Source organism: Rariglobus hedericola (genome assembly GCF_007559335.1).
GTDB classification, from domain to species: Bacteria; Verrucomicrobiota; Verrucomicrobiia; order Opitutales; family Opitutaceae; genus Rariglobus; species Rariglobus hedericola.
Map to the genome: position 1 here is coordinate 339,440 of NZ_VMBG01000001.1, position 454,761 is coordinate 794,200.

406 protein-coding genes, 9 tRNA genes, 1 other RNA gene, 1 pseudogene and 1 riboswitch (2 of these 418 only partly in view) are annotated in these 454,761 nt (G+C 59.6%); of the genes and pseudogenes, 180 read left to right on the forward strand and 237 right to left on the reverse strand.

Going from position 1 to position 454,761, the window contains the following annotated elements:
• Window positions 1-45: the final stretch of an ATP-binding protein gene (locus FPL22_RS01610; RefSeq protein ID WP_144228374.1), read on the forward strand. Its footprint begins 1,815 nt before the window's first position; only the last 45 of its 1,860 coding nucleotides appear in the window; its start codon lies beyond the left edge, outside the window; its stop codon occupies window positions 43-45.
• A gap of 55 nt (window positions 46-100) precedes the next feature.
• On the opposite strand, the gene FPL22_RS18060 is transcribed toward FPL22_RS01610, so the two are convergent.
• Window positions 101-226 (reverse strand): hypothetical protein, encoded by a 126-nt coding sequence (locus tag FPL22_RS18060; RefSeq protein WP_275263002.1) that lies wholly within the window; start codon window positions 224-226, stop codon window positions 101-103.
• A gap of 182 nt (window positions 227-408) precedes the next feature.
• Here FPL22_RS18060 and FPL22_RS01615 point away from each other — a divergent pair, with 182 nt between their 5' ends.
• On the forward strand, window positions 409-1,686 hold the full coding sequence (locus FPL22_RS01615; RefSeq protein ID WP_144228375.1) for a glycoside hydrolase family 2 TIM barrel-domain containing protein: 1,278 nt from the start codon (window positions 409-411) through the stop codon (window positions 1,684-1,686).
• A gap of 63 nt (window positions 1,687-1,749) precedes the next feature.
• Window positions 1,750-4,095, forward strand: coding sequence for a glycosyl hydrolase (locus FPL22_RS01620; RefSeq protein ID WP_144228376.1), 2,346 nt, complete (start codon window positions 1,750-1,752; stop codon window positions 4,093-4,095).
• 32 nt (window positions 4,096-4,127) lie between these two features.
• On the opposite strand, the gene FPL22_RS01625 is transcribed toward FPL22_RS01620, so the two are convergent.
• Together FPL22_RS01625 and FPL22_RS01630 are read right to left on the reverse strand one after the other, a co-directional pair.
• Window positions 4,128-4,937: a class I SAM-dependent methyltransferase gene (locus FPL22_RS01625; RefSeq protein WP_144228377.1), complete on the reverse strand. Its 810-nt coding sequence runs from the start codon at window positions 4,935-4,937 to the stop codon at window positions 4,128-4,130.
• A 33-nt stretch (window positions 4,938-4,970) separates the two neighbouring features.
• Window positions 4,971-5,321, reverse strand: a complete 351-nt coding sequence (locus FPL22_RS01630; RefSeq protein WP_144228378.1) for a hypothetical protein — start codon at window positions 5,319-5,321, stop codon at window positions 4,971-4,973.
• A 145-nt stretch (window positions 5,322-5,466) separates the two neighbouring features.
• Between FPL22_RS01630 and FPL22_RS01635 the strand changes: the two genes are divergently transcribed.
• The 3 genes from FPL22_RS01635 to FPL22_RS01645 all read left to right on the forward strand — a co-directional run bounded on the left by FPL22_RS01635 (window position 5,467) and on the right by FPL22_RS01645 (window position 7,265).
• Window positions 5,467-5,622, forward strand: a complete 156-nt coding sequence (locus FPL22_RS01635; protein WP_144228379.1) for a DUF3309 domain-containing protein — start codon at window positions 5,467-5,469, stop codon at window positions 5,620-5,622.
• 153 nt (window positions 5,623-5,775) lie between these two features.
• On the forward strand, window positions 5,776-6,525 hold the full coding sequence (locus FPL22_RS01640) for a YkgJ family cysteine cluster protein (RefSeq protein ID WP_144228380.1): 750 nt from the start codon (window positions 5,776-5,778) through the stop codon (window positions 6,523-6,525).
• A complete protein-coding gene (locus FPL22_RS01645) occupies window positions 6,525-7,265 on the forward strand; it encodes a class I SAM-dependent DNA methyltransferase (protein ID WP_144228381.1) in 741 nt (246 codons plus the stop codon). Before FPL22_RS01640 ends, FPL22_RS01645 begins: the two co-directional genes overlap by 1 nt.
• Window positions 7,266-7,267: 2 nt before the next feature.
• Here the strand turns inward: FPL22_RS01645 and FPL22_RS01650 are convergent, their stop codons facing one another.
• The 7 genes from FPL22_RS01650 to FPL22_RS01680 all read right to left on the reverse strand — a co-directional run bounded on the left by FPL22_RS01650 (window position 7,268) and on the right by FPL22_RS01680 (window position 15,036).
• Window positions 7,268-8,293: an LLM class flavin-dependent oxidoreductase gene (locus FPL22_RS01650; RefSeq protein ID WP_144228382.1), complete on the reverse strand. Its 1,026-nt coding sequence runs from the start codon at window positions 8,291-8,293 to the stop codon at window positions 7,268-7,270.
• Between the two features lie 110 nt (window positions 8,294-8,403).
• Complete coding sequence (locus FPL22_RS01655) at window positions 8,404-9,270, reverse strand: DUF475 domain-containing protein (RefSeq protein ID WP_144228383.1); 867 nt, start codon at window positions 9,268-9,270, stop codon at window positions 8,404-8,406.
• Between the two features lie 139 nt (window positions 9,271-9,409).
• The gene (locus tag FPL22_RS01660; protein ID WP_203235094.1) at window positions 9,410-9,841 is read right to left on the reverse strand and encodes a response regulator; all 432 of its coding nucleotides are present in this window, start codon (window positions 9,839-9,841) and stop codon (window positions 9,410-9,412) included.
• A 57-nt stretch (window positions 9,842-9,898) separates the two neighbouring features.
• Window positions 9,899-12,043, reverse strand: coding sequence for an ATP-binding protein (locus FPL22_RS01665; RefSeq protein ID WP_144228385.1), 2,145 nt, complete (start codon window positions 12,041-12,043; stop codon window positions 9,899-9,901).
• Between the two features lie 153 nt (window positions 12,044-12,196).
• On the reverse strand, window positions 12,197-12,772 hold the full coding sequence (locus FPL22_RS01670) for an NADPH-dependent FMN reductase (protein WP_144228386.1): 576 nt from the start codon (window positions 12,770-12,772) through the stop codon (window positions 12,197-12,199).
• A 69-nt stretch (window positions 12,773-12,841) separates the two neighbouring features.
• Window positions 12,842-14,029: a PQQ-dependent sugar dehydrogenase gene (locus FPL22_RS01675; protein ID WP_144228387.1), complete on the reverse strand. Its 1,188-nt coding sequence runs from the start codon at window positions 14,027-14,029 to the stop codon at window positions 12,842-12,844.
• A gap of 80 nt (window positions 14,030-14,109) precedes the next feature.
• Window positions 14,110-15,036 carry a glutaminase gene (locus FPL22_RS01680; RefSeq protein WP_144228388.1) on the reverse strand — a complete coding sequence of 309 codons (927 nt, stop codon included), beginning with the start codon at window positions 15,034-15,036 and terminating at the stop codon, window positions 14,110-14,112.
• A 171-nt stretch (window positions 15,037-15,207) separates the two neighbouring features.
• On the opposite strand from FPL22_RS01680, the gene FPL22_RS01685 reads away from it, so the two are divergent.
• The gene (locus FPL22_RS01685) at window positions 15,208-15,654 is read left to right on the forward strand and encodes an SRPBCC family protein (RefSeq protein ID WP_144228389.1); all 447 of its coding nucleotides are present in this window, start codon (window positions 15,208-15,210) and stop codon (window positions 15,652-15,654) included.
• Here FPL22_RS01685 and FPL22_RS01690 read toward each other — a convergent pair.
• From FPL22_RS01690 to FPL22_RS01705, 4 genes are all read right to left on the reverse strand, one after another.
• Window positions 15,624-15,935, reverse strand: coding sequence for a hypothetical protein (locus tag FPL22_RS01690; RefSeq protein WP_144228390.1), 312 nt, complete (start codon window positions 15,933-15,935; stop codon window positions 15,624-15,626). The genes FPL22_RS01685 and FPL22_RS01690 overlap by 31 nt on opposite strands.
• On the reverse strand, window positions 15,916-16,662 hold the full coding sequence (locus tag FPL22_RS01695) for a DUF899 domain-containing protein (protein ID WP_144228391.1): 747 nt from the start codon (window positions 16,660-16,662) through the stop codon (window positions 15,916-15,918). The genes FPL22_RS01690 and FPL22_RS01695 overlap by 20 nt, the downstream gene beginning before the upstream one ends.
• Before the next feature lie 78 nt (window positions 16,663-16,740).
• On the reverse strand, window positions 16,741-17,289 hold the full coding sequence (locus FPL22_RS01700) for an SRPBCC family protein (RefSeq protein WP_144228392.1): 549 nt from the start codon (window positions 17,287-17,289) through the stop codon (window positions 16,741-16,743).
• Window positions 17,286-17,630 (reverse strand): metalloregulator ArsR/SmtB family transcription factor, encoded by a 345-nt coding sequence (locus FPL22_RS01705; RefSeq protein WP_144228393.1) that lies wholly within the window; start codon window positions 17,628-17,630, stop codon window positions 17,286-17,288. Before FPL22_RS01705 ends, FPL22_RS01700 begins: the two co-directional genes overlap by 4 nt.
• Window positions 17,631-17,753: 123 nt before the next feature.
• Here FPL22_RS01705 and FPL22_RS01710 point away from each other — a divergent pair, with 123 nt between their 5' ends.
• Window positions 17,754-19,268, forward strand: a complete 1,515-nt coding sequence (locus FPL22_RS01710) for an ATP-binding cassette domain-containing protein (protein ID WP_144228394.1) — start codon at window positions 17,754-17,756, stop codon at window positions 19,266-19,268.
• An 87-nt stretch (window positions 19,269-19,355) separates the two neighbouring features.
• Here the strand turns inward: FPL22_RS01710 and FPL22_RS01715 are convergent, their stop codons facing one another.
• Window positions 19,356-19,604, reverse strand: coding sequence for a hypothetical protein (locus FPL22_RS01715; protein ID WP_144228395.1), 249 nt, complete (start codon window positions 19,602-19,604; stop codon window positions 19,356-19,358).
• A gap of 104 nt (window positions 19,605-19,708) precedes the next feature.
• Window positions 19,709-22,903, reverse strand: coding sequence for a CBM96 family carbohydrate-binding protein (locus FPL22_RS01720; RefSeq protein WP_144228396.1), 3,195 nt, complete (start codon window positions 22,901-22,903; stop codon window positions 19,709-19,711).
• 351 nt (window positions 22,904-23,254) lie between these two features.
• Here FPL22_RS01720 and FPL22_RS01725 point away from each other — a divergent pair, with 351 nt between their 5' ends.
• Both FPL22_RS01725 and FPL22_RS01730 read left to right on the forward strand, forming a co-directional pair.
• Window positions 23,255-24,094 carry a LamG domain-containing protein gene (locus FPL22_RS01725; RefSeq protein ID WP_144228397.1) on the forward strand — a complete coding sequence of 280 codons (840 nt, stop codon included), beginning with the start codon at window positions 23,255-23,257 and terminating at the stop codon, window positions 24,092-24,094.
• Between the two features lie 68 nt (window positions 24,095-24,162).
• Entirely contained in the window at window positions 24,163-24,900 is a 738-nt protein-coding gene (locus FPL22_RS01730) for a DUF2293 domain-containing protein (RefSeq protein ID WP_144228398.1), read from the forward strand.
• Window positions 24,901-24,916: 16 nt separating this feature from the next.
• On the opposite strand, the gene FPL22_RS01735 is transcribed toward FPL22_RS01730, so the two are convergent.
• The 7 genes from FPL22_RS01735 to FPL22_RS01765 all read right to left on the reverse strand — a co-directional run bounded on the left by FPL22_RS01735 (window position 24,917) and on the right by FPL22_RS01765 (window position 30,012).
• The gene (locus FPL22_RS01735; RefSeq protein WP_144228399.1) at window positions 24,917-25,489 is read right to left on the reverse strand and encodes a DUF4256 domain-containing protein; all 573 of its coding nucleotides are present in this window, start codon (window positions 25,487-25,489) and stop codon (window positions 24,917-24,919) included.
• A 37-nt stretch (window positions 25,490-25,526) separates the two neighbouring features.
• A complete protein-coding gene (locus tag FPL22_RS01740; protein WP_144228400.1) occupies window positions 25,527-25,736 on the reverse strand; it encodes a hypothetical protein in 210 nt (69 codons plus the stop codon).
• 26 nt (window positions 25,737-25,762) lie between these two features.
• Window positions 25,763-26,617, reverse strand: coding sequence for an SRPBCC family protein (locus FPL22_RS01745; protein WP_144228401.1), 855 nt, complete (start codon window positions 26,615-26,617; stop codon window positions 25,763-25,765).
• Window positions 26,614-26,940 (reverse strand): ArsR/SmtB family transcription factor, encoded by a 327-nt coding sequence (locus tag FPL22_RS01750; protein ID WP_144228402.1) that lies wholly within the window; start codon window positions 26,938-26,940, stop codon window positions 26,614-26,616. Before FPL22_RS01750 ends, FPL22_RS01745 begins: the two co-directional genes overlap by 4 nt.
• A gap of 107 nt (window positions 26,941-27,047) precedes the next feature.
• Window positions 27,048-27,608: an NUDIX hydrolase gene (locus FPL22_RS01755; protein WP_144228403.1), complete on the reverse strand. Its 561-nt coding sequence runs from the start codon at window positions 27,606-27,608 to the stop codon at window positions 27,048-27,050.
• A 37-nt stretch (window positions 27,609-27,645) separates the two neighbouring features.
• Window positions 27,646-29,475: an SLC13 family permease gene (locus FPL22_RS01760; RefSeq protein WP_144228404.1), complete on the reverse strand. Its 1,830-nt coding sequence runs from the start codon at window positions 29,473-29,475 to the stop codon at window positions 27,646-27,648.
• Window positions 29,476-29,619: 144 nt separating this feature from the next.
• Window positions 29,620-30,012: a hypothetical protein gene (locus tag FPL22_RS01765; protein ID WP_144228405.1), complete on the reverse strand. Its 393-nt coding sequence runs from the start codon at window positions 30,010-30,012 to the stop codon at window positions 29,620-29,622.
• A gap of 229 nt (window positions 30,013-30,241) precedes the next feature.
• Between FPL22_RS01765 and FPL22_RS01770 the strand changes: the two genes are divergently transcribed.
• From FPL22_RS01770 to FPL22_RS01785, 4 genes are all read left to right on the forward strand, one after another.
• Window positions 30,242-31,507, forward strand: a complete 1,266-nt coding sequence (locus tag FPL22_RS01770; protein WP_162525153.1) for a sensor histidine kinase — start codon at window positions 30,242-30,244, stop codon at window positions 31,505-31,507.
• Window positions 31,508-31,634: 127 nt separating this feature from the next.
• Window positions 31,635-32,735 (forward strand): sensor histidine kinase, encoded by a 1,101-nt coding sequence (locus tag FPL22_RS01775; RefSeq protein ID WP_162525154.1) that lies wholly within the window; start codon window positions 31,635-31,637, stop codon window positions 32,733-32,735.
• A gap of 23 nt (window positions 32,736-32,758) precedes the next feature.
• Window positions 32,759-33,538, forward strand: a complete 780-nt coding sequence (locus FPL22_RS01780) for a LytR/AlgR family response regulator transcription factor (RefSeq protein ID WP_144228408.1) — start codon at window positions 32,759-32,761, stop codon at window positions 33,536-33,538.
• Between the two features lie 144 nt (window positions 33,539-33,682).
• On the forward strand, window positions 33,683-34,300 hold the full coding sequence (locus FPL22_RS01785; RefSeq protein ID WP_144228409.1) for a PEP-CTERM sorting domain-containing protein: 618 nt from the start codon (window positions 33,683-33,685) through the stop codon (window positions 34,298-34,300).
• Window positions 34,301-34,414: 114 nt separating this feature from the next.
• Here FPL22_RS01785 and FPL22_RS01790 read toward each other — a convergent pair whose 3' ends face one another.
• Window positions 34,415-35,992, reverse strand: a complete 1,578-nt coding sequence (locus FPL22_RS01790) for a glycosyltransferase family 2 protein (protein WP_162525155.1) — start codon at window positions 35,990-35,992, stop codon at window positions 34,415-34,417.
• A 153-nt stretch (window positions 35,993-36,145) separates the two neighbouring features.
• On the opposite strand from FPL22_RS01790, the gene FPL22_RS01795 reads away from it, so the two are divergent.
• On the forward strand, window positions 36,146-36,694 hold the full coding sequence (locus tag FPL22_RS01795; protein ID WP_144228411.1) for a hypothetical protein: 549 nt from the start codon (window positions 36,146-36,148) through the stop codon (window positions 36,692-36,694).
• Between the two features lie 93 nt (window positions 36,695-36,787).
• Here the strand turns inward: FPL22_RS01795 and FPL22_RS01800 are convergent, their stop codons facing one another.
• Entirely contained in the window at window positions 36,788-38,158 is a 1,371-nt protein-coding gene (locus tag FPL22_RS01800) for an ATP-grasp domain-containing protein (protein WP_144228412.1), read from the reverse strand.
• Window positions 38,159-38,291: 133 nt separating this feature from the next.
• Between FPL22_RS01800 and FPL22_RS01805 the strand changes: the two genes are divergently transcribed.
• From FPL22_RS01805 to FPL22_RS01815, 3 genes are all read left to right on the forward strand, one after another.
• On the forward strand, window positions 38,292-39,623 hold the full coding sequence (locus FPL22_RS01805; protein ID WP_203235096.1) for a cation:proton antiporter: 1,332 nt from the start codon (window positions 38,292-38,294) through the stop codon (window positions 39,621-39,623).
• 179 nt (window positions 39,624-39,802) lie between these two features.
• Complete coding sequence (locus FPL22_RS01810) at window positions 39,803-40,891, forward strand: glycoside hydrolase family 130 protein (RefSeq protein WP_144228413.1); 1,089 nt, start codon at window positions 39,803-39,805, stop codon at window positions 40,889-40,891.
• A 229-nt stretch (window positions 40,892-41,120) separates the two neighbouring features.
• Window positions 41,121-43,697, forward strand: a complete 2,577-nt coding sequence (locus tag FPL22_RS01815; protein WP_144228414.1) for an endonuclease/exonuclease/phosphatase family protein — start codon at window positions 41,121-41,123, stop codon at window positions 43,695-43,697.
• A 97-nt stretch (window positions 43,698-43,794) separates the two neighbouring features.
• Here FPL22_RS01815 and FPL22_RS01820 read toward each other — a convergent pair whose 3' ends face one another.
• From FPL22_RS01820 to FPL22_RS01830, 3 genes are all read right to left on the reverse strand, one after another.
• On the reverse strand, window positions 43,795-44,280 hold the full coding sequence (locus FPL22_RS01820) for a hypothetical protein (protein ID WP_144228415.1): 486 nt from the start codon (window positions 44,278-44,280) through the stop codon (window positions 43,795-43,797).
• 41 nt (window positions 44,281-44,321) lie between these two features.
• Window positions 44,322-44,633: a hypothetical protein gene (locus FPL22_RS01825; protein ID WP_144228416.1), complete on the reverse strand. Its 312-nt coding sequence runs from the start codon at window positions 44,631-44,633 to the stop codon at window positions 44,322-44,324.
• Between the two features lie 250 nt (window positions 44,634-44,883).
• A complete protein-coding gene (locus FPL22_RS01830) occupies window positions 44,884-45,747 on the reverse strand; it encodes an alpha/beta hydrolase (protein WP_162525156.1) in 864 nt (287 codons plus the stop codon).
• A 103-nt stretch (window positions 45,748-45,850) separates the two neighbouring features.
• Between FPL22_RS01830 and FPL22_RS01835 the strand changes: the two genes are divergently transcribed.
• Window positions 45,851-46,189 (forward strand): YciI family protein, encoded by a 339-nt coding sequence (locus tag FPL22_RS01835; protein WP_144230237.1) that lies wholly within the window; start codon window positions 45,851-45,853, stop codon window positions 46,187-46,189.
• 75 nt (window positions 46,190-46,264) lie between these two features.
• Here the strand turns inward: FPL22_RS01835 and FPL22_RS01840 are convergent, their stop codons facing one another.
• Window positions 46,265-46,792, reverse strand: a complete 528-nt coding sequence (locus tag FPL22_RS01840; protein WP_144228418.1) for a hypothetical protein — start codon at window positions 46,790-46,792, stop codon at window positions 46,265-46,267.
• Window positions 46,793-46,825: 33 nt separating this feature from the next.
• A complete protein-coding gene (locus tag FPL22_RS01845) occupies window positions 46,826-47,758 on the reverse strand; it encodes a transposase (protein WP_144228419.1) in 933 nt (310 codons plus the stop codon).
• A 67-nt stretch (window positions 47,759-47,825) separates the two neighbouring features.
• On the opposite strand from FPL22_RS01845, the gene FPL22_RS18065 reads away from it, so the two are divergent.
• Complete coding sequence (locus FPL22_RS18065) at window positions 47,826-48,614, forward strand: autotransporter-associated beta strand repeat-containing protein (RefSeq protein ID WP_275263003.1); 789 nt, start codon at window positions 47,826-47,828, stop codon at window positions 48,612-48,614.
• Window positions 48,615-49,179: 565 nt separating this feature from the next.
• On the opposite strand, the gene FPL22_RS01860 is transcribed toward FPL22_RS18065, so the two are convergent.
• The 6 genes from FPL22_RS01860 to FPL22_RS01885 all read right to left on the reverse strand — a co-directional run bounded on the left by FPL22_RS01860 (window position 49,180) and on the right by FPL22_RS01885 (window position 56,669).
• Complete coding sequence (locus FPL22_RS01860) at window positions 49,180-50,646, reverse strand: hypothetical protein (protein WP_144228421.1); 1,467 nt, start codon at window positions 50,644-50,646, stop codon at window positions 49,180-49,182.
• Window positions 50,643-51,953: a ParA family protein gene (locus FPL22_RS01865; protein WP_144228422.1), complete on the reverse strand. Its 1,311-nt coding sequence runs from the start codon at window positions 51,951-51,953 to the stop codon at window positions 50,643-50,645. Before FPL22_RS01865 ends, FPL22_RS01860 begins: the two co-directional genes overlap by 4 nt.
• Window positions 51,950-52,393: a hypothetical protein gene (locus FPL22_RS01870; RefSeq protein ID WP_144228423.1), complete on the reverse strand. Its 444-nt coding sequence runs from the start codon at window positions 52,391-52,393 to the stop codon at window positions 51,950-51,952. Before FPL22_RS01870 ends, FPL22_RS01865 begins: the two co-directional genes overlap by 4 nt.
• Before the next feature lie 28 nt (window positions 52,394-52,421).
• Window positions 52,422-54,644 (reverse strand): NADP-dependent isocitrate dehydrogenase, encoded by a 2,223-nt coding sequence (locus FPL22_RS01875; RefSeq protein WP_144228424.1) that lies wholly within the window; start codon window positions 54,642-54,644, stop codon window positions 52,422-52,424.
• Window positions 54,645-54,830: 186 nt separating this feature from the next.
• Window positions 54,831-55,811, reverse strand: coding sequence for an SRPBCC family protein (locus FPL22_RS01880; protein WP_144228425.1), 981 nt, complete (start codon window positions 55,809-55,811; stop codon window positions 54,831-54,833).
• Window positions 55,812-55,883: 72 nt separating this feature from the next.
• Window positions 55,884-56,669, reverse strand: coding sequence for a helix-turn-helix transcriptional regulator (locus FPL22_RS01885; protein ID WP_144228426.1), 786 nt, complete (start codon window positions 56,667-56,669; stop codon window positions 55,884-55,886).
• 120 nt (window positions 56,670-56,789) lie between these two features.
• Here FPL22_RS01885 and melA point away from each other — a divergent pair.
• Window positions 56,790-58,061, forward strand: a pseudogene (melA, locus tag FPL22_RS18200) (alpha-galactosidase); the annotation flags it as partial.
• Window positions 58,062-59,005: 944 nt separating this feature from the next.
• Here melA and FPL22_RS01895 read toward each other — a convergent pair.
• The 5 genes from FPL22_RS01895 to FPL22_RS01915 all read right to left on the reverse strand — a co-directional run bounded on the left by FPL22_RS01895 (window position 59,006) and on the right by FPL22_RS01915 (window position 61,908).
• The gene (locus FPL22_RS01895) at window positions 59,006-59,479 is read right to left on the reverse strand and encodes a Uma2 family endonuclease (RefSeq protein WP_144228428.1); all 474 of its coding nucleotides are present in this window, start codon (window positions 59,477-59,479) and stop codon (window positions 59,006-59,008) included.
• Window positions 59,480-59,483: 4 nt separating this feature from the next.
• Complete coding sequence (locus FPL22_RS01900) at window positions 59,484-59,717, reverse strand: hypothetical protein (RefSeq protein ID WP_144228429.1); 234 nt, start codon at window positions 59,715-59,717, stop codon at window positions 59,484-59,486.
• 4 nt (window positions 59,718-59,721) lie between these two features.
• Window positions 59,722-60,561 (reverse strand): 16S rRNA (adenine(1518)-N(6)/adenine(1519)-N(6))-dimethyltransferase RsmA, encoded by an 840-nt coding sequence (gene rsmA, locus FPL22_RS01905; RefSeq protein ID WP_144228430.1) that lies wholly within the window; start codon window positions 60,559-60,561, stop codon window positions 59,722-59,724.
• 52 nt (window positions 60,562-60,613) lie between these two features.
• A complete protein-coding gene (locus FPL22_RS01910; RefSeq protein WP_144228431.1) occupies window positions 60,614-61,003 on the reverse strand; it encodes a GxxExxY protein in 390 nt (129 codons plus the stop codon).
• Between the two features lie 101 nt (window positions 61,004-61,104).
• Window positions 61,105-61,908: an indole-3-glycerol phosphate synthase TrpC gene (locus FPL22_RS01915; protein ID WP_144228432.1), complete on the reverse strand. Its 804-nt coding sequence runs from the start codon at window positions 61,906-61,908 to the stop codon at window positions 61,105-61,107.
• Window positions 61,909-62,017: 109 nt separating this feature from the next.
• Between FPL22_RS01915 and FPL22_RS01920 the strand changes: the two genes are divergently transcribed.
• The 4 genes from FPL22_RS01920 (at window position 62,018) to FPL22_RS01935 (ending at window position 69,930) form a co-directional block, all read left to right on the forward strand.
• The gene (locus FPL22_RS01920; protein ID WP_144228433.1) at window positions 62,018-62,689 is read left to right on the forward strand and encodes a MazG family protein; all 672 of its coding nucleotides are present in this window, start codon (window positions 62,018-62,020) and stop codon (window positions 62,687-62,689) included.
• Entirely contained in the window at window positions 62,655-63,599 is a 945-nt protein-coding gene (locus tag FPL22_RS01925) for a tyrosine-type recombinase/integrase (RefSeq protein WP_144228434.1), read from the forward strand. The genes FPL22_RS01920 and FPL22_RS01925 overlap by 35 nt, the downstream gene beginning before the upstream one ends.
• Window positions 63,600-63,813: 214 nt before the next feature.
• Window positions 63,814-64,455, forward strand: a complete 642-nt coding sequence (locus FPL22_RS01930; protein WP_162525157.1) for a LuxR C-terminal-related transcriptional regulator — start codon at window positions 63,814-63,816, stop codon at window positions 64,453-64,455.
• A 153-nt stretch (window positions 64,456-64,608) separates the two neighbouring features.
• Complete coding sequence (locus FPL22_RS01935) at window positions 64,609-69,930, forward strand: beta strand repeat-containing protein (protein ID WP_144228436.1); 5,322 nt, start codon at window positions 64,609-64,611, stop codon at window positions 69,928-69,930.
• On the opposite strand, the gene hemL is transcribed toward FPL22_RS01935, so the two are convergent.
• Window positions 69,931-71,217 carry a glutamate-1-semialdehyde 2,1-aminomutase gene (hemL, locus tag FPL22_RS01940; protein ID WP_144228437.1) on the reverse strand — a complete coding sequence of 429 codons (1,287 nt, stop codon included), beginning with the start codon at window positions 71,215-71,217 and terminating at the stop codon, window positions 69,931-69,933. It abuts the gene before it with no gap.
• Between the two features lie 115 nt (window positions 71,218-71,332).
• On the opposite strand from hemL, the gene FPL22_RS01945 reads away from it, so the two are divergent.
• Window positions 71,333-72,037 carry a TVP38/TMEM64 family protein gene (locus FPL22_RS01945; protein WP_144228438.1) on the forward strand — a complete coding sequence of 235 codons (705 nt, stop codon included), beginning with the start codon at window positions 71,333-71,335 and terminating at the stop codon, window positions 72,035-72,037.
• On the opposite strand, the gene FPL22_RS01950 is transcribed toward FPL22_RS01945, so the two are convergent.
• Window positions 71,988-73,226 carry a cation:proton antiporter domain-containing protein gene (locus tag FPL22_RS01950; protein ID WP_144228439.1) on the reverse strand — a complete coding sequence of 413 codons (1,239 nt, stop codon included), beginning with the start codon at window positions 73,224-73,226 and terminating at the stop codon, window positions 71,988-71,990. The genes FPL22_RS01945 and FPL22_RS01950 overlap by 50 nt on opposite strands.
• A gap of 213 nt (window positions 73,227-73,439) precedes the next feature.
• On the opposite strand from FPL22_RS01950, the gene FPL22_RS01955 reads away from it, so the two are divergent.
• Window positions 73,440-74,276 (forward strand): chorismate transformation FkbO/Hyg5 family protein, encoded by an 837-nt coding sequence (locus FPL22_RS01955; protein ID WP_144228440.1) that lies wholly within the window; start codon window positions 73,440-73,442, stop codon window positions 74,274-74,276.
• On the opposite strand, the gene FPL22_RS01960 is transcribed toward FPL22_RS01955, so the two are convergent.
• Genes FPL22_RS01960 through FPL22_RS02035 form a run of 16 tightly spaced genes read right to left on the reverse strand, consistent with a single transcriptional unit; the run spans window position 74,268 to window position 90,781 of the window.
• A complete protein-coding gene (locus FPL22_RS01960) occupies window positions 74,268-75,032 on the reverse strand; it encodes a polysaccharide deacetylase family protein (protein WP_144228441.1) in 765 nt (254 codons plus the stop codon). The two genes, FPL22_RS01955 and FPL22_RS01960, sit on opposite strands and share 9 nt — an antisense overlap.
• The gene (locus FPL22_RS01965; RefSeq protein ID WP_144228442.1) at window positions 75,032-75,676 is read right to left on the reverse strand and encodes a phosphatase PAP2 family protein; all 645 of its coding nucleotides are present in this window, start codon (window positions 75,674-75,676) and stop codon (window positions 75,032-75,034) included. Before FPL22_RS01965 ends, FPL22_RS01960 begins: the two co-directional genes overlap by 1 nt.
• A 1-nt stretch (window position 75,677) precedes the next feature.
• Window positions 75,678-76,997: a class I adenylate-forming enzyme family protein gene (locus FPL22_RS01970; protein ID WP_144228443.1), complete on the reverse strand. Its 1,320-nt coding sequence runs from the start codon at window positions 76,995-76,997 to the stop codon at window positions 75,678-75,680.
• Window positions 76,994-79,333: an MMPL family transporter gene (locus tag FPL22_RS01975; RefSeq protein WP_144228444.1), complete on the reverse strand. Its 2,340-nt coding sequence runs from the start codon at window positions 79,331-79,333 to the stop codon at window positions 76,994-76,996. The genes FPL22_RS01970 and FPL22_RS01975 overlap by 4 nt, the downstream gene beginning before the upstream one ends.
• A 21-nt stretch (window positions 79,334-79,354) precedes the next feature.
• Window positions 79,355-80,011, reverse strand: a complete 657-nt coding sequence (locus FPL22_RS01980) for a LolA-like protein (RefSeq protein WP_144228445.1) — start codon at window positions 80,009-80,011, stop codon at window positions 79,355-79,357.
• The gene (locus tag FPL22_RS01985) at window positions 80,008-80,778 is read right to left on the reverse strand and encodes a glycosyltransferase family 2 protein (RefSeq protein ID WP_144228446.1); all 771 of its coding nucleotides are present in this window, start codon (window positions 80,776-80,778) and stop codon (window positions 80,008-80,010) included. Before FPL22_RS01985 ends, FPL22_RS01980 begins: the two co-directional genes overlap by 4 nt.
• Complete coding sequence (locus tag FPL22_RS01990; RefSeq protein WP_144228447.1) at window positions 80,775-81,533, reverse strand: lysophospholipid acyltransferase family protein; 759 nt, start codon at window positions 81,531-81,533, stop codon at window positions 80,775-80,777. The genes FPL22_RS01985 and FPL22_RS01990 overlap by 4 nt, the downstream gene beginning before the upstream one ends.
• Window positions 81,530-82,447: a hypothetical protein gene (locus FPL22_RS01995; protein ID WP_144228448.1), complete on the reverse strand. Its 918-nt coding sequence runs from the start codon at window positions 82,445-82,447 to the stop codon at window positions 81,530-81,532. Before FPL22_RS01995 ends, FPL22_RS01990 begins: the two co-directional genes overlap by 4 nt.
• A complete protein-coding gene (locus FPL22_RS02000; RefSeq protein WP_144228449.1) occupies window positions 82,444-83,118 on the reverse strand; it encodes a beta-ketoacyl synthase chain length factor in 675 nt (224 codons plus the stop codon). Before FPL22_RS02000 ends, FPL22_RS01995 begins: the two co-directional genes overlap by 4 nt.
• The gene (locus FPL22_RS02005; RefSeq protein ID WP_144228450.1) at window positions 83,111-84,220 is read right to left on the reverse strand and encodes a beta-ketoacyl-[acyl-carrier-protein] synthase family protein; all 1,110 of its coding nucleotides are present in this window, start codon (window positions 84,218-84,220) and stop codon (window positions 83,111-83,113) included. Before FPL22_RS02005 ends, FPL22_RS02000 begins: the two co-directional genes overlap by 8 nt.
• A 26-nt stretch (window positions 84,221-84,246) precedes the next feature.
• Window positions 84,247-84,522 (reverse strand): phosphopantetheine-binding protein, encoded by a 276-nt coding sequence (locus FPL22_RS02010; RefSeq protein WP_144228451.1) that lies wholly within the window; start codon window positions 84,520-84,522, stop codon window positions 84,247-84,249.
• A 52-nt stretch (window positions 84,523-84,574) separates the two neighbouring features.
• Entirely contained in the window at window positions 84,575-85,837 is a 1,263-nt protein-coding gene (locus FPL22_RS02015; RefSeq protein WP_144228452.1) for a beta-ketoacyl-[acyl-carrier-protein] synthase family protein, read from the reverse strand.
• A 9-nt stretch (window positions 85,838-85,846) separates the two neighbouring features.
• Window positions 85,847-86,242 carry an acyl carrier protein gene (locus FPL22_RS02020; protein WP_144228453.1) on the reverse strand — a complete coding sequence of 132 codons (396 nt, stop codon included), beginning with the start codon at window positions 86,240-86,242 and terminating at the stop codon, window positions 85,847-85,849.
• A gap of 19 nt (window positions 86,243-86,261) precedes the next feature.
• Window positions 86,262-87,848 (reverse strand): NAD(P)/FAD-dependent oxidoreductase, encoded by a 1,587-nt coding sequence (locus FPL22_RS02025; protein WP_144228454.1) that lies wholly within the window; start codon window positions 87,846-87,848, stop codon window positions 86,262-86,264.
• Window positions 87,848-89,128, reverse strand: a complete 1,281-nt coding sequence (locus tag FPL22_RS02030; protein WP_144228455.1) for an NAD(P)/FAD-dependent oxidoreductase — start codon at window positions 89,126-89,128, stop codon at window positions 87,848-87,850. The genes FPL22_RS02025 and FPL22_RS02030 overlap by 1 nt, the downstream gene beginning before the upstream one ends.
• Before the next feature lie 9 nt (window positions 89,129-89,137).
• Window positions 89,138-90,781 (reverse strand): NAD+ synthase, encoded by a 1,644-nt coding sequence (locus FPL22_RS02035; RefSeq protein WP_144228456.1) that lies wholly within the window; start codon window positions 90,779-90,781, stop codon window positions 89,138-89,140.
• A gap of 244 nt (window positions 90,782-91,025) precedes the next feature.
• On the opposite strand from FPL22_RS02035, the gene FPL22_RS02040 reads away from it, so the two are divergent.
• Genes FPL22_RS02040 through FPL22_RS02070 form a run of 7 tightly spaced genes read left to right on the forward strand, consistent with a single transcriptional unit; the run spans window position 91,026 to window position 99,773 of the window.
• Window positions 91,026-91,607, forward strand: coding sequence for a Maf family protein (locus FPL22_RS02040; RefSeq protein ID WP_144228457.1), 582 nt, complete (start codon window positions 91,026-91,028; stop codon window positions 91,605-91,607).
• A 16-nt stretch (window positions 91,608-91,623) separates the two neighbouring features.
• Entirely contained in the window at window positions 91,624-92,748 is a 1,125-nt protein-coding gene (locus FPL22_RS02045; RefSeq protein WP_144228458.1) for an energy transducer TonB, read from the forward strand.
• A 9-nt stretch (window positions 92,749-92,757) separates the two neighbouring features.
• Window positions 92,758-93,543: an RluA family pseudouridine synthase gene (locus FPL22_RS02050; RefSeq protein ID WP_144228459.1), complete on the forward strand. Its 786-nt coding sequence runs from the start codon at window positions 92,758-92,760 to the stop codon at window positions 93,541-93,543.
• Window positions 93,544-93,580: 37 nt separating this feature from the next.
• The gene (locus FPL22_RS02055) at window positions 93,581-94,624 is read left to right on the forward strand and encodes a 3-deoxy-D-arabino-heptulosonate 7-phosphate synthase (protein WP_144228460.1); all 1,044 of its coding nucleotides are present in this window, start codon (window positions 93,581-93,583) and stop codon (window positions 94,622-94,624) included.
• Window positions 94,625-94,635: 11 nt separating this feature from the next.
• Window positions 94,636-95,598 carry a S1C family serine protease gene (locus FPL22_RS02060; protein WP_203235097.1) on the forward strand — a complete coding sequence of 321 codons (963 nt, stop codon included), beginning with the start codon at window positions 94,636-94,638 and terminating at the stop codon, window positions 95,596-95,598.
• 21 nt (window positions 95,599-95,619) lie between these two features.
• On the forward strand, window positions 95,620-97,449 hold the full coding sequence (locus tag FPL22_RS02065; protein WP_144228461.1) for a hypothetical protein: 1,830 nt from the start codon (window positions 95,620-95,622) through the stop codon (window positions 97,447-97,449).
• Window positions 97,446-99,773: an FG-GAP repeat domain-containing protein gene (locus FPL22_RS02070; protein WP_144228462.1), complete on the forward strand. Its 2,328-nt coding sequence runs from the start codon at window positions 97,446-97,448 to the stop codon at window positions 99,771-99,773. The genes FPL22_RS02065 and FPL22_RS02070 overlap by 4 nt, the downstream gene beginning before the upstream one ends.
• 77 nt (window positions 99,774-99,850) lie before the next feature.
• Here FPL22_RS02070 and FPL22_RS02075 read toward each other — a convergent pair.
• Both FPL22_RS02075 and hpf read right to left on the reverse strand, forming a co-directional pair.
• A tRNA-Arg gene (locus FPL22_RS02075) sits at window positions 99,851-99,927 on the reverse strand.
• A gap of 189 nt (window positions 99,928-100,116) precedes the next feature.
• The gene (gene hpf / locus FPL22_RS02080) at window positions 100,117-100,491 is read right to left on the reverse strand and encodes a ribosome hibernation-promoting factor, HPF/YfiA family (RefSeq protein WP_144228463.1); all 375 of its coding nucleotides are present in this window, start codon (window positions 100,489-100,491) and stop codon (window positions 100,117-100,119) included.
• A gap of 56 nt (window positions 100,492-100,547) precedes the next feature.
• Here hpf and FPL22_RS02085 point away from each other — a divergent pair, with 56 nt between their 5' ends.
• Window positions 100,548-101,366 (forward strand): SDR family NAD(P)-dependent oxidoreductase, encoded by an 819-nt coding sequence (locus FPL22_RS02085; RefSeq protein ID WP_144228464.1) that lies wholly within the window; start codon window positions 100,548-100,550, stop codon window positions 101,364-101,366.
• Complete coding sequence (locus FPL22_RS02090) at window positions 101,363-102,220, forward strand: RluA family pseudouridine synthase (RefSeq protein ID WP_238991283.1); 858 nt, start codon at window positions 101,363-101,365, stop codon at window positions 102,218-102,220. The genes FPL22_RS02085 and FPL22_RS02090 overlap by 4 nt, the downstream gene beginning before the upstream one ends.
• 59 nt (window positions 102,221-102,279) lie before the next feature.
• Here FPL22_RS02090 and FPL22_RS02095 read toward each other — a convergent pair whose 3' ends face one another.
• The 9 genes from FPL22_RS02095 to rplU all read right to left on the reverse strand — a co-directional run bounded on the left by FPL22_RS02095 (window position 102,280) and on the right by rplU (window position 112,585).
• The gene (locus FPL22_RS02095) at window positions 102,280-103,494 is read right to left on the reverse strand and encodes a sensor histidine kinase (RefSeq protein ID WP_144228465.1); all 1,215 of its coding nucleotides are present in this window, start codon (window positions 103,492-103,494) and stop codon (window positions 102,280-102,282) included.
• Between the two features lie 8 nt (window positions 103,495-103,502).
• A complete protein-coding gene (locus tag FPL22_RS02100) occupies window positions 103,503-104,123 on the reverse strand; it encodes a chemotaxis protein CheB (RefSeq protein WP_144230240.1) in 621 nt (206 codons plus the stop codon).
• Between the two features lie 2 nt (window positions 104,124-104,125).
• Window positions 104,126-104,947 (reverse strand): CheR family methyltransferase, encoded by an 822-nt coding sequence (locus tag FPL22_RS02105; protein ID WP_144228466.1) that lies wholly within the window; start codon window positions 104,945-104,947, stop codon window positions 104,126-104,128.
• Window positions 104,948-104,952: 5 nt separating this feature from the next.
• Window positions 104,953-108,429, reverse strand: coding sequence for a response regulator (locus FPL22_RS02110; protein WP_144228467.1), 3,477 nt, complete (start codon window positions 108,427-108,429; stop codon window positions 104,953-104,955).
• Between the two features lie 21 nt (window positions 108,430-108,450).
• On the reverse strand, window positions 108,451-108,918 hold the full coding sequence (locus FPL22_RS02115; protein WP_144228468.1) for a response regulator: 468 nt from the start codon (window positions 108,916-108,918) through the stop codon (window positions 108,451-108,453).
• A 37-nt stretch (window positions 108,919-108,955) separates the two neighbouring features.
• Window positions 108,956-109,717, reverse strand: a complete 762-nt coding sequence (hisF, locus tag FPL22_RS02120) for an imidazole glycerol phosphate synthase subunit HisF (RefSeq protein ID WP_144228469.1) — start codon at window positions 109,715-109,717, stop codon at window positions 108,956-108,958.
• 107 nt (window positions 109,718-109,824) lie between these two features.
• Window positions 109,825-111,606, reverse strand: a complete 1,782-nt coding sequence (locus FPL22_RS02125; protein ID WP_238991284.1) for a hypothetical protein — start codon at window positions 111,604-111,606, stop codon at window positions 109,825-109,827.
• Window positions 111,607-111,996: 390 nt separating this feature from the next.
• Window positions 111,997-112,236 carry a 50S ribosomal protein L27 gene (rpmA, locus tag FPL22_RS02130; protein ID WP_144228470.1) on the reverse strand — a complete coding sequence of 80 codons (240 nt, stop codon included), beginning with the start codon at window positions 112,234-112,236 and terminating at the stop codon, window positions 111,997-111,999.
• 34 nt (window positions 112,237-112,270) lie between these two features.
• Window positions 112,271-112,585, reverse strand: a complete 315-nt coding sequence (gene rplU / locus FPL22_RS02135; protein ID WP_144228471.1) for a 50S ribosomal protein L21 — start codon at window positions 112,583-112,585, stop codon at window positions 112,271-112,273.
• 263 nt (window positions 112,586-112,848) lie between these two features.
• Between rplU and FPL22_RS02140 the strand changes: the two genes are divergently transcribed.
• A complete protein-coding gene (locus FPL22_RS02140; RefSeq protein ID WP_144228472.1) occupies window positions 112,849-113,397 on the forward strand; it encodes a hypothetical protein in 549 nt (182 codons plus the stop codon).
• Between the two features lie 85 nt (window positions 113,398-113,482).
• Here the strand turns inward: FPL22_RS02140 and FPL22_RS02145 are convergent, their stop codons facing one another.
• The gene (locus FPL22_RS02145; RefSeq protein ID WP_144228473.1) at window positions 113,483-114,148 is read right to left on the reverse strand and encodes a chromosome partitioning protein ParA; all 666 of its coding nucleotides are present in this window, start codon (window positions 114,146-114,148) and stop codon (window positions 113,483-113,485) included.
• A 185-nt stretch (window positions 114,149-114,333) separates the two neighbouring features.
• Window positions 114,334-115,719, reverse strand: coding sequence for an MFS transporter (locus FPL22_RS02150; RefSeq protein ID WP_162525158.1), 1,386 nt, complete (start codon window positions 115,717-115,719; stop codon window positions 114,334-114,336).
• A 43-nt stretch (window positions 115,720-115,762) separates the two neighbouring features.
• On the opposite strand from FPL22_RS02150, the gene FPL22_RS02155 reads away from it, so the two are divergent.
• Entirely contained in the window at window positions 115,763-116,326 is a 564-nt protein-coding gene (locus tag FPL22_RS02155) for a DNA-3-methyladenine glycosylase (protein ID WP_144228475.1), read from the forward strand.
• On the opposite strand, the gene FPL22_RS02160 is transcribed toward FPL22_RS02155, so the two are convergent.
• From FPL22_RS02160 to FPL22_RS02180, 5 genes are read right to left on the reverse strand one after another with little or no spacing between them, the layout of a single operon-like run.
• Window positions 116,295-117,074, reverse strand: a complete 780-nt coding sequence (locus FPL22_RS02160) for a DUF3108 domain-containing protein (protein ID WP_144228476.1) — start codon at window positions 117,072-117,074, stop codon at window positions 116,295-116,297. The genes FPL22_RS02155 and FPL22_RS02160 overlap by 32 nt on opposite strands.
• Before the next feature lie 50 nt (window positions 117,075-117,124).
• Entirely contained in the window at window positions 117,125-119,857 is a 2,733-nt protein-coding gene (locus FPL22_RS02165; protein ID WP_238991285.1) for an ATP-dependent DNA ligase, read from the reverse strand.
• A 36-nt stretch (window positions 119,858-119,893) separates the two neighbouring features.
• Window positions 119,894-120,310, reverse strand: a complete 417-nt coding sequence (locus FPL22_RS02170) for a DoxX family protein (RefSeq protein WP_144228477.1) — start codon at window positions 120,308-120,310, stop codon at window positions 119,894-119,896.
• Entirely contained in the window at window positions 120,307-120,570 is a 264-nt protein-coding gene (locus FPL22_RS02175; RefSeq protein ID WP_144228478.1) for a zinc ribbon domain-containing protein, read from the reverse strand. Before FPL22_RS02175 ends, FPL22_RS02170 begins: the two co-directional genes overlap by 4 nt.
• 18 nt (window positions 120,571-120,588) lie before the next feature.
• Window positions 120,589-121,752 carry an AI-2E family transporter gene (locus FPL22_RS02180; RefSeq protein WP_144228479.1) on the reverse strand — a complete coding sequence of 388 codons (1,164 nt, stop codon included), beginning with the start codon at window positions 121,750-121,752 and terminating at the stop codon, window positions 120,589-120,591.
• Between the two features lie 114 nt (window positions 121,753-121,866).
• On the opposite strand from FPL22_RS02180, the gene uvrA reads away from it, so the two are divergent.
• Window positions 121,867-124,731, forward strand: coding sequence for an excinuclease ABC subunit UvrA (uvrA, locus tag FPL22_RS02185; RefSeq protein ID WP_144228480.1), 2,865 nt, complete (start codon window positions 121,867-121,869; stop codon window positions 124,729-124,731).
• On the opposite strand, the gene FPL22_RS02190 is transcribed toward uvrA, so the two are convergent.
• Window positions 124,728-125,369: a DedA family protein gene (locus FPL22_RS02190; protein WP_144228481.1), complete on the reverse strand. Its 642-nt coding sequence runs from the start codon at window positions 125,367-125,369 to the stop codon at window positions 124,728-124,730. The two genes, uvrA and FPL22_RS02190, sit on opposite strands and share 4 nt — an antisense overlap.
• A 128-nt stretch (window positions 125,370-125,497) precedes the next feature.
• Window positions 125,498-125,611, forward strand: a riboswitch (TPP riboswitch).
• A gap of 66 nt (window positions 125,612-125,677) precedes the next feature.
• Here FPL22_RS02190 and thiC point away from each other — a divergent pair.
• Genes thiC through moeB form a run of 7 tightly spaced genes read left to right on the forward strand, consistent with a single transcriptional unit; the run spans window position 125,678 to window position 132,064 of the window.
• A complete protein-coding gene (gene thiC / locus FPL22_RS02195) occupies window positions 125,678-127,621 on the forward strand; it encodes a phosphomethylpyrimidine synthase ThiC (RefSeq protein WP_144228482.1) in 1,944 nt (647 codons plus the stop codon).
• Window positions 127,618-127,821: a sulfur carrier protein ThiS gene (gene thiS, locus FPL22_RS02200; protein ID WP_144228483.1), complete on the forward strand. Its 204-nt coding sequence runs from the start codon at window positions 127,618-127,620 to the stop codon at window positions 127,819-127,821. Before thiC ends, thiS begins: the two co-directional genes overlap by 4 nt.
• Before the next feature lie 13 nt (window positions 127,822-127,834).
• Entirely contained in the window at window positions 127,835-128,413 is a 579-nt protein-coding gene (locus tag FPL22_RS02205) for a thiamine phosphate synthase (RefSeq protein ID WP_144228484.1), read from the forward strand.
• Entirely contained in the window at window positions 128,403-129,053 is a 651-nt protein-coding gene (locus FPL22_RS02210) for a thiamine phosphate synthase (protein WP_144228485.1), read from the forward strand. Before FPL22_RS02205 ends, FPL22_RS02210 begins: the two co-directional genes overlap by 11 nt.
• A complete protein-coding gene (locus tag FPL22_RS02215; RefSeq protein ID WP_144228486.1) occupies window positions 129,050-129,835 on the forward strand; it encodes a thiazole synthase in 786 nt (261 codons plus the stop codon). Before FPL22_RS02210 ends, FPL22_RS02215 begins: the two co-directional genes overlap by 4 nt.
• The gene (thiH, locus tag FPL22_RS02220; RefSeq protein ID WP_144228487.1) at window positions 129,832-130,986 is read left to right on the forward strand and encodes a 2-iminoacetate synthase ThiH; all 1,155 of its coding nucleotides are present in this window, start codon (window positions 129,832-129,834) and stop codon (window positions 130,984-130,986) included. The genes FPL22_RS02215 and thiH overlap by 4 nt, the downstream gene beginning before the upstream one ends.
• The gene (gene moeB, locus FPL22_RS02225; protein WP_238991286.1) at window positions 130,970-132,064 is read left to right on the forward strand and encodes a HesA/MoeB/ThiF family protein; all 1,095 of its coding nucleotides are present in this window, start codon (window positions 130,970-130,972) and stop codon (window positions 132,062-132,064) included. Before thiH ends, moeB begins: the two co-directional genes overlap by 17 nt.
• Before the next feature lie 29 nt (window positions 132,065-132,093).
• On the opposite strand, the gene FPL22_RS02230 is transcribed toward moeB, so the two are convergent.
• From FPL22_RS02230 to FPL22_RS02240, 3 genes are all read right to left on the reverse strand, one after another.
• Entirely contained in the window at window positions 132,094-134,376 is a 2,283-nt protein-coding gene (locus tag FPL22_RS02230; protein WP_144228489.1) for a golvesin C-terminal-like domain-containing protein, read from the reverse strand.
• Between the two features lie 113 nt (window positions 134,377-134,489).
• Window positions 134,490-137,942, reverse strand: coding sequence for a hypothetical protein (locus FPL22_RS02235; RefSeq protein ID WP_144228490.1), 3,453 nt, complete (start codon window positions 137,940-137,942; stop codon window positions 134,490-134,492).
• A 186-nt stretch (window positions 137,943-138,128) separates the two neighbouring features.
• On the reverse strand, window positions 138,129-139,214 hold the full coding sequence (locus tag FPL22_RS02240; protein ID WP_162525159.1) for a LacI family DNA-binding transcriptional regulator: 1,086 nt from the start codon (window positions 139,212-139,214) through the stop codon (window positions 138,129-138,131).
• Window positions 139,215-139,303: 89 nt separating this feature from the next.
• Here FPL22_RS02240 and FPL22_RS02245 point away from each other — a divergent pair, with 89 nt between their 5' ends.
• Window positions 139,304-140,521 carry a Y-family DNA polymerase gene (locus FPL22_RS02245; RefSeq protein ID WP_238991287.1) on the forward strand — a complete coding sequence of 406 codons (1,218 nt, stop codon included), beginning with the start codon at window positions 139,304-139,306 and terminating at the stop codon, window positions 140,519-140,521.
• Between the two features lie 124 nt (window positions 140,522-140,645).
• On the opposite strand, the gene FPL22_RS02250 is transcribed toward FPL22_RS02245, so the two are convergent.
• Together FPL22_RS02250 and FPL22_RS02255 are read right to left on the reverse strand one after the other, a co-directional pair.
• Entirely contained in the window at window positions 140,646-141,329 is a 684-nt protein-coding gene (locus FPL22_RS02250; protein ID WP_162525160.1) for a DUF4142 domain-containing protein, read from the reverse strand.
• 148 nt (window positions 141,330-141,477) lie between these two features.
• Window positions 141,478-142,434, reverse strand: coding sequence for an alpha/beta hydrolase family protein (locus FPL22_RS02255; RefSeq protein WP_144228493.1), 957 nt, complete (start codon window positions 142,432-142,434; stop codon window positions 141,478-141,480).
• 172 nt (window positions 142,435-142,606) lie between these two features.
• On the opposite strand from FPL22_RS02255, the gene FPL22_RS02260 reads away from it, so the two are divergent.
• Window positions 142,607-143,494: an HDOD domain-containing protein gene (locus FPL22_RS02260; protein ID WP_144228494.1), complete on the forward strand. Its 888-nt coding sequence runs from the start codon at window positions 142,607-142,609 to the stop codon at window positions 143,492-143,494.
• Between the two features lie 152 nt (window positions 143,495-143,646).
• On the opposite strand, the gene FPL22_RS17905 is transcribed toward FPL22_RS02260, so the two are convergent.
• The 3 genes from FPL22_RS17905 to FPL22_RS17915 are packed head-to-tail and all read right to left on the reverse strand — an operon-like array spanning window position 143,647 to window position 144,685.
• Window positions 143,647-143,841 carry a hypothetical protein gene (locus FPL22_RS17905; protein WP_338050307.1) on the reverse strand — a complete coding sequence of 65 codons (195 nt, stop codon included), beginning with the start codon at window positions 143,839-143,841 and terminating at the stop codon, window positions 143,647-143,649.
• Entirely contained in the window at window positions 143,838-144,239 is a 402-nt protein-coding gene (locus tag FPL22_RS17910; protein ID WP_238991288.1) for a hypothetical protein, read from the reverse strand. Before FPL22_RS17910 ends, FPL22_RS17905 begins: the two co-directional genes overlap by 4 nt.
• A complete protein-coding gene (locus tag FPL22_RS17915; RefSeq protein ID WP_275263035.1) occupies window positions 144,236-144,685 on the reverse strand; it encodes a GTP cyclohydrolase II in 450 nt (149 codons plus the stop codon). The genes FPL22_RS17910 and FPL22_RS17915 overlap by 4 nt, the downstream gene beginning before the upstream one ends.
• A 94-nt stretch (window positions 144,686-144,779) precedes the next feature.
• Between FPL22_RS17915 and FPL22_RS02270 the strand changes: the two genes are divergently transcribed.
• A complete protein-coding gene (locus FPL22_RS02270; protein ID WP_144228495.1) occupies window positions 144,780-145,646 on the forward strand; it encodes an amidohydrolase family protein in 867 nt (288 codons plus the stop codon).
• A 53-nt stretch (window positions 145,647-145,699) separates the two neighbouring features.
• Complete coding sequence (locus FPL22_RS02275) at window positions 145,700-146,164, forward strand: RidA family protein (RefSeq protein ID WP_144228496.1); 465 nt, start codon at window positions 145,700-145,702, stop codon at window positions 146,162-146,164.
• A 49-nt stretch (window positions 146,165-146,213) separates the two neighbouring features.
• Here the strand turns inward: FPL22_RS02275 and argA are convergent, their stop codons facing one another.
• From argA to FPL22_RS02295, 4 genes are all read right to left on the reverse strand, one after another.
• Window positions 146,214-147,542, reverse strand: a complete 1,329-nt coding sequence (argA, locus tag FPL22_RS02280; RefSeq protein ID WP_144228497.1) for an amino-acid N-acetyltransferase — start codon at window positions 147,540-147,542, stop codon at window positions 146,214-146,216.
• Window positions 147,543-147,630: 88 nt separating this feature from the next.
• On the reverse strand, window positions 147,631-149,475 hold the full coding sequence (locus FPL22_RS02285) for a cytochrome c biogenesis protein (protein ID WP_144228498.1): 1,845 nt from the start codon (window positions 149,473-149,475) through the stop codon (window positions 147,631-147,633).
• Window positions 149,476-149,480: 5 nt separating this feature from the next.
• The gene (locus FPL22_RS02290; protein ID WP_144228499.1) at window positions 149,481-150,635 is read right to left on the reverse strand and encodes a cytochrome c biogenesis ResB family protein; all 1,155 of its coding nucleotides are present in this window, start codon (window positions 150,633-150,635) and stop codon (window positions 149,481-149,483) included.
• A 3-nt stretch (window positions 150,636-150,638) separates the two neighbouring features.
• Window positions 150,639-151,316: a hypothetical protein gene (locus tag FPL22_RS02295; protein ID WP_144228500.1), complete on the reverse strand. Its 678-nt coding sequence runs from the start codon at window positions 151,314-151,316 to the stop codon at window positions 150,639-150,641.
• Between the two features lie 161 nt (window positions 151,317-151,477).
• Between FPL22_RS02295 and pxpB the strand changes: the two genes are divergently transcribed.
• The gene (gene pxpB / locus FPL22_RS02300) at window positions 151,478-153,148 is read left to right on the forward strand and encodes a 5-oxoprolinase subunit PxpB (RefSeq protein WP_144228501.1); all 1,671 of its coding nucleotides are present in this window, start codon (window positions 151,478-151,480) and stop codon (window positions 153,146-153,148) included.
• A 7-nt stretch (window positions 153,149-153,155) separates the two neighbouring features.
• Entirely contained in the window at window positions 153,156-153,905 is a 750-nt protein-coding gene (locus FPL22_RS02305) for a 5-oxoprolinase subunit PxpA (protein ID WP_162525263.1), read from the forward strand.
• Here the strand turns inward: FPL22_RS02305 and lgt are convergent.
• Complete coding sequence (gene lgt / locus FPL22_RS02310) at window positions 153,902-154,747, reverse strand: prolipoprotein diacylglyceryl transferase (protein WP_144228502.1); 846 nt, start codon at window positions 154,745-154,747, stop codon at window positions 153,902-153,904. The two genes, FPL22_RS02305 and lgt, sit on opposite strands and share 4 nt — an antisense overlap.
• Window positions 154,748-154,948: 201 nt before the next feature.
• On the opposite strand from lgt, the gene FPL22_RS02315 reads away from it, so the two are divergent.
• The 3 genes from FPL22_RS02315 (at window position 154,949) to gcvH (ending at window position 157,065) form a co-directional block, all read left to right on the forward strand.
• Entirely contained in the window at window positions 154,949-155,455 is a 507-nt protein-coding gene (locus FPL22_RS02315; RefSeq protein ID WP_144228503.1) for a PEGA domain-containing protein, read from the forward strand.
• A gap of 123 nt (window positions 155,456-155,578) precedes the next feature.
• Window positions 155,579-156,685, forward strand: a complete 1,107-nt coding sequence (gene gcvT / locus FPL22_RS02320) for a glycine cleavage system aminomethyltransferase GcvT (protein WP_144228504.1) — start codon at window positions 155,579-155,581, stop codon at window positions 156,683-156,685.
• On the forward strand, window positions 156,682-157,065 hold the full coding sequence (gcvH, locus tag FPL22_RS02325) for a glycine cleavage system protein GcvH (protein ID WP_144228505.1): 384 nt from the start codon (window positions 156,682-156,684) through the stop codon (window positions 157,063-157,065). Before gcvT ends, gcvH begins: the two co-directional genes overlap by 4 nt.
• Window positions 157,066-157,173: 108 nt before the next feature.
• Here the strand turns inward: gcvH and FPL22_RS02330 are convergent, their stop codons facing one another.
• Together FPL22_RS02330 and FPL22_RS02335 are read right to left on the reverse strand one after the other, a co-directional pair.
• Window positions 157,174-157,707, reverse strand: a complete 534-nt coding sequence (locus FPL22_RS02330) for a DUF5069 domain-containing protein (protein WP_144228506.1) — start codon at window positions 157,705-157,707, stop codon at window positions 157,174-157,176.
• Window positions 157,708-157,804: 97 nt separating this feature from the next.
• Window positions 157,805-160,297, reverse strand: a complete 2,493-nt coding sequence (locus tag FPL22_RS02335) for a ribonuclease R family protein (protein WP_144228507.1) — start codon at window positions 160,295-160,297, stop codon at window positions 157,805-157,807.
• An 82-nt stretch (window positions 160,298-160,379) separates the two neighbouring features.
• Between FPL22_RS02335 and glgA the strand changes: the two genes are divergently transcribed.
• On the forward strand, window positions 160,380-161,822 hold the full coding sequence (glgA, locus tag FPL22_RS02340) for a glycogen synthase GlgA (protein ID WP_144228508.1): 1,443 nt from the start codon (window positions 160,380-160,382) through the stop codon (window positions 161,820-161,822).
• A gap of 11 nt (window positions 161,823-161,833) precedes the next feature.
• Here glgA and FPL22_RS02345 read toward each other — a convergent pair whose 3' ends face one another.
• Genes FPL22_RS02345 through FPL22_RS02355 form a run of 3 tightly spaced genes read right to left on the reverse strand, consistent with a single transcriptional unit; the run spans window position 161,834 to window position 163,486 of the window.
• Complete coding sequence (locus FPL22_RS02345; RefSeq protein ID WP_144228509.1) at window positions 161,834-162,511, reverse strand: hypothetical protein; 678 nt, start codon at window positions 162,509-162,511, stop codon at window positions 161,834-161,836.
• A gap of 58 nt (window positions 162,512-162,569) precedes the next feature.
• Window positions 162,570-163,049, reverse strand: a complete 480-nt coding sequence (locus FPL22_RS02350) for a GreA/GreB family elongation factor (protein WP_144228510.1) — start codon at window positions 163,047-163,049, stop codon at window positions 162,570-162,572.
• A gap of 44 nt (window positions 163,050-163,093) precedes the next feature.
• Window positions 163,094-163,486, reverse strand: a complete 393-nt coding sequence (locus FPL22_RS02355) for a response regulator (protein WP_203235100.1) — start codon at window positions 163,484-163,486, stop codon at window positions 163,094-163,096.
• A 206-nt stretch (window positions 163,487-163,692) separates the two neighbouring features.
• Between FPL22_RS02355 and FPL22_RS02360 the strand changes: the two genes are divergently transcribed.
• From FPL22_RS02360 to FPL22_RS02370, 3 genes are all read left to right on the forward strand, one after another.
• Entirely contained in the window at window positions 163,693-164,583 is an 891-nt protein-coding gene (locus tag FPL22_RS02360; RefSeq protein ID WP_144228512.1) for a ParA family protein, read from the forward strand.
• The gene (locus FPL22_RS02365; protein ID WP_144228513.1) at window positions 164,580-165,572 is read left to right on the forward strand and encodes a hypothetical protein; all 993 of its coding nucleotides are present in this window, start codon (window positions 164,580-164,582) and stop codon (window positions 165,570-165,572) included. The genes FPL22_RS02360 and FPL22_RS02365 overlap by 4 nt, the downstream gene beginning before the upstream one ends.
• A gap of 82 nt (window positions 165,573-165,654) precedes the next feature.
• Window positions 165,655-166,278 (forward strand): hypothetical protein, encoded by a 624-nt coding sequence (locus FPL22_RS02370; RefSeq protein WP_162525161.1) that lies wholly within the window; start codon window positions 165,655-165,657, stop codon window positions 166,276-166,278.
• A gap of 52 nt (window positions 166,279-166,330) precedes the next feature.
• Here FPL22_RS02370 and ispH read toward each other — a convergent pair whose 3' ends face one another.
• The 4 genes from ispH to alaS form a co-directional block, all read right to left on the reverse strand.
• Complete coding sequence (gene ispH, locus FPL22_RS02375; RefSeq protein ID WP_238991291.1) at window positions 166,331-168,103, reverse strand: 4-hydroxy-3-methylbut-2-enyl diphosphate reductase; 1,773 nt, start codon at window positions 168,101-168,103, stop codon at window positions 166,331-166,333.
• A complete protein-coding gene (locus tag FPL22_RS02380; RefSeq protein ID WP_144228515.1) occupies window positions 168,100-168,354 on the reverse strand; it encodes a hypothetical protein in 255 nt (84 codons plus the stop codon). The genes ispH and FPL22_RS02380 overlap by 4 nt, the downstream gene beginning before the upstream one ends.
• 24 nt (window positions 168,355-168,378) lie before the next feature.
• Complete coding sequence (locus FPL22_RS02385; protein WP_144228516.1) at window positions 168,379-169,464, reverse strand: DNA alkylation repair protein; 1,086 nt, start codon at window positions 169,462-169,464, stop codon at window positions 168,379-168,381.
• A 108-nt stretch (window positions 169,465-169,572) separates the two neighbouring features.
• Window positions 169,573-172,263: an alanine--tRNA ligase gene (alaS, locus tag FPL22_RS02390; RefSeq protein WP_144228517.1), complete on the reverse strand. Its 2,691-nt coding sequence runs from the start codon at window positions 172,261-172,263 to the stop codon at window positions 169,573-169,575.
• Window positions 172,264-172,642: 379 nt separating this feature from the next.
• Between alaS and FPL22_RS02395 the strand changes: the two genes are divergently transcribed.
• The 4 genes from FPL22_RS02395 to FPL22_RS02410 are packed head-to-tail and all read left to right on the forward strand — an operon-like array spanning window position 172,643 to window position 180,089.
• A complete protein-coding gene (locus FPL22_RS02395; RefSeq protein WP_144228518.1) occupies window positions 172,643-176,917 on the forward strand; it encodes a PAS domain S-box protein in 4,275 nt (1,424 codons plus the stop codon).
• 5 nt (window positions 176,918-176,922) lie between these two features.
• Window positions 176,923-177,381 carry a response regulator gene (locus tag FPL22_RS02400; RefSeq protein WP_144228519.1) on the forward strand — a complete coding sequence of 153 codons (459 nt, stop codon included), beginning with the start codon at window positions 176,923-176,925 and terminating at the stop codon, window positions 177,379-177,381.
• Between the two features lie 3 nt (window positions 177,382-177,384).
• A complete protein-coding gene (locus FPL22_RS02405; protein ID WP_144228520.1) occupies window positions 177,385-179,682 on the forward strand; it encodes a hybrid sensor histidine kinase/response regulator in 2,298 nt (765 codons plus the stop codon).
• A 14-nt stretch (window positions 179,683-179,696) separates the two neighbouring features.
• Window positions 179,697-180,089, forward strand: coding sequence for a response regulator (locus FPL22_RS02410; protein WP_144228521.1), 393 nt, complete (start codon window positions 179,697-179,699; stop codon window positions 180,087-180,089).
• 36 nt (window positions 180,090-180,125) lie between these two features.
• Here FPL22_RS02410 and leuB read toward each other — a convergent pair whose 3' ends face one another.
• Complete coding sequence (gene leuB, locus FPL22_RS02415) at window positions 180,126-181,229, reverse strand: 3-isopropylmalate dehydrogenase (protein ID WP_144228522.1); 1,104 nt, start codon at window positions 181,227-181,229, stop codon at window positions 180,126-180,128.
• 101 nt (window positions 181,230-181,330) lie between these two features.
• Between leuB and FPL22_RS02420 the strand changes: the two genes are divergently transcribed.
• The 3 genes from FPL22_RS02420 to rdgB are packed head-to-tail and all read left to right on the forward strand — an operon-like array spanning window position 181,331 to window position 183,764.
• Window positions 181,331-181,966, forward strand: coding sequence for an MBL fold metallo-hydrolase (locus tag FPL22_RS02420; RefSeq protein WP_144228523.1), 636 nt, complete (start codon window positions 181,331-181,333; stop codon window positions 181,964-181,966).
• A gap of 51 nt (window positions 181,967-182,017) precedes the next feature.
• Complete coding sequence (gene ribD / locus FPL22_RS02425; RefSeq protein WP_144228524.1) at window positions 182,018-183,181, forward strand: bifunctional diaminohydroxyphosphoribosylaminopyrimidine deaminase/5-amino-6-(5-phosphoribosylamino)uracil reductase RibD; 1,164 nt, start codon at window positions 182,018-182,020, stop codon at window positions 183,179-183,181.
• Complete coding sequence (rdgB, locus tag FPL22_RS02430) at window positions 183,156-183,764, forward strand: RdgB/HAM1 family non-canonical purine NTP pyrophosphatase (protein WP_144228525.1); 609 nt, start codon at window positions 183,156-183,158, stop codon at window positions 183,762-183,764. The genes ribD and rdgB overlap by 26 nt, the downstream gene beginning before the upstream one ends.
• Here the strand turns inward: rdgB and FPL22_RS02435 are convergent.
• The 3 genes from FPL22_RS02435 to FPL22_RS02445 are packed head-to-tail and all read right to left on the reverse strand — an operon-like array spanning window position 183,739 to window position 187,989.
• Window positions 183,739-185,715, reverse strand: a complete 1,977-nt coding sequence (locus FPL22_RS02435) for a hypothetical protein (RefSeq protein WP_144228526.1) — start codon at window positions 185,713-185,715, stop codon at window positions 183,739-183,741. The two genes, rdgB and FPL22_RS02435, sit on opposite strands and share 26 nt — an antisense overlap.
• 4 nt (window positions 185,716-185,719) lie before the next feature.
• A complete protein-coding gene (locus FPL22_RS02440) occupies window positions 185,720-187,342 on the reverse strand; it encodes a PilW family protein (RefSeq protein WP_144228527.1) in 1,623 nt (540 codons plus the stop codon).
• Window positions 187,339-187,989: a type IV pilus modification PilV family protein gene (locus tag FPL22_RS02445; RefSeq protein ID WP_162525162.1), complete on the reverse strand. Its 651-nt coding sequence runs from the start codon at window positions 187,987-187,989 to the stop codon at window positions 187,339-187,341. Before FPL22_RS02445 ends, FPL22_RS02440 begins: the two co-directional genes overlap by 4 nt.
• Window positions 187,990-188,244: 255 nt before the next feature.
• Here FPL22_RS02445 and FPL22_RS02450 point away from each other — a divergent pair, with 255 nt between their 5' ends.
• Genes FPL22_RS02450 through FPL22_RS02485 form a run of 8 tightly spaced genes read left to right on the forward strand, consistent with a single transcriptional unit; the run spans window position 188,245 to window position 202,753 of the window.
• Window positions 188,245-190,269: a DUF2298 domain-containing protein gene (locus FPL22_RS02450; RefSeq protein WP_144228529.1), complete on the forward strand. Its 2,025-nt coding sequence runs from the start codon at window positions 188,245-188,247 to the stop codon at window positions 190,267-190,269.
• 8 nt (window positions 190,270-190,277) lie between these two features.
• Window positions 190,278-191,228 (forward strand): glycosyltransferase family 2 protein, encoded by a 951-nt coding sequence (locus tag FPL22_RS02455; RefSeq protein WP_162525163.1) that lies wholly within the window; start codon window positions 190,278-190,280, stop codon window positions 191,226-191,228.
• A 9-nt stretch (window positions 191,229-191,237) separates the two neighbouring features.
• Complete coding sequence (locus FPL22_RS02460; protein WP_144228531.1) at window positions 191,238-192,689, forward strand: UbiA family prenyltransferase; 1,452 nt, start codon at window positions 191,238-191,240, stop codon at window positions 192,687-192,689.
• Window positions 192,653-194,002: an FAD-binding oxidoreductase gene (locus tag FPL22_RS02465; RefSeq protein WP_144228532.1), complete on the forward strand. Its 1,350-nt coding sequence runs from the start codon at window positions 192,653-192,655 to the stop codon at window positions 194,000-194,002. The genes FPL22_RS02460 and FPL22_RS02465 overlap by 37 nt, the downstream gene beginning before the upstream one ends.
• Window positions 193,960-194,736 carry an SDR family NAD(P)-dependent oxidoreductase gene (locus tag FPL22_RS02470; RefSeq protein ID WP_144228533.1) on the forward strand — a complete coding sequence of 259 codons (777 nt, stop codon included), beginning with the start codon at window positions 193,960-193,962 and terminating at the stop codon, window positions 194,734-194,736. Before FPL22_RS02465 ends, FPL22_RS02470 begins: the two co-directional genes overlap by 43 nt.
• 3 nt (window positions 194,737-194,739) lie before the next feature.
• Complete coding sequence (locus FPL22_RS02475) at window positions 194,740-199,101, forward strand: DUF2298 domain-containing protein (protein WP_144228534.1); 4,362 nt, start codon at window positions 194,740-194,742, stop codon at window positions 199,099-199,101.
• Entirely contained in the window at window positions 199,098-201,146 is a 2,049-nt protein-coding gene (locus FPL22_RS02480) for an ArnT family glycosyltransferase (RefSeq protein ID WP_144228535.1), read from the forward strand. The genes FPL22_RS02475 and FPL22_RS02480 overlap by 4 nt, the downstream gene beginning before the upstream one ends.
• Window positions 201,143-202,753 (forward strand): hypothetical protein, encoded by a 1,611-nt coding sequence (locus FPL22_RS02485; protein WP_144228536.1) that lies wholly within the window; start codon window positions 201,143-201,145, stop codon window positions 202,751-202,753. Before FPL22_RS02480 ends, FPL22_RS02485 begins: the two co-directional genes overlap by 4 nt.
• A 7-nt stretch (window positions 202,754-202,760) precedes the next feature.
• Here FPL22_RS02485 and glf read toward each other — a convergent pair whose 3' ends face one another.
• The 4 genes from glf to speA form a co-directional block, all read right to left on the reverse strand.
• A complete protein-coding gene (gene glf / locus FPL22_RS02490) occupies window positions 202,761-203,882 on the reverse strand; it encodes a UDP-galactopyranose mutase (RefSeq protein WP_144228537.1) in 1,122 nt (373 codons plus the stop codon).
• Entirely contained in the window at window positions 203,866-204,579 is a 714-nt protein-coding gene (locus FPL22_RS02495) for a glycosyltransferase family 2 protein (protein ID WP_144228538.1), read from the reverse strand. Before FPL22_RS02495 ends, glf begins: the two co-directional genes overlap by 17 nt.
• Before the next feature lie 116 nt (window positions 204,580-204,695).
• Window positions 204,696-204,770 (reverse strand) — tRNA-Met (locus FPL22_RS02500).
• 113 nt (window positions 204,771-204,883) lie between these two features.
• Complete coding sequence (gene speA, locus FPL22_RS02505; protein ID WP_144228539.1) at window positions 204,884-206,836, reverse strand: biosynthetic arginine decarboxylase; 1,953 nt, start codon at window positions 206,834-206,836, stop codon at window positions 204,884-204,886.
• Between the two features lie 103 nt (window positions 206,837-206,939).
• Between speA and yajC the strand changes: the two genes are divergently transcribed.
• From yajC to FPL22_RS02525, 4 genes are all read left to right on the forward strand, one after another.
• Complete coding sequence (gene yajC, locus FPL22_RS02510; RefSeq protein WP_144228540.1) at window positions 206,940-207,257, forward strand: preprotein translocase subunit YajC; 318 nt, start codon at window positions 206,940-206,942, stop codon at window positions 207,255-207,257.
• A gap of 199 nt (window positions 207,258-207,456) precedes the next feature.
• A complete protein-coding gene (gene secD, locus FPL22_RS02515; RefSeq protein WP_144228541.1) occupies window positions 207,457-210,027 on the forward strand; it encodes a protein translocase subunit SecD in 2,571 nt (856 codons plus the stop codon).
• Between the two features lie 84 nt (window positions 210,028-210,111).
• A complete protein-coding gene (gene recJ / locus FPL22_RS02520; protein ID WP_238991292.1) occupies window positions 210,112-211,764 on the forward strand; it encodes a single-stranded-DNA-specific exonuclease RecJ in 1,653 nt (550 codons plus the stop codon).
• Between the two features lie 74 nt (window positions 211,765-211,838).
• Window positions 211,839-211,914, forward strand: a tRNA-Phe gene (locus FPL22_RS02525).
• A 73-nt stretch (window positions 211,915-211,987) separates the two neighbouring features.
• On the opposite strand, the gene rpe is transcribed toward FPL22_RS02525, so the two are convergent.
• From rpe to FPL22_RS02560, 7 genes are all read right to left on the reverse strand, one after another.
• Window positions 211,988-212,644, reverse strand: coding sequence for a ribulose-phosphate 3-epimerase (gene rpe, locus FPL22_RS02530; protein WP_144228543.1), 657 nt, complete (start codon window positions 212,642-212,644; stop codon window positions 211,988-211,990).
• 135 nt (window positions 212,645-212,779) lie between these two features.
• Complete coding sequence (gene lptE / locus FPL22_RS02535) at window positions 212,780-213,289, reverse strand: LPS assembly lipoprotein LptE (protein ID WP_144228544.1); 510 nt, start codon at window positions 213,287-213,289, stop codon at window positions 212,780-212,782.
• Window positions 213,290-213,328: 39 nt separating this feature from the next.
• Window positions 213,329-214,381 carry an outer membrane protein assembly factor BamD gene (gene bamD / locus FPL22_RS02540; protein ID WP_144228545.1) on the reverse strand — a complete coding sequence of 351 codons (1,053 nt, stop codon included), beginning with the start codon at window positions 214,379-214,381 and terminating at the stop codon, window positions 213,329-213,331.
• 10 nt (window positions 214,382-214,391) lie between these two features.
• On the reverse strand, window positions 214,392-215,381 hold the full coding sequence (locus FPL22_RS02545; RefSeq protein WP_144228546.1) for a beta-ketoacyl-ACP synthase III: 990 nt from the start codon (window positions 215,379-215,381) through the stop codon (window positions 214,392-214,394).
• A 49-nt stretch (window positions 215,382-215,430) separates the two neighbouring features.
• On the reverse strand, window positions 215,431-216,519 hold the full coding sequence (gene plsX, locus FPL22_RS02550) for a phosphate acyltransferase PlsX (RefSeq protein ID WP_144228547.1): 1,089 nt from the start codon (window positions 216,517-216,519) through the stop codon (window positions 215,431-215,433).
• Between the two features lie 42 nt (window positions 216,520-216,561).
• Entirely contained in the window at window positions 216,562-216,741 is a 180-nt protein-coding gene (gene rpmF / locus FPL22_RS02555; protein ID WP_144228548.1) for a 50S ribosomal protein L32, read from the reverse strand.
• A gap of 135 nt (window positions 216,742-216,876) precedes the next feature.
• Window positions 216,877-217,887, reverse strand: coding sequence for an undecaprenyl-diphosphate phosphatase (locus tag FPL22_RS02560; RefSeq protein WP_162525164.1), 1,011 nt, complete (start codon window positions 217,885-217,887; stop codon window positions 216,877-216,879).
• A 98-nt stretch (window positions 217,888-217,985) separates the two neighbouring features.
• On the opposite strand from FPL22_RS02560, the gene trpD reads away from it, so the two are divergent.
• The 3 genes from trpD to FPL22_RS02575 are packed head-to-tail and all read left to right on the forward strand — an operon-like array spanning window position 217,986 to window position 221,799.
• Window positions 217,986-219,032, forward strand: coding sequence for an anthranilate phosphoribosyltransferase (gene trpD, locus FPL22_RS02565; protein ID WP_144228550.1), 1,047 nt, complete (start codon window positions 217,986-217,988; stop codon window positions 219,030-219,032).
• A complete protein-coding gene (glmM, locus tag FPL22_RS02570; protein ID WP_144228551.1) occupies window positions 219,029-220,351 on the forward strand; it encodes a phosphoglucosamine mutase in 1,323 nt (440 codons plus the stop codon). Before trpD ends, glmM begins: the two co-directional genes overlap by 4 nt.
• A 56-nt stretch (window positions 220,352-220,407) precedes the next feature.
• Window positions 220,408-221,799, forward strand: a complete 1,392-nt coding sequence (locus tag FPL22_RS02575; RefSeq protein WP_144228552.1) for a tetratricopeptide repeat protein — start codon at window positions 220,408-220,410, stop codon at window positions 221,797-221,799.
• Window positions 221,800-221,836: 37 nt separating this feature from the next.
• On the opposite strand, the gene FPL22_RS02580 is transcribed toward FPL22_RS02575, so the two are convergent.
• The 7 genes from FPL22_RS02580 to FPL22_RS02610 form a co-directional block, all read right to left on the reverse strand.
• A complete protein-coding gene (locus FPL22_RS02580) occupies window positions 221,837-222,715 on the reverse strand; it encodes an EamA family transporter (protein WP_144228553.1) in 879 nt (292 codons plus the stop codon).
• A gap of 25 nt (window positions 222,716-222,740) precedes the next feature.
• Window positions 222,741-224,435: an ABC transporter permease gene (locus FPL22_RS02585; protein WP_144228554.1), complete on the reverse strand. Its 1,695-nt coding sequence runs from the start codon at window positions 224,433-224,435 to the stop codon at window positions 222,741-222,743.
• Window positions 224,436-224,499: 64 nt separating this feature from the next.
• Window positions 224,500-225,333, reverse strand: a complete 834-nt coding sequence (locus FPL22_RS02590) for a metal ABC transporter permease (protein WP_144228555.1) — start codon at window positions 225,331-225,333, stop codon at window positions 224,500-224,502.
• A complete protein-coding gene (locus tag FPL22_RS02595) occupies window positions 225,330-226,199 on the reverse strand; it encodes a metal ABC transporter permease (RefSeq protein ID WP_144228556.1) in 870 nt (289 codons plus the stop codon). The genes FPL22_RS02590 and FPL22_RS02595 overlap by 4 nt, the downstream gene beginning before the upstream one ends.
• A gap of 3 nt (window positions 226,200-226,202) precedes the next feature.
• Window positions 226,203-227,111 carry a manganese/iron ABC transporter ATP-binding protein gene (locus FPL22_RS02600; RefSeq protein WP_144228557.1) on the reverse strand — a complete coding sequence of 303 codons (909 nt, stop codon included), beginning with the start codon at window positions 227,109-227,111 and terminating at the stop codon, window positions 226,203-226,205.
• 14 nt (window positions 227,112-227,125) lie between these two features.
• Window positions 227,126-227,962: a transporter gene (locus FPL22_RS02605; protein WP_144228558.1), complete on the reverse strand. Its 837-nt coding sequence runs from the start codon at window positions 227,960-227,962 to the stop codon at window positions 227,126-227,128.
• A complete protein-coding gene (locus FPL22_RS02610) occupies window positions 227,959-228,870 on the reverse strand; it encodes a metal ABC transporter substrate-binding protein (protein WP_203235101.1) in 912 nt (303 codons plus the stop codon). The genes FPL22_RS02605 and FPL22_RS02610 overlap by 4 nt, the downstream gene beginning before the upstream one ends.
• 240 nt (window positions 228,871-229,110) lie before the next feature.
• Between FPL22_RS02610 and metG the strand changes: the two genes are divergently transcribed.
• The 3 genes from metG to FPL22_RS02625 are packed head-to-tail and all read left to right on the forward strand — an operon-like array spanning window position 229,111 to window position 232,375.
• Window positions 229,111-230,649, forward strand: a complete 1,539-nt coding sequence (gene metG / locus FPL22_RS02615) for a methionine--tRNA ligase (protein WP_144228560.1) — start codon at window positions 229,111-229,113, stop codon at window positions 230,647-230,649.
• A gap of 26 nt (window positions 230,650-230,675) precedes the next feature.
• Window positions 230,676-232,094: an isochorismate synthase gene (locus FPL22_RS02620; RefSeq protein ID WP_144228561.1), complete on the forward strand. Its 1,419-nt coding sequence runs from the start codon at window positions 230,676-230,678 to the stop codon at window positions 232,092-232,094.
• Between the two features lie 35 nt (window positions 232,095-232,129).
• Entirely contained in the window at window positions 232,130-232,375 is a 246-nt protein-coding gene (locus tag FPL22_RS02625) for a hypothetical protein (RefSeq protein ID WP_144228562.1), read from the forward strand.
• Between the two features lie 30 nt (window positions 232,376-232,405).
• On the opposite strand, the gene FPL22_RS02630 is transcribed toward FPL22_RS02625, so the two are convergent.
• Window positions 232,406-233,449 (reverse strand): Gfo/Idh/MocA family protein, encoded by a 1,044-nt coding sequence (locus FPL22_RS02630; RefSeq protein ID WP_144228563.1) that lies wholly within the window; start codon window positions 233,447-233,449, stop codon window positions 232,406-232,408.
• 101 nt (window positions 233,450-233,550) lie between these two features.
• Here FPL22_RS02630 and FPL22_RS02635 point away from each other — a divergent pair, with 101 nt between their 5' ends.
• Both FPL22_RS02635 and FPL22_RS02640 read left to right on the forward strand, forming a co-directional pair.
• On the forward strand, window positions 233,551-233,994 hold the full coding sequence (locus FPL22_RS02635; RefSeq protein WP_144228564.1) for a hypothetical protein: 444 nt from the start codon (window positions 233,551-233,553) through the stop codon (window positions 233,992-233,994).
• A gap of 10 nt (window positions 233,995-234,004) precedes the next feature.
• Window positions 234,005-234,670, forward strand: coding sequence for a site-specific DNA-methyltransferase (locus FPL22_RS02640; protein WP_144228565.1), 666 nt, complete (start codon window positions 234,005-234,007; stop codon window positions 234,668-234,670).
• A gap of 6 nt (window positions 234,671-234,676) precedes the next feature.
• On the opposite strand, the gene FPL22_RS02645 is transcribed toward FPL22_RS02640, so the two are convergent.
• Window positions 234,677-235,873 (reverse strand): metallophosphoesterase, encoded by a 1,197-nt coding sequence (locus FPL22_RS02645; protein WP_162525165.1) that lies wholly within the window; start codon window positions 235,871-235,873, stop codon window positions 234,677-234,679.
• Between the two features lie 123 nt (window positions 235,874-235,996).
• Between FPL22_RS02645 and FPL22_RS02650 the strand changes: the two genes are divergently transcribed.
• On the forward strand, window positions 235,997-236,857 hold the full coding sequence (locus tag FPL22_RS02650; RefSeq protein ID WP_203235102.1) for a ParB N-terminal domain-containing protein: 861 nt from the start codon (window positions 235,997-235,999) through the stop codon (window positions 236,855-236,857).
• A gap of 9 nt (window positions 236,858-236,866) precedes the next feature.
• On the opposite strand, the gene FPL22_RS02655 is transcribed toward FPL22_RS02650, so the two are convergent.
• The 3 genes from FPL22_RS02655 to FPL22_RS02665 are packed head-to-tail and all read right to left on the reverse strand — an operon-like array spanning window position 236,867 to window position 239,992.
• Window positions 236,867-238,285: an MATE family efflux transporter gene (locus FPL22_RS02655; RefSeq protein WP_144228567.1), complete on the reverse strand. Its 1,419-nt coding sequence runs from the start codon at window positions 238,283-238,285 to the stop codon at window positions 236,867-236,869.
• Between the two features lie 10 nt (window positions 238,286-238,295).
• On the reverse strand, window positions 238,296-239,594 hold the full coding sequence (locus FPL22_RS02660) for an RNA polymerase sigma factor (RefSeq protein WP_238991293.1): 1,299 nt from the start codon (window positions 239,592-239,594) through the stop codon (window positions 238,296-238,298).
• Between the two features lie 8 nt (window positions 239,595-239,602).
• Window positions 239,603-239,992 carry a YciI family protein gene (locus FPL22_RS02665; RefSeq protein ID WP_144228569.1) on the reverse strand — a complete coding sequence of 130 codons (390 nt, stop codon included), beginning with the start codon at window positions 239,990-239,992 and terminating at the stop codon, window positions 239,603-239,605.
• Between the two features lie 144 nt (window positions 239,993-240,136).
• On the opposite strand from FPL22_RS02665, the gene FPL22_RS02670 reads away from it, so the two are divergent.
• From FPL22_RS02670 to FPL22_RS02685, 4 genes are read left to right on the forward strand one after another with little or no spacing between them, the layout of a single operon-like run.
• Window positions 240,137-240,499 carry a DUF1428 domain-containing protein gene (locus FPL22_RS02670; RefSeq protein ID WP_144228570.1) on the forward strand — a complete coding sequence of 121 codons (363 nt, stop codon included), beginning with the start codon at window positions 240,137-240,139 and terminating at the stop codon, window positions 240,497-240,499.
• A gap of 11 nt (window positions 240,500-240,510) precedes the next feature.
• Complete coding sequence (locus FPL22_RS02675; RefSeq protein ID WP_144228571.1) at window positions 240,511-240,720, forward strand: hypothetical protein; 210 nt, start codon at window positions 240,511-240,513, stop codon at window positions 240,718-240,720.
• Between the two features lie 32 nt (window positions 240,721-240,752).
• Window positions 240,753-241,151 carry a DoxX family membrane protein gene (locus FPL22_RS02680; RefSeq protein WP_144228572.1) on the forward strand — a complete coding sequence of 133 codons (399 nt, stop codon included), beginning with the start codon at window positions 240,753-240,755 and terminating at the stop codon, window positions 241,149-241,151.
• A gap of 12 nt (window positions 241,152-241,163) precedes the next feature.
• On the forward strand, window positions 241,164-241,703 hold the full coding sequence (locus FPL22_RS02685) for an SRPBCC family protein (RefSeq protein ID WP_144228573.1): 540 nt from the start codon (window positions 241,164-241,166) through the stop codon (window positions 241,701-241,703).
• A gap of 9 nt (window positions 241,704-241,712) precedes the next feature.
• Here FPL22_RS02685 and FPL22_RS02690 read toward each other — a convergent pair whose 3' ends face one another.
• From FPL22_RS02690 to purL, 3 genes are read right to left on the reverse strand one after another with little or no spacing between them, the layout of a single operon-like run.
• On the reverse strand, window positions 241,713-242,168 hold the full coding sequence (locus FPL22_RS02690; RefSeq protein WP_203235103.1) for an SRPBCC family protein: 456 nt from the start codon (window positions 242,166-242,168) through the stop codon (window positions 241,713-241,715).
• Entirely contained in the window at window positions 242,165-242,656 is a 492-nt protein-coding gene (locus FPL22_RS02695; RefSeq protein ID WP_144228574.1) for a YdeI/OmpD-associated family protein, read from the reverse strand. Before FPL22_RS02695 ends, FPL22_RS02690 begins: the two co-directional genes overlap by 4 nt.
• A 16-nt stretch (window positions 242,657-242,672) precedes the next feature.
• Window positions 242,673-246,575, reverse strand: coding sequence for a phosphoribosylformylglycinamidine synthase (gene purL, locus FPL22_RS02700; protein WP_144228575.1), 3,903 nt, complete (start codon window positions 246,573-246,575; stop codon window positions 242,673-242,675).
• A 123-nt stretch (window positions 246,576-246,698) separates the two neighbouring features.
• Here purL and menD point away from each other — a divergent pair, with 123 nt between their 5' ends.
• Window positions 246,699-248,414 (forward strand): 2-succinyl-5-enolpyruvyl-6-hydroxy-3-cyclohexene-1-carboxylic-acid synthase, encoded by a 1,716-nt coding sequence (gene menD, locus FPL22_RS02705; protein ID WP_144228576.1) that lies wholly within the window; start codon window positions 246,699-246,701, stop codon window positions 248,412-248,414.
• 7 nt (window positions 248,415-248,421) lie between these two features.
• On the opposite strand, the gene FPL22_RS02710 is transcribed toward menD, so the two are convergent.
• Both FPL22_RS02710 and FPL22_RS02715 read right to left on the reverse strand, forming a co-directional pair.
• The gene (locus tag FPL22_RS02710) at window positions 248,422-249,666 is read right to left on the reverse strand and encodes an MFS transporter (RefSeq protein ID WP_144228577.1); all 1,245 of its coding nucleotides are present in this window, start codon (window positions 249,664-249,666) and stop codon (window positions 248,422-248,424) included.
• A gap of 3 nt (window positions 249,667-249,669) precedes the next feature.
• On the reverse strand, window positions 249,670-251,610 hold the full coding sequence (locus tag FPL22_RS02715) for a potassium transporter Kup (RefSeq protein ID WP_238991294.1): 1,941 nt from the start codon (window positions 251,608-251,610) through the stop codon (window positions 249,670-249,672).
• 101 nt (window positions 251,611-251,711) lie between these two features.
• On the opposite strand from FPL22_RS02715, the gene menB reads away from it, so the two are divergent.
• Entirely contained in the window at window positions 251,712-252,548 is an 837-nt protein-coding gene (gene menB, locus FPL22_RS02720) for a 1,4-dihydroxy-2-naphthoyl-CoA synthase (RefSeq protein ID WP_144228578.1), read from the forward strand.
• Window positions 252,549-252,558: 10 nt separating this feature from the next.
• Here the strand turns inward: menB and FPL22_RS02725 are convergent, their stop codons facing one another.
• Entirely contained in the window at window positions 252,559-253,095 is a 537-nt protein-coding gene (locus tag FPL22_RS02725) for a hypothetical protein (RefSeq protein ID WP_144228579.1), read from the reverse strand.
• A gap of 134 nt (window positions 253,096-253,229) precedes the next feature.
• Between FPL22_RS02725 and FPL22_RS02730 the strand changes: the two genes are divergently transcribed.
• The 8 genes from FPL22_RS02730 (at window position 253,230) to ndk (ending at window position 260,098) form a co-directional block, all read left to right on the forward strand.
• Window positions 253,230-253,679 carry a GatB/YqeY domain-containing protein gene (locus FPL22_RS02730; RefSeq protein WP_144228580.1) on the forward strand — a complete coding sequence of 150 codons (450 nt, stop codon included), beginning with the start codon at window positions 253,230-253,232 and terminating at the stop codon, window positions 253,677-253,679.
• A 150-nt stretch (window positions 253,680-253,829) separates the two neighbouring features.
• Entirely contained in the window at window positions 253,830-255,299 is a 1,470-nt protein-coding gene (locus FPL22_RS02735; RefSeq protein WP_144228581.1) for a cryptochrome/photolyase family protein, read from the forward strand.
• A gap of 117 nt (window positions 255,300-255,416) precedes the next feature.
• Window positions 255,417-255,572, forward strand: a complete 156-nt coding sequence (locus FPL22_RS18155) for a DUF2256 domain-containing protein (protein WP_144228582.1) — start codon at window positions 255,417-255,419, stop codon at window positions 255,570-255,572.
• Window positions 255,569-256,975, forward strand: coding sequence for a TIGR01777 family oxidoreductase (locus tag FPL22_RS02745; RefSeq protein ID WP_144228583.1), 1,407 nt, complete (start codon window positions 255,569-255,571; stop codon window positions 256,973-256,975). The genes FPL22_RS18155 and FPL22_RS02745 overlap by 4 nt, the downstream gene beginning before the upstream one ends.
• On the forward strand, window positions 256,972-257,913 hold the full coding sequence (locus tag FPL22_RS02750) for an NAD(P)/FAD-dependent oxidoreductase (protein ID WP_144228584.1): 942 nt from the start codon (window positions 256,972-256,974) through the stop codon (window positions 257,911-257,913). Before FPL22_RS02745 ends, FPL22_RS02750 begins: the two co-directional genes overlap by 4 nt.
• A gap of 45 nt (window positions 257,914-257,958) precedes the next feature.
• The gene (gene cysK / locus FPL22_RS02755; protein ID WP_144228585.1) at window positions 257,959-258,909 is read left to right on the forward strand and encodes a cysteine synthase A; all 951 of its coding nucleotides are present in this window, start codon (window positions 257,959-257,961) and stop codon (window positions 258,907-258,909) included.
• 155 nt (window positions 258,910-259,064) lie between these two features.
• Window positions 259,065-259,571: a signal peptidase I gene (locus FPL22_RS02760; protein ID WP_144228586.1), complete on the forward strand. Its 507-nt coding sequence runs from the start codon at window positions 259,065-259,067 to the stop codon at window positions 259,569-259,571.
• Between the two features lie 110 nt (window positions 259,572-259,681).
• On the forward strand, window positions 259,682-260,098 hold the full coding sequence (ndk, locus tag FPL22_RS02765; RefSeq protein ID WP_144228587.1) for a nucleoside-diphosphate kinase: 417 nt from the start codon (window positions 259,682-259,684) through the stop codon (window positions 260,096-260,098).
• A gap of 100 nt (window positions 260,099-260,198) precedes the next feature.
• Here the strand turns inward: ndk and FPL22_RS18070 are convergent, their stop codons facing one another.
• Complete coding sequence (locus FPL22_RS18070) at window positions 260,199-260,321, reverse strand: hypothetical protein (RefSeq protein WP_275263006.1); 123 nt, start codon at window positions 260,319-260,321, stop codon at window positions 260,199-260,201.
• 313 nt (window positions 260,322-260,634) lie between these two features.
• Here FPL22_RS18070 and FPL22_RS02770 point away from each other — a divergent pair.
• The 4 genes from FPL22_RS02770 (at window position 260,635) to FPL22_RS02785 (ending at window position 264,584) form a co-directional block, all read left to right on the forward strand.
• A tRNA-Glu gene (locus FPL22_RS02770) sits at window positions 260,635-260,709 on the forward strand.
• Between the two features lie 333 nt (window positions 260,710-261,042).
• On the forward strand, window positions 261,043-262,434 hold the full coding sequence (locus FPL22_RS02775; protein WP_144228588.1) for an FAD-binding oxidoreductase: 1,392 nt from the start codon (window positions 261,043-261,045) through the stop codon (window positions 262,432-262,434).
• The gene (locus FPL22_RS02780) at window positions 262,431-263,732 is read left to right on the forward strand and encodes a (Fe-S)-binding protein (RefSeq protein ID WP_144228589.1); all 1,302 of its coding nucleotides are present in this window, start codon (window positions 262,431-262,433) and stop codon (window positions 263,730-263,732) included. Before FPL22_RS02775 ends, FPL22_RS02780 begins: the two co-directional genes overlap by 4 nt.
• Window positions 263,733-263,786: 54 nt before the next feature.
• A complete protein-coding gene (locus tag FPL22_RS02785; protein ID WP_144228590.1) occupies window positions 263,787-264,584 on the forward strand; it encodes an inositol monophosphatase family protein in 798 nt (265 codons plus the stop codon).
• 114 nt (window positions 264,585-264,698) lie between these two features.
• Here FPL22_RS02785 and FPL22_RS02790 read toward each other — a convergent pair whose 3' ends face one another.
• Together FPL22_RS02790 and FPL22_RS02795 are read right to left on the reverse strand one after the other, a co-directional pair.
• On the reverse strand, window positions 264,699-266,057 hold the full coding sequence (locus FPL22_RS02790; RefSeq protein WP_144228591.1) for an MBL fold metallo-hydrolase: 1,359 nt from the start codon (window positions 266,055-266,057) through the stop codon (window positions 264,699-264,701).
• Between the two features lie 75 nt (window positions 266,058-266,132).
• Window positions 266,133-266,543 (reverse strand): Co(2+)/Mg(2+) efflux protein ApaG, encoded by a 411-nt coding sequence (locus FPL22_RS02795; protein WP_144228592.1) that lies wholly within the window; start codon window positions 266,541-266,543, stop codon window positions 266,133-266,135.
• A 109-nt stretch (window positions 266,544-266,652) separates the two neighbouring features.
• On the opposite strand from FPL22_RS02795, the gene purH reads away from it, so the two are divergent.
• A complete protein-coding gene (gene purH, locus FPL22_RS02800; RefSeq protein ID WP_144228593.1) occupies window positions 266,653-268,200 on the forward strand; it encodes a bifunctional phosphoribosylaminoimidazolecarboxamide formyltransferase/IMP cyclohydrolase in 1,548 nt (515 codons plus the stop codon).
• Window positions 268,201-268,256: 56 nt separating this feature from the next.
• Here purH and FPL22_RS02805 read toward each other — a convergent pair whose 3' ends face one another.
• The 3 genes from FPL22_RS02805 to FPL22_RS02815 all read right to left on the reverse strand — a co-directional run bounded on the left by FPL22_RS02805 (window position 268,257) and on the right by FPL22_RS02815 (window position 269,857).
• Window positions 268,257-268,604, reverse strand: a complete 348-nt coding sequence (locus FPL22_RS02805) for a cupin domain-containing protein (RefSeq protein ID WP_144228594.1) — start codon at window positions 268,602-268,604, stop codon at window positions 268,257-268,259.
• A gap of 36 nt (window positions 268,605-268,640) precedes the next feature.
• Window positions 268,641-269,051 (reverse strand): GreA/GreB family elongation factor, encoded by a 411-nt coding sequence (locus FPL22_RS02810; protein ID WP_144228595.1) that lies wholly within the window; start codon window positions 269,049-269,051, stop codon window positions 268,641-268,643.
• 389 nt (window positions 269,052-269,440) lie between these two features.
• Window positions 269,441-269,857: a hypothetical protein gene (locus FPL22_RS02815; protein ID WP_144228596.1), complete on the reverse strand. Its 417-nt coding sequence runs from the start codon at window positions 269,855-269,857 to the stop codon at window positions 269,441-269,443.
• A gap of 62 nt (window positions 269,858-269,919) precedes the next feature.
• Here FPL22_RS02815 and FPL22_RS02820 point away from each other — a divergent pair, with 62 nt between their 5' ends.
• A complete protein-coding gene (locus tag FPL22_RS02820) occupies window positions 269,920-270,687 on the forward strand; it encodes a spermidine synthase family protein (RefSeq protein WP_203235105.1) in 768 nt (255 codons plus the stop codon).
• Window positions 270,688-270,693: 6 nt separating this feature from the next.
• Here the strand turns inward: FPL22_RS02820 and FPL22_RS02825 are convergent, their stop codons facing one another.
• The gene (locus tag FPL22_RS02825) at window positions 270,694-271,125 is read right to left on the reverse strand and encodes an HIT family protein (protein ID WP_144228597.1); all 432 of its coding nucleotides are present in this window, start codon (window positions 271,123-271,125) and stop codon (window positions 270,694-270,696) included.
• A 120-nt stretch (window positions 271,126-271,245) separates the two neighbouring features.
• On the opposite strand from FPL22_RS02825, the gene FPL22_RS02830 reads away from it, so the two are divergent.
• Window positions 271,246-271,986 (forward strand): TVP38/TMEM64 family protein, encoded by a 741-nt coding sequence (locus FPL22_RS02830; RefSeq protein ID WP_203235106.1) that lies wholly within the window; start codon window positions 271,246-271,248, stop codon window positions 271,984-271,986.
• Between the two features lie 72 nt (window positions 271,987-272,058).
• Here the strand turns inward: FPL22_RS02830 and FPL22_RS02835 are convergent, their stop codons facing one another.
• Entirely contained in the window at window positions 272,059-272,772 is a 714-nt protein-coding gene (locus tag FPL22_RS02835; RefSeq protein WP_144228598.1) for a hypothetical protein, read from the reverse strand.
• Window positions 272,773-272,897: 125 nt separating this feature from the next.
• Between FPL22_RS02835 and FPL22_RS02840 the strand changes: the two genes are divergently transcribed.
• On the forward strand, window positions 272,898-273,749 hold the full coding sequence (locus tag FPL22_RS02840; RefSeq protein ID WP_144228599.1) for a M48 family metallopeptidase: 852 nt from the start codon (window positions 272,898-272,900) through the stop codon (window positions 273,747-273,749).
• A 70-nt stretch (window positions 273,750-273,819) separates the two neighbouring features.
• Window positions 273,820-275,196: a M20/M25/M40 family metallo-hydrolase gene (locus FPL22_RS02845; RefSeq protein WP_144228600.1), complete on the forward strand. Its 1,377-nt coding sequence runs from the start codon at window positions 273,820-273,822 to the stop codon at window positions 275,194-275,196.
• 82 nt (window positions 275,197-275,278) lie between these two features.
• On the opposite strand, the gene FPL22_RS02850 is transcribed toward FPL22_RS02845, so the two are convergent.
• Window positions 275,279-275,848 carry an OmpA family protein gene (locus tag FPL22_RS02850; RefSeq protein ID WP_238991295.1) on the reverse strand — a complete coding sequence of 190 codons (570 nt, stop codon included), beginning with the start codon at window positions 275,846-275,848 and terminating at the stop codon, window positions 275,279-275,281.
• A gap of 87 nt (window positions 275,849-275,935) precedes the next feature.
• Here FPL22_RS02850 and FPL22_RS02855 point away from each other — a divergent pair, with 87 nt between their 5' ends.
• Complete coding sequence (locus tag FPL22_RS02855) at window positions 275,936-276,784, forward strand: sirohydrochlorin chelatase (RefSeq protein WP_144228602.1); 849 nt, start codon at window positions 275,936-275,938, stop codon at window positions 276,782-276,784.
• Between the two features lie 90 nt (window positions 276,785-276,874).
• Here FPL22_RS02855 and FPL22_RS02860 read toward each other — a convergent pair whose 3' ends face one another.
• Entirely contained in the window at window positions 276,875-277,522 is a 648-nt protein-coding gene (locus FPL22_RS02860) for a response regulator (protein ID WP_144228603.1), read from the reverse strand.
• A gap of 145 nt (window positions 277,523-277,667) precedes the next feature.
• Here FPL22_RS02860 and FPL22_RS02865 point away from each other — a divergent pair, with 145 nt between their 5' ends.
• Window positions 277,668-278,123, forward strand: a complete 456-nt coding sequence (locus FPL22_RS02865; protein WP_144228604.1) for a S24/S26 family peptidase — start codon at window positions 277,668-277,670, stop codon at window positions 278,121-278,123.
• 36 nt (window positions 278,124-278,159) lie between these two features.
• Here the strand turns inward: FPL22_RS02865 and FPL22_RS02870 are convergent.
• Window positions 278,160-278,234, reverse strand: a tRNA-Lys gene (locus tag FPL22_RS02870).
• A gap of 220 nt (window positions 278,235-278,454) precedes the next feature.
• Between FPL22_RS02870 and FPL22_RS02875 the strand changes: the two genes are divergently transcribed.
• A complete protein-coding gene (locus FPL22_RS02875; RefSeq protein ID WP_144228605.1) occupies window positions 278,455-279,057 on the forward strand; it encodes an RNA polymerase sigma factor in 603 nt (200 codons plus the stop codon).
• On the forward strand, window positions 279,054-279,806 hold the full coding sequence (locus FPL22_RS02880) for an anti-sigma factor family protein (protein ID WP_144228606.1): 753 nt from the start codon (window positions 279,054-279,056) through the stop codon (window positions 279,804-279,806). The genes FPL22_RS02875 and FPL22_RS02880 overlap by 4 nt, the downstream gene beginning before the upstream one ends.
• Window positions 279,807-279,851: 45 nt before the next feature.
• Here the strand turns inward: FPL22_RS02880 and ruvA are convergent, their stop codons facing one another.
• From ruvA to dapA, 3 genes are read right to left on the reverse strand one after another with little or no spacing between them, the layout of a single operon-like run.
• A complete protein-coding gene (gene ruvA / locus FPL22_RS02885) occupies window positions 279,852-280,469 on the reverse strand; it encodes a Holliday junction branch migration protein RuvA (protein WP_144228607.1) in 618 nt (205 codons plus the stop codon).
• A 3-nt stretch (window positions 280,470-280,472) separates the two neighbouring features.
• Complete coding sequence (gene dapB, locus FPL22_RS02890; RefSeq protein ID WP_144228608.1) at window positions 280,473-281,204, reverse strand: 4-hydroxy-tetrahydrodipicolinate reductase; 732 nt, start codon at window positions 281,202-281,204, stop codon at window positions 280,473-280,475.
• 5 nt (window positions 281,205-281,209) lie between these two features.
• A complete protein-coding gene (dapA, locus tag FPL22_RS02895; RefSeq protein ID WP_144228609.1) occupies window positions 281,210-282,100 on the reverse strand; it encodes a 4-hydroxy-tetrahydrodipicolinate synthase in 891 nt (296 codons plus the stop codon).
• A gap of 81 nt (window positions 282,101-282,181) precedes the next feature.
• On the opposite strand from dapA, the gene FPL22_RS02900 reads away from it, so the two are divergent.
• From FPL22_RS02900 to malQ, 6 genes are all read left to right on the forward strand, one after another.
• Window positions 282,182-283,270 (forward strand): type IV pilus twitching motility protein PilT, encoded by a 1,089-nt coding sequence (locus FPL22_RS02900; RefSeq protein WP_144228610.1) that lies wholly within the window; start codon window positions 282,182-282,184, stop codon window positions 283,268-283,270.
• Between the two features lie 86 nt (window positions 283,271-283,356).
• The gene (gene fabD, locus FPL22_RS02905) at window positions 283,357-284,262 is read left to right on the forward strand and encodes an ACP S-malonyltransferase (RefSeq protein WP_144228611.1); all 906 of its coding nucleotides are present in this window, start codon (window positions 283,357-283,359) and stop codon (window positions 284,260-284,262) included.
• A gap of 97 nt (window positions 284,263-284,359) precedes the next feature.
• Window positions 284,360-286,153, forward strand: coding sequence for a translation elongation factor 4 (lepA, locus tag FPL22_RS02910; RefSeq protein ID WP_144228612.1), 1,794 nt, complete (start codon window positions 284,360-284,362; stop codon window positions 286,151-286,153).
• 75 nt (window positions 286,154-286,228) lie between these two features.
• Complete coding sequence (gene lepB / locus FPL22_RS02915) at window positions 286,229-287,533, forward strand: signal peptidase I (protein ID WP_144228613.1); 1,305 nt, start codon at window positions 286,229-286,231, stop codon at window positions 287,531-287,533.
• Window positions 287,534-287,749: 216 nt separating this feature from the next.
• Window positions 287,750-288,790, forward strand: coding sequence for a DUF3300 domain-containing protein (locus FPL22_RS02920; protein ID WP_162525166.1), 1,041 nt, complete (start codon window positions 287,750-287,752; stop codon window positions 288,788-288,790).
• Between the two features lie 106 nt (window positions 288,791-288,896).
• On the forward strand, window positions 288,897-290,447 hold the full coding sequence (gene malQ, locus FPL22_RS02925; protein ID WP_144228615.1) for a 4-alpha-glucanotransferase: 1,551 nt from the start codon (window positions 288,897-288,899) through the stop codon (window positions 290,445-290,447).
• A 279-nt stretch (window positions 290,448-290,726) separates the two neighbouring features.
• Here the strand turns inward: malQ and FPL22_RS02930 are convergent, their stop codons facing one another.
• The 16 genes from FPL22_RS02930 to FPL22_RS03000 all read right to left on the reverse strand — a co-directional run bounded on the left by FPL22_RS02930 (window position 290,727) and on the right by FPL22_RS03000 (window position 305,829).
• Window positions 290,727-291,065 (reverse strand): P-II family nitrogen regulator, encoded by a 339-nt coding sequence (locus tag FPL22_RS02930; protein ID WP_144228616.1) that lies wholly within the window; start codon window positions 291,063-291,065, stop codon window positions 290,727-290,729.
• A gap of 19 nt (window positions 291,066-291,084) precedes the next feature.
• The gene (locus FPL22_RS02935; protein WP_144228617.1) at window positions 291,085-292,524 is read right to left on the reverse strand and encodes an ammonium transporter; all 1,440 of its coding nucleotides are present in this window, start codon (window positions 292,522-292,524) and stop codon (window positions 291,085-291,087) included.
• 716 nt (window positions 292,525-293,240) lie between these two features.
• A complete protein-coding gene (locus tag FPL22_RS02940; RefSeq protein WP_415663349.1) occupies window positions 293,241-294,674 on the reverse strand; it encodes an ammonium transporter in 1,434 nt (477 codons plus the stop codon).
• Window positions 294,575-295,126, reverse strand: a complete 552-nt coding sequence (locus FPL22_RS17920; protein WP_238991297.1) for a hypothetical protein — start codon at window positions 295,124-295,126, stop codon at window positions 294,575-294,577. Before FPL22_RS17920 ends, FPL22_RS02940 begins: the two co-directional genes overlap by 100 nt.
• Before the next feature lie 48 nt (window positions 295,127-295,174).
• A complete protein-coding gene (locus FPL22_RS02945; RefSeq protein ID WP_144228619.1) occupies window positions 295,175-295,753 on the reverse strand; it encodes a TIGR00645 family protein in 579 nt (192 codons plus the stop codon).
• Window positions 295,754-295,786: 33 nt separating this feature from the next.
• Entirely contained in the window at window positions 295,787-296,665 is an 879-nt protein-coding gene (locus FPL22_RS02950) for an alpha/beta fold hydrolase (RefSeq protein WP_144228620.1), read from the reverse strand.
• Window positions 296,659-297,699 carry a 3-oxoacyl-ACP synthase III gene (locus FPL22_RS02955; RefSeq protein WP_144228621.1) on the reverse strand — a complete coding sequence of 347 codons (1,041 nt, stop codon included), beginning with the start codon at window positions 297,697-297,699 and terminating at the stop codon, window positions 296,659-296,661. The genes FPL22_RS02950 and FPL22_RS02955 overlap by 7 nt, the downstream gene beginning before the upstream one ends.
• Window positions 297,699-298,517, reverse strand: coding sequence for an enoyl-ACP reductase FabI (locus FPL22_RS02960; RefSeq protein WP_144228622.1), 819 nt, complete (start codon window positions 298,515-298,517; stop codon window positions 297,699-297,701). Before FPL22_RS02960 ends, FPL22_RS02955 begins: the two co-directional genes overlap by 1 nt.
• Window positions 298,514-298,978: a 3-hydroxyacyl-ACP dehydratase FabZ family protein gene (locus FPL22_RS02965; RefSeq protein ID WP_144228623.1), complete on the reverse strand. Its 465-nt coding sequence runs from the start codon at window positions 298,976-298,978 to the stop codon at window positions 298,514-298,516. Before FPL22_RS02965 ends, FPL22_RS02960 begins: the two co-directional genes overlap by 4 nt.
• A gap of 61 nt (window positions 298,979-299,039) precedes the next feature.
• Complete coding sequence (locus tag FPL22_RS02970; RefSeq protein WP_144228624.1) at window positions 299,040-299,840, reverse strand: hypothetical protein; 801 nt, start codon at window positions 299,838-299,840, stop codon at window positions 299,040-299,042.
• 56 nt (window positions 299,841-299,896) lie between these two features.
• Entirely contained in the window at window positions 299,897-300,805 is a 909-nt protein-coding gene (locus FPL22_RS02975; RefSeq protein ID WP_144228625.1) for a glycosyltransferase family 61 protein, read from the reverse strand.
• Between the two features lie 63 nt (window positions 300,806-300,868).
• Window positions 300,869-302,224, reverse strand: coding sequence for a DEAD/DEAH box helicase (locus FPL22_RS02980; protein ID WP_144228626.1), 1,356 nt, complete (start codon window positions 302,222-302,224; stop codon window positions 300,869-300,871).
• Between the two features lie 127 nt (window positions 302,225-302,351).
• Window positions 302,352-302,849: a redoxin domain-containing protein gene (locus FPL22_RS02985; RefSeq protein WP_203235142.1), complete on the reverse strand. Its 498-nt coding sequence runs from the start codon at window positions 302,847-302,849 to the stop codon at window positions 302,352-302,354.
• An 80-nt stretch (window positions 302,850-302,929) separates the two neighbouring features.
• Window positions 302,930-304,378, reverse strand: a complete 1,449-nt coding sequence (locus FPL22_RS02990) for a phytoene desaturase family protein (RefSeq protein WP_144228628.1) — start codon at window positions 304,376-304,378, stop codon at window positions 302,930-302,932.
• 51 nt (window positions 304,379-304,429) lie between these two features.
• Window positions 304,430-305,326, reverse strand: a complete 897-nt coding sequence (locus FPL22_RS02995) for a DMT family transporter (RefSeq protein WP_144228629.1) — start codon at window positions 305,324-305,326, stop codon at window positions 304,430-304,432.
• A gap of 98 nt (window positions 305,327-305,424) precedes the next feature.
• Window positions 305,425-305,829, reverse strand: a complete 405-nt coding sequence (locus FPL22_RS03000) for an Ohr family peroxiredoxin (protein ID WP_144228630.1) — start codon at window positions 305,827-305,829, stop codon at window positions 305,425-305,427.
• Between the two features lie 112 nt (window positions 305,830-305,941).
• On the opposite strand from FPL22_RS03000, the gene trhO reads away from it, so the two are divergent.
• Entirely contained in the window at window positions 305,942-306,778 is an 837-nt protein-coding gene (gene trhO, locus FPL22_RS03005; protein ID WP_144228631.1) for an oxygen-dependent tRNA uridine(34) hydroxylase TrhO, read from the forward strand.
• On the opposite strand, the gene tsaA is transcribed toward trhO, so the two are convergent.
• Complete coding sequence (tsaA, locus tag FPL22_RS03010) at window positions 306,759-307,448, reverse strand: tRNA (N6-threonylcarbamoyladenosine(37)-N6)-methyltransferase TrmO (protein WP_144228632.1); 690 nt, start codon at window positions 307,446-307,448, stop codon at window positions 306,759-306,761. The two genes, trhO and tsaA, sit on opposite strands and share 20 nt — an antisense overlap.
• A 247-nt stretch (window positions 307,449-307,695) precedes the next feature.
• Between tsaA and FPL22_RS03015 the strand changes: the two genes are divergently transcribed.
• The gene (locus tag FPL22_RS03015) at window positions 307,696-307,887 is read left to right on the forward strand and encodes a hypothetical protein (RefSeq protein WP_144228633.1); all 192 of its coding nucleotides are present in this window, start codon (window positions 307,696-307,698) and stop codon (window positions 307,885-307,887) included.
• The gene (locus FPL22_RS03020) at window positions 307,884-309,077 is read left to right on the forward strand and encodes a type II toxin-antitoxin system HipA family toxin (protein ID WP_144228634.1); all 1,194 of its coding nucleotides are present in this window, start codon (window positions 307,884-307,886) and stop codon (window positions 309,075-309,077) included. The genes FPL22_RS03015 and FPL22_RS03020 overlap by 4 nt, the downstream gene beginning before the upstream one ends.
• A gap of 13 nt (window positions 309,078-309,090) precedes the next feature.
• Here the strand turns inward: FPL22_RS03020 and FPL22_RS03025 are convergent, their stop codons facing one another.
• From FPL22_RS03025 to FPL22_RS03035, 3 genes are read right to left on the reverse strand one after another with little or no spacing between them, the layout of a single operon-like run.
• The gene (locus FPL22_RS03025; protein WP_144228635.1) at window positions 309,091-310,536 is read right to left on the reverse strand and encodes a phytoene desaturase family protein; all 1,446 of its coding nucleotides are present in this window, start codon (window positions 310,534-310,536) and stop codon (window positions 309,091-309,093) included.
• Window positions 310,537-310,595: 59 nt separating this feature from the next.
• The gene (locus FPL22_RS03030) at window positions 310,596-310,853 is read right to left on the reverse strand and encodes an acyl carrier protein (protein ID WP_144228636.1); all 258 of its coding nucleotides are present in this window, start codon (window positions 310,851-310,853) and stop codon (window positions 310,596-310,598) included.
• Between the two features lie 22 nt (window positions 310,854-310,875).
• The gene (locus FPL22_RS03035; protein ID WP_144228637.1) at window positions 310,876-312,120 is read right to left on the reverse strand and encodes a beta-ketoacyl-[acyl-carrier-protein] synthase family protein; all 1,245 of its coding nucleotides are present in this window, start codon (window positions 312,118-312,120) and stop codon (window positions 310,876-310,878) included.
• A gap of 60 nt (window positions 312,121-312,180) precedes the next feature.
• Here FPL22_RS03035 and galE point away from each other — a divergent pair, with 60 nt between their 5' ends.
• Window positions 312,181-313,170, forward strand: a complete 990-nt coding sequence (galE, locus tag FPL22_RS03040; protein ID WP_144228638.1) for a UDP-glucose 4-epimerase GalE — start codon at window positions 312,181-312,183, stop codon at window positions 313,168-313,170.
• A 104-nt stretch (window positions 313,171-313,274) separates the two neighbouring features.
• On the opposite strand, the gene FPL22_RS03045 is transcribed toward galE, so the two are convergent.
• Window positions 313,275-314,807 (reverse strand): sigma-54-dependent transcriptional regulator, encoded by a 1,533-nt coding sequence (locus tag FPL22_RS03045; protein WP_144228639.1) that lies wholly within the window; start codon window positions 314,805-314,807, stop codon window positions 313,275-313,277.
• Window positions 314,808-314,907: 100 nt separating this feature from the next.
• Between FPL22_RS03045 and FPL22_RS03050 the strand changes: the two genes are divergently transcribed.
• The 6 genes from FPL22_RS03050 (at window position 314,908) to FPL22_RS03075 (ending at window position 321,043) form a co-directional block, all read left to right on the forward strand.
• Window positions 314,908-315,672, forward strand: coding sequence for a site-2 protease family protein (locus FPL22_RS03050; protein WP_162525167.1), 765 nt, complete (start codon window positions 314,908-314,910; stop codon window positions 315,670-315,672).
• Between the two features lie 44 nt (window positions 315,673-315,716).
• Window positions 315,717-316,400, forward strand: a complete 684-nt coding sequence (locus tag FPL22_RS03055) for an ABC transporter ATP-binding protein (protein ID WP_144228641.1) — start codon at window positions 315,717-315,719, stop codon at window positions 316,398-316,400.
• Window positions 316,397-319,039: an FtsX-like permease family protein gene (locus tag FPL22_RS03060; protein WP_144228642.1), complete on the forward strand. Its 2,643-nt coding sequence runs from the start codon at window positions 316,397-316,399 to the stop codon at window positions 319,037-319,039. Before FPL22_RS03055 ends, FPL22_RS03060 begins: the two co-directional genes overlap by 4 nt.
• Before the next feature lie 2 nt (window positions 319,040-319,041).
• Window positions 319,042-320,118 carry a lipocalin-like domain-containing protein gene (locus tag FPL22_RS03065; RefSeq protein ID WP_144228643.1) on the forward strand — a complete coding sequence of 359 codons (1,077 nt, stop codon included), beginning with the start codon at window positions 319,042-319,044 and terminating at the stop codon, window positions 320,116-320,118.
• Window positions 320,115-320,885: an SDR family NAD(P)-dependent oxidoreductase gene (locus FPL22_RS03070; RefSeq protein WP_144228644.1), complete on the forward strand. Its 771-nt coding sequence runs from the start codon at window positions 320,115-320,117 to the stop codon at window positions 320,883-320,885. The genes FPL22_RS03065 and FPL22_RS03070 overlap by 4 nt, the downstream gene beginning before the upstream one ends.
• Before the next feature lie 82 nt (window positions 320,886-320,967).
• A tRNA-Ala gene (locus FPL22_RS03075) sits at window positions 320,968-321,043 on the forward strand.
• A 69-nt stretch (window positions 321,044-321,112) separates the two neighbouring features.
• Here FPL22_RS03075 and tolA read toward each other — a convergent pair.
• Genes tolA through FPL22_RS03090 form a run of 3 tightly spaced genes read right to left on the reverse strand, consistent with a single transcriptional unit; the run spans window position 321,113 to window position 323,238 of the window.
• Complete coding sequence (gene tolA, locus FPL22_RS03080) at window positions 321,113-322,069, reverse strand: cell envelope integrity protein TolA (RefSeq protein WP_144228645.1); 957 nt, start codon at window positions 322,067-322,069, stop codon at window positions 321,113-321,115.
• A gap of 38 nt (window positions 322,070-322,107) precedes the next feature.
• A complete protein-coding gene (locus FPL22_RS03085) occupies window positions 322,108-322,539 on the reverse strand; it encodes an ExbD/TolR family protein (RefSeq protein ID WP_144228646.1) in 432 nt (143 codons plus the stop codon).
• Window positions 322,540-322,551: 12 nt separating this feature from the next.
• The gene (locus tag FPL22_RS03090; RefSeq protein ID WP_144228647.1) at window positions 322,552-323,238 is read right to left on the reverse strand and encodes a MotA/TolQ/ExbB proton channel family protein; all 687 of its coding nucleotides are present in this window, start codon (window positions 323,236-323,238) and stop codon (window positions 322,552-322,554) included.
• 138 nt (window positions 323,239-323,376) lie between these two features.
• Between FPL22_RS03090 and FPL22_RS03095 the strand changes: the two genes are divergently transcribed.
• The 4 genes from FPL22_RS03095 (at window position 323,377) to FPL22_RS03110 (ending at window position 327,161) form a co-directional block, all read left to right on the forward strand.
• Window positions 323,377-324,486, forward strand: coding sequence for a carbohydrate kinase family protein (locus tag FPL22_RS03095; RefSeq protein WP_144228648.1), 1,110 nt, complete (start codon window positions 323,377-323,379; stop codon window positions 324,484-324,486).
• A gap of 25 nt (window positions 324,487-324,511) precedes the next feature.
• Entirely contained in the window at window positions 324,512-325,159 is a 648-nt protein-coding gene (tmk, locus tag FPL22_RS03100; RefSeq protein WP_144228649.1) for a dTMP kinase, read from the forward strand.
• A gap of 95 nt (window positions 325,160-325,254) precedes the next feature.
• Entirely contained in the window at window positions 325,255-326,214 is a 960-nt protein-coding gene (locus tag FPL22_RS03105) for a DNA polymerase III subunit gamma/tau (protein WP_144228650.1), read from the forward strand.
• Window positions 326,215-326,366: 152 nt separating this feature from the next.
• A complete protein-coding gene (locus FPL22_RS03110; protein ID WP_144228651.1) occupies window positions 326,367-327,161 on the forward strand; it encodes an alpha/beta hydrolase family protein in 795 nt (264 codons plus the stop codon).
• 73 nt (window positions 327,162-327,234) lie between these two features.
• On the opposite strand, the gene FPL22_RS03115 is transcribed toward FPL22_RS03110, so the two are convergent.
• Both FPL22_RS03115 and FPL22_RS03120 read right to left on the reverse strand, forming a co-directional pair.
• Window positions 327,235-327,996 carry an alpha/beta fold hydrolase gene (locus FPL22_RS03115; RefSeq protein ID WP_238991298.1) on the reverse strand — a complete coding sequence of 254 codons (762 nt, stop codon included), beginning with the start codon at window positions 327,994-327,996 and terminating at the stop codon, window positions 327,235-327,237.
• 58 nt (window positions 327,997-328,054) lie between these two features.
• Window positions 328,055-329,605, reverse strand: coding sequence for a glycosyl hydrolase family 28-related protein (locus FPL22_RS03120; protein WP_162525168.1), 1,551 nt, complete (start codon window positions 329,603-329,605; stop codon window positions 328,055-328,057).
• Between the two features lie 145 nt (window positions 329,606-329,750).
• Here FPL22_RS03120 and mutS point away from each other — a divergent pair, with 145 nt between their 5' ends.
• Entirely contained in the window at window positions 329,751-332,321 is a 2,571-nt protein-coding gene (gene mutS, locus FPL22_RS03125) for a DNA mismatch repair protein MutS (protein WP_144228654.1), read from the forward strand.
• On the opposite strand, the gene FPL22_RS03130 is transcribed toward mutS, so the two are convergent.
• Window positions 332,308-336,666: an NACHT domain-containing protein gene (locus tag FPL22_RS03130; protein WP_144228655.1), complete on the reverse strand. Its 4,359-nt coding sequence runs from the start codon at window positions 336,664-336,666 to the stop codon at window positions 332,308-332,310. The genes mutS and FPL22_RS03130 overlap by 14 nt on opposite strands.
• A 105-nt stretch (window positions 336,667-336,771) precedes the next feature.
• Between FPL22_RS03130 and FPL22_RS03135 the strand changes: the two genes are divergently transcribed.
• Window positions 336,772-337,257: a VOC family protein gene (locus tag FPL22_RS03135; protein WP_144228656.1), complete on the forward strand. Its 486-nt coding sequence runs from the start codon at window positions 336,772-336,774 to the stop codon at window positions 337,255-337,257.
• Window positions 337,258-337,411: 154 nt separating this feature from the next.
• Here the strand turns inward: FPL22_RS03135 and FPL22_RS03140 are convergent, their stop codons facing one another.
• The 4 genes from FPL22_RS03140 to serS all read right to left on the reverse strand — a co-directional run bounded on the left by FPL22_RS03140 (window position 337,412) and on the right by serS (window position 343,196).
• Window positions 337,412-338,677, reverse strand: a complete 1,266-nt coding sequence (locus tag FPL22_RS03140; protein WP_144228657.1) for an aminotransferase-like domain-containing protein — start codon at window positions 338,675-338,677, stop codon at window positions 337,412-337,414.
• Window positions 338,678-338,762: 85 nt separating this feature from the next.
• On the reverse strand, window positions 338,763-340,775 hold the full coding sequence (gene ftsH / locus FPL22_RS03145; RefSeq protein ID WP_144228658.1) for an ATP-dependent zinc metalloprotease FtsH: 2,013 nt from the start codon (window positions 340,773-340,775) through the stop codon (window positions 338,763-338,765).
• Between the two features lie 45 nt (window positions 340,776-340,820).
• Entirely contained in the window at window positions 340,821-341,900 is a 1,080-nt protein-coding gene (tilS, locus tag FPL22_RS03150; RefSeq protein WP_144228659.1) for a tRNA lysidine(34) synthetase TilS, read from the reverse strand.
• A gap of 27 nt (window positions 341,901-341,927) precedes the next feature.
• Window positions 341,928-343,196, reverse strand: coding sequence for a serine--tRNA ligase (gene serS, locus FPL22_RS03155; RefSeq protein ID WP_144228660.1), 1,269 nt, complete (start codon window positions 343,194-343,196; stop codon window positions 341,928-341,930).
• Window positions 343,197-343,452: 256 nt separating this feature from the next.
• Here serS and FPL22_RS03160 point away from each other — a divergent pair, with 256 nt between their 5' ends.
• The 4 genes from FPL22_RS03160 to FPL22_RS03175 are packed head-to-tail and all read left to right on the forward strand — an operon-like array spanning window position 343,453 to window position 346,984.
• On the forward strand, window positions 343,453-344,313 hold the full coding sequence (locus FPL22_RS03160) for a hypothetical protein (protein ID WP_144228661.1): 861 nt from the start codon (window positions 343,453-343,455) through the stop codon (window positions 344,311-344,313).
• Window positions 344,310-345,068 carry a hypothetical protein gene (locus FPL22_RS03165; RefSeq protein WP_144228662.1) on the forward strand — a complete coding sequence of 253 codons (759 nt, stop codon included), beginning with the start codon at window positions 344,310-344,312 and terminating at the stop codon, window positions 345,066-345,068. The genes FPL22_RS03160 and FPL22_RS03165 overlap by 4 nt, the downstream gene beginning before the upstream one ends.
• Window positions 345,065-345,907, forward strand: coding sequence for a glycosyltransferase family 25 protein (locus FPL22_RS03170; RefSeq protein WP_144228663.1), 843 nt, complete (start codon window positions 345,065-345,067; stop codon window positions 345,905-345,907). Before FPL22_RS03165 ends, FPL22_RS03170 begins: the two co-directional genes overlap by 4 nt.
• Window positions 345,908-345,910: 3 nt before the next feature.
• Complete coding sequence (locus FPL22_RS03175) at window positions 345,911-346,984, forward strand: glycosyltransferase family 10 domain-containing protein (protein ID WP_144228664.1); 1,074 nt, start codon at window positions 345,911-345,913, stop codon at window positions 346,982-346,984.
• 17 nt (window positions 346,985-347,001) lie between these two features.
• Here FPL22_RS03175 and FPL22_RS03180 read toward each other — a convergent pair whose 3' ends face one another.
• The 10 genes from FPL22_RS03180 to FPL22_RS03225 form a co-directional block, all read right to left on the reverse strand.
• Window positions 347,002-348,009 carry a glycosyltransferase family 10 domain-containing protein gene (locus tag FPL22_RS03180; protein ID WP_203235107.1) on the reverse strand — a complete coding sequence of 336 codons (1,008 nt, stop codon included), beginning with the start codon at window positions 348,007-348,009 and terminating at the stop codon, window positions 347,002-347,004.
• Window positions 348,006-348,767 carry a DUF268 domain-containing protein gene (locus FPL22_RS03185; protein ID WP_144228665.1) on the reverse strand — a complete coding sequence of 254 codons (762 nt, stop codon included), beginning with the start codon at window positions 348,765-348,767 and terminating at the stop codon, window positions 348,006-348,008. The genes FPL22_RS03180 and FPL22_RS03185 overlap by 4 nt, the downstream gene beginning before the upstream one ends.
• Before the next feature lie 169 nt (window positions 348,768-348,936).
• On the reverse strand, window positions 348,937-349,506 hold the full coding sequence (locus FPL22_RS03190) for a sulfotransferase family 2 domain-containing protein (protein ID WP_238991300.1): 570 nt from the start codon (window positions 349,504-349,506) through the stop codon (window positions 348,937-348,939).
• A gap of 202 nt (window positions 349,507-349,708) precedes the next feature.
• The gene (locus FPL22_RS03195; RefSeq protein ID WP_144228667.1) at window positions 349,709-350,929 is read right to left on the reverse strand and encodes a hypothetical protein; all 1,221 of its coding nucleotides are present in this window, start codon (window positions 350,927-350,929) and stop codon (window positions 349,709-349,711) included.
• Window positions 350,929-352,473 (reverse strand): MBOAT family O-acyltransferase, encoded by a 1,545-nt coding sequence (locus FPL22_RS03200; RefSeq protein ID WP_144228668.1) that lies wholly within the window; start codon window positions 352,471-352,473, stop codon window positions 350,929-350,931. Before FPL22_RS03200 ends, FPL22_RS03195 begins: the two co-directional genes overlap by 1 nt.
• A 23-nt stretch (window positions 352,474-352,496) precedes the next feature.
• A complete protein-coding gene (locus tag FPL22_RS03205; protein ID WP_162525170.1) occupies window positions 352,497-353,372 on the reverse strand; it encodes an alpha-1,2-fucosyltransferase in 876 nt (291 codons plus the stop codon).
• Window positions 353,369-354,640 (reverse strand): nucleotide sugar dehydrogenase, encoded by a 1,272-nt coding sequence (locus FPL22_RS03210; protein WP_144228670.1) that lies wholly within the window; start codon window positions 354,638-354,640, stop codon window positions 353,369-353,371. The genes FPL22_RS03205 and FPL22_RS03210 overlap by 4 nt, the downstream gene beginning before the upstream one ends.
• A 35-nt stretch (window positions 354,641-354,675) precedes the next feature.
• Window positions 354,676-355,785 carry a glycosyltransferase family 4 protein gene (locus FPL22_RS03215; RefSeq protein WP_144228671.1) on the reverse strand — a complete coding sequence of 370 codons (1,110 nt, stop codon included), beginning with the start codon at window positions 355,783-355,785 and terminating at the stop codon, window positions 354,676-354,678.
• Complete coding sequence (locus FPL22_RS03220) at window positions 355,782-356,696, reverse strand: mitochondrial fission ELM1 family protein (protein WP_144228672.1); 915 nt, start codon at window positions 356,694-356,696, stop codon at window positions 355,782-355,784. The genes FPL22_RS03215 and FPL22_RS03220 overlap by 4 nt, the downstream gene beginning before the upstream one ends.
• A gap of 8 nt (window positions 356,697-356,704) precedes the next feature.
• Entirely contained in the window at window positions 356,705-357,967 is a 1,263-nt protein-coding gene (locus FPL22_RS03225; RefSeq protein ID WP_144228673.1) for a lysophospholipid acyltransferase family protein, read from the reverse strand.
• 174 nt (window positions 357,968-358,141) lie between these two features.
• Between FPL22_RS03225 and FPL22_RS17925 the strand changes: the two genes are divergently transcribed.
• On the forward strand, window positions 358,142-359,869 hold the full coding sequence (locus tag FPL22_RS17925) for an ABC transporter ATP-binding protein (protein WP_144228674.1): 1,728 nt from the start codon (window positions 358,142-358,144) through the stop codon (window positions 359,867-359,869).
• 48 nt (window positions 359,870-359,917) lie between these two features.
• On the opposite strand, the gene FPL22_RS03235 is transcribed toward FPL22_RS17925, so the two are convergent.
• Window positions 359,918-361,030: an alpha/beta hydrolase gene (locus FPL22_RS03235; protein WP_203235108.1), complete on the reverse strand. Its 1,113-nt coding sequence runs from the start codon at window positions 361,028-361,030 to the stop codon at window positions 359,918-359,920.
• A gap of 187 nt (window positions 361,031-361,217) precedes the next feature.
• On the opposite strand from FPL22_RS03235, the gene typA reads away from it, so the two are divergent.
• The 13 genes from typA to FPL22_RS03300 all read left to right on the forward strand — a co-directional run bounded on the left by typA (window position 361,218) and on the right by FPL22_RS03300 (window position 372,535).
• Window positions 361,218-363,035 (forward strand): translational GTPase TypA, encoded by a 1,818-nt coding sequence (typA, locus tag FPL22_RS03240; protein ID WP_144228675.1) that lies wholly within the window; start codon window positions 361,218-361,220, stop codon window positions 363,033-363,035.
• Between the two features lie 129 nt (window positions 363,036-363,164).
• The gene (locus FPL22_RS03245) at window positions 363,165-365,009 is read left to right on the forward strand and encodes an ABC transporter ATP-binding protein/permease (RefSeq protein WP_144228676.1); all 1,845 of its coding nucleotides are present in this window, start codon (window positions 363,165-363,167) and stop codon (window positions 365,007-365,009) included.
• Window positions 365,010-365,086: 77 nt separating this feature from the next.
• Window positions 365,087-365,800: a MotA/TolQ/ExbB proton channel family protein gene (locus FPL22_RS03250; protein ID WP_144228677.1), complete on the forward strand. Its 714-nt coding sequence runs from the start codon at window positions 365,087-365,089 to the stop codon at window positions 365,798-365,800.
• A 5-nt stretch (window positions 365,801-365,805) separates the two neighbouring features.
• The gene (locus FPL22_RS03255) at window positions 365,806-366,228 is read left to right on the forward strand and encodes an ExbD/TolR family protein (RefSeq protein WP_144230252.1); all 423 of its coding nucleotides are present in this window, start codon (window positions 365,806-365,808) and stop codon (window positions 366,226-366,228) included.
• A gap of 20 nt (window positions 366,229-366,248) precedes the next feature.
• Entirely contained in the window at window positions 366,249-366,680 is a 432-nt protein-coding gene (locus FPL22_RS03260) for an ExbD/TolR family protein (RefSeq protein ID WP_144228678.1), read from the forward strand.
• An 8-nt stretch (window positions 366,681-366,688) separates the two neighbouring features.
• Window positions 366,689-367,363 (forward strand): energy transducer TonB, encoded by a 675-nt coding sequence (locus tag FPL22_RS03265; RefSeq protein ID WP_144228679.1) that lies wholly within the window; start codon window positions 366,689-366,691, stop codon window positions 367,361-367,363.
• Between the two features lie 2 nt (window positions 367,364-367,365).
• On the forward strand, window positions 367,366-368,721 hold the full coding sequence (locus FPL22_RS03270) for a tetratricopeptide repeat protein (protein ID WP_144228680.1): 1,356 nt from the start codon (window positions 367,366-367,368) through the stop codon (window positions 368,719-368,721).
• 15 nt (window positions 368,722-368,736) lie between these two features.
• Window positions 368,737-369,270: a hypothetical protein gene (locus tag FPL22_RS03275; RefSeq protein ID WP_144228681.1), complete on the forward strand. Its 534-nt coding sequence runs from the start codon at window positions 368,737-368,739 to the stop codon at window positions 369,268-369,270.
• Window positions 369,271-369,346: 76 nt separating this feature from the next.
• The gene (locus FPL22_RS03280; protein ID WP_144228682.1) at window positions 369,347-369,850 is read left to right on the forward strand and encodes a hypothetical protein; all 504 of its coding nucleotides are present in this window, start codon (window positions 369,347-369,349) and stop codon (window positions 369,848-369,850) included.
• Between the two features lie 215 nt (window positions 369,851-370,065).
• A tRNA-Pro gene (locus tag FPL22_RS03285) sits at window positions 370,066-370,142 on the forward strand.
• Window positions 370,143-370,433: 291 nt separating this feature from the next.
• Window positions 370,434-371,174 carry a hypothetical protein gene (locus tag FPL22_RS03290; protein ID WP_144228683.1) on the forward strand — a complete coding sequence of 247 codons (741 nt, stop codon included), beginning with the start codon at window positions 370,434-370,436 and terminating at the stop codon, window positions 371,172-371,174.
• Between the two features lie 200 nt (window positions 371,175-371,374).
• Entirely contained in the window at window positions 371,375-371,890 is a 516-nt protein-coding gene (locus FPL22_RS03295; RefSeq protein ID WP_144228684.1) for a hypothetical protein, read from the forward strand.
• A gap of 15 nt (window positions 371,891-371,905) precedes the next feature.
• The gene (locus tag FPL22_RS03300; RefSeq protein ID WP_144228685.1) at window positions 371,906-372,535 is read left to right on the forward strand and encodes a hypothetical protein; all 630 of its coding nucleotides are present in this window, start codon (window positions 371,906-371,908) and stop codon (window positions 372,533-372,535) included.
• Between the two features lie 76 nt (window positions 372,536-372,611).
• Here FPL22_RS03300 and FPL22_RS03305 read toward each other — a convergent pair whose 3' ends face one another.
• On the reverse strand, window positions 372,612-374,609 hold the full coding sequence (locus FPL22_RS03305; protein ID WP_144228686.1) for a hypothetical protein: 1,998 nt from the start codon (window positions 374,607-374,609) through the stop codon (window positions 372,612-372,614).
• Between the two features lie 290 nt (window positions 374,610-374,899).
• Entirely contained in the window at window positions 374,900-375,415 is a 516-nt protein-coding gene (locus FPL22_RS03310) for a hypothetical protein (RefSeq protein WP_144228687.1), read from the reverse strand.
• Between the two features lie 121 nt (window positions 375,416-375,536).
• Here FPL22_RS03310 and FPL22_RS03315 point away from each other — a divergent pair, with 121 nt between their 5' ends.
• Window positions 375,537-376,070 carry a hypothetical protein gene (locus tag FPL22_RS03315; RefSeq protein WP_144228688.1) on the forward strand — a complete coding sequence of 178 codons (534 nt, stop codon included), beginning with the start codon at window positions 375,537-375,539 and terminating at the stop codon, window positions 376,068-376,070.
• Between the two features lie 77 nt (window positions 376,071-376,147).
• The gene (locus FPL22_RS03320) at window positions 376,148-376,474 is read left to right on the forward strand and encodes a zinc ribbon domain-containing protein YjdM (protein WP_144228689.1); all 327 of its coding nucleotides are present in this window, start codon (window positions 376,148-376,150) and stop codon (window positions 376,472-376,474) included.
• A gap of 17 nt (window positions 376,475-376,491) precedes the next feature.
• Here FPL22_RS03320 and FPL22_RS03325 read toward each other — a convergent pair whose 3' ends face one another.
• The 3 genes from FPL22_RS03325 to FPL22_RS03335 form a co-directional block, all read right to left on the reverse strand.
• On the reverse strand, window positions 376,492-377,667 hold the full coding sequence (locus FPL22_RS03325; protein ID WP_162525171.1) for a sensor histidine kinase: 1,176 nt from the start codon (window positions 377,665-377,667) through the stop codon (window positions 376,492-376,494).
• A gap of 41 nt (window positions 377,668-377,708) precedes the next feature.
• Window positions 377,709-378,155: a response regulator gene (locus FPL22_RS03330; protein WP_144228691.1), complete on the reverse strand. Its 447-nt coding sequence runs from the start codon at window positions 378,153-378,155 to the stop codon at window positions 377,709-377,711.
• Window positions 378,156-378,219: 64 nt separating this feature from the next.
• The gene (locus FPL22_RS03335) at window positions 378,220-379,062 is read right to left on the reverse strand and encodes an MBL fold metallo-hydrolase (RefSeq protein ID WP_144228692.1); all 843 of its coding nucleotides are present in this window, start codon (window positions 379,060-379,062) and stop codon (window positions 378,220-378,222) included.
• Between the two features lie 85 nt (window positions 379,063-379,147).
• On the opposite strand from FPL22_RS03335, the gene pyrE reads away from it, so the two are divergent.
• Complete coding sequence (gene pyrE, locus FPL22_RS03340; RefSeq protein ID WP_144228693.1) at window positions 379,148-379,717, forward strand: orotate phosphoribosyltransferase; 570 nt, start codon at window positions 379,148-379,150, stop codon at window positions 379,715-379,717.
• 93 nt (window positions 379,718-379,810) lie between these two features.
• On the opposite strand, the gene FPL22_RS03345 is transcribed toward pyrE, so the two are convergent.
• Window positions 379,811-381,562, reverse strand: a complete 1,752-nt coding sequence (locus FPL22_RS03345; protein WP_144228694.1) for an NADPH-dependent assimilatory sulfite reductase hemoprotein subunit — start codon at window positions 381,560-381,562, stop codon at window positions 379,811-379,813.
• A gap of 182 nt (window positions 381,563-381,744) precedes the next feature.
• Here FPL22_RS03345 and FPL22_RS03350 point away from each other — a divergent pair, with 182 nt between their 5' ends.
• A complete protein-coding gene (locus FPL22_RS03350; protein WP_162525172.1) occupies window positions 381,745-382,464 on the forward strand; it encodes a thioredoxin-like domain-containing protein in 720 nt (239 codons plus the stop codon).
• Between the two features lie 63 nt (window positions 382,465-382,527).
• On the opposite strand, the gene ahcY is transcribed toward FPL22_RS03350, so the two are convergent.
• Together ahcY and metK are read right to left on the reverse strand one after the other, a co-directional pair.
• Window positions 382,528-383,967: an adenosylhomocysteinase gene (gene ahcY, locus FPL22_RS03355; protein ID WP_144228696.1), complete on the reverse strand. Its 1,440-nt coding sequence runs from the start codon at window positions 383,965-383,967 to the stop codon at window positions 382,528-382,530.
• A gap of 45 nt (window positions 383,968-384,012) precedes the next feature.
• Entirely contained in the window at window positions 384,013-385,230 is a 1,218-nt protein-coding gene (gene metK / locus FPL22_RS03360; protein ID WP_144228697.1) for a methionine adenosyltransferase, read from the reverse strand.
• A gap of 161 nt (window positions 385,231-385,391) precedes the next feature.
• On the opposite strand from metK, the gene FPL22_RS03365 reads away from it, so the two are divergent.
• The 5 genes from FPL22_RS03365 to FPL22_RS03385 all read left to right on the forward strand — a co-directional run bounded on the left by FPL22_RS03365 (window position 385,392) and on the right by FPL22_RS03385 (window position 389,313).
• Window positions 385,392-386,540: a hybrid sensor histidine kinase/response regulator gene (locus FPL22_RS03365; RefSeq protein ID WP_144228698.1), complete on the forward strand. Its 1,149-nt coding sequence runs from the start codon at window positions 385,392-385,394 to the stop codon at window positions 386,538-386,540.
• Window positions 386,537-386,929, forward strand: a complete 393-nt coding sequence (locus FPL22_RS03370) for a response regulator transcription factor (protein ID WP_144228699.1) — start codon at window positions 386,537-386,539, stop codon at window positions 386,927-386,929. Before FPL22_RS03365 ends, FPL22_RS03370 begins: the two co-directional genes overlap by 4 nt.
• 21 nt (window positions 386,930-386,950) lie before the next feature.
• A complete protein-coding gene (locus FPL22_RS03375; RefSeq protein ID WP_144228700.1) occupies window positions 386,951-387,169 on the forward strand; it encodes a hypothetical protein in 219 nt (72 codons plus the stop codon).
• Window positions 387,150-388,835, forward strand: coding sequence for a GspE/PulE family protein (locus FPL22_RS03380; protein WP_144228701.1), 1,686 nt, complete (start codon window positions 387,150-387,152; stop codon window positions 388,833-388,835). Before FPL22_RS03375 ends, FPL22_RS03380 begins: the two co-directional genes overlap by 20 nt.
• A gap of 118 nt (window positions 388,836-388,953) precedes the next feature.
• Complete coding sequence (locus tag FPL22_RS03385; RefSeq protein WP_144228702.1) at window positions 388,954-389,313, forward strand: Hpt domain-containing protein; 360 nt, start codon at window positions 388,954-388,956, stop codon at window positions 389,311-389,313.
• A gap of 58 nt (window positions 389,314-389,371) precedes the next feature.
• Here the strand turns inward: FPL22_RS03385 and mdoH are convergent, their stop codons facing one another.
• The 7 genes from mdoH to FPL22_RS03420 form a co-directional block, all read right to left on the reverse strand.
• Window positions 389,372-391,531, reverse strand: a complete 2,160-nt coding sequence (gene mdoH / locus FPL22_RS03390) for a glucans biosynthesis glucosyltransferase MdoH (protein ID WP_144228703.1) — start codon at window positions 391,529-391,531, stop codon at window positions 389,372-389,374.
• 6 nt (window positions 391,532-391,537) lie between these two features.
• The gene (locus tag FPL22_RS03395; RefSeq protein ID WP_144228704.1) at window positions 391,538-392,050 is read right to left on the reverse strand and encodes a hypothetical protein; all 513 of its coding nucleotides are present in this window, start codon (window positions 392,048-392,050) and stop codon (window positions 391,538-391,540) included.
• Window positions 392,051-392,112: 62 nt separating this feature from the next.
• Entirely contained in the window at window positions 392,113-393,627 is a 1,515-nt protein-coding gene (locus tag FPL22_RS03400) for an OpgD/OpgG family glucan biosynthesis protein (RefSeq protein WP_203235109.1), read from the reverse strand.
• Entirely contained in the window at window positions 393,624-394,583 is a 960-nt protein-coding gene (locus FPL22_RS03405; protein WP_144228705.1) for a uracil-DNA glycosylase, read from the reverse strand. Before FPL22_RS03405 ends, FPL22_RS03400 begins: the two co-directional genes overlap by 4 nt.
• A 9-nt stretch (window positions 394,584-394,592) precedes the next feature.
• Window positions 394,593-395,189 (reverse strand): riboflavin synthase, encoded by a 597-nt coding sequence (locus tag FPL22_RS03410; protein WP_144228706.1) that lies wholly within the window; start codon window positions 395,187-395,189, stop codon window positions 394,593-394,595.
• A gap of 5 nt (window positions 395,190-395,194) precedes the next feature.
• Window positions 395,195-396,613 carry a PDZ domain-containing protein gene (locus tag FPL22_RS03415; RefSeq protein ID WP_238991301.1) on the reverse strand — a complete coding sequence of 473 codons (1,419 nt, stop codon included), beginning with the start codon at window positions 396,611-396,613 and terminating at the stop codon, window positions 395,195-395,197.
• Window positions 396,610-397,980 carry a trypsin-like peptidase domain-containing protein gene (locus FPL22_RS03420; RefSeq protein WP_144228707.1) on the reverse strand — a complete coding sequence of 457 codons (1,371 nt, stop codon included), beginning with the start codon at window positions 397,978-397,980 and terminating at the stop codon, window positions 396,610-396,612. Before FPL22_RS03420 ends, FPL22_RS03415 begins: the two co-directional genes overlap by 4 nt.
• A 3-nt stretch (window positions 397,981-397,983) precedes the next feature.
• On the opposite strand from FPL22_RS03420, the gene leuS reads away from it, so the two are divergent.
• From leuS to FPL22_RS03460, 8 genes are all read left to right on the forward strand, one after another.
• Window positions 397,984-400,584, forward strand: coding sequence for a leucine--tRNA ligase (gene leuS, locus FPL22_RS03425; RefSeq protein WP_144228708.1), 2,601 nt, complete (start codon window positions 397,984-397,986; stop codon window positions 400,582-400,584).
• Between the two features lie 122 nt (window positions 400,585-400,706).
• Window positions 400,707-401,567, forward strand: a complete 861-nt coding sequence (locus FPL22_RS03430; protein ID WP_162525173.1) for a FecR domain-containing protein — start codon at window positions 400,707-400,709, stop codon at window positions 401,565-401,567.
• Window positions 401,568-401,627: 60 nt separating this feature from the next.
• Window positions 401,628-402,737: an outer membrane beta-barrel protein gene (locus FPL22_RS03435; protein WP_162525174.1), complete on the forward strand. Its 1,110-nt coding sequence runs from the start codon at window positions 401,628-401,630 to the stop codon at window positions 402,735-402,737.
• An 8-nt stretch (window positions 402,738-402,745) separates the two neighbouring features.
• A complete protein-coding gene (locus FPL22_RS03440) occupies window positions 402,746-403,369 on the forward strand; it encodes a polysaccharide biosynthesis/export family protein (RefSeq protein WP_144228711.1) in 624 nt (207 codons plus the stop codon).
• A gap of 5 nt (window positions 403,370-403,374) precedes the next feature.
• Window positions 403,375-405,531: a GumC family protein gene (locus FPL22_RS03445; protein ID WP_144228712.1), complete on the forward strand. Its 2,157-nt coding sequence runs from the start codon at window positions 403,375-403,377 to the stop codon at window positions 405,529-405,531.
• 113 nt (window positions 405,532-405,644) lie between these two features.
• On the forward strand, window positions 405,645-406,493 hold the full coding sequence (locus FPL22_RS03450) for an LpxI family protein (protein WP_144228713.1): 849 nt from the start codon (window positions 405,645-405,647) through the stop codon (window positions 406,491-406,493).
• Between the two features lie 50 nt (window positions 406,494-406,543).
• A complete protein-coding gene (locus FPL22_RS03455) occupies window positions 406,544-407,029 on the forward strand; it encodes a bifunctional nuclease family protein (RefSeq protein WP_144228714.1) in 486 nt (161 codons plus the stop codon).
• Window positions 407,030-407,195: 166 nt separating this feature from the next.
• Window positions 407,196-408,212 (forward strand): tRNA dihydrouridine synthase, encoded by a 1,017-nt coding sequence (locus FPL22_RS03460; protein ID WP_144230255.1) that lies wholly within the window; start codon window positions 407,196-407,198, stop codon window positions 408,210-408,212.
• Window positions 408,213-408,435: 223 nt separating this feature from the next.
• Here the strand turns inward: FPL22_RS03460 and FPL22_RS03465 are convergent, their stop codons facing one another.
• Both FPL22_RS03465 and FPL22_RS03470 read right to left on the reverse strand, forming a co-directional pair.
• On the reverse strand, window positions 408,436-410,067 hold the full coding sequence (locus tag FPL22_RS03465; RefSeq protein WP_238991303.1) for an ABC transporter substrate-binding protein: 1,632 nt from the start codon (window positions 410,065-410,067) through the stop codon (window positions 408,436-408,438).
• A gap of 2 nt (window positions 410,068-410,069) precedes the next feature.
• Complete coding sequence (locus tag FPL22_RS03470) at window positions 410,070-411,140, reverse strand: ABC transporter ATP-binding protein (protein ID WP_144228716.1); 1,071 nt, start codon at window positions 411,138-411,140, stop codon at window positions 410,070-410,072.
• Between the two features lie 147 nt (window positions 411,141-411,287).
• On the opposite strand from FPL22_RS03470, the gene hpt reads away from it, so the two are divergent.
• A complete protein-coding gene (gene hpt / locus FPL22_RS03475; RefSeq protein ID WP_238991304.1) occupies window positions 411,288-411,863 on the forward strand; it encodes a hypoxanthine phosphoribosyltransferase in 576 nt (191 codons plus the stop codon).
• 21 nt (window positions 411,864-411,884) lie between these two features.
• On the opposite strand, the gene FPL22_RS03480 is transcribed toward hpt, so the two are convergent.
• Window positions 411,885-412,334, reverse strand: a complete 450-nt coding sequence (locus FPL22_RS03480; RefSeq protein WP_144228718.1) for a DUF3574 domain-containing protein — start codon at window positions 412,332-412,334, stop codon at window positions 411,885-411,887.
• Window positions 412,335-412,504: 170 nt separating this feature from the next.
• Here FPL22_RS03480 and FPL22_RS03485 point away from each other — a divergent pair, with 170 nt between their 5' ends.
• Window positions 412,505-413,098 (forward strand): OmpW/AlkL family protein, encoded by a 594-nt coding sequence (locus FPL22_RS03485; protein WP_203235110.1) that lies wholly within the window; start codon window positions 412,505-412,507, stop codon window positions 413,096-413,098.
• Window positions 413,099-413,136: 38 nt separating this feature from the next.
• On the opposite strand, the gene uvrB is transcribed toward FPL22_RS03485, so the two are convergent.
• The gene (gene uvrB / locus FPL22_RS03490) at window positions 413,137-415,176 is read right to left on the reverse strand and encodes an excinuclease ABC subunit UvrB (protein WP_144228719.1); all 2,040 of its coding nucleotides are present in this window, start codon (window positions 415,174-415,176) and stop codon (window positions 413,137-413,139) included.
• Window positions 415,177-415,234: 58 nt separating this feature from the next.
• Window positions 415,235-416,626 (reverse strand): hypothetical protein, encoded by a 1,392-nt coding sequence (locus FPL22_RS03495; RefSeq protein WP_144228720.1) that lies wholly within the window; start codon window positions 416,624-416,626, stop codon window positions 415,235-415,237.
• A gap of 120 nt (window positions 416,627-416,746) precedes the next feature.
• Here FPL22_RS03495 and FPL22_RS03500 point away from each other — a divergent pair, with 120 nt between their 5' ends.
• Complete coding sequence (locus FPL22_RS03500) at window positions 416,747-418,021, forward strand: Glu/Leu/Phe/Val family dehydrogenase (RefSeq protein WP_144228721.1); 1,275 nt, start codon at window positions 416,747-416,749, stop codon at window positions 418,019-418,021.
• A 16-nt stretch (window positions 418,022-418,037) separates the two neighbouring features.
• Here the strand turns inward: FPL22_RS03500 and mnhG are convergent, their stop codons facing one another.
• The 16 genes from mnhG to FPL22_RS03580 form a co-directional block, all read right to left on the reverse strand.
• Complete coding sequence (mnhG, locus tag FPL22_RS03505) at window positions 418,038-418,355, reverse strand: monovalent cation/H(+) antiporter subunit G (protein ID WP_144228722.1); 318 nt, start codon at window positions 418,353-418,355, stop codon at window positions 418,038-418,040.
• Window positions 418,352-418,660: an MrpF/PhaF family protein gene (locus tag FPL22_RS03510; protein ID WP_144228723.1), complete on the reverse strand. Its 309-nt coding sequence runs from the start codon at window positions 418,658-418,660 to the stop codon at window positions 418,352-418,354. The genes mnhG and FPL22_RS03510 overlap by 4 nt, the downstream gene beginning before the upstream one ends.
• Window positions 418,657-419,022 carry a Na+/H+ antiporter subunit E gene (locus FPL22_RS03515; RefSeq protein WP_144228724.1) on the reverse strand — a complete coding sequence of 122 codons (366 nt, stop codon included), beginning with the start codon at window positions 419,020-419,022 and terminating at the stop codon, window positions 418,657-418,659. Before FPL22_RS03515 ends, FPL22_RS03510 begins: the two co-directional genes overlap by 4 nt.
• Complete coding sequence (locus tag FPL22_RS03520) at window positions 419,019-420,545, reverse strand: proton-conducting transporter transmembrane domain-containing protein (RefSeq protein WP_144228725.1); 1,527 nt, start codon at window positions 420,543-420,545, stop codon at window positions 419,019-419,021. The genes FPL22_RS03515 and FPL22_RS03520 overlap by 4 nt, the downstream gene beginning before the upstream one ends.
• Window positions 420,542-420,931 carry a sodium:proton antiporter gene (locus tag FPL22_RS03525; RefSeq protein WP_144228726.1) on the reverse strand — a complete coding sequence of 130 codons (390 nt, stop codon included), beginning with the start codon at window positions 420,929-420,931 and terminating at the stop codon, window positions 420,542-420,544. Before FPL22_RS03525 ends, FPL22_RS03520 begins: the two co-directional genes overlap by 4 nt.
• Entirely contained in the window at window positions 420,928-423,849 is a 2,922-nt protein-coding gene (gene mbhE, locus FPL22_RS03530) for a hydrogen gas-evolving membrane-bound hydrogenase subunit E (RefSeq protein WP_144228727.1), read from the reverse strand. Before mbhE ends, FPL22_RS03525 begins: the two co-directional genes overlap by 4 nt.
• Before the next feature lie 118 nt (window positions 423,850-423,967).
• Window positions 423,968-424,618 (reverse strand): HAD-IB family phosphatase, encoded by a 651-nt coding sequence (locus FPL22_RS03535; protein WP_144228728.1) that lies wholly within the window; start codon window positions 424,616-424,618, stop codon window positions 423,968-423,970.
• A 54-nt stretch (window positions 424,619-424,672) separates the two neighbouring features.
• Window positions 424,673-426,844, reverse strand: coding sequence for a DNA polymerase domain-containing protein (locus FPL22_RS03540; protein WP_144228729.1), 2,172 nt, complete (start codon window positions 426,842-426,844; stop codon window positions 424,673-424,675).
• 14 nt (window positions 426,845-426,858) lie between these two features.
• Window positions 426,859-427,203 carry a hypothetical protein gene (locus FPL22_RS03545; protein ID WP_144228730.1) on the reverse strand — a complete coding sequence of 115 codons (345 nt, stop codon included), beginning with the start codon at window positions 427,201-427,203 and terminating at the stop codon, window positions 426,859-426,861.
• 75 nt (window positions 427,204-427,278) lie between these two features.
• On the reverse strand, window positions 427,279-428,892 hold the full coding sequence (locus FPL22_RS03550; RefSeq protein ID WP_144228731.1) for a mechanosensitive ion channel family protein: 1,614 nt from the start codon (window positions 428,890-428,892) through the stop codon (window positions 427,279-427,281).
• Between the two features lie 93 nt (window positions 428,893-428,985).
• Window positions 428,986-429,166, reverse strand: a non-coding RNA gene (ssrS, locus tag FPL22_RS03555) — 6S RNA.
• Between the two features lie 44 nt (window positions 429,167-429,210).
• On the reverse strand, window positions 429,211-429,567 hold the full coding sequence (locus tag FPL22_RS03560) for a hypothetical protein (RefSeq protein ID WP_144228732.1): 357 nt from the start codon (window positions 429,565-429,567) through the stop codon (window positions 429,211-429,213).
• 52 nt (window positions 429,568-429,619) lie between these two features.
• Window positions 429,620-430,093, reverse strand: coding sequence for a hypothetical protein (locus FPL22_RS03565; RefSeq protein WP_144228733.1), 474 nt, complete (start codon window positions 430,091-430,093; stop codon window positions 429,620-429,622).
• Entirely contained in the window at window positions 430,080-430,376 is a 297-nt protein-coding gene (locus FPL22_RS03570; protein WP_144228734.1) for an ATP-dependent Clp protease adaptor ClpS, read from the reverse strand. The genes FPL22_RS03565 and FPL22_RS03570 overlap by 14 nt, the downstream gene beginning before the upstream one ends.
• Before the next feature lie 58 nt (window positions 430,377-430,434).
• Window positions 430,435-433,581 (reverse strand): putative Ig domain-containing protein, encoded by a 3,147-nt coding sequence (locus FPL22_RS03575; RefSeq protein WP_144228735.1) that lies wholly within the window; start codon window positions 433,579-433,581, stop codon window positions 430,435-430,437.
• An 86-nt stretch (window positions 433,582-433,667) separates the two neighbouring features.
• Window positions 433,668-435,431 carry a proline--tRNA ligase gene (locus FPL22_RS03580; protein ID WP_144228736.1) on the reverse strand — a complete coding sequence of 588 codons (1,764 nt, stop codon included), beginning with the start codon at window positions 435,429-435,431 and terminating at the stop codon, window positions 433,668-433,670.
• 116 nt (window positions 435,432-435,547) lie between these two features.
• Here FPL22_RS03580 and FPL22_RS03585 point away from each other — a divergent pair, with 116 nt between their 5' ends.
• Entirely contained in the window at window positions 435,548-436,174 is a 627-nt protein-coding gene (locus FPL22_RS03585; RefSeq protein WP_144228737.1) for a hypothetical protein, read from the forward strand.
• A gap of 48 nt (window positions 436,175-436,222) precedes the next feature.
• Here FPL22_RS03585 and recN read toward each other — a convergent pair whose 3' ends face one another.
• The gene (gene recN / locus FPL22_RS03590; protein ID WP_144228738.1) at window positions 436,223-437,884 is read right to left on the reverse strand and encodes a DNA repair protein RecN; all 1,662 of its coding nucleotides are present in this window, start codon (window positions 437,882-437,884) and stop codon (window positions 436,223-436,225) included.
• Window positions 437,885-438,035: 151 nt separating this feature from the next.
• Here recN and FPL22_RS03595 point away from each other — a divergent pair.
• Window positions 438,036-438,112 (forward strand) — tRNA-Val (locus tag FPL22_RS03595).
• 242 nt (window positions 438,113-438,354) lie between these two features.
• Here the strand turns inward: FPL22_RS03595 and ribF are convergent.
• From ribF to FPL22_RS03635, 8 genes are all read right to left on the reverse strand, one after another.
• The gene (ribF, locus tag FPL22_RS03600) at window positions 438,355-439,305 is read right to left on the reverse strand and encodes a riboflavin biosynthesis protein RibF (RefSeq protein ID WP_238991305.1); all 951 of its coding nucleotides are present in this window, start codon (window positions 439,303-439,305) and stop codon (window positions 438,355-438,357) included.
• Between the two features lie 18 nt (window positions 439,306-439,323).
• Window positions 439,324-440,052 carry a tRNA pseudouridine(55) synthase TruB gene (gene truB / locus FPL22_RS03605; protein ID WP_144228739.1) on the reverse strand — a complete coding sequence of 243 codons (729 nt, stop codon included), beginning with the start codon at window positions 440,050-440,052 and terminating at the stop codon, window positions 439,324-439,326.
• Window positions 440,052-441,065: a DHH family phosphoesterase gene (locus FPL22_RS03610; RefSeq protein WP_144228740.1), complete on the reverse strand. Its 1,014-nt coding sequence runs from the start codon at window positions 441,063-441,065 to the stop codon at window positions 440,052-440,054. The genes truB and FPL22_RS03610 overlap by 1 nt, the downstream gene beginning before the upstream one ends.
• A 5-nt stretch (window positions 441,066-441,070) precedes the next feature.
• The gene (rbfA, locus tag FPL22_RS03615; RefSeq protein ID WP_144228741.1) at window positions 441,071-441,454 is read right to left on the reverse strand and encodes a 30S ribosome-binding factor RbfA; all 384 of its coding nucleotides are present in this window, start codon (window positions 441,452-441,454) and stop codon (window positions 441,071-441,073) included.
• Between the two features lie 100 nt (window positions 441,455-441,554).
• Window positions 441,555-444,065 (reverse strand): translation initiation factor IF-2, encoded by a 2,511-nt coding sequence (infB, locus tag FPL22_RS03620; protein WP_144228742.1) that lies wholly within the window; start codon window positions 444,063-444,065, stop codon window positions 441,555-441,557.
• 51 nt (window positions 444,066-444,116) lie between these two features.
• Window positions 444,117-445,346, reverse strand: coding sequence for a transcription termination factor NusA (gene nusA / locus FPL22_RS03625; RefSeq protein WP_144228743.1), 1,230 nt, complete (start codon window positions 445,344-445,346; stop codon window positions 444,117-444,119).
• A 129-nt stretch (window positions 445,347-445,475) separates the two neighbouring features.
• On the reverse strand, window positions 445,476-446,675 hold the full coding sequence (locus FPL22_RS03630; RefSeq protein ID WP_238991306.1) for a DUF2851 family protein: 1,200 nt from the start codon (window positions 446,673-446,675) through the stop codon (window positions 445,476-445,478).
• Between the two features lie 35 nt (window positions 446,676-446,710).
• The gene (locus FPL22_RS03635; RefSeq protein ID WP_238991307.1) at window positions 446,711-447,256 is read right to left on the reverse strand and encodes an NYN domain-containing protein; all 546 of its coding nucleotides are present in this window, start codon (window positions 447,254-447,256) and stop codon (window positions 446,711-446,713) included.
• A 65-nt stretch (window positions 447,257-447,321) separates the two neighbouring features.
• On the opposite strand from FPL22_RS03635, the gene FPL22_RS03640 reads away from it, so the two are divergent.
• A tRNA-Ser gene (locus FPL22_RS03640) sits at window positions 447,322-447,409 on the forward strand.
• Window positions 447,410-447,897: 488 nt separating this feature from the next.
• Here FPL22_RS03640 and FPL22_RS03645 read toward each other — a convergent pair.
• A complete protein-coding gene (locus FPL22_RS03645; protein ID WP_144228745.1) occupies window positions 447,898-448,149 on the reverse strand; it encodes a hypothetical protein in 252 nt (83 codons plus the stop codon).
• A gap of 197 nt (window positions 448,150-448,346) precedes the next feature.
• Entirely contained in the window at window positions 448,347-449,231 is an 885-nt protein-coding gene (locus tag FPL22_RS03650) for a helix-turn-helix transcriptional regulator (RefSeq protein WP_238991308.1), read from the reverse strand.
• A 114-nt stretch (window positions 449,232-449,345) separates the two neighbouring features.
• Here FPL22_RS03650 and FPL22_RS03655 point away from each other — a divergent pair, with 114 nt between their 5' ends.
• Both FPL22_RS03655 and FPL22_RS03660 read left to right on the forward strand, forming a co-directional pair.
• Complete coding sequence (locus FPL22_RS03655) at window positions 449,346-450,974, forward strand: fucose isomerase (RefSeq protein ID WP_144228746.1); 1,629 nt, start codon at window positions 449,346-449,348, stop codon at window positions 450,972-450,974.
• A gap of 15 nt (window positions 450,975-450,989) precedes the next feature.
• Window positions 450,990-451,757 (forward strand): class II aldolase/adducin family protein, encoded by a 768-nt coding sequence (locus FPL22_RS03660; RefSeq protein WP_144228747.1) that lies wholly within the window; start codon window positions 450,990-450,992, stop codon window positions 451,755-451,757.
• A gap of 76 nt (window positions 451,758-451,833) precedes the next feature.
• Here the strand turns inward: FPL22_RS03660 and FPL22_RS03665 are convergent, their stop codons facing one another.
• Window positions 451,834-452,655, reverse strand: coding sequence for a helix-turn-helix domain-containing protein (locus tag FPL22_RS03665; RefSeq protein ID WP_238991309.1), 822 nt, complete (start codon window positions 452,653-452,655; stop codon window positions 451,834-451,836).
• A 115-nt stretch (window positions 452,656-452,770) separates the two neighbouring features.
• Between FPL22_RS03665 and FPL22_RS03670 the strand changes: the two genes are divergently transcribed.
• A protein-coding gene (locus FPL22_RS03670) for an alpha-amylase family protein (RefSeq protein WP_144228748.1) crosses the window boundary here: on the forward strand, window positions 452,771-454,761 show its 5' portion. 16 nt of this gene lie beyond the right edge of the window; the window shows 1,991 of its 2,007 coding nt (coding positions 1-1,991); its start codon is at window positions 452,771-452,773; its stop codon lies off the right edge, out of view.

A 454,761-nucleotide genomic window follows, 5' to 3' on the forward strand; every position in this document is an offset into this window, starting at 1 on the left:
CCCTTCGTGCGGGCCGAGGAAGCATCGGGTGTGCGTCGAGTCTGATAAGCCGAAACGGCGGAGTCAGTTGAGCGCGGCCGTGCAGCCGGGCGAAGCCCGGTTACTTTTCCTTGTTCTGCGGAGCCGCCGGAGGAGGCGTGGTCGGCGTCTTCTTGAAGTTGGATTTCGGAAGCAGTTGCTTCTGATGATAGCGCTGCGTGGCCTTGAGATCTTTTTTCGATGGCATGTATTTGCCCATGACATATGGCCGTCGAAAATACCGGCGCGGGCAAATCAGAAATCGAGATGCTGAGATAAGGCATTTCGAAAAAGAAATTCCGGTGGCGGACGAAACGATCCCGGATTTTATTTAGTTGCATTTAATTGCATAAATAACACTCCCTTGAATCCAGTTTAATTCCTACCCCTATGCATACCCTGATTCGTGTTGGTTGCGCGCGGTTTCGCGGCACTCGTTTCGTGTTAATCGCTGCGCTGGCCGCGGCTTTTTGTCCTTTTATCCAAGCCGGTCCCGGGCGGACTGAGCTCGTCAAAGCCGGTTCAGGCTGGCAGCTCGTGCGCGACGGAAAGCCCTTTTTTATCAAGGGTGGTGGTGGCGGTGGTCCCAAGGACGTGCTGGCCCAGTCGGGCGGAAACTCGTTTCGCACGTGGGGCGTGGGCGACACAACTGCGGCGGAGCTCGAGGAAGCCAGGAAAAACGGGCTTACCGTTACGCTGGGCATCTGGCTCGGTGATAATCCGGAGGGAATCCGTCGAGGCATCGAAGAAAATCGCAAGGCGGTCCTGAAGTATAAAAACCATCCCGCGCTGCTGTGCTGGAGTATTGGCAACGAAATGGAATCGCATGGCCGCAACACACCTGAGTTGTGGAAAGCCATTCAGGAGCTTGCGGCGATGGTGAAGAAAACCGATCCGGATCATCCCACCATGACGGTGATCGCGGAGATCGGCGGACCGACTTTGGACAACATCAAGAAGTATTGTCCCGACATCGATATCGTGGGCATCAACACCTATGGAGGCGGTCCGTCCATCGGAGAACGCTACCGCAAAGCCGGCGTGGGCAAGCCGTATGTGATTACCGAATACGGTCCGCCCGGAACCTGGGAAATCGGCCGCAACGCCTTTGGCGCGGCCAATGAGCTCACCAGCACGGAAAAGGCCGCCTCCTATCGTTCGATTTATGAAAAGTCGGTGCTCGGCCAGCCCGGTATCTGCCTCGGCTCTTACGCATTCACCTGGGGTTTCAAACGCGAGGCCACGGCGACGTGGTATGGTTTGTTTTTGCCGGATAACGCGAAGCTTGCCGGCGTGGACGCACTGACCGAGCTGTGGTCGGGTAAACCGTCCAAATACCGGTGTCCGGTGATATCGCCGATAAAGATCCTGACGTCTGACCAAGCCAAGGGCGGCACGAACTTGCGGGCATCGGTCACGACCTCGGACCCGCAGAATGCGGCGCTCACCATCACCTGGTCGTTTATGAAGGAAATGGCCAACTATGACCTGACCGGCACCGGAGCCAAGGCGACCGCGGATCATTCGGCGGGCATTGTTAAAAACGGACTGACTTCGGTTGAGATTAAACTGCCGACGGAGCCCGGCGTCTACCGGCTCTATTGCCACGTTCATAATCCTTACAAATCCGCGGCCATTGCCTCTGCGCCGATCAAGGTAACCCGCTAATCAATTCGTGCTCCGACGCGCGGCCTGCGCTCGTTGTTGGAAACGCGCCAGCTTCATTTCTCCATGTTAACACGCGTCCTTGTATGGCGGTTGGGTGTAGTCATTGGCTGGATAGTTCCGGTAGCTCCGCTGGCTCTGATCGCGGCCCCCGAGATTGTTTCGGTGGGCAAGGGCTCGTATGCCTCCGAGCCGCCCCCCGATTCCGGAAAAGATGCCGCAGAGATGATCCGAAGATCCTTCCCGCTGGTGGATCCGTCTCTCGATCGTGCAATACCCACCAATAAATATTGGACGCATTTGTTGGAGGGGAAACCATCCGGTGAACTCTGGACATATCCGCTGCGTGTATCGCCGAAGGAAACCGGATTGGAGTTGTTTTTTCCAAAGGAGTGGAACGAGAAAGGCGAACTGAAGAGCAAGTCGAGGAATGATCTTTTCAGGATCGAGGGTGTTGATTTTCAAACCCGTTCGTTGCTCGTTAAAAACTGGGGCGATTGGACGCTGTCGTTTCGTCTGCCGCAGACCGAGGCGCGTTACCTCGATATCACGGTGGGCGAGGGCCTGCCTTGCGTATGGATCGAATCGAAGGGCGTGGATCTCAATCTGCGTCCCGGAGAGGACGCCGTTTTTATGGACGAGCGCGGAGGGGCTGCGGTTTTTCCTTTCACGGGAAATCGTCTGGTGGTCACCGCTTCCGGACGAACCTATGGGTTGTTTTTTACGCCGGGATCCCAGGTCACTCGCGACGCTGAGGGCCTGAGATTGAATTTTTCAGCCGGCGCGCGAGCATTTCTGACTGTCGGCGCATTGTCTGCACCGGAAGACCTGCCGCTGTTTGCCAGGACCGCGTATTCGATTCCTCGCGACAGTCGTATTGGTTGGGACTTTGACAGGGACAAGGGAAAGGTAACCACGACTTGGACGGTGAAGACGGAACCGCTGGTCGCCGGTAGTCCGGACACCGTGTTGCAGGGCTGGCTCGCTCATCACTGGCGCGACACGAAGCATGCGCTTAAACTGGAAGGGCCGGTTTATCTGACGCCACGCGGTGCGATGAAGACCTCCATCGGCAACGCGTTCAGTATCACCTATGACTTCGAGGGGATTCTGCCGTTTCTCCCGCCGCCGTCGAAACTCGGACTGCCCAATGATTATGATCCGGCGCGCATGGCGGGTCTGCTCGCGAATTGCGCCCAGAAAACGAAGTATGGGAAAGACACCTACTGGGGCGGGAAAGATCTCACGCGCTTCACCCAATACCTGCAGATGGCGCGTGAACTGAAAGATCCGGCTTATCCGGCTTTGCTGGCGTCGGCCAAAAAATCGATGGCTGATTGGCTCACGTATACTCCGGGAGAAACCGAGCATTATTTTGCGAAGTATTCGAACTGGCGTGCGTTAATCGGTTTCAATGGGAGCTACGGCTCCGAGCGTTTCAACGACCAGCATTTTCACTACGGTTATTTCACCTACGCCGGGGCACTGCTCGGAATGGAAGATCCGGCATTTTTGAAGGATTACGGTGAGATGCTCCGGCTTGTGGCGAAGCAATATGCCAACTGGGATCGGGCGGACACGCGGTTCCCGCTGTTTCGCACCTTTGATATCTGGGCCGGACATTCCTGGGCGGGAGGCACCGGTTCGCCGGGCGGAAACAACCAGGAGTCGACCTCGGAGGCGGTGCAGTCGTGGATCGGGATGTTTTATCTGGGGCTGATGATGGAAGATCCGGAGATGACCTCCGCCGCCGCGATGGGCTATGCCATGGAATCCCGTGCCACGATGGAGTATTGGTTCAATACGCACGGCGATGTGTTTTCGCCCAATTACCAGCATCCGGTCATCGGTGTGCTCTGGTCGGGTGGCCAGGTCTACGGCACGTATTTTACCGGTGATCCTGCGTGGATCTACGCGATTCAAACGCTCCCGCAATGTCCGGGGCTGGACTTTCTCGCGCGTAACGCGGTTCATGCGCGTGAACTTTATCACACGATGTTGGTGGCGCGAAAAGCCAAGGAGGGCAGCGATGATCTCGCGCGGATGGGCGATCTGGGGAGCGTGATGCTCGCGGTGGCTGCGCTCGTGGACAACGATTACGCCGTCGTCGAGTTCGACCGTCTGTGGGCGATGGGCTCCAAAAATGTGACCGCTCACGATGCCTCGGGCACCACTTACTATCAGGCACACGCTTACCGTAAACTCGGCCGGCGTCAGTTTGATGTTCGCATGAACATTCCGACCTCCTCGGTTTATTACAACGAGCGCACCAAGCTCGCCACCTTTGCCGCTTACAACCCGAAAAACCAGCCGATCACGGTCCAGGTTTCCAAGGCCGGAAAAGTCATCGGCACGTTCGTCGCCGCACCGCGTAAACTGACGACGGTAAACCGCCTCGATCCCGCGCCGTAGGTCGCCGTTGGCGTCGGATCAGGTGGGAACGTTTATGGATTTGCCTGCCCAAGTGACGCCGGTTTACGCACCCGCACGTGCAGAAAATACGCGGCGACCTGGGCGTCTTGCAGCGTAGGGTGGGCGAGAACGGTTTCGGCGGACGGACAGGGTTCGGACACGCGCTCGAGTGAGAAACCGGCGGCCACGATCAGGTTGAACCACTCGCTGATGGGGCGGTGAAAGCGGGGCACTTTAAATTTTGGCAGACGATCGCTGATGGCCTTGGGAGCGGCGCCGAAGATCCATTCATCGATCCGGCCGCGGGCATCGACGAAGTAATCGCCGACCTCGATGGCGTAGGTGATGCGATCCTCGTCACGGCAGTTGCGGCGATGCGGTGGGTTGAAACACGGATGCAGAATGGAGAACTGCAGGAAACCGCCGGGCTGTAGCACACGGAACGCCTCGGCCAGCACTTGATCGAGTTCGGGGATGTCATGCAGGCTCATGAAAGCCGTGGCGAAGGCGAAGGACGCCTCGGGAAACGGCAGTTGGACCGCGCTGGCTTCTTGATAGGTGATCCCGAGCGGTGCACGCGTCTCTTCGGCTTGGGCGTGACGGATAAATACCGGGGCGATGTCGATCGCGGTCATCGTAGCGCCGCGTCGCGCGACCAGCCGCGTATTGTGGCCTTCTCCGCAACCGATATCGATGCCGTGCAACCCGTCCACAGGCGGCAGCATTTCCAAGAATGCCGGAGTGTTGAGATGGTCGCGGTAAATGTCGTAACCGGCACGCGCCAGTTTCGACCAGGCCTCGGCGTTACCATTCCAAAAGTTCCCTGCAGTGACGTGATCCATGTGGAGACAGGGACTTCGTGAGACGCTCGAACCTTAGCGCATGGCTGGGCGTAATTCGCGGCGGAGTTCGCCGGCCAGAATCACTTGCTCGCGGCAGACGGCGCTGACGGCTTCCGGAGAATTGTCCGCAAGCGCCATGGTTTTGAATGAAACCGTGAGCGGAGTGCCGGCGGGGATTTTGGCGTTTTGGAGACGGCGCAGACAGAAGTCGCGCAAGTTGCCCGCTCGCGATTCCAGCACCAGATAGATGGTCTCGCCGGAGTCGCTTGGCGCGTAGATGACCGCGACGCCCAGAGCGGTCGGAGGCACGGCGGTGGCGATTTCAGACGCACTGCACGTGGTGAGCTCAAAACGTTTTTGCCAAGGGGAGGTTTTAGGATCCATTCGCGAGCGTCTTTTCTTCGGGCAGCCATGACAATGAGTTTATGTCACAACGGGGTTAAGCAGCCCCATGGGGCTTATACCTATGCTAGCGACTGGGGAACGGCCTGATACTCAACGGCTGGGGGAATCTGCTATCTTCTAGCTTATGAACACCCTACTTCTGATCATCGTTCTCTTGCTTCTTTTCGGCGGCGGCGGCTTTTATTTTGGCGGCCCTGCCATCGGTGGCGGCGGTATCGGCCTGATCCTGCTCATCCTCTTGATTGTCTATCTTGCCGGTGGTTTGCGCGGCGGGAAGTAATCTTCCCGTAGTCGTAGATAGATCTTTAAGCGGGTGAACCCATGGTTCACCCGCTTTTTGTTTGTGGCTTTAGAGAGAGCGCCACGGGCACCTGGTTTTCGAGCGGTGACCGTTCTTGTATGTTTCCAGAGGTGGGTTTTGCTGGGCGGGTCCATGTGCGCCGCATTTTCACCCGAAGAGGATCTGTTGTTTGAAAAAACGGGTGCCACCGTGCTTAAGCGTCTGCGCAAGACGCGCAATCCGGCCGATCTGCTGTCCGTGCTGACGAGCACACATAAGGAATTTGACCGCGCTTACGACACCGCTCCATCCGCCGCCAAAGACGCAGTGGCTTGCCGCGCCGGTTGCGATTCGTGCTGTCATGTTCCGGTGGGCGTGCAGGCGCATGAAGTGTTGATCGCCGCGCAGTATGTGCAGACCCATTCATCGCCCGTGGAGTTGGATGAGCTGATTGCCAAAACCGCCAATCATCGCGAGGCGTTCGCCGGACGTTCGAGTTTCGAGCGTATGAATATGCGCAAGCCGTGCGTGCTGTTGCGTGAAGGCAGTTGTTCGATTTATCCGGCGCGACCGGAAGCCTGCCGCTCCCATCACAGTCACAGTGCCGAAGCCTGCCGTGCGAACTTTGCGAGCGGGCGCGAGGATATCGACGTGTATATCCCTGGAGTGCGCGGACGCATGTTTGCGGTAATGCTCGCGATGGATCAGGCCGTGGCCGAGGCGGGTTACGATGGGCAGGCGTATGATTTTGGATCGGCGTTGCACGAAGCGCTTACCGACAGCTTGTGCGCGGTGCGCTGGGTGCAAAGACAGCCGGCGTTTCCCGATTCGTGTCGTGAGGCCTCGGAAGAGGGTGATGACGAAGAATCCGGCGTGATGCGCTCCGAGGGTTATTTTCAGTAATGCCAGTCGACGGTTCAGGCTCACTTCCGCGGGATCTCACCACGATCAACCGTGAGTTTTATGAAGCGTTGTGGGCCGAGACTTACCTCGAGCAGCCGGAACGGTTTAATACGTGGCCGTTGGTGTCCGGCTTGTTGCCGCAAGCGCCGATGCGACTCGAATTAGGGCCGGGATTGCGTCCGCGACTGCCGGTGACGGGAACACATTTTGTCGATCTCAGTGAGACGGCGGTCAAACAACTGACCGCGCTCGGCGGACGGGCGAAGGTGGGACAGATTACGGCGCTGACGTTCGAAGCAGAGCAGTTTGATCTGGTGGCGGCGTTTGATGTGATCGAGCACGCGGAGGACGACCGGCGGGTCTTTGCGGAGCTCACGCGTGTGCTGAAAAAAGGAGGCGTGCTGCTGTGTTCGATTCCTTTGCATACGAAGCATTGGACGACCTTCGATGCGTGTGTCGGGCACGCGCGACGCTACGATCCGAGCGAATTGAAGGCACTGCTGGCTGATCACGGATTGGTGGTCGAGCAAAGTGCGGTGTTCGGCATGCAGCCCAACAACTCGTGGTTGTTGGATTATGGCGTGCGCATGCTCACTCAACACCGGCGGAAGGCGATGCGTTGGTATAACCGCGTGTTCATGCCGCTGGGCATGTTGTTTCAGAAGAAGCTGAGGTTTACAGCCGGCCTGATGAATACCGAAGGCGTCCACGAGGTGGCCTTGGTATGCCGGAAGAAATAAACTCAGGCGTTGATCAGGGCTTTGACCTGTGTGCCGAGCAGCTCGATGGCGCGCAGCATTTGAGGGTGGGGAAGCGAGGCGACGCTCATCTGAAAACTGAGGCGATCAATTCCGCCGAGTGATTCGCTGACGGAGCGGATCTTGGTGGCGACGGCCTGTGGGTCTCCGACAAGCAGGGCACCGGTGGGGCCGAGCAGTGCGTCGAACTGGCGGCGCGTCACCGGTGGCCAGCCACGCTCGCGGCCGATCTCGGTGAAGGCACGCGCGTAGCCGGGGAAAAACTCATCGGCAGCCTGTTGGGTGGTATCGGCGACATAGCCGAGCATGTGAAGACCGACGCGTAACTGTGCTGGCGCATGGCCGGCTTGCGCACCGGCTTTGCGGTATAAATCGATCAGCGGGCGGAACCGATGGGGTTCTCCGCCGATGATCGCGACCATGAGTGGCAGGCCGAGTTCTCCGGCCCGCATAAAGGATGCCGGCGTGCCACCGACGCCGAGCCAGATTGGCAATGATGCCTGCAGCGGACGGGGAAAAACGCCCTGGTGGTCCAAGGCGGCGCGATGGTTTCCAGCCCAGGTGATCGGGTTCTCCGCGCGGAGTTTCAGGAGGAGCTGAAGTTTCTCTTTAAAGAGCGAATCGTAGTCTTCGAGATCCAGTCCGAAGAGCGGATACGCTTCGACGAAGGACCCGCGACCCGCGACGATTTCGGCACGGCCCTGCGAGATCAGATCGATGGTGGCGAAGTCTTGAAACACGCGCACGGGATCGTCGGCGCTAAGCACGGTCACCGCGCTGGCGAGCCGGATGCGCCGCGTGAGTGCAGCGGCGGCGCCGAGTATCACAGCGGGCGAGGAATCGAGGAAATCATGCCGGTGGTGTTCGCCGATACCGAAGACATCCAGCCCGCTTTGATCGGCGAGGGTGATCTCCTCGAGGAGCTGTTGAAAACGCTCGACGGGTGAAGGCGTGATTCCCGTGACGGGATCGGGTCGGACGGCGACAAAACTATCCAGGCCAAGTTGCATGACGGCGTGATGAAGGTGGTTGCTGATCGTGTTCACGCTGTGTGCAACCGGGGGCGAGTCAAATGACGCGGTCGCTTCCGCGTCACGAGATATACTGTGCCTGCCCGAACTCAGGTTGTGCCGTCCGACGAACGAAACGTGTGCCAGGCGGCTTTGAACGGCCAGGTGACCACGAGCAGCACTCCGCCGATCACCGCGGAAACCGCGATCATGGGCCAGCGAACAGTTTTTAGCGCAGGACCGAGACCGCGTTGCAGTCCCGGCAATCGCGAGTAAGCCATGGTTGCGGCGGTGATGAGCACGATGCCGATAAATTTTTGTAACGCCGTGACGTGCACCGGGGCGCCGAGGAGATGGGAAACGATTTCCGTGACCAGGATGCAGCCGACGTAGCCGATGAGAATGAACGCCGTGTGTTCAAGAATCGGATACTTCTCCAGTAACTTCAGGCAGTAACCCGCCACGAAACGCAGGGCCAAAATGCCGATGAAAACGCCGAGGCAGACGACCCAGAGCTTGGGACTCATCGCGACAGCGGCCACCACGTTGTCCACACTCAGGCTCAGGTCCATGAGCTCGATGGCGGCGACCGTGCCCCAGAAGCTTTTACCCGCGACTTTGGCGATGCCGGCTTCTTCACGGGCCGCTTCCTCGGCCTTCGAGGTGAAGTGAGAGCACATCAGATAGATCAGGTAGGCGGCGCCGATGATCTTGAGCCAGGGATTGTCGATGATGTAGGCGGCGCCGGCCATCGCGAGGCCGCGAAACCCGTAGGCGCCGATGATGCCCCAGCGAAGCGCCTTGCGCTTTTGATCCTCGGGCAGGTGATTGGCCATCGCGGCGATCGCGAGGGCGTTGTCCACGCTCAGCAGGCCTTCGATCAAGATGAGCGAGAGAATGATCGGAATCGCGTCGATCCATTCGGCGCCCGAAGGAAAGGTCAGTGCGACCGGCAGGAGTGAGGCGAGGCAGTCCATGTAATAACAGGCGACTCGGAAGCGTCTTTACCCAACTGGCAACAGCGCAATTCAGCCGGTTGTTTCCTAGCTTGGACTTGGTGGTGAGCCGGAGAGAGTTTGCGCCCGATCACGAAAATCCGATGCAGCGTTAAGGGCGTTACGATTTTTTCGCGGACTGTTCGATGAGCAGGTTTTCGGGCATCGCCAGCAACGGATCACCGCTGGTCTGTTGTGCATCAACAGCAGCGATGAGGCGCTTCATGACTTCGACCAGCTCACGGGATTGGGAGGGCTTGACCAGGTAGGCGTTCGCACCGTTTTTCCGGCTGAAATCGATATCTGTAAGCTGGCTCGAAGACGTGAGCATCACGATCGGCAGCGCCGCGAACTTCCCATGACTGCGCACCCAGGCGAGCACTTCCAAGCCGGTGACCTCGGGCATTTTGATATCCAGTATAAGCAGCTGCGGCCGCGGGTGGGCGGTCTGGTCCGAATACGCGCCGATGCCGTCCAGATATGAAATCACATCGCTGCCATCGATCACGATCGTGAGCTGGGCTGGCGCCAGCGGAACGAACGCTCTTCTCATAAAGAACGCATCGTTCTCGTCATCCTCGGCGTATAAAACGTGGCTTAACAACATGGTTTAAATTCCTGCGGCTGATTCCAATTCCACGCAAAACGTGCAGCCGTTGCCCGGAGTTGATTCTACTTTGATGGATCCGCCCATGCGCTCGACGGCTTTCCGAACCACGGCGAGCCCGATTCCCGTGCCTTCTTCCTTATTGGGGGTGATTTGGTAGAAAATATCGAAGATCTTTTGTTGGGCGGCGGCGGGAATACCGATGCCGTTGTCCTGGATGAACAGGTTCACGCGACCGTGAGTGGCCTCGGTCCAGATTTTCACTTTGGGCTTGGTCCCCGCCGGCACAAACTTGATGGCATTAGAAAGCAGGTTGGACACGCATTGGGTCAATAGCGCGGGATTGGCCCGCACGGCGTGGAGCGGAACCGTCACGTTGATCTCGGTCTGCTGCGTGGTGAACTGGGGATAGGTTTCCACGATGCCGGAGATAAACGAACCGAGTGCGATGCGTTCCAGTGGCGTTTCGTTTTGCGCGACACGGCTGATGACGAGCACATCGCTGATGAGACGATCCATGCGATCCGACGCCGTGATGATACGGCGCGAATAATCCCTGGCCTCCTCGCTGGCCACGGCAGCAAACTCGTCTGCGAGAAGCTGCGCGTAGCTCTGCATGGCGCGCAACGGGGCGCGGAGGTCGTGGGAAATACTGTAAGAAAACGCCTCCAGTTCCTTGAACTTGGCATCGATTGTGGCGGTGCGTTCGGCGACACGTTGTTCCAAGTTGCGATTTTGCTGGGCCAGCAAGGATTCGGAGCTGCGTAGCGCTTCCTCGGTCTGGCGCATCGCGGTGATGTCACGCGAGACGCTGAGGATATTCACAATCTTTTGGTTGGCGTCCCGGATCGGCGTCACGATGACATCCCACCACTTGGCCGTGCCTGCGCAGGTCGGGCAGAATCCGCGGAAGCGTCCGGCGCCGCCCTCAAGGGCTGTTTTCAGGGCGGCTACAGCCTCGAGATGGGTGGGCGAATCAGCCCAGAAGTCTTGCCAGATCTTGTCTTTGATCGACGAGAAATCGCATACCTCCATGACGACCTTTCCGTTTTCGCTCATCCATTTCAGGCGCCCGTCCAGCTCCAGCACCTTCACGCAGTCGGTCGTGGCGCCCATGATGCTTTCGAGATAGGCGGCGTTTTCACGCACGGTCATTTCGGCCGCACGTTGCTCGGTCACGTCAAACACCACGTTGATCAGTCCGATGAGCTTGCCACTGGCATCAAACAACGGATCCGGATGCGGGACGATCCAGCGACGAGAACCATCGGGGCGGATGACCATCGCTTCCAGACCGCGAATAGAGCGTTGCTCACTGAGAGCGACGGCGGTTGCGCACGTTGCTTTGTCGACAGGCGTGCCATCTAGATAGTTCAGCTCGTGGGCGCAGCACCAGCGGTCACGGCCGATTTCCGGCTGCCGGCCAAAAAGCTGGACCGCCGCCTCGTTATAAAAACTAACGAAACCATTTTCATCCAGCGTGTAGCAGGCAACGGGGAGCGCGGTCAGCAACGCCGCCTGTTTTTGCTCCAGTGCACGCAGTTGAATCTCCGCCGTTTTGCGCACGGAAATATCGCTGAGCACACTGGTCCCGGCGGCCACGAAACGGGCGAGCGTTTCGATTACCCGCAGGTCCTCTTTGTCGAAGGGGCGGGGATTGGTATGGGAGATGATCCAGATCGTGCCGATGGCAACGCCCTGGCGGTAGAATGGCGTGAGCAACACTTCGCGGATCGGTGTCTTGAGATTCGCGATGTAAGGATAAAAGCGCTCGGGGTCCTCCATCAGATGAACCTCATTACGGTCCAGGACGACACCGCAGGGACTGAAGCGGCGGGGCAGGGTGCCGCCTTTGAAGGGCGCGAAGACGCCGGCGGTGGCATGCCAGCGGAACACTTCGTTTTCGCCATCCATCTCTTCAATGCTGATACCGGCCGAGTCGGCGTCGCAGAGCGACAAGGCGGTGTCCACGAGCACTTGAAGAATCGTTTCCGGCGCGGTTTCCAACGCGCGGACAATCTTCACCAGCGCCTCGTTCTCCGCTTTAAAATCGGGCTCGCGCGCGGATCGTGATGATAACTCCGACGTGATGTCGATGTCTTCAAGCGTGTTCATGCGGCAGGCGGATTGCAGAGTGGGCTGAAGCATGAAGGTGGTGTTTAAAGACGAAATATTGACGCGGAATTCGAGCCGGATTTGCGATTAAATGCACCACCCTAAACTCAAATGGCCACTTTAAAGACCATCCGGTTTGGGCGAAGATTTGACCCCTCGATAGGGCAATGATCGATGGTCGTCCGGTCAGGCTGTGGCAGGGCCCATTTTACGGGTTGTTTCAACCAAGGCGCCGGCGAGGGTTTGAACGGCTTTAAACGCACGCGTATCGATCAGGTTGCCATCGGCTTCGAATGCTTTGTTGGCATGCGGTAGAATCGCTTGCACAGGCACGACGTGGCAGCCGAGTTGAAGCAAGAGTTGCTGTGCGAGTTTCTGTGAACGCACGCCGCCAAAAGGCCCGGGCGAGGCCGAGACGACCGCGGCGACCTTGCCGGGAAACGGGTCCTCATCGGCGCGTGAGCACCAGTCGAGGGTGTTCTTCAGAAGCGGCGTGATCATCGAATTGTATTCCGGCGAGGCGATGAGCAGTCCGGGGTGACTGTTAATCAGTTCGATCAATTTAACCGCGTTGGACGGCAAGCCCTCGGCTTCTTCGAGATCACCGTGATACAGTGGCAACACGTAGTCGTTGAGATCGATCAACGTCACTTCACCGCCTGCTTCGCGCACGGCGGTCACCGCGACCGCGAGAAGTTTCCTGTTCAACGATTCACGCCGGGCACTGGCGGAAAAAGCGAGGATGCGAGGGGCGGATGACATGGTTGCATTTAATACATACGGCGGCTCACGCGCAAGCGGGCGCAGTGCAGGACAGTTTGCCCCGGCGGCTTAGTTGCTCTGCGGTCCGATGCGCAGCAGGCGGCCGTTTTCTGCATCGGTGAGCACATAGATAAATCCGTCCGGGCCTTGGCGCACGTCGCGCACACGGTCGCCGATGATGAGCGATTGCTGGCCGATCACGTTGCCCTCGACATCAAGGTCGATGTGGCGGACTTCTTTGCGCTTGAGCGATCCCGAAAAGAGGTCGCCGCGCCACTGAGGAAATTTGTCGCCCCTGTAGAAAAGGAGTCCGCTCGGGGCTTGGGCGGGTGACCATACGACGACCGGATCAACCATGCCGGGACGCGATGTTTCGCGGCTGATGATACCGAACGTGTATTCAATACTGTAAGTCGCGCGCGGCCAGCCGTAGTTGCCGCCGGCGGTGAGCCGGTTCAGTTCGTCGCCGCCGCGCGAGCCGTGTTCGTTGGCCCAGATGCGGCCGCTCACGGCATCGCGAGCGAGGCCTTGGACGTTGCGATGGCCGTAGGTCCAGATGAACGGATCAACACCCGCGCGGCCGGCGAAAGGGTTATCAGGCGGAACGGTGCCGTCGTCGCGCAGGCGGAGAATTTTGCCGAGCTGGCTGTCGAGTTTCTGCGCTTGTTCACGCATCAACTGGCCGTCGAGGCGCAAGGGTGGATTGCCCCCGTCGCCGAGTGCGAGGAGCAGTGTGCCGTCGGGCAGCCACAACAGCCGCGAGCCAAAGTGAGCGAAGCCGGGTTTGGCGGGCGAGACGATGTGAAGGACTTGAAAATCGGTGATGCTAGTGAGGTCTTCGGAAAGACGTCCGCGGGCAAGTCGCGTGCTGCTGCTCTCGGAGGTGCCGGTGCCATAGGTGAGATAGACCCAGCGGTTTTCTGCGAAATGCGGATGGAGAGAGACGTCCATCAAAAGACTGCGCTCACCGGAACGAATTTCCGACAAGCCGGAGATGGGCTCGGACGCCAGTGCGCCGTTGCGTGCGAGGCGAAGGTGGCCGAATTTTTCGGCGATCAACATTTCGCCGGTTGGGAGCCAAGCCACGGACCACGGGTGCACAAGTCCGTTGATCACGGTCACGGCTTGCCAGCCGGTGGCGTGAGGTGCTTTGCCCGTGGGCATGACGGGGCCGGAGGGCACGCGAAACATCCAAGTCAACGCGGCGGCGAGAGAAAGTGCGACGATGCCTGCGATGACCAAGGGGCGACGTTTCATTGAACCGCACGGTAGGTGCGAGGTGTTGTTGGTCAAGAAGCGGACCGGATGTTGAGGCGAAGAAGGCGAGTGTCTCTGCATCAACCAAAGACGGACCAGCCGGTGCGTTGCGCCAGCATCTCCAGGGCTGCGGTGCCGAGGAGTGAGTTGCCGCTGGCGTCGAGACCGGGCGACCAGACGGCGATGACTGCTTTGTTAGGAACGATCGCGAGAATGCCGCCGCCGACTCCGCTCTTGCCGGGAAGACCGACGCGAAACGCGAAATCGCCGGCTCCATCGTAATGGCCGCAGGTCATCATGAGGGCGTTAATACGACGCGCGCGACGTGGTGACACGACATTGAAACCCGTGGCGGGATTACGTCCATTGTTGGCGAGAAACAGGCCGGATTGCGCGAGCTGCCGGCAGGTCATGGCGATCGCGCATTGATGAAAATACACGCCGAGCACCTCGGCGGCGGGATGCCGGACCACGCCGAAGGAACGCATGAAGTGGGCGAGCGCCATGTTGCGGTCACCGTGGGCCTGCTCGGATTCGGCGACGAGCCGGTCGATGTTGATCGCATCGTCGTTGGCGAGGAAGCGCACGAAACGCAGGATTTCGCCAATGGCCTCCTTTGGACGATGTCCGCCGAGGATGACATCGGTGACGGCGATGGCGCCGGCATTGACGAAGGGATTGCGCGGTTTGCCCTGTTCTTGCTCGAGCTGGACGATGGAGTTGAAGGCGTTACCCGAGGGTTCGCGATCAACGCGCTCCCAGAGCCGGTCACCGATCTGGCCGAGGGCGAGCGTGAGCGTAAACAATTTAGAAATACTCTGGATCGAGAATGATTCGTCGGCATCGCCCGCCGTGATCACGGGGCCGTTCACGGGGGCCACCGCAATGCCGAATTTGTCCGAGGAAACTTTGGCCAGTTGCGGGATATAATCCGCCACCCGGCCCTTGTCAGCGCGGGTGCTCAACTCGAGGTGGATCTCGTTCACCCATTGTTTTAGCTCATCCATGCACGCAACCTAACGAGTGCCGGGCGGGAGACCAGCATGCTTACGCGGCGTGTGTTGAGGAATTTTCCGAGATGAGTCGGGGGAATTTTTTCAGCGGTGTCCTCCGGGACTGAGTTCGTTCGTTGAACTTCTGAAACCAAACGCCATTTAATTGTTCAACCGAGGACTCCCATGCCTACCCACACCATTCGCCTGCACCGCGTCTTTAAATCATCGCCGGAAAAAGTGTATCGCGCGTTTCTCGACGCCGATGCCATGTGCCGCTGGTTGCCGCCTTTCGGCTTCGTTGGAAAGATGCACCACTTCGAGCCGAAGGTTGGCGGCAGTTTCAAGATGTCGTTCATCAATTTCGGATCAGGCAAAGGGCACAGCTTTGGCGGCACCTTTCTGGAGCTCGTTCCTCACGAGCAGCTTCGTTACAATGACAAATTCGACGATCCCGCGTTGCCGGGAGAAATGACTGTGACGGTGACATTGAAAACGGTGCTCTGCGGAACCGAGATTAACATCGAGCAGTCGGGCGTGCCCGAGGTTATCCCGGCTGAGATGTGTTATCTCGGCTGGCAGGAATCGCTCATCCAGCTGGCTCACCTCGTGGAGCCGGAAATTCCAAAGTGATCATCCGCTGGTGTCGGTGCAGCTCGTTGATCCCGACGGCTGGCGAGTAGGATAAACGCAGCCAGTCCTGCGGTCGCACCGAGCCACGCCAGTAGGGTTGCGTAGGCTATAGGGACCGGCGTTGAGGCGCCGCAGATCTCGGGGCCACTCAAACCGAGGACCGCCCCCGCGCCGGCGTAGGCCAGCACGCACAGCATGCATTTGGGCGCGAGTGCGAGCAACGCCGCCGGCAGCAGCCAGTGGATGGCGCGACGCGGAACCTCAGGTTGTCGCGAAGGCATCGGCGGATTGCTCATAGCGGTCATGGTGACGAAGCCACTCCATGCCATAGTCCAAGCCTACCTCGTCGCGGCCCTTCGGAGTCAGATCGAGGATGTGATAGGTGCCCATGATGAACTCCACGCCGCGCCCGTAGGTGGAATAGGTGTGATAGATCGTGCCGGCTGCATCGCGCGTGAAGACACTGACACCGGGGGCTTCCTCGTGGGGGAATTCACGGCGACCGTAGTTGTAGTAAACTTGGTCCTCCGCCATCTGCTCCGGCGTGAAGGAGACGTGATAGTCGAAGTTGAAGTCGTTGTCGTGCGAGGAGACCCAGTTGACGTTCCATCCCATGCGTTTTTTGAACGGCAGGATCTCGGCGATCGGTGCGCGGGATACGGCGGCGAACGCTACATCGCGGGCGGGCAAGTGAACGGCGGCGGCGTTGAAATGATCCATCATGAAGGAGCAACTCTTGCAGCCCTCTTCCCAGCCGGGCCCCAGCATAAAATGTTGGATGACGAGCTGGCTGTGACCTGTGAAGAGATCCGCCAAGGTGACACGGCCCGCGGGCCCCGTGAAGGTGTAGGGCTTGTCGATTTTGATCCACGGCAACTGGCGGCGGCGGGCGGCGAGTTCATCTTGAAGATGGAGCAGCTTCTTTTCTTCGCGCAGGAGTTCGAGGCGGGCGGTGCGCCAGTTTTCTTCGGAGACGACAGGCGGGCGGGTGGATGCGTTGGTTATCATTGGGAGGCGAGGGTGGTTAGTTATGGGCAAGGCAGTGGCCTTGGGTGCGATTGCTGAGGGAAAACTACAGGAGGCGAGTTACGCGTTCTGTGCGTCGGTGTAGAGTTTCTGGTATTCGGCTTTGAGCTGCTTGTGCAGCGCCCAGAAAGGCGGAGGCGTCGTGTCTTCGAGCAAGGCCGCGAGCAGACTGAAATGCGTATGCCAACCGCTTGCGTAACCGGGAATGGAAGGGATGTCTTCGCCGCGTGCACGATGAGTGAGCACAAGGATGACCTGGTCGCCCTGCGGGGTGAGTTCGAAGGTGACTTCCGAAGAGTCGTCGAACGTGTAGCTCAACAAGCGCGGTGGCTCGAAACGAAGGATGGTCGAGGGCATCGTGAAGCCCTCTGCATTCATCTGTTTGTATTGCTCTGGAGGTTCTTCGTCGGGTGAGAGATTTTGGTGTTTGAAAACGAGGTCGTTTTTTCCGCCCGCCTTCGGTTCACAGGAACCGCCGGCAAACCAGCGCGCGCGTTTTGCGGGATCCGTGAGGTATTGCCAGATGCGTTCGATGGGACCGGGAAGGGTGCGCACGAGGCGGACTTCTGCCGGACCATTAAAAGAGCCGTATGAGTCGTTGGTTTTCATGATGATGATTTTTTCTTGGTAAGTTTCTTGGCATTGGCGGCGTCTTCCGCACGCAGCTCGCGTTCGAGGGCATCGAGGCGGCTCGACCAGACGGAGCGGGTTTTTTGCAACCACGCTTCGAGGTCGTCGAAGCCGTCGGGATTGAGTGCCTGGATGCGCGACTGACCCTCGGCTCGTGTAGAGACGAGACCGGCTTCGCGGAGAATGTTTAGGTGCTGCGAAATCGCCGGTGCGCTCATTTCGAACTCGGCGACGAGTTCACCCGAGGTCCGTTCGCGCGCGGCGAGCAGCTCGACAATTTTCCGTCGGGTGGGATCGGCAATGGCGGCAAGACTCTGCATGACGAAATAAATTAAGCTAAAGCTTAATTAAGCAATATTTAAATTATCGAACGCTTTGAGAAGCGCGGGTCGCGCCACCAACTTGGCGTTGCGAGGCATCGTGTGGCTGTTTCACTCTGCGCCATGTCTTTCGCCCAGCTGGCACTTCAATCCGTCGAGTTCGCGCATCCGGGAATGACTGCGCCTTTATTCACCGATTTGACGGTGCAATTTCCTTCCGGCTGGACGGGTATCGTCGGTCCCAATGGAGCGGGGAAGACGACGCTGCTGAAGGTCGTTACCGGCGAACTCGCGGTGCAGTCCGGCTCGGTGCATCGGCAGGGGCTGGCGCTCTATGTTGCCCAACGCACCGACGAGCCGCCGGAGATGTTTGAGGATTTTATCTGGGCGCCTGATGCCACCGTGCTCAAGGCGCGGTTGCGCGTGAGTGAAGACTGGCCGGACCGTTGGTCGACGCTCAGCCACGGCGAACGCAAGCGTGCGCAAATCGCGGTGGCACTTTGGCGCGAGCCGGCGGTGCTCGCGCTCGATGAGCCGAGCAATCACATCGATGCCGATGCGCGGCGGTTGCTGCTGCTGGCGCTGACGGAGTTTACAGGAATCGGGCTGCTGGTGAGTCACGATCGTGCGTTGTTGGATGAACTGTGCACACAGTGTTTGATCATCGATCCGCCGGACGCGGTGATGCGGCCGGGTGGTGTTACCGAGGCAATGGAACAGCAGGATAGCGAAGAGAAATCAGCGCGCCATGCCGACGACATCATGCGCCGCACCGAGAACCGTCTCCGTGACGAAGCCCAGCGACGTCGGGTGGTTGCCGAGCAAAAGTCCGCGGCTTCACGTGGTTCCAAGCAGATCAAAATTCCGATCAACGATCATGACGGACGCGCTCAACGGAACCTCGCCAAGATGTCGGGCAAAGACGCCTACGCCGGAAAAATGGTCGCGCAGATGAATCAGCGCGCGGGCAAGGTCGCGACACAACGCTCCGAGACCACGCTGAAGAAGCGCTACGAAACCGGCATATGGGTGGATGGCGCTTCTTACATGCCGAGGGATTTTTTGCTGCGTCTGCCGGCGGGCAGTCTGCCGCTGGGTGGCGGACGTCATTTGAACTTTCCGGATCTGGAGATTGGTGGAACGAGTCGCATCGCGATCACGGGTGCCAACGGACTCGGCAAGAGCACGCTGATCAATCATCTGCTGGCGCATCTGCAGTTGCCCGAGGAAAAGTTGGTGTCCGTGCCGCAGGAAATCTCGGCAGAGGATTCGCGCGTTTTACTGGAGGCGGTGAAGCGCCTGCCCAACGACGAACGCGGGCGCGTGATGACTACGATCAGCCGGCTCGGTTCGCGTCCGGCTCGTTTGTTGGAGAGTGCGCTGCCAAGTCCGGGTGAAGTGAGGAAGCTGCTCCTCGCGATCGGCATCGTGCGTGGTCCGCATCTCATCGTGATGGATGAGCCGACGAATCACATGGATCTGCCGGGAATCATGTGTCTCGAAGGCGCGCTGGTGGATTGTCCCTGCGCGATGCTGCTGGTAAGCCACGACGAAGAATTCCTGAAGAAAATTACCGCGATCGAATGGCATCTCTCGCGGGATGGGACTGGGGACACCCGGCTCGAAATTGTGGCTTGAGCGGACATGAAAAAACCGCCGGCGGAAAAATCCGGCGGCGGTTGAGAAACGGTAATGCGGGGCTAAGCCCGACGGCCGTGTGGTTGCTTACTCGAGACCCTTGGCCTTGAGGAGCGCGGCGAGTTCGACGGGATCGGCGACGCCTTGCACGGTGTTGAGCAGACCGAGAACCTTGAGACGCTCGTCGGAGCTGCAGCTGGAGATCTCGATCATCCAGTCTTCGGACTTGGGGGCGGCGACGATCACCTCGTCGGACCATGCGATGACCTCGGCGGCGTCGATGACGCCGGAAGTGATGCCTTTGATGTAGTATTCAGCCTGGGTGCGGTAGTTCATGGATGCAGCGACTGTGGTGGTCCCGGCACGAGAGCCAAGGCGGAAATCTTCCGATAAAAAGGCCTTGTTTCCCGAGTGGAAAACAAGGCCATGCCTGACGAGGCTTACTGCTGGATCAGTTTGAGCTGAGGCTGATTGGCGGCGGCTTCGCGGGAGTTAAACGTGATGTTGGTGGTGCTGCCGGCGGTGAGCGATTGGATTACCAACGTCACCGTGTTGCGGCCGGCGGCCTTCTCCTGCTGGAGATAGGCGGTCACGTCCCATTCAAACCACGTTCCGACCGGACTGCTGCCGGGTATGGTGACAGTCGCGAGCGATGAACCGGTGGCGGCGGGCTTGGTGCCCCACGTGATACCGGTTTCAAGCCAGCTGGTGTTAGCGCAAGCGTAGATACCGATAGAGCGGCTGGTGGTGTTGGCATCTTGAATACACAGGCGAACCTTGCCCGAGCTGAGTGCGCCGGAGGCGCTGCTCAGATCAAACTTGAGGTAGGCCTGACGATTCCAGTCGACCGCATCGAGTTTCACCGTGAGCGCGGGATCAGCGCCGTAGTTGGTCGAGGCGCTGACGCCGTCCTTCACAAAGGCATCGGCCGAGGCGGCGAGCGTGATGTCGTTGGCGACGACTTTCAACTGAGGCTGGTTGCTGGCGGCCTGGCGGGAATTGAAAGTGACGCCGGTTGTGCTGCCCTGCGTGGACGATTGCAGCACGAGCGTCACCGTGTTGCGACCGGCGGCTTTCTCCTGCTGCAGGTAGGTGGTCACGTCCCATTCAAGCCAAGTGCCGGCGGCGAGACCGCCGGGAATCGTGACGGATGAGAGCGCGGCGCCGGTGGTGGCGGGTTTGGTGCTCCACGTGATGCCGCTTTCAGACCAGCTGCTGTTGGCGCTGGCGTAGAGGCCGATGGAGCTGCTGGCTGCGCCGGCCGACTGCACGCACAGGCGAACCCGACCCGAGTTAATCGGACCGGAGACGCTGCTCAGATCGAACTTGAGGTAGGTCTGGCGATTCCAGTCCACCGCATCGTTTTTCACAGTGAGTCCGGTATCCGTGCCGTAGTTGGTCGAGGCACTGACGCCGTCTTTGACGAAGGCATCGGCCGAAGCGGCGAGCGTAACGTCGCCGGCCACAGAGCCCACCATCACGCCGTTGCCGGTGGTGCCAAAAAACACGCGGCCGTAAACCTGACGGTCAGCCGTCATGCTGTTGGGATTCACGCCGATTTGTGGCGGACCGAGATTGGTCCAGGAAACGCCGTTGTTGTCGGAGCGGAAAAGGCTGTCCGCGATATTATTGACCGTGCCGAAAACATAGATCGCGGGAACCGTCGGGCTGTCGGGCGAGGCTTTGCCCACCGACATGAACTCCGCGCTTTGCACGTTGGTGATCTTGGTGAAAGACGCACCCGAGTTGGTCGAATGATAAAGTCCTTCGGTGATAATGCCGACCCAGACATCGCCTTCCTTGCCCGGCGTGGTGTCCACGGTCAGGTTGTTTTGCGGCCACGAATACGGGAGCGCTCCGCCTGCGGAAAAGGTCACGCCGGCATCGGTGCTCACATACATTTTGGAGTTATGATAAACGTAGAACTTGTTTCCGTTCACTTTGTCGGCGGCCAAGGGATAGCGGGGGCCGGCCGAAAAGAGATTGTTTCCACCAATGATAATGCCAACGGGCAGGGTCGGAATCGCGGTCCAGGTCACCCCGCGATTGGCGGAGCGATAGGAGCCGTTTTGCTGGGTGACCCACACCATGGTTTCGCTGGTGGCTGAGACGGCGACACGACCACCGGCGGCATCTGAGGGGCTGGTCCATTGCGTATAGGACGTGCCGCCGTTGGTGGAGTATCCGGCATAGGCCGCACCGTCCCAACCTACGCGACCAACGCGTGCGATGAAGTCGGGATTCGTTTCCTGCACGGCTACACCGGTCATGTTGCCGGTTCCCGGTTTGGCGAAGGTCCACGGAAAGAACGTCATCATGCCGATCGAGGGCGACGTGGTGAGGGACTTGTGATCCCAACCGCCGATATCGGCGATGCTGGAGAGCAGGACATTGCTGCCCGAGGGCGGAGACAGAAGCGTGCCGATGGAAACAGTTTCTTCGTGGCCTGCGGCGCGGGCTTTCCATGTGATGTTGGCGGGCGTCGCCCACACGTCGGTGGTTTGATAGGCAAAGAAGAAATCGCTGAACCAGACGCTGCTCGAGTTAAACGGATCCCAGCAAAAACTCGTCGAGGCCTGACCGATGCTGGTGTCAAACCAAGGTGCCTCGGACTTGTCGGCGATCCGGTTCATGAAGGTCCAAGTCGCTCCGCCGTCGTTGGAGCGGTAGTGATTAAAAGGGCCGTAGTTCGGGGTGAACGTGCTGCTGTTCACGACGACTTGGAGACTGTTCTGCGGATTGACCGCCACGCCTGCGTAAGCGGCGGAAGCGGGCGGGGTGATGGTGGCCCAGCTGCTGCCGTTCCACTTAAACACGCCACCGCCGGGAGTCGTGGACCACGGGTTGCCGGCCGTCACATAGAGCGTGCCATTGGAATGAGCGTCGGCTTTGACCACACCGGTCGGGCTGCCCGCCATCAATGTGAACGAGGCGCCGCCATCGGTGCTGCGATACACGCCGTTGGAGCACCCGAGGTAAATGTTTTTGGTCACACCACCGACGAGTCCGCCGCTGACGTCGAACTGCACGAAGCTTCCGTAGAGATCGTTGATCTTCGTCCACGACGCACCGGCGTCGGTGGACTTGAAGGTTCCGTTCGTGGCGGTGACCGTCGCACTGGAGCGAGTCGTGACATACACGACATTGCTGTTCAACGGATCGACCGCGATGCGTTGTCCGGCGCCCTGTTCGCTATTGGGTTTAACATCGATCAGAATGGAGCAGGCCGCCCAGGTGTCTCCCCGGTTGGAAGATTTCAAGACCGTGCCATCGACGCTCCACGGACCGCCGACCGTCGCGTAAAGCGTGTTGCCCGTCGTGTCGGCCGGGGCAAAGGCAAGGCGGGCCGCTGCATGGCGATTATCCCAGCCGCTGACCGAATTTTTGTAGAACAGGCCTTCCCAACGTTGGGTTGTGTGGTTCCAGCGGTAGGGCGTGCCCACATCCGTGGTGATGAAAAAAAGATTCTGCACCTTCGGATGGGCCTGGACGGTGGTGGTCGCACCGCCGCCGCCGATGCGGACGGTATTCCAGTTCATGGCTTGGGCAGTTGCGGCGATACACGAACTCAGGAACAGGCCTACAAGCAGGCCGAAGCGCAGAGGGGTTTTAATGAACCGTGGGGTAATATTCATGGTTATGGGGTGGAGTTTTCTTCTCGCAGGGGAGCGCGAAGCAAAGGGGGATGAACCGCAAAAGACCTAGCTGGGAAAGCCAGCGTCGTAGGATGATAAGGGGTGGGGACAAGCTAACAGAAAGAGAAGCGACCTATCCCGTAGCGGATGAACTCAGGTGTCTGCTAGCCCTCAGTGAGCCATAGATGCAAAGTCTTAGCCGCTTGTTCGAACAACAGATCAGTTGCGAATAGTGGACTGAGGTTCAGTGGCGTTTTCCGCAGTGAATCAGTCCGGTATTCGCTGGAAAAACGCGCCGCGATTCCTAGGCTCTCCAGTCAGTTCCCTTCGTTACCCCAACCCCTGATTAGCATGAACTCGTTTTTGACGTCGGCGCTTATGCGCGCGCTGTTTATCTTTACGGTCGGCCTGCTGGCGAACTCCGCCGGTGCGCAGACCTTGCTTTCGCATTATAAGCTTGATGGAAACGGCACGGATTTCGGCACGCTGGCGGTGAATGGCACGACGAGTGGAGCGGCGGCTTTTACCAACACCGGTGCCGGCGTGGGTGTATTTGATAAAGCACTACGCGTTGGCACTGGAGCCACCGATCATTTTGTCGCTCCGACCGCCAATAATTCCGCCTATGCCTTGAGTGCGATCACCATCGCGCTTTGGGTCAATGTCGACACGGCATCGATGAATGACCGGCTGGTGTCCACGCTCACGGGCACCAACGGATTTGATCTCTACATGGGGGGCTACACTGTCGGAGGTGGTTCGGGTGGCGCGGATTTGTTCAACCTGACGTTTGTAGTCAATGGCACCAGCGGCGGTGTGTCATCGACAAGCGCAACCTATGTGAGCGACAAATGGCTTTTCCTCGCGGTTACCTACAGCGCAAATACGGCCTTGTTCTACAGTGGTGATCTCACGACGGCCGCATCCTTGAAGAGCACATTGAGCTATGCGGGGGGCTCCATCGTTGCCAGCTCGGCCGACCTTGAAATCGGCGGAACTCCGGCTACGACGAACGACCGCACGCCGACCGCACTTTTCAACGATGTGCGCATCTACAGTGGCGCGTTGACCGCTTTGCAGCTCGAGGCCGTGCGCGCCTCCACGATACCGGAGCCTTCTCAGACTGCGTTGGCCTCCGGTCTTTTGGCTTTCGCGTTTTTGATTATTCAAGCGCGCCGCCGTCGCTGCTGAGCGAATCGCGGGCGGCTATTCCGTTTGTGCGTTTGCCACGGACGTAATGCGTTTTGAGTGTTTGCACCGTGCCAAATGAAACCCGTGAAGTCCGACCGTTTTCAAAACTTCGTCATGTCCTGACGCTGGATGGACGGGTGCTCGCGGTGCCGGACGATTGGGAACTGCTGCCGCCGGGCGACGCGGCCTTGAGCCGGCGTATCAAAGAAGACGGACCGACGTGGACGGTTATCGAGATGAAAGGGCGGAAACGTTTTTCACGCGGCATCTGGGCTTCGAAGGAACGGATTGCCGCGCTCCAACTGGCACGCGCGGATGAACGGCTCGACCCCGATTATCAACGTAAGTTGGATGCGGGTCGCAAACGGCGGGCAGCCGAACAGGTCGAGTATGAACAAGACTTTCGGTCGGCGGTGATGGCGTTTTTGAGGTTTCATCCGAGTCGGTCTGCGGAGGCGGAGTTGATGGCGCGGCTGATCACCGATCATGCGGTGCCGGTGGGCAGTGGCACGGTCGCGCGCACTGAACGCATTCCAATCGAGGAACGGGCCGAGGCGGCGACCATCGCCTGGATGCGGCATCAAACGACCGGTTATGACAACATGGTCATCCCTTTGGTGAAAGGTCGCCGCCGGGAGGTGAGACGGCTGTTGGCTCAGCGTTCGCACCAGCTGCTTACGCGTTACCGGGAAGGGTATGACATCGACCCTGTCACGTGTCCGCTGGCACGCGCATTGGCTCAACATCGATCCAAACCACTCGCGGTTCCGTCGTCGATGAATCCGCAGATGGCTTTGGGTTTATGAAGATGAATACGCGGATTTAAACCTTGAGTGAGCCGCGGAAGCCACGGCCGCTGTAGTAGGATTGTGCGCCGTTGTGATAAATGAACACGCGGTCGTAGCGGCGGTCGCCGAAGAGGGCACCCCCGAGTTTTCGGATGTCGTCCGGAGCCACCACCCAGCTCGATGATTTGCGGTCAAACTTTCCGAGCATCTGCAGGTCGCGGTATTGATCTTCGTTTAGCATCTCGATGCCCATCTCCGCTGCCATGTCCATGGCGCTGTTTTTGGGTTTATGCTCTTTGCGCGATTCAAGTCCTTCGCGATCGTAACATAGCGAAGTGCGGCCGTCGGGGCTTTCGGGCGAACAATCGAAGAACGTGTATTCGCCGGTTTTCTTGTCGTGGGCAACGACGTCCGGCTCGCCGCCGGTTCGTTCCATTTCATGGAGCGACCAAAGCTTTGCGGGCTTGGATTCCAGACGGGTTTTCACCTTGGACCAATCGACGTCTTTGTGCCGGTTGATGTATTCTTCGAAGCGGGCCTGCAGTTTTTTGAGGAGCGCTTCACGTTGCTCGGATGAAAGTGTTTTTTTGGTTTCAGCTGACTTCATATAAAATTTTTGGATGGGGATTCGCGGGAGCGTGAGGTTAGGATGATTTTCGGGAAAAAAGCCGGCTGAGGAGGTGGCCCTTCCACATCAAAAGACCCGACAAAACCAGGACCGGAACATAGACAAACCGGAAGTAGGGCAGGTATTGCACCGTCTCTGAAGGGGGACCGTAAATATAGCCCAGAATGGGCAGGCCGAAGAGGATGTGGATCCAACGAAGAATCGAGCGTTTGGTGCCTGGCTTCATGGTATGGTGCAGGTGTGTTGGTTATTTTATAAATTCTGGCCCGCGAGAAACGCTTGCAGCCGGTCCAGGTTTTGTTCGTTGGCCGGCTCACAGATCGGACGCATCGCTGCCGCCGCCTCCGGACTTTCGAACTCTTGAATCCAGTCCAGGTGGGTTTGCCCGTCACGAGCCGCCAAAGTGACCGTCAATCGAAACCATGGCTTCACGACGTGCTCGATCACGATTCTGGTGTCGGGCGCGATTTCGCGGAAAACGCTTTCGTTGGGGTAGTCGGCGCCGTTTGGGCTGTGCATCACAAAGACCCAGCGTCCGCCGGGCTTGAACTCGAATTGCGTGAACGTGTTCTTGAAGCCGCTGGGGCCCCACCAGCGCGCGAGTTGATCCGGCTGCTCGAAGGCGGCGAAGATCTTTTGCGGACTTGCGGCCAGGGTTCGCCCGGTGCGCAAGGCGGCTCCTGAACGTGCGATCACATGGGACAGTTGTCCCAGCATCTTTGCCCAGCCAAACCCTGCGCCTTGGAAGGCTTGTTCACCCCAGGGTTGAGAAACGTCGAAACCGGCGTGTTCAAAAAATACCCGCGTGCCGTCGCCCTCGGGTTCGAGCCGGAAGCTCACCTGCGTGTTGACGACGGGACCGCCGGCAGACCAGGAAAACACGAGATGGGCAGGAGCCTCGCACTCCAGCACTTCGCAGTGGACGGTCAGTCCTTCAAAGCCGACAGCGGGATTGGGCGGCACGAGAAACGTGAAGGCATGCCCGACGCGCGGTTCGAAATCGTTGGGATACATCCAATCCGCGAGGGCGTCGCGATGGGAGATCGCGCGCCAGACTTGCTCGCGAGGTTGGGGAACCAGAATTTCACGACGGATGGTTTTGCTCATTTGGTGCTCCCCTTGGACAGGTGTTTTTGAAGGCGTTGCAGGCGGTCGTCCCAGAATCGTTCGTAGCCGGCGATCCAGTCGCGCACCGGACTGAGTTGCTCGGGAACGAAGTGATAATGGCGTTCGCGACCGTGGCGTTGTTCGCTCACGAGACCGGCATCGAGCAGGATGCGCAGATGCTGGGAGACGGCAGGGCGGCTCATTTCAAAGTGAGCGGCGATATCGCTGACCGAGCGTTTATCCTCGGTGAGCAAATCGAGCATCTGGCGCCGCGCACGGTGACTGATCGCGTTAAACACATCAGACTCGCGATTGATGGACATGACCATGCCGGCAGAATGCGTAAGCGATCTCTTACGTGTCAAGCGTGCCTTCGTATGAAGGTTTGCGGGAACGATTGAGCCGGCGATCTGCTGGCGCGCGACTCTTGCTAAATGTTCTTACGCGCGCGCCAGATTACCCCAAGGCGCGCACTCAGTGTCGCGACGGCGTGGCGCATGGAGTCGAAGGCTAGTTCGGTGGGATCGAGTTCGGCTAGTCTGCGCAGTTGCCAGTCGGTGACCTCGGAGCGTTGGAGCACGACGTCAAAGGACGTGGCACGAGCTTGGAAAAACACATCGCACACCGGACGCGTGAGGCCGGCGTAAGTGTAGGGATTGGGATGCGAACTGAGGTAACGCAGATCGGTGAGCGCAAGACCGATCTCTTCGGCGATCTCGCGGTGAACGGCTTGTTCGAGGGATTCGCCGGCATCAACAAAACCGCCGGGCAGGGCGAGCAGGCCGCGTGCAGGATCTTTGGCGCGTCGGATGAGCAGGAGGCGCTGCTGCGGATCGAGAATGAGCGCGGCGACCGCAGTGACGGGATTGTTGAAATCTCGATGGCCGCAAGCCCGGCACTGGCGGTTGCCGCCGGTTGACGAAGGCGTGTGGGCATAGTCGGGCGAGCCGCAAAGGGGGCAGTGGGTGTAGGCGGCGACGAGGGGCTTCATGGAGAGAATTACAACCCGGCAGAGCAGGTTGATTGTGCTAGAACGGGAAGAGCAGCGGCACCATCAGCACCGTGACGAGCAGCACGATGAGGGAGAAGGGCACGCCCATTTTAACGAAGTCACCGAACCGGTAATTGCCGGGTTCGACCACCAATGTGTTCACCGGGGATGAAATGGGGGTCATGAACGCGGTGGATGCCGCCAGCGCCACGGTGATCGCAAACGGGAAGGGCGAGACCCCGAGGTGTTGCGCCATGCCAAGCGCGATCGGCGCCATCAACAACGCGGTTACGGTGTTCGAGATGAACAGGCCGATCACCGCGGTCACGCCAAACAGCGCGGCCAGATACACGCGGGGGCCGGCGCCCTCCAAGGCGGCCATCAAGCCGTTGACCGCGAGATTAATGCCACCCGTGCGCTCGAGAGCCGAGGCAAAGGGAATCATGCCGGCGATCAACACCAGGCTCTTCCAATGAATGCACCGGTAGGCCACATCCATGCTGATGCAGCGAAACAGTCCCAGCAACAAACACGCGATGAGCGCGGCGACGACATTGGGCACCCAGCCGGTGATCATCAGCACGACCATGAGGCCGAGACTCAGCAACGCGTAGGGCGCGCGGTCGGCGGCCGGTGCGTCTTCAGTTGATTCGGGCGGCAGACTGAGCACGAGAAATTCGCGACGCTGGCCTTGCAGCCGGCGGATCGCTTTCCACGTGCCGATCACCAGCAAGGTGTCGCTGGCGCGGAGTTTTTCGTCGATCACCGGGCCATCGAGCGCCTGGCGGTCACGGCGCAGACCGAGGACTTGCAGGCCGTATTCGCGGCGTAATCCTGTATCGCGAACGGTGCTGCCAATGAGTGCTGATTCGGGCGCGATGACCACCTCGGCCATACCGACTTTACGGGACTGATCGCTAAAATAACTTCCGCTCAGCGGAAGCAAATCGAGCCCGAGTTCTTGATGCGTTTTCGGAGGAGCTGTCTCGCAGGCGAGACGGTCAACGAGGAGCGTGTCGCCCGCTTGGAGCTCAGTCGCAGGGCCGGGCAAAACCATCTCCGTCCCCAGGCGGGCCGGACGTTCGACCGCCACGAGGTTGAAGCCATGCGTGCGGCGCAGGTTGAGCACTTCGAGAGAACGTCCGGTGAGCGGTGAACCTTCACGGACGCGTAGGCGCAGTTCGCGGTCGGCCAGGCGATAATCATGGATCAGCACCGGGAAATTACGCTCCACCGCGGCGACCACGATTGACGACTCGGTTTTTGAAAGACGTCCGCGCATTACGACCATATAGCCAATCGCTAGTGCGAGGATGACCACGCCGATCGGGGTCAGGCTGAAAAATCCGAGTCCGGCATGGCCGTGGTGTTTGAGTGCGCTGTCCACCACGAGATTGGGTGCGGTGCCCACGAGTGTGAGCATGCCGCTGATCAAGCCGGCGAAACTCATGGGCATCATCAACCGCCCGGGTGCGATGCCTTGTCGTTTGGCGATGGTCAGTGCCACCGGAATAAAAATCGCGACGACGCCCGTCGAACTCATGATCGAGCCGAGCACAGCGACCGCGAGCATGAGCAGGATAATCAGACGTGTCTCACTGCTTCCGGCATAGCGCACCAAGAGATCGCTCAGTCGAAACGCCACGCCCGTGCGCACCAACGCCTCGCCCACGACAAACAGCGCCGCGATCAAAAGGATGATCGAGTCCCCGAATCCCGCGACCGCCTCGCCCGCGGTGATGACTCCCGTGAGCGGCAACAACACCAGTGCGATCAAAGCGACCACGTCCATGCGCGGTTTGTTGGCTATGAAAAGCGCGACGCAGCCACCGAACACGCCGAGGACAAGCATCAGGTCACGATTCATAATGAATAAGAATCCCGCGCGACCGGGCCCTGCCTCGGTTGATGGTGGTGCCCGGAGATCCGTCTCATTTACTCTTTTGTGTAATTCGGGCCATGGGAGGGCAAGCCCGTCCCAAGTCCTTTCGGTCCGTCCGGTCGGATCGGATTACTTGCGTTCCACTTCGAGCACGTTGTGCGCGTAGTCGCCGGGCGCGGGAAACTGGTTGAAGTCATTCACGCCCCACCAGGCTTTGCCGATGGTGAAGGGGCGGTCCACATCCTTGGCATCCGCGTAATAAAAGATGACGACCAGGTTGTGGCGGGGTAGCTTTTCGATGATCCGCTGGCTTACGAGGATGAGCTCATCCTTCGACACGGTGGCGGATACCACGACGGAAAGGCTGTAGGTGATCTGAACTTCGTCGGGCAGTTTTTCCCGACTGATGACTTTAAACTCCGGCACGTTTTTCCCTTTCAACGACCATGGCACGTGAGGACGGTCTTCGCAGCCGGCGAATACACTGCACAGTGCGAGCACGAAAAGGAATCGAATGATCATGGCGTTAACGTGAGATGACTTCGGAGTGTGCACTATAGGCAACAACTTGCAGCCTGCCTGTGCTTCTTTCGGAGTAAAAAAATGAAAACAAAGGCTGTTTGCCCTCTCAGCCGGGCATCATAACGACATACGAGCCCCTGATTAGGTGTTTACCCTACAGTTTTATTGGAGCGTTCAGGCCATTTTGTGGTCCGTGACACCATATATGATATCGGAACCTTACGTATCCATGGCTCAGCTGAGCGATTATCTGGCGATGCGCAGGGAGGCGATTTTACAGGCGTGGCGCGCGGCGGTGGATGCCGATGCGAAACAGACCACGGCATCCATGCTCACCCGCACTCAGTTCAATGATCACATACCCGGCATCCTGGATGCCTTTGAACGCAGGTTGCGTTCGGAGCCTGGGGAGAAAGCCCAGCAAGCGGAGAAAGCGCAGGAGGTGAAGCATGGTATCACCCGCTGGCATCAAGGCTACCGGTTACAGGAACTCATGCGTGAGTGGGGACATCTGCAGATGTGTCTGCTTGAGGAGCTCAAGGGCTTTGGCGTGGCGTATCCGGATTTTGAACGCGATGCGCTGGCGGAGGCCGGGCGCCACCTCGCCGTGTTGGTCAACGAGGCCATCAGTGAAAGCGCCGCGCAATACGAGCACATGCAGCAGGAGGAAGCGGCCAGCCATATCGATGATCTCATGGGCACGCTCACCAGCGTCCTCGAAATCGAGCGCCGCCGGTCCACGTTGATTCACCAGGCCGTGCACGACCTGGGGAATAATCTGAACAGTGTCGGCATGACGGCTTATTTGCTGGGCGATAAAAAAATCGCCGAAGCCGATCGCGTAGAGTTCGCGGATATCCTGCAGCAAGGCGTGCGCTCGGCGTCGGGCATGCTCGGCGAACTCATGCAGCTCGCGCGACTCGAAGCCGGTCACGAGCGGCGCGAGATCAGTGCGTTCGATGCGACCGCATTGATCGATGAAATCTGCGATCTCAATCGTGCCGTCGCGCGCGAACGAAATCTTTTCCTAGAGGTGGATCCGTCGCCACCGCTCCCCGTCGAGGGCGATCCGGGCAAGGTGCAGCGGCTGGTGCAAAACCTCATCCGCAACGCGCTCAAATACACCGAGCAGGGTGGCGTGCGCATCAGCCGGGGTGAAAAGGAGGACAGCTGGTGGGTCAGTGTAACGGACACCGGCCCCGGTTTGCAGGCCGGCACTGATGCGCCGCTTTTGAACGAGATGAAGAAGGCCACGGAGATCGCTGCGGAGACAGAGGGCAAATCACCGGGTGTGACGGATGACGATTCCGGCACGCCTCGTAGTGGTGCGGGCGCAGTTTCCGCGCCCAAGCGATCGACTCGACTGCCTTCGGGTGAAGGTATCGGACTCTCCATCGTAAAACGCCTGTGCGATCTACTGGATGCGAGCCTCCAAGTGACCAGCCCCGCTGGCCGCGGCACAATGTTCAAAATCGTGTTCCCGAAACGGTATTAAGTTTCCCCAGCTTTTTTGGGGGCTCAACACCAAGGAGCGGGGGGCGTGAGCCTGCGTGAAAGTTCAGCGAGCCAACTGAAGGTGAAGGCCGTCTATGGTGCGCAGCGATGATCGTGATTTTTCAATAATGATTTTCGTTCGCCTCGGCGCCCGCGGTTTTTCAACTTCGCCGCCCGTGGCTTCCGTCGTTCGTTCCCCTCATTCTCTATTCTGGAAATTTCAGATCGGCGGCTGGCTGTTATTCGTTCCACTCGCCACTGGATTTGCCCTGGTGGCATTCAATGACCCGGGGCAGATCGTGCTGACGGGAGTCATCCGACAGGTTGTTTCCTTCGGATTGACGCTCGCCCTCTGGTGTTTCTATCGCCGCTGGCCGGCGGATACTTTCAGGCTCGCTCCGCATATCGCGCAAATTGCGCTCGCCTGCACCATCGTGACCGCAGTCGACACAGTGCTGGTGGAGATCATTCGTGCGACGTTTGCAATGGAGCCGGCTTCGCCACTGGCCCAACGCGGTTCCGTGCCTCTGCGACTGTCCATCTACCTCGCCTGGTCATCGCTTTATTTTATGATCCGCCAGGAACTTGAGACGCGTAATCGCGGGCTTCGACTGGCGCAGATAGAACTGGCCGCCCGTGAAGCCGAACTCGCCTCGTTGCGTGCCCAGGTGAATCCCCACTTTCTGTTCAACGCCCTTAACTCCATCCTCGCCGAGTGTGGCGACAAGGCACCTGCCGCCCGCGCGATTACACGTTCGCTCGCCGATTACTTGCGCGCCTCTTTGTTGCAGCGCGACCATCACGCTCCGCTCGGTGAAGAGGTGGATTCAATCGCCGCCTACCTCCGGGTCGAACAAGCGCGTTTTGAGGAAAAACTCATATACTCTTTCGCGATCGAGCCTGCCGCTCGCGAAGCCTTGGTGCCGCTTACCGTGTTGCTTCCGCTGGTCGAGAACGCCGTGAAATACGGGATGCGCACTTCGCCTCCGCCTCTGCGAATCGCCATCACCGCCACGCGTCGCGAAGACGTTCTCACCTTGACCGTGGAAAACTCGGGCCACTGGTTCGAGCCGCGTCCGGGGGCCGCCGACTCCACCCAGATTGGTCTGGCCAACCTGCGTCGCCGGTTGGCACTGCTCCATGGCGATGCCGCTGCGCTCACCATTCATCCTGACGCGCACCAAGTGAGGATCGTAGTGACGCTTCCGGTCGCCCCATCCGGAAAATAATCACGCTGACCAACGACGACCTCATGCCTGCCGCCACTCATTCCGCAGCTCCCACCGCCGAACCTCTCAACGTTCTCCTCGTCGATGATGAACGTCTTGCCCGTAAATACCTGCGCGAACTTTTGAGCGAGCAGGCCGGAGTAAGCGTCATCGGCGAGGCCGACTCGGTTGCCGCCGCTGCGGAACTCGCGCGTCAACTCCGGCCCGACGTCATCTTCCTTGATGTGCAAATGCCTCCCGCGAGCGGCTTCGATCTGCTCCCGCTGCTTGATCCCGCGCCGGTGATTGTTTTTGTCACGGCGCACGACGAATTCGCGGTGCGCGCATTTACGGTCAGTGCAGCCGACTACCTGCTCAAGCCCGTCGCCACCGATCGGCTGGCACTCGCGCTTCAGCATGTGCGTAACCGCCTCAATGTGCCGGCGATCGTTCCCTCTGAGTCGGCCACACCTTTTGCTTTGGGACTCGATGACCCGCTGATCCTGCGCGATTCGGGCCGGCTTCGTCGTGTGCGTGCCCGGGACATCGCAGCGTTGGCGGGCGAGGGAAGTTACACCCGTGTTTATCTGTCCGACGAGCGTTCGATGCTCGTGTTGCGTCGCATGGATGCGTGGGAAACGATGTTGCCCGCGCCGCCGTTTTTGCGCGCCGAACGCTCGCTGATTGTGAACTTGGAACGGGTAGACAGCCTCGACATCCGTTCACGGGATGAAGGCGTGCTGCGACTGGCGGCAGATGGCGCGCCCGCTCGGGTGCTCGGTCGCGTTGCGCTCTCGCGGCTTCGTGCGGCGTTGCGCATGTAGGCATGCCTGGAAAATAGGTATAACGCCCCGGTGGGAAAATAGTGTCCGAAGCGGTGATGGTCGTTTCGTTGAAGATTCAGCCGGTTTCATGGAAGCGGACTTATAAAGCGGCGCGATGCACCGCTAAGGGTTGCACCTTCACTTATGAAATACCGTTCCACCTCGATTTCCTTTCTTCGAATCGCCGCTGTTTGCGCCGCGCTTTTTACGGGCTCGAATGCCTTCGCCGTGATTCTGGTAAACCTGACGTTTGATCAAAACAGCGTGCAGCTCGGGACGACTGGCACCTTTACCATTTCGGGCAGTGCCACGAGCGGCGGCAGCACCAGCAGTAATGGTTGGCAGACCTACAGCAACGGTGCTCCTGGAAATTTGGTCCAATGGCTTAACGTATTCGTGGTCACGGAAAGCCTGCCCGTAGGTGTTACCATCGGCAGCCAGACGTTCAACCCGAGTATGGTGGGGAGCAACCTCGTCAACCTCGGCGGTTCAAATAATTTTCGTCTCGCGAGTCCGAGCACCAACTATGGATTTTCGGACGTGTTGCAGATTGGCAATGGCACGACCGACCAGATCTCCGGCACTTTTATCCTGAGCGGCAGTGAGACGGGTATCGATTCGCTCACCGTGGCCGATTTCAATATGAACATCGGCAACGTGACCGTGACTGCCTCGGCCGTGCCCGAGCCCGCCACGTATGGCGTTCTGGCAGGCGCTGCCGTTCTCGGACTCGCGTGCATCCGTCGTCGTCGGACCGCTTGAGAACTTCGCAGCGTTCCAAGCTAAGAAAGTATCTTGTTATCAACCGCCGCGCGCAGGCGGTTGATTATCACCTGATCCGTCGGAGATTTCAGACAGGTGAAATCTGGCAGTCGTCTATCCTGCTTTCTTGAAGAGACCACTTACGGCGCGCCAAAGACGGTAGATTTGGAAGCCGCAGGCGCCCGGCAGCGTAGTGCGTTGGGCGAGTTTTTTATTAAGCTGAGTAACTCTAGTTTGGAGCAGGGCGATGGGGTGGGTGGCTGCGAGCATTCCATCGATAACGTTATTTTGCAGTAATTTGACCCCGATGCGGGTGGGATCTGTTTCCAGTTGGATTTGGATTTCCACCGCTTTGAGAATCTGGCCGCCGTCGGTCGGAGGAGCCTGCAGGCCGATGACGGAATCAGCGTTGCCCTTGATGAAGGCAAAGTAGTGCGCGTGCTGAATCGGGAAGGCGTTGTGAACGATAAACGTTTTTTCGCGCAGGAGTTTTCCGCTGAGCACGCACTCTTTTTCCGGATGGTCCCAGATCCAGCGCACCTGCACGAGTTCCACCACGGCCGAGAGACAGGCGATGCGGAGATTCGTGGCGGATGAAAGGCGCGGATTGTCCAAGGGAAAGCGCACCGTCTGGAGAAGACGGGAACTGGCGGAGATAGTTTGGGCGATGACGCCCGCCACTTCCGGTCCGGAGAATTCCAGCCGGGCCAATTCATCGACTTGATTGCTCGCCGCCGGTGTGGCGGCGGCGTGGGTGGCCGCTTCTTTGACGAGAACCTCCGCATAGCCGATCAGGTTTGCGACGAGCCGGGTGTAGTCGCTTGTGCACGAGGTATAACGCAACGGTCCCCCGCGATAAGGCAGCGGATCGTGGATGATCACCGGGGTGAAGGACGGGATCTGCTCCATGTAGCTCGGTATCCGTTCGTAGAAACGTCGGGAGAAACCTTCGAAATCGGTTTTAAGTTCCTCCAAGTGGGCGAGGTAATACGACGTGTTGCCCCCACGGTGGGAGCTCCGGTAAGCCTCCTGCAGGCTGAGGATGGCGATTTTCGAGCTATAGTGACCCGCAGACCGCAGCGAAAAATGTGCGTAATCAAAGCCGGGCCAAAACGTATGGGGCGGTTCCTGGTTTGAACTGAGGATAAAGTGATTTCCATGGGTCACGCAGGTTCCGGGCTTTCCGGCCAGCGCGCGCGGCACGACGGCCTTCACCAGATAGCGTCGCTTATCCAGCGTGTCATGTTCGTAGGGCTCTTCCGCCAACCGATGTTGGATACGCTCCACCGGATTGATGACGGACGGGTCGTCCGACGGACGCACTTGATAGGTCTGCCAGCCCACCTTAAGGAATCCGGTGGAGTTGCCGGCCTCGGGCAAAGGCAGGTGATCGCCGTCGCAGCGGATCAGCTCGTCGGCGTCGAGCAGCAGCACCCAGTCGGCTCCGTGTTCGTTGACGGCGAGGTGCATCAGGCGCGTCATTTTTTCGGCCTGGAATTTCCCTAGTGACGGATCGTTCTCGACCACCAGCGGCAGACCTTCGGCGACTAACCGGGAGAGAATGGAGGAGGTGCTGTCCGTGCTGCCGTGGTCCAGCACGATCAGCTTTTGCAGGTAGAACAGATTGTGACGGACGAAGGCCTCAATGATGTCCTCTTCATTTTTCGCGCAGGTCACTCCGATGATTGTCATTTGAAGGGGCTGATCAACGTGCGCACTCCGGTGAAGGCAATTGTTTACCGGCATGCGCCGCGGGAAGGTCACTTGGTGATCATCTGCAATCACCTTGCCTTCATCGTGCGTCGGGCCAGACAGGAAACTTCAGTTCAACCCTGACCATTTCCGATGCCAATCCCGCCTCCGATTCCTTCGCCCGCGACGACGCCTCCGCCGCTTTCATTTCAAGACGAACTCGCGCTGCGCATGTCGCAACCTCTGTTGGTCGAAGGCCGGCCGCTGGCCGGCACCGAAGGCATGACGCTCGGTGACGTCGAACTCGACGTGCTGAAGGGCGGTCGATTTGTGCGCTACTATTGGAACATCTCGGTCGTGGTGCTGAGCTTTCGCAACAGCACGGCTCTGACCTACGTCCGTTCTGATCGCTCCGCCGGAATGGGCGCACTAGGCTGGGGCACGGTTTCCCTCTTCTTTGGTTGGTGGGGGTTTCCCTGGGGCATCGTCCATACCCCGCTCAGTCTCTGGCACAACACCCGCGGCGGGTCGGATCACACGCATGAAGTCCTCAAGGCCTATCTCGGCGACGACCACTCGAACGAAATCATCAAGCAGGCGCCACGACGCAAAGCGGACGCCGCGCTCTGGATACTGCGCGGGCTCGTGTTGAGCTTCGTGGCCATGATCGCGATCTTCATCTATCAGGTCGCGAATGCGTGATAAGACGCGTGAGGTGAACGCACGGTTCATCATCGTGCGGGCGACACGTGGAGCTCCCTTGTCGTTGGCGGGAGTTAAAGAACTCCCCGCAGATTATTGAAAAAAAGCGTCCACCGGCAGGCTCTCTTTGTGACGCTCCAGCTTGAGTGTCCGGCGTATGAAAGCGGGAGCGCGACCCGTATAACGAGAGACCTTGTCCAACGCCGAAGGCGGACGGGTGTTCCACTGGATGAGAGCGCGGATTTTTCGTTCGACTTCGTCCGCCTCGTCGAGCGTGCGGCAACGGGTCATCAGCGCGTAGGGCGAGGTCATCAGGTTGTTGGTCGTGGCGAGGTGCTGACCAAGGGCGGGCTTTTCCGTCCAAGTCTCGAATTGTGGAAGCCGTTCGGTCTCACGCACGCCTTGGAGGTGACGGATTTTTTCGGTGCGGGATGACACGCCCCGGATCTTGATCAATAGGGATGCGTCGTAGTTTTTCCAGTTGAGCGCGAGAGGGCCGTAAGGCTCGGACGAGCCGTAGTAATGCGCAGCCAGGTCGATGACGTCGAATTCGGGGCCGTGCATCAGATGGATGAATCGTGCCCAGCCTGCGCCGACCAGCCGCGCGGCGCATTCGAGCAGGCAAGGGCCTGACTCGTCCACGCGCAGCTCGGCATGGAAGGGACTGCGACGGAGTCCAGAGGCGACGATCATGCGTCGCGTGTAATCAGCGATGAGGGCGAATTCAGGCGCGGTGAAAGGGATCTGGTCGGTGCGCAGACAGACGATTTCCTGCTGGTCGGTCTCGGCGTAATGAGTGCGACCGACGTCGATGATCGAGACATTGCCCTCGGCATCGATCTGGCCGTTGCAGTGGTATTCGTGGCCTCCGATGAACTCTTCCAACAGCACCGTGCCGGCGCGGGTGCGCAGCCAGTAGTCCTCAATCAGGGAAGGGGGATCGTCGGCGGAAAAGATGCCGACATTCATGTTGGCGGCGCCGTCGTTGGGTTTGAGGACGAAGCGGGCGAGCCGGTTTTGTCGGACGATGTCGAGCGCGTGAGCCGGGGAGTTGGCCAGCTCGGCGTAGTTGATTCGCAAGCCCGGATCGGTCGCGCGCAGGTGGGATTTCAATGCGAATTTATCACGGAAACGGCGCATGATCGCCGGTTGCACCCAGTCCAAGCCGAGGCCCTCGGCAAGTGTGACCGCGTTGGAGACCGTCATCTCACTATGAGGGATGATCGCGCTGATGGCGTGGTGCCGGCGCAGATGCTCGATGAACCGTGGGAACGCATCCGGCGTGGCGACATAATGCGCGGCGATATAATCCTTCGACCATAATTCGGGATGGAGCCGGGCGGATGAAGGCACGTTCGCCGTAGTGGTGTGGAAGCATACCGCGCGCGCACCGAAACGGCGATGCATGCGACGGATGAAGTCCAAGGCATAGCCGCCGGTGGGGTTTTGGATGAGGTATTGCATCGATGAGAAAGAGAAGGCCTGCCTGCGCCCGAGGACGAATTGTGAGCGGAGGACACTGCGTTGTGTTTATTCGCAGGCAATCCCGAGGTGCAGGTTGCGGATGACGAACTTGGCCGATGGCCGTTTTTTGAGAGTGCTTCGATTGCCTGATGGAACCATTTCGCCGGCCGGCGGTCGCGGCGATGTGACTTTCGAATCCTGGATGATTCTCATCAGCGGCCTGCTGCTTCTTATGGGGCTTTCCACGGCTTACGTGAGCCGTTGGCCGTTCACGGGCACGATGGTTTACTTATGTATAGGTGTGCTGCTCGGTCCGGTTGGCTGGGGCATTCTCCAGTTGGACCCGCACCGGCAGGTTTCCCTTTTTCTACATGCATCGGAGGTAACCGTGGTAATTTCTCTCTTTACCGTCGGTTTGAAACTCCGACTTCCGTTGCGCGATCCGCGCTGGGGGCCGGCCGTGATGCTCGCCTTCGGTTCGATGACGGTGACGGTGGGACTGATCACCGTGACGGGGATGTGGGCGCTTAATCTACCACTTGGCGCCGCAGTGTTGCTTGGCGCGATCCTAGCACCCACCGATCCCGTGCTCGCTTCGGACCTGCAACTCAAGCATGCGGGCGATCGATCCGAACTGCGGTCGGCACTGACCGGTGAAGCCGGCTTTAATGATGGCACCGCATTCCCTTTTGTCATGCTCGGTCTCGGGCTGCTAGGCCTTCACGATCTCGGAGCGGGCGGTTGGCGTTGGTGGGCCGTGGATGTGATCTGGGCGGTGGGCGGGGGACTCGGGATCGGAGTGGCGATGGGCTATGGCACCGGTCGTTTGATTGTCCATCTGCGTAAACGCGAACGCGAAGGTGCCACGCTGGACGAGTATCTCTTGCTCGGATTGATCGGGGTCTCGTATGCCGTCGCCGTGAAACTTCACGCCTATGGTTTCCTGTCGGTATTTGCGGCGGGAGTCGCTGTGCGCGCGATTGAAAGGCAAGGCCCCGGCACACGACGAAAAGGCACCGGCAAGGAAACACGACAGACCGAGCCGTCCAAAGTCGAATCCGCGAACCCGGCGGCGGCGATGTTGTCGTTCAATGAACAGTTGGAGCGAATTCTGGAAGTCGGCATGGTGGTGCTCGTGGGCGCGGCCTTGCTGGTGGTCGGGCTCTCAACACATGCGCTCTGGTTTGTCCCGTTGTTATTCTGCGTGGTGCGTCCGCTGGCGGTCTGGCCATTGGTATGGCTGCGCAAGTTTCATCGCAAGCAGCTCACGGGCATCATGTGGTTTGGGATCCGCGGCATCGGCTCCATTTATTATCTGATGTATGCGATCGATAAGGGATTGCCGCCGGATCTGGCGCGACCGTTGGCTGCGTTGACCTTCACCGTGGTGGCCGCCTCCATCGTGTTGCATGGCATCTCGGTTACTCCGCTGCTGAACCGCTTGCAGCGAAGACCGCGAACCTGATTCTGGATTACGGCAGGGAGACGTCGTTCTGAAAATGGATGCGACCTAGGTTATTTCTTGGGCTCGGCCTGTATATTCGAACACTGAAGAACTGATGTTTTCGACTTTTACTTAGTCTCGCTCCGACGGTTTCATAACTATTGTTCAGTTCGCTTTACCCCGAAAAAGACACCCAAACTATGTCCGCCTCCGTCTCCACGGTTTCACCTTCGTTGCCGCCTTGGGCGCTCGGTCCCTTTGTCCGCCCTGACAATGCCCGCCCTTTGATCCGCCCCAACGCCGCCTCATGCTTCGACTGCCCGTTGAGCCGGAAGCCAGTCGCGTGGGAGGCGCGCCACACTTTTAACCCCGCTGCCGTGGTTCATGAGGGGCGCGTGGTAATTCTTTACCGCGCCGAGGACGACCAAGGCCCCGGCGGCATTGGTGGCTACACCTCGCGCCTCGGTCTCGCCGTCAGCGACGACGGCGTCACTTTTCGCACCGAACCGCAGCCGGTTTATTTTCCCGCCGAAGACGCGCAAAAACCCTTCGAGTGGACCGGCGGTTGCGAAGACCCGCGCCTCGCCACCGGCCCCGACGGCACCTACGTGCTCACCTTCACCCAGTTCCCCGGCCGCAATCCCGTCGGCGGCAACTTCCCGTGGCGCGTGGGTCTCGCCACTTCGCGCGACCTGCGCACGTGGACGAAGCACGGCAGCGCCTTCCAAGGCACGCCCCACGAAAACCTCCGCATCAAATCCGCCGGCATTCTCCAGACGCTCGACCACGGCCGCCTCGTCGCCGCCCGCGTGCGAGGCAAATACTGGATGTATTTCGGCGAGTCGTTCGTGAGCATCGCCTCCTCGGACGACCTCGTGCACTGGACGCCGCTCACCGACGCGCACGGCGCACCGCTTCAGATCATGCGCCCGCGCGCCGGCTGTTTCGACAGCGAGTTCACCGAGGTCGGACCACCGCCGCTGCTCACCGAGCACGGCATTGTGCTGGTTTATAATGGCAAGAACCGGGACCACGCCGCTGGCGGCGATCCGAAGCTGCCCACTGGTGCCTACGCCTGCGGCCAGGCGCTCTTCGACAAGGATGATCCCACGAAACTGCTCACGCGACTCGATCGCCCGTTTTTCCAACCTGAGCTCGATTGGGAAACCGCCGGCCAATACGAGGCGGGCACCACCTTTGCCGAAGGTCTGGTCTTTTTTGAAGGCCGCTGGCTCCTCTACTACGGCTGCGCCGACACCTTTGTCGGCTGTGCACAGACTTCAGCTTAGAAATCGGGTGAGTCCTTCAGTTTTAGTGAAATAGGACGGGAAGGATGCGCGGCTGGAAAGGCGAATACTGAAGGCCCATCCCCTTTCGGTCATTTGCACGCATTTGGCAATTTGACGAGTATTCGTCACGGAAACGTCGCGGCGCGTTTATTGCATTGGGAGTGGTCTGGTCCTCGTCTGATGCGGGCCATTTTGATCAGCCCGCCGCCATCCGAGTTCTCGCTTCACCATGCCGCCTCTTCGTTTTTTCCGCGTTCGATTTTGTTTCTGTTTCCTGGCGTGGATGCTCGGGTTGGTCGCATCGCTGCAGGCGGACGAACGCATTCGCATCGTGGCGGCCAATCTCACCAGCGGTAACGCCCAGAGCTACGATGCTGGTCACGGCGGTCGGATCCTGCAGGGACTCCAGCCAGATGTCGTGCTGGTGCAGGAATTCAACTACCTGAACCACACGACGGCGGATCTCCGCGCGTGGGTGGACGCGAATTTCGGCGCATCGTTTTCCTACATGCGCGAGCCCAACGCCGGCCAGATCCCCAACGGCGTTGTGAGCCGCTACCCGATTCTCGCCTCTGGAAAATGGGAGGATTCCAATGTGAGCAATCGCGATTTCGCCTGGGCGCGGATCGATATTCCGGGCGACCGCGATCTGTGGGTGATCAGCGTGCACCTCCTCACCACCAGCGCCTCGAATCGCAACGCCGAGGCGTCGCAGATTCTCAACTACATCACGGCGCAGGGCATCCCGGCCGCTGATTACGTGGTGCTCGGCGGCGATTTTAACACCGTCAGCAACACCGAGGCGTGCATCGACACGCTGTCGTCTTACTTCGTGACCAGCGGTTCCTGGCCGGTCGATCAGGCGGGCAACGGCGGCACCAATCGCAACCGCGACAAGCCCTATGACCGCGTGCTGGCCGACACGGATCTGAACGCCCGCAAGGTCCCCGTGGTCCTCGGTTCGCAGAGCTTCCCCAACGGCCTCGTCTTCGACAGCCGCGTTTATTCGCCCTTGCCGTCGCCGGTGCTGGAGAGCGACAGCGCCGCGACCAACATGCAGCACATGGCGGTGGTGCGGGACTTCATGATTCCCACCACCAGCGCGCCGGCGGTTCCGGCGATCTACAGCGCCGCCAACGCCAGCGGCACGGCCGGACAGACGTTCAGTTATCAAATCGCGGCAACCAACACCCCGACAACATTCGGCGCCAGTGGTCTGCCGTCAGGGTTGAGCGTCAACACCGCCAGCGGCCTCATCTCCGGCACGCCAGCCGCGGCGGGCAATGCCACCGTCTCGCTCTCCGCGACCAACGCGAGCGGCACGGGCACGGCCACCCTGGCTCTCACCATCGTCGCCGCCGGCAGCGGCGGCGGGGGAGGGCAACCGGGCGTGGAGTTGCTGCGCGAGGATTTCGCGGCGCTGACGACCGGCAGCGACACGTCCAGCAGCGGCCCCAGCGGCACTTCGCAGAGCACCTTCGCGCCCAACTTTCCCTCCACCGCCCAGTTCTTTCCCGCTGGAGGCACGGTCAAACTGGGCAGCGGTTCAAACGTCGGTTCGATGACCAGCAAAGTTCTCAATCTCAGCGGCTCAGGCGGAGCCTTCACCGTGAGTTTCAAGGTCAAGGGATGGACCGCGGTTGAGGGCGATATCACGGTGACCGTCACCGGCCTGATCGCGCAAACGGTCACCTACACCAACACGCTTGCCGATGGTTACGTGACCAAGACGCTCAACTTCACGGGCGGCACGACCAACTCGACCGTCACCATCGCCACCACGGCGAAGCGGGCCTTTATCGACGACGTGGTGGTTGCCAGCGCCGCAATCCCCGCCACCCCGACGCTCGCCACCAGCGGCACGCTCGCGGCGGTGAACACCATCTATGGCACCGCTTCATCGACACCCACCAGCTTCAGTGTTTCCGGAGCAGATCTCACTGCGGGCATCCTCGTAACGCCGCCCGCGGGCTTCGAGGTTTCGCAGACGACCGGCGGCGCGTCCGGCTACGCCTCCACGCAAACCGTGGGCGCGTCGGGCACCGTGGCGTCCACGACGATTTACGTGCGCCTCGCGGCGAGCACCGCGGCGGGTAATTATGTGGGCGTGGTGACCTGTTCCAGTGTCAGCGCCTCATCGGCGACCGTGCCGGTGGCGGCCAGCACGGTTGCCCGCCGGTCTTTGGTCGTCACCGCGCAAGATCGCAGCAAGCCCTTCGGCGAAGTGTGGAGCGCGGGCACCTCCGCGTTCACGGCGTCGGGTCTCGTGTCAGGACAGACCATCGCCGCGGTTGTGCTCAGCACGGTCGGCGGCACGGCGGCCTACGATGCCGCAGGAAGCTATTCGATTTTCCCCTCGAATGCTTCCGGCGGCAGTTTCACCGCCGCCAACTATAGTATTTCCTACGTGCAAGGCACGCTGACGGTGACCGCTCCGACCTTCGCGGAGTGGGCCGACGGACTGGCCGACGCCACCCCAGCAGGTGATCCCGATGGCGACGGCATGGTCAATCTCCTCGAGTATTATCAAGGGCTCGACCCCGAGGTGTCGGACGGCCTTGCGCCGCAGATCCAGTTCAACGGGGCCGAGCTGTCTTTCGAGTATCGTCACAGCAAGACGGCCAACGGCGTGACCGGCGCCGTGGAATGGACCACCGACCTCGCGGGCACCGCCGTGTGGTCCGACGAGGAGGTCACCGATGAGTTGATCGAGACCTTCGACCTCTACGAACTCCGCCGCGCCACCGTGCCGGTGACCGCCGCCGAAACCAAGAAATTCTTACGCCTCCGAATCAGCCAGCCCTGAGCCCAGAGTCAGCAAGGAAGACTTAAATAGTATCTAGCGGCGTGGCCCTTTGGATTGACTCCCTCTTTTGCTCTACTGCTAGACGGTCCCCGGAAGGTCAGATTTGGGTCTGCAAGAGGGCATTGAGATTATAATGAGCGAAGACTTTCCTGATTTGGAGATCATTGCCGCCACCCACGACGTTGCTTTGTGAGAGAGAGGTTTTTTGCGAGTGACGGGTGGTGGGCAACTGACGGTTTTTACCCGGCAGCTTTTTGACTTTGGAACCGGCTAAAAGCGCCATGGCCTTGAGCCAGACATCATCAGCGTGGGGACAGAGGGATTGAAAGAGGGCTATATTGGTGACGTCCGGGTGAAGGGAACCGGGCGGGTAAAGCACGCCGACATGACCGGTAGGGAAAAGCAACGTCGAGGGGCCGGTGTGTTGAGTCTCCCATTCCCATTCCTTGTAGTTCTGGATTTCGCCGGTGCTGCTCAAACGCATGTGATGAGCCCGGTAACAATGAATATGGGCGGGCTCGGCAGCGAAGGCATCATAGAGCCGGGCAAAAAGATCGGGCGGATAATGGGCATCGTCGTCCACTGTGAGAATAGGCAGGTCGGGAAAATCCCGCAGCGCATGAATTATTTTGGTATAGGGCCGAGGTCGGGTGCTCTCCTTATTTCCAAGCCACGACGGGACTGGCGCCGCAAGGCCGTGGAAATTTCTCGATCTTTGACCGAGTCATCGATCCAGAGAATCAGCCGCAGCGGTTGCACGGTCTGGCCCAGCAGGGTTTCAATGGCGATGTGGACCCGTTTCAGGCGTTCGCCGTAAGTCGTGAGGGAAACAATGAACGGACGGGTGACTGCGGGGAGCGCGGTGCGCGGACGTTTCGAGTAGCGTGCCAGTAAAGCAAGGCGGGCTTCGCGCTTCCGATCGGGCAGAGTGCTCATTTCCTGATTCATCCTTCGGCGAATACGCTCAATCAAGGACAGCCTAAGTGATGGGGACTGAGACATGGCGCGGGGATGAAGGAGAATCGGGAGATAAGAGTCTTTGATGTGGATTTGCAGGTGAAATTTGCAAAGCAACTACGTCGCTCTTTTTGGCCCATGTCGGATCGGAGGCGGCCAGAGCCCCTTACGCTCGATCCTATTTCCAAGGATAGGAGACCCGCGGCCTAAGGGGTGAACGCGTTCGGCTTCACGGTGCGTAGAGCACGCGATCCAGGAAGGTGATTGCGGCTTTCTCGGCGCCGGCGTCGAAGAGGAAACCGGTGATGTGTCCGCGGTTTTTTATCCAATAAACGGGTTCGTGAGAAACACCGGCGGCAGTGAGAGCCGCTTCGAAGCGGACGGCGTGCTCGGTGGGAACCAGTTTGTCGTTGCCCGCGTGATAGAGGAATACGGGCGGGGAGCCGGCCGAGATATGATTGATCGGTGACGCCTCGCGAAAGGTGGCGGGGATTTGGTCGATCGTGCCACCGAGGAATGCGGGCACCAGATCGCCGCCGGGATAAAGCGTGAGATCGCTCGGCGCGCCTCCGGCGACGATGGCCTGCACCCGCAGTTCGGGCGGCCCATCCATCAAGCCGACCAATGCCGCGAGGTGTCCGCCGGCCGAATATCCGAAGGTCGCGACCCGGTCTGTCCGCAGACGATACTCATCGGCGTGGGCATGCAACCAGCGCAAGGCCTCGCGGAGATCCTCGACCGGCGCGGGATAGGTGAATGCGGGCGCACCGCGATAGGCCGCGTTCATCACGACGTAGCCGCGGGCGGCGAGTTGTTTCGCGATGGATTTCATCTGGTAGCGGTTGTCGGAAGGTTTCCAGCCACCGCCGTAGATCAGGAGCACGCCAGGAAACGGCCCGGCGCCTTTGGGTAAGTAAAGATCGGCCTCCAATGCCTGCGGCCAAGTGGCCGGCGTATAAACGATATCGTCCTGTCGGATATAACTCGTCTGACGCGCCGGAGCGGGTTGTCGGCTGCCGCTGGCGCAGCCGGTCATTGATGCGAACAACCCAAGGCAGGCGAGGGCGACAAAAGGGGCGACGGCAATTTTCATAAAGGCGTGCAGCAGCAGACCCTCAATTCCCCGAATGGTCGCGAATCTTGTTGTGCCGACCATCCTTCTTGCCGACGTGCGCGGCTACGACGACGCTCAAGCCATGGCCAAGTATCTCATTTCGTTTCCTGCGGAAGCCATGCAGTTAACGCCCGCGGATCTTCAGCAGGCATCCATCGACTCTCACGCGGTGGTTGCCGAGGCAAAGGCGGCGGGCGTGTGGGTGTTTGGCGGTGGCATCGATGAGAGCGTCGCGCCCGTGTTGGTTTCTGGGGACGGTTCGGTCTCGCCGACGATTCACCCGGGCAGCCGGTTGACGGGTGGGTTTGCGGTGTTGGAAATTGCGACACGCGACTCAGCGCTCGAGTGGGCACGGAGGTTCGCGGTGGCTTGCCGCACGTCACAGGAATTACGCGTGTTCCTGTTCAATCCGGAGAGCTGAGGGTGGCGGGTGGTCCCTTTGGCTCGCATCTAGCGGCCTGATCGCCTCGGCTCGACGGCCCATAGATCGCGAAGACTAACAAAATGTCTTATTATTGATCGCCTCTCGCACACGGGTGATCATTTCCGGGTTCGCTTGGGATATCAGGCAGGCCAAGGAAGTGCGTCGGGTGGTTCCGTCTTCTTGGCGCACGTTCAAGTGCAGGGTGATTTCTTCGTCGGTCGTCTCGGTGATCAATGAGTCGATGAACTTCCACGGAAGCAGGTGGCCGTTGTTGAAGCCGTTTTGGATAAACAGGCCATGGCGCACCGGCTGCCAGCGCGTGAGAAAGTGGGGAGCGAAGCGCGGCACATGGCTTAAAAACAGCGGAAGATAAATCATCAGGCTCACAGCAAACGGGGCCAATAACAGGCCGGTGATCAGTCGGGTGGGCGGAGCTTCGTCCGCACCCGCGTGGTAGACAATCCACAATCCCAACAGTCCAAGCAGCGGGCCAAGAATCAATGTAGTGCGAAGAACGGGCCATGCTCCCTTTCTTAACTCCTGTTGACGAAGTGGAAGCACGCGCTGTGTTTCGTGGAAGATGAGTTTGGCTTTGGCCATGGTCGCTTTTCGTGAATGGGGTCAGGCCGAGTATTATTGTATTTTGCTATTTCTGGATCGGCTCATCATCGAGCGTGCAGTGCCTTCTGCACCGAGTGCCAATTCTCGCGTCAGCCAGGAAACGGACGCGCCGCTTTCCGTGCGCACGGACTGGGCAAGCTTAAGCTTCCACGGGGCGGTCTTGGGTGCAGCCAAAGCTTCGGTCTGATTGCGGCCGGTCTCACGGAGTTTCTTGTCGAGCAACTCCCGCCATTGTGCCTCACGCAAAGCACGCGCTTCCTGAGAGGCCAATCCTGGCGTCAACGCCATGCTCTTATGCTCGGCGGCCAGCGTGCGTTGCCAGTCCGTTCCGCCGATGGCCCAGCCCGTGGAAAACGCTTCATATCCAAGGCGTTTTTGTTCCTCTTGGTTGGCCGCCAGTGCGATCAAGTGCTCGACGTAGCCCGACCACCCATCGGGCGTATCGCTCCAGCCACGCCCGTTCAAAGCCCCCTCGGGGTCCAGTCCGGCAAACCGCGGTCCTCTGAGAAAACGCGCCAGACTACTCCAGCGAAACGCTCCGACTTGGGAAGCTTCTACGACCTGGGCTCTCACTGGATTGAGATGCACATAATCGATCACATGCCCCATGACACGCGCATCTTCAATCGGAAGGGCCTGATAACGCCCTTGGAAAAGATGCCCGCGCTCCTGGCGGAAGCGATTAAACCGGGTTGCCGTGGTGCTCATCAGCCAATGCATCCCCTCGGTCAGGTTCGGTTGCGGCGTCTCCACGACCAAATGAAAGTGATTGCTCATCAAAGCATACGCCTGCAACCGCCACCCATATAAAGCTACCGCCTCCTCCAGCGTCTGCACAAAGGACTGCGCCGCACCGACAGTTTCAAAGACATCGCGGCGATAGTTGCCGCGGTTGATGACGTGGTAGATCGCGCCGGGGTATTCGAGCCTCAGTTTTCTGGCCATGAGGGGATTGCGGCGAATCGGGCGGGGCGTTCAAGGCAGAAATACAACAATACTCGGCCTGACCCCCTTGGCTCGACGCGACAGCCTTAACTTCGGCACCGGCGCCGTGTTGATGGAAGCTTCCGAGACAATGACAGTCAACGGCAGCACTCTGACCATGGGCGGTGTGATCAGCAGCAGCGAAGGCGGCGGAATCACCAAGGCCGGTGCAGGCACGCTCGAGCTCGGCGGAGCCAACCTCTACAACGGCGCCACCTTGGTCAATGCGGGCACCCTGCTCGTCAACGGCTCGCTCGCCTCCGGCAGCGTGGTGACGGTGAACTCGGGCGGAACGCTGGGCGGCTCCGGCACGATCAACGGCGCGACCACCATCGCCACCGGCGGCACGCTCGCCCCCGGTAACAGCCCCGGCCTGCTTACCTTTGGCAGCAACCTCACCCTGGCCACCGGTAGCACCACCGTCTTCCAAATCGACGGCACCAATCGCGGCACCACCTACGATGCGATCAACCTCACCACTGGCACGTTAACCTACGACGGTGCGTTCAATCTGGTCTTCGGCACGACCGTCCAGGATGGCACCGCCCTCGATTTCTTCCGCCTGTCGGGTAACGGAAGCACTGGCAGTTTTTCGTCGATTCTCGCGAGCGGCAGCTATAGCGGCCTGTTTACGAACGACGGCGGCGTGTGGACGCTCGTCAACGGAGCGCAAACGCTCACGTTCTCGCAGACCACAGGCGATCTTTCGTTTTCCAGTGCCGCCGTCCCCGAGCTCTCGACCTACACGGCACTTTTCGGCGCGTGCTCCCTCGGCGTCGCCGCGTGGCAACGCCGGCGGAAGTTGCGGGCGGCGTGAGTGCCCCCTCTGCCGGAACGTTCCAGTCGAATGCAGGACCGGCGCTGCACCGGGGTGGCGTCCGGCAATTTCAGTGGCGATTCGGGCTTGCGACGGCCACGTCTCCTCAGCGCTCCATCGCCGCGCGCAGACGGGCCAACGCAGCGCGGCCGAGAGTGAGCCGCCGCGGAAATGGGGTCGGTCCGTCAGTTGTCGAAAAAATAGGGTTGGTTTGAGGCGGGGCTTAAAAATTCGAATACTGAAGGCCCGACCCCTTTGGCTCGACGCGCGCCTGTGTTGGTTTCTGGCGACGGTTCGGTCTCGCCGACGATTCACCCGGGCAGCCGGTTGACGGGTGGGTTTGCGGTGTTGGAAATCGCGACGCGCGACTCAGCGGTCGAGTGGGCACGGAAGCTCGCGGTGGCTTGCCGCACGTCGCAGGAATTGCGCGTTTTCCCGTTCAATCCGGAGAGCTGAGGCTGAAGGGTGGTCCCTTTGGCTCGATGGGACCTGAAAACTAGCATCTAGCGGCCTGACCCTTCGCTCGACTCCCATCGGCTCGATGCAACACTGGGGTGGATCATGCCTAACGTAGCGGTTTTACACCGCCTCTGCGTCCTAATCCGAATGCTATACGATAAACGTCAGGCATCTGTATGCGGCCATCACTCAATTGCTGAACGATGCCTAGATCTTCCAAATCAATTAGCACGCCCATTCCACCTTCTCCGAGGCGAGGAGGGGGGAGTTTTACGTCGCCCTGTATACTTGCAGTTTTTAGTGTCTTAATGACATTGCTCCCTGACCATAATTCCATAATTTGGTCTACTTCACAGGGGACGGAAATACTGCTGAGGGGTTCTATAAGCGATTTCACCCACGGGTAGTCTTCGATCACCTCAGCAACCCGGATTTGAGAGGCTGCTTGAACCCCTGTTTGTATGGATTTGTAATGGAGCGGGTATTCCCACCCATGCGGCAGATCGCCAGCCGCAGCCCTACGAAGTGCCGCGGAGAAACTACGCGGGCTTACCTGTTCGCGACCATCAAGAAGGTGATTTGGTAGCCATGTATACGGATAGCCGCGTTTATTTCCGCTTCCCATTGCTGGGCCTGCAATGGCGTGAAATGCGTTTCTTTGAGTAACCTCATCTATTCTAAGGATGCTGGGTAATATCCAGGTATTAGTGGTTTTGTCTTCTTTCCAGCTCAATCCATAATGCTTTTTAAAGTGGATGCGTATTTCTTCACCGCTATTTTGTGCATTACCTAAACATTGAAATAATAGAGCATATAGGTCTACACTTCGCCAGGTGAGCGTTACCTTTCTGGCTAACAATTTTGAAGAGTCTGGAAATGCTAAAATTTCCTTGTCCTCTATCATGTCAGGACGAACAAATAGCTTGAGTCTGATGGCGCGACAGCTGCGAATATCTAGAGCAAGTTGAAAAAGAGCCTTTGCCAAGGGGCGAATTGAAACCCAATCGTTTGCTAGCCTATCTAAGGCATCAAACAATACTAGATGGAGTCTCTTTGCCTTTAAAAGGGCGCAATCAGCGTTTTCAAGTAGCTCGTCGTAATCCTCTGGGTTTTCAGAGGTCCACTTAACTCTTTCCGCCCACTTGCCTTCTCTGCTCGGAAAAGGCGATGGAAAATCAAGATGCGTTGCTATTACAGCTTTCCAGATGTCTCTACAGGCGTATTTTTTCGTTAGTAAATCGAGGGTGTCTTTACTAGGAGCGTCGACCTTTGTTAGTCCTGTTCCAAATCCATGCGATATTTTGAGGTTAGTGCCAATTCGAGCCTCCGGGAAAACCGAAGCTAGGTAGTTCCTGTGTGGTTTTGAGTTTAGCACAGCCCACCAGTGACTTTTCCCTGCACCTCGTATACCTTCGACTATTGTGTTGTCTGGATCAAGGGCCTTGGCGTGGCTTGCAGGAACGTAGGTGAATGCAGGGTCCCGTGTAGTAAACGAAGATGATTCGTCATTTCCAGGAAGTGCTTCGATTAGTGCACTGCGAGTGACCTGTCTGGGGAATGTATCTGTGTTCATTCGTTTTCCTTAGTGGCCAAATGGAATGCCGCTTCAAGGAACTCCCCGAAGCTAGAATCGATATCCGATTTGGTTAAAATTTTTCGAGAAAGGAGTAGTGGGTCGAATTCTTGAAATCTATTATTCCATTTGATGCGTAGCGGTGAATGCGGCGCTGACTCGTCCTTTAGATCAAAGCTAAATGTGTTTTCTTCGTTTTGGCCGGGTGCGATCTCCTCATAGAGATTTTCCGAAAAAAGCTTATAAGAACGATCTAGAAATTGGGCCGCCCGTGTTGCTTGATTCGTTTCAGGGAAAAGTGCATCCACTATCCAAAGTTTCTCCCTTACTTTTTTTGCAATTTTGGGACGCATTCTCCAGTGGGAAAAGAGATGTCCGTAACCCTGCCATGTTTGTGCGGTATCGGTGGCAAAGAGGAATGCATGTGTCGCCAACACGACTATGCTTAGTGCACCTAGATCATGCAGGCCAGCTCTGCTATCGATTAAGATTACATCTGGCTTTTCTTGTTCTTCCAGCGAGTTGATGAGTTTTGCGATGCGCTCCGAAAACCGTAAACTTTTCCCTCCGGATGATACGTCTGCATAAACACGTGACAATTTGTCCAAGTAAAATGACTCGTCCATGCCCATCGATGCCGCTATGCGGATCTGCCCAGTGGTGGTCTCCGCTAGTGGACTTACTGATATCATTCTTGATAAAACCGCGTCGCCTTGGCCATTGGCATCTTCCAATAGCCAATCAATAATTCCAAATTCAGCCATCTTGTCCGGGGGGAGGAGGAGGCCGGAAAGACCCGGTGATTCTAGATCTAGGTCAATCAAAAGCACGTTTTTTCCCTCTTGGGCTAACCGATAGGCAAGCATTGTAAGGGCTGTAGACCTGCCTACGCCACCTTTTAGACTAAAGAAAACTAGGCGAGGGATATTAGTCGTGGTTTCCGGTTCAATTGAGGACCAATCTTGGCCAGTGATTTGCCTGTCCAGGAGCTGTATTTTGAGCGTTTGTCCGTCAACAGGGATAAATACTTCCAGAATGGCTGGATCGTTGAAGATATCGTTACTGTTGAATAGTTCGTCTTTGAATATGACTCCAGAGTCGGCGGCGAGATATGTATCGATAGCACCTAGTTTTGAGATAATCTCTGTGCGTAGATTTTGATGCTCATCGGAATTTGCGTCTATGGCGACTCTAATGCGGCCGTGTATATCTCTAATCACTAATGGTTTTATGCCAGCAGGGAATTCGATTTCATTTAATACCTTAGCCGCGCCTTTTATGGCGTCATTGAAAAAAATGGGTTTCATGTGCTGACTCCGTCAATTTTTGCTGCTTGTAGCATTGCGATGACTTCTTCGGCGGCGGCCTTCCATTTATCAGTCGATGTGGGAATGCTGCTCTCCTTGTAATATCTATGATCTACGTTCCAATCTCCAAAATGACTAATTTTTGTGAGCATTGACGTGTATTTAACCGCCGTTCTTCCGCTGAGTGTTAAGTTGATCGCGTTAAATTTGGCGGGAAGTGCATTAATATGATTTCTTAATGCACTTCCGTAGGGTGGCGATCCATTGGCGTCTTCCGCGTGCCTGTGCCACATGAATAATGCTTTAATCCCGCACTCTGCACAGAACCCATATAATTGACCAGCATTTGGCATTCTTGAATTCGAACGCAGTAGCTCAGCATCATCGAAGTGGCGTTTAGCTGATGCAAAAAAGTCAACTGGTTTGAGTGCCGCGGTCATTTGTTAGGCTATGGGAGCTGTCGATTAATTACAGCGTCGCAAGGATTGTATTCAACGTGGCACTGGGCCGCAGGGCGGCGGAGGCTTTGGCGTTATCGGGCTGGTAGTAGCCGCCTATGTCGGTGGGCTTGCCTTGGACGGCGATCAGTTCCTTCACGATCTGGTCTTCGGAGTTCGTGAGCTTCTCGGCTAAAGGGGTGAACGCTTTCTTGAGGTCGGCGTCGGAGGTCTGCTTGGCGAGGGCTTGGGCCCAATACAGCGCGAGGTAGAAGTGCGAGCCGCGGTTGTCGATGCCGGCGCCAACTTTGCGGGCGGGGGACTTGTCGAACTCGAGGAACTTGCCGTTGGCTTCGTCGAGGGTCTCGGCGAGAACTTTGGCCTTGGCGTGGTTCTGGGTGATGCCGAGGTGCTCGAAGCTGGCGGCGAGGGCGAAGAATTCGCCGAGGCTGTCCCAGCGGAGGAAGTTTTCCTCGGTGAACTGCTGGACGTGCTTGGGGGCGGAGCCGCCGGCGCCGGTTTCGAAGAGGCCGCCGCCTTTGATCAGGGGGACGATGGAGAGCATCTTGGCCGAGGTGCCGACTTCGAGGATCGGGAAGAGGTCGGTGAGGTAGTCGCGGAGGACGTTGCCGGTGACGCTGATGGTGTCCTGGCCTTTGACGATGCGCTCGAGGCTGACCTTGGTCGCGTCGGCGGGGGGGAGGATCTGGAGGTCGAGGCCCTGGGTGTCGTGGTCCTTCAGGTAGAGCTCAACTTTGGCAATGAGCTGGGCGTCGTGGGCGCGGGCTTTATCGAGCCAGAAGATGGCGGGCGTGCCGGAGAGGCGGGCGCGGTTGACGGCGAGTTTAACCCAGTCGCGGATCGGGAGGTCCTTGGTTTGGCAGGCGCGCCAGACGTCGCCTTGCTCGACGGCGTGTTCGAGGAGGGTCTTACCGTCGGCGTCGACGATGCGGATGGTGCCGGCGGCGGACGCTTCGAAGGTCTTGTTGTGGGAGCCGTATTCTTCGGCGGCCTGGGCCATGAGGCCGACGTTGGGAACGGAGCCGATGGTGGCGGGGTTGAGCGGGCCGTTGGCTTTGATGAAGTCGATGGTGGCCTGGTAAACGCCGGCGTAGCTGCGGTCGGGAACGAGGGCGAGGGTGTCGCCGGTGTTGCCTTTGGCGTCGTAGACTTTGCCACCGGCGCGGAGGAGCGCGGGGATGGAGGCGTCGATGATGACGTCGGAGGGGACGTGGAGGTTGGTGATGCCTTTGTCGGAGTTGACGTAGGAGAGGGCGGGGCCGGCGGCGAGGGCGGCCTGGATGTCGGCCTCGATGGCGGCTTTCTGGTCGGCGGGGAGTTTCTCGATCTTGGCAACGAGGTCGCCGAAGCCGTTGTTGAAATCAACGCCGAGGGTGGCGAGGACGGCGGCGTGTTTGGTGAGGAGGTCTTTGAAGAAGACGCGGACGGCGTGGCCGAAGAGGATGGGGTCGGAGACCTTCATCATGGTGGCCTTGAGGTGGAGCGAGAGGAGAACGCCGTCGGCTTTGGCCTGGGCGATCTGCTGCTCGTAGAAGGCAACGAGGGATTTCCTGCCGATCTTGGTGGAGTCGAGGATCTCGCCGGCCTGGAGGGCGAGCTTCGGGAGGAGAACCTTCACGGAGCCGTCGGCGCCCACGAACTCGATCTTGGCGGTGGTGGCAGCGGCGAGGGTGAGGGATTTCTCGTTGGCGAAGAAGTCGTCGGCGGAGAGGGAGGCGATGCGGGTCTTGGAGCCGGGCGAGAAGGCTTTGTTAACGTGCGGGTGCTTCTTGGCGTAATCCTTGACGGCCTTGGGGGCGCGGCGGTCGGAGTTGCCTTCGCGGAGGACGGGGTTCACGGCGGAACCGAGGACCTTGGAGTAACGGGCGCGGGCGTCTTTCTCGGCGTCGGTCGAAGGGGTTTCGGGGTAGTCGGGGAGGGCAAAGCCCTTGGACTGAAGCTCGGCGATGGCGGCCTTCAGCTGCGGGATGGAGGCGGAGATGTTGGGCAGCTTGATGATGTTGGCCTCGGGCTTGAGCGTGAGGGCGCCGAGCTCGGCGAGGGAGTCGGGGGTCTTCTGGTCGGCCGGGAGGAGGTCGGCGAAGTTGGCGAGGATGCGGGCGGCGACGGAGATGTCGCGGGTTTCCACGTTGATGCCGGCTTGCTTGGCGTAGGCCTGCACGATCGGCAGGAGGCTGTAGGTGGCGAGCGCGGGGGCTTCGTCGGTGATGGTGTAGATGATGGATGGGCTCATTCGAAGTAGTGAGTAGTGGGTAGCGAGTAGTGAGTAGTTCGGAGATCCGGACTCGGAGGCTCGGAAACGGAAAAGTAGTTGGCCAGCAAAGGGCGGGCGCGGGGGTGGGTCAAAAGCAAATGCGGGCGGGCGAGAGGTATGCGCCGCGCTAACGGGGACGCATCGTTTGCTATTAGCCGCAGGCAATCAGCGGGTCTTTTCGCAGCGGGCTTTGATGATGAGAAGGATGTAGTTTTGCAGGTCGGCCATCAGGGCCTCGGTCCACAGGTGTGAGTAAAAATTAAAGCGGGTGGAGAGGCGTTGATCGCTGGAGAGGTGCAGGATGACGCGATCGGGGCCGAGGGACTCGATGTAGTAGGTGCCGTGGAGAACGTCGAAGTAGGGGCCGCCGATGGTGACGTGTTCGTCGAAGGTCGTGGGCGGGATGTTTTCCGTGTCGGCTTGGATCGAGAACGAGATGCGGACGGGCTCCTGCCATTCGGTGATGCGCTCGAGGAAGAGCACGTTGCCCTCGAAGCGGGCGTAGCGCACGGCGCCGACTCCGGTGCCTTCGAGCAAGGCTTCGGTGGGGCGCGGAAAGCCGAGCAGATGACTGAAGTTGAGCGAGTGCTCGGATTCAGTGATGAGCGGGACGGATTTGATCTGGTTCCATACGGTGGCCGGCGAGGCGTTGATCTCGATGGAGGTTTCGACGCGGCGGATTTCCGTGGAGGCTTCGCGCAGGGATTCGAGGGGGGCGGCGACGAACGGTATCAGGGCAACCACCGCTGCGCAGTAGTTACGGCTGCTGTCTTGAGTGAACGCGAACCGGATGAGGCCGGCCAGCAGGCCGCCGAATGATGACAAAACCAGAACCAGAGGAAGCCAGATAATCACGCAGATCAGCCCCTCCCAGGCGAAGAGCAGACAGCAGCCCAGGCACGCGAGCGATGAGAGCCAAGGCATAAGGATACGGCGGCCCCAACTATAACGTTTACGGTATTCGCCCAGCCAGACGGTGAGGAAGCCGAGAGCGATGGGAACGCCGATGATGAAGGTGGAACTCATCACTTCGAACAGCGTGCCTTTGTCGGCATCGAGGCCAAACATCAGGCGGACGAAAAGACCGTAAAGAGCTCCGCTCAATGCGCCGATCCAGACGAGTTGTTTGCGAGACAGGGTGGGCATTCAGGCGAGTCGAGCCGTTGGCGATGTCGGAGGCAAGGCGAGGCACGTCAAGGCCTTCAGCCTCCCTCGTGTTCAGCGCCCGCGCGGGCTGTGGCCGAATTTCTGACGGAAGGCGCGGCAGAAGGTGTTGGCGCTGGTGTAGCCGCTGGCGAGGGCGATGGATTCCACATCGGTGTCGGTCGCGGCGAGCATGGCGCGGGCATGCTCCAAGCGCAGACGGCGGAGCAGGGCGCCCGGGGATTCGTGGTAGCGGCGGGTAAACTCGCGGATGAAGTGCTCGCGGCTTACGGCGCATTTGCCGGCGACGAGTTTGAGGTTGATGGGCGAACGGAAGTGGCTGCGCAGGTAATGGTGCCCGAACTCGATGGGATCGGTCGTCTGCGTGCCGCGCACCTGTTCGCGGTAAAGCGCGATGAGCAGACCGTGGATCAACTCGGCCTCATGGAGGCGGTCGCGGAAGGTGCGTTGCTTAAAGCGGGTGCCGATCTCGTCAAAGAGGGCGGACGCTTCCGAGTCGTCGGACATGCGCACCACCGAACCGAAATCGGTGCGCAATCGCGCGAGCAACGGAGCGAGCGTTCCGATCATGAGGGTCACATAACGTAAATCGTAAGGTGCGGTGGCACCGGCGGGATAACCGTAGGCCGTGGGTTCGTCGTGGCTGAACAGCATGGCGTGACCGGCGGGCACATCATGGGTGCCCGCGGCATCGCGAAACCAGCCGCGGCCGCTCTGGGTTCGCTGGATGGCGACGTGGTGGGACCGCCCGCCGCGCAGAGTGTTGTCATACTCGTAGGCGGAGGAACTGCGCACCTCGTCGGCGGCGCTGATGATGATGGGGAAAACCTCCTCGGGCATGCCTTCATGTCACAAATTGCACATCGTATATCAAACTTTTCATATCCGCCTTTAAGGGTGCCGCAGGTTTGAGTGCAGGCGGTCGCACTGAGTGGCGTCCGTATTTAACAAATCCCCTCCATGGCTAAAATTACCCTGATTGGCGCCGGCTCGGTCGTCTTCGCGAAGAACCTGATTTCCGACATCCTGCAATTTCCCGAATTGAGCGGTTCGACCATTACGCTGATGGACATCGATCCGGCGCGTCTGGAAACGGCGCGCGTCATGGCCGAGCGAGTGGTGCGTAAACTCGGCGTGAAGGCCAGGATCGAGGCGACGCTCGACCGTCGCAAGGCGATCACGGGCGCGAACTACGTTATCTGCACGATCCAGGTCGGCGGTTACAAGCCGGGCACGGTCATCGATTTTGAAATCCCGAAGAAGTTTGGCCTGCTCCAGACGATCGGCGACACGCTCGGCGTGGGTGGGGTGTTCCGCGGATTACGCACTATCCCGAAGACGTTGGAAATCGCCCGTGACATCGCGGACGTGGGCGCGCCGGGCTGCACGTTTCTCAACTACACGAATCCGATGGCGATGTTGTGCATGGCGGCCGACCGCGCGGTGGGCGTGCCGATGGTGGGCCTGTGCCACAGCGTGCAAGGCACCAGCCAGCAGCTCGCGAATTACGCGGGGCTCGACGCCAAACACGTCACGTATCGCGTGGCGGGCATCAACCACATGGCGTTCTTCCTCGACTACAAATACCGCGGACAAGACGCGTATCCGCTGTTGTTCAATCTGCTCAACGACGGAGCGTTCACGCAGGACAAAGTGCGCTTCGAGATGATGCGCCGACTCGGTTATTTCGTGACGGAGTCGAGCGAGCACCAGAGCGAATACAATCCGCACTTCATCCATCACGGGAAGTCGGTGATCGAGAAGTTCGACATTCCGATCGACGAATACCTGCGCCGTTGCGAGTCGATCATCGCGACGTGGAAAAAAGCCGAGGCCGAGCTCATCGGCGAGGACGGCGACATCACCGTGAATCCGCAGACGCACGAATACGGCAGCTTCATCATTCACTCGATGGAGACGAACACGCCGCGCGTGATCTATGGCAACGTGCCGAACACCGGACTCATCACGAATCTACCGGACCGCTGCTGTGTGGAGTTGCCGGTGCTGGTGGATGCGCAAGGCTTGCAGCCGACGCACATCGGCGACCTGCCGCCGCAGCTGGCCGCGATTTGCCGGACTAACGTCAACGTGCAGGAGCTCACCGTGGCGGCAGCGCTTACGGGTAAACGTGAACACATTTACCACGCGGTCATGACGGACCCGCATGCGGCCGCGACGCTGCCGCTCGATAAGATCTGGGCGATGTGCGACGAGTTGATCGAGGCGCACCAGAAGGTCGGCCTGCTCGGTGAGTTCGCTCCGACCATCAAGAACACCGGCCGCGCTTACGCGGGCACGGGAGACAAGGTCATCGTGTCGGTGGAACCGGTGAGGCCGTTGGCTGAAGTGTCGGGTGCACCGATCGAGTTTAACTTCACGGCGGTGAACCAAGGGACGACGGCGTTCACCGGGAAGTTGGTCTTCGAAGCCAACGGCGTGGCGGTTCCGATTAAAGGAGGCGCTGTTTCAATCAAGCTCGCTCCCGGTGCGACACTGGTGAAGCGCGTGGTGTTGCAACCCGCCGCGACCACGGCGCTCACGTTGCGCGGGATCTCGACGGATGCGCGTGTGATGGGGCGCGATTACATCTTCAGTCCGCCGCGCGTGATCAAGGTGTCCGCCGCGGACGCCGTGGCAGTGGACGTGGAGTTCATGGCGAACAAACTACTGAAATCCGCGATGACCGTGAAAGGCACCGTGCTGGAAATCACGGGGCGAGTGATCGACACGGCGGTGAAGGTCGATGTGGCCGCGCCGTGGGCAGCCTCGACCATCGAGTTCTTCGTGAAGCCGGCGCGGGTGGGCGGCGGGACGACCCAGTTGTTTTTGTTGCCGCGGGCGAAGGGCGCGACCGTGCTGGGCAAGACGCGCAAGCCCTCGAAGGCGGTGGCTTTCAAGGTGAAGATCGACAAGGGCGGCTACGATTTCACGCTGCGCTGCGATTTGAAAAAACTCGGTGTGCAGGTGAACGCGGGCGAGGCGTTTTACCTCGATTTGTTGATCTCCGCCGGCGCGCTCGGTGATGCCCACGGTTCCTGCCGCGTGGGTTGGAACGGCAAAACGAATAGCTCGTCACGCTCGGAGCACTTCGCGCTCATTGTGCCGGTGTGAGCGGAGTCCGCTTTGAATGATCACCCGGACCGCGCCTGCAAGGTGCGGCTTCCGGGCGGCGTTCAGTGACGCGAGAAAATATCCGCGACGGGATAGCTTGAGCCGTTCAAGGCGGCGTCGGTGAGGAATTCGTGGCTCGCGAGGATCCACTCAAGGCGGAAACCGGTGGACTGACTTCCGTAAACTTCGACGTTTTGATAACGGGAATCGACCACCCACAGACGGGGCACGCGGCAGTCGGAGTAAACCTGTTTTTTGAGGACCGTGTCCGGATGATGATCGCCCGGCTGGAGCACCTCGGCGGCGAGGTAGAGCTCGTTGTTATCGCGACGCACGAGGGCGAGGTCGGGGCAGATGACGGTCCCGGCTCGGAGCGTGAGCGTGGTGCGGCGCGGCAGGAGCTTCAGCGCGGAATTGGCCGGCAGGTGGCGGGCGACCCAGGCGTGGAGACGGTCGCAGAGGACTTCGTGCGGGCCGTTAAGCGGGCCGCGGATGAAGGTCTCGCCGTCGATCAACTCTTCGTAGGGATCGGGCATGCGGTTATTTTTTGATGAGACGGGCCAGCCAGAGAAGCAGCAGACTTCCGCCGATGGCAAAGATCACCTGCATGGCCATGCGGCTGACTTGGGTGAAAACGAACCAGCCGAGAAAGGCGCCGGCACACGAAACAACCAAGGCAACCGGGAGCGCGGTTTTGCCTTTGCCGGTGAGCGCGGAGAGCACTCCGACGATGACGCCGATGACAAGCAGAGTGAAAAACGTCTGGAGATTCATGCGCTCAGGCGGCGGGTGGAATCTGCAGTTTTTGCCAGACGGCCACGGGCACATCCTCGGCGCGGCTTTGCGGGCTGTAGCCGGCGGCGGTAAGCTCGACAAACCAGGCGGCACCGCCGTCGGGGAGCTTGTCGCGAAGGAGGGCGCCGAGCTGCTTGCGACGCTGCTGGAAGCAGGAACGGATGAGGAGCTTCACCTCGGGATCGAACACGAACGGCGCGGGTTTGCGCACGAGGTTGAGCAAGTAGGATTCGACGTCGGGGCGCGGGTGGAAGCACGCGGCGGCGACCTTGTGGCCGGGGGCGATGTCGTAGGCGGACTGGAGGAAAATCGAGATGGCTCCGAATTGTTTGGAGCCGGGCTTGGCGGCGTAGCGTTGCGCGGCTTCCTGCTGGAGCATCAGCACGAGATTGGTCGGCAACGGACCGGAGAACACCGCGTCCATCCATGGGGTAGAGATGGCGTAGGGGAGATTGGCGACGACTTTGAAACCGGCGGCGGCTTTGTCGGCGGGGAGGGCGGCCAGGGGCTGATCGACGGCGTCGCCTTCGAGGAGGTGGAACGTGTTGGGAAACCGGGGCAGGAGCGTGGCCTCGAGGTGAGCGTGGAGGTGGCGGTCGAACTCGACGGCCCAGAGATCGGCGCCGGTTTCGAGGATGGCGGTCGTAAGCGTGCCGAGGCCGGGGCCGACCTCGACCACTGTGTCACCGGCGCGGACGCCGGCGAGTTCGAGTGACTTGAGGACGATGTTGCCGTCCACGAGGAAGTTTTGCCCGAGCGCGCGCTTGGGAAAGTGGCCGAGTTGATCGAGGAGATCGCGGGTGGCTGAAGGAGAGAGAGGCACGGATGATGGGTTAACCACTAATTAGCACTAATGGGCACTAATTTCAGGAAAATCAGAGGATTCGACGTTTCCATTCGAGGCTGGGTTGGGCGCCGAAGTTAACGATATAGCCGACACGTTTTTTGGTGGCGCGGAGATAGTTGATCAGCTGCGCCTCGTGCTCGGGGAGAAGTGTTTTCACGGCTTTGATTTCTACGACAATTTCTCCGATTACGATGAGGTCCGCTTCGTAATATTTTCGGAGCGGCCGTCCTTTGTAGAAAAGTTGGAGTCGGGCTTGAGCGGTAAAAGGAATCGCCCGTTCGGTGAGTTCAAGTTCCAAGCTTTCCTGATATACTTCTTCAAGGAATCCGTGGCCGAGCTGGTTATAAACCTCGAAGCAAGCAGCCATGAAGTCATAGCCCTCTTGCTCGAATACACCCTGTGCTGAATTAGTGCTCATTAGTGTGAATTAGTGGTGGAAATCTGAGGTCTGAGAAGGAAACGGATTAACCACTAATTGGCACTAATGGTCACTAATTTCGGGCAATTAAGAGGTGTGGTTCACGCGGTTTGAAATTCCGTAATCAGGGCGGCGGTGTCGGGGGCCTTCATGAGGGCTTCGCCGCAGAGGATGGCGTGGGCGCCGGCGGCGTGGACGCGGGCGGCGTCGGCACCCGTGAAGATGCCGCTCTCGCTGACGGCGATCACGTGTTTCGGGAACAAGGGTATGAGTCGTTCGCTCAGACCGAGGTCGCACTTGAAGATGGCGAGGTCGCGGTTGTTCACGCCGATGATCTTTGCGCCGTGTTTCACCGCGCGCTCAAGTTCGGACTCGTTGTGAATCTCGAAGAGGGCATCGAGTCCGGCGAATTTGGCGGCGGCGAAGAGCGCGGCGATCTCGTCGTCATTGAGGGCGCGCACGATGATGAGGATGGCGCCGGCGCCGGCTTCGCGGGCCTGAAGGACCTGGATGGGGTGAACCATGAAATCCTTGCGAATACACGGAATGGCGGGGCGGTCTTGGCGGAAGAAATTCGTCACGCCGGTCAAGTCGTCGAGCGTGCCGCCGAAGAATTTTTCGTCGGTGAGGATGGACAGGGCGGAAGCGCCGGCGGTGCGGTAGTTGATGGCCTGATCGGTCGCGGAGAGCGTGGTGGCGGCGATGGCACCGGCGGAAGGCGAGCGGCGTTTGATCTCGGCGATGACGGCGAGTTTACCGTCGTCACGGCGGAGGGCGGCGGCGAAAGACGGGGGCTTGGGGGCCATCGCGTTGAACGCGGCCAGTTCGGGCAGGGACACCGCGCGGATGAGCGGGGCGATCTCCTGTCGTTTCCAAGCCATGATCTCTGTGAGTTTGTCGGACATGTCGTAAGGAACAATAGCCGCAAAGAGGTGCAAAAGGCGCAAGAAACAATCCCGCGGTGATTCGAGGGTTTACCTTTTCACGTCTTTTGCGCCTCTTTGCGGATAATTTATGAGCGCTGTTGCCGATCTTCGCAAAACCATCGCCGCCCTCCGCGCCCCCGGCGGTTGTCCCTGGGATCAGGAGCAAACCCACGCCACGCTGACGCGTTGCCTGATCGATGAAGCCAGCGAGTTGCTCGACACCATCGACCGCCTCGACATGCCCCACATGCGCGAGGAATTGGGCGATGTGTTGATGCAAGTGGTGTTTCATGCGCAACTCGCCGAGGAGGCCGGACACTTCGATCTCGAAGCGGTCGCGGCGGAGGCCAACGACAAGCTCGTGCGCCGGCATCCGCATGTGTTCGGCACGGGCGACAAAATCGGCACGTCCGAGGACGTCATCGTGAAGTGGGAGCAGATCAAGGCGCAGGAAAAGAAGAACGGACCCGTGCAAAAAGGTGTCTTCAAGGACCTGCCGCCGCGACTGCCGGCGTTGATGTTTGCCGAGACGATCTGGAAACAAATCGAAAAGAAAAACCTGTCCGTCGACGGCGTGGTCGATGTCGCCCAAGTGAAAGCGCTCGGCGCACAGCTCGACGAGGCGACGCTCGGGCGGATGTTGTTCGAACTCACGGCGGCGGCGCGCGTCAAGGGACTTGATCCCGAAGGTGCGTTGCGGCTCCACGCCACGCAGGTCATGCGCGATGTCGAAGCCCGCGTTACATCCGCCACCGCCTGAACCGGTGCTTGCGCGCTGGTGGGCGCCGTTTGCGGAATTCCTGGAGAAGGAACGCCGTTACTCGGTGTATACGCTGCGCAACTACCGGCAGGCGTTTGATGATTTTTATCGTTGGTTGAACGCGACCGGTTTGTGGGAGCGCGGATTCGACCAACTCAGCACGCGGGAGCTGCGCGATTTCGTGATCGAGGCGCAGTCGCGTTTCGACCGTCGCACGCTGCACAATCACGTGTCGGGGCTGCGTGCGTTTTTTAAATTCTGGCTGCGACGCGGCGGCGTGAAACGAAATCCGTTCGTCGGCGTGCCGCTGCCGAAGCTGGAAAAGCGTTTGCCGAAATTCCTCACCGAGACGCAGATGAAGCTGCTCTTAAACGGGCCGCAGCGGTTGTTGGAAAACCAGTCGCTGGATGCCTTCACATCGTGGCGAGACCGGCTGGTGATGGAGCTGCTTTACGGCGGTGGTTTGCGTGTGAGCGAGCTGACGGCGCTCAACTACGGCCAGATCGATTTCACGAGTGGCGTGGCCCGGGTGCTCGGCAAGGGCAAGAAGGAGCGCCTGTGTCCGCTCGGGCGTGTGGCGATGGCCGTGCTTGAGAAATGGAAACGTGAATTTGCGAAGGACACGGGTCACGATTTGCCGGTGTTGGTGAACGGGAAACAGGAGCGGTTACCTGTGCGGCAGGTGCAGTTGTTGTTAAAACGCTACCTCGCGCTGGCGGACCTGCCGCTGGACCTGACTCCGCACAAACTCCGGCACAGTTATGCGACCCACCTGCTAAATGCCGGTGCGGACCTGCGCCTTGTGCAGGAATTGCTGGGACATGTGAATTTGAATACAACGCAGGTCTATACTCATGTGAGTGTTGCGCGACTGCGGGATGTTTATGCGAAAGCGCATCCGCGCGCCTAAGTCTCAGAAGCAGGGTGTTGCCACCAAAAGAAGGATATGACTAGATATCACTAGGTTTGGTAAATTTTCGCCTCATTTTTACGTTTAGCTAAGATATAACGTAGTAATTTGTTAAAAGTTAGGCAATGCGGTCATTGCATCCCGCTTTCACTGAATGTCGTTAACTTCGCCTTTATCCACCAATCAGCCCGCCGGTGACGTTAAAGTCATCATTGTGGACGACCATGCCGCGATCATAGGAATGATGACCCAAGTGGTTGAATCCCTGCCTGGTTTCAAGGTGGTGGGAAGCGCGCTCGATGCCGATGCCGCGATGGAAGTCTGTCGTAATGAGCAGGCTGACATCATCATCCTAGATCTGGTGCTGCCGGGCGTGTCGGGCCTGGCCCTGCTGGGCGAACTGGGAATCATCTGCCCGAAGTCCCGCATCCTGATTTTTACCGGCAGCCTGAATGCTGCCGCCATGCGCGGAGCGCTCGCCGCCGGCGTTTTGAGTGTGGTCGAGAAGATGGCCACGCTGGAAATATTCCGCGCGGCCCTGCTTTCGGTTTCCCAAGGTCAGACGTATTTCGGACCGCTCGCGGGCAATTTCATCAAGGCGCTCGTGAGTCGCGATCAATCGACGCCTGAGGCGAATGCCGGTATCAGCGAACTCACCAAGCGTGAGAAGACCGTGCTTTGCCACGTGGCGCAGGGTCTTAGCTCGAAAGAGATCGCGGACAAACTCGGGGTGAGCGTGCACACGGTGATCAATCATCGGAGCAACCTTATGAAAAAAACCGGGCTGCATCGTGTCGCGCAGCTTTCGCTGTTTGCCGTGCAGGCGGGTTTAGTGGGAGAGACGACGGATCGCTGAGCGACGTCAGAGGCTGGTTTTTACACTCCCGATTGATGGGTAGGTGGATCACCCGATGTTTCGCAGAGGAAAACCTCTAGGTATCCGGTTATAATTACGCAGGTCTATTTTTACACTTGTTTGATATATTCGCCGGGCTTGTAGATCGCGGGTATGATCCCGCAAGTCACTTCGCCACGTCGTTTCAGGAGCAAGCTTCGCCTTGTATCCATTTTTTGGGTATGTCCTGTTCTGATTCTGGGCGCTGTATCGACTTCCCACGCGGTGCCGGCCGGCACGAGTGCAGTGACTGGATTCAACTCCGGCGGATGGAACGCCGATGATGTGCGCGATTCCTTGGGTGCCGGTATTGTGAACGCGACCACGCATGCCCCGGGCTCGGCCACGGTGGTGGACGGAGCTGCGGTCGACTCGCAGATTTTCTGGCGCGATACCAACGGCTCGCTGGGAAATCTGGGTGGCGTTTCGCTGACCGGAACGCCTACGGGCAGTGGCAAAAGCACGATCAGCGTGATGAACGCCACTTCCGGTCTGGCGGATGCGGCGACCGCGTTGGGTGCCGGTTTCAGTGCCGTGTATCGCTGGCAAAACACGGATACCACGGCTGCGGGCATCTCGTTTAAAATCGGTATCCAGTCGACGGCGTGGGGCACTTCACAAGCCGGCTACACGGCGACTCGCTCGGGTGAGTCTGCTTGGGATCTGCTTCTGGTGCATGATCCGGCCCAGCCGGGTAACACGCCCGGAAACACCACGGTGAACGGTGCGTTCGTGACGTCGGTGGTGAACACGACGACGAGTAAATTTTTCCTCTACGGACAGGCTGGAAATACGAACCTCACTCCGCCCGAAGGCAGCGTTGCGAAAACCCTCGCCGAGTGGGCGTTGGATCCGGTGTGGGGACCGTTGCTCTTCGGTGACGGGGCGAAGGTCACGAATACGCAGTTTGGCTTTGGTTCCGGCAATGCCGCGGCGTCGGGTGTTCTCGACTATGCGACTGTAAGTTATCTGAACTCGGGTGCGCGTATCGATTTTGTGGATGCGGCGCGTTACACGGGGGCTGGATCGAATTTTGACGATGCGGCGAACTGGGGCGGCGTGACGCCTGGTTCGATGCAGAATCTTTTTATCGATCAGGATGCCTCGCTGTCGGTCACGGGCGTGCAGAGCACCCGCAGCCTCGGTGTGCTCGCGGGCACCACGGGGCTCGTTCTTAACGACGGCGCGACGCTGGTGCTCAACTCCGCTGAAAACGGCACGTTGTCCGCCGATGCCGGTGCCACCCTGAGTGTGACCGGTGCGGGCGCGTTGCAGGCCGCAGTCATCGAGGCGGGTGGCACGATCAATCTGGCCACGATCACCACGCTGGATGGCGGCGCGACGCCACACCCGGTTCGCGACGGCACCAGCCCCAGCGCGGTCAGCCGCTATGGCTTGGTCGTTTTTAACGGAGGCACGGTGAACCTCCAGTCAGGCGCGAATGTCACGGTGGCCAACAACACCGGCGTCAACGGGCTCAAGGCGATGATTCGAGTGGGCGAAGCATCGGGTGCCGCGGGAGCGGGCGTCCTCAACATCGCCAATGGGGCGACGCTCACAGTGGGCAGTCTGCATGGCACGGATAGCTGGGGCGCGTTGCACGTCGGTGATTGGGGTGGCTTGGGCATCGTCAATCAGAACGGCGGCACGGTGGATATTTTTGGCGGATTGATGATCGGCAACGAAGGCGGCACCGGCACCTACACGATCTCCGAGGGCGCGTTGAATATTTATCGTCCGGTAGGCGACAACGGCGCAATCGTCCTGGGCCGTGCGACGAACAACCGCGTTTCAAGCGGCACACTCAACATCGATGGCGGTTTGGTGACCTTGGGCGCCGACGGCGGTGCGAACGGAAATGTGGCGCTCGTGGTCGGCGGACTTTCCGACGACGTCGCGGCTTACTCGGGCGGGCAGGGCACGGTGAATCAAAATGACGGCGAAATGTATTTCCAGAACGGTATCCTTAAATTCGGACGAGGGCAGGGCACGTATAATCTCAACGGCGGCGTGCTCTCCATCGGCGGAACCAACGGCATCAGTGCGACGAATAACGGCGTGTATGCGTTCAATTTTGGCGGAGGCACGTTGCGCGTGACCGGTAGCGCTCTTGATACGGCAATCAACGCCACGCTGGTGACCGGCAAGACATCCGTCATCGATACCAATGGAATCGGCGCCACCTGGCGGGGAAATTTTACGGGTTCGGGCACCTTGAACAAAATGGGTGAAGGCGTTCTCACTTTGCGTGGAAACAATGTTTTCGGTGGTGAAGTCTATGTGGTCGGAGGGGCCATCGCCCAGACAGCCGGCGTATCCAGTATCAAATACTTTGGCGTGGGTTCGGGACCCGCAGCGGACGGCGCTTATGATCTTTCGGCGGGCACGCTTAACATCAGTCAGGCGCTGCAAGTGGGCGACTGGAGCGGCAAGGGCGTGTTCAACCAGACGGGGGGAACGGTCAACGTGGTCGGTTCGTTCAACGTCGGCAATCAAGGCGGCGAAGGTGAATACAACCTGTCGGGCGGCGTGCTCAATCTGTCCGGCGGACTTTACAACATCGGGCGCAATACCGACACGAAGCCGGCGAGCACCGGCGTGTTCAACCTCTCGGGAACCGGATTGCTGGATATCGCCGGAGGTAATTTCGTGATCGGCAACCGCGATGCGACCGCGACGCTCGGCAATGGCACGGGAGTGTTTAACCAGACGGGTGGCACGTTCCGGCTCAGCGGGACCACGGGCTCGGACAACTTGTTTCTCTCCGGTTACGGCGCGGGTGAATACAATCTGCTCGGCGGCACGCTGGAGATCGGAGCCGATCGTCTTCGCGGCAGTTACGCCTCGGGCGCCTATGCCTTCAATCTTGGCGGCGGCACGATCAAGGTCATCACGACCGCATTGGTGACTTCGGTGGATTCGACCTTGGTCGATGGTGCGCGCTCTTACATCGACACCAATGGACTTGGTGCGACCTGGTCCGGCGATATTGATGGTGCGGACGGTGGTTTGACCAAGCGTGGAGTCGGCACCCTGACGTTTACGGGTGGCGCCACGCGCGCGATCGGAAGTTTTTTTGTGGAGCAAGGAACGACGGTTCAGTCCAACGGCACGTCAACCATCTCGGAGCTGGCCGTGGGCACGGGCGCGGGCAATTCCGGCACTTACACGCTCGACGGTGGAACCTTGCTGTTGAGCGGCACGCCTCCGTTCAGTTCTCCCGGCGCGGCGGCTTCATTCCGCGTGGGTGATTTTGGCGGCACGGGTGTTTTTAATCAGAACGGAGGCAGCGTGATTGTGGGTTCTTCGACGGAACTCGCGGCGCTGAACATCGGCAACCAAGGAGGCACCGGCACTTATAATTTGAACGACGGTGTGCTTGAACTGGCGGGCGGCATCAATGTCGTCGGACGTTCCAGCGGTGCCAATGCCGACAGCACCGGCACGCTCAACATCGCGGGCTCCGGCTTGCTCGAAATCAAGAACGGCAGCTCGCTGATCATCGGTAACAACTTTGTCCGTTCCTCCTATGGCACGGCGACGGTTAACCAGAATGGTGGCACGGTGCGTATCACCGACGGCACGTTGTTTGTCGCGGGCTTTGGTGATGGCACTTACAACTTGAACGCGGGCACGTTGGAAGTGGGCGGCGACAGTTTGGTTGCGCGTTACAACAATCCAACCGCGACGAGCGTCTTTAATTTCGGCGCGGGCACGATCAAGGTGATTAACGAAGATCTGGTCACCGATGTGCGCGCCGTCCTCGTCGATGGCGCAGTGGCTACGGTCAATACCAACAGCTTTAACGCCACCTTCTCCAACGGTTTTTCAGGCACGGGCGGTTTTGCAAAGACGGGTGTCGGTGCGCTCACGTTGAATGGGATCACGGATCTTCAATCCGCTTCGACTGTGCGCGGAGTGCTGCGCATCGGTGCGGGCGCGGGCAAGTCGGGCACGCTCAATCTGACGGATGATCTCACGGTCTTCATCACGAACGGCGTCGGTCGTCTGCAAGTCGGAGTCGATGGCGGTAGTGGTATTGCCAACTTCAATACGGGGGCGTCGTTCACGATCGACGACTCGGCAGTGACCAGCGGCTGGGGCACCCTGGATATCGGTCGTGGCGCGGGTTCTGTCGGTGTGCTGAATCATTCCGCAGGCCTCGTAGATATTTCCGGCGGCGCCTTGCAGGTCGGCTATTCCGGAGCGACGGGCACCTACCATCTGTCGAGTGACGCGACGTTGGATATGGGGGAGAACTCTTCTCTCTTCATTGCGTCGGGTGATGGTGCGAGCGGTTTGCTGACCATCGCGGATAACGCGGTGTTCAACACGGCCGGCCAGGTGTTTGTGGGCGCGGGCGCCTCTGCGACAGGAACGATCACGCAAACGGGTGGTTCGGCAACATTCACCGGGGCGACGGTCTGGTTCGGCACGAACAGTGATGAGTTAATTACCACCCAAGGCACCGGCATCTATAATCTCGAAGGGGGCGTGCTGGTCTTCAACGGGGTTTCGCAAGACGTGCGCTTCGGTGACAGCGCCGGTGGTGCAGGCGAGTTCAATCAAAGCGGCGGCACGGCGACGTTTACCGATACGAAACTGCGCGTGGGGGCCCGCGGCAGCTACAATCAATCGGGCGGTGTGCTCGAAGTCGGCGGGGTAAATCTGACTGGCTCCGGAGCCTACAACTTGGGCGGTGGCACGATCAAGGTCGTAGGCACTGCGTTGAGCACGGGAATGAATGCCACGCTTACCGCTGGAAAAAGCCTGACGGTGAACACGAATAATCTGGGCGCGACCTTCTCGGGTTCGCTAACCGGTTCGGGCGGTCTCACCAAGATCGGGCAAGGCACCTTGAGTCTCTCGGGCAACAGCAATTATTCGGGATCAACGGTCGTGCAGGACGGCACGTTGCGAGTCGATGGTGAGCTGGCCAACACCGTGATCATCGTGAATGCGGGTAGTTTCCTTTCCGGTCACGGTTCGGCGGGGGGAGTCGTGATCAAGAATGACGCGAGCTGGATGCTCGGTGGGGCGACCGGTGCGTTCTCCGTCACGGGCGACGTAATTCTGGAGGCTGAGAGCTACACCCTGCTGCGTATCGCCTCGGTCGGCAGCCATGACTATTTGAATATCGGCGGCACGCTGTTTGCAGGCGGAGTCCTGGAAGTTGTTTTGTTGAATGATTTCAACCCGCTCGATGGCGAAAGCTTCACGCTGTTTAATGCGGGCGGTTTCGACGGCACGTTTGATGAACTTTTGCTGCCGGTGCTCACGCCCGGCCTGAAGTGGAATCTCGATTCGCTCTACACGAGTGGAGTGCTGTCCGTGCAGGTTGATGGCTTCACAATTCCCGAGCCGTCCAGCTGGGCGGTGATCTTCGGTGCGGCCGCCTTGACGGCCGCACTCTGCCGCCGCCGGCGGGGGCGCTGATCAGAGACCGCGGATCGCGCCGGTGAGCACCTCACAGGCGCGGTCAATGGCGGGGCCTTCGTGAGCGGTGCTGATGAAACCGGCTTCGTAGGCGCTGGGGGCGAGATAAACTCCGCCCTCGAGCGCGGTGCGGAAGACGCGGGCGAAGAGTTGGGCGTCGCCTTTTAGGGCGGTGTCGTAATCGCGCACGGGCGTGTCGGTGAAGAAGAAGCTGAACATGGAACCGCACTGGGGCGTCTGCACGGCGATGCCTTTGGCTTTGCAGGCGTCGGCCACGGCACTGACCAACTGGCGGCCGAGCGTGTCGAGACGGGCGTAGGGATTGAGTTCTTCCAACAGACGCAGCGACGCAATGCCGGCGGCCATGGCGAGCGGGTTGCCGCTGAGCGTGCCGGCCTGGTAAACGGGGCCGAGCGGAGCAAGCATGTCCATGATATCGGCGCGTCCGCCGAAGGCACCGACGGGCAGGCCGCCGCCGATGATTTTGCCGAGACACGTGAGATCAGGGACGATGGCTTCGCGTTCTTGGACGCCACCCTTGGCGATGCGGAAACCGGTCATGACCTCGTCGAAAATGAGGACGGTGCCGTGTTGCGCGGTGATCTCGCGCAGGTAGGCGAGGTAACCGGCGTCGGGCATGATGAAACCGACGTTGCCGCAAAACGGTTCGATGATGACGCCGGCGATCTGGCCGGGATTGGCGGCGAAGGCGGCGTCGAGGGCGGCGCGATCATTGTAGGGAAGGACGACGGTTTCACGCGCAAACGAGGCAGGGATGCCCGCGCTGTCGGGGTGGCCATGCGTGAGCGCACCGGAGCCGGCTTTGATGAGCAGCGAGTCGGAGTGGCCGTGGTAACAGCCGGAGAATTTGATGATCTTGTCGCGCTTCGTGAAACCGCGCGCGAGGCGAATGGCCGACATGGTCGCCTCGGTGCCGCTGCTGGTCATGCGGACTTTTTTAATCGAAGGAACGAAGCGTGTGATGAGCTCGGCCATTTCGACCTCGTAAGGATTTGGCGTGCCGAAGGACGTGCCGTGTTCGAGCGCGGCGGCGATGGCGGCCTTGATGCGCGGGTGGTTGTGGCCGTGGATGGCGGGACCCCAGGTGCAGACGAAGTCGATCAGCTCTTTGCCGTCGGCCGTGGTGAGCGTGGCGCCTTGGGCGGACTTCGTGAAGAACGGCGCGCCACCGACGGAACGGAACGCACGGACGGGGGAATTGACGCCGCCGGGAATGAGTTCCTTGGCGCGGGCGAAGAGGGAGTCGGAGAGCGTTGAGTCGGACACGGCGGCGATATTAAAAGGAATTAAGGCAGGTGGCTTTATTGGTCTTTGCGCGTGATTGATTCAATCGCCGAGTTGCACCGGGGCGGGTAGGCCGCTCATCGTGGTTGCGCAATACATGGATAATCGCAAAAAACGGTTGCTGGGCATTCTGGGCGCACTGGTGGTGATCGGCTGCGTGGTCGGTCTGCTGGCTATGCAAATGGACCTGGGCACCCAGGTGAAACGCTGTCTCGAATTCGTCCGTGCTCAGGGACCGGGCGTGTTTTTTCTGGCGATGGCGGTGCTGCCGATGTTCGGGTTTCCGCTTTCACCCTTCATTTTTTCAGCGGGGCCGGTGTTCGCGCCGACGCTCGGGCCGGGCGTGGTGATCGCCAGCGGGATGACGGCATTGGCGGTCAACGTGTCGTTGAGTTACTGGTTTGCGGCCTTCGCGCTCAGGCCGTGGCTGGAGCGGTTGATCAGCTGGCTGGGTTATCCGATGCCGAAGCTGCCGGCCGGCCGTGATTGGGAATTCACGCTGGTCGTGCGCGTGGTGCCGGGCACGCCGTTTCCCCTGCAAAGTTATCTGCTGGGGCTGGCTCGCGTGAAATTTTGGATCTACCTGCTGGTGTCCACGCTGGTGCCGTCGGGATACTTGATCGCGGCGGTGGTGGCGGGCGATGCGCTGGTGCAAGGCGACAAACGCAAGCTGGTGTTCGCTGGCATCCTGTTCGCCATCGTGGGGACGACGCTGCATTTCCTGAGGAAACGCCTCGCCGCGAAACGTGCGCTTACGCGTGTGCCGTCCGACGCTGATAAACCAGCTCAAACAGGGGCGTAGCCATCAACGTGGTCACGATGGCCATGAGCACCATGATGGTGAACAGTGTCGGCGTGATCAGCCCGCGCTCGAGGCCGATGTTGAGGATGATTAATTCCATGAGTCCGCGTGCGTTCATAAGCGCCCCCACACCGAGCCCATCGCGATGGGTCTCACCGCAGGCGCGCGCAGCTAGGTAGCAGGCACCCATTTTACCGATGACCGCGCCGGCCAGCACCACGCCGGCGACCAGCCAGAGGCCGGCATCGTTGACCAGGTCGAAGCGGGTGTTGAGACCGGAATAAATAAAGAACAGCGGCAGCAATAATTGGGTCGCGATCGGCTCGATGCGCTCCTGGACCTTTTCGGTGAACTTCCCACGCGGCACGGCGGCGCCGAGGATGAACGCCCCGAACACGGCATAGATGCCGATGCTGTCGGTAAACCAGGCGGCGAGCATGAGCAGCACGAGCAACCACCCAAACATGTGGCGGCTGTCGGCTTCGCTGCGTTCACCGCGGGTGACGATGGCTCCGAGCAAACGCTTGCCGAGGGTAAAGGTCACCGCGACCAGCAGGACGCTGCCGCCGATTGCGTAGAGGGCGATGGTCGCATCGCCGGCAAAGCTCGCCAGCACGAGCGCGAGCACGCACCACGCGGCCGCGTCGTCGATGGCGCCGGCGGCCAGCGCAAGTGCGCCCACGGCAGTGCCGGTGAGCTTTCGCTCAACGATGATACGTGCGAGCATCGGAAATGCGGTGATTGCCATGGCCGCACCGAGATAAGGCATGGCTTGCCAGAGACTGACGCCGGGATTGAAAAAACCGCCGCGTGCCAGCAGCCAGGCGGCGATGCCGCAGCCGAGTATGAACGGTGCGAGAATGCCCGAAGCCGAGATGGCGACCGCGCTGCGCAGGCGGTCCCTCACCAGATCGATGCGGAATTCCAGTCCGACGACGAACATGTAGAGCACGAGGCCGACCTGGGCCACTGTGAACAAGATGGGTTTTGAGGCTGCGGGGAAGAGTTGCGCCTGCCAATACGGCGCGAGCAGCCCGAACAACGACGGGCCCAGAATCACGCCGGCGATCATTTCGCCGACTACGGGCGGCTGGCCGACGCGCGTGCCCAGCCAGCTGACGAACCGGCAGACGCACAGGATGATCGCGAGCTGCAGGAAAAACCGGACGGAGAGCTCGAAGGGCGTCATATTAAATGAAAAGGCCTGACTCCGGCGTGGGCGCGCAATCAGGGCAACGCCTAACTAGCCCTTATAATTAAACTTGAAGCTCCGATGGGGGCTTCGTGTTCTCGCTCGCGCATGTCATCCGTCGAATTTTCGCACAACCGGTCACCCCTTGCCGATTTTGTCGTGCGCTTCGGGGTGGACGCCGACGGACAGGATTCGGTGTTTGCACTGCCGATGCCGGTGATCGCGGGTGAAGTGGATGAAACGATTTTTTCCGGACTCACAAAACTACCCTCGCGCGACGGGTTTCGTTTGTTCGAGCGCGACGGCCTTTTGATCGGCGCCATTGATGAAGTGGCGGAAATCGATCTGGCCGCGCAGGCACACCGGCTTTACCGAAGCCTATTAATTCTCGCGGAAGGGCGGCGACTGGCTCGGGTGTGGAATTACGTGCCGCGCATCAACGAGCCCGATGCGGCGGGATTGGAGAATTACCGGGCATTCTGCCGCGGGCGCTCACTGGCGTTTGAAGAACGACTCGGCGAAGGCTACGCGGAGCATCTGCCGGCGGCCTCGGCGGTGGGCGGAGTGGACGGCCGGTTGACAGTGATTTTTGCCGCGACGCACGGCGCACCGGCCCATGTTGAAAACCCCGAGCAGACTCCGGCCTACGAATATCCGATCGAACACGGGCCGCGGGCACCCAGTTTTGCACGGGCGACCCAGGTGACCGAGGCGGGCAATCGTTATGTGTTCATCTCAGGCACGGCGGCGATCAAAGGCCACGCGACCATGGCGACGGATGATCTGGCCGGTCAGATCGCCTGCACGCTCGATAACCTGCGGATCATTTCCCGCGCGTGCGGCCTGGGCGAACGTTTCGGCGCGAACGAGGAATGGAGCCGTCATTTTAAAATTTATCTGCGTCATCCAGGAGATTATCCGGCGGCAGCCGAGGCTCTGGCGGGAGTTTTGTTTTCTGCAGCGGACCGCGTGACGTGGCTGAAATCGGACATCTGCCGCTCGGCCTTGCTGATTGAAATCGAAGCGACGCTGGTGGCGTCAGCGTAGTTGCGCATCGGCGGGAATCACACAGCGCAGGCCGCGGGCATCCAAGCCGGCCAGCACTTGGGCGATGGCGGTGACGCGCACAGCATCATGCAATGGAGCACCCTCGTGAAGCAGCAGGATCGAGCCGGGCTTTGCCAGGCGAAGAACGTGCTCGGCGACCTTTTGGGGATCGCGGGCGAACGAGTCGCCACTGCGCACATTCCACGAAACGCAAATGAGTCCGCGTGCGACAAGCGCGCACTGAAGCCAGATGTTTTTAATGCCGACCGGAGGGCGGAAGCAACGGGGAGGAACTCCGCCGGGAGGCGTGAGCGGACCGGTCGCCGCGTCGAGTTGTCGTTTCACCTGCGCCGGCGTAGAGCACCAAAATGTGCCCGCGGGATGCGTGTGCGTGTGGTGGCCGATCTCGTGGCCGCGGCGGGCGATTTCCGCTACGAGCGCGGGGTGGCGGGCGGCGCGTTCACCCACGAGAAAAAAAGTGGCGCGCGCTCCGTGCTGATCGAGCAGATCGAGGATGCGCGGAGTGTCGTGTTCGTCGGGGCCATCGTCGATGGTGAGCCACACCTCGGGCCGATCGGTTTGAAATCGGGTGAACGTGCGCACCAGTCCGGATGCGCCGGGCATGAAGAGATGATAGAGCACCCAAAGATCAGGGACAAAAAAGAGAACCAGTGCCCAGCCCATCGACACGCCGATCAGCCCGAGGATGAGGGCGGCGATTTTTATGATAACGATGCAGAGGAGTGAAAAACGCATCAGACGTCGGGCTGATCGGGGCAGAGGCGCAGGTTAATGGCGGCGACTATCCAACCCAGGGCGGCTCCGGCAAGCACATCGAGGGCGACGTGTTGCCGCGTGGCGATTGTCGAGTAGGCGATGGCGACGGCCCAGAGCACGTTGAGGCACTGGATGAAGGTGCCGGCGTGCATGCGGCGTAAAACACGCGCGAGCCAGCAGGCGCCAAAGACGGCGAAAGCCACGTGTAGCGACGGACAGGCGTTGCCCGAGGCATCGATGTTTTTGAGAAACTGCATTTGCGGATGCGCCGACCAGTCGATGTGCGACGGCGGGGTGATCGTGGGCCACAAAATAAAAATCAGCAGGCCGATCCCGCCCAGGGCGATCGCGCCCAGCGCATGATCTCGCAATTCGCGCAGCCGCATCATCAGGGCGGATGGAATGATGACATAGAGCCAGAGCGAGGCGTAGGGAATCAACGCCCACGGTTGAAAGCTGATCCAACGGTCGGGCGCGGTGTGCGGCACCTGCACGGGCGGCGAGAGCGGGTGGTTCAACACCTGAAAATAGATGACAAAGAATGCCACCATCAGAACCGGTGTGGTCGTGGCTTTGCGCCAGTGGTAGGTGGCGATGCGCGTGCGGACGGAAGGAGGAGACATGTCAGTGATGGGTCAGCAGTGACTGCAAGGCGCGGGTGTCGGGTTTACCGCGGGCGGTGAGCGGGAACTCCGCGACGATCACCAGCCGGCGGGGGATTTTCCACGTGGCGAATTCCTTGCGCAGCAATACGCGGACCGACGGCGCGTCGAGCGACGTGGCGAGCACGGCGGCGAGTTCGTCGGGTGTTTGCGGATGCAGGCAGGCGAAGGCATCACGCACGCCGGGCAAGGCGCGCAACAGCCGCTCAAGATCGCCGAGATCAAGGCGGCGTCCGGCGATTTTCACCAGACGCCCCGAACGGCCCTTGAGAACGAGTTCACCGTGCTCGTTGATCACGGCGAGATCGGCCGGTGAAAAGGAACCTCGGGCGCGCACGGTGTCGCTGGTTACACGGATGCGGCCGCCGCGCGCCGGAGTGAGCGTGACGCCCTCAAGCGGTGTGCCCACGCTGCGGCCGGCAAGCGTGGCGTCGCCGCTGCGATCATAGGTGATGCCACCGGTTTCGCTGGAACCGTAGAAACTATGCGCACGCAGGTTGAATTTGGCGGAGAACGCCTGTGCGATTTCAGGCGACAAGGGCGTGCCGGCGGAGATGACCGTGCGCAGACTGTTGAGCGCATCGGCGGGCAGATCGGCTTGGGCAAAGGCACGCAACAATGCGGGCACGGCGGGGAAAACCGTGGGGCGCCAGAGGGCGATATCGGCCGCGAGCGCGTGGGGAAGCGGCACGCTGGAGCAGATGAGCGCGGTGCCTTGGATGAGCAGCGGCATCACGAGATTGCCGAGACCGTAGGAATGCCCGAGCGGAATGACCGCGAAGTTCACGTCGTCGGGACCGATGCCCATGGTGGCGCAGATCTGACGGCCATCGGCGATCATTTCCTCATGGGTAAACGCCAGTGCGCGCGGTTGTCCGGTGCTCCCAGAGGTGAGCTTGACGACGAACGTGCGACGATCCGGTTTGTAACTTATTAAGTTACAAAATGGCTCGAGTGAGTCGTTGATCAGGGCGAAGCGGGCGTGGGCGGCGGAGGCGAGTTGACGCTGGGCGTCGGGTGGCTCGGAGGGGTCGAGGGGGACGGGGATGGCTCCGGCGCGCAGGAGCCCGATGAATACCGCGAACCAGCGTCCGCCATTGGGCAGGGCAAACGTGACACGCTGATGACGGATGTTGTCGGGCAGGGTCGCGCGAAACGCATCGGCCTCGGCATCGAGTTCGCCGCGCGTCCAAGCGCGGCCGGTGGCAGCTTCGACGACCGCCAGCGCCTCGGGTTGAACTTGGACGAGGCGCGTCCAATGGTCGGACACGGTTTCGGTCATGCGACGACGGGTGGTTTTTTGCGACTCAACGGCTCCAGTTCAACCATGACCAAGGCGGTAATCACGATGAGAGCGACGGTCGAGCCGAGCGCGGAGACGACCGGGATCTTGCTCAGTGCGAGCACGCCGAACGAAGCCGCGGTGGTGAGTGCGGAGAGGCGGATGGAAATGGGCGGCGGTTCGCCACGGCCGGCGTTTTCGGCGGAGAAAATCGCGTAGTTGTGGCTCAGGCAGACGCCGAGAAACGCCCCGAGGAGATGGAACATGTTGAGCGAGTTTCCGGCGAAACCGAGCAAGCCAAACGTGAATAAACACGAGCCGCACGGGATGATGAAAATGCGCAGGCCGCGACGGATTCCGTAGAGGACGAAGACGCTGATGCCGATCAAGCTGAGTCCCATGATGCTCAGGCGGAGGGCGCTGGCACGGTAACGGCCGAAGAGCGAATTGAGAGTTTCCAGTTGATTGGTGCCGACGGTGCCCAATTCCGGCGGCGGTTCGGAGCCAGGCTCGTGATCGGCGATGGTGAGGAACCACGTCGAGTGTCCGCTGGTGAAAAACAACATGCCTAGGGGACCGGTTAATGCGCTCTGTAAATCCGCGGCGAGTGCATCGTAAGCCGGCGGTGCGGAGCGCGCGGCGAGGGCGCGCCAGTCGTTGAAAAACGGATCGAAAGAATCCGCCGTGTAGCCGCGTTGTTCGAGGGTGGCGCGGAGTTGCGATTCAAAGCCGGAGAGTGCGACGATGCGTGCAGGCGTGGCGGTGAAATCGGCATGCGTGGGCAAAACGAGTCCCATGCTGGAGGCACTGGTGTCGGGGAAGGCGGAGGTGTGCCAGGTCTGGAAGGCTTCGAGGCGGTCGCGGGCGTCGGTGATGCTGTCTCCGCGCGTGATGTAGATGGCGCGTCCGTCGGTGTCGCCGAAGTAGGACCGCACTTCGCGGTCGTTGTCGTTGAGCGACGTGTTGGGCACGTCGAGCTGGCGGATGTTATCCTGCCAGTTCAGCAGCCACGGACCGACGGCGGAGATGACGATGGCAATGATGCCGAGAATGCGAACGACGTTGCGATGGCGGATACCGATGGCGTGCACCGCGAAATTGCGGGCTTCGAGATACGGGTGGTTGAGTTGCGCGAAGTAGAGAATCGCGCCCGCAAGTGCGCTGATCAGACCGGCGCTGACAAAAACGCCGAGCTGGCGGATGAGCGGCAGTTCCGAAAAAAGCAGAAACGAAAACCCGATGACCGTGGTGAGGCAGCTGGTGAGAAGCGGCTTCATCAAACGCGCGAGTTTTTCGCGATAACGCTCGCCGGCGTGCAGCGCGGGTTGGAGATAGAGATAAAAACCGTAGTCGATGGCGACGCCGGTGAGCAGCGCGCCGACCACGAACACAAGGATGTGAATGCGTTCGAAGGCCATCGTGGCGGCGACCCAGCCGCCGAGGATGGAGAACAGGATGACCGGCACGAGGTGCAGGGATTTCCACGGACGGCGCACGAAGAGCACGGCGACAGCGAGCACGGCGATCATGGAAAGGATGTTCAACCATTCGAGCTCACCGCGGATGCGCTCCTTGCTGGCGGCGGCGAAACGGTTGACGCCGCTCCATTGAAGCGTGAGGCCGGGATGCGTGGACTGCAGGTCGGCGAGCGCCTGGTCAATGACCGCGAAGACGGGCGCCTGGCCGGCTTCGTCGAGAGGCGAAACCGCGAGTCGGGCCCAGACCAGCGAATGGCCGCCGGCGGGCGTGCTGGCCGCGAGCGACTGGGTCTGCAGAACGAGGGAAGGGACGAGCAATAGCGGATCGCTTTGCACGATCTCTTGAAACGCGGTGGCCTCGGGGCGCAGAAGGAAGGCATCGAGCCCGTCGACGATACGGGTGGAGAGCCAGGCGCTGCGCGCGGCCTCGGGTTGTCCGGTGGCGGCAAACGCGCGGTCCTGCGCCGAAAGCCAGGTGGGCAGCAGCAAGTCGAGACGACGTTGATAGAGGAAGGCGCCGAGCGCGTTGTTGACCGCGGCATCTTTGAGCGGCGTGGCTTCGGCGAAGAGCGGGGAAGCGCGCAACGCGGCGGCAAACTTCACGGCAGCGTCCTCGGGCGGCGGCTCGTTGGGATGCGCGGGATCGGCGAGGGCGAGGAGGACGACGCGAGCCTGGCGTTCGTCGGCCAGCGAACGCAGGAGCGTGATCTCGGGCGAACGCTCGTCGGCGGGCACGAGGTCGATGACGTTGGTGGAAATCTTCTGCGCGTAGTCGATGCGCGAGAGCCAGAAGAGCCCGAGTGCGCTGAATACAATCAGCAGGAAGCGGGCGGTGATTTTCTGGCGGCTGGGTTCCATGCGGCGGGTGATGACGGCGGATTAACGGAAGAATTTAGTCAGTTCGGCTTCGTTAAACGTGACGCCGGTCTTGGTCTCGCCGATGAGAATTTCCACGCGCTGGGCGGCGGCTTTGCGCATCTCGATGGTTTTCACCAAGCCGTTGTCGCCGGTGACGGTGATCGGATTGAGCACGCTGGCGAGCGGGCCGGGATTGGGGACAAAGGTGAAGCGCCAGGAGCTGCCGTCGCGGGCACCGTAGAGTAAAAAATTTTTTGCGAGCTCGGGCAGGTCGAAACGCAGGACGTTGAGCAACGCCTTTGTGGCGGCCTGGGCACGCGGATCGTCGGGGAGTTCGCGGCGGCGGCCGCGTTCATCCATCATGAAGCCGCCTTTTTCATCGACGACCATGAGGCGGTCTTCGGGCGTGAGGTAGTGGAGGCTCAAGCCGCGCACCGGATCGAGTCGGATCTCGCCGGTGAGTTTGGCGGGACCTTTGCGGAAGGGGAAGTAGCGGTTCTCGTTGAAGACGGCCTTGAGCGGAGGCTTGGCCTTCAAGTCGGCGACCAAGGGCAACCATGAGGCGTCGTTTTCGCCGGGGACGATACGGTAATCAGGCGTGGCGAGATCGGCGGGAAACTCGGCGCGCAAGGGTAGGGCGCAGAGAGCGAGCAGGAGCAGGGAGTGGCGAAAGTTCATAGGGAGGGAGTTTGTCGGCTGATACGACGGACAGCAGGCCAGCGCCAAAGTAACAGCTGGGTGATAAGACGGGTGTGCAACCACACCATTTTGACGTTGTCGCGCAGGTAGTGGAAATGCGACACGCCGCCATCGGCCTTGGTGAGGTAGCGGCACGGTGCCGGAATATTGAGCGTGGGCACGCCGGCCCAGACCATGCGCACGGCGATCTCGGGATCGAAGTCGAAGCCACGCGCGGCTCGCGTCCGGGCGAGGGCGTCACGCAACGCAGCGGCGGGATAAACTCGAAAGCCGAAGAGCGGATCACCAATGAGAGTTTTGCTGAACGTCTCAAAGTGCACGAGGCCCACGCTGAGCTTGCGGCCGTGGAGACGTTCAAGCGGCACCTCGGGGCCGAAGACCGGCAGGCCGAGCACGAGGGCGGCGGGCGTTTTTTGAGAGGCGGCCATGAACGGCTCGATATGTGTGACCGGATGTTGTCCGTCGGAATCCATCACGAGCGCATGGGTGAAACCGGCGGCCAGCGCGGCTTCGATGCCGGTGAGCACGGCGGCTCCTTTGCCCCCATTGCTCAGGCGATGAATGATCCGCAGCGAGGGTTCGCGAGCGGCGAGCGGGGCGAGACTTTGCGCGCTGGCATCGGTGCTGCCATCGATCACGACCCACACGGGCTGCCAGCGGCGCAACGCGTCTTCGACCGTGGGCAGCAGGCGGGAACCGGCGTTATAGCTGGGAATGAGAACGAGGTGGGTGGAGGAAGGCGTCATGCGTTGGGGTCGGGCGGAGGCAGCGTGGCGTTGAAGTGGGCGGCGATGCGCGCCGTGAATTCCAGCGGGTCGCCGATTTCCGCGGCCGGAATCAATTCGTCGAGGGTGATCTCGATCCAGCACGGCAATGGCGGCACGCGCCACCACGGGTTGCCTTTGCGCGCGAGCTTGGGGCCGGAGCGGATACGGATGAGTTGGACCGGGCATTGCGCGCGGCGGGCGATGACCGCGAAACCGGGCTTGAGCGCATTGATTTTTACGCCGCGTTCGGTGCGCGTGCCCTCGGGGAAAATCAACAGTGACTGGCCCGCGATAATGCGTTCGGCAGCGTTGCGGATGAGGTCGACGCCGTTTTCGCCGGCGGAAACGAATCCGCACATGCGCGCGGTGGGACCGGTGCAGGGATTGCGCAACAGGGCGGGTTTGATGATGCAAACGGTGTCCGGCAGGCGCCCGAGGAGGATCGGTGCGTCGAGGAGACACGGGTGATTGGCCACATAGATGGTGCCGTTGCCGAGCGGGCGGTCGAAGCCGATCCATTTGGCGGGAATGACGTCGGAGAAGTGCAGCCAGCGGACCCAAAAATTAAACATCCAACGGGTGGTGCGGCGGGCGCGAGGACCGTAGCGCTCGGGATTCGGAAGGAGCAGCAACGGCACGCAGGCGATGTTGAGAAAAAGCCCGCCGAGGCCGAACCAGATCCAGCACAGGTAATAACCGATAGGCAGCCAGAGCCGATGGAAAAACGTCTTCACGCGTCCTCCTCAACGGCGGGGTTGAGTTCGATGAAGTTGAACCACCAATACGGATTTATGCGCAAAAGGTCTTCGAGGATGTTGATGAAATCCTGGAAATGAACGCGGGCGTTCACGAGGTTGGCTTCGCGGCTGATCGCTGGATCGGGTCGCCAGACGGGGGAGCTGTAAATGTCGGTTTCACCGGGTTTCCCGGGCACGCCGACCGTGAGCAGAACGGGCATGCGAAAGATCAACGCGAGGTGATAAATGGCGAAGGGGAACAGCCTTCGTGCACCGAGGAACTGAAAGGGTTCACGCTTGGCGCTGAATTCGAGGCGGTCGCATTTCAGCGCGATGGAGTTTCCGGCGGTGATGGAGTCTTTGAGCGCGAACAGGAGGTTTTCGCTTTCGTTGACCCAGATGAACGACACCCACTCGGAGAAACGCGCACCGAGGCGGTCAATGTCTTCGGAATTGCCGACGCGTTGACGAATGAGGGACACATGGCGCTTTTCCTGACCGCCGATGAGAAAGCCGGTGAGGTCGGAATCGGCGAAATGAAACGTGCCTAGGAACGTCGGTTCCTGGGAGTGAAGAAAGGCGCTGAAGTCAGCTCCGGTGTTCGTGAGCACGCCGCGATGGGGGAGTCCGCGCGAGACGCGCAGCTTAAGCATGAGCGCTTCCTCGAAAACGAAGAAGTGGCGCAATACCTCGCGGCGGGTCGGCTCGCGCCCGAGGGCGGCGCGTAGGTAATCGCGCGAGTGCTTCGCCTGGGAGGGCATGTTGCAAAGCGCGATCCAGGTGCCGAACAAGCGAATCGGGCGGTAGATGAATTCGGGCACCACCCGGTCGGCGATGCGCAAAAAAGCGTAACCCCAGCTCGGGCCGGGATTGCGTTTGGGCAAAACAGGAATGTCCGCCGGTGTGCTCATAACCAGTCGAGGGTGAGCCGGCGCCCGGGCGCAATCAGGCCGGCGAACGGGGTCCGCGTGTGCACTAAGTCGAAAAACGCCAGGAGCGGCAGACGCACTTCCTGGGCGGATGCGTCGCGGTCCGCTTCCGAGTCGAGGTCAAGCGTAACGCGGGCTAAGGCGTTTTCGGGCGAGACGGAAAGGGCGAGCGCGAAGGCGAAGGTGCGTTCGCTGGCGGCGTGGTTTTCCAAGAGCCAGGTGCCACGTTCGTCGCCGCCGCAGAGAATGGTGCGCGGGGTTTCGGCGAGGAGGGCGACTTGCAGGGCCTGTGCAGGCAGAAACTCACTGCCGGTCATGGGGAAAAACTGACGCACGGCCTGCTGGCGGATGATGAGCGCCTGTTGCACGGCACTGGGATGGATCGAAGTTTGAAACAGCGTGGGGCTCGCGCCGGGAAAACTGTCGAGGTAGCCCTCGAGTGCGCGGGTTTCGGCGTAACCGGACGCATAGACGAGCGTGTCGTTTTCGGTGGGCCCGAGTGGCTCGAGCGAGGCGCCGACGAGCAACCCGAGCTGGGTCATGCGCCGCGTGGCGTTTTTGGGGAAACGCTCTTTGAAACGCTCGCGCGTGGCGGCGGGTTCCTCGAGTCCGGCGTCCTCGGTGTGCAGGGCGGTGATCCAGCGTTCAAGCATGACTGAGAAGGAGGGCCGCGTGGGCGCCACCAAAGGCGTTGCTGGTGCAGAGAACACTGTCGAAGCCGGCGAGATCGAACGGCGACAGCGCGACGTCCGGCGTAAACGCGGGCGCTTCACTGCCAACCGTGCCGGGAGCGCGGCCGACACGAATCGCGGCGGCGGCAATGGCGAGTTCGACCAAGCCGCAACTGCCCAACGTATGGCCGAGGCTGCCCTTCCATGACACGAGCGGAGATCCGCCGAAGTGACGCGCCAGCACACTGGATTCGAGGCGGCCGGCCTCGAGCGTGCCGGTGCCGTGGCCCTTGAGCCAGAAACGGCGGCCTGCGGTGGCGGCGAGCAAAGGCGCGAGACACGCCTCGAAGCCCGAGCCATCGGCTTGGTTGGCGGTGAAATGGTGCATCTCGTTATGCAGACTTTGGGCGCTCAGCGCGAAATCACCGCGGTCGCGCGTGAGCACGGCAAACGCCGCGCCATCACCGAGGCCGATGGAACCGGTGGCGCGATCCTGGTAAGGCGTGGGCAGATCGGCGTTGAGGATTTTCAACGCGTGAAAACCACCGGCGACGAATGGACTGAGAAAATCAAAGGTGAACACCAGTGCCTCGTCGGCGAGATTGGCCGCGAGCACGCGCGAGGCTTGCAGCAGGCCGAGATGCGCGGAGACGCACGCATGGGAAAACGTGGTGATGTTCGGGCCCCAGCCGAGTTGGCCGGCGAGCCAGTCCACACAACGAAAAGGCGTGCCGTAGTTCAGGTGCGCGGTGTCGCCGGTGCGGCGAAACGCGTGGAGACTGCCGACGCCGAAATTGCTGCTGGTGACAAATACCGGTCGGCGCGGCGAACCCCAGCCTTCGCCGGGAATACGGGCGGCGAGGGTGCGCACGAGTTCGATCCAACCGGGTGGAACGGTTTCGTCGTAGCTGTGACCGGCACATAGCGCGAGCGGCACGAGATCACCGCCATCGGCGCCGAGCACAGGAACGGGGGCGAGCGCGCGGCGGCCTGCGAGCAGTGCGGCGAGCGTGACGGCTTCATCGCCAAAGGCGGTGAGAGCGCCGCAGGCGGCGATGCGTGTCGGCGGGAGAGTGGCGCTCATGAAGGCGGCCGGTTGTTTGTCCCGACTCAGGCGGGCAGACGGTCGGGCGCGGCGTGGGCGCGGATGAACGTGGCCAGTGACTGGATGCTGGCGAGAGCCGTGCGGGACTCCTCGCTGCTGCTGATCTTGATGCCGAATTCCTTTTCCAGGCGCACGACGAGCTCAAGCGCATCGATGGAGTCCAGACTGAGACCGCCACCGATGAGGGGCTCATCGTCGGGGATTTCAGCGGCGACCACGTCTTCGAGACGGAGGGTTTCTACGACGAGGACCTTGAGTTTGGATAAAAGCGGATCGGACATGAACAGGAAGGGAATGACAGGGAGGGGAAAGGCGGGGTGCAAGCCTCTGAAATCAGATGCGGCGGAGAACGTGGCAGACATTGCTGCCGCCGAAGCCGCTGCTGTTGTTGAGCACGAGCGAAGGGGCGACGGACAGCGTTTCGCGCGGGAGGTTCAATCCGGCGCAGGTTTCGTCGGCGTGGGAGAGATGGGCGTTGCCCGGCATGAAGCCTTCACGCAGGGCGAGAGCACAGAAACCCGCTTCCATCGCGCCCGCCATGGAAAGGCCGTGGCCGGTGAGACCTTTGGTGCTGCTGACGACGGGACTAGCCCCCGTATCGGTAAATACCGTGCGCAGGGCGATGGCCTCGGCGCGGTCGCCGATGGGCGTCGAGGTGGCGTGGGCGTTGATGTAATCGATCTGGCCGGGGGTGACGCCGGCGTCGCGCAACGCGCGCTTCATCGCTTCGCGCAAACCCGCGCCCTCGGGGTGCGAGATGGCGACGCTGTGGCCGTCGGAGGCCTGGCCCCAGCCGATGAGCTCGGCATAGGGCGTGGCTCCGCGACGGCGGGCCAGCGAGGCTTCCTCGATAATCAACACGACCGCGCCGCCCGTGCCGACGAAGCCATCGCGCGCCGTGTCGAACGGACGCGAGGCGGTCGCGGGATCGGTGTTGAGCGAGAGGGCGCGCATCGGTGCGAAGGGCAGGAGCGTGTCGGCGTTCAGCTCTTCGGCGCCGACCACGATCATGCGCTCTTGACGGCCGAGGCGGATCTCGTCGATGGCGTAGCCGATCGCGTGGCTCGATGAGGCGCAGGCGGAGACAAAGCCGGCGACCGCTCCGGTGATGCCGTAGTGGGCGGCGAGGTTGAAGTTGAGCGTGCCGGCGATGGACGTGACGACGCCCATGGGATTGCCGCGCTCGAAGTTACTTGAGCGGGCATGCGCCAGGTGGTGGTGCAACATGAACGCGGATCCGGCCGAGGCGCAGAACAAGCCGGTTTCACCATTGCCGAGATCGGCCTTGGTCAGGCCGGCATCGGCCAACGCCTGTTCCATGGCGCAAAACGCATAGACGCCGTGCGGCGCTAGGCTACGCAGAGTTTCACGCGGCACATCATAACGCGCGGGCCACGACCAGTCGCGCCAACTCGGCGAATCGACCGTGAAGTCGCGCACGGGTGCGGCGACTTTCACGGGGATGTTGGGGTTGTCCCACAACGGGTGAAGCGCCATGCCGCCGCGACCGGAGCGCAGGCTTTCGGAAACGGTGGCGGCATCGTTCCCGATGCTCGTGATGAAGCCGAGACCGGTGATGAGGACGGAGCGCGACACAGGGTGGTGTCAGGTTTGGGACGGCAGGAGGGCTGCCACCTTCACGCGGACGAAATCACGAAGTTCTCCCACGGTCGTGATGGCCATGATCTCCTCGTTGGAGACGGAAACCTGATAAAGATCCTCGATGAAGAAAACGATCTCCGCGAGTGCGAGGGAGTCGAAGCCCAGGTCACCGATCAATTTGGCGGAGTTGGATAAATCGGCCGGCGACGCGGCGCGCACCTGCATCGGCTGATGGTCGTGCACGATGGCGAGGACCACCAGGTCCAAGGCTTCGACATCACCCGTGGTCATGAAGCGCGTGTGGGCATCGCGAACGGAAAGTGAAAACTTTTCGAGCGGGCTGCGCTTGACCGGTTTGGGGGCGGGGGCCGAAGGAGGCGTTGTGGAGTCGTCGGACATGATACGTCGTGTAATGAAATTAAAGAGTGGCGATGCTTTCCTTGCTGCCAGTGCTTTTCAAGGAGTTACAGGAACTTTCGGCGGGGGCCACCGGCGTGACAAACCACGTGCGCCAGCCCTCGCACAATTCCAGGCGTGCATACACACCGACTACTCCAATGAGGCGGAACGGGAGCGTCCACGTGAGTTCGTAACTGCGAAAACCGAAGTAGTGCTGGTGGTTATTGCGACCCCAGACGCCGCGAGCCAGGCGCGAACGGGCGATGGAAACCAACCGGCGGTGATAGCCGGAGATCAACCTGAATGGCAGCCGCGTATGCGGGCCGGCGAATGCGGGTGTTTCGAAGGCGGCGGCACCGTGTTTGAACGGCTGCGAGACGACACCGAAATAGTAGAGCCCGAGGTCGAGGCGGAAGGCCAGCGTCATGAGCTCGTGGTCGCCCATGTAGTAATACTTGTCCTGATAAATTGCGCGAAACCAGCGGTCGTAACTCGTCGTGAACAGCTCGTTGTGACGGGCGATGCGCGGGGCCTTGGGTTTGCCGCGGATCGAGCCATCCACGAGCGTGGCCGCCGAGCACGCGGTGTATCCGATCCAGTCCATCCCCGGTGAATAAAACGGATCGATGAATCCCGCGGCGTCACCCACGAGCACGAAACCGTCGCCGGCGAACGTGGTGGAGCGATAGGCGAGGTTGCGGCGGAAATGCACGTCGCCCTCCTGCCAGCTCGCGTTGGCGAGCAGCTCGGCACCGGCGGGGTGTTCCATTAACATCGAGCGCAGACGCGAACCGATCGACTCACCGGCCGGCAGATCGGTGATGCGTTGATCGAAGACCACGCCCACGCTTACGTCGCCGCCTTTGAGCGGAATCATCCACGCCCACCAGCCGCGGCCGACGAGGTGATTGGTGGCGTTGTTGCGCCACCCTTTGGTGCGGCGCGACCACTCGGGAAACTTGTCGGCGAGCTCACGCGAGTCCCAGTTTTTCACACCGGTCCAACGGCTCCACGCGGAGGCGATGGGGTGATCGGTATTGGGGACGAGCCAGCCGTTTTTGCGGGCCAGCACCGCGGCCACACCTGACGCGTCGACCACCCAGCGGGCGAATTCCACGCCGGTCCGACCGTCTTCGGACGACCAGGAAATCGTCTGTTGTCCGCCGGCGACCAGCGTCACATCGGTGATGCGCACCGGGCGCAGCAGCTTGGCACCGGCGGCGACAGTGCGGGCGAGCAGCTCTTCGTCGAGCACCGCGCGATCCACTTGATAACCGGGCAGGCGGACGTTGTAGCCCGGACCGGTTTCACTGCACGAATCCAGTGTGTGGGTGTGTTCGTTTTGAAACCAGAAACGCAGGCCCTGTTTGGTGATATGTTTTTCGTGCAGGTGCTCGTTAAGATCGAGCACGCGGCCGAGGAAGTAGCTGCTGACCTCGACTGTGGACTCGCCCACGCGACGTTTGAACTGATCGCTGCGCTCAAGGATGAGCACGCGCAGGCGGGGATTACGGCGAAGCAACAACCAGGCGGTCGAAGCACCGGAGAGTGCGCCGCCGAGAACGACGACGTCCCAGGCGGTTGAAGCGGTGGAGGGCGTTTCCATCAGGCGGGGTTTCCGCCGCTTCGGAGATCGGGCACGAGGTGAAAGCGGTGTTGGAATTTACAGACGAGCAAAAATATCTGAAACCGCCACCAGAGGGGCCAGGTGAGCTTGGAGTGTCCGGCCACGATGGACGTGATCGCCGGCGCGAGTCCCATGGGTGGTTGTTTGCACATGAAGACGGAGAAACTGTCGTTGTCGTAAAAGGCGTTGATCAGTTTTTGAAAAACGCCGGCGTGGGATTTTACGGCCTTCGTGTAGCGACGACATTCGGCGGGCGTGAGCGCGCGGTTTTCGGCGTGGGCGCGCACGATCATGTCGGCGGCAAGCTTGGCCGAGTAGCACGCCATATAGACGCCCGATGAAAAAATCGGATCGAAGAAACCGCCGGCGTCACCTGTCAGCACGAAGCGGTCTTCGGCTAGTTCGCGGCGGAAATAACTGTAGTCGGCGGTGACGTGAAAATCGATGACCGGCTCGGAGCCCTCCATGAGTTCGCGAAGTTTCGCGGAGGAAGCCACGGCATCGTTAAAAAATGCCGCGGGTTGCAGGCGCGAGCGGCGCATCGCCTCGGAGGTGGTGACCAGACCGACGGAAGTGCGCTCGGCATCGATCGGAATAACCCAGAACCAACCTTCGGCCAGGCGCACGATGACGGTGTGGCCGGCGGCCATGCCGGGTGCGCGGACCACATTTTTGAAGTGACTGTAAATGGCCAGTCGCTTGGGAGCGCGCGCGGGTTCGAGATCGCGTTTCAATTCGCTGGGGAAAAACAAATCGCGTCCGCCCGCATCGATGACCCAGCGCGCGGTGACGCTGGTGTCGCCGCCCTCGGGCGAGACCAAGGTGACGCGATGGCCATCGTTTTCGGCGACGACACTGCGAACAGTGATGCCGGTATGCACCTGCGCTCCGGTGGTGCGCGCATGATCGGCGAGGATGGCGTCGAACTTCGCGCGATCGACCTGGAAGGTGCTTTCCAATCCGGGGACGAGACCGGTGGAGAAGATGACTTCCTTGTCCGCAGATCCATCGGCGAGGTGAAAACTGGCGCCGTATTTGGGGATGAAGCCGGCAGCCTCGACCTTGGGCCAGGCGCCGGTTTCACGCAGCAGTGCGTTGCCATGCGGGAGGAGTGATTCGCCGATGCGGAAACGGGGGAACGCTTCTTTTTCGAAGACGATCGTCTTGAGCCCGGCGGCGGCGGTGCGCGTGGCGGCTGAACTGCCGGCCGGACCTGCGCCGATCACCAGCACATCGTAATCGTAAGTGGGTTGGGACATGCGGACGGGTTAGCTGACGTATTTTTGAACGATGGGAATGCGACGGCCGACACCGAAGGCGAGGGGAGTGATCTTCAAGCCCGGTGCCATCTGCTTACGCTTGTATTCGTTGAGATCAACCTTGCGCACGATGTCGTTGACGACGGCTTCGCTGAAACCTTGCGCAACGAGATCGCGGCGCGAAAGGCCTTCCTCGACATAACCCTTCAAGATCGCGTCGAGCACATCGTAAGGCGGTAGGCTGTCCTGATCGACCTGGCCGGGGCGCAACTCGGCGGACGGCGGTTTTTCAATGGTGTTTACCGGGATGATTTCGCGGTCGCGATTGATCCAACGGCAGAGGTCGTAAACCTGCGTTTTGAAGACGTCGCTGATGACGGCGAGACCGCCGCACATGTCGCCATAAAGCGTGCAGTAGCCGACGGCGACTTCGCTTTTGTTACCGGTGGTGAGGAGCAGCGCGCCGAATTTATTGGAGAGCGCCATCATCACGACGCCGCGCACGCGGGCCTGGATGTTTTCCTCGGTTACATCGCGCGGGCGTCCGGCAAAAACGTCGATGAGTGAAGCCTCGGCGGCGGCCACGGTGTCGGCGATGGCGATGGTTTCGAAGCGCAGGTTGAGATTGCGGGCGAGATCGCGCGCGTCGTCGCGGGAATGCTGCGACGAAATGGCCGACGGCAGGGAAACTCCAATAACGTTCTCCGCACCGAATGCCTCGGCGGCGAGCACGGCAACGAGGGCGGAATCAATGCCACCCGAGAGGGCGATGAGTGCTTTTTTGAAGCCGCTTTTATGACCGTAATCCCGCAGCCCGAGCACGAGCGCCTGATAAATGTCGCCCAGTTCGGCGGGATCGGGCGTCGCGGGGGCGAGGGGAGCGGCCGAAGCGATGTCGACTACGCGGGAATCGGCGGCGAACGCGGGGAGCAGCGCGGTGACCTGTCCTTGGGAATTGGATACGAGGCTGCGTCCGTCGAACACGAGCTCGTCGTTACCGCCGATGGCGTTGACGTAAACGACCGGGCAACCGAGCTGGCGCGCGGCGTCGGTGACGAGTTGCGTGCGCAGGTGGCCCTTGCCGTGGTGCCACGGGCTGGCCGAGAGATTGACCATCAGGTCGAGCTGTTGGCCGGCGAGCCAGGCGAGTGGCTCAAAGTGATAGAGATTGCGCGGGGCAAACTGCGGGTGCGTCCAGATATCCTCGCAGATGGTGATGCCGACTTTTTTCCCGTTGATCGTGATGACCGACGGCGGCGTTGCGGCGGGCTCGAAATAGCGGTCCTCGTCAAACACGTCGTAAGTGGGCAGGAGGCATTTGCGCGCGTAGCTGACGACGCGGCCGTCCTGGCATAGTGCGGCGGAGTTGAAAAAGCGGCGACCGTCCTTGGCGGGGTTGCTTTCAACCGTGCCGATGAGGGCGGGCACGTGGCCGATCCCGGAGGCGATTTCCGCGAGAGAGGCTTCGATGTCGGACACGAAGCGGCGTTTGAACAACAAGTCGCGCGGAGGGTAGCCGCAGATCACGAGTTCGGGGTAAACGACCAGTTCGGCGCCTTGGGCGACGAGGGATTTATAGGCGTCGAGGATGAGCCGGCGATTGCCGGTCAGGTCTCCGACGATGGTATTAAGCTGGGCGAGGCCGATGCGCATGGGCAGATGAAGAGGGCGCACCATTGAGGCGTGTTGCTCCGCTGACAACCCACAAGGCAACCCCCGTCGCAAGTGCGCCAACTCGTTTCAAGAAACCTGTCCGAGAAATCGCGGTTAACCGCCAGTTTGTAACTTAATAAGTTACAAACTGGATCGTTTGGGTGAGGGCGTTGGCTGACGGGCCAAGCTGGGAGGCTGTAATTTGGTGCTTCCGTGCGGGCGGTGGGGCGGGCTTGGTGTGTGCATGTCTCAACCTCCGCTGATCTTGGCTTCGGCTTCGCCCCGGCGTCGCGAATTGCTCGCGGGGCTGGGCGTGACGTTTGACGTGATCACTGCGCAAGTGACGGAACACGAAGACTCTACGACCGATCCGCGCGTGATGGTGGCCCATAATGCCGCGCTCAAAGCCGACTGGGTTGCCGCGCGTCATCCGCAGTCGTGGGTGCTGGGCGCCGATACCACGGTGTTTATCGACGGCCACGCGCTGAATAAACCCGCCGACGCCGCCGAGGCGCGGGCGATGTTGCGACGGTTGAGCGGACGCAGCCATACGGTGTTCACTGGCATCGCGTTGAGAAATGAATCCGCGGGCGTGCGGATCGACGAAGGTGTGGCCAGCGAGGTCACGATGCAGGTGCTCGACGAGGCGATTATCGAATCCTACCTCGCGAAGGTGCATACGCTCGACAAGGCCGGCGGCTACGGGATTCAGGACCACGGGGAGCTGATTGTGGCGAATTACACGGGCTCTCTCACGAACATCATCGGATTGCCGGTGGATGAAACGAAACAAATTTTGACTCGTTGCGGTCTGCTCAAATCCTGAGCTGTCACCGCTTTTCATGATCAAGCCACCGCCTTCATCCGCCCAACCGCCTGCGCCTGCCCGGCGTTCCGCGCGTTCGGTGTGGTCGCGCAATTCCGACGTGCGCGCCGTGCAGATCGGCGTGGTGGCGACGATTTTGGTGCATGTGCTCTTGCTCGTGCTCGCGCCGAAGATCGAACAGTGGATGGAGCTCCGTTCATCGTCGGACTCCGCCGAGGACTGGGCGTCGCGCGATTTTCAGATCGAGATGGCGCCTGCGGAAGTCGTTCCCGAGACCGTGCAGCCGCCGAAGTTCGTCGAGGCCAACCCCAACGCGCCTGATAACGCGCCCGACAAAACCGACAACGTCGCCGCGCAAAACCAGCAGGTCGCCCAAGAAACGCCCACGCCCGCCGGCAAAAGCGACGCGCCGGCCAGCAAGGGTGATCCGACCACGTCGTCTACGGCCATCGTGAGCGGCATGCAGGTCGAGCCGCAGCCACCCGCACGCCGGCCTCCGCCGTCCAACGAGCCGGAAACACCTGCGCAAGAGATCGCCCGGCGCGAGCAGTTGCCGTTGTCAGGCACCGAAAAATTCGAGGGCGACAGCGCCGACGGGATTGGCAGCAATGTCGGCAAGCCCGCGCCCAACGCTACCGGCGTGCCCGAGCGCGTCGAGGGCGTCGCCGATGCGAAATCCGACACCGGCTCGCGCGTGGGTCTTTATTACAAGGTCGATGCGAAGCGCCCGCAGTCTCGCCCCACGCTCGCGCCCGATATCGTGAAGGCCCGTCCGTCGCCGCTGGCGAATCGTGAGTTCGGCACCGAGAATATCGGCGCCGTTGCCTACAACGCCAAGTGGAGCGCCTACGGTGAATACATGCAGAAGTTCATCGAGTCGGTGCAAATCCAGTGGCAGCGCATCATCGGCCAGAGTAACATTTACCCGACCGCGGGGACCAAAGTGGTCGTGAAGTTTATCATGGATTCCAAAGGGGACATCCCGAAGATTGTCAGCGTCGAGAGTTCCGGAGGCCGTGCCGCCAAGGACGCCTGCGTGAGTGCGATTGTCGCCCGGGCGCCCTACGGTGCGTGGCCCGAGGACATGATCGGCGTGCTCGGCACCTCGCAGGAGATCACTTTTACTTTTCAATATAACTAATACCGTCACATGAGCGCCTTTCCTTCAAAATTCTGGGAGCAACTCCCGCTCGGCAACGGAGTCACCTTGCTCACGCACGACGCCAATGGTCTCGCCGCATTCAGCAAGCCCGAGGGCGTGCTCTCGCATCCCAACATGGAGAGCGAGGTCCCGCGCGCGCTCCTGACCGTGCCTTATTCCATCAAGGACGAATCCTTCAACTGGACGCCCGCCGATGTCCCCGGTGCCGCGCCGCGCCGTCTGTATTTGTTGAACCGCCTCGATTCCGCCACGTCCGGCGTGATCCTCGCCACCGCCAACGAGGCGCTCGCGACCTACATGCGCGAACTTTTCCTGAAGAAGGATATTCGCAAGCTCTACCAAGCCGTCGTGTTTGGAAAACCGTCCGAGGCTTCGCAGCTCTGGCGCGACCGCCTTTCCGTGCAGAAGCGTCGCGCCAAAATCCGCGTCGGCGTGGGCAATGCCGCCACCGGCGCCGCCAAGGCCTCCGAGTCGCGCATGACCGTGATCCGCCAGCGTCGCGACGTCGTGCCGCCGCTCGCCTTGCTGCAACTGGAGCCGCTCACCGGCCGCAGCCACCAGCTGCGCGTGCAGTGCGCGGGTCGCAACCTGCCCATCGTCGGTGACCTGACCTACGGCGATTTCCCCGCCAACAAACAGTTCGCCAAGACCACCGGTCACAAGCGGCTCTTTCTGCACTCCTACCAGACGACGTTCGACTACGAGTGGCAGGGTAAAAAGTTCAATTTCACCGCCACCGCGCCTTTGCCTGAAGAGTTTGCCCAGTTGCTTTGACAGCAGGCACATAATCGGCGGAATTCAGGCCCGCGACATGATCTTACCCAAGAGCAACCGCCTGACTCCCGCGCAACTGGCTGAGGTCACCGCCATCGTCGAGCCGTTCGGATGCGGACTGCAGCCCATCGTGGGTGCGGTTCGCACCATTTACGCCATCGTCGGCGACGAGCGCGACGAGTTGATGATCACGCGCATCGAGGGCCTCGATTACATCGAGCGCGTTGATCGCATCCAGTCGCCGCACAAGCTCATGGACCGCCGGTCCGATCTCGCGAGCCACCGCATCACGCTCGGAAGTGTCACGCTCGGCGAGGAACTTTTGGTGATCGCCGGCCAATGCACCATCGATCCGAAGAATCCCAACTTCCTCTACGAGACCGCTCACGCTGTGAAAGAGGCCGGAGCCAACGCGCTGCGCGGCGGTGTGTGGAAACCGCGCACCAATCCGTATTCGTTTCAAGGTGACGTGAAGTCGCTGGATATTCTCATGGAGGCGCATCGCCGCACCGGCCTGCCGGTCGATGCCGAGGTTATGGATGAGACGCAACTGCACCTCGCGCTCGATGCTGGCGTGCACATGCTCCAAGTCGGTGCGCGCAACGCCCTCAACTACTCGCTGCTCCGTGCCATCGGCCGCGCCGTTGCCGATCGCAAAACCATCGTCCTCCTCAAACGCGGCCTGCACATGGGGCCGATTAGCGAGTTCATTTCCGCCGCGGAATACATCGTGAGTTTCGGCAATCCCAACGTGCTCCTTTGTCCGCGCGGCACCGCTCCGGCGCTCGACGGTTACCGAAATCATCCCGACGAAAGCATCACGCCGCTGCTGAAGGAAAAAACCTGGGCGCCCGTAGTCGTCGATCCGTCGCACTCGGTGGGCAAGGCTTCCTACGTTCCCGCCTGCGCCCTCGCGGCGGTCGCTTACGGCGCCGACGGCCTTTGCATCGAGGCTCACGTCCAGCCGAGCAAGGGAATCGGCGACGATCCGAAACAAGCACTCACACCCGAAGTCCTGGGCGAAACCATCCGGCAGGCGCGTCAATTGTGGACGCTGCGTCAACCGGTCAAAACTTCCTAATTCTTTTTCTCATGACGATTCATCCTTTGGCCGTGCTTGGAGCGGCATTCTCTCTGCTGACTGTTCCGGTGTGGGCGATCAGCACGGTGCAGTTAAAAAGCGGTGCGACCATCGAGGCCGAAGTGCTCGCCGAAAAACCCGACCGCATCGTGGTGGATCTCGGTTTCACCGTCGTGACGGTTCCCCGCGACGAGATCGAATCGCTCACCGCCAAGGTCGAAAAGGGTGGGATCGCCGTGGTGCCCGACAACGTCGATCTCTACCGCGTCGCCACCAATCCCTCGGTGTTCTCCGTGAAAGAAAACGTGGACCGGGTTGGCGAAGCAGTGGTGCTCATTCGCACACCCGTCGGACTCGGCTCCGGTTTTTTTATTCATTCGTCCGGCTACATCGTGACCAACGAGCACGTCATCGCCGGTGAATACAATATCACCGTCACACAGTTCCGCCGCGGCGCGACCGAGCTGGAAAAAGTGCAGTATAACAAAGTCCGCATCGTCGCCCTCGATTCTCGCCTCGACCTCGCGCTGTTGAAGATCGAGGACGCCGGCCCGGTGCTTTTCCCGACCGTGGCGTTGGGTGACGGCGCCTCGCTCAATGACGGACAGACCGTCTTCGCCATTGGCAGCCCGCTCGGTCTCGATCGCACGGTTTCCCAAGGCATCGTGAGCGCACGCACGCGACCGCTCGACGGCCAGCTTTACATCCAGACCACCACGCAGATCAATCCGGGCAACTCCGGCGGGCCGTTGTTCAATCTGCGCGGCGAGGTCGTGGGCGTGAATAACATGAAGGCCATGGAAGTCGGTGTCGAAGGCCTGAACTTCGCGATTCCCACCGGCGTCTTAAAAAACTTTCTCAGCCATCGTGACGCTTTTGCCTTTGATCCGCGTAATCCGAACGCCGGCTACCGTTATCTCGAGCCCCCGCAACCGGTGAAAGCGTCCACGTCCGATAAACCGACCAAACCCTGAGCCCTCTTTTAAATCCATTTTATGATCCGACCCATCATTGCATCCGCGTTTTTCACCTCTGCCTCCTTGCTCATCGCGGTGCCCGCCGTGCCGCTGGTTAACCTGGTTGATGACCAGACGCTCGCCGTGGTTTCCGTAAGCGATGCGCCCGCGTTGTTGCGCGGCTGGGATGCCGGCCCGCTCGCAAAAACCTGGAATGATCCGCAAGTCGTTAAGTTCCTCACGCCCTTCCGCGAGGAGATCAAAATCGACGAGTGGGATGCCGAGACGAAAACCGCGACCGGCCTCACGGTGCGCGAATTGCTGGCGCTCGCCAAGGGTGAGGTCCTGATCGCGGTGCCTTCGTTCAAGATTTCCACGATGGAAAAGAAATCGCCGCCGCCGTTCTTGGCCGTGCTCGAGGTTGGTGACGACAGCGAGAAGATCGAGAAAATCCTCGCCGAGTCTCTCGCTAAAAAATCGCTGCAGGAGGAGACCGAATTGTTCTCCGGCGTAAAGGTCCACATCCGCCCGCTGGCGAAAAAAGCGACCGATGAAAAAACGGACGATGCCACGGAAGACGAAGCCGACGAGATCAAGACTCCCGGTTCGTTCGCGTGGGCGATGTCGGACGGTCTCTGGTTCATCAGCTTGGACAAAGAGCGCGTGTTCGCCGCCATCGATGCGTTAAAGCAAGGCGGAGTGAACGCGGCATTGGGCAAGACCGAGCGTTATCTGCGCACCCGCCAGCGCGTGGGCCAAGCGCAGGCTCTGGTCTATGTTAATTTCCCCGCGGTGTATCCGTTGGTTCGTGACGCGGTGGCCGAGTCCAAGGCGAAATCGGCCGCAAAGCCGAACATGATGGGCATCGATTCCGAGGCGGTCCTGAATGCGCTGGGATTGGACGTGTTGGGTGAAAGTTATTTCTCGCTGGAGACCGGTGCTAACGAGACGAACATGGATTTCGGCCTTACCTACACTGAGGAGCGCGGACTCGTGAAGTTGATCGCTTATCAGCCGGGCACGGCACTGCGTCCGGATTGGATCGCGGCCAAGTGGCCCAGCGTTTCCACGGGCCGTTTCAGCGTGCCGAAGGCGTATGCCGCGCTGGCTGAGTTGCTGGAGTCGATCAGCCCGATGATGTCCGGCATGGCCCAGGGCCAGATCCGTGCGTTTAATAAAAAAATCGGCATCGATATCGAACGCGATTTGATCGGCAGCCTCGGTGAAGACATCGTGACGGCATATGTGATTCCCTCGGGCACGCCCGATGGTTCCGTTCCGGCTTGGACCGACATGGATCAATTGTTCGCGATGACGCTGGCCAACGAAGCCACGTTCATCAAAGCCGTCGAGGCGCTCAAGCGTCTGGCTGGTCCCGCCGCGGACCAGATGTTCACCAAGCGCGATTATCTCGGTAACACGCTTTATACGCTCAACCTGCCGCCGACCCCGGAAGGCATGAAGGCGCGCCGCGGATTTTCTTACGCGATCGCCAACGGCACATTTCTCCTTGGCGTGGGCTCTGCAGCGAGCGTGGAGAGCGCACTCCAAGGCATGTCGTCCAATCAAGGTCTGTTCTGGAAACGGGATGACGTGAAGGCCGTGGTCGCTAATTTCCCGGCTGATGCGGTGGGCATTCAGGTGCAGGATATGCGCTTCATCGTCGATTCGCTGATCGAGATGGCGGTTCAGTATCAAACCGCTGAAAATGAAGGCGTCGACGAAGCCGATCAAAAGAAGCACGTTGATATCTCCGCCCGTCCCGATGCCGAGTTGATCGGCCGTTACTGGGGATTGAGCGGCGGCTATGTTCTCAAGACGCCGGAAGGCCTCTTCACCAAGACCCGCATCGTTCATCCACAGCCATGAGTTCATCTCTTCTTAACGGCCGTCTCGGTGCCGTCTGTTTGCTCGCAGTTGCTTCTTTGCACGCGGCGGCGCCTGAAGTCGCGTTGAGCGGACCCGAGGTGCAGAAACTCGATTGGAATACCCGCGTGCTTCAAGCCGTGGATATGAACGGCGACAAGCTGCTCGATGTGCTCGTGGCGAACAATGACCGCTCGACCATCGATATTCTTTATCAACTCAAACCGGGTGAGGCCCGCGAGGTCGCGACGAAATCCGCCAATGCCAACCGCTGGGAACCCGTCGTGGAGGATGCGCGTTTCCGTCGTGAGCGGGTCACCACCGGTGTGACGATGTATGATCTGGTGGCGGGCGACCTCAATGGCGATGGCCGCGCCGATCTCGCCTACAGTGGTGATCCGCAGGCGTTGACCGTGCGGTATCAGGAAGAGGAAGGCACGTGGCGCGAAGTGAAACTCAGCGAAGCCCCGGGCCCGATCCAGTCTCCCGGCAGCCTGCGTCTCGCCGATCTGAACGGCGACGGTCGCACGGATTTGGTGATGCTCGGGCTGAAGGAACTCGTGGTGTTTTATCAGAGCGAGGCCGGCGAACTGGCCTCGCCGCAGCGTTTCCCGCTGGCCGATGAGAATTGCTATGGCCTCGAGCTCTTCGACGTGGATGGCGACGGGCGTCCGGATATCGTTTATCTGAGCAACAGTCCGCGTGATGCGTTTCGCGTCCGCCTGCAAAACGCGCAGGCGCAGTTCGGTCCCGAGCAGGCGTATTCGATTAAATCGGCGCGCAGCACGTTGCAGGTTCTCGCTCCGGCCGATGCGAAAGCGAAACAACCGGCGCGACTGGTGTTCGCCCAGCAGCGCACCGGGCAACTGGAGTTCTTCAATCTGGAGACGGCCAAAAAGGGTAAAGACGGCGCGGCCCCCGTGCTGCGTCCGCGCGTGTTTACTCCGCGCACGTCGGGCAAGACGCCGGCATCGTATGCGTTCGGTGATTTCAATGCGGACGGCCGCGAAGACATCGCGGTGAGTGATGCCGATGGCGCGCAGGTCTTCATTTATTTCCGTCAGGCGGACGGCGGGTTCACCACGGCGGAGCGCTTTCCGTCGTTTGCGGATGTGCGCAGTCTCGCCGCGGGTGATTGGACGGGGGACGGTCGCGCCGATTTGATCGTGGCGAGTTTGAAGGAGCAGTCGGTGGGCGTTGCGTCGGTCAATGCCGAGGGCCGTCTGGATTATCCGCAACCTCTGCCGGGAACGGGGCGTCCGCTGGCGGTTGCCGCCGGCGATGTCATGGGCAAGGGCAAGTTGTCCATCGTCGTGCTTCGCGAAGAAAAAGGAAAACGCTGGTTCGATGTGCTCGCGCGCAACAGCGAAGGTGCGCCGGTTATTCTGCGCACGGTGGAGTTGACCGGATTAAAGACCGATCCGCGCGGCTTGCGATTGATCGATGCGAACCAGGACGGACGTCTCGATGTGGCGGTGTTTACGCCGCTCGATTCGATGCGCCTGTTTCTGCAAAACGCCGATGGTAGCTTCACGGATGCAAGTGCGGGCGCGGGTTTCCGCAAAGGACTCGTGGACAATCTCGACGCGAGCGCGGTCTCGAGCGGCGATCCGGCCGGTGACGGCAAGCAGGCGTTGTTAGTGAGCACCGGTGGATTCACGCGCGCACTCAGCCTGGATGCGAAGGGTGCGTTGACAGTCATCGATCAGTTTAACGCGCGCGACACGACGGCGGAGATCACGGCATCGTTTGTGATTCCCACGCCAAAAGGCGGACGCTCCGAGGTGTTGCTCTACGACCGCAAGGGGGAGCAGTTCCAGCGCCTGCGCGCGAACAAGCAGGGCGTTTATGAAGTCGTTGATGCCGTGCCGGTCGGTCGCATTGACGTGGTGGGGGCCGAAGTGCGCGCCACGGGGAAGGGCGGGCGCCAGTCGGAGTTGTTCCTGTTGGGCAAAGACCGCTTCTGGTGGATGCCGCTGGATCGCGGTGATTTCACGGCGCGCTCGGTCGAGACCTACACGACTGATTTGCCGGAGATTAATTACAGCGACGTGATCGCGGGCGACCTGACCGATGACGGCAAAGTCGAATTAGTTACGCTGGATCCCGACAACAGCGTGGTCGAAGTGCTGGCGCGCGATGAGTCGTCCAAAGCGTGGGTGAGCCGCGTGCATTTCAAGGTCTTCGAGACGGACGACCATTATCAAGGTCGCCGCGGCGAGGCCTTGGAGCCGCGCGAAGCCATCGTGGCTGATGTTACGGGTGACGGTAAGAAAGACCTGCTGCTGCTGGTGCACGACCGCGTGCTGATTTATCCGCAGAAGTAACGGGCAGGCGAACGCTTTTGGCGGAAGGTAGTTACGAAAAAGCCCGCCGGTCTGATTAAAGACCGGCGGGCTAAAAATGGTGCAACCTTAGGGAGTCGAACCCCAAACCTTCTGATTCGTAGTCAGATGCTCTATCCAGTTGAGCTAAGGCTGCGCTGAGGAGGAGTGAAAAAGCCGTTTTTAAACGGCGAGTGCAAGCGCGAATTTGGAGATTTTATCGGGCTGGTTTTTACGGGCCTGAATCATCCTCGTTTCAACGCGGTCGCTAGCCTCGCGAAATCAGACAATAAAAAACCCGCCGGGCTAGGAGCGGCGGGTTTGAGCTCTGACTACACTGACCGGATCACATCGTTTCCGGCGCGGCGGCTTCCAGATCGGTTACGCGAACGTGCTGGCGCTTGGCCTTTACCATGTGCGAACGGCGCTCGAGCATGCGGTCGAGTTTATCGATCAGCATGGCGACGGCCTTGTGGCACTCATCCGACGAGACGGAGGCGTTCATGTCGGGGCCGAAAATCTGTATGTGGCCTTTGGCGGTGAAGCGCTGGGCGACGGCCTGCTTGGAGTCGCATTCAAGTTCCACGCGAACGCGGATAATTCGCTCCTGATGGCGGAACAGGCGTTCCGACTTGTCTTGAACGAAAGTTTTGAGGGACGGGGTTAGTTCGAGGTGAATACCTGAAACGATCACTTCCTGCGTATTATTTTGTCTATTCATGACTGCGGTATGTTTTTGGTTAGACCTAGCCTGAAATTGGTAGCCTGCTCGTGGCCATGTCCTCGCTAAGCGAAGAAGTCACAAAGTATGCGGCCGTCATCGTGACGGGCGGATCTTCCGGTATTGGAAAGTCCTTCATTGAGCTGATAGCGACGGTGCACCCCGGGGTGCTCATTTGCAATCTTTCAAGACGCGTTCCGGCCATAAATGTGAGTCAGCTTAACCTGCGCCATGTTCCCTGCGATTTGTCGAAGCATGATGAGGTCAGCGCTGGCGCCGACGCGGTATTAAGCCTTCTAACCGAGCATGCGCCGAAGGGGCCGGTTTTGTTGATCAACAACAGCGGCTTAGGTGCGTATGGGGTGTTTCCCGAGCCGAATCTGGGACACCAATTGGAGATGCTCGATGTGAACGTGCGGGCGGTGGTGGAGTTTACCGGACGTCTCTTGCCGTGCTTAAAAACGCGCAGTGGTGCGGTCATTACGGTGGCCTCGACGGCGGCCTTTCAACCCACGCCTTATCTGGCGGCTTACGGTGCGAGCAAGGCGTTCGTGTTGCACTGGAGTCTCGCCTTGAATGAGGAGTTGCGCGGCACCGGTGTGCGCACGCTGGCGGTCTGCCCCGGGCCGACTTCAACGGAATTTTTTCGCCGCGCGGGACTCAAGAAAGGATCGGTTGCGGATTCGCTCGGACAGACCACCGAACAGGTTGTGAGCGAAGCGTTGCAGGCGCTGGCGCGAGGCAAAGCTCAGGTTGTCACCGGCTGGAAAAACAAGGTGATGGCGGCGGTTGCATCGAAGTTTCCAAAACCGTTTGTCTCGCGTATCAGCGCAAAAATCCTGGCGCGGTGGCGCCTCAGCAAGGTGTCCTCGTGAGCGAGGAACCTGCGCTGAATGCGGCGCCGGCCAAGCCCGCGCCGGAGCCGGTCGATTACGACATCCGCGCGTGCGCCTGGCCGCCGCGTCGCGGAGAACCGCGCGAGGGCACGGTGCGCATGATCGGACCGGAAGAATTGAAAACGTGGATCGTGCATGAGGACGACCGCCTCTTGATCATCTCAAAGCCCGGTGACGTGGTGTGTCATCCGTCGAAGGCCGGTCCGTGGTCGAGCCTCGTCGGCGCGGCACGCGAATACACGCAATTGCCTACAGTGCATCTGGTGTTTCGTCTCGATCGTGAGACGAGTGGCATCATCGTCCTCGCGAAGGATCCGAAGATGGCGTCCCGCCTGCAGAAGGCTGTGCAGGAGCGTCGCGTCACCAAACGTTACCAGGTGATCGTGTGGGGCGAATTGCGTGATCCTGTGACGGTCGATCAACCGCTCGGCATAGATCTGCACAGTCCGGTGTTTGTGAAAAGCGCGGTGGTGCGCTTGGGCGACATGGAGGCCAAGGCGGCGATCACGCATTTTTCCAGCGAGGCGGTCGCGAATGGGTTTTCCCTGGTGCGCGCCGATCTGGAAACAGGTCGCAAGCACCAGATCCGCGCGCATCTCCAGTGGCTCGGTCACTCCGTGGTGGGCGATAAAATCTACGGACCCGATTCAAGGCACTACCTTGAGTTCATCGACCACGGCTGGACGCCCGCACTTGAGGCAAAACTCCTGATGGACCGCCAGGCCTTGCACTGCGCCGAGATCGGACTGGAGCCCGCGGGACTTCCATTCACGTTCCGGGCACCGTTGCCAGCGGACATGACGGCCTTCGCGAAGGCCAAGGGACTGCTGTGAAGCAGGGGAGCGGTTCCGGCGGTTGATTCGCTACGAACAGCCAGGCGAACCTAGTATGCTTAATCTACGGATGCTTGAGAACTCGGTCCGGCTATTTTGAGATCAATCCAAAAGCGGGTGCCCTTGCTGGATTCGGGGTCGACCCCGATGCTTCCACCCATGCGTTCCGCGGCCTTGCGGGCGATGGTGAGACCGATGCCCGTGCCATCATATTTATCGGCGGGGTGGATGCGTTCGAACATGCGGAAAATGCGCACACGATCCTTTTCAGCGATGCCGATCCCGTTGTCCTCAATCCAGAGTCTTACGAAATCCGGACCCGAGTGATCAGGCACGATTGAGGGGGAGGGGGATTGCGCCCAAATTTTCACGAGAGGCATCAAACCCGGACGGACAAATTTCACCGCGTTGCCCAACAGGTTGGAAAGGCACTGCGTGAGGAACGCCTCATGGCCGAGAATCTTGGGCAGAGTTCCCGTCACGCGAATATCCGCGTTGGTTGGATGCAGATTCGGGTAAGTCGCAAGGATGTCGGCCAGCAGTAGATTTAAATCGATGGGAGCCAAGATCACGTCGGCACGCAGCACGCGGGTGTAGTCGAGAACATCGCGAATGAGCCCATCAAGACGATTGGCCGAACCGGCGATACGCTGGAGGAAATCAACTCCCGTGGCGTCCAAACCGGCGGCGTGATCCTCGAGAAGAAGGCGCGAAAAACTCTGCATTCCGCGCAACGGCGCACGCATGTCATGCGCGATGCTGTAGGAAAACGCCTCCAGCTCTTGAACGGTTTCCTGCAGCTGCGCGGTGCGCTCCTCGACGATTTTTTCCAGGTTGGCTGCGTAGTGAGATAGTTTCAGTTGTGCGGCCTGCAGGTGTTCGCGCTGCTTCGCCAGTTCGAAGAAAACGCCGGCTTTACTTTGCAGAATGTGGGGCTCGATGGGTTTGAACAGAAAGTCCACCGCGCCGAGTTCGTAGCCGCGAAAGCGTCGCTGCATGTCCACGGCACCGGCAGTAAGAAAAATGATGGGCACGCGGCGGGTGCGCTCGGTGCCACGCATCAACTCCGCCAACTCGAATCCGTCCATACCGGGCATTTGCACATCGAGAATCGCCAGTGCGACTTCGTGGACCAAGAGCAATTCAAGGGCCTCCGACCCGGAGCGGGCCTGGAGGATTTCCAGACCATCGCGTTGCAGCAGCGCACGCAACGCGAGCAGGTTGGGATCGAGGTCATCGACGATCAGAAACTTGATGACGTGGGTCTCGGGCATGGCGTCGTTCACGTAAGATGGGGACGAATGCCGGCTTGGGCGCTGAGTTCACGCGCGATTTGCTGAACGTTGAGTGACCGCGCGGCGGGACAGGCCTCAAGTGCGCTCTGAGGCATCAGTGACACCTCGGCCGTGTCCGGCCGTTGCACGAAACACAGTCCGCCGACCCGGTGCACCGCACGAAGCCCGGCGGCACCGTCGCTGCTTGCACCGGTCAGCACCACGGCTCTCAATCCATTGCCATAGGCATCGGCGGCGGTTTCGAATAAGATGTCGATGGCGGGGCGGGAATAGAACACGGGCTCGTCGCTGGACAGGGAAAGGGTGAAGTCTGATTCCACGAGCAGGTGATAATTAGGCGGTGCAAAATAGATCGTGCCGCCGGCCAACGGTTCCTTGTCTTCTGCTTCCTTCACGGGGAGCTGGCAACGCGGGCCGAATATTTCGGCGAGCAGGCTGCGTTCGTTTGGAGGGAGATGAATCACCACCAATACCGGCAGCGCAAAATCGCGCGGCAAGGCGGGCAGGATGTTGATCAGCGCGTCGATTGATCCGGCGGAGCCGCCGATGACGATGCACTCCGCCGGTGCGGATGCGGATGATGAGCCGGAGAGGTTCGAGGTTTTCATCATCAGCCTTTCTTTTGATATATCCGCTGATCCAATACAAACGGAGTGAATGAGTCGGTGTGCGCGGAAAAATGCATGCTTTCCTTAAGGCCCAGACCCATAAATCCGCGGCGCACCAATGCGTCTTCAAACAGGCCGATCGCGCGGTCCTGCAACTCGCGGTTGAAGTAAATCAAGACGTTGCGGCAGGTAACGAGATGCACTTCGGCAAACACCGAATCGGAGACGAGGCTATGGTCGGAAAAAACCGTTCGCTCGCGGAGAGTTTTGTCGAATTTCACGCCGCCGTAAGCCGCCGTGTAGTAATCGGAGAGGGAGGATTTACCTCCTGATTTACGATGGTTGTCAGTGAAGAGGGCAACCCGATCCAAGTCGTAGATTCCGAGTTCGGCTTTTTTTAATGCGTCCGCATTGATGTCGGTGGCATAAAAAATCGTGCGGCTTTCGAGGCCTTCCTCGCGGAAAAGAATAGCGAGCGAATAGAGCTCTTCGCCAGCGCTGCAACCGGCGACCCAGACCTTGAGCGACGGATACGTTTTCAGGTGGGGAATTACGTTTTCACGCAACGCCCGGTAGTAGGAAGGATCACGAAACATCTCGCTGACTTGAACCGTAAGGTAGGCCACCAAGTGCGGGACCAATCCGGGATCATGGAGAAGCTTTTCCTGCAGCGCGGAAATGCTCGGACACTTGAATTGCACGAGTGCCTGGGCGACGCGGCGTTTAACCGAGGCCATCGAATACCCACGAAAATCGTAATGGTATTGCTGGTAGAGTGCTTCAAGCAGCAACTGCAGCTCGATCTCCTCGGTTTTGGCGGCCACACTTCTCATCGGGGCATCCAGACACGCACTAGCGACAGCAGTTTTTCCACGTCCAGCGGCTTGGCCAGATAATCGTTCGCGCCGGCGTCCAGCGATTGCTCGCGGTCATTCCGCATGGCTTTGGCGGTGAGGGCGATGATCGGGAGTTTTTTCCACTCCGGACGTTTGCGGATTTCCCGCATGGCGGTCATGCCATCCATCTCGGGCATCATCAGATCCATCAGCACCAGGTCCACGCCGGTCGCTCCGCCGGTCCCGCTCTTTTCGAGCGCATCCAACGCTTCGCGACCGTTGCGGGCGATCGTAAGTTTCACGCCGTAAGGTTCGAAGAGGCTGGTGAGCGCAAAAACGTTTCGGACGTCGTCCTCGACGAGCAGGATGCGTTTGTCTTCCAACGTGTCGTCACGACCACGCACTTTTTCGAGCATGACTTGTTTCTCCTCGGGTAGGTCGGAAACGACCTGGTGAAGAAACAACGTGACTTCATCCAGCAGGCGTTCCGGGGATTTGGCGCCTTTGATGATGATCGATTTTGAATACTTACGCAGGCGCTGTTCTTCGGCTCCGCTCAATTCGCGCGCTGTATATACGATGACCGGAGGGAAGGAGTAGTCTTCGTTGGCCGACAGGGTTTCCAGCAGTGAGAAGCCCGAGGCATCAGGCAGGGTGAGATCGAGCACCATGCAGTCGAAGGTCGTGGCCTTCAGTTGCTCCAGACATTCGGCGGCGGTTTTGGCGCCGACGGTTTGGACTCCGCCCGAGCCGAGCAGGAGCCGCATGCTGTCGAGCTGGACCTCGTTGTCCTCGACGATCAGCACTCGTTGCAGCTTTTGCGTGAGGCGCATTTCGAGCCGTTTGAAGGCGTTCTCTAGCTGCTCGCGTTTGACGGGTTTGAGCATGTAGCCGATCGCGCCCATGGAAAGAGCCTTGTCGGTATAGTCGCTGGCCGAAACCACGTGCACGGGAATGTGGCGCGTGCGGGCGTCCTGCTTGAGCCGTTCCAGCACGAAGAGACCCGAGTTGTCGGGAAGTCCGAGATCCAGCACGACGGCGCTCGGCTGGTATTGGCGCGTCAACGTGAGGGCTTCTTCGGCGGTGCTGGCGACGAGGCACTGGAACGACATTTCGTGTGCGAGATCGACCACGATATCTACGAAGGATTCGTCATCCTCCACGATGAGAATGAAGCGGCTGCTCCCCGTAAGGCGTTCGCGGTCGTCGGGGATTCGACGCACGGGGGCGTCTGCGAAGTGCGGTTGCGCGGCGGGCGTGTGGACGCTTGAAACCGTGGCTGGCGCTCCAGAGGTTTCTTCCGGGCTTGGGGCTGCGGTGGCACCGATATAAACTTCAGGTAACAGAACCGTGAATACACTGCCTTTGCCGGCTTCGCTGGTGAGCTGGATTTCTCCGCCGAGGAGACGCACCAATTCGCGCGAAATCGAGAGGCCCAGACCGGTGCCGCCGTATTTGCGGTTGGTGGTGCCGTCGCCCTGACGGAATGGTTCGAAAATGATGTGCTGCTGCTCGGGAGGAATGCCAATGCCGGTGTCGCGGACGGAGAACGCCAGCCGCCCGTCGATGGCGCGATCGATGGCGAAGGTTACCTCGCCGCGCTCGGTGAACTTAATCGCGTTGGAAAGCAGGTTTTTCAGCACCTGTTCGAGGCGCTGCGAATCGGTCACGAGACTGGCCGGCAGTTTGGGGGCGACCTCGATGCGGAAGGCCACGCCCTTTTGGGTGGCGGTCGTTTCGAACAGGGCTCGAAGACTTTCGGCGAGACGCTTGATGTCGACGGGTTCGGGAAGAACTTCGATATGGCCGGATTCGACCTTCGACAGATCGAGCACTTCGTTGATCAGTCCCAGCAGATCATTGCCGGCCGATTGGATGGTCTGCGCATACTTCACCTGCTCGGCGGTAAGGTTACCGGCTTTGTTGTCCGACAGAAGCTTGGCGAGGATCAACGACGAGTTAAGCGGCGTGCGGAGTTCGTGCGACATGTTGGCCAGGAACTCCGACTTGTAACGGCTGGCCTGTTCGACGGTGCGGGCTTGTTTTTCCAGCGTGGCCGCAGCGCGGTGCAGATCTTCCTTTTGCTTGGCCAGGACTTTTGCCTGAAGCTCAAGCTGGGCGTTGGTCTGCTCAAGCGTTGCCTGCTGTTCTTCCAAGGTGACCTGCGATTCTTTGAGTGCGCGGGTCTGTTCCTCCAGCTCTTCGTTCGAGACACGCAGCTCCTCGCTCTGGGCCTGGACTTCCTCGGACTGGGCCTGGGTTTCCTCAAGCAATTCCTGCACTTGGGCGCGATATTGCGCGGAACGCACCGCGACGCCGATCGATTCACCGAGTCGGGCGAGTAGCTCGACGCCATGTTCGGGGATGGCATGGAAAAAGCCGAACTCCATCACGGCGTTGACCTCGCCATCCACGGTCGCCGGGACGATGAGTAAATGCCGCGGCGGGCGCTGACCCAAGGATGAACCGATGGTCAGGTAACCGTCCGGAACGTCCTTCACCACGGCGGATTTTCCGTCTCGGGCGACTTGTCCCAGCAAGCCTTCGCCTAGTTTGATGCGCTGCGGGATATTGGCCGTCTCGGGCAGTGCGTAGGTGGCCAGACGCTGGAAGGAATCGCCGTTTTCAACATACATCGCGGCTGCCTGTGCGCCGAGGTAATCGCTGAGGAAGAGCAGGGCGCTTTCGGCGAGTTGGTTGAGCCTTTGTTCGCCGATCATCTGCTCGGCGAGCCGGAGTTGACCCGATTGAATCCATTCCTGCCGCTGTTTGGCTCGCTCGGCACGCAGCAGAACCCACGTAATCACGCTGGCCAGAATCAGACCAACCAAGCTGACGGACACGGTGCTCCAGACTGCAGTCTTAAAAGCGGCGTCGGCATCAACCAAGCGCTGATTGCGCAGGCTTCTTTCTACTCCAATCATGCGCCCCACATTCTGCCGCAAGGAGTCCATCGCGTTTTTACCGCGATCCGACCGCACGAGTGTGAGCGAGGCATTCGCTCCGCGACTGCGCTGGGTTTCGATGGTCTCGGCCAACTCCGCCAGTTTGACGGAGATGTTGCTCTTGATGATCGGGAGGATGCTTTGTTGGTCGGGATTGTCTGCGATCAACCGCTCCAACTCACCGATCCGTGTGTCGATATTGCCCAATGCGACGTTGTAGGGCACGAGGTATTGGGCGTCCGTCGTCAGTAGATAACCGCGCTGACCGGTTTCCGCATCGGTAACCAAGGCTAAGAGATCCCCCAGGGCCACTATCACCTCGTGGGTATGAGCGACCGTTTGGGATGTGTCCCGGAGGGTTTGAATCTTGAAGTAGCCCACGATGCTGCTCGTCAGAAAGAAGAACATGACGACGGCAAAACCGACCATCAACGGAAGCACGCTGCGCGAGTGCCGGTGATGGGGAGCGAGGCCGGATGTCCGGCCGGACGCTGACTGGGACTGGTTAGAGATTCCTGCGCTCATAGTGGATTGGGCGTTGGTCGATTAATGCGACGCGGGGGCGGAGTGAACGCCGAGTTTGGGGGAGCGATTTTGAGCCAGCCAGAAGTCTTTGATCGAGCGAACGAGGTTCAGCAGTTCTTCCGGACTGGGTGGTTTCACGAGATAAGCATTGGCGCCCAACGCGTGGGCTTGAGTGATGTCCGCCTCGCTTTGGGATGAGGTCAGCATGACCACCGGCACGTGGCGGGTGACCGGGTGCTGGCGGGCGGCGCTCAGCACCTCGAAACCGGTCGCGAGCGGAAGTTTCAGATCGAGCACCACGAGGTCGGGCAGCGGATAGCGCAGACGATCGGAAAACGGGCCGGAGCCGGTGAGATAATCGATCGCCTCCTGGCCGTCCGACGCGGATTGCACAGGGTCGGTGATGCCGGCTTTTTGAGCGGCCCGCGTAAACAGGAACCGGTCATTGGGATCGTCTTCCACCAGTAAAATGATCTTCGAGGTTTTCATTCGATGGGTAAAAAAGAATGCTCTTTGTTGGGACGGCCTACCGGCGCACGGGAATCTCAAGGGTCGCGAGGTAGTCTTTAACCTGCGGGATCGTGAGGGTGCCGAAGTGGAAAAGGCTGGCGGCGAGCACGGCGCTGGCGTGGCCGTCGTTGATCGCGTCTGCAAAATGCGAAAGCTCGCCGGCACCGCCGCTGGCAATCACGGGGACCGTGACGGCATCGCTTACGCCGCGGGTGAGCGGGCAGTCGTAGCCGGTTTTCATGCCATCGCAGTCCATGCTGGTGAGGAGAATCTCGCCGGCACCGAGTTCGACCGCGCGTTTGGCCCAGTCGATGGCGTTCAGGTCCGTGGCATTGCGGCCGCCATGCGTGAAGACGCGCCAGGATTTGCCGTCGGGTTCGCGGCGGGCGTCGATGGCGACGACGATGCACTGGGCGCCGAAGCGGTTCGATGCGGCGGCGATGAGTTGCGGGTCTTTGATCGCGGACGTGTTGAGGGAAACTTTGTCGGCTCCGGCTTTGAGCATGCGTTCGATGTCTTCGAGCGAACGGAGTCCGCCGCCGACGGTGAGCGGCATGAAGCATTGCTCGGCGGTGCGGGCGACAACGTCGTGCATGATGCCGCGACCATCGCTGGATGCGGTGATGTCGAGGAAGACGAGTTCGTCGGCACCTTGGGCGTCGTAGGCTTTGGCGGACTCGACGGGATCGCCGGCGTCGCGCAATTCCTGGAACTTGATGCCCTTGACCACGCGGCCGGCGTGAACGTCAAGGCAGGGAATGACTCGTCTCGATAACATCGTTCGTGATGACGAATGAGTAAGGTCGGGCTGACGAATGAAAAAGCCCAATAACGGATGAAAAATCATTCGTCATTGGGCTTCGTTTGCGCGGTTGCGCGGACCGATCAATTTTCCGTGTGGACGATATCGGGCTCGAAGTTGACCACCAGGCGGTAGCTCTGGCCCGGGCGCATGACCAGCGGGTGGTCGCGCACGAGGTGCTGGAGGTAGTGGATCTTGCCGTAGTTGGTGCGGTAGGTCGGATCGTTGGTGACGACCTCGGTGTCCTGCCAGACGCCTTGGAAGTCGTCCTTCTGCACGGTGCAACGGTGGCCTTCGGCGCCGAGGGCGATGGCGCTGCCGACGTGGTATTTCGAGTGGGGCGCGGCGATGGCGAGGACGTAGCGGAACTTGGTCAGCTCGACCTGCTGCTTCACGGTGTAGGTGAACTCCGCGCTAATCTTAGGGCCGGCGAAGTTCCATTGAACTTTGACGGTGCCGAGGCCCTTGAGGATTTCCTCCTTGGTGTTGATCAACTCGGGCTGCTCGTAGCGGAAGTAGAAGCTGTTGCGCAGACCGAGGCCGGTGACGCAGTTCTTGCCGTAGAAGGCGGGCAGGGTGACCTGCTCGACGCCGCCGACGTTGAACGTGAGCTCGGGGAGCATGATCGGTGCATAGACGTTGTTGGGCCAGTCGAACACGCCGGGGCAGTGAGGGAAGGGCAACGAATCGCTCGTGAGTGTGGTGCCGGAGCTGATGAGCGGGATCTGCGCGTGGAGGCCGCTCTCGGCATCGCGATAAAGGAAGAGGCCCTGCTCTTTGCGGTTGGATTTGTCGAAGATGACAAAACGGCCGACGGTGCGGTTGCCCTCGGGGGGCTTGGGGGCGCCGGTGGGAACCGGAACCTGCACGGCCTTGGCGAGGCGCGCCCATTGGCACAGGTAGCGTGCGGCGTCGAAATTCGCCATGCGCGTGGTGTGGCTGCTGTAGGCGGTGCGCTCTTCGTCGCGGAGATCGACGAAGCCGTGCTCCTGATCCAGGTAAGTCTGGTAGAAAAACACGAAGAGGCGGCGGAGGAGATCGAAGTATTTGGGCTTCTGGTCCTCGAGGATCCAACCATCGCGGAGACCCTGGAGCACGAGGCTGATGCAGTGCATCTGGCCGTAGGCACCGGCGGCGCGGCCGAAGGCCCAGCCGAGACCGTCCTGACGGACGAGATCGGGCATCATTTTCAGGTATTTCTCGGCATAGGTGCGGAGGGTGGGGAGCTTGCGATCGCGCACGCCGGAGTTGGCGTGGAGCTGCAACGCGGAGCGGGTGAAGACAAACGTCATCACGCCGTAGAGATTGAAATTACCGCCAAGGCCTTCGGTGGAGTCGTCGAAGAAACCGGTGGAGCTGGTCTGGTTGATGCGATCAACCATGCGCTCGATGAGGCGGGAGGTTTCGTCCTTCTTGGAGAGGCCGAACGAGTAGCGGGCGACGGCCTTGGCGACGTTGAACGCCTGCCAGTGGTTGTCGTGGTCGCTGCGATGGAGGAGCTGTTTGTCGATGCGGACTTGGGTCTCTTCGACGAGACGCTCCCAGACGGGATTGCGTTCCTTGGAGGGACCGAAGCACAGGAGGCCGAGGGCGGCGTAGGCGAGACCGTTCTCGGTGGCCGGCTCGGTGAACATCTGGGCGGTCACGCAGCGGGCGGTGAGATCGATGAGATCGTAGCCCTTGAGGGTGGTTTCGCCGGTGGCGCGGTAGTATTCGCCTAAGGTGTAGGCAACGTGACCGGGTTCGTCGGCACGGGGCTCCTCGCCGGGAGCGGGCAGAATGCTGCCGTCGGGTTGGATGGAATCCAGGTTATGGCCGAGAATCGATCGGGCCATGTCGAGACACTGCTCGGAAAAACTATGCATGCGTAGTGGTTTGTCTGCCAAGGTCTGCCGGGCGCATCGGGCGAACGGCGAAAAGGTAAGAATGTTCAGGTATTGAACCAGTGGAGCAAGAGGGAAGTTGGCGTTTTTTCCGACGGGGCACGCAGCTTAACTGCGACAAGCTTGGCCTCTGGTGCGGGTGCATGGATCACGCGGTGGCAATCTCGTCCGGGTCCGGTGCGTGCCTGGCGAAATAATCTTCGCGGAGCACTCTGTGGATTGCGTCTTTTCCTATAGAATAACGGAAAGCATCAAATCGGCGTGCATCGTATCAACCGCGCGGTTGAAGCGGTGATCATCGGTCGATGGCGACAAACAAAAAGGCGCCGGGCTCGAAAGCCCGGCGCCTTTGGAAAGCGACCTGATCGTTGTTTAGACGATGTTCACCTTGCGGTGGACCTTGTCGAACTCGACCTTGCCGTCCGTGAGGGCGAAGAGGGTCCAGTCGCGGCCGATGCCGACATTCTTACCGGCGTGCAGCTTGCTGCCGCGCTGGCGAACGATGATGTTGCCGGCGATGACGGCCTGGCCGCCAAATTTCTTAATGCCGAGACGTTTCGAGTGGCTCTCGCGACCGTTGGAGGTCGAGCCTGCACCTTTTTTATGCGCCATGGGATGTGTTTTCCTTTAAAGGGTTGTTAGATGATCAGGCTTTGATGGCCTCGATCTTGATGACGGACAGTTCCTGGCGGTGGCCGCGCTTCTTTTCGTGGCCCTTGCGCTTCTTCTTTTTGAAGACGATGACCTTGTCGCCGCGCTTGTTTTCGAGGATCTTGGCGGTGACAGAAGCACCGGCGAGGAGAGGGGTGCCGATTTTGAAGGCGGCGCCTTCACCAGCAGAGAGGACGTCGGTGATCTCGACGGTGGAGCCGGCTTCCGTGTTGGGGAAACGGTTTACAATGAGAATGTCGCCTTCGGTAACAGCGAACTGCTGGCCTTGGGTTTTGATAGTCGCTTTCATAAATAAAAGGGAGAACTAAGAGGTTTTGGGCGGGGTCACGCAAGTAGATATTTGGGAATTTATAAACCCGCGCGTCAGATGGTATTCATCGCCGGATTTGGATAGCGGAGCGACGCTAAACTCACCTAGCTTTTCCACCTGTGAATATTTCCCCTACCCCTCGCGTTGCGGTCGCGTTTCTTACCGTAGCCTCCTTTTTTTGCACTACCCGTCAGGCAGTTGCGCGCGTGGGCGAAACCCGTGACACGGTTGAACGCCGCATCATGCAGCCCAACTTGGGAAAGGCGTTTTTCCGCGGAAAAGATAAGGATAACCGGGATGCCGAACGCGAGCGTCAGCGCGAAGAGCGCGACCAGCCGTTTAACGAGACCAAGAAATTTTATCCGCCCGATACGGCTGAAGGTGTTTACTGGAAGTCGGCGCTCGCGAACCAGCTCAGCAGTGAAAACGGCTGGAAGGTCCATGTTTTTTACGCGGGCGGTCGCTCCATGGCGGAGGCTTATCAACGCGTGGGCGAATCACTCAACGAATTCGAAGTGCGTGCTTTGTTGAGTGCCAATCGCGGCGCTTCCTCGTGGAAGAAACTGTCGAGCGAAGGCGGCGGCACCAATGGCATCGGTTATGATTACGAGTTGGAAGACGGCTCGATGCGGGCGAAGCAAAAGGGCAACTGGCTGATGATTTTTTCCACGCGGCTGGATAACTATGTCGTCGAGCAGCAGAAGGTCGCGAAGGAGATCCGTGACCGCGAGACGGAGCTGCAAAAGAAAGAACAGCAGGGCAAGGCGCCGGAGAGCGTGATGGGTTTCTGAGACGTCGGGCGATGGACATAAAAAAGGCGACGGTTTCAACCGTCGCCTTTTTTGCGGGCAGGAGCCTTGAGTAATTGCCGTGACCTCAAGGGGTCTTTTTCGGTGCGGCGGCTTCCTTGGCTTCCGCATTTAGAATGTCGACCTGCATGTAGTAATGTTCGCGGCGCTTGTAGTCGGGAGCCATGACGGCGCGGGGCAACAGCACGACAGGCTTGGCGGCGAGTTCGGCCTCTTTGGCTTCCTGTGCCTTGAGAGCGGCGAGACGGGCCTCCTCACGATCGGCGGCGTCCTGCTTCTCCTGTTCGGCGGCGGCGAGTTTGGCCAGCGCATCGCGACGGGCCGCTTCAACTGCGGCGGCTTCCTTGGCGCGGAGATCGGCGGCTGCCTTGGCGCGACCTTCGAGACCTTCAGCTTCCTTGGCGGCCTTGGTGCGTTCTGCGGCGGCGGCGGCCAGTTCGGCTTCGGCGGCGAGGCGGGCGGACTCGGCGGCGGCTTGCGAGGCGCGACGGCGTTCGAGTTCGGCGGTGGCGGACTCGGCATCCTTGCGGGATTTTTCAGCGGCGAGACGGGCGGCTTCAGCCTCGGCGGCGGCGGCTTCGGACTGGCGGCGTTCGGCATCGGCCTTTTCGGCGGCGGCGATTCTGTCCTGGTTACTTTGCTCGGCCTTTTGCTTGTAGGAACGATAGCTGATGAGGCCGCCCAGCGAGAGGATGAAAAGTAGAATGAGGATGATGAGGAATGTTTTTTTCATAAAGTGGGACTGTGGAGAGGACCGTGTTGAGCGAAAGTGGTTCGGGCTAAATTACAGCGGAGAACGTCGCCTGAATGCGGAAGCTTCGTAATATATGAAGCAGGCAAAGGCTTGAGCGAGACGTGTGCCATGTTCAAGCCAAGGTTGGCCGTGCGACAGTGAAGCCGTCCGTCCGGTCAAATGGCTCAAAGCTTTTGTTTTTTGGCGGACGGCGATGGTTTGATGAACACGTAGTCCACCAAAATACTGAGCCCGAAAACACCACCGAGGGTGCGGATGTTGCGCATGGCGCCGACGACGCTGGAGAGCGGACTGGAAGCGCGTTCGTGGACGCGTGTGAGCAGGAGGCAGGCGAGCAAGGCCATCACCGGGAGCACCAGAAAAACCTGATGATAAACCTCAATGGGCGAGCTGTTGCCCTGCAGAAGATGCTGGAGGATTTCGCCGCCTACAATCGGGCCCATCGCGGTGATCAGTGACGTGATCGCGAGATTGGCGCTGATGGCGAGGGTCTTGGCATGCGGCGGAATGATCTTCAGTTGAAGATTAAACAACGAAAGGACGAAGCCTGCGCCCATGACGCCGCCATAGCTCCACATGCCGTAAAGCAACCAGCTGTTTTCAGGCGTGAGCACGCACCACAGGAGGTTCTGCACCTGCCACGCGATCATGCAAAACAGCATCACGGGTTTGTTGCCAAACCGGTCGGCAAGGGCGCCCCACGCGGGAGCGGATACCGCGCCGCCCACGCTCGAGAGAATCACCAGTGTGCTCACATTCTGCACGGAAAAGCCAAGCTGCTTATACATGAAAATCGCGTAGAACGGCCCGAAGGTGCTCGCGGCAAATCCCCACGCCGCACCGTAGGACACCAGCCAGAGAAACGGCTTGGTCTCGAGCAACGCCCGCACTTGATCGCGCCACGGAATACGGGTCTCGGCTCGGTCGTTGACGGGTATTTCGGCGTGGATTTTTCGCTGCAACAGGACCGATGCCACCCGTAAAACCACCGCGCTGCCGAGGACGACCTGGAAGGCCACGATCGAACCGCTGAGTTCGCCGATCAACCAGCCTGAGAGCACGAGAAACAAGATCTGGGCAACCTGCAGGAGGCGGTTGCGGCGGCCGAAATATTTGCCGCGCAGGCGCACCGGCACCCATTCCTGCACCCACGACATCCAGCTCACACCGGTCAGCGCGGTCACCGCGGCCGAGACCGCGAACAAAGTGATGAACCAGCGGCCACTGATCTGCGGTTGATCGATGGGTAGAAACGAAAGCATCACCGCCATGATTGCCCAGCACAGCGCTTGCAACGAAGAGGACGCGACCGAGACCGCTTTTGGCGAATAGGAGCGGTTCACCAGCGGCATCAGAAACGCCTGGGCAAAATTACCCCAAAACGGCAGCGACGCGATCAGGCCGTAAGTTGCCGGCGGCAGTTGAAACATTTCCACCAACAGGGCCGCGATGATGAAGTTGCCCGGTTGCAGCAGATAAACAATCGGTGTCGCCGCAATGCCATCATAGGTGCAATGGCGCAGATTGTGACGGAGCGTCGAGGTGGACATGGCGGGCGTGGGGCGGTTAAAAACTGACCTCCCTGTTAATGCCATGCCTCCCGTAATAGAAGCCAAAGTCGTCCGATCCAAAAATACGGTTGCATTGGCCCGCAGTCTCCTCGGCAAGGTGCTCGTCGCCACGGGCGCTGATGGAGTTGTGCGTCGGGGCCGAATCTGCGAGGTCGAGGCTTATCACGGTGAAACCGATCTCGCCTGCCATGCGAGCAAAGGCCGCACGCGCCGGACCGAGGTGATGTATGCCGCCGGCGGTGTGTGGTATGTTTATCTCTGCTATGGCGTGCACGAGATGCTCAATCTCGTCACCGGCCCGGCAGACCAGCCGTCGGCAATTTTGATTCGCGGTGTCGAAGGGATTTCCGGCCCCGGCCGGCTGACGAAGCTCCTCGGGATCGACCGGCGTTTTAATGCGAAACCCGCCGCGCGCACCACGGGACTATGGCTTGAAGATGATGGTTTCAAGGTGCCGCGGGGCGCGATCAAAGCCACGGCTCGCATCGGCGTGGCCTATGCGGGAGCTGAATGGGCGGCGAAACCGTGGCGCTTTTATTACGCGCCGGCCGCGGTCACGGTTTTGCGGGCGGCTGGTAGTCGGTGAGCACGGCGTAAGCGGTGCCGACTTTGAGCTTCACCTCGAATCGCAAGGGCAGGCGGTCGGCGTCGGCCGACACCCATACGCGCACTTCGCCACCACGGCGGAACATACCCTTGGGTTCGCCAATCATACGAGGCATCAGCAGCACGGTTTTGCGTTTTCCGGAGGGCGTGGAGATCGTTTCCTCGCGCTCGGCAGTGATTCGGAGCTGGTAGAAATCCTTGTCGAATAACACGAGTACATCACGGGACTGACCGGGTTCGAGCGCCCAGGAGCGGGTCTGAATCAGGCTGGTGATGAAATCCATTGGCATGCCCTCGGGCATGGGAAACGAGCTGTTGCGCGCGGGTTCCAGGTGATCGACGTAACTCGCTTCGTTCTTGGTGTAGTCGAAGGTGATGGAGGCGTTGGTTTTGTTTTTCTTGGCCTGCGTCGTGGCGGTGGCGTTGAGCAGACGTCCATCGTGCGCGTCGAACAACATCTGTGCCTCGCCGTCGAAACGGTAAAGCAACCGCACGAATCCCTGGGTCGCGCTGGTGGTGGTCATGCGCGTGTGCGACCGGCCGGCGATCGTCTCTTCAGTCGCGGTGACCTTCATGTCGCCGGCATGGCCCAATAATCCCCAGCCAACGCGGTAGGTGAGCGATTCGCCGGGTTTGAGCACTTCGACCGATTCGTTAGCTCGTGCGGTTGGTGAAAACGCGAGCAGCACCAACAAAATCGCCGGCAGAAATCGGTGGATGAAGGTCATCGGTGGGGCGTGACGAAGATCAAAACGCAACGGATGTGTGATCGTCCATGTTAATCAGGACGGACGTCTTCGGGTGCGGTGATGAATGCCCCAGCCGCCAGCCGTGCGCACGTCGCGAGGGTGTCGATTTCGGCCACGGTCTTATCGGTGCGTATCCGCGCGATGCGGGGAAAGCGCAGCGCATAACCGCTTTCGTGGCGTTTGCTCGGCTGGATGGAGTCGAAGGCTATCTCCAACACGGTATCCGGAACCACGCTGCGATACCGGCCTTTTTCCTCGATGGTATTTTCGAGAAAATGTCGGGTGAGTTCGGCAATCTCTACGTCTGTGAGGCCTGAATACGCCTTGCCGATCGTGAGCAACCGGCCGCTCGCTTCGTCACGGATCGAGAACGTGTAATCGCTGAGCACGCCCTTTCGTTTGCCATGGCCGTATTCGACGCCGACGACCACCACGTCGATTGTCGCGTAGGCTTTTTTGAGTTTCAACCAAGCCAGTCCTCGTCGTCCCGGTGTGTAGGCGCTGAGCGGATCCTTGGCCATCAGTCCTTCGTTGCCCCGCTGGCGGGCGGCTAGAAAGGCCGCTTCGATTTCGACTTCGGTGCGCGCCTGCTGCACGGGGGCGAGCGTGAAACGCGTGTTCGCGACGGGACTGATGGCGAGCAATGCGGCCAGTGCGGTGCGGCGACCGGCAAGCGTGGTTTTCAAAAGGTTGATACCGTTTCGCCAAAGCAGGTCGTAACAGGAAACGGATACAGGGATTTCCTCGCCGAGGAAAAAATCGTCCCCTTTGCGACCGAGGCGTTTTTGGAGTTCGGCGAAGGGCAGGGCGCGTCCGTCGCGCCACGCCAGCAACTCGCCGTCGATGATGAAGTCACCCGGAAGCGTGTGCGCGGCGGCGGCCAGATCGGGAAACTGCGCGGTGATGCGGTGGAGATCGCGGGAGAATAATTCAACTCGTCCGCCATGTTTGTGAACCTGGCAGCGGATGCCGTCGTATTTCTCCTCCAGCCAGACGGGGGCGCCGAGTCGTTGGAGAATCGCGCCCGCCGTGGGCTCCGGACTCGCCAGCATGAATTGTAACGGGTGAAAAACCTGCAGCTGGATTTGCTCCAGCCGGTTTTCTCGAGTGGCGCGCACGACCTCGGCAATATCGCCGCAAAGCAGATTGGCTTCGCGCACCGTTTCAACGGGACGACTGGCGGACGCGGCGATGGCTTCCTCGACGAGGCCTTCCTTGAGGCCGATGCGCAAATCGCCGGTGATAATCTTGATGAGATATTTTGCGGCGGCGGGCGAAAGGGCGCGCAGTCGTTCTTGAAGGAGGGAAAGTTTGGCTGCAGGTCCGCGCGCGTCGGCGAGCGAGCAGAGGAGTTGGGCGATGTCCGTAAGCGGTGTCGGTTGCGGCTCGGTATGTCCGGCGAGAATCGCTTCCGCCGTATCGCCGCTGTCACTGTAACGCAGATAAGCGCGCCGGTAATCCCCTTCGTTTAAGCCGGTGACGTCGAGCAAGGCGCGCTTGATGACCGACCATCCTAGATTCAGCGCACGACTCTCCGTCTGTGGAAAGGGACGTCCGGTAAAATACAACGCGGCGAGCGCGGCGTCTTCATTTCCCAAGCTCGCGAGATAGCGGGCCAGCAACGCGATTTTATCAAGTTTCCCCGAGAGTGATTTGAGCTGCTCGGCGGTTTGCGCAAAACTATCCAGTGAGTCGGACGCAAAGGCGGCTTCCGGTGTTGCTGCCGTTGGTCGAGGAGCGGGATTTTCAGGGAATCCGAGTGTTAGCGGCATTTCCAACTGGTTGTCCTGTCCGATCGCCCAAGCCTCGATTCCACGATCGCGCAGCGTGCGGGCAAAGTCGCTCGCGAAACCGTGCAACGTGAGCACGCGTCGGGGTTGCACGAGGTCGACGAAGCGCAACAGGTCGTCGTAATCGGCGTGGTCGGAGAGCGGGAAGGCCGCGTCACATTGATAGCGAAACCGGGCGCCCGGATCGAGTGCCCAACCGGTGATCATGGCGGTGCGCCGGTGCGGGATTTTCTTGATGAAAGATGACGCCGGACTTTGCGGCGGACAAATCACGACATGGCCGGCGAGTTGGTCGGCATCGAAAACCCGGTAAGGCGGAAAGCTCATGCCCAGCTCTTCGTAGACTCGAGTGAGTTTGAGGGTTTGCGGATGCAGCATCGCGGGCAGCCCCGCGCCAGCGAGACCACTCAAAATTTCCTGGCTCTTGCCGAGACTGTAACCGAACAATACGGGCGTTTCCCCGTCTTCGATCGTCTGCCGGCAGAAGTGAATGATCGCGCTGATCACCTCCGCTGTGGGTGGCAGAACGTAGTGGGGGCGCCCATACGTGGTCTCCATGATCACGAGATCGGCTCGTGGAGTGTCGCAGACTTCGGCGGAAAGTCCTCGGCGAAGTTTGAAGTCGCCGGTGTAGAGCAAACGCCCGTGCTCGGCGTGCTCCAAAAGAATTTGTGCGGAGCCAAAAATGTGTCCCGCCGGATACAGGGTAACCGCGATCTCCGGTGTGAGCGATTCCGTCTGATTAAAGGGCAGGATATGCTCGCGACGTTCGCCAGGCATGCGCGCGCCCATCAGTTTTGAGGTGCCTTCCGAGCACAGGATTTCGCGATGCGGGGCGAGGTGATCAAAGTGCGCGTGGGAAACGAAGGAGCGGTCGACGGGATGGTGCGCGTCGAGCCACCAGCCGGCTTGCGGCAGCCACAGACCATTTCGAAATTGAACATCCCACGCCATGTGTCCGGTAAGATTCACTCGGACCTGCGCAACTCAAACCCGTTGCCCGAAAAATCAGGATTTCGCGTCGATCGAGTATTTCCCCGGTCCCGTGAAAAGCAGCCCAAGGCACACGATGGTCATTGCGGCCGGATGCGCGGCGGCATCCCAGCCGGCGAAGGGGTAATATTTCCAAATCGAGGCGACCGCCATGGTCACGAAAAGCGCGAGTGAGACCGGCCGGTGCGCGAGGCCGAGAATCATCAGTGCGCCTCCGGCCGTCATGACGAGCGCGGCGGCGAAACCCCACGCCGTATGTCCGAAATCAATTTCGAGATAACTGAGCGCACGGCCCGTGGATTTCCATTTGTCGGGACCGCCCATCAGACGGGGAAATCCGTGCACGCACATGAATAACGCGCCGATGCCACCGCGGATGATCAGCAGTCCCGCATCAGAACAGCGGTCGAGTGACTTCCATTGGAAATTCATAGTCTTAATCCCAGGGCGGCCAAGCCTAGTAAAACCAACATTCCAACTCCCACCAGGATCCAAAAAATGTTCACAGGGCGGCGGGCTTTTGCGGCATCCGTCGAATCGTGTTCATCGGGCAGATCAAGGTCGTCGTAGATTGAGGTTTCACGCCAGCCGGTGCGTTCATCTGCACCGCATTCGGGACAGGCGCGGGCGTTACGCGGAATCGATTCTCCGCAATTGGCGCACTCGTCGGGCGGCGGCGTGGAGCGACTCATGCAAAACCCTTCGTTGGCTCAGGCCTCTTTTTTGACGGGGTGCGCCGGCTTGAAGTATTTGCGCTTAACGAGACGCCAGGCCGTCACAAAGAACGCCGTGAGCGGAATCGCCAGCACCATGCCGAGGATGCCGCTGAGTGCGGTGCCCCAGAAGAAAATCGATACGATGATCGCCACCGGATGCAGACCGGTGCGGTCGCTCATGATTTTCGGGGTGAGATACCAGCCCTCGATGTTCTGCACGATGATGAAGACCAGCAGAACCAGTCCCACCAGCGGCATGCCGCCTTCCGGTTGGAGCAACGCGAGGGGAAGGGCGATACTCAGACCGATGATCGTGCCGAGATAAGGCACGATGTTTAGAATGCCGAGGACCAGTCCGATGATGAGGCCGAACTTGAGGCCCACCACGCTGAATCCGATCGCCAGCATGGCGCCCATGATGAGGCCGATGACGAGTTGACCGCGGAAAAATGAGACAACGATGGAAATGAATTCACGAACCAGAAACACCACGTCGTCGCGCACGGACGGCTTCAGGAAAGGAAGCTGTTTCTCCATGTTCTTCGTGGGTTCGCCACGGGAGAGCAGGAAAAAGAAAAGGTAGATGGGCACGACCGCGAGATGGGCGAAGAATCCGAAAATTCCCATCACGCCATGTCCGGCTGATTTCAGCGAGGGGATCGCGTGTTTCGTCATTTCTTTTGCCTCGGCGAGCAAGCCGTCCACCGCGCTCTTCACCGTGTCGTTTTCGAGCTGCTTGTGGGCGAGTTCGATCCATTGCGGATAATGCTGCTGCACATACTCGATCGCCTGTTTCCAGAACTCCGGAACATAGGCGATGAAGGCGAGCACCTGTTCCACCAGAGGCGGGGTGATCAGCAAGGCGGCACCCGCGAGAACCAAAACAAACGCACCGTAAAGGGTGATCACCGCGCTCAGGCGTTTGAGCTTCAGGCGAGTTTCCAGCAACTCAACCACGGGGCGCATGATTAGCGCCATGATTCCCGCGACGGCCAGCGGCCAGAGCACGCCGGAGAAGTGGCCCACGACAAACGACAGCACGACTAACACGCCGACGAGCAGGGTGATCGAGGCCACCAGTGCGAACAGACCAAGGGCAAAGCCCACCAACTTTCGTTGTGGCGGAGTAAGCAGGCGCTGTTCGGAAGTTTCGGACATGGCGCAAACAACAGGGAACCGCACCGCCGGACGCCAGCCGAAAGGAGGGCGGCACCCATCGGGTTTCTGCCGTCTTGCGTTCACGGTAAATTGGATACCGTGTCGATTTGCCACATGCAGGCCGCCACCCACATCCACGTCAAAGGTGCCCGTGAGCACAACTTGAAGAACCTCGAGGTGCGCATCCCGCGCGGAAAACTCGTGGTCGTCACCGGGCCGTCCGGCTCCGGCAAGTCATCGCTGGCGTTTGATACGATCTACGCGGAGGGCTACCGCAAATACATGGAGTCTCTCTCCACTCAGGCCCGCCAGGTCCTTGAGCAGCTCAAGCGGCCCGACGTCGATTTTATCCACGGTTTGTCTCCCGTGCTGGCCATCGAGCAGCGCACGGGCGGCGGCTCGCCGCGCAGCACCATCGCGACCGTTACCGAGATCGCCGACTACGCGCGACTGCTCTGGGCGCTTCACGGCGAACAACGTTGTCCGAAGGACGGCGGCCGCGTCGTGCAACGTTCCCTGGACGACAATGTCGCCCGCGTTCTCCGCGAAGTGCCGGGCGAGCGCATCATGATTTTGGCACCGGCGCTCAAGGCCAAGGCATCCGTCCTCCGCGACGAATTGCCACGTCTCCGCCAGCGCGGGTTTCAGCGCGTGCGCCTCGACGGCGAGATTAAGAACCTCGACGATAGCGATCTCCTGCCCGCCGGCACGCGCACGGCCGAGATCCAGGTTGATCTGGTGATCGACCGACTGGTTGCGGTTGCCGATCAACGCAGCCGGCTGGCCGACTCCCTTGAACTTGCTTTCCGCGAGGGCAAGGACCGCGTCTTTATTCTCGCTCAAAAATCGTCCGCTACCCCTTGGCGCGAGATCGGGCTTAGCCAGTCACTCGCCTGCGAAGTGTGCGGCGACGTGTTTGAAAAACTCACGCCGCGCCATTTTTCGTTCAACCACTCCGAGGGTGCGTGCGGCACGTGTGGCGGACTCGGTCGGAAGCTCCGTTTCATTCCCGAGCTGGTGATTGCCGATCCGGAAAAATCTGTGCGTGGCGGTGCAATCAAGCCGTGGCGCATCGGCGGAAAAAATCTCATCATCAAACACAACGCCCAGCTGCGTCAGCTGGCCGAGCAAATCCCGTTCGATGCGGACACGCCGTGGAAAGACCTGCCGGCGAAGACGCGCGAAATCCTGCTCAACGGGGCGGGGGAGCGCTTGTTTGCCTTTAAGCTGAAGCGCATGCGCGAGCCCAAGGCCATGCCGTTCTCCGGCATCATTGGTGACCTTGAAGAGAGCTTCCGCGAAACCGAGAGCGATGGATTTCGCGCGCGTCTGACGACGTTCATGATCAGCGGCGAGTGTCCCGAATGTCACGGTTCGCGTCTCAACGCCCGCAGCAGCGCCGTCACGGTAAATGGAAAAAATCTGCCGGCCTTCTTCTCTTTCGATGTGGGCGATGCCCACGCTTTCGCCACGGCTTTGGTCGTCGAGCTGGCCGGCAACGAGGCGTTGAAGGAAATCGTCACGGGCATCGAGCAGCGACTGCTCTTCCTGTTGGAAACCGGACTGGGTTATCTGACCCTGAGTCGGGATTACGACACGCTCTCCGGCGGCGAAGCCCAACGTGTGCGGCTGGCCACGCAACTTGGTATGGGGCTCATGGGCGTGATCTACGTGCTCGACGAACCGAGCATCGGCCTGCACCCGCACGACAATCAAAAGCTGCTGGAAACGCTTCGTGAACTCCGTGATCGCGGTAACACGGTGCTCGTCGTCGAACACGATGAAGACACCATGCGCATTGCCGACGAGATCATCGAACTCGGGCCCGAGGCCGGCACGGAAGGCGGGAGCATTTTGTTTCAGGGCACGCCGGCTGAGTTGATGAAAATGCCGGCGAAGCTTTCACGCACCGGCCCGTTCCTCGCGCGAAAACAATTTGTGACGAAGGACGTCGCCACAAAGAAGGCGGACGGACTTTTCCTCACCGTGCGCGAGGCGAGGGCAAACAATCTCCGCGACGTCGATGCGCGGTTTCCCGTCGGGCTGCTCACGGTCGTCACCGGTGTCTCCGGCTCCGGCAAAAGCACGCTCGTCAACGATGTGCTCGCCGCGGCCGCCGCACGCAAACTCAACGGCGCGACGCGCATCACGCCGGGCCTGCATCGTGCCATCGAGAACCTCGATCATTTCGAAAAACTCGTGCAGGTGGACCAGTCTCCCATCGGCCGCTCGCCGCGTTCCAATCCCGCGACCTACGTCGGTTTGCTTGATTTGCTGCGCGATTTGTTCGCCCAAGTGCCGCTGGCCAAAGTGCGCGGCTACAAGGCCAGTCGTTTCTCCTTCAACGTGCGCGGTGGTCGTTGCGAACGCTGTCAGGGCGATGGCGTCATCAAACTCGACATGCAATTCATGGCCGACGCCTACGCGCCGTGTCCGAGTTGCGGCGGACGTCGTTTCAATCGCGAGACGCTTGAGGTGCTTTTTCACGGCAAGTCCATTGCCGATGTCCTCGATATGACCGTGCGCGAGGCGATGATGCTGTTCCGCAACATCCCGCGAGTGATGGACAAACTGGAAACGCTCAACGCCGTCGGCCTCGGTTACCTCACGCTCGGCCAGTCCGCGACGACACTTTCGGGCGGCGAGGCGCAGCGATTAAAACTCTCGCTGGAGCTGAGCAAACGCCAGCAAGGCGGCACGCTCTACATCCTTGATGAGCCGACGACCGGCCTGCACTGGGTGGACATTCAACACCTGATGGACCTGCTGTTCAAACTGCGCGATGCGGGCAACACGCTCATCGTGATCGAGCATAATCTCGATGTGATTGCGCTGGCCGACTGGATTATCGACCTCGGTCCGGGCGGTGGCAGTGCGGGTGGAGAAGTGGTTGCCTCCGGCCCGATCGCGACCATCGAAGCGGAGCCGCGCAGCCTGACCGGCGCGGCGTTGAAGCGCTGGCGCAAGGGCGCCGCTTAAACCTTCTCCGCTTCTTTGCGGATACGGCGTTTGCGGCGCCAGATCAGAAACCCGATCACCGCCACCACGACGATCACGATCGCGGCCCAGCCGGCGTATTGGTTGGTCTTGTGGAGCGAACGGTTGAACAGCTCGATGTCGTCGTGGAATTTCCCCCACATCCAGTGGCCCAGCCACACGAACACGGGCACACTGATCAAGGCGGCCAACCCGTCGAAAAATAAAAATTTCACGAAGGGGACCTTCATCGAACCCGCCGTGAAAAAAATCGGCGCACGCAGGCCGGGCAAAAAGCGTCCGATGAAAAGTCCCATCGAGCCGTTCTTATCAAAAAAATCGACGACCTTTGCCTGTTTTTGCGGAGGAAAAATCCGTTGGAACCAACGCGACGTAAGCACCCAGCCGCCAACATGCCGCCCGGCCAGAAAAGTAATCGTGTCTCCACCCAGCACGCCCGCATACATCAACGCGCTGATTTCGATCCAGGAGCGCCCGTCGATTTGGCCGAGCACGCCCGCGGTGATCAGCACGATGTCCTCGGGAATCGGCAGACCCAGCCCGCAGAGCAACAGCACAATGAACGGCCCCCACAGGGAAAGCGGGGAGTTCTGGAAGTAGTTGAGGAGGGTCTCAAACATGAAGGGGAGGTTGCATCAAACACCGGGCGTGGTCGTTGCCAAGGGTTTAAACAGGAGAGTCCGCCGGACGTTCCCTCGATTCGGGGAATAGAGTTGAAACTTTGACGGTTTCGCGTGTAGGTAAGCGCACATTTGTTTAGGCGAACCCGAGGCGTCGGGCTGAGAGTGGGACACGTTCCGTCCCTAAAGTCTTCGAACCTGATGCGGTTAGCACCGTCGAAGGGAAAACGGGATTCGTCGCGACAGTTGCGGCGGGTCCGGAACTCCTGATGGCGTTGTCGGCCGCGGCCCTCAATTCACCCATCCTCATGTCCACATCCGCCACCAAGACCGAAGCTGCCGACTCCTCGGCCAACCGCCGCGAGTTCCCCGCGTCCACCCGCGTTTACATCACCGGCAGCCGCCCCGACATTCGCGTGCCGATGCGTGAGATCGCGCTCTCGCCGACGAAGCTTCCCAATGGCACCGAGGTCCCCAACGAGGCCGTGCGCGTTTACGACACCTCCGGCGCGTGGGGCGACTCCGCTTTCCATGGCGACGCCACCCAAGGTCTGCCGACGATCCGCCGCGACTGGATCCTCGAGCGCGGCGACGTCGAAGAAGTAGTCGGCCGCGAAATCAAGCCCATCGACGACGGTTATCTCTCCGAACAACACCGCGCGCAGGCCGAGGCCGAGGGCCGTCGCAACGCGATCAAGTTCTTCGACCGCAGCCAAAACAAAGTCCTCCGCGCCAAGGCGGGCAAGATTGTCACCCAGCTCCAATACGCCCGCGCCGGCATCATCACGCCCGAGATGGAGTTCATCGCCATCCGCGAAAACATGAAGCTCCAGCGTTCGCGCGAACTGCTCGAAATGACCGAGGAAGGCCCGCGCAATTCCCTCTGGCGCCAGCACGCCGGCGAATCCTTCGGCGCCTCGATCCCCAAGGAAATCACGCCCGAGTTCGTCCGTTCCGAAGTTGCCCGTGGTCGTGCGATCATTCCGGCGAACATCAATCATCCCGAGCTCGAGCCGATGATCATCGGCCGCAACTTCCTCGTTAAGATCAACACCAACATCGGCAATTCCGCCGTCGCCTCGTCGATCGACGAAGAGGTCGAGAAGATGCGTTGGTCCGTCAAATGGGGTGGTGACACCCTGATGGATCTCTCCACCGGCAAGAACATCCACCAGACTCGCGAGTGGATTCTCCGCAACTGCCCCGTGCCCGTCGGCACCGTTCCGATTTATCAGGCTCTCGAAAAAGTCGGCGGACGCCCCGAGGCGCTCACGTGGGAGATTTTCCGCGACACGCTGATCGAGCAGGCCGAGCAGGGCGTCGACTACTTCACGATCCACGCCGGCGTGCTCTTGCGTTACATCCCGCTCACCGCGCGCCGCATGACCGGCATCGTTTCCCGCGGCGGTTCCATCATGGCGAAGTGGTGCCTCTCGCACCACAAAGAGAACTTCCTCTACACCCACTGGGACGACATCTGCGACATCATGGCCGCCTACGACGTGTCGTTCTCCATCGGTGACGGCCTGCGCCCCGGCGCCATCGCCGACGCCAACGACGAAGCGCAATTCGGCGAACTCAAAACCCAGGGCGAACTCACCAAGCGTGCCTGGGCGCGCGGCGTGCAAGTCATGAACGAAGGCCCCGGCCACGTTCCCATGCACATGATCGCGGAGAACATGCAGAAACAGCTCGAGTGGTGCGACGAGGCTCCGTTCTACACGCTCGGGCCGCTCACGACCGACATCGCTCCCGGCTACGACCACATCACCAGCGGCATCGGTGCCGCCATCATCGGCTGGCACGGCTGCGCGATGCTCTGCTACGTCACGCCGAAAGAACACCTCGGCCTGCCCAACCGCGACGACGTGCGCACCGGCGTCATCACCTACAAGATAGCAGCCCACGCCGGCGACTTGGCCAAGGGACACCCGGCAGCCCAATACCGCGACAACGCGCTTTCCAAAGCCCGCTTCGAGTTCCGCTGGCAGGATCAGTTCAACCTCTCGCTCGATCCGGACCGCGCCCGCGAATACCACGACGAAACCCTCCCGCAGGACGGCGCCAAGACCGCGCATTTTTGTTCGATGTGCGGACCGCAGTTCTGCTCGATGCGTATCACCGACGACATCCGCAAATACGCCGACGAGCATGGACTGAACTCCGTCGAAGCCATCGAAGCCGGCATGAAAGAAAAGGCCGACGAGTTCCACGCCACCGGCGGCGAGATCTACGTCGAAGAGAAAAAATGACCGTCTTCGTCAATGATCAGCCCCGCGCCCTCGCGAGCGGCGCCCAACTCGCGGATTTGCTCCGCGAACTGGGCTTGGCCGAGCGCAAAGGCGTGGCCATCGCCATCAACGACGAGGTCGTGCCGCGTTCAACGTGGCCGACCCGCGCGCTCGCCGAAGGCGAACGCATCCTCGTGATCCAAGCCACCCAAGGCGGCTAACGTTCAGCGTCCCGTGAAACTCATCGTCATATCTCCGGAGAACGAAGACTCCCGCGAGCAATCCGTGCTCGCGCAGCTCTTCGCTGCGGGCCTGACGAGCTATCACCTGCGCAAGCCAACTTGGTCGCGCGATCAACTCGCCGCCTGGCTCCGTTCGCTGCCGGCCGAGTTCCATTCGCGCATCGTGCTGCATTCGCACCACGAGCTTGCCGCTGAGTTCGCTGTTGGCGGTGTTCATAATGCACCCACCGCCACGCCGTTCGCTCCGCTCCGCAGCCACGCCGTCCATTCGCTTGTCGAGTTGGGCGGACTGCTCGATGCACGTGCCCGGTTGGTTTTCAGTCCGGTCTTCCCGTCGTTTTCGAAGCCTGGCTACGGCCCCGCTTTTGACCGCGACGAACTCCGCACACTGCTCGCGCTTCCGCGCCGCGCCGAGGTGATCGCCCTCGGCGGCATTGACGCTACGCGCATCCAAGCTTGTCGCGAATTTGGCTTCGACGGTGTCGCCATCCTCGGAGCCGTGTGGCAAGCCGCCGATCCTGTGCGTGCTTTCGCCGAACTCCAAAACGCCCTTCACGCCCATGCCGCTTGATCCCGACCATTTCCCTCCGGTCATGTGCCTCACGATGGACGGCCTGCCGCTCTCGCACGCCGACCAGGCGCGCGCGCTCGTCGCCGCCGGCGCGGGCTGGATTCAGCTGCGCGTGAAGAACGCCGCGCCCGACGCATGGCTCGCGATCGCCCGCGAAGTTGTCGTCATCGGCCACCAGGGTGGGGCACTCGTCACCATCAACGACTCGGTCGAGATCGCCCTCGCGGCCGACGCCGACGGCGTGCACCTCGGCAAGCTCGACGAGGATTGGATCGCAGCCCGCGCCCGTCTCGGCACTGAAAAACTTCTCGGCGGAACCGTGAACAACGCCGAAGACGCGCGTCGTGCGGCCGAGTCCCATGTGCTCGACTACGTCGGTATCGGGCCGCTGCGTTTCACGACTACAAAGCAGAAACTCGCGCCCGTCCTCGGACTCGAAGGCATCGCCGCGCTGCTGCCGCTCCTCGACGGACTGCCTGCGTGGGCCATTGGCGGCGTGTTGCCATCCGATCTGCCTGCGCTGCGTGCGGCCCGCCTCGCGGGTGTCGCGGTGTCGTCCTCGCTTTACGCAAACTCCCAAGTCACCGCCAACCACGCCGCGTTCATCGACGCGTGGAACGCGACTTCCTTAGCTCCATGAAAACATCCCCCCTTGTTATCGCCGGCGTCACGCTCCGCTCGCGCCTCTTCCTTGGAACCGGCAAATACAGTTCTGGCGCCGTCATGTCCGAAAGCCTCGCAGCATCCGGAGCCGAACTCGTCACCATGGCGCTGCGCCGCGTGCGCACCGATGGCGGACACGACGATATCATGAGCCAGCTCGATACGACCAAGTATCGTCTGCTGCCCAACACGTCCGGCGTGCGTGATGCCAAGGAAGCGATCCTCGCCGCGGAGCTCGCCCGCGAGGCGCTCGGCACCAACTGGCTGAAGTTGGAGATTCATCCCGATCCCAAGTATCTCATGCCCGACGCGATCGAAACGCTCCTAGCCACGCGTGAATTGGTGAAGCGCGGCTTCGTCGTGCTGCCCTACGTTCACGCCGATCCGGTGCTGTGCAAACAGCTCGAAGAGGCCGGAGCCGCCGCCGTTATGCCGCTCGGCGCACCCATCGGCAGCAACCTCGGACTCGAGACACGCGCCTTCTTGGAAATTATCATCGCGCAGTCTCGCGTCCCCGTGGTGATCGATGCCGGTCTCGGCACACCGTCCCACGCCGCCGCCGCGCTCGAAATGGGCGCGGACGCCGTTCTTGTGAACACGGCGATTGCCGCCGCCGCCGATCCGGTGGCAATGGGTGCAGCCTTCAAACTCGCGGTCGAGGCCGGCCGTCTCGGTTTCGAGGCCGGATTGGCCGCTCGTTCCACCAAAGGTGAAGCCCACGCGACTTCGCCGCTCACCTCCTTCCTCGCTTCGGTATGAGCACGTTCGTCGATACTTGGAAACAACACGACTTCGCCGCCGTTGGCGCGCGCATTGCCGCCGCGACCGAGGCGGATGTTCGCCGTGCGCTCGGCAAGCAGGGCCGTGGTCTCAACCTCGATGATCTCGCCGCGCTGCTTTCGCCGGCCGCCGCGCCGTTTCTTGAGGAGATGGCGGCGCTCAGCCACCGGCTCACCGTCGAGCGTTTCGGTCGAACGATGCAGCTCTACGCGCCGATGTATCTGACCAACGTGTGCGCCAATATTTGCAGCTACTGCGGCTTCAGCGCGCAGAACCGCATCCCGCGCAAGGCGCTCGATGATGCGGAGATTTCCGCCGAGGCCGACGCCCTCGAAAAGTTCGGCTTCGACCACGTGCTCCTCGTGACCGGCGAATCGTCGCGCTACGGGCTCGCCTATTTTCAGAACGCGCTGCGCCTGCTGCGTCCGCGTTTCTCCAACCTGTCGATGGAGGTTCAGCCGCTCGACGCCGAGGAATACGCCGCGTTAACCGCCGACGGTTTGAGCGCGGTGCTCGTCTATCAAGAAACCTACGATCCGATCGCTTATCCGAAGCATCATTTGAAAGGTCCCAAGGCGGACATGGAATATCGTCTGGCGACGCCGGACCGGCTCGGCACCGCCGGGGTGAAGAAGATCGGCCTTGGTGCGCTCTACGGTCTCTCCGACTGGCGTGCGGAGTCGTGGTTTGTGGGCCTGCATCTACACTACATGGAGAAGCATTACTGGCGCACGCGCTACAGCATCGCGTTTCCGCGGCTGCGTCCGCACGAGGGCAATGAAATTCCCGTCACTCCGTTCAACGAGCGTGATCTCATCCAGACGGCGTGCGCGTTCCGGTTGTTCAGTCAGGAAGTGGAGCTGTCGCTTTCGACGCGCGAGAGTCCGCATTTCCGCAACAATGCGTTCAAGCTCGGCTTCACGTCGATGAGCGCGGGCTCGAAGACCAATCCGGGCGGCTACGCGAGCGAACCGGAGTCGCTGGAGCAGTTCCAGATCAGCGATGAGCGTTCACCGGCCGAGGTCGCCGCTTTTTTGAAAACCAATGGTTACGAGGCCGTGTGGAAAGACTGGGATGCGACTTACGACGGCCAACAAACCGCCCGCTCCAACGATGTCGTTCACGCCTGACGAACTTGCGCGCTACCAGCGGCACCTGTCGCTCTCTGGCTTCGGGCCCGAGGCGCAGGCCAAGTTGCAGGCGTCGCGCGTGCTGGTGATCGGTGCGGGCGGGTTGGGGTGTCCGATTTTATTGTATCTCGCGGCGGCGGGCGTCGGGAAGCTGACGGTGATCGATGCGGACGTGGTCGATGTATCGAATCTTCAGCGACAGGTTTTGTTTACGACTGACGATGTCGGCCAGCCCAAGGCCGAGGCGGCGGCGCGGCGGTTGCGGGCGTTGAATTCATTGATCGAAATCGTCCCGCTGGTTGGACGGCTGAATCGCAACAACGCTTTGGAGCTGATCCGCGCGCATGACGTCGTGGTCGATGGCTCGGATAATTTTGCGACGCGCTATCTGGTGAACGATGCGTGCGTGCTCGCCGGAAAACCGCTCATTTACGGCGCGATCCAAGGTTTCGAGGGGCAGGCGAGTGTGTTTAATTTCAAGGGTGGTCCGACGTATCGGTGTCTGTTCCCCGAGCCGCCGGCGGCGGGGACGGTGCCGAATTGTTCGGAGGCCGGCGTGCTCGGCGTGCTGCCGGGGCTGATCGGGACGATTCAAGCGACGGAGACAATCAAGGTGATCACGGGTATCGGCGAGCCGTTGTCGGGGCGGTTGCTGCTGTGGAATTCGCTGACGATGACGTCGCGCACGCTGCGCTTTGCGGCGGATCCCGCCAGCCGGATCACCGAGCTGCCGCCGGAAGGTTATGGCGAGACGTGCGCGGTGCCGGCGAAGCCGACGGGAGACGAACTCACCTCCGCCGAGTTGAAGGCGAATCTCACAGTGCAGCTCATCGATGTGCGCGAGGACTGGGAGCGTGCGCTCGGCGCGATACAGCCGTCGATCCACGTGCCGTTGGGAAAGCTCGGAACCGATGAAGGCGCCGCCGCGCTGGCTGCGCTCGATCCGACAAAAGACACGGTGGCGTATTGCGCGGGCGGCGTGCGCAGCCTGAAAGCACTGGTGCCGTTGCGTGAACGACATGGTTTCCAGGCGGTGCGCAGCCTGTGCGGCGGGTTTAAGGCGTGGACGGACCGTTGAGTTAATCCAAGGCGGATGCGGGTGTTGGCCTACTGGATGAACGCGGTGGTGATTTGGTTGATGCGGAGGCGGCCGGAGAGAAGGGCGCCGGTGGGGCTGACGTTGGTGATGACGACGGGCGTGTTGGCGTCGGCGTGGACTCCGGTGAAGACGTGGGCGCTGGCGTTCACGGGGAAGAGCTGTTGTTGGACGACGCCGTTTTGGGTCCAGCGCAGGTGGACGACCTCGTCGCCGTTGAACTCCCACCACGTGATCTTTTGGAGGACGAAGGCACGGGCGGCGGTGATGGTGAAACTTTCGCCGCGCTCGAAACGGCCGAGACCGCTGTTGCCCACGCCGAAGCCGGAGCCTTCAAAGCCAAAGAAGGACGTGACGGCGGGGGCGAAGTCGGGCGCGGACGGCGTGTTGACGTTCACACCGGTCTTGGGGGCGGCGAACGTGAGCGTGGCGGGTGTGCCGTCGGGATTGATGCTGGCGGCGAAGGACGTGCCGCCGTTGACGGCGTTCCACGGGGCGGAAGTCCAGGACTGCGACGTGACGGAGTTGCCGGGAGCTCCGGGGATCGAGGGCGTGAATTTGACGGCGTCGGCGATGACGTAGCCGTTGGTCCCGGCGTTATCAATGAAGACACCGTGGTTGCTGTTCGGCGAAAACGTGAACACGCCGAGCGGATGCCAGGCGCCGCCGCTCTTTTGATCGATGGTGAAGGGGGTGATTCCGCCCGCGTGGATGACGTCGATGGGCGTGTTACTGGCACGGTTGGCGTTGGGCACCCAGTTGACGGTGACGATGTAGTTGCCGGTGGCGGGGAATGGTGGAGTGAAGAGGGCGGTGCGAGTGCCGTCGCGCGTGTCGCCGTCGTGAAAGTAGTTGGAGCTGTGCTGGCCGGTGGCGGAGCCGGTGGTCCAGCCGGCTGATTTTGTGAAGAGCGGGGTGGCGTCGAGATTGTCGATGATCACTTCCGTCAAAGTCGGAGTGGTCGGTGCATCCACGGTGAGCGACAGCAGGGCGGCGCGCAGGGGAGCGGCGAGGAGCGCGTTTCCGGCGGGCGAGACGTGGGCGCCGTCGGTGGTGGTGTATTTGGCGGCGCCGTTGGTGAGCCAACGCGTGTTGTCGGAGGGTGTGGCGATCGCGGCGAAAGTATCGAGCAGCACGTCAATTTTACCGTCAGCAAGGTCGGTGGAAAAATTGTCGTTGATGGCATCGCGTTTTCCGCCGGCGCCCCAGTTGGGGAGCGGAGTTTGTCCGGCGAGCGTAGCCCAGCTGTCGGTGCTGGACGTGCGGGGCATGAGCTTGGTGCGGATGATTTTTTGGACGCCGGCATTGCGAGCCATGGTCCAGATGCTCTCGGTGCGCGTGCCGATCGCGGTGGCGTCGCCGGTGCCGCCGGAGCCGAGGTCGTTGGTGCCGTATTCTTCGACGACGACGTTGGCGAACGGCAGGAAGTGCGTCTGGCGTTGCTGGCGGGCGGGGTTGACGAAGTTCGCGGCGGTCTGGCCGTGGCGCGTGAGGTTGAACGTGGCGATGGCGTTGGCGCCGGCGCTGTCGACGGCGGCGCGGTTGAAGAAGCCGTAGCCGGAAATGGCGGGAACCGGGTTGGTGAGATCGCCGGTGCCATCCAGAATGCTGTCACCGATACCGATGACGGCGAGGTGGCCGGGCGTAGTGTAACGCCCGAGGAAGACGACGGGCAGACCGGCGGGGCGGGTGGAACCGCCGGTGATGGCGGGGATGGGACCGGCGGTGTCGAAAGTGCCGGGATCATTGGCGGGCGGATAGACCACGAACTTCGAGCCCGAGTAAGTGGTGGGCGTGCCGCTGGGGATTTTTCCACCGGTGGGGATGGAACCGCGAATGTGCAGCCAGAACACCTCGTCGCGCGCGGGCGTGGCGCCGGTCCAGGTGGAAGACGGAATGGCATCGGACAACCAGAAGGGCGTGGTGGAGTTCATCGGCAGCACGAGCGTGCGGGAGCCGGAGAACGTGAGGGGCACGCGCTGGCCGGTGGAGGCGCGTTCAAGCCACGCGTGGCTGATGGTGACGTCGTTGGTGGCGTTGGGTGTTTCGGCGTCATAGGGATACATCCAGTCCATGAAGCCGATCTGTATCTCGGCGACGGGCCCGCCGAGCTTGTGCGGCGAGCGGTGGCGGAAGGACGTGTTGGCGATGGCGGGCGTGTAGAAATTGCTGGCGATGCGTCCGCCGGTGGCGACGACGCGAACGGGTTCGACCGCGTGGGTGAACGGAGTGGCCACCATGCCTAGGAAAACAGTGATGGCGGTGAGGCGAAAAAAGGAAGCGGGGGATTTCATGCGAAACAGGGAAAGAGGTTTAAAACCAAAAGAGAGGACGGCGGGGGCCGTCCTCTCTGGTTTCAGGCGGGCGATATCACGATGTCATCGAATGATGATGGGATCGCTTCGGTTTAATTGAGCAGAGCGGTGACGACGTGCTTCACGCGCAGGCGTCCGCTCAGGTTGGCGCTGGTCGGGCTGACATTGGTGAAAACGACGGGGGTATTGGCGTCGGCCTGCACACTGGTGAAGTTGAAGAGCGCCGCGTTGATCGTGAACACCTGCTGTTGCACGACACCGCCCTGGGTCCATTGCACGTGGACCTGCTCGTCGCCGGTCCACTCATACCAACTGATTTGTTGAAGCGCGAAGGCGTGATTAGTCTGGAGGGTGAAACTCTCGCCGCGCTCGAAGCGACCGACATTGGTCGGCGTGCCGACGCCGAAGCCGGACGACTCGAAACCGAAGGCGGAATTCACCGCGCCGGTGAAGTTCGGCGTGGCGGGCACCGTGACGTTCACACCGGTTTTGGGTGAACCGAAAGTCAGCGTGACGGGAATGCCATCCGGACTGAATCCGGCGGAGAACGACGTCGCACCGGCGGTGGCGCTCCACGGGGCGGCGGTCCACGATTGCAGAGTGAAAGGCGTGCCGGCGGTGAGCGCGGCGCCGTTGTCGGTGGTGATCTTCAGATTCTGGATCAGGTTGATCTGTGAGAAACTCGCGGTCGAAGACGTGAAACCGAACACGGTGCCGGCGGGGAGCGAGGCGGGATTGCCGAGGCGATTGATGAGGTCGGCGACGGGCGCGGTGGAGTCGTTGGCACCCTTGTAAAGGCGGGTGCGAACGGTGCCGGCGTCACCATCGTAATCGATTACGACAAACATGTCCTCGGCGTAGCCCCACGGATAGAGAGGCAGCGGCTGGGACGCGAAACCGTCGACATTGGGTGTGACGGGCGCGGGCGTGATCGCGATGAGATCAGGCTCGGTGCCCTTGGCCTGCACCTTCACGCCGAAAAGGACGTTGGGCTGCTGATAGAAGCCGAGGCCGGCGAGACCGGCGCCATGTTGCGCGGGGTTGGCCGAGTAGGCGCCAAAGACGAAGCCGGAGCCGGCGTGACCGGAGTTGATGCGGTAGCCGAAGCGCGCCTGCATGCGTTTCTGCGAGGCCGCGAGCGGCTGGCCGGCAAAGACCACGGCGGTGGTGAGGTTGGCGCTGTTGTGCGTGAGCTTGAGATCACCGGTGATCACGGCCGGCTGGAACGAGCCGGTGTGATAGGTGAGCATGCCGTCGGGCGCGGTCGTGAACGTGGTGTCGAGCACGACGTTGCTCGTGGGCGGGCCGGGCGGGGCTACGATCGCAGGCGCGTCGCTGCGCAGGTAACGGAATACCCGCGTGGTCATGGCCGGGAACGTGTAGCTGAAGCTCGTGCCGAGGCTGGTGGGCACGGCGACGTCGGGCAGCTCGGTCGCGGACATGACGAACATCTCGGGATTGGTAGAGCCGGAGACCGGCGCGTTGGTGATCGCGAGTGACGCGGTGATGGCGCCGTCGTTGCGATTCAAGACCTGCACATAGACGTAGCGTTCATCCTGGGTGCCGGTGACGAGCAAGTGCGTGTCGCTGCTATGCTGCTCGAGGATTTCATCGCCGGTGAGACGGTTGTGGACGTAGGTGGCCCACCACGCGTGGTTCGGCAGGTTGTTCTGATAATAGTGCATGGCGGGGTTCGTCTTGATGTCGAAGGCGAAGCCGCTGCTGAGAATATTGCGCGGGTTGTAGAGCGAGAAGTGATCGTAGGTGAGGAACCACAGGCCTTGGGTGATGGTGTGACGCATCTCCAGCGGGATGTTGAACTCGGTGATGCCGGTGCCGACGTTTTCGGGAAAACCGTATTCACGAAGTTTGCCCTGGATGGCGCCTTCGCCGCGGTAGGGCCACTGGGCAATGCGGGCCTGGGTGAAGGAGACCTGTTCGGTCGGGTGATTGAGAATGTTGTAGGCGTTCTCGACGGGATCGGGTGCGTTGGTCTCCCAATCGTAGATCTCGGCGTAGAGGTGGCGGGTAACAACGTCGACCTGCTGGTAGCCATTGAGAGGTGCGGCGCATTGGGCGAAGAATGCGTTGAGGATGTTGTCGGCGCGGTTGGCGTTCATAGCGAAGCCGTATTCGGCGGCGACGACCGGACCGCAGAGCTTCACATTTTGACGCACGCCGGAGGCGATGAGCTGGTTATGAACGCTCTGGAAGGCGTCGATGTATTCCTGCGGTGAGGCGACCTGATAATCGACTGAGATGTCGGGCTCGTTGCCGACCTCCCAGTATTGGGTGGTGAGGTTGAAGGGGGGCGCCTTGTAACGCTGGACCAGGAAGGCGATATTGGTGGCGATGGTGCCGGAGCCGATGTTGCCGTTCAGATCGAGGAAGTTGTCATGCAAGTGCTGCTGCTCGGTGTTGAAGGGCGGATTCGGCTTGGTGATCGGACCGACGAAGAGCGGAACGCCGCCGGCGTTGATGATCTGGGCGACGCGGATATCCATGTCGTTAAGCGTGTAGTCCTTCGAAGGATAAACACCGGTGCGGATCATGCCGACCTTCAGGCGTTCGAGATCGGCGCGGTAGTTGGGCGTGGTGGACATCCAGAATTTGCCGGCGCTCAGATTCACGCCGAGCTGGCCGATGCCGACGTTGTCGATCACGTTTGCGGCGTTTACCGCAAGGGCGGGTTGGGTCACGGTGATGCTGCCGGAACCGCTCAGGAAGATCGCAGGGAAGGCGGTCTGGAGTTGCGCGAACGTGTAGGTCGTGTTGGCGGCTAACGTGGTGCCGTTTCGCTTGAGACCGGCCAGGCCGTCGGTGGCGTTGGTCGTGCCGCCCACCACGAGGCTGGTGACGGTGAGATTGTGGTTAAGGTTCACCTTGCTGCCGGCCTCAATGACGAGCGAGCCCTTGAGGTTGGCTGCGCTCGTGGTGCTGAGGGTGCTGCTCCCGGTCAGATAGAGTGTGCCATAGAAGCCGGTGCCGGTGGTGACGGCCAGTTGATGGATGCCGCCACCGAGAAGCTGGAGGTCGCCGTCACCGCGAAGGTTGCCGAAGGTGAGGTTCAATCCGCGGGTTGCGCCGCCGGTGTTGAACGAAGTCACCTCGGAACGCGTTGTGAGGAAGTCGGTGACGTTGAGGATCTGCGTGCCGCCAGAGCCGTTTGAGAGACCGCGCGCCGAACCTCCTTTGGTGAGCAGGGCGGGGATCGTGACGGGATTGGTCGAGGTGCCGTTTTGCTTTATGAGAACTGAACCACCGTCGATGATGAGCACGCCGCCCGTGAAGGGGGACGCCACGGAGGTTTCGGGCGTGCGCAACACGTAACCGTTGGTATGGAAAGTATCGGCGTTGCTGATACTGGAGGGGTTGGTGCCTCCGCCGGACGGCTGCGACCACCAGGCGGCGGGGGTATGCCAGTGTTGGGAAAGGCCGCTGTTGGCCTGGAGATACCAGTCGGCGGCGTTGAGGGTGGAGACCAGACCGGTTGCCGCGCCGAGGGTGAGGCGCAGCAGGAAACGTAAACGTATCGACGGAGTCATCGTGATGGGGGTTGGGTTTTTTGCAGAGACCGGTTGAACGGCGTGCGGGGGTAAGAACTGACCCTTGAGGCGATGGCTGCCGGTGACGCTCCGACCAACCGGTATTTTGCCGATCACGATTCGCAGACGGGGGAAGCCTGCGGGTTTTACGGTAATTTAATCCGAAATCGGGGTTTCCCCGATGCGTTACGAAGCGCGTGGAGTTTCGATCAACGCCGATCCCTCGCGCACGGGAACACTTTCTCCGTCGCGCCAATTTCCCTCGATTTGGAGGAGCTTGGGCATGGGTGAAAGACCCCGTTCGTTTTGGGTGAGTTGCGTGGTAAGCAAATCCACGGCCATGGCGCCGATGACATCGTGACACTGATAAATGCCGCCGATCTCCGGGTGTTCGGAGGAGCAATCGAACGTCGCGAATGCGATGTCGTCGGGAATGCGCCAGCCCATGTCGTGGATCACGTGCCATGCGAGGTATTCGCCGAGGATCACATCGGGGCGTTCTTGCTCGATCCACGAGCGCACATGACGCCGGTCTTCGGTGTTGTCGGTGCCGGAGAATACGCACAACTTGATCCATTGGCGGCCCCAGGGCTGCATCTGCTCGTAATAAAGCGGGTAAAGCCAGCCGTGGTTTACCTTTTGATCGTAGGCGGTGGACACGATCACGGCGATGCGACGGTAACCCATTTCGAAGAGGCGGTGCAGGGCCATCGGCACGCTCTTGTTGTAGTTGAACGCCACGCGGTGCAGCGGGGATTGCGCAAGGCCGGAACCGAGCGCGACCGACGAAAAATTCTCCCAGGAAAACCGCTCGAAGACGGCCGAGGTCGAGGGATTTATCATTCCCGGGATCAACAGGCCGTGGATGCCGCGACTTTGAAGCATGCGGGCGAGATTGCCCGAGTTGACGCCCGGCTCGCAGACCCATACCGGCTCCAGCACGTAGCCGGCCTGCTCGGCGCGTTCGCGCGCGCCCAGAAAATTGTCGTATTGATGAGCGGGCAAATCTTCGGCGCGCGCGCTGTGCGGATGCGATACGATGAACGCGAGGTTGGCCTGATACCGCGGCGCCTTGGTGGAACGCAGGTGGGCCATGAACGCCGCGGCGAGCGGGTTTGCCCTCCAGCCCATCTCGGTGGCGATCTTTTGGATACGCTCTCGCGTGGCGAGGGAGATGCGCGGATCGTTGCGCAAGGCGTTGCTCACCGTCGACTGGCTGCATTCACAGGCATCGGCAATCTCTCGTGTCGTGGGGTAACGGCTGACGGACATGCCCGAATACCCTAACTGCCGGCGGCCCGCTTGGGAAGCCTCCGGCTTCATTTCTTGTGATTTTGATTTAGTCGGGTGGTTGAAACGCGATGCAACGTCGCTTCTACTGCGTGACGGTTTTCCCGCTCATGCCCGACACGCTGCCCACGATTGTTCATCTCGATGCCGACGCGTTTTTTGTGTCGGTCGAGCTGGCGTTGCAGCCGGAGTATCGCGGGAAAAAGGTAGCGGTGGGCGGACGCGAGCGTGGAATCATCGCCTCGGCGAGTTATGAGGCGCGGGCGTGCGGCGTTTACACACCGATGCCGACCGCGCGGGCACTCAAGGTGTGCCCGGATTTGATCCTGCTCCCGCACAAGGGGGGCTACGGCGAGGTGTCGCGGAAGATGTTCGATTTGTGCGAGACGATTACGCCTTATGTGCAGCGTAATTCGATCGATGAAGGTTATCTTGATCTCACGCCGTGCGGGTTGAAATCGGTTGAAGAGATCGAGCGGGTGGTGCGCGGGTTGCAGAAGCGGATTTGGGACGAATTGCAGATTCCTGTGTCGATGGGCATCGCGATGAACAAACTGGTTTCCCAAATCGCATCAAAACTGAGGAAGCCGCGTGGTTTTGTTGTCGTGGAAGCGGGTGCCGAGGCATCATTCCTCGAGCCGCTCGACATCGGCAAGCTGCCCGGTGTCGGCACGAAGACGGAAACCGAGCTCCAGATGCGCGGGGTATGGAAAATCAGGGATCTGTTCACGAAGACGGAGCGTGAACTGGCGGCGTTGCTGGGAAGCGACTGGCAATCGTTTTTAGCGATGGCGCGGGGTGAAGACGACCGCGAGGTGCACACCGAGCACGAGGACGCCAAAAGTTATTCGCAGCAGGAAACGTTTTCCAAGGACATCGGTGATTTCACGGAGATCGAGCGCGTGGCGAAGGGGATGATCGATGCGTTGATGCCGTCGATCCGTGCGGACGGAAAACGCGTGAAGACGATGACAGTGAAAGTCCGCTATGGAGATTTTACGCAAGAGACGGCGGGGCGGAGTCTGCCGGAGTCGAGCGATCTCGAGCAGCCGTTTTATCCGCTGGTAGCGGAGCTGTTGCGCAAGGCTTGGACGCAATCGCGGGCGTTGCGATTGGTGAGCGTGCGGTTCTCCAGCGTGGAGGACGGCGGGCGTCAGTTGGACATGTTTGCGGAGACTGATGAAAAGCGTCGGAAGCTCGCGGCGGTGATGGATCAGCTCAACAAAGGGAAACTGCAGCGCGTGCAACATGGGCATCAGTTGTCTGCCAAAAAGAAAACGGGCGATTAAACGAAGTCTCCCGGCAGTTGGCAGTTCCCTGTTTCAGTAATGCGGACACGAAAAAGCGGACTGTGGGGTGACAGTCCGCTTTTGAACTTTAGCTACGGGTGATTAAAGCCTCGCGCTCAGGTTATTAGTCGATGGCTTTGTCGAGCTGCTTGGCGCGAGCAAGGTGATCGCGAAGGGTGGGCAGATAACGAACGGAGAAGGCGGCGACATCGGCGTCATCGGATTTGGAGCCCTTCTCGAGGCTTGAGATTGCATCTTCATGGCCGTCGATGACGTCCTCAAGGTAGGCCTCGTCGTAATCATTACCGGTCTTCTTGCCCAGATCCACGACGTCGTCATGGTGCTTCTTCATATGATTGGTGTCGGGCTGCACGCGTTTGGTCATGGCCATCGCGTTGAGGTCGGCATTCATGGCCTCGTGGTCGGCGACCAGAGTGGCGGCGAAGGCACGAACCTGGGCGTTGGAAGCCTTCGTGGAGGCTTGCTTGGAAATGGCTACTTGGTAGTCACCGCAGGCGGTGAGCTTGTGTGCCCACTTCTCGCCTTTGCGATCCATCGGGGTGGCGCTGTAGGTATAAACCGGAGCCTTCAGGCTGGGTTCGCGCGGCTTATTCGGATCGGTAGGCATGGCGACGTTCGGCATGCTGGTAGCATTGACGTCGAGGGTGGTGACCGGCGCCGGCTTCACACTGCCGTCACGAGGACGGTTCGTATCAGCGGTTTCGTTTTGGGCGCTCAGCGGGAGGGCCAATGCAGCGATACAGCCGAGGGTGATGAACTTAAGGGAGCGGGGAGTTTGGTTTTTCATAACGCCCTTACTATAACGCATCTGTAACTTGCCTAACATCAGGCAGGACTGTGTCCACGGTGTGGGGGGATTCCCCGTTAAATGAAAAATCGCCGATAAAACGGGAACCGAACGAGTTCTGCTCGAACACGGCTCGTAGCCGCTAAAATCACTTTTGTTCAAACACCCCATAGTGGCCCAGCGTGGCTGCGAAATTGCCGTCATGTAGCCAAGTGCGAGCGGATTGGCTGCCTTTCAGCTCGGCGTCCCAGAAAGCGAGTGTGGAGCGTTCGATGAAATCATGAAAACGAAGATCACGAGCGTCGGGCTTCTGTCGTGCAGTGGGCCCGGAGAATACCATGTGATCGCCGCCTTCGAACGTCAGCAGGCAGGCGGGCGCGGAATGAGTCTGATCGTAGGGGATACGGCGATCTTTGGCGTTTTTGACACTGCCGGCCTGATCGGTGTCGGCGGTGCCGGTGAGATGATAGACTGGAATCTTAATGGCGGCGTAAAGATCGTCGCGCCGCGGGGCGGGCGTGCTCATGGCGATGGCGGCTTTGATGCGCGGATCGTATCCACCGATTGGATGCGCTGGAGTGATGGTGGCCAATGTGGTGAAGGATCCAAAGGAGTGCCCGGCGAGGCCAATGCGGTTGAGATCAAGTCGTGCGTGGAGTGGCGATGCGGTGCCCGCGTTGAGCGCGGTGAGTTGATCGAGAGCGAACGAGACATCACGGGGACGATTGCGGGCGTTGTCAGGATCGGCCGCGGCACGACGGAGGTCTTTCATGGGCCGCTTGCTGTCTTTCCAGACGGCTTCGTCACTTCCTGGGTGCTGAAGGTGGACGCTGATGTAGCCATGCGCCGCCCAATAATCTCCAAGATAACCGTAGCCCTCGCGTGAACCGCCCAACCCGTGGGAGAAAATAATCACCGGACAGGGCGACGTGGTGTTGGCTGGATAATAAATTTTGGCGGGCACATCGCGGTTGCGAGCGGAGTCGTGCCAGTTGAGGAGGAGGGTTTTTACCGGTGCGACCCTGGTGTCTGCCGGATAGTTGGGTGCGGCGGAGAGCGGTAGAATTCCGATGAGGCAAAAAATCGCGATGGCGGTCAGTTTCATGGAAAGGTGTGCGGCTGGTGGAGTGCGCGGAGGTTATCGATATAGGCGCTTTGCAGCCGCATAAGTTACGTGAAAATCCTGCATGCATTCCCAGATAGTTGGAAATCTGAGGATAAATACTCAGTTGGCGCATAAGTTTGGGCTAAATGCGCCGTAAAATGCATAACTTCGGATGAAAGCGTCGCCTACAGCTCTCCTTGAAAAAGTCCCGGCCCATCTCATTGCGCAGGCGCTGCATCATCCCCCTTCGGCGCCCAAAGTGCTGCCTTTGTTGAAGCGCCATTTGATGGATATCGACACTTCGATCCACCAGATTGCCGAGCTGATCCGGTGGGATCCGGGAATCTCGGCGCGCGTGTTGCAGGCGGCCAACAGTGTGGTGTTCTCACGTGGCGAACGCTGTAATTCCGTGGAGCTAGCCGTGAACCGCATCGGGTTTGAACACATTTACGAAATGGTGGCCAATGCGGTGGCCGAGCAGGTGCTGGTGCGACCGCTGCTGGCGTATGGAATCGAGGCGGATGATTTTTGGCGACGCTCGGTGGCGTGCGGACTGGCTGCGGAGCGACTGGCCGAGGTGTGCGATGAGGATCGCAACGTGGCCTACACGCTTGGGTTGCTGGGCAACGTGGGCATGGTCGCGATCGACCACTGGGTGCAAACGCATCAGCCAACCCTTGGACTTTTTGGACGGGGATTTCCACGTGAGTGTAGTGAGAGTGAACGTATGCTACTGGGCTGCACGCAGGCGGAAGTTGGTGCGCACGTTCTGCGCGGATGGGAGTTTCCTCCGGAGATGAGCGAGCCGTTGCGGTGGCAATATGCCCCGCTGGAAGGACTGGCCTATCGAAAGCTGGGCAGTCTGCTGCATGCCGCGAAATGGCTTTCCGCCCACGTATGCGCGGAGCCGGGCGTGCGCGTGCCGTTGCCGGAGGATCGCTTGCTGGCGCCGCTCAAGATGAAGGCGACGGCGCTCGCGGGGCACGCATTTGTCGTGAGTTCGCGATTGGAGGACGTGCAGCGACGCCTTGATGGAGATGCACCGCTTGAGGCGGCTTGAGCGTCGCGCGGAGCCTCAGTCGTGATCGAGGAATATCCAGCGTTCGACCTGGATGTGGTGGCGGTTGAGGGCCTCGGCGTATTCAGGTTTTTTCACGAGGCTGTCGGGCGAGTTCATCACCATCTGGATTTTTTCGTGAGGCAGATGATGCCTTAACAACACCAGCGAGCGTCGTAGTCGCGACTGTCGTAGGCGATGCCGAGCTTGCGATAAGCGTCGTCGGTGGAGCACGCCTGGCCGTTCTCCGCCATCATGGCATCGGTGGCGAAGGCTCCGAAGCCGGCGCCGCGGCCGTCGTTGTGCAGGAGGAGTAATGAGCCACTGCCGTAAGTGACGATGTGCTTCACCGACTCCTTGAGCTTGTCCGATTTCCCACGGTGCGAAGCGGGAACCGGTTGAAGAGCGATTCGCTGTGGATGCGCACGACCGGGAGGTCGGAGATACCGGGTTTGCCGTGGGTGAGAACAACAAAATCTTCGCTGGTGACGATGTCGTAGTAAACATGGACGCGAAACCAGTAAGGCGTCGTGAGCAGGTCGACGATGGGATCGTGCGGATACTCTTTTTTGAAGGCGGTGAGGTTATCCGGTGAAATTTTAACCAAGAAACGATTGTCGCGAATCACCCGGTGGCCGAGGACGAGCGGATGGGGGCCGGACATGTAACGCTCAATGGCGGACTGATCGCGGAAGAGCTCCTTGAATTGCACCTCGGTGAGCAGGACATCGTCGTCCACCGGTTTCATTGGTAGAAAGTAACTCGCGTTATAGATGAAGCGATGCGCCTCGGGCAGTGCGTGCGGTTTGAAAAGCACGACCGGATCGGGGGGGAGGCACGTTTTACGGCGGTGGTGGATGGCCGTTGGAGGATGTGACCGCCGGCGGCCTTCGATGTGAGGTAAGCGAGGTTGAACGGCCCGGGTTCGAACTCGAGGGACTCGGTGCCGGCGATGGTGATGCCCTGCGCTCGGAGAGCGTCGATTTTGTCGGGGTTGTTGGTGAGAACGGTAAACGAGGCATTGATGCCCAAAAGCTGGCAGATGTGGGAAATGTTCTCGTAGTTGCGGTGATCCTTTTTGAGGCCCATCGCGGCGTAGGCTTGGAACGTCGAAAGCTGGTCGAGCGATGCCTGCACCAGCATGCGGTCGCGGGATTTTCCGACGTAACCGACACCGCGGCCCTCCTGCGGCAGGTTCGAAGGGAACGATCTTGGCCATGTCCGCTCTCGCGTTGAGGGCGCAGAGTTGCGGGTTGCGAAGGCGCGGGTAACGCGTGATTTTTAACGCATGGCCGTCATTGATGCGCACGTGCATTTGTATCCGCCGGAGGTAAACCGCGATCCGGCGGGCTGGGCGGCTGCGCATGGCGAATCCCACTGGGCGGTGATGTGCGCGCGGGTGAGAAAATCCACCGGAAAACCCGTGCAGGGGTTTCCGTCCGTCGATGATTTATTGGAGGAGATGGATGTGGCCGGCGTGGAGGGCGCAGTGTTGCTCGGCTGGTATTGGGAAACTCACGACAGCTGCGTGCGGCAGAATCGATTTTATGAAGAATGCGTGCGGGCGCATCCGGACCGTTTCTCGGCATTCGCGACGGTGCATGCGGGGGCGGGTGTGGCGGCGCTGGATGAAGTTCGACGCGCGCGGGACAATGGGCTGATCGGCTTGGGGGAACTGTCGCCGCACTCGCAAGGTGTGTCGGTCGACGATCCCTGTTGGCTTGCGGTGCTGACACTGGCGGGCGATCTCGAACTGCCGGTGAATTTGCATGTCACCGATCCGTTGATCGGAAAATATCCGGGACGGGTCGAAACGCCGCTCGTTGATTTTTACCAGCTGGCGGCGCAATTTCCGCAGGTTAAATTCATTTTGGCGCACTGGGGTGGCCGGCTTTGGCGGGAAGGTGGATTGCTTCCTGAAAATGTATGGGTCGATACGGCGGCCACGCCGCTGCTTTATGATGCGTCGATCTGGGCGGAGGGCTTGGGCGCGTGTCGTGCGGAGCGGATTTTGTGGGGCACGGATTATCCGCTGGAGCTGTATCCCAAGGAGCCGGGAAAACAGACATTCCCCGGTTTATTGGACGAAGCGCAGGCACGGATGCCGGTCGATGTTTTGGGTGCGAATGCCGCGCGGTTGTTGAGCCTCGGGTAAGACGCGGGCCTGTCTTGCCTCCGGTCGTGTTTCGGGTTTGAACCACCGGTCTTATGTCGAATTTTGAAGCCAACCTCGCTCCGCTCGGATTAAAACTTCCCGCCACTGCCGCCGCGGCCGGCAACTATGTGCCCACGGTGCGCACGGGTAACCTGCTTTATTGCGCGGGCACCATCTCGATCCAGGACGGCAAGATGACCCACGAAGGCCAGGTCGGCAACGAGCAGACCGTGCAGACGGCCTACGAGTCGGCGCGCGTGTGCACGTTAAACACCCTCGCCAACATCAAGGCCGCGGTCGGTTCGCTGGACCAGGTTTCGCGCGTGGTGATGGTTAACGGCTTCGTGAATGCGGTGAGCGGTTTCGCGGACAGCCCGGCAGTGATCAATGGTGCGAGCGATCTACTCGTCGCGGTGTTTGGCGATGCGGGCAAACATGCTCGCGCCGCGGTGGCAGTCGCGGGACTGCCCAAAAACTCCACGGTCGAAGTGCAGATCGTCGTTGAGCTGAAGGCCTGAAGAAGGCGTGAAAAAGCCCCGGCTGTTGAAGCCGGGGCTTTTTTCGTTTTCAGAGCTGTTTGATCAGCACCTTGGGATTGCGTCCGCTTTCCTCGTAGGCCTTGAGACGAGCCTCGGGCAGGGCGGACTTTTCGGTTTCCTCGAAGCCGAGCACGGAAGTGAAGAACGAGTAGCTCTGCGTGGAGAGGGCGACGATTTGAGCGACGCCCTTTTCCTTTGCGCGCATGCAGGCGAAATCGACCATTTTACGGCCGACGCCGCGGTTGTGGTAGAAGGGCAGCACGTAGAGCGAACCGATTTCCGCGAGCTGCGGTTTGTCGGGGTAGAAATACAACGTGACGCAGGCGATGATGTTCTCGTCGATTTCGAAGACGTAGAACTGGTCGATGTTTTTCTCGATGGCCTGCTGGGTGCGGTGGAGCAGTTCCTCGCGCTTCACTGCGTGGCGCGTGAGGTTGTAGAGGAACCGCACGTCGCGCTTGGTGGCCTTGCGGATCTGCTGGTAGTCGTTCGCGTAGATGAGCGATCCGACGCCCTCACTGGAGAAGATTTCGTTGATCAGGCCGTCGAAGGTGCGTCCGTCGACGATGTGCACGCGCGGCACGCCGGTCTCAATGGCGCGGATGGCGTGGGCGGCTTTGCTGAGCGAGAGTTCGTTGAACTGCTCGGGATGATCTTTGAGGAGGGCGCGCAGGGTATCGACGGAGATGTCGCGCTTGATTTCGCCGTTGATCTCAAGGCCGGCCTGCGGGGTGAGGTAGATGACCTTGGAAGCGTTAAGGGCCTCGGCGACCTCGGCGGCGAGCAGGTCGGAGTTGATGCGCAGCGAACGTCCGTCCGGGCCGTAGCCGACGGGCTGGATGATCGGAATGATGTCGGCGTTGATGAGGTGGGAGATGAACTCCTTGTCGATGCGATCGACCTTGCCGGTGAACTGCTGGTCAACGCCCTTGAGGATGCCGGTGGGCAAGGCGCGCACGGAGTTGGTGATCGCGCACTTGAGCGTGTTTTGCGTGAGGCCCTCGAGAATGAGATGGGAAACCCGTGAAGAGGCGCGAATGGCGAGGTCGAGCGTGGCCGCATCGGTTACGCCGGTGCCGTCGGCATTGCTGATGGCGATTTTCCGCGACTCGGAGAGCTCGATGATCTGCTGGCCGATGCCATGGACGAGCACGACCTTGATGCCGAGCGAGCGGAGAACGGCGATATCGACGAGCAGGTTGCCGAAGTTTTCGTCGGCCACGATGGAGCCGTCGATCGCGAGCACGAAGATCTGGCCTTGAAAACGCGGGACGTATTTCAGGATGCCACGGAGATCCGTGGGTTTGATCAGTGCGGTGGAGACCGGGGTGGCGGGCGTAGCGGGGCCGTTGCTCATCTTTGGATTAAGCAACGTTCATCGGACAAGCAGGCGGGCGCGTCAATAGTCGTGGCAAGGCCGACGCCACGACGTCCGTTTGCGCGGATTACTTGAGCGTCGGTGCGCTCCGCCATTTTTCGGGCGGGAGGTAGGCGAGGCCGATCAAGATGAGCTGGGTGGCCACGAAGATTACCAAAGCAACGAAGGCCTGGTCCATGAAACCGTAGCTGTGGAGGCCGACACCGAGCATGTTGGTGCCGAACCAGCTCCAGCTCGTGACGATGTTGCCAAAAATCGCCAAAGCCATGATCCCGCGCGTGCGGGCGAGTCCGCCCCAGCGGGCGTGGAGGATGATGGCGTTCCAGATGACGATGATGAGCGCTCCGTTTTCCTTGGGATCCCAGCCCCAGAAGCGTCCCCAGGATTGATCGGCCCAGATACCGCCGAGAATCGTGCCGATGAGGCTGAAGAGCGTGGCGAAACAGATAATGCCGTAAACCATGCGGCTGAGAGAATCGGCCGTGGCTTTATCGAGCGAACGGGTGAACACGCCGCGGAACACGTAAATAATTGCGAGGAAGCCGGCGAGGAACGTGGCCGAATAGCCGATCGTGATCACGACGACGTGGGTCGCCAACCAGAAGTTGGAGTCGAGCACGGCACGCATCATTTCCAAGGTGTCGCCGCTGAGCGACAGATGGTGGGCGATCAACAAAGTGCAAAACCCGGTGAGACCGGCGGCGACACTGCCGATGCCGTTCTTGAAGATTTTTTCGAGGGTGAGGCACAGGCCGACCGAACCCCAGCCGACGAAGAGGGCTGAAGAGTAGAGGTTGGTGACCGGCGGGCGGCCTTCGAGCCACATGCGCATAAGAATGCCGACGGTCGTGGCGACCCACGCGAGCAACACGAGGTAATAGGCGGCGCGTTGCAGGGGCGCGGGCCATTTGAGCCAGGAGAAAACGGCGAGCAGAAAAGCCAGCACGTAGAGCGACATGCTCGTGTAGAAAGGCTCGGCCTTGTTGAAGAGCGTTTCAGCGTCGGTTTTTTTGAGAACGGCGGTAAGTGCGCGTTCGGACTCGGTGCGCTGTTTGGCGAGCAACGTGTTGAACTGCTCGGGCTGCTGGTTCTTCCAGGTGTGCTGGAGTCCGGCGAAGGTGAGCGCGTTCACGTTGACGGAACCGTTTTGGAAGGTCGCGAGGAGCGATTGTCCGGCCTTCTGCCAGGTCGCATCCGTGGCGCCGGCGGCGGGCGGGATGGCGAGGAGGATGCCGATCTGTTCCATGCGCAGAAACTTCGAGCCCATGTTCATGGTGAAGCCAGCGAGCTCGGCGTTCGCGTCCTTGCCCGACTCCTTGTTGCGCACGGCTTCGACGCCGGCGGCAAGATTATCCTGCAGGCGAAGCAGGTCGTTCAGGAAGTCGGAGCCGTCGGGCATCACGAGGCTGTGCTTGAGTTGCTGATACAGGATGACGTGGTTGCGCAGATTCACCACGGCGCGCTGATAAGACGTGCGGGCCGGGGATTCGACGGACTCGGCAAGACTGGCCTGACGATCCAGCTCTTCCAGCTTCGCGATGAGCTGGCGGTAGGAGAAACGCTTTTTGCCGGCACCGTCCTCGATGCCGAGGCCGAAGACGTCGAGCACGCCGGGATGAACGATTTCGAAGTGTTGGTAGGTGTCCGCAAGTTCGGGACGAAAAAACACATCGAGCAACCATTGCGTGGGCGTGAGCGAGACGTTTTCGGGCGTGACGATGCGCTGGCGTCCCTGAAGGAGCAGGAGCGTGTTGCGCGCGACGCTATCGAGGGGCTTGGTGCGACCGTTGGCGACGACGGGGATGCGGCCGAACCCGTCGAGATTGAAGTCGGACTTCGGTTTGCGGAAAAGCGGGCTAGCCAGGTAAAGCGCGCCGAGGATGAGGATGGCGAGAGGAAGGAAGCGTTTCATGGCGATCAGGCGCGGCGCTTGTTAATGAAGGCGAAAAGGTGGATGCCGAACTGGATCAGGAGGCCGATGCCCATCATCGCGCAGGCGATGTAGGGAAGGATCCAACTCGGGTTGCGCACGACCTGAAGGACGGTGGTCGTGTCATTGTTGTCGAAACCGGCTTGATAGAACGTAAGGCCGTCGAAGCGCAGCGGGTTGTTCATGTAGATCAACACTTCGCGGTCCGTGCTGCCGTCCTGAGAGTGGAGACGAACTTTGCTGGCGAAATTCTTGGGAATCTCCGTGCCGACGTAACGGTCGTGGGAGAATTTCAGCAGCGTGAGCGAGTAGGGCTTGTAAGCGCGTTCGAAACGCATCGCGAGGCGCCAGGTGCGGCCCGCGTAGTCGAATGTCTGCGGCTGCACGAGCATGGTCGAGACGACCCAAGTGCCGAGCGAGACGTTGGACGGTCCGAGCAACTCGATGACGGCGGCGGGGAGATTGCGCTCATTCTGTTTATAAGTGAGCGGAATCGGAATGATCGCGAGACGGGCCCCGATGTCGCGGGTGGCGGGCGGGGGAGCCGAGGCGTTGCCCAGCTCTTCGCGCATCTGCACGGCGGCGTTCGGGTAATAGGCGCGTGTGACGATGCGGAACGGCAGTCGTTCATGCTGGATCTCGTCGCGCTGTTGCAGGCGTTCCTCGGGAATAGCGACGACTTGATCCCAGTTCGGATCGGTGGCGTCGACCACGGCGAGTTCGTTGAAGCGATAACTCTCGGAGTAATTGCGCGTCTGCCCCTGATCGAGACGGAGTTGAAACTCCTCCTGCCACAGACCAGTGAGGAGTTCACCAACAAGAAGAATGATCAGTCCGGCGTGGGTGAGCAGAATGCCGGATTTTTTCCACGTGAGCTTGAAGCGGTAGACGTGGGAGGCGACGAGGTTGATGAGCAACAGCCCGCCGATAAAGTAGCCGCCGGGGAACACGGGAAGGGGAAAGCCCTTCACGTCCCAGAGCACAAAGAACGTGCGGAAGTATTTTTCCTGCACGGCCCAGATGCCGAGGTTCACCTGGTCGAGCGTGGCGGCGAAGATCAGGATGATCGACAGCGCGAGCAGCACCACAGTGACGCGGAGCGAGATGAAGAACTTAACAAAGGAATTCCAGGTATCACGCATGGCTCAACGGGAAGGACGGATGGTTTGAACGAAGGCGAGATAAGCGGACTTCTCACGACTGACGAGAGCATCGGGACCGGTGAGCTTGAAGAACCAGGTGGCTCCATTGAACGGCACGATGGCACCGAGAACGCGTTGGCGGGGTTTGCCGTCCGCGGGCACGGGGCCGAGGAGCTCGGCGACATCGATATGCAGATCGCCGGCGTGCAAATGAGTGAGAGCGGAATCGAGTTCGGACGCCGAGATGGGTGCGAGCTGGAGCTGCTGACGCCAGCGGTTGACGTTGGCGAGATTGCCACCGACGTCGCCGGGGAATGCAGTCACGGCCAGCTCGGCCTGTTCGCCGGCGGACTCACCGGGGATGATGAACGTGGCCTTGCGCATCGCGGAGGCCGCGCGTGATTGCCAATTGGCGGGGGTGGTCCAGCTGAGATCGCCGCCGGAAGCGGTGGGGACTGCGGTCGAAGCCATGTCGGTGGGCATGGCGGGCGCGGGCGATGACGCAGCGTTGACCGGAGGAATGCCAAGGCCGGCATGCGGATCAGCCGATTGGGCGTTGGCGGCGGCAGGCGGCGGGGTTTCGCGGGGAACGCGGTAGGTTGCGATTTTGGCGTCGCGGCAGCCGGAGGCGGCGAGCAACGCGGCGAGAGCCGGTAAAAGAAGTAGGCGTCGGGACGGCATGAGCGGCGATATTGCCAATATTTGAGTGAAAACTGCAACCCTATCCGGCCAACTATCAGACGTAGACGCGATGGCATTAGCAGTGACGTCACGTGACATGAGTTGGCATGTCGTGTGTCGCGAGTCTTGAGCTTGGCGCAATGATACGCACAGTGATAGCCATGCAATTGATTCCGCTCGGGGATTGTGCCGTTTTGGTGGTGCTCAAAGCCAAGACAACCACCGCTGCATTGGATGCCGTGACCAAACTGGCGCGCGCACTTAATGCTGCGACGTTGGCGGGTGTCACCGATATCGTGCCGGCCTTCACAACGGTCACGGTTCATTACGATCCGGCACGGGTCGCGCCGGGCGAAGGCACTCCGGTGGAGCGCGTGAGCGCGTGGATCAAAACCGTGCCGGCGGCACCGGCGGCAGTCCGTCGTAAACCAGCCGAAGTGACCGTGCCGGTGTGCTACGGCGGCGAACAAGGTCCGGACCTCGCCGTCGTGGCCGCGCATACTAAGCTGGTGGAAGCCGAAGTGATCCGCGTGCACAGCAAGGCCGTTTACCGCGTGGCGGCGGTGGGGTTTTCGCCGGGTTTTCCGTATTTGCTCGGCATGGCGCCGAGGCTTTCCACGCCACGGCGGGCGACTCCGCGCACTCTGGTGCCGGCCGGCAGTGTGGGCATCGGTGGTTCGCAAACGGGTGTTTACCCCTCGGCGACTCCGGGCGGGTGGGCGCTGATCGGCCGCACGCCGCTCCGGCTTTTCCGTCCCGAAAGCGAAGCCGCGCCCACTCTGCTCGAAGCGGGCGACACGGTGAAGTTTGTCCCGATCACCGAAAAACAGGCTGCTCAATTGGAGGAGCGTCCGGTTGTGTTGGCCGCCGCCAAAGTCACCAAATCGTCCGGCGTGTTCGAAGTGATCAAGACGGGTGTATTGACGACGGTTCAAGATATGGGCCGCAACGGTCGCCAGCATCACGGCATACCGGTGGGCGGACCGATGGATCGTCAGGCTGCGCGCGTGGCGAATCTGCTGCTCGGCAACGATGAAAACGAACCGCTGTTGGAAGTGACGTTGACCGGTCCAGTGTTGAAGTTTTTACGCGACACTTGGATAGCCGTGACCGGTTCGGCTGTTCGCGATGTGCCGGGCTGGCGTCCGTATCAGGTCAAGGCGGGGCAGGTGGTGTCGCTAGCCGAGCTCACGTGTGGAGCGCGCGCCTATGTCGCGGTCGCGGGTGGCTTGGAAATCGCCAACGTGCTCGGTGGCGCGGGCACGCTGTTGCGCGCCGGTGTGGGCGGCTGGAATGGTCGCGCGTTGCAAGCGGGCGACCGGATCGGAGCGAAGGCCGTCGTGTTTGAGACAACGGGCAGCTGGAGTGCGTCCGCCGAATTCAACGCGGCGACGGGGGCGGATGTGGTGGTGCGTTTTATGCGCGGCCCGCAATGGGACTGGTTTGCCGCCGCGAGCCGCCGCAGTTTTCTCTCGAAGACCTTTAAAGTCACGGCGCAGTCGGATCGTATGGGCATACGACTGGAAGGTTCGGCGCTCCGGCTTGAAGACGCGCGCGAACTGACCTCCGAAGGCGTCGGTTTTGGATCGGTGCAAGTGCCGCCTGACGGAAAGCCCATCGTGCTGATGGCCGACCGTCAGACCATCGGCGGGTATCCAAAAATCGGACACGTGATCGCGGTGGATTTGCCGCGTCTTGCTCAGGCTCGCACGGGTGACCTCGTGCGATTTCATGAGATAAGCATCGATGAGGCGCAGGCGCTCTACCTCGCGCAAGAGCACGCCCTGGCGCTGCTGGGTGCAGGTGTGCGCAGCAAGTTGAAGCGTGGCTGAGGACATGATCGCGGCGATTGATTTGAACTGCGACCTGGGCGAGGGCGCGGGCAACGATGAGGCGCTGATGCCGCTGATTACCTCGGCGAACATTGCGTGCGCCGGACATGCGGGCGATGAGGGCACGATGCGGACAACAGTGCGCCTCGCCCTGCGTCACGGCGTGGCCGTCGGTGCGCATCCGGGCTTTGCGGATCGCGAGCAGTTTGGACGGCGTGAGCTGAGGTTAACTCCCGGCGAAATCGTCGCGTTGGTGCGTGAACAAGTGGAGTCGTTGCGCACCGTTGCGAAATCGGAAGGCGCGCGGGTGACCCATGTGAAACCGCATGGTGCGCTTTATAATTTGGCGGCCCGCGACGCATCCGTGGCGGCGGCGATTGCCGAGGCGGTGGCGGACATCGATGACCGTTTGTGGCTCTATGGATTGGCCGGCGGTGAGTTGTTGATTGCGGGGCGGGCGAGGGGGCTGCGAGTCGTGGCCGAGGTGTTTGCGGACCGGACTTATCAGGCGGATGGTTCACTCACGCCGCGCAACCGGCCGGATGCGTTGGTCACCCGGACAGACGTGTCGATTCATCAAGTGCTGCGCATGGTTCGAGAAAGTCGCGTGAGGGCGACTGATGGAACCGATGTGGCCATCGTCGCCGATACGGTGTGTCTGCACGGAGATGGAGAACACGCGGTGGAGTTCGCCTGCGCACTGCGCGACGCCCTGCTGGGCAAGGGCATCGATGTGCGCTCTGCGTGCGTGGGTTAAGCCTGGGGCTTGACCGGAGGTGCCGCGTGCGGCTTGCGCAGAATTAAAACCAGTCCGACGCCGATCAGGAAAATCGAATAAAAGGTTCCGCGGCTCAGTCCCATGATCAGGGCGATGCCTTCGTCGGGTTCGCGGAACAGTTCTCCGAACATGCGAACAACGGCGTAGGCGATGAGAAATTCACCGGCGAGGCGGCCGGGTTGGCGCCGGACGACATCGGTGCGCCAGAAACGCCATTGCACGAAGGCCAGCAACAACGCGCCTTCTAACGCGGCCTCATAAAGCTGCGATGGGTGGCGAGGCGGGATCAGCGCCACAGGAGCGCCCTCGGGTGCGCTGGACGGAAAAATGACCGCCCAGGCCACGTTGGTCACCTTGCCCCACAACTCGCCATTGATGAAGTTGGCGATGCGCCCGAGCATGAGACCGAGTGGCGCCACGGACACGATCAAGTCGGACAGGTGGAGGAAGGGCAGTTTGCGATTGCGAGCAAACCAAGCCATGGCCAGCGCGACACCGATAAAACCGCCATGGCTCGCCATGCCGCCTTCCCATACGCGAAAGATCGCAAACGGATCTTCGCCCAGTGTGCGCCAGCCCTCGTAAAGTAGAAACGAGCCGAGGCGGCCGCCGACCATTACGCCCACGACGATTGCGATGATGAAATCAGAAATCTGAACCGAAGGCAGCCTGGAGCGTCCGGCCTTCGCATAGACATGCAATAAACCTGCACCGCCGACGAAACCCAGCAGGTAGGCGAGCCCGTAATAGCGAATACCGAATGTATCACTAAACTGGATAACAAAGGGGCTGAGGTTGTGGACCCAATAGGCGAGGAACATGGCGTGCGATGGAGGTGCGGGAACGATACGGCCACATCTGTGTCTTTGGCCGCTTATGTTATGATCTGACGCAATCGAGTGTAGTTGGCTGGCGCGATTTACGAATTAAAAGTGAAAGCGAGATTTCCGGTTATTGCCCTTGACCGTTAGAGACTGTAAAAAAATACTCACATCAGTTCATTCCCCTTGAATCTTACCCTCATGAAATTCCGATTTGCAGTGCCGGCCTTGCTGGCTGGTTGTGTTCTAGCATTTTCCTCTGGTTGCGCCGTGATGAGCAAAGGCCGCTCGCAGACGGTCGTGGTTCGCACGAGCCCCGAAGGCGCCACTGGTCTGATCAACGGTATCGAGGTCGGCAAGACCCCGTTCAAAATCGACCTTAACCGCAACTCTGCGTATTCGATCGACCTTCGCAAAGCCGGTTACGAAAACTCGGCCGCCGTCATTCTTCCGGTTGCGAATGAATTCGAGAAAAACACTTTCCGCTGGGGCGTCGATTATGACCTCGGTGCGATGACCGATCTTTCTCCGAGCGAGCTCAACGTGAATCTCAAGCCCGTGATGCCTGCGGTTGATGCCGGTGGCGACCGTTTCCAAGAGATGACCTATCGCGTGCTGCAGGCCGATGCCATGCTCGCCGCCAAGGAGATCACTCCGGCTGACCATAAGTATATCGTCTCCGAGATCGTGAAGTTCTACACGAACTGAGTCCTTTAAAATCCGGCCCGGGTAGTTGCGCTTCTCCGAAGTGCGATACCCGGGCTAATTGTGTGCGGAGGACGACGATGGGACTTGCCCACGCTGCGGCCGACGGGCCTAGTTTTCATCTGAATGAGTGAACTTAAACGCACGCCTTTGCGGGATTTCCATGCAGCCCACGGGGCCCGCCTGGTAGACTTTGCCGGTTGGGAAATGCCGGTTCAATACCGCTCGATTCTTGAGGAGCATAAAGCCGTGCGCCGGACCGCCGGCTTGTTCGATGTGAGTCACATGGGCGAGGTCGACGTTAAGGGGCCCGAGGCACTGCGTTTCTTGAACAACCTCGTCACGAATGACGTGGCGAAACTGTTTCCCGGCCGCGTGCTTTATTCACCCATGTGTTATCCCAACGGTGGTGTGGTGGACGACCTCCTCGTCTACATGCGCGCTCCCGAGGATTATTTTCTCTGCATCAACGCCGGCAATATCGACAAGGATATCGCCTGGATTCTTGAGCAGGCCAAGGGCTTTGATGTGCAGATCACGGATCGTTCCGATGATTACGCACTGCTCGCCGTTCAGGGCCCGACGGCAGTGGCCATCGTGCAATCGCTCACAGGTGCGAAGCTCGACCGCATCGGTTACTACCATTTTGCCGAGGGAACGGTCGCCGGTATTCAATGCCTGATCAGCCGCACCGGTTACACGGGCGAGGATGGCTTTGAGCTCTATCATCCGGCCGGTGATGCCGTCTCTTTGGCCGAGGCCATTGTCAAGGCGGGTGCCGCCCACGGGCTCGAACTGACCGGACTGGGCGCGCGCGACAGCTTGCGTCTGGAGGCCGGTTATCCGCTCTACGGCCACGAAATCACCGCAGACATTTCTCCGCTCACAGCGGGTCTGGGCTGGACGGTGAAACTCGCCAAGGAAGCCGGCTTTATCGGCCGTGATGCGCTGCTTGCCGAGAAGACCAACGGTGCGGCCAACAAAGTCGTGTTTTTCAAGACCGGCGACCGTCGTATCGTTCGCGCGGATACTCCGGTGCTTGGTGTGGATGGCATGGTGGTCGGCAAGGTGCTTTCGGGCACGCTTTCGCCGGTGCTTAACGAAGCCATCGGCTCCGCGCTGGTCACCACCGCGGCATCGGCCGGTCCGCTCTCCGTGGATATACGCGGCACCCTGATCAACTTGCAGCTGGTCAAACCTCCCTTCGTAGAACTAAAAAAACCTTCATCATGAGCAACGTCCCCGCCGATCTCCGTTACGCCAAGTCCCACGAATGGTTAAAGCCTGCCTCTGATGGCACGGCCACGGTCGGAATCACCGACTACGCGCAGAACAGTCTGGGCGACATCACCTACGTGCAGCTCCCCAAAGTGGGCACCGTTTTCGCCGCCGGCCAGGTCTTCGGCGTCGTCGAGTCGGTGAAAGCCGCCTCCGATCTTTATCTGCCGGTCGCCGGTGAAGTGATCGAGGTCAACACGGCGCTCGATTCCGCTCCCGAGACCGTCAATCAGGACGCCTACGGCGCGGGCTGGATTCTCAAACTGAAGCTCACGGCACCGGATTCCGTCAACGGACTGCTCGATGCAGCGGCCTACGAAAAAGCGATCGCCTGATCAGCTGGTTAATCCCGCACAAAAAAGCCCGGATCGATTCGATCCGGGCTTTTTTATGTCCAGGCGGGTTCAGGTTTAATGAACGGACTGGCTTGGGCGTCCTTTATTTTAAAAGACTCCGCTGCTGCGACGGACGGCCCAGTCGATGATGGCTGCGTCGTTGCCATCGAAACGCCAGACGAGGTTCAGGAATTCGGCCGGGTGAATGTCATTCGCCATGAAAAATTTACGGTCACCTCCGCAGGCATACATCGTGGAGGAACGGAGTTCGCCGCGGAGTTTGGCGCGGGCCTTGGGAATGATGCGAGGGAGCCATTCGATACCTTCGGCGGTGGCGTTTTTGGCCGGCCAGGTGTCGGGATCGGCGATCACGCCTGTAGGCTGGCCATGTTGGACGTTGAGGAAGTAATCACGGCGCACGTATTCGATGCCGAGAGCGATGTCGTAGCCGGGTTCGCCTTCGTAGTTGGTCTGGTCCTCGGCGTAGTCGTAGATGTGCTGCGCGGTGATGCCGTTGCTGGCGAGCCAGGCATTTTCATCGGCGGTGAAATAAGTATCGGCGCCGCGTTGGCCGGAGGCGTAGAGGCTTACGGCCTTGTCATAAAGTGCGCGAAAGGTTTTGGCGAAAGTGTAGTGGGTCATGAGATGGAAAAGTGGAGTGAGTTTAACGCAGGGGCGCTAAGACGCAAAGCGACCGCTGAGAAAAATCAGACGCCGGCAGTGCGTCAGGCGAACCGCTTCAGCGCTTCCTGGAGTTTTTAGGCTTTTTAGCCTTGGACGGCTTGGAAGGTTTGGATGCCTTGCCCGAGCTGAAAGTTTTTTTCTTCGGGATCGGCACCGAAGGATGCGGTGACGGTTTGTCCATCGGAAGGGCTGAAACCGGAGCGCTTCCGCCGGAACCTGCGGGGCGGAAATCGATCAAGCGCTTGAAGCGATCCACTTTCTCAACCGCAACATCGAGGTGCGCTGCCAGTTGGTAGGTGTTCTTCGTGCGACGTCCGATCAAGGCATCGCCGGCGTTGTTGATCGTGTAAACATCGTCGGACAGCACGGACATCGGGATGAAACCGAACGTCATCGATTCGGTGAGCTCGACGAAAAGACCGTTGGGGCGCACGTCGGTGATGACGGCGGCGAAGGTGGATTTCTTTTCCTTGGCGAGTTCGCGCTCGAAGAACTCCAGCAGCTTGATTTTGACGCTCTCGCGCTCGGCCTCCGTGGAGTTGATTTCGGTCTGGCTCAGGTGTTCGCCGAGCGTGTCCATCTTGGCGGCGCTGTAACCGTAGTTGTAATTGGCGGGAGCCTTTTGACCTTCGTGCTTGATCAGGTAGTGATCGAAAACGCGGTGGACAACCAAGTCGGAGTAGCGACGGATCGGCGAGGTAAAGTGCGTGTAATCGTTTTTCGCGAGGCCGTAGTGTCCGTCGGGCGAGCCGCGGTAGGCGGCTTTTTTAAGGCTGCGTAGAAGTTGAGTGCGCAACGTGTAGCCCTGCGGATGCGTGGAGAGCACGTGAAGGAGCTTAACGATTTCTTCGCGCTTGGAGAGGTCGCCGGTGCGGATGTCCTGCGCGCCGAGAAACTCACGCAGCTCGTTGAGCTTTTCGACGTCGGGCTCGTCGTGGACGCGATAGATCGACGCGAGCTTTTGCGTCTTGGTCATGCGAGCCACGGTTTCGTTGGCCGCGAGCATGAACTCTTCGATGAGCTGGTGACTTTCGTCGTGTTCGATTTTTTCGAGGCGGTCGGCGTAGCCCTCGGCGTCGACGAAGACCTTGGTCTCGGGCATGTCGAGGTCGAGGGAGCCGTTGGCCATGCGGTCCTGCCGGAGCTTGCTGGCGAGCGACCATAGCTGGCGCACCCATTTTTGGAGGTCGGCGAGCTCGGCGTCATCGAGTGAAGAAAGCGCGCGGCCCGTGGAGCCGGTCTGGTGCTTGGCCGGCAACGGAAGGGCGCGGATTTTTTCGAAACTGTCTTCGAAGAGGAGCGCGTAGGCCTGTTTGTAGGTGAGGCGTTTGCGGCTGCGGATAACGGTGTTGGCAAACGTGTGTGCTTTGGGGCGGCCCTTGGCATCGAACACGAGGAACACGGCCTTGGTCAGACGATCCTGGGCTTCGACGAGCGAGCAGAGACCGTTGGACAGTTTTTCGGGCAACATTGGGATGACCGTGCCGACGAGATAGGTCGAGTTGCCGCGACGCTGGGCTTCTTTGTCGAGCGCGGTGCCCGATTTCACGTAGGCGGATACATCGGCGATGTGGATGCCGACGCGAATGTCTCCGTTATCCAGATACTCGAGCGACAAGGCGTCGTCGAAGTCCTTGGCGTCATCGGGATCTATGGTGAACGTGGGGATCTCGCGGTAATCCAGGCGGCCGGTGAGCTCGGCGGGTTGAACCGTGTTGGGAAGAGAAGCGACCTCGCGCTCGACGGCAGCGGAGAAAGTGGGGTCGAGGTTGTATTTGTGATAAATGCCGGCGAGTTCAGCGCGGGGTTCGAAGGTCTTGCCGAGGCGCTCGATGATTTCTCCCTGGATGAGCTGACTGCGTTTGGTCCAGTCGGCGAGACGCACGACGACCTTGTCGCCGATAGCCGGAGTGGGCTCGATTTTGGTTAATGCGGGATCGCCGACGACCACCTCGTGAAACATCCGAGGGTCATCGGGCTTCACGTAGTAGCTGTTACGGATTTTCTGAAGATTCCCGACGATGGTGCCGCGCGCTCGCTCGATGACACGGAGGACACGGCCGGTTTGTTCGGTGCCGCGTCCGTCACGACGCTGGCGAATGCCGGGGTTGATATAAATTTCAACGGTATCGCCGTGAAAAGCGACGCCGGTGTCATCAGGAAAAATCTGAATGGAGTCGGGTGCGGGGCCGGTGCCTGATTTGGCTAGGACAACGTAGGCGGAACCACCGGCGCGGAAGTTGATTTTTCCGAGGTGGGCGTCACCCGAGGGCGCTTCGGCTTTTGGGGTGGAGCCGGAGCCAGCGCCGGAGCGTGGATGGAAAACCTCGCGCTTGCCGACGGATGATGAAGCACGACCGCCCGGAAGGGCGATGCGATCACCGTTTACGAGGGTGAATTCGCCTTTCGAGAGCAGCGTGCGAATTTCGTGGGCGAGTTGAGGGCGCAGCTTTTTATTGAGGCCAAGCGCGCGGGAGAGATCAAGAATCGTGGCGGGGCGATAGCCGGGCTGACGAAGGAGTTCCAGGAGCGGTTCACGGAATTTCATATCGTTTCAGGTGCCGTCAAAACCTCGGCCTGTCCGAGTTTTGCAGTGGAAATAAGGCAACGCCACGGGTTAGGGTGCGGCGATGAAAATCGTTCAAGTCGCCAGCGAATTGTTCCCCTATGTGAAAACAGGGGGGCTGGCGGATGCAGTGAGTGCTTTGGCGGGAACCTTGGCCGAGCGGGGGCACGAGGTCTCGGTTTTTTTGCCGGGCTACCGTGCAGCCGTGGATCATCCGCTCGCGGCCGGTGCGCAACGCACATTGGGCCTGCGCATCGAGATGGGCGACACCTTCATGACCGGCGAAGTGCGGTCTTTTTCCCCGGCTCCGAATCTCACGCTGCATTTGGTGTGTCGCGAGGAGTTCTTCGACCGTCGCAATCCCTACGGCACGCCGGAGCGCGACTACGAAGACAACCACCACCGGTTCATCTTTTTTTGCAAAGGCGTGGTCGAGGCCATGCGTTTCATGGAGCTGCGGGCCGATGTGATTCACGGCCACGACTGGCAATGCGGATTGCTGCCGCTGTTGCTGCGGCACACGGAGCAACGTTACGGCATCACGCTCGCGATGAAGACGGTGTTCACGATTCATAACATCGCGTTTCAAGGCGTGTTCCCGATGCGTTCGTTTTACCGGACCAATCTGCCGGACGAACTCATGGGCATCGATGGCGTGGAGTTCTATGGGCAGATGAGCATGATGAAGTCGGGCATTCTGTTCTCCGATCGCGTCACGACGGTGAGTCCGCGTTATGCGCGGGAAATCCAGACGGCGGAGTTTGGCTGTGGACTCGACGGCGTGGTGATGACGCGGGCGGATGACATCGTCGGCCTGATCAATGGCATCGATACCGACGTCTGGAACCCGGCGACGGACACCTTGATTCCGGCTAACTACACGGTGGATAACCTGACAGGCAAGGCGGGCTGTCGCGCGGACTTGCTCAAGCGCAGCGGATTTGACCCGAAGTTCGCCGGTCCGGTTTTTGGCATGGTCTGCCGGCTTACCGAGCAGAAAGGCGTCGATCTCGTGTTGGCCAACGCAGAATTTTTCAAAAAGAACGACGTGCGGTTCATCGTGCTGGGCTCGGGAGACAAAGAACTCGAGGCTGGCTTGCGCGAGCTGGTGGCGGCGATTCCCAGTCGTGTGTCGCTCTCGGCGCGACTCGATGAAGGCATGAGTCATCTCATCGAGGCGGGCAGCGACTTTTTCCTCATGCCATCGCGCTTTGAACCGTGCGGATTAAACCAGATGTATTCGCAAGCCTATGGAACGATTCCGCTGGTGACGCGGGTGGGCGGGCTGGCCGACACGGTCATTGACCTTGATCATAATCCGCACGCAGGCACTGGCGTGCTGTTTCATCCCAGTGAAGAAGGCGTGAAGGCCGGTTTGGACCGGGCGCTGACGTTGTTTGCGGACAAGACGTCGATGGCCGTGGTGCAGGCTCGCGGCATGCACTCAGATTTCGGTTGGGATAAGACGGCGCAGGCCTACGAGGACCTTTACGGCGATGCGATCTGAGGGCGGGCCGTTTACTTTTTCCCTGCGTAAACGTGATCTGAATAGGTCACGGTCATTTCCTGATCCAGCGATCGAAACCACATCGCGCGGCCGCGGATTCGCACCGTGACCAGCTTGAGGAAAGTGGGCGTGTCGCCGTCGGGAAGAGAGTAGGTCATTACTGTGCGCGCTTCCTGGACCTTGACCATGAAGACCGGCGAGAACGGGCCGGTGCTGGCTAGTTCTACTTTTTCAATGGTGCCCGTGGGGCGGTGCAGTGTGAACGTGGCGCGCATGAATACGGCGGAGTGATCGTCATCGTCGCCCGGCTTGAGCTGGAAACGGTATTCACCGCGTTCGGCGGTTTCGCTCAGGACTTCACAGGTGCCGGGTGCAATCTGGTCTTTGACGTTGGGCGCGGTTTCGTTGGAGGAACGGCGGGATTTGAGCTCGAGGTATTTTTGCGTTTCCTCGGTGGTCGGAGCGCGTCCGTCCTGTTGCACGAGCGTCCACAGGCGAAAGTTTTTACCCAAGGGGTCATAGCGCTCCACACGTCCGCGATCACCGGCGATGGTGGTTTGGGTGAAGGCCCAGCCCTTCGTTCCTTCCGCATGAAACCCTTTGAGGGCTTCAGCGAGTTCGGGCGGGGTCGGTGCAGCAATCAGCGGGCAACCGAGGGCGAGTAGAAAGAGGCAGGCAAACAGGCGCATCCCGACTGAAAAACGCGACGCGGCGGGTGGATGCAATCCTACTCTGCGGGTTCGCCGGTCAGGCCAAGGCCACGACCTTATGGGAAACCGCACCGGTTCGCCCCGGAAGTTGCACGGAATCTCCGGTGACACGCCCGAGCAACTGGCGTCCCAGCGGGGAAGACGGCGTGACGACGAGGCAGGATTCGCCCGCTTCGTTGATCTCCATGCCGCCGTTGCGAGGGCCGAGAAAGTAAGTCGTCTGCCGACCCTTCGTTTCGAGTGTGATCACTGCGCCCAAGGCGGCGGGACGGCCGCTGGAAAAATCCGGCAATTCCAAGGTGCGATAGAGCACGATGGACTCGGCGATCTCGGCGGCGAGGCGGGCCTGGCCTTCGGCGAGATAGGCAGCTTCCTGCCCGCGCATGTCGAATTTACCCTCCTGCTTGTTTTCGGTGCTGGTGGCCTCTTCGCGCGATTCGTGGGCCGCACGGGCCTGGAGATCGAGTTCTCGTTGGAGCTGGGCGACGATGGCGTCGCGGACGGCTGACTTCTGCATCCGGACCAACGTAGAGTTCACCACGAATGACGCCAGCGAAACTCTCAGGCGTGCGCCGCGGATTCTTTGCGCAAATTGAGAAGTTTTTGCACGCGCTCGGTGAGTTCGCGCGGGCTGAAGGGCTTGGTGAGATAGTCGAGTGCCCCCAGTTCCAGTCCGAGGCTGCGCGCATCCGTCGTGGCCCAGGCGGTGAGGATCACGATGGGAATGGCGGCCGTGGCGGCGTCACGACGAAGGATTTCACAGATGCCAAAGCCATCGATGTCGGGTAACATCAGATCCAGCAGGATGAGATCGGGCTTCCGGCGGGCCACCGTAGCGAGCGCGTCGTGTCCGTTGGCCGCGGTCATGACTTCGCAACCGGCCCGTGTGAGGTGAAACTGCACAAGGTCGGTCACGTCCTGCTCATCATCCACACTGAGAATCAAGGGTCGCACCTCCTTAATATGAACGATATGCGTGTCGGTGCGGTGACGTAAAGGTGACGATGCGGTAAAAAACATGTTCAGCCGCACCCGTGCACCTCCGTAGTCCTGCGAAAAAACCGTTAAAACAAGAGGTTAGGGCGATCCGTTCTCGCGGCGGGTGGCCGGATCATCATGGTGAGAAATAGCTAGTGTAACGGCATTTTCAATACACCTAGATGGCCAGAAAAATCAGCTTTCTTAATTACAAGGGCGGCGTCGGAAAAACCTCCTTGATCGTAAACACCGCAGCCTGTCTGGCAGCGAACGGACGTCGCGTCTTGCTCTGCGATTTTGACACGCAGTCAAATGCCAGCATCTGGCTCATGCGCCTCGAGCGCTGGAACAAGCTCAATGCCGACGGGCATGGCTCGGTCTATTCGTTCTTCGAGCCGGGCGGCGTTCAACTGGAAGACCTGATCGTGCGCGACGTGGTTCAGGACAAGGGCGGAAAACCCGCGCTGCCGGGGCTCGATCTGCTGCCGACCACGTTCAACCTCGTTGATCTCGAAAACGAGTTCACGGGCGACCCGCGCCGGCCTGCTTATTTGCTTTTTCAGGAGCAGTTGGCCGAAGTGGCGAAGAATTACGATTACGTGCTCTTTGACTGCCCGCCCAATCTGCTGCGCGCCTCGCAGTGCAGCGTTTTCAGCTCCAACGAAATCTACGTTCCGTCGAATCCCGATGCCCTGAGCCTGATCGGATTCACGCTGTTGGTGGAAAAACTGGGACGTTTTCAGCAGCTCTCCGCCGGCTTCCGCACCACCGCGATGGGCACGCCGACGCAGATCCGCGGAATCATTTTTAACTCGATCAAGACCGGCGTGGATATCGAGGTGCCGAAAATGCGAATGCAGCTCCGGCTGAACCAATTCAAGGCCGCCAAGCGCGCCTCATCGGACGCCAAAATTTTTGATACCCAGATACGCGATGCGATGGTGGTGCGCCGCGCCGTCACGTTGGGGTTGCCCGTCAACCTCATCGGACAGGAAAGCGCCGAAGCCACTCGCGACAACGTTGTCCAAGACTACCGCCAGCTCGCGGCAGAAATTGAAAGGCATGAACCATGAACACGACTATCCCCACCACGACGATGCGCCGAACCCAATCACCCTTCGCAACCACACGCTACACTTCGAAAGATTGGGACGAGGTCCGCGTGGCCTTCGGCTCATCCATCCTGGTGGACACGTCACTCACCAGCCTCGCGCAAAACCTTGAAGGCGCCGCCTGGCCGCTCGCCGGCCTCGACGAGACGCCAGCCACCTACATCGACCTGTCGTTTGACGACATGCGCGAACGCCTTGCGCTGCAGGGGCAGCCCCCGCGCATCGCGGACCAATTGATCGAAATCCTCAAGGAGACCCTGGCGTTCGATGAACCGTTCGGCGACATGGTGACGCAGTCGGAGTCCGCCACCGTCGATGAAAATCCCTTGGTGAAGAATCTCTCGAAGTTGAAAATCCCCTTGGATTTCCCGGTGACGCTGACGGCCCTCTCGGCCGAGACGCTGTTGTTCTGCCGTTTGGAAAACATCACCACGATCGGCGGGTTCGCCCTCACGGCGCAGCGCATGGCCGGCACGGTGGTGGTGGGCGGCGACTTCCGCTCACTGCTCAACGCGCTTTCCAATATCGATGAACGCACGCTGGCGCGTTACCTGCCGTTCCGTCCCGGATCGAAAGGTCTGCACTACATCGAAGGCCTCGCCCAGTGCGTCGAGTCGCAGCCGGTGGCGATTCAGGCGGCGCTGGCCCGTAGTTTGAAACAAGAGATATCCGCCGCCGCTGAAGAGCTGGCCCGCGGGATTTCCGACGAGCAACTGGCCAAGGCCAAACACGATCTGCAGGTGCAAGCGGCGGCGCTGCGCGGTTTCTGCCCCGAGGATTACGCCGACCTCCAGGCACAAATCGCTTCGGGCACGAGTCCGCGTAGGTTGACCACCGTGCTGGGCGAACCCTCGCTTGAGGCCGTGGTGACCGAGTTCATCACACCGGTGGCCGCGAAGCCCAAGGCGACCGGATTTTTCGCACGGTTAACGCGTCTTTGGAGGAAATAAAATCATGGCTACCACGGCATCGTTTTCAACATTCGTTCGCCCCCCGGGAAGCCCGATCTACTCGCCAGCGGGACCGTCCCTCGTGTTGCCGCGTCGCTCACCGTCCAATCGAGTGCAGCGTTTGCCGAATGAAGTGAAAGATTCTCCCGCTGCGGAAGCCCGCCGGCAAATTGCCCAGGTGCTGGCGTTGATCCGTGCGGCCGAGGAGATGGAGCCGCCATGTCCCGTGGTCGATGCGCAGAATGAAGAACTGGCGCGCTCGTTGCACCAACTGGAAGCGAAACTGGCAGAGCGTGAACGCGAGGTGGCCGAAAAGGAACTGCGCCTCGCTGATCGCGAGCGTGATCAGGCGGAGACGAATGCGTTGCTACAACACCGCGAGGCGTTGTTGGCCGCCGCGCGTAAACTGCCGGTGGTGCGTGCACCGCTTTCCGTGGCGGAACACGCGGCGCTACTCAACCTGAAGGGCGAGCTCGACCGGCAGGAGGCGTCTCTGCGCGAACATCGCGAAGCGCTGCGTGAACGCGAAAAATTTATCGAAGACAGTGAACGCCGGCTTTTCGAAAAAGTGCAGGAACAGCAGGAAAAAGAAATGGAGCTGGAGCAGCGCGAGGAAGAGTCGCAGTTCCGTGCATTGAATGCCGCGCCAGTCGGAGCCGATGCGCCGCCTGCGGTTAAAAAGACCTTCGACGAATTTACCGAATAAAGAGGACGGCCCCATGTTGGTGCTGTGAGCCCGCACCGTCCGACGGATCGGTTCACGCCTTGATGGCAAAGGCTTCGATACCGGCCTGGACGTCGGCGATGGAGCGAATTTCCGACGCAGGAAACAGGCTGTTGATGCGGGTGATTACCTGCTGGATAACGCCGTCGGGACACGACGCGCCGCCCGTGATCAAGATATGGCGAGGGCCCTGGCCGGACGATGCCTCGGGCCAAAGCGAATTCACTTCCACGTGACCGCCATGGGCGGGGCCGGCGGCCGGGAAGACGTAGTGTTCCACTTCACTTAGGGAACGGATGTTGGTTTCGCTCTGAATAAAGAACGCCTTGTCGCCCAGCTTTTGCGCACAGAGGCGATAGAGCTGATACGTGTTGGAGGAGTTTTTTCCTCCGATGATGAACGCGGCATCAAGCGGCTCTTCCAGCGCGCGTGCGAGGGCATCCTGGTTGACCTGCGTGGCGTAGCAGAGCGTGTCGTTGCGGCCGCTGCCGCCGACGCGTGCGGGTTCGCCGGCGACGTCGGGGCCGAAGATGTTCGCGTAGAGCTCGCGAAGGTGAGCAATGATCTCGCGCGTCTCGTTCATGAGCAGCGTCGTTTGGTTGACGACCGCGACACGGGCTAGATCGCGGGCCACAGCGAAGCCGGGAGTGTGTCGGTCGGCGAAGACGCTTTCAAAACGGGTTTGGGCACCGGCTGGATCGGTAAGCGATTGGGTGATGACTTCGCCGAGCAGTTGGGTTTCGGCGAGATTGCGCACGATGACGGCGGGCGCGTAACGGCGGGTGTTGGAGAACGTGGCCTTGGTCTCCTCGTGCTCGTGCTTGCCGTGGATGACGACGGTGTAGCCTTCACGACCGTAGGTGCGGGCGGCTTTCCAGACCTTTTCAACGAGCATGCAGGTCGCGTCGTATTGGCAGACGGCGATGCCTTTGCGGACGAGGCGTTTTTTGTCTTCGTCGGTCGCGCCAAAGGCGGGGATGATCACGACATCGTCCGAGGTGAGCGTGTCCCAGAGCAGCGGGAGGAACGGGGCGGCGGTAGCTTTCTGCCCGTTGACCGCAAAGGGCACGCCTTTTTCCGACTGAAGATAACGCAAGCCGCGGCGGAGCAGGTCCTCGTTGACGAACGGATTGTGGATCAGCTCGGAGAGCATGAACACGCGACGGCCGGGGTTGGCGGCAAGTGTTTCGTAGGCACGATCGATGGCGTTTTTCACGCCGAGGCAGAATCCGAAATGACTCGGGATAAGGTAACGCACCGCGCCGAAATCGAGAGGGATGGGCGCGGTAGCGACGCCTTCGCGCCGGCGGGCGATGGCCTTGATCGCGGAGCAAAGCGCCGACTGATAAAGCGCACTGGTGTCCGCGTCCTGTGAGTAGAGCGCGAGGTTGCGATCTTTCTCGGGGCGGAATTTGTAGATGAAATCGTTTTCCCCGAGTTGCAGATAGGGAATGTGGATCAGGTAGGGATCAATGGCTGCGAGCACGGTTCTAAGTCCGGCGCCGAGTGTCGCAGTGTGGGCCTCCAGTTGCTCTATTGATTGAAACTGGAGCGACGGATCGGAGGGCCGACCGCTAATCTGCGTGAAGACGACGCGATGGCGCGTCTGGTTGATCTCCGCGTGAAAATATTCAGCCAGCCCGGTGTGCGCGGGGAAAACGGCGTCCAGTTGAGCCAAGGCTTTCGATGTGTCGGGGCCGGTGAAAGCGAGGTCGAAGCCTGCACCCTCATGCTTGCGCACGAGGAGTTGATTCGACGCGTTGAACGCGAGGATGACGCAGGCTTTGGAACTGGACGGTGAAATCACGATTCGTCGTCGGTCGATTCACTGTCGTCGTCGAAGGAGTGGCCGGCAAAACCGCCGTTGAAAAAGCTCTCGTCCTCCAGCGTGGCCATGACGGCATCGCTCACGATCTTGCGATCGGCAGCCACGAGGCCGGAGTAATCCATGGTGAGAAGCTCGGCAATGCCGGCGCGGGCTTGTTCACGGCTGGTGACGCCGTCGAGAAAGTCATCCGCCTGGCTGGCGATTTCGTCGATGATGGGACGGAGGTTCATGAGTGGTCTCGTATAAAGTTTCGGTTATACTGAAAGGGAGAAAGCCGCTTCCGCAAGACGTCGTCCGTTGATCTGCAATTCGACGATATGGCGGCCGGCATGGTGGCGGCGGGTGCTGAAATCACGGATCGTTTGCCGCTTGGTGAGAGTGAGGTTACCGCGAGCGGGCAGATCGAGCGTTTTCCATTTGAAGACTTTTTGGGAGCTCGTGCCGCGAGCCCGGGCATAATGAATCACGTAGTCGATGACCAGTCGCTGCGACTTGTTTGCGCGGGAGGTGATCGTGGCCGTCAACGCCAGGGTGTCGCCAAGGGCGAGCTTGCGTGGTGCCGCTTGGAAACAATCAACGTCGAGACGGGCGGCGGCGCCGGCACCGATGAGCTCGAGAGCTTCGGTGCGGCCGGCTTTGATGAGCGTGCGCAAGGCGTGGCGAATGATCCAGGCCGTGCGTGCGTCGGAGTCATCCCAGGTTTTTAGCAACGCGATGACGCGGTCGGGATGATCCTTGGCTATGTCGTTGAGATGGTTGGCGACAGACTTGCGGACGTAGAGCGAGTCGTCGGCGCGAAGGGTTTCCAGAATCGGAAACGTGGGAGAAGGATCGGCGACGAGCGATTGCAGTCGGGCGCCCCAAGGAAGACGCGGACGCGAGCCTTCGCTTGCGAGGCGGCGGACATGTTCGTCTTCGGACACAGACCAATCGAGGAGGACGGCGAGGGTAGCGGCTTGGTCGCGCAGGATGAAGGGTCGGATCGCGAATTCGGCGGAGCCGAAGCGGGTGAAAAAACGAAGCGCGTCGAGCGATGCGGGGACGTCGTCGAGTCCGTGTTGGGCGACGAAGTCGGAGAGGAAGATGCCAATAAACCCGCGGTCGATGCGCGCGGCGAGGGCGCGGAGCACGGCGAGTTGTTCGCGGTAGGGAAGGGGCAGTGCGAGCGCCACGCCGGTCGAGGTGCGGCGCATGCGATCCATTAACTCACGGGAGGACAGGCCGGTGAGCGTGTGGTCTAGGAAGGTAGTTGCGTTGAAGGCGGGCGACAACGCGGAGAGTTCGGACGCGAGCGAGCGGTAGCGCGCGGCGTCGAACATGTCCTTGAGTTGGTCGGACATTTTCGGAGACGGAATTTTCTAACCACTAATTTTCACTGATCGGCACTAATTTCGGAGGTTCGGAATTAGTGATAATCAGTGTTAATTAGTGGTTAACCTCGTTTGGATTTAGCCGAGGACTTCGGCGAGCTTGGCGGCGTCTTTGCCGCCGCCCATCGCGAAGTCGGGTTTGCCGCCGCCTTTGCCGCCGAGTTGGGCGGTGAGCGCGCTGATGATCTTGCCGGCTTGGTGTCCTGCTTTGATCGCAGCAGGAGAAGCAAAGGCGACGAGGCTGACTTTCTCCGGGCCGAAGGCGGCACCGAGGATGACCACGCCTTCGCCAAGCTTGGCGAGGACTTGCGAACCGATTTCGCGGAGGGCTTCGGGGGCCTCGACGGTTACGACGGCTGAGACGCGCGCGAGTCCGTCGGTGGTGACGGCTTTGGCGGCGAGTTCGGTGGCGAGGACGGCGGCGGCGCGTTGTTCGAAGGCTTTGAGCTTTTTGTCGGTCTCGGCTTTTTGGGCGAGAAGCGCGTCGATCTTTTGGTCGAGCTGTGAGAGCGGGACGCCGATTTTGGCGGCCGTGGCGGCAAGCTGGGATTCGACGGAGGAAACGTGGTCGTAGGCGGCTTGGCCGGAGACGGCTTCGAGGCGGCGGGTGCCGGCGGCGACGGCGCCTTCGGACACGATTTTCACGAGGCCGATTTCGCCGGTGGTCGAGACGTGGGTGCCGCCGCAGAGTTCGCGGGAGTAGCCTCCGGCGTCCACGACGCGGACGGTCTTGCCGTATTTCTCACCGAAGAAGGCGAGGGTGCCTTCGGGCTTTTTGTCGAAGTCGGTTTCGTAGGATGTGACCGTGGCGTTTTCGAGAATGCGCTCGTTGACGAGGCCTTCGATTTCGCGGAGCTGGGCGGGCGTGACGGATTCGAAGTGAGCGAAGTCGAAGCGCAAGCGGTCGGGCGTGTTGAGCGAGCCGGCCTGGCGGACGTGGGTGCCGATCACTTTGCGCAGCGCCCAGTGGAGGAGGTGCGTGGCGGTGTGGTGGCGGTTGATGGCGCGGCGGCGGGTGGCATCGACCGAGAGCGTAGCCTTTGATCCGGAGGAAAGCTCGGTGGTGAGCTTGGCGACCTTGTGGAGGTAGCGGCCGGACTTATCTTTGATCGTGTCGGTGATGTGGACGAGTTGGCCGTTGATGAGAGACTCGCCGGTGTCCCCGACCTGGCCGCCCATTTCGGCGTAGAAAGGCGTGGCTTCGAAGACGAGGTAGGTGTCTTTCTCGGTTTTAACGACGTCGATGAGCGTAGTCTCGGTGGTGAGCGAGAGATAACCAGTGAATTGCGTGGGCTTGATCTCGGTGGTGTCGGCACCCTCGGTCGCGGCGACGATGATTTCTTTCTTGGTTGAGGCCCGACCGCGGTTGCGCTGCTCTTCCATGAGGCGTTCGAACTCTTCGGTATCGACGGTGAGACCGCGCTCAGTGGCGAGGAGCTGCGTCATGTCGAGGGGGAAACCGTAGGTATCGTAGAGCTCGAAGGCGAGGGCACCGGTGATTACGGAGGCGCCGACAGCGGCTTTGTTGAAGATCGCGAGACCGCGGTCGAGCGTGCGGCCGAAGGACTCTTCCTCGCTCTTGATGACGCGGCGGATGATGTCTTGGCGTTCGACGAGTTCGGGGAACACGGAGCCGAGCGACAACACGACGGGGGCGACGAGTTGTTCGAAGAATCCGGTTTTGAGGCCGAGCTTGGTGCCGTAGAGGATGCCGCGGCGGAGGATGCGGCGGATGACGTAATTGCGGCCTTCATTGCCGGGCATGATGCCGTCAGCGATGGAGCAGCTGATCGTGCGAGCGTGGTCGGCGAGAACGCGGAAGGCGACGTCGGTGATTTCCTGCTCGGTGAGACCTTCGCGCTTAGTCGGCACGGTGCCGAGGTAGGTCTTGCCGGAGAGTTCGGTGATCTTGGCGAAAAGAGGCGCGAAGACGTCCGCGGAGTAGTTGGACGGCTCGGGAGCAAAGTCGGTAAAGCCTTTGGTGTTGGCGTAAATGCCGGCGACGCGTTCGAAGCCCATGCCGGTATCCACGTGTTTGGCGGCGAGCGGGGAGAACGTGCCGTCGGCGTTGGCGTTGAACTGGATGAAAACGTGATTCCAGATCTCGATGCAGCGCGGGCTGGAGGAGTTCACGCCCTTGCGGCCTTCGACCTCGTTGTCGTCGACGAGCAGGTTGAAATGGATCTCGGAGCAAGGGCCGCAAGGGCCGGTGTCACCCATCTGCCAGAAGTTGTCCTTGCGGTTGCCGTGAACGATGTGAAGCACGGGGTCGAGACCTTCAGCTTTGAAGAGTTCCGTCCAGATGGCGTTGGCTTCGGTGTCGAACTCAGAGGGGTCGCCGGGCTTGGGCGCGTAAACGGTGGCGAAGAGACGCTTGGCGGGGATGCCCCAGACTTTGGTTAGCAAATGCCAGCCCCAGGTAAGCGAGTCTTGCTTGAAATAGTCGCCGAACGACCAGTTACCCAGCATCTCGAAGAGTGTGTGGTGGTAGGTGTCGTAGCCGACGTCCTCGAGGTCGTTGTGTTTGCCGCCGGCGCGGATGCACTTCTGGGTGTCGGCGGCACGGGTGTCCTTGGCGGGGCGGGCGCCGGCCCAGCTGGCAACATTGGGGGCTTTTTCACCCAGGAAGATGGGCACGAATTGGTTCATGCCGGCGTTGGTGAAGAGCAGTCCGGGCGAGTCGGGCAGCAAGGACGACGACGGGACGATCGTGTGGCCTTGGGAGGCGAAGAAATCGAGGAAGGACTGGCGGATCTCGGCGGAGGTCATGGATCTGGAATAAAGAGGGTTGAGCACAGAGGGCGGGCGAGGGGGTGGCAAGGCGTGAATGGTCGGTGTCGAGCGGGCATTTCCGACGCGTTCGTGCACGGGAAGGTGCCGGCGTGATGCAAGAGGGCTTAAAATATTGCCGCAGTATTATGCAAAGACTTGTCATTTTATGGGGGCGAATTCAGGCTGACTCATAACCCCCTAATCAGCCGAAGTTAGCCGAGTGTTGTCTGAACTCCTTCGCATTTTTTTACTTAAGATTAACTTCAGATGAGCGATACCTTCGGTTTCACCTTGGACGACCAGACATTTGGACCTTTGAATTTTGCGGGCGGAGCGCGTGGATTTGGTTTCAACCCGTTCATGAGGATTTAATTGTATGAAGAAATCGCATACAACACGAGAGGTGGTTCCGGCTGCATCATCAGGCGGTGCGGCGGGTGGGCCCAAAGCAACTTACAGCCGGTGGATCATGTATGTGCTCGCAGTTATGGCGACGGGGGTGACCGCGTATGCGAGGATGGAGGCGAGTCAGTGGTTTGGGGATCGGCAGATGTTAATCGTGTTTTTGTTTCCGGTGATGCTGGCGGCGTATGTGGGCGGCCTGGGACCCGGGCTGACCGCGACGGTGCTGGCGGCGTTGTGGACGTCTTATTACATCGTGCCGCCGGTCCAGGCGTTTACGTTTGGGTGGACGGCGGATTTCGCGCAGTGGCTTATATTTGTGCTCAGCTGCCTGTTCGTGTGCGTAGTGATCGAGTCGTTGCATCGATCACGACTGAGGGCGGCGCTTAACTCCGAAAAGAACAGCGGCAATCTCTCGACTGAACGCAAGGTGCAGGCGGGATTCGCGGCTGCGCTTATCTGTTTGGGCGTGATCGGAGTGATGTCGTTTTTGAACGTGCTGCGACAGGAGGCCAACGAGGAGAAGACACGGCATGCCGAGCAAGTGGTCGCCGCGCTGCGTCTGATGATGTCCAACGCCACGGATGCGGAGACTGCCGAGCGTGGATTCGTAGTCACGGGCGACGAAGTTTATTTGGAGCCCTACGAGAAGGCGAAGCAGCAGCTTGCCGATGGTATTAAAAATGTAACACGCCTGATAGCAGACATCCCTGCGCAACAGAAACGCATGGAGACTCTGGTGCCTTTGCTGGACGAGCGCATGGGGCTCGTTGCGGGGCATATCGATTTGCGCAGCAGGCGCGGCTTTGATGCGACGAGAGATTCGGTCGCGAGCGGCCGAGGCAAAATCGTGCACGACCGTATTCGCGGGATTATTGCAGAGATGGAGGCGTTTGAGCAGAAACAGTTGAATGTCATGAACGCGAACGCCAGGAGCGCCCTCATCCTGACCAAGGGCGTGATCATCGGCGGGAGTGCACTGGCCTTGGGCGTGGTGGTTGTGGCCTTGCTCATAATTGGAAAGGACATCGGTCGCGGTCGCCAGGTGCGCACGGAGTTGAGCCAGGCGCGTGATGAGCTGGAGGAACGCGTCCGGGAACGCACGGCACAGTTGGAGCAAATCAACGAAGCATTGAAGGAGGGAGAGTCGCGTTACCGGGTGCTGGCACAACTATCGCCGCACGCGATTTTCCTCAATCAGGACAATCGCATCACGTTCATCAATGAAGCGGGGTTGCGGCTGTTTCGTGCCAACAGCAGGGAAGATGTGATCGGGCGTTCGCCGCTCGATTTTTTCCATCCTGATTTTCATAATCTGATTCTAGAACGGGTCGGACAGATGCTTGAAACACCTCAGACCGTGGGGCTGGTCGAGGAAAAGATGATTACGCTGGACGGCTCGGAAATCGATGTGGAAGTGGCGGCTGCTTCCTACTGGCAGGATAGGAAGCCCGTCATCCAAGTGGTTTGCCAAGATATCACGGAACGCAAAGCTGCGGAGGCTCGCCTGCGAGCCTCAACTCGCGAGGTGCTTGATCTGAAGGCGGCGCTTGATGAACACGCCATCGTGGCGGGCACCGATGCGGCGGGGCGGATCACCTTTGTGAACGACAAGTTTTGTGCGATTTCCCAGTATGCACGTGAAGAACTGATAGGGCAGGATCATCGGATTATTAATTCGGGATATCATCCCCGGGAGTTTTTCCGTGATCTCTGGTCGACGATCACCAGTGGTCGGGTATGGCAGGGGGAAATCCAAAACCGAGCCAAGGATGGTTCATATTATTGGGTTGATACGACGATCGTTCCTTTCGTAGGCGACGATGGAAAGCCCCATCAATACGTGGCCATACGCGCCGACATCACCGAGAAAAAGCGGGGGGAAATGGCCTTGCGCGCCAGTGAACAGAGATTTCGGTCCACCTTGGATAATCTGATGGAAGGCGCTCAGATCTTGGGACGGGATTGGAGTTACCTTTATATGAACGCGGCGGCGGCAGGACATAATCGCAAGCCTGCGGCCAGCATGATCGGGCAGACGATTATGGAGTGTTTTCCCGGAATCGAGACGACGAAAGTATTTGGTTTTATGCGTGCGTGCATGAACGGAACTGAAGCTCACGACGTGGAAAATGAATTTGTTTATCCAGATGGTTCATCGGCCTGGTTTCACTTAGTCATCCAGTCGGTTCCGGAAGGCGTGTTTATTCTTTCCGCCGATATTACTGCACGCAAAGAGTCCGAGGCTTTGCTCCGTCGGCAGACTGAGGAACTGCGCGTGTTGTTCGACCTGATACCCGCGCTGATCTGGTTCAAGGATACCAACAACCGGCACTTGCGCGTGAATCAACGGGTGGCTGATGAACTCGGGTTGCCGGTGTCGGAAATTGAAGGACGGCCGTGTGCGGAGGTTTATCCTAATGAAGCGGAGCGATTCTACGCCGATGACCAGATTGTCATTTCATCCGGCCTACCTCGCCTCGGGATCATCGAAAAAATCCACGATGCGCGCGGACGTGTGCGCTGGATGCAAACTGACAAAGTGCCTTATCGCGATGATGCCGGAAAAGTTGTGGGTATTGTAGTCGCATCTCAGGATATCACCGAGCGCCGGGAGGCGGATGAGAGGCTGCGGTTTCAGGAATCTTTGCTACGTGAAACCGGACACATTGCGAAGGTGGGAGGGTGGAGTTTTGATCCAGCCACGGGTGAAGGTTCATGGACCGAAGAGGTGGCGCGCATTCATGAACTTGATGCTGCCAGCAATACCTCGCTTCAAAAAGGCCTCGATTTTTATGTCGGTGAATCGCGAGCGATTATCGAAACAGCCCTTAAGAGAGCCATCGAAAATGGCGTGGCGTATGACTTGGAACTCAATCTGATCACGGCCAAAGGGAACAATAAGTGGGTGAGAACCATCGGACATCCGCAGATGGAAAACGGACGAGTAGTCCGGGTTCAGGGATCATTTCAGGATATTACCGAGCGTAAGCTCGCGGAACGTCGTCTGGCTACGCAAGGGGCGGTCAGTCGTGTGCTGGCGACGGCGGAATCCCTGGACGAAGCGGTGCCTTTGATTATTGCAGCAGTAGCCGATTCCGAGGGGTGGGAATTTGGCGCCTTTTGGGAAGTAGATCAAAAAGACGAAGTGCTGCGATGTCGGGAAATTTGGAATCGTCCTGGATTACCCATGCGCGAGTTAATTTCCATGACGCGGGCACTGACATTCGGCAGAGGCGTGGGATTGCCCGGACGGGTATGGAATTCGGGCGTGCCGGTGACCAGCGCTGATATCTCCAAGGATACAAACTATTGCCGGGCCGCACTGGCGGGAAATGCAGGGTTCCGGAGTGCGCTTGGCTTTCCTGTTCTTCAAGGAGACCAGGTGATTGGAGTGATGGACTTTCTCTCGTCAGAAATGCGTGGACCGGATACGAAACTCGATGAGGTATTCGGACTGATTGGACGTCAGATCGGTTTGTTTATTCAACGACGTCAGGCCCAAGAAGAAGTGCGGGTGTTAAACACGGAGCTGGAGCATCGGGTGCATATGCGGACCGCTGAACTGGAGTCGGCCAACAAAGAGTTGGAGGCTTTCTCCTATTCGGTATCCCATGATTTGCGTGCACCATTGCGCGCCGTGGATGGCTTCTCGCAGGCGTTGGTCGAGGATTTTGGTGAGCAACTTTCGGACGATGCGCGTCGGTATTTAAATACGATTCGCGGAGAGACTCAGCGGATGGGTGAGTTGATCGATGATCTTTTAACTTTCTCCCGCTTAAGTCGCGCCTCTCTGGATCGACTACCGGTGGATACGGGCGGGCTGGTTCGCTCGATATTGAAAGATTTGGTGTCCGATCAACCGGATCGTAATTTTGATATTCGCATCGGCGACCTGCCGGCCTGTGAAGGAGATCTGGCTTTGATGCGGCAAGTCTGGATCAACCTGATTTCCAATGCATTCAAATACACCGGGAAAAATGTGGCGCCGGTGGTTGAGATCGGCAGCTTGCGGGATGGCGCGACCACGGTTTATTTCGTTAAAGATAATGGGGCCGGTTTCGATATGCGCTATGTGCACAAGCTGTTTGGCGTTTTTCAGCGTTTACATCGTTCCGATGAATACGAGGGGACCGGCGTGGGCCTCGCTATTGTGCAACGTATTGTGCACCGGCATGGCGGGCGAGTATGGGCCGAGGGCGTTGTCAATGAAGGGGCCTCTTTCTATTTCACTCTCAATCAAGAATAAAAAACATGACTACCCCGAATTCCGACATAATTGAAATCCTACTTGTTGAGGATAATCCGAACGATCTTGCGCTCACCCAGCGCGCGTTGAAAAAGGCCCGTCTCGCGAACCATCTTCATGTCTGTCGCGACGGAGCAGAAGCGCTGGACTTTTTGTTTGGCGAGGGTGTTTACGCAGGCCGTCGATTGGACCAGCCGCCCCGCGTGGTGCTGCTCGATATTAAATTGCCGAAGGTCGATGGCATCGAGGTCTTGCGTCGCATAAAAGCGAATCCACTCACCCGCACCATTCCGGTGGTCATGCTGACATCATCGAAGGAGCAAAAAGACGTCGTGGAAAGTTACCACTTAGGCGTAAACAGTTATATTGTGAAGCCGGTCAATTTTGAGGGTTTTGCGTCTGCGGTGGAGCAGCTTGGCATGTATTGGCTGCTGGTGAATCAGTCTCCCAACCGGGAAAGTTAACCGATGACACCGGTCCTCAAAATTCTGTTTGCCGAGGACAATCCTCTCGATGCCGAGTTGGTGCTGCGGCAGCTGCGTCGTGACGGATTCACCTTTGAGTCGCTGCGGGTCGATACGGAGCCGGCCTTCAGTGACGCGTTGAATGCAGAGTGGGATCTGATCCTTTCGGATTTTGATCTTGGTTCGTTCAACGGGCTGCGGGCACTGGAACTTGTTAAATCGCGGAAGCTCGATATACCATTTATTCTTATTTCCGGAACGATTGGCGAGGATCTGGCGGTTGAGGCGATCAAGCAGGGGGCATCCGATTATTTGCTGAAGGATCGGCTGGTGCGGCTGGGGACGGCAGTCACCCAGGCGATCATGGAGGCGCGCTTGCGTCGCGAGCGTCGCGAATCCGAAGCCGCGCTGGCGGTGAGTGAATCACGCTATCGTCTCCTGGTGGAGCAGGCGTCCGACGGTATTTTTACGGTCTCGGAGGAAGGACGCTATACCGATGTAAATGCGCGCGGATTGGAAATGCTTCAGTATTCGCGGAGTGAGTTTCTGGGGCTGACACTGGGCACCTTGCTGGCCCCGACGGACTGGCCGCGTCTGGCGGAGGAAGTGTCTTATCTGCGCAATGGACAAAGTCGTGTATCTGAATTTAGAATACGAAGGCGCGATGGAACCTGGTTCGATGCCGAAATCAGCGCGCGGGCACTACCCGACGGCCAGTTGCTGGGCATCGTCCGTGATTTGACCGAGCGACGCCGTTCCGAGCAGGCCTTGCGTGAGAGCGAAGAGCGTTTCCGCCAGATTGCGGAAAACATCAATGGTGTCTTTTGGATCACGGATCCCCTGAATCAGGACCTGCTCTACGTCAGTCCCGGGTATGAGATGATCTGGGGCCGCAGTTGTGAGAGCCTCTATGGGGCGCCATCGACGTGGACGGATGCAATCCACGAAGACGATCGAGAGCGGGTGGAGCGGGCCGTGTCGCTTCAAGCGATGGGCGGTTATCATGAGGTTTACCGCATTTTGAGACCGGATGGCACGTTGCGCTGGGTGCGGGATCGGGCATTTCCGATCAAAGATGCATCGGGAAATGTTTATCGTATCGTCGGAACGACGGAGGATATCACCGATTGGCGGAAACTGGAGGAACAGTTCCTGCAGGCGCAAAAGCTGGAAGCCATCGGCACGCTCGCCGGCGGGATTGCGCACGATTTTAATAATATTCTGGGGGCGATCATCGGTTACATTGAACTGGCCAAAATGGGACTGAAGGGAAATCCCAGTGCGCACCAATACTTGGAAATGGTGCTGCAGGGTGCGAACCGGGCGGCTTCACTGGTGAAGCAAATTCTGGCCTTCAGCCGGCAGCAGGATCATCAGCGTGTGACGCTGCAATTGCGACATGTGGTCGCAGAGCCCATCAAGCTTTTGAGGGCGACGATTCCGGCGATGATTGATTTTGATGTGTCGCTCGATTCGGACCTGCCGGTGGTGCAGGCCGATCCGACGCAGATTCATCAAGTGGTCATGAATCTATGCACCAATGCGGCCCACGCCATGCATGGCCGGCCCGGTCGATTGGGCGTGAAGTTGGAGAAATTTTTAATGGATCCGCGTCAGACGGAAGTGGTGGCAGCCAACCTGAAGCCCGGCCTTTATGTGAGGTTAATCGTAAGTGATACCGGTTGCGGAATGGAACGCTCGACCTTGGAGCGCATCTTCGAACCCTTTTTTACCACCAAGGGGCCGGGTGAAGGAACGGGGTTGGGCTTGTCGGTGGTGCACGGCATCATGCAGAGCCACGAAGGCGCGGTCACGGTGCACAGTGAGCCCGGCGAGGGCACTTCGTTTCATTTGTATTTCCCGGCTGATGGCACGGCTGCGGTGGAGGTTAAACCCATCGAAAAAAACGAGATTGCCCGTGGCTCCGGCCAGCACGTGTTGTTTATCGACGACGAGCAACCGCTCGCGCAACTCGGCCAGTCCATATTGGAAGCACTGGGTTACCGGGCCACCGCATTCACGGATGCGGCCGAGGCACTGGCCCATTTCAAGTCTGCGCCTGGAGATTTTGATTTGGTGATTACCGATCTCAGCATGCCAGGGATCATGGGCACGGATTTGGCTGCGGAGATCCTGGCCATACGGAGTGATATTCCCGTTGTTTTGACCACGGGTTATTCAGCCAAGATGGATTCCGGCGCGGTGCAGTCTCTGGGCATCGGCGAACTACTCTTAAAACCCTTTAGTTTCCGTTCTTTGAGCATAGCCGTTGATCGGTTATTGTCGGAATCGCGTTCTTAGCATTTATTAGCCGAATGCCGCGTATTTTGATCATCGATGATGAGGTTTCCTTCAGATCGATGTTGCGTGTGGCGCTGGAGCAAATGGGGCATGTCGTCAGCGAGGCAGCCGATGGTGGCGCGGGTGTGCAGGCTTATATCACAGAACCGGCCGATGTGGTGGTTACCGACCTGATTATGCCCGGGAAAGAAGGCATCGAGACAATCATGGATCTCCGCCGGCATGATCCGCAGGTGAAGATCATCGCCATGTCGGGTGGCGGACGCATGACGACAATTGATTACCTGCAAATCGCCAAGCGGGTGGGTGCAAAAAAAATACTACCCAAGCCTTTTGGTTATGAGGAAATCCGGGTGGCCATCACCGAGATTCTTGCGCCAGACGCTACGAATCCGCCGGCCAGCTAAGCCGACGGGCGGATTCGGACGATACCTTAACGTTGGTTAGAGGTTGGCGATGATGGCGTCGGCCATCGCCTTGGTGCCCACGGATTTTTTGCCGAAGGCGATGTCGCCGGTGCGAACACCGTCGGTGGCAACGGCTTTGCGGACAGCGGCCTCGATCTTGTTGGCGATGTCGTCCAACCCGAAGCTGTAACGGAGCATCATGGCGACCGAGAGAATCTGAGCACACGGATTGGCGACGCCTTTGCCGGCGATGTCGGGGGCGGTGCCACCGGCGGGCTCGAAGAGACCGAAGGGCTTGCCGAGGGAGTTCTTGCCCGTGCCGAGGGAGGCGCTGGACAACATGCCGAGGGAGCCGCAGATGACCGCCATCTCGTCGGAGAGGATGTCGCCAAACATGTTTTCCGTGAAGAGCACGTCGAACTGGTTGGGGTCGCGCGCGAGCTGCATCGCGGCGTTGTCCACATACATGTGGCTCAGGGTGAGGTCGGGGTGGTTCTTGGCGAAGTAAGCGGTGACGACGCGGCGCCAGAGAACCGATGTCTCGAGCACATTGGCCTTGTCCACGGAGCAGACCTTCTTGCCGCGGGAACGTGCGGTGACAGCGGCGACCTCGGCGATGCGCTCGATCTCGGAGGTTTTATAAACCATCGTATCGACGGCCTGCTCTTCACCATTTTCAAGGGTGGTGGTCGTCTTCGGGAGGCCGAAGTAGATGCCGCCGGTCAGCTCGCGGATACAGACGATGTCGATGCCATTGGGGATGCGCTCGGTCTTTAGCGGGGAGGCGTCGGTCAGGTCGGAATAGAGAAGGCCCGGGCGGATGTTGGCGAAAAGATTGAAGGCCTTGCGAAGCGGTAGAAGGGCGGCGCGCTCGGGCTGTTCCTTGGGGGGGAGCTTTTCCCATTTTGGGCCGCCGACAGAACCGAAGAGGATCGCATCGGCCTCTTTGCAGAGCGCCAGCGTGGAGTCAGGGAGGGCTTTGCCATGGTTGTCGATACCGGCGCCGCCAACGTCGGCAGTCGTGTAGGAAAGCGTGAGGTTTTCCTGTTTGGCGACGTGCTCGAGCACGCGAAGGGCCTCGGTCATGACCTCGGGCCCGATGTAGTCTCCAGGAAGAACGGCAAATTTAAGGGTCGGCATAAAGGGGAGGAGTTAGCTAAACCGGCCAACGGGAGGCAAAGGCAATTTTTCGCGATTGCGGCGCGACGGATTCCGCTTCTGTTGGCGACCTTACAATGACGATGATCATTCATACGCTGCCCGCCGGACCGATTGAGACCAATGGCTTTTTGCTGACGGACGCCGCGCGCGGGGAGGCCGTGTTGATTGACGCCCCCGGCGGAATCTGGGCGTTCGTGGAGCCGATTCTCATCCGCGAGAAGTGCCGGTTGACGGAGCTTTGGCTGACGCATGGACACTGGGACCACATTCAAGACGCGGCCAAAGTAGTGCGGGCCAGTGGGGCAAAAGTTCGCGGGCACCTGGCGGACCGGACTTTTTTCGATACGCCAGAAATCATGTCGGCGTTTCTGAGCAGTCGCATCACATTGGAGAAAATCGCCATCGATCATTGGGTGGCGCAAGGTGACCGCTTTGAAGCCTTGGGACGCTCGGTCGAGGTGCGCCACGTTCCGGGTCACTGTCCGGGGAATGTGTTATTCTATTTTGCGGATGAATGCGCAGCGTTTGTGGGAGATGCACTGTTTGCCGGTAGCGTGGGCCGCACGGATTTGCCCGGCGGGAGCCGCGAGCAGTTGCTGGCGGCGATCCGCGCGCAAATTTATACGATGCCTGATGCGACCACGGTTTATCCGGGACACGGTCCGAGCACGAGTGTGGGCGTGGAAAAACGGAGCAATCCGTATGTGCGCGGATGAGTTTTCGCGTTTGTCATTTCGGTGGTGACGCGGGTTGATGATCGGCAACCAATGAGCGATCTCCAGCAGGATGAATTTTTTATGCGCCGAGCGATCACGCTGGCGCGAAAAGCGTGGGGGCAGACCCATCCGAATCCATTGGTTGGTGCAGTGATCGTCGAGGGCGGAAATGTAGTGGCTGAAGGCTTTCATGCCCAAGACGGTGGGCCGCACGCGGAGCGCGTTGCTTTGGCGAATCTGGGTCGTGCGCCAAAGCCGGGGGCAACCCTATATGTGACCTTGGAACCATGTTCTACGCATGGGCGCACGGGGGCTTGTTGCGACGCTATACGCGAGTCAGGTATTCGCCGGGTGGTGGTTGGGGCGACTGATCCAAATCCGGCGCACACGGGGCGTGGATTTGAGGTGCTCAAGGCGGGCGGCATCGATGTGACTAGCGGTGTTCTCGCGACCGAGTGCGCAGACCTGAACCTGATTTTTAATCAATGGATTGCGACGGGGGGCCCGTTATTGGCCGCCAAGGTGGCAATTACGCTGGATGGTAAAATAGCCTGTCGCACCGGCGAATCCAAGTGGATCACCGGGGAAGCGGCGCGAGCTGATGTTCATGCCTGGCGTCGGTATTTTCCGGGTATTGGCGCCGGTGCGGCCACGATCATGAAGGACAATCCCAAGCTCACCGCGCGCACCGCTTCGGGTGAGGTCTGGTGCCCGTTACGCTTTGTATTCGATGGCTTGTTACGCACGGTGACGGATGCTCACTTGCCCGATGTTTACACGGATGAGTTTCGTGACCGCACGATAGTCGTCACGACTCAACATGGCGGGATGGGCTACGTGAAGAAATTGCGTAACATGGGTGTGCAAGTCTGGGTGATGGACACGCCTACCCAGCGAGTGGGTTTTGCCGATTTCAGAAGGAAGTGCGTGGAGGAGAAAATCGGCGGAGTTTATTTCGAAGGAGGTGCTCAGTTGATTAGCGAATTACTGCGTTCGCGACAGCTGGACTACCTGTTTGCCTACCGCGCGCCGCTGTTGTTTGCCGACGACAAGGCGAAGACAATGTTCACGGGTTTGCGGCCGGAACGCATCGATCAAGCGGTGAGGTTGTCGGAAGTGAGAAACGAAGTCTTTGGTGATGATTCGCTCATGCGCGGTCGAGTGACGTATCCGGAAAAACTTTTGCTCGATGAAACTGTATTTAGCCTCAGGTAACGCACACAAAGCAGCCGAGATGAACGCGCTCGCACAGGCGAGCGGACTCGACGTGGAAATCATATCCGCAAAGGAGGTGGGAGGAATGCCTGCGGTCGTTGAAGACACGGGCACATTTATTGGTAACGCACGCAAAAAGGCATTGGCACTTAAGGCGATGCTGCCGGCTGATGCTTGGGTGCTCGCGGATGACAGCGGCCTCTGTGTCGATGCACTTAGCGGAGCGCCGGGGGTAGAGTCGGCATATTACGCCGGTCCACAGGGTGATAGTGCGGCTAATCTAACAAAATTGGTCGAAGTGATGAAGGGAGTGCCTATAGACAATCGAGGCGCTCATTTTATCTGTATCCTACTGCTTGCGGGGCCTCAAAATGTAGAGCATGTCATCGAGGGGCGCTGTGAGGGCAGGCTATTAAGTAAACCAGAAGGAGGGGCGGGCTTTGGTTACGACCCTTTGTTTGTTCCTCAAGGTTATGAGGAGAGTTTTTCCCGTTTGGGTGATGAGGCTAAGAATATCATCAGTCACCGTGCCCGGGCTTGGGCGGGATTGACTGAAATTATAAAGACATTGGATTGTCGCTAAGTTGCCAGATAAAATAATCACCTCGCGAAAACTTGGTGGTATTAGGTGCTCCGGCGGGAGGGGAGCTTGCAAGCTTGCTATCAAAAGTGAGTTCACGTCCGGAAGGCACCAGATATAAATTTCTTCCTGCACCGGATCCCGTTGATCGTATGGCTCCGGTAAAATATTTAGATTCAAAAAGTTGCCCAAGTGAACCTACGAGCTTTACGTTTTGCCCGCTCCAGTTTTCCATCAGGCGAACAAGATTTTGGACGCCGCCACTATTGATGCCTGCTGCGGTATTTGTAGGAGTATTTCCACTAACAAGGGCTGCATATACTGCCGTTGTTGCGCTTGCGTTACCTTCTCCATCTGGCGGATTTCCTGCAAGTCTTACATCGCTGACATCAGCCGTGGCATTATCATCATTCCAGTTTGCAGATAGTAATGTGATGGCGTCTGCCATGATTGCCGCCGGATTTCCGGCGTTGTCTTCGGTGTTAGCGGTGCCTTGTGGGTTCGATGTGTTATAGTTACCCTGAATATAGACGCCATTGTCGCTAGCGACTGTGAAGCCTACGGGCTTTCCATCCACGGTGGTGTAAGGTAGCTCGGATGCATTGCTCAATCTGATACCATTAATAGTCGTGGTTTGGGGGTTTGGGTCATAAGCGTATATGATTCCGTTGTAAGCGGCTTTAAGCGCAGCTGGTGTTGATGGCGCGGCTAGTCTGGCTTTTAAATTGCCTATATCGATTGTCGTAATGTTTACATTTTTATTTTCGCGTGTATCGAAGACCTCTTTTCTTGCCGATGTAATGATGCTGGCGGCCAATGCTGGATTTGTAATTGCGTAATCGATGGAGGGGTTGGCTTTTGTGTAAATTTTTACAGGATAGAGAAGATAGAGGATATCAGTGGTTTTCCTTACCTCTATTGTTATGCCGGCCTTTTCGGACATGCGATTCGCTTTGATCACGGGGTCTTCTACTATAGAAACACCGGCGGGGGTTTTGGGGCTTGGAGATATGATGGATCGATAGACATCGTTAGTTGATGAATATGCGTTAGTGCCACTGGGACCATAAACTTGGAAACTTAGGTCTGCATCGGTGCCGCCAAGAAAGTTTTCTGGTTCTTGTAATTTTTTTATTTGATTTTTTCGGGCAACCATCTCGTCGTCATCTGAACTGAAATTAGGGTTCGAAAGTGTATTTGCGACGCCTGAGTTGTGGCGGAAATATATAGCGGTTGCTGGATCTATTGCCTTATTTAAATCAGTCATTCCGTTGAATGAATTCGCGTAAAATATTTTATCTACAACGGTTAGGTTTACTCCTGATTGGGCGCCGATGTAAAGACTGCCATTTGATGATATATCGCCTTTAATAGTCATCGGGCTTCCCGTGCTAAATTCCATGACGTCTTGGTAGAAAACGCTGAATTGGAAAAGTGCGGAGCGGCTTAAGGCAAAACGGCGACCCAGTTGATAGTGGATTTCGCCTAATAATGGGTGGGTTTGTGAAGCACGCGTTAATGCCGTATAATAATTAACCTGGGCTGGACGGCTAACTCCGGATACCTTGGTTGTCCCGACTTTTGTCGGCCCATTTGAACGAAGGGTCCTGGAGATGGTCCAGTCGGCCCCGCCAAATGCAGTATTGGCGAGATCTGTATTTGGTATCGTCGAGAAGTCCACAATGAAGCCTTTGCCGCTTAAGTTGTTGTCAATATCTTGAAGTGGAACACTCTCTTTTATAGATGTAATCCACTGAAAATAGAGAAATTCCATTTCGGCTTCCGCTGAAAGCTTGGCTTTATCCAGTAAAGCCTGACGCATGCTCGCTCGATAACTTGTTACGCTATAGCTTAGTGATGCGGCTGCCAAATAGGACATTACTGCAATTACAAGGACAACAGCGACCAATGCGCTTCCCTTGGTCGCTCTTTTATTATTAGAGAGTGCTTTCATGGCCTTAAAAGTCGGGTAACGGCGTAGGTGTAGGTGTGCGTGTGCGCGTAGGGCTGGGCGTGGGCGTGGGCGTGCCTGTGGGAGCGGGAGTAGGTGTGCGGGTCGGCGTGGCGACCGGAGTGGGTGTAATGGTGGGTATAGGGGTGCGTGTGGGCGTGGGCGTAATTGTGGGTGTCTGTGTCGGTGTATTGGTTGGCAGCGGTGTGGGTGTAATCGTGGGTGTAGGTGTGCGCGTGGGGGTAGGTGTAATTGTGGGCGTCGGTGTGATGGTCGGCGTCCTTGTGGGTGTGGGTGTAATGGTGGGTGTGCGCGTGGGGGTGCGAGTGCGTGTCGGCGTGCGAGTAGGCGTAATTGTCGGAGTGGGCGTTATCGTGGGTGTGGGTGTGATTGTGGGCGTGGAGGTTCGCGTAGGCGTGCGCGTGGGGGTAGGTGTGATTGTGGGAGTCGGGGTGATGGTCGGTGTCGGTGTAATCGTGGGCGTTCGCGTAGGCGTGGGGGTGAGCGTAGGTGTCGGGGTGATGGTCGGTGTAAGCGTAGGAGTAGGCGTAGCCGTTGGAGTGCTTGTGGGTGTCGGCGTAGACGTAGGCGTGCGCGTGGGCGTAGGGGTGCGCGTCGGCGTAGGTGTTACAGTGGGTGTAGGTGTAGGTGTAGGCGTATTGTTAGGGATGTCCGGTGGATCAATACGATTAAAGGTGTCACCTCCTTTGTTGATGAGTATGCCTGCAACTGAGCCCTTGGTGTAAAAATCACTGTTTTTACCTTGGTAAATGGTGAGTTTTTCCGTGGGGGCGGAATTGATCCTGATATCCAAAGTGACAAACTTATCGGGCACTTTTTTATTCCCGTCAGCGGTTCCGTCTTTTACTGATCCGAATGGATATTGGTCCGGCTCTAGGTAGTCTGCTATGAACTTTGGCGTGGGATCTCCTGCGGTATTTTCATACCAAGCCAATTTGGTTATACCGTCTTGAGCTAAGACCTCATAGGCCCGTTGACGCAGTATTGTAGCCAATCGATCTGCGGGAATTGACTCGACTGCTTTTCCGGCAGCAATGGAGTAGGCAGAGAAAGGCTGGCTGAATGTTAATGTTACATCCCCATCGGCATTGGCGCCGCGATTATCCGTGACGCTGGCGATACGGGCGCCTGCGATACCTGGGTTATCATTCCCCGCTGCATCTGTGTATGCATCAATTGAAAAACTAGGGCTAGCCAGCACAAGAAAGTCTCCGGCTTGAGGTTTTGTGCGGGCTTTAAATGTTACTACTATCGATGAGGCGAATGAGTCGGCTGCTTTTGTTGACCCCGGCACGCCAACGTTCACTAAATAGCTGATGCGCGCATAATGTTGAGGTTCAGCAGGATTTGGTTTCTCGAGATAGGGCGGAGCAATTGCCGCAGAAATCTCTGTTGTCATATGCTGATGCAGATAGCTTGAACGCTCATTCAGGCGGGTGACGGTGGTGACTTTTTTTGCCGTCACCGAACTGCTAATTAACAGGCTTAATGCGAAGCCTAGTATAACGATGGCAATCGTCATCGAAATCAAGATCTCGACCAAGGTGAATCCCTTTTTGAGTCTTAACCGTTGCCACAGCGAAAGTATTTTGGCGCGAGCGGAGTTCATGGCACTGAGCGAAGCACGGTGATTGATTGGGTCAGTGGTCGTCCTAAAATCGTGAATCGTGCGGAAAAGTCCGCACGGAGAAGAAATCCAGCAGGGCTATTGGCCAAATCTGGCGTCATTTCTGTCCCCGTCGATGGGCTTATGCGTATAACGGATCTCGTGAAAACGACATTGATTGGTGCACCGCTGGCCGCACCCATTGGCACAGTAAGCCCGGACGAAGTTCCATTTATGTAGACGTCACTATCTGCCGTGGTTGGTTTAACGGTAAATACGTTTAAGTCTTTTCGCCAAGACAGTCCTTCTCCAGTTGGCGTGGCGGCAAATTTAAACAGTGGAGTAGGCGGGTTGGCTACCAGCTCGGCTGCTGCTGTGTAGGGGATGCTGTTGAGCAAGAACTGATCAGCCATCGAGCGAAGCGCGAATCGGACTTCGTTACGTATGCGGGTTTCGGCGGACAGTCGATATGACTGCACCAGAGCCATGAGCAGGCCGGCCATGAGCATCGTGAGGAGTATGGTGGCCACCATAACTTCCACCAGTGTTAGACCACGTTTTTTTGGTGATCGGACATTTGTTTCACGCGCGCAGGCACCCCTCCGTGGGTTGAGGAACGTCGTTTCAAATGTGCTGTATTTTGGGTTCATGCTAGGCTGCTGGAAAAGCCTGGTGAAATTCATAAGCAAGTTTCTCTCCACTTATGATTTTCCGATCAGATGTCAGCAGGCGGGGTGACCTGATGGAAGTTAATTAGTGTCAATTTTTGGTAATAACGAGCGTCGTCGTATCCTGCGGATGTCTCATTCCTGCTTGTGTTTCGCCAAGGTTCCGTGCGGTTTTGCGTGCGCAGGTGGCCTGACTTGCGGGCACCGCTTCAATCGCGATTAAATTTCTCCGGTATCATGCAATATTTAGGCACGGGTTTTACGGTGATTCTTCTTTGGGTTAACCTATGGGGACTCGGGCTGGCGACGGGGTTGTTTTGGCGTAACCGTTGGCTGGCGCTGTCGGTTGGACCCTGGCTATGGGCCACTGTGTTTTTCGCGATCGAAACCCACTGGGGGCTGGGCAGTCTTCGAGGCTTGGGATCGGTGGCCACGGTTGGCGCACTTGGGTTGATCGTCCTGAGCAACACGAAGTGGCTTCCGAATCGACTGAGAGGTTTGGATGGCTGGCTGCAAGGCTGGCGTGAGGAATTTAATTTGGTTTCGGCGAAAACCTGTCTGTTCACGTTTGGCGGACTCTTTTTGTATGTTTTTGCCTGGAGGTGGGCATTTCCGAGCATTGATGGATCGGCCGAAAAGATAGCGGACCTGTCCTTTATCAGCAGCTATCTGGTTGGCGGCACCATTCCCGTGGCCGATGCCTGGCTCTACCCGTATCGATTTACCCAATACTACAGTTTTCAGCATTATTCGGGGGCTTTGCTGGGGCGCATGTTTGGGTTTTCTCCGGGTGAAACTTATAACTACGCTTTTTGCGTTTTGAACGCCTTGGCCGCACTGGCTTTTGCCGGCGGTGTGTCCCTGCTGGCGCGCCGGAATTGGGTGAAGATCATGTTGGTGGTCGGATTTGTGGTGGGTGGCAGCGGCGTGTCCGGGCTCACCCCTTTGTTTTTCCAAGATGCAAAGCTATGGAACAGCCAGCGATTCATCGGCACGGAGCCTTACAGTCAGGCTCCTGTTGGCACTTGGTTGAAGGAATATGCCGACAACTATCCGACGGTAGAGCTTTCCGGCGAGTGGTTCTCCTACTCGGTTTCCCTCGGTGACTACCACGCGCCTTTGGCAGGATTTTATCTTTTGGCGCTAGGAGTGCTTAGCGTGGTTTTAGCTGAGCGAACGAAGCTTCGCCGTTACACGTTTTTGGTGGGAGCGACGCTTACGTGGACGGTCATGGCGAACACTTGGAGCTTTCCTCTTCAATTGATGGCGGTCGGTGCATGGTGCATGTGGAATCGCTCCCGATGGCGGGTGGACTGGCCAATGGTGGTGTTGGGAGCGGCAGCCACGTGGCTGGCGGCGGCAATTTATCTGAAGATTTTCACCGTGGCTGCTTCCGAGTATCAGAACAACCTGCGCTGGGTATCCTCGGAACTCCATGCTCCATGGCTGCTGTTCACGATGTATATGCTGCCCACGATTGGGTTGGCGGTGCTGGCGTTTTATTCACGCAGCCGGGCCCTGCTAGGGCTGGGATTGTTGGCGTTGGCCTATCTGGCCTTCAGCGAATTGTTTTACATCGACGATGTTTACGAGGGGGCGCACGAGCGTTTCAACGCGACGCTCAAGTGGTGGCCATGGATAGCCACTTGGGTTCTTTTGGTTCTGGGGCCGCTCCTCATTGACGGCGCCAAACAGCGATGGGTGCGAGTGCTTGCCATCATTCTTTGCGCATACCCTTCGTTGTATGCGTGGGAGTTAGGACGCTACTGGTTGCTCACTCCGAAGTTCTATGCGGGACGCATGGAGGGGGATGGCTATTTGCGCAGGGATGAGCCGGCCAAGCAGCTTTTGGAGCGATTGAAACTGGAACCTTACGGCGCAGTCATCGAGCGGACCAATCGTGATTCGTTTACGGATTCGTCGTATCTGCCGCTTTTTGCAGGAAAACCCATGTGGTTGGGTTGGTCGGGACATGAGGCGCTCTGGCGCGGATATCCGTCGTTCGTCTGGCAGCGACTTGATCGCCTTGAGCGCTTCTTCAAAGGTGAAATCACGGGGAATGATGCTGACTGGAAGTCGGAGAGAATTTCCTATGTCTTGTGGTATCAGCCCGCCGACACCGAAGAGCTTTGGTTAAAGCTCAATGAGGCGATCCAAAAGGATTACGAGTGGTGCGTGATTTACATCACACCGGATGGAAAGCGGGTGGGCTTCTGGCGCTTGCGCTCAATGGTGGCGCTCAACACACAGGTCTCCACTTAATGTCGCATATGAGAATCGAGCTGTCGGTCGTGATGCCTTGTTACAACGAGGCCGAAGGTCTCGCTCAGGCAATCAGGCGGGTTCACGCAGTGTGCAAAGGACTTTTTCTCACCCATGAAATCTTGATCATCGACGATGGCTCGACTGATGGATCTTGGGCCATCGTAGAGGATGCAGCGCAGTCGATTCCCGAGGTCAGGGGCCTGCGTTTTTCAAGAAATTTCGGGCACGAAGCTGCGTCGTCGGCGGGGCTGCGGCATGCCCGTGGTATTCAAGTTCTGATACTGGATGCCGATTTGCAAGACCCTCCTGAATTGCTGGCCGAATTGCGTGCAAAAATGGCGGAAGGTTATGATGTGGTCTATGGAGTGCGTCGTTCCCGTGCGGGCGAATCGTGGTTGAAACTGGTTTCTGCAAAGTTGTTTTATCGTGTTTTCAATCTGCTCACGGATAACCCGATTCCCGAGGATACGGGAGACTTCCGATTGATGACCCGGCGTGCGGTTGATGCATTTGTCGCCATGCCTGAGTCGGTGGTTTTCTTGAGGGGAATGATCAGTTGGATCGGGTTTCCGCAGGTTGGCATTTACTATGATCGCAAGCCGCGTGAGACCGGGCGTTCCAAATATAATTTCAGAAAACTGCTGGGATTGTGCATCGAGGCTATCACGGGGTTTTCCGTTCGTCCGTTGCGAATCGCATTTGTGATGAGCATGGCGTTGTTTCTCGGGGCGCTGGGGCTGACTGCGGTCATTTTGATCGGCTGGCTGAGCGGACGAGGAAGTTCGGACATCGCCCTGGTCATGATGGTGATTTCATTCATCGGCGGTGTTCAGACATTGGTGATGGGTGTGATCGGCGAGTATCTGGGAAAGCTTTTTGTCGAATCCAAAGGGCGACCGCTTTATCTGATCCGTGACACCATTGATAAGGCAGCGCTTGACGCTGAAAGCCGTTAATCTGGACGAATGAGTCTTCCAGACTATCAGACGAGTCGGGTGGTGGCGGTGGATCTTGATGGAACGTTGTTAAAGGCGGATTTGTCCTGGGAGCTTTTAATGGCTTACCTGCGAGCACGTCCGTGGCGGCTGTTCTGTGTTTTGGGCTGGGTGAGCGCGGGTGGCCTTGTCCGGTTAAAATCAAATCTGGCTGAGCGCGTATTGATAGAGGGCGAACACCTGCCTTGGAACGACGAGGTGATCGACTGGTGCGAGCAGCATGCGCAAAAGGGCGGGCGTGTCGTGCTCGCCACGGCGTCTCCTCTAAAAGCGGCTCAATCAATCACTGGGCATTTTAAGTTTATCACCGAGGTTTTGGGGAGCGATGAAGTGATTAATCTCAAGGCTCAAGCCAAGGCGGATGCACTTACATTCAGGTTTGGCCACGAAGGATTTGATTACATTGGAAACAGCTCGGCCGACCTCCCGGTTTGGCGTGCGGCTCAAAATGCGTTTTTTGTGGGGACGGAGTCGGTGCGCAATGGATTTCAACACCGGCTTGAGGCGAAACGCTTGATCCCGATTACTGGTGGAAGTGACCGTTTGGAGCCTGTGCTGCTGGCTGCATTGCGTCCTCATCAATGGCTGAAAAACTTATTGATACTGGTGCCTTTGCTCGGAGCCCATCGTTGGAATGATCCGGCTTGCTGGTGGTTGATTGGACCTGCACTGCTGGCGCTTTGCTGCGTGGCATCCGCTACCTATATTTTAAACGACCTGACTGACCTTGAGTCGGATCGCAGGCATCCACGAAAAAAACGAAGGGCGTTCGCTAGTGGTCAATTAGGGATTCCTACGGGACTGCTATTTATCGGAGTGCTCTTGTTTACGGGTGGCGCGCTGGCACTCGTTTCCGGCCTGACGGCTTTGGCGGCCGTGAGCGGATACGTGATTCTATCGATCGCGTATTCTTTAGGTCTCAAGAAAATCGCAATCGTGGATGTGGTGTGGCTTTCGTGCATGTATACGTATCGCGTTCTGATCGGAGGAGCGATTACCGGCGTGGTGGTTTCATCCTGGCTGCTGGCGTATACGATCAGTTTGTTTCTTGGGCTGGCATTTTTGAAGCGTTATGTGGAGTTGGGGTCATCAAATGCCGGCGAATCGGTGCAGGTTCCCGGGCGTGGTTACGACGGAAGTGATGCATCGCGAATACGAGCGGGAGGTATTGCCGCGGGTTTGGTATCGACGGTGGTGCTGGGCTTTTATTTACGAAGTCCGGCCAGCATCGTATTGTATGCTGATCCACGCTGGTTGTGGGTGGTTGTTCTCGCGATGGCTGGCTGGTTGGCCAGAATATGGATCATGGCAGGTCACAAAAAAGTGGATGATGATCCCGTTTGGTTCGCGGCAAAAGATCCGGTGACTTGGCTTATTTCGGCGGTATGCATCGCGGCTTTGATGTTGGCGGGACCTCTGTGATGACGTCGGTAACCCTACCTTTTCGTTCTTGGGGCGGGCTGACGACGGCACGCACACGACGCGAATACTTAGCCTGGAAAAATGATCCATTGCCGCGACATGAAGGCGCATTGCTGGCCTACGGCATGGGCCGCAGTTATGGTGATTCGTGTCTGTTGGATGACGGTGTGATGATTGAGACGCGGATGCTTGATCACATTTTGGAGTTCGATGCCATTGCAGGCGTCGTGCGCTGTGAGGCCGGATGTTCAATGGCTGGTTTGCTCGATTTCTGCGTGCCGCACGGTTGGTTTCCCCCAGTCACACCTGGAACAAAATGGGTCACATTGGGAGGCTGTGTGGCGAATGACGTGCACGGGAAAAACCATCACGTGGCGGGAACGTTTGGCTGTTTTGTCAACCGGCTGGGTTTACGACGGTCCGATGGGACTACATTGGAGTGCAGTTTGACGTGTAATCAGGATTTTTTTCGAGCGACGATCGGTGGGCTGGGGCTTACCGGCGTGATTTTGTGGGTGGAGCTGAGGTTGAAACGTATTCGCACATCTCAGATCACTCAGCGCCTAAGCAGGCTGCGGGGAATCGATGCGTTTTTTGACTGTTTTCAGCAGAACGAAAAGATGCCCGAGTATTCGGTTGCATGGCTCGATACGAGTCATGCAGGCGAACCGCGTGGATTACTGATATCGGGCGATCATGCCGGGGATTCGGACGAGCTGATTGTGCGGGGTGCTCACCCCAAACTATCCTTGCCGGTTATGTTGCCGGATTTTGTGCTGGGGCCTGACGCGATACGGTTGATGAACCGAATTTACTATGCGGCAAATTCGGGAAAGCGGGCGGTGAAAAATGTGCATTACGATCCGTTTTTTTACCCGCTGGATGCGGTGGGAAACTGGAATCGTGCATATGGAAAAAAGGGACTGGTTCAGTATCAATTCGTAGTGCCTAAAAACTACGGAAAAGATGTTCTGGTCGAGACTCTGGCCAAGGCGAGATTGGCGGGGCATGCATCCTTTCTTACGGTGGTAAAAATGTTCGGATCGATCGTATCGCCAGGTTTGCTCTCGTTTCCGCGGCCGGGAGTGACGGTATGTTTTGACTTTCCTAATCTTGGAGATCGAACGGCCCGATTGCTGGAAGACATGGATCACACGGTTTTTTCAGCAGGCGGGGCGTTGTATCCCGCAAAGGACTGTCGGATGAGTCGCGATGCGTTTGAACGATCATTTCCTGCTCATGATGCATTTAAGTCGTTGATCGATCCTGCATGTTCTTCGAGCTTTGCGAAAAGAACCGGCCTAACTGCATGAAGATCATTTTAGTTTTGGGTGCGACCTCGGCAATCGCCCAGGCGTATTGCCGGTTGCAGGCTTCGTCGGGGGCCTGCTTCTGGTTGCTGGGAAGGAACGAAGACCGGTTGCGGACCGTGGCTGGAGATCTGCGTTTACGCGGGGCTGGTGACGCGGAGATAAGGCTCATCAAAGCGGATAATTGCGCGAGTGTCAGTGAGGGGATCGCGGATGCGGTGAAGGCACACGGACGCATTGATGTTTTTCTCATCGCGCAAGGGGAGTTGCCTGATCAGATGCGTCTTGAAGAGGAGCCGGAGAGTGTGCGGGATTTTTTTCAAGGCTCGGTGGTGACGGTTGTTCAGGGCGCGTTGCTGGCGGCCGCACAGCTGGAACTTCAGGGTGGGGGCGATTGCGTGATCATCGGTTCGGTGGCGGGTGATCGCGGACGGCGTCGTAATTATATCTATGGCGGAGCGAAGGCGGCGTTGGAGGTGTTTTCCCAAGGGCTGAGGCAACGGCTGGCTCCTCAAAGCCGGGTTGTCCTGCTCAAGCCGGGCCCGGTTGATACGCCGATGACCGCGCATCTGGCCAAGTCTGCTTTGTTCACAACGCCTGAAGCGGTCGCGGGCGTGCTCGCGCGTGCATTGAACCGGCGCCGGCCGACTGTGGTTTACGCACCTGGCTACTGGCGTTGGGTGATGATGATCGTGCGGGCGCTTCCCGACTGCGTGGTTAAAAAAATGCGGGCTTAAAGCATGAACCACGAAATGAATCACGATGCGGAATCAGATAACGGGCTATCGGCGCGCAGCTCGCGCTGGTTGTTGCTGTTGATTCTGTGCCTCGGAGCGGCGGCGCGCTTTTTTGGTATCAACTGGGATGAAGGAACGGGGCAACATCCCGACGAACGGCATGTGACGATGTGCACGTGGCGGCTGGAGTGGCCGGGATCGGTTGCCGAGTATTTGGACGAAGCCAAATCGCCGCTCAACCCACGTAATCGCGAGGCGCATTTTTATGCTTATGGCACTCTGCCCGGCACGCTGCTGCGCGGCGTGATGAAGTTGGGCGGGATTAAAAAGCCCGAGCAAATGGTTCTCGCCGGACGCGCGCTTTCGGCACTCGCGGACACGGCGGTGATCGCGCTCGTGTTCGCACTTGCGCGAATTCTTTACCGGCGGAGGGCGACTGCGGTGCTGGCGTCTTTCTTGTATGCGGCGGCGGTTTTGCCGATCCAGCACGCGCATTTTTTTGTGGTGGATCCATTCGCGAATTTGTTCGTCGCGCTCGCGCTGGTATTTCTAGCAAGGGCGTGGCGGGACGGATATTGGCGGGATTACGCGGCAACGGGCGTGGCGCTGGGGCTGGCGGTGAGTTGCAAGATTTCGGTGGCAACGTTTGGGCTGCCGGTGGCGTTGACGGCGCTTTTGTCGATGACGGGTAAAGGCGCGGATTGGGGGGGCGGTTGGCGTGCACGTGTTGGGTTGGCTGCGGTGCGGACGGCAGTGTTTAGCCTGATGGCGCTAATCACGGTGCGACTGGCATTACCTGATGCGTTTGCGGGTGTGTGGCCATGGCAACTGGCACCGCGTTGGCTGGCCAATATGCGCGAGGTGATCGCGATCAGTAATGGCACCACGGATATTCCGTTCACGAGGCAGTTCTACGGACGCCTGCCGTTGATCTGGCCGGGATGGAACATGGTTGTATGGGGAATGGGTCTCGCTTTGGGCTTGGCCGCTTGGACCGGATGGATTGCCGCCGGATGGGAAATCGTGCGTGCGCGGTGCCGTGAGCATACCGTGCCCGTGCTATGGGTGGCGGTGGTTTTTTTCCATCTCGGCTTCACCTATCAAGCGACGCTGCGGTATTTTTTGCCGATCTACGGGTGTCTCGCGCTGCTGGCGGCGTGGTTCTTGGTGGAACGGGTTAGAATCGAAAAGCTACGGGGCAAACTGACCACGGCGGTGGTGGTGATTTTCACGGCGGGCTGGGCGCTGGCGTTTATTTCGATCTATACCAAGCCGCATACGCGCATCGAGGCATCGGAGTGGATCTACAAAAACGTGCCGGCGGGAAGTGTGCTGGCCTGTGAGCATTGGGATGACTGGCTGCCGCTGGCCTTGACGGAGAACCGAAGCCCCGAACGTTATCAACAAATCGAACTGCCGTTGTATGTCGCCGACGACGGGGACAAGCGCGGCGAGCTGCTGGCCAAGCTGAACCGTGCTGAATACATCGTAACCGCTAGTCAGAAGCTGCGCGACTCGATCCCACGGATGCCCCACCGGTATCCGTTTACGATCAATTATTACGAAGGCTTGGAGGATGGTTCATTGGGTTTTGATTTGGTTGCTTCGTTCACGCGGAAGATGCGGGTTGGTCCCTTTGCGATTTCGACACGCTCTGCGGAAGAGGCGTTCAGCGTTTACGATCACCCGCCGGTGATGATCTACAAAAAGTCCGCTCGATATGATGCGGAGGCGTTGGTGCAGCGGTTCAATGCAATCCCGCTAGATGGAGTGACGGACACGCGCAGCCCTCAAAAATCCCAACAGGCGCTGAAGGCTCAGGTAAAACCGGCGAGGGTGGCGCAGGGGCGAGCCGAGTCTGCGATCCTGCTTTCTCCGGATAAGTGGACGGCCGCTCAGAAGCAGGGCACCTGGGCGCGGATGTTTGATCGCGAATCATGGGCGGCCCGGTTCCCGATTCTGGTCTGGGTGCTGAACCTCTTGGTGTTGCAAGTGGTGGGGTGGGGACTGTTAGGACCGTTGTTGGGCAAGTTGCCGGACCACGGCGCGGCTCTGGCACGCCCGTTTGCGATACTCATTCCTGCGTGGGTGCTGTGGTTGTTGGCGAGCACGGGGCTGGGGCGAAGCGACCGACCGACTTACTGGTTGATTGTAGTGGTGTTGGCGGGACTTGCGCTTGCCCTGACCAGGCGTTTCAGGAACGAGTGGATCGAATGGTGGCGTGATCGCGCCGGAGTGCGCGCATTCCTGCGAGTCGAGGCGGTTTTCTGGATAGCGTTTACAGGGTTTCTCCTGATACGCGCGGCGAATCCCGATGTGTGGCATCCATTCTGGGGCGGAGAGAAACCGATGGAGATGACCTTCCTTTACGGTGTGTTGAAGTCGGAAACATTTCCGCCGATGAACCCGTGGTATGCGGGTGGTTTCATCAATTATTACTATTTTGGTTATGTGCTTTGTGGCACGCTTATCAAGGGACTGGGTATACTTCCCGAGGTTGGTTTTAATCTTTGTCTGGCGACCTTTTTTGCATTGGCGTGCGCCGCCACTCTATCCGTAGCGCGGGCTCTTCGTCCGGTGGGTAGCTGGTTGGTTGCTGGGTCTGCCACAGTGATGGTGATGCTACTCGGGAATCTGTTTCAAATCGTGTTTATTTGGAGGCAACTGTTGCGGCTCGGTCAGGCGGATCACGAGCTGAGCTTCCCGATGATATCGGATCTGATTCGGGCCATTCATGGGATCGGGCATGTTTTGAACGGCGAGCGACTGGCACCTTATGCGGCGGATCTTTATTGGGTGTCGGCACGAGCCATCAGCGGTGACGAGGTCGCCCCTGTGACGGAATTTCCTTTCTGGAGCTTTCTCTACGGCGATCTACACCCGCACCTCCTGGCGCTACCTTACACCCTATGCGTGATCGGCCTGTTGGTGGCGTGGGTAAAAACAACGACGTTGAGGGCACGCATCGCGCTGACGTGTTTGCTCGGACTGAATCTGGGCTTTTTCTGGCCGACGAATACTTGGGATTGGCCGACCTACGGTGCACTGACGGGATTGGTGATTTTCTTGGGATTTTGGAGACAGGAGCTGTCGGTGCTGAAAGCATTCACGGTGGCGCTGGGGAAATCGTTGTCGGTTTTTGCAGTCATACTTGCGACGGGTTATCTGGCGTTTTGGCCCTATCATCACAGCTATGTTCCCGGATATGGTTCTTTTGAAAGCTGGCGGGGGAACCGGACTTCTCTGGGGGATTATTTTTACGTCCACGGCCTGTTTCTCTTCATTCTTGGATCGGCGCTGATGGTGTCATTCCGTAGAAAGGCGTTCGGCTTTGTGCGTGGATTCCGGTTATGGGGCCAAGTGATCCGGGCATTGCCCCGAGATGATCGCGCCACGGGACGTAGAAGGTTGATAGCCCTCGGTCTTCAACGGCGTGCGAGTATTGGCGGTGCAGTTTTCGGTGCGCTTATGATCGTGCCGTGTCTGGCGGTTATTCTTCATGGCTCGTTGCCCGCTTTGCTGACCGGCGGCGTTGTCCTGTCGGTTTGCGCCGTCTGGCATCGGAGGAATGATCCGGTTCAAGCCCTGCCTGCTTTGCTTACCTTGATGGCCTTCGGGCTTTCGTTGCTGGTCGAGTATGTCGTGCTGGTGGGTGACATCGGTCGCATGAACACGGTGTTCAAATTCTATTATCAGGTGTGGGTCTGCTACGGTCTTGCCTGTGCGATGACCTTGCCCGGGTTGTTTGCCGCTTGCCGTGGGTGGTCGGCCGGCGTGAGACGGATATGGATAATCATGCTGGCGTTGCTAATGGCGCTGGCGGCGTTGTATCCGATTTCGGCTACACCGGCCAAGATACGCGACCGGTTTCTCTCCACGCCGCCGACATTGGACGGCCTTAAGTTTGCCGAAGGGGCCGAGTATGAAATCGAGAGCCGGCAATTCCCCCTGAAGCCTGACTTGCTGGCGATCCGCTGGCTGCAGGACAATATCGAGGGATCACCCGTGATCCTGGAAATCAACACCGGGGCCAGGTTGTATAGCTGGGGATCACGTTTCTCCATCCACACCGGGCTTCCTTCTGTGGTGGGCTGGAGCTGGCACCAGAGGCAGCAACAGGCCGGTCTGGAGAAAAATCATGTAGATGAACGGATCGCCGATGTGCTGACAATTTATCAAACAACTGACATTGCTGAGGCGAAGAGGCTCCTGACCAAATACAATGTGCGGCTTGTGGTGGTGGGTGAGTTGGAGCGGGTATTCGCATCAAATGAAGGCTTGGATAAATTTGAGCGCATGAATCTAGTGAAAATTTACGACCAGCTTGGTGTGCAAATTTATCGGGTTCCGGTTGAAGCCCCATGAGTTTGGAATCTCAGGAAAATAATCCGGTGCGGCCGCCGATGCATGAGCGAACCGTGTGGCTGCTGTTTGTTGCGGGCTTGTTGATGTATGCGATGATGCGCCTGTATCGGATCGAAGATTTTCCGATCTATTTTTTCACCGATGAGGCGGTCCACATGGTTCAGTTCCGGGCCATGATGGAAAATGGCTGGCACTCTACGGAAATTCCGCGGGAGTTTTTGCCGGCTTATTTCGTCAACGGCGGAATGTTCAACCTGTCCTTGAGTGTTTATGTTCAAGGAATCGCCGGATTGTTATTCGGGCAAACGGTTGAGACCGTCCGCATTACGTCAGTGCTGTTCAGCCTTACCGGAGCGGTCGCGCTGGCATTGATGTTGCGCAAGGTATTCCGCATCCGCGAATGGTGGGTGGTCGTGCCGATACTGGCGGTGCTGCCATGCTGGTTTTTGCACAGCCGCACGGGATTTGAAACGGTGCTGATGGTCACTGCCTACAGCTGGTTCCTATATTTTTATTCACGGTATCGCGCGGGCGAACCACGTTGGGTAGTTGGTGCCATGCTTTCGGGTGCCGCGGTATTTTACGCCTATGCACCGGGGCAGGGCATCATGTTCATGACGGGGTTGCTGCTGTTGGTTTCTGACGGGCGCTATCACTGGCAGAATCGAAAATGGTTTTTGGCCGGCGCGGCTCTGGCGCTGGTGCTGTTCGTGCCCTATCTCCGATTCAGATGGCTGCATCCGGAAATGCTTTCGGGCCATCTGGCCATTCTTGAAAGCTATTGGGTGAAGCCAATTCCACTGACGGAAAAGTTGGTGATTTTTCTTAACAATTACCTGTCGTGTATCTCGCCTCGTTATTGGTTTTTTGCCGAGACTGACATTGCGATCAGGCACCTCGTGCCGGGTCATGCCCATATTCCATTTTGGCTGGCGCCCTTCGCTTTGGGTGGGATGGCGGTATGTGTTTATAAATGGCGTGATCCGGCTCACCGGATGATTCTGCTAGTGTTTTTAGCCACGCCTTTCAGCAGTGCCTTGGTCTCTCCGATGGTGACACGACTACTAGCGGTCACGGTTCCTTTCGCACTATGTGCCGCATTGGGGTTTGGTTTTCTGATGGATAGATTTGCCGGACGATGGTTGGTGTCCCTGCGAGTTTTCGTGCTGGTGGGTTTATCTTTGGCGGGGGCATTTCTTGTGCGAGATGCGCTACGGAAACCTCGCGCCAAGGGGATTGATTATGGGCTTTATGGGTATCAGTGGGGCGCGCAGGCGGTCTATCGTGATTTGATTCCCGTCTATTTGCAGACAGATCCCGCAGCCAATATCATCATCACTCACATCACTTATAACTCGCCTGAAGTATTTCCGGCGTTTTTCGGTTGGATGAATCAAAACAGAGTCATTTTTGCCAGTCTGGCTGACATTGAGACGGGCGAAACTTTACCGGAGCCCAAGGACTTGGTTTTGTTGAGCAACGCGGAATTTTTGCGGTTGGAAAACAACCCGAAAATCACCGCAGTCACCAAGCGGGCAGAAGTGAAATTGCCTGATGGAAATCCAGGGTTTTATCTTGTGCAGCTCGACCTGGATGCCGGCTTCGTAGCGGCGACGCGCAAAGCGCGTGGCCATGGAATAAGGCCGATGTCTGATCGTGCTTTGCTGAATGGCGTGCCCGTTTCGTTTGCTTTGACCGGTGCCGAAAGCGGTCGTGCGGAGGATCTGGCCAAGGGGCTGGAGATAACGAGTGAAGCAGGGAAGCCGATCAATCTGCAGATGTTCTTCGACGTGTCGCTGAGGTTTAGGAGCGTGGAAGTTCATTCACGAAAAGGTGCCGTATCACGTATCTCCATCTGGGGATTCAAGCGCGGGCAGCTGGTCAATTCACGCGTAGGATACTGGGGCGAGTCACCCGTTGCTTTGATTGCGGCCGGTGATTTTTATGACTCGGTGCGTATCGAGTTGACGGGTGGGCCGGGGTTGGTGAATACGCTGACCAAAGTCGTGCTGATTCCTGAAGCAGGCAAGGCGGAGCAGCCATGAGTGATCAAACGAAGCACGAGGGATCATTGTTGAGTAATTTCATCCATCGCCATGCATGGGGGCTGACGTTTGCCTTTGTCTTTATGGTGTCAGCGGTGACCGGCTATTGCGCTCACTTTAAACTGGTCCGGCCGCTCATAAATGACGAGGCGTTGGAGCTGATTCAGGGAGTCGGTATGCCCTTGGATAAGTTTTATTTTTTCACGCCCGACAGCGTTTACCCTATGGGCACGGCTGATATTATCGAAACGTTTTGTCCCTACATTGTCCGATTCGCGGTGGATGCCGGAGGAGAATTTGGTCCGCAAACCAGCTCTGTTTTTCTACTGAGAGGGTTTTATGCCGCCTGTTATCTGATGGGCTGCGTGGCATTCGCTTGGGCGGCCGGAAAATTATGGGGAGCGGGATGGGCGGCGGGTGCGGGACTGGCCTTGGCGAGTTCCCCGTTTGTGCTGGTCATAAATAATATTCTGACGCGTAACGGCATTTCGATCCTGTGGGTGTGCTTGATCGTGGCGGCATTAGTATGGTGGACACGCCGTGATGCCAAACAGTCCGTGGTTTCAACTTACACGCCGGCGCTGGTGGTTGCCGGACTGTTGATTTTGGGGTGCTGGACTTACACCGCGTTTCGCCTGGTGGCGATTGCGGTGTATGCTGCGCTGGTGGTGGACTGGTGGTATTTCGAAAAAACGAAAGCGCGTGCGATAAAAGTCATGGTGAGCGGAATTCTTTTCGGGGCCGTGCTGCTGGTTTTGATGGCATGGAATAGTGATTCGCTGCTGATCATTTTGAGGCGAGGTGGCTATGCGGTCGGGGACAGCAGTGGGTATCTGGCGAGATTGGCATTGACGCTCGCCACTCCCTTTAACCATCCGGGAAATCGAGTGACCCCCTTTATTATCGAGGATGTGCATGCCCTCGTGGGCGGCGCGGTGTTGTCGAAATGGCTGGCCGTTTTTTTTGTGGTCGGGTGGCTGGCGGCCTGGGTTGGGAGCTGCCGGGTTGCGTTTATGGCGGCAGTGATCTGGACGACGGGCATGCTGTTATGCGCGGTTGCCGGGCCCAACTTTAAATACCTGCTGCCGTTTATGCCGTTCGCGCTGTTGCTGGCGATATCGGGCCTGAGGATGTGCGTGCAATATCTGGCCTCCCGATTTGAGTGCGGGCGTGTTCTCATGGCCTGCGTGGTTTTGATATTTAGCGGAGTTGCCTGGAGCGGGCTGAACGACTTCTTCGGACGATTTCCGGCGGATCCGCAGAACGAGGGCAACCGGGTATCGAATGTGATGGCGGATGTTGCCGTTGAAATGGTGAAGGGCGGGGCGCCTCGCGTGTATGTTCAGCCGGGTAGGGGCGTGGATATTGTTTTCTGGCGCATCAAACCCTTGATCGATTCCGGGCGCGTGGCGGTTTATTCCACATTGCCGAGATTGCTGGACGGATTCGGCGAAACCGCACCGGTGCCGCCCGGTTCTGTTTTGCTGATCGATTACCCGATCCAGCAGTTCAGGAATAGTATCCTGAATTGGGATACGTTTCCGGCCATTAAAATAATCAACACCCGTGAACTGAAGGACGAGCGCGCGGGTGAGGCCGGTTTGTGAGCATGCTTCAGCGTTCCTGCAGTTTTTCGAAGGTGTGCAAGGCTCCCGCTACGATCTGGTCCATGTTGAGGTAGCGATATTGGGCGAGACGACCGACGAAGGTCACGTTGGGTTCATCCGCGGCCAGCATGCGGTAGCGTTCGGCGAGGGCGCGGCTTTCAGCTCCTGGCAGCGGATAATAAGGCTCGCTCTGGCCGGCTTGGTATTCGCCCGGAAACTCGCGGACGATGTTGGTCCAAGGTGAAGACTGGCCGGTTACGTGTTTTACCTCGACGGTGCGTGTAAAGGGCTCCGGGCCCGGGTAATTGATTTGAAGTGCGGGTTGCGCGAATCCATCGGGACCGGCGGGCACTTCGTCGAGTTCGAAGCGGAGCGTGCGGTAGGGGAGCGGGCCCCAACGGCAATCAAAGTATTCGTCGATCGGTCCGGTATAAATCAGGTGTCCGTAAGTGAGCCCGGGCAACGCGTGTCGGTAATCGGTTTCGAGACGCAATTCCGCGCCGGATGCCGCCAGCAACCGTTCAAACATTCTCGTATAGCCTTCGCTGGGTAGCGCTTGAAAGTCTTCTTGGAAATAGCGGTCGTCGGCGTTGGTGCGAATGGGGATGCGCTGGGTGACCGATGCATCGAGGGACTCGGGCGGGCGGCCCCATTGCTTGGCGGTGTAACCTGCGTAGAACAGATCGTAGAGCTCACGTCCGGCGACGGAGAGGATGGCTTCTTTCGCGTTGGCGGGTGACGGGATATCGAGGGCGTTATCCTTGAGGTATTGCTTGAAGTCATCCTCGGTGGCGGCGGGTGCGGCCTTAAGCTGGCGAAAAGTCTCCAGGTTGACGGGAAAGCTCCAGTAGGTGCCACGGGTGAATACGCGGACCTGATAGCGCACTTCATTCCATTCCGTGAAGCGGCTGAGATACGCGCGAACTTGGGCTGAATACGTCCGAAAATAATGCGGACCGTAAACGTGGTAGAACAAGCCGTGACGGTCTTTGCGGTCGTAGCAGTTGCCGCCGATGTGATCGCGTTTTTCGATTACAAGGCAGCGTTTGCCGATTGAGCCGAGCCGCTCCGCGAGGACGAGACCGGAAAATCCAGCCCCGACGATGACATAATCATAGGTCGCGCTCATGCCGGATGGTTTTCAAATCGCGAAAAAGTCTCAGCGCTTTTTGGGCGAACCCCGTCCAGCGCACGGAGGCATGGCCGCCCGCGCGATCCCGAAAATGGATGGGCAGTTCGATGAAGCCTTGGGGCTCCAGCAGGAGCGCCATCGCAATGTTGGCGAGTTCGAAGGACGGGGGGATGCGATCAGCCGTTTTGGCGGCGAGCGTGGCGGGATACAGACGGAAGGGCACGTTGGTATCGTTGAGGCGGGTGGAATGCATCCAGCGCAGACTCAGGCGCAGCACCCGCGTCACCAATTTTCGCGCCCAACCATCGTCACGCGTGGTGCGACGCCCATAGATCGCGGTGGCGCGGGAGCGATTGCTCCAAGCATCCGGAAATCCGGCCGGATCGCATTGTCCGTCGGAATCGATTTGGAAGACATGGGACGCCCCCAAGGCAGCGGCCTGCCGGTAACCCACGAGACAACTTTGACCGTGTCCGCGATTGGTATGCGTGTGAACGCGCAGTTCGGGCCAGTCGAGCGACGCCAGTTTCGCGGAGGTGCCATCGGTCGAGCCGTCGTCGATCACCAGGATGACGAATTGGCTGATGCTCGGGGCCAAGGCTTGGCGCCATTCGGTCAGAACCGGAATAATCGTTTCTTCCTCGTTATAAACGGGAACGATTAAAACAAGTTCAGGCGAAGGAGCGCTGGTCATGAAATAACTGAAAGTGGGGAGCCCGTGGAATGCGGGCGAGCCAAACCGGTTTGATTAAACCGTTAAAATCCGCGCCTTGTGGAATTGTGCGACCGTGCGCGGATTTTGGCTGAAAGTGGTGCCAGAGGCCGGGATTGAACCGGCGACCAAAGGCTTATGAGTCCTCTGCTCTACCACTGAGCTACTCTGGCGAAATCGAAGGGTCGGAGGGAAAATGTCCGCTCGGGAATTGTCAAGTGCCCGAGCGGACTGAATTCAGCGGTTTATGCGGCCCTCAAGTTAAAGCAGCCGTCGGCGGGAAGGCTCAGGCCTTTTTACGGGCGGGCTTTTTCTTGGGCGTCCGCTCGATGTTGAGGTAGGTTTTGGACCGCATCTGCTCCTCGTAGAACTCAACCAGGCGCACGCCCTCGCGGGGTTTGACGAGGTCCTTCTTGGTGGCGGCATCGATCTGGGCCTTCATCTTGCGGCACAGTTCTTCCCATTGGTATTGCACACCATCGATGACGTCGGAAACGCGGCTGCCGGCGAGGGCTTCCTCGATGTAAAAACCGTTGGGTTCGTCGGGCTCGAGGAACACGTGCACTTCGTTCACGCGGCCGAAGAGATTGTGGAGGTCGCCCATGATGTCCTGGTAGGCGCCGGTGAGGAAGACGCCGAGGTAGTAGGGCTTGTTGTTCAGCGGGTGGAGCGGCAGGTGGTCCTTGGTATCCTGCAGGTCGATGAACGTGCTGATCTTGCCGTCGGAATCGCAGGTGATGTCGACCAAGATGGCATTAACCGACGGTTTCTCGGCCAGGCGGTGCAGCGGAGTGATCGGGAAGAGCTGCTTGAGCGCCCAGTGATCGAGGAGGGACTGGAAGACCGAGAAGTTGCAGACGTATTGATCGGCCAGGAGTGCGTTGAGATCCTGCAATTCCTCGGGGACGTAGCCGGAGTCGCGGATCTCCTTGGCGATCTGTTCGCAGACCTGCCAGTAAAGCGACTCGGCGGCGGCCCGATTCTCGAGGTCTAGGTAGCCGAGATTGAAGAGCGAGAAGGACTCTTCTTTTTTCTGAATGGCGTCGTGAAAACGTTCGAGTTTGCCGAGCTTGGCCTTGTTTTTGAGGAGGAGTTCGAGGTCGGTGACGACCTTGTGCTTCACCTTGGGCTGGTGCTGGACGCCGAGGGTTTCGCGCTTGTTGATGCGTTCGAAGACCTCGACGACGAGCATGGAGTGGGGGGCGACGACGGCGCGGCCGGACTCGGTGATGATGTCGGGCACGGCGACGTTGGAGGCGACGCAGATGTCGCGGATGTTGGCGACGACGTCACGGGCATATTCGGCCATCGTGTAGTTCATCGATGACTCGAAGTTGGTGCGCGAGCCGTCGTAATCGATGCCGAGGCCACCGCCGCAGTCGAGGAAACCCATGGGGAAACCCATCTTCACAAGCTGGCAGTAAAAGCGCGTGGCTTCGACCACGGCGTTCTTGATCGTGATGATGTTCGGCACCTGCGAACCGATGTGGAAATGGACGAGCTTCACGCATTGGGTGAGCTTGGCGGCGCGCAGCTTTTCGGTGGCGAAAAGGATTTCGGCGGTGTTAAGGCCGAACTTGGCGTTGTCACCGGTGGAGGAGGACCATTTGCCTTCGCCGCGAGTCTGGAGTTTCGCGCGGAAACCGATGAGGGGCTTCACGCCGACTTCTTCGGAGATGGCGATGATGTCGTCCACCTCGGCGAGCTGTTCGACGACGATGATGATCTTTTTGCCGATCTTGCGGCCGAGCAGGGCCAGACGGATGTAATCGTGGTCCTTGTAACCGTTGCAGATGATGAGACGCTCGGTGCCTTCGTGCATCGCGAGTGCGATCATGAGCTCGGGTTTCGAGCCCGCCTCGAGACCGTAGCCGAACTCCTTGCCGGCCTCGACGATCTCATCGACGACCTCGCGGAGCTGGTTGACCTTGATGGGAAACACGCCGCGGTATTCGCCGTCGTAGCCCTCTTCCTTGATGGCTTTGCGGAAACACTCGTTGAGCTGCGTGACGCGGTGGCGCAACAGGTCCTGGAAGCGGATGACGAGAGGAGCCTTCAGGCCCATGCCGAGGGACTCGTTCACGACATCCATGATGCGGATCTCGCGGCCGTCGGCGAGGGGCTGGACGTTGACGAAACCATCGGCGCCGGCGCCGAAGTGGCCGGAACCCCAGCGCTTAAAACCGTAGAGTTCTTCGGACTGTGAAACAGACCAGGATGAGGCGGATTTGCTTTTCAAAAGAGGGAGGGGGAACGGACTGGGTTATGGCTTGCGTTCGTAAAGGTGTAAGCGGTTATGTAGCTGTTTCATTTTTCAAAAACCACAACACGAAATCACAACCATGTCCCTATCCTCAGTTGTCTCGCCTATTCTCGCCCAGCAGTCCGGTCCCAGCGGTGGCATGGGGCAGATTATCTTCCTGGTGCTGATGTTTGCCGCGATGTATTTCCTGATGATCGCCCCCCAGCGCAAGAAGCAGAAGGAGCACGCCAAGATGCTTGAATCCCTCTCTACGGGCGACGAAGTCATCACCGGTGGCGGCATCTATGGCGAGATCACCAACAAGAAGGACGACCGTTATGTCATCCGCATCGCCGAAGGCACTAAGATCGAAGTCGGCAAGGCTTTCATCCATGCTTTGGTGAAGAAAGCCGGCTGAAAATTTAACCCTGCCGTAACACACGGCGGGGGATTTATCCCGTCCCTGGGGATGTTTTCAGACCACGCAGTTTCTTAATCAATAGCAGCCTCCCTGCACCTTATAGGGTGTCCGGAGGTTTTCGTGTTTTTCAGCCGGATGATCCGGCGCTCTGCTTTTGAAGCAGGATTACCCCGTTTTATTTTAAACCAAACCCACCATGTTCAAACGTAACTTCTGGAAGTTGACGCTCAGTCTGGCCGTCGTCCTCTGGGCCCTGTCGTCCCTGCTTCCAATCCAAGACCAGCCTTTCGCTGAGTTTGCGAAATCCAAGTCCGAGGCCAAGTCGGCAGAGTTCGCGGCGCTCATCAAAGAGTCGTCCGATCGCGTTGTTTCCAAGCAGGCTCCCAGCGTTTTCGTCGCGCTCAAAGCCATCGCCAAAGAACGGAAGATCGATCTCAGCCAATACTTCCCCCAGTTCCCCCTCGAATCCTCGTTGGGCAACGTCGAGAAGCGCAACGCCATCCTCCTTGATCACTTGCTCGCCAAGTCCAAGGGGCGCCTGCAGCTCGGTCTCGATTTGAAGGGCGGCGTCGCTTTCACCTTGGAAGCCTCCGACACACCGGCCACCGCCAATATCGGTGATGCGGAGCGCAAGGAAAAGTTGTCGAAAGCCATCGAGATCATTGGTGACCGTATCAATGGCCTTGGCGTCGCCGAGCCGATCATTCGCGCGGTCGGTGCGAACCGCATCGAAGTGCAGCTCCCCGGCGTCAACACCAAGGATAATCCGGAGATCGTCGCCAGCGTGCAGAAGCCCGCGCGTCTTGATTTCCGTCTGGTGTATCCGTTCGGAACGCCCGCCATGCTGGGCGAGACTCCGTCCGGCTACGAAGTGCTCACGCTCGAGCAGGACATTCGTGGTCAGGTTTCATCCGAAGAAGTGTATGTGAAGCGCCTGCCCGCGATGACGGGTGAAGGTATCTCCGGCGCTTATCCGGTCATGGACGAGTTCGGTCGCTTTAAGATCAATCTTCGTTTTGACGACGCCGGCTCCAAGCGTTTCGCCGAGGTCACCCGTGAGATCGCCGGTTATTCCCAGCAGCTGCAGCAGCAGACCGGCAGCGCCAATGCCCGCGCACGTCTGGCTATCGTGCTCGACGGCAAGCTCTACTCGGCCCCCGGTGTCGAGAAGGAGATTGCCGGTGGTTCCGCCGAGATTTCCGGCAGCTTCTCTCAGCGCGAAGCCTTCGAACTGGCCAACGTGTTGAACAACCCCCTCGACCTACCCTTGCAGATCAAGGAGCAATACGAGGTCGGTCCCTCCCTGGCGGCCGACGCGGTTTCGAGCGGCAAGCTCGCGTTCATCATCGGCACGGCGCTCACCGCTGCGTTCATCATTATTTTCTACACTTCCGGCGGCTTCCTCGCGGTCATTGCGATGATCCTCAACGTCGTGATCATTCTCGGTGTGATGGCCAGCATCGGCGCCACGTTGAGCATGCCCGGCATCGCCGGCATCGTGCTCACCATCGGTATGTCGGTGGACTCGAATATTCTTATCTTCGAGCGTATGCGCGAAGAGTTGAAGCTCGGGAAATCCCTGCCGTCCGCGCTTGAGGCCGGTTTCGAGAAGGCGTTCTCCGCCATTCTCGATGGTAATTTGACCACGCTGATCACCGCCGCGATCATGATCGTGCTGGGCACCGGCCCGGTGAAGGGCTTCGGCGTGACACTCGCAATCGGTATCTTCTCCACGATGTTTGCGGCGCTGGTCATCAGCCGCCTCTTCCTCGATTGGTCCATTCACGGCGGTTACATCAAGCGCATGCGCATGGTCTCCATTTTGGAGAACACCAACTATGACTTCCTTAAGTATGCACGCGGCGCCTTCATCGTATCATGGCTGATCGTGTTGACCGGCGTCGCGGTGGTCGCCTTCAAAGGCAAGGACATCTACGGCATCGATTTCACGGGAGGCGATCAAGTCACGCTCGCGTTTGAGAAAGCCATCCCGCTTTCGGAGGTGCGCAAAACCGCCGCCGCCCAAGGCATCGAGGATCTCAGCCTTTCCTACACGAAACAGATTGGTGGTGACACCGAGGTGCTTCGACTGACGACCACGTTCGACCAGGCCAAGCCGTTCGTGCAGGCTCTTCAAGCTGCGCATCCCGACGCCGGATTCACGCTGGTGAGCGAAGCGCGCATCGGTCCGTCCGTGGGCGACGAAATCAAATCCAATGCCTTGTGGGCGATTTTCTGGTCGCTGGTTCTTATCCTCGTCTACGTGGCTTTCCGTTTCGAGATGGGCTACGGCATTGGCGCGGTGGTTTCCACGCTGCACGACGTCGTGCTCACCATCGGTATTTTCGTGATGCTCGGAGGCCAGTTTAACGCCTCCATGGTCGCGGCGATCCTGCTCATCGTGGGTTACTCGATCAATGACACGATCGTGGTATTCGATCGTATCCGTGAAGAACTTACGCTCAACCCGTCGGCTTCGCTGAAGAATGTGATCAACCGTTCGCTCAACCTCACGCTCTCCCGCACCCTGATCACGGGTGGCACGACCTTCCTCACGGCTGTGGTGCTGGCGACGGTTGCCGGCGGCGAAGTGCGCGACCTGGCGATTACGCTGATCATCGGTGTCATCACCGGCACCTTCTCGTCTCTCTACATCGCCAGTCCGGTTTTCTACTGGTGGCACAAGGGCGACCGTCGCCATGTCGAGAAGAGCCATGATGTGAAGCCCACCTACGAGTGGGACGCCGGCAGCAAGGCTTCGCAGTGATCCTGCGAGACTGAACCGCCGATGCTTTGGACCTATAAGCCGTTCCCGGCCGAAGAGGTCGGGAACTTGAGCCGGACCGCGGGGGTGAGCCCTGTGCTTGCCGAGCTGTTGCTTCGCAACGGCCTCGGTGAGCCCGCAGCCGCCGCGAGTTTTCTTCGTCCTGCCCTGGCCGAGCTCAACGACCCCTTTCTTCTGCATAATGTAGAGGCGGGGGCCGCGCGCTTGCGCAAGGCCATCGACGCGGGCGAAGACATCGTCGTGCTCGGTGACTACGATGTGGACGGTGTAAGCAGCACCGCTCTCCTTGTCAGCATTCTGCGTCGCTTCGGGTCGAAGCCGCGCTTTGTGGTGCCGCGTCGCATGGAGGATGGTTATGGTCTGTCGCGCAGCGCCATTGACCGCGCCTTGGAGCAGGGGAAGCCACAGCTCTTCATAGCGCTCGATTGCGGCACAAATTCGCATGACGAAGTGGCCTATCTCGTTTCGCAAGGAATCGAGGTCATGGTGGTCGATCACCATCGATCCAAAGAGAAACCGCTTGATCAGGGACTGCTCATCAATCCGCATGTGCATGGCCGTGCGGGCGACGAAGCCTGGCATAACCTCTGCACGGTCGGGTTGGTTTTTAAACTCGCGCATGGTTTGTTGAAATTACTGCGTGCTGAAAACCATCCGGTGGCTCACAGCATCAAACTGCGTGACTATCTCGATCTCGCGGCGATGGGCACGGTGGCGGATCTTGTGCCGCTGACCGGTGAGAATCGTATTCTTGCACGTTACGGTCTGCGTATCCTTCAAGGATGCGAACGTCCCGGTGTGCGCGCACTCATGCAGATCGCGGGAGTGAAGCCTGATCACGGGGTGAATCCCGTGGATATTTCTTTCCGTCTAGGGCCTCGCATCAATGCGAGCGGGCGCCTGGCTGATGCGGCGTTGTCCGTCGAACTGATGCTTAGCGACGATGAACAGTTCTGCAACGAGACCGCCCAGCAGCTCGATGTATTCAATCGCGAACGACAGGAGATCGAGCGACATATCACGGAAGAGGCCGAGAAGATGATTGAGCGCGATTTTGCCGACTGGCCGGGCATCGTGCTCTTTGGCGAAAACTGGCACCCCGGCGTCGTTGGAATCGTGGCCGGACGTGTAACCCGTAAATACAATCGCCCGTGCGTCGTTCTCGGCAACGAAGGTGAATTCGCGAAGGGCTCGGGCCGCAGTATCAACGGCGTGAATTTGGTCGAAGTGCTCGGTTCATGCTGCGAACAGCTCACGAGCTGGGGTGGACATCCGATGGCGGTCGGCGTGTCGCTGGAAAAAGTCCACCTGGAGACATTCCGTGCCCGGTTTGCCGACGCGGTGCGCACGGCGGCCGGCGGTGATTTGATCGATCCGATCCTGACGTTGTCCGCCTGGCTGACGCCGGATCAGATCAACGAGCAGCTGATGGATGATCTGGAATCGCTGCAGCCGTTCGGACAGGGAAACCCTGAGCCTATTTTTGGTGTGCGCGGCGTCGTGCTGCGTTCGCGGCCGGATGTTTTTAAGCAGGCGCACTTCCGGTTTAATTTCGATGATTCGCGTGGTCGCCGACTGTTTGGCGTGGCTTGGAAGATGGCCACGCGCCTGCCTCCGACGGGCGTGCCGCTCGACTTTGCAGTGGAACTGGCGTGGAACCACTTCAACGACCGCAAGCTCTTGCAGCTGGAGCTGGTGGATTGGCGGGTAAGCGAATAAATTTATCGCGGAAAAGTCAGGAGATTCCCATTGACGCCACTCATACGTCCCTTTTTCTCTGACCCTTCGGTTATGGCAAAATAGCTCAGTTGGTAGAGCAGCGCACTGAAAATGCGCGTGTCCTCGGTTCAATTCCGAGTTTTGCCACCACTCTCAAAAAAGCCGCGCTTCAAAACGAAGCGCGGCTTTTTTGTGCCCTTAGATCTACTTGGCTGGGATTGCGTTACCAACTGCCAATGGTGCGGGCCACGGAGGCTTTGTCCGCAGCGCCAAAGAAAGAGGTGCCCGCCACGAAGGTATCGGCTCCCGCCGTGCGGCATTCCAAGCCGGTCACGAGATCTACGCCACCATCGACTTCGAGGCGGAAGGTGAGTCCGCGTTCCTGACGCCAACGATCAATCTGGGCAATCTTTGGCAACATATCGCGGCGGAAGGGTTGTCCGCCAAAACCCGGTTGCACGGTCATTACCAGAACGAGATCCACTTGATCGAGAAACGGCTCGATGGCTTCGGCGGGCGTGCCGGGGTTCAACACGATGCCATTCTGGCAACCGAGTGACCGGATGCGGGCGAGGGTGGCGGCGTGATCGTAAGCAGGCTCGATGTGAATACTGATGAGGTTGGAGCCGGCTTTGGCGAAGGCTTCGATGTAGCGGTGTGGTTCGTCGAGCATCAGGTGCGTATCGAAGAACAAAGAAGCGCCTTTCCGGAGGGCGGCCACCGTTTGCGGGCCGAAGGAGAGGTTGGGCACGAAATGCCCGTCCATGATGTCGAGGTGGATCCAGTTAATGCCGAGGGACTCGACGATCTGGGCGCTGTCCGCAAGGCGGGCATGGTCGCCGGCTAGGATTGAAGGGGCGAGGACGGAGGCGTGCTTCACGCGCTTAGAATCAGGCCGGAGGCCGTGCGATGTGAAGCTGAATTCGCGGATACTTGTTTCGAAACCGAACTGGCTGCGAGGCGATGCCTGCCACTTCGGTTCGCGCCTGTTGCTGAGACAGGCGCGATGGCTGGATTACCAGATGTCGAGCGTAGCGCTGCGAACGTTCTTTGCCAGGCTTTCGGCAAGGAGCGGGATATTCTGATACTCAGCCTGAAGCTGCTGACCGCCATCGGTGAAGATTTGGCGGGTGGCGTCGATGGCGCGATCAGTGAAGATGGGCTTGTTGTCGCGGTTGTCGCGCAAGGTTGCCTTGGCGCTGAGGGTGACGTCGAATTTACGGGCTAGGCCGGTATCACGGGTCTCGCGGGTTTGAATTTCACGGCCGTATTTGACGAGATGGACCGTCAGCGTGGCGTCGGCTTCCTCGGCAGTGTTTACGAGAATAACGCGAGAATCGTGCAAGAAAGCCTCGCGGATCTGGGTGCTGACAATGGCGACGGTTTGCGGTGCATTGGTCTCATTGACCACAGGTGCGACGTAAAGCGTGCGGAAGGAAACCTGGCCACCCGTGCCGAGACGGTAGTTGGCACAGCCGGTGAAAAAGAGGAGGCCGGCGAGGCAGAGAAAAAAGGAAGCGCGCATGAATGGGGGCGCACCGAAGTGCGATGGGGTGAGGTGGTATCAGAACAACCAGAACGAGCGCTTGGGCTTGCTGCGGGGGACGTCGGGGGTCTTGGCTTTTTTCTCGGCGGCATCGACCTCGGCGAGGCGCTTGCGGGCATCGACGGCCGTGGCGGAGTCCGGGTAGGCGGTGATGGCTTCGTTATAAAACACGCGGGCAGCCTTATAATTGTCGCGTTTGTAGAAGTAGAAATCGCCGATCTTGATTTTGCTTTCGGAGAAAGTCGTGCGGACATCGACCAAGCCTTTGTCCACGGCGGGCACATTGACGTCGGTGGGGAAAAGGATGAGAAAATCCTCGAAGTAGGTGATGGCCTGGCGGGTGGAGGCTTGATCGTAGTAGGGGCCTTGCACGAGGGACGCATGGGTCTCGGCCAGTTTGAAATAGGCGTCGGGTGCGAGCAGGCTTTGCGGGTAGTTGTTGATCATGCGGTCAAGCGCATCGATGGCCTCGTCGGGTTGATCGAGCTTTTGGTGGCCGCGGGCGATGCTCATCAGTGTGATCGGCGCGTAGTCGCTGTAAGGCGCGGTCTCGAGGATCTTCTCGAAGTATTCGATACCGCGGGAACGGTTTTTGAAGCCCGGGATGATGCCGAAATAACGCGGGCGTTTGCCCTCAACGAGCGCATTGGCGATGCGGTATTGATCGCCGATAATGGCGTTGAAGTGAGGGGAGTTGGGATAGCGAGTGACGACGTTCTGAAACTCGTTGAACGACTTGGAATATTGGCGTCGCTCCATGCGCAGGCGGGCGGCGCGGTAAAAGGCCTCGGGGGCGTAGATGGAATTCGGGTATTTTTTGGCGATGGACTCGTAAAGTTTCATTGCCGAGGTGCGCTTGCCGTTTTCTTCGTCGGCACGCGCCTTGTTCATCGAATCCAGGGCGTTGCGGCCTTCCTCGACGATCAACCCGGAGAGCATGCCGCCTTCAGCCTTCCAGCCCGTGGCCGGAGTCCACACGAGATCGGCATGGAGCGCGGTGCTCGCGAGAATCGCCGACGCGAGACCAAGAATAGCGATACGAGGCAGGGCGCGGGCGATGAAATTGAGCATGTCGAAAGAGTTACCAGCGAACCAGTGCGGACCCATAGGTCAAGCCCGCCCCGAATGCGACGAACAGCGTGGTGTCGCCGGATTTGATGCGACCGGAGCGTCGAGCCTCATCGAGAGCGAGGGGAATGGAGGCGGCGGACGTGTTGCCGTAGCGCTCGAGATTCAAGAAAAAGCGATCCGAGGGCAGTTCGAGGTATTGGGCGAGTGCGTCGATGATGCGAAGGTTGGCCTGATGCGGAATGACACAGGCAATCTCGGTGGCGGAAATCTGGTGTTGGTCCAAGATTTCCCGGGCGGCCTCTTCCATCTCGCGCACGGCGATTTTGAAGATCTCGCGCCCTTTCATAGTGATGGTGCCCGGAGTGCGCAGGGGATCGGTGACGGTCTCGGCGGGGTTGCTGCCGCCATCAGGGATGCACAGGAGCCGGGCGTGAGCACCTTCGGCGTAGAGTTTCGTGCCGAGAATCTGCGCGGTTCCGCGGGAAGTTCCCAAGACGACAGCGCCGGCGCCATCGCCAAAGAGCACGCAGGTGGTGCGATCTTTCCAGTCGAGAACCTTGGAGAGTTTTTCCGCACCGATCACGAGGGCATTCTTGTAGCGGCCGGAGCTGAGCATGGCCCAGGCGGTATCCATCGCATAAAGAAACCCCGAGCACGCAGCGTTGAGATCGAAGCAGGCGGAGTGGGCGGAGACTCCGAGATGGTTTTGCACGAAGCAGGCGGTGGCCGGCATCGGCATGTCGGGCGTTACCGTGGCGACGATGATCAGATCGATATCAGCGGCGGTGAGACCGGCATCAAGGAGCGCGGCGCGTCCCGCGGCGGCAGCCATCATCGAGGTGGTTTCGTTGTCAGCGGCGATGCGACGCTCGCGAATACCGGTGCGGGAGAAGATCCACTCGTCCGACGTATCCACGATTTTGGATAGGTCGGCGTTTGTCAGGATTTTTTCGGGGGCGTAAGAGCCGGTGCCGAGTATGGCGATAATGGGGGAACCCATGGATTGGTCGGTCAAAAAGCGCTCGCCGGAAGGCTCGGCGCGTTTGGTCTCAGGTGGCGGGGCTTTCGAGTGGCGGTGTGGTCGCGATTTGCTGCGGGCGGATAATCGTGTTGGCGACGGCGGCATCGGCCTCAATGAGGTGAAGCATGTCGGCCTTGATGATTTTGTTGGCGGCGCGGATCGCGTTCTTGATCGCGTGACGGCTGCTGGAGCCGTGGGCCTTGAGGACGTTGCCGCGCAGGCCAAGCAACGGCGCACCACCGTAAACCTCGGGGTTCATGCGCTTCTTGAGGGCTTTGAAGGCGCCTTGTGACAAAATCGCTCCACCCATCCGCAGCGGGTTGGCCTTTAATTCGGATTTAAGTGTGGCCGAGAAAAAATGAGCCAGCGACTCCCAGCTCTTCAGCAACAGATTGCCGACAAAACCATCACATACGGCGACGTCGCAGTGATCGGTGAACACTTGGAATCCTTCGGTCGGTCCGACGTAGTTGATAAGATCACCCAGGCTCTTGAGGTGAACATTGGTGGCGCTGATCAGGGCGTTGCCCTTGCCTTCTTCGGTGCCGATGGTAAGCAGGCCCACGCGAGGATTGGCGATGCCCAGAACAACACGGGCGTAGTGGGAGCCCAAAAGCGCATTGTGCGCGAGATGCTCGGCTTCGGCCTCAGGATTGGCGCCGGCATCGATGAGAATGAAGTGGCCGTTTTCGCGTGGAATGATCGCGGCCAGTGCGGGGCGATCGATTCCTGCGAGTGTGCGCAACTTGATGGTTCCACCGGCCATGAGGGCACCGGTATTGCCGCAACTCACGACGGCGGAGGCTTCTCCGGACTTAACGAGCTCAATGGCCCGAAACATGGAGGCATCCTTCTTTCGCTTCAGCGACGGAAGGGGCTTGTCCTCCATGGTGATCACCTCGGAAGCATGAAAAAGCCTCAACGAGGAGTGCCCGTCGAGGCCGTGCTGCGCGAGCAGCGGTTTGAGCACAGCCTCATCACCCACGAGAGTGATGGGGTTTAACTCAGGGAATTCCGATAGGGCGAGGGCGACTGCAGCCACCACTTCGGGTGGGCCCAAATCGCCTCCCATCGCGTCAACCGCGATACGCCCGGTCAGGCCGGAAGAGGTGACCATCGCGAGGGATGGTGATGACTCAAAGCGATGGTGCCGCGAGGATTAGACCTCGACGTTGACCACCTGGCGACCGCGATAGGTGCCGTTGGTGGGGTTCACGTGGTGAGGACGGAAGGCGGTGCCATCGGTCGGGTCACGGGCGATTTCGGGAGCTTTGAAGGCGTTGGCTGCGCGGCGGTTGGCGCTACGGCGTTTGGACTGCTTGCGTTTCGGATTAGCCATGGTCGGTGTAGTTTAAAGGGTGGGTGACGTTCGTGTGAACAGGTCTGTAATAAGTGATAAAGGATGAAAGTAGAGGGCGGCGCTTTACGTCGTCAAGTGCCATCTCGGGGGTGACGCCGAGTGTTTTAATTTTATTCAACCGAAAAACCACGCAGCCAACAGCGCCGCGAGCACGAGGCGGTAAACGGCGAAGATGCCCAGTCCATTTCTCGCGAGGTAGCTGACCAGAAACTTTACGGCAATCGCGGCCGAGAGGGCGGCGACGAAGCTGCCGAGCAGCACCGAGGGAACGCCGAGCACGGAAATCATAGCCGGTCCCGCCTTGTAACCTTTTAAGAGCGCGGCCCCCGTCAGAATGGGCAGGCCGACGAGAAAACTGAATTCGGCCGAGCGCGCGGGGGAAAGACCGGCAAAGTAGCCGCCGACCATGGTGACCATCGAACGGCTTGTGCCCGGCCAAAGCGCAAGACACTGCATGAGACCGATGCCGAGCGACTGTTGAACCGTGAGGTCGGCAGGATCGAGTTTCGACGTCGCTGTGCTCGGCCGTTGTTTGCGCCAGCGTTCGGCGGCAAACATCAACACGGCGCCGCTGATCAGGGCGACGATCACGGCTTCGATGGAAAAAAGATAATCGTCGATCAGTTTCCCGAATGTAAGCCCAAGCGCGACCGCCGGCACGCAGGCAATGATGATGTTGCGGAGCAAGCGCAGGCCGGGCGTGTTTTGGCCCATTAATCCGCGCAAGATGCCGGTGAGTCGCCCCCAATAAATAAGCACGACCGCGATGATGGCACCGGCTTGAATGACGACCGTGTAAGTATCGACGGCGAGTTTTTGCGTGAGAGGAATACCTTCGGGGTATTTTTTCGAGGGCTCCTTATACCAGATCGGCTGACCGGCTGAATCACGGAGCGGTTCTTCGCTTTCGAGGCCGAGCGCATGGCCTGCAATGATCAGGTGTCCGGTGGAAGAAATGGGCAAAAATTCCGTGACGCCTTCGATCACGCCTAGAATAATCGCATCTCGTGTGCTGAGCTCTTTTAGTGGTTCACCGCCAATGAGCGCGGTTTCGGACTGCGCGGTCGAAGGTGGAGTTTGCGCGGATGCGGAGAGGGCCGCCGCGAGGCTGAAACTGAGGATCAAAAAAATACGACGCACGGTCGTTTGCTCCCAGAACGGGCGGGGCCTGTCGAGTTTATGCTTCCCTCGCGCGGAGGTTTTTCGATTCCATGCTGCCCCACATGTCTGCACTTGTAGAACTTACCCGCCAGCTGGCCGAAGGTCAGGATCTGACTGAAGCCCAAATCGCTCCGGCGGCCGATGCCCTGACATCGCCCGAGATAGCTGATCCGCAAAAAGCGGCGTTTCTTTCCGCGTTTTCCGACAAGGGTGAGACCGCCGGCGAAATCGCAGCGTTTGCCCGCGTGTTTCGTGAACGTGCAGTGGATCCGGGCGTGGGGCAATGGTCGGCCGACGCCATCGATGTGGTCGGCACCGGCGGTGATCGCACGGATGGTTTTAATATTTCCAGTCTGGTCACGCTGACTCTGGCGTCGGCAGGCGTGAAGGTCATGAAGCATGGCAATCGCGGATTCACTTCGAAGTGCGGCAGCGCCGATTTGCTTGCCGCTCTCGGCTTCGATTTGGAAGCACGTCCGGAAAAAATCCGCGGAGCACTGGATCAACTCGGCTACGCGTTCTTTTTTGCTCCGGCTTATCATCCGTCGTTCAAGCACATCGGTCCGGTTCGCAAGCAGCTGGCCGCGCAGGGACGTCGCACGATTTTTAATATTTTCGGGCCTCTGCTTAATCCTGGGCGCCCGGCGTTCATGCTTTTCGGCGTGTTCCCCGAGCCCATGGTTGAGAAGCTCGCGGATGTATTTCAACTGTTGGGGACCAGCGCCGGACTGGCCGGCCATGGCATCCTTAATGACGGCCGCGGTATCGATGAAATCACTACGGCGACCGTGAATCACGTGCGCGGCTTTGGCCGTCTGCGGTCGACTGCGGGGGAGTGGAGGGCGGCTGATTTCGGGCTGAAGCAATCGGCTTTCTCTGATTTGCAGGGCGGGGATCTCGCCATGAACATGGGTATTGTGGACGCATTGATCGAAGGCCGGGCGCCGCAAGGATTGGTCGATACAATTTCACTGAATGCCGCGCTCGGACTCTGGATTACGGGACGGACTGGATCGGTGGCTGAAGGCGTGGAGCAGGCCCGCGAATTATTGGTGGGTGGTGCGGTGAAGGCGAAGATCGCCGCAACCCGTGAGTTTTTCCAAAAATGAAGCGTAACTATTTCGGCACCGACGGGGTGCGCGGTCCTTATGGCGGTCATGTGGTGAACGAAGCGTTTGCCGCACGCCTGGCGGAAGCTGCGGGCCGCTGGGCGGGCGGGCGCGGTCGTGTGCTCATCGGGCGCGATACGCGCGGCTCGGGTGAAGCGTTGATGAAGGCGGTGGCCGCCGGTCTCGTCGCGGCAGGAATGGAGCCGGTTTCGCTCGGTGTATTGCCCACGCCGGCGGTGGCTCGCGCGGTGCGGACATCCGGCGCGGCCTTGGGCGTGGTCATCACGGCTTCGCACAATCCGGCCTCGGATAACGGCATTAAATTTTTTGCAGGCTCTGGTATCAAACTGACCGATGAGGATGAGGTTCGCATCGAGTCTTTGCTGCCGGATGCAGCCGCCGCGCCGGTGTTAACCGTGCCGGAAATCGATGGCGTGGCCGACTACATCGACGTTGCGCGCGGCGTATTGCCGGCCGGCTCGTTGGCTGGCTGGCGTATTATTTTGGATACAGCGCACGGCGCTACGACCTCCACGAGTCCCGCGGTGTTGCGTGCCTTGGGCGCCGAAGTGATTGGTATCGGCGACCAACCGGACGGACGGAATATTAACGAAGGTGTGGGCAGCGAACATCCCGAGAAACTGGCCGAAAAAGTTCTCACCGCCGGCGCACGTTTAGGCATCGCGCATGACGGCGATGGTGATCGCTGTATTTTGTGCGACGAAAACGGCTCCGTGTTGGATGGAGATGAAGTGTTGACCCTGCTGGGATTGCACGCTCTGGAAAAAGGCACGCTGGCCGCCTCGACACTCGTGATTACGGTGCAGAGCAACCTCGGGGTGGACTCCGCAATCAACGCCGCCGGCGGACGCGTGGTGCGCACCTCGGTGGGTGACCGTTATGTGATTGAACGCATGCTCGCGGATGGAGCGACGCTGGGCGGCGAATCCAGCGGGCATATCATTTGTGCGGATACATCGCCCACGGGTGACGGGTTAGTGGCAGCCCTCAAAGTGATCGAGGTCATGCTGGCGACGGGACGCCCGTTGTCGGCACTTCGCACCGGAATGAAAAAGTTTCCGCAAGGGACGCGGAATCTCAAGGTCCGTGACAAGCGTGAGCTGACGACTTGCGCGACTCTTTCAGCGGCGATTTCAGCGTTGGAATCCGATCTCGGCTCCGAAGGCCGTGTTCTCGTGCGCTTCTCTGGAACCGAGCCAAAATTGCGTCTTTTGGTGGAAGGTCCGTCCGACGATGTGGTGACGGCGGGCTTGATGCGATTGGAGCAAGCGGCCCGCGCTGATTTGCAGGTGATTTGAAAGGCAATCTAGCGTTGACCCATGGGGTGTCGGTGAATTCGTTAATTCATCCCCTTATGCCAGAAATCCCCGTTTCATCGCTAGACCCTCGCGTTCAGAAACAGATCGAGAATTCCCAGATCGCGCTGCAGCGCGGCAATCTCGATTATGTGCTGGATGTCACCACCCAAGTTTTGAAGGCCGCCCCCGGCTGTCTGCCGGTGCGTCGTTTGCAACGTGTTGCCCAGCTGCGCCAGCTTGGAACCAAGAACAAATTGTTCGCCAAGGCGTTTGGCTCCGTCACGCAGGCCGGCTTTATGTTTGGTGGCGGCAAAAAAGATCCATCCAAGGCGCTCGAAAATGCCGAGAAGATGCTCTCGGCTGATCCGACCAGCGTGCCTGCGCTCAAGCTCCTCGCCGAGGCCGCCCACGGTCTCGATATGCCGGACACGGTGGCGTTCGCTTGGGAGGCGATTCACGAGCTGCACCCGACCGATCGCGAAGCCCTGTTGAATTTTGGTGAAGCCTGTCTTTTGGCCAAGCGTCCGAAGGATGCCCTGCGCGCCGCTGATGAGTTGCTCAAGCTCAAGCCGCAGGATGGCGACGCACTCGCGCTGATGCGCAAATCCGCCATTGCCCAGACGACCGAGAAGGGCAACTGGGAGGACAAGGGCTCCTTCCGCGATAAGCTCAAGGACGAAGCCGCCTCCACAATGCTGGAGCAGTCCGCGAAGATCGTCACCTCCGACGAGATGACGCAGAAGCTCATCGACGAGGCACTCGTTCGCATTCAGTCGCAGCCGGACAGCCTCAACCACTACCGCAGCGCGGCGGAAGGTTACAAGAAGTTGGGCAACCTGGAGCAGGCGCTGGTTTATGTGCGCAAGGCGCGTGAACTTCCCGCTGGCGCCGGTGATACCTCGCTCGGCAAGCAGGAGAGCGAACTGAAGACGGCGATTCTTGAAAAACGTATCAAAGATTTGGAGACGCAATCCGCGTTGGCTCCAGAGAACGCGGAATTCAAGCAAGGCTTGATCAAGGCGAAGTCCGAGTTTGCCGCCACGCAGCTCGTCGAGGCCAAGGATTACGTCGAGCGTTATCCCAATGATTACGCCGCCCGTTACACACTCGGAAATCTCTATTTCGAGGCCGGTGATTATCAGAACGCCATCGCCAACTATCAGCAGGCGCAAAAGAGTCCCAAGGTGCGCGTGCAAGCGATCACCGGCATGGGCCGCTCACTCAAGGCCCGCAAGATGTTCGACCTTGCCGTGGCTCAGTTCCAGACCGCCAAGAGTGAACTCCAAGGCATGGATGATCAAAAGAAGGATGTCATCTACGAGCTCGCTTCCTGCTACGAAGGCATGGGCAAGAAGGAAGAGGCCATCAACGAGTATAAGATCATTTACAGCGAAGACATCGGCTTCCGCGATGTCGCCGACAAGATCAACGCGTTTTACTCGAGCTGAGCGACGAGTTCAGCCGTTTAGCGTCAGGCGGGCCGATTTATCGGTCCGCCTTTTTTGTGGCCGCTGATCGTGGTTTCCACTCCGCGAGCAACACCGCGACGATGAGCAATGCGAGGCCGGTTAAAAGCCGCTCCAAGTGCGCGGGTTCGTGGAAGACGAGCAGACTGACCAGCACGCCGAGAGGGATTTTGGCGTTGTTGAGCGCGGCCAGCGTGCCTGCGTTGACTTGAGTGAGTCCGCGGTTCCAGACGAAGAAGCCGGCGCCGCTGGCGATCAAGCCAAGGAATGCGAGCACCAGCCATTGCAGCGGTGTCGGTGAAAATCGGGCGAAGGAAAATCCGAGTGAGGGAATGGCCACCAACGCCGTGGTGATAAAGCCGCCGAGTGCGAGCCACGCGAACAGCACCTGATCCGTGATGTGCGCCAATGCCGGCCGGGTCTTTTTATAGGCGATCTGGCCGGCGGCGAAACACAGGTTGGCACCTTGAACGAGGAGGAAGCCGATCATGACGTTGGCGGTGCCGGCGCTTCGTTGGATCACGACACCGGCACCGGCGACGGAGAGCACGGCGGCCAGCATGTGGCGCACGCCGATTTGTTTGGTGAGCGCGGCATCGAGCAGCACCACATAGATCGGCGTGAAGATGGTGAACAGGTAGACCTCGTGGCCTTGCAGGAATTGGAATGCCTGCAGGTAGAGCAGATACATCATGCCGAACTGGATCGCCCCGATACCGGCGAGCCAGGCGGCGGTGCTGCGGGCGATTCCACGGGGATTCAGCAGCGGAGCAAATATGAGAAATGTCAGGCCCAGTCGCACCGTGGCCACCGCAGGGGAGGGCAGGTCGCCGAGGAAGTGTTTGATCAACCCGGGTGAAAACGCCCAAAGCAGCGAGACTAGCAAAAGCAGGACCATCGGCGTCGGTGCGTGGGGAACGGATTTAAACGCGGAAGATGGCGCCCAGTTTCTTGCCGAGAATCAAGCTCATGCCGACAATGGTCACACCGAGGAAAACCATCGCCCATACGCCCAGTGCACTGGCGATGAACTTGCCGTCACCGAGCAACTGGAAGAGCTCGAGGATGGCCTTGGTGATCGGGTAGAACGCCTGTTTTTGCGCGAGAATCAGCGAGTCGCTGACTTCAAGCATCGCGAAGGCAAAGGCCAGCAGGCCGCCTGCGATGAGATTCGCGGCGATAAGTGGAAGCGTGATCTTGAAGACTGATTTCAAGGGCGGGCAGCCGAGATTCTGTGCGGCTTCCTCGAGTGTTTCGCTGGTCTGCTGGAAGCCGGCGGAGGCGGAGCGCACGACATAGGGCAGGCGTCGGACCGAATAGGCGATGATCAGCAGGATCGTCGGGTCTTTGATCGGATTGAGGAAGGCGAACAGCTTTCCCTCTTGGCTCATGGCGAGATAACCAAACGCGAGCACGAGACCGGGAACGGCGAGCGGCATCATCGCGAGAAAATCGAGAACCTGGCGGCCGGGAATCTTCGAGCGCACCACGACATAGGCGATGGCGATGCCGAGAACGACATCAACGAGTGTGGAGATGCTGGCGAACTTGAGGGAGTTTGCGATGGCCGAGACGGTCAGGTTGTGACCGAGGGCGAGTTCGAAGTTTTGCAGCGTGAAGTTCTTTGGCAGCACGCTCGCATACCAGTCGCTGGAGAATGCTACGAGGATCACGCCGATGTGCGGCAGGACGGCGATAAACGTCACGCCGGCGAAGGCCGCGGTGCACAGCCAGGCTTGCAGGCGGGGCAAGTCCCGCGGGCCGCCGGAGCTGGTTGCCTTGGCCATCATGGCGTGATTCTGGCGTCCGAACAAACCCTTGCCGATCGCGTAGAGCAGCGTGGTGCTGGCGAGCATGATGGCGACCAGGGCGTAGGGCGCGGGGTTTCCGCTGATGTCCTTCAAGCCGTAGAAAATCTGCACGGCGATGACGCGCGGATAATCGAAGATGAGCGGCACGCCGAGCTCGGTGAACGCCCAGATGAAGACAATCGTGCCGCCGGCGAAGAGGCCGGATTTAATGAGCGGCAGGGTGATTTTGAAGAAGCGACGGAAGCCGGTGCAACCGAGGTTTTGCGCGGCTTCTTCCATCGCGGGATCGACGTTGGCGAGCGCGGCGACGGAGTTCAGATAAATGATTGGATAGAGCGAGAGTGCGTTGACCAAGGCGATGCCCCAGAACGGACTCGCGGCGAACCAGTCGTGGGTCCAGCCCTCGGGGCGCAGGCCGATGTCGATGAGCAACGCGTTCAGCGCGCCGTATTGACCGAAGATTTGTTTGATGCCGATGGCGCCGACGAACGGCGGCAGGATCATCGGGATCAGCACGACGGAGCTGAGCAGGCCTTTGCCGGGAAACCGAAAACGATCGCTGATAAACGCCAGCGGCAGCGCGATGAGAAACGTCATCGTCGTGGTCGCGCAGGCCAGCAGGAAAGAGTTGCCGATGCCGCCCAGATAGATGGGGTCTGAAAGGAGCGCGGCTACGTATTCGAGAGTGACCTTGCCGTCGGCGTCGATGAAACCGCCTTTGAGGATCTGAAAGATGGGCCAAAGGAAGAACGCGGCGAAAAAAACCGCCGTGAACGCAAACACGATACGGGCAAACGACTGCGACATCGGCGCGAAGTGTGTTCACCTCGCACGCACGTCCGCAAGGGGGAATTGCCGCAGAACCTGTTTGTTACTTGGCGACGGATACGTGCGGGGCCCGAATTCCACGCGTGATCAGGGTAATTACAAAAACCAGGGCCTGAACGAGCACGATGCAGGCGGCGGGCGAGCCATCTGCAAAGAAACTGACATAGATGCCGGTGAGCGCTGATCCCACGGCAATCGACGTCGCCAGAATCAGCATACGGTCAAACCGTTTGGTTATCAGCAAGGCGGTTGCGCCGGGAGTGATCAGCATGGCGATCACAAGCACGAGGCCGACGGCCTTCATTGCCGCGACGATCGCCAGTGAGAGAAGAATCAAAAGCAGATAGGTGAGGGCGCGCACGCGCAGACCAAGCACGCGGGCATGCGTGGGATCAAAACAGACGAGCAGCAGGTCCCGGCGCAAAACGAGCACGGTCGCGAGCACGATGCCGGAAAGGATGCTTGTTTCCCAAATCTGATCCCGGGTGATGCCGAGAATGTTGCCGAAGAGGATGTGATCGAGATGCAGATCGCTCGGCGTCTTGGAATACAGCACGAGGCCGACCGCAAACATGCCGGTGAAAATCACGCCCATGACGGTATCTTCTTTGATACGGCTGTTGTTTTTTACCCAGCCGGTGGAAACCGCGCAAAAAAGGCCGCTGGCAAACGCGCCGATGGCGAGAGGAATGCCGGCGATGTAAGCGAGCACGATACCCGGCAGCACGGCATGTGAAATCGCGTCGCCCATCAGCGACCAGCCGCGCAACACGAGAAAGCAGGACAACACCGCGCCGACCGTTGCGACCAACGCGCCAATGGCGAAGGCTTGCAGCATGAAGTTGTAGTGAAACGGCTCGAGCAGCGTATCGATCATGACGGCATCACTCCGTTCGCGAGACAGGTTTGTTTGCGGGCACGACGCGCGGCGAGCAGGCCGTGCTTGGGTGCGAACACGAGTGCAGTGAGAAAGACGAGGGTTTGCAGCGTGACGATGCATCCGCCGGTTTCACCATTCAGGAAGTAGCTGGCGTAGGCGCCGACGAAGGACGTGACCGCACCGATACCCGAGCCGAGCAGAAGCATCACACCAAAGCGGTCGGTGAGCAGGTAGGCGGTGGCGCCGGGCGTGACGAGCACGGCAATGACGAGAATCGCACCGACCGCTTGCAGCGCAGCGACGGCGGTCGCGGACAGCAGAAGGAGTAAGAGAACGTGGAGAAACCCGACTCGCAGGCCGAGGGCACGCGCTTGATTCGGATCGAAGCAGAAGAGAAGTAAATCGCGCCATTTGAGCGCAATGATCACGAGGCAGATCACGGCGACGATCACGACTTGGAGCACGTCGCCCGGTGCGATACCTAGGATGTTTCCGAAGATGATGCTCTTGAGGTCGACGCGCATCGGGTTGAGCGAGATGAGCAGCAGGCCGAGCGCAAAAAACGAGGTGAACACGATGCCGATCACGGAGTCTTCACGAACGGGGGTTTTCATTTTTACGAAGGCCATCGCGCCGGCGGCGAGGAGTCCGCTGGTGAACGCACCGAGGGCAAAAGGCACGCCGGCAAGGTAGGCGATGGCGACGCCCGGAACGACTGCGTGTGAGAGTGCGTCGCCCATGAGAGACCAGCCTTTGAGCGTGATGAAACCTGAGAGCAGTCCGCAGACGCCGCCGATTAGCGTGCACGTCCACAACGCCGTCACCATGTAATCGTATTGGAAGGGAATGAGCCAGGTCTGCATTGCTCAGGATTCCTTTTCGCGTTCGTCGATGAGATTCTCGCGGCCCGTTCGATCACGGTATTCGAGGTGGCCTTTTTTGCCAAGAACCAGGGGGCGTTCGTCATCGGTGAGCACGGTGACCTGACGGCCGTCGTGATCGTTGACCGTGGAGCGATCGAGGTCGAAGTGACGCAGCGCACCACCGAAAGCTTGCGACAGATTCTCGGCGGTGAACACCGTATCGGTCGGGCCATAGGCCAGCACCGTGCGGTTGATCAACACGACTTGATCGCAGAACTCCGGGACGGACCCGAGATTATGAGTCGATACGAGGATGAGCCGGCCCTCGGCACGAAGTTCGCGTAAGAGCGTGATGATGGCTTCCTCGGTTTTGACGTCCACGCCGGTGAAGGGTTCGTCCAGGAGGATGACGCGGCCGCGTTGGGCGAGGGCGCGAGCGACGAAGACACGTTTTTTTTGTCCACCGGAAAGTTCGCCGATCTGGCGGTCACGAAAGTCCCACATGCCGACGCGGCGCAGGCTTTCCTCGACGGCGGTGCGGTCGGCGGGTTTGGGCATGCGCAGGAAATTCATGTATCCATAGCGGCCCATCATGACGACGTCATGCACGCTCACGGGGAACGACCAGTCGACTTCCTCGGCTTGAGGAACGTAGGCGACCCAGCTTTGTTTTTGGGCTTCGCGCACGGGGCGTCCGTTGATTTCAACGCGGCCTTGCGAAGGTGTGACGAAACCCATGAGGGATTTGAACAACGTGGACTTGCCGGAGCCATTGACGCCGACCAGCGCGCAAATGGTGCCGCCGGAGAGACGGAAGCTGGCGTCGCGAAGCGCGGTGTGGCCGTTGGGATAAGTCACGGCCACGTTGATCGCTTCGAGCGTGAGCGATTCGATGGCGTCGGGTGTGATCATTGGAATGCGAGTGATTAGTAGCGAAGCGTGAGGCCAATGAAAGGCTGCACATCGGGCGCGTTGCGGGTGACACCGAAATTACAGCCGCAGTCGAGCTGCGTGTCGGCGTTAACGGCGTAGGTGAACCCGATGTCGGCTTGCGCCATCCATTCGGTGCCGGATTCGTAGCTGTGGGCGGAGAAAAACTCAACGTATCCGCCGAGTCGTGACGTGATGTCGTGGCTGAACGTAATGGAGTTAATCCATTCGAGGTGGCGGTCGTTGCCAGTGGAGTCGGCGAGCCAATCGAACTCGGTCATCAAGCCGAGGCCCCAGCCTGCGGGCAGAGCGACGGCGAGAGGGAGGATAAGCCCGCCCTCGACGAGGTCGTTGCCTGCATCGCCGAGCTGAAGCGGAACTTTGACGAAAGGCATGGCGGCAAAAGCGGTGTCGCCGCTGTCGTTGCCCCAGATGTTGTATTTGAGGCGGATGGTCAGATCGCCCCAATCGCGGGTCGTCGTAGTGACGCCAGCGGTGCGCACGCGCTCGCTCGTGTAGCTGTCGAAGATGAACTGAATATCGCTATTGTTGGTGAGGCCGAGCTTCACGTTCACCGGCGCTATGTTAAACGTCTCCGTGCGCGTGCCGGCGTCGTGGTCGTAGGTGTAGTTGGCGAAATCGAATTCGATCTGCCAGTGGCCGGCGTCCACCGTGTAAGGGCTTTCGGTTTGATCAGGACGATCGGTGCTCAGCTCGCGCATCTGCTCGCGCGGCGTGGGATTGGAGAAAGTGTAGGCGGATTTATCGGTCTCGGCAGCGACGGCGAAAAACGTAGGAGCTAGAAGCGTGAGCGGAGCGAGCAGGCGTTTCATTGGGCGGCATCACCGAGAAAGGAGGTGACGAGGGTGCGGGCGTTGTAGTCGAGCAGCGCGAGGTAGGTGGGTGCGGGGCCTTTTTCATCGGTGAGCGAATCGACATAGAGCACGCCGCCGTAACGAACGCCGGTTTCGCGGGCGACCTGACGGGCGGGTTTGTCGCTCACGGTGCTTTCGCTGAAGACGACGGGAATCTTGTTGGCACGAACTTGATCGATGACGTGGCGCACCTGTTGGGGCGTGCCCTGCGCATCGGCATTAATTGGCCAGAGATAAAGCGGACGCAGTCCGTAGTCGCGGCAGAGGTAGGAGAACGCACCTTCGCTGGTCACGAGCCAGCGCTGGGCTTCAGGAATGCGGGCAAGTTTGGCGCGAACCGGTGCATCGAGCGCACGGATTTTCTCAATGTAAGCCGCGGCATTGGTGGCGTAGGCGGAGGCGTGCACGGGGTCGATTTTCGCAAGGGCAGCGCGAATGTTTTCAACATAGGTGACGGCGTTCGTCGGCGACATCCAGGCGTGCGGGTTGGGTTTTCCTGTGTAGGGACCTTCGGTGATGCCCATCGGTTCAATGCCTGTCGTGACGACGACCTGCGGAACGTTTTTGACGTTGGCGAAAAACGGCTCGAACCAGCGTTCGAGATTCATGCCGTTCCAGAGCACGAGGCTGGCGCGCTGGGTTTTCACGATGTCACGCGGCGTGGGCTCATAGCCGTGGATCTCGGCGCCCGGTTTGGTGAGCGAATCGACGTCGGCATGCTCACCGGCGACGTTGCGAGCCATGTCGGCCAGGATCGTGAACGTCGTGAGCACGCGCGGACGGTCGGGGGCGGCTTGCAATGAAATCGCAGCGCCCGTGAGGCAGGTGAAGGTGACCAAGAATCCAGCGAGTAGTTTGATTCTCATATAAAAGTTAGGCTCACCTAAATTCAGAATCATAGAATTAGGGTCAACTAATATTTATTGAGTAAGTTATTTTAGCTAAGGCCGCCGTGCATTCGCAGGACAAGGCAGCGAACTGCTTGGAAAGGCAGGGCATTCGAAGCACTCCGACGCAATCCGCCGGCTGGTTTTCAGCGTCGAGGCGTGTGACCTGCAAAATCTTCGACATTTCGCGGGACGTGCTTTCTGTTTCCCCTTCCGCCCATGAAGAACTTCTACATCACGACCGCCATCGACTACGTGAACGGTTCGCCACACCTAGGCCATGCCTACGAAAAGGTGCTGACGGACGTTATCGCCCGATTCCGCCGGTTGATGGGTGACAACGTCTATTTCCTGACCGGCGTTGATGAGCACGGTCAGAAGGTCCAGCAGAGCGCCAAAAAACGCGGCATTCCGCCCCAACAGTTTTGCGACGAGGTGTCCGAAGAATTCCGCGCGCTGTGCAAGAAACTCAATATCTCCAACAACGACTTCATCCGCACCACCGAGGAGCGCCACAAGAAGGTCGTGTGCGAACTGCTCCAGAAGCTTTACGACAAGGGCGAGATCTACAAAGCCGAATACAAGGGCTTTTACTCCACGCGTCAGGAGCAGTTCCTTCAGGACAAAGACCGCAATCCCGATGGCACCTGGCCCGAGATTTTCGGCGAAGTCACCGAAATCATCGAGGCGAACTACTTCTTCAAACTGCAGCAGTATCAGACGTGGCTGGTCGACCACCTCAAGGCCAACGAGAACTTCGTGTTCCCTCGCTATCGCCAGAAGCAGGTCCTCGAGTTCCTGTCCGAGCCTCTCAACGACCTGTGTATCTCTCGTCCGAAGAGCCGTCTCGAATGGGGTATCACGCTTCCTTTCGATGAGGATTTTGTGACCTACGTCTGGTTCGACGCGCTGGTGAACTACTACACGGCCGTCATCGACAAACCCGAGTTCTGGCCGGCCGATTTCCATGTGATCGGCAAGGACATCCTGGTGCCGCCGCACGCTGTTTACTGGCCGATCATGCTCAAGGCCGCCGGCATCGAGCCGCCGAAATCGCTGCTCGCCCACGGTTGGTGGTCGATCAACGGCAGCAAAATGTCCAAGAGCACCGGCAACTTCGTCGATGCCGCCGAGTTTGCCGACAAATACGGCGTGGACGCGCTGCGCTATTTCATGATCCGCGAGATGAGCGTGGGTCAGGACAGCGATTTCTCCCTCGCGCAATTTCTCGCGCGCTACAACGCCGAGCTCGCCAACAATCTGGGCAACCTCGTCAACCGTGTGTTGAATATGACCACGCGTTTCAGCGCCGGCGTGTTGCCCGCCCCCGAGGTCTCCGAACAACCCGAGCAGGATTTGCAGGCACTCTGGATCAAGACGCGCGACGAGGTGATCACGCTACACGAAGGTTTCCAGTTCCACAGCGCGCTGGAGCGCACCTTTGGGTTCATCACCGCGACCAACGCCTACATCCAGACGCGCGCGCCGTGGACGCTTGCGAAATCCACCGAGGCGAAGGATGCCGTGCTCCTGCGCACCACGCTCGCAACGATCGCCGAGGCGCTGCGTCTTGGTGTGACGCTGTTGCAGGCGGTCATGCCCGGCACGACGGAAAAAATTCAATCGGTCCTCGGTTACACCGCCGGTGCCGTGTGGAAAGACGAACTCGAGTGGGGCTCGCGTCTCACCGGTTCGAAGGTCGCCGAGACGGCGATCCTCTTCCCTCGTCCCGAGGGCGATAAGGCCGCGAAGAAGTAAGGCCACGGCGTTCGCTGGCGCAGCGCATGACCATCCTCCCGATCAACCCCACTGAGAACGCCTCGCCGGATGCGTTGATCGGCTTCCTGCGTCAATGCCGCGAGGCGGCGCGAGGCGACGGACGCGAGCGGTTGGTGAGCATTTCCATTCAGGTTGGCGCGCTTGATCCGCTGGCGGTGCTTGAGGCAATTTTCGAGTCGGGCGAACTGCATTTCTACGCCGAGCGCCCCAATATCCACACTGCGATCGCGGGGGCCGAGGCGGTGCTCGTTCACGAGGCTTCGGGCCCGGAGCGCTTTGAGTCCGCGCAGCGTTTCATCGACGACGTGCTGGCCCGCACTATTGCGGTGGGTGACGTGGATGCGCCGTTTGGCGGACCGCATTTTTTCAGCGCGTTCACCTTTCTCGACCAAGTGGAACAGGGAGAGGCATTCCCGGCGGCGCGCGTGTTCGTGCCTCGCTGGCAAGTCGCGCGGGCGGGCGAAGTCACCACGGCGGTCGCCAACCTGCTGGTCGCGCCTGATTCCGATCTGGCGACACTGGCGGAGCGTGTCCTGCGCGCACACGGAAAATTCAAGCACATCGACTACGACGCAAAACCGGCGGTGCCGGTCACGTCGCAACCTTGCGTATTTCAAACCACGGAGGCGGGGGATTTCCGCACGACGGTCAAAGGCGGATTGGCGGCCATTGCGGCCGGTGTCGTAAAAAAAATCGTGCTCGCTCGCGTGCAGGACATGCAGACTAACGCGCCATTACATCCGCTGCGCCTGTTGAACGGACTGCGCGAGCGCTTTCCCGAGTGTTACAGTTTTTCAGTCGCGAACGGGAGAGGGCAGAGCTTCATCGGCGCGAGTCCGGAGCGGCTGGTGCGAGTGAGCAAGGGAGTGCTCGAGACTGAGGCGCTTGCGGGATCCGCCCGTCGCGGACAAAGCGCGAGCGAAGACGCCGCCTTGGGGGCCGAGTTGCTGGCGAGCGAGAAGGACCGCCGTGAGCAGGGCCATGTGTTGGAGTCGATCGTCCGCCGATTGGAGCCGCTGGGGTTCGCCCCGCAATTTCCTTCGCAACCGGTGCTGCGCAAACTGGCCAATGTTCAACATCTTCATACGCCAGTAAGCGCGGTAATGCCGGCGGGTATTCATTTGCTGGATGCGCTGGCCCGCCTGCACCCGACGCCGGCCGTCGGCGGTTCGCCGCGTGAAGAAGCGGTCGCCCGCATCCGCGACCTCGAGGGGTTTCCGCGCGGTCTCTACGCCGGCGCGATCGGTTGGCTGAATGCGCGTGGCGGCGGAGAGTTCCTGGTCGGCATCCGCTCTGCACTCGTAGAGGGACGCAATGCCCGCGTGTATGCCGGCGCGGGGATCGTTGCCGGCTCGGATCCCGAGCGGGAATTTGCCGAGACCGAGTTGAAGTTCCGCGCTATGCGCGAAGCGTTGCTCGGTTAATTTTTAATCACTCACACTTAACACGACCACCGACCATGAGCGACACCGCACCCGACCAGAATTTCGTTAACTACAAAAAAGCCGAGAAGCAGGCGCTGGAGATCGTTGCCACGATGAAGACGGCCAGCACCAACAAAGTGGACATCGAACTCGCGCTACTCGTCGCGGTTTTTGAGCTGCACAAGGACACCGCGCCGGCCGCGACCATCGCCTCGATCATCCAGGGACATCTCAAGCAGATCGTGCCGCACTACGCTTCGAAGAACCAGCCGCACGGCTGAGTTTTCGAGCGGGCCGGTGTGCGGGTTGGTTTAAACGTGACGTCCCGGCCAGGTTTGCGTGCGGCTCCAGAACGCATCGGTGCGGCCGCCGTAGTAGTCGTCGAGCACGGCGTCCATGACGGCCGAGGTGCGCCGGGCGCTTTCGCCGGTGCTCGGGCATTCGCCGCGGCCAAGCAGGGCATCGACCATGGTTTGGATGAGCGGTTGCTGGACGTGCGGCGGATTAGGACGGTCGAAGGTTTTTTCGCAGTCGCGAGTTTGGAGGCGGAGCGGTTCGTTGCCGAAGACGGAGAACGAGAGTCGTCCGGCCGTGCCCTCGATCACGACTTCATCGGTGCCGATGGCGCTGGCGAAATTCCACGTAGCGGCACCGAGCGCGCCGGCCTGGGTGGTGAAGGTCAGCGCGACGGCGTCTTCAATGGGGAGTGGCGTAGCGAGATTCGCGGCGCGTCCGTCGACGTTGAGCAATGGTCCGAAGAGGAAATCGAACAGGTCGAGCGCGTGTGACCCAAGATCGAGGAACAGGCCCGCGCCGGCGTTGGCCGCGTCGAGGCGCCACGGCGGACTGGCGGGATCGGCGATCACAGGCGCAGGGCAGGCGAAGTGCAGACGGATGTTGGTGACGGTTCCAAGGGCGTTGTCGGCGAGGAGGGCTTTGACCTGCGTGAAGCGGGGCAGGCAGCGGCGATAGTAGGCAACGAAGACCGGGACGCCGGCGGTGCGAAACGCGGAGACGATGGCGTCACATTCGACAGTGCTGCGGGCGAAGGGTTTTTCGACGTAGCAGGGTTTGCCGGCGGCAGCCGCGAGCGAGGCACCGTCGAGGTGCGCGCCGGGCGGAGTGGCGACGTAGATCGCATCGACCTCGGGATCGGCGACGAGGGCGCGAGCATCGTCATACCAGCGGGCCACGCCGTGACGGCGGGCGTAGTCGGCGGCTTTGGCTCCGTCGCGGCGCATGACGGCGACCAGCGAGGAGTCGGGCACCTTGGAGAAAGCGGGGCCACTTTTGATTTCGGTGACATCACCGCAGCCGATGATGCCCCAGCGGATGCGGGTCGGGGTGGAAGACATGGGGCCACGTTGAAAACAGGTCGTGCGCGCGGCAAGGCTGCGGAAACAGATAAAGCACTCCGGTCGCTTGCTGTGCACGCCGGTTAATCTCAATTGAGTGTATGTTCACGCGTGCGGAAAAAATCGAACTGGGGCTGATTGCACTCGCGACGGGCGCACTCGCGTTGGTGGCCGGGCGTCTGCCCAAGGAACTGGAGATCGGATCGTTTTTAGCGATCGGAGCGCTGGCGTTGCTCGGGCAAGGGTTGTTGCGGGATATCTGGTTGCTCACGAAACAACGCAGGGCGGGGGCGGGAGTTCATCGCGAAGAAGCGCGATGCATATGCATGGAATCGACCGTGGGCCTCGGCGGTGTGTTGACCGGCATTTTGCTGACGGCGCTGGCTGTTCCGTTTGCGGTGACGATGGCGGAGTGGGCGTGGCCGCTGGCGGGCGGACTCGTGTGGTGCGCCGGATTCGCGGTCAAAGATGTGGTGATTCAATGGACGCCGTGGAAATTACGGCGGGTGAAGGATCACGGTTCCATTTTGGTGCGCTGGCGGTAGTGATTGCGGCATGAGTGAACCGATTTCGTCGCCGATGCGCGAAGTGCACCAAGCCGATGCGATTCCGTGGATGCGGGAGCGCGGGCGGATTGACGGGGCGTGCGCGGTGACGTCGCTGCCCGATGTGTCGGAGGTGAACATGACGCTGCCGGCGTGGCGTGCTTGGTTTCTCGGTGCGGTCGAGTTGGTCGTGAATGCCGTGCCGGATGAGAGCGCGGCCTTGTTTTTCCAGTCGGATATCAAGCGTGATGGCGCGTGGATCGATAAAGGCGCGATGGTCGTGCGCGCGGCGGAGGATGCGGGCGCGCGAGTATTGTTTCACAAGATCGTCGCGCGACGTCCGCCGGGGATGCTCACGTATGGCCGGCCCGGGTTCACGCATCTGATCGCGGTGTCGCGGGCGATGAACTGCCCCGAAGTGCTGCCGCTGCCGGACATAATCACGGACGCGGGCGAACTGAAATGGATTCGCGCGATGGGCGTGCGCGCGGCGGGGCATGCGGTGCGTTTCGCGAAGGAGCAGGTGGGAGCGAAGGTGATATTCGATCCGTTCTGCGGCGTGGGCACCGTGCTGGCGGTTGCTAACGCGATGGGGCTCGACGCGCTCGGCGTGGAGTTGTCCCGCAAACGCTGTGAGCAGTCGCGGGTGCTGACGGTGAGGCCGGACGAACTCTGATCGGGATCAGCTGGCGGTCTCTGCTTCGAGGCGGATCAGCACGATTTCGGAGCGCGTGCCGACGCGGATGGGCGGGCCCCACGTGCCGACGCCGCTGCTGGTGAGCACTTGGAGGGAGTTGAGGCGATTCAGGCCGTAGGCGAAACGTCCGTGAACGCGTGAAACGACATGCGTCCACGGCCAGAACTGGCCGCCGTGGGTGTGACCCGAGACTTGCAGAGAAACGCCGGCAGCTTCGGGAATCGTGAGGTTCGATGGCTGATGCGTGAGGAGAATGCTGGCGCGGTCGTGAGCGATGCTCAGGCGTTCGAGAATCTTGCGGAAACGCACGGGCTCACCGGCTTCGCCATCATGAACGCCGATGAGTTGAAGACCTCCCGAGAGGTCCAGTTTTTCATTATGCAGCACGCGCACGCCAGCGCGGGTGAGCGCGGTAATAAATTTGGAACGATCAGAAAATTCGTCGTGGTTGCCCGTTGCGAAATAGGCGCCCTGCGGTGCTGCCAGTTTTTCCCAAGATTGCGCAACGGTCTTAAGATCGACTTCGGCACCGTCGAACATGTCGCCGGCGAGTAGCACTGCATCGGGCTTGAGTGCGTTGAGGCGCGAAACGATGCGGCGGACAAAGGCATTGCCGCGGACGTTGCCAAGGTGGACGTCGCTCACGAGGGCGAGGGTGCGACCTCGCCAGGTCGGCGGGAGGTTCGGCAGTGCGACGGTGGCGCGCGTGGTGCGAATCCAATAGGCGTTGATCAACCCGTATGCGGTGACGACGACGGCGAGACCATAGAGTGAAAACGCCAGCAGGCGGGAATTGAGTGACGTTCCGAGCAGCGTGGTGATGCCGCAGGCAATCCAGCAAACGAGGGCGGCGATAAGCGCGAAATTGAGAAACGCCAACGCCGTAGCCGACAACCGATACAATGCGGTAATCGCAGCGTTTCGGCGACGAAAGCCGAGGAGCATCGCGGGCACAAAACCCAGCGTGAGCAACGGTGGTATTACCAACGAGGTCCAGCCGGTGATGCCGGCGAAGTGGCGAAAGGTGACACTTACCAACGCCGTCGCGAGGAGCAGGATGAGCGAAAAAAGCCCGACAAAAATAACCATGCGGTTGGGCATGAGGCCGTCATTACTCGGGGCTGCTTCCTCGGTGCTCGCTTCATCAATGGACGGAACTGCGCTGCGCTCTTGGGACGACATGGAAGTTTTAACGGATGCAGGAATTGCTCCCATGCAAATACAGATAGCCGATGGCCGTAAAAATGACGGTGATTTGCCCTTGCAGATGCCGCTGGATGGGCGTCAGTAACGGCCCCTTTTCTTATGCCGATCCAAACCCTCTCCCTTGATTCGATTGATATCTACAGCGGCACGCAGACCCGCGTGAAAACGAGCGAAGAAGCGATTGAAAGTTATGCCGAGGAGATGAAGAACGGCGCCGAGTTTCCGCCGATCTCGGTTTATTTCGACGGGGCGACTTACTGGCTGGCGGACGGGTTTCATCGTTACCTCGCGACGAAGCGGAATGAGTCGCTGACGATTCGCGCCGAGGTGCAGCCGGGCGGGCGGGGTGATGCGCTGAAGCACGCCCTCGGAGCGAATGCCACCAATGGTCTGCATCGCAACAACAGCGACAAGCGTAACGTCGTGGAGATCGCGCTCGAAGAATGGCCGGGCATGGCGAATCCGGTCATCGCGGAAATTTGCAAAGTGTCGCCCGAACTCGTGCGCACGCGTCGTAACGAAATGGTTCAGTCGGGTCGGATTGAAAAAGCCGGCAAGGTCACCGGTCGCGACGGGAAGGAATATCCAGCGGAAGTGGAAAAGGTTGCGCGCGGGAAGGAAGAGAAACGTTCAAGTGAAGGGGAAGGTGGCGGCGGGCGTCCGCAAGGTGGCGGCGATGGTCCGGGCTCGCTCGGTGGTTCCAACATGGAGCTGGAACGCGAAGCTCGTGAAATGATTCGTCGCGGGGAGATCAATCCGTTCGAGCTCAAGACGCTGACGACAGCGAACGCGCATGATTACGCGGCGACGGTGATCAATCTTCTCGGCACGATGAAGCCGGGTGATCCGCAACGCCGGGCGGGGTTGCAACGCATCAAGCGATGGGTGGAAAAAGCGCTCGCGGGTGAAGTGGATACCACGGCGGCGGTGGACGGGGTCGAGGCCGCGATGCTGGCGTGAGCAAACACGTCAGATCCGCTTCTGCTTCCACTTGCCGCGGCGGAAGAGCACGCCGCTCCACAGTGTGAGCACGGTGAACGAGACAGGCACGGCGATGTAAACGCCGAGGGGGCCGAGTCCGAGTGGTTGTGCGAGGAGCCAGGCGAGCGGGACTTGTCCGCACCAAAAACAGAAAAAATTGAGGCGCGTGGGTGTGGCGGTGTCGCCGGAGCCGTTGAACGCGCCTTCGAGGCACATGCCGATCGCGTAGAGCGGGAAGGCGACGCTCACGATCCAGAGCGCGCGCACGCCGTGGGCGAAAACCTCGGGGTCTTGCGTGAAGAGACCGACGATGGGGCGGGCGAAAACGATGAACACGAGGCCGACGATGCCGAGGAGGGCGGCGTTGAACTTGGCGGCGATTTTCACGGCGGCGGCGGCGCGGTCGGGTTGGTTGGCGCCGAGGTTTTGGCCGACGAGGGTTGAGCCGGCGTTGGCGAGTCCCCAGGCGGGCATGAGGGCGAAGATGATCACGCGGATGGCGATGGTGTAGCCGGCAAGCACGGGGCTGCCGAAGATCGCGAGGATTTTGAAGAGGCCGACCCAACTGGTCGTGGCGATGAGCATTTGAGCGATGCCGTTGCCGGACGTGCGGATGATGACGAGGAGGCTCTCGGCGCGCGGGCGGAGGTCGGACCAACGAATGCGGATGTGGCTGGGTTTGCCGGTGAGGTGCCAGAGTTGGTAAAGCACGCCGATACCGCGACCGATGTTGGTGGCGACGGCGGCGCCGGTGACGCCCAGCTCGGGGAACGGGCCCCAGCCGAAGATGACGCACGGATCGAGAATGAGGTTGAGACTGTTCGCCAGAATGAGCGTGCGCATGGCGAGCGAGGCGTCGCCGGCTCCGCGGAAAATGGCGTTGATGACGAAGATCAGGAAGACGGTGGCGTTGCCGCCGAGCATGACGCGGGCGTAGTCGGTGCCTTGCGCGACGACGGCGGGGTCGGCTCCCATCAAGCGCAGGATGTCGCCGGCAAACCAGCCGCCGACGAGGCCGATGCCGGAGGCGAGCGTGATGCCGAGGACGAGGATTTGGCCGGCGGCCTGCGCGGCGAGGGCGGGATTTTTTTCACCGATGCGGCGGGAGACGATGGCGGTGGCGGCGAAGGAGATGCCGATGGCGACCGCGAAGATGAGCGACATGACCGACTCGGTGAGGCCGACGACGGCGATGGCGTCGCGTCCGAGACGGGCGACCCAAAAGATGTCCACAACGGTGAAGAGCGACTCCATGAGCATCTCCAGGATCATGGGGACGGCGAGGAGCAGGACGGCGCGGTTGAGCGGGAGCGCGGTGTAGTCGTGTTGTTCGCCACGGAGGGCCTGGGCGACGCTGCGCCAGAAGGATTGCGCGGGCGGGGAGGACGAGATGGCGGGGGCGGACATGGAGATTGTATCAGGCGTAGTCTTCGGCGCGTTCGAGTAGGCGGGCGAGATGGGATTGTTCGGGGCCGACTTGGGCAAGGGCGAGGGCGCGGCGATAACTCTCGGCCGCGGCGCGGTGATTGTTCAGGCGGGTGTGGAGTTCGCCGGCCACGGCATGGAATAGATGAAGCGAGTCCAGGCGGTCCGAGTGGGCGATGGATTCAAGCGCGTCGAGTCCGGCTTGCGGGCCGTGGACGTGGGCGACGGCGACCGCGCGATTGAGCTCAATCACGGGCGACGGTTTCAGGGTGAGGAGGAGATCGTAGTGGGCGAGGATGCGCGGCCAGTCGGTCGAGGCGGCGTCGGGCGCGGTGCAATGGAGCGCGGCGATGCCGGCTTGGAGGTGGTATTCGCTGGCGGTTTCGCCCTGCGCGGCGGAGGCGAGGTGTTGGAGACCTTCGTTGAGGAGACGGGCGTCCCACTTGGAACGGTCCTGTTCATCAAGGCGGAGGAGTGCGCCTTGGTCGTCGAGACGCGAAGGGAAGCGGGCGCTGGTGAGCAGCATGAGGGCGAGCAACGCGTGGGTGCGCGGCGTGCGGCCGGCGGGGTGGGAGAGCAGCAGCGTGGTCAGGCGGATGGATTCGCGGCAGAGGTCTTCGCGAAGCAAGCGATCGCCGGAGGAGGCTTTGTAGCCCTCGTTGAAGAGGAGGTAGAGCGCGGCGAGGACTCCGTCGAGACGTGGGGCAAGATTTTCGGCTTCGGGGAGTTCGAAGGCGATATTGGATTCCTGGATACGCTGTTTGGTGCGGGTCAGTTGTTTCTCGATAGCGGGTTCGCTGGCGAAGAAAGCGCGGGCAATTTCGCCGGTGCTAAAACCGCAGAGGACTTTGAGGGCGAGGATAACCTGGGCGTCGGGCGCGATGGACTGATGGCAACAGACGAATAGGAGGCGCAGGGCGTCGTCGCGGATCGTGTGTGATGAATCGCTGGCGACTGCGGCGGGCGACGGGAGGGTCTGCTCGATGTGCGTGATGATCGCCGGTTCCTTGGCGGCCGACATGTTGCGGTGGCGCAGGTGGTCCTTGGCGAGGTTCATGGCCACGCGAGTGATCCACGCGGATGGGTTGGGCGGGATGCCGCCCATTGACCATGTGCGCAGGGCGCGAAGAAGGGCTTCCTGCGCGATGTCCTCGGCGAGCGAGAGGTGGTTGACGCCGAGCAGGCGCACGAGCGCGCCATGGAGGCGTCCGGTTTCGTGGCGGAAGAAATGCTCCACGAGGCCCGACGGCGTGTGGGACGCGAGCGGCGGAATGGGGTCCGGGAAAGCCACGGAGGTTTTCAGGATTTCTCCGAAGTCGTGGTCACGCCGAGATGGCAGTCGGCCACCATGGAGCGGACCTCGATGACGAGACCGTATTCGAGACCGGGGTGGGCGTTCGCGATGGCAATGGCTTCGTCGAGTCCGCTGACGCGGAGTTTTACGTAGCCGCCGACGGATTCCTTGGTTTCGGAAAACGGGCCGTCCACGACGCGTTGGTGCGCGGGGCCGGAAACAACGTGGATTTGCGCTTCGAGCGGTTGGCCCTCGGTGGCTTTACCCTGCTTCAGGAGGCCTTCGAACCAGGCGTTCCAGCGGGTGATGAGTTGCTGGCGTTGATCGGGCGAGAGGTGCTGGTGGTTCTCCGGGCCGGTGTTCCGGAAGAGAAGCATGTAAGGTTGGGTTTCCATGTGATTACAACGAGTCAGGGAGGCTGGAATGGACACGAATTCAGGGAAAGGGTAAGTTTTGTGTCCGGAACGTCGGACGCCGTTCGTTGACTATTTGAAGACGTCATTACGACACACGAAAAACCTCAAACCAAGGAGATCATCATGGCTCGCTACGTAGATGGATTTGTCATTCCCGTTCCGAAGAAAAAACTCGCGGCATATTTCCGCATCGCGGCAAAAGCGTCCAAGATATGGAAGGAGCATGGCGCTTTGGATTATGTGGAGGCGGCGGGCGACGACTTGAATATCAAGATGTGCATGACCTTCACCAAAGGTATCAAAACCAAGGCGGGCGAAACCGTGGTGTTTTCTTACATTACGTTTAAATCGCGCGCCCATCGCGACAAGGTGAACGCCAAGGTCATGAAAGACCCGCGCGTTCATGAGATGTGCAACCCCAAGGATATGCCGTTCGACTGCGCGCGCATGCTTTACGGTGGTTTTAAAGTCATGGTGTCGGCCTGAGCGGGCATGGCATGAACACGGCGAAGGCACGGAACTTGATGACCGAACTCGGGGCGTTTCAGCGTGAGCTGGAAACGCTGGGTTTTGCGCTGGATTCGCGCGGAAGCCGGGAGGCGGCCGATGTCGCTTTGACGGCTTCGGCGCGCATCGGAGCGTTGCGTGAAGAGTGCGAAGCTGAAGATTATCCGGAAAACGATGTCTGCGCTGTCCGGATTGCGTAGGGTCGTTCGTTGAACTTGCACGAAACCTTATCATGAAAATCTCACGTATCCTTCCTGTGGTCGCGCGCTGGCTGCTCGGCTTACCGCTGGTGGTCTTTGGACTGAATCTGTTCTTTAATTTTATTCCGCAACCGGAAGTTCAGCTGCCCGAAAAAGCGGCGGCATTTGCCGGAGCACTGGCGGCGAGCGGCTATATGATGCCGATGATCGGACTCACGCAGCTCGTCGTAGGCGCGCTGTTGCTGGTCAACCGGTGCGTGCCGCTGGCGCTGCTGTTGTTTGCCCCGTTCATCGTGAACAGCGTCGCGTTTCACGTTTTCCTAGAGCCGTCCGGCCTTCCGATGGCGTGCGTGTTTCTCGCCGTGCATCTTTACCTCGCGTGGGTTTATCGGGCCGCGTGGCGTCCGCTGTTCGGGAAAACGGAAGTCTGAAAACTAGAATTTATGCTTAAGAAAATACTCTTGGTCGCGGCTGTGCTTGTGACGGTGTTTATCGTCGTGGTGGCGATGCAGCCCGCCGAATTTCGCGTCGCGCGCACCACGGTGATCGCGGCGTCGCCTGCGACGGTGTTTGCGAAAGTCAACGATCTGCGCACGTGGCAGGAGTTCTCGCCTTGGGCCAAGATTGATCCGAATGCCAAGGCGACGTTTGCGGGACCGCAGACGGGAACAGGTTCGTCGTTTACATGGGTGGGCAATAGCGAGGTGGGCGAGGGCACGATGACCATCGTCGAGAGCCGTCCGCATGAACTGATCCGGTTCAAACTGGAGTTCGTGAAACCATTTGAGGGGACGAACGATGCGGAGTTTACGTTCAAGCCGGTCGATGCTCAAACCGAAGTCACGTGGAGCATGAGCGGGAAGAACAACTTTTTCTTCAAGGCGGTCGGGCTGTTCATCGACTGCGAGAAGATGATCGGGCCGCAGTTCGAGGAGGGGCTGGCGAATCTCAAGGCGTTGTCGGAGGCGCCGGCAAAACCGTGAGAGCCCCGATCACGTTTGATTGAAGAGTCGGGAGACGGCCTGCCGACGGTAGTCGAAGATGCGATGCAGCGTGCGATGCACCCACAGGGCGTGAACGAGATCGCCCAGCAGTCCGAAGCGGAGGGCGTAGGTGACGCGGTCGGTCATCTGCACGCCACCGTCAACCGGCGTGAAGTGATGTTCATGATACCAGAGCCGGTAGGGGCCGGCGCGTTGTTCATCGACGAAGAACGCGCCTTCGCGCACGTGGCGGATTTCGGTGAGCCAGCGCACGCGCACGCTGGGGGCGACGCGGATGCGATAGGCGATCAGCTGGCCTTGATACATGGCGGGTGGCGCACCGAGGATTTCGAAATGCATCTCGGGAGGTGTGAGAGCATTCAGATTTTCGGGAGTAGAGAAGTAGAGCCAGACGCGCTCGATGGGCGCGGGAATGAACTGAGTGCGCTCGAGGGTGTGGATCATGGCTTGTCGCCATAGAGGGAGTGCGTGCGGATTTTTTCCGCAAGCTCCCAAGAGCGTTTGATCTGCGTGGCCTCTTGTTTGGCGCTGCTGACGTAGTGCAGCAACGAACGTTGACGGCCTATTGTGAAGGTTTCCCACCGGGCGAGGGCGGCTTCGTCCTGGTCAAGAACGAGCGCAAAGACTTCCGGCATGTCGAGTGCGTCGGGCGTGGGATCGGGTGAAAGCGAAACCGTGGCCGTGGATCGAAGCTTGAGGCCGCAAGTTTTGAGCAATTCGCCGCCGACGATGAGAAAACTACCGCCGTCGGCGTGGTTTTGAAGGGCACGTCTGCAGGTGTGTCCATTGATGACGGCGATGAGACGGCGGACACCAGCGGATTTAAACGTGGCCGCCACATCATCCGGCACCGGCAGCGCGTGATAGCGCATACCGGTGTCGAGACGAATAATAGTCGATATGAACTGAACAGAGGAGGTGCGTTTCGGCATGGCTCCAGTCGGTCCGTTAGCCAACCCAGGTGCGGGCGTTTTGGAAGAGGCGGAGCCAGGGGCTGTTGTCGCTGTTGGCGATCCAGGACTTCGGGGCCCAGCTGTGTTGCACGCTGCGGAAGACGCGCTCGGGGTGCGGCATCAGGATGGTGACGCGGCCGGTCTTGGTGGTGAGCGCGGTGATGCCGTGCGGGCTGCCGTTCGGGTTGAGCGGGTAGTGCTGAGTGACCTTGTGGTGGTTGTCCACGAAGCGTCCTGAGACCAGGCCGGAATCGCTGAAGGCGTCGGCTGCGGTGGCGGATGTGAATTCGGCGAAACCTTCGCCGTGGGCGATGGCGATGGGGAGGACGGAGCCTTCCATGCCTTTGAAGAAGATGCTCGGGCTCTTCTCGATTTTCACGGAGGCGACGCGGGCTTCGAAACGCTCGGACTGGTTTTGCACGAAGCGCGGCCAGCCTTCGGCGCCGGGGATGATGCTGTGGAGGTTGCTCATCATCTGGCAGCCGTTGCACACGCCGAGGGCGAAGGTGTCTTCGCGGGCGAAGAACGCCTCGAATTCTGCGCGGGCTCGGGGGTTGAACAGAATGCTCTTGGCCCAGCCTTCGCCGGCGCCGAGGACGTCACCGTAACTGAATCCGCCGCAGGCGGCGAGTCCGCGGAAATCGCGGAGGCTGATGCGGCCTTCGATGATGTCGGTCATGTGGACATCGACCGCTTTGAAGCCGGCGCGGGTAAAGGCGGCGGCCATCTCGACTTCGCCGTTGACGCCTTGTTCGCGGAGGATGGCGACGGCGGGACGGGAGGCGTCGGAAATCGCAATGTCGGAGGTGAAATCGAACGTGACCTTCGGGGTGAGGCCGGGGTTGTGGCGATCGATGCGGAGGGAGTGTTCCTGTTCGGCGCAGGCGGGGTTGTCGCGGAGGGACGCGATGCGGCGGGTGACGTCGCTCCACACGTCGCGGAGGACGGTGAGGTTTTCGTTGAGGATCTCCTGGCCGGCGCGTTTTACGCGGAGGGCGTGGTGTTTGTTCAGCGTGCCGATGCGGCTGACGCAGGTCTTGAGTCCGTTGGAACGGAGGACGCCGGAGACGTAGTCGATGTCGTCGGCGCGGACCTGGATGACGGCGCCGAGTTCTTCGCTGAAGAGCGCGGAGAATGCGCTGTGCGAGGCGGGGACTTCGAGATCGATGCCGGTGTGGCCGGCGAAGGCCATCTCGACGATGGTCGCGAGGAGTCCGCCGTCGGAGCGATCGTGGTAGGCGAGGATCTTTTGCTCGCGGCCGAGTTGCTGGATGGCGTTCCAGAATCCTTTGAGGTGATACGGATTGTCCACGTCGGGTGTGGCTTCGCCGGTCTGCGAAACGACCTGCGCGAGGATGGAGCCACCCATGCGGTTTTTGCCCTGGCCGAGATCGATGAGGAGGAGCTCGGTGGCGCCGGCGTCGGTGATGAGCTGCGGGGTGAGCGACAGGCGGATGTCGGTGACGGCGGCGAAGGCGGAGATGATGAGCGAGGTGGGCGCGGTGACGCGTTTTTGTTCACCGGTCGCGGCGTCTTTCCAGACGGTGCTCATGGACATGGAGTCCTTGCCGACGGGGATGGTGATGCCGAGGGCGGGGCAGAGTTCCATGCCGACGGCTTTCACGGCGGCGTAGAGATCGGCGCCGTCGCCGGCGAGCGCGGGGGCGGCCATCCAGTTGGCGGAGAGGTTGACCTTGCCGATGTCACCGACCTGGGCGGCGGCGAGGTTGGTCAACGCTTCGCCGACCGCGAGACGGGCGGAGGCGGCGGCGGAGTTGACGGCGACGGGCGTGCGTTCGCCCATCGACATGGCTTCGCCAGTGTAAACGTCGAAGGCGGCGGCGGTGACGGCGCAATCGGCAACGGGGACCTGCCACGGTCCGACCATCTGGTCTCGGTGGATGAGGCCGGTGACGGTGCGGTCGCCGATGGAAATGAGGAACGTCTTGTCGGCGACGGTCGGGTGGGCGAGGACCCGGCGCACGGCTTCGGCGAGTGTGATGTCACCGAGATCGAGGGCGTGTTGAGGACGCGCGAGGGTGTTGGCGACGCGGTGCATGCGCGGCGGTTTGCCGAGGAGCACGTCGAGCGGGAGATCGATGGGCGTGTTGTTGAAATGCGGGTCGGTGAGGACGAGTTTTTTCTCCTCGGTGGCGGTGCCGACGATGGCGAAGGGGCAGCGCTCGCGTTCGCAGAGGGCTTTGAACGTGGCGATGTGCGCAGGCGGCACGGCCATGACGTAGCGCTCCTGTGATTCGTTGCACCAGATCTCATGCGGAGCCATGCCGGGCTCGTCGTTGGGGACTTTGCGCAAGTCGAATTTGCCGCCGCGTCCACCGTCGTTGACGAGTTCGGGGAGAGCGTTGGAAATACCGCCGGCGCCGACGTCGTGGATGAAGGAAATGGGATTGTCGGTGCCGAGGGCCCAGCAGCGGTCAATCACTTCCTGACAGCGGCGTTCCATCTCGGCGTTGTCGCGCTGGACGGAGGCGAAATCGAGGTCTTCGTTGCCGGAGCCGCTGGCCATGGAGGAGGCTGCGCCGCCGCCGAGACCGATCAACATGGCGGGGCCGCCGAGGACGATGAGGTGGTCGCCGGGGTTGATCGCGCCCTTCTGGATGTGGCCTTCTTGGATGTTGCCGAGACCGCCGGCGAGCATGATGGGCTTGTGGTAACCACGGAGTTCGCTGGTGCCGTCGGCGGTGGGGACGGATTGCTCGTAGGTGCGGAAGTAGCCGTTGATATTGGGACGGCCGAATTCGTTGTTGAAGGCGGCGGCACCGAGCGGGCCGTCGATCATGATGTCGAGGGCGGAGACGATGCGGCCGGGTTTGCCGTTATCCTTTTCCCACGGCTGGACGGCGCCGGGTAGTTTAAGATTGGATACGGTGAAACCGGAGAGGCCCGCCTTGGGCTTGGAGCCGCGGCCGGTGGCGCCCTCGTCGCGGATCTCGCCGCCGGCACCGGTGGCTGCGCCGGCCCACGGGGAGATGGCGGTGGGGTGGTTGTGTGTCTCGACCTTGCAGAGAATGTGGATCGGCTCCTCGTGGGCGGCGTATTCGCCGGTTGTGGGGTTGACGTAGAAACGACCTCCGACGGTGCCAGCGATGACGGCGGCGTTGTCCTTGTAGGCGGAAAGGATGCCTTCGCTGTGGAGGTTGTAGGTGTTCTTGATCATCTGGAACAGCGACTTGTCTTGGAGCTGTCCGTCGATGTCCCAGGTGGCGTTGAAAATCTTGTGGCGGCAGTGCTCGGAGTTGGCCTGCGCAAACATCATCAGCTCGATGTCGTTTGGGTCGCGCTTGAGGCCGGTGAATGCGTTGACGAGGTAGTCGATCTCGTCGTCGGCGAGGGCGAGCCCGAGGGACGTGTTGGCGGCGACGAGGGCGGCGCGGCCTTCGGCGAGGACGGGGACGCTCGTCATGGCGCGCGGCTGCTCGTGGCTGAAGAGGGCGTCGCAGGCGTCGAGGTCGGCGAAGATAACCTGCGTCATGCGATCGTGGAGCTTGGCGCGGAGGAGGGCCTGTTCGTCGGCGTTCAGAACGGCGGAGCCGAAGTCGATGGTGTAGGCGATGACGCGTTCGATGCGCTGGACATCAACGAGGCCGCAGATGTGCGCGATGTCGGTGGCCTTGGACGACCACGGGGAAATGGTGCCGGGGCGCGGGGAGACGATCTGGGTGAGGCCGGTGACGGTGGCGGCGGTGCGGCGTGGGCCGTAGGTGAGGAGTTTTTCGAGGACCTCGCGATGGGCCGGGGAGAGGTCGTTGGCCAGCTCCGCGATGTGGACGAACTCGGCGGAAACGGCGCCCGCGGGCAACCCGGCGGCGACGAGGTCGTTGAGCAATTTGTTAAGACGGAAATCGGAGAGGGCGGAGGAGCCGCGGAGGATCAACATGGTCGAAAAAATGAGCTTTATCTGAACAGGGCGCGGGGGCGCTTGGCGATAGGGAAAACGCGGCAAATTTAACGGGTTTGGCGATTGAGCTGTGCGCAGAGTGGCTTCATGGTCCGCGTCTTCATGACGCCTCTGGATTTTCGCAATACCAACGCTTTGTGGTGCAGCGTGCTGGCGGAAACGCTGGTTCGCTGCGGAGTGACGCAAGCGGTGATTTCGCCCGGTTCGCGGTCGACTCCGCTGACGATGGCGCTGGCCAGGCATCCGGGCGTCGAAGCCGTTCCGGTGCTCGATGAGCGGTCGGCGGCGTTTTTTGCACTCGGGCTGGCCAAACAAAAAGGCCGTCCCGTGGTGCTGGTGTGCACCAGCGGCACGGCGGGGGCCAACTATTATCCGGCGGTGATCGAGGCGCATGAAAGCGGCGTGCCCCTGATCGTGATCACGGCGGACCGTCCGGCGGAGATGCGCGACTGCTCGTCGGGACAGACCATCGACCAGCAAAAACTCTTTGGCGGCTTTGTGACGTTTTACCACGAGTTAGCCGTGCCGCAGGCCGACGTGACGCTGTTGCGTTATCTGCGCCAGACGGTGGTGCATGCGACGGATCGGGCGCTGCGCGGCCCGGTTCACTTGAACGCTCCGTTTCGTGACCCGCTGCCTCCGATTGCGGACGAAACGGCCAAGGCGCTGGAGTCGCACGATTGGGAGGCATTCTTCACGGAGTTTCTGGCGCCGAAGCCGGAGCCTTTCATGGGCGTGACGCTGCCGCACAAAGGGCGCGGCATCGTGATCGCGGGCCCGGCGCAATCCACGGATGCGGAGGCTTGGAGCGAAGCGGTCTGGCGCTTTGCGAAGCAACGCGGCTGGCCGGTGCTCGCGGATGCGTTGAACCCGTTGCGGTCGCACGCCTCGCACGAGACGACGATGATCACGGCTTACGATGCGATTCTGCGTTCGGGCACGATGGCGGAAAAACTGAAGCCTGACTTTATCGTGTGTGTTGAAAACTGGCCGACCAGCAAAGTGCTGCGCACGTGGATCGACGGCCTTGGCGTGCCGGTGCTGCTGCTGACCGCGAGCGATCGCAATGGCGATGCGCTCCATGCGCCGACGCGTTGGGTGCGCTGCGGCATCGAGGATGTCTTGAGCGCTCCGGCGGGCGACATCGCGGCCGATGTTCGCACCTACACGGCGGTGTGGGGCGCAGCGGAACGCGCGGCGCGGCGGGTGATCGACGCAAGCATGGCGGATGCGGCCGCTTTCGAGGGACGCATCGTATGGGAACTCGCGCAAAAACTGCCGGGCGGGACGCCGTTGTTTATCGCGAACAGCATGCCGGTGCGCGATGCCGAGTATTTCTGGCCGGCGAATGACCGGGAGTTGCGAGTCTTCGTGAATCGCGGGGCCAACGGCATCGATGGAACGCTCTCGACCGCAATGGGCGTGGCCCACGGCAATGCGCCTGCTGTGCTGCTCACCGGTGACCTCGCGTTGCTGCATGATGCGAACGGCTTTCTGTCGGTGCCTCGTTTCAATGGTTCGCTGACCATCGTGCTGGTGAACAATAATGGCGGCGGAATTTTTAATCATCTGCCGATCGCGCAATTCGAGCAGGAGTTCGAAAAATATTGGGCGACTCCGCAGTCAGTTGATTTTGCGCGGCTCTGCGCGGCTTACGGCGTGAGTCACACGCTGGTCGCGGATGCGGCCTCGCTGGCGGAGATCGCGGTCAAACTGCCGGTGCGCGGCGTGCGGGTGCTGGAAGTTTGCACCGATCGCAACCAAGACGCGGCGTTTCGCAAAAAGCTGTTTGCGGACGTCGCCGCGGCGTTGGGTTGATCAAGCGTTAGTCCGCCGGAGCCTCGTGAACCAAAGGAATCGCGTTCCTACGGTCGCGCGGGTGTCGCTGCAGGGCGGACGCAAAAAGCACTGCGACGAACAATAAAAGCGAGGCGATCATCGCGGCAATCGCCACGCCCTCCAGCCGGCCTCCCGCCGGATGTTGGATGCAGAAACCCGCGATCAGAAAACCGATGCCGCAGGCCGCCTGTTGGGTCACCGCGCTCAGGCCGAAATAGCGGGAGATGTAACGAGGCTTGAGGTGCAGGTTGATGAGCGCGGATGCCGGCGAGAAGCGCGCATTGTTCATCCACATGAAGAGCGTCGCGACGAGCACGGTCCCCGTGAAACCCACGGAGGGCTTGAGTCCGGCGATGAGGAAATAAATCGAGGCGGCGATCAGTGAGATCACGCCGAAGACCACGAACGGTTCCCGGCCTTTCGTGAGGCGTTCGCTCAATGGCATGAGCAGCACCGTGAGTGATCCGCCGGTTATAAAAAACACCGGCAGATCCGCTTCGGTGAACCCGGCGTTGAGGACAAGAATGCCGGAGAAAAACGTGACCATCACGGCACTGGATGCAGCCAGTAATCCGCCGACGACGAGAGCGATCCGATTGCGGGCATGCCGTGACAACACGCGCAGTTGACGCTCGGAGGCGAGACGTTCGAAAGCCGGCTGATCGAGTGCAGGCAGCCGTGCGACGAACGGCAAAATGCCGGCCATGATTACGCCGAGCAGGACAAAGCCGGCGTGCCATCCGTAGTGGGTTGCGACAAAGATCATGACCGGCAGTGCGAACGCGATCGTCATGGCGGGCTGCCAGGCGAGCGCGCGACGCAAAGCCGGACTGCGCAGCCCGGGTTGAGCAGAACGTGTGACCAGAATCGGCAACCAAGCGCAGAGAAGTCCGCCCAATACTCCGGACGTAATCCGGCCTAAAAGCAGTTCTTGGAAATTACCGGCGAGGGCGCACGCGAACAGGCTGGCGGCATACCCTGCGCAGACGATCAGCAGGCTTTTACGACCGGCGAAGGTTTCAGTGAAGAACAACGCGACGAGCCCGCATAGTCCCGCGGCCAGAGGATAAGCGGCCGACAATATCCCATGCTGGATCGTGGACAGATCCAGCACGCGGGCGAATTGCGGGCCGAGCGGCATGACCAAGGCGAAGGTCAGCACGTGGACCGATTTGACGGAGGCCAGCACCCGAAGAGCGAAACGCCCGTGTGTGTCGGTCGGGTCGCTCACGGACTACAACTGCACCGGCAGGCCGATCTCGATGATCTGCGTGGGCTGGATCTGGTAATAATCCTTCACCGGACGGGCATTGCGGCTGAGGAACGCGTAGAGGCTCTTTTGCCATTCGAACATCTTGGCATTGCCGCCGGTGATGATCATTTCGCGGTTAAAATAATACGTGGTGCTCTGCGGGTTGACCGGCACGCCCTGAGCCTTGATGCGGTCGATGAGTTTGCTGACGGAAGGCGACTCCATGTAGCCGTAACGGCCGACTGCGCGCCACACGCCTTCGCCGAGACTTTCGAGCGTCATGCGTTCCTCTTCGTCGATGGTCGGCACTTCCACCGTGCCAATGGTCAGCAGCACCACAGTCTGCTGAAGGCACTTGTTGGCTTTGAGATGGTGCAGCAAGGCGAGGGGCGTGCCCTTCGGAGTGGCCACCATGAACACGGCGCTGCCGGGCACGCGCACGATGTTTTTGCTCTTCGCCACCTGCGACAGTTCGAGCTCGGTGATGGCGCCGCCGTAGATTTTTTCCTGGATCTCGTTACGGCCGCTTTTCCACGTGTGCATGATCGCAACGACGAGGGCGGCGATCAACATGGGGAGCCATCCGCCGTCGGTGAACTTGTGGAGCGTCGAAGCGAACAGCGCCACGTCGATCACGATGAATACGCTGCACAACGAAAGGGATTTCCAGAGAGGCCAATGCCAGTGGCGTTGGGTCACCAGATAGAAGGCATACGTTGTCACGACCATCGTGCCGGTGACGGCGATACCATAGGCCGCCGCGAGACGTTCACTGGAGCCGAACATAGCCACGATGCCAATGGCGAGAATGGCGAGCGACATGTTGATCAGCGGAACGTAGATCTGCCCGGCTTGCTCCGCGCTGGTGTGCATGACGCGCAGGCGGGGGAAATAACCGAGCTGGATGGCCGAGCGCGTGAGCGAGAATGCACCTGAGATCACCGCCTGGCTGGCGATGATGGCGGCGGCGATGGAGAGCAGCGTGAGCGCACCCTGCGGCCAACCTTCGGGAACGAGATCGAAAAACGGATTGGTGGTGCCGGGGTGGTTGATGACGTAGGCGCCCTGACCGAAGTAGTTCAAAAGCAGTCCGGGAAATGCAAACCACAGCCAGGCGCGCGCAATGGCTTTGCGACCAAAGTGGCCCATGTCGGCATAGATCGCCTCGGCACCGGTCACGGCCAGCACAACCGAACCGAGCAACGTGGCGGCTCCGTGGGGATGCGTGGCGATGAGGCGCACGCCATGCATGGGATTAAGCGCCTGAAAGATTTCCGGAGCCTGCCAGATGTGCCAGATGCCGAGTGCGCCGATGACGCCGAACCAGATCATCATTACGGGACCGAAGATGTCGCCGATGAGTTTGGTGCCTTTGTGCTGCACCCAGAAAATGCCGGCGAGAATGACGCAGGCGATGAGGATGATCGTATTGTGCGCATCCTCCGAAGCGAAGTAATCGTTCACGCCGCGCAGACCTTCCGCCGCGCTGAGCACCGTGATCGCGGGAGTGATGGCGCTGTCGCCATAAAGCAAGGCGGCGCCGAACAGCATGACGAGCAGCGACGGGCCGATGCGGCGGCTGGTTTTGCGATCATCGGTTTCTTTGACGTGGCCGAGTGCCATGAGCGCAAAGATGCCGCCTTCGCCGTGATTGTCGGCACGCAGTATAAACCAGATGTATTTGACGCAGACCACGAGGATCAGCGCCCAGAAAATGAGTGAAAGCACCCCGAGCACGCCCTCGGCACGTTCGTCGAGACGGAGCGTCGCGAGGCACTCCTTCATAGTATAAAGCGGGCTGGTGCCGATATCACCAAAGACCACACCAAGCGCGCCGACGCAGAGGCCGAGCTTTACAGCGGAGGGTGCGTGCGACGAGGGATCAGCCGAAGAGCTGTGCATGAATCGGGCAGTCTCACTCACGATGACGGCGACAGTCCAACTCGTTTTTGCGATCAAGGAAAATGGCTTGCATGTCTTCCCTGCGTTGACGCGGAGGGCTGGATAAACACCGTAACGCCATCATGAGTCTACCCGCCTGGAAGGTCGCCAAGACCTACACCGACATCCTTTATCACAAAGCCGAGGGCATTGCCAAAATCACCATCAACCGGCCCGAGAAGCGCAACGCGTTCCGACCCGAAACGGTCATGGAGATGCACGACGCCCTCATCGATGCGCGCGAGGATTTGACGGTCGGCGTGATCCTGCTCACCGGCGCCGGTCCGCATGCCGATGGCAAATACGCCTTCTGCGCCGGCGGTGACCAAAGCGTTCGCGGCCATGCTGGCTATGTTGGCGGCGACGGCGTGCCGCGCCTTAATATTCTGGATGTGCAGAAGCTCATCCGCTCCATGCCGAAAGTCGTGATCGCGCTCGTCGCCGGTTATGCCATCGGTGGCGGCCACGTTCTCCATATTGTGTGCGATCTCTCGATCGCGGCGGACAACGCGATCTGCGGCCAGGTCGGCCCTAAAATGGGCAGTTTCGATGGCGGTTTTGGCTCCAGCTATCTGGCGCGCATCGTCGGCCAGAAAAAGGCCCGAGAGATCTGGTATCTCTGCCGCCAATATAACGCGCAGCAGGCGCTCGACATGGGACTCGTCAACACCGTCGTACCCATCGCCGAGCTTGAAGCCGAAGGCGTCAAATGGGCGCGTGAAATCATGGGACACAGTCCGCTGGCGATCCGCTGCCTGAAGAGCGCTTTCAATGCCGACGTGGACGGCCAAAGCGGTCTGCAGGAACTGGCCGGCAACGCCACGTTGCTCTATTACATGAGCGAAGAGGCCAAGGAATTCCACGGCGCCCAGCGCGAGAAGCGCAAGCCCGACGCCCGCAAATTTCCCTGGTTGCCGTAACGCGCTCCGCTCAAGCCACCGGTCGCGAGGGCGGGACGGCGTTGCGCTCGGCCAGTGCGGCCGTGACCTTCGCCTTGCGCGATTTGTAATACAGCGCGAGCCCGCCCTGAAAGAGCAGGGTCACGCCCATGACGATCAGATAAAACCCGAAAAACACCGGTTTTATCATTGGGCGCAGGTCATCGACAGAGATGCCGGACTGGCTGAGGTAGCTGCGCATCTCCGGCGTGAGTTGCGCCAACAGGGCGGCTTCGTCGTAGGCCAGCATGTTCTCCAAAGAATACAGGAGAATCGTCGCGAGGATGATCACCTGCGCGCGCACCAGCCACTTCATGCCATCGGCTTTTCCGGTAATCAGCTGTTTGCGACCGCGCAATTCCAGGACGCCGCAAGACGTGATGATCGCGCCGATAAACACGCCGATCCATTCGCCCATCAAAAGGGAGATCACCGTGCATAACCCGGCAAAGAGCGCCACGCTCCAGCCGTCGATGGCGGCGATAACAAGCACACGACGCAGGGATTTTTCGTTGGGGGTATCGGGCATGACGAGGGGATGAGGTTTCGAAGCGTCGTCGCAGTTGCCTTAATCGGCAAGGGTGCACGTCGATAATCGCCGGGGTCGTTCCGCTTTGCCTGCTCGACACGCCTACCGCTCCGTTCACGCTCAGGGCCAATCCCATGCCCACGATCTACGAAACCCTCCGCGCCGATATCATCACCGCCGTCAAAGCGCGCGATACGCCGCTGGCCACCATTTTGCGCACCAATGACGGCGCCATCCAGCGTGCCGCGATGGACCTCAACAAGCCCATCGACGACGAACTCGTGCTGGCGACATTGCGCAAGGCCGTGAAAAACCTGGTCGGCGCCAACGTCGAATTCGAGAAGGGCGGGCGCCAGGATTTGATCGATGCAAACCTCAAGGAAATCGCAATTATTGAGAAATACCTGCCGGCCGGTCTTGATGCGGCGAAACTGGAAGCCCTGGTGGTTGAAGCCATCGCCACGACCGGAGCACAGAGCAAAAAAGACATGGGCAAGGTGATTGGCGCGCTTAAACAGCATCCTCAGGCCGGCCTCATTGACTTCGGTTCCGTCAGCAAGCTGATCCAATCGAAGCTGCCTTGATCGGAAGGCGAGCACCCATTTAAGGGCGTTGAACAACGTGAAAAGGGCGGGTGGTCGGGAGTTTTCCATCGCGGATAAATATGCTCCCACATCCGGAGCCCTGAGTTGCGCGTAGGATGATCGCGAGCAAGCTCGCTCCCTGAATTTTCCATGAACGCTTCTCCCGTCATTCTTTGGTTTCGCCAGGACCTGCGCTTGCAGGACAACGCCGCGCTTCACGCTGCTTTGGCGCGAGGTGGGCCGGTGATTCCGGTTTATATTTGGGACGAGGCGGGCGAGGGCGACTGGACGGCGGGCGGGGCGACCAAGTGGTGGCTGCATCATTCGTTGGTCGCGCTCGATGCCTCGCTTCAAACACGCGGATCGCGGCTGATCGTGGCGAGTGGCGACAGCGGCGAGGTGTTGAGTGATTTGATCACAGAGACAGGGGCGGAGGCGGTGTATTGGAATCGTCGTTACGAGCCGGCGGTCATCGCTCGCGACAAGATCATCAAAGCCGATCTCATCGCGGCGAAGATCGAGGCGAAGAGTTTTAATTCGGCTCTGCTGTTTGAACCGCACACGATTCAGAACAAGCAGGGCAAGCCGTTTCAGGTGTTCACGCCTTACTGGCGGCATTGTCTCACGCTGCCGATGGCTCCGGCGGTGGTGATTCGCAAGGGGGACTTTCCGGCTCCGGCGGAGTGGCCGGCCTCGTTGGAGATTTCTAAGCTGAAACTGCTGCCGACGATCAAGTGGGACGGTGGATTTTACGAGGCGTGGACGCCGGGCGAGACCGGAGCGCAGGCGCAGTTGAAGCGTTTTATCGCGAAGGCGATGGAGGCGTATTCGGATCAGCGCAACACGCCGGGGATCGAGGGCACCTCGCGGTTGTCGCCACATTTTCATTTTGGCGAGATTGGTCCGCGACAGGTGTGGGCAGCGGTGCAGGCGTTGTCGAAGGACAGCGGGGTGTTCCCGCCGAACAAGGGCTCGCAGACGTTTTTGAGCGAGGTGGGCTGGCGCGAGTTTGCGCATCATCTGCTGTTTCATTTTCCGCAGACGCCGACCGAGCCGTTGCGCGAGGATTTTAAAAAATTCCCGTGGGCGAAGGACAAGGACGGAGCGTTGTTGCGGGCGTGGCAGCGTGGGCAGACGGGTTATCCGATCGTCGACGCGGGGATGCGAGAGTTGTGGCACACGGGCTGGATGCACAATCGCGTGCGCATGGTGGTCGCGTCGTTTTTGGTGAAACACCTGCGTCTGCCGTGGCAGCACGGGGCGGAGTGGTTTTGGGATACGCTGGTCGATGCCGACCTCGCGCAGAACACGCTGGGCTGGCAATGGAGTGCGGGGTGCGGGGCGGATGCGGCGCCGTATTTTCGGATTTTCGCGCCGGTAACACAGGGCGAGCGTTTTGACGGCTCGGGCGAGTATGTGCGCCAGTGGGTGCCTGAGATTGCGAAGTTGCCGGACAAGTTTTTGCACGCGCCGTGGACCGCGCCGGAGAATGTGCGCGAGTATGCGAAAATCGGCGGGAATTATCCGGATCCGGTTGTCGATCACGCGCAGGCGCGTGAGGCGGCGTTGGCGGCGTTTAAGAGTCTGCGCGGTGACAGCATCGTCGAGCGTGACGCGTGAGCGACGCACGAGTGAGCATGCGAAATCTCGTTCTCGTTTGCGGCGATCATCCAGGCGCGGGTGAAGCAATCCGAGTCAAAGGTGGTGCGCTCAACCGTGAAGAGTTGATTTTCTGATATGCCGAGGATGCGTAAAAAGTCTGACCTTCCGAAGAAAACCTGCGTGGTCTGCGGGCGTCCGTTCACGTGGCGGAAGAAATGGGAAAAGGTGTGGGATGATGTGAAGTATTGCTCCGATGCGTGCCGGATGCGAAAGGGACGGGCTACGAAATGAGTTTATCCACGTTTACACGCAGTGTTCGCATCGAGTGTCCGGCGGAAAAAGTATTTGCCTGGCATGAGCGGCCAGGGGCGTTTACACGACTTGCGCCGCCGTGGCAGAAGCTGGAAGTGATCTCCCAGATCGGCGGGATTCGCGACGGCGCACGGGTGAGTCTACGCACGAAAATCGGGCCTGTGTGGGTGCGCTGGGATGTGGAGCACCGGAACTATGTCGAAGGCGTGCAGTTTCGTGACGTGCAGCTGCGCGGACCGTTTGCGCATTGGGAGCATGTGCACCGTGTGGAGCCCGTGGACGGCGGACGGGCGTGTGTGCTGACGGACGAGATCAAATATGAGCTGCCGTTTGGCGTGCTCGGGCGGATGGGCGGCGGGGCGTTTGCCCGGAGGGAATTGGAGCGATTGTTCACCTATCGACATGCGGTGACGAAGATGGATTTGGAAAATGAAGCGCGCTATATTTCGGTGCGACCGATGCGTTTTTTAATCGCCGGTGCATCGGGATTGGTGGGGCGGGCGCTGACTGCGTTTTTGCAGACGCAAGGTCATACGGTGCTCAGGCTGGTGCGTCGTGCGACCCGGGAACGCGACGAGGTGTTTTGGAATCCGGCGAAAGGCGAGGTCGACCCGCAGGCCATGCGCGGAGTGGACGGGGTGATTAATTTATCCGGCGAAGGCGTGGCGGATAGGCGGTGGTCTGCGGAGCGCAAAGCAGCGATCCTGCGCAGTCGCATCGACAGCACGCGCACGGTGGTGTCGGCGATAGGCGCGGTGCAAAGCGAGCGGTTGCGACCGTTTGTCTTCGTGTCGGCCTCGGCCATTGGAATCTACGGCAACCGCGGGGACGAAGTGCTCGACGAAAGCGCTGTTACGGGGAGCGGATTCCTTGCAGACGTCTGCACGGCGTGGGAACGAGAGGCGGTGGCGGCGGATGCGCTCGGCGTGCGTGTGGTCGAGTTGCGCACGGGGGTGGTGCTCACACCGGCGGGCGGGGCGCTGGCGAAGTTGCTGCCGGTTTTCAAAGCGGGCCTCGGCGGTAGGCTGGGCAATGGCAAGATGTGGATGAGCTGGATCTCGCTCGATGATTTGGTGGGAGTGATTTACCACGCGGTGCTCGACCGGCGTTGTGCCGGTCCGGTGAATGCCGTGGCACCGCAGGCGGTGACGAATGCGGATTTTACCCGCGTGCTCGGTCGGGTGTTATGCAGGACGGCCGTGTTGCCGGTGCCGGCGGTGGTGTTGCGCACGGTGTTTGGAGAGATGGCGGATGAAACGCTGTTGTCGAGCGCACGGGTGGTGCCGGCGAAACTCGCGGAAGCGGGCTATGGGTTTCGCCACGAAAGTGTGGAGGTGGCGTTGCACCATCTGCTCGGGCAATCCGGTTCCAAGCTTACATGAACAGCACTACGGTTATCATCGGCGCAGGTATTTCGGGGCTCGTGCTGGCGCGTGAATTGGTAACGGCGGGCGTGCATGTGACGGTGCTTGAAAAGAGCCGCGGCTATGGCGGCCGTATGGCGACCAAGCGGGTGGGGGAGGCGGTCTTCGATCAAGGCGCGCAGTATTTCACCGTGCGTGATGCGAAGTTTATCGAACTGACCCAGAACTGGCGCAACGCGGGGCTGATTAAAAACTGGCCGGATACACCGCATCGACGGGTGGTCGGAAATCCCAGCATGACGGCGGTGCCGAAGGCTCTGGCGGAAGGCTTGGAAATTTTGCGTGAGCATAAGGTCACGGCGGCGCGCCGTATCGCCGGCGGTTATTGGGATCTCGATGTTGAAAACCACGGTGTCATTCGGGCCGATCGTTTGCTGTTCACCTGTCCGGTGCCGCAGGCGCTGGCGGTGCTGGCGGCGGGTGAAGTGGAGCTGCCCGCCGGCGAGGCGGCTTCGCTGGCGGCGCTCCAGTATCATCCGTGTCTGGCCTTGCTCGTCACGCTAGCCGGTCCCAGCGCAGTGCCGGCGGAGGGTCTCGTGTTGACGGAAGGTCCGGTGCGCTGGATCGCGGACAATGTCAAAAAAGGCATCGCTCAAGGCGCAGCTGCCGCCGTGACCATTCATGCATCCGCCGAGTTTTCGGCTGCGAACTACGGAATGCCGGAGGCTGAAGTCGCGGCGCGGTTGTTGCCCGTGGTCCAAGCGTGGTTGGGCTCACCGGCGGTCTCGACGACGTTGCATCGGTGGAAATTCAGCGAACCGGTGACGACGCACGCGGAGCGTTGCGTGTGGTTGCCTGAACTGGCGCTCGGATTGGCGGGCGATGCGTTTGCCGGATCCAAAGTCGAGGGTGCGGTCATGTCCGCCCTGGCCATGGCGGAACGTTTGCGCGGGTGATGCGATTATCTTGCCCGAATGAGGGCGAAGGCGTTTGAGTGCGGCATGTCCGCGAACGCCTACACCGACATCGTTGCAACCATCGGCCACACGCCGCTGATCAAACTCAATCGCATCGCCGCGGGAGTGCCGGCGACCATTTACCTGAAGGCGGAATTTTTCAACCCGTTGGGCAGCGTCAAGGATCGCATCGGACGCGCGATGATCGAGGCGGCGGAACGTGACGGGAAACTAAAACCCGGTGCGACGGTGATCGAGCCCACCTCGGGCAACACGGGCATCGCGCTGGCTTTCGTGTGTGCACAACGTGGATACAAGTTGATTCTTACCATGCCCGAGACGATGTCCCTCGAGCGCCGGGTTTTGTTGCGCATGCTCGGTGCGGAGATCGTGCTCACGCCCGGTGCGGAAGGCATGCCGGGCGCGATTCGCAAAGCATCGGAGTTGCTCGCACACCATGGCGAAGGCGGCTTCATTCCGCAGCAGTTTGAGAATCCCGCGAATCCGGAAATCCATCGGCTCACCACGGCGGAGGAAATCTGGACGGCGACGGGCGGAAACATTGATGCCTTTGTGGCGGGCGTCGGCACGGGCGGGACCATTACGGGTGTGTCGGAGGTGATCAAAGCGCGACGCGAGCTGCGGAGCATCGCGGTGGAGCCGACGGGCAGTCCGGTTTTATCCGGTGGCAAACCCGGGCGTCACCGCATTCAGGGCATTGGCGCGGGCTTCATTCCCAAGAACTGCAATACCTCGATCATTGATGAAGTCATCACCGTCAGCGATGACGATGCCTTGGAGACGGCGCGTCAGCTCGCGTTGCAAGATGGTATCTTGGGCGGGATTTCGACGGGAGCCAATGTCTGGGCTGCGCTGCAAGTTGCCAAACGCCCTGAATTTTCCGGAAAGACCATTGTGACTGTAGGTTGCAGCTTTGGGGAGCGCTACATTTCGACCGCTCTGGCTGAAAAAGCCCGACAGGAAGTAGCCGTTTGAACCTAGGGTATGCTGGGTAGTTCACCCATGGGGGCCCAGGTAAAACCTGTGGATACCCCAGCGACACCCTAGGGCGCATAATGAGGTAACGCGCTTGAGGGAGATGGGTAGAGGGCTCGATGGTGGGAGAATCGGGATTCCTCTAGAGTGTGGTCATGAAAACCACCCGCACTCTCAGCCGACTGCTGCTCGCTCTTGCGGGTTTTGCATTCGCATTCGCGGGTGAGGCCAACGCAGCCAATCCGGTTTCGGGTGTGTCGCTGATTACGGCTTTGAAAGATGCTCACTCCTTGGCTGCCAATCGCAGCGACCTGAAGGTGTTGCGCGTGGAAGGCACTTCGATGCTGCCCTATTTTGGAACGGGTGCGGTCTTGGTTGTTAAAACACTGGCTGCTGAAAAACTTCGTTCGGGCATGGTGGTTGTTTATACCAACCGTTTTAACGAAATCATCGCCCATCGTCTGGTGTCCGTAACGGCGAATGGTTGGACTGCTGCGGGTTACAACAACAGTAGTGATGACACGACCCCCGTTACCAGCGAAAATCTGATCGGAGTAGTTTACGCGACGTTCCATTCGGACGCGCAGGCATCGGCTCCTCTGGTCGCCTCCACTTCGGTGGAAGCCGGCACTCTGGTTGCCATGGCGGGTCCGGCCCGCTGATCGTTAGCTGATCGCTGCGAGCTGACTCGCTAATACGATCCATGTAGGGAGGCAGGCATCCAAAATCAGGCTTCCCTCTACCAATGATGATGGCCTAAGGTAACCTGTTTATGCAGAAAACCCTCGTTATTCTTAAACCCGATTGCATGGCTAATAAACATGCGGGCAGCGTCATCGACCGCTTTGAAAAAGCCGGTTTCGAGATCGTTGGAGCCAAAATGATCCGCCTCTCCTCCGAGGTGCTGCGCTCCCATTACGCGCACGTGGCTGACAAACCTTTCTATCCCGAGATCGAAGCTTTCATGAGCTCGCGGCCCGTGATCGTTGTCGCGCTGCAGGGCGACGATGTGGTGGCAAAGATCCGCGAACTGCTCGGCCCGACCGACTCCCGCAAGGCCGCCAAGGGCACCATCCGTGGCGATTTCGGCACCGAGATGATGAAGAACGTTGTTCACGCTTCTGATAGTGATGAAAACGCCCGCATCGAACTGGCCCGTTTCTTCAAGTCGGACGAGATCTTCGCTTAAAAAACGAAGTCTGCTTGATTTAAAAACAAAGGCCGTCCGGAGAAATCCGGGCGGCCTTTGTTTTTTTAACCTCATCGAGATTATCGAGAGGGATAATGCTTCAGGTGCAGCCGCGCAGAAAAAACAGAATCAAGAGCACGGGAACGGGCACACCAACGAGCCACAGGAAAATCCATCCGATTTTACCGGCGTGTTTGTTTTTGGATTTGAATAAAAGGTTCATGGTATTTTACGGGGTTGAATTAACGGAATCGAAGACGCGGGTGCGGGTGTGTAAATAGGTAATCCAGTGCGTCCTAAATCCATTAACGCATCTCGCGTGCCACGAGTTGGGTTCGGTTATAAGCTTATTTAATCAAGTGAGATACGCGTATTTTATATATTTTCGTATTAGGCGGGCATACATAACCTGCACGATGGGCACGCGGGAGAGTGTGCCTTTTGCAACGAGTCAAAACACGCGGCTTAGCGAAAAACCGCTAAACTCACGCTTGACGGATTTGGATAAAACCAAACTGTCTTCCGCTCCAACAGACGCCCTCATCGTCTATCGGTTAGGACAAGGGATTCTCAATCCTTAAAGCGGGGTTCAACTCCCCGTGGGGGCACCACTCTAAATCAAACCCGTAGGCTCTTGTAGCTTACGGGTTTTTTGTTGGCTCGTGGAGTAACCTTCGCTCACTTCGCGTTGTTCGCATAATTTCCTGCGTCAGGTAATCAATTTTAAATGGCTGGTAGCCAAGTCCCGTAGCTGTGCTCCAACTCTTTTCTTTGACGGAAAACTAATGCAAAGCTGATCGAATGCCCGCTGGTGCCTAGCCTTTTCTGTAAACGAAAACCTAGGTCACGGCTGGCAAAAGAAGCTCTGAAGGGTCGACAATTTAAAGTAGTAAAAGCCACTCGAAAACAGCGGCTTTTAATGAATCACTCCACGACCTTATTTCATGTCTCCAGGAAACCCTGAATTGGTAAACGCTTTGGTGCAGGTGCTCGGTTCCGAGAATGTGCTCACAGCCCTGGAGGATATTTTACCCTATGGGTTTGATGGGACGGCAACATTTAAGCAGCGGCCCGTCGCTGTCGTGTTTGCGCACGATGCCGCGCAGGTTTCCGCCGTCATCAAACTCGCGCGGACTCATCGTGCGCCGGTGGTGACGCGAGGCAGCGGCACCGGGCTTTCCGGTGGCAGTGTGCCGGTTCCGGGGGCGGTGGTGTTGTGTCTGGTGAAGATGGACCGCATCCTCGAAGTGGATCCGGCCAATCTCACGCTGCGCGCCGAGGCGGGGGCGATTACTCAAAAGATCTTTGATGCAGCCGATGCCACGGGGCTTTTTTATCCGCCCGATCCCGGTTCGATGAAAATCAGCACCATCGGCGGTAATGTTGCGGAAAACTCCGGCGGTCTGCGCGGGCTCAAATATGGAGTCACCCGCGATTATGTCATGGGACTCGAGGTTGTTCTGGCCGACGGTTCCATCTGCTGGCTCGGAAGCAAGTGCGTGAAGGATGTCGCCGGCTACAACCTTCGTGACTTGTTCATCGGCAGCGAAGGCACGTTGGGCGTGGTGACGCAGGTGCTTTTGAAGCTGCTGCCTAAGCCGGCGGCGCGGCAGACGTTGCTGGCGACCTATGCACGCATGGACTCGGCGGCGGAGACAGTGTCGGCGATCATCGCTGCGAAGATCATTCCGTGCACGCTGGAGTTTCTTGATCGCAAGACTATCCAGTGCGTTGAGGACTTTGCGAAGGTCGGTCTGCCGCGCGATGCCGAGGCGATTCTTCTCATCGAAACGGACGGACACCCTGCGGCCGTTGCCGACGAGGCGGCCAAGATCGAGGAGCTTTGCCGAGCCCACGGCGCGACCTCGGTGCGTCGTGCCGCCACGGCGGCCGAGGCGGCGCAACTGGCTACGGCGCGCCGGAGTGCGTTCAGTGCCTTGGCCCGGTTGCGCCCGACGACGATCCTTGAGGATGTCACGGTTCCGCGCAGCGAACTCGCCGGCATGATTCGTGAGGTCGAGGCCATCGCGACGCGACATCAGCTGAACATCGCCACCTTCGGTCATTTTGGTGACGGTAATCTGCATCCGACCATTCTCACCGACGAACGCGATACGGCCGAGATGCACCGCGTGGAGCTGGCGTTTGCCGACATCGTTCAGGCGACGCTTGCCCGCGGCGGCACGATCACTGGCGAACATGGCGTAGGCCTGGCCAAGAAACCGTTTCTCAAGAGTCAGCTGGGCGATGCCTCTTACGAGTTGTTGCGGTTGGTAAAGCGCTCGCTTGATCCCGACGGATTGCTGAACCCAGGCAAAATTTTCGACCAGTCATGAAGACCCTCGCCGAAATGGATTACTCGGTGCTGCAGCAATGCATGCACTGCGGCATATGTCTGCCGACTTGTCCGACCTACCTTGAGACGAAAGAAGAGCGCAATTCACCGCGCGGCCGTATCGCTCTGATGCGCGCTGTCGCGGACGAGGAGCTGGACATCACCAAGGCGTTTGGCGACGAGATGTATTATTGCCTGGGTTGTCTGGCGTGCACGACCGCGTGTCCGGCGGGAGTGAATTATGCGGAGCTGTTTGAAACGGCCCGTGCCGATGTCGAAAAGAAGGGCGTGCTGGCTTCGCCCAAACGCGATGCGATCCGCTGGTTTGCGTTGAGATTGATTTTCACGCGTCCGCGGTTGCTGCGTGCGATGGGACGGATGCTTTGGCTTTGGCAGGCCAGCGGCGCGCAAATGGCATTTAGAAAACTCAAACTTACGCGGTTGCTGCCGGCGAATTTGCGTCAGCTTGAACCGCAGGCGCCGACGGTTCTGGCGAAGTTTTCGCATCAGCTCATCAAGCCCGTGGAGAAACCGGCGTCGGTGAAACGCCGCGTGGCCGTGCTGACCGGTTGCGTGCAGGATCTGGTGTTCGCTGATGTGAACCGCGCGACCGTGGACGTGTTGCTGGCCAATGGCTGCGAGGTGCACACGCCTCCGGTGCAGCCCTGCTGTGGTTCATTGCATGCACACAATGGCGACACGGATACGGCAGGGGAGTTGGCGCGGCGTCAGTTGGACCTGTTCGATCCATTTGTTTTTGACGCGATCATTTCAAATGCGGGTGGCTGCGGGTCACATCTACGGCATTACGATCACTTGCTGGCCGAAGATCCGGTGTATGCCGCGCGTGCGGCGGAGTGGTCGCGGAAACTTAAAGATATCTCCGAGTATCTGGTCGAAATCGGATTCCGTAAGCCGACCGGTGCGGCCACTGCATCAACCGAGGTGACCTATCACGAGTCCTGCCATCTGTGCCACGGGCAGAAGGTGAGCAAGCAACCGCGAGAGATTTTGAACGCCATTCCCGGTGTCAAATTGAGCGAGTGTGCCGAGGCAACGATGTGCTGCGGTAGCGCGGGCATCTATAACATCACCCAGCCCGAAACCTCCGGCTGGCTGCAAGAGCGCAAGCTCGGCCATCTACGTGCAACGGGGGCCGAAGTGGTCGCGACGGCGAATCCGGGGTGTCACTTGCAGATCGCCAACGGGTTTGCGCAGAGCGGTGAAAAAACAACCGTGGTTCATCCGGTCGTGCTGCTGGCCCAGGCCTATCGAAACGAAACCGGCGCAGCCCGCTGAGACGTTTCACTGATGGCTTTCCTTCGCGGGCATTCCTTGGGATGCTCGCGAGTGATGTCATCTGTTGAACTCCTCGCCCGTATCGAAGCAGGTAAAGCCGCCGTCCTCGCGCAGACGGAATTCATGCACCGCGAGTTCGGCCGTGTTAAAAGCGAATGGAAATACGACGGCACGCGCGTGACCGCCGCCGACATCGCGATTTCCGAAAACATTTTTAAAGAGCTCGGTGCGCAGTTTCCCGACGATCATTATTTCAGTGAGGAGTTGGCGGAGACCGACGTGCCCGCGCCGCTCACTCAGCGTTTCGCCTGGGTGCTTGATCCGATCGACGGCACCAACAACTACGCGACCGGCATTCCTTACTGCGCGATTTCCCTGGCTCTGCTGGAGAATGGCACGCCGGTTTATGGTGTCGTTTATGATCTAGCCCGCCGCGTGCTGATTCATGGCGGACCCGGTTTTGGTTTGTGGGATGGAGAGCGCGAGGCGCACGTGAAGACCTCGCCTCCGGACGCGCAGAGCATGCTTGGGTTCCACAGTCCCCATGACAAAGGGTTCTCGCACCATGCGACCGCTCTGGTGGAAAATTTTAAACTACGCGGACTGGGCAGCAGCACGCTGCATCTGGCGTATGTCGCGGTCGGATTACTCGACGCGACGGTCGATCACAATGTGCGCATCTGGGATATCGCCGCAGCTGTGCCGCTCGTGTGGGCCGGTGGCGGCCAGGTTCAATTTCTAAACGGCGAACAATTCCCCATGAAAGTCTTCAACTTGAAGATGGACCGTATTCAGTTTGTCGCGGGCAATGCGTCGGCCTGCGCAACGCTGAGAACCTTGCTCAAGGTTTAACAACTACCGCCTGGCTCTTCGTCCTGGAAGGCGAGTGTCGCGCGGGACACGCACAAAAAAAGCGCTCCGTTACAGGAGCGCTTTTTTTGCGGCTGGATAGGAGCCGAGGGGAGCTCAGAGCTCGTAGGTCTTCAAGGGGACCGGATCGATGATCTTGCTGCCGGGCATCTTGGACTCGAGTTCCTTGGTGAACCAGTCGCGCGCGGCCTGGTCGCCATGGGTCAGGACCACGCTGCGGGCCTGCGTCTGGATGGCGAACTCGGCGAGCTCTTCGCGGTCGGCGTGGCCGCTCAACTCGAAGCGCTCGACGCGAGCCTGGAGCTTCGTGGTGACGTTGGCCGTGGCGAAGGTGAAGTCTTCACCCTGCTTCGCCTGAAGGAGCTGGCCGCCGGGTGTATCGGGATCGCAGTAGCCGACGAAGCCGATGGTGTTTTTGTCGCTGCCGATCAGGCCGGAAGCGAGCGTGTAGCTGGGCGTGCGCTCGACCAGCATGCCGGAGCTGATGATGTAGAGAGCGTTTTGCTTGAGATCCTTGCCGGCATCGAGCTTGCGCGCGGTGGGCTGGATATTGAGCTCTTTGATGATGTTACGGTTGAACTGGACGTGCTGATACTTGCGCGAGATTTCGTCGAAGTAGTCGGCCAGTGCCATGCCCATACCGGCGGCGTAGATCGGGCATTTCACGAGGCGGCCGAATTTACGGGCGTCGTGGATGATCGAGAGGATTTCCTGCATGCGGCCGAGGGCGAACACGGGAAGGAGGAACGAACCGCCGCGGTTGATCGTGTCGTTGATCGAAGCGATCAGGCGGGAGACTTCATTGACGCGCTCCTTGCCGACCTGGCGCTCGGTGGTGCCACGGGTCGTCTCCATGATGACGGTGTCGAAGTGGCCGGAGGGGAACTGCGCGCCGCGGAGGGTGCGCTGGTTCTCGAACAGCACGTCGCCAGTCACGAAGATGTGGCGGTCCTTGTGGTGGAGCTCGACGGCGCAGGCACCGGCAACGTGGCCGGCGTGGTGCATCATGATCTCGACCTCATCGGTCTTGCCCTTGAACTTTTGGGGCTGGAGGAACTCCATGCCGGTGAAACGCGGCACGCAGCGGTCCACTTCTTCGTGGGTGAAGAGCGGGTAATCGGGGATGTTGTTCTCCTCCTTCTGGCGCAACATGACGTTGGCCGAGTTATGGAGCATGCGATCCAGGATCATCTTGCTCGAATGGGTCATGACGACCTTGGCATTCGGGTGCTGACGCATGATCACCGGCAAGCTGCCGATATGATCCAAGTGACAGTGGGTGATGATGATGAGATCGAGGCTGATATCCTTGATTAAGGAAAAATCAGGCATGGCCAGCCGACCCGCTTGCTTGGGGTTCAACCCGGAGTCGATGAGGATATTTACATCACCAATCTGCAGGTAGATAGAGTTGGCACCGATCCCTCCTTGGGGATTCAAATCAATTAACTTCATTTATAAACGGTCAGACAGACAAACGCCTTGGGTGGGCGCAAGCGCAACTTTGCCTAGTTGATAAACGTGCCGCTTTTAAATGTCGCACGAGTCTTTGCCGCCCGAACCGTCGGGGATGGCCATTTCGAAGGCCGGCAACACCACATGGATGTGCCGACCAAGATCATCCACGCCGTGAAAACTGCCGTGTGAGCGGGCAGGGCAGGCCGTGACATGATAGCTGTTGTAAGAAAATTGTTCACCCGGGGACAGCCGTGGGGTTTCACCGACGATTTTGTCGCCCTCGATCACGAGCTGGCTGCCATCAGCATGCGAAACCACCCATTTGCGGCCCAGCAAGGTCACCGTGTGATCGGAGCCGTTGTGAATCGTGATGAAATACACGAACGCATGCGGTTTGTCCGGCGGCAGGCTCTTGCCCCCGTGGTGATACACGAGCTTGTCGAGGCGGGCGGTGAGGCCGGGAAGGGCGAGGGAAGCGGACACGGCTGACAACCAACCCAACGGATGCCGCTTTGCAACCGCTTTGGCCTTGGACGGTGTTACGCACTGCGGGCTTGCCTCTGTTTTTGCGCGCCCGCACAAAGCACCTTTTATGGAAAAACTGGCCCTTCTTTCGGTGAGCGACAAAACCGGTCTGGTCGACTTCGCGACCGCCCTCGTCAAGCAACACGGCTACAAGCTGCTTTCCACCGGCGGCACCGCCAAACTGCTCGCTGAAAAAGGCCTTCCGGTCACCGAGGTGAGCCAGCACACCGGTTTTCCCGAGATGATGGAAGGCCGCGTGAAAACCCTGCACCCGAAAATCCACGGCGGTTTGCTGGCCCGTCGCGACAAGGCCGACCACCAGGCGGCCGCCAAGGCCCACGGCATCGACATGATCGATCTCGTTGTGGTGAACCTGTATCCGTTTGAGCAGACCGTCGCCAAGAAGGACGTCCACTTCGAGGAAGCCATCGAGAATATCGACATCGGCGGTCCTTCGATGCTGCGCAGCGCCGCTAAAAACCACGAGAGCGTCACCGTCGTCGTGGATCACAACGACTACGCTGCCGTGCTCGCCGCGTTCGCCGATCCGGCCTCGCTCTCCGCCCTTCGTCGCAAGCTCGCCCTCAAGGTTTTCCAGCGCACCGGCGCCTACGACACCGCGATAGCCAAGTATCTCGAATCCCAGGCCGATGAGCCGAACCTCGATGCATTGAGCGGTTTGCCCGCCACGCTCACGCTCTCCTACAAGAAGGCCCAGTCGCTGCGTTACGGTGAGAATCCCCACCAGCAAGCCGCGCTTTACGGCACTTTTCATGACCATTTCGAGCAGCTCCAGGGCAAGGAGCTTTCGTATAACAACATTCTCGATATCACGTCCGCCACCTATCTGATTGGCGAGTTTGAGAAGCCCACGCTGGCCATCCTCAAGCACACCAATCCGTGCGGCGTCGCCTGTGCTGATGATTTGGATACGGCTTGGGAAAAGGCTTATTCCACGGACCGCCAGGCGCCGTTCGGCGGCATCATCGTCGTCAACCGCACGCTTGAGGCTTCGCTCGCAACCAAGATCGCCGATATCTTCACCGAGGTCATCATCGCCCCCAGCTTCAGTCCCGAAGCCCTCGCGATTTTCGCCAAGAAGAAAAATCTGCGTCTGATGATCGCCAAAGAAGGTCTCGGTGCCGATTCCTTGCAGGACATCCGCTCGGTCGTTGGCGGCCTGCTGGTGCAGGATCGCAACAAGCTCCTCGGCAATCCGCGCGACTTCAAAGTCGTCACGAAGCGTCAGCCCACGGCGGAAGAGTGGGACACCATGATGTTCGGCTGGCGCGTGTGCAAACACGTCAAATCGAACGCCATCGTCTATGTGAAAAACGAGCAGACGCTCGGTGTCGGCGCCGGCCAGATGGCCCGCGTGGACAGCTCGCGCATCGCCATCTGGAAAGCCGGTGAGGCCAAGCTCGATCTCTCGGGTTCTGTGGTCGTTTCAGAGGCCTTGTTCCCGTTTGCAGACGGCTTGATCGCCGCGGCTGACGCCGGCGCCACCGCCGCGATTCAGCCGGGCGGCAGCGTGCGCGATGAAGAAGTCATCAAAGCCGCCGACGAGCGCGGCATGGCGATGGTCTTCACGAGCATTCGCCATTTCAAACATTGATCGAGCAGCCGGATGCCGCGTTGTCCCGATCGGCGACAACGCGGCTGGCTTTTAATTTAAGGAAACTCGACCAGCGCGGGCGCGGGAGTGCGTGGCCGCGGAAGAGTCAACGTGAGGAGTTTTGACGGGGCGGTCGTGTGGTTGCGCACTGAATGGGTTTTACCCGTCGCAATATGCAGGGCTTCGTCTTTGCGCAGGATGAAGTTCGAGAGGCCCACGGTCGCGGTCAGGCTGCCTTCACATACGAACAGAATCAGGTTCTGCGTGGCGGGCTGATCCGACGCGGGTGTTTCGACGCCGGGACCAATCAAGGTGAGGCCCGCTTCGAGTCCGGACTCGGAGAGGATTTTGCGGGAGAGCAGCCAGGTTTCAGTGGAAGACGCGGTGTAATCTGAGGTTTTCATTTCGCGATTAATTTAAGGATTCGGAGTTGAGGTTGTTTATGCGCGGATCGGCTCAGGGCCGGTGGTCTGTCTTACGGTAACGATGCGCAGTTGGCGCAGGCCGCCGGGCATCTGCCAGGTGAACTCGTCACCGGAGGCATAACCGAGCAGCGCGGTGCCCAGCGGTGAGAATACCGAGATGCGATTCAGCGCTGCGTTGGCGGTGTCGGGCAGCGTCAGCGTGTAGAGTTCGCATTCGCCGGAGACTAGGTCGGCCACCTCGACCACAGAGTCGAGCGCGACGACGTCGGGCGAGAGCGTGTGGTCATTGACGAGCACGGCGCGGTTGAGCTCGGCGAGTAGGTTTGCGACGGCCTCGCGAAAGCGTTTATGGTCGGCAAACGCCGGTATGCGTCGGCGGATCTGCTGATTGTCGGTTTGTGAGATATAAATGGGTTTTGAATTCATGATGTTTTGAGTCGAGTGCGTGCGATGCCCGCGCACGGACGCATCGCGAGAAGCCTCGCGGGCGGTCGCTGCGGTTGGGCGTGAGTCCGAATGCGTGCGCGCAAAAACGCACGTGAGGGACGTGATTTTAAAGTTCGGGAGTTCACCTGCGATCAGGCTGAACTTCTCCGAAGAACCGGCGGCTGTATTGACTTAGCGGACGCTTGGTTCCACGCGATGCGCGGACGGTATCCGTCGTCTTTCAGCAGACGCCGGATAAGCCAGGGAAGACCACAATCACAGAGCCAGCCAGCAAGTGGCTGTGAGTGTTGTTGAAAGTGGTCATGACGGCGAAAGCTATCGGTTCATTTGCATGCTCTGTCAAGTGGCCGGAGCACTTGCAGGCGGGTTCACTTTTCCATGCGCAGAAGCACCGTGTCTTTCACACGGCCCGCTTCGTCGTAGTTCACTTGAACGGTGAGTTTTTTTCCGGAAAGTGCGGCGAGCGGGGAAGTGCCATTCTGTTCCAACAGTGCGAGCATCTCAGTCTGTTCAGCCTGCTCGGGCTCGACGGGACGCGGCGCTTTTTTGCTGGCTGCGGTGCCCTGCACAAAAGTGAAGACGTCCATTTGCAGACCGGCGCGGCTCGTGGATGTCGTGGCGGGAATGCCCAGTTCGTCGATCACCACGGCGCGCGTTGTGCCGGGCTGGAGGACATTCAAGTCCTTGCGCGTGGCCGACGAGGTCGAGGAGGCGCAGCCGGTCAAAAATAGAATAGCGGCGAGGGAACCGGTGGTGAAAAGCGAAAGCGGGGTGGGGCGATGCATGGGAAAGTGGGTGTGTGGTTACCCGACCGGTCAAACTTGCAGCAGTTCCGTGTCTTGCATGGATGACCGACAATCGCATCGTAGCCGCTTCATCGATGAAACCGCATTACAACTTGGCCGAGACCCGCACGCCCGACGGGGCACGTCTGTCGCTCCACGAGCATGACGGCACCTATTGCATCCGACTGAACGGCCAGGATTTGATGCACTCGATGACGAGCTCTTCCGAAGTGCTCTTGGGCGAGCTGGCCGCGGATCGTCTCGCCACGAAAAACCCGACCCGTGTTATCATCGGTGGCATGGGGCTCGGCTATACTTTGAAAGCGGTCATCGCCAAGGCCGGTGCCAAAGCCGTAATTGAAGTGGCGGAGCTTATGACCGAGGTCGTCGAGTGGAACCGCACGCACATGGCGAAGCTCAATGGTCACCTGCTGGCTGATCCGCGGGTGCAGGTGCGTCTCGGTGATGTCGTCGACACCATCGCGAGTGCCCGTCCCAACTCTTACGACGCGATCCTGCTCGATGTGGATAACGGTCCCATTCCGATGGTGCGCGCCGGCAACTTCCGGCTCTATAGCCCGCGCGGCCTTGAGACGATGAAGGGCAAACTCAAGCCGGGCGGACGGCTCGCCATCTGGTCGGCGAGTCCCGACCACACCTTTGAGGCGCGGCTGCGTGCTGCGGGTTTCACCGCACAGGCGATTCCGGCCAAACTTTTTCCAACCGCCAAACGCAGCGCGTATGTGATCTACGTGGGCGACAAGCCTGCGCTGGATTCAGAGGAATGGGTTCCTAAGACCGAGCGTAGCAAGCCGCCGCGCCGTCGCTGAGCACGATCACGCCAGCGCTTTTCGCAGTTCAGCGATCAGCGCTGCGTAAGCGTCGTCTGTTAGGAGTTGTTTGGGCTCGGGCATCATCGTGAACGTGGTGCCCCACGACGGGCCGTCCACGTATTTAGGGACGAGATGCATGTGGAGATGCGGCAGTTTATCGGAATATGCGCCGTAGTTGATCTTGGCCGGATTAAAGGCGGTTTTCATCGCACGCGCGGCACGGGCCACGTCTTGCGTGAACAAGCTGAGCTCGGCGTCGGACAGCTCGAAAAGTTCGTTTACGTGATCGCGGTAAGCGACGACGCAACGGCCGCGGTAGGTTTGCTCCTTGAAGAGATAAAGCGTCGAAACCTGCAGCGGCACGATTTCGATCATTAGATCGGTGAGGCGCTGATCTTTGCGGCAATACAGGCAATCGGGCAGGGGCGATGTCATGGGAGCGAGTTTAGGCCGGCGGGCACGGTGACGTGACATACGTGAGCTGGAATCAGTTTCAGAGGCGTGCAGCCACGAAGCGTGTGAACCAGAAAGCGAAACCCAGGTCTGCCCCGCCAGATGATTTCCTTCCTGCGACGCTTAACTCCGAAGCAATATGCCATGATTGGCGGCGGCGTGATCGTCTTGGTGCTGGTCATGTTATTTTACCGGCAGATCGATATCGAAGCGATCCAGGAGCACGCTAATGAGTTGAACGGTTTTGTGGTGTTCGCGGGCATGGTTGTGCTGCCACTGCTGGGATTTCCAGTGAGTGTTGTTCACGCGGTCGCCGGCCTGCGTTTTGGACTCGGGTTTGGATCGCTACTCGTCGCACTGGCGACCCTGCTCCAATTGCTGGCTGCCTATGGACTAGTGAAGCTAATGCCGGGATTTTTTAATCGTAAACTGGAGCCGTTGCGCAAGCGCCTGCCGAAAGGTGCGCATACACCGGTGACGTTGTTTACCATGTTACTCCCGGGCGTTCCCTATTTTTCTCAAATCTACGTGCTTCCTTTGATCGGGGTGCCGCTGGGCACATTCATCATGTGGAGTCTGCCAATCAATGTCGCACGTTCGATCGTCGGCGTGACCTTTGGTGATATTTGCGACGAGCTTACACCTCTGAGCATCGCGGGGTTTGGCGCTTATTTTATCGGTATTTTGCTGCTGTGCGGCTGGTCTTTCCGGCGACTGCGAAAAATCATGCTGGCGAAGCAACCGGCCTCCGAAGGCGGACCCACGCCTTTGTCTGAACCGGTGGGTGGCTGGGATCGCTTTTGGGAGCACCGTAAGCACCGCAAAACGGATAGTCGCTTTTAATGCGTTGAGGTAAGGGCCGCCATAATGACGGGCGGTATCAGTGGCGGTATCACCAAACTAATTTAATGGCCTTTAAGAACCGTAAGCCGTGACGCGTTTGAAGTCGCTCCACTTGTATTCGACGGGGTTGCCGAATTTGGAAAACAGAACCTTCGCCGTGCTGCCGGGCTTCACGACAGCGGTGGGTTCACTGTCCTTGTTTTTGTCCGAGTCGGGCTCCACGTGAACATCCAGATCGACGTCCGTGACTTTTGCCAGGCCGAGGGCAATTTTCATGGGTTCGCGCAGCAATGCAGCGATGTGGGCGATGTCACCTTTCGCTTTGTCCACGGTGACAATCACGGAGAGTTTATCGATGGCGACCAGCCGTGCTGCTTCCGGTTTAATGCTGATCTCGAAGCGGGCGGTCTTGTCGTTTTCGTCGATCAATTTGGAGTCATCCAGATTCAGGTATTCTGACAGCGACTTGGTCGCTTTTTTCCGAGGACGATTATTCTTTTTGGATTCCCATTTGGTGCGCTCGGCATCCGTGGGCTGCTTGCCGTTCAACTCGATCAGTTTCCAGCGTTGGTTGTCGGGCAACGACGGGTCGTAACGCTCAACCCATGTTTTCACCACCTCGTCTTTATCTCCGAATTGGGTGGTGTGCTGGGTGAAGGCGAGATCCCGGCGCCCTTCGTCCCAATGCTCCACCGCTTTCACAAGGAGAGGCGATGGTGCCGCCTGCAGCACGCCGCCGATCAAAAGGCCGATGGATACCATTCTAATGAAAAAGTGAGTGCTCATGATTATTAACAATGACAGGTTAATCCCCGTCCGGTTCGCCGTAGGTGAGGTGGGAATTAATCAGCTAGCAATCGGTGCGCAGAGCAAAGTTGCGGTTTGGCCGGCATTTGTATCCCATCCCGCGCATGAAATCCCCTTTGATCGTGATCGGTGTGCTGTCGGTATGCGCTTTGATTACGGGCTGCACCACGGTCAATGAGACCGGTCGCTCCCAACTGATGCTCGTCTCGCCTTCGCAGGAAGCGCAGATGGGTCTCTCGACTTTTGATCAGATTAAAAAAGAGGAAAAGATTTCCAAGGATCCGGCGATTAACGCCCGCATCCAACGCATCGGCGTTCGTATCGCCGCCTCGGTGGGCCGCGATGTGCCCAATGCCCAATGGGAGTTTGTCGTGTTCGATTCGGCGACGGTGAACGCGTTCGCTCTCCCCGGCGGCAAGGTCGGCGTCTATACCGGCCTCATCAAACTGGCGGCCAGCGATGACGAACTCGCCATCGTCATGGGCCATGAGATTGCGCACGTGACTTCACGCCATGGCGCCGAACGCACCTCGCAAAACTATGCGATCGCCGGCGTGGGCCTGGCCGCCGCCATCGGCATGGAGGTCAAGAATGTCGATCCCGCCAAACGCAACATGGCGCTGGCCGCTTATGGACTCGGTTCACAGGTGGGCGTCGCGCTGCCTTTCTCGCGTTTGCATGAGAGCGAGGCCGACGCCGTGGGACTTCGTTTCGCAGCAGGTGCCGGTTATGATCCGCGCGCAGGCGCGACCTTCTGGCAGAAGATGTCGAAGCAGGGCGGAGCGAAGCCGCCGGAGTTCCTTTCCACGCATCCGTCGGACGCCACGCGTATCGCCAACCTTCAGAAACTCGCACCGCAATACATGCCTCTCTACGAGCAGAGCAAAGCGAAGTATCAAACCGCATCCAAGTCCGCCGAACAGGCCGAGGCTGATGCGTTTTTGAAAGGAAAGTGAGTCGCTGCTTTTGGCGGAGGTAAGGCTTTTCTGTCTGGCCGAAGCGAATACGGGCGTTCACATTCGGGGCATGTTTGATCCCGTCGAAAAGCTGAAGGAATTCATCCGTCACCCCAGTGTTTCCGCCGACCCGGCTTTCAAGGCCGGCATGAAAGGCGCGCTTGATTTCGCCTCGGGCCTGCTGGGCTCGATCGGCTTCAAAGTCGAGGTGGTGAAAACCGATCTCCACCCGATCATCCTCGCGTCGCGCGGTGACAACACCGACTGGCCGCACGTGATTATCTACGGACATTATGACGTGCAGCCGGCCGACCCGCTCAACTTGTGGAACTCGCCCGCCTTTGAGCCTGAGATTCGCGGCAACCGTCTCTATGGACGCGGCGCGGCGGATAACAAAGGTCCGCTGATGGTGCACATCGCGGCAGTCGGTCGCTTGCTCGAGCGCCGCCCCGATCTGCCCTTGCGCATCACGTTTATGATCGAGGGCGAAGAGGAGATGGGCAGCCCCAGTTTCGGCAAGTTTCTCGAAACGTATGGCGACCGGTTGCGCGAAGCCGATCTGGTGTATCTGTCGGACACCTTGCTCCCGAGTGAAGACCAGGTGGTCATCACCTGCGGCCTGCGCGGCTTGGTGCTGTGCGACGTCGTCGTAACCGGATCAAAAGGAGACCTGCATTCGGGCCTGCACGGCGGCGTGTTGCGCAATCCGATTCAGGCGGTGTCCGAACTATGTGCGTCGCTGCACAAGCCTGATGGTTTTGTGAACATCGACGGCTTCTATGATGACGTGATGCCGGTGGAACCGTGGGAGCGTGAGCAGATCCAGAAGCTCGGTGCGGACACGGAAGAATACCGGAAATTCCTTGGTATCCCCGCATTCCATACACCGCCTGGCTACACGCCTTTTGAAGCGATCCGCGTGCTGCCGACATTGGAATTTAACGGCATCGGTGGTGGTTATCAGGGCGAGGGCAGCAAGACGGTTATCCCGAGCAAGGCGTTCGTGAAAATCAGCTGTCGCCTCGTGGCCAACCAGACTCCGGAAAAAATCCGCGAGCTGCTTTACGCGGCCATTCGTGCACGCATGCCAGCCGACGTGACCTACGAGATCATCGATCAACATACCGGCACGCCCTACGTCGTCGTGCCGCCGGATCGTTCGAATACGCCCGCGGATCAATCGCCCGTGCTGGCGGATGCATTCCGCGCGGCGGACAAGGTCATCGCCGACGTGTTTGGCAAACCGCCGCTGTATCTACGCGAAGGCGGCAGTGTGCCGATCATTGCCGAAATCAAGCGCGTGACCGGTCTGGATTCCGTAATGATGGGCCTGTTCCTGCCCGAGGATAATCTGCACGCGCCCAACGAGAGTTTTAATCTCGATGTGATGGAGAAGGGCATGCGCACCTCGGAACGTATTCTCGAGGCGATCGCTGATCGCAAATAACCAAAAGGCGGCTGCAAGCCGCCGGAGATGGACGCAAAAAAAGCCCCGGATTTCTCCGGGGCTTTTTGTAGTTGGAAACCGATTACGGCTTCAGAACAACGAGATCGACGCGGCGATCCTTGGCAGCGGTGGCCTCGTCGCTGTTTTCGACGGCATCGAGGTCGCCCTTGGAGAGGACTTCGAGCTTGTCGGCGGCGACACCGGAGGTGGTCAGGTATTGCTTGGCGGCGTTGGCGCGGCGGTCACCGAGGCCGAGGTTGTATTCGGCGGTGCCCTTCCAGTCGCAGTGGCCTTCGAGGAGAAGACGGGCGGTGGGATTGGCTTCGAGGTAGGCCTTGGCTGCGTCGAGCTTGGAGCGCTCGGAGGCCTTGATGCCGGACTGGTCGAAGTCGAAATAGACGGTTTCGCCAGCGAGGGCGGTGCGGTCGCCGTTGGCGAGGTCGTTGGCGCCACGGCCATCGAGAGCGGTGCCGGGGGCGAGATCGGTGCCGACACCACCGCCGAGGCCGATATCGGAGCCGGAAAGGCCGCCGCCATCCGGGCCGATCACGGTGCGGGAAGGATCAGGACGCTTGGGTTTCTTGGAGCAGCCGGCGAGTGCGACTGCGGCGGCGATGATGACGAAGCTGAGTTTCTTGGTGGAGAGGTTCATGGGTGAACGATAAAAAATACGAGGTGATTTGACCTTATCGGCCATTCAAATTGGGTCGCAAGTTATTTAACGCCGTCTTTGCAAACCATGTCATCTTCCTCTCGCACCGCATGGTTTCTCTTTGATAACGGCTCGGTGCGGGCGGATTCCACGCTCAGCTTGCGACGGGTGGCCGTAACCTTGGCTGAACGGACGGGCCTGCCGGTGCAGGCAGTGTCGCTCTTGCATTCCAGCAAGGTGCCGGCCGAGTCGCTGGACGGAGAACCGGCAAGGCTGCTGGAACCGGCGCTGATGGAGCATTTCGCGACGTTTCCCGACGGAGAGGCGGTGTTACTGCCGTTATTTTTCGGTCCGAGCGCGGCGTTGACCGAGTATGTGCCGTCGCGACTGGCTAGCGTGCGCGCACGGTTTCCGCGCGCACGACTACGGATGGCGCCCTGGCTGGTAAATCCTGAGGATGGCGACTGCCGGCTGGCAGGCATGTTGGCGAATCAGGTGCGGGCGACCGCTAAATTGCGTGGATGGAACCGTCCCAATGTCGTATTGGTTGATCACGGGTCGCCGCAAGCAGCCGTGGCCGCAGTGCGCAACCACTTGGGCGAACAGGTGCGCCGTGAATTAGGCGCTGAAGTGGTCGCGTTGTCCGTGGCCTCGATGGAACGGCGGGAAGGCGATGCCTACGCCTTCAACGAGCCCTTGCTGGCTACCGCGTTGCGCACGCCGCCGTTTAATCAGGGAGACGTGATCGTAGCGCTGCAGTTCTTGTCGCCCGGACGACATGCGGGACCCGGCGGGGATATTGCGGAGATCTGCGCGGCGGCCGAGGCGGAAAACGCTGGCCTGCACACCCAAATGACCCAGCCGATCGCAGGTGAAAGCGGGTTGATCGATTTGCTCGCCGAGCGACTGTCGCAGGCGGTGCAGGTGTCGAGCTAAGGCGTTCGCACCCACTCGGAATCCGACAATAAAAAAACGCCGGCCCGAAAACGGGCAGGCGTTAATTCAAAGGCAGCGTTTGCCTAAAAGTTAAACGGGCTTCTTTGGCTCGATGAGACCGACCTCGAGGGCGTAGCGAGTGAGGCTGGCGACGTCGTGCAGGTTCAGCTTGCGCATCAGGTTGGTGCGGTGGTTGTCCACCGTCTTCACGCTGATATCGAGGCGGGAAGCGATTTCCTTGGTGCTGTTACTCTCGGCAACGAGTTGGAGGATCTCGCGTTCGCGATCGGTCAGGAAATCAGCCGTGGCGCTGGAGGCGGGATTAGCGACGACGTTGCGGAGCAGGGAGGCAACGGCCGGTCCGAAATAGGTGCCGCCATTGGCGACGGTTTCCAGGCCCTTCTTAAACTCGAAGAGACCGGCGGTTTTTTCGACAAAGCCATGGGCGCCGGCTTCGAGCATTTCACGGACGAGCACGGGATTCTCGTGGCCCGAGAAAACGAGCACGCGGACGTTTTTAAGCTGTTTCGTCAGGCGGCGAAGCAAATCCACGCCATTAAGGCCGGGGAGCTTGGCATCGAGGACCAACAGGTCGGGCTTTACATCCAAGCAGAGGGTGAGGGCGCTTTGGCCGTCACCGCTTTCACCCACCAGCTTATAGTTGGGATCGAGTCGGAGGATTTCCACCAGCATTTCGCGGATGGCGGTCTGGTCTTCAATGATAACGAGTCGTTTCATGCGTGCTGGACAAAAAATGAATAATGCAATCGGGCTGAGGCTGGCCCGCAGATAACGGCACACAACAAGGCGGCATGGAGTCTGACGCGATAACTTTTTGTAAAATCAGCTCAGGTTTTCATAATTGTTCCGTATTCTAAGTTCTATGAAGCGCCTAGCTCCTGTGATCTTTTGGTTGGGACTGCCCCTTCTTTTGGGGTGGGCAGGGTGTGCGGAGGTTCCGGTTGCAAAGCCTTATCAGGCTGCTCCCGCCACCGACGTGGGGAAAGTCCAGGCTTGGAGCGATGCGGAACAAGTGGCCGGAACCAACACGGATCGCATCACGGTGATTGGCACCGGTGAATCGATGCGACCGATTTACGGAGAAAACACGGTGCTCGTTCTTAGCAAGATCGAGTATGATAATCTCAAGCCCGGGATGCAGGTGGCTTATTTGAGCCAGGCCGGAAGCCGGGTGGTGCATGTTTTGCTCGAAAAAGATACGGGCGGTTGGCGGGTGCAGGGTCTAAATAACCAGCACGAGGATCGGGAGCGCGTGACGCGCTACAACTTGATCGGCGTCGTTTACGCCTCGTTTGCGACCGATGAGGCGCTGAAATAACCGCCGGGCGTGACGCCCTCTGCTTCGTGTGTCCGGTGGTGGGTCGACCGGGATTCGAACCCGGAACCAACAACTTAAAAGGATGCTGCTCTACCATTGAGCTATCGACCCCCAGACCAGAAGAGGGTCTGAATTGGTTTCCGCCGTCGGGTTTGGCAAGCGTTTTTTCCTTCGAAAAGTCTTTGCCGTTTGACACTTTCAACACGGAGGCAACGTCTGGTTGCCTGCACGCCTCGCACTTGCGACCCAGCCGGCCCCATCGCCCTGCCAACCTTCACGGATAAATTTGGGAACAATCCAAAACTATACGAATCACACTTCCTCTGAACGTATGTCTACGAAAGCACAGGAAGTAGCCTTGGATCGCCTCCTTGTTGATCGTTTTAAAGGCGGCGATGAAGCCGCGTTTAACGAAATGGTGAGCCGTTACTGGGACCGTATCTATGGTATGGTTCATCAGTTGCTGCGCAATCAACAGGACGCCGAGGAAGTGACTCAGGACGCGTTCATCCGCGCGCATCGTGGTCTCGTGAATTTCCGGGGAGATTCCGCGTTTTCGACGTGGCTTTACCAGATCGCCACCAATCTCGCCCGCAATCGCTACTGGTATTGGTGGCGCCGCAAGCGGGATAAGACGGTTTCGTTCGATCAACCAGTAAGTGCCGACAACGACACGCCGCTTTCCGAGGTGTTCGCCACCGAAATGGCCACGCCCGGCGATATCACCGTCACACAGGAACTCGTCGACCACATCGCGGTCGGCATGGAAAAGATCAGTGCTAAACACCGCGAAATTTTGATTTTGAGAAACGTTAAAAACATGGCCTACGAAGAAATCGCCGAGGTGCTCTCGATTTCGGTCGGCACGGTGAAAAGCCGTATTGCCCGCGCCCGCGAAAGCCTTCGCTCTGCAATCGGGGAGGAATTCCAATGAACGACCGCCGGTTCATCGAACTGCTCAATCTCTACGTCGATCATCAGATCGATCCATCGGAGGCGGCTGAACTCGAAGCAGAGGTGCTGCGCAATCCCTCGCGCCGTCGGGCTTATGATCAATATTGCCGCCTGCAACGCGGGTGTTCGCTACTCGGTGCGCATGCGCGCTCCGCCGCTCCGGCCTCTCAAGGCTTTGCTCGTTCGGTGCGCGATGCCGAGCGCAAGATCGCCGCGCCGCGTCGGGCGGTTCCGATCTGGCGCACGGCGTATTCAGGGGCTTTTGCCACGGCGGCGATGGCCGCTTGCGTGGTCGTGATTGTGGTGGTGAACCGCCAGTCCTCCGCACCCGATGCACTCGCTTCGGAACAGGTGTTAACCGCCACGTCCAATCAGGAGCCGGTGGCAGCAACCGTGGCTCCGGTTGTAGTCGCTTCGAACCAAGCGCCGTCCGTCCCGGCAATGAGTGCCACGGGGCCGTCCGCGTTTGAGTTTCAACCGGTCATGACTGCCGCCGCACTCACCGTGGCGCGCACGCCACGTGAGGCAGAAATCGCTTCCAATGATCGCGACGCCCTAGAGTGGATGCAGCGCGTTGATGCATTGCAGTTGTCGCGAGTGGTGGTCGATGAGCAGGCTTTTGAAGCGCGCCCGACGCTTCAGCCCGACAACCGCGTGTTCCGTAGCCGTCACTCACTCCAAGGCAACAACAGCGCCGCCGAATTCACGGCGTTTCAGTTCCAACGCTAAGCGATTTTTCGCATTTCCCGCCCGTGTGCGGATCGAAGCCCTCGGTTAAGAGCCGAGGGCTTTTTTAATGAGCTGCTCCGTCGTGGCCTTGGGGCCGATGGCAAGTATGGCGCGGCGGATTGCTTCGTCGGCATCGGCGGTTTTGTAGCCGAGTGCGTTGAGCGCAAGAATCGCGTCGCGCATTTTGTTATCCGCGGGCGCGGCGGAATCCTCACTGGAGATGCCACTGGCCGATAAGACGCTCTCGGCGGAGCCGGTGACGCCAACCTTGGAGCGGAGTTCGATCACGAGGCGTTCGGCGGTTTTTTTGCCGATACCGGGGCACTTCGAAAGCGTCGCCACGTCGCCGTTGGCGATCGTGCTTTGGAGCAGCGGCAGTGACAGCTTGCTCATGATGGTGAGAGCCATCTTCGGACCCACGCCGGTGACGTGCTCGATCATGAGGCGGAAAAAATCGCGCTCCGCCGGCGTGGCGAAACCGTAGAGCGTCTGTGCGTCCTCGCGATAAATCACGAGTGTGTGCAGCTTCACGGTGGAGCCGGTCTGTGGAAGTTTTTCCGCCGTGGTGACAGGAATGTTCACCTCGTAGCCAAGGCCGTTGAGCTCGATTATCGCATGCAGCGGAGTTGCCGCGGTGAGCAGGCCTTGGATGGAAGTGATCATCTATTATTTCAGACCGAGCACGTCCTGCATGTCGTAAACGCCGGCGGGGCGACCGACCACCCATTGCGCGGCGCGAATCGCTCCGCGGGCGAAGATTCCGCGGTCGGACGCTTTGTGGGTGAGCTCGATGCGTTCGCCGAGCGCGGCAAACATCACGGTGTGATCACCGACGACGTCACCGCCGCGCAGCGCATGGATACCGACCTCGGTCGAGGTGCGTTCGCCCGTGATGCCTTCGCGGCCGTGGCGCAGCGCGTCGGCGGTGAGCTTGCGTTCATCGAGGATGATTTCGAGAAGGCGTGCCGCGGTGCCGCTGGGGGCATCCTTTTTGAAACGGTGGTGCATCTCAATCACCTCGGCGTCGTAGTCGGAGCCGAGCACGGCCGAGGCGCGACGGGTGAGGGCGAAGAGCAAGTTGACGCCTACGGAGTAGTTGCCCGACCAGACGCAGGGGATTTTGGCGGCTTCGACGAGGAGGTGCTTTTTTTCGTCGGCGGAGTGACCGGTCGTGCCGATGACGAGCGCCTTGTTGTGCTGGGCGCAGAGGCTGATGACGTTGGCCGTGGCGGCGTGGAAGCTGAAGTCAATAACGGCGTCAGCCTGAGAGATGCCGGCGGCAAGATCGTCGCCTTGGTCAAGGGCGGCGACGACGGTGGCCCCGGCTTCTTTGGCGGCGGCAGTGATGGCCTGGCCCATACGGCCGCGGGCCCCGATGAGAGCAATGCGAAGGGACATGGAAATTACTTGCCGAGGGACTTGAGGACAGCGACGAGCGTTTGCTCGCTGGCCTTGGTGAGTTCGGAGAGCGGTTCGCGAACGAGCGCCTCGCGAATGATACCTGCGCGCACGAGCGCGTGTTTCACCGGAACAGGATTGGGCTCGATGAAGAGAGCCTTAAAAATTGGGTAGAGCTTGCGGTGGAGCTTCGTGGCCTTGGCGAGATCGCCGGCGAGTCCGGCGTTCACCAGTTGCACGACTTCCTTCGCGAACAGGTTGGATGCCACGCTGATCACGCCCTCGGCGCCGACGGCGATGAAGGGCAGGGTGAGGCTGTCGTCGCCGCTGAGCACGGTGATATCCTTGCCAAGCGCGGACTTCAGTTGGTCAACGCGATCGACGGAACCGCCGGCTTCCTTGATGTAGCGAACGTGGGGATACTTTGCGCGCAGGCGTTCGACGACCGGCACGCTGATCTCGATACCACAGCGACCGGGAATCGAGTAGAGGATGACGGGCTTGTCGGTGGCCTCGGCCACGGACGAGAAATAACGAAACACGCCCTCCTGGGATGGCTTGTTGTAATAAGGCGCGACGACCAGCACGGCATCGGAACCTGCCTCGGTGGCCAGAGAAGTGAGTTCGACGGCTTCCTTGGTGGAATTGGAGCCGGTGCCGGCGATGACAGGAACACGACCGCGCGTCGTCTCAACCACGGCGCGGATGACGTCGAGATGTTCCTCGTGCGAAAGAGTAGGGGACTCGCCGGTTGTGCCGACGGGAACCAAGCCGTTGATGCCGGATTTGATCTGAAACTCCACGAGCTTGCGCAGATCGTCATAAGCGACGGACTGGTCTTTCTGAAAGGGAGTCACCAGAGCGGTGATCGTGCCGGTAAGTGGGCGGAGTTTCATGGAGGGATTTCTGAAGATACCTTGCACAGCACAGCACCCCACTTTACCAAATCCGCAACGTTTTTCATCTGCTCCAACTTCATGTCGCAAACCACCGAAATCTTTAACGACTTGCTTAAACTGGCCGTGGAAAGCGGCGCCAGCGACATCGTTATCAAATCCAACAAGCCGGGCTATGTGCGTATGTCAGGCCGCTTGAAGCCCGTGGACATGGACCCGATCTCGGCCGATGAGGTGCGCGAGTTCGTGGATACACACGTCCCGCGCGTATTCAAAGCACGTTGGGAAGAGGAGGGGCAGGTCGACTTCGCCTATTCGGCGGAAGGCATCGGCCGTTTTCGCGTCAACGGCTTTCATCAACGCGGCACGGCCAGCATCGTTTTACGTCACATCAAGAGCCGTGTGCCCACGTTCGCCAATCTCGGGCTCAATCCTGAGCCGCTCCTGAATCTCGCGAAATGCAAAGACGGCATCGTGCTGGTGTGCGGTGCGACCGGCTCGGGTAAGAGCTCCACGATGGCCGCCATGCTCGGTTGGATTAACGAGAACATGGACAAACATATCGTGACGCTCGAGGACCCGATCGAGTTCACCTTTCAAGACGACAAATCCGTGTTTCAACAGCGTGAGATCGGCCTCGATGTGCCGACCTTCGAACTCGCGATCAAATCCGTCCTGCGCCAAAACCCCGACATCATCTTGATCGGCGAAATGCGCGACAAAGAGACCTTTGAAACCGCCATTTCCGCCGCAGAAACCGGCCACTTGGTCTTCTCGACGATGCACGCGGCCACGGTGGCTCAATCACTCACGCGCCTGTTTGAGTTTTTCCCGCCCGAGCAACAGGTTCAGGCACGACGCCAAGTCGCCGGATCACTCCGCGGCTTCATCTGCCAAAAGTTGATCCCTACGATGGAAGGCGGCGGACGGGTTCCCGCCAACGAAATCCTGAGCGCCGATACGGTCATCAAGACGCTCATCCTCGAAGGCCAGTTCGAGAAGATCCAAGGCTTGCTCGAAGCCGGCACTGACTCGGCGAGTTTCTCATTCAATCGCGATCTCTATCGCCTCGTGAAGGCCGGCACGGTGAGCAAGGCCGAGGCGCTGCGGTTCTCGCCCAACCCCCAAGCGCTGGAGATGAATCTCAAGGGTATCTTCTTCAAGACCTAACCCAACGCGCCGGCCGTCCTGGCGGCGCGTCATTTTTCGAGCTTGGTTTCGCGCGGGAGGGCCTTTAGCCGTGGTCGTTTCCAATCATGGCTTCCGCACTCATTTTTTCCGGACAGGGCGCTCAAAAAGTCGGCATGGGCAAGTCGCTCTACGAAAACTCCGCCACCGCGCGCGCCCTCTACGACGAGGCCAATCGCGTCCTCGGCTGGGATCTCGCCAAGATTTGTTTTGAAGGCCCCGAGACCGAGCTGACGCAGACCAAAGTCTGCCAGCCAGCGCTCTTCGTTCATGGACTCGCGGTGCACGCGATTCTGAAAGAGCAGGGGAAACTGGGCGACGTTAAGTTTGCCTTCGGTTTGAGCCTCGGCGAAGTCACCGCGCTGACCGCCGCCGGCGTGTTTGATTTTGCAACCGGTCTCCAGGTCGTCGCCGAACGCGGCCGTCTCATGCAGCTCGCCTGCGAACAGTCCACGGGAAGCATGGCTGCCATCCTCGGGGAAGAACGCGCGACGATTTACGACTTGTGCGCGGCCTTCGACATCGAGGCGGCCAATTTCAACGCGCCCGGCCAGATCATCGTCTCGGGCGAAAAATCCAAGGTCGAGGCCGCCGTCGCCGCAGCCAAGGATCGCGGCATCAAAAAGGTCATCCCTCTGAACGTCGCCGGTGCCTACCATAGCCGTCTGATGGAGCCCGCCCGGGCATCCTTCGCGACCTATCTGCAGGGAATCACCTTCAATGCGCCGCAACTTAAGGTGTTCACGAACACCACTGGTCAGGCGGTCAGCGAGCCCGCCGCCATTCGCGAGGCGCTCGTGAAACAGGTCGTGTCGTCCGTCCTTTGGGAGGATTGCATGCGTTCGGCCGTCGCCGCCGGTGCGACCGAGTTCCTGGAGCTTGGCACAGGCGGGGTGTTGGCCGGTCTGGCCAAACGCACGGACAAGGCGTGGGTCGTCAAGAGCCTCGCCGAGTTTGCCGATTTGGGGGCTTGAATGCCGCGAGGGTGGGCCACACGCTCACCCCTTAACTCTCTTTAACCGCATCCGCGGTTCCGTTTCACGGGACTGCATTGCCTGCCAGCCCGACCGCATGGACGTCTCCCTTACTCGTAACTTTTGCATCATTGCCCACGTTGATCACGGCAAGACGACGCTCTCCGACCGCCTGCTCGAATACACCAACACGGTTACTCAGCGCGTGCTGACTGCGCAGCACCTCGACTCCATGGACTTGGAGAAGGAGCGCGGCATCACGATTAAGAGCCATCCGGTCACGATGCATTATCCGGCCAAGGACGGCCTGATCTACAAAATCAACCTCATGGACACGCCCGGCCACGTGGACTTCGCCTACGAAGTCTCGCGCTCGCTGGCTGCCTGCGAAGGCGCCGTCCTCCTCATCGACGCCGCCCAAGGTGTCGAGGCCCAGACCGTGGCCAACGCCCATCTCGCGACCGCCCAAGGCCTGAAAATCATTCCGGTCATCAACAAGATCGACCTGCCCTCGGCCAACCTCGATCTCTGCATCACGCAGCTCGAAGATATTCTCATGATCCCTGGCGAAGAGGCCATCCTTGCCAGCGGCAAGTCGGGCATCGGCATCCAGGATATTCTCGAAGCCGTCGTCGCGCGCATCCCGCCGCCACGCTGGTCTCATCATCCCGCCGTGCGCGCGCTCGTGTTCGATTCGCTCTACGATTCCTACCGCGGCGTCATCACCTATGCCCGCGTGTTCTCCGGTTCCGTGAAAGCCGGTGATCAGATGCTTCTGATGAGCAACAATCAGAAGTCCGAAATCAAAGAAGTCGGCGTCTTCACCCCGAAGATGACCAAGATGGATACGCTCGGTGCCGGCGATGTCGGCTACGTGATCTCCAACATCAAGGATACTTCCGACATCAAGATCGGCGACACGCTCACACTCGTGAAAAATCCGGCGACCGACATGTTGCCCGGCTACAAAGAAGTTCGCCCGATGGTGTTCTGCGGACTCTATCCGCTCGAGTCGCAGGATTATGAAAAGCTCAAGGCCGCCCTCAGCCGCCTGCGCCTCAACGACGCCGCATTCCTCTATTCCTCCGAAAGCTCGGTCGCCCTCGGTTTCGGTTTCCGCTGCGGCTTCCTTGGCTTGCTCCACATGGAAATCATCCAGGAGCGCGTGCGCCGCGAACACGACGTTGAGATCATCTCCACGTATCCAAGCGTCGTCTACAAAGTGAAGACGCACGGCAAGGACGAGATCGAGGTTGATAACCCCGTTAACTTGCCCGACCCCGGCACGATTCTCTACATCAGCGAGCCGACCATCCGCGCCTCGATCCACATCCCCAACGAGTCAATGGGCGACATTCTTTCGCTCATCATGGAAAAGCGCGGCGTGTGCGACCAGACCGACACACTCGACGGCAACCGCGTGATGCTCACCTGCAATCTCCCGCTCAATGAAATCCTCGTCGATTTCAACGACCGCCTTAAATCCGTCACCCATGGATACGGCTCGATGGACTACGAACTCGGCGCCTACCAAGAGTCGGACCTCGTGAAGATGGATATCATGATCAACGGCGATCCCGTTGACGCGTTCTCCAGCATCGTCCACCGGGACAAAGCCGAAGGTAAAGGCCGCGTGCTCTGCGAAAAACTCGCCGAGATCATCCCGCCGCAGATGTTCAAAGTCGCGATTCAGGCTGCCATCGGCGGCAAGATCATCGCTCGCGACAACGTGAAGGAAATGCGCAAGGACGTGACCGCAAAGTGCTACGGCGGTGACATCTCCCGTAAGCGCAAGCTCCTCGACAAACAGAAAGAGGGCAAAAAGAAGATGAAGATGATCGGCAAGGTTAACATCCCGCCCGACACCTTTATTCAAATCCTCAAAAACTAACGAAGTCAGGGGCGCGTCATCACCGACGCGCCTTTTTCATATTACGAATTTCGCTAAACCTCGTCTCTATTTCCCATGTTTTTTGGCCTCTTTGATTCGGTTGAGAAAAAAATGCGTAACAACGCCGCCAACTGGCTCGAGTTGTCCGACAAGGTTTACAACTACCGTCGCGACGTGCTGACCGAGGCCGAGCGCAACACGCTTCAGCAAGCAGCCGGCACCGTCCGCCGCCAGCTCAACGAGAAAAGCGACGCCAGCAAACTGAAGCTGGCCATCGAGGCGCTCGAGAACGCGCTCCGGCGCACGGGTGGCACGCATTACCCGAAGTCGGGCTTGATGGAGAACGTCGAATTCTTCCTCGTGGCCGCCATCGTGATTTTGGGTGTGCGCATGTATTTCGTGCAGCCGTTCAAGATCCCGACCAATTCGATGTGGCCGAGCTACAACGGCATGACGCCTGAAGTATTCGCATCGAAAGCCGATGAACCGAGCGCGGCGGGCAGGGTGGTTCGACTGGTCGCCATGGGCGCACGTCCACGCACACTGGATGCGCCTGCATCAGGCGAAGTGCTGATTCCAATCGCCGGACGCCAGTCCCGCGGAATCGTTAAATATCGCGAAGTCCCCGGCCGCGCTTGGTTTGTTTTCCCGTCACGAGATCGTGAATACAGCCTGCTGGTTGGCGATCGTGTGGTTACCACCCAAGTCCCGCTGGACTTCGATTTTGACTGGGTTATCCGCGATGCGTTTTTCCCGGGCAACCAGTCGCTAAGTGAAAGTTTGGAAGCCGTCGTTGCTCGTGGTGATTTCGTGGACAAGGACGTAACCACGGCGTCGGGCACCGAGCGCATGCGGTTCATCCGCACCGGTAAAACCGTCCGTGCCGGTGAACGCGTCCTGTCATTCGATATCCTCACGGGGGATCAGCTCTTCGTGGATCGCGTGAGCTACCATTTTATTAAGCCGCAGCCGGGCGACGGGTTTGTTTTCCGGACCGATAACATCGACAGTCCTTACATGAAGGATGCCGCAGGCCGTCAGCTGGAACAGTATTACATCAAGCGTCTGGCCGGCACTCCGGGCGACAAGTTGGAGATTCGGGAGCCCGTTCTTTATCGCAATGGAGCGCCGATCACGGGGTCGACCGCGTTTAACCGCAACGCCACGCATGAAGAAAAGTATCCCGGTTATCGCTCGGTAGGCTTACTCGCACCCGGCCAGACCTTCACGGTTCCGCCTGACTCGTATGTCGCGCTAGGGGATAATTCCGCTAACAGCCAAGATAGCCGTTATTGGGGCACGGTGCCGGCCAAAGACGTAGTCGGCCGTCCGCTATTCATCTATTATCCGTTCACGAAGCGCTGGGGCGTTGCTCCTTAAGTCACCGGTTTTAATGGAGTTAAGTTGCTTTAGTGGCAATCTCAGCCCCCAGTGACAGGTATCGCACAATAGATATTATGTCTAATTGCGCTTTGGGCGCAATTGGTGCCGGGCACATTGGTAATTAATCAGGGTCTTTTGCTGTGATTGGTATTAGTGCTTACGCTCAATCCAACCCCTATGAAGTCCTCATTGTTGATCAGCGGTATAATCTGTGTGTCGACGCTTCGTGCGCAGGCATTGGATTTCCCTACTCCGGTTAACGTCGCCCCCACCAACTCGTCAGCTGCTTCAGTCGCCACGAACGCACTGCGCAGCGACTCGGATCTCGACACAATGCTGGGGTCAATCGCTCTATATCCGGACGCATTGATCGCGTTGATTCTGCCGGCTTCGACCAATCCGGCGAATCTGGTGCTCGCTGCCCGGCATGTGGCGGCAAACGGAACTCAGGCAACCCTCGCCGCCCAACCATGGGACGAAAGTATCAAGGCTCTCACTCATTACCCGGACGTGCTGCGTTGGATGGATCAAAATCTCAGCTGGACCCAGGCACTCGGCCAGGCGTTCGTGGCTCAGCCGGCTGATGTCATGAATGCGGTTCAGCGCCTGCGTTCCCAGGCACGTGCTTCCGGCACCCTCGTGGATACGCCACAGCAACGAGTCCTGTTGGAAAACGGCTCGCTCGTAATCGTGCCCACGCAGCCGGAAATCATTTATGTGCCAGTGTATGATCCGGCCGTCGTCTATGTGCCGGTTTCTTCACGTGTCACCATCAGTTATATTCACTTTCAATCCGGCTACCCGTCGGGCCCGTGGTTGAACCATGGCTTTGACTGGCGGCAACGTCGCTTGCGCCCGGTATCGTATCCATACTATGGACACATTTACGGATATAATTATCCCGTAGCGCACCGGCCTCAAGGTCGCACGCAAGTTTGGGAGACCGGTTCACCCAATTCCCCTGCCTACCGCCTGAATCCCGTCCAGATTAACCGGCCCCCAACGGTGTATCCCAAGGCGCAACAGCCAGGCCAACCTAAGGTTGATCTTCGTCCACGTGAATTCCCCCGGCCAATCAATCAGCCCGTTGCGCCGGCCGCCTCCCAGATACCCCGGCGTATGGATACGCCGCAGAGGTCTCAACTTCAGCAGCGCATAATTACACCGCCTGCGAGCAGCGTGCCAGTCGGCCCCGTCGACACTCACTCAGGCACGCAGAACCTTCAGCGTAACCGCCCGCGCACGACGCCCTGATTCGGACGGAACCGAGGGCCGGTTCACGTTTCTAGTTGGCGAGTATTACGCCGAAGTTCCAGCCGCGAGCTTGCGGCCAACTCTACTAAAAACAAAATTCACCTACATGGCCTCCACCGCTACGTTGCAAGCACCCCTGTTTTCATGGCTCCAGCAACGCTCTTCAGGCGTGCTTCTTCATCCGACCTGCCTCCCTAACGATCAGGGCATTGGCGTGCTCGACGGTTCAGTCGATCAACTGCTGGAATTCCTGAAGGATTCCGGAGTGAGCCAATGGCAACTGTGCCCGCTCGGGCCGACCGGTTATGGCGACTCGCCCTACCAGTGTTTTTCGTCGTTCGCGGGCAATCCTTACCTGATTGATTTATATCCGCTGGTTCATTGCGGGCTGCTGACACACGGGGATCTCGATAGTGTGCGGCAATTGCCTCGCGACCGCGTCGATTACGGCTGGCTCTACTCCACGAAGTTCCCCCTGCTCTTCAAGGCATTCGAGCTCTACGCAGGCCAGCGGGACTCGGTTAAATTACCTTACGGTGATTTCGAGTCATTCAAATCCACGCACGCCTCGTGGCTCGCACCCTACTCGCTGTTTTTGGCGATCAAAGATTACTATCACGGGGCCGCCTGGTGGGACTGGCCGGAGGATGTGCGGTTCTTTGCCAAAGCTCAAAAAAGCCAGCTGGCTAAAACCGTGGCGGCCCGCGCCGAAGCGCACGCGTTTTTCCAATACTTGTTCTTCGGCCAGTGGGCGCGTGTGCGCACCAAGGCGACGTCGCTGGGCATTGAAATCATTGGCGACGCCCCGATTTTTGTCGCCCGTGACAGCGCCGACGTGTGGGCCGCTCCCCGACTTTTCCAGATCAACCAGAAAACCGGCGTGCCTCTGGCCGTTGCCGGTGTGCCGCCCGATTATTTTTCGGCCGACGGACAACTCTGGGGTAATCCACTTTACGCGTGGGACGAACATGCGGCCGATGGCTACTCCTGGTGGCTGGCGCGATTGAAGGCTAACTTCGCGTTGTGCGATATCGTGCGCATCGACCATTTTCGCGCCTTTGACACCTATTGGTCTATTCCGGCCTCCGCCACGACCGCGAAGAATGGTGAATGGAAAAAGGGACCGGGCTTAGCTTTCTTTAAAGCCGTTCATGACGCCCTGCCCACCGCACGGCTCATCGCCGAGGATTTGGGCGAGCTCTTCCAGTCCGTCCGGGATTTGCGCGATGCCACCGGGCTTCCCGGCATGACTATCCTGCAATTCGCTTTTGGCGGTGAAGCGGACAACCTTTACCTCCCTCATAACCTTCAGGCGAACAGCGTCGTGTATCCAGGAACCCACGACAACAACACGACCATCGGCTGGTATCGCTCTGCATCCGAAAAGGAACGGGACTACGTCCGTCGTTATTTCAGGATCGGCGGCGAAGAAATCGGCTGGGATTTCATCCGTGTTGCCTATGCCTCCGTGAGCAACCTGGCGGTTATTCCGATGCAGGATTTTTTCAGCCTGGGTGCCGAAGCACGTTTCAATACCCCCGGCGAAGCTGCGGGCAACTGGCAGTGGCGCTATTCCGAGCAGCAGTTGCGCCAGCTCCACCATGAAGGTGGCGCGGCCTATCTGCGCGACTTGGCGACGCTTTACGGTCGCCTTTGAAGTTGTGAGATGCGGAGCGCGTCATCAGGCGCGTCGCGTGTGGGCAGTCCGAAGTTGGTCTAAGACTCCGGACTGCTTTAACTATCCCCTGCCCTTGCGGCTTTGAATGCCACATGGGCAGGGAAAGATTCACGCGACGCTGCCGCGCGGCACACACTGCCGCATAACAACGACGTTATTGATTTCTGGAACACCTGGTTTCCACCCGCAAAGTCCCCCGTAACAGGTGTGGCTTTGCGGGCGAAACAGGCGGCTGCGCTTTATCGTATTCGAAGGCGCTTATATGGCGCTGTCGCCGCTCTCGCCCGTGCGGATGCGGACGGCATCCAATAGATCTACGACGAAGATCTTGCCGTCACCGATTTTTCCAGTGCGAGCCTTGTCGGCGATGATCTTGACTGCGGCGGCTACCTCGGAGTCTTCGACGGCGACTTCGATTTTAACCTTGGGCAGGAAGTCCACGGTGTATTCAGAGCCGCGGTAGATTTCGACGTGGCCTTTCTGACGGCCGAAGCCTTTGACCTCGGTGACAGTCATACCTTCGATGCTAATCGAGGTCAGTCCCTCTTTAACTTCCTCAAGTTTGAAGGGCTTGATGATGGCGATGATAAGTTTCATGTTGGTTTTTCAGTTGGGGTTAGCCGATGTAACCTTCTTCGCCGTGTTCAGCGGTATCCAGACCGGCCGATTCGACTTCAGCAGTCGGACGAAGGCCAATGGTGAATTTAACGATGAGGGCAATGATGGCGGTGGCCACGACGCTCCAGACGATGGTCAGGGCGCAGGCTTTGAGCTGGGCCATCACGAGACCTTCCTTGAGAGGACCGACCACGGAGTTGATCTTCTCGTCGGCAAACACGCCGGTGAGGATCGCACCCATGGTGCCGCCGACGCCGTGCACGCCGAAGGTGTCGAGCGCGTCATCGTAGCCGAGGATCTTTTTCAGGTAGGAAACCGCGATGAACGGAACGATACCGGCGAGCACGCCGATCAAGACGGCCGAGTTCATGGAAACGAAACCGGCGCCGGGGGTGATGACCACCAGACCAGCAACAATACCGGAGCAGAAGCCGAGGACGGAGGGATGGCCCTTGAGGACCCACTCGGCCATACCCCAGGTGAAACCGGCGATGGCGGCTGCGAGGGTCGTGGTCGCGAAGGCATTGGAGGCGATCGCATCGGCGCCGAGGGCGGAACCGGCGTTGAAGCCATACCAGCCGACCCAGAGCATACCGGTGCCGACGGTGCAAAGCACCAAGGAGTGCGGAGGCATCGGGACTTTGCCGAAGCCGTTACGCTTGCCGAGGATGATACAGAGAACCAGCGCAGACCAACCCGAGGTCATGTGCACCACGGTGCCACCGGCGAAGTCGATCGCCTTGATGCCGGCGCCGGCGTTAAGGATGCCCGACATAAAGCCCGTGCCGCTCCACACCATGTGGGCGAATGGGAAATAGACCGCGAACATCCAGAGCGTCACGAACACGAGGACCGAGATGAACTTCATGCGCTCGGCGATCGCACCGACGATCAGGGCCGGCGTGATGATGGCGAAGGACAGCTGGAACATCGCCCACATGGAGTCACTGATCCAATAGTAACCGGCGCCGACGTTGCCTGGCTCCACGCCCTTCAGGAACGCGAAGGTCGTATCACCGATAAAGGCATTGCCGCCACCGAAGGCCAGGCTGTAACCGACAGCCCACCACAGGATGGTAACCAGACCGGCGACACCCATACACTGGGCGAGGACGGAGAGAACGTTCTTCTTGCGAACCAAGCCGCCGTAGAAGAGAGCCAAACCGGGTAGCGTCATGAAAATGACCAGCGCAGTGCTGACCATCTGCCATGCGTTGTGGCCGGGACCGGGTCCGGGGATCTTCGAAACGACATCCGGCGTGCGCGCCGTGTTGTTCACGTAGGCCTCGAGATCGGCCAGGCGTTGTTCAACGGTAGGCTCAGCCGGTGCTGCTGGTGCCGCGGGTGCGGCTTCCTGAGCCTGGCTCGTGGTGAGAGCACAGGCTATTAAAAGAGATGCAAAGATGAGTCGCGCGTAGCGCGAAAAAAGGTGTTTCATGAGACGGAAATTCAGAGTGATTTAAAACGAGCAATGGAGAACGAAGTGACCTGCCGTCGAGGGACGGGAGGATCCTTGTTTCGCATGCCACTCGTTTCGGCACTTTGAGCTTCCGGCAAAGACTGGTCCAAAAGACGTTCGAGTGTGAAAACGGGAATCAACACGTCCAACGGCCTATCCACACCAAAAACAAACGAAGGTAGCTCGGCACGATTGGGCCGACTGACGCCTTGGATTGAGAAATCCTGACTGACGGCAAACACCGGTCCCTCCTCGTAAACCGACTCAAGTATCACCAAGTCCCTGGGCGTTTCCTCGGGCGCGGCATTCAGGTGAATGCAGCTTAAACCGCAGAACCCCAAGCACGCACAAATGGCTAGGATTATACGATAAATGGAGGGCGATGATGCCATGAATGAGATGCATAAGCAGTTCCCGTTCCACTCTCGGATGCTTGGCCGTGTTTTGAATTAAAGATCATCATGTCTGTTCGTCATATGAAAACAGCCCCGCGGTGGTCTAGGCCGGGGGCTGTAGTGTTCATGGGAGAACTCCATTCACAAATCACACGACTAACTTGAGAATGGAAAGTGGTTGGCTGGACAGGTGGCCCCAAATGCACGCCATGGGGCTGAATCGTTCAGTGCGCACCTGTCCGCCGTAATCCCTACCCCGGGACTACGCCTCTCGGGTCAGGGGATTCACGTAAGCGAAGATTACAGGCTGTAGCCTTCTTCGTTGTGTTCGCTGATATCGAGGCCGAGTCGCTCGACTTCAGGTGATGCACGAAGTCCCATGACGACCTTGATTGCGTAAGCGATAATGATGGTGGCCACGATCGACAGCACGGTAGTGAGGGCGATCGCTTTGAGCTGCTCAATCCACAGCGAACCGTTGGCTACGATATGGGCGAGTCCGTTGGACTTGGCGTAGCCATTGGCGACCGTGAGATTGGCGTTAATCGAACTGTTCGCGAGCAAGCCCGTGAGCAACGCGCCCAATGTTCCTCCGACCGCATGCACACCAAATGTATCCAGAGCGTCATCGTAACCGAAAACCGCCTTCAGCTTCACGCAGAACAGAAACGGAATCGCACCGGCCAGAACACCAATGATGACCGCACCGTTGGCACTGACGAAGCCTGCGGCCGGCGTGATCACGACCAAGCCCGAAACCGCACCGGAGCACATGCCGAGGATTGAAGATGTTTTCTTAAATACCACGACCTCAAGACCGGCCCACACCAGTGAGGCGATGGCAGCTGAGAGGGTGGTGGCCAAAAATGCGCCCCCTGCGATGCCGTCGGCAGCCGCGGCAGAACCGGCATTGAAACCATACCACCCCACCCAGAGCATACCCGTGCCCACCATGCAAAGCACCATGCTGTGCGGAGCCATGGGCTCTTTTCCGAAACCAATACGCGGCCCGAGGATAATGCACAGCACCAGTGCCGACCAGCCTGCCGACATATGCACAACGGTGCCTCCGGCGAAATCGATCGCGCGAATCATCGCACTGCCGTTCCACACGCCATTCATGAGACCGTCGACGCCCCACACCATGTGGGCCAAGGGAAAATACACCGCAAACATCCAGAGAATCACGAACGCCACGACGGCCGAGAACTTCATGCGCTCGGCGATCGCACCAATGATCAGCGCGGGAGTGATGATCGCGAACATCATCTGATACATTGACCAGACGGAGTGCGAAATCCACGCCGAGTAATCGAGATTGGGCGCTGCCCCGACCCCCTCAAGAAAGACGTATTTCAAGCCTCCCAAATAAGGTGTTCCGGGAGCGAAAACCAAACTGTAGCCCACGCCCCACCAGAGCAGGGTGACCACACCCGTGATGGCCATGCATTGCGCCAGCACGGACAGCACATTTTTGCGACGCACCAAACCACCGTAAAACAACGCCAAGCCGGGGAGCGTCATGAAGAGAACGAGTGCCGCGCTCGTCATCATCCATCCATTATGGCCTGGACCGGGTCCGGCGACCCTTGAAGCGACATCCGCAGTGCGGGCGCTATTGTTGATGTAGGCCTCTACGTCAGCGACACGTTGGTCGAGCGTAGGTTCAGGAGGAGTCGCGGATTGCGCCCGGCTCGCAACAGCGAGCGTGCAGGCAATGAAAAGTGATCGGATGAATACGCGGAAGCCGCGCAAAAAAGTGAGTTGCATATAGCCAAAGTGTTAAGTGACCGAAGATGAAGTGGAGAGATGGACGCCGTTCCCCAGAGGGCGGGCGGACCATTATTTCTCACATATTCAACTGCGGCCTCATACACTTTGCATGCAGGCGGATTGACCGAAGCCTGGACTCGCAGCACCGGCTCGGGCACTTCGATACCCGCGATAAGCAACGCGTAAAACTGTGTTTCGTTGGAACGTTTTACCGGAGCAGTCGCCTTACCCGAGTCCTTTTCTTTATCGATGCTGACGAAATACGGAATCTCGGCATTCGAAGAATTGGTGAACTGTAACTCATGCGTGGAGGCTTCTTTGTTTCCCGCCTCCACTGAGCCCAAATTCAAGCCAAACAGGCCGCAGCATAGGAGTGCGGTCAGCAGGCGTGAAAATGGAGGTGCGCGAAACATTGCGCACAACGGAAAGCAGCTCTCGTTCCAGTTACCAGAGAGACGTGATTAGTGCGCAATCTCGACATCGCGCGCCGGATGACGCGTGAGCTTGTCGATCCAGGCGAGCACCACGGCGGACAACACGAAGGTGATGTGGATGATCACCTGCCACTTCATCGTCTGCTCGCTCATCTTGTCTGCATTGATGAAGGTCTTGAGCAGGTGGATCGACGAAATGCCGATCAAGGCCATTGCCAGCTTCACTTTCAGCACGCCGGCATTCACATGAGAAAGCCACTCGGGCTGGTCGGGGTGGTTCTTCAAATTCAGACGTGAAACGAAGGTCTCGTAGCCGCCCACGATCACCATGATGAGCAGGTTCGCGATCATCACCACATCGATGAGGCCCAGAACGGTGAGCATCACGATCGTCTCGGTGTCATTCACGCCGGCGGGCACCGAAGAGGGCGGCAGGTGCCCGAGGACGGCGAAACCAATCAGATGCCACAACTCGACGAGAAAACGGTAAACATAGACAACCTGCGCGACGATCAGTCCGACATAAAGAGGCGCCTGCAGCCAGCGGCTGAGAAAGATCAAATCGGCAAGCGGAGAGAGCGTTTTGCGTTGAGCGGGCGAAGACATGGATCGGAATAGAAGGGGGTGAAAGGTTTTCGTTTAACGAAGAAACTGGGTGATGCGCGGGATCGCCTCGGTGTTGGCGTCGGCGAGCACATAGTGTCCGGCATCTTCCAGATAATAGGTCTGGGCCTGCGGCAAACGTTTTTTCCACTCGTTGAAAAAGTGATCATTGAAGCAGAAATCACGTCCGCCCCAAATGATCAGCGCCGGGTTTTGTTTAAAGTGTTTCAAGCCCGCAGCCGTGTCACTGAGCGTGCGCCAGGTCGGGTGCGAGGGAACCATGGGGATGTCTTTGACGAACGCGTCGACGGCCACTCGATTCGCCCATGAGTCGTAAGGGAGCAGGAAACCGCGCTTCTCGTCTGAACTCAGCTTCCGGCGGTTCATGGACATCCACACGGCCGGCCCGGCGAAGCCATTGAGGCCGCGAACGAGCGCCGTCCCAGGGAACTTCGTTTTGCACACGCCGATGCGACGGGGAATGTGCGGCGAAGGAAATGCCCCGGTGTTTAAAACAACCAGCTTTCCGATGCGTTGCGGATAACGCGCCGCGTAACCGAAGCCGATCGCACCACCCCAATCATGCACCACGAGGTGAATACGCTTAACACCCAAGTGCGTCACCAGTGCATCCACATCTCCGATACGCGCCTCGAGCGTGTAGGGATAATTCTCGGGTTTTTCGGAAAGCCCCATGCCGATGTGGTCGGGAACGATGCAGCGCATCGTCGGCGAGACGGCCTGCACGAGTTCGCGGTAATAGAACGACCAAGTCGGGTTGCCGTGCAGCATCAGCACGGCCTCCTCGCTCTCGCCGCCTTCGTCGAGATAGCTCATGCGGGCACCGCGCGGCGTCTCAAAGGACTTCGGCGTGAAAGGATAGAGCGGCTTGAGCCAATCAGGAATCGTTACCATTCGAGTGCGAGCATCAGACAGTTGAGGCCGCTGCCGATGCCGAGCAGCGCAACCTTGGTTCCCTCGCCCACCGCGCCGGCTTCGACGGCCTTGGCGAGCGTGGCGGGCAGCGCCACCGAGCCGGTGTTGCCGAGGGTTTCAAACGTGGAAAAATCCTTGGTCAAATCGAGGCCGAGCGCCTCGTAGAGTTTGCGGCGGTGCGTGCTGCCCACCTGATGGCAGATGAAGCGGTCCGCCGTCGCCGCATCATAACCCGTCTCGGCGGTGAACGCGTCCCATGTCTCGCGGGCGAGCGTGAGGCCGGCGGTGAGCAGAGCCTCGCTGTCAGTCTGCATCGCGAGCGCTTCGGCACCGTGGCTGTCGCCCTGGCAGAGTTCGCTATGAACCGTCGCGGCGCGCGCGATGCCGCCCAGCAGCCGGTGCGGACGCACACCTTTCGGGATCAGTGAATCGTGACAGACCACTGCTCCAACCGCACCGGAGCCGATGGTAAGATTGGCGAAGAAGGGTTTGATGCCGTTGCGATCGAGTGGTGCTTCCAGCAGGGTCTTCAGTGTTTGCTGAACGAGCGGCCCGCCGTTCTCACCGGACACAATGAGCGCGCATTTGATTTGACCGCTTTCAATCATACCGGCGGCAACGGTCAGAGCGTTGAGGAAACCAAGACAGGCGTTCGATACGTCAAAAATTTGCGCGGTGGTGGGAAGTCCGATCTTGCGATGGGCGAACGACGCGGTGGCGGGCTCCATCATGTCGCGACAGACGGCGCTGTGGATAAAGAGCTCAACCTGTTCGGCGCGCAGACCGGACTTGGCGAGCGCAGCCTTGCCGGCAGCCGCGCTGGCATCGGACGGACGCGTGCCCTGCGGCCATACGCGACGCTCGCGAATGCCCGTCATGAGTTCGAGACGGCCAAAGGGAAGCTTCAGGCGTTCGTAGAGCGGACGCAGGGTTTCCTCCACCTGCGTGGTGGTGATGATCTCGTCAGGCAGTGCGACGGCCAGCGATTCGATGCACGTGTGGGCGAAGCGCATCAGGCTTTGTTTTCCATGCGCATCGTCAGACGCACAATTTCCTTATCGAAGAAGTTGCTGCCGAGGCCGGCATCCACCGTGACCGTGGTTGCGTTGAGTCCGCTGCTGCGTTCGCTGAGAAGGAACACCGCGGTGTTGGCGACTTCCTGCGTGGCGAGATTGCGTTTACGGAGGGTGAGTTTTTCCGCGTAGAGATAGCTCTCCAAATATCCGGGGATGCCCGCCGAGGCACTGGTTTTGAGCGGCCCGGCGCCGACGACGTTGAAGCGGACCTCGCTGTGATCGCTGAAGGATTTGGCGAGAAAACGTGATGCGGAATCGAGAGCCGCCTTGATCGGCCCCATGTAGCCGTAGTTGTCCGGCGTCACGAGCAGCGACGAGATGCCGATGGTCACGACCGAAGCGTGTTTTGCGAGCAACGGCTTGAAGGCGTTGGCGACTTCGACGAGCGAGAAAGCCGAGATCGCGGTGGCCTGCAGAAAATCTTTGCGCTTGGTCTCGTGGAAGGGCTTGAAGCCCTCGCTGTAGTTGGCGAAAGCGATCGAGTGAACGATGCCGTGGATCGTCTCGTAGCCGGCGGCGCGAATCTCGGCGGCGAGCAACTCCGCAGAGCCCTCGGCCTCGACATCGCAAACGAACACCGGCTTTCCGGCGAGCGTGGCTTCAAGCGAGGCTTTGCGGGCGGGTGAACGCACGCTGTAGAGAACGGTGGCGCCCTGCTCCTCCAGCGTCTTCGCGGTGAACCACGCGACGCTTTTCTTGTTGGCGACGCCGATCACGAGGATCGTCTTGCCGGTGAGATTGAGGAAATCGCTCATTGCTGCGCCTGCTGCTGCTGGCCCTCGGGGGTCTTCCAGGCGACGGCGAAATCAACCGTCAGCACGCGCGTGCCGTCGGCTTTTTTAACAGCACCGTTCATCATGGTGAAACCGCCCATCATTTCCTTTTTTTTCACTTCGATGACGATCTGGTCGCCGGGGTAAACCGGGTTGCGGAAGCGCACGTCGGAGATCTTGGCGAGAAGCGGCACGCCTTCACCCGGTTTCGCGCCGGCGGCCTGTGCCTGACGGGCCATGAAAAGAGCGCCGGTCTGAAACACCGCTTCACACAACAACACGCCGGGCGTGATCGGGGCATTCGGATAATGCCCCTTGTAGAAATCTTCCTCGGCGCGCCAAGTGCGGCGGGCAACGAGTCCGTCGGCTGTCTCGGACACGATATCGTCAACAAACAGGAAAGGCGGACGGTGCGGGATGAGGTCGGTGACAGCTTGTGACATGGGAACGTAAACCACACCGTTCCCGCCCCGTTCCTGCAAGTTTGGAAATAGCCCCCCTGCCCTATTGCAGGCCGTTCCAAATCGGGCCCTTTGTCGCGATCACCGGACCCTGTTTCACCGATTGCGGCTGCGGGGTGTCATAAGGTGCCAATTGGAAAACCGGGAGCACGGGCTTGCCGTTGAGCATTTCATAATGATCGCCCCGTTTTTCGATGAGCAAATAGGAGGCAAACACGCCGCCGCCGCGCTCACCGATGAGCACATCGATGTCCACCACTTCGCCGGCCTTGAGATCTATCCAGTCGCCAGCCTTGAGGTAGCCGCTGGCGGCAGGCTGGCCGGGTGGCTCGGGCGACTTCCATTTCACGGAAGGCGTGGTGATTTCCTTCCAGTTGCTCAGAAGCACGTTTTTCCCGTTGATCGCCACGCTGCACACTTCCTCGCCGTAGCCCCAGAAACGCCACTGTCCGGAGGTGGGCGGAGAGATTTGGCCTTTGTAGTGAATAAGCCAGAACATCGGTTTCACAATGCCGTCCACTCCAAACGCCTTGGGTGCGGCGTTGGCTGAAATGAGCGGGATAAACACCTGCGTCGTGTAAAGTGGGCGGGCGGCGCGAAAATACCGGTTCAACACGCTTTCGTCCCACTTGCTCGCGATGAATTCATCGACCAGCCGGCCATAGGCGGGAATGTCCATCTTCATGGGTTTACGCGCCTGGTCCTGTTTCAAATCGTAAAGAATGCCGACCATCGCCGCGCTACTCGCCTCGGCCGAGCCGAATTCAGAGCGGGACACGGTTTGCGCTCCGAGCGAACCGACCCAAAAAAAGACGATCAACGCAATGACAGGGACGTGGGGCATGGCTGAGAATTTGCACGGTTTCATCGAAGTGAAAACCACAAACATCTGCCTCAGATTCATCCCTCCAACGCGCGCAGGATACCGCCGACATCGGCCATGATATCCTCGCGATTGGCATTACGCTCCTTGCCGACTGGTCCCTCGCCTGCCGGAACCACCGCACGATAATCCAATCGCGCCGCGCGCGCCCAGTGCTCGAAACACGGGTTCACATACGACCGATTAAAAAACTCCACCACGCGCGTTCCTTCGCGGCAGAAAACGACATTCGCCAGCCCCGCGCCATGAGGTGCCACCACGACTCGCGCCGCCGCAAACGCCGCCACTTGCTCGCGCCAAGACATCGCCTCCAACTGCAACTTCACAAACCCGCGCCGCTCTAGCTGCGCCCACAATTCGCCTTCGTTGCCCACCCGCCGTCGCGTCGCGTTTTCCCGCGTGATGTAGAGTTTCTCACCGAAGCCCGACACCGGCAGTTGTTGCCCAAACGCAAATACTCTCACCGTTTCCACCGTCCGCGCGTCCATCGTCACCACGGGTGGAATCACCAGCGTCTCGCACACCCAATGTCCGTGCCGTGTCGCCGAAACCACCCGCTGTTTAAACCCGGCCAATGCGCACACTTCGCTGATGAACGGCGCGCGGTCATGCGCGATTACGTTCTCCGCCTCATCGGCACGCAGGCTCAACCAGCGTGGAAACTCCTCCAGCAACCAGTGCGCGTAACCTTTACCCAAATTCACCGCGACCACCGCAGTCCGTCCCTCCACCGGCGTCGGCGGCCCCATCCATCGGTAGTTCTGCAACCAATGCCGCCCGTCGCCGCGGTAACCAAAATTCCGCGTCAGGTCGCTGACGACTGTCGCGCCGTCCGGCGTCAGCACGATACCCGCATCATAGACCCGTCCGCCCGCTAGCACGACGACGCCGCGTTCATCGCGCGCGGCGCCGAAACGCGGCAGCACCGCGTCCAGCGTTTCATATGAAACCGGCGACGGGTAATGGGACCGACGACCACTCACGACGTATCAACGCTTCCGTCCCGGCGGCGTGCGCGGAGACCACGAGAAATACTCTTTCGGTTCTTCCTGTCCGGGGCGAATGGTCTTCTCCGCCGAGGCGGATTTCGGCGCAGGTGCCGTCGGAGGCAGTCCGGCGGCTTCGCGAAGTTTGTCCTTCTTGCTCTTGCGCGCGCCCTTGATCCCACCGGTCTGCACCGGGGCCGGCACGATGGTCTCCATGGGCTCGAGTCCGGGGAGCTGCTCGCGCTCGATCGAGAGTTTGTTGCGCTTTTCGATCACGCGAAAATGCGCGTCGGTCTCCGCGCTGATGAAGCTCACGGCGACCCCACTCTCCCCTGCCCGTCCGGTCCGTCCGATCCGGTGCGTGTAGTCGTCCGGCGAACGCGGCAGGTCGTAGTTCACGACCACGGGCAGGCTCGCGATATCGATGCCACGCGACGCGAGGTCGGTGGCGATGAGCACGCGGACCTTGCTTGCCTTGAAATCCGCGAGTGCCTGGGTGCGGGCGCCTTGGCTTTGCTCGCCATGAAGGGCGGCGGCGGGAATCCCGGAGCGATTCAGTTTTTCGGCGACGTGCTCGGTCGCGTATTTGGTGGCGACGAAAACGAGGACGCGCGTCCAGCCATTCAACTCGATCAGATTACGGAGGAGTTGCGTGCGCATCGGCACATCGACCTCGAAAGCGCGTTGCTGGATGTCCGGCGCATCGGCCGGCTCGGACGGCATCTCGATGCGTGTCGGATTCAGGAGAAGGTTCTCCGCAAGTTTCCAGACCGCCGGAGGAAATGTCGCCGAAAAGAGCAGGCTCTGCCGGCGTGCCGGTAGCAGGGCGATGATGCGATTCAATTCATCCGCAAATCCGAGTGCGAAGAGCCGGTCGGCTTCGTCCAGCACCAACGTGCCGACATGCGACAGCGACACGGAGTTGTGATCGATCAGATCGAGTAAGCGGCCGGGCGTCGCCACGATGATGTCGGCACCGCCGCCGAGGGCCATCATCTGCGGGTTGATGGAAACACCGCCGACGGCGACGAGTGTTTTGAGCGCGGAATCCTGCGCAAGATGCTGGCTGTAGTCCTGGATTTCACCCGCGATCTGCGCCGCGAGTTCGCGTGTCGGCACAAGAATGAGCGCGCGCACGTAACGGCCGCGACCACGCGGGCCGTCCGTCACCAAACGCTCGATGATCGGCAGGACAAACGCCGCAGTCTTGCCCGAACCGGTTTGCGCCGAAGCCCACACATCGCCGCCGCGCAAGATGGGCGGAATCGCGGCGGACTGAATGGGGGTCGGCGCGAGGTAGCCACGCTCGGTCAGAGCTTGCAGGATCGGCGCGGACAGCCCGAGGGAGGAAAACGACATGGCTCAGAGATGCGCGTAGTCCGTGAGGAAGGGAACGTCGGAATTTTTGACAGGATTAACAGGATACAATCTGGGATGAATTCATCCTGCCTTATAGCCCGTCCATCCTGTCCAAAATTCCGAATTCTTACTTCGGCGCCAACGCAGCCTCGACGGCGGCGATCAACTCGGTGGATTCGGGTGCAACCTTCGACTCGTAGCGGGCGATCACCTGGCCGTCGCGACCGACGAGGAACTTGTTGAAATTCCAGCCGATCTTACCGGGGAATTTCGAACCTTCGCCGGACAAGAACGTATAGAGCGGCGCACGACCGGAACCGTTGACCTCGAGCTTCGAAAACAGCGGGAACTTCACATCGAACTTCGTGGAGCAAAACGCGGCGATTTCTTCCTCGGTGCCCGGCTCTTGTCCGCCGAACTGGTTGCAGGGGAAACCGAGAACGACGAGGCCGCGCTCCTTGTAGGTGGCGTAAAGCGCCTCGAGGCCGGTGTATTGCTTCGTGTAGCCGCACTTCGACGCGACGTTGACGATGAGCAACACCTTGCCGCGGTAGGCGTCGAGGGAGACGTCGGTGCCCTTGATGTCTTTGACGGTGATATCGAAAACGGATTCGGCGGCGTGCATGGTGGTGACGGAAGCGGTAAAGAGAGCGGTCAGAAGGAGCAGGAGTTTCATTTTAGTGGGTAACGAAATAACGGACGGGATCAGGCAACGGACGCCTGCTGTTTCAATGCGAAGAGGTATTTGTCGATCTTGTTGGAGGTGATCACGCCGTAATTAATGGTGCCCAACCAGCCCGACATGATGATGCCGACGCTGCCGGCGTGGAAGAGGCCGGGGAGCTTTTCGGACAAATTCATCGAGACCGGCAGGCCTTCAAACTTCGTGCCGAATGAGGTGCCTTGGAAATGAGTCGTATATCGCTCGATGGTGCGTGGTGTGGCCGCCTCCTTCCAATCGATTTTGGCGCGCACATCCGGGATGTATTTTTCGAGAGCCACGATGCTCTCTTCGATCATGCGTTCTTTTTCCTTTTCGTAGTCTTCCTCCGAAAGCGAATTCCAGTCGGGGTAACGGCCGTTTAGGGACGCGACCACGGTGTAGCGGTCCGAGCCGGGGCGCGTGTCGGGATAATACACCGAGAACGTGCGGCTCGTCGTGTTGATGGAAGTGAGTTCCTCGTTGCTGTAAGCCGGCGCTTCCGAGGTGAACACGAGGTCGCCGATGTGCGGGATTGACTCGCCCTTGCGGATGCCGAGATAGACCTGACACGAGCTGGTGTTGATGCGCACGGCCTTGGCCTGCTCGATGAAATCGGCTGGGAAGTTCTCTTCGCCGGCGAGGCGGAAGATGGTGTTCTTGATGTTGGCGTTGGAAAGAATCGCCTTGGCGCGGATGACGCGGCCGCTCTTGGCGACGATACCGCAGGCCACTTTTTTACCGTCACGCTCTTCGATGAGGATTTTATCGACGAGGACTTTTTTGCGAAGCTCGACGCCGTTTTTACGGAGCTCGTCGGCCATTTTTTCAATGAGCACGTCGGAGCCTCCTTGGAACGTGAACACGCCCGCACCCATGAAATTGGAGAACACGATGCCGAAGGTGATCGCGGGATCATCGAAGTTGGAACCGTTGGCGTAGGAGATCGGCTCCATCAGCAGGCGGTGCACATCGGGACGGCCGGGGAAGAACCGGTTGAACATCTGCCCGGTGGTCTCGGTATTGTTATCGTAGTAGTTCATCGCCCGCAGATGGTCGTAGAACGATTCGACCTGGGCCAAAGGAAGTTTGAACTGCTCGACGAGCACGCGGGTGTAATCCTCGCGGGTGAAGGTGGTCCACACGTCCATCTGCGGGTTCACGAACCGCACGTCCTTGAGTTGGTGAATGGAGTCGGCGATTTCCTTGGTCCAGTAACGGCGGCAGCTCTTGATCATGCCGCTCGGGAAACCGTGCAGGGAGATGTCGAAGATGTGACCGCCCTTGCGGGTGAACCACGTGGCGAGGCCTCCGAACTGGTAGTGGTGTTCAAGGAGGAGGACCTTGTGTCCGGCCTTCGCGAGCACGTTCGCGCCAGTCATGCCGCCAAGGCCGGAGCCAATGACGATGACGTCGTATTCATCTGCAACACCTTTGAGCCAGTCGTAAGCCATGCGGGTAAAGGAAACGAGTGAAGGCGCGCGGCGGACGGGCGCAAGGGGGTTTTATCCAACCACCGTCAGCACGATGCCGGTCAGGATGCCGAGGACCGGGATGATCTTTTGGCGTCCGTTGGCTTCTTTGAAGAGCCACAGGCTGCCCGCAAACGCCACCAAGGTGCTGCCTCGGCGCAAACTGGAGACAAGCGAGACCAGGGCCTCGGGGTTGCGGAGGGCGTCGAAATAAAGGAAGTCGGCAATCAGCAGGGCGAACGAAATACCGAGAATCGTCCAGCGCCATTGGAACGTGTTGCGCGGCCACCAGCGCAGTTTCCATCCGATGACGAGCGGCAGAAAAATGAGCGCGAGGTAGATCGAAAACCAACACTGCACGGTCCCGGCTCGAAAGCCGGCATGCGCCATGAGGAACTTATCGTAGAGTCCACTGACCGCGCCGAGCAAAGTCCCGGCAAGGAGCCAGGCGATCGCTTTGTTTTTATGGAAGTGAATGCCTTCGCGGGCACCGGCGAGTGACAAGCCGACGAAGGACGCGAGGGTGATCCCCACGCCCAGCATCTCGATCCAGTTCGGACGCTCACCGAGGACGAGCAGCGCACCAAAGAGCGTCCACATGGGACCGGTCGAGCGGATGGGCGCAGCGATGGAAAGCGGCAGGCTCTTGAGAGCGAAATAACTGCACAGCCAGGACGCCGCAACGATGGTGGATTTGAGCAGTAGTTGCAGGTGTTGCGTGCCGGTCAACGCATCGACTTGCAATGCCACCGGCAGCGCCACCAGCGCGGAGTTGTCTAGGGCGAGCAACAGGAGCCAGACCGCCGTGCTGCATACGTTGGCAAAAAACAGCACCGGCAGCACGGCATTATCGCGCACCGCATGCTTCGTGCTCAGGTCGTAAAACCCGAGGAAGAAGGCGGACAATAAACTGGCGGCAATCCAGGGCATAAAACCCTCAGGACTGCCTGCGTCGTGAACCTCACGCAAGCGTCACGTCAACCGACGGGTGCCTCGGCCTCCATCGGGCGCGTCCTGCGCGGGACACCTCAATCGAGGGTGATCTTCACCGAGACGTTGCCCTTGGTCGCCTTCGAGTAGGCGCACATCGCATGAGCCTTGGCCACGACATGCTCGGCCTTGTGTTCGTCGAGACCGGGAATGCTCACCAACAACTCGACAGAGAACGGCTGCGGTCCTTCCGGATGCAGCTGCACATGCGCGGTCACGGTGATGCCGTCGTCCGCATGGCCCGACTCCTTGGCGATGTATTTGACCGCGCCGTTGAAACAGGCCGCCCAAGCTGCACCGAACAGATGCTCAGGAGTAAGGCCTTGGGAGTTTTCGGCCGAAGGAGCCTTAAAATGGAGATTAAAGCCTTCTTGGGCGGTTTCGACGGAACCGGTGCGGCCGCCTTGGGAGATCGTTTCTGCGATGGGAGGAAGGGTGCTCATGCTGCGGTTAGTCCCTACGCAAGGCTGAGCGTTCCGGATTCATTCATACAAAACCGGTGCAAATATCCGCGCTTGGCGAAACCTCGGCGAGGCCTTCACAGTGCACCCAGCCATGTCTTCGGCCTTTCTCAACATTTCCAGCTACAAGTTCACGCCGTTCGAGAGCGACGAACTCCCGGCCATCCGCGACCGGCTCCTCGAGGTGAGCATCGCCCAGGGATTAAAAGGCACGATCTTGCTGAGCACGGAAGGCATCAATCTCTTCGTTGCCGGCCCGACGGACAACGTGAACGCGCTCCTCGCCGAGATCCGCACACTGCGCGGTCTGGACGATCTCACGCCCAAGGAAAGTTTCAGCGGCGACCAGCCGTTCAACCGGATGCTGGTGAAGATCAAAAAAGAGATCATATCCTTTGGTCTTGAAGGCATCGATCCGGCGCGCAAACCGGCCCCGAAACTTTCCCCGAAGACTCTGAAGCAGTGGCTCGACGAAGGCCGCAAGATCACGCTGCTCGACACGCGCAACGACTACGAAGTGCGCCTCGGCACGTTCACCGGTGCGATCGATCCCCGCATCAACACCTTTCGCGCGTTTCCCGACGCGGTGAGCAAGTTGCCCGAGGAATTAAAAACGCAACCGATCGTGATGTTTTGCACGGGCGGAATCCGCTGCGAGAAGGCCGGTCCGCTCATGATGCGCGAGGGGTTTGAAAACGTATTCCAGCTCGACGGCGGGATTCTCAAATATTTCGAGGAGTGCGGCGGCGCACATTACGAAGGCGAATGTTTCGTGTTTGACCGTCGCGTGGGCGTGAATGCCGACCTAAAACCAACCGGCTCCGCGTTGTGCTGGGTATGCCAGATGCCACTGACCCTCGCAGAGCAACGCGACGAGCGCTACGTTTACGAGAAATCCTGCCCGTATTGTTTTAAGACGGCAGGCGCGTAACTGAAATGACTTCGACGGCGTTGTCCGGCAATGCGCGCCAGCTGATATTCCAACCGGCAAGCGCCATCCCGTAGATGCGTTCGGGCTCGTCTTGGTAGGCGGGTTGCAAGTCGAGACGCAGAACCTGGCGAACCAGTCGCACCGTCGTCTCTCCGAGTAACGCGGCAATCTCGGGCGTAAGTTGCACGGCGGTTTCCTCGCGGGCAAACGGTGTGCTTTGCGACCAGTCCGAAGTCGCCTCGGTGCGCGCTTCGCACCACGGCAGGTAAGGCTTGATGTCGTAAACCGGCGTGCCCTCCACCGCGTCGATACCGGCGACGCGCAATACACCGTCTTCGATCGCCAGCAGCCGCACGAGAGACAAGCCAAGTCCATTGGGGCGATTGGGTGCGCGCGAAGCGAACACCCCTACCCGCTCGTTACCGCCGAGCCGGGGCGGACGCACGGTTGCGGCACCTGTCCAGGGTGGGTTTTGATGAAACCCCGTCACCAGCCAGATGTGAGAAAACGCAGTCAGTCCACGCACGAAATCCGGCGCGGAAAACTCAGGGAGGAATTCCACGCGGCCCTCGGCTTCCGGGATAAATCCGCTCTGCCGCGGCACGCCGAATTTTTCAGCAAAAGGTGTGCGCAGGGTTGCGACGGGACGCAGTGAAAGGAGGGCGGACATGTCGTTGATTGGATCGAGCGTGCAGTCGTGCCAGCACATGACCAGCTTTGATAAGCCTTGGCCGATGGAATGCACGGGCCGTATTTATCGATACTATATTATTGATAAACCGAGTTTATATAGGTTTATTAATTATATGTTATCGCTTAAATCCACACAAGAAGTAGCCAAAGATCTGGCTATTCGCGTGCGGGAGCACCGGTTGCAACGCGGGTGGACTCAAGACGAAATGGCTCTTCGGGCCGGCATGAAGACACCTACCTATGTGTTGTTTGAGCGCACCGGACGCATCGCTGTGGCGCGGTTGCTAAAGGTGTTTGAAGTCCTCGATTGGCTGGAGGCGTTTGACCAGATCGGTCGCGGCCAGGATCTCGCAGGTGTGTCTCTCGATGACCTCACGCAGCCGGAACGAAAACGCGGACGGAGGAAAACGTCATGAGTCGGGTCACGGTGAATTATCAAGGGATCAAGGTCGGTGAACTCGCGGTCGCGCGTGGAGGGATTTTTTTTGAATACGCGGCAGAGTTCATCGCAAGCGGACACGAGCTGTCGCCGTTTCACCTGTCGCTGAGTTCGGGTGTGAAGGCGCGCGATACGGCGGTGCCGACGATGCGTTTGCACGGTTTGTTTGAAGACTCGCTACCCGATCATTGGGGCCGTCGCGTGATGACCGCATGGTTCCGTGAACGCGGCACGCCGGAGCATGCGGTGACTCCGCTCATGATGCTGGCCTACGTCGGTCAACGCGCGATGGGCGCGCTCGATTACACGCCGGAGCTCGACGTGTCTGCGCCCGGCGAAGTCACCCTGCCCGATCTCTACACCGCCGCGGCCGAGGCGGAAAAAAGCGGCGAGATCGATCTGGATGTGCTCGCGCAAATCGGTTCATCGGCCGGCGGTGCGCGCCCCAAGGCGTTGCTCAATTTGCCCGATTCGGGCACCGGTCCGGCGCAGGCCGCCGCGGTGGTGGCGGATGGCTATTCGTCATGGATCGTCAAATTCGACACGACACGCGATGGCACGGCGGGGCCGCTGGAAGAAGCTTATGCGCGCATGGCGCGTGCGGCGGGCGTGGATTTCCCAGAGACGCGTTTACTGGAGACAAAACACGCGGACGGCGTGCGTCGTCACTTTGCGGTGAAGCGTTTCGACCGCGAAGGTGCGGAGCGTCTGCATCACCACACGCTCGGTAGTTTGCTGCATGCGGGCGGCGGCGATCTGGATTATCAGACGCTGCTACGCGCCACGCGCCGTCTCACCAAGGATGAACGTGAAGTCTGGCGCGCCTATCGTCGGGCCGTGTTCAACGTGCTCGCCGGCAATCGCGATGACCACGCGAAGAACCACGGTTTTATTTATCGTAACCGCGCGTGGACTCTCGGGCCTGCTTATGACCTCACGTTTACGAGCGCTCAACAAATGCCCGAACGCGGCATGGCCGTGTGCGGCGAACGCCGACGCGCGGGACTGGAGCACCTGAAGAAACTCGCGGCGTCGGAATCTCTGGATGCGAAGGAAGCGGCCCGGATTATCGACGAGGTGCGCGCAGCCTTGGCGAAGTGGCGGGCATTTGCGAATGACGCCGGTGTGCCCACGCTAACCGCCGCTGAGATTGAAGCGGCTTGGTAGCCGCGGAAATCGTTTACTTCCCTCCTGCGAGGATGTGGAAGTTCGCCATCGAGATGCCGCTGAGCATCGCGCCGATAATTCCAAGGAAACCCTGGTCTGTTCCTGCGATGTAGAGGTTGTCGATCGCAGTGCGGCCGTCGCGGATTTTTTGCGGCGAACCGTAGATCGCGCCTCCGAGACGGCCCGTGTATTTGATGATCGTGCGCGGCGTAAACATGTCGGTCGCCAGCGTGGCTTTCGCCAGCGCGTCAGGTGTTGGCAACGCCGGAAGGAAACGCTGCGCGCTCTTCTGGATTTCGGCATACCAGCGGGCTTTGTCCGCGAGGTATTGGTCTTCCGGCAGGTTCACCCACTGGTCGTAGCTCGCTAGACAGGTGCACCGGAAAAGCCCTTCAGGTAGATGCGTATCGGGCCCGAAGTCGAAGTTGTTCGGCATACAGATGACGCCGCTGCGCGTATCAACCTGCGCCTCGCTGCGGGCGTAGGTGAATTTCTCCGAGTCGTTGAAGAAAACGATGGTGTCGTCCCCCCAGCCTAGCGCAGACGGCTCACGATCCAGGACCGTGATCGTCTCCGTGTAGCTGAGCGCGCCGGTCGGTGCGGAAAGTTGGGAGTTGAGAGATGAGAGTTGAGAGTTCAACAGCGCTTCAGTCTCCGGCGCGCCGACCGTGCTGATGACATGCGTGGCGGTGACCTCGGTGCCGTCATCAAGGAGCAACGCACTCGCGTAGCCGTCGCGCGTGATGATCTTTTGGACGCCACACTTCATGCGCCGCTCGCCGCCGGCGGCGCGGTATTTATCGAGGAGCACGCGCAGGATCACGCGCACTCCATCGAGCGGACGGGCAAAGCCTTCCAAGAAGAGTGCCTTGAACATGATCACGAACTGGCCGAACTCCATATCGTGCTCGGTCGCGCTGCCGTAATACATGACCGGGCAGAACAGCATGTCTTCGAGCAGCGGATCCGTCACGTGGCGACGAATCACGGTGCGAGCTGACTCAGGCAACGCGCCGAGCGAGACGTCATCGTAGGTGCGAATGAGCGCGACGAGGCGCCGGAAGCCGTCGATCTGCGCGGGAAACTGGCGGGCGACTTCGCTTTCAAAAACAGTGAAATCGTTGGTGAATGTAAGCGACACTTCGCCACGCGGGCCGAACGCGACGCGCGAACGCTTTTGTTCGCAGAGGGCAAACTCGTCGCGCTCGATGCGCAGCTGGCGAAGGAGCTTGGTGAGCGGCGTGCCTTTGACGCCGGCGCGCACGAAGTTGGTCATCGCGTGTAGGCCCACGTCGTATTTGCGCCCGTCGATGCTGTAAAAACTGTTGAGTCCACCCGTAACGTTGTGCCGTTCGAAGATGCACACCTTCTTGCCGAAGTGTGCGAGACGGATGCCGGCGGCGAGGCCGGACATGCCAGCTCCGATGATGGCGACGTCGTAGTGGGTGGAGGTGTTCATGCGGCTACAAAAAAGGCCTGACGCGAGGTCAGGCCCTGTGGAATCGAAGTCGGGCCGGCTTACTTGCCGAGCGCGGTGAACTTTGGCGTGAGGTAATCGGCGCAGCTATCGAGCGAAGCGAGCTGCGGATAATCGGCCTCGGGCACCTCGATGTTGTGGCGCTTGCGGAGCTCCATGACGATGTCGAGGAAGTCCATTGAATCCAATTGCATCTGGTCGCGGAGGCGAACGTCGGATTTCAGATTGGAGATATCTTCGTCCGGCGCGATGTCGGCGATGATTTCGAGGACCGCTTGTTTGGTTTCGTCTTTCGTCATTTTGAGAATGTAAGGGGCAAGATTACGCCACGTAGCGTTTCACAATCAACGTGGAATTTATGCCGAGCATACCGAATGAGTTGTTCAGGATGGCGTCAACTTTACCGACCTTTTTCGGGTGATTAATCACCAGACCTGGCAACGCGCACTGCGGATCGAGGTCATCGACGTTGATCGTCGGGTGGACAATCAGATCGTCAAACGACGGCAGGTTGCCCGCCAACTCCAACGCGCCGGCCGCGCCCATACAGTGGCCAATGTAGCTCTTCGTGTTGTTGATGTAGGTGTCGGGGCAATTCTCGCCGAAGACGGCGCGGATCGCTTCGCACTCCTGGATGTCGCCCATCGGCGTGGCGGTCGCGTGGGTGTTGACGATGTGGATGTCGTGCGCGTTCAGGCCTGCGTTGGTCAGGGCTTTGCGCACGCACTCGGCCTGGCGGCCGGGGTTCGGCAACACGTAGTCGGAAGCGTCGGAGTTCACGCAGTAACCGCCGATTTCGCCGTAGATTTTGGCGCCGCGTGCAAGGGCGTCGTCGAGACGTTCGAGCGTGTAGAGCGCGCCGCCCTCGGAGATGACGATGCCGTTGCGGGCCTTGTCGAACGGACGCGACGCCTTCAGCGGGTCGGGGTGCGTCGCGAGGGCGTTCTGGGATTTGAAACCGGCGTAGATGCCAAAGGTGTGGATCGATTCGCTGACGCCGCCGCAGATCGCGAGATCCACTTCGCCGAGACGAAGCATTTGCGCGGCGTGGATGAGGCCCATGTTACCGGCGGCACAGGCGGCGCCGATCGTGTAGGCGGGACCGGTGATGCCGAGATTGAGCGAGACTTCACCGGCGGGGTTGTTGGAAACCGTGCGCGGGTTGTGGTAGTGCGACCAATACTTCGTGTCGTAGTTAAACTTCGAAATGGCGTAGATTTCGTTCTCGGTCTCGACGTTACCGTGCTCGGTGGTGCCGACGTAGATGCCGATGCGATCTTTGGGGAAATTGGCGAAGTCGATTTTGCTGTCCGTAACAGCCTCGCGGGCGCAGTAGATCGAGATGGAGCCGGCGCGGGTGCCCACGCGAAGTTCTTTCTTCGTCTGGTATTTAAGGGCGTCGTAATGGCAGACGCCGGCGAGCAATTCGCCCATGTAGCGAATCTCCTTTTTTTCGATGCCGCCTACCCCGTTAAGGAGATTTTGGCGGAATTCGGACAACGTGTTGCCATTGGGGGCGGTGAGACCGACTCCGGTGATGACGATGCGCGGGGATTTAAACGACATGAGCAGGAAAAACCGCTAGCCAACCGGACCATAAACGCAATACAAGCCTAGGCTCCAAATATGAACGTCCTTGTTGTTGGTGGAGCGGGCTACATCGGTAGTCACTGTGTTCGGCAATTAATCGCTGCGGGGCACAACCCCGTCGTGCTCGACAACCTTGTCTTCGGCTATCGAGCCGCGGTGGACAAGGATGTGCCTTTCTACTCCGTCAACCTCGGCAACGAGAGCGAAGTCGGAAAGATTCTCCGCAAAGAGAAAATCGACATTGTTATGCATTTCGCGGCCTTCGCCTATGTCGGCGAGAGCGTGACCGATCCGTTGAAGTATTATTTCAACAACGTCGCCTCCACGCTCCACTTGTTGCGCTGCATGATTGGCTCCGGCGTGAAGAAGTTCGTCTTCTCTTCGACCTGCGCGACCTACGGCATTCCCGAGAAAATGCCGCTGGTTGAGACCATGCCGCAGGCCCCGATCAATCCTTACGGCCAGACCAAGCTCGACATCGAGAACGCGCTCAAGTCGTTCGCGCACGCATATGGCCTGAGCTTCGCTGCCTTCCGCTATTTCAACGCCGCCGGCGCAGCCGAGGACGGTCGTATCGGTGAATGCCACAATCCCGAGACGCACCTCATCCCGCTCGTGATCGATGCCGCCATCGGCAAACGCGAGAACGTGCAGGTGTTCGGCACCGACTACCCTACTCCGGACGGCACCTGCCTCCGCGACTACGTGCACGTCGATGATTTGAGCCGCGCCCATATCGCCGTGTTTGACAAACTAGAAAAGCCAGGCACCGCGCTCTTCTATAATCTAGGCACCGGCACGCCCACCTCCGTGCTCGAAGTCATCCAGGCTGTAGAGAAAGTCACCGGCAAGAAAGTCCCCTACGTCACTGCTCCCCGCCGTGCCGGCGATCCGCCCGCACTTTACGCCGATTCCACCAAGGCCAAGACCGAGCTCAACTGGGAGCCGAAGTTCACCACGATCGAGCCGATCGTCGCTTCCGCCTGGAAGTGGCACTCGCAGCATCCGGACGGTTTCAAAAAGTAAACCGCTCGGGCCGCATGTGCCGGTCCGCAAAAAAAGGCGTCCTGATTTCAGGACGCCTTTTTTATTGTCCGGTTAAACCCAGATCCAACCGAGCCTGCGTATGCTTAGATCTTCAGGCCCAGTTCATCTACGCGTTTGCGCAACGTCGCGCGGGTCATGCCCAGGCGCTCGGACGCCTTGAGCAGATTGCCCTCGGTGGCGGCGAGCACGCGCACGATCATTTCGCGTTCAAGACGCTCAAGAATCGGCTCGGACTGCAAGCTGAGTTCGCGGTGCAGGAAATCCAGCGCGTGCGGGATGGATAACGCGGGTTCGCCCGAAGCAATGCTTTCGGCGACCACTTGTGCCGTGGCGAGGGCCGCACTCTCGGCGGATGCAACGCGGGCGGTTTCGAAGGGCGGCGCGCTGTCCACGGTGGTGACCGTCGGAACGATCCCACCCACGGTTTCGCGCACCTCGGCCGGCAGATCCTTCAGGAGGATCGTGTCGCCCTGCGCGATCACCGCGCTGCGATAGACGACGTTTTCGAGTTCACGCACGTTGCCCGGCCAGCGGTAACGGGTGAGCACGGCAAGCGCCTCGGGAGAGACTTTGCTCACGCGGGTTTTTTTCTGCTTCAGGAGATTCTGCAGGCAGAAATCAAGGATTTGCGGCACATCGGCCACGCGCTCACGCAACGCCGGCATGCGGATGCGCACGACATTGAGGCGGTAATAAAGATCTTCGCGGAAGGTTTTCGCCTTCACCATTTCCTCGAGATCCTTGTTGGTCGCGGCGAGGATGCGCACATCGACCTTGATCGTCTCGGTGCCGCCGACGCGCTGGATTTCGCCCTGCTGGAGCACGCGCAAAATCTTCGTCTGCGTGGCCAGGGCCATGTCGCCGATTTCATCGAGGAAGATGGTGCCGCCGTCACACAGCTCGAACTTGCCGAGGCGCTGATTGGCCGCGCCCGTGAAAGAGCCCTTCTCGTGACCGAAGAGTTCGCTCTCGATCAAGTTGTCGGGAATGGCGGCGCAATTGACGGCGATGAACGGCTTGGCAGCGCGATGCGAGTGCTTCCAGATGGAACGCGCGACGAGCTCTTTGCCGGTGCCGCTCTCGCCCGTGATCATCACGGTCACGTCGCTGGCGGTGACTTGTCCGATAACTTTGAATACATCCTGCATGACCGGCGACGAGCCGACGATACCCTCCTTGTAGTCGTCGCTGTTGATGGTGGGCTTGTAATTCACCACCGCGCGCATGTCGGCGTGGGCCTTGAGCGCGTTCTCGGCGATTGTGAGGACCTTCGCCGGATCGAAGGGCTTCATGATGTAGTCAAACGCGCCGTATTTCATCGCCTCGATGGCGGTCTGCGCGGTGCCGAAGGCGGTCATCAAGACGACCAGCTGCTTCGGATTGACGGAGCGGATGTGCTGGAGGGCCTCGATGCCGCTCATGCCGCTCATGCGGATGTCTAAAAAGATGAGGTCGGGCAGCGGACCTTTTTTAACCGCGGCCACGCCCAGTTCGCCGCTGGCTGCTTCGATGACCTGGTATTTTTTCGAAGAGAGCACGCGACCCAGCGAGTAACGCACTTCGGCGTCGTCATCGATGACGAGGATGGTCGGCGGTTTGGTGGCGAGATCAGTCATGGGAACAAGTGGGAGCGGATTAGGGTCGCCTGACAAGCACGCTGGCGAATCCCGAGAACGCGTGTTTACTACGTATCCAATGCTTCGATGGTCAATGAACTTGTTCCGCATCCGCGGCATCCAACTCTCGGTGCACGCGAGTTTTTTCCTGCTGCTCGCCTACGTGGCGTGGCAAGGCTGGACGGCCGCCGCGTGGCAAGGCGCGGCGTGGCTCACACTGGGGACCGTGGTGATGTTCGTGTGCGTTACTCTGCACGAACTGGGACACGCGGCAGCAGCGCGTTATTTCGGCATCCGGGTGCCACGTATTCTGCTGCTACCGATTGGCGGTATGGCGGAGATGGAATCGATTCCGCGTCGACCCCGTGAAGAAATCATCATCGCACTCGCGGGACCGGCGGTGAATTACCTGATCATCGGGGTGCTGTTGATTTTCGTGCGGTTCCCCGAGGGATGGAACTGGGCTTATTTTGAACTCAGTCTGCCCGGTCTGGGGCGCTATCTGGTTCTCGTGAATTTGATCCTCGGCGTGTTCAATCTGCTCCCCGCTTTTCCAATGGATGGCGGTCGAGTGTTACGGGCTTTGCTGGCGATGCGTTTTCCGTATCTGCGCGCCACGCAGATCGCGGCACACGCGGGTAAAGTCGTGGCATTGGCCGGTGCGGCCTACCTCGTTTTTTATTGGAAGAATTATCCGGCCTGCGTGCTGTTCGGCTTCATCATTTTCGCCGGACACCGCGAATTGCAGGCGGTGGCGCGCAAGGAGAAAGAGGCCGCACACTGGCGTATGATTGAAGCGCGCTTCAATCAACCGACCGTCGTGACGGTCACCCCGATCGACGAAGTTCCGCCACGGGCCATTTAAGTGCGAGCGCTGGCGTTTATCGCAAACCGCGCTTTGATGCCCGCATGCCTTCCGCCCCAGCTGACACGGTTTTTGACGTCGTCGACGTGACCAAAGCCTACGGTGCCCGCCGGGTGCTGGATACCGTTTCGTTTTCGGTCAAAGCGGGCGAGCGAGTCGCTCTCACTGGCCCCTCGGGCAGCGGAAAAACTACGTTACTCAACTGTCTCGGCGGCGTGGACCGGCCCGATTCAGGTTCGATTACGCTCAACGGTCTTCGCATCGACCAACTCGACAGCGATGCCCTCGCCCGGTTGCGGCGCGAACGGGTCGGGACGGTGTTTCAGTTTTTCCACCTATTGCCCACTTTGACCGCAGAGGAAAACATCGGCCTGCCGCTGCAACTCCTCGATGTGCCCGCCGCCGAGCGCCGCGAACGCGTGAATCATTTTCTCACACGTATCGGTTTGGAACATCGCGCCCATGCCCTGCCCTCGCAGCTTTCCGGCGGCGAACAACAGCGAATCGCGATTGCCCGCGCACTTATTCACCGGCCCGCGCTGATTCTCGCCGATGAACCGACCGGCAATCTCGATTCCACCAACGGAGCCAACATTCTCGCCCTCCTGCGCGAATTGACCGACGAGACCCGCACCGCGCTTATTTTGGTCACGCACAGCGAAGAGGCCGCCACGATCTGCCATCGCCGTATTCATCTGCGCGACGGGCGGGTCGTCGATCGCACATGAGCGCACCGCTGCTCCCGTTTCTCTTACGCCGTTTCACGCTGCGACACTGGCTGCTTGCACCCAAGCAAAGCGCGTTGCTGGTCGTCATCCTCGCGCTCGGCGTGGCGGTGTTTGTATCTGTGCGTCTGGCCAACCGCGCGGCGGTATCCAGTTTTTCGAACTTCACGGATACGCTCACCGGTCAAAGCGATTGGATCATCCAGCCTCCCGCCGGGACGTTGCCCGAAAGCGTCCTGCCTGAACTGCGCTCAGCGCTCGACGGTCGTGCGGTGCACATTATTCCGGTCGTGGAGACCACGGCGTCGCCTCCACCGGAATCCGGCAACGAGGCGAAATTCGGCCGCCCGACTTACACGCTGCTGGGTGTGGATCTAATCAGTATCGCCAACCTCGCGCGCCCTCAGGACGGCTCGTTTCTGAATCAGAAAAAAACCGGCGCACGCGGCCAGGAAGCCGAAGGCGATCAAGGATTCTGGTCGGCGTTTAACAACGGTCCGCAGGTCTGGATCAGCGCAGATTTCGCCGCGACACCACCCGAGCAGATCACACTCGTCATCGACGAAACGGTGCGGTCGCTGCCGGTCGCTGGCATCATTCCGAGCGCGCCTGATGCGCCCCGTGCACCCGCCACATTGATAATCGCCGATCTGGCGCAGCTACAAAAAATAACCGGCAAAACCGGGCGTGTTGACCGCGTGGAGTTCATCATCGAAAGCGGTCCGCGTTCCGACGAACGCCGCGCCGAATTGCGGGATATTTTAGAAAAGCTCGCTCAATCACCCAGCGGCGCACGCTGGCTGGTCACCGCACCCGGAGCCAAGCGCGACACCGCCGAGGCGATGACCCGCGCATTCCGACTGAACCTCACGATTCTCTCGCTCATCGCGTTGCTCACGGGGCTTTATTTGATTTTTCAGGCACTCGACGGCGCGGTGGTGCGTCGACGTCCGGAAATTGCGATTCTGCGTTCACTCGGAGTCGAGGAACGCACCATCCGCCGGTTGTGGCTGGCGGAGTCGGCTTTGCTCGGACTCGCGGGCGGAGCGCTCGGGTTGTTGCTCGGTTGGGCCGGTGCGCAAGTCGCGGTGCGCGCCGTGGGCCAGACCGTCAACGCGCTCTATTATGCAACGACCGTGGCGTCGGCGAATCTTACGTTCGGCGAATCGCTGCTCGGTTTGGCGCTCGGCGTGAGCGCGGCCTTGGTGGCGGGTTTCTGGCCGGCCCGTGAAGCTGCACGCACGCCTCCGGCGCAGGTGTTGCAACGCGGCGCGCCGCCCGCAGCCGGGGCCCGCTTGTGGCGCAGCATCGGGCTCGGACTGGCATGTATCATTGCGGGAATTATCTGCGCGCAACTGCCACCGGTGCGCTTCGCGGGCGGCGGACGGTTTCCTTTCGCGGGCTACGTGGCGGCGTTCCTTTGGGTGTTTGGCGCGGGCATTTCGTGCGCGTTTCTTCTACCTCCGCTGGCTCGGTTGGCGCAGGCGGCGGGCGGGCGTTATGCAACGGCACGGATCGCGCTGGGTCATCTGCGAACACCGTCGGGCCGGCACCGGCTCGCGGCGGCGGCATTGGTGTGCGCGATCGGCATGACCGCCGGCATGACCATCCTCGTCGCGAGTTTTGAGCAGACAATGCAGGGCTGGGTTCGCCGGGCCTTGCAGGCCGACCTCTACATCTCGAGTGCGGGCGCGCAAAGCGCCTCGTCGCAAAATCGGATCTCGGCCGACGCCGCGCAGGCCCTCGCAACGCATCCGGCCGTGGCGCACGCCGGCATGTTGGTTGCCCACCCGATCGACATGGAGGGAGTTTCCACGTTGCTCTCGGGCGTTGATCTCGAAGATCCGGCCACGCGTCCGGATCTGCCGTGGATCACTCCGCCGCATGACGACGCCGTGTTCGATCCAGCGCGCAACGAACACCTCGCGCTCGTGAGTGAAAGTTTCACCGAACGGTTTCGCGTCGGCGTGGGAGCAATGCTGCGATTACCGACGCCGGCGGGCATGCGTGAAGTCACCGTGGCGGGCGTGTTTGCCGACTACGGAAACGAGCGTGGGTCCATCCTCGTGCCGCGACGCTTGACGCGAGCGTGGTTCGCCGAGGATTCCGTCACCAGCGTGGCGCTCTATGTAAAACCGGGCGTGGATCCCGACACGCTTCGCGCCGAATTGACCAAACTTTATCCGGGACTATCGGTCTTCACCAACGCCCGGTTGCGGGCCGAAGTGCTGCGCGTGTTTCGACAGACCTTTTCGATCACGCACGCGTTGGAAGTGATTGGCGTGGCGGTCGCGATGACGGGGCTCGCGCTCACGTTGATCAGCGTGTTGCTGGATCGCCGTGACGAACTCACCACGTTGCGTGCGCTGGGGTTTCGCCGGCGGCAGATTGCTGCATCGGCGTCACTCGAAGGCCTGGCGGTTTCCGCGTGCGCCGTGGCTGTCGGACTCGTGCTCAGCCTCGCGCTGGGCTGGCTGCTCATTCATGTAATCAACAAACAATCCTTCGGCTGGACACTGGCGACGGCAGTGCCGGTCGGCCGACTCGCGTTGCTCGGGCTCGGGGTGACGCTGACCGGCTGGATCGTCAGTTATGCCGTCGGCCTCTGGGGCGCGGACCTGCCCGCGGATCGCGAAGAATAACCATGCGCCACATACTGATATTTTTTTGCGCCGTCTGCGCCTTGTGCGGCCAAACTCCGACTCCATTGGTGACCGCCGAGGGTTTTGCCGTGCCGCAACCCGGCCACGTGTTTTCGTTTCCGCGCGACCACGGCTCGCATTCGGAGTTTAAGATCGAGTGGTGGTATATCACCGGACACCTCGCGGCCGCCGACGGTCGTCGCTTCGGTTATCAGGCGACTTTTTTCCGCAGCGCCTCGGCGGATAAAACCTCACAGCTCCACCTCGCGCACATGGCGCTGACCGACGTAGGCACGGGAAAATTTTATTATCAGGAACGACTCAACCGCGAAGGCTGGGATGCGGGCGCATCCACGAGCACACTCGATGTGCACAATGGTCCGTGGTCTTTGCGGTTTATCGACGAGACAAGTGAGCGCATGGAATTGCGCGGCGGCGTGCGTGCCGAGGGTGCGTTCAACTTTACGCTGACTCCGACGAAACCGCTGGTCGTCTTTGGCGAGAATAGCATTTCGCGCAAAGGCTCCGCGCCGACCGCCGCCAGTTACTATCTCACGTTCACCCGACTGCGCACCGAAGGCGTGCTCACGCTCGGGGAGGAGTCGTTAAAGGTGACCGGCGAGTCGTGGATGGACCACGAAATCAGCAGCAGTCAGCTCGACCAAAACCAGATCGGCTGGGACTGGGTGAGCATCCATTTCAAAGACGGTCGTGAACTGATGTTCTACCGACTGCGACTTCGAGATGGCACGGCGGATCCAGCCTCTTCGCTCACTTGGGTGGACGCCGCGGGGCATCCGAAAAAAAGCTCATTCACGTGGGACGTGCTGGATCGCTGGACGAGTCCGCGGACCGGCGCGGTTTATCCTTCGCGCGTTCGACTCATCTCAACCGACCCCGCCACTGGAAAACCCGCCGCCCTCACGCTCGAACCGCTCGTGAAAAATCAGGAACTGTCCGGCAGTCTCGGCGGCATTCCGTATTGGGAAGGTGCGTGTCGCGTGTTGGACGCCGACGGCCGCGAGGTGGGCTCGGCCTACATGGAGCTCACCGGCTACGCTAAAGATCTCAAATTATGACCACTGATTCCGCGCCCCAATCCCAGCCTGTCGTCCTTATTGCAGGCGTATCCGGAGGCATAGGCTCCGATGTCGCCCGCCGGCTCACCGCCGCAGGCTGGCGGGTCGCGGGCTATGCACGCGGCGCCGATAAACTCGCCGCCCTTCAAGCTCTCTTGCCGGATCTTCACGTGATCGAGGCCGATGCGACTCAATCTGAGGCGGTCGCTGCTGCGGTCCAGTCCACCGTGGCGCGCTTTGGCCGGCTCGATGCCTACGTGCACGCGGTCGGTTCGATACTGATCAAACCCGCACACCTCACCCAGATCGAGGAGTGGCATCGTGTGATCGACCTGAATCTCAACTCGGCATTTTACGGCGTGAAGTCCGCGCTCGGTCCGATGCAGGCGCAAGGCGGCGGCTCCATAGTGTTGATCAGCTCGGTCGCGGCGCAGGCCGGCCTGCCGGGCCACGATGCCATTGCGGCGGCCAAGGGCGGCATCAACGGACTCGTGCTCGCCGCTGCGGCCAGTTACGCGGGCAAAGGGATTCGTGTGAATGCGGTGGCTCCCGGCTTGGTCGATACTCCGCTCGCGGCCGGCTTGCTCGGCTCCGAACAGGCGCGGCAGTTCTCCGACAAAATGCACCCCTTGGGCAAAGTCGGACGGCCGGCCAATGTAGGCAGCCTGATCGCCTGGCTGGTGTCACCCGACGCAGACTGGGTGACCGGACAAATCTGGTCGGTCGATGGCGGCATGGCGCACGTGCGGACGAAACCAAAAGGCTAAATATTCAGCGCGTTTAAAATTTCGAAAAAACCTCTTGCCTTCACTCCTCAAAACCTGATTTTCACCACCTCCCGTCAGTTACGGGCTCTTAGCTCAGTTGGTAGAGCGCCTGCATGGCATGCAGGAGGTCAGCGGTTCGACCCCGCTAGGGTCCACCATTTTGGACAAATAAAAAGCCCCGGTTAATGACCGGGGCTTTTTTGTGTCCTAAAATCAAAAACACTGAATCACGTATCCTCACGCATCTTGAACGTGATGGTGTAATCATTGGTTTTCAGATTTGCAGGCGGCGGCGGCAGCGAGATGCGGCGGAAGGCGGCCAGAACCGATTGATCGAACTCGGAGTTTCGCGACGAACTGATGATGGTGACGTTCACCACAGAGCCACTCGAAGTGAGGCGGAATTTTACGGAGGCCTCCAGAAGGTCGCTCACGCCCTCGGGTTTTTTATGCGCTTCCTTGAGGCGTTGGATGAGCAACGAGATGTAGGCTTCCGAAAGCTCGATATCCTGGCGCGTGAGAGCTTTGCCGCCGGCGCCACCGGTTTTATTCGCCGTGGAGCCGCCCGCGACGCCGCCGGCGATGCCTTCGGCGTCGATGCGTTTGAGTGAACCGGTGCCGCCACCGGCGGTCGGGGCTTTTTGCGAAGGCGACGACTTGCCTTTGTTCATGCGGTCGAATTCGGCCTTGGTCGTCCGCTTGCTGTTGAGCTCGGCTTCCTTGGCGGCGCGGGCATCAGCGGCGGCTTTGTCAGCCTTGACCTGCTTCTCGATCTTCGCGGCGCGTTTATCGGCGATGCGGTCCACCATCTTGGCCATGTTGACCGGTTTGTAGTCGGTCGGCTTAGGCTTGGCGGGTTTCGGCGGGGTTTTGACCGGAGGCGCGACCGCTTCGATCGGGCTGGTCACGGGCTCCGGTTCGGCAGGGGCGGCTTCAGCCGGCGCGGCGGCGGCGGGGATGGGCGCAGGCGGTTCGGGGGCTTCAAACTTTACGCCACCGGGAACACCGAGTGCGGGCGCCTCGGTTGCGGCGAAGTTATCGCCCGCGCCGGCGACGAGCTCAAAAACCTGCGGAGCCTCTTGGTCGGACTGGTGAGCCCGATAGGCAAACCACGCAATTAAACACAGCAGCAGCGCGTGAAGCGCGGCCGAGGCGAAAAAGGCGTTGGTGGTGCGGGCAGACATGACTCGTTAACTAAGACGACGCTCGAGAAACCGTTTTCTTACTGCTGCGCCTGCGTATCGAAGGAAATTTTCGAGAGACCGTTTTTCTTCAACGCATCCATGACGCTGATGAACTGCTGTGCGGTGGAATTCGCATCCATGCGGATGTGAAACACCGGCGGTTTAGACTGGCTGGCATAACGGGCGAGTTCCTGCGTCATGCGGGTCAACGGAACGGGTGTGTCACCGAGGAGGCAGCTGCCATCGGCGCGAATCACGATGTTTTCCGATTTCGTATCGGGGTCGGGCTTCTGTTGTTCGCTGCTGGATTCGACGGGGAGATTCACGGGCACCGTTTGCTCCGACTGCGTGATCAACGGCGTGGCGATCATGAAGATGATCAACAGCACGAAGGCGAGGTCGAGGAGGTTGGTGACGTTCAACTCCGAGACCGCGTGCATCGAACGGCGTTGGCGAAAAGTGCGGGCCATGGTCGTGGGCGCTTAGTTCTTCGACTCGAGCTCGAGGCGGTCGGCCAGCGAGCTGGCGTAGTTCTCGAGTTCGGTGGAGAGCTGCTTCACTTTTCCGATAAGGAAATTGTAGCCGAACATCGACGGGATGGCGACGACTAGGCCGGCGATCGTGGTCATGAGCGCGGCGGATACACCCGGCGCGAGATCGCGAATGCTGGCCGTGGCGCCGGTCATCGCGCTGAACGCCTCCATCACGCCCCAGACGGTGCCGAGCAGGCCGAGGAACGGCGCGCCAGAGACGATCGTCGCGAGAAAAATCATGCTAGCCTCGTAGCGCAGCAACTGGCGGGCGATGGCGCGCTGGATGGCGTTTTCGGAGTGTTCGAGACGCGAGCGGCTGTTGTCCTCGCCCTTTTCCTTGAGGATGGACGCGGCGCGCCAGTAGGCCTCGACCGCATCTGCGAACAGATCGGCGTAGGGAATCGAGCGCTTGTTGCGCAGCGACTCGGGCAGATCGAGCAACGTGCGCTCTTCGCGGAGACGTTGTTCGAACGCGAGGTTCAGGTCGCGCAGGCGTTTCAGTTCGTTGTATTTCCCGAACATCACGGTCCAGGCGATCAGACTGAAAACGCCGAGGCCGATGGTGAGAATCTGACCAAAAACATCGGTATCACCGAAGATTTTCAGGAGGTTGGCGGAGGCAAAAAAGAGTGTCATCGAAAAGTGCGTGTAGCGGCGACAAGCGTTGCAGGCTTTGGTTCGCACCTTCAATGGAAATCAAGATTTCGCACGACGGAGAATCTGATTGCCGCTCGCGACGGCGGAATCTTCCCTGACCGCTCCCTCTTCTTTCCTATGGATTTCAAAGCCCGCACGCTGGACGCCCTGCTCAAAACCGGATCTTCCCTCACAGGAAAACTCTCGGTCGTCGGTCTCGACGGATTTGTGGACACCATCGTCACGCCGGTCGCGCTGCGCACCGCCCAGGGCGAGGCGTTTACCCCGATCACCACGATCAACGAATTCGGCCAGCGCATCCTCGGCGCCGCGGGCAAGAGCACCAACATCGAGTTCTATCCGCGCATGGACAAACTGGGCGGCAACGGCCCGATCATGGCCAACGCCCTCATCTCCGCCGGCGGCCGCCTCAAATACATCGGTGCCCTTGGTCGCGCCGCGATTCACCCCGTTTTCCAGGAATTCGCCGGCAAGGCCGATGTTGTTTCCCTCGCCGATCCCGCCTCCACGACCGCCGTCGAGTTCACCGATGGCAAACTCATGCTCGGCCAGATGCGCAGCCTCGATGAAATCACCTTCGAGCGCATCGTCGAAAAGATGGGCCGCGCCGGCGTCGATCAGGCCTTTGGTGCCGCCGACCTCATCGCCCTCGTCAACTGGACGATGATCCCGAACATGACGGCGATTTTTGAGGCGCTGGTGAACGACGTGCTCCCCGCCCTGCCCGCCAAGGACCGCATTTTCTTCTTCGACCTCGCCGACCCCGAGAAGCGCTCGCGCGACGATTTGCTCAAGGCCTTGGAGGTCATTGGCAAATTCGAGAAATTCGGCCGCGTCACCCTCGGTCTCAATCTCAAGGAAGCCCAGCAGGTGTGGGCCGCGCTCGACTACCCGATCATCAAGGAAGACGAGGCCGGCCTCCGCAAAATGGCCGCCGACATCCGCGCGCGCCTCGGGCTTTCCACGGTGGTCGTTCATCCCAAGGAGTCTGCCGCCTGCGCCACCGCCGAGGGCACCGCGTGGATTCCCGGTCCTTACACGCCCAAGCCGCTCATCACCACGGGTGCCGGCGACCACTTCAACGCCGGTTTCTCCAACGGCCAGCTCCTCGGCTTGTCGCCTGAATCCTGCCTCGCGGTCGGCGTCTGCACCTCCGGCCACTACGTCCGCACCGGCCAGAGCCCCACGCTCAACGACCTCACCACCTTCCTCCAGACTTGGAATTAACCCGTCACCCCGCATTCTCCCGACCATGCCTCTGAAAAACAAAACCACCGGTAAGCTCATCTCGTTCGAGGGTTCCGAAGGCAGCGGCAAATCCACGCAGATTGCCCGTCTCGCCAAACACCTCCAGCTCCTCGGTCGCGAGGTCGTGACCACCCGCGAGCCCGGCGGCACCGAGATCGGCGAACAGATCCGCAACATCATCGTCCACAACTCCAAGGGCGACGAGATGTGCGCCGAGACCGAGTTGCTCCTCTTCACCGCTGCCCGCGCCCAGGTCGTGCGCGAGGTCATCGCCCCCGCCCTCACCCGTGGCGCCGTCGTGCTCTCCGATCGCTTCCTCGACTCGACCACGGTTTATCAAGGCATCGCGCGCAACCTCGCCAGCGATCCGGTCAACCTCATCAACCAGTTCGCCGTCGGCAACGTCATGCCCGACCTCACCGTCATCATCGACGTGCCTACCGAGATCGGACTCCAGCGCATCCGCCAGCGCGCCTCCGACCTGCCCGACCGCATGGAGCGCGAGAACATCGATTTCTACAACAAGGTCCGCGAGGGCTACCTGCTCCTCGCCAAGAGCATGCCGCAGCGTTTCCTCGTCATCGATGGCTCGCAGTCCGAAGACGCGGTTGAAAAGGCCACCTGGACCGGTCTGCAAAAGCTGTTGGTTTAATGCGAAACCTGAAGCGTGAGACTTGAAGCCTGAAACTTCGGGGCGTCTCGTCTTCAGGCTTCAAGTCTCCGCCTTCAGGTTTTTCTCCCGCCCTCATGTCCGCTCCTCTTTCCTGGCCTTCTTCGCTCGCCGGCACGCCTGCCGTCGCCGTGATCGAACGCGCCATCGAGCGTAAGCGGCTCTCGCACAGCCTGCTCATCACCGGCGACGACCACGATATCCTGCTGGCCGTGGCGCTCTCCATCGCCGACCGCCTGCTCAACACGCCGCAGTCCAGCGCCCCGTTTCCGCCCGACGCCCACCCCGACTGCTTCCACCTGCGTCCCGCGAAAAAAATGCGCCAGATCGGCGCCGAGCCCACGCGTGAGTTGATCGGTAAAGTCCAGGTCTCGCCCACCGTCGCCACGCAAAAGGTCGCCATCATCCACGAGTGCGACCGCATGAACATTTCCGCGGCCAACATCTTCCTCAAGACCTTGGAAGAACCGCCCGCCCACACCACGATTCTCCTCCTGACGACGCGCCCCTATGCGTTGCTCACCACGATCCGCAGCCGCTGCCTCCACTTTCGTTTCCCCGGCGTCGGTGCCGCGTTCACGCCCGACGGCTGGTCGTCCTGGCTTATCGATTATCAAACTTGGCTCGGTCGCCTCGTCGGAGGCCTGGTCGACAAAAAAGCCGTCGCTGATTCCGTCTTCGGCGCCTACGGCCTCGCCGCCCGCTTCGCCGCGGTGCTCGACTTCGCCACCTCCGACATCTGGAAAAAACAAAAGGCGCTCATCACGGCCGAACTCACCGACGACGAGGAAGAGGCGATGGAAGTCGGCATTTCCAACGGCCTGCGCACGCGCCTCTTTGCCGACATCGAGCGCGCCACCCGCGACTTCGCCCTGCCTGCGTTGCGCAAAAACAACGAAGTCACCCGTCGTGCGCTCACCGGTTCGATTGAGAAATTGGAACACAACGTCGGCCTGCTCCGCCTTAACTTGAACGAGTCCGCCGCCCTCGAAGATTTCCTCCTGAGTTCCCTGCGCCTCTGGACGCGCAAGAGCTGAGCGCTCGGCCCCGTCCATGATCTTCGTGCTACCAGGCATGGGCGCCGATTCGAGCATGTTCACTGGTAGCGGACACCTGATCGCGATGACGCACGCCCGCGAGTGCTGCGACTTTGTTGCCGCATCGCTATAACTCTTACCCGTATCCCTGCATGACCGCAGCTCCTTCCATCCACGTTCGCTTCCTCAAGAGCCTGGTTCGGTCGCTCTCCATTGTCTTCGTTCTCACCCTTCTCCTGTTCCTTGCCGGTTTAACTCCGCCCGCCCACGCCATGCTCGAAGGCAAGCTCCTCTATTTCCCCTCCCACGAGCCCAACCGCTCCGCGCTCACCGAGTGGAAGGTCGACGGCGCGCTGGCCGGCTACGCCCGCCTCGTCGCCCAACCGCGCGCGATCTGGCTCATCACCCATGGCAATGGCGGACAAGCCGCCGACCGCACCTACATCATCGACAATCTGCCCGCCGACACATCCGTCTACGTTCTCGAATATCCCGGCTACGGCCTTCGCCCCGGCAAGCCCTCGATGAAATCGATCAACGCCGCCGCTCTCTCCGCCTACGAAGCCTTACGCGCACTCCACCCCGGCCTTCCGCTCAATGTCTTTGGTGAATCCCTCGGCAGCGGTCCCGCCAGTTACCTCTGCTCTTTGCCGGTCCCGCCCGACGCACTCGTCCTCGCCGTGCCCTACGACAACCTCCTCTCCGTCGCCAAAGAGAGCATCAGCTTTCTCCCCGTCGGCCTCCTCATGCGTGACAAATGGGACAACGTGAAAACCCTCTCGGCGTATAAAAATCCCGTCACGATCTTCGGCGCGCTCCACGACACCATCATCCGGGTTACTCACGCACGCGCTCTCGCCAAAACCATCCCGCACGTCCGCTACATCGAGCTCCCTTGCGGCCACAACGAATGGTCCCTCAGCCCGCAGGTCAGAATCACCGACTAATCCGCAGCGCCATCCTCCGCCCTTCGGTCCCCTGTTTTTCCGTCCGCTGTCCTCCGTATTCTGTCCCCCGCCCTCACGCCACCGCCGCGACAAACTCCGCGCGCGTTTCCATGTGCGGATTATGCCCCGACTCCGCGATGGTCTTCACCTGCGCCTTCGGGAAATGCGCGGTGATCACGGAAAAATCTTCTTCGCGCACGTAACGCGATTTCCCGCCGGTCACGAACAGCACCGGCCCGTCGAATTTGTCCTCCGACACCAGTGAGTTCCCTTCGATCTCCGTCAACGCCGCCGTGATCACCGGCAGGTTGATCTGCCAGCGCCAGCCCGTGCCGGCTTCGTCGCGCTCCAGATTCGTCGTTAAAAATTTCCGCATGCCCCAGTCGCTCACGCGTGCCTCGAAACGCAGTTCCGCTTCGCCGCGTGATTGCAGCGTGTCGAGTCGCAGCTCGTTCATCGCCGCAAACTCCGCCCGGTGCGCGTGCGACAGATAATCCTTCGGCGCGATGTCCACCACGACCAGCCGTTCCACCCGTTCCGGATGCCGGCACGCGAGCAGCATCGCCACCTTGCCGCCCATGCTGTGCCCCATGAGTGTCACTTTCTCGAGTCCTTGCGCATCCATCCAAGCGAGCACATCGGCCATCATGGTTGGATAATCCATCGGTGCGTCGTGCGGTGATTTGCCGTGGTTGCGCAGATCCGGCGCCAGCACGTGATAGCGCGACGCCAGGTCGCCGCCCGTCGTCAGCCAGTTGCGCGACGAGCCCAGCAGCCCGTGCAACACCACCAAGGGCGGATTCCCCGCGCCGCCCAGATCACGATGAAAAAGCATGGTCACACCATTAACGAAACCGGTCGCGTGACCCGAGGCAATGTCGCGTTAGTTGCCGTTACCGTTTCGCATCTTCCACGCGTCGGGCCAGCTGCGCGTCATGCAAATTCTGCGGATACAGCACATCCTTCGGAATGGCTTCACGCCACAGTCCCAACGCGTCGAGTCTGCTCGGCCGGCCCAGGTCAACCGCCACGAAGTTCATCGACCACGGGCCGTATTCCTTCGTCGGCTCGGGCAGCGTTCCGGCCGCCTGCAGATTCCAAAACGTGATGCGCGCGCCGCCATGTTTGCCCAGCGCCGCACCACCGCCGCTTTTCCACGGACGCGTGCCGCGGCCGAGATCCACCTGCGTGATCAGGATGTCGTAAGGCGCGCGTTTGTGGAAATCGAAACACAGGTCCACGCCTTTGCCTTCCGAAATCACCGCGCCCGCACACTTGCTGGAAGTGATGTCGTGCACGAACTTCATGCGGAAATCAAAACGCGTGAATAGGTGATCACCGATGTTTTGCAGATAAATTCCGTGATGCCCCTGGTTGCCGCCCGAGTCGGGTGCGCGCTGCGATTCGAACACCACATCCGACACGGTGTTGAACACGCCGCCGACCATCGGGCCGCTGTCGGGATTGATGAACTTCAAGCGACGCGCCCAGCAATCCGCCACATTGCCAAACGCCACCGGATTAAATCCCTTTTCGGTAAAATGTCCTTCGTAAGGCACGTTGGGGAATTCAAACGCCAGGTCCTCCACGCCCGAGTCACGCACCGTCGGCTCGAAGGCGCGCACTTCCGGTTTCCACTCAGGGCGCAGATCGAAGCGCAACGCACGTTGCAGCTCCACGCGATCTCCGTCGATGCGCGTGATCTTGGTGATGATCGAGGTAAACGTCGTGCCCTTCAGCTGCGACATGTCGCCCGCGTCATCCGAATACAGGTAGGACGCCAGGGTGTTCTCCGGCGTGTCGGTCACGCGCACTTCGATGCTTTGCCCAACCTTTAATGCGGCGGGCTTTTCCACCACGATGATGCGTTCGCCCCGCACCGCCGGACTCGTGATCGGCGTGAGCGGCGCGGATTTGAAATCACCTTGGAGCCGCACAAAGCCGCCCGACCACGAGTAGTTGGAGGTCGGCCGGCCTCCCGTCGTCGCCCCGGTATTCGGTTCGAGGTCATCCAATGGCTTGGGGAAAAACAGGGTCGTGCGTTCCGTGCCCGAGCCGCGCAACACCACGCCCGGTTTGTTGATCCGCAGCAGTCCACTGATGATGTAGCGACCGGGCGGCACCAGCACCGCGCCCGGTCCGGACTTCGCCAAGGCCGCTTGAAAGGCCGCCGTATCGTCCACGTCGTCGTCACCCTTTGCGCCGAAGTCCGTCACCGTGGCGACCACCGGATAATCCGGGATCGGCGTCTCCCCGTTGCGATAGCCCGCGTAGGAAAAGTCCGGCAGTCGTCCGCCTTGGATCCACACGTCGCCATGGCTGCCCCAGAGTTTGGAAAATTTATACGCCGGTTCGGGAGTTTCCGGCACTTTGGGCGCCGCCTGGCAGCCCGAAAGCAAGGTCAACGATAGGAGTAACGGGGCACAGAACGTGGGGCGCATCATGGAACGAAAAGTAACACGAAAAAGCCCTCCACATGGCAAGAACACCCTCCTCGTGGCGAAACGGTGGATGCCGTTTAGCCCTGCCTGCGGTTCCCGCTGAAATTTTTCGTGCCTCCCGCCCCGTTTCCCGTTCGCATCGCACCCCATGTCCTCCGCTCCCGAGAAACTCACCCCGATGATGCAGCAATACTTCGAGGTGAAGCGCGGACTCCCCAAGGACATCATCCTGATGTTTCGCCTCGGTGACTTCTACGAGATGTTCCATGACGACGCCGCCACCGCGTCGAAGATCTGCGGACTCACCCTCACCAAGCGCGGCGAGACCCCCATGGCGGGCATCCCCCACCACGCGGCCGACAACTACATCACCAAGCTCCTCGCCGCCGGCAAAAAGATCGCCATCTGCGACCAGGCCGAGCCCGCCAAAGCCGGCAAACTCGTCCGCCGCGCCGTCACCCGCATTCTCTCCCCCGGCACCACCCTCGCCGCCAACCAGCTCGACGCCCAGCGCAACCACTACCTCTGCGCCCTCACGCTCGACAAAGCCGGCCTCCACGCCGCCTGGCTCGACCTCTCCACCGGCGAATTCCGCGTCGCCACCGACGCCCGCCCCGAAAACCTCCTCCCCGTCCTCACCGCCCTCGACCCCGCCGAACTCATCCTCATCGAAGGCGACCTCGAGCGCTGGAAAACCGCCCCCCACGACCAATCCGCCATCCACGCGCTCCACGCCTTCTGCGAACCGCGCCTCTGCACCGACCTCCCCGGCTACCACTTCGAAACCGCCGAAGGCCTCCGCACCGTCACCACCATCCTCGGCGTCCTCAACCTCCAAGGCTTCGGCCTCGCCCACGACCACCCCGCCCTCGGCCCCGCCGGCGCGCTCGTCCACTACGCCACCGAAAACCTCTGCGCCAAACCGGAAAACCTCCGCTCGCTCCAGGAATACCGCAGCGCCCGCACGCTCCTCCTCGACCCCGCCACCCTCCGCAACCTCGAGATCTTCCAATCCTCCCGCGGCACCCGCGACGGCTCGCTCCTCTCCGCCATCAACCGCACCGGCACCGCCGCCGGCGCCCGCCTCCTGGAACGCTGGCTCGCCGCCCCCACGCTCGACCTCGCCGAGATCCAGCGCCGCTCCGCCCTCGTCGGCGAATTGCTGGCCGACCCGCTCCACCTCGGCGAACTCCGCGAATGGCTCGATAACGTCCGCGACATCCCGCGCATCCTCGGCCGCCTCCAAAACCGCCTCCGCAACCCCCGCGAACTCGGCGGCATCCGCGACACGCTCAGCCAGCTCCCCGCCATCCGCGCGACGCTCAGTGCCTTCGGCCCGAACTCTCAACTCTCATCACTCAACTCTCAACTAGAGGAGCTGCCTTCTCTCCTGCAGCTCCTGACGTCGGCCCTCGCCGACGCCCTCCCGAACGACCTCGCCGACGGCAACTACATCCGCGCCGGCCACTGCCCCGAGCTCGACCGCCTCCGCTCGCTCACGACCGACAACAAGACCTGGCTCTCCGACCTCGAACGCGGCGAACAGGAGCGCACCGGCATCCGCAGCCTGAAGATCAAATTCACGAACAATTTCGGCTACTACATCGAGATCACCAAGGCCAACCTCCACCTCGTCCCGCCCGACTACATCCGCCGCCAGACCACCGTGAACGGCGAGCGCTACGTCACCGAAGACCTCCGCACCAAAGAAAAAGAAATCTTCCACGCCGAGGAAAACGCCCTCGCCCGCGAACAAGCCCTCTTCGCCGCCCTCGTCGCCGCCGTCCTCGACGAATCCATCGCCCTCGCCCGCACCGCCGACACCCTCGCCGAACTCGACGTCCTCGCCGGCTGGTCCGTCCTCGCCCGCGAGTGGGACTACTGCCAACCTGTCCTCGACGAAGGCGACACCCTCGAAATCATCGAAGGCCGCCACCCCGTCGTGGAGCAGATGCTCAAGGACCCGGCGGTCGCCGCCGGACGCGGCACCACGAGCTTCGTCCCCAACGACACCCTCCTCTCCTCGACCGACGCCCAACTCGCGCTCATCACCGGCCCCAACATGGCCGGTAAATCGACCTACATCCGCCAGGTCGCGCTCATCACCCTCCTCGCCCAAGTCGGCTGCTGGACCCCCGCCAAAACCTGCCGCGTCGGCCTCGTGGACCGCATCTTCTCCCGCGTCGGCGCCAGCGACGACCTCGCCCGCGGCAACTCGACCTTCATGGTCGAGATGAACGAGACCGCCAACATCCTCAACAACGCCACCGATCGCTCCCTGATCATCCTGGACGAGATCGGCCGCGGCACCTCGACCTACGACGGCCTGTCCATCGCCTGGGCCGTGGTCGAGCACCTCCACCGCGACCCCGAACGCGGCCCCCGCACGCTCTTCGCGACGCATTACCAAGAGCTGACCCAACTCGAAAAACACCTCGCCCGCCTCCGCAATTTCTCGGTGGCGGTAAAAGAGTGGAACGACGAAATCGTCTTCGTCCGCCGAGTGATCCCCGGCGCCGCCGACCGCAGCTACGGCATCCAAGTCGCCCGCCTCGCCGGTCTGCCGATCACCGTCATCGACCGCGCCAAGGTGATTCTGCAAAAACTAGAATCCGACGACACCAGCGTCGAACTTCCGAGTGCAGCGACGCCCAAAGCCCGCCCAAAAAAGAAAATCACCGTCACCCCTGAAGATAACGCCCAGCTCAACCTGCTTTAGGCCTCCGTTTACTTATTACCCGCTGCCGCGACGGTTCGTCATACAGCACGGTAACTTTGCCGTCATGCAATAGTTCCCGTGTATGACGGGTGGCGCCGCTATAAACCCCCTTTTCCTGTTTTTTCAGCAGCGTGATGTCACGTGCAGTAATTCCTCCGGATACACTGCCATCTTTCTCTAAAACAAATACACCGCTGAATGACATCAGTTTATCCGCAACGCTTCCCGTGGCCATTTCGCTGTGACAGCTACGCTCTCCAACCAATGACCAAATAAGAGCCAGCTTGTGTTTCGCCAACACTCCCAGCAACTGGGCTCGATCTACTAGGCAAGGCGGTGTGCTAGACCTCGGTGCTTGCCGTGGGGCAAAGACGACTACCTTCCCGTTCGCATCGGAGAATGTGAAGTCGTTCCCTGTCCATTTAACACCTAACAACCCCGCCAACTGCGGGGATGGAACTGAGGCCGACGTATCACCTTCTGAGTATTCGGCTACCGTGTGCACAAAACCGGCAGGGAACTCTCCCCCAAACTTTTTTTGAGCTGCGCACGCTTCACGAACGCGGTCAAAACGCGAAGACCACGGATATTCACCAAGCCCTTCACTACCGAACTGCGGAACTTGGACGCCGTCGCCCCAGAAATGCATTTTCTGGAGGAACTTCACTCGCTGGGCCAACTCCGCTTTCGGAACTAACCACGAGCGGAAATGCATAAACTGATGGCAGCTTCCCTTGTCGCTCGTTCTCGGCGGATATGATTCCGGTTCATCCCAACTGATCCATGCGTTCAGCAAAAGCGCGGGATGCACGAAGCCGGGCGCGGATGGCAACGATAGCATTTCACCAGGGTTTTCGGGTAATGTGGCGACCCATTTCGACGGATTCTTTACGAGGGTTGGCTCTGCAAACGGATCCGCGCTGCCTTTCCACCATTCATTCTTTGTCTCAGCTTCGGGTTCTTTGGCTGCCACCGGATCCCGCAGAGGTTGGGCCGGATCAAAGTTACGCGAGTATAATTGCCATGCTCCTTCGAATTTCTCCGGAGAATCGTCCCACTGGCGCCCAAAATGGAAATGGTCCGAAGCATATCCTTCGAGTTCATGAAGCGCGATCCACTGGTATTTCTTGCTGATCCGTTCCTGCTTAGTGTCCTCGTCGGCGCTTCGACCTCGATAAGGCAGATTACGCTCATACTCGACGAAACGTTCGGGCGTCCAGCCGAGTTCCACAATCCGCTGGAGAGTCCATGCTCTGGCCACGAGTCCTTTGAACGCCCGACGCTTTTCCTTCGACGGGTATGGTCGGTTTCGCCGCACGTTCAGCCAATGATGCATGTGCGACTCCATGACATAACGGCCAAAGTCACCGTATCCTCCAACTCCGTTGCCGTATTCTGGCTCAATCGAAGAAACGATAGTGTGCCAGCCATCCGGTCTTCCAAACGCCCTAGCCTTCTTCTCAGACCAGATCTTCGGCCAGCTCGAACGATAGGGCGGACTATAGTCTGCGTGCGAAACCCCAGGAGGAAGGCATTGTAAGTTCCGGGCGCACTCCATGACGGTAAATGCAAAGTCGCGCTGTAGCACATGTGGGGGCACCTGCTTCGCGGCGAATACTCGTTTCCATACCACCTTCGCTAACACGGAGAGTTTTTCCGGATCTTTTTCGCGCACAGCCACTCCCGCCGCTACTGCGAACACCCGCTCGACGACATAAGAATCGTCGATCGCGTAAAACGCCTCAATCAGCTTCGCCGCCAATTCGCTACGTCCGGTCACAACGCGTATCGCAGCTAGTGTTGCGCGGCGCCGGAACCTGCGATCATTCGAACTGAAGAACCAACAGAGAAGTGTGGAGACGAGAGTAGCCTGTTCATTAGACAGGCGCGATGAATCAACAGTAAATAGCCATCGAATGAAGGTTGTTGGCATCGATGTCTCGCCGTAATCCGCCAGTTGCTGGCTGGTCGGAATAGTCCATTCGAGTTCCCTCTGCCACAGGGGGAGTTCGCGTAACCAGCGATCAATGAATTCGGCATTAAACGGATGCCCAGTTACCCCTGCCGTCCGAATAAGCACCGCAAGCACAGACTCCTCTGTCAGTTCGACTCGAGCTTTTGCCATTAAGGCATGGGAATTCGGCGTGAAGCTGGTTGGACTACGCCAAGGCACCGATGCGAGGAAGTCCTCCAGCAAGGCCTCACGTATTTTTCTGCCGTTAACGACACTCGCCAATTCCATTTTAAACTTTTCCGGAAGTAAAATTGCCAGCGCTTTAAGCAAGCCGCGATGAGCGTAGTAACCTTCGTATGTTCGCCAGTAGGCAATGAGCCCACGAGTTTTCCAGTTTTGGACCAATTGAGGGAGGCTTTTCACCCCCGCCAATAGGCGCCCAGCAACGAAGTAGTCCGAAAAACGCTCGTAGGCAAAGCGCACCCGCACCTCAGAAGTTCTAGTCGCGTAATCGTAGTGGCCGACTTCCGTCACCAATCCGCTTGAACAGAGATGATGAAACAATGAGCGGCTGAGAGGCCGACCAGGAAACAACGCGTCTATTTTAGCGCGAGCCGTCGTAATTGGCACCGGTTGGCCTTCAGCATCGGCGACCAATGTCGCCAAGATATTCACAGCCTCGTGCGTGACGTCCGATGGACAGTCGATCGTATCCTTCAGCAAATTCGCAGTTCTCGTGATACGCTTGCGCATCACGACATCCAAAGTGATTGGACCTGCCGGCACCGAAGAGTTCTCGAAAGCCTCGCAAAAAGTTTTCAGAAAAAGCGGATTCTGAAACTCGGCGAGCAGTGGAGGAAGATCGCGCGCTCTCACGCCATAAGCCGCGAAATATCTAGCTGTCGCCTCAAACGTCGTGTCGCCAAAACCATAATGCTTTGAAAAGGCCCACGCTGAATCCTGTTGGCGAGCGATAGTCGCTGGGAGACAGATCGGGCCAAAATCACTGCGGCAACTCACAATCAAGCGCACATGGGGCCAAGCATCGATGCGGTTGGAAAACGCTGCAAGATGGCTAAACCACACCGCGCGTTCCGGCGATTCATTGATTGCATCAATGACCAGAAGCGCCGGCAGCCCTCGGACTTCGCCCGCGTGGTTCAATGCGGCCAAAAGATCGTCGGCGTCGCCTTTCCATCCTAAGCGTGCAACCAGCTGACTCCAAGGCTCCGCTGATGTCGTGAAAAACTCACCGAGCAGAAATAACGCAGTCTGCCCCCGCGCCCCGCACTCCTCCACGAGGCGTGCCAGAAGGTGGCTCTTCCCCGTCCCAGCCTCGCCAGTTACGAGCAGCCGTCGGCGATCAGCCGCAATGTGGTCGTCGATGAACTGTCGGAAGTCATATATGGCCCCTATCGCCTTATCGAGTTCGTGCTGTCGAAACCCTAGTTGCTCTTCGGGACGCGGCTGATACGAGCCGTCCGCTGGCCGTGCTGGGGCGGGCATTTTCTTTGCCTCTTCCTTTGCCAGCCGCACTGCTTCGGAAAACTTGATGACGGCTTCCTGCATTCGCTCAGCGGCCAATCGGGCTGCGTCCATCGGAGGAAGCGATTCACCGTCACCCAGCCTAGAAAGATTTTCTTCTGCGGCTTTGGCCATGACATTAAAAGGCGCCTTCAACAAACCGACAAACTCCTTGGGCGGCGGATACTCCGTTGCCTTGCGCATCGCTTTCCAGACTTCCCGTGCCTGTTGATAAAAGCGGGTTATGTGTCGGGGATCGCGAGCCAGTGCTGACAGCACGTCTTGCACTTGAACCCGCACATGCTGTTTGGGTGTGTAGCGGGTATCTAGGGCGTTCCGTGCCTCTTGATTACGCGCGGACAGCCACTTCTCGTCGAATTGCGGACATCCAAACCAATACGCTGCTCGTCCGGCATGACGACTTACCGTCAGCATCCCCGTCAGCTCTGACGCTCCCCACCAAATGAGTTGCAGCGAGGGGCGCTTGCCCCGAGCTGCGTTTTGTAGTGCTTTCCATTTTTTTGCGGTGCTTGGGTTCAGATCAAGCGGCACCGCTACATAATAAACTTTCAGAGTCGGGTGATTTTCACGCGCCCGCTGGATCGATTCGGCGATTTGCTTCCATTGCGGATCGCGCAGTTGGGGAAAAAACTTTGCCTGTAGGCCCACTGTTTTTTTCGAAGTATCCACGAAATATGCTTCTACACCACCATCTCCCCCCGCGCCGTCGATTCGGATCATGCTTTGGGGATTCCCCATTTCCTCCCGAAACAAACTGACACACAACTCTTCGAATCCGCTATGTCGCGTGCCTTTGACCGGACGAATTAATTGGTAGTCGATTGGGGCGGACGCGAGAGCAGGCATATAAATCAACTAGACGTTCAGACGTTTCCCGCAACCCATTGGTTAGGTGTTACCACCGTTCCGTCGAACCCGGCACAATTACAGATGTCTCGATCAAATATCCCCATGAACAAAACCATCCCCAAAAACACCATCTGCCTCTGGTTCGACAAGGACGCCGAAGCGGCCGCGCGGTTTTACGCGGCGACCTTTCCCGACAGCAAAGTGACCGGCGTGCACAAGGCGCCGAGCGACTATCCCTCGGGCAAGGCGGGTGACGTCCTCACCGTCGAATTCACCGTCCTCGGCATTCCCTGCATCGGCCTGAACGGCGGCCCCATCTTCCCGCACAGCGAAGCCTTCTCCTTCCAAATCGCGACGGACACCCAGGAGGAAACCGACCGCTATTGGAACGCCATCGTAGGCAACGGCGGACAAGAAAGCCAATGCGGCTGGTGCAAAGACAAGTGGGGCCTCAACTGGCAGATCACTCCCCGCACCCTCACCGAGGCGATGGCCGCAGGAGGTGCAGAAGCCAAACGCGCCTTCGAAGCGATGATGGAGATGGGCAAGATCGACATCGCCAAAATCAACGCCGCCCGCCGCGGCTGATTCCCGATCCTAAACGCAAAGACGCGAAGTCGCTAAGACGGATCGATCCAAGGGTCCGGATATAAACACTTGGTTTGCTGGCTCCGAACTTCGCGCCTTCGCGTCTTTGCGTTTAACTCCGACTTCCGGCAAATCTGTCGAAGCAGTGGCAACTTTATGCGAACTGCTTGGCCACGCCGACGAAACGACGGGCGGCTTCAATCAAGTCGGTCTCGTTCAGCACACCAAAGCTCAGGCGGATAAAATTTTTGGGCGCGTCGTCGCCGAAGCAGAGGTCGCCAGGCACGTAGAGCACACCGGCCTTCACGCAGGCGTGGCAGAACGCCGAATCCATGCCGGTGTCCAAGCCCGCCGGAGCGGTGAGCCACAGGTAAAGGCCGCCGCCCGGCACGGCCCAGCTCCAGCCGAGCGCAGGGAGACCGCCGGCGGTCAGCGCACCGTGGAGCGCGCGCATCTTGCGCTGGTAGCCGGGACGGATCACCGCGAGCTGCGCATCGAGTCCGCCTTCGGAGAGGATCTGCTCGAAGAGCGCCTGGTTATAGTTGGCCGTGCCGAAATCGTGATGGCCTTTCACGTGAAGCATTTTGGCGAGCAACGCGCTGTCGCTGCTGGTGCCGTAGCCGACCTTCAGGCCGCTCGCGAAGGGCTTGGTGAGCGTGGACAGGTAGAGCTTGGGAAACGCAGCCCACGACGGGAGACTCAGCACACTGCGCGCGGCATGCGGCTGGTTGTAGTAAAGTTCCCGATACGCGGCATCCTCGACCACCGGCACGATCACACCGGCTTGGGTCAGGACGTCGGCGATGGCGTTTTTCTCGGACTCGTCGAGACTGCGCGCCGAGGGGTTGGAAAAGTAGCTGACGAAATAAACCGCCTTCACCCGCTTGAGCTCGCCGCGCGTGCGCAGGGTTTCGAGCAACGCAGACAAGCCCGCGGCATCAATGCGTCCGTCGGCATCGACCGGCATGGAGCGCGCCTGCACGCCGAGACCGACGAGCATCTCCAGATAGACGAAGTAGCTGGGGCGATCCACCAGCACGATGTCACCCGGATCACAGAGCACCTGCATGGCGAGATAGAGCGCCTGCTGGGAACCGTTGGTGACGAAGAAATTCTTACGGACCGTGTCGGCATCGGGCGGCGTCTCCAACGAGAGCAGACGGTCGGCGAGCAACGCACGCAGTTTCGGACGGCCTTGATTGGTGCCGTATTGCAGGTATTCGGGCTCGCCGGCGCGCTTCGCCAGTGCCGTGACCGCCGCCTGGACTGCGGGGACGGGCAGCGTCTGATTGTCGGTAAAGCCGGCGGCCAGCGACAACAGTTTCGGGTTCTCCAGCATCAGCGTCATCAAGCGCGCAATGGTCGGAGGCTGGGAGCGTTCGCCCAGGGCGGAGTAATTGATCGAGACAGGGGAAGACATGGGCGGTGCGAAGCGTTATTTCGGATAAATAAAAAGGCGCGGAGAAAAAATCTCCGCGCCTTTTTTAAACACGCGAACCTGAAGTTCAGGCTGGCGACGGGGCGGGCGATCCACCGAGGCCCTCGGATGCGTCCTTGGGTTTTTTGCTGCCCTTGTCGTCGTTGTTACGGACCGGCAATGCGGGCGGCAGCTCGCGAATAATCGGCGAGGAAATCACGCCATCCTTGAGGATTTCCATCACGTGTTTGCCTTCGATCGTCTCGTATTCGAGCAAGGCCTCGGCAATCTTGTCGAGAGCCAGGCGATGCTCGCTGATAAGCTCGGTGGCGCGGGTGTATTGCTCGTTGATGATGCGGGTGATCTCGGCGTCGATCTTGCGGGCGGTGTCTTCGCTGTAGGTCTGGCTGCGGCCGATTTCACGGCCGAGGAACACGGTGTCCTGATTGTCACCGTAGGCAATCGGGCCGAGGGAGCTCATACCCCAGTCGCACACCATGTGGCGGGCGATCTTGGTCACGTGCTTGATGTCACCGTAGGCGCCGCTGCTGATGTCGTCCATGACGAGCTCTTCGGCGATGCGGCCGCCCATGCCCATGGCGATCTGGCTGAGCATGCGCTTCTTTTCCTGGGTGAGGATATCCTTCTTCGGGATGAACATCGTGCTGCCGAGTGAACGACCGCGCGGGATGATGGTGACCTTGTGGACGGGAACGGTGCCGTCATCGAGGATGGCCTGCACGATGGCGTGGCCGGCCTCATGGTAGGCGGTGAGCTTCTTCTCGCGATCGTCCATCACGCGGCGGCGTTCGCGGCCGAACTGGACCTTTTCGCGGGCGTCATCGACGTCGATCATCTCGACCTTCTTCTTGTTGCGACGGGCGGCAAGGAGCGCGGATTCGTTGAGCAAGTTGGCGAGATCGGCACCGGAGAGACCGGGCGTGCCGCGGGCGATGACGTTGAGGTCAACGTTGTCGGACAGCGTGATCTTGCGGGCATGGACGCGAAGGATCTGCTCGCGGCCGACGACGTCGGGCAGGTCGACATGCACTTGGCGGTCAAAACGACCCGGACGCAGGAGGGCCTGGTCAAGGACGTCGGCGCGATTGGTCGCGGCGATGATGATGACGCCCTCGGTAGTGTCGAAGCCGTCCATCTCGACGAGCATGGAGTTGAGCGTCTGCTCGCGTTCGTCATTGCCACCGCCGAGACCGGCGCCGCGCTGACGGCCGACAGCGTCGATTTCGTCGATGAAGATGATGCAAGGCGCGTTTTTGCGGCCCTGCTCAAACATGTCGCGCACGCGGCTCGCGCCGACGCCGACGAACATCTCGACGAAGTCGGAACCGGAGATGCTGAAGAACGGCACATCGGCCTCGCCGGCGACTGCCTTGGCGAGGAGCGTTTTGCCCGTGCCGGGAGGACCGACGAGCAGCAAGCCCTTGGGAATCTTGCCGCCCATCTTTTGGAATTTCTTGGGATCGCGGAGGAACTCGACGACCTCGGAAACCTCTTCCTTGGCCTCATCGCAACCGGCGACCTCGGAGAAACCGATCTTCTCGCGGTCACGGGAGAGCAGCTTGGCTTTGCTCTTGCCGAAAGTCATCGCACCGCGCCCCGCCTGGCGGAGCTGGCGAACGAACAGGAAATAGAGGAGACCGATGATGAGCAGGATCGGGAGGAAGTTGAGCAGGATGCTCGACAGCGCGTTGGAAACGGGCGGCTCCTCGAAGACCTTGGTCTTCTGGAGCAGCTCAAGATTGGCCTCGGTGAGATTACCGGAGGCGCGGAACTCGGCGGTCTTGCCGGATTCTGCATCGAGGGTGGCTTCCTTGACCTTGCCGGTGACGACGGCGCCGTTGCGACCGTAGGAGGCGTCGTAGCGGATGACGCCGGCGGAGACCTGACCCGCCTCGGCCATTTCGATAACCTGCTGGAGTTTAAGCGTGGCCGGTGCCGGCGAACGTGCCGGGCTGAAATAGAACAGCACCAGCACAGCGGCAATAATCGACAGCCAGATCAGGGAAACCTTTACCGGGAAGCGGTCCGGCGGCTGGTTTTTGAGGGGACGTCGCTTGAGGTCGTTTTTAGGATCAGGCATTGCAATAGGGACTAGGGAAGAACCGTGCGGGTTCCCTTGGATAAGTCAATTGGTGGCCCCGAGGTTATTGAGGGGTGTCTCGGGCGGATCAACGGGAAGTTTCTCCTCGAACAACAAAACTCCTTTTCGCAGCACTGCAAATCCGCCGCGCCCCAAACTGAAACGGGTGAAACTCCCCTTCTCCACCGCGGCGAGCAACGTGTTGAAACCCTGCCGCGACAGGTCACCGATGTCGCGCTGGCCCGCCAACCAACGGTGCAAGGCGCGGCGCACGACGGCGCGGGGCTTGTCCTTGAGGACCTTCACGTCGAGACATCGCCCATCGGCCGACACCGGCGACAACGCGTCCACCCAGGCCTCCAGCGCAACGTCATCCTCCTCGATGAGCTCGCGGGAGAGCGCTGCACCAGCGAGCGCATCGCGACCTTCGGCGGCGGCGATCCAGTGCGGGAGCGCCTCGTGGCGGATGCGGTTGCGGAAATAATCCGCCGTTTCGTTGCTGGCATCCTCACGCCACACCGCGCCCGCCGCGGTCAAGGCCTCGATGATCACCTGTTTTTTCAAAGCCAGCAGCGGGCGCACATGCACGCGCCCTTCCGGCATCACGTGAACGGGACGCGGAGCAGCCAACCCGGCGCTGCCACTGCCGCGAGCGAGCCGCATGAGCAGCGTCTCCGCGATGTCGTCCTGCTGATGCCCAAACCAAAGCGCACGAATACGGCGACGGCCCAGTTCGCGCTGGAAAAACGCGAAGCGCGCCGTCCGCGACTCGGCCTCGCTGGCGCCTTTGCGAGATTTCGTCCAGCTGCCTGTCACGAACCGCACGCCCAGCCCGAGGCACACGCGTTCGCAAAATTTCGCATCCGCCGTCGAGGCCCGCCCGCGCAGCCGATGATCAAAGTGCAACGCGACCAGCTTGGCGCGCCGCTCGGGCCAGTGAGCCCAGATTAAAAGCAACAGTGCAAGAGAATCGGCTCCACCCGAGAAGGCGACGCCCCACGATGCCGCCGCGTCATCGTGGTTATGCGCCCACTTCACTGTCGCCGGATGCAATGCGGCGCGGGGCACGCGCGTCGCCAACTCTGCGGCAACGCGCGGCCAATCAGTCTTAAGGGTGCGAGGCATGTTTCAAACAGACGGCCTCGCAGCCGTTCAGGCAAACGTCAGGTATTCCTTGCCGAAGAACGGCACGAGCGCGGCGGGAATTTTAACGCGTCCATCGGCCTGCAGGTTGTTTTCCAAGAGCGCGGCGAGCACGCGGGGCACGGCGAGACCGGAGCCATTGAGCGTGTGAACCAGCTCGGGCTTGCCGTCTTTGCCACGGAAACGGATCTGGGCGCGACGGGCCTGGAACGTTTCGAAGTTCGAGCAGCTCGACACTTCCAACCAACGCTTCTGGCCGGCCGACCAGACCTCGATGTCGAACTTCTTGGCCTGCGAAAAACCGAGGTCGCCACCGCACATCAGTAGCACGCGATAAGGCAGTCCGAGGAGTTGCAGCAGGTGTTCGGCGTCGCCGCGCAACGCATCGAGTTCGTCGTAGCTGGTCGACGGATGAACCCACTTCAGGAGCTCGACCTTGTCGAACTGGTGCAGGCGGTTGAGGCCGCGCACATCCTTGCCGTAGCTGCCCGCTTCACGACGGAAGCAAGGCGTGTAGGCACAACGCTTCACGGGCAGCGCGGTTTCGTCGATAATCTCGTCGCGAAAGAAATTCGTGAGCGGCACCTCGGCGGTGGGCACGGCGTAGAAACCGTCGGCGACGGCTTCATACATCTGGCCTTCCTTGTCGGGCAGCTGGCCGGTCGCCGTGGCGCTGGCGGCGTTGACGAAGATCGGCGGGTTAACCTCCACGTAGCCGGCCTTGCCATTCTCATCCAAAAAGAAATGGAGCAGCGCACGCACGATCTTCGCACCGTCACCGATGTAGAACGGGAAGCCTGCGCCGGTGACCTTGGAGCCGCGGGCGAAGTCGAAGAGTTTCTCGAAGCCGGCGATCTCCCAGTGTGCCTTCGCGTCGGGCGAAAGCGTGGCAATGTCGCCCCAGGTCGAGAACGTCACGTTTTCCTCGGGCGTGCGGCCTTCGGGAACGGATGCGTGCGGGAGGTTGGGCAGCGTCATCATGAGCTGTTTCAACTTATCCTCGGTGTCCTTCAGGCTGAGTTCGCCTTCCTTCACCTGGGCCGACACGGCCTTCATCTCGGCGACCTTGGCGATGAACTCGGGGGAACCCTTGGGCAGCTTCACCATCTCGGCATTGGCGGCCTTTTGGGCACCGCGCAGGCTCTCGACCTGCTGAAGCTGGATTCGCCACGCGCTGTCCAGCGCAACGATGGCATCGAGATCGACGTCGAGATGTTTTTTGGCAATCGCCGCACGGACTAAGTCGGGCGATTCACGAAGGAGCTTGGGATCGAGCATGGCGGGTGTCTTAAATGCGAACTATCGCGGTCCGCTCATGAACGCAGCAAGTGGAAAGTAGTTGGGGCGGCGGCCTCCCCAAGACCTAAAGAATAAGCCTTGCATCGCTTCCACCACTCTAGCGGCATAATTGTTTAACTTCGATGTCCCGACTTCGTTCGCCTCTTTTTCATCCCAACGCCGGACTTTGTCCGGCCCTGTCCACCCCTATGGACCTGAAGCGGATCTGAGCAGGCTGAGACCGCGTTAATTGCTCATGGATGCCGCCACTCTGGCCGAGATTAACTCGCTTGAAAGCGCACTGAACGGCTGCAAACGACATCCGTTACCGCCCGACTTGGAAGCGCGCAGGCATGCCTTGCTCGCCCGTCATCTGGGATACGAGCCTCGTCGGCCGCTGCCGATTGTTTACGTGATCGGTGACAGTCATTCCGCCTTTTTCGCCGGAGCCGAAAGCTGCCGGTTTAAAAAAGGGCGTGGCATTTTCACGGGATTCTTTCGCCGTCGTTACGTTGGCGCATTCACGGAGTTGTTGCCCGTGTTCCGCGTGTTCCATGTTGGACCCGGCACGGCATGGAAGGCCGATGATCACGGCTCCTCCACGCGCAGCCGGGAAAAAATCGATGCGCTCATCCGTCACGATATTCCAAAGGGCGCGACCATCCTCGTGGCCTTTGGCGAAATCGATTGTCGCTGCCATATTCCCCGTGCCGTGCTCGCCGGCCAATCGATCGAACAGGCGGTGGACGCAACCTTGGCGCGCTTCATGCGCTTGGTGGATCGGCTGAGCAGTCTCGGGTTTCGCATGGCGGTGTGGGGACCACCGGCCGTTGGTCTGCTCAAAGAGGGCAAACCCGACGAACCCTTTCCCGCCACCGGCACCTACGAACTGCGTTTACAGGTGACTCATGCCTATTGTGAGGCGTTGGCCCGCGCTTGTGCGCAACGGCACGTGCCCTGCGTATGCCTGGCCGGAACCTATCACGACTGGAACGAGCGCCCGGACAGGCGAAACTTTCTCGATAACGCGCATGTGTCGCAAAATTTAATGCCCCTCGCTCTGCGTTTGCTAACCGCCGCGAATGTCCTGAATCTTCCCGCATCCACGTCCCGATGAACACGCCCCCCGTCAACATCCTCTGCATCAAGTGGGGCACTCGCTACGGCCCGCATTACGTCAACATCCTGCGTCGTTCGGTGTCCCGTCACCTCAACCGCCCGTTCATTTTCCACTGCTGCACGGAGGATGCCACCGGGCTCGATCCTGAGATTCGGGTCATTCCGTTTCCGGCCGATCCCGGCTTAAAGCGCGGATGGCCCGACGTGCTGGTGAAACTGATGGTGACTAAGGATGGTTTCGGCGGATTGACCGGCCCCACCCTGTTTCTGGATCTGGATGTCGCAATCATGGCGGACATCGGCCCGTTCTTCGATTTTCAGCCCGGCAAGAACTGCATCATTCACAATTGGGTAAAGGCCCGCAAAGAGCTGGTTGGTCAGCGCCCGCACGTCGGCAATTCCTCCATCTTCCGCTTCGAGGCCGGTGCATCCAATTATATCTACGAAACCTTCCTCCGCGAAATCCATCGCGCTGAAGACCGTTCTGTTTTCAACACCGAGCAGGCCTTCCTTACTTATGCGATGAAGGAAGTCCATTGGTGGCCCGATGAATGGGCCCGCAGCTACAAGCGCCATTGCCGCCCGCTGTTTCCGTTCAATTTATTCACGACGCCCAAGCCGCCGAAGAACTGCCGCATCCTCGTGTTTCACGGCCGCCCCGATCCCGACGAAGCGATCCGCGGTTTCAAAGGCTCCAAGATTCACCACCACATGCAGCCCGCACCGTGGATCGCCGATCACTGGAAACAATGACTGTATCCGGAAACGATTTCTGGGCATCCATAGATGCCATCATTGTCGTCAATCTGGATCGCCGGGCCGATCGCTGGGCCGACATGCAGGAGCATCTTCAATCGGTGGCTCCGATGGCGAAAGTCCACCGGTTATCCGCGGTGCTCGGTGCCGATCTGCCCGGTTACGGAAGCTCACGCTGGTTTCGTCGCACCCGTCGCGCCGGGACTTGGGGTGGACGCGCCGGCTGCATTCTATCGCACCGCAATGCCCTGCGCCTCGCCCGCTCAAGTGGCTGGCAACGGATTTTAATCCTTGAAGATGACGCCCGCCTGTCGCCGGAACTCAATGGACCGGCCGGCCAAAAACTGGCTGGATACCTCACCGCGGAAAACAGGCCGGGTGTATGTTATTTAGGATACACCTCGCCTCGTGGCCCCGCCCGCTTGTTGGGCACACTGGATGCGGACCATGCGCTTTATGCGTTGAGAGGCGCCAGCACCACGCACGCCTACATCGTGGATGCGGCACTCTATCACCCGCTGCTGGATTTGCTCCCGCAAACCGATGCAGGGATTTGGTCCTGGGTGGCGCGCCACACCGCGATTGATCGTTGGTATTCCCTCGCCCTCACTCGCATGACGACCGTGGCGGCAGTCTCACCACAATTGGCGCTGCAAGCCCCGTCGTTGTCCGATATCACAGCCCGGGAATCGTCTTACGTTGAGTCCGGCAAGGGCAATGAACTCGCATCACTCCAAGGCGGTTCATTCACGGGTATGTTGGCTGCTGCCAGCGACTGCCTCAGTGCAATCCCCCGAAATCTAAAATATCTGCTGCGTTGTTTCCGCGGATTTTAATCCATGCCTGATCACACGCCATTAATCCGGGTGAAATTTCTCACCAAGAATCCCAAGGCGGATGTCTCCGTGGAGTGGAGCCGTTTCCTACCGGGCGGAAACCCCGTGCTCGGCGGATGCCATTTCTTATTCGATCGCAACGAACGCAACTACGACTGGCTGGTCGTCTATGATGATATGCCTTCGGTTGCTGGGGAACGATTCACCCTCTGGCGGGAATCCTTGGCCTGCCCTCGTGAAAACACGCTGCTCATCACCACGGAGCCCTCCACGATCAAGGTTTACGGGAAAGGGTTTTTGCGGCAGTTCGGGCATGTCCTGACGAGCCAGGAACCGTGGGCGATTCGCCACCCCGGAGCGATTTTCTCACAGACGGGCCTGATCTGGTTCTACGGCGGAGAAACGGAGCATGCGAATTACGATTATATCTCCAACCATTCGCCGGACGCGAAGCAGCGGGATATTTCCACAGTCTGCTCCTCCAAGCAGCAACGCCACACGCTGCACCACGACCGCTTCGAATTCACGCGGAAGTTCAAAGAGGTTTATCCGGACCTCGATGTGTTCGGACATGGCGTGCGCTTCATCGCAGACAAAGCCGAAGCGCTCGACCCCTATCGCTACCACATCGCGATCGAGAACCACGTCTATCGACATCACTGGACCGAAAAACTCTCCGACTGTTTTCTCGGACTCACTCTCCCCTTCTATCACGGCTGTCCGAATGCCGCGGATTATTTCCCCGAGGAAAGTTTTATTCCGATCAACATCCATAACTTCGAAGAAACCAGTGAACGCATCAAACAAGCGATCAAGGATCGTGAGTTCGAAAAACGCCTGCCGGCACTGCGTGAAGCGCGGAGATTGGTGCTGGAGGAATACTGTCTATTTCCGCTGGTGAGCAGGCTTGTTCGCGAACGAACAGCGACCACTCCAATTTCCCAGCAACTATCTAAATCGCCGGTCCTTCTCAGCCGGCATGCCTGGCGTAAGGCCGGCCCGTTGAACGCAATCTCCTACGGACTGGAAAAGACGATTGTTTCGCTAAGGCAAAAAAACGCCGCACGAAGTGCGTGATCGTCTGGTTTCCCCTCTTAGCCGTGCTTTAATCGATAGATCCAGCCACGCACCGGTCGAAAGGCTTTTTCAGAGCGTATAGTTATCGTTTGGGCGTGAGCGTCAGAGTGGAATTTTTCAACCCATTGAGCGAAACGAACGAAGGGATTGTAGACGTCCAGTTCGAGTTCACGGGCCGTTCGCACCGCGGCGATCTCCGCATCATTACGCGGACTCGCAAGCAATCGCTCAATCGTTGCCACCGCTCCATCGACATCGTCCATATCTAGAGCGCAGAATGAGTCGGAAGGGAAATAGTCCGACAGATTCGGGCAACCTACATAAAGAGGAAATGCCCACCCTAGATAAGCGTCGGCCAGTTTTTCAGTCCAATAGTGAGGGCTCTGGCTGTTTTCCAAAGTCAGATGAAAACGATGCGGCCATACGGCATCCATTTTATCATCAATGGGGGTAAACCCTTTCCCGAAGTGCACGATCTTGTCACCAAGCCGGGCCTTCAATTTTTCCAAGAACTCAAGTCTGCGCCGCTGACCGGGAGTGCTCGCGGTGCTCGAACACACCACTGACACGCGATTGCTTTTTTCGGGAACTGGAAGCGCCTTCAAATGATCATAGCCGAAGGTGTAGGCGTTTCGTTTCCAGCTCAATCCCACCATCCAGAAGAGTGCAAGTGCGTCTATAACCAGTCGGGGATGCGCGGAACCATGATGCGTATCCACCACGTGGGCGAATTGTCGATAGAACGATTTCGCATACCGTTTCTTAGCCGGTGGTTCCCCTGCAATAAACAACGTGTTGCCTGGAGCAACCAATGCGGTTTCACGCGGCTTGGCATTCCCGAACACGATCCAAAAATCACACGGTTCGTTATCGGGTGGATGAACAAGGAAACGGCACCGGCCGATTTTCATGCTTCGTCCCGGAGTGAACCATTCCAGTCCGCCCACTTCAAATCCGATGGTCACGCGCACAACCAATTCGCGACCGGAATCTGCGTTCATCACATCTGCCGAAAACTCCTTCATGCCGGGCGTGAAAAACGGAAGAGCCCGCAGCCGAAATCAAGACCTTCTGCAGACTGTGGTGAAACCTGTTCATTCCACGCCGTCGCACGATTGTTTTCAATGAGAGAGAATTCCTCCAGTTTCAGTTCGGGCATGGCCGCAATGATTTGCGCCGGCGAGAAAACGCGATGGGCGTGAAACACAACACGCGAGCGTCCGCAGGGAGTGCCGATGAGTAATTGCCCGCCCGGTTTCAAAACGCGCTGAAGTTCAACCAACCCCTTAAGCCAGCCATCCGGGTCCATCGGATCACCATAACGGCCCAATCCAATGTGTTCGATAACATGCAAACAACTAAGACTGTCGATGGACCTATCCGCAAAGGGGAGCTCACATACGCTACCTTGAACACCGATGATATTAGGCACGGCCGTGTCGATTCGGCGGATGTCCACATACTTCACGGGGAGAAAACTGGCAACATGGGCGACAAAGCCGTCCAAGCGGCTGCCGACATCCACATGTTCGGGGGAGTGATGATGAAATACCCGCTGAGCCGCCCAGATGTCTTGAAGGAAATAATGCCCGCGTGCAGCCCCCGCCGAATCGTGGCGATCTGCAAGGTAAGGTTTTAGTTCGCCCAAGGTTGCTTGCCATTCAGACGGGGCAATCCGTTGCCATTGCCGGTATCCGCTCGCAAACCAGAGAACATCCTTGGGGCGTGAAAAAAAACGGCCGGCCAATTTAAGGACATTACGAACGGACTTCAGGGAACTCATGAATTGCCTCTTTGAAGCAAATTCAGGCGACAGTGCCAGCACGAAGCTGGACTACTTTGACCTCAACACATTGCGCCTGCCTCGCAGGGTGGGCCTTGGCGGTCATCATTGCTACTTGCAGAATGCGAATCGGCCTTGCTTCTGAGACATTCTGCAGATCCGGGATTAATCAACTTTCATATCCTAGCATCTCAAAATCCTGCCGATATAAATCCTGCACAATTTTACGCTCAACCGGTGTGTAATAGTCACTCAGACGCATTTCTGAACCCACCGTTTGATTGATATGATGTAACTGCAAACCGGGCAGTCCGATCTTAGCCGCTACATAGGACCAGTCCTCGGCCAGGTTTTCAAAACGTCCTACAAAATCCACGATGATGTTTCCATCTGCGTCACTGATGCGATCATAGAGCCCCTTAAAGTTCCAGTCAGCCAATGATGAGTAACCAGTCTCCTTTTGCTGTGCAGTGTAGGACGCGAAATCGAGCGTCACCACCTTATGCTTTTTCAAGTAAAGATAGACTGAAAGAAAGTGGGTGTAGGGATGCCTGACGAAACCGAAGGTGAAGTAATCATCCCAATTTTTCTTCTTAGATTTTGTTACCGAACGCACGCCCAGCCGCTTTGAGGCCCGGGATAACATTTTACCTGTTTTCACCTCATATGCGGTGTGGTGCCTGTCATCAAACGTTTCGCAATAAGGCTTCAACGTATGGCTGAGGGATTGCGATGCCACCCTCATATTACAGACGCATATGAATTTTAGAGTATTGGATATCAATGTGGATGCTGATTACCGGACCGACGTTAAATTTAGCCTAGGAGAAAGCCTCCTAGCACAGAAAATACCAACGAAGGGTTACGCGCTGAAATAGCCTTTACCTTCAACCAGTTGGCTGGTGGACCAACGTAATGAAGACGGGTTCCCGTCCGTCTGGTTACCGCTGAGCGCTTAAATTCCCCATCAACTCACGAGCCCAAGCAACGTCATCGCGGCGGGTTTCGCAGTAACGACGATGCGCTTCGCGAATTGCCGCCAGGTGCGCCTCGAGGTTGTCCGAATCCACGCGGACGCCGAATCGAGTCACATCGGCTGGGTCAGCGTTATCTTCCATCATTCGTTTCACCATGAGGCTGCCGATTTCTGAGTTGAAATGCAGCAGGTCAAACCAGCGGGGCATGCTTTGATCGCCGGCCGTCAGCACGGGTAGCGATTCGTCAGCCGGAGCAATCGGTGTAAGGAAATCCCAAAACTCAGCGGGTGGTCCGGATGACGGATGACGATTTGCCTCGACGCACACCGCCGTCAACGCGCGGCGTTCGGCCGCCCATGGAATGGTTGCCGGTAAATTCTCGGACGGATGCACCAGCAACAGCGCATGCGCCGGAGGATAAACCACCAGCACCCGCACTCCGCGTGCACGTAACGACACGATCAACTCCGTCAATGTAGTGACCTTGGCCGCACGGGGCGGCTGCGGTCGTTCGGCCCACATCTCCGCCTCATGTTTGAACAGTTTGGGCGCGTAGCCGGTCACATGCCGCCGGATATCAGGCATGATGTAGAAATTATTCCAAAAGCCTAACTCGTCCCGTTCACTCTTTTTTTCGCGAAGAGCATTTCCCAATAAAACAAACGACGCCTCAACCGCAGGAACGCCGAACACATAGCCGAGCTCGCGCTCGATGGAGAACCCAGTGTCGGCGAGTCGTGAATTCGGGAAGTCCGTGTTTTTTCGCGTGTCCAAATCGGTGCAGATATCGCCTGGATCGACGCCAAAGATCACCAGTTTGAGCGACTGGCTCTGCTCCATCAGATACCGGCAAAGAGCCACGTTTTCCAGGATGCTGCTTCCGGCCATGCCCAGGTTAATTGTCCGCATGCCGCCAAATGAAGGATGCCGGGGATCGATCCCGATTTCCATGTGTGACGTGCCGAAAACAGCCGCCTCCCATTCGGCGCCCCTTCGCACCATACCGGTTTTGCCAACGCGAACCGCGTCGCCGATTTCCCGATAAGGCTCGAGTGATTTGATGGACCAAGGCGCGCCCACAACCCGCCAGGGATCCACCAGTGAAGTCAGGATTGCGGCCAGCACCAACGCGCCCGCAATCACGCCACCCAACCAACCCGCATAAGTGCGCATGGGATGTTTCATCAGAATTGAAAGTAGATGAATTCGCTCAGTTTGTTAAACTCACGGCCGACCGCGTAAAGCAACCCCAGCACGAGCAACATCCATGGCCATGTGGGCCGCCATTGCCACATCCGGCGCCGCTCGGTCGGTGCGATCACTGCCGGACCGTAATGCGGGGAATAACGCCCCAACCAGCGCTGGCTGTTGGGGAGCAACCAGGCAATCAGCATGGCCGCTATCAATGGGCGCCAGGCGCGGGAGCTTTTCACGATTTCGGCTCCTTTGGCCGGCCAGCTTTCCCAGCCGTTCAATCCAACCATGGAGGCGTAAATGCCATGGGTTGTTTTCCAAGCCGCCTCAGCGGATCCGTTGGCACTCAACTCATATGAGCCGGCGCGAAAAGGAACCCACGCCATGACCACTGCAAGAAACGTCAGAGGGATGGCTACTCCCCGGGGCAACGGTCCCCATCCCGCCCGTTCACGAATCGCCGCCCAGCCATGATTCACGCATAAATAAACCCCGTGCAGTAATCCCCACAGGAAAAACGTGACGCCGGCTCCATGCCAGAGTCCGCCCAGAACCATCGTAACGAGAAGGTTGCTGTAACGACGCGCCGGTCCCCGACGGTTTCCGCCCAAAGGAAAATAAAGATACTCACGCAAAAACCGCGACAGCGTGATGTGCCACCGTCGCCAGAAATCAACGATCGAAGTCGCCTTGTAAGGTGAGTTGAAGTTCAGCGGCAGGCGGATGCCGAAAAAATACGCTATGCCGATCGCCATGTCCGAGTAGCCCGAGAAATCAAAATAGATCTGCATCGTGTAACCGAGGGCAGCGGCCCAAGCCTCGCCAAACAGGAGCGGTCGGGCACCCGACGCTGCAAAGTCGAACAAGGGCGTGGCCGTGCGTGCGACATAATCGGCGATAACCACCTTCTTGAATAATCCGACTGCCAGCAGCGTGAGTCCGACCGCGAACTGCCGCCGCCCCGGCCTCGCGGCCTGCGCATTGAACTGCGGCATCAGTTCCGTGTGATGGACAAGAGGACCAGCGATCAAGTGAGGGAAGAACGTAACGAATAACAGGTAGTCGTTGAAGTTGTAGTCTTTCGTTATTCCGCGATGTGCATCGACCAGATAAGCCACCTGCAAAAACGTGAAAAATGACACCGCGAGTGGCAGCACCAAGTGGGGTATTTCGTGCGGCCACCCGGTGGCTCCATTGAGCAACGTAGCAAAAAGCCCCAGATATTTATAATACGCGAGCAAAGCGAGGTTTGCCCCTACTCCCAGGGAGAGGAGTGCAAACCTGCGGCGCGGGGAGCTCGTATGTGCAATACTTCGCCCGCACCAAAAATTTCCCGCGCATGACGCCAGAATCAGGATCAAATAAAACGGCGTCCACGCTTCGGACGGATCGGGCGACCACCATGCATAAAATCCCAGACTCACCAAAACCAGCCAGCCCATCGCCCATCGCCAGCGTAACCGGCCCAGCGTGACATACACCGCCAGGGTGAGCGGTAAAAACAGGAGCAGAAAAACATAGGAGTTGAACAACATATGTCGCGAATCGGCCGGTCCTTTTATGTCGGGATAATACGCCAGTGCCTGGCGGGAAAAAGCGGTATGACTGTGCTGGGTTCAGGCGCAAAAACGTGGCCGATGTCAGGGGATCGCAACCACGCTCCCCACCAGCTGAAGCTGCTGTTGGCGGTAATGGCATGCTTGCAACGGGTCATCAACCAGAGGTCGGCCAGCTCATCTTCCGTGTTGTGACTAACCGTGCGCACTGTGCTACCGCCAAAATTCAGCGCCTTCACAGGCCAGGCCTGATCGTCGCCAAACAGATAGAATGGCACATCGCCCCGCTCTTTGCGCACGGCATCAATGGCCGTCTGATAATAGGATGCCTCCAGCAACGGCGTATAACGCACACGACGCACGTGAAGAAAAACGGATTCGCCCTGAGTCATCTCCGCACCGAGTTCATGATTACGGGCATCACCCGGTTCCGGCGGCGTCAGCTCCCGACGTATGGTTGAAGATTGATCGGTGAAATAGGCTTCGTCCTGCCAGTAACCCAACAAAGTCACCCGCGCACGCTGCGAATTCAGGGTTGTGAGCTGATCCGCTGATTGTGTGCGGCGCTCGGCCAGGTAACTGCGTTGGTTGCGCGGCAGCAGCTTGTTGAACGCGCGGATGAGTTTGTGTCGTGGATGCTTGAGCGTGGGTGCGACCCGCCAGGATTCCGGCATGGGTTCCGCGGCAATCGGGAACCGGTCCAGCCTATACGAACGACCAAAGCCATCCGCCGTGTAGCCGCGAACAGTATCCAAATACAGCTTGCGTCCGGTGCGCAGGGCCAGTGCCCGCGCCGTCGCATAGATGAAAAGCTGGTTGCCCAAGCCTCCCTTGACGATGGCGATGACCGCCGGCTGCTTGTCGGGCTGTTCGCTCACGCCTTGTGATACTTCGCGGGGCGGCGGCGCAGGCAGTTGCGCGTATCGATTACGGGCATCGGATACGCGGTGAAATCGAACTCCTTGTAGGCTTCGTGTCCGGTCGAGAGCACGATCAAATCGTAATCGGGCGTGATCTCGGTGATCGATTTACGGCCGGCATAGATGGCGTGTTCACGCGTGAGCGGAATCACCGGCACGAACGGATCATGATACGCGACCTTGGCGCCGAGTGCCTCGAACTTCTCGATGAGTTTGTAGCTGGGGGACTCGCGGTCGTCGTCGACGTTGGCCTTGTAGGCGAGGCCGAGGATGAGCACGCGGGCGTTTTTAACCGCCTTGCCGTCGTTGTTGAGCGCTTCGAAGGCGATCTTCACCACGTAGTCCGGCATGGCGGTGTTGATCTCGCCGGCGAGTTCGATGAAACGCGTGTGCTGGCCAAACTCACGGGCCTTCCAAGTCAGGTAAAACGGATCAATCGGAATGCAGTGTCCACCGAGTCCTGGGCCCGGATAAAACGGCATGTAGCCAAACGGCTTGGTCTTGGCCGCTTCGATTACTTCCCAGATGTCGATGCCCATCGCCGCGTATACGACCTTAAGTTCGTTCACCAAGGCGATGTTCACGGAGCGGAAAATATTTTCGAGGAGCTTGGTCGCCTCGGCCACGCGGCACGAGCTGACCGGCACGAGCTTCTGGATGGCGATGCCGTAAAGCGCCAGCGCCTTGTCGAGACACGCCGGTGTGAGGCCGCCGACGACCTTCGGAATGCTGGCAACCTTGCTGTCGGGATTGCCCGGATCTTCGCGCTCCGGCGAAAACGCCAGATGGAAATCCACACCGGCTTTCAAGCCCGAGCCTTCTTCGAGCACCGCGCGCAACTCACCATCGGTCGTGCCGGGATAGGTCGTCGATTCGAGCACGACCAACACGCCTTTGCTCAAGTGCGGTGCCAGCGCGCGGCCGGTGTTGAGCACATAGCTCAAGTCAGGCTCGCGAAACGCGTTCAACGGCGTGGGCACGCACAGGATGATCGCTTCGACTTCCTTCGCCCGCGAAAAATCCACCGACGCCTCCAGGCGTCCCGCAGCACGTTGCTCGGCGACCGCCGCCGGCGTGATGTGCTTGATGTAGCTGCGGCCGGCGTTGATCGCATCGGTTTTCTTCGAGTCGATATCAAGGCCCAGCACACGGCAGCCCGAACGGGAGAATTGCAGGGATAAGGGCAGGCCCACGTAACCGAGGCCGACGATCGCAAGGGATTTCATTGAAGGGACTATCGGAGCGAACCGCGGGCCGGGCTTCAAGGCTTGGTTACGAGTTCCTTGTAAACGGCCAAAGACGACTCGCACATGCATTTGAGCGTATAAGGTTCGCCCACCACGCCCGGCACGGGCCGCTCGCGCAACACCCGTTGCGTCGCCGCCAGCAAGCCCGCCTGATCGCCCAGTCGCACGCAACCAGCCGGAAAAAACGGCCGCAATTGCTCCCCCACTCCGCCATGATCGTAACCGATGAACGCGCGGCCCAGTGCGAGTGTTTCCAACGTCACGCGGCCGAACGACTCCGGCTGCTGAGATAGCGAATACACGATGTCACTGACCGCCATGATCTCCCGCACATCCGATCGGTGACCTAGAAAACTCACATCCTCGCCCACTCCCAGCTCCGCAGAGCGCGCGCGCAACTCCGCCAGATAAGCGCGTTTTTTAGGGTGGGTATCGCCCACCACCAATCCATGCACCGCGATGCCGGCTTTTTTGAGCCCGGCGAGTAGTTGGAAAAAATCCTCGTGGCCCTTGAGCCGGGTGATTCGACCCGGGATGAGCAGCACTGCTTTGCCCGCACACTGCGGTTGGGCGGCCTGCCAGCTCGCCAGCCATTCCGCAGCGGGCGTAAATCCGCGCGGATACTGTTCAAGCGTCACGCCGCGAGGCACGACGCGAATAACATCAGCCGGCACCTGCGGATAATTCTTGAGGATGTAGTCGCGAATGCTTTCCGACACCGCGATCACCCGCTCGCCCTTCACCATGATCGCCGAGTAGGCGTTAACGGAGTAAAATCCGTGAACGGTCGACACGAGGTGCGGGCGTTTCAGCGGATCCATTTTGCGCCAGGCCAGCCAAGCGATCCAGCCCGGCACGCGTGAGCGGATGTGCACGATGTCCGGCCGTTCCTGCTCGAACACGCGGCGCAGCGCACGCACCTGAAAAAGCGATCCGAGGCTTTTGCGATGAACGGGCAACGTCACGTGTTTCGCTCCTATTTTCTCCAACTCTGTCACCAGACGTCCGCCGTTTGAAACCACGACGGCCTCATGTCCTTCGGCGATGAGTGCGCGTGCGATTTCCAGCGTGCCGCGCTCGACACCACCGGCGTTTAACTCGGGTAAAATCTGCAAAACCTTCATCGGAAAAATCGGTTGATAATCAGGTCGGCGCAGCGGGCCGTTTCGTGCAATGCGGGAGCCGCCCCCCAGGCTTCGGGAGCTTTGCGCCATGCGTCCAGCGTCCGCACGTAGCCATCCGCGAGCAGATCGTTGACTGCCTTTACCGTGCGAGCCGCCGGGTTTTTCACGGGCAGTGGCAAGACGCCCACGCGTGCGCCCGCAGTCAGGGCTTCGAAGATCATCGAGACACTGTCTTCGGTCACCCACACTTCGCGAGCCGCGCTAAGAGTCGCCGGCAGCCAGCCCGGTTGCGTTTGCTGGTGCGGCACTCGCGTCACGCCGGGCGTGGCGATTTGAGTAATGAAATTTTCGGGCGTGCGGCGTGAATCGCCCACGGTCCACGCGAGGTCGGGACGGGAGCGCACAATCTCCTCAATCGCCTGAGGCAATGGATCGCCGTTCCAACCATGATGCTTGGACGGCCCGCCGATCAAGATGACGCCGGTGTTGGTTTTCAACGGTGCATCTTCGGAGATTCGATTGAGCGCACCTCGGGTGGTCACGACGCGACCGTGATCGGCAGGCTTCGCAAGATCATGGCGGGGAACCAAACACAGATCGAACAGCCAGGACGGCAGCGACGGACGCATGATCACGACAGATTTGGCTCCAAATCTCCGTGCCGCCGCCAGCAATGAAAAGTGGGTGCCGTGTCCCGTTCCGATCACCAGTTGGGGCGCATCGCCGCTCGTTGGGTGTGCACACGCCAGCTTACGTTTAGTCCAGAAGCCGGCACCTACCGGAAAGCGCACAAGCTCGACGTTCGCTCCCGTGCGGCGACGCAGTGCTTCGGCGAGTCCGGCGCTTTGATTCTCATGGCCGGGACGTCCGTCGGAGAGAATGCGAATTGAGGTAAGTGCGCGCGGATTCATGTCTGTGTTCACGGTTGCGTGGTCACGACTACACCGGCTTCGCGCCCCGCTTTCCCCAACTCTTTGCCGAAATTCGGAGCATAAACGAAATCCAACGGCAGCGCGGCGGACGCATCAATTTCGCGCAGGCATTCAGTCCAGGCTTCAGTAGGTTTACCCGAATTTTCAGGGCGTGTGTGCACCAACGCGTCGGGCGCAATCCAAGTAGGGCGCGCCGTGCCTGCCGGCACGCAGTATTCAAACGCGAGGTCGTCGGGTTCGATCGATAACAATGCCGGAACCGGCGCAGCATCCCTATCCAACCACACGAGGCATCGGCGTTTTTTGGGAGCGATCAACTGTTCGCCGGTAGAACCACGCGGAGTTTTTCCGGGAACGAATTGCGGTTGGTGGCGGCTGACTTTCCACCGGTCCTGCAGCCAAAACACATCCGCCGGACTCTCGCGCATGACGACCTCGAGCAAGCGCATGCAATTCGCCGTGGTCGGTTCGCCTTCGAGTTTGTGAAGCTTGATCGACCATTTACCGGGAACGGTGGTTTTGACCGACATCGCCACCACTTGCGCACCGGTGCGCCGCGCGAGAATCGCCGGCAGCGGAGTGCACACTGTCATGCGACCGAAGAACGGCACCGTTTCACCGATACCGATGGCGCGTTGATCACTAATGATGCCGAGACAGCCGCCGTCGCGCAGATAAGATGCGAGCATCATCGGGTTCACGCCTTTGGCGAAAGGCACCAGGCCCGTTCGCTTGCGGGTCGCGACGACGCGCGCATCCATCACCGGATTGTTGAGCGGACGATACATGGTCGCCGCTTTGCCGGGAGGCAGGATTTGGGGGAATTTTTGCGCCAACGCCTCCCAGTTGCCCATGTGCGCGAGCAGCACCACCACGCCTCGTCCGGCAGCCATGGCCGCATGCATCACCTCGGGGTTTTCGTTGTCCACCGCCTTGTTCAACCGAGCTTCGCTCAAGGTGGCGGTGCGCAGTGAAGCGATGAGATTGGCTCCCGAACGCCGGAATACTTCATCCGCCAACGCCGTGATTTCGTCGCGTGATTTTTCGCCGGCAAACGCGATGCGCAGGTTGCGATTCACCGTGCGACGGTGGCGCTTGGAGAGCCGTCCCGCCACCGCTCCGAGACGCGCCCCCAGCAACGCCGCCCGTCGCGCCGTGAACAGACCGGTGATTGTTTCCAGCGCCAGGTAAACCAGCCATTCAAGCCTCCACTTGCACCGGCGGGCGAATGAGGGAGACGGGTTGCTCATGCGCGCAAAAGCCCGGCTTCCGACAGGGGTTGATAAATGAAAAAACGGCGGACCGGCATGATTAAAACCTCGCACGGTGTCCGTCCGGTCTATCCGCCGCAAGCTCCCAGAACAGCCGTAATTCGCGCCTCACAATGCTTGCAGTTCGCCCCGCTTTTGCGCCCCATTTCCCCCATGCCGATCCTGACGGTTTCCGACCTTCGCACTTACTTCCATACCCGCAGCGGCGTTTATCGTGCGGTGGATGGAGTGAGCTTCCAGCTCGAGCGCGGCGAAATCCTCGGGATCGTAGGCGAATCCGGCTCCGGCAAGTCCGTCACGTGCTACTCGCTGATGGGCCTCGTGCCCCAGCCTCCCGGGCGCATTGAGGGCGGCACCGCGATGTTTGATGGCGTCGACTTGCTGCATTGTTCGCCGAAGGAGGCGCGCGCGATCCGCGGCAAACGCATCTCGATGATTTTTCAGGATCCGATGACGTCGCTGAATCCGTTCATGCGGGTGTCCGAGCAGATCATCGAGCCGTTACTCATCCACGAAAAAATCTCCCGCAAGGACGCACTCGCCCGCGCTCTCGCCATGCTGGAAGCCGTGGGGATCACCGATGCGGCCAAGCGCATGCACAATTATCCACACGAGTTCTCAGGCGGCATGCGCCAACGCGTGATGATCGCCATGGCATTGATCACGCGGCCCGACATCCTCATAGCCGACGAGCCCACCACCGCGCTCGATGTCACCGTGCAGGCGCAGATCCTCGCGCTCATCAAAAAACTTCAGCGAGAGTTCGGCATGGCCGTCATCTTCGTCACGCACGATCTCGGCGTCGTCTCCGGACTCTGTGACCGCGTGCAGGTCATGTATGCGGGGCGCATCATGGAAACAGCGGACACCCGCACGCTTTTCCGCAACCCGCAGCATCCTTACACCAAAGCCCTGCAACGCTGCGTGCCCGCTCTTCAGGAAAAGGGCCGTCCGCTCTTCACCATTCCCGGTTTGCCGCCCGATCTTTCGAAGCCGATTTCGGAAACCGAACTGCTCGCGCGCTTTGAATTTCCGCCCGAGGAAACCTCCGCCATCACCGCGCAAGCCCGTGCGCCGATCGACCAGTCGGACACCATTTTGGAAGTGAAGGATGTCTCCACCTATTTCCCCGGACGGGCCTCGGGCTTTTTCGGCAAAGCGTCGCCCGTCGTGCGTGCCGTTGATGGCGTCAGTTTGAACGTGAAACGCGGCGAGGTCATCGGTCTCGTCGGTGAATCCGGCTCGGGCAAATCAACGCTGGGCCGCACCATCATGCAATTGGTGCCTCCCACCTCGGGCGCCGTCATCCTTGAGGGCAAAAACCTCACGGCCGGATCGGCCGCCGATTTCTCCGCCGTGCGCCGTGATTTGCAGATGGTTTTCCAAGATCCGTTTGCCTCGCTCAATCCGCGCATGACCATCTTTGCCGCACTGGCCGAACCCCTGCTGGCCCATGCGGTGTGCAAGCCCGCCGACGTCACCGCGCGTGTCGTCGAACTCATGCGCCAAGTCGGCCTGCCTCCGCGCGACATGCAGAAATATCCGCATGAGTTTTCCGGCGGCCAACGCCAACGTATCGCCATCGCCCGCGCACTGGCGCTCGATCCCAAGGTGATCATCGCCGACGAACCGGTGTCCGCGCTCGATGTATCCATTCAGGCACAGATTTTGAATCTGCTCGCCGATCTCGTCCGTCGCCTGAACCTCACGCTCATTTTTATTTCCCACGATTTGTCCGTGGTGAAACACATCTCGGATCGGATCGCCGTCATGTATCACGGCAAAATCGTCGAGCTCGGCCCTGCTCTGGAAGTCATGGAGAACCCGCAACACGAGTATACCCGCACGTTGCTCAGCGCGATTCCACGCATCGAACGATAAGCGACGAACAGCTGCCGTGTTCGCACAGTTGAAGGCTGTTCACTTCATTCAACGGCCAATCGGCGCCGCATCCTTGAACGCCTGCTGCAAGCGGCCTCCGGCAAAGACGACCGCGCTCCTCGCTTGCGGCACCACGGCGCCCAACCCGAAGAAATCGTGGACGACTCCCTCGTAATTACGATGGGCCACATCAACGCGCGCTTCCCTAAGTTTCCGCGCATAGGTTTCTCCCTCGGATCGAAGCGGATCGATCTGCGCGGTAATAATGGTCGCCGGCGGCAGGTCGTCGAAACTCGCTGCGCGCAGGAGTGCGAACCGTGGATTAATGCGATCCGCCGGAGAGACGGAATGGTCCAAATACCAATCGATCAACGGCCGCCCGAACGGGATCACGTTGGTGTTTTCGGAATAAGACGGCGTGTCCGTCCGTGAGTCCAGCAGGGGATAAATCAGCAACTGGTGGAGCGGCACGGGCACGTTGGAATCGCGAGCGCGGATGCAGACTCCCGCGGCCAGATTTCCGCCCGCGCCTTCACCCGCCACGGCAATGCGACGCGGATCTCCGTTGATTTCGGCGGCATGGGCGAGCGTCCATTGATAGGCGGCGAACGCGTCCTCCGTCGCGGCGGGGAACTTGTTTTCCGGCCCCTGGCGGTAATGCGCGGAAATGACGATCGCCTTGGCGGCGTTGGTGAGCGCCCGGGCGCTCGCGTCATAAGAATCCACGCTGCCGATGACGAAACCGCCTCCGTGAAAATAAATGATCACCGGCATCGGGCCGGTGCCATCAGCTGTAGGTGTATAAACACGTAATCTGATTTCGCCCGCGGGGCCGGCGATGGCGCGATCGGCGATTTGCGCAACGGGTTCGGAGCCTCCGCGTTTGCCGCGCGTTTTCAGCACGGCGTTAACCGCATCGGCCAAGGTGGGCTGACGACGGGCTTCGGCGGTAGTCAGCGTGGCGATGGGTTGAGGCACCAAGCGTGCATACTGATCCAGCACGACCTGCATGTCAGTGGACGGGTTTTGCGGTCCGGTGAGAACAACAGTCTGCACCCGTTCATAAACAAAAGGGGGTTCGGCCCGCGCCGATTCAACGACGATGAGGGCCGAGACAAGCCCCAAGCTCAAGTAACTGGCTACTGCGCAAGGGGACCTCATGCGGACAAGGTGAATCAAGCTTTTCGATTTTGCGACCTCGCTATCCTCGCCAGGACACAAGGCTGAACCAGCCGCTTAGAGGCCGGCCTGCGCGACGTTTGTGCAACGCGCCTTCCTTAGGCCTTGCCAAGCGTCAAGCCGCACCGCACGTTCTTCCTTTTTTCAAGACCGAACGCCTTACGCGCCTATGAACCAGAACATCCGCAATATCGCCATCATCGCACACGTCGACCATGGCAAAACCACGCTCGTTGACCAGCTCCTCAAAGAGGGCGGCGTCTATCGCGCCAATCAGGCCGTTGAGGTCCGCGCCATGGACTCCATGGACCTCGAAAAAGAAAAGGGCATCACGATCAAGGCCAAGAACACCTCTGTTCACTGGCAGGGTAAAATCGTCAACATTCTCGACACGCCCGGCCACGCCGACTTCGGCGGCGAAGTTGAGCGCGCCCTCCGCATGGTGGACGGCGTTCTCCTCGTCATCGATTCCTACGACGGTCCCCAGGCTCAGACCCGTTTCGTGCTCCGCAAGGCGCTCGCCCACGGCCTCAAGGTCGTCATCGTCATCAACAAGATCGACCGTCCCAACGCCGACCCGGTCAAGATGTATGACAAGGTCCTCGAGCTCCTCATGGAACTCGAAGCCACCGAAGAGCAGTTCGATGCTCCCGTCGTTTACGGCTCCGGCCGCGATGGTTACATGATGTATAAACTCGGCGATGAGAAGAAGGACATGACCCCTCTCTTCCAGACGATCATCGATCACGTCCCGCCTCCGTTCGCCAAGCCCGAAGAGCCGTTCCACATGCTGGTCTCCAACATCGACTGGTCCGACTACGTCGGCCGTATCGCTGTCGGCAAGATCCTCGGCGGCGTCATCAAGGTTGGCGACCCGATGTTCGTCATCCGCCACAACGAACCCGGCAAGAAGGTCCGCACCAAGGTCACCAAGATTTTCGAGTTCACCGGTCTCGGTCAGCGCGAAGTCGAACAGGCCCACGCAGGTAACATCGTCGGTCTCGCCGGCTTCGAAGACGTCGACATCGGCGACACCCTCGATGTCCGTGAAGACGGCCACGCTCTTCCCTTCACCCAGATCGATCCGCCCACGCTGGAGATGCAGTTCTCCGTTAACGACGGCCCGCTCGTCGGTCAGGAAGGCAAGCTCGTCACCTCCCGCCAGATTCGTGAGCGTCTGATGCGCGAGCTGAAGACCAACGTCTCCATCTACATCGACGACGCCGAGCGCGCCGGCGTGTTCAACGTCAAGGCCCGCGGCACCATGCAGGTCGCCGTCCTCGTCGAGACCATGCGCCGCGAAGGCTTCGAAATGCTCGTCTCCCGCCCCACGGTGATCGAAAAGATCGTCGATGGCGCCCGCCATGAGCCTTACGAGACCGTCTGGGTCGAAGTTCCGGATGAGTGCGTCGGTTCCATCATGCAGAACCTTGCCAACCGCAAGGGTCAGCTGACCAACATGGAAAAGCTCACCGCCACCACCATGATCGAGGCCACCATCACGACCCGCGGCCTCATCGGCCTGGAAATCGACGTGATCAACGCCACCTCCGGCCGCGGTATCACGAGCCACTTGTTCAAGGAATATGGCCCGTATGCCGGTGAAGTGCTCACCCGTATGACCGGCGTCATCACCGCGACCGAAGCCGGCGAAACCACGACCTACGCCCTCTTGATGGTGCAGGAACGCGGCAAGCTGTTCATCGGACCCGGCGAGCAAGTGTTCGAAGGCATGATCGTCGGCGAGAATCCTCGTAACGAAGATATCTCCTGTAACGCCGTCCGCGAAAAGGCCCTCACGAACTTCCGTTCGCAGGGTTCGGGTGTCGCCACCGGCCTCATCCCCGCCGCCAAGATGTCCCTCGAGCGCGCGCTCGAATACATCGCTTCGGACGAGCTCCTCGAGGTCACGCCGAAGAACCTCCGCCTCCGCAAGCGCATCCTCAACACGGGCGAGCGCCTCAAGGCCAAGAAGTCGGGCAAGTAACCTGCGCCCGCTGTTTACAGCGAGTCATCAGGCTTTCAAAGCCGCCGGATTCAACCGGCGGCTTTTTTGTGCCGTATATTCCCGCAGCTTCGCTCTAGTGTTGTTGTTTTCAGGCTAATATTTTCGCTCATGGCCGTGCCCCCCACTTTTTTCTCCAGGCTTAAAACGTTCTGGACTCTCGCCCGGCCGTTCTGGGTTTCAGAGGAGAAGAAGTCCGCGTGGGTTTTGCTGTCGGCCGTCATCACGCTCACCATCGCGCAAAACTGGATCGGCATCCGTCTCTCGTATTGGAACCGCTCGTTCTTCGATACCGTCCAGCGTGGTGATTACGGTTATTTCGTCCACCTCGGTGGCGTGATGATCGCACTCATTTTTTTATCGATCACGTTCTGGCTGGCGGAGGACTACCTATTTTCTTCGCTGAAGATCCGCTGGCGCCGCTGGATGACGGCACGTTTTCTCGATCAGTGGCTGGGTGATCGCGCGCATTACCTCGGACAACTCGACTCGGCTCACGGCGACAATCCCGACCAACGCATCAGCGAAGATATCCGCAGCTTCGTCTTCACGTCGCTCGACCTGTTGATGCAGCTGCTCTCGGCACTGATCGGCTTCATCGCTTTCGTGGTCATCCTGTGGACCCTCTCCGAGGGACCGCCCACTCCGCTCGGCCAACAGCCGCCCGTGAATCTTCCCGATAAGTTCATGTGGCTTCAGCCCGCTTATCTCACGCTGTGGAGCGCCTACGAAACAAGCATGGCGTTCATCACGTCGATTCCCGGGCATCTCGTTTGGTTTTGTTTTCTCTACTCCTGGCTCGGCAGCTGGCTCGTAAACAAAGTCGGACGTCCGATCATCGGCCTCGCCTACGAACAGGAAAAACTCGAGGCCGACTTCCGCTTTGGTCTCATCCGTTTGCGCGAAAACAGCGAGAGCACCGCACTCATCGAAGGTGAATCCGCCGAGCGTCGGACGCTAGGCGCGCACTTCGCCCGCATCGTGGGCAACTTCAACGCGCGGCTCATCAAGCAGGTTCACTTAAACGCATTTAAGGCCGTCTATTTCCGTCTCTCCGACTCCGTCCCGCTGCTGCTCTCCGCACCACGTTTTTTCGCCGGCACCATTTCGCTCGGCCAGCTCACGCAGCTCACGGGCGCCTTCGGCCGCGTGCAAAGTTGTCTCAATGTTTTCATCAACAGCTATGAGACCATCGCCGGCTGGTGGGCGGTCACCGAACGTCTCGATGGTTTCGTGCGCGGCATCGAACACGCCCAGGAACTGCGTGCCACCCAGAGTCGTATCTACTCTTCCGGCGAGCGCGGGACCCAACTGGTCGTCAGCGACCTCGCCCTCTTCCGCCCCGACGGCAAGCCCTTGCTCGCTCCGGTCAACTTTACGCTTACCCCTGGCGACTCGGTGCTCATCACCGGCCCGTCCGGTTGCGGCAAGAGCACGCTCCTCCGCGCCCTCGCCGGCCTTTGGCCCTACGAACAAGGTTTCGTCCACCTGCCCGCGCCCTTTCGCTGCATGGTGATGCCGCAGCGCCCCTACCTGCCGATCGGCACGCTCCGGGCCGCCGTGTGCTATCCGGAACCGCCGGAAAAGTTCACCGACGAAGCCGTCCGCACCGCCCTCGCCTTAGCCCAAGTCCCTTCGCTCGCCGCCCGCATCGATGAGGACGCGCACTGGTCCCAACGTCTTTCCGGCGGTGAACAACAGCGTGTCGCCCTTGCCCGCATCTTTCTCCTCAAGCCGGACTGGCTCTTCCTTGACGAAGCCACCTCGGCCATGGATGAAGCCGCCGAGCACGCGTTTTACATGAGCCTGCGAGCCACGCTCCCGAACGTATCTTATCTAACCATCGCCCACCGAAGCACCTTGCGTGCAGTCCATGCGCGACATTTCAGCATTTTGACCCACGAAGATGGCACGCATCACCTCACTGAAGTGAACAACGCCATGGCAAACTGGTAGGCTCCCACGGCATGCAGGGTTTTACCACTTTGAACTTGATACGGAGTCTCAATAGCCATCCATTGAACCTTTAGACTATGCCAACCTCTCTCTTCTTCGCGTTTCTGATGGGACAAACTCCGATGGAGCTCTTCACCCACGGTGGTCCGATTATGTGGCCCATTTTGATCGTCTCCTTTCTGGCGATCACCGTCGTCGTGGAACGCACGATTTTTCTTTTTCGCGAGAGCTCCAGCCGTGAGCCCGAGGTAGTCGAAAAGATGCTCGAATACGTCGAAACCCGTGACACCGCCAGCGCCGTGGCCCTCGGCGCCAAGAGCAGCGATTATGTCGCCCGCATCCTCGTTTACGCCCTCACGCACAAAGAGCACTCCCTGCCCAACGCCTTCATGCGCGCCGCCAACCGCGAGCTCGCCCGTTTTCAGCAAGGCATGGCGTGGCTCGACACGTGCATCACCGCCGCCCCGTTGCTCGGTTTGCTCGGCACCGTCACGGGCATGATGGCCACGTTCAGCGTTCTTAGCGGTGGTGGCGATCTCAGTGCCAGCACAGGCGCGATTACCGGCGGCGTCGGCGAAGCCCTTATCGCCACCGCCTGTGGTCTCGTTATCGCGATTCTCGGCCTGTTCCCTTACAACGTCCTCAGTGCACGCATCGAGGCCGCCAAGCACGATATCTCGGATGCATCCAACGCCCTCGAGGTCATCATCAAGAAGGCCGATGCGTGCAACGACTGCCCGGCCACCATCGCCTCAATCCGCGCGCCCGCCGCTCCTTCGCCCCGCGCATGAGCGGTATGCTCCCAGGACAGTTTGCCGCCGCGCCCAAGCGGGCTCGTATCGAGATCATTCCCCTCATCGACGTGATCTTCTTCCTGCTGGCTACGTTCGTCCTCTTCACGTTGTCGCTTGATAAGTCCGGTGGTCTGACGGTTGCCTTGCCCGCCACCGAGACCAGTCAGGCGCGCGTCTCGGAAGGCGCAGTCACGCTCACGTTGTCGGTCGACGGCACGATCGCCTGGGATAAGCAGCGCGTGACGCTCGACGACTTCATCGCCCGCCTGCAGGCCTACAAACAAACCACCCCCGAACCCCGCATTCTGATCAACGGTGATGAAAAGGCCTCGTTCTCCCAGGCGCGCTACGTGATCGACGAGGTCCGCAAGGCCGGCATCTCCAGAATTCTCATCGAAACCCGCATTCGTCCCGCCGGCTCTTAAGCGGCAGGCACCTCTTCACCATGTCTGGCTCATTTGGAGGACAATCTGCAGGCGGCGCCAAAAAAGCGCGCATCGAGATCATTCCGCTCATCGACGTGATCTTCTTCCTGCTGGCCACGTTCGTCCTCTTCACTCTCTCGCTGGATAAAATCCAATCCGTCCCCGTGGATCTTCCGCAAGCCACGCCCGCGGCCCGTCCGATCACTGAGGACGATCTGGTTGTTCTGCAAATCTCCGAGCCCGGCACCGCGTATTGGAACCGGGAACTCATTTCCTCGACCGAGATTCCGCGCCGCTTGCTCGACTACAAAGCAACCGTCCCCGCGCCGCGCGTCCTCGTTTCCGGTGACGACAAAGCCCGTTACGGCGATGCCGTTCTTGCACTCGACGAGGTTCGCAAGGCTGGCATCACCGTCTCCATCGAAACCGCCTTCCGCGCCACCGGCCGCTGAACCCCGCCATGAAACGCGATCTCATTATTGGCCTGATTGTGGCGCTGCTCATTCACGGTGGCCTCGCGCTCGGCGGCGATTTTTTGAAGGGCAAACCCGCGCCCGCTCCGGTAGACGATAGCATCCCCGTCGTCGAACTCGCGCCGCTGCCTCCGCTCGAGCCCGAGACCCTCGACATGCCCGAGCCGTCCAGCGAAGGCGGCGGTGATCTATCCGATTTGGTGCCGCCCATGCAGGCCGATACGCCCGCGCCCACCGCCTCTACGTTCACGCAGCAGATCCAGCCACCACCTCCACCCGGCATCAGCCGTCCCGCCACCATCACCTTGATGCACGGCCGCCCCGGCACCGGTATTGGCACCGGCACGGGCGACGGTTTCAAAAACATCTTCGATCTTGCCTCTCTGGATCAGCTTCCGGCTCCACGCACGCCCATCCGTCCGGTGTATCCACACGAGATGAGCCGGGCCGGCATCAACGGCGAAGTGTCCGTCGGCTTCATCGTCGACTCCGAGGGCAGCGTGCGAAACGCCTATGTGATCAGCTCCACCAATCGTGAGTTTGAGCCCGAGGCCTTGCGCGCCGTCAGCCGCGCCAAGTTCAAACCCGGTCGCAAAAACGGCACCAACGTCAGCACCCGCAACGTGCAACTCACGATCACCTTTAATATCTCGGGCAACTGATCATGGCCTCCCCTCGCTACACGCTCATCTTTGCCGCCTTGCTGGTGCTCGTCGCCCCGGCTTCGATGCGCGCACAGACGCCGGCCACACCCCAGATTTCCGAAGCCCTCTCCGCCGAGTTCGGCAAACTCCGCGAGCTCACCGAAGCGCAGTCGTATGCCACCGCGCTCGTCAGTATCGATCGACTGCTCGGCGTTGCCCCGGCCGACAGCTACGACCGCATTCTGCTCTCGCAGGTCAAAGCCCAGATCCTCCTCAGCCAGGGCAAATACGCGGACTCTATCAGCCCGTTTGAAGAGGTCCTCCGGCTCGCTGAACGCCCGGGCTATTTGAGCGCCGCCGCGCAGACCGACACACTGTTTCTCCTCGCCCAGCTCTACCAACAGCAAGCCTCCGAATCCAAGGATTTGGCCGTGCAGCGCAAGATGCTCGCCAGCGCCGCGACATACCTGAATCGCTGGCAGGCCCGCACCCCGAACCCCACGCCAGCCGGCCAGCTCTTCGCCGCCTCGCTCTATTACCAGCAGTCCACGCTCGTTCCTGAAAAGATCGATTCCACCCTGCTCGCCTCGTCTCGCGCTGCCGCCGAGGCCGGTCTCCCGCTCCAGCTCAAGCCGCCTGCGTCGCTTTACGTGCTCATTCTCGCTACGCTTCAACAAAGCGAAAAACACCTCGAGTCCACCGACATCCTCGAACTCCTCGTCGAACAAAACCCGGCGAACTCCAGCTACTGGCAGCAGCTTTCCGCGACCTATCTCGCCCTCGCCGGTGCCGCCAAAAACGAGCGCGAGGCCGACCGCTATAACCTCCGCGCGCTCCTCACCCTCGAACGCGCGCAAGCCCGCGGATTCCTCGTCTCGCCCAAGGAAAACTTCAACGTCGTCGCCCTCTATCTCGGCCTGCGCCAGTTTGATCCCGCCATCGCGTTGCTCGAAAAAGGCCTGTCCGACGGCACGCTGGAAAACACCCGCCGCAATTGGGAACTCCTCGCCAATTCCTATCAGCAATCCCAACGCGAAACCGAAGCCATCGCCGCACTCGAAAAAGCCGTCGTCCGCCTGCCTGAGGACGGACAGCTCGAGTTTTCCCTCGCCCAGCTTCTTTACGGTCGCACTCGCGTAGCCGACGCCCGCCGACACCTCGGATTCGCCGTCAAAAAAGGTCACTTGGACAAGCCCGGCCAGACGCGTCTCTTCCTGGCCTATACCGCGTTCGAACTCCAGGATTACGCCGATGCCGCGGCCAAAGCCGGTGAAGCGGCGAACTTCGATGACGTGAAAAAAGACGACCTAGTCCGTCTCAAAAAAGCCATCGACGACGCGCTGCGCACGCGTGTCTCCGCCACCTCGAAATCCTGATCCTTCTCTCCGCCCATGAACAAAATTTACTTCACCGCTCCGATTGTCGCGCTCGTCCTTTTTATCGGCGCCTACACGTGGTCGCGCAGCGGCTTCGCCGAACGCGATGAAGCCCGACGCATCGAGCTCAAAGCCGCGCATGAAGCCAAGGCCGCCACCGAGCGAGCCGCGCGTGAAAAGGCCATCGCCGAAGCGCTCGTCTTCAATGAACAACGCAAAAAAGAGCGTCTGGAGCGTGAAGCCCGTGAAGCCGCCGAACGCGAAGCCCGCGCAGTCGCACTCGAAGCGCGCGACCTCGCCTTCCGCGAGCAAGAACGTCTCACCCGCCAGATCCAGCGTCTCAAACGCGAACTCTCCACCGAACAGGAAGCCGTCAACCGCCTTCAGATCGACCGCGACGCCGCGCTCTCCGAGCAGACGTTTCTGAAGGCCTTCGTTCCCGAGTCCCGCGCCAATGCCGCCGCGCTCACCCGCGTCATCAATCAAATCGCCGCCGCTGAAGCCGCCCGCGTAAAAGCCGCCGCCGAGGCCGCTAAAGCCAAGTCCTGATCCACGCTTTGTTCTACTCCGGCTCCGAACTACTCGCTACCCGCTACTCACCACTCGCTACTTCGCCAGCCACGCCATGAACCGTCTTTACCTGATCGTCCCCGTCGTCCTCCTCGCCCTCTTCGGAGGCATCTATTGGCAGCACACCCAAGTCGACGCCCGCCGCTCCGCCGAAAAAGCCGCCGTCGCCGCCGAGGCTGAAAAAGTCGAAGCCGCCAAAAAAGCCGAAGCCGAACGCCTCGCCCGCATTGACGCCGAAAAACGCGCCGCCGAGCGCCGCGTTGAGGAAGAAAAGAAAGCCACCGAAAAGCTTGCCCGTTACGAAGAAGAAAGCCGCCGCATTGCCACCGACACCGCGCGCTACAACGCCAAGGTCGCCGAACTCATGAACGACTCCGTCGAGCTCGAGAAACAACTCGCCGACCTGCGTGCCCGCCGCACCGCATTGAACACTGAAAACTTCGCCCTCGCCAAAGACGTGGAGCTGGCCCGCATCGCCAAGCGCAACGCCGAGCTAGAAATCCAACGCCTCACCGAGATGGTTGCCCGCCAAGCCGGCAACACCACGTTGGCAAAGTGACTTAACCCAGCCGCGCACGCGCCCTTCTGTAGTCCGCCGCCCTAATCCGTCGGTAGTCTGTCCTCGGCCCTCTGCAATCCGTCGGTAGTCCGTCCTCCTCCGCGTCCTCTGGGCGAAAAACTCCGTTTGCTACGCGAACAGATTTTGTTTGCAGACCCAAAACGCGCCCGCTTGCCTTCGCGCTCCACTGGAAACAGCGGACGAAAATGAGTCGTCGGGACGTAGCTTAGCCTGGTAGAGCGCTACATTCGGGTTGTAGAGGTCGAGAGTTCGAATCTCTCCGTCCCGACCATTTTCTTTTCCTCAAGAGGAGACCAGAACGGACGAAACGAGACTGGCAGAGTCACTTGCTAGACTTTAAAGGGACGCACGAAAATGACACGCAGCGTCAAAGTGTTACCCTGTTTGCCCCTAAAAGCCGCCAGTTTGGTCGGATTCGGATGCATGCTAAAAATCATCGGCCCGGCCCCATGTGACCGCACCAAATACCTGTTCACAGCAGCCGGCCTGGGTGCTTTTTTTGCGCCTGCCCAAGAGCTTTCAGCTAGCCGCAAACGTCCTGTGACATCACAAATTTAAACCCATGAGCTCGATACGCAGCCTTCTGAACCTCTTCATTGTCCCCGTATCACTGTTCCTTTTCACGGGATGCGGTATCACAGGAGGGACCAGTGCGAAAAAAGTCGCACTCAACCCGGCAATCTCAGGCGCAACCCTGTCGCGTTCTGTGCAAATTGGCGCTGTTAGCGCCCGCGCCGGTGCCGGTGTAAACAAAGCGATCGGAGCTTACAACTTAGGCAAATTCGACGAATCGGATTTAATCACCCTGCGTGAAAGTGTGCGGCGAAGCATTCCCAGTGGAAATCCCGCCAGTGCATCCGTGCACATCATCGTTCAACATTTCGCACTTACCTTCACCAATAACGGAGGCGCCAACCTAGCCATCATCGATTGGTGCACGGCCGACGGTTCCCACATCCTCGCAAGCGAACGTTTTTACGCCGCCTATTATACCGGCAACAAGCTCATCGGCACCGAAACCCTCGGTATGGCCAAGAGTCGGCTGCTTCACGCTGCGGCGGCTCGCATCGCCGAGCGCTCCCTTGCCGCAGCGAACAATCTGCCTATGCCGCCCGGTCCACCGCTGACTTTCGACGATCCTGAACCTGCAAATGCGACCATGCCCAAAACCATGTCGGCGGCAGGAGCGCCAGGGTTGGCCGCTGTATTCGTCCAGCAAACTATGCTCGGTGGTCTCGATGATGCCGTGCGACTTTTACCCGATTCGCCTATCCCGCCGGTGGATTGGAGCAAGCAGCTGTAAAATCATTCCGTCGTAGCCCACTCGCGTCCTTAAGTCGGAAACTCGGCAATCCCACCGCCGGCCGATACCGACACCCAAAAACTCCAAGAACTCCGCCCCCAGCCCCAAGCCCCCGTCGAATAATTCTCCATCTGCGATCGCATTGTCGGCTTTGCCTACTCGATACCCGCTACTCACCACTCGCTACTTCTAATTCCCCCATGACCCTCACCTACGAAGCCACCCTGGCCGATTTCGCCGAACCGTCCGTCCGTCTTTTTCAGCGGGGGCCGGCTTATGCATCCAACCGGTGGAAGGGGGCCGTCGTGTGCGCTACGGTCTTTGCCGTATTTGCCTTCTTGGGTTTTAACTCAAAAGAGAACGTAAACATCGCCGTGATCTGCCTCGCCGCCAGCGCTTGGGGCGCAGGACTTTTCATGCTGACCTATAAAAGCACCGTGCGCGGGCGCGTCATAAAATACATCGCCACCCAGACCCCCGGTTCATGGCCGCGCACCACGGAAATTGAAATCGTCGACAACAAACTGAACAGCACCACCTCCGGCGCCACTCATTCATTCCAGCTCTCCGATCTCGGCGACGTCACCGAAGATTCCAAGCGACTCGAACTGTCTTTCGGCAACCGTGGATTATTCGTGATTCCATTGAGCGCCTTCGAATCAACCGAGGAGAAGGAGGCTTTTCTTAACGAGCTGCCGCGCCCGTCGGTGTCGTAATCACATCCGCTTCCCATGTCCCTCGACTCCATCACGGAACGCAAATTCACGCGCAACGTTCACTTTGGTGATGACTCGAAGGAGACCGCCTTGGCTCACACCTCATTCTACCAGGAGCAAATCGCCTATTACCTGGCGAATGTCTTCAACGGCAAAAACGGCTACACCCTATCCTGCGAACAGAAGCATGATACCGATCGTGAGTTCACGATCCGCAAGGGCAGCGCGATTCTCAGCGTGAGCGCGGTGTTCGGAATCAACACCTCCTACAAGGAGCATCCGCCTCGCAAGTTTTATACGTTCACGACCACTGCGGCCCGCCGCAACGAAACCTTGGACAACACCGACAAGGCCAACGACGTGATCGAGTGGACGCTTCGCGTGACCGGTGGGATCATCGTGGGAGGAGCCTTGGCCATCCTGCTCGTTTTGTTCGGCGGCCACTTGGGCTTTTATCTGGTCACCCTCGCCTTCGGCTTTGGCTCCGCGATCGGTGGTTTTATCGGCCACCTGATCTCGCGTAAAATCTACAGCACCGTTGAAACCCGCTTGGAGCAAAAAGGCGAGATCACCGAAATCGAGGAAGACTGGTCGTTGCTCACAGAAACGCTGGAAATGATCTTCACCGCGAAACCAGCCTCATAAGAACCCGAGCCCACCTACCGACTGAACAATCGGTATTGCACCCCGCGTTAATCACGCGACGCAGGAGTTGAGCCGATTATTTTTCCGCAGACTGCAGCGTGATCGCGCAAGACAAGGCCCAGCCACTCGTCGGATCAACGACGCCCAATGCCCCCCTGATCGGATACACTAAACGCGCGACTGCGGGATAACAGCTCACTTCAAGATTTCGGCCTTCGCGCCCGTGAGCCCAAGACCGATCGGACCACGTATCGGGACGCAGGCTCTTCCAAGCAAAAGAGCCCGACCGTTTATCGGCCGGCTCAATCGCTACCGAAAACCAAGGCGCAGATGAGCGCACCTCCGTGGTCGTGGTGATATCGAAAATTCGGTTCCGCTCCGAAACAATCAGACGGGCGATCTCACGTCCGTCGGTCCCGATGAGGCGTGCATCCTTTTCCACGGATGGACCACCCAAACCCAGGCGAATTACATCATTATTGATGACGGTATCGTTCAGCGGCTGACCGCTCGCCGCATCACGCCATACCGGCGGGCCGGCTATTAACGCCGATGGGCTCAAGCGTAAGCTCCATCCCATGCGCACGCGTGGTTCGCGAAACGATGCGGGCACCGCCGCCTCCATCTGCGCCCATGCTTGCTCACGCGCGGCGCGCAACGTCCGTCGGCTGCCTTGCACAGCCGGCCAGGTGGCGAGCACCACATCACGCACGCGGACCACCTTCCAATCGCCCAGTCTCATCGTCTCATGAAACGAGCCATCCGGGGCCTGATCGTTGATGCGTTGCCCGCGTGTAAGCAGCAAGGCCGCCGGCTCGACCGGTGTTTTCGCAGGCTCATCAAACGACTCATTCGCTAAGTTCACCACTCCCATGTTCGGCGTGCTGGTTTCATCCGAGAATTGGTCAGGCGCACCCTTATTCGATACGGGCGACTTAAGCTTGGCAGGGCGCGAGCGCTCGGAGTTGGTAGCGTATAACTGATTGGTCGCATCATCGGACGTCTGTGCTTCAACTGGCAGAAGCGCAGACGCAGAATTCGCAGTCAAATCCGACGCGGGTTGATCCGGAGCAACTCCGGCATTCGGCGTTGCGTTGCGCACCACTGGAGAAACCTGCGAATTAGCTTTGGGCTTTTTTAACGATGGTGATGGCGATGGAGGTGTCGCGGGTTTTGCCTGCAACCCTATCACTTCCTGAAAAGTCGGAGCAGGGAAAGGCGCAGCCCCAGCCAAGGCTGATGGAAAGGGAATGATCGGTGAACGGGTATCCGTGTTGCCGTGAAGAGTGGCGCTGGGCGGTTGCGCATGCTTGTTCGAAGCCGCGATGAGCGTCGCATCGGGCCTGTGTCGCGGCACATCCGTAGCCGCGCCAGGCGGGGGCGCTCCATGAGTTGCGGTCTCCCGTCCATCATCGCGGCCGGCCACCGGAATGGCTCGCTCGGGTGCGGAGCCGCCAACCGGGGCTGCACTATCTGCGGATAACTCACCGAACGCCGACTCACTTTGCGCCAAGGGTGCCGATGCAGAAGAAAACCCTGCTCCTGACACGACGCTCCCAGTGAAAGTGCGTGATAAACCCTTAAGGGATGCGGTTGGGTTTATCCTCGAGGCCACGGAGGGCGGCTGATCTTTCATGGCCGTCGCACGGATCGTGGCAACCGGACCATTTTCCTCCGCCACTTGGTCGCGATCCGGAACTATTGACGCGGTTTCCCTAGCTGAGGGCGGTTTTATGGTAGCCCGCGTATCATTATTTTCACTACGTAAAAAAAGCATCGCCGCGCCACCGATCAAAACTACACAAGTCACCATTAGCGCGACCCACCGTCGCCGGTGACGCAGCTTCGGTGGGTGCTCCAAGTATTTAACATCCTCCTTGGTAGCAGCGGCCGTTTCTTGAGGTTCAACTTCGTCGGCTGCACCGGCAGCACACACGGCTTTGGCTGGAATCGAAAAACCCCAGCTGCGAATCATCCAGCCGGATTCAGTCGAGACAGCATACACTGAAAGTTGCGCCTCCGAAGCACGAATCAAGGTCCGCACTGTTGATTCAATCACGGGATACAGTTCCATGGATGCGCCGGAGTCCGCTGCACGCCGATCCAACTCGGCGGCGAGATCTACCAAGGCATCCCCCAGCCGTTGGCGCAACGCGCAGAGATCCGCGTGACTGGGCGAAGACGGCGCACGATCAGCCCGCCACGCCCATGAAATGGAGTCGCCGCTGGCCCGCCGGTGAGGTTCCAGTAAGACCCAACGAAAACTCGGCCGTAACATCGGCCAGAACGCATGCACCGGCCGATCACCCACCCTTGCCGCCGCACTCACCATATCCTCGGCCGACCAGGATACGCGCCGGGAATTCACGGTTCCACTCCTTCACTGGAAAGCAACGTGCCCAGCGGCCACGTGTAGATGCGTCCGTTTTCAAAGATCAGCTCAACACCTTGATCATCCAGCGGCGCAGCCTCAGCCACGAGTGCACGCCGCACCCGATAAGCTCCTTCAACCAACTCCACGCGTCGCGTCGCCCGGGCTGAGACATCAATCCATGAAGGAACAGCCGCCTCACTTCCCGCTGCCGCCGGCGCGATGGATGTAAATGCGATGCGCCAATCATAGCCGGTATGATTCTCGACGATGATCACGGCCGGCCGGACAGCCGGATGCCGGGCATTCTTACGGTTCGAGCAGGCGACACCGCTCAGCACAAATCCAAAGAGGACGACACCGGCACACCACAAGCGCAGAGACGACCTATCCGGCAAACGCCAGCGGAGACTCGCAGCAGAAAATCGGTGAAAAATGAAATCGAACCGCGCAACCATGGCTGAAAAAAGCGTGTGATTAAACCCCTCATAACGACTCATCGCGGCCATCCCTTTAACGATTTGAACCGATTAAAATTGGGGTTGTGGCGTCGACACGGTGCATGGCGGCGCTTAAGCATTACGATCGCCTGATACGTTCACCCTCCGTCGATTGCCTCCGTAGTTAATCATGAATTTTCGCATTCCGATCGCTGATCGTGAACGGCCGGCGCTGGCCGGATTTGTAATCCTCTTTGCCGTCACGATCGTGTCGTGGGCGGTCCTGCATGACATCTATCTGATCGGCGTAGAGCCCAGGCATTTCACCGTCTATCACCGGCCGCTGCTACCGCTTTCAAATCCGATCTTGCTGGCGATGCAGTATGCCGTCGTGGCCACAGTGGGACCGGGCATGGTGTTTGGTGGGTTAAGTTTTTCCGCTAGCCGTCTGGGTGCTTTGCGCCCGCTCAGCCTGCGCTTTGCCTGGTTTTTATTTTTACCTTTCATCGCCGTGATCGAATGCAGTGCACTTATGATGGGTGCACTCGCGCGGAGTCGTCATGCCGGCGGCGGTTCACTGCCCTATCCCTCGGCATTTTATCCCGACACTACGGCGGGGATCGCCTATTCCCAATCAGTCAACATCAGCGCCTATGTCGGAGCGGTGAGCTTCGGTGGATTGTTTCTGATGACATTGCTGCTCGTCCGCCGGCAAAAACGCTAGCAAGTCCCGAGCATTCGAGGTTCGCTCTGCGGGTTTTCAGGTTTCAAGTTAGCGCTTTCGAATCTCAAATCCCAACCATGTCCAATCCCTCCTGTCCCGCTTGCACGCTTGAAGATGTCCTGAGCCATTCCGATCACTGGGAATGCTCCACGTGCGGCCACGAGTGGCCCAAGGACGAAGCCCCCGAGGCGGCTCGTGTCGTCAAGGACGCCCATGGCAACGTGCTGGCCGATGGCGATACGGTCGCGCTCATCAAAGACCTCAAACTCGGCAGCGGTTCACAGGTGCTCAAATCTGGCAGCAAGGCCAAAGGGATCCGGTTGGTGGACGGCGATCACGAGATCGACTGCAAGATCGAGGGCATGGCCATCGCCCTCAAAGCCTGCTTCGTGAAAAAGGTCTGAGCTTCGCCCGACGGCTCTCAGCGCCCCTGGTCACGGAGGTCGCCCACGGGTAACTGCACCCAGAAACAAGTGCCGGTGCCGGTAGGCGCAGAGGTGAAGCCGATCTTGCCATTCAAGCGTTCGGTAGCCCGCTGCACCATGGGAAGACCGATGCCCGTGCCTGAATATTCAGGATGAAACCGCTCAAATAAACCGAAGATGCGGTCCTTAGCTTCGTCCGGAATACCCAGGCCATTATCGGTAAAAAGAATGGTCGCCACGCCCTTCTTGATCTCTCCGGTGATCGTCACTTCCGGGCGCACACCGGCAGCCGTGAACTTGATACCGTTGCCGATCAAGTTCCGGAAAATAACCTGCAGCATCACGGCATCGCTGACGATCACAGGCAAAGGCTGAGGCGCTGAGATCGTCGCGTTGCGCAACGTGATATCCGCATCCATCAGCGTGATGGTGCTTCGTAATACCTCGTCGAGCGCAACAGGCTTGAGCTTCATAGCCTGCCGGCTGAGCACCGCATATTTGAGCAGATCGGAAATGAGCGTATCCATTTTTCCGACCGACTGCTGCATCTTGTCCAAGTAATCCAGCGCCTCCGGAGGCAGTTGCGCTGCGTAATCTTCACGCAAGATTCCGCTGAAGCCGGCGATACCTCGCAACGGGGCGCGCAAATCATGCGCCACCGAATAATTGAAGCGCTCCAGCTCCTGATTGAGCTGTTCGATTTCCAATCTGCGCTCTTCGCTCTTCCGCGCTGATTCGATCAATTTGAAAATCTTCGGAACGAGTGGAAACAAGACGATCGCCGTGGCGACTGATGCGGCGGCCGTGATCACCTTGACGTAACCCGACAGCCAATAAACCGGCTCCCAGATCACCCAGACCTCCATGAAATGCGTGAGCCCGCACGATACGATGAAGAGACCGAAAGCCAGAAACACCCAGTGAAATGGTATGCCCTTGCTGGCCTTGTAAACGAGGTAGGCGAGCGTGCTGGAGATGGAAACGTAGGCCAGGCCGATCAAGCAGTCCGACACCACGTGAAGCCACACCAACTTCGGATCGCGCAGGTAACAAAACTCATGAGGCATGCCGATGCGCGAAAATACCGAGATGCCCATCAACTCGAAGACCAAGGCGCCCAGCGCCACCGCACCTACAATACATAAACTCCATCTGAAAAACGGGAGAGCCAACCATCGACGGGGTGAGCGATGTTCAGACTGCGTTGTCATTATTATGCAGGATTTAGTTCAATAGTTTCGTTAAAGTTGCCCCACCACTCGTGCAAAGCTGCGACCATGGAACCGAGCCGGTCGGGTGCAGTGGGTTTCACAACATAAGAGTTGGCTCCCAGCGAATAGGCCCGGTCGATGTCCTGCTGCAGCGACGAGGATGAAAACACGACCACCGGCAGGCGGTAACCGAAGGGTAATTCCTTGCGCCAACTCAGGACGGCAAACCCGTCCTTGCGCGGCATTTTCAAATCCAGCAGCACGATTTTGGGCAACGGGTGTAAAACGCGATCGGTGTATGCACCGCGTCCTTGGACGTAGTCGATCAGTTCATCTCCCGAGGCGACGTGCACCATGCGGAAACACGAACCGGCCCGCCGAAGGGCACGCTCAAGAAAGAGCGCATCGTTCAAATCATCATCAGCGACCAACAATACGTCCGCGGCCATCACTGTTTGAACTCACGTCACGCGCCAAACGCAAGCGGCTTTACGTTGAGCGCCATCCGAACACTCAAAATACGAACGGATTATACGTGCACTCGTTTTGGATCGTCGTGAGCGGCCCGTGTCCGGGTGCGACCGCGGTATCAGCCGGCAACTCCAGCAGGCGTTTCACATGCTTCTTGAGTCGTTCGCTGCAAAAATAAGCACCGCCGATTGAGCCCGCGAACAGGATGTCGCCCGAGACCAGCAACGAACGTCCGCCGGGCATGCCGGCTGCCCGCACCACATAACAATTGTGCGCCTCCGCGTGACCGGGCGTGGCGAGCGTCTCCACGTCGAAAATACCCAGCTTCATGCGCGAGCCCTCCTGTAGCGCCACGGCACCCGAAATCGCGGAATCAACCGGCCCGAATACCGGCACCGGCCCGAAGCGGCGCTGCACATCCGCCAAACCGGCCAGATGCTCCGTCTCAGGATGCGTGATAAAAATCGCGTCGAGGTGGCGGATGTTTGCCGGCCACACGCGCCGTAAAGCCTCGGGATCGGCTCCGGTGTCGAACAGGATGCCGCGCTGCGATCCGCAATCGGCCACGATATAGGCGTTGGCCACGCCGATGCCGTGCGGGGTGCGCAACGGATAAAGACAGAAAGGAAGTCCGCCAATAGCCGGCAGCGGATAACGTCCCGAGGCGAGCGCGACCACTCCGATTTCGTTGAGCCCGAGCTCACGGGCCAGCCGGAGGGTTTCGTCCGCCGTGAAATCGTAGCGGTAGTCCCACGCATCGCGGATTTTTTCAGCGGGAACGCCCGCGCGGGAGCCCAGCTCGGTCTCATCGAGTTCGGCACAGCGCATGGCCTTTTCCAAGACGTCGCCCAGCTCGTCTTCAAGGGGTGCGTGTTCGATGACCATAATACGAGTGTATGCACGCAACCGCCCGTCGCGGCAAAAATGTTTTTGTTTTTTCAACGGCACCCACGCAGCGTCACACCCTCTTATGGATTCCCAGCAACAAGAAGTCCTCGATATCTTCAAAAACACGAAGGCGCTGCTCACCGGTCATTTCGTGCTGCGCTCCGGCCTGCACAGCGGCCATTATTTTCAATGCGCACAGGTCTGCCAGCGCATGGACGCCGTCACGCGGCTCACCGAGTTGATGCTGCCGCAACTCGCCGCGCTGAAGTTCACCACCGTCCTCGCCCCCGCGATGGGCGGTCTTGTGATCGGCCAGGAAGTCGCCCGCCAGACGAACTCGCGCTACATTTTTGCCGAGAAAGAAAATGACCGCCTCGTGCTCCGTCGCGGCTTCAAATTCGCGCCTGGCGAAGGTGTCTTGATTGTCGAGGACGTCGTCACCCGTGGCGGCCGCGTTCTGGAATCCATCGAGATCGTCAAAGCCGGAGGCGGCGTGCCCGTGGCCATCGCCATGCTGGTGGACCGCAGCGCGGGCACCCTGCGCTTTGATATCCCCGCAATTTCGCTGCTGGAACTGAGCTTTCCCACCTACCCCGCCGACCAAGTGCCGCCGGCGCTGGCTGCGATTCCAGTCGAGAAGCCCGGAAGCTGAACTCACGAACGAATTCCTGAAAAAAAGGGCCGCCGAATTTCTTCGGCGGCCCTTTGCGTTATAAGCGGACGCCCTTGCGTCCGTTTATGGTTGTTAGACTGCGGGAGCCGCAGGTTTGGGTGCGGGCACCGGCGCGAGGCCACCCGTGCCGACCTTGTGGGTCGTCGCATCGGCGGGCATGATGGTGCGTTCGCAGAAGTCGCCGAACTTTTCACCTTCATTGCGCTCCTTGGCGTAGCGCTTTATGACGGGCTCGAGCATCTTCACCGCATCATCGATCGTGATGCTCGGCGAGACGAGTCGGTTGAGGCGCGTGCCGTTATACGCGGCACCGAGGTAGAACGCATATTTACCGGGCGCTTTGCCCACGAAACCGATCTCGGCGAGATACGGACGGGCGCAACCGTTGGGGCAACCTGTGACGCGAAGACTGATGGCGTCGTCGTGCAGGCCGGCCTCATCCAAGACGGTCTCGAAGCGAGCCAGGATGTCGGGCAGTGCGCGCTCGCTCTCGGCGAGGGCAAGACCGCACGTGGGCAACGCCACGCAGGACAGCGCATTAAGGCGCAGGCCGGACTGGGCGTTTTCGTTGTCGAGTCCGTAGCGGGCGAGAATGGCCTCGATAACGGGCTTCTCGGCTTCGCTGACGCCGGAGATCGTGAGATTCTGCGAGGGCGTGAGGCGGAAGTCGCCGCGATGCATCTGCGCAATCTCGCGAAGGGCGGTCTTCATGGCCCAGTTGGCGCGATCAACAATGCGGCCCGAAAGAATGTGCAGACCGTAGAACCACGAGCCATCGGCATTTTTATGCCAGCCGTGCTGATCCTGAATTGTCGTGAAGACAGCGGTCTTGGCCGGAGCGAAGGTGACGCCCGAGCGGCGCTCGACCTCGGCTTTGAACCACTCGATGCCCTTGTCCTCGATGGTGTATTTGAGACGGGCGTGCTTGCGGTTGGTGCGATCACCGTTGTCGCGCTGCGTGGTGAGCACGGCCTCGCCGATCTTGTTGACGTTGTCGCGGGTGATGAAACCGAGCGTATCGGCGATACGGGGAAAGGTTTCCTCGTTGCCGTGGCTCATGCCGAGACCACCGCCTACGGTGACGTTGTAGCCGATGAGCTGGTCGTTCTCGATCACGGCGATGTAGCCGAGATCCTGCGAGTAAACGTCGATGTCGTTGGACGGGGGAACCGCGAAGCCAGTCTTGAATTTGCGCGGCAGGTAGGTGCTGCCATACATGGGCTCACGCTCGGGTTCGCCGCCGGCCACCAGCTCTTCATCGAGCCAGATTTCGTGGTAGGCGCGGGTCTTCGGCAGGGAATAGTCGGACCAGTTCTTGGCGTCCTGATAAACGAGTTCCTGCACGGCCGACTGCTCGGGGTTCACCGGACCCATGACGTTGCGATTCACATCGCCGCACGCAGCGATGGAATCGAGAAGAACTTTGTGCATGCCCTGAATCAGGGGCTTCATGTTGCCCTTCAACACGCCGTGAAATTGAAACGTCTGGCGGGTCGTGAGGCGCAGCGACGGGGACGCGAGCTCGGTGGCGAGCTGGTCCAGCACGAGCCACTGCTGGGGAGTGGCCTTGCCGCCGGGAAGGCGGACGCGAAGCATGAAGGAGTAAGCCTTGTCCTTGCCGGCTTTGCGGAGGGCGATGCGCTGGTCGCGGTCGTCCTGCTGGTAGGTGCCGTGGAATTTGATCAGCTGCTCGCTGTCGGCGGACACCGTCGCGGTGGTCGTATCGGCAAACTCAGTCTTGAGATTGCCGCGTAGGTGGTGCGACGCGGTCTTGATGCCTTCGTTGGCGGCGAGCGGCTTCGGTGCCGCAGGGTCAGTGGTCATGGTTAAGGGAAGAACGTGCAGCCTGTAAGCGCATGGTTCAAGGGGGAAAATGAGTTTGTGTGTCAGCTTACTTTGGATTGACGCCGCGCTTCTTAACCTTGCCACGCCTCTCCTCGCGCACAGGAGTTGCTACAACCCACTACCCTATGAGCTTATTCTTCTCCAGCCGGGCGTTAACTACCATGGTTGCTTTATTGACAACGGCCGCAGTTTCCCAAGCGGAATTCCGGACGTGGACCAAAACCAACGGCGAACACATTGAAGCCGAGTTGGCCGGACAAACCACCGCCGCCGTCAAATTACGCACGAAAAACGGCTCGATGGAAATCTGGTCCAAAGACCGCTTGAGCGAGGAAGACCGCGCCTTCATCGGAATCGGCGGAAGCACCGCGGCAAAGACCGAGACACCGGCGGCTGAAGCGCCACCAGAGCAGCCGGCGACCACGATTTTTCCGATCACTCGTCAACTGGGAGGAAAACTGGTTTCGATGACCAACGGCGTGACGGCGCCCGTGCCCGCTTCCCGTGTCGCCGGCGTGAAATATTACGCCTTTTATTATTCGGCCAGTTGGTGCCCGCCCTGCCGCGCGTTCACGCCGGACCTGGTCGAAGCCTACAAAAAAATCAAAGCGAAGCACCCCGAGTTCGAAATCGTTTTCGTGAGTTCCGACGAATCGGAGTCTGCAATGAAGTCCTACATGAAGGGCGACAAAATGGAATGGACCGCCGTGCGCTTCGCCGACATCGCGTCCACACCCTTGCTGGAAAAATACTCGCAGCGCGGCATCCCCAATCTCGTTTTTGTCGATGGAAGCGGCAAGGTGCTTTCAGCCAGTTACGAAGGCGGCAATTACGTCGGCCCGCGCAAGGTTTTGGCCGACATCAAGAAGACGCTCAACTGATTCGGGCGCAAAAAAAGCCCGCCGGAGATACCGGCGGGCTTTGTATTCAGATAACCGTTACGCTTAGTAGCGGTAGTGCTCGGGCTTGTAGGGACCGTTGACGGAAACGCCGAGGTATTCGGCCTGGTTCTTCGTGAGGGTCGTGAGCTTCACGCCGATACGCTCGAGGTGGAGACGGGCGACTTCTTCGTCGAGGTGCTTGGGCAGGCGGTAAACACCGATCGCATAGGTGTCCTTGTTCTTCCAGAGATCGAGCTGGGCGAGCGTCTGGTTGGTGAAGGAGTTCGACATGACGAATGACGGATGGCCGGTAGCGCAGCCGAGATTCACCAGGCGGCCTTCGGCGAGCAGGTAGATGCTGTTGCCCTTCGGGAAGGTGAACAGGTCGTATTGCGGCTTGATGGTGACGCGCTTCACGCCCTTGGCCTTGTAGAGGCGGTCGACCTGGATCTCGTTGTCGAAGTGGCCGATGTTACAGACGATGGCCTGATCCTTCATCTTTTGCATGTGCTCGAGCGTGATGACGTCCTTGTTGCCCGTGGTGGTAACGTAGATATCAGCGATGCCGAGGGTGCTTTCGACGGTGTTGACCTCGAAGCCTTCCATAGCGGCCTGCAAGGCGTTGATCGGATCGACCTCGGTGACGATGACGCGGGCGCCGAAGCCCTTGAGCGAAAACGCGGAGCCCTTGCCCACATCGCCGTAGCCGCACACGCAGGCAACCTTGCCGGCGATCATGACGTCGGTGGCGCGCTTGAGACCGTCAGCCAGCGATTCGCGGCAACCGTAGAGATTGTCGAATTTGGACTTGGTGACGGAGTCGTTCACGTTGATCGCAGGCACGAGCAACTTGCCCTTCTCGTGGAGCTGATAGAGACGGTGCACGCCGGTGGTGGTCTCCTCGGAGACGCCGCGCCACTCTTTCACCATCGCGGTGAAGATGCCCTTCTGGGTCTTCCCGATCTTCTTGAGGAGGTCTTTGATGACCTGCTCTTCGTGCGAGTCGGACTTGGTGGTGACCCAGTCGCTGCCGAGTTCCATCTCGTAGCCTTTATGCAGGAGCAGCGTGACGTCGCCGCCGTCATCGACGACGAGCTGCGGGCCCTTGCCACCGGGAAAGCTGACGGCCTTCCAGGTGAGATCCCAGTATTCCTCAAGCGTCTCGCCCTTCCAGGCGAAGACGGGCACGCCGGCCTTCGCGATCGCGGCTGCTGCATGGTCTTGGGTGGAGAAAATATTGCACGAAGCCCAGCGGACGTCGGCGCCCAGCGAGACGAGGGTCTCGATGAGGACGGCGGTCTGGATCGTCATGTGCAACGAACCGGTGACGCGAACGCCCTTCAGGGGCTTATGCTTGCCGAATTTTTTGCGGAGGGAAACGAGGCCGGGCATCTCGTGCTCGGCGACGTTGAGTTCCTTGCGGCCCCATTCGGCGAGCTTGATATCGCGGACGATGAAGTCCTGGCCTTTGGGAACATTCTTGAGAAGTGAAACGGATGACATGATGTGGTGGTGACTGTCGTTAAATAACGGATACGCGAACGGCGCTTACTTGACGGCCTTCACGGCCGCGAGCAGCGCGGCGACCTTCGTGGTCTGCTCCCAAGGGAGACCCGACTTGCCGAAGTGGCCGTAGTTGGTCGTCTCGCGGTAGATCGGACGGAGCAAGTCGAGCTGCTTGACGATGTCGGCGGGCTTGAAGCTGAACACCTTTTGAATGGCCTCGGTAATCGTCTCGTCGGAAACGGTGCCGGTGCCGAAGGTGTTCACATAAACGCTCACGGGATTCGGGTGGCCGATCGCGTAGGCGAACTGAACCTCGACCTGTTTGGCGAGTTTGGCGGCAACGATGTTCTTGGCGACCCAGCGGCCCATGTAAGCAGCCGAACGGTCAACCTTGGACGGATCTTTGCCCGAGAAGGCGCCGCCACCGTGACGGCCCCAACCGCCGTAGGAATCGACGATTATCTTGCGGCCGGTGAGACCGGAATCGCCCTGGGGACCACCGATCACGAACTTGCCGGTCGGATTGATCAGATACTCGGTCTTGGCGTTGAGCAGCTTAGCCGGAAGAACCTTCTTGATGACGTTCTTGATGAGGAACGCCTCGATCTCGGAATGGGCAACATCAGCCGTGTGCTGCGTGGAGATGACGACGTTCACGATCTCGGTGGCAACGCCATCAACATAGCGAACCGAGACCTGCGACTTCGCATCGGGACGGAGCCACTTCACTTTGCCGCTCTTGCGGATTTTGGTGAGCTCGCGACCAAGGCGGTGAGCGAAGATAATCGGGGCGGGCATTAGCTCCTCGGTCTCGTCGGCGGCAAAGCCGAACATGAGGCCTTGGTCGCCGGCACCTTGCTCGGCTGTCTTTTTGCCGGAGGCCTTCTTGGCGTCCACACCCTGCGCGATGTCGGCCGACTGCGCGGTCAGGTAGTTGTTGATGAATACGGTGTCGGCGTGAAACACATCATCATCGTTGGTGTAACCGATGTGACGGATGGCATCGCGGATGACCTTGTCGACGTTGAAAGCCTCGTCGATGGGCTTGGTCTTGCCCGTCTTTTTGTCCTGCAGCTTCGGGATGGTGATCTCGCCGCCAACCACGACGACGTTGGATTTAACGAACGTCTCGCACGCAACGCGCGAGGTTTTGTCGATTGCCAAGCAAGCATCGAGGATGCTGTCGGAAATGAGGTCGGCAACCTTGTCAGGATGCCCCTCGCCCACGGACTCGGAGGAAAACACGAATGAGTTAGCCATATGGATAAAGTGCCGCGGACCTAATCACGTCAGAATCACCCCCGCAAGTCCTATATCAACATATACGCATGGCTTGATATGTAGGAACATTTCATAAGGTTAAACCACTACTCAACGGAGCTTGCCGCTAGGGCGATGCACGCATTTCATCCCGCTAAAACATGTCCCCGTCTGCTGAAGAAACTGATTTGGTTGAACTTAAAGGATGCAAAATCCTTCTCGTCGATGACGACCGGCTGAATTTACGGATCATCCGAGGGATGCTGCAAGGTGAGGGCTATATCCTAACCGAAGCAGATTCTGCGGAAGCTGCGCTGGAAAAATACCCCGAATTCCAGCCCGACTTGGTTCTGTTTGACGTCATTCTTCCCGGAATGAACGGCTTCGAAGCGTGCCGCGAACTCCGCCGCCTTCATGGAGCCCAAACCGCTCCGGTGATGTTTATCACCGCCAAGCAAGAGTCCGAAGACATAGTCGAGGGATTCAGCGCCGGCGGAGTGGATTATATCTTCAAGCCCTTCCGCCAAAAAGAAGTCGTCGCCCGCATCCGCACACACCTGCAAAACCGGCTGCTTTCCGAGAAACAGCGCACGCTCGTCGATCAGCTCAGCCGTGCCAACGCCGCTAAAAACAAGTTCCTCGGCATGGCCGCGCACGACCTGCGCAACCCCCTCGCTTCCATTCGCGGTCTGGCCGAATTCTTGATGGACGGCACGGTCGGCGACCTGAAGCCGGACCAGCTCGAGTTGATCAACCTCATCCACCAAGCGAGTCAGGGCATGGTGAATCTCGTGAACGACCTTCTGGACGTCGCCACGATCGAGTCCGGCGAACTCAAACTGGAGACCGCGCCGGTTGCCTTGACCGAGCTGGTCGAAAAGTCCGTCATGCTCAACGGCCTCGAGTCCGCCCGTAAACGCACTCAAATCCTTTTCGCAGAAGCCCCGCAGGTTCCCCGCCTCTCCCTGGACGCCGCCAAAATCCGCCAGGTCATCGATAATCTCTTGAGCAATGCCGTGAAGTATTCGCCGCCCGGCTCAACCGTGCGGGTCGCTCTCACCACCAATGAAACCGGTGACCAGATCATCTGCGTTCGCGATCAAGGCCCAGGCATCCCCGAAAACGAGCGCGACCGCCTCTTCAAAGACTTTGGCCGCCTTTCCGCACGTCCCACTGGTGGCGAAAAATCAACCGGCCTCGGTCTCGCGATTTGCCGTAAAATCGTTGAGGCCCACCACGGCACGATAGTTGCAGAAAACCATCCCGCAGGCGGCTGCGAATTCCGAGTATCCCTCCCCTCCTCTTCATGACATTCACTGGAAAAGCCCTCATCGTTGACGACGAACCTCACGTCCGGAAATACATCAGCCTGATCCTGCGCTCACTGGGTGCCTCAGCCATCGTTGAAGCCGCCAATGGGGCCGAAGGGTTTGCGATGTATCAACAGGAACGCCCTGACCTCGTTTTGCTCGACGTTAACATGCCCGTCCAAGACGGCCTCGAGACCATCAAACAAATCCGCGCCTTCGACCCCGAGGCGGTTGTCATCATGCTGACCTCTCTGGCCACCCGCCAGACGATCGAACAAGCCGCAGACAGCGGCGCCTTGCACTACCTGCGCAAAGACACCCCGCGCGATGAACTCATCGCTCTGTTGAAGGATCTTCTCACCGAAGAGGCCGAAGACGAAACCGCCTGATCGCCCACACTCTTCGCCATCATGAGCTCCCGCCCCGCCAGCAAACCCGAGCCCTCCCCTGAATCGGCCGCAGCTGCCGCTCCCGTGATCAACGAGGTTCGCTACTCACTCCCCGACCTGCTCGCAGAACTGCAGCTAGAGCGCACCACCGGCGCTTTCTCCCAGGAAAAACTGCATCAGGTAGAGATCGGAAAACTGTTCCAAAACCGAAAGAAACGTCGTGGCAAAACCTCCTCTTAAAACCTCCCTCGCCGCCCTGGTTCGCGCCCAGCCTCATTTCGATTTCGAGGCCGAGCTCGCTTCGTTGCAGGAACAGCACGGCGACGGCCTGCCGCTGTTGCTGGCCTTGGTTGAGTCGAAGCTGATCGACAAAGACCTGGCCTGCCGTCTTCACGCCGACAGCCTGGGTTTTGCCTATGTCGATCCCTTTGCCTCGTTGATCACCGAGGAGGCCATCGCCGCTGTCCCGATGGAGATCGCCAAGAAGGTCGGCGTGCTGGGCCTCTACGTGATCGAGGGCGTTCTGACCGCCGCGTTCAGCACGCCCGAAGACACCGATGTCGTGAAGCGTGTCGGCCAGATCGTGCAGATGCCGATCAGCCCGGTCTTCTCATTCCCGCGCGACATCGCGGATGCGATTCTCATCCAGTATTCCAACGAGAAGAATCTCGAAGATACGCTCAACGAGCTCGGCGGCTCCACTATTTTTGAAAACCCCGATATCGCGGACTCGGAGTCTCTCGTAAAGATCCTCGATGATATCGTCTATTACGCCATTCGCGAGCGCGCGACCGATATCCACATCGAACCGCAAGAAGGCCAGTCACGGGTCCGCTTCCGTATCGACGGCCTCCTGCGCGAAGTGCTCACGTTTTCGCGAAAACTCCACCGCGCCTTCCTTTCGCGCATCAAGATTCTCTGCAATCTGAACATTGCAGAATCCCGCTTCCCGCAGGACGGACGGTTCTCAATGCCTGTCGGCACTGCTAACGCCAATTTCCGCGTATCCACGATTCCCGCACAATACGGCGAAAAAGCGGTCATCCGCATTCTCGCCATGACCGGCAAGAAATCGATGATCACGCTGGAGAAAATGATGATGTCGCAGACGGTCCTGGCACCGTTCCGTCGCCTCATTCAAAACCCCAACGGAATCATCTTCGTCACCGGCCCGACGGGTTCGGGCAAAACCACGACGCTTTATTCGGCGCTGCACGAGATCAACAAACCCGACACCAACATCTCGACCATTGAGGATCCAATCGAGATACAGCTCGCCGGTGTCACCCAGACCCAAGTCAACAGCCACATCGACCTCAAGTTCGCCACCGTCCTGCGAGCCCTGCTCCGCCAGGACCCGGACGTGATTCTCGTCGGCGAAATCCGCGACTTGGAAACCGCCAAGATCGCCTCGGAGGCCGCGCTCACAGGACACATCGTGTTCGCCACGCTGCACACCAACACCGCTGCGCAGGCAATCGTCCGCCTCATCGAAATCGGCGTCGAACCCTACATGGTTGCTCCGTCGATCATCGGCGTGCTGGCCCAGCGACTCGCCGCCCGCATCTGCGAAAACTGCAAAGAGCCCTACTATCCATCCCGCGAAGTGTTGCAGAAATACTTCCGCGATGAAGGCCTGACCGACGTGCCGTTTTTCCGTGGACGTGGCTGTCCGTCCTGCCGTGGCACCGGATACAAGGGGCGCGTCGCGTTTCACGAATTAGTGCTCATCACCGAGGAAATCCGCACGCTCATCACTAACAACGCCAGCGTGCAGCAGATCACCACCGCCGCCGCCAAAGTGGGCTTCAAACCCCTGCGTTACGACGGCCTTAAAAAAGTGCTGCTCGGCCTCACGACCATCGAGGAAATCGACGCCAACACCTCGTTCGAGTGGGCGACTTGATGAATCAGCCCGTCAAGAACCCGCCAATTCTCGCTAATTTTTTGTAAAATCAAGCTTGGCCCCAGAGCAACTGGGGTTGCGATTTGCCATCTAATCAGCTGCGAACAAGGTTTTTGCCATGTCTTCTATCGTCACAGTCGATTCCGAAGCGATTGCTAATCTCCGCGCACTCAGCCCGGACGATGGCGACGTCTTCCTTAAGGAAATCCTGTCCATTTTCCTCGAAGACACTCCCTCGCGTATTGCCGAACTGCACAACAGTCGGGCTTCGGCCAACGTCACGAGTTTTGTGCGTGCGGCTCATAGCATCAAGGGCAGCTCCAGCAATGTGGGCGCGAGTGAGCTAAGGTCGGTCGCCGAGCGACTCGAACACCAGGCCCGCACCTATGGATTGAGCGAAGTGGATGCCCAGGTGGCCGAGCTTGAGGCTTCTTTTTTGCGCGCAAAAGATGCGCTGCAAAAGTTGATCACCAACTAAGAAACCTCGGCGCCCCTCGAAGGAGCGAGCACCGGAGTTGTCTCAACAGGCCGAATTCTTAGCGGTAAAGCGCAGTGATCGGTGCCGCCGTCAGCACGTTATACTGGCGCATGGCGAGTCGCCACCACTCAGCCAGCGATGAACTCGGCTGACGCCAGAGCTCTTCGTGGAGCCAGATCATCGACTCTGCGTCCAACAGCAACGCGAGCGTTTCCTTGGTCGTGAGTTGGGACGGGCCTTCGCTCAACAACCGGTGGCGCAACAGTGAAAACCAGTCACGCGATTCTTCGCTCTGACGACGCTGGCGCAACATCGATACGTGAACCGCATTGATGTAGGGATCCAACACCGCCTGGAGTAAGCCGTAATCGTTGCGCAAGGCCTCGATCGGACGCATATGCTTGTAACACTCCGCCAGATTCTGGGTAAGCCGGCTAAGCTCGTGCGGAGGCTGGGTTTCCTCAGGCGTAAGGAAAATACCGATACGACGGGCATGTGCGCCCAAGGATCCCTTGCTCAAAATAATCGAAACTGGAATCGACAGCACCAGTCCTGCCAGCACCGGACTGAGCCACCAGAAAAAGGCCGGCAGCAAAATGAACGACGATACACCCCAAACCAACCCGAAGAAGGTCTGCCCGCCGTGAGTAATGATAGCCTCACGCCAATCCGTGCCGTCCTCGACACCTCGCCGCTGGGTCACCCATGAAACGCCCTGCCCCAACAGCGAAAAGAACACGAATTTGCTGTTAAACATCATGTGCACCGGAGCCAGTAACGAAGAGAAAAAGATCTCCATCACCGCCGAGAGAGCCAGCGATCCGCGTCCCCCGAAACGCTGCGCATCCGCGCTTCTTTGAGCTGTTGCGATTACACTGATGATCTTCGGCAAAAACAGCAGAAGCATCGTGAAGATAAAAAGCACCAGTGCTTCGGGTATCTCGATTATCCGGCCAAAAATCTGCGTGTAGGCTTCCACGCCCAATACACGCGTCGACTGGTCGAGCACTTGGTTAAACACATGAATTGTGCTGAGCACCAGGAAGAGCAGCCACAGCGGACAAGACACATAAGCCATCACGCCCATGAACAGGTGGAACCGGTTGGCCGGACGAAAACCACGGGCGGCGATCAACCACGCATGTTGCATATTTCCCTGACACCAGCGCCGGTCGCGCTTGGCACTGTCGATCAGGGACGGCGGTCCTTCTTCATAGGTGCCTTCGATATCGTGCGCCAGCCAAACGTGCCAGCCGGCCTTGCGCATGAGTGCCGCCTCCACGAAATCGTGGGAGAGAATACGTCCGCCAAAGGGCTCGCTGCCCGGCAGGTCGGGCAGCGCACAATGCTCCATAAACGGCTGCACGCGAATAATCGCATTATGGCCCCAGTAGTTACCGTCCTGCTGCTGCCAGTAATTCAGGCCCGCCAAAAAAATCGGGCTGTAGAGGCGGTTGGCGAATTGCTGCATGCGCGCATAAAGCGACTCACCGTAGATAAGCCGGGGCGCAGTCTGGATGAGGCCGGTCTGCGGATTCCGCTCCATCATTGCGACGAGTTTCACGATGGCCTCGCCCGTCATGATCGAATCGGCATCCAGCACGACCATGTAACGATAACGCTTCCCCCAACGGCGCAGGAAGTCAGCCACGTTGCCCGCCTTTTTGTTAATCTGATGCCGGCGTTTCCGATAAAAAATACGGCCCAGCCCGTTCACCTGTTTGCACAACTCCACCCAGGCGATTTCTTCCTGAATCCATTGGTTGGGCTTGTTGGAATCGCTCAGGATAAAGAAATCGAACGGCTCCAGTTTCTTCGTCGCTTCGAGCGAACGATAGATCACACGAAGGCCTTCGAAAACGCGGCTCACATCCTCGTTGAAAACCGGCATCACGATCGCCGTGCTCGCCAGCGAGATGTCCTCGGATTCCCAATCGATCGTGCGTGTGATGCGCTGGCGATCTCCACCGCGATTGATCACGTAAAAACCCAGCATCGCCGTGACAAAGCCCACGGCGATCTGCGCAAACAGGATCACGAAGAGCACCAGCAGCAGCCATTCAAGACCGGTGATGCCGCCGTCACGCCACAACAGATCGGCCATGAACCAGGTCGCCGTGCTCGTCAGCAGCAGCACCGAGGAATAAAACAAGGCGCGTCTGCGGCGAAGGCGCTGAGGCAGAATGAATTGATGAACGTGCGGTCGCGAAGAATTCATGCGCGTTTAACGAGTCGCGTAAAAAATACCAAAAAGGGCGCCCACAAACAGCACCCACAAAAGCATCAGACGGAGCAACGGCCATTTCTCCATGCGTTCAAGCGTCTCACCGGCGGCCTCGGTGATCAGTCCGAGATCAATTTCGCGTGGCACCATGCTCGACAATGCCATGTCCGGCCCGGCTTCAATAGAACTGTCACGCATGGCTTTTAAAAATTCGTCCGAGTTGGCCTGTGAATTCAGAAACGCGTAAGGCCATTTTTGCGGTCCGTCGCACAACAACAGGGCGACACGACCCTGCGTGGCAATGCGGTCATGCGGCAGATCCTTCGCCTCCAGCACCTCGGCAAACCATTCATCCATCAGACGCTCGGTTTCCTCTGCCGCCAGAGTCGTGGGTTCGATGGCCGGATTTTCCGCATGCCGGCGCGCAGCACGTTCCAGCACCGCTTGAATCAGGCGGCTTTGATGAAGGCGGTTATGAATTCGATGGGCGCGAAGGTAGTCTTCAGCACGCACATACGCGGCATTCCACGCCTCCATCGTTCCCGTGCGGGGACGAAAAGTCGCGAGCTGCGCTTCTACGGATTCCACAGATAGCTCCATGTTTCCGTCAGGATATGCGGGGGCTTCTGGAGGAAGCAACGGAGTTCCACCGGAGTGCCCTTGCCATCGGGCTTGATGGCAAAAGCGACGCGCCAGCTTCCGTTGTAAGGATTCTTTTCGATGCTTTGATTCACCAGCTTCGCGCCTGCGCCCACCGAGATATTGGGGGTGATGGTAGGCCCGAACGGTTGGTTGCTCAAATAAGGGCCCGTGAAATCAATCCAGAAACGAACGAGTTCCGGCTCATGCGTAGCCGACCGGCCGATTCGCGTCGCCATCGCATAACCCGCAGGCGGAGTCCGCCCGCCTTTACCCTCAACGAACCAGTGCAGCTTGTATTCAAGTTTCACCGGATCTTCCAATGACGGGAGTTTTTTCGGCACCCAGAATGCCACGATATTATCCTGGGTTTCATCCGGCGTGGGCAACTCAACCAGGCGCACGTCGCCAGCACCCCACGCGCCGACCGGCTCGACCCACACACTTGGGCGTTCATGGTAATGCGCTTCCAAGTCCTGATAGGATTCGAATTTCCGGTCGCGTTGCACCAGACCGAAGCCCTTGGGGTTCTCGTCGGAGAACGAAGCCACCCGAACCGACTTGGGATTGGAAAGCGGCCGCCAAAGCCATTCCCCATTGCCACGCTGGACCAACAACCCGTCCGAATCGTGCACTTCAGGGCGCAGGTCTTCGTAACTGTTCGAGGTGGTTTCACCAAACCAGAACATGCTGGTGAGCGGAGCCACGCCGAAAACCGCGACATCCTTGCGACGATAAATCGCCGTCTTCACTTCCATGACCGTGGAAGGCCCCGGCGTGATGATGAAACGAAACGCACCCGTGACGCTCGGGCTGTCCATCAATGCATAAATCACGATCTGCTTCGCCTTGTCGCCGGGACGCTCAACCCAGAATTCCTCAAACACTGGAAACTCTTCTCCGCCTTGTTCGGCGGTATTCAGCGCAAGGCCGCGTGCGGATAGACCGTAACGCATCCCCTGCCCCAGCGCGCGAAAGTAACTCGCCCCCTGGAACACCGCGAGTTCATCGTAATACTCCGGGCTGTTGAGCGGGTAATGAACACGAAAGCCGGTGAAGCCCATGTCGCTCGGAATCGAACCGATTCCGCGGTTCGCCCCGAAATTAAACAGGTCTTTGTCGTAGCGAATGAGCTCGGTCTTTCCGTCGTTCACTTCGGAAAGCTGCACTGTGCGGTTATAGATAAACCCGGGGTGGAAAAATTGAAGTTGGAACGGCAGACGATCGCGACGCCACCACGCGGAATCAGGATTAAACCGAAGGTCGCGATACTGGTCGTAGTTCAGCTTGCGCAACGACTCCGGAACGCGATTGGGACGTTCGGCGTAGGGCTTGGTCGCAAGTGTCTTGGCGCGATATTGCAGCACCTCGAAGTCAAACGGCACATCGCTGGCCCGAGAGATCGAGCTGCACATACTTAGCGTAAGTCCTAAAATAAGGAGTCGTTTCATTTTTCCAGGAAATATCCACGTTGTTTGTCCGAGATCGTCAATCCAGCCCGCTCCATAACCTTGAGCAAATCTTCCCAGGTTGCGCGCTTTGCTTTGCGTGCGGCGGAAGGGCTGGATGCCTCCTGACGCAGGAGGTAACTCGGATGATAGGTCACGATGACCGGCTTTTCAGAAAATTGTTTCCATTGCCCGCGCACCTCGCCGAGCGTTTTAAAACTGCCCGCCCCCAGCAATCCCTGCGCCGCCGTCGAGCCGAGCGCCACAATCAGATCGGGGTTCACGATCTCTATTTGCGCGCGAAGAAATGGCAGACAGAACGACATTTCTTCGGGCGTCGGGGCGCGATTGCCCACTTGCTCCACGCCTTCCGCAGTCGGCGTTTGCGGACGCCAGTTCATGATATTACCGATGTAGATGTCCTCACGCTTCACGCCCATCGCGAGAATCATCTTGGTGAGCAATTGTCCGGCGGGACCGACAAACGGCTCGCCTTGCACCTCTTCTTCGGCGCCCGGCGCTTCACCGACGAACATGATTTTGGCGTCAAGCGAGCCCACGCCCAGCACCACTTTTTTCCCAGGGCGCACATGGGCCGTGCACACGGGATGATTGAGCACGAGATCCTGTAACCAAGCCCAACGCGTGGCTTTATCGCCCGCCGGCAAAATCACCACGGGTGGCGGAGGCAACAGTCGCTCCGCCTCAACTTTGGGCTTCGGTGCCGCCGCCGGTTCCGAACGGGTGATCGGCGCTGAACGCGGCGCCGTCGCTTCGACCGCGGCTGGAGTGCGTGCGGCGGGGGCCGTCACCGCCGTGGTCGAGCCCGCCGCGACCGCTCGTGCAGATATGACTTTGCGAAGGGTTGCGATGCTTTCGGCAGACACTGCAACTGACGAGACGCCTGTGGATTTCAGGCGTTTGAGTTCGTCGGTCAGTGCGGTGAGCGCGGCGCGCATGAAAATGAGTTAGCTCCGGTGAGCGAAGGCCAGCTTCTCGACATACTTGCCGAGCAAGTCGAACTCCAAATTGACCGTCGATCCCGCATGCTTCTCGCGCAGATTTGTAACCTGGATTGTCGTGGGAATAATCCACACGGCCAATGTGTCGCCCTCAACTTCGGCCACCGTCAGTGAAATGCCATCGATGGTGATGCTGCCTTTGTGAATCAGGTAACGGCCCAAGCCTGCCGGGGCCCGAACGCGCAGATAATGATCCGCACCCCGCGATTCAAATACCTCGATCACTCCCTGCCCGTCCACATGACCGGTTACGAAGTGTCCGCCGATCTTGCCACCAAACCGCAGCGCGCGCTCCAGATTAACCGCCGCTCCTTTGTTAAGCGTGGATAAATTGGTGAGCCGACGCGTCTCTTGGAGCACATCAAAGCAAACCCGGTGTGCATCGAACTGGGTGACCGTGAGGCAGCAGCCATTCACGGCAATACTGTCGCCCAGCGCGACATCCTGTAATGCCACGACGGCCGCGATTTCGAGTTTCCACGCATCCACGCCCTGCGTGAACGCGATGACCGTGCCGGTTTCTTCAACGATTCCTGTGAACATGACGATTACTTGAGTTTGACGCGCAACACGGCGGTTTCGCCGCCACGACTGGTGAGTAATACGAAGTCGGTGCGATTGGTGTCCGACTCGATCACGGCGAGCTTCGCTACAGCCTCCGCATAGGTTTTCACCTCGGAACCATCGACCTCGATGATCCAGTCATCAGGTCGTAGTCCCGCAGTCCCCGCCGGACCGCTGTTCTTCACGAACTGCGCGATCACACCTTTTTGTCCGTCGACTTTCACCCGACGCACCACGCCATCGCCATAAACAAACTCACGAGCGGTAAACCCCAGTTTCTCAAAATAAGTGCGGTCGGCCTCACGGAACAGCTTGGGCTGATCGACGAGCGTCGCCTTGATCTCCACGCGCTCGGAGCCGCGCAGCACCGTGAGCGCAACGGTGTCGCCGGGCTTTCGCTTGCCGAGTTCACGATCAAAATAAGTAACCACCACGCGGTCCGGTTTGAACCGGGGCAACGCACTGCCATCAATCGCCAGAATGATGTCGCGATTCTTGAGTCCGGCCGCTTCCGCCGGACTGCCCTCGAGCACTTCGCTCACCACGCAACCTGACTGGTCGCCGAGCTTCAGAAACGATGCGACTTCCGGATCCATCGGCTGCAAGCCGTAAGCCCCGAGCCAGGCAATCGGCCGTCCGCTGAGCGTGGAGGGTGCGCGCGTGAGCCAGGATTTGATTGCGGAACCGAGCACGAAGACACTGCTCTCCTCCATGTTGAGCAACATCACGGGCAAGCCCCGGTCGTTCCGCGAAAATTGCACATAAGTCTGGCCGAATCCGCCCACGGCGACACCGGCAAATGCGCCAGCACGATCAAAAACCGGCAGACCCGGAGACGCGACTTCAGCCAAGGCAATCGCCGTGCGCTCGGGCATCGATTGCACATGTGAAATGCGGCTCGCCAGGAAATACGGCGCAAAATCCTCGTCCTTCCCGCGCAGGCCGATGCCCCAGAACTCGGCGCCGAGCGCAGGCTCGCCCGCGTCAACCGCCGCGGCGAACGCCGTAACCGGAACCAGTTGTGCACGTAATTTTTCCTCAACACGCACAAAGTGCCAGCCGCTCAGCGGATCCTGCCCCAAGTATTCGCCACTCGAATACTCGCTCGCGGGCCGGCCGGGCAGGTAAATACGGAAATCCTTCAGCTTCGAGGGCTGCACGAAGTTATTGATCGCCGTGGGCGGGAGCACGATCGTGCCGGCCGTGTCGGCCACCAGTGCGGAGACGATCGTCGGGCGGCGATCCAGTTCGCTCTCGGTGAAAAACTCCACCGCCACGACCGACTTCACGCGTTCTTTAAACAGAGCGGGAATATCATCGGCCGCACGCATGACGGACGCCGTGCAGGCCACAAAAGCGACAATGGCAATTCGCAGGAAATTCAAAGGGATCGGTTTCATCATGGCTTGAGGATATATAGGGATACGCGGCGGTCGCTCACGGCCTCGATGAGCGTCGGCGCGGGCTTGGCGACGAAGTCGTCGTGCTTCGCCTTGGCGACATCAAGCGATGCGATGCGTTCCTGATTGATCTTGGTGATAATGTCTCCGCGCTCCAGGCCGGCCACGGCCGCCGGAAAGCCGGGCTGCACGCCGATGACCAGCAAACCCGTGTCGTCATCGAGCTGGTTCTCACGGGCGTAAGCGCGCGAAACTTTGCGCACGGTGAGGCCCCACTTCTCGAAGGCCCACTCCTCGCCTTGGCGGCTTTCGAGTTTTTCCGTCACGAGAGCGGGCGTAGTCGTTTGTTCGCCACGTTTCACCACGAGCTTCACCGGGGAACCGACCGGCAGGCTGGCGATGATATTAAGTATGGGCGGCAGCTGCTCGGGGAAACGTCCGTCCACGGGAACACCGTTGATCGAGAGCACGATATCGCCACCGCGCAGACCGGCCTTCGCAGCGGGCGAACCGGGATCGACACTGTTTATGAGCAGGCCGGTGTTTTGTTTGAGCGAATAAAACCCTTCGAGATCTAGCAGCGCTCCCGGAACAATACCGATGTAACTACGCGTGATCGCACCGTCGGCAGAGAGGCCGGCCACGACCCGCTTGGCGATATTTGCAGGAATGGCAAAGGCGAGATTGTCCGCTCCAAGATAACCGCGTGAGTTGATGCCCACCACGCGGCCTTTTTCATCGACGAGCGGCCCGCCGGAGTTGCCTGGATTAATGGCGGCATCGGTTTGCAGCCAAGTGTTGAACAGACCAGTTTCGTAGCCTTTGACGCCACGATTATCGGCAAAGAAGCGGCGGTTGTTGGAAATGATGCCACGCGTCACCGTGCGCGTGAGTCCGTGTGGTGTGCCGACGGCATACACCGTCTGGCCGGGGTAAAGTTTATCTGAATCCGTAAACTCCGCGTGCGTGAATTTGAGGCCGCGACGCTTCACTTCGGCGAGGTCGATACGCAGCAAGGCGAGGTCCGTCCAGTGATCCCAGCCGACCAGCGTGGCGTTGACGCGCTCCAAACTCGCCAGCGTGACCGACAATTCAACCGAACGCGGACTGGCCACATGGGCGTTGGTAAGGATGAGTCCGTCGGCGGAAACGATCACCCCCGAACCGATGCTTCCCGTAAACCGGCGGGCGCCGGTATCGAAGGACTCCTCGCGCACATCAATGCGCACGACGGCGTCCAGCAAGTGGTCGAAACCACGCGAGACGGCTGCCTCAACCACGGACACGCACGCGATAAACGCGACGGTCAGCAGGGTTATTTTTCGAGTGATTGACGACGTAGGGGATTCCTTCACGGTGGCGGGTTTCATCCGATGGCAACGCATTGCAAAGACTACGAGTTTCTCCAGATCGAGCCGCATTGGCAAACCTTCTGGGAAAACAATCGCTCCTTCCGCACCGAGAACGACACGTCGAAGCCGAAATACTACGTGCTCGATATGTTCCCCTACCCGTCCGGCGCCGGCTTGCACATCGGACACCCCGAGGGCTACACCGCCACCGACATCATCGCGCGCTACAAACGCGCCAAGGGCTTCAACGTCCTCCATCCGATCGGTTGGGATGCATTCGGTCTGCCCGCCGAACAACACGCGGTGAAGACCGGGACCCACCCCGCGTCCAACACGCAGAACAACATCACCAACTTCCGTCGTCAGATCAAAGCCCTCGGCTTCTCCTACGACTGGGAGCGCGAGGTCGATACGACCGACCCGAAATACTTCAAGTGGACACAGTGGATCTTCCTCCAGCTCTTCAAAAAGGGTCTGGCCTACGTCGATGAGCGCCCCGTGTGGTGGTGCCCCGAGCTGCGCACCGTGCTCGCCAACGAAGAGGTCCAGGACGGCAAATCCGAGGTCGGCGGTTTTCCTGTCGAGCGTCGCAATCTCCGCCAGTGGGTTCTCCGCATCACCGCCTACGCCGAGCGCCTGCTCTCCGACTTGAAGGACGTTGACTGGCCCGACTCCACCAAGCGCATGCAGGAAGCCTGGATCGGCCGCAGCGAAGGCGCCGAACTCCTCTTCAAACTGGAACAGGAACACCTCGGCGACCTGAAGGTGTTCACCACGCGTCCCGACACGCTCTTCGGCGCCACCTACATGGTGATCGCCCCCGAGCATCCGCTGGTCGGCGCCCTTACCACGCCTGAACAGCGCGACGCGATCGACGCCTACAAGAAAAAGGTCGCCGGCAAAAGCGACCTCGAGCGCACCGATCTTGCCAAGGACAAGAGCGGCGTCTTCACCGGCTCGTTCGCCATCAATCCCGTCAACGGTGCCCGCCTCCCCATCTGGGTCGCCGACTACGTGCTCATGGGTTACGGCACCGGCGCCATCATGGCCGTCCCTGCCCACGACGAGCGCGACTACGAATTCGCGCAGCAATACCACCTGCCCGTCATCCAGGTCATCGAGCCCGATCATAACGAAAACGCCTCCAATGGAGGATCGCTCAAGCTCCCCTACACCGGCGACGGCAAACTCGTTCACTCCGAGGACTACACCGGTCTCGCCTGGGCCGACGCCAAAAAGAAAATCACCGCCGATCTCGCCGCCCGCAGCCGCGCCAAGGCCACGGTCAACTACAAGCTCCGCGACTGGCTCTTCTCGCGCCAACGCTACTGGGGCGAACCGTTCCCCGTGCTCTGGGTGACCGAGGCCGACTACCAACTCGCCGCCACCACCCGCGCCGCTGATCTCCCGCCCTCGCCCGTCACCTACCGCGACGCCGCCACCGGCGAGACGTGGTATGCACTTCCTTTGCCCGCCGCCGCGCTGCCGCTCACCTTGCCCGAGGTCGAGTCTTACCTGCCCAGCGGCAATGGCGAAAGCCCCCTCGCCAACGTCACCGAATGGCTCGAAGTGTGGGTCAACATCACCACGGGCGAATCCGTGCCCGCTTCGCAACCCCGCCCCGTCGGTGAAATGTGGATACGCGGTCGTCGCGAGACCAACACCATGCCCCAGTGGGCCGGCTCCTGCTGGTATTACCTGCGCTTCATCGACCCGCAAAACGAGACCGCCTTCGCGGATCCGAAGCTCCTCGCCTACTGGGGCGTGCCCGACCTCTACGTCGGCGGTGCCGAGCACGCCGTGCTCCATCTGCTCTACGCGCGTTTCTGGCACAAGGTCCTCTTTGATCTTGGCGTCGTCCCGCAGGCCGAGCCATTCACCAAACTCTTCCACCAGGGCATCATTCTCGGTGAAGACGGCGAAAAGATGTCCAAGAGCCGCGGCAACGTGGTCAGCCCCGACACGATCATCGCGTCGCACGGCACCGACACGCTCCGCCTCTACCTGATGTTCCTCGGACCGCTCGAGGCCATGAAACCCTGGAGCATGTCCCAGATCGAGGGCGTCTTCCGCTTCCTCCAAAAGGTCTGGCGCGAATGCATCGGCCGCGAGGGCGAGATCAACCCGAAGATCAGCGACGACGCCTCTGCCGATTCCACCGAGCTCCTCAAAACCCTCCACGAAACCATCAAGAAGGTCGGCGACGACATCGAGGCCATGCGTTTCAACACCGCGATCTCGCAGATGATGATTTTCATCAACGCGGTCCAGAAGGCCGAGCGCGTCAGCCTCGCCACCATCCGTGCCTTCCTGCAAGTGCTCGCCCCGCTCGCCCCGCACATCACGGAGGAACTTTGGTCGCGTCTAGGCGGCACCAGCTCGATCCAGCAGGCACCCTGGCCCGCCTACGATCCGGCCAAACTCGTCGCCACCGAACAGAAGATCGTCGTCCAAATAAACGGCAAAAAACGCGCCGAACTGCTGGTCGCAGTCGGAACTAAGCAGGATATCGCCATGCGTCTCGCCGAAACCAATCCCGATTGCGCTCCGCATCTTACGGGAAAAACCATCAAGCGAGTCGTCTTCGTGCCCGGCAAGATCCTCAATATTGTTGTTGAATAAACGTCCTGAGGACAACATCAACTAGGGTATAGACCCTAGTTGATGTTCGGTATGCGCTTTGCTAAAACGACAATCGTCCGTTAAAGATCATATCGAATTTCCCTAGGATGATTTCAACCGCCATGAGCACCATCAAGCGCCTTACCTGCAAGACCGGCCCGGTCTTTTTGACCGTGGCCTTTTTCGTTGTCCTGGCATCGTTTTCACAGGCCGCCGACTCGAAGCGAAAAAACCCGACGAGCAAGCTCTATGTTGCTGATGTCGAAGGTATTTCCTCCATCAACACGGGCGAAAAAATCGAGGATTTAACCAAGAAATCGGTTTACGCCGCCGAAGGCACCATTCTGGAAACCACGCCCGAGGCCAGCAACGCCATCGTGCTGTCCAATGGCACCGGCATCGCGTTCGATCCGGACACCCGTTTGGAAATGCGTCGCTTCCTTCAAGAGCCCTTTTCCCCCAACCGCACCGATCTGGAAGTGGAGCCTTCCGTTTCCCAAACCACCGCCTTCATTGGTCGTGGAACCGTTGGTATGTGCACCAGTAAGATGGTGGCCGGTAGCACGATGACCTACAACACGCGCCACGCCAGCGTGGCGATTCGCGGACGCAAGGTTGTGATCGAAACCAGCGACGATTCCACCGTGGTCTCCTTGCTGGAAGGTGATGTGACCGTGCGCGGCGATCTTATGTCCGGCGGTCAATCCCTCAAGCCCGGCCAGCAAGCCGTCATTACGCGGACCTCCAATTCACAGCCTCCCTCGATTAAGATCCAGGATATCCCGCCTGCTGACATGGGCCGCCTCAGCGCGAAGGTTACGCAAGCCTGTATGGCTCGTAAAACCGTCTATTTCGAAGTGTCGGAGCGCAAAAACATAGACATTCCAGAAGATATATTGATTCCCGTGCCGGTATATCCCGGCGTGATCCCTCCCTCGACGACGGTGAGCCCCTACACGGTGCCACCCGCTCCCTCAGCTTAACAAGCGTCCATAGCGCTTCCTTTTAAACTGATCATGTCCCCACGTATTTCTTGGCGATGGATGGCTGTCGCCATCGGGGGCGTCTCTTTGCAGCTTTCGTCGGCTCACGCGCTGATCAAATTCAATGAAGGCCGTGACCAGCTGTTCGTGATCGGCACGATGGCGATTGGCTACGATTCGAATATCTTCGCTAACAGTTCGGCCGAATCAGACGTGGTCACCAATACCACGCTTGCGCTCGAATACGCCCGCCGGGCCGGACTCATCAGCGTCAACGGCAACATTGGCTGGAATCTGGGCAGCTTTGCTTCGAATGGCTCGGAAGATTTCTCGAATCCCACCATGGGATTGGAACTCGTGAAAAACACCGGGCGCACCACGGGATCGTTTACCTTGGGTGCCTCCCGGCAAAGTCAGGCAGATGCGAATGTCGGCCTGCGCACCGATTCGTGGAACTACGATGCGGGCCTTAATTGGAAATATCCCGTCATCGAGCGTTACAGCCTCGCCGGATCCTTCGGCTACAGCTTGCTCGATTACATCGACAACTCGGCGAACCTGGTGGACTTGACCAGTTACACGGCCAGCACGGACCTGTTTTACACCTACACCTCGCAGCGCGATCTTTTCGCAGGCTATCGTATCCGCTTCGGCGAGACTTCCACGCAAAACACGATCACCGATCATGCGTTCACCGTGGGTGTTTCGGGTAAAATCCTCTCGAAACTCAACGGCACGGTGCGTGCCGGTTACCAAATCCGTCAGGAAAGCGCATCCGGCGATACGTTTGGCAGCTACACCGCCTCGGCCTCCACCACGTGGTCGGTTAATAAACGCCTCTCGCTCACGGGCACGTTGAGCAAGGACTTCAGCACCACGGCGACCGAATCGACCATGGATACCACGCGGTTCAACCTCGATGCCCAATACGCCTTCAATCATCGCTGGTCGGTTTTCACTGGCGTGGGCGCCGGTTACAGCGAGTTTCTCAACGGTGTTGATGGTGGCCGCGAAGACTACTACATCACCTGGAGCGCAGGCGTGAACTACACGCTTAACGACCACTTCAAGGCTTCCCTCACCTACAGCTATTTTCAAAACTGGTCCAATCGCTCCCTCTCGACGTTTGACCGTAATTCGTTAACGCTCTTTTTGTCTTCACGCTGGTAAGCCTTCCCATGTTCAAGCGCATCCTTTACCTCCTTTTTCTGAGTGCCAGCCTGATGGGATCGCTCGTTCACGCCCAATCCAAGGCTCCCGCCCCCGCCAGCCAGACTGCGCTGGCCTACAAGGTCACCCTCACGGATTTGTTGCGCATCGACATTTATCAGGAGGATGACCTCCGCACCATCTCGCGCGTCGACTCGAAGGGTAACATCAACTTGCCGCTGGTGAGCGAAGTGCACGTGGCCGGCCTGACGGTCAGCGAAGCCCAAAAAGCCGTCGAAAACGCCTACCGTGACGGCCGTTATCTCCGCAGTCCCCAGGTGACCATCAACGTCGAAGCTTATGCCGCCCGCGAAGTCTCCATCCAGGGCCAGGTCCGTTCGCCCGGTCGCTATCCGCTGCCCATCGAGACGTCCATGACGGTCTTGGAATTGGTCACCCGCGCCGGCGGTTTCACCGACACCGCCAAAGGCACCGCGGTGAATGTCACCCGCGTATCCCCCGAGGGTAAAAAACAAGTTTTCACGATCGATGTGGACAGTCTGCTCAAGGGCAAGGATCGCGCCAACATCGGCGACAACTCTCTCATGCTTGAACCCGGAGACATCGTCTTCGTTCCTGAGCGTCTTATTTAAGAAACATGTCCTCGGTTCAAAAGCCATCGTCAGCCACCAAGGTCTCCGGTCGAGACGAAGAGATCATCGAGCGCCGCACGCTCCGTGATTATTACATCATCCTGCGCGAGCGCCTCTGGATCGCGCTGCCGCTGGCCTTGGTGATCTCCATCGGCATGGCTTACTACCAGTCGCGCGCCACGCCGCTTTATCGCAGCGCCGCCACGCTCCAGATCGAAAAACCCGAAAAGGTCGTCACGACCGTCGATGTCGTCGATACCGGCATCAATAGCGACATCGAGCTCAACACCTACCTGCAGGTCATCGCCAGCGCCAAGATGCGCAACCGGGTGCAGGAATCTCTCACCCCGCAAGAGCGCCAGGTCCTTCAACGTCCCTACATCAAAGACCTTGCTCCCGGCGCGACTCCGCCCACCGGGGTAGACCTTGGCGTGATGTCGGTTCAATCCGTTCGCAGCACCTTTCTGATCAACATCGCGGTCTCGCATCGCGATCCCGATGCCGCCGCGATTCTCGCCAATCGTTACATCGAACAGTTCATCGAAAGCCTGCTCGAGAACGTCAGCGGCGGCCACGACTACGCGGTCAAATACCTCCGCGACCGTGCCACCCAGCTCCAGGAGGAAGCCCGCATCGCCGAGCAACGCCTGCAGGACTACATGCGGGCCCAAAACCTCGTATCGCTCGATAACAGCACCAACATCGCCCAAGCCAATCTGAGCAGCGTCAACCAGGCGCTGCAGGGCGCCCGCCTTGATCGCCTCGCGATTGCCGAGCAAGAACGCCTGGTCGAGCGCTATCAGGCCGAGAAGCGCAACCTCCTCGAGATCACCGCTATCGCCGCCTATGGCTCCGTTCCCGATCTGAGCAAACAGCTCGAAACCTTGAACCGCGATCACTCGCTCCTCGCCGAGCGCTACTTGGAACGCCACCCCAAGGTTATCAACGTGGTCAACGCCATCCACGTCGCCCAAGAGCAGTTGGACACCGCCATCCGCCTTTCCATCGCCGACCTGAAGACCAGCCTCGAGCGCGCCGTCGCCCGTGAAAAAACCCTTGAAAAAGAATACGCCGCTCAGGAAAAGGAACAGCTCCGCCTGCGCGATCTCTCCATCGAATATCGCAGCCTCGAGAACCAGGCCCAGGTCGCCAAGAGCAACTACTCGCAGATCCTCGACCGTCTCAGTCAGGCCACGACCAGTAAATACCTGGAAAAAATCCCCGTCCGCCCGCTCGACCCCGCCTTGCCCGCCGGCAAGCCCTACACGCCCGACCTCGGCCGCATCGCCCGCACCGCCGTGGGCGTGGGCGTGCTGGTGTTCTTCGGCGTCGCCATCGGCCTCAGCTTCATCGACGACCGCATCAAGAGCGCCTGGGACATCGAGCACTTCATCGGTGCCAACCTGCTGGGCATCATCCCCGACCTCTCCTCCCTCAAGGACTCGGAGAAATACAAACTCGTCCTCGATAATAAAAACACCTCGGGCGTGGAGCCGTTTCTGGGCGTTTACAGCTCGGTCAAGATTCACTCCAAGCTCGATTTCCCCAAGTCGATTTTGGTCACCAGCACCATTCCGGGTGAGGGCAAGACGCTCATTTCATCCAATCTCGCCGGCAGCTTTGCCCGTCACGGCAAGTCCGTGCTGCTGATCGACTGCGACCTTCGCCGCCCGATGATGCATCGCCACTTCGAACTCGCCAACGAAGCCGGCTTGATCACGTGGTATGAGAAGGGCGCCAGCCTCGATGGCGACCTCACGATCAACCCCAGTCTCGGCATCACGTCCATCGGTGAAAACCTTTCCCTGCTGAGTTCCGGCGGACGCTCCAAGAGCCCGACTCAACTCCTCGAAAGCCCCATTTTCGGACAACTGCTGGAGAAGCTTAAAAAACACTACGATCTCATCGTGGTGGACTCCCCGCCTTTGGGCGCCGTCACCGACTCGCTGCTCATTGCCGAGCGCGTCGACGAAGTCATCTACGTCTGCCGCTTCAATCGCGCCTTCCGCAAACACATCCGCCTCTACATTAAAGCGCTTCGTTCCGGCAAAAACGAAATCCTCGGCGTCGTGCTCAACGGCCTTTCCCCGCGCCGCATCGAATACTACTCCAACTACCGCTACTACCGGAGCTATAAAAAATACTACGGCACCCAGGACTGATCCGGTCCTTTTGCCTTGGTCCCCAGCCGCGTGGCGCGAAGCGCCTCTACGCGGCTTTTTTGTTTCCGTCTCCGGCTACTCGCTACTCACTACCCGCTACTCGCTACTTCGTCATGCCCGCCTTGTCCGCCTTCCTGCCCGCCGATTTTAATCCGCAACGCCCCGTCGCGCTCATTGCCGGCCAAGGCATTTATCCCGTTCTCATCGCACAGGCCATTCGTCGCGCCGGCGTGCCCATCCGCCTCATTGCCTTCGACGAAGAAACGCGCCCGGACTTAATTGATTCGTTCCCCGCCGCCGATCGGCGCGTCATCCAGGTCGGCCAGCTCGGCAAGATGCTCGACACGCTCAAGGACTACGATGCGGGCTACGCGCTCATGGCCGGACAAATCACTCCGCGCCGTCTCTTCAAAGGCCTCCACCCCGACTTCAAAGCGGCCCGCATTCTCTTCTCCCTGAAACGTCGCAATGCGGAAACCATCTTCGGCGCTATCGCGCAGGAAATCACCGCGCTGGGCGTCCACCTGCTTGATGCCCGCAGTTTCCTCGACGATCAACTCGCCCACTCCGGTTGCATGACCGGAAAAAAATTCCCCATCGACCCCGACTACGTGGCCCACGGCGTGCAGATCGCCCGCGAGTCCGCCCGTCTCGATATCGGCCAGGGCTGCGTTGTCCGCAAAGGCACCGTCCTTGCAGTCGAAGCCTTCGAGGGCACCGATGCGATGATCCGCCGCGCCGGCGAATTCAAGACCGACGAATCCCTCTTCGTTAAAACCGTCAAAGCCCGTCAGGATTACCGCTTCGACGTGCCGTGCTTCGGCCTCAAGACACTCGAAACCATGCGCGAAGCCGGCCTCAAAGCCGCCGCCCTCGAAACCGATCGCGTCATCCTCCTGGATAAACCCGCCGTCCTCGCCCAGGCCAAATCCTGGGGCATTCAACTGCTGGGTTTCGAATAAGCCCGTCGCCCGCGCTTGCGCACCGGCGTTTCCAGAACCACTTTCCGCCCATGAAAAACGATGTCGTCCCAGTGATCGTCAAAGGAGTGATGCCCACCTCCAACGGCTGCGCCGTGTTCCTCGGCGACGACAACAAGACGTTCGTCATCTACGTGGACCACTCCGTGGGCAATGCCATCCAGATGACCCTCGACGGCGTCAAAAAAGAACGCCCGCTCACCCACGATCTCATCGGCCACATTCTCACCGGCCTCGGCGCAACGATCGACCATGTCGTCATCAACGACGTCAACGACGGCACTTTTTTCGCGCGCATCCTGCTGCGCATGGAAAACGAACTCGGCAAAAAAATCGTCGAGCTCGATGCCCGCCCCAGCGATTCGACCGTGCTGGCGCTCCAGCACCGCCGCCCCTTGTTCGCCGCCCGCAAAGTCTATGACACCGTCGAAGACATGACCGAAATCCTCGAACGCGTCCTCCGCCAGCAAAACGATGAAGCCAAACCCGACGCCGACGACGAAGACGACGACAAGTAAGCCCGTATCGGTCCTACTCGCTACTGCTCCCGTCCGCCCTCCGTCGTCCGTCCTCTGTCCGTAATTCGCCCTCCGAGCCGTGCCCTCCTCCGTCCCCCGTTCTCCGTCCTCCGTCGCTCTGCCCGCGCCCATTGTGCCGGGCGGCCCTCTCACGGCGCTTGCGCCGATGCAGGACGTCACCGATCTGGCGTTCATGGGAGTCATCGCGCACTACGGCGCCCCGGATTATTTCTTCACCGAGTTTTTCCGCGTCCACGCCCAGTCGAAGCCCGAGAAACACATTCTCCGCTCCATCGACGAGAATGCCACCGGCCGCCCCGTCTTCGCCCAGTTGATCGGCGAAGAGCTGACCCACCTCGCCCGCTCCGCCACCGAGCTGCTCCGCCACCCCGTCGCCGGCATCGACCTCAACATGGGCTGCCCCGCCCCCAAGGTTTACAAGAAAAACGTCGGCGGCGGACTCCTCCGCGACCCGCAGAAGATCGACGAAATCCTAGGCGTTCTCCGCCAGACCGTCCCCGGCCTCTTTACGGTCAAAATGCGTATCGGTTTCGACGATACCGCCAACTTCGAGCGCATCTTGGATCTGATCAACAAGCACGACGTCGATCTCCTCAGCCTCCACGGCCGCACCGTGAAAGAAGGCTACCGCAGCGACGTCCACTACGACTACATCGCCCGCGCCGTGGAGCGCGTGAAATGCCCCGTCCTCGCCAACGGCAACATCACCTCCGCCGCCACCGCCGTCCGCGTGCTCGGCGAGACCCGGGCCGCCGGCGTCATGATCGGACGCCACGCTATCCGCAACCCGTGGATCTTCCGCCAGTGCCGCGAAGCCTTCGCCGGCCAGCCGGTGACCCTCGTCACCCTCGCCGACGTGCGCGACTACATCGCCCGCCTCTACGACGCCACCCGCCAGCCCGGCCTCCCCGAGCGCGACCACGTGAACAAGATGAAGAAGTATCTGAACTTCGTCGGCCAAAGTGTGGATGGCACCGGAGCGTTCCTCTATGAAATGCGCCGCACCGAGTCTGAGGCCCAACTCTTCGAAGTGTGCGACCGCCACCTCCTCGCCGAGCCCGGCAAAGTCTTTGCCGACGAACCCTACCCCGGAGTCATCGCCCGCCCCAACTGCGAAACCCCGTCGTCCGACGGCTGCTCCCTGGATTCCGTGACGGCATAACCGCCTTCACCTTAAACGTCCCCCTTCATCGGGCAGGCCCCGTCGCCTCCCCCTCTTTTTTTCGAACTTAGGGGCGACTTTACGCCGCGATTGATTCAACGGAGTCCGCCCAGTCCGAACAGATAATTGCTCTGCACCTGCTTAGCGCCCATCATGTCTGACAGCTCCGCCCCGTCCGTCCTTTGTCCTCCGTATCCCGCCCTCCGCCCCCATCTCTCTGCGTTTAATTCTTCCGACTCTTCTCCGCCAACTCCACCGTCCGCTTATATTGCGCGCGGAAGCGGTTGCCCAATTCATTCGCGAGCTTGATCTCGTCGACTTTGTTCTTTGAACGCAGCGCCTCGCGAATGCGTCCGTTGGCGGCGGCGTAATCCAGAGCCGACAGATCTTGAAACTCCGCCAGCGCATCCGCCGGCATGCCGGCGTCGATCAAGGCGCGCCACGCTTGTTTCAATTCCGGCTGGGTATCGAGGCACATCACTCGAATCGCGAAGGCCATTTCACGGAATAAGCGGCCGGTCCACTCGCGACGGTAAATGAGCCGGTCTTGCGGACCATACGGCATCTCCTCGGGATCACTGCGCAGGGCGGCGATACCCTCGATGGTATAAAAATCCTTTCGCACGGGCAAACGTCGCAGCGCGAAGTAGTCGGGGCCGCCGGGCGCGCCCGGCTTCAGGTTCCAGAGCAGCTGGCCCTCCATCGACAGTGAGAACTCGATGAAGGCGAGCGCCGCCTTTTTGTTGGGCGCACCGCGCAACATCGCTACGGGATCCACCGAGTTGACCGCTCCGCCTTCGGGCGAGATGTAGGCCATGCGATCATCCGCCCCGCGACGACGCACCGCTTCCTGTTGCTGGCGTCCGTAGAAATCAATGCCCATGCCGACCGCACAATCGCCCGCGGCCACGTCGATCGGCACCTTCTGCGCCGAGTCGGTAAAATAGCGCGCATTGGCCCCGATGCGTTGCAACAAACGCAAACCCTCAAGCCATCCCTCAGCCACCGCGTTTGCTTCCGCGGCCTTCATGGCCTCGGGGGTGGCAAACCGCACGGTCGCCATGCGGTTGAAAACCACCTTCTGCATCTGCTGCTGGATCACATTCTCAAACGCCTTGGCGATTGATCCACTCTTCGTCGGGTCGGCCAGCGCGACTTCACTCACGTAGCGCGGATCGGCCAGATCCTCCCAGCTGCGCGGCGCGGTGGTGACCCCAAGGCGCGCGAGCGAATCACGGTTGGTGATGATCCCGAAGGAGCTCAACACCGTGCCGACCCACAGGCCTTTTTTATCCCAATATTCCTCGCCGGCAAACGACTGCGGGATCACCTCCTCGGTGAACCACTCCGGATGCAGCTGCATAATCCCGCTGTCCACCAGACGGCCCGCCTGTGCCTGGCGGATAAAGTCGTAGCTGCCGCCACCGTAAAACAAATCGATGCCACAGCTCATTTCCGAAGCGAGAAACGCCGCCCGCGCCTCGCGCGCAACCGCCGGCGCATCGGCGGGCAGCGAACCGTTGGCGAACCCGTTGAGCACATCGTTGCTCCAGGGCTTGTGCAGCGTGTTGACCCAATAATTTTGGAACGCCGCCGTGTATTCACCCTCCAGATACTTGGCGATCTCGGTGGTCCCGCCGATCAACCGCCAATCCAGCGAAACCGTGCGGCCCGTGCGCGCCTGATACCACTTGGCAAACGCCCGCTCGAACTCCTGCCGGATGGCCTCGTTGTGCGGCGTGATGATGACCAGCGTGTCGTCCGTCTTGCCGACGGTTTCATGCTTCGGTCGCAGCGCAAACGGCAGCACCAAGGTCGCCACCAATGTGAAGATGATGAGGGCCTGTTTGAGCATGCTCAGGCGCCCAGAATGACCACGTCGTCCGGATCCACGCTCGCAAACAAATCGCCATCCGATGCGGAGCCCACAAATCGCGGATTCAATTCGTAAATTTTCAGCGTCACACCACCGGCGACGAAATCATATTGCGCCACTTCGCCGAGATACACCGACTCGCCGATCTTCCCCCGCACCGCGTTGTGCGCGCGGGGCTCCTTCGCCAGTTTCCAGCATTCCGGGCGAATCGAAAGGGTGACGGTCGAACCGATCGCCGGCTGAAAAGCCTTATCGCCCACCACGCCGATAAACCGTCCGATGGCCGTCTCCACCGCGGTGTAATCGCCCTCCGGCCCGAGCACGCGACCTTCAATGAAATCCGTCTCGCCGATGAAATGCGCCACGGTCTTGCAGACGGGGCGGCGGTAAACTTCCTTGGGCGAACCGACCTGCAAAATCTTGCCACCGTCCAGAATCGCCATGCGATCCGAGATCGACAGCGCCTCTTTCTGGTCATGCGTCACATACACCGTCGTGAGTTTAAATTCTTTGCACACGCGACGGATCTCAATGCGCATCTCAAGCCGGAGCTTTGCATCCAGGTTGGACAGCGGTTCGTCGAGCAGCAGGCAACGCGGACGGATGACCAACGCACGCGCCAGGGCCACGCGTTGCTGTTGACCGCCTGATAATTGATTCGGTTTGCGCGAGGCATACTGCCCCATGCGCACCGACTCCAAGGCCTCGCCGACGCGGCGCTTGATCTCATTTTTCGGCACTTTGCGCTCTTCCAACCCGAACGCCACGTTCTCAGCCAGGGTCATGTGCGGCCAGAGTGCATAGCTCTGAAACATCATGCCGGTGTTGCGCTTGTGCGGCGCCAGACGCGTCACGTCTTCATCGCCAAAGCGGATAGTGCCTTCCTCGGGGATATAAAAGCCGGCCATGCTGCGCAGCAGCGTGGTCTTGCCGCAGCCACTGGGGCCGAGCAGGAAAAACAATTCCCCGGGCTCAATCACCAGGTCGAGGTTGCGCAACGCGACGGCCGTGCCGAACCGTTTGGTGAGATTTTGGATGCTAATCGAAATCATACGGTGATCATGCGTTGGCTCCGTTAAGCAAGATTTCGGCCTGATTTAAGTCAAAAGAATAGACCGTGTCTTCGAGGTTACAGTTGCCTCTAATTCGCACGAACCAGTTGCCCTTGTTGAATGCCGCGGCATAAAGTTCGCCCATCCATGACCAAGGCCAAAAATTTCCCCCTGCACGCTGACTTGGAAACCGTGCTGGTTTCCGAGAAGGACATCAAAAAACGCGTCAAGAAACTCGGAGCCGAGCTGGCCGAGGCCTATGGCGACGAGGAGATCACCGTCGTCTCCATCATCAACGGCGCGATTTTATTCACCGCCGATCTGCTGCGCGAGATCCCCAATCCCATCCGCCTCGATTGCATTCGCATCTCGAGCTATCGCAACGACACGAGATCGCTAGGTCAGCCGAAAATCCTCCAAAGCCTCACGCTCGACATCAGCAACCGCCACGTGCTCTTGATCGACGACATTCTCGACACGGGAAAAACCTTCTCCGCCGTCGCCGCCATGTTGCGCAAGCTCAACCCCGCGAGCCTCCGCACCTGCGTGCTGCTCGACAAACGCGGCCGCCGCGAAGTTGAGTTCGAGGCTGATTTTGTAGGCTTCCAAATCCCCGATAAATTCGTGGTCGGCTACGGACTCGATTTCGCCGAGCGCTACCGGAACCTGCCTTGCATCGGCGTGCTCAAGCCCAACCTGCAAAACCCGCCCGAGTGGGCGTGAGTTTTCCAAGACGTCCGCTGCTCAAAAGCGGACGTCCGCCGGCTGGGTGACCCGCAGCACGGATTGGTCTCCGGTCGTGCGTTTCCAAGCATCGCGAATGGCGTCGATCTTGGCCGATGCCTCCGCGGTATCCAGGTGCACGATCACGAGAAGCCGGCTCCGCTCGCGCTTGATCTGCGCGCTTGGTTTGGCCTCACGCCACTGGCCATAGACATCGATCACACTGAGCCCGTCTGGAAAGCGCGGCGTCACTTCGGCATCCACGAATGTCGACCAACGCGACTCCGGCTCGGTGCTCAACGCCGTTTCCGTCCAGTCACCGATGCCAAAATACAATTCAGTCCGCACCCACTTGGCGGTTTCGGTCACGACGGGCGCGACGGTCTCGGCAGGCGGTTTGGTCGCGCAGCCCGAACCAGCGAGCGCCAGCACCGCCAATAACGAAAGGGACCACCAACGAAGGGTTCTCATGGTAGGTCCAGCTTGATTCCTAGTTCCGGCAACAGGCAATCGCAGACCCGCATTATCGGATCATTGCCCGACAAATCCCGCGCATTTTACGCCAACGGCTGCGCAGTCACCGGCTTCGCGGATCCTTAAGGTATGCTTACCGCAATCATTCCACGCGGTCTTCGCATACCATGAACACACCCTCATCTAAACTTATCGCCATGCTCGGTGCCGGCCTCGTCGCGCTCGCGCCGCTCCACGCCGCCAGCCCTTGGTCGGTGCGCATCGCCACAGCCTACCTGCAAACCACCGATGGCTCCACCAACAAAGCCATCGCCGTGGACATCGAGGACAAGCTCATCCCCGAATTCGATATCTCCTATGCCTTCACCTCTCATTGGTCCGCCGACCTCGTGCTCACCGTGCCTCAGGAGCATGAAGTGAAGGTCAATGGCGCCAAGGTCGGCACGTTCAAACATCTGCCGCCCACCTTGCTCGCTAAATACACGTTCACCCCCATCGGTCGCTTTACACCTTACGTCGGAGCCGGCGTAAACTTCACCTTGATCTTCGATGATGACCTTGGAGGCGCCAAACTCGACAGTTACAGCGTCGGTCCCGCCGGCCAGGTTGGCTTCGATTATAAATTGGCCGATCACTGGTCGCTCAACGCCGATGTGAAACGCGCCATGCTTCGCACCGACGTCAAAGCCGGTGGTGTGAAGCTCACCGAGGCGCGACTCGACCCGTGGATCTACTCACTCGGCCTTCGCTACCAGTTCTAACATCATGCTCTGGGCACGGCGTAACCAAACGCCGTGCCTTACCGCCGGCGCTTCGCCTTGGCGTAAGCCCGCGACTTGCCCTTCAGACTGCTCGCCGCCGCCTTCCGGTAATCGCCGGACTTAAGCGCCTCGATTTGATCACGCAGCAACGCCGCGCGCTCGAATTCGAGTTTAGCCGACGCCGTGGTCATCTCCTCTTCGAGTTCCTCGATCACCGCCTTCACATCCTCGTCACTACCCTCGGCCAGTGCGCCGGCCTCTTCGTCGCGCGCACCACTACCGTCGTAAACATGCAGGCTGGATTGCGCCGTGCGCTTCGTGCTGCGCGGCGTGATGCCGTGCTCTTCGTTGTAGGCGATCTGCTTCAACCGACGCGCCGAGGTCACTTCCTGCGTGCGACGGATCGACTCGGTGATCTTGTCCGCATAAAAAATCACCCGTCCGTTTTCATGACGCGCCGCGCGCCCGGCCGTCTGAATGAGCGAAGTCTGGCTGCGCAGGAATCCTTCCTTGTCCGCATCGAGGATCGCCACGAGGGCCACTTCCGGAAGGTCGAGACCTTCCCGCAACAAGTTAATGCCGATCAGCACGTCGAAATTACCCAGCCGCAAATTGCGGAGAATTTCCACGCGTTCGATCGCATCGATATCGCTGTGTAGATACTCCACGCGAATCTTTGCCTCGCGCATGAAGCTCGTGAGGTCCTCCGACAAACGCTTGGTCAACGTCGTCACGAGCACACGTTCTCCTTTTGACGTCGCCTGCTTGATCTCGCCGATCAGGTGCTCGACCTGCCCCTTCGTGGGATGAATGACGATCTCCGGATCAAGCAGACCCGTCGGCCGGATGACCTGCTCGGCGATCACTGTCGAGTGAGTCAGCTCATAACTTGCCGGCGTAGCGGAAACAAAAAGCGTCTGTCCGGTGATCGACAGAAATTCGTCGAATGTCTGCGGACGATTATCGAGTGCCGAAGGCAGACGGAATCCGAAGTTCACTAAATTCATTTTGCGAGCCCGGTCGCCATTGGACATGCCGCCGACCTGCGGAATCGTCACGTGGCTTTCATCGACCATCAGCAACGCATCCTTCGGGAAGAAATCGATCAAGCAGATGGGACGTTCTCCCGGACGCCGCCGGGCGATCACACTGGAGTAGTTCTCGATGCCGTTGCAGAAGCCCATTTCCTGGAGCATCTCGAGGTCGTAGTTCGTGCGCATACGAATGCGCTGCGCTTCCAGGAGCTGTCCGTTTTTCTCAAAGAACTCCACGCGTTCATCCAGCTCGTGTTTGATCGCCTGGATCGCCTCGGTGAGCTTGTCCTTGCTGGCGACGTATTGGGTCGCCGGATAAAGATCAAATTGGTCCAGCGTGCGCGTGACCGTGCCCGTCGTGGGATCGAACTCGCTCAACGCCTCGATTTCCTCGCCCCAAAACTCCACCCGCAAACCGAGTTCGAGATAGGCGGGCATGATGTCCACAACATCGCCCCGCACGCGAAATGCCCCGCGCTTCAGGTCGTAGTCGTTTCGCTCATACAAAATATCCACGAGCTTCTGGAGCAGCACCTGACGTCCCAGCGGTTCGCCTTTGCGCAAGGCAATGCGCATGGCCTGAAAGTCCTCGGGCGAGCCCAAGCCGTAGATGCACGAAACCGAAGCCACCACGATCACATCACGGCGCGAAACCAGCGAACTCGCGGTCGCAATTCGCATGCGCTCGATCTCCTCGTTGATCGAAGAATCCTTCTCGATGTAAGTGTCGCTCGACGCGACATACGCCTCGGGTTGGTAGTAGTCGTAGTAGCTGACGAAGTATTCGACCGCATTCTCGGGGAAGAAGTTTTTAAACTCCGAGTAGAGCTGCGCCGCCAGCGTCTTGTTGTGCGAAATGATCAGCACCGGCCGGTCGCAACGCGCGATGACATTGGCCATCGTGAAAGTCTTTCCCGAGCCGGTAACACCCAGCAGCGTCTGAAATTTGTTTCCCGCCTGAATCGAGGCCGTGAGTTTATCAATGGCCTGCGGTTGATCACCGGTCGGCTGGTATTCGGAATTCAGTTTAAACAACGAAGCCATGGTTTGATTTTAGCAGACCACCATTATCCGGTTTCGGTTCATCGCAAACGCCGTGGCCTCAAAGACCGCAACGTTTCAACAGCCGCGCGCGAAGCCGGTCACGTCCACGCCCTTCCTCGCCCCGCGTCAGGTAAACGCCGGAGCCTTTGACCAACACATCAAATAAGGCCGTGCGACGGCGGCAGTAACGCCAGAACCCTTCGGTGCGCACGGCCTTCAACTCGAGCTGGGGCGAGAAACCGATCAACGCTTTCTGACCGGCGCGGCACGATGAACCTTTCCCGTCATCGTTGGTCGCCAGAGTTTCGCCCTGCAATGCGCTGACGCTGGAAACAATCAGCCGGCACGGGCCAAAAAACTCGAAGTAGCCGAACTGGCCCGACACCCACGATTGCCAGCACAACAACCGCCAATGCCGGCGGATCACCAGGCGTTGCTCCGAGTTCATGATGATTCCGTGCAGGAAAGCGGCACGGAGCACAAACGAACTCCCCTCCGGCACCGATACGATGGCGAACTCCGCAAAGGGATCGGCCGCCGACGCCAGCACCACGCGGCGTTCGCCCGCGCTGCGTCCGTTGCGCAGCTCGATCAATCTCCACAAGCCGCCGGCGAGACACGAAAACGGCATCCGCCAGTTTAACATAAAGCGCCGCCGACGGATGAGTTCGTTATCCGACGCCTGCAAAAACCCTTTGCGCACCCACAACACCTCGCCCGCCCAAAGCGCATCTTCCACGGTGACCGCACTCTCGCCGATCGATGAATAGCCGCCGCCAGTCGTTACCAAGCTTACCGGTTTCCGGCGCGAAACCCATGACGCCCACCCATAATAAAGCACAAAGGCGACCACCAGTCCGCCGAAGAGATACGCGAGGAACACCGCCAGCACCCACCAGCGTGCCTCGGCCCATGCGCTGCGCACATAATGCGCGGCGGCGTGGTTTTCGTTTTTTAACGTGAGCAGGTTTGCGTCCAGAGCCACCAGCTGGGTCTCAAGGCTCTTTCGGGCTTGTTCGCCCGCCACGATATCGCGTTGCAACTCGACGACGCGAGTCTGCGATTCGGTTTTGATTTTCTCCAGACTGGCCACGCGCTCGCCGTGCGTCTTCACCTCGGCCGCGTCACCAAACCAACGATCCAGCGCACCGGGATCGGATTCATGCAGGTTCTTGAGCACCTTCTCGGCCCGCTCGGAACGCTGCTGCTGCATTTCGATCATCGTGACCGTGGCCTGATGCTTTTCGTTCAGCACGGTCAACTCTCCGTCGATGCGGGTGCGCTCCGTCTCGGTCACCGTCATCAGGGTCGCACGGCGTTCCTCATAACTGGACTGATCCTTCCCGAACAACCACAGGCTGTAGGCAACCAGCGCGAGTGCGGCGATGAGGGAAGCCATCACCAGCTTGCGCACGAGTTTTGAAACAAAAATAAAGACGGGTTTGGCCATTCGTTAAACCGATCAAGCGGGAAACCCGCATCGATTTCAACCGCCCATCCATCTCCACGTCCGATTTGCCATTCCCTTACGAAGTGACATGATCACTCGCAGTCCACCCCACCCCGTCGCATGTCCAAAACCATCGTTTCTTCACTCTACGACTCAGACGTTTTCAAACAGGCCTGCCGCCAGTTCGATCTCGCGGCCGATGCCATCAGTCTGCCCGAGTCCATTCGCGACCGCACCAAATACCCCAAGCGCTGCGTCGCGGTTGCACTCCCGATCAAACGCGACGACGGCAGCGTCACGGTGTTCGAAGGCTATCGGGTGCAGCACAATCTTTCGACCGGTCCGGCCAAGGGCGGTATTCGTTTCCATCAAGATGTCACCTTGGGCGAGGTCGCCGCACTCTCCATGTGGATGAGTTGGAAAACTTCGCTGGTCGGCCTGCCCTACGGCGGCGCCAAAGGCGGTGTGATCGTCGATCCGCGCCAACTGTCCGAAGGAGAACTCGAGCGGCTTTCGCGTCGCTACATGCAGGAGCTGATTCCATTTATGGGCCCGCAGATCGACGTGCCTGCACCGGATGTCGGCACCAATGCCAAGATCATGGGTTGGATGATGGACACCTATTCCAATCACGTTGGCCGCAACGAGCCGGCCTGCGTCACCGGAAAACCCATCTCGCTCGGGGGTTCGCAAGGCCGTCACGAGGCCACCGGCGCCGGTGTCGCCTATCTCGTCAAAGCCTACCTCGAGGATTTCAACATCCCGATTTCGTCCGCGACCATAGCCATTCAAGGATTTGGTAATGTCGGCGGAGAAGCCGCCCTCGCCCTCGCCAACTACGGAGCGAAAATTGTCGCGATCTCCGACTACAGTGCAGCGATCCACAACCCCGCGGGCATCGATATCAAAAAGGCCCTCGCCTACGTCACGTCACAGAAGGTCCTGCATAACTTCGACGGCGGCGAGATGATCACCAACGAGGAACTGCTCACGCTCGACTGCACGGTTCTTATTCCCGCGGCACTCGAACGGGTCATCACCGCCGAGATCGCGCAAAAACTGCGTTGTCGCGTTCTGGCGGAAGCCGCCAACGGCCCCACCACGTTCAGCGCCGACAAAATCCTGGAGCAACGTGACGACATCGAAATCATCCCCGACGTGCTCTGCAATTCAGGCGGCGTGATCGTCTCCTATTTCGAATGGCTGCAAAACCTGCAGAACTTCTATTGGGATCGCGATGAGGTCCTCAAAAAACTTTTCGTCATGCTCGACCGCGCGAAATCCTCGGTCGAATACCAGAAGCGCAAGTTCAAGTTCAGCCGCCGCCTCGCCGCGCTCACGCTCGGCATCCAGCGGGTTGCCGAGACCAAACAAAGCCGCGGACTCTTCCCCTGAGCCTGCCCTTGCCCGCTTACTCCTGCACCCAGCCGCGCGAGGTCCAGCGGCGCAGCTTGCGTCGATAGGCCGCCAGACAGAAGAGGTGGCTGGCCACGGGAATCGTCACGAGTTGGAAGAAGATACCTGCGGCGACTTTCTGCCACGAAAGATCTTCGAGCAGCAGTCCCATCGCGATCAGCAGGAAAATGATTCCGAGCGTCATCGCTTTGCCGAGCGCGTGTGCGCGGCAATACGCATCGGGTAACTTCACCACGCCCACTCCGGCCACCAACATAAAGAACGCCCCGGCCAACAGGAAAAGGCCGGCCATGATATCAACGATCAGACTCATTTCCCGTCCTCCTGATTAAAATCCTCACCACTGCGTTGTTTGGGCTGCGACAGATAATAACAATACGCCACCGTCGTGAAGAACCCGAGTGCTGTCATCACGATGATCAGTTCCATGTATTCCGATGTGCCGGCATGAATTGAAAAAATCGCAACCAATGCCGTGACGGCGATCGTCACGGCATCGAATCCCACCATGCGGTCCAGAGTCGTCGGACCGGCAATGACGCGCCAGAAACCGCACAGTGTAACGGTCAGCAAGACCGCCCAACCGAGATAATAAGCGATTTCGAGGAAAAGGTTCATCGCGTCCACGCCAGGATCGGCGTCTCCAGGGTTTTCTTGATTCCATCGCAGACTCCCTGCGGATCTCGCGCATCCAGTGCATGCACCACGAGCGTGGTGCGATCTTCGGATACTTCCACACTCGTCGTGCCGGGCGTCAGCGTGATGCAGTGCGTGAGAACCACGATTTCAAAGTCGCTGAGGCCATCCAGCGGATAGGAAATGAAGTCCGGCACCAGCGCCGAGACGGGTTGAAACAACACCGATTTGGCCACGGCGATATTCGCCAGCACGAGTTCGCGCGCAAAATGAAACAGGAATGCCGCGAAGCCGATCGCCCGTGAGGGCCATGAATGACGCGGATGTTCTTTGGCCGTGCTCATGGATGCTTCCCTTCGTAAATCGTCTCGTTGGCCGACATCACCGTGCGCACATAACCCGGGCGATCGAGTGTCTCCAGCGCCGCATGTTTGGCGGTCTTAACAAAAATTTCCGCTCCAAAACCGATCAACAGCGACACCGCCACCATGCCGAGGCCGACCGCCGTCATGCGCTTGGCACGCTTGTCATAATTAAGCGGAGCCGCCGCTTCGCCGCGCCAAAATGCACCGAGCCAGATTTTCAGCATGCTCATCAGCGTGAGAATGCTCGCGATTAAAGACATGGCTACGAGCGCCCACTCGCCCTGCGTCAGGCCTTCCTGGATGATCATGAACTTGCCCCAAAATCCGCTCAACGGCGGCAGGCCCGCCAGCGACATTGCCTGAAAGACAAAGACGATTCCCAGCCACGGTGCCGCCCTCCACAGACCGCCCGTGCGATTGAGATCATCGGTGCCGTTGGCGCGCACGATCACGCCGCCCACCAGGAAGAGCGCCGCCTTCACGATGATGTGATGGATGATGTAGAAAATCGCCGCCGTGAACGCGAAGGGCGTGAACAGACCGATCGCCAGCACCATGAAGCCGATCTGGCTCACGATGTGATAAGACAGGATTTTTTGCACGCGCCCTTGCGAGACCGCACCGAGCACGCCGATCACCATCGTGAGGCCCGCGGTCCAGGCGATCAGGGTGTGCAGTCCCGTCAATTGCGGCGGCATCACCGTTCCGAAAATGCGCAACAGCACATAGACGCCGACCTTGGTCAGCATGCCCGCGTAAAACGCCGCCGTCGGCGCCGGCAGAATCGGATAACTTCCCGGCAGCCAGTAATAGAGAGGAAACACGCCGGCCTTTAATCCGAATACCAGCAACATCAGCACCGCGAGCACCGTGAGGCGGACATCGCCCACCAGCAGATCGGCGCGCACAATCATCTCTGCGAAGTTTAGCGTGCCAAACAGGCTGTAGGCAAAACCGCACGTCGCCAGAAACAGCGCACTGCCAACCAGATTCAGCGTGAGATACGGCAACGCCCCGCGCGATTCCCGCGCCGTCGCCTCAAGTGTGAGCAACGCATACGACGAGAGCAACATCACCTCGAACGCGACAAAGAGATTGAATAAATCGCCAGTCACAAACGACAGGTCGATACCCGCCAGCAAAAACAGCATCAGCGGCAGTCGCATCGGGTGTTCGTCGGCGGCCGCGGTTTCGGCAAAACCATAGAGCACGCACGCCAGCGCCGTGAATGACGACAGACACAGCATGATCGCTGCGAGCGTGTCCCCCACCAGCACGATACCATAAGGCGTAAGCCAGCCGCCCACGCGCAACACCAGCGGCCCGTTTTCCATGACGTGCACCACCATCCAGAGCGCCAGCCCGAGCAGCGCCGTCAGCACCAGCGCGGTGAATCCACGACGCGCGAACGACGGACGCGGAAACAGCAACAGCAGCAACGCCGCCACGATGGGCGCGACGACCGGAAGCCCGACAAGATTGGCCAGTTCCGTAACGCTCATGATGCGTCCTCCTTCTCACGCGCCACCGCGCCGCCGGGAGCCTTTTCAGCGTAGAGCGAATTCATCGTGGCCGCACCGCGGTCGGTGTAGAGGCGGTAAAGCAACACCGTCAAATAAGCCGCGACCGCGAATCCGATCACGATGGCCGTGAGAATGAGCGCCTGCGGCAGCGGATCAACTGAGTTTCGGGCCAGTCCGTCAGCTCCGACCGTGCCCGAAGGCCGTCCGGTGGGATCACCCGAAATCGAGATCAGCACGACATTCGCCGCGTTGGAGATCAGCAAAAACCCAAACAGGATACGCAGGAAGCGTCGCGACAGGCACAAATAAATGCCCGCCGTAAACAGCACAAAAATCAAGATGGCGGATTCGAGTTGATTGGTCATGACGCACCTCCCTTGCCCGTCGCGTTATCCGCAGGCGCATCAATATCGATGGACTCGCTATCACGCGCCGCGAACCGGCCTTGCTCCTCGTTCACGAAAGCGGGCAAGCCGTGCACCGATTTCATCAGCGGCAACATCAGTTTGAGCGTCACGCCGACCACCGCGCAGAACACACCGAGGTCAAAAAACACCGGCGATCCGAGGTAGAATGAGCCAATGTAGTTATGCAGATGATTCAGCATCGGCAGTCCCTTCAGCGCAGGAACGATCGCCGTGCTGATCGTCAGCAACACACCACAGATCGCCAGAATCATGGGGTTGAATCGCAGCAGGCGGCGCAACCCATGCACGCCCAATACGAACACGAGCACCAGCAGCGACAGGGCGGTCACCAAGCCGGCAATAAAGCCTCCACCAGGTGCGTTGTGACCGCGGAAGAAGATGTGAAGTGCCAAGAGATTGAGCGGAACGAACGCACCGATCGCGACAGCCCTCAGGATCAAATCGCGCGGCACGGGGAAAAAATTGCCACCGTCGTCACACTTCACCGGAGACCGATTTCCGGTGCGACGACGCGAGAGCAAGCCCAGACATCCGCACGCCGCAATGATCAGCACGGTGATTTCAAACATCGTATCCCAGCCGCGGAAATCGACCACGACCGTGTTCACGGCATTGCGGCCTTTTGAAAGTGCGAGGGTGTTGTTCAGGTAAAAATCACCCGCCCACTCCAGCGCATGCGGCTGCTGGAAAAACAATACACCGCCGCCCATGATCAGACCCACGCCCGCACCAAGCGCCACACGCAATAACTTCGAAGGCGCGCCCTGCTCCGGCAGCACTTCGCGATCGGCACCATCGCGTTTCAGGCGCAACACGACCAGCAGCACCAACAACAGCGTGGCCGACTCAACCATCATCTGCGTCAGCGCCAGATCGGGCGCCTGATACAGCACATAATAAAAACAGATGCCGAGGCCCACGATCGACAGCGCGAAGAGCTGCTTGATCGGATGTTTCCACACGGCGGCCAAAATCGCCGCAGCGCTCATCACCACCGCCATAACCGTGCGCATCCAGCCTTCGGAGCCATGCGGCAGCCAGTCCCACTGCGTGGCGAGCTGGGTCACCGAAGCCCAATCCACTACCACGACCGTTCCTGTGACCGCGATGATCGTGGCCAACACCACGAACAGATACGCATAGGGGTTCTCGAAACCGAGGGCCTTGTTCAGCTTCTTTCCAAAGAGCTGCACTCCATCGACCAAGTGATCGAACCAGGCATCAAAGCGCAGCGCCGTGGGAATCTCCAGCACGGCCCAACGCTTCGCACCCACGGCAAAGTAAACCGCCACGCCCGTTGCGAGTATGCCCATGCTGGTGAGAAACGCGGGCGTCAGTCCGTGCCAGAGGTGGAGCGTTTCTGCCTCCATCAGATGTTCACCCACCACACCAAACGACAGCGTGAAGTGCCCAAACGCGCCCGCCGCCACACCACAGGCCAAGGTCGCCCCCGCCAGCAGCAGTGCCGGCAATTGCAGACCAAACGACGGCGCATGGTAGTGGTGCTCCACGTCGTGCGAGACCGGACCGAGGAACACGCGATGAAACACGCCCGCCGCCACGATTACTTTAACAAACGAGGCCAGCACGACCGCCACCAGCGGCCACCAACCCAGCAGTCCGGCGGTCGTCTCACGGAATCCAATCACTGATTCCAACAGGAGCTCCTTGCTCAGGAATCCCGTGGTCGGTGCCACGCCCGCCAGCGATGCCAACGTAATGAATGCGGCAATACCGGTGAGAGGCATCTTGCGGAACAAGCCGCCCAGCTTGCGCAAATCCCGCGTCCCCGTGCTGTGGTCGATGATGCCGACCACCATGAAGAGACACGCCTTGTAGAAAACGTGGTTCAGGATGTGCAGGTAGTCCCACGCCACCGGCACGCCCTGCGTGTAAAGTCCGTAGTAACCGATCAGCAACCCGAGTTGCGCCACCGTCGTGTAGGCCAGCACCGCCTTCAAATCTTGCGACAACAGCGCCAGCACGGCGCCCAGCAGGAGCGTGCCGAAACCGATCACCGTGAGCACCGGCATCCACGATTCGAGACCGTTGAATACCGGCAGCAGCCGCGCCGTAAGGAACACGCCCAACTTCACCATCGTTGCCGAGTGCAGGTAGGCGCTCACCGGAGTGGGCGCAGCCATGGCGTTGGGCAGCCAGTAATGAAACGGGAACTGGGCCGACTTGCCCGCGATGCCGATGAAGCAGCAGATGAACGCCGCGGTCATCAAGACTTCCGACCCCGCCGGCACCGAGCCCATCGCGATGATTTCGCCCAGCTCGTAGGTGCCATAGATAACCCGCAACAGCACCACGCCCGCCAGGAGCGCAAGCCCCGTGAGCCCCGTGGTAAGCAGCGCCATGCGAGCCCCGCGCTGCGACTCGTGTTTGTCGTGCAAAAAACCGATTAGCAAAAACGACGTGAGTCCGGTCAGCTCCCAGCAAACGAAGAGCACCAGCAGGTTGCTCGAAAACACCGTGCCCAACATCGCGCCCATGAAGAGCAGCAGATAGCAGTAAAATTTACCGTGATCACGGTAGTGATGATCGTCGAGGTAGTTTGCCGCGTAAAACGTCACCAGCACGCCCACGCCCGTCACCACGAGTCCGAAGAACAACGCCAGCCCGTCCGGATTAAACGTCAACGTTCCTCCCAGGCTAGGCACCCAATCCCAGACCACCGCCATGCGCTCCATCGGAGGCAGCAGGTAGATCGAAAGCACCGCCGCGCAACTGGCCAGGGGCGCCAGCAAGGCGATCCAACCGGTGCGTGAGCCGAGCCGGGCCCCCAGCCATGGCATCACCAACGCCAGTAAGAATGGCGTGAGGAGCACTATGAGGAGGCGGGTTTCCATGCTTGAAATAAAGTAAATGACTTAAGCGGAAACCCTGCCAACCAGCTCCCGTGTCGCCACAATTACGACGCAGCGAAGTCCCGAGGGAACCGATGTCAACGAATTGCGCATCCCGTGCTTAAATTCGTGCGATCAATGCAGGCAATTCGCTCAGTTGTGTGATGAACGCCGCGGACTCACGCTTCACTTTTTCACGCGCCATATAACGTCCGAAGCCGACGAATAAATCCACCACCGGCTTTGTTTCCAAATCACTCGCACCATCACCAACCATGACGACTTTGTCGGGCTTCAATTCAGATTTCAGTCGAGTAATGACCTCCGGCTTCCCACCCGACCGCGTCGTCGGATAGCTCTCATCGAAGCCCGTGTAACGGCCCGCCTCATCGAAAAACAAATCCACCGCCTCGACGCGTTCGATCCCCAAAAAGTCCGCGAGCGGACGGATGATCGGGCGGAATCCGCCGCTGATAATCATCACCGTCCAGTCCGCCGCGCGCGCCTGCGCGATGACCGCCTTCGCGTCCGGCTCCACCGTGTCGATGTAGTGCTGCCCGATCTGCGCCACGTGCTTTGCTTCCGGCTGGATGATCTCCAAACGACGGCCAAACACCGCTTCGACGGAGATTTTTCCATCCATCGCCTCGTTGGTCATCTCCTCGACGCGCTTAAAAACCTCGGGCCCGCGCACCCGCGCAAGCTCATCGATGCCCTCGATGGAGCTGAGTGTGCTATCACAGTCAAAAATCAAAAGTTTGGGACCAGACACGCCGCCAAGAAAACGCCCGCGCTTACCTCGTGCAACGCGTTTCGACCCGTTCGTTCAAAACAATTCCCCCTGCGCCCCACCCTGCGGCTCCACTCCCAGAAACGGACCATATCGCTCCAACCAATCGTCCAGCTTGTCCGCATAATATCCCGGATCATACGGCGCAATCGCCGCATCGTAGATCACCACCGGCCGCGCGCGCTGCCAGTCGCTGGTTTTGCCCTTTTCTTTCGCCGTGATGTAATACGCCACCCGCTCGCCCATGCGCGGTCGCTTGGGCATCAACAACGCCGCCTCCGCCGAGGCGCGCCGCGGCTTTCCACCTCCGGTGATGAAGCGCTCATACGCATCCGGATTCATGCTCAACACTTCCGCCTTTGCGACCTCGGTCACCGGCAGCGCCCGCGCCGCCAACTTCGTCCGATAATCCTCCACCATGCCGAGCGGCGACTCCGTGCTCGCACCCACCAAGAACCGGATCAACTGATTCCCCAGCTTCTTCAAATACGGTTCGATCCCGCGCGATCGCAGCGCACTGCCGCGGATCGTCACTTTTTTGCCATCATAGAGTGCATAGTTCTTCGCTTTGTAGCAGAACATCGCCTCGTAGCGTCCGTCGTATTCCAACTCGATGCCCGGCGGCAGCACGCCCACCACTTTCTCCAGCAACGCCTCGGGCCGGTCATAGTAAACATCCGAGGACAGATAAATTCCGTCCGTATCCGCCTCAAGGATTGTGCAGCCGTGCCGTGCGAATTCGTCGATCAACACCTGCAATAATTCGCGTCCGCGCCGCGTGACTTCCGCCGCCAGTTCGCCATCGCCAAACCGCGCCCCCGAAAAGCCGAGGTAACCGTAGAACGAGTTGATCAAAATCTTGAAACTCGACTGCCGCGCCTGCGCCTCCGCACGTTCGTCTTCGGTCGAGGCACTCTTCGCCAGTTGTTTGTAGCGCAGTCGATATTGCCGCAGCTCCGTGAGCAGCGGAATGAACACGCCCAGCGTATCGTTTCGCGGATTCCGCCCGATGCTCATCAGCAAACTCGGATACAGCGACGCCACGTCGAAATGCAGCACATGCTTGAACACGCCTTCCTTAAAACTCCGCGTGTAACCGCCCTCGAACGGCGTCACCTCCGGCGGCACCGGACAGGCCTGCCGTGCGTGATAGTAATGCTCGAGAAACAGCAGATCGATCTTCCCCGTTGTTCCGCGCAGCGTCGCTTCTTGCAGCAGAATCGGGAATGTCCGCACTTGCTCGAAATAGGTCGGCAACAGCAGATCCGCGATGCCTTTGGTCTCGCGCAGGTCGTCCGCCAAATACGCCAGAAACGCCGCCCGGTCCGTCGTGAACGTCGCGTGAATCTGGTCGCCCGCCAGGTAAGTGCGCTCGCTGTCTTCGTCGGTGATGCCGAAATACACCGCTACGTCCTTCAGCCCATACGAGGTCAGCTCGCGTGTCGTGATGTCGTATTGCTGCACCAATAAATACGTATCCACCACCGTCCGCCCCGGCAGATCGCAGCGTGGAAAATCAATCCACCGCTCCGCCACTTTCAGCCGGCTGTTGCGAAACGTCGCCTTTTGCCCAAACCGTCCCCACGCGCACGGCACTTTAAGTTTCTTCGCACGCTGCCGCAGGTAATCGAAATCGAATTTAAAGATATTATGACCCTCGATCACGTCGGGATCTTCCTCGATCAGCACGGCGTTAAACTCCTCCAGAAGTCGCTTTTCGCCCGCCGCGCTCACTTCGTCCAGGACGAGCATCCGGTTGCGTTCGCCGAAGCGCAGGCCGATCGCCAGCACGCGATCTTCGGGTTTGGTCGCATCACTGAATTCGCCGTCGCTCGAGCCCGTCTCGATATCAAGCTGGCACCGGCGCAACTGCGTAAAACTCAAATCCCGAAAAAGCCGCGCGCGTTGTTGCAGCAGAAACTGGCTCTCCAGCGGACGCACCGCATCAAACCCGCCCGTCTCACGAGCCGCCGAGGCAAATGTCTCGAATGCCGCAAGTGAATCCGCCTGCGCCAGACGGTTGAACGGCCCCTCGCCCTTCAGCGGCTCGATCACCACGCCATCGGCGGGCGCAGTGACTTTTTCGTTGAGCCAGGCAAAAGGCCTCAACACCTCTGTGCGGGTCGCACGCGAGCCATCGGCTCCGGCGACCGAGAGGTGGACGACGCCGTCGTCATCCACCCAGACGCCACAAAGGGACTCACTCATGGCGCGACAAACGCTCAGAGCGTAGGCTTGAGATAGACCATCGTCACCGCGAGCGCCACAAGGACCAGGGCAACCACCGACAGCGTTCCGGCAGCTCCACGGCGGCGATAACCAAAGCCCGTGAGGGCCGACAGGGCCAGCCACGCGACGAGCTTAACAATCATCCACAGCTCAAATTTGTTGCCATAGATTTTGGACACCAGACCGAACCCGCTCACGAGCACCAGAAGGCTCGCGATGCCGGTGATCATGAGAACTTTTTTGCGCGTCTCGGCCGGAGCGGCGAACGCGTAAAACGTAAAGCCAAACAATACGAACAACGAAACAAGGTGGATGATATGGTAGATGGTCGGAGACATGGTCAAAAGGTGACCAAGGTTGTTGGAGAACCGTCCTTAAATGTCTAGACGGTATCCTGCCCCGTCCACCGGTTATCAGGCGCCACCCTTGGACTGCGCTTTATCATCCACGTAATGCGGCGACATAATCTGCACGCCACGCTCGTTGAAGACATCCTGGATGTGCGAGTGCAACTCGGCCCGCACCATGCCACGCTGACGCGGATCCAGCAGGCGCGCGTTGACCTCATACTCCACATAAAAATCCGACAACGCCGTCTGCATCACAAAGGGCTTGGTCTCGCGATTCAGGCCCGCGGTGCGCGTGGCCGACTCGATCAACATTTCGTGCACCTGCCGCCACGGCGTATCATAGCCAATCGTCACGCTGGTATGCACCAACACCCCGCCGTCCGTGGAGAACCGCGAAAAATTCTTCACGGTGGTGCCGAGAATCACCGTGTTCGGCACATGCAATTCCTCGTTCTTGCCCGAGCGAATCTTCGTCGAAAGAAATCCGAGTGTCTCGACCGTGCCCTCGTGCTCGCCAATGCGGATGTATTCACCGGGTTTCAGCGCACGCGAATACATCAGCACCAATCCACTCGTAAACTGGCCGATCACGCTGCTCGATCCCAATGAAACCAGCAGGCCGATGAACACACTCATTCCCTTGAACGCCGCGCTGCCGCTGCCGGGAATGTAGGGGTAAATCATCACCACCGCGAACAACCACACGACGACCACGATGATGCGTTGTGTCGCCCGCGCCGCCTCCAACTCCATGCCGGGAATTTTTATATGACCCGTGCCCACGCTTCGAAAAAAGGCGCGCACCAACCCGATCACTCCGCGCGTGATCAACAAAATCAGTGTGATCACCAAAAGATTGGGAATCGCCTGCACGCACGACGCACCGATGCGGAGAATCAATTTCCACAGGTTAAGCTGCAGGCCTTCGCCCCACGGGTGCGTGTATGGAAAACAAGACAGACAATACGCCAACCACTCAAACACCGCACCCGCCACCAGCAGCCAGAATGCGAGGCGCAACACCCACCGCAGCGCCTTGACCGCGTAGGACATGATCTGGAGTCCACGCTCCTTGAGTTTTTCGGTCAAACGACGCTCCAATATCAGCACGCGATGCCGCATGAAGCGGTTGATCCGCACCACCGCCATGATGACCACCACCAAAATCACCGTGGCGACTGCCGCGCGTAAAATGGCCCGCATCAAAAGACCGCCATCGCGCTGCCGCTGGGCTTGTTGAAGCGCCTGTCCCAAGGACCGCGCCGCTTCGTCGGCAGTCTGCTCGTAGGTTTTACCAATGAGCGCGTCGGCGTCACCGGGGGCCACTGTCAGCACGAGTTCACCGCCGACTAGAATCTTGATGCCGTCCGCCGTGGCCACCGTTTCAATCGGGCCAAAAATATCGCGGCTCAAAATACCGTCGATTCGCCCCGTGGCGCGTTGAGCGCGTTCAGCCGGATCAGCGCCGAACAACTCGGCGCGCAATAGGATGATCGGCCGGTTAAAAACCGAGAACAGCGCCGGCTCGCCTTCGCTGCCGGGCGTCGCGCCGGCAGTCGCGGAGTTATCCTCTGCGCCTGGCAACAACGGCGGCGTATCCGCGCCGGCGCAAAGCCAAGTCGAGAAGGTCAAAACCAGCGCCACCAGAAAACCGCTGCGAAGCACGGAAGATTTCATAAATTTAAAGCCGCGCCCTTGTTAAGCGACTGCTGCGCATTAGCCCAGCCCGATCGCTGCACCGGCCTTATGAATCCCGCCAAAAAAGAAAAGTGACACCCCGCCTGTGCCGTGCGCTCAAAGGCTCGAGAACCTTTTTATGACTAGGTGGGCTCCTCCGAGCGGCTTCATGCTTTCCGATTTACGGCCTAGCACTCCACCACCCGTTCCGGATCCCGAATTTTATCAAAGGAGAGAGCAGTTATTGAAAACGCCTCGAACACTGCAGGGTGTCGGCGACAAATCTAGGTCGGCCGGCACCTCCGTCAACCAGTCATCCTATTTTTTTAGGCCTCTCGTCGCCCAGGCAGTAAACGCCACTGTCGCCGCGAGTGCAAAACCCGGCGAAGTCACTATCAAACCGGCTATCAGCAGAGTGCCGGTAAAAAACATGATCAGGCTGTCGTTGCGCCGTCCTGCGCCTGTGAAGCGAAATTGCAGCACGAGAAGAATCAACCACAGCGCCACGCCCAAACCCAGCGATGCGACGAGAAAACGCCCTGCGGGAACCGGCCGTCCCTGCCCGTGAATCAGCACCGCCAGCAGCCAGAACAAAGCCTGGTTGAACAACGCCACGGCGAACGCCAGCAACGCGATCAACGTGCGGGTGATCGGGAAATTCCCCTGCGCATCCACTTGAATGCGACTGCGCACGGCTGCACCGATGCTCGAAAATCGTTGCGGTAGATCACTCATCTTCTTCGACCGCCATCGGATCCAGATACTTCAGGATAATTTTCTGCAGTTCGTCCAAAAACAGAAAACACGAAAATGCTTTCTGCTCAGCTTCACTGAGGCCGGTCATGCTGCTGCTCGCCTCGAGCGCTTCCAGCGTGTCATCCGGAATGTTCACCAGATGCGTTGCCCGGAAGCGAAGCCGCAGCGCCGCACAGGCGCGCAGGACGCACTCGGCATTGTCACGGTCAAAGGCCACGACGCCTTCGGTGAAAAACTCCTGGTCAAAGAGCGAAAAAAGCCGGTCGCAATCGTTACGCTGCGACTCGAGCAGATCTTCCTTCCACACGGACGCCAGCTCGGTATCCGCATCGCTCAGCGCAAGCGGCACAGCCAACGTGGTGTGCAATTCGTCGGCCACCGACTTGATCAGATCAAGCAAGGGCGCGACCGCGGTGATACTCAGGCGGACTTCAACTCTCTTCATCGCGTTCGAAGGTGGCGGACAGATGCCACTGTTGAAGTGAAAAAACGTAGGCTTCGGCATTCTCGCGAACGCCCTGCCAGACGACTGAACGCCCGCTTTCGTGCGCTTCGAGCATGTGTTTGGTCGCCGTCGCCTCATCAAAGCCAAACAGCTTGCGCAGCACCATCACCGCATAAGACATGCGGGTGACGGCGTCATTGAGGAATACCACGCGCCAGCCGCGCGATGCGATCGGCTCGATTCCGGAGGGTGAATGGAAGGGGGTTCGTGTGCTGGAAGCCATCGATCAGACGGGCAGTAAAGCCACCCGCGTTCGTCGTGCAACCCCGCAGGCGATGCTTTTATGGTGCCGCGATTTTGACGCGGATGAACCTCCGTGTCGCCTCGGACGGCAGCGCGTCGCCCACACGAACCCGCTCCCGTCCGTCGCCCAACGGCGTGCGGCTGATTTCCTGCGTGGGCAACGCGCCGGTGTTTTCCGCCCTCGCACCATACGCATGGCCACGCAGCCAAGTGATCAGGTCCTCTGAAACCTCGACCGTGTAGGTCAGCTCGGCGCGATCCGCCGGCCGGACAAACTCGATCTCCAGATGAGGACCGGCACCGAGTGCTACCGTCGGGCTTGCGCTTGAAATCGCAGCAGACGGATCCGTATCGAACGCATATTCCACCAGGTTGCCCACGCCGTCACCGTCAGGATCGGCCGATGCCGCAGCCTGATCACCAAACAGCGACTTCGATTCGGCCCAGAATGCGAAACGGCTGCGCACCGTAATCAACACAAAGGCGTTCGCCGTTCCGTGGGCATTGGTGGCACCCACCGTAACCACGTAGAGGCCCGCAGTGGAGGGAACACCACCAATGGTGCCCGTCCCGGTGTTCACCGACAAACCCGGAGGCAGGCCCGTAGCGGTGTAGCTCGAGGGCGAGTTAGTGGCGGTGATTTGAAACCCGTAGCCGTTGCCGGTTGTGGTGGTTTGAGAGATCAACGTTGCGCCAGGATGAGTGAGCACCGGTGCCTCGCCTGCTCGCGCATAGCTGACCGCATCCAGCCAGCCCGTATCCTCGCCCACCGAGGAATAGGGATCCTTCTGATAAACCCATCGTAGCGTATGCGTGCCGGCGGGCACTGCATACACAAGCTCTGCCCAATCCTCCTCGCCGCTGATAAACGCCTCACGCGTTCCACCTCGCCAAAACTCCAGCCGGTCAAACGGCTCCGCTGGCTCGGATACATTAAGCTCTGACGATACTTTCCATCGAAAGCGCAACTCACCCGGCCCCGTCACCGTCGTCTCCAGCCAACTCTGTTCGTCGCCCTGCACCGCCCCGCTGCGCAGCGCCGAACGCCCCTCGACAAACACTTCTCGGTCCATTTTCCACGGAAAATTGCCATCGCCTCCACTCGTCCAAATGAGCGCAGGCGCGCCCACCGCGGAACCAAGTCCGCCAGGCAACACTACGAGATCCAGCGCTCGCATCGTGCTCCCGCTCGCATTGACCACCGTCAACGTCACTGCGTGCGTTCCCGGATTGGTCGGCGTGCCACTGATCACTCCGGTGGCCGTGTTGATCTTCAGCGCATTCGGCAACCCGTCCGCATAAAACGCCAGCGGTGCTCCCACGGCCTGCACCGGATAAGACGCGGCCACCCCGGTCACCGCGACCCATTCCAACGGACCGCCAATCACCGGCGCCCGTGCCGCCGGGACCGGAAACGTGCCGCTCAACCGGTAGCGCCCGATGCTCCCGTAGTTCGAATAGCCTTCGCCCGTGACCAAGCCTTCGCCCGTGCCCCGCAGGCGCAGACGATACACACCACCGCTTACGGCAGTCGTCAGTTCGGCGGTGCTCTGGCCTATCGGGTTGGCGGTCGCCACCAGCACGCCGGCTGAGTCGTAAAGATCCAGCTGCGCGTCGATGTTGCCGAGTCCGTCAACAGTCGCGTCCTCAAGATTTATCCCGGCGGTAAACGTCACCGTTCCTGCGCCCACCAGCACTTGATAGACGTCGCTGTCGCCCGTGCGTTCCAACACACCGTTCACCTCTGCCGTGCTTGCGTTGATCAGAGGCAGATTCGCCGCCTCGGCCAGCGCGCCGGAAACCGCATCGTCCAAATAACCAGTGCGATTTCCACTCGATCCAATAATCGCCAGATCGTCCTCATGGTTGTTCGCGACGTTGGAGCCGGATGCATATTCGCCGCGGCTCCACTGTGAGAGTGCCTGCTCATAACCATCGCCCATGATAGGAGCCCAACCGGCCGGACCGGCGCCATGCCCGTGGTAATATTCTTCAACCGCATCACCCTCGGCGTTCATCAAACCATCGTGCGAAAGTCCGAGGGTATGGCCGATTTCGTGCGAGACCGCCTCCGCCACCGCCTTGGCATCATTCAACCGGTTGGGTGGAAAAACCCAGCACGGCACATTGTCGCTGTAATCAGGCGCGCCTGCATCCGCCCACGATCCGAGAAAAGCCACTCCGCCTGCGTCCACCACCAACGTCGGCGTGATGATGCAGCGCATGCGACTGCCCACCGGCGCCGCGTCGTAGGCATCCTGGTCGGTGGTGACATTGATATTAAACGCCCGGTAATCCTCCGCCACGCGCTGCCAGACTTCTTTCACTTGGGCGTCGTTGAGACCGCTGAACATCGCTTGAATCACCGGAGGAGTCTCTGGATCGTTGTCGTGATCCGGAGGATTCCAATCGAGCTCCGTAACATCCGCCCCGTCAAAATCCAGAAACACCACCGCCGTCGCTCCCGGACGGCTGCTGAACTCCAGCTGCGGAAGCGTGATGACCGAATCCTCCTCAACAGATGCCGGTGCCCCCGAACCGGCTGTAACCGGCCACCGCGGATACGAGACGCACATCACAGACTGCCGAGGTTTCTCCAAAAGATAAGTGCTCGCGGTCTTCGTTGCGCGAATCACCGCCACCTTATCCTCGCCGTCCGGCAGGATACGGCCTCCGAAACCGCGCGGTCCCGAGCCCAGCGTAAACGTGCCGCCCGTTTCAAGCACGCCGACCATTAAAAGTTGTCCGTCTGCAGCGCGATTCACCGCGCGCACCACTCCATCCAGCACGCGACCGTCGAAATACGGTAATCGCACGCGATCTTGTGGCTTTAACGCCGCCATCGCCACAACCGCCGGCGTGTTGATCTCCATCGCTCGTGAAAATTCATCGGCCTTCGCCGGCACTCCATAGCGTGAGGGCAATCGCGGACGCCCGCCGCCCGTCAAAACCGGTCCCGCTGAAAACAACGTCGCTGAGCTCAGCGATGTGCTGGCCGAAGTCGCCGACGACGAGGGCACCGATTTTTCCTGCATGTCTGACCGATCATGCATTCCCGCTGTCGCCGCCGGAGCCATCTTCCGTCCGCGTTCCGTTACGACTCCAAAAAACAGACCTGCCACTATCGCCAAGCCGCACACGGCCAGCGCGAGCACTCTCAACTTGGGGTAACGATCAAATGCCATGAATCAGCAATACGAGAGCGGCAACTTATCCCCGCATCAAGCCTCACGAGCATCCCGCTCGTGAGGTTTTCCACCTACTTGCGGATTCAGGCGGACTGCATCTCGCGAACAATCGCCGCGATCTGCTCGGCCGCCTCGGCCACCGGAACCTTGATGACGTCCTTCTTCGAGCGCCACTTGAGCTCGATGATGCCGGCCGCGAGGCCTTTGCCGCCGATGGTGATGCGCAAAGGAATACCGATGAGATCGGCATCCTTGAACTTCACGCCCGGACGCTCCTCACGGTCGTCGATAATGACGTCCGCACCGGCCTTCTCGGCCACTTCGGCGAGTTGTTTCGCCAGCGCGGCGGGCTCCGCAACCGACGGGTCAAGCAGCGTGACGATGATCTGGAACGGCGCGACCGCCCATGGCCAGATGATGCCGTCGTTGTCGTGGCTTTGCTCGATCACAGCCTGCAACGTGCGGCTGATGCCGATGCCGTAACAGCCCATGACCATCGGGTGGTTCTGCTTGGCGTCGTCGGTGTAAACCGCGCCGAATTTCTCCGAGTATTTGGTGCCGAGTTTGAAGATGTGACCGACCTCGATACCGCGTTTCACTGAGAGCGGCTGGCCATTCTTCGGGTCGGGTTCGCCCGGACGCACGCGGCGGAAATCGCCGAACTTCGTGATCGCGAGATCGCGGGTCACGTTGACGTTACGCACGTGGAAACCGTCCTTGTTGGCACCGGTCGTGCCGTTGCCGATGAGGCGGATCGCGTGGTCGGCAAAAATGCCGGCGAGCGCCGCCTGATCTTTGATCGAACCCTTGATCGCACCGAGGCTGCCGGGCTTCGCCCCGAGAACCGGCTCGATTTCTTCGGCCGTGGCCGCGCGCGTAAGCGTGAAGCCGAGCGAGCCGAGTTTGGCCTCTTCGAGTTCGTCGTTGCCGCGGATGATCACGAGGAACGGCTTGCCGTCGCCCATGTAAACGAGGGTCTTGAACTGCTCGCTGCCCTTCACGTTGTAAGGCGCGGCTTCGAGTGCGGCGATCGTGGTGGCACCGGGCGTGGCGAATTCCTCGATGGCACCGATTGGGGCAGCGTCAGCGAGGTCGGCGGGCACGAGGGCGCTGGTGGCTTTCTCGCGGTTGGCCGCGTAACCGCTGGCCTCGTTGTAGATCACGTCGTCATCGCCGATTTCAGCGGGGACCATGAACTCATGGGAAAAGCTGCCGCCCATCACGCCGGTGTCGGCCTCGACCGCGATGGCGGTCACGCCGATGCGTTTGAAGAAACGCTTGTAGGCGTCCTTCATCGCGAAGTAGCTCTTGGTGGCGCCCTCGTCGTTGGCGTCGAAGGAATACGCGTCCATCATCACGAACTCGCGGGCACGCATTAGGCCGAAGCGCGGACGGATTTCGTTACGGAACTTGGTCGCGATCTGATAAAAATTCTTGGGGAGATCCCGGTAGCTGGTGATCTCGTTTTTCACGAGCGGTGTAATGATCTCCTCGTGGGTCGGTCCGAGCACGAACTCGGGCTCGCGCGAGCGGCCTTTGTTGGCACCGGCATTGTCGGCGCGGAACATGATCTCGCGGGCGGCGGCCCAGCGCGGACCCTGCTCCCAGTTGTCCACGGGATGGAGGTGCGGCATCCACAGCTCGATGGCATCGGAAACCTCGAGCTCCTCACGGCAGATCTTTGAAATCTTCTGCATGACGCGAAGACCGAGCGGCATGTAGGTATAGAGGCCGCCGCCGAGCTTGCGCACGAGGCCGGCGCGCATGAGCAATTTGTGCGAGGCGATCTCGGCGTCGGCCGGGCTGTCGCGGAGCGTGGAAATGTAGAACTTGGACCAAGTCTTCATGAAGTCCGCCAACGAAGCATCCGGCCCCGCACGGCGCAATTGTTATTACTCACACCGTGCAGGACGGTTTTGCCTCCCTCCTTGCATTGCGCAGACGCCTCCGTTCACTCGCGCCCATGCCCGATCCTCTCAACCGCAAGCCCTGGCCCATGAAATGGGTCGCCCTCGCGATCGTCCTCTGCATCGGCCCTTACACCTGGGTCACACTCCATTACCGGAAACCGAAGGACCAGACGTTCAACCCCTACGAGGACATGAAGCAGCGCGCCAATGTCATGCGCCTGCTTGACGCCGGTTATCAACGCATCAACGCCACCGCCGAGCGTCCGGCCGAGCCACAGCAAATCGTGCGCGCCATGAACGCTCTGGCCTCCATCTCCGATGCACCCGCCGGGCTCAGCGAATCCCTCGATGTCACCCTGGTCGAAATCCCGCAGTTGCCCCTTTCCTTCAGCTCAGTCTCTGCACCACGGGAAACCGCCTCGCTACTCCCCTATCCCATCGTGATCACCTGCACGCTGGGCGATCAAAAACACCAGCTCGGTGGCGCGCAGGTTTTCGTGCGTGGCTTAAGCGTGGTGATCGTCGCGCAGTTTGAACCGCTCGATGGCGAACTCACTGCGCGTTCCAAAGAAAGCCCGGTCCTCATCACGTTGCCGGGCGGCACACTCAAAGTCGGCGAATACACCGTGCTGCTGGCCGGCAGCGAACAGTCGCGGCAGTGGACGCTGACCGTGCGCTAAACGCGGGCAGCGCGGGGTTGTCGGCGTTTAGCGCGCGTCCGCCTCTTTTTATTTGGCCAGCAATTCTTCGGCGTGCGCGATCGCGCTCTTGGCCGTTCGATCTCCGAGCATGCGAGCCAGCTCGCCCACGCGGGCTTTGCGATTGGCCTGAATCGGCGAGATCGTGACGATCGCACGATCCGTTGACTGGTCTTTTTCCACCACAAGATGGCTGTCACCCTGTGCCGCCACCTGCGGCAGATGCGTGATGCACAACACTTGGTGACTCTTGGCGATGCCCGCCATTTTTTCACCGACTACGCGGCCGATTTCGCCGCCGACGTTCGCATCCACTTCGTCGAACACCAGCACCGGCACGTCATCGAGATCGGCGAGCACGGTCTTCAACGCGAGCATCACGCGCGCAAGTTCACCGCTCGAAGCGACGCGGTTGAGCGGCAAAGCCGGTTCGCCGACATTCGGTGAGAACAGGAACTCGACGCCACAATCACCGGCCGGCCCGAGCTGTTCCAATGGAACGATGCGAATCTGAAAGTCTGCTTTCTTAAAGCCGAGTTGGGCGATGCTGGCGGCGGCAATCTTGGCGAGTTCGCGCGATGATTTTTCGCGCAAGGTGCGCAGCACCGTCGCTTCTTTGCGGGCGGCGCGCTCGGCATCGGCGATTTGTTTCTCAACCCGGATGAGCGTGCCTTCGATGTCTCCCTGGATTTCCAAACGGCGGCGCATGTCATCGCGCGCTTCGACGACCGCCTGCAAATCACCGCCGTGCTTACGCTTCACCTCGAGCCAGGTGTTCATGTTGGCTTGAAGCTGCTCGGCCTGCTCGGGGTCGAAATAAAATTGTCCGCCGAGCGATTCGAATTCCGCGCCGAGATCAGCGAGCTCGATGCTCGCCGCAGCCAGACGGTCGGCGAGCGCCTTGCTGGCGGGATCAAGATTTTCCAGCTGACGCGCCTCTCGCACGAGACCGGCCACACGACCGGTCGCGCCGTCTTCGCCGGTCAGACCGTTGGCGAGGGTCGAGGCGAGACCGGTGAGTTCCTGCGCTTTGCTCAGACGCTGAAAATCACGCTCCAGTGTTTCAATCGCCTCGTCGGTCAGATCGAGTGCGTCGAGACGAGCGAGCTGGTTTTCGAGAAACTTAATTTGATCCGGCGAGAGCTTGGTCTCGCGCGCAATGCGTTCACGCTCGGCCAGCAGATCGCGCCACACGCGATATTTAACCGTGTAAGCGGCCAGCGCATCGCCCGCGCGCCCGTAGAGATCGAGCAGATCCAGCTGGCAACTTTCCTTGAGCAAGCGGCGCGGTTCACTGGGCCCATGAAAATCGATCCATGCCTCGCCGAGACGCTGCAACGCGGCCAGCGTGGCCAGGCCGCCGTTGACGGTGATCTTGGGGGCTTTGTCGCGGGGCAGACTGCGCTTGAGAATAAGAATACCATCTTCGCACGACGGCAGATCGAGTTCGGCCAGCAACGCGTTCGTGCGGCTTGGATCCTCGAAATACAATGAAGCCTCGACCTCGCAGGAGGAGGCACCTTGGCGGATGAGTGTTTTGTCGGCGCGTTCACCGGCCAGCAGTGACAACGCGCCCAGCAGAATGCTTTTGCCGGCTCCCGTCTCACCGGTGACGACGGTAAACCCTGCTTCAAAATCGAGGGCGACTTCTTCCAACAGGGCGAGATTCTTGATGCGAAGCGATTGGAGCATGGAGGCGCGTCGAGTGAGTTGGTTCAGGCGATGCGGAGCAAGTCGGTTTGCGCGATCCGCAGCGCGGCAGACACGGAATGAAAAAGCTGAATAATTTTTCTTGCGGAGACGCAGTGAAGTCCTGCTTACTCCGCGACTCGTTTTTTCGTTTGGACCCATAGCTCAGTTGGTTAGAGCGTTTCGTTGACATCGAAGAGGTCACTGGTTCGAGCCCAGTTGGGTCCACCATTTTAATAAAGCCGTCAGCCTTAACAGGTTGGCGGCTTTTTCGCGTCATAAACCGAATGCTTATCGACGCCGGCGATTTAACCCGTTCTAGTCGCCTCGTTCCGTTTGGATGCACGCATATACTTTGGCGGCTTTAGTCGTTTGATGTTCCACGACGTCAGCGGCTCCAAACGGGGCACTTCTTTCATCGATTGATAGTCCGTCCGAAGAACAGGACCAAGGGTTAACACCCGCCCGAATAATTAACGCCGGGCGAACCACGCCAGCGCGGCATCGCGATCAAGGGCGATCTGGGTGCGCAAGGCTTCGACGCCGTCGAACTTCTTCTCCGGACGCAGAAAGCTGAGCCATTCGATGCTCAGTGCATCGCCTTCTGTAAATGGACACGGCCCCAGCACATGGATTTCCAAGCGTGGCACGGTGGAGTTTTCCACGGTCGGGCGAAGTCCGTAATTGGCCACGGCGGCGAGCGGCCCGATGCCATTCGCACCCGAAATCTGCACGGCGTAGACACCAAAGCGCGGACGCAGGTCCGGCTCCCAGCCGACGTTCAGCGTGGGAAAGCCCAATTTGCGCCCTAGTTGTTTGCCCGGCGTCACCACGCCCTCCGCAAAATAAGAATAACCCAGCAACGCGTTCACTTCCTCCATGCGCCCCTCCTCCAAATAAGTGCGGATGCGCGTGCTGCTGATCGGCTCGCCATTTTGATTGATGCGCGGCGCGCTCACGACGGAGATGCCGTGTTTGCGTCCCTCGGCCAGCAAGACGGCGATGTCACCGCGACGTCCCCGTCCGAATTTCCAGTTCTCGCCGACGTAGAGGGTCGTGAGCGTGGGCAGCGCACGCTTGAGCTGCGGCAGAAATTCCTCCGCCTCGATCGCGGCATATCCGGCGTCGAAGTTTTGCGTGATGACCGCATCAACGCCCAGCCGTCCCAGCTGACGGATTTTCAGATCCGGCGTCATGATCAAGCGCACCGGATTTTCCGGCCGAAACAGCCGGCTCGGATGCGGCCAGAACGTGAGCACCGCGGCCAGACCATGGCTGCGACGCGCGGAATGCACCGCCGCTTCGATGACCGCATGATGTCCGAGGTGAACGCCATCGAACATGCCGATTGCCAGATGAAGCGGCCGCGCTGGCAACGATGCCGCCTGCTCGATGCTGTCGAACTGGAGCAAAGGCTTGTTCATGGAACGGCTGCGCGAAAATCAACCGATGGCAATACTCGGCGCCGCCTCGTAACCGGGCACCAGCACCGTTTCGATTTCGGACGGCGTCATTTTTTGCACCTGTTCGAGGGTGACGGCGCGCGAGACATTCAGTGAGCCCGACGCGATTCGGCGCAGCGCCTTCAAATGCGCGCCGCAGCCGAGACGTTGTCCGAGATCATGCGCCAGGGTGCGCACGTAGGTGCCCTTGGTGCAGAGCACACGGAAATCGATCTCAGGCGATTCCCAGCGCGTGACTTCGTAGCTGATCACGCGAATAAAACGCGGCTCGCGTTCGACCTCTTCGCCGGCACGCGCGCTTTTGTAGAGCGGCTGGCCCTTGATCTTGATCGCGGAAAACATCGGCGGGATCTGATATTGATCGCCGAGAAAACCAGCGAGGGCCTTGCGCACATCCTCTTCGGTGAGCGCGGGCACGGGTTGCGTCGTGAGCACTTCGCCCTCGGCATCCTGCGTGTTGGTGGTTTCACCGAGCTTGATCGTGCCGGTGTATTCCTTCTCCACGCTCATGAGATACTGGGAGAGCTTGGTGGCTTTGCCGACGAGCATCACGAGCAGGCCGGTGGCCATCGGATCCAGCGTGCCGGCGTGGCCGATGCGCTTCATTTTAAGAATGCCGCGCAAACGGGCGACCACATCGTGGGAGGTGTGATCGGTCGGCTTGTCGATGAGCAACACGCCATCGTATTCAGGAGCGGGTGCGCGCATCAGAGAGTGGATTTTTTCAAGGTGTCGACGGCGGAGATTTGCGTGTCGATGGCCGCGACCAGACGCGACCGAAAGTCGGCCATGGTGACGTCACGCAGATTGAGTCCGGCGGCGCAGGCGTGTCCGCCGCCGTTGAATGCGGCCGCAATGCGATCCACCCGATAAACGGGATCTTTGGAGCGCAGGCTGGCCTTGATTGCGGTGCCTTGTTCTTCGATGAGCACGCCGATTTCAACGCCTTCGATGGAGCGCGCGTAATCGACCAAACCCTCAACATCCTCGGGACTGGTTCCAGTGGCGGCATAGATGCCGTTGGGAAGAGTGCCGATGCACACACGACCGGCGCACTCGTAGCTGAGCGACGCGAGAAAGCGCTGGAGCAAGTCGAGCTTGCCGGCGGTTTCGCGTTCATAGAGTTCGGCGGCGGCAGCGGCAGGCTGGGCACCGCGAGCCATGAGTTCCGCCACGATGAGGAACGTGCGGCGCGAGGTGGAATTAAAACGGAACTGGCCGGTGTCGGTCGCGATGCCCGCGTAGAGCGACTGGGCCGCCTGCGCATCAATCGGCAGATGGTGATCGAGAAACAAACCGGCGAGAATCTCCGCGGTCGCAGCCGAGCCCACATCAATGAAGTTGTGCTGGGCGAAACCGATGTTCGAAAGGTGGTGGTCGATGTTGGCGAACGGCGCGGGAAAGCGTGCTTTGAGCTTTTCGCCGGCCCGGCCCTGATCGGCGCAATCGACATAGATGGCCGTGAGATCGCCCTCGGGGAGTCCGTCGAAATTCACAAGCGGCGTGTCGCCGACCGCGAACTGAATACGGCGCGGAACCGGATCCGGATTGGCGCAGATGACATCGATGTTGAGTGCACGCAGCACGCGGGTGAGCGCGACTTGCGAGCCGATGCAATCACCGTCCGGACGGGCGTGCGAGATGACCACCACCCGGCGGCCTTCCAGCGAACGCAGGAACGCGGCGAAGCGGTCGTAAAACTCGGGATAGATCAACTCCACTACGCTTACTCCTTCTCGGGTGCTGGCGGTTGGGCGGCATTGCGCGCCTTGTCTTGCGCAGCGATGTCGTCGAGGACGGACAGGATGCGATTCCCGCGCGTGGTGGACGTGTCCATCGCGTAGGTGAAATGCGGCATGTTCTTCAGCACGATGCGACGGCCGAGTTCGAAGCGGAACTCCTTGGAGTTATGCTTGAGCCAGCGGAGGGACTTGACCTCGTCCTCTTCCTCACCGGTCACGGCGACGAAGACCTTGCCCTCGTGAAGGTCGGGGGAAACCTGGACACCGGTGATGGTGATGGCGACCGCCTCGTCCTTGTAGATCGTGCGAAGAATGGCGTTCAGCTCACGATGAATGAGCTCGTTGACGCGTAAAGTGCGGGTGGACATGGCGGCGGAGGTGTTGGACGGACGAAGGTGATGAGCAGGTGGCGAGCCGTTCTTTTCAGAAGGCGTCTAACACGCTACCCACCACCCGGCCAGACTGCAATCAGAGCGAAGCGCGAACCTTTTGGATTTCGTAGCACTCAATGACGTCACCGATTTCGTAACCGTTGAAGTCGCCGAGCTTGATACCGCACTCGATGCCGGCGCGGACCTCGTTGGCATCGTCCTTGAAACGCTTGAGCGTGCTGACCTTGCCTTCGAAAACGATCTCCTTCTTGCGGCGGAGACGGGCGGAACCGTTGCGGGTGATCTTGCCTTCGGTGACCAAGCAGCCGGCCACAAAACCCTTGGCGAGCGGGAACGTCGCGCGCACTTCGGCGGCGCCGGTCTTGTTCTCCTTGAGGTCGGGATCGAGCATGTCGGCCATCATGTCGCGGACCTTGTCGGCCAGCTCGTAGATGATGCCGTAGGTCTCGATTCGGACACCGTGGTGTTTGGCGACGGGGGTGACGCCGTTTTCGAGCTTGGTGTTGAAACCGATCACGACTGCACCGGCGGCGCTGGCCAAAAGGATGTCGGTCTTGGAAACGAGACCTACTTCCACGGAAACGATTTCCAGCGAAACCTTGGAGCTCTTGATGTTTTCGAGAACGTTGCGCACGGCCTCGGTCGAGCCGAACACGTCGGTCTTGATGATGAGTTTGAGCGTCTTGGCCTGGGTCGCGGCGATGTTCGCGAAAAGGCTCTCAACCGAGACTTCCTTCGGCGCGGCATCGGTGGTGCCGGTGTTCTTGCGGATGAGATGCTCGGCCTCTTCGGCGAGGTTTTCAGCTTCGCGGGCATTCTTGACGGACTTGAACTCAGCGCCGCTGTCAGGCGCGCCGGACCAGCCGATGACGCGCACGGGCGTGGACGGAGGAGCCTCTTTGATGTTCTTGCCCTGATCGTCGAACATCGCGCGAACCTTGGCCCAATTCGGGCCGCAGACGATCGAGTCGCCGACACGAAGGGTGCCGCGTTGAACGATGACGGTGGCGAGAGGCCCACGACCGACTTCGATCTGCGATTCGATGATGATACCGGAGGCCTCGGTCTTGGCGTTGGCCTTGAGCTCAAGCACGTCGGCTTGAAGCAGGATCATGTCGAGGAGATCGGTGATGCCGGTGCCCTTGAGGGCGGAAACGGGCACGGTGACGGTTTCGCCACCCCAGTCTTCAGGGGCGATGTTGCGCTCCTGCATCTGCTGCTTGACGCGCTCGATGTTGGCGCCCTTCACGTCCATCTTGTTGATGGCAACCATGAGCGTGACGCCGGCATTCTGGGCGTGCTTCAGAGCTTCGTCGGTCTGCGGCATAAAGCCGTCGTCGGCCGCCACCACGAGAACGGCGATGTCGGTGACATCGGCACCACGGGCGCGCATCTTGGTGAAGGCGGCGTGGCCGGGCGTGTCGAGGAAGGTGATCTTACGCTCGGAGTGTTCGATCTGATAAGCACCGATGTGCTGGGTGATACCACCGGCCTCACCGGCGGCGACATCGGCCTTGCGGATGGCGTCGAGCAACGAGGTTTTACCGTGGTCAACGTGGCCGAGAATACAAACAACCGGCGGACGCATCGCGAGGTTTTGAACCTCGGCTTCAGCGGCGGCCTGTTCCTTGACCTTGGCCTTTTCCTTGGCGGATTGCTGGATCTGCTGGGCGGCCTCACCGCGATGCTTGATCTCGAGCTGGAAGCCATGCTTCTCGCCCACCTTGATGGCAACAGGTTCGTCGATCGCCTGGTTCATCGACGCGAAAATACCCATCTCCATGAGTTCGGAGATGAGCTTGAACGGCTTCATTCCGAGCGCGGTCGCGAAGTCGCGAACGATGATCGGAGGCTTCAAGTGAATCACCTTGATGTCGCCTTCGGTGGTGATCGTGGCGGTCTGGGCCGGAGGAGTCGCCGGCATGGCGGGATTGCCGGGGGCGGAGACGATGGCCGGAGGCGGCTTGGGCGCACCGGGGATCGGCAGCGTGGCGCGCGGAGCGGAAACCGGAGCGGGCGCGGAGACCGCGGCCGGACGGGAAACCGGAGGTGGCAGGACCGGAGCCGGACGCGGTGCCGAGGCGATGCCGGGCACAGGTGCCGGCGGACGCACGGGAGCCGACACGGGCGCGGGACGGGAAATGGCAGGAACCGGCGCGGGCGCAGAAACGGAGCGCGGCGGCAGTGGTTGCGGCGCGGAGATCGGACGCGGCGCGGACACGGGGGCGGGAGCCGAAACGACCGGTGTGGGCTTCGGTGCGGAAACCGGAGCGGGTGCTGAAATAACCGGGGCGGCAAGAGCGGCCTTGGCCTCTTCTTTTTCGCGCACCACGTCCTCGGCACTTTTTACGCTGGGGACTTTGAGCGGCGCGGGCTCGGGAGCAACCTCGACGGCGGCCGGCGCGGGTGCCTCGGCAGCGGCCTTGGCGGCAAACTCCTTCTCGATCTCTTCCTCGTAGATCTTATTGAGCGTGCTCGAGACTGATTTGGTGTCCGCAGAAACGAAGCCGCGCTCCTTCAGCAAGGCCAACATGTCCTTGGCCTCCATGTTATGACGTTTGGCGAGTTCGTGAATGCGGATGCTCATTAAGTAAGTAGCGGCTGAAAAAAGAGTGAAGGTTCTGAAAAAAGAGACGGCTTATTGGGCGCCGCCGACGCTGGAAATGATGCTGGCGGCCTCGTCGGAGGTGAAACCCGCATCAACAAGGTCATCCGCACCGACGCCCTCGAAGGCGGCAGGCGAATTGATGCCGATGGCCACCAGACGACCGGCGAGATCAGCATCGAGACCGAAGGTCTTGACGAGGACATCAACGGCGACCGTGCGCGGATCGGTGGAGACGGCGTGGAACTCCTCGATGTCGAGGCGCCAGCCGATCAGGCGTGAAGTGAGACGCGCGTTCTGGCCCTTGCGACCGATCGCGATGGCGAGATCCTCGGTGGCAACCTTGAGCAGGATGCGGTGAGTCTTCTCATCGAGGATGATCTCCCGGGGAGCGGCCGGCTTGAGCGCCTCGATCACCATCTGCTTTGGGTCGGCGAAATAGTTGATGATATCGATCTTCTCGCCGTTGAGCTCGCGAACGATGGTCTTCACGCGGGCGCCACGGGCACCGACGCAAGCGCCGACCGGATCAACCTTGGGGTCGGTGCTGGTGACGGCGATCTTGGTGCGGTAGCCGGGCTCACGGGCAAACGCCTCTATCTTGACGGTGCCATCGGCGATCTCGCCGACCTCAACCTCAAACAAGCGGCGGACAAATTTCGGGCTGGCACGGGTGAGCATGAGCTCGGGACCGCGGGGCGTGCTGTCGATAGAGAGCAGCAAGCAACGGATGCGGTCGCCGGGCTGGTATTCTTCGCCGGGGACCTGTTCTTTGCCGGGCAACACGGCCTCGGCCTTGCCGAGATCGATGAAGATGTCGTTGCGCTCTTTGCGACGCACGGTGCCGGTAACGATGTTGCCGACGGTGTCCTTGAAGTCGTCGTAAATGCGGTCTTTTTCGAACTGGCGAAGCTTCTGCATCACCGCCTGGCGGGCGGTTTGCGCGGCGATACGGCCGAGCGTGGACGGATCCAACTCCTTCTCGACGAACTCACCCAACAGCACGCCGGGCGTAAAGGCCTGGGCCTTTTCGACATGGATTTCCGTGCGCGGATCGCTCACGGAATCAACCACCCTGAGGAGCGTCCACGCGTGGAGCTGGCCGTTCTTGGGGTTGATCTCGATCTTAAGTTCCTGACCGGCGCTAACTCCCTTGAGCGCAGCGGTTTTAATAGCATTGACGATAGCCGAGATCATGTCGGCCCGGCCAATGCCCTTCTCTTTCTCCATGTATTCGAGAACTGAAAGAATTTCGCTGCTCATAGGATATGTAATTGGGAAAAAAAAAGCGGGCCGATAGGCCCACCTTTTGGAAAGTGAACGTTGTTAGAAAGGGTCAAGGTAGCTGGTGCGGTAAAATCTTGTCAAGTCCCGCGCCCGTCATGGGGAACATCACGCGCCGCGCAGCTCCCCTTCCCTTGCCAGCATCCAACCCAACAATCCCTGAATCGGACCTTGCGCGGCCGGCTGTCCCCGCGCGCCGAATACGCCTAACGCCTGCAAAACGCCGGCCAACGCTTCCGGTGCGTCGCCTGCATACCACCCTGCCCACACCGGCTGAAAATTAAGTCCCGTTTGCGCCGCGAGCAACGGCAGGAACCCATCACACACGAGATTATCCAGCCGGCTTCCGCTCACCACGCCTCCGCACACCTGATCCTGCACCCGCAGGCGTTGAGCCGTCAGCCGCACCGTCCGCCGCCATTCCCCCGTGTTAATGGATGCTGAGGAGGTCGATGCGGCCGCCATATCCCGCAGGCCGGCATCTTCACGCAGGCGCACAACCCAATCCGGCCGCAGCGTGCACCACTCGGCGTATTGCCTGAGCCGGAGCCTCGGGTGGTTAAGCGGTCGCACGCCTTGCACGCTCCAACGATCAGCCATCTCTTCGAAAACCCGCGCGGGATCCACACGACCTTCCGTCCACTCCACCAGCGGATAAAGCGTCGCCACTGACAACATCGGGGCGCGATTGAATCGATATCCAAGAACCTCCAGCGCGGCATGATGACAGGCGCCTTCCCATCCCAGTCGCTTGATGCGTTCGCCGGCAAAATGAACCTTTCCCGTCCAACGCTGTTTCGCGTGGGCGGAAAGGAGCGTATTCAATTCCTCATTACTCAAAGCACCGAGAACTTCCTGCGCCTGATGCAGCGGGCGACCGGCCAGATGCTCCATTGCCTCCTCCGCTGCATATTCCTCAAGGCCATGATGCAATAAAGGCAGCAGGCATAATACCGGGATCTTCCGTCCGCCGACTCCGTTCGTTTCCAGTTCGGCGCAGGGAAACAATACGACGTGCAGCACCACGTTGCCGTAAGCCGGATCACCGGCATGGCCATGCGCCACCCAATCACGCGCATGAAGATGGAGCTCAACGTCGCCGGTCAGCTCGCGTCCATCAATGCTCAGGCGTGCTGCGGAAAAATCCGGCCCGCCCAGGTGGTTCCACTTGCCCGCATACAGAATCTTGATCGCGCGTCCGTCGGACAACCGCGTTGCCGTCAGGTCAAAGTCCCCGCGTTGCCAGATTTTTTGCAGCAGACGCTCGGGAAAGGAAAACGTCCCGTAGAGTCCCTGCACCTCGGCCACGGTCGCGGTTTCCACGGATTTTACGCTGCTCATACTCATGAGGAACGAGTCCCCCACTCACGGGCGTTCGAGCGATTAAGCCCCGCCACTTTTGATGACAGCCGTTGTTCGGCGCGTTCGATGCGTGCCAACAAATCCGCTGGCGGCACCCACACCGAGCCCAGGGCTTCGATGGTGCTGCGCTCCGCCTGATCGCCCGTAGCCACTTCACAGGTCGCCGGATCTGGAGAGCGGCCGACCATTTGTTCAATCACGTCGTCGGCCGTGAGTGAGGAAGGCGTATAAATTACCGTCAACGTGTCCTGCTTCGAGGGATGCTCAATCACGATTTCGCGCCCGCGACCGTCAATCACCACGGTGACGCGCACCGACTCCGCGTCGTGCACGGCTCCGAGCCGTTGAACCAGCTGGGAGCGCGCGGCATCGCGATCACGCTTTAGCAACGCACGCAATTCGGGCCACGCATGAAGCATGTTGGCCGCATCCACCAATAGATGTTTCTCAAACGCCACGGACTGGACGCTGCCCGACGACGACTGCGGAGCAATGCCGGAGTCGCGGGATTCACGCGAGTTACGCACATAGTCCCGCAAGAAAGCTCGACAACCCGCCCGCAGGCGGAAGATTTTCCCGACGCGCTTGCACCGGAGAGGTGGCAGAGTGGTCTATCGCGACGGTCTTGAAAACCGTTGGGGCGAAAGCTCCCGGGGGTTCGAATCCCTCCCTCTCCGCCAGTTTACCCTTCGATAAGAAGGGGTTAGGTTTTGGATAAAGCCAGGTTGCCCAGTTTACGTGGCAACCTACATGAATCAGTCAGCGTTTGTAATCACCCGGTTTCAAAACCGCAACGGGAGTGACCTCGTGGAGAGTAGACTGTCGGCTCCACGGCATTCGCATCCGCAAGAACTTCAAGTCACGCGAGGAGGCTATCGCCGAGAAAGCCACTCAGGTATTCAAGGCGCTCCAAGCCGACGCCGGTCTCCAGTCTGCCACTACGTTTCCTTTCCGAGGAGCAGCTACGCGAATCGGAAACCGCGTTCAACCGCATTAAGAACCAAGCCCACCCGCTTACGTTCTATCTCGATTACGCTCTGTCCAACTACCGCGAATCGCAGACGCGCAAAAAACCCCTCCGTGCCGTGGCCGAATACCTCGCGGCGAAAAAGCACGAGCAGCAGCAGGATCAATTTCCAAGTCCCATCTGGTTTTCATGAGGCGCGACCTAAAGCGCTTTCTGCGTCATTTCCGCCGTATCACCGTCGCTGAACTCACGACGGAACAGCTGATCAATTACTTCAACTTGGGGAAACCAATGTTGAAGACCTACAACAATCGGCGCGGCATCGTCTCCACCTTCCTCAAGTTCGCTTTCCAACGCGGATGGATTACCGAGAACCCATGGCCAAGGTTCCCAGCCACCGGATTCGCCGGAAGCCATCTCAACGTTCTCCGCTGCGAAAGCAGAGGAACTCATGCGGCACGTCGAAAGCTTGGAGGGTGGCCGGTTCGTCCCTACTTCGCCTTGTGTCTGTTCGCCGGCATCCACCCTTGCCTGCGCACAGGGGAAATTCTCCGGCTCAAGCCCGAGCTGGTTAATCTGGAGGCCGGTATGGGTCTAACCCGCCATACGCATAACTGCCTGTCATATCGGCCGCGGTTGCGGTTATTATCTTACTTGGTCTTGCTCGCGTGCTTCAAAAGCATCTTCGGAGCTACGCCGTGCACAGCTTTGAAGCGTCGCGAAAAATGATAGGGATCAGTAAATCCCACACGTTGCGCAGCCTCTTTCACCATCCCGCCACCTTTAACCAAAAACGCCGCGGCCAGATTCATTTTTCGCCGAAGTAAATACTGATACGGACTCGTATCGTGATAGCGGCGAAACAACCGGCAGATACTCGATTCCTCCAAGCCCGCCGCCGTGGCAATTTCCTGCAACGTGAGCAATTTATCCGCCTGTGCATCGATCAGCGATTTGCAGCGATGGAAATTCTCCAAGGCCGGATCGCCTTGCGCAGCAGAGGTCGCCGAATCTTCGATCTTCAATAAAAGCACCTCCAGCAGATGCGCGCAGATTTTGTCTGCCAACGAGCCACTCCGCTGCCCCTCCTTCACGAGATCCTCAAGCACGCTGCGGATCTCCGCATGTCCCGCCAAGGTGATTCCAACGCCCGCCGCCACGCCCGCACGCTTAAGTCGCGGCCCGGCATTCGCTCCGGTGAAGCAGATAAAGTATTTCAACATCGGCTTCTGCGGATCGGTCGCCATCTCGCAACGGGTTGATGGCGCATAAGAAAAAAGACTGCCAGGCCGGAGCTCGTAACGGACCCCGTCGAGCGTCGCCTCCCCTGCTCCTTCGGCCACGTATTCCAACCCGTAATACGAGTAAAACGAACGATGGATTTCGTAATCCAAGTTACATCGTTCCCTGCCGCCCAATGTCACTGCGATGTCCTTGCCTGCTTTTTTGGCGCCAAGGTTGAGGAAAAAATAACGCGTTTCAGATACCTGTTTTGAGAGTAACGCGTCCGCTGAATGGGTGCCGATTTTATCCATCTTTGATCAAGGTTTATCCATTTTAGGCGGGGTAAATCGAGAGTATATTCAACACCTCACCGGCCGCCCCTCGCCAAGTATTTCTAGGTTACCGCCCGCCCAACTCATTTCATCATGCCCAAAACGCCCAAAAACACCGTCCTGCTCATTGCCAACGGCGACCTCCGCCAGAGCGCCAACGCCACTTGTTGGGCTGCACAGGCCGAGATGGAAAAAACGCTGACCTCCGCCCTCGCCGATTTGGGCTACAAACTGGTGCGCGCTCATCCCTACAAAAAGGACGTTAAGCACGGCTTCATCAGTTCGCAAAAGGAAGGCATGGAGGTGTTCGCCACGATAGATCCCGACGCCCCGCTGATCGTCGCTGAGGCCGTCTGGCAATACTCGCACCACATCCTCCACGGCCTCATCTCGCACCGCGGTCCCATTCTCACCGTAGCCAATTGGTCGGGCACTTGGCCGGGCCTTGTTGGAATGTTGAACTTGAATGGCTCGCTGACCAAAGCTGGCGTCAAATACTCGACGCTCTGGAGCGACAACTTCGACGACAGTTACTTCCTCGACGGTTTCTCCACGTGGTTAAAAACCGGCGTGACCAAACACAAGATCACGCACGTCAAGCCTCTTGCCAAAACCGCCGTGCCCGCAAAAGCCAAAGCGTTGGCCAAAAAAATTGCGGACGAGTTGCGCGTTAAAAAGTCCATCATGGGCGTTTTCGACGAGGGCTGCATGGGTATGTATAACTCGATCATCCCCGACGAGCTCCTCTTCCAAACCGGTGTTTACAAAGAGCGTCTCTCACAGTCCGCGCTCTACTACAGCGCAACCCAGGTCAGCGACGAAGATGCGCAGGCCGTGTTCTCGTGGTATAAAAAGAAGGGGCTCAAATTCCACTTCGGAAAAGACGAAGCTACCGAGCTCACCGAGGCACAGGTCATCTGGCAGTGTAAGACTTACATTGCGGCCGTTCGCATCGCCGACGACTTCGGCGCCGAGACCATCGGTATCCAATATCAACAGGGCCTCAAGGACCTGCTTCCCGCCTCCGATCTCGTCGAAGGCACACTTAACAACAGCGATCGTCCACCGGTCAAAAACGCCGCCGGTAAAGTCGTTCGCGCTGGTGAACCGATTCCCCATTTCAACGAAGTCGACGAGTGCGCCGGCCTCGACGGTTTGTTCACCTACCGCGTTCACAAAGCGCTCGGTCAGCCCGTCGAAAACACGCTCCACGATCTGCGTTGGGGCGCGTTCGACGAGAGCGGCACGACCGACGAATACGTTTGGGTTTTCCTCATCTCGGGCAGCGCGCCTCCCGCGCATCACATCGGTGGCTGGGCCTGCTCGGATTCGATGCGTCAGCCGTCCATGTATTTCCGTCTCGGTGGCGGCACGCTTCGCGGCATCGCAAAGGTCGGCGAAATTATCTGGAGCCGCGTCTTCGTCGAAGGCGGCAAACTCAAGATGGACCTCGGCCGCGCCAAGGTCATCGCGTTGCCCCAAGCTGAGACCGACCGCCGCTGGAAACTGACTACCGTTCAATGGCCGATCATGCACGCCGTGACGTATGGCGTTAACCGCGACCAGATGATGGCCCGTCACAAGAGCAACCACATCCAGGTCGTCTACGCCAAAAACGCTAAGGACGCCGATCTCGCGCTCTACACCAAGGCCCAACTCGCGGCCGAACTCGGCCTCGAAGTCAGTCTCTGCGGCACCAAGGCCGACGGATCGGCATTCTAAAAAACGCCTTACAACATGTCTGCCAACACGCCGCTCGACGCCCTCCTCAACCTCTCGCACCAACTCGGTCGGGAGGACCGTCGCCTCGCCATTCTTGGCGAGGGCAACATATCCGTTCGCCACGATGCCGAGACGTTTACCGTCAAGGCCTCCGGCTCGAATCTCGCCACGCTCGCCGCTGCCGGCACCGCCACGTGCCGCTTTGATAAACTGATTCCACTACTCGCTTCCGCGGGCATGTCGGATGCCGCGATCGAAGAGTCGCTATTCGCCGCACGCATCTCGACCGATTCAAAAAAACCGTCGGTCGAAACGATTTTCCACGCCTACTTGCTCACGCTGCCGGGCGTTAATTACGTCGGTCACACGCATCCGATTACAATTAACCAAGTGCTGTGCTCGACTCACGCGCGTTCGTTCGCAACGCACCGCTTGTTCCCCGACGAGATCGTCTGCTGCGGAGTCGAAAGCGTCTTCGTTCCCTACACCGATCCCGGTCTCAAGCTCTCGCAAGCGATCAAGACCGCCGTCGAGGAATACATCAACCGTCTCTCTCGTTCGCCTCGCATCATCCTCTTGGAAAACCACGGATTGATCGCGCTCGGCGCCACGCCGGAAGCCGTTCTAGCCGGCACGTTGATGACCGCAAAATCCGCCGAGATCTATGTCGGAGCCGCCTCAATCGGGGGTGCCCCCAAGTTCCTCACCGACGCGCAGGTCGAGCGAATCGCAGGCCGCCCCGACGAACACTATCGGCAAAAAGCGCTGGGCCTTTCCACCTAACGCTAGACGCTTCCAAACTAATAAACTCCGATCATTTAGCAAAAATCCGCAGACACGAAGCCGGTTAGTCGTTCGTTCATTCCATCTGCTGCAATCCCTGCCTCAACGCGCGGAATGCCGCGGGCGTGATCTCGCGAAACTTTCTAAAAGTTTTCGTGAAGTGGTAGCGATCGCAAAACCCAACGGCAGTGGCGATGTCGTCTATTTTACGGTCGCCATGATGCAACAGCTCGCAGGCGGTGGAAATCCTCCGCGCGCGCAAACAAGCCATTGGCGTGTCGCTGGTTTCTTTCCGAAATAATCGTATCAAAGCCCGCCCGTGCATTCCCGCCACCACCGCCAAACTTTCGAGGGTATGGGGGGCGCCTAGATCTCGCTCCATGTGCTCCAACGCGCGCTGCACTCGAGGATCAATCTGGCGCTCACTCAGCGAACCGAGCGGCAGGTAATCGAGTGCTCCCAAGATCAACGCGAGCCATGCAATACCGCCCGCCTCAGATGTTCGAGCTGACACCGCGCACCCGTGCCACCGCCGCATTTCTTGAGACAGCGGCACCTCATAAATGCCCGGTGCAACCAACACTCCGGGAGCTAGTGTGAAATGCACATAACACTGCGTCGCTGGATTCCGTAACGCAGTTCCGAACGGTGTATCCGGTGCGATCAACCACGCCGATTCTGGGGACAGCATTATCCGTTTTCCTTTCCAACTTACCTCCGCTCCCGGTCCTTCCATCAAGTAAAGCCGCCAGTAAGGCGCGGCCAGATTCGGGAATGTCCACCGCTGCAGTTGAGCGGTAACGCACGCCCGCACGCGCACGCCCAAATTCGCACACATGCCATGTGCCTGTTCGCTCACTACAATTTCCGTCGGCAAGGTGTTGGGTGACTTTTGCACACAATTTAGCGATTTCTGAACATGGAAGACGAACCGGAAATCGGTTATTATCTACATATTCTCCCCCTCGCTTTAAGAGCAAGCATTCCCGTTTTCCTTAACCGCTATTCTCCCCATGCACCGTCTTCGTTTCCGCCAGGTTCACCTCGACTTTCACACCAACGGCGACATTCCGGACATCGGAAAAAAGTTCTCCAAGCTCAGATTTCAAGAGGCGCTCAAGGCCGGACACGTCGACTCGATCACGCTCTTCTCTAAATGCCATCACGGCTACAGTTACCATCCGACCAATGTCGGCACGCAGCACCCGCATTTGAAATTCGATCTACTTGGCCAACAGATTGAAGCCTGCCGCGAAATCGGCGTGCGTTGCCCGATATATCTCAGCGCCGGCGTCGATGAATTGACCGCCATGGCGCACCCGGAGTGGATCGTGAAAAACCGCGACGGCACCAGTTACGATCCGCTCCAAGTGGGTTGGTTTAAAAAACTCCGCTTCAACTCAGCCTACCTCGATTACCTCTGCGCTCAGATTGAAGAAGTTGTCCAACGCTGGCCGGACAACGACGGCATCTTCCTCGATATCATCTCTCCGTGGGATGACTTCTCCGAGCACACCTTGCGCGACATGCTGGCGCTCGGACTCTCGCCTTCTAAGCCGGAAGATGTCTGCACTTACACGCAGCGCACGCTCCTCAACTATTACGAACGCACCAACGCCGCGGCCCGCAGCGTGCGTAAAGACACACCGGTTTTCCACAACGGCGGACACATCCCCGTCGGCGCGACGAAGTTCAACTTCTTCAATTCTCACTTTGAATTGGAATCTCTTCCTACCGGCGGTTGGGGCTACGACCACTTCGCTTTCTCAGCCCGCTACGCCGCCACCCAACCGCGCGATTTCCTCGGCATGACGGGTAAGTTCCACACAACGTGGGGCGAGTTCGGCGGCTTCAAACGTCCCGCCGCGCTTCGCTATGAATGCGCCGGCATGCTGGCCTACGGAGCCAAGTGCTCGATCGGCGACCAGCTCCATCCTAACGGCGATATGAACGTCGATACCTACAAGCTCATCGGCGCTGCCTATGCCGAGGTCGAGGCTCGCGAACCCTGGATCGACAACGTGCGCCCCGTCGCTCGCATCGGTTTAGTCAGCACCGAATCCAACCAGAAGCTCGCCCGCGGCCACGAAACCGTCAGCCGGGCCGACGAGGGTGCAGCGCGCATGCTGTTGGAAACGCACCTGCCCTTTCTCGTGCTCGACGAGAACGCGAAGTGGGACCGCTTCGACCTCATCGTATTCCCCGACTCCTTCGTGCTTACGCCGGCGACGATAGCTAAAGCCAAAAAATTCCTCGCAGGTGGAGGCAAGCTTCTCGCCGCCGGCGGCGCGTTGCTCAACGCCGACAAATCAGCCTTCGCCATCGACCCGGGGGCAAAGCTCCTCGGGCGTTCCGACAGCGATCCCGATTATCTCGTCGCCACAGCGCTCACGCCCGCCGTTTCCATTCGCTCGCCCGTCGTGATCCACGGCGCTGCTTACGAAGTGAAACCCACCGTTAAAACCCGAGTTCTAGTCGAGCGCCGCACGGCATACTTTAACCGCACATGGGAGCACTTCTGCTCACATCAACACGCTCCCGATTCACCGTCCAAGGCGGCGCCTGCAGCGACTTTGACCGCCAACATCGCGTGGTTTGCCCACGATATTTTCACGCGCTACCGCAACTATGGACAACCGATCTACCGCGACTTTGTCCTCGCCGCGATCGATCACCTGCTCGACGGCGAACGCCCCGCCGTCACCAGCCTACCAACTGACGGCCGCTTCAGTCTCCTCGATCAACCGTCCGAAAAACGCCTCATCGCTCATCTCATCTACGCGCCTAAATCCCTGCGCGGCGCCAACCAATCCGAAGGCGTGAATAAGTCACTCGAAGTCATCGAAGACCTCATTCCGCTGCGGAACGTTCAAGTCGCAGTCCAAGTCCCGCGCCAGATCCACTCCGCCCGTCTCGTGCCTGAAAACGTGGTCATTCCCTTCACTCAAAAAGGCGGCATTGTGTCACTTGTCGTTCCCGAGTTCACCGCCCACGCCATGATCGA

What these genes read in the sequence shown, in the direction of transcription:
- FPL22_RS03090 (WP_144228647.1), bottom strand. Translation starts at nt 323,238, where the DNA reads ATGACACTCTTTTTTGCCTCCGCCAACCTCCTGAAAATCTTCGGTGAT.
- FPL22_RS01625 (WP_144228377.1), bottom strand. Translation starts at nt 4,937, where the DNA reads ATGGATCACGTCACTGCAGGGAACTTTTGGAATGGTAACGCCGAGGCC.
- FPL22_RS03025 (WP_144228635.1), bottom strand. Translation starts at nt 310,536, where the DNA reads ATGAACACCTCCACCCACTACGACGTCGCCATCATCGGAGCTGGCATG.
- truB (WP_144228739.1), bottom strand. Translation starts at nt 440,052, where the DNA reads ATGCGCGCACCCGCTCCTGAATACGATGGCGTGTTGCTCATCGACAAG.
- FPL22_RS03165 (WP_144228662.1), top strand. Translation starts at nt 344,310, where the DNA reads ATGAACACGCCCCCCGTCAACATCCTCTGCATCAAGTGGGGCACTCGC.
- FPL22_RS03315 (WP_144228688.1), top strand. Translation starts at nt 375,537, where the DNA reads ATGAATTTTCGCATTCCGATCGCTGATCGTGAACGGCCGGCGCTGGCC.
- FPL22_RS03510 (WP_144228723.1), bottom strand. Translation starts at nt 418,660, where the DNA reads ATGAACCTTTTCCTCGAAATCGCTTATTATCTCGGTTGGGCGGTCTTG.
- FPL22_RS01760 (WP_144228404.1), bottom strand. Translation starts at nt 29,475, where the DNA reads ATGAATCGTGACCTGATGCTTGTCCTCGGCGTGTTCGGTGGCTGCGTC.
- FPL22_RS01900 (WP_144228429.1), bottom strand. Translation starts at nt 59,717, where the DNA reads ATGAATCTCCAGACGTTTTTCACTCTGCTTGTCATCGGCGTCATCGTC.
- FPL22_RS03290 (WP_144228683.1), top strand. Translation starts at nt 370,434, where the DNA reads ATGAGCTCGATACGCAGCCTTCTGAACCTCTTCATTGTCCCCGTATCA.
- mdoH (WP_144228703.1), bottom strand. Translation starts at nt 391,531, where the DNA reads ATGAATTCTTCGCGACCGCACGTTCATCAATTCATTCTGCCTCAGCGC.
- glf (WP_144228537.1), bottom strand. Translation starts at nt 203,882, where the DNA reads ATGAGCGCGACCTATGATTATGTCATCGTCGGGGCTGGATTTTCCGGT.
- FPL22_RS01635 (WP_144228379.1), top strand. Translation starts at nt 5,467, where the DNA reads ATGAACACCCTACTTCTGATCATCGTTCTCTTGCTTCTTTTCGGCGGC.
- FPL22_RS01630 (WP_144228378.1), bottom strand. Translation starts at nt 5,321, where the DNA reads ATGGATCCTAAAACCTCCCCTTGGCAAAAACGTTTTGAGCTCACCACG.
- FPL22_RS02150 (WP_162525158.1), bottom strand. Translation starts at nt 115,719, where the DNA reads ATGTCCACCTCGACGCTCCGTCACAATCTGCGCCATTGCACCTATGAT.
- FPL22_RS03365 (WP_144228698.1), top strand. Translation starts at nt 385,392, where the DNA reads ATGTCCCCGTCTGCTGAAGAAACTGATTTGGTTGAACTTAAAGGATGC.
- FPL22_RS03445 (WP_144228712.1), top strand. Translation starts at nt 403,375, where the DNA reads ATGTCCTCGGTTCAAAAGCCATCGTCAGCCACCAAGGTCTCCGGTCGA.
- FPL22_RS03455 (WP_144228714.1), top strand. Translation starts at nt 406,544, where the DNA reads ATGAAAAACGATGTCGTCCCAGTGATCGTCAAAGGAGTGATGCCCACC.
- FPL22_RS02960 (WP_144228622.1), bottom strand. Translation starts at nt 298,517, where the DNA reads ATGAGCGATTTCCTCAATCTCACCGGCAAGACGATCCTCGTGATCGGC.
- FPL22_RS18070 (WP_275263006.1), bottom strand. Translation starts at nt 260,321, where the DNA reads ATGAACCTTTTATTCAAATCCAAAAACAAACACGCCGGTAAAATCGGA.
- FPL22_RS01985 (WP_144228446.1), bottom strand. Translation starts at nt 80,778, where the DNA reads ATGACGCCTTCCTCCACCCACCTCGTTCTCATTCCCAGCTATAACGCC.
- FPL22_RS02405 (WP_144228520.1), top strand. Translation starts at nt 177,385, where the DNA reads ATGACACCGGTCCTCAAAATTCTGTTTGCCGAGGACAATCCTCTCGAT.
- FPL22_RS02805 (WP_144228594.1), bottom strand. Translation starts at nt 268,604, where the DNA reads ATGAAAACCTCAGATTACACCGCGTCTTCCACTGAAACCTGGCTGCTC.
- FPL22_RS03545 (WP_144228730.1), bottom strand. Translation starts at nt 427,203, where the DNA reads ATGTCTCCGACCATCTACCATATCATCCACCTTGTTTCGTTGTTCGTA.
- FPL22_RS02650 (WP_203235102.1), top strand. Translation starts at nt 235,997, where the DNA reads ATGCCGATCCAAACCCTCTCCCTTGATTCGATTGATATCTACAGCGGC.
- FPL22_RS02190 (WP_144228481.1), bottom strand. Translation starts at nt 125,369, where the DNA reads ATGTTTGAGACCCTCCTCAACTACTTCCAGAACTCCCCGCTTTCCCTG.
- FPL22_RS01685 (WP_144228389.1), top strand. Translation starts at nt 15,208, where the DNA reads ATGCCTACCCACACCATTCGCCTGCACCGCGTCTTTAAATCATCGCCG.
- FPL22_RS02860 (WP_144228603.1), bottom strand. Translation starts at nt 277,522, where the DNA reads ATGAAACGACTCGTTATCATTGAAGACCAGACCGCCATCCGCGAAATG.
- tmk (WP_144228649.1), top strand. Translation starts at nt 324,512, where the DNA reads ATGCCTCTGAAAAACAAAACCACCGGTAAGCTCATCTCGTTCGAGGGT.
- FPL22_RS03055 (WP_144228641.1), top strand. Translation starts at nt 315,717, where the DNA reads ATGCCTTCCGCCCCAGCTGACACGGTTTTTGACGTCGTCGACGTGACC.
- FPL22_RS02630 (WP_144228563.1), bottom strand. Translation starts at nt 233,449, where the DNA reads ATGTCTTCCACCCCGACCCGCATCCGCTGGGGCATCATCGGCTGCGGT.
- FPL22_RS02670 (WP_144228570.1), top strand. Translation starts at nt 240,137, where the DNA reads ATGGCTCGCTACGTAGATGGATTTGTCATTCCCGTTCCGAAGAAAAAA.
- FPL22_RS03030 (WP_144228636.1), bottom strand. Translation starts at nt 310,853, where the DNA reads ATGACGAAAGACGAAACCAAACAAGCGGTCCTCGAAATCATCGCCGAC.
- FPL22_RS01840 (WP_144228418.1), bottom strand. Translation starts at nt 46,792, where the DNA reads ATGGCCAAAGCCAAACTCATCTTCCACGAAACACAGCGCGTGCTTCCA.
- FPL22_RS02685 (WP_144228573.1), top strand. Translation starts at nt 241,164, where the DNA reads ATGCTTAAGAAAATACTCTTGGTCGCGGCTGTGCTTGTGACGGTGTTT.
- FPL22_RS03430 (WP_162525173.1), top strand. Translation starts at nt 400,707, where the DNA reads ATGAGCACCATCAAGCGCCTTACCTGCAAGACCGGCCCGGTCTTTTTG.
- FPL22_RS02315 (WP_144228503.1), top strand. Translation starts at nt 154,949, where the DNA reads ATGAAATTCCGATTTGCAGTGCCGGCCTTGCTGGCTGGTTGTGTTCTA.
- ndk (WP_144228587.1), top strand. Translation starts at nt 259,682, where the DNA reads ATGCAGAAAACCCTCGTTATTCTTAAACCCGATTGCATGGCTAATAAA.
- FPL22_RS02085 (WP_144228464.1), top strand. Translation starts at nt 100,548, where the DNA reads ATGTCCTCGCTAAGCGAAGAAGTCACAAAGTATGCGGCCGTCATCGTG.
- FPL22_RS03330 (WP_144228691.1), bottom strand. Translation starts at nt 378,155, where the DNA reads ATGGCCGCGGACGTATTGTTGGTCGCTGATGATGATTTGAACGATGCG.
- FPL22_RS01770 (WP_162525153.1), top strand. Translation starts at nt 30,242, where the DNA reads ATGGCTCAGCTGAGCGATTATCTGGCGATGCGCAGGGAGGCGATTTTA.
- FPL22_RS02825 (WP_144228597.1), bottom strand. Translation starts at nt 271,125, where the DNA reads ATGACATCGCCCCTGCCCGATTGCCTGTATTGCCGCAAAGATCAGCGC.
- FPL22_RS01830 (WP_162525156.1), bottom strand. Translation starts at nt 45,747, where the DNA reads ATGAAAATTGCCGTCGCCCCTTTTGTCGCCCTCGCCTGCCTTGGGTTG.
- FPL22_RS02360 (WP_144228512.1), top strand. Translation starts at nt 163,693, where the DNA reads ATGGCCAGAAAAATCAGCTTTCTTAATTACAAGGGCGGCGTCGGAAAA.
- tolA (WP_144228645.1), bottom strand. Translation starts at nt 322,069, where the DNA reads ATGTCTGCCCGCACCACCAACGCCTTTTTCGCCTCGGCCGCGCTTCAC.
- FPL22_RS01920 (WP_144228433.1), top strand. Translation starts at nt 62,018, where the DNA reads ATGAGCGCTGTTGCCGATCTTCGCAAAACCATCGCCGCCCTCCGCGCC.
- FPL22_RS01935 (WP_144228436.1), top strand. Translation starts at nt 64,609, where the DNA reads ATGATCCCGCAAGTCACTTCGCCACGTCGTTTCAGGAGCAAGCTTCGC.
- FPL22_RS01885 (WP_144228426.1), bottom strand. Translation starts at nt 56,669, where the DNA reads ATGCCCGAGGAGGTTTTCCCCATCATCATCAGCGCCGCCGACGAGGTG.
- FPL22_RS02970 (WP_144228624.1), bottom strand. Translation starts at nt 299,840, where the DNA reads ATGCCCCACGTCCCTGTCATTGCGTTGATCGTCTTTTTTTGGGTCGGT.
- FPL22_RS02270 (WP_144228495.1), top strand. Translation starts at nt 144,780, where the DNA reads ATGGCCGTCATTGATGCGCACGTGCATTTGTATCCGCCGGAGGTAAAC.
- FPL22_RS03085 (WP_144228646.1), bottom strand. Translation starts at nt 322,539, where the DNA reads ATGGCCCGCACTTTTCGCCAACGCCGTTCGATGCACGCGGTCTCGGAG.
- trhO (WP_144228631.1), top strand. Translation starts at nt 305,942, where the DNA reads ATGTCTTCGGCCTTTCTCAACATTTCCAGCTACAAGTTCACGCCGTTC.
- FPL22_RS03565 (WP_144228733.1), bottom strand. Translation starts at nt 430,093, where the DNA reads ATGAAGAGAGTTGAAGTCCGCCTGAGTATCACCGCGGTCGCGCCCTTG.
- secD (WP_144228541.1), top strand. Translation starts at nt 207,457, where the DNA reads ATGTTCAAACGTAACTTCTGGAAGTTGACGCTCAGTCTGGCCGTCGTC.
- uvrB (WP_144228719.1), bottom strand. Translation starts at nt 415,176, where the DNA reads ATGGCTTCGTTGTTTAAACTGAATTCCGAATACCAGCCGACCGGTGAT.
- FPL22_RS02785 (WP_144228590.1), top strand. Translation starts at nt 263,787, where the DNA reads ATGTCATCTGTTGAACTCCTCGCCCGTATCGAAGCAGGTAAAGCCGCC.
- FPL22_RS01715 (WP_144228395.1), bottom strand. Translation starts at nt 19,604, where the DNA reads ATGAACTACCGCACCCAGGCTGAATACTACATCAAAGGCATCACTTCC.
- FPL22_RS03245 (WP_144228676.1), top strand. Translation starts at nt 363,165, where the DNA reads ATGGCCGTGCCCCCCACTTTTTTCTCCAGGCTTAAAACGTTCTGGACT.
- FPL22_RS03105 (WP_144228650.1), top strand. Translation starts at nt 325,255, where the DNA reads ATGTCCGCTCCTCTTTCCTGGCCTTCTTCGCTCGCCGGCACGCCTGCC.
- ruvA (WP_144228607.1), bottom strand. Translation starts at nt 280,469, where the DNA reads ATGATCACTTCCATCCAAGGCCTGCTCACCGCGGCAACTCCGCTGCAT.
- FPL22_RS01975 (WP_144228444.1), bottom strand. Translation starts at nt 79,333, where the DNA reads ATGGAACCCAGCCGCCAGAAAATCACCGCCCGCTTCCTGCTGATTGTA.
- FPL22_RS02110 (WP_144228467.1), bottom strand. Translation starts at nt 108,429, where the DNA reads ATGAGCGCAGGAATCTCTAACCAGTCCCAGTCAGCGTCCGGCCGGACA.
- FPL22_RS01655 (WP_144228383.1), bottom strand. Translation starts at nt 9,270, where the DNA reads ATGGACTGCCTCGCCTCACTCCTGCCGGTCGCACTGACCTTTCCTTCG.
- lgt (WP_144228502.1), bottom strand. Translation starts at nt 154,747, where the DNA reads ATGTTCCTCGCCTATTGGGTCCACAACCTCAGCCCCTTTGTTATCCAG.
- FPL22_RS03525 (WP_144228726.1), bottom strand. Translation starts at nt 420,931, where the DNA reads ATGACCAATCAACTCGAATCCGCCATCTTGATTTTTGTGCTGTTTACG.
- FPL22_RS02170 (WP_144228477.1), bottom strand. Translation starts at nt 120,310, where the DNA reads ATGAATTTCCAATGGAAGTCACTCGACCGCTGTTCTGATGCGGGACTG.
- FPL22_RS01870 (WP_144228423.1), bottom strand. Translation starts at nt 52,393, where the DNA reads ATGACCGCGGCACTCAAACCAGTTGACTTTTTTGCATCAGCTAAACGC.
- FPL22_RS02455 (WP_162525163.1), top strand. Translation starts at nt 190,278, where the DNA reads ATGAGAATCGAGCTGTCGGTCGTGATGCCTTGTTACAACGAGGCCGAA.
- FPL22_RS02330 (WP_144228506.1), bottom strand. Translation starts at nt 157,707, where the DNA reads ATGACCCACTACACTTTCGCCAAAACCTTTCGCGCACTTTATGACAAG.
- FPL22_RS03200 (WP_144228668.1), bottom strand. Translation starts at nt 352,473, where the DNA reads ATGTTGTTCAACTCCTATGTTTTTCTGCTCCTGTTTTTACCGCTCACC.
- FPL22_RS03035 (WP_144228637.1), bottom strand. Translation starts at nt 312,120, where the DNA reads ATGTCGTTTAAATCCCCGCGCATCGTCATCACCGGAGTCGGTCTCACC.
- FPL22_RS03195 (WP_144228667.1), bottom strand. Translation starts at nt 350,929, where the DNA reads ATGAAACATCCCATGCGCACTTATGCGGGTTGGTTGGGTGGCGTGATT.
- FPL22_RS03405 (WP_144228705.1), bottom strand. Translation starts at nt 394,583, where the DNA reads ATGCGCGCCGCGCTCACCGCACTGACCGACGAACTCAAACGCCTGAAA.
- FPL22_RS01980 (WP_144228445.1), bottom strand. Translation starts at nt 80,011, where the DNA reads ATGAACTTTCGCCACTCCCTGCTCCTGCTCGCTCTCTGCGCCCTACCC.
- FPL22_RS01765 (WP_144228405.1), bottom strand. Translation starts at nt 30,012, where the DNA reads ATGATCATTCGATTCCTTTTCGTGCTCGCACTGTGCAGTGTATTCGCC.
- rdgB (WP_144228525.1), top strand. Translation starts at nt 183,156, where the DNA reads ATGAAACTGTATTTAGCCTCAGGTAACGCACACAAAGCAGCCGAGATG.
- FPL22_RS02955 (WP_144228621.1), bottom strand. Translation starts at nt 297,699, where the DNA reads ATGCGCTTCGCCCACACGTGCATCGAATCGCTGGCCGTCGCACTGCCT.
- FPL22_RS02175 (WP_144228478.1), bottom strand. Translation starts at nt 120,570, where the DNA reads ATGAGTCGCTCCACGCCGCCGCCCGACGAGTGCGCCAATTGCGGAGAA.
- FPL22_RS01690 (WP_144228390.1), bottom strand. Translation starts at nt 15,935, where the DNA reads ATGCCTTCGCGACAACCTGAGGTTCCGCGTCGCGCCATCCACTGGCTG.
- FPL22_RS02410 (WP_144228521.1), top strand. Translation starts at nt 179,697, where the DNA reads ATGCCGCGTATTTTGATCATCGATGATGAGGTTTCCTTCAGATCGATG.
- FPL22_RS01650 (WP_144228382.1), bottom strand. Translation starts at nt 8,293, where the DNA reads ATGCAACTTGGCCTGGATAGTTTTGTCGCCGTCCGACCCGATCCCGTC.
- trpD (WP_144228550.1), top strand. Translation starts at nt 217,986, where the DNA reads ATGTCTGCACTTGTAGAACTTACCCGCCAGCTGGCCGAAGGTCAGGAT.
- menD (WP_144228576.1), top strand. Translation starts at nt 246,699, where the DNA reads ATGACGCCTCTGGATTTTCGCAATACCAACGCTTTGTGGTGCAGCGTG.
- FPL22_RS01675 (WP_144228387.1), bottom strand. Translation starts at nt 14,029, where the DNA reads ATGAAACGTCGCCCCTTGGTCATCGCAGGCATCGTCGCACTTTCTCTC.
- FPL22_RS03485 (WP_203235110.1), top strand. Translation starts at nt 412,505, where the DNA reads ATGAACACACCCTCATCTAAACTTATCGCCATGCTCGGTGCCGGCCTC.
- FPL22_RS03350 (WP_162525172.1), top strand. Translation starts at nt 381,745, where the DNA reads ATGGTTGCTTTATTGACAACGGCCGCAGTTTCCCAAGCGGAATTCCGG.
- FPL22_RS01615 (WP_144228375.1), top strand. Translation starts at nt 409, where the DNA reads ATGCATACCCTGATTCGTGTTGGTTGCGCGCGGTTTCGCGGCACTCGT.
- FPL22_RS03570 (WP_144228734.1), bottom strand. Translation starts at nt 430,376, where the DNA reads ATGGCTTCCAGCACACGAACCCCCTTCCATTCACCCTCCGGAATCGAG.
- FPL22_RS02035 (WP_144228456.1), bottom strand. Translation starts at nt 90,781, where the DNA reads ATGCGCATCGGCCTCGCCCAGCTTAATACCATCGTCGGAGACCTGACC.
- FPL22_RS02385 (WP_144228516.1), bottom strand. Translation starts at nt 169,464, where the DNA reads ATGTCCGACCAACTCAAGGACATGTTCGACGCCGCGCGCTACCGCTCG.
- FPL22_RS02005 (WP_144228450.1), bottom strand. Translation starts at nt 84,220, where the DNA reads ATGAGCGCCACTCTCCCGCCGACACGCATCGCCGCCTGCGGCGCTCTC.
- FPL22_RS01950 (WP_144228439.1), bottom strand. Translation starts at nt 73,226, where the DNA reads ATGACGCCCTTCGAGCTCTCCGTCCGGTTTTTCCTGCAGCTCGCGATC.
- FPL22_RS02990 (WP_144228628.1), bottom strand. Translation starts at nt 304,378, where the DNA reads ATGGCTTACGACTGGCTCAAAGGTGTTGCAGATGAATACGACGTCATC.
- FPL22_RS03070 (WP_144228644.1), top strand. Translation starts at nt 320,115, where the DNA reads ATGACCACTGATTCCGCGCCCCAATCCCAGCCTGTCGTCCTTATTGCA.
- FPL22_RS02095 (WP_144228465.1), bottom strand. Translation starts at nt 103,494, where the DNA reads ATGCCCGAGACCCACGTCATCAAGTTTCTGATCGTCGATGACCTCGAT.
- FPL22_RS02675 (WP_144228571.1), top strand. Translation starts at nt 240,511, where the DNA reads ATGAACACGGCGAAGGCACGGAACTTGATGACCGAACTCGGGGCGTTT.
- moeB (WP_238991286.1), top strand. Translation starts at nt 130,970, where the DNA reads ATGTCGTTCACGCCTGACGAACTTGCGCGCTACCAGCGGCACCTGTCG.
- FPL22_RS02245 (WP_238991287.1), top strand. Translation starts at nt 139,304, where the DNA reads ATGCAACGTCGCTTCTACTGCGTGACGGTTTTCCCGCTCATGCCCGAC.
- FPL22_RS17925 (WP_144228674.1), top strand. Translation starts at nt 358,142, where the DNA reads ATGCCGATCCTGACGGTTTCCGACCTTCGCACTTACTTCCATACCCGC.
- FPL22_RS03440 (WP_144228711.1), top strand. Translation starts at nt 402,746, where the DNA reads ATGTTCAAGCGCATCCTTTACCTCCTTTTTCTGAGTGCCAGCCTGATG.
- plsX (WP_144228547.1), bottom strand. Translation starts at nt 216,519, where the DNA reads ATGGTCACCTCTTCCGGCCTGACCGGGCGTATCGCGGTTGACGCGATG.
- FPL22_RS02995 (WP_144228629.1), bottom strand. Translation starts at nt 305,326, where the DNA reads ATGCCCTGGATTGCCGCCAGTTTATTGTCCGCCTTCTTCCTCGGGTTT.
- FPL22_RS02335 (WP_144228507.1), bottom strand. Translation starts at nt 160,297, where the DNA reads ATGAAATTCCGTGAACCGCTCCTGGAACTCCTTCGTCAGCCCGGCTAT.
- ftsH (WP_144228658.1), bottom strand. Translation starts at nt 340,775, where the DNA reads ATGCCTGATCCTAAAAACGACCTCAAGCGACGTCCCCTCAAAAACCAG.
- FPL22_RS03420 (WP_144228707.1), bottom strand. Translation starts at nt 397,980, where the DNA reads ATGAAACCCGCCACCGTGAAGGAATCCCCTACGTCGTCAATCACTCGA.
- FPL22_RS02395 (WP_144228518.1), top strand. Translation starts at nt 172,643, where the DNA reads ATGAAGAAATCGCATACAACACGAGAGGTGGTTCCGGCTGCATCATCA.
- FPL22_RS01945 (WP_144228438.1), top strand. Translation starts at nt 71,333, where the DNA reads ATGGATAATCGCAAAAAACGGTTGCTGGGCATTCTGGGCGCACTGGTG.
- thiC (WP_144228482.1), top strand. Translation starts at nt 125,678, where the DNA reads ATGTCCACATCCGCCACCAAGACCGAAGCTGCCGACTCCTCGGCCAAC.
- FPL22_RS02470 (WP_144228533.1), top strand. Translation starts at nt 193,960, where the DNA reads ATGTTCTTCGAGCTTTGCGAAAAGAACCGGCCTAACTGCATGAAGATC.
- FPL22_RS02745 (WP_144228583.1), top strand. Translation starts at nt 255,569, where the DNA reads ATGAGTTTATCCACGTTTACACGCAGTGTTCGCATCGAGTGTCCGGCG.
- FPL22_RS02635 (WP_144228564.1), top strand. Translation starts at nt 233,551, where the DNA reads ATGTTCACGCGTGCGGAAAAAATCGAACTGGGGCTGATTGCACTCGCG.
- FPL22_RS02930 (WP_144228616.1), bottom strand. Translation starts at nt 291,065, where the DNA reads ATGAAACTTATCATCGCCATCATCAAGCCCTTCAAACTTGAGGAAGTT.
- FPL22_RS02980 (WP_144228626.1), bottom strand. Translation starts at nt 302,224, where the DNA reads ATGTCGTTTTCCTCCCTCGGGCTGTCCGCGCCGATCCTGCAAGCTCTG.
- lepB (WP_144228613.1), top strand. Translation starts at nt 286,229, where the DNA reads ATGTTTTTTGGCCTCTTTGATTCGGTTGAGAAAAAAATGCGTAACAAC.
- FPL22_RS02155 (WP_144228475.1), top strand. Translation starts at nt 115,763, where the DNA reads ATGCCTCCCGTAATAGAAGCCAAAGTCGTCCGATCCAAAAATACGGTT.
- FPL22_RS03170 (WP_144228663.1), top strand. Translation starts at nt 345,065, where the DNA reads ATGACTGTATCCGGAAACGATTTCTGGGCATCCATAGATGCCATCATT.
- lepA (WP_144228612.1), top strand. Translation starts at nt 284,360, where the DNA reads ATGGACGTCTCCCTTACTCGTAACTTTTGCATCATTGCCCACGTTGAT.
- FPL22_RS01845 (WP_144228419.1), bottom strand. Translation starts at nt 47,758, where the DNA reads ATGGCCAGAAAACTGAGGCTCGAATACCCCGGCGCGATCTACCACGTC.
- FPL22_RS03660 (WP_144228747.1), top strand. Translation starts at nt 450,990, where the DNA reads ATGTCTGCCAACACGCCGCTCGACGCCCTCCTCAACCTCTCGCACCAA.
- FPL22_RS03020 (WP_144228634.1), top strand. Translation starts at nt 307,884, where the DNA reads ATGAGTCGGGTCACGGTGAATTATCAAGGGATCAAGGTCGGTGAACTC.
- FPL22_RS02435 (WP_144228526.1), bottom strand. Translation starts at nt 185,715, where the DNA reads ATGAAAGCACTCTCTAATAATAAAAGAGCGACCAAGGGAAGCGCATTG.
- leuS (WP_144228708.1), top strand. Translation starts at nt 397,984, where the DNA reads ATGGCAACGCATTGCAAAGACTACGAGTTTCTCCAGATCGAGCCGCAT.
- FPL22_RS03140 (WP_144228657.1), bottom strand. Translation starts at nt 338,677, where the DNA reads ATGTCTTCCCCTGTCTCGATCAATTACTCCGCCCTGGGCGAACGCTCC.
- cysK (WP_144228585.1), top strand. Translation starts at nt 257,959, where the DNA reads ATGTCCGCGAACGCCTACACCGACATCGTTGCAACCATCGGCCACACG.
- FPL22_RS03460 (WP_144230255.1), top strand. Translation starts at nt 407,196, where the DNA reads ATGCAGGACGTCACCGATCTGGCGTTCATGGGAGTCATCGCGCACTAC.
- FPL22_RS03265 (WP_144228679.1), top strand. Translation starts at nt 366,689, where the DNA reads ATGAAACGCGATCTCATTATTGGCCTGATTGTGGCGCTGCTCATTCAC.
- FPL22_RS01965 (WP_144228442.1), bottom strand. Translation starts at nt 75,676, where the DNA reads ATGTCTCCTCCTTCCGTCCGCACGCGCATCGCCACCTACCACTGGCGC.
- FPL22_RS02275 (WP_144228496.1), top strand. Translation starts at nt 145,700, where the DNA reads ATGTCGAATTTTGAAGCCAACCTCGCTCCGCTCGGATTAAAACTTCCC.
- FPL22_RS02945 (WP_144228619.1), bottom strand. Translation starts at nt 295,753, where the DNA reads ATGTCTTCGCCCGCTCAACGCAAAACGCTCTCTCCGCTTGCCGATTTG.
- FPL22_RS02835 (WP_144228598.1), bottom strand. Translation starts at nt 272,772, where the DNA reads ATGAGCACTCACTTTTTCATTAGAATGGTATCCATCGGCCTTTTGATC.
- FPL22_RS03575 (WP_144228735.1), bottom strand. Translation starts at nt 433,581, where the DNA reads ATGGCATTTGATCGTTACCCCAAGTTGAGAGTGCTCGCGCTGGCCGTG.
- fabD (WP_144228611.1), top strand. Translation starts at nt 283,357, where the DNA reads ATGGCTTCCGCACTCATTTTTTCCGGACAGGGCGCTCAAAAAGTCGGC.
- FPL22_RS02580 (WP_144228553.1), bottom strand. Translation starts at nt 222,715, where the DNA reads ATGGTCCTGCTTTTGCTAGTCTCGCTGCTTTGGGCGTTTTCACCCGGG.
- FPL22_RS01910 (WP_144228431.1), bottom strand. Translation starts at nt 61,003, where the DNA reads ATGAGCACTAATTCAGCACAGGGTGTATTCGAGCAAGAGGGCTATGAC.
- FPL22_RS02250 (WP_162525160.1), bottom strand. Translation starts at nt 141,329, where the DNA reads ATGAAAAACCAAACTCCCCGCTCCCTTAAGTTCATCACCCTCGGCTGT.
- FPL22_RS01880 (WP_144228425.1), bottom strand. Translation starts at nt 55,811, where the DNA reads ATGCCCACCCTGTCTCGCAAACAACTCGTCTGGATCGGCGCATTGAGC.
- rplU (WP_144228471.1), bottom strand. Translation starts at nt 112,585, where the DNA reads ATGAAAGCGACTATCAAAACCCAAGGCCAGCAGTTCGCTGTTACCGAA.
- FPL22_RS02100 (WP_144230240.1), bottom strand. Translation starts at nt 104,123, where the DNA reads ATGAAAACCTCGAACCTCTCCGGCTCATCATCCGCATCCGCACCGGCG.
- FPL22_RS03235 (WP_203235108.1), bottom strand. Translation starts at nt 361,030, where the DNA reads ATGAGGTCCCCTTGCGCAGTAGCCAGTTACTTGAGCTTGGGGCTTGTC.
- mnhG (WP_144228722.1), bottom strand. Translation starts at nt 418,355, where the DNA reads ATGAGTCTGATCGTTGATATCATGGCCGGCCTTTTCCTGTTGGCCGGG.
- FPL22_RS03520 (WP_144228725.1), bottom strand. Translation starts at nt 420,545, where the DNA reads ATGAGCGTTACGGAACTGGCCAATCTTGTCGGGCTTCCGGTCGTCGCG.
- FPL22_RS01865 (WP_144228422.1), bottom strand. Translation starts at nt 51,953, where the DNA reads ATGAAACCCATTTTTTTCAATGACGCCATAAAAGGCGCGGCTAAGGTA.
- FPL22_RS02645 (WP_162525165.1), bottom strand. Translation starts at nt 235,873, where the DNA reads ATGTCGTCCCAAGAGCGCAGCGCAGTTCCGTCCATTGATGAAGCGAGC.
- FPL22_RS02400 (WP_144228519.1), top strand. Translation starts at nt 176,923, where the DNA reads ATGACTACCCCGAATTCCGACATAATTGAAATCCTACTTGTTGAGGAT.
- rpmA (WP_144228470.1), bottom strand. Translation starts at nt 112,236, where the DNA reads ATGGCGCATAAAAAAGGTGCAGGCTCGACCTCCAACGGTCGCGAGAGC.
- pyrE (WP_144228693.1), top strand. Translation starts at nt 379,148, where the DNA reads ATGGATTCCCAGCAACAAGAAGTCCTCGATATCTTCAAAAACACGAAG.
- FPL22_RS01775 (WP_162525154.1), top strand. Translation starts at nt 31,635, where the DNA reads ATGATTTTCGTTCGCCTCGGCGCCCGCGGTTTTTCAACTTCGCCGCCC.
- FPL22_RS01925 (WP_144228434.1), top strand. Translation starts at nt 62,655, where the DNA reads ATGTCGAAGCCCGCGTTACATCCGCCACCGCCTGAACCGGTGCTTGCG.
- FPL22_RS02050 (WP_144228459.1), top strand. Translation starts at nt 92,758, where the DNA reads ATGAGCGCCTTTCCTTCAAAATTCTGGGAGCAACTCCCGCTCGGCAAC.
- argA (WP_144228497.1), bottom strand. Translation starts at nt 147,542, where the DNA reads ATGAGCAACGGCCCCGCTACGCCCGCCACCCCGGTCTCCACCGCACTG.
- FPL22_RS02000 (WP_144228449.1), bottom strand. Translation starts at nt 83,118, where the DNA reads ATGCTTGAACGCTGGATCACCGCCCTGCACACCGAGGACGCCGGACTC.
- FPL22_RS03225 (WP_144228673.1), bottom strand. Translation starts at nt 357,967, where the DNA reads ATGAGCAACCCGTCTCCCTCATTCGCCCGCCGGTGCAAGTGGAGGCTT.
- FPL22_RS03345 (WP_144228694.1), bottom strand. Translation starts at nt 381,562, where the DNA reads ATGACCACTGACCCTGCGGCACCGAAGCCGCTCGCCGCCAACGAAGGC.
- FPL22_RS02845 (WP_144228600.1), top strand. Translation starts at nt 273,820, where the DNA reads ATGTTTGATCCCGTCGAAAAGCTGAAGGAATTCATCCGTCACCCCAGT.
- FPL22_RS02060 (WP_203235097.1), top strand. Translation starts at nt 94,636, where the DNA reads ATGACGATTCATCCTTTGGCCGTGCTTGGAGCGGCATTCTCTCTGCTG.
- bamD (WP_144228545.1), bottom strand. Translation starts at nt 214,381, where the DNA reads ATGCTCAATTTCATCGCCCGCGCCCTGCCTCGTATCGCTATTCTTGGT.
- serS (WP_144228660.1), bottom strand. Translation starts at nt 343,196, where the DNA reads ATGCTCGATCCCAAGCTCCTTCGTGAATCGCCCGACTTAGTCCGTGCG.
- FPL22_RS03180 (WP_203235107.1), bottom strand. Translation starts at nt 348,009, where the DNA reads ATGAAGGAGTTTTCGGCAGATGTGATGAACGCAGATTCCGGTCGCGAA.
- FPL22_RS02145 (WP_144228473.1), bottom strand. Translation starts at nt 114,148, where the DNA reads ATGAAAAAAACATTCCTCATCATCCTCATTCTACTTTTCATCCTCTCG.
- FPL22_RS02160 (WP_144228476.1), bottom strand. Translation starts at nt 117,074, where the DNA reads ATGACCTTCATCCACCGATTTCTGCCGGCGATTTTGTTGGTGCTGCTC.
- FPL22_RS01790 (WP_162525155.1), bottom strand. Translation starts at nt 35,992, where the DNA reads ATGACAATCATCGGAGTGACCTGCGCGAAAAATGAAGAGGACATCATT.
- FPL22_RS02775 (WP_144228588.1), top strand. Translation starts at nt 261,043, where the DNA reads ATGTCTCCAGGAAACCCTGAATTGGTAAACGCTTTGGTGCAGGTGCTC.
- recN (WP_144228738.1), bottom strand. Translation starts at nt 437,884, where the DNA reads ATGCTCCAATCGCTTCGCATCAAGAATCTCGCCCTGTTGGAAGAAGTC.
- FPL22_RS01645 (WP_144228381.1), top strand. Translation starts at nt 6,525, where the DNA reads ATGCCAGTCGACGGTTCAGGCTCACTTCCGCGGGATCTCACCACGATC.
- FPL22_RS01960 (WP_144228441.1), bottom strand. Translation starts at nt 75,032, where the DNA reads ATGCGTTTTTCACTCCTCTGCATCGTTATCATAAAAATCGCCGCCCTC.
- FPL22_RS03275 (WP_144228681.1), top strand. Translation starts at nt 368,737, where the DNA reads ATGAACAAAATTTACTTCACCGCTCCGATTGTCGCGCTCGTCCTTTTT.
- FPL22_RS02365 (WP_144228513.1), top strand. Translation starts at nt 164,580, where the DNA reads ATGAACACGACTATCCCCACCACGACGATGCGCCGAACCCAATCACCC.
- FPL22_RS03495 (WP_144228720.1), bottom strand. Translation starts at nt 416,626, where the DNA reads ATGGCCAAACCCGTCTTTATTTTTGTTTCAAAACTCGTGCGCAAGCTG.
- FPL22_RS03470 (WP_144228716.1), bottom strand. Translation starts at nt 411,140, where the DNA reads ATGATTTCGATTAGCATCCAAAATCTCACCAAACGGTTCGGCACGGCC.
- mbhE (WP_144228727.1), bottom strand. Translation starts at nt 423,849, where the DNA reads ATGGAAACCCGCCTCCTCATAGTGCTCCTCACGCCATTCTTACTGGCG.
- FPL22_RS02345 (WP_144228509.1), bottom strand. Translation starts at nt 162,511, where the DNA reads ATGCGCCTGTTTGCCTGCCTCTTTCTACTCGCCCTCGGTTGCCCGCTG.
- FPL22_RS03160 (WP_144228661.1), top strand. Translation starts at nt 343,453, where the DNA reads ATGGATGCCGCCACTCTGGCCGAGATTAACTCGCTTGAAAGCGCACTG.
- FPL22_RS01735 (WP_144228399.1), bottom strand. Translation starts at nt 25,489, where the DNA reads ATGAAGTCAGCTGAAACCAAAAAAACACTTTCATCCGAGCAACGTGAA.
- FPL22_RS02240 (WP_162525159.1), bottom strand. Translation starts at nt 139,214, where the DNA reads ATGTCCGTCAGCCGTTACCCCACGACACGAGAGATTGCCGATGCCTGT.
- FPL22_RS02030 (WP_144228455.1), bottom strand. Translation starts at nt 89,128, where the DNA reads ATGTCCCAACCCACTTACGATTACGATGTGCTGGTGATCGGCGCAGGT.
- FPL22_RS03385 (WP_144228702.1), top strand. Translation starts at nt 388,954, where the DNA reads ATGTCTTCTATCGTCACAGTCGATTCCGAAGCGATTGCTAATCTCCGC.
- FPL22_RS02815 (WP_144228596.1), bottom strand. Translation starts at nt 269,857, where the DNA reads ATGCATCGCCCCACCCCGCTTTCGCTTTTCACCACCGGTTCCCTCGCC.
- FPL22_RS01720 (WP_144228396.1), bottom strand. Translation starts at nt 22,903, where the DNA reads ATGAATATTACCCCACGGTTCATTAAAACCCCTCTGCGCTTCGGCCTG.
- ribD (WP_144228524.1), top strand. Translation starts at nt 182,018, where the DNA reads ATGAGCGATCTCCAGCAGGATGAATTTTTTATGCGCCGAGCGATCACG.
- dapA (WP_144228609.1), bottom strand. Translation starts at nt 282,100, where the DNA reads ATGAAACTCCGCCCACTTACCGGCACGATCACCGCTCTGGTGACTCCC.
- FPL22_RS02235 (WP_144228490.1), bottom strand. Translation starts at nt 137,942, where the DNA reads ATGACTCCGTCGATACGTTTACGTTTCCTGCTGCGCCTCACCCTCGGC.
- FPL22_RS02445 (WP_162525162.1), bottom strand. Translation starts at nt 187,989, where the DNA reads ATGAACCCAAAATACAGCACATTTGAAACGACGTTCCTCAACCCACGG.
- FPL22_RS01710 (WP_144228394.1), top strand. Translation starts at nt 17,754, where the DNA reads ATGTCTTTCGCCCAGCTGGCACTTCAATCCGTCGAGTTCGCGCATCCG.
- FPL22_RS02350 (WP_144228510.1), bottom strand. Translation starts at nt 163,049, where the DNA reads ATGCAGAAGTCAGCCGTCCGCGACGCCATCGTCGCCCAGCTCCAACGA.
- FPL22_RS01995 (WP_144228448.1), bottom strand. Translation starts at nt 82,447, where the DNA reads ATGAGCACACCGGCGGACATTCCTGTTTTGCCCAAACGCAATCCCGGC.
- FPL22_RS03295 (WP_144228684.1), top strand. Translation starts at nt 371,375, where the DNA reads ATGACCCTCACCTACGAAGCCACCCTGGCCGATTTCGCCGAACCGTCC.
- FPL22_RS01750 (WP_144228402.1), bottom strand. Translation starts at nt 26,940, where the DNA reads ATGTCCATCAATCGCGAGTCTGATGTGTTTAACGCGATCAGTCACCGT.
- FPL22_RS03185 (WP_144228665.1), bottom strand. Translation starts at nt 348,767, where the DNA reads ATGAGTTCCCTGAAGTCCGTTCGTAATGTCCTTAAATTGGCCGGCCGT.
- FPL22_RS03255 (WP_144230252.1), top strand. Translation starts at nt 365,806, where the DNA reads ATGCTCCCAGGACAGTTTGCCGCCGCGCCCAAGCGGGCTCGTATCGAG.
- FPL22_RS03500 (WP_144228721.1), top strand. Translation starts at nt 416,747, where the DNA reads ATGTCCAAAACCATCGTTTCTTCACTCTACGACTCAGACGTTTTCAAA.
- glmM (WP_144228551.1), top strand. Translation starts at nt 219,029, where the DNA reads ATGAAGCGTAACTATTTCGGCACCGACGGGGTGCGCGGTCCTTATGGC.
- FPL22_RS02495 (WP_144228538.1), bottom strand. Translation starts at nt 204,579, where the DNA reads ATGACCAGCGCTCCTTCGCCTGAACTTGTTTTAATCGTTCCCGTTTAT.
- tilS (WP_144228659.1), bottom strand. Translation starts at nt 341,900, where the DNA reads ATGCCTCGCACCCTTAAGACTGATTGGCCGCGCGTTGCCGCAGAGTTG.
- FPL22_RS01785 (WP_144228409.1), top strand. Translation starts at nt 33,683, where the DNA reads ATGAAATACCGTTCCACCTCGATTTCCTTTCTTCGAATCGCCGCTGTT.
- FPL22_RS03515 (WP_144228724.1), bottom strand. Translation starts at nt 419,022, where the DNA reads ATGAGCACGGCCAAAGAACATCCGCGTCATTCATGGCCCTCACGGGCG.
- FPL22_RS03645 (WP_144228745.1), bottom strand. Translation starts at nt 448,149, where the DNA reads ATGAGTTCCTCTGCTTTCGCAGCGGAGAACGTTGAGATGGCTTCCGGC.
- FPL22_RS03305 (WP_144228686.1), bottom strand. Translation starts at nt 374,609, where the DNA reads ATGGAACTGTATCCCGTGATTGAATCAACAGTGCGGACCTTGATTCGT.
- FPL22_RS02545 (WP_144228546.1), bottom strand. Translation starts at nt 215,381, where the DNA reads ATGGGTTCCCCCATTATCGCCATACTCGGCACCGGCTCTTACGCCCCC.
- FPL22_RS02055 (WP_144228460.1), top strand. Translation starts at nt 93,581, where the DNA reads ATGATCTTACCCAAGAGCAACCGCCTGACTCCCGCGCAACTGGCTGAG.
- nusA (WP_144228743.1), bottom strand. Translation starts at nt 445,346, where the DNA reads ATGAGCAGCGAAATTCTTTCAGTTCTCGAATACATGGAGAAAGAGAAG.
- gcvT (WP_144228504.1), top strand. Translation starts at nt 155,579, where the DNA reads ATGAGTGAACTTAAACGCACGCCTTTGCGGGATTTCCATGCAGCCCAC.
- FPL22_RS03135 (WP_144228656.1), top strand. Translation starts at nt 336,772, where the DNA reads ATGAACAAAACCATCCCCAAAAACACCATCTGCCTCTGGTTCGACAAG.
- FPL22_RS02485 (WP_144228536.1), top strand. Translation starts at nt 201,143, where the DNA reads ATGAGTGATCAAACGAAGCACGAGGGATCATTGTTGAGTAATTTCATC.
- FPL22_RS01780 (WP_144228408.1), top strand. Translation starts at nt 32,759, where the DNA reads ATGCCTGCCGCCACTCATTCCGCAGCTCCCACCGCCGAACCTCTCAAC.
- FPL22_RS18155 (WP_144228582.1), top strand. Translation starts at nt 255,417, where the DNA reads ATGCCGAGGATGCGTAAAAAGTCTGACCTTCCGAAGAAAACCTGCGTG.
- FPL22_RS02460 (WP_144228531.1), top strand. Translation starts at nt 191,238, where the DNA reads ATGAGTCTTCCAGACTATCAGACGAGTCGGGTGGTGGCGGTGGATCTT.
- FPL22_RS03250 (WP_144228677.1), top strand. Translation starts at nt 365,087, where the DNA reads ATGCCAACCTCTCTCTTCTTCGCGTTTCTGATGGGACAAACTCCGATG.
- FPL22_RS02840 (WP_144228599.1), top strand. Translation starts at nt 272,898, where the DNA reads ATGAAATCCCCTTTGATCGTGATCGGTGTGCTGTCGGTATGCGCTTTG.
- FPL22_RS02010 (WP_144228451.1), bottom strand. Translation starts at nt 84,522, where the DNA reads ATGTCCGATCCGCTTTTATCCAAACTCAAGGTCCTCGTCGTAGAAACC.
- FPL22_RS17910 (WP_238991288.1), bottom strand. Translation starts at nt 144,239, where the DNA reads ATGAAACCGGTGGACGACGATGTCCTGCTCACCGAGGTGCAATTCAAG.
- infB (WP_144228742.1), bottom strand. Translation starts at nt 444,065, where the DNA reads ATGAGCATCCGCATTCACGAACTCGCCAAACGTCATAACATGGAGGCC.
- FPL22_RS01860 (WP_144228421.1), bottom strand. Translation starts at nt 50,646, where the DNA reads ATGAACACAGATACATTCCCCAGACAGGTCACTCGCAGTGCACTAATC.
- FPL22_RS03400 (WP_203235109.1), bottom strand. Translation starts at nt 393,627, where the DNA reads ATGAAACGACTCCTTATTTTAGGACTTACGCTAAGTATGTGCAGCTCG.
- FPL22_RS02865 (WP_144228604.1), top strand. Translation starts at nt 277,668, where the DNA reads ATGAAGCGCCTAGCTCCTGTGATCTTTTGGTTGGGACTGCCCCTTCTT.
- hpf (WP_144228463.1), bottom strand. Translation starts at nt 100,491, where the DNA reads ATGAATAGACAAAATAATACGCAGGAAGTGATCGTTTCAGGTATTCAC.
- FPL22_RS02610 (WP_203235101.1), bottom strand. Translation starts at nt 228,870, where the DNA reads ATGAGAATCAAACTACTCGCTGGATTCTTGGTCACCTTCACCTGCCTC.
- tsaA (WP_144228632.1), bottom strand. Translation starts at nt 307,448, where the DNA reads ATGTCCGCCCTCCTTTCACTGCGTCCCGTCGCAACCCTGCGCACACCT.
- FPL22_RS03465 (WP_238991303.1), bottom strand. Translation starts at nt 410,067, where the DNA reads ATGCTCAAACAGGCCCTCATCATCTTCACATTGGTGGCGACCTTGGTG.
- FPL22_RS02760 (WP_144228586.1), top strand. Translation starts at nt 259,065, where the DNA reads ATGAAAACCACCCGCACTCTCAGCCGACTGCTGCTCGCTCTTGCGGGT.
- FPL22_RS03480 (WP_144228718.1), bottom strand. Translation starts at nt 412,334, where the DNA reads ATGAGAACCCTTCGTTGGTGGTCCCTTTCGTTATTGGCGGTGCTGGCG.
- FPL22_RS03335 (WP_144228692.1), bottom strand. Translation starts at nt 379,062, where the DNA reads ATGGTCATCGAACACGCACCCCTTGAAGACGAGCTGGGCGACGTCTTG.
- FPL22_RS03375 (WP_144228700.1), top strand. Translation starts at nt 386,951, where the DNA reads ATGAGCTCCCGCCCCGCCAGCAAACCCGAGCCCTCCCCTGAATCGGCC.
- FPL22_RS02790 (WP_144228591.1), bottom strand. Translation starts at nt 266,057, where the DNA reads ATGAAGTTAATTGATTTGAATCCCCAAGGAGGGATCGGTGCCAACTCT.
- FPL22_RS03415 (WP_238991301.1), bottom strand. Translation starts at nt 396,613, where the DNA reads ATGATGAAACCGATCCCTTTGAATTTCCTGCGAATTGCCATTGTCGCT.
- FPL22_RS01640 (WP_144228380.1), top strand. Translation starts at nt 5,776, where the DNA reads ATGTGCGCCGCATTTTCACCCGAAGAGGATCTGTTGTTTGAAAAAACG.
- purL (WP_144228575.1), bottom strand. Translation starts at nt 246,575, where the DNA reads ATGTTGATCCTCCGCGGCTCCTCCGCCCTCTCCGATTTCCGTCTTAAC.
- FPL22_RS02985 (WP_203235142.1), bottom strand. Translation starts at nt 302,849, where the DNA reads ATGCACGCCGCCGAATCCGTTTTCGATATCACCGTCAAAGACATCAAG.
- typA (WP_144228675.1), top strand. Translation starts at nt 361,218, where the DNA reads ATGAACCAGAACATCCGCAATATCGCCATCATCGCACACGTCGACCAT.
- FPL22_RS02575 (WP_144228552.1), top strand. Translation starts at nt 220,408, where the DNA reads ATGCCAGAAATCCCCGTTTCATCGCTAGACCCTCGCGTTCAGAAACAG.
- FPL22_RS03015 (WP_144228633.1), top strand. Translation starts at nt 307,696, where the DNA reads ATGAAGACACCTACCTATGTGTTGTTTGAGCGCACCGGACGCATCGCT.
- uvrA (WP_144228480.1), top strand. Translation starts at nt 121,867, where the DNA reads ATGCAGGCCGCCACCCACATCCACGTCAAAGGTGCCCGTGAGCACAAC.
- FPL22_RS18060 (WP_275263002.1), bottom strand. Translation starts at nt 226, where the DNA reads ATGCCATCGAAAAAAGATCTCAAGGCCACGCAGCGCTATCATCAGAAG.
- FPL22_RS02855 (WP_144228602.1), top strand. Translation starts at nt 275,936, where the DNA reads ATGTCATCTTCCTCTCGCACCGCATGGTTTCTCTTTGATAACGGCTCG.
- dapB (WP_144228608.1), bottom strand. Translation starts at nt 281,204, where the DNA reads ATGTCCCTTCGCATTGCTCTCATCGGGGCCCGCGGCCGTATGGGCCAG.
- FPL22_RS02290 (WP_144228499.1), bottom strand. Translation starts at nt 150,635, where the DNA reads ATGCGTGATACCTGGAATTCCTTTGTTAAGTTCTTCATCTCGCTCCGC.
- FPL22_RS17920 (WP_238991297.1), bottom strand. Translation starts at nt 295,126, where the DNA reads ATGTTTCGCGCACCTCCATTTTCACGCCTGCTGACCGCACTCCTATGC.
- metK (WP_144228697.1), bottom strand. Translation starts at nt 385,230, where the DNA reads ATGGCTAACTCATTCGTGTTTTCCTCCGAGTCCGTGGGCGAGGGGCAT.
- FPL22_RS02730 (WP_144228580.1), top strand. Translation starts at nt 253,230, where the DNA reads ATGCCCACGATCTACGAAACCCTCCGCGCCGATATCATCACCGCCGTC.
- FPL22_RS03130 (WP_144228655.1), bottom strand. Translation starts at nt 336,666, where the DNA reads ATGCCTGCTCTCGCGTCCGCCCCAATCGACTACCAATTAATTCGTCCG.
- FPL22_RS01680 (WP_144228388.1), bottom strand. Translation starts at nt 15,036, where the DNA reads ATGGATGAGCTAAAACAATGGGTGAACGAGATCCACCTCGAGTTGAGC.
- FPL22_RS02900 (WP_144228610.1), top strand. Translation starts at nt 282,182, where the DNA reads ATGTCGCAAACCACCGAAATCTTTAACGACTTGCTTAAACTGGCCGTG.
- FPL22_RS02875 (WP_144228605.1), top strand. Translation starts at nt 278,455, where the DNA reads ATGTCTACGAAAGCACAGGAAGTAGCCTTGGATCGCCTCCTTGTTGAT.
- FPL22_RS01670 (WP_144228386.1), bottom strand. Translation starts at nt 12,772, where the DNA reads ATGTCATCCGCCCCTCGCATCCTCGCTTTTTCCGCCAGTGCCCGGCGT.
- hisF (WP_144228469.1), bottom strand. Translation starts at nt 109,717, where the DNA reads ATGTTATCGAGACGAGTCATTCCCTGCCTTGACGTTCACGCCGGCCGC.
- FPL22_RS03095 (WP_144228648.1), top strand. Translation starts at nt 323,377, where the DNA reads ATGGATTTCAAAGCCCGCACGCTGGACGCCCTGCTCAAAACCGGATCT.
- FPL22_RS01620 (WP_144228376.1), top strand. Translation starts at nt 1,750, where the DNA reads ATGTTAACACGCGTCCTTGTATGGCGGTTGGGTGTAGTCATTGGCTGG.
- FPL22_RS01970 (WP_144228443.1), bottom strand. Translation starts at nt 76,997, where the DNA reads ATGACCGAAACCGTGTCCGACCATTGGACGCGCCTCGTCCAAGTTCAA.
- FPL22_RS03310 (WP_144228687.1), bottom strand. Translation starts at nt 375,415, where the DNA reads ATGGCCGCGATGAGTCGTTATGAGGGGTTTAATCACACGCTTTTTTCA.
- FPL22_RS02935 (WP_144228617.1), bottom strand. Translation starts at nt 292,524, where the DNA reads ATGAAACACCTTTTTTCGCGCTACGCGCGACTCATCTTTGCATCTCTT.
- rbfA (WP_144228741.1), bottom strand. Translation starts at nt 441,454, where the DNA reads ATGTCCACCCGCACTTTACGCGTCAACGAGCTCATTCATCGTGAGCTG.
- FPL22_RS02640 (WP_144228565.1), top strand. Translation starts at nt 234,005, where the DNA reads ATGAGTGAACCGATTTCGTCGCCGATGCGCGAAGTGCACCAAGCCGAT.
- FPL22_RS02020 (WP_144228453.1), bottom strand. Translation starts at nt 86,242, where the DNA reads ATGTCCGACGACTCCACAACGCCTCCTTCGGCCCCCGCCCCCAAACCG.
- FPL22_RS02600 (WP_144228557.1), bottom strand. Translation starts at nt 227,111, where the DNA reads ATGATCACACCCGACGCCATCGAATCGCTCACGCTCGAAGCGATCAAC.
- FPL22_RS02950 (WP_144228620.1), bottom strand. Translation starts at nt 296,665, where the DNA reads ATGGTAACGATTCCTGATTGGCTCAAGCCGCTCTATCCTTTCACGCCG.
- FPL22_RS03650 (WP_238991308.1), bottom strand. Translation starts at nt 449,231, where the DNA reads ATGGATAAAATCGGCACCCATTCAGCGGACGCGTTACTCTCAAAACAG.
- FPL22_RS02215 (WP_144228486.1), top strand. Translation starts at nt 129,050, where the DNA reads ATGAAAACATCCCCCCTTGTTATCGCCGGCGTCACGCTCCGCTCGCGC.
- FPL22_RS02595 (WP_144228556.1), bottom strand. Translation starts at nt 226,199, where the DNA reads ATGCAGACCTGGCTCATTCCCTTCCAATACGATTACATGGTGACGGCG.
- FPL22_RS02690 (WP_203235103.1), bottom strand. Translation starts at nt 242,168, where the DNA reads ATGATCCACACCCTCGAGCGCACTCAGTTCATTCCCGCGCCCATCGAG.
- FPL22_RS01915 (WP_144228432.1), bottom strand. Translation starts at nt 61,908, where the DNA reads ATGTCCGACAAACTCACAGAGATCATGGCTTGGAAACGACAGGAGATC.
- lptE (WP_144228544.1), bottom strand. Translation starts at nt 213,289, where the DNA reads ATGCGCGCTTCCTTTTTTCTCTGCCTCGCCGGCCTCCTCTTTTTCACC.
- FPL22_RS02830 (WP_203235106.1), top strand. Translation starts at nt 271,246, where the DNA reads ATGATTTCCTTCCTGCGACGCTTAACTCCGAAGCAATATGCCATGATT.
- FPL22_RS03175 (WP_144228664.1), top strand. Translation starts at nt 345,911, where the DNA reads ATGCCTGATCACACGCCATTAATCCGGGTGAAATTTCTCACCAAGAAT.
- FPL22_RS03270 (WP_144228680.1), top strand. Translation starts at nt 367,366, where the DNA reads ATGGCCTCCCCTCGCTACACGCTCATCTTTGCCGCCTTGCTGGTGCTC.
- FPL22_RS02750 (WP_144228584.1), top strand. Translation starts at nt 256,972, where the DNA reads ATGAACAGCACTACGGTTATCATCGGCGCAGGTATTTCGGGGCTCGTG.
- glgA (WP_144228508.1), top strand. Translation starts at nt 160,380, where the DNA reads ATGAAAATCGTTCAAGTCGCCAGCGAATTGTTCCCCTATGTGAAAACA.
- FPL22_RS02585 (WP_144228554.1), bottom strand. Translation starts at nt 224,435, where the DNA reads ATGTCGCAGTCGTTTGCCCGTATCGTGTTTGCGTTCACGGCGGTTTTT.
- gcvH (WP_144228505.1), top strand. Translation starts at nt 156,682, where the DNA reads ATGAGCAACGTCCCCGCCGATCTCCGTTACGCCAAGTCCCACGAATGG.
- FPL22_RS02450 (WP_144228529.1), top strand. Translation starts at nt 188,245, where the DNA reads ATGCAATATTTAGGCACGGGTTTTACGGTGATTCTTCTTTGGGTTAAC.
- FPL22_RS02725 (WP_144228579.1), bottom strand. Translation starts at nt 253,095, where the DNA reads ATGCCCGATACCCCCAACGAAAAATCCCTGCGTCGTGTGCTTGTTATC.
- FPL22_RS02655 (WP_144228567.1), bottom strand. Translation starts at nt 238,285, where the DNA reads ATGTCCGCCCCCGCCATCTCGTCCTCCCCGCCCGCGCAATCCTTCTGG.
- FPL22_RS02025 (WP_144228454.1), bottom strand. Translation starts at nt 87,848, where the DNA reads ATGGAAACGCCCTCCACCGCTTCAACCGCCTGGGACGTCGTCGTTCTC.
- FPL22_RS01825 (WP_144228416.1), bottom strand. Translation starts at nt 44,633, where the DNA reads ATGAGCACTCTGCCCGATCGGAAGCGCGAAGCCCGCCTTGCTTTACTG.
- FPL22_RS03060 (WP_144228642.1), top strand. Translation starts at nt 316,397, where the DNA reads ATGAGCGCACCGCTGCTCCCGTTTCTCTTACGCCGTTTCACGCTGCGA.
- FPL22_RS01660 (WP_203235094.1), bottom strand. Translation starts at nt 9,841, where the DNA reads ATGAGAAGAGCGTTCGTTCCGCTGGCGCCAGCCCAGCTCACGATCGTG.
- FPL22_RS02780 (WP_144228589.1), top strand. Translation starts at nt 262,431, where the DNA reads ATGAAGACCCTCGCCGAAATGGATTACTCGGTGCTGCAGCAATGCATG.
- FPL22_RS02065 (WP_144228461.1), top strand. Translation starts at nt 95,620, where the DNA reads ATGATCCGACCCATCATTGCATCCGCGTTTTTCACCTCTGCCTCCTTG.
- FPL22_RS02125 (WP_238991284.1), bottom strand. Translation starts at nt 111,606, where the DNA reads ATGCATAGTTTTTCCGAGCAGTGTCTCGACATGGCCCGATCGATTCTC.
- FPL22_RS02285 (WP_144228498.1), bottom strand. Translation starts at nt 149,475, where the DNA reads ATGAAACGCTTCCTTCCTCTCGCCATCCTCATCCTCGGCGCGCTTTAC.
- FPL22_RS02880 (WP_144228606.1), top strand. Translation starts at nt 279,054, where the DNA reads ATGAACGACCGCCGGTTCATCGAACTGCTCAATCTCTACGTCGATCAT.
- menB (WP_144228578.1), top strand. Translation starts at nt 251,712, where the DNA reads ATGAGTCTACCCGCCTGGAAGGTCGCCAAGACCTACACCGACATCCTT.
- thiH (WP_144228487.1), top strand. Translation starts at nt 129,832, where the DNA reads ATGAGCACGTTCGTCGATACTTGGAAACAACACGACTTCGCCGCCGTT.
- FPL22_RS01955 (WP_144228440.1), top strand. Translation starts at nt 73,440, where the DNA reads ATGCCGGTGATCGCGGGTGAAGTGGATGAAACGATTTTTTCCGGACTC.
- FPL22_RS02620 (WP_144228561.1), top strand. Translation starts at nt 230,676, where the DNA reads ATGACCATCCTCCCGATCAACCCCACTGAGAACGCCTCGCCGGATGCG.
- FPL22_RS02680 (WP_144228572.1), top strand. Translation starts at nt 240,753, where the DNA reads ATGAAAATCTCACGTATCCTTCCTGTGGTCGCGCGCTGGCTGCTCGGC.
- FPL22_RS03435 (WP_162525174.1), top strand. Translation starts at nt 401,628, where the DNA reads ATGGCTGTCGCCATCGGGGGCGTCTCTTTGCAGCTTTCGTCGGCTCAC.
- FPL22_RS02140 (WP_144228472.1), top strand. Translation starts at nt 112,849, where the DNA reads ATGCAGCCCAACTTGGGAAAGGCGTTTTTCCGCGGAAAAGATAAGGAT.
- FPL22_RS01665 (WP_144228385.1), bottom strand. Translation starts at nt 12,043, where the DNA reads ATGCTTCAGCCCACTCTGCAATCCGCCTGCCGCATGAACACGCTTGAA.
- FPL22_RS01795 (WP_144228411.1), top strand. Translation starts at nt 36,146, where the DNA reads ATGCCAATCCCGCCTCCGATTCCTTCGCCCGCGACGACGCCTCCGCCG.
- FPL22_RS03000 (WP_144228630.1), bottom strand. Translation starts at nt 305,829, where the DNA reads ATGAGCACCCTTCCTCCCATCGCAGAAACGATCTCCCAAGGCGGCCGC.
- leuB (WP_144228522.1), bottom strand. Translation starts at nt 181,229, where the DNA reads ATGCCGACCCTTAAATTTGCCGTTCTTCCTGGAGACTACATCGGGCCC.
- FPL22_RS03370 (WP_144228699.1), top strand. Translation starts at nt 386,537, where the DNA reads ATGACATTCACTGGAAAAGCCCTCATCGTTGACGACGAACCTCACGTC.
- FPL22_RS01810 (WP_144228413.1), top strand. Translation starts at nt 39,803, where the DNA reads ATGTCCGCCTCCGTCTCCACGGTTTCACCTTCGTTGCCGCCTTGGGCG.
- FPL22_RS03260 (WP_144228678.1), top strand. Translation starts at nt 366,249, where the DNA reads ATGTCTGGCTCATTTGGAGGACAATCTGCAGGCGGCGCCAAAAAAGCG.
- FPL22_RS02810 (WP_144228595.1), bottom strand. Translation starts at nt 269,051, where the DNA reads ATGAATTCAAAACCCATTTATATCTCACAAACCGACAATCAGCAGATC.
- FPL22_RS02260 (WP_144228494.1), top strand. Translation starts at nt 142,607, where the DNA reads ATGAAAGCGTCGCCTACAGCTCTCCTTGAAAAAGTCCCGGCCCATCTC.
- FPL22_RS02480 (WP_144228535.1), top strand. Translation starts at nt 199,098, where the DNA reads ATGAGTTTGGAATCTCAGGAAAATAATCCGGTGCGGCCGCCGATGCAT.
- FPL22_RS03220 (WP_144228672.1), bottom strand. Translation starts at nt 356,696, where the DNA reads ATGAATCCGCGCGCACTTACCTCAATTCGCATTCTCTCCGACGGACGT.
- FPL22_RS01835 (WP_144230237.1), top strand. Translation starts at nt 45,851, where the DNA reads ATGGCCAAGTATCTCATTTCGTTTCCTGCGGAAGCCATGCAGTTAACG.
- pxpB (WP_144228501.1), top strand. Translation starts at nt 151,478, where the DNA reads ATGCAATTGATTCCGCTCGGGGATTGTGCCGTTTTGGTGGTGCTCAAA.
- FPL22_RS01700 (WP_144228392.1), bottom strand. Translation starts at nt 17,289, where the DNA reads ATGAAAACCAACGACTCATACGGCTCTTTTAATGGTCCGGCAGAAGTC.
- FPL22_RS02590 (WP_144228555.1), bottom strand. Translation starts at nt 225,333, where the DNA reads ATGATCGATACGCTGCTCGAGCCGTTTCACTACAACTTCATGCTGCAA.
- FPL22_RS02820 (WP_203235105.1), top strand. Translation starts at nt 269,920, where the DNA reads ATGACCGACAATCGCATCGTAGCCGCTTCATCGATGAAACCGCATTAC.
- FPL22_RS02605 (WP_144228558.1), bottom strand. Translation starts at nt 227,962, where the DNA reads ATGAAACGCCTGCTCGCTCCGCTCACGCTTCTAGCTCCTACGTTTTTC.
- FPL22_RS03280 (WP_144228682.1), top strand. Translation starts at nt 369,347, where the DNA reads ATGAACCGTCTTTACCTGATCGTCCCCGTCGTCCTCCTCGCCCTCTTC.
- FPL22_RS01815 (WP_144228414.1), top strand. Translation starts at nt 41,121, where the DNA reads ATGCCGCCTCTTCGTTTTTTCCGCGTTCGATTTTGTTTCTGTTTCCTG.
- FPL22_RS02420 (WP_144228523.1), top strand. Translation starts at nt 181,331, where the DNA reads ATGATCATTCATACGCTGCCCGCCGGACCGATTGAGACCAATGGCTTT.
- FPL22_RS02850 (WP_238991295.1), bottom strand. Translation starts at nt 275,848, where the DNA reads ATGAACCTCTCCACCAAGAAACTCAGCTTCGTCATCATCGCCGCCGCA.
- FPL22_RS03450 (WP_144228713.1), top strand. Translation starts at nt 405,645, where the DNA reads ATGCCCGCCTTGTCCGCCTTCCTGCCCGCCGATTTTAATCCGCAACGC.
- FPL22_RS03215 (WP_144228671.1), bottom strand. Translation starts at nt 355,785, where the DNA reads ATGAAGGTTTTGCAGATTTTACCCGAGTTAAACGCCGGTGGTGTCGAG.
- FPL22_RS02115 (WP_144228468.1), bottom strand. Translation starts at nt 108,918, where the DNA reads ATGAAAACCTCGAAGATCATTTTACTGGTGGAAGACGATCCCAATGAC.
- FPL22_RS02255 (WP_144228493.1), bottom strand. Translation starts at nt 142,434, where the DNA reads ATGAAACTGACCGCCATCGCGATTTTTTGCCTCATCGGAATTCTACCG.
- hpt (WP_238991304.1), top strand. Translation starts at nt 411,288, where the DNA reads ATGACCAAGGCCAAAAATTTCCCCCTGCACGCTGACTTGGAAACCGTG.
- FPL22_RS01705 (WP_144228393.1), bottom strand. Translation starts at nt 17,630, where the DNA reads ATGCAGAGTCTTGCCGCCATTGCCGATCCCACCCGACGGAAAATTGTC.
- FPL22_RS03580 (WP_144228736.1), bottom strand. Translation starts at nt 435,431, where the DNA reads ATGAAGACTTGGTCCAAGTTCTACATTTCCACGCTCCGCGACAGCCCG.
- FPL22_RS02465 (WP_144228532.1), top strand. Translation starts at nt 192,653, where the DNA reads ATGCATCGCGGCTTTGATGTTGGCGGGACCTCTGTGATGACGTCGGTA.
- FPL22_RS03655 (WP_144228746.1), top strand. Translation starts at nt 449,346, where the DNA reads ATGCCCAAAACGCCCAAAAACACCGTCCTGCTCATTGCCAACGGCGAC.
- FPL22_RS03210 (WP_144228670.1), bottom strand. Translation starts at nt 354,640, where the DNA reads ATGAAATCCCTTGCGATCGTCGGCCTCGGTTACGTGGGCCTGCCCTTA.
- FPL22_RS03110 (WP_144228651.1), top strand. Translation starts at nt 326,367, where the DNA reads ATGACCGCAGCTCCTTCCATCCACGTTCGCTTCCTCAAGAGCCTGGTT.
- FPL22_RS01695 (WP_144228391.1), bottom strand. Translation starts at nt 16,662, where the DNA reads ATGATAACCAACGCATCCACCCGCCCGCCTGTCGTCTCCGAAGAAAAC.
- galE (WP_144228638.1), top strand. Translation starts at nt 312,181, where the DNA reads ATGAACGTCCTTGTTGTTGGTGGAGCGGGCTACATCGGTAGTCACTGT.
- ahcY (WP_144228696.1), bottom strand. Translation starts at nt 383,967, where the DNA reads ATGTCATCCGTTTCACTTCTCAAGAATGTTCCCAAAGGCCAGGACTTC.
- FPL22_RS02665 (WP_144228569.1), bottom strand. Translation starts at nt 239,992, where the DNA reads ATGGAAACCCAACCTTACATGCTTCTCTTCCGGAACACCGGCCCGGAG.
- FPL22_RS02045 (WP_144228458.1), top strand. Translation starts at nt 91,624, where the DNA reads ATGATCAAGCCACCGCCTTCATCCGCCCAACCGCCTGCGCCTGCCCGG.
- FPL22_RS03065 (WP_144228643.1), top strand. Translation starts at nt 319,042, where the DNA reads ATGCGCCACATACTGATATTTTTTTGCGCCGTCTGCGCCTTGTGCGGC.
- mutS (WP_144228654.1), top strand. Translation starts at nt 329,751, where the DNA reads ATGTCCTCCGCTCCCGAGAAACTCACCCCGATGATGCAGCAATACTTC.
- FPL22_RS03550 (WP_144228731.1), bottom strand. Translation starts at nt 428,892, where the DNA reads ATGAAATCTTCCGTGCTTCGCAGCGGTTTTCTGGTGGCGCTGGTTTTG.
- FPL22_RS02735 (WP_144228581.1), top strand. Translation starts at nt 253,830, where the DNA reads ATGAACGCTTCTCCCGTCATTCTTTGGTTTCGCCAGGACCTGCGCTTG.
- FPL22_RS02070 (WP_144228462.1), top strand. Translation starts at nt 97,446, where the DNA reads ATGAGTTCATCTCTTCTTAACGGCCGTCTCGGTGCCGTCTGTTTGCTC.
- FPL22_RS02965 (WP_144228623.1), bottom strand. Translation starts at nt 298,978, where the DNA reads ATGTCACAAGCTGTCACCGACCTCATCCCGCACCGTCCGCCTTTCCTG.
- FPL22_RS03115 (WP_238991298.1), bottom strand. Translation starts at nt 327,996, where the DNA reads ATGCTTTTTCATCGTGATCTGGGCGGCGCGGGGAATCCGCCCTTGGTG.
- FPL22_RS02440 (WP_144228527.1), bottom strand. Translation starts at nt 187,342, where the DNA reads ATGAACTCCGCTCGCGCCAAAATACTTTCGCTGTGGCAACGGTTAAGA.
- FPL22_RS03300 (WP_144228685.1), top strand. Translation starts at nt 371,906, where the DNA reads ATGTCCCTCGACTCCATCACGGAACGCAAATTCACGCGCAACGTTCAC.
- FPL22_RS03585 (WP_144228737.1), top strand. Translation starts at nt 435,548, where the DNA reads ATGCCCGATCCTCTCAACCGCAAGCCCTGGCCCATGAAATGGGTCGCC.
- FPL22_RS03540 (WP_144228729.1), bottom strand. Translation starts at nt 426,844, where the DNA reads ATGAGTGAGTCCCTTTGTGGCGTCTGGGTGGATGACGACGGCGTCGTC.
- FPL22_RS02230 (WP_144228489.1), bottom strand. Translation starts at nt 134,376, where the DNA reads ATGAAATCCCCCGCTTCCTTTTTTCGCCTCACCGCCATCACTGTTTTC.
- FPL22_RS01740 (WP_144228400.1), bottom strand. Translation starts at nt 25,736, where the DNA reads ATGAAGCCAGGCACCAAACGCTCGATTCTTCGTTGGATCCACATCCTC.
- FPL22_RS01895 (WP_144228428.1), bottom strand. Translation starts at nt 59,479, where the DNA reads ATGCCCGATCCCTACGAAGAGTTGATCGACGGCGAGACCTTCATCCGC.
- FPL22_RS01800 (WP_144228412.1), bottom strand. Translation starts at nt 38,158, where the DNA reads ATGCAATACCTCATCCAAAACCCCACCGGCGGCTATGCCTTGGACTTC.
- purH (WP_144228593.1), top strand. Translation starts at nt 266,653, where the DNA reads ATGGAAAAACTGGCCCTTCTTTCGGTGAGCGACAAAACCGGTCTGGTC.
- FPL22_RS02475 (WP_144228534.1), top strand. Translation starts at nt 194,740, where the DNA reads ATGAACCACGAAATGAATCACGATGCGGAATCAGATAACGGGCTATCG.
- metG (WP_144228560.1), top strand. Translation starts at nt 229,111, where the DNA reads ATGAAGAACTTCTACATCACGACCGCCATCGACTACGTGAACGGTTCG.
- FPL22_RS02210 (WP_144228485.1), top strand. Translation starts at nt 128,403, where the DNA reads ATGCCGCTTGATCCCGACCATTTCCCTCCGGTCATGTGCCTCACGATG.
- FPL22_RS01755 (WP_144228403.1), bottom strand. Translation starts at nt 27,608, where the DNA reads ATGAAGCCCCTCGTCGCCGCCTACACCCACTGCCCCCTTTGCGGCTCG.
- FPL22_RS03320 (WP_144228689.1), top strand. Translation starts at nt 376,148, where the DNA reads ATGTCCAATCCCTCCTGTCCCGCTTGCACGCTTGAAGATGTCCTGAGC.
- FPL22_RS03410 (WP_144228706.1), bottom strand. Translation starts at nt 395,189, where the DNA reads ATGTTCACAGGAATCGTTGAAGAAACCGGCACGGTCATCGCGTTCACG.
- FPL22_RS02695 (WP_144228574.1), bottom strand. Translation starts at nt 242,656, where the DNA reads ATGCCGAAACGCACCTCCTCTGTTCAGTTCATATCGACTATTATTCGT.
- FPL22_RS02040 (WP_144228457.1), top strand. Translation starts at nt 91,026, where the DNA reads ATGTCTCAACCTCCGCTGATCTTGGCTTCGGCTTCGCCCCGGCGTCGC.
- FPL22_RS03120 (WP_162525168.1), bottom strand. Translation starts at nt 329,605, where the DNA reads ATGATGCGCCCCACGTTCTGTGCCCCGTTACTCCTATCGTTGACCTTG.
- malQ (WP_144228615.1), top strand. Translation starts at nt 288,897, where the DNA reads ATGGCCTCCACCGCTACGTTGCAAGCACCCCTGTTTTCATGGCTCCAG.
- FPL22_RS03045 (WP_144228639.1), bottom strand. Translation starts at nt 314,807, where the DNA reads ATGACTGATCTCGCCACCAAACCGCCGACCATCCTCGTCATCGATGAC.
- FPL22_RS01745 (WP_144228401.1), bottom strand. Translation starts at nt 26,617, where the DNA reads ATGAGCAAAACCATCCGTCGTGAAATTCTGGTTCCCCAACCTCGCGAG.
- rpmF (WP_144228548.1), bottom strand. Translation starts at nt 216,741, where the DNA reads ATGGCTAATCCGAAACGCAAGCAGTCCAAACGCCGTAGCGCCAACCGC.
- ribF (WP_238991305.1), bottom strand. Translation starts at nt 439,305, where the DNA reads ATGAACAAGCCTTTGCTCCAGTTCGACAGCATCGAGCAGGCGGCATCG.
- FPL22_RS02295 (WP_144228500.1), bottom strand. Translation starts at nt 151,316, where the DNA reads ATGCCGTCCCGACGCCTACTTCTTTTACCGGCTCTCGCCGCGTTGCTC.
- FPL22_RS02380 (WP_144228515.1), bottom strand. Translation starts at nt 168,354, where the DNA reads ATGAACCTCCGTCCCATCATCGACGAAATCGCCAGCCAGGCGGATGAC.
- FPL22_RS02180 (WP_144228479.1), bottom strand. Translation starts at nt 121,752, where the DNA reads ATGTCCGAAACTTCCGAACAGCGCCTGCTTACTCCGCCACAACGAAAG.
- yajC (WP_144228540.1), top strand. Translation starts at nt 206,940, where the DNA reads ATGTCCCTATCCTCAGTTGTCTCGCCTATTCTCGCCCAGCAGTCCGGT.
- alaS (WP_144228517.1), bottom strand. Translation starts at nt 172,263, where the DNA reads ATGACCTCCGCCGAGATCCGCCAGTCCTTCCTCGATTTCTTCGCCTCC.
- FPL22_RS01725 (WP_144228397.1), top strand. Translation starts at nt 23,255, where the DNA reads ATGAACTCGTTTTTGACGTCGGCGCTTATGCGCGCGCTGTTTATCTTT.
- FPL22_RS02625 (WP_144228562.1), top strand. Translation starts at nt 232,130, where the DNA reads ATGAGCGACACCGCACCCGACCAGAATTTCGTTAACTACAAAAAAGCC.
- FPL22_RS01875 (WP_144228424.1), bottom strand. Translation starts at nt 54,644, where the DNA reads ATGAGCCCATCCATCATCTACACCATCACCGACGAAGCCCCCGCGCTC.
- thiS (WP_144228483.1), top strand. Translation starts at nt 127,618, where the DNA reads ATGACCGTCTTCGTCAATGATCAGCCCCGCGCCCTCGCGAGCGGCGCC.